415 protein-coding genes, 6 tRNA genes, 3 pseudogenes and 2 riboswitches (1 of these 426 only partly in view) are annotated in these 461,373 nt (G+C 34.8%); of the genes and pseudogenes, 262 read left to right on the forward strand and 162 right to left on the reverse strand.

The window, feature by feature from the left end; all coding sequences use genetic code 11:
- The first annotated feature begins 169 nt into the window (after positions 1-169).
- The 15 genes from DPQ89_RS14135 (at position 170) to DPQ89_RS14205 (ending at position 17,091) form a co-directional block, all read left to right on the forward strand.
- Positions 170-2,623, forward strand: coding sequence for a DNA translocase FtsK (locus DPQ89_RS14135; RefSeq protein ID WP_127717681.1), 2,454 nt, complete (start codon positions 170-172; stop codon positions 2,621-2,623).
- Positions 2,624-2,798: 175 nt separating this feature from the next.
- The gene (gene rpsB, locus DPQ89_RS14140) at positions 2,799-3,590 is read left to right on the forward strand and encodes a 30S ribosomal protein S2 (RefSeq protein ID WP_127717682.1); all 792 of its coding nucleotides are present in this window, start codon (positions 2,799-2,801) and stop codon (positions 3,588-3,590) included.
- 31 nt (positions 3,591-3,621) lie between these two features.
- Positions 3,622-4,509, forward strand: coding sequence for a translation elongation factor Ts (gene tsf / locus DPQ89_RS14145; protein WP_127717683.1), 888 nt, complete (start codon positions 3,622-3,624; stop codon positions 4,507-4,509).
- 78 nt (positions 4,510-4,587) lie between these two features.
- Entirely contained in the window at positions 4,588-5,295 is a 708-nt protein-coding gene (gene pyrH / locus DPQ89_RS14150; RefSeq protein ID WP_127717684.1) for a UMP kinase, read from the forward strand.
- A 14-nt stretch (positions 5,296-5,309) separates the two neighbouring features.
- Positions 5,310-5,867 (forward strand): ribosome recycling factor, encoded by a 558-nt coding sequence (frr, locus tag DPQ89_RS14155; RefSeq protein WP_127717685.1) that lies wholly within the window; start codon positions 5,310-5,312, stop codon positions 5,865-5,867.
- On the forward strand, positions 5,867-6,622 hold the full coding sequence (gene uppS, locus DPQ89_RS14160; protein ID WP_127717686.1) for a polyprenyl diphosphate synthase: 756 nt from the start codon (positions 5,867-5,869) through the stop codon (positions 6,620-6,622). The genes frr and uppS overlap by 1 nt, the downstream gene beginning before the upstream one ends.
- An 8-nt stretch (positions 6,623-6,630) precedes the next feature.
- Positions 6,631-7,455: a phosphatidate cytidylyltransferase gene (locus DPQ89_RS14165; protein WP_127717687.1), complete on the forward strand. Its 825-nt coding sequence runs from the start codon at positions 6,631-6,633 to the stop codon at positions 7,453-7,455.
- 5 nt (positions 7,456-7,460) lie between these two features.
- Positions 7,461-9,032 (forward strand): RIP metalloprotease RseP, encoded by a 1,572-nt coding sequence (rseP, locus tag DPQ89_RS14170; RefSeq protein WP_127717688.1) that lies wholly within the window; start codon positions 7,461-7,463, stop codon positions 9,030-9,032.
- Complete coding sequence (locus DPQ89_RS14175) at positions 9,029-9,646, forward strand: hypothetical protein (protein ID WP_127717689.1); 618 nt, start codon at positions 9,029-9,031, stop codon at positions 9,644-9,646. The genes rseP and DPQ89_RS14175 overlap by 4 nt, the downstream gene beginning before the upstream one ends.
- A 49-nt stretch (positions 9,647-9,695) precedes the next feature.
- The gene (locus tag DPQ89_RS14180) at positions 9,696-10,316 is read left to right on the forward strand and encodes a hypothetical protein (protein ID WP_127717690.1); all 621 of its coding nucleotides are present in this window, start codon (positions 9,696-9,698) and stop codon (positions 10,314-10,316) included.
- Complete coding sequence (gene pssA, locus DPQ89_RS14185; protein WP_127717691.1) at positions 10,317-11,072, forward strand: CDP-diacylglycerol--serine O-phosphatidyltransferase; 756 nt, start codon at positions 10,317-10,319, stop codon at positions 11,070-11,072. It abuts the gene before it with no gap.
- Positions 11,050-12,021 (forward strand): hypothetical protein, encoded by a 972-nt coding sequence (locus DPQ89_RS14190; RefSeq protein ID WP_127717692.1) that lies wholly within the window; start codon positions 11,050-11,052, stop codon positions 12,019-12,021. The genes pssA and DPQ89_RS14190 overlap by 23 nt, the downstream gene beginning before the upstream one ends.
- Positions 12,008-12,778 (forward strand): tRNA pseudouridine(38-40) synthase TruA, encoded by a 771-nt coding sequence (truA, locus tag DPQ89_RS14195; protein ID WP_164848430.1) that lies wholly within the window; start codon positions 12,008-12,010, stop codon positions 12,776-12,778. Before DPQ89_RS14190 ends, truA begins: the two co-directional genes overlap by 14 nt.
- 120 nt (positions 12,779-12,898) lie before the next feature.
- Positions 12,899-14,179, forward strand: coding sequence for a trigger factor (gene tig, locus DPQ89_RS14200; RefSeq protein ID WP_127717694.1), 1,281 nt, complete (start codon positions 12,899-12,901; stop codon positions 14,177-14,179).
- A 95-nt stretch (positions 14,180-14,274) separates the two neighbouring features.
- The gene (locus DPQ89_RS14205) at positions 14,275-17,091 is read left to right on the forward strand and encodes a hypothetical protein (protein WP_127717695.1); all 2,817 of its coding nucleotides are present in this window, start codon (positions 14,275-14,277) and stop codon (positions 17,089-17,091) included.
- A 37-nt stretch (positions 17,092-17,128) separates the two neighbouring features.
- Here DPQ89_RS14205 and DPQ89_RS14210 read toward each other — a convergent pair whose 3' ends face one another.
- The 4 genes from DPQ89_RS14210 to hisC are packed head-to-tail and all read right to left on the reverse strand — an operon-like array spanning position 17,129 to position 20,988.
- The gene (locus DPQ89_RS14210; protein WP_206611179.1) at positions 17,129-17,761 is read right to left on the reverse strand and encodes a flavin reductase family protein; all 633 of its coding nucleotides are present in this window, start codon (positions 17,759-17,761) and stop codon (positions 17,129-17,131) included.
- A gap of 2 nt (positions 17,762-17,763) precedes the next feature.
- Positions 17,764-18,852 carry a homogentisate 1,2-dioxygenase gene (locus DPQ89_RS14215; protein ID WP_127717696.1) on the reverse strand — a complete coding sequence of 363 codons (1,089 nt, stop codon included), beginning with the start codon at positions 18,850-18,852 and terminating at the stop codon, positions 17,764-17,766.
- Positions 18,839-19,852 carry a fumarylacetoacetate hydrolase family protein gene (locus DPQ89_RS14220; protein ID WP_127717697.1) on the reverse strand — a complete coding sequence of 338 codons (1,014 nt, stop codon included), beginning with the start codon at positions 19,850-19,852 and terminating at the stop codon, positions 18,839-18,841. Before DPQ89_RS14220 ends, DPQ89_RS14215 begins: the two co-directional genes overlap by 14 nt.
- Entirely contained in the window at positions 19,852-20,988 is a 1,137-nt protein-coding gene (gene hisC, locus DPQ89_RS14225) for a histidinol-phosphate transaminase (protein ID WP_127717698.1), read from the reverse strand. The genes DPQ89_RS14220 and hisC overlap by 1 nt, the downstream gene beginning before the upstream one ends.
- Positions 20,989-21,095: 107 nt before the next feature.
- On the opposite strand from hisC, the gene DPQ89_RS14230 reads away from it, so the two are divergent.
- Genes DPQ89_RS14230 through DPQ89_RS14240 form a run of 3 tightly spaced genes read left to right on the forward strand, consistent with a single transcriptional unit; the run spans position 21,096 to position 23,197 of the window.
- Positions 21,096-21,530, forward strand: a complete 435-nt coding sequence (locus DPQ89_RS14230) for a DUF309 domain-containing protein (RefSeq protein WP_127717699.1) — start codon at positions 21,096-21,098, stop codon at positions 21,528-21,530.
- Entirely contained in the window at positions 21,514-22,233 is a 720-nt protein-coding gene (locus DPQ89_RS14235) for an EI24 domain-containing protein (RefSeq protein WP_164848431.1), read from the forward strand. Before DPQ89_RS14230 ends, DPQ89_RS14235 begins: the two co-directional genes overlap by 17 nt.
- A gap of 1 nt (position 22,234) precedes the next feature.
- On the forward strand, positions 22,235-23,197 hold the full coding sequence (locus tag DPQ89_RS14240; RefSeq protein WP_127717701.1) for a glycosyltransferase family 9 protein: 963 nt from the start codon (positions 22,235-22,237) through the stop codon (positions 23,195-23,197).
- 34 nt (positions 23,198-23,231) lie between these two features.
- On the opposite strand, the gene DPQ89_RS14245 is transcribed toward DPQ89_RS14240, so the two are convergent.
- Positions 23,232-25,898, reverse strand: coding sequence for a valine--tRNA ligase (locus DPQ89_RS14245; protein WP_127717702.1), 2,667 nt, complete (start codon positions 25,896-25,898; stop codon positions 23,232-23,234).
- 112 nt (positions 25,899-26,010) lie between these two features.
- On the opposite strand from DPQ89_RS14245, the gene DPQ89_RS14250 reads away from it, so the two are divergent.
- Positions 26,011-26,619 (forward strand): HAD family phosphatase, encoded by a 609-nt coding sequence (locus DPQ89_RS14250; RefSeq protein ID WP_127717703.1) that lies wholly within the window; start codon positions 26,011-26,013, stop codon positions 26,617-26,619.
- Here DPQ89_RS14250 and DPQ89_RS14255 read toward each other — a convergent pair.
- From DPQ89_RS14255 to DPQ89_RS14270, 4 genes are all read right to left on the reverse strand, one after another.
- A complete protein-coding gene (locus tag DPQ89_RS14255) occupies positions 26,608-27,558 on the reverse strand; it encodes a hypothetical protein (protein ID WP_127717704.1) in 951 nt (316 codons plus the stop codon). The two genes, DPQ89_RS14250 and DPQ89_RS14255, sit on opposite strands and share 12 nt — an antisense overlap.
- Complete coding sequence (locus DPQ89_RS14260) at positions 27,555-28,619, reverse strand: hypothetical protein (protein WP_127717705.1); 1,065 nt, start codon at positions 28,617-28,619, stop codon at positions 27,555-27,557. Before DPQ89_RS14260 ends, DPQ89_RS14255 begins: the two co-directional genes overlap by 4 nt.
- Positions 28,606-30,612 carry a hypothetical protein gene (locus DPQ89_RS14265; RefSeq protein WP_127717706.1) on the reverse strand — a complete coding sequence of 669 codons (2,007 nt, stop codon included), beginning with the start codon at positions 30,610-30,612 and terminating at the stop codon, positions 28,606-28,608. The genes DPQ89_RS14260 and DPQ89_RS14265 overlap by 14 nt, the downstream gene beginning before the upstream one ends.
- A gap of 175 nt (positions 30,613-30,787) precedes the next feature.
- Positions 30,788-32,257, reverse strand: a complete 1,470-nt coding sequence (locus DPQ89_RS14270; protein WP_127717707.1) for a glycosyltransferase family 39 protein — start codon at positions 32,255-32,257, stop codon at positions 30,788-30,790.
- A 106-nt stretch (positions 32,258-32,363) separates the two neighbouring features.
- On the opposite strand from DPQ89_RS14270, the gene DPQ89_RS14275 reads away from it, so the two are divergent.
- The 5 genes from DPQ89_RS14275 (at position 32,364) to DPQ89_RS14295 (ending at position 38,133) form a co-directional block, all read left to right on the forward strand.
- Complete coding sequence (locus DPQ89_RS14275) at positions 32,364-33,317, forward strand: glycosyltransferase family 2 protein (RefSeq protein ID WP_127717708.1); 954 nt, start codon at positions 32,364-32,366, stop codon at positions 33,315-33,317.
- Positions 33,314-34,822: a B12-binding domain-containing radical SAM protein gene (locus DPQ89_RS14280; RefSeq protein WP_127717709.1), complete on the forward strand. Its 1,509-nt coding sequence runs from the start codon at positions 33,314-33,316 to the stop codon at positions 34,820-34,822. Before DPQ89_RS14275 ends, DPQ89_RS14280 begins: the two co-directional genes overlap by 4 nt.
- The gene (locus DPQ89_RS14285) at positions 34,809-35,624 is read left to right on the forward strand and encodes a transketolase (RefSeq protein ID WP_127717710.1); all 816 of its coding nucleotides are present in this window, start codon (positions 34,809-34,811) and stop codon (positions 35,622-35,624) included. Before DPQ89_RS14280 ends, DPQ89_RS14285 begins: the two co-directional genes overlap by 14 nt.
- Complete coding sequence (locus DPQ89_RS14290; RefSeq protein ID WP_127717711.1) at positions 35,621-36,541, forward strand: transketolase family protein; 921 nt, start codon at positions 35,621-35,623, stop codon at positions 36,539-36,541. The genes DPQ89_RS14285 and DPQ89_RS14290 overlap by 4 nt, the downstream gene beginning before the upstream one ends.
- Before the next feature lie 143 nt (positions 36,542-36,684).
- Positions 36,685-38,133 carry a hypothetical protein gene (locus DPQ89_RS14295; protein ID WP_127717712.1) on the forward strand — a complete coding sequence of 483 codons (1,449 nt, stop codon included), beginning with the start codon at positions 36,685-36,687 and terminating at the stop codon, positions 38,131-38,133.
- On the opposite strand, the gene DPQ89_RS14300 is transcribed toward DPQ89_RS14295, so the two are convergent.
- Positions 38,123-38,812 (reverse strand): sugar phosphate nucleotidyltransferase, encoded by a 690-nt coding sequence (locus DPQ89_RS14300; RefSeq protein ID WP_127717713.1) that lies wholly within the window; start codon positions 38,810-38,812, stop codon positions 38,123-38,125. The two genes, DPQ89_RS14295 and DPQ89_RS14300, sit on opposite strands and share 11 nt — an antisense overlap.
- The gene (locus DPQ89_RS14305) at positions 38,809-39,735 is read right to left on the reverse strand and encodes an NAD(P)-dependent oxidoreductase (RefSeq protein WP_127717714.1); all 927 of its coding nucleotides are present in this window, start codon (positions 39,733-39,735) and stop codon (positions 38,809-38,811) included. Before DPQ89_RS14305 ends, DPQ89_RS14300 begins: the two co-directional genes overlap by 4 nt.
- 63 nt (positions 39,736-39,798) lie before the next feature.
- Between DPQ89_RS14305 and DPQ89_RS14310 the strand changes: the two genes are divergently transcribed.
- Genes DPQ89_RS14310 through DPQ89_RS14320 form a run of 3 tightly spaced genes read left to right on the forward strand, consistent with a single transcriptional unit; the run spans position 39,799 to position 42,890 of the window.
- A complete protein-coding gene (locus DPQ89_RS14310; RefSeq protein WP_127717715.1) occupies positions 39,799-40,653 on the forward strand; it encodes a hypothetical protein in 855 nt (284 codons plus the stop codon).
- Entirely contained in the window at positions 40,646-42,403 is a 1,758-nt protein-coding gene (locus DPQ89_RS14315; RefSeq protein ID WP_127717716.1) for a hypothetical protein, read from the forward strand. Before DPQ89_RS14310 ends, DPQ89_RS14315 begins: the two co-directional genes overlap by 8 nt.
- Complete coding sequence (locus DPQ89_RS14320; protein WP_127717717.1) at positions 42,390-42,890, forward strand: dTDP-4-dehydrorhamnose 3,5-epimerase family protein; 501 nt, start codon at positions 42,390-42,392, stop codon at positions 42,888-42,890. The genes DPQ89_RS14315 and DPQ89_RS14320 overlap by 14 nt, the downstream gene beginning before the upstream one ends.
- Here DPQ89_RS14320 and DPQ89_RS14325 read toward each other — a convergent pair.
- Complete coding sequence (locus DPQ89_RS14325) at positions 42,887-44,461, reverse strand: glycosyltransferase family 39 protein (RefSeq protein ID WP_127717718.1); 1,575 nt, start codon at positions 44,459-44,461, stop codon at positions 42,887-42,889. The two genes, DPQ89_RS14320 and DPQ89_RS14325, sit on opposite strands and share 4 nt — an antisense overlap.
- Before the next feature lie 104 nt (positions 44,462-44,565).
- On the opposite strand from DPQ89_RS14325, the gene DPQ89_RS14330 reads away from it, so the two are divergent.
- Genes DPQ89_RS14330 through DPQ89_RS14345 form a run of 4 tightly spaced genes read left to right on the forward strand, consistent with a single transcriptional unit; the run spans position 44,566 to position 49,915 of the window.
- Positions 44,566-45,867 carry a twitch domain-containing radical SAM protein gene (locus tag DPQ89_RS14330; RefSeq protein ID WP_127717719.1) on the forward strand — a complete coding sequence of 434 codons (1,302 nt, stop codon included), beginning with the start codon at positions 44,566-44,568 and terminating at the stop codon, positions 45,865-45,867.
- Entirely contained in the window at positions 45,857-47,089 is a 1,233-nt protein-coding gene (locus DPQ89_RS14335; protein ID WP_127717720.1) for a twitch domain-containing radical SAM protein, read from the forward strand. Before DPQ89_RS14330 ends, DPQ89_RS14335 begins: the two co-directional genes overlap by 11 nt.
- Complete coding sequence (locus DPQ89_RS14340) at positions 47,086-48,294, forward strand: glycosyltransferase family 2 protein (RefSeq protein WP_127717721.1); 1,209 nt, start codon at positions 47,086-47,088, stop codon at positions 48,292-48,294. The genes DPQ89_RS14335 and DPQ89_RS14340 overlap by 4 nt, the downstream gene beginning before the upstream one ends.
- A gap of 55 nt (positions 48,295-48,349) precedes the next feature.
- Positions 48,350-49,915: an ABC transporter ATP-binding protein gene (locus DPQ89_RS14345; RefSeq protein ID WP_127717722.1), complete on the forward strand. Its 1,566-nt coding sequence runs from the start codon at positions 48,350-48,352 to the stop codon at positions 49,913-49,915.
- Here DPQ89_RS14345 and DPQ89_RS14350 read toward each other — a convergent pair.
- From DPQ89_RS14350 to DPQ89_RS14360, 3 genes are read right to left on the reverse strand one after another with little or no spacing between them, the layout of a single operon-like run.
- Positions 49,898-50,845: a glycosyltransferase gene (locus DPQ89_RS14350; protein WP_127717723.1), complete on the reverse strand. Its 948-nt coding sequence runs from the start codon at positions 50,843-50,845 to the stop codon at positions 49,898-49,900. The two genes, DPQ89_RS14345 and DPQ89_RS14350, sit on opposite strands and share 18 nt — an antisense overlap.
- On the reverse strand, positions 50,842-52,275 hold the full coding sequence (locus DPQ89_RS14355) for an NAD(P)-binding protein (protein WP_127717724.1): 1,434 nt from the start codon (positions 52,273-52,275) through the stop codon (positions 50,842-50,844). Before DPQ89_RS14355 ends, DPQ89_RS14350 begins: the two co-directional genes overlap by 4 nt.
- A gap of 54 nt (positions 52,276-52,329) precedes the next feature.
- Positions 52,330-54,345 (reverse strand): heterodisulfide reductase-related iron-sulfur binding cluster, encoded by a 2,016-nt coding sequence (locus tag DPQ89_RS14360; RefSeq protein ID WP_127717725.1) that lies wholly within the window; start codon positions 54,343-54,345, stop codon positions 52,330-52,332.
- Positions 54,346-55,011: 666 nt separating this feature from the next.
- Here DPQ89_RS14360 and DPQ89_RS14365 point away from each other — a divergent pair.
- Positions 55,012-56,040 (forward strand): hypothetical protein, encoded by a 1,029-nt coding sequence (locus tag DPQ89_RS14365; RefSeq protein WP_127717726.1) that lies wholly within the window; start codon positions 55,012-55,014, stop codon positions 56,038-56,040.
- A 1-nt stretch (position 56,041) separates the two neighbouring features.
- Here DPQ89_RS14365 and DPQ89_RS14370 read toward each other — a convergent pair whose 3' ends face one another.
- Positions 56,042-56,887: an Hsp33 family molecular chaperone HslO gene (locus DPQ89_RS14370; RefSeq protein WP_127717727.1), complete on the reverse strand. Its 846-nt coding sequence runs from the start codon at positions 56,885-56,887 to the stop codon at positions 56,042-56,044.
- A gap of 80 nt (positions 56,888-56,967) precedes the next feature.
- On the opposite strand from DPQ89_RS14370, the gene DPQ89_RS14375 reads away from it, so the two are divergent.
- From DPQ89_RS14375 to DPQ89_RS14430, 12 genes are all read left to right on the forward strand, one after another.
- The gene (locus DPQ89_RS14375) at positions 56,968-59,334 is read left to right on the forward strand and encodes a PD-(D/E)XK nuclease family protein (RefSeq protein WP_127717728.1); all 2,367 of its coding nucleotides are present in this window, start codon (positions 56,968-56,970) and stop codon (positions 59,332-59,334) included.
- Complete coding sequence (locus tag DPQ89_RS14380; protein WP_164848434.1) at positions 59,331-62,645, forward strand: exodeoxyribonuclease V subunit beta; 3,315 nt, start codon at positions 59,331-59,333, stop codon at positions 62,643-62,645. Before DPQ89_RS14375 ends, DPQ89_RS14380 begins: the two co-directional genes overlap by 4 nt.
- 94 nt (positions 62,646-62,739) lie before the next feature.
- The gene (locus tag DPQ89_RS14385; protein ID WP_164848437.1) at positions 62,740-63,450 is read left to right on the forward strand and encodes an outer membrane beta-barrel domain-containing protein; all 711 of its coding nucleotides are present in this window, start codon (positions 62,740-62,742) and stop codon (positions 63,448-63,450) included.
- A gap of 14 nt (positions 63,451-63,464) precedes the next feature.
- The gene (locus tag DPQ89_RS14390) at positions 63,465-64,898 is read left to right on the forward strand and encodes a tetratricopeptide repeat protein (protein WP_127717731.1); all 1,434 of its coding nucleotides are present in this window, start codon (positions 63,465-63,467) and stop codon (positions 64,896-64,898) included.
- On the forward strand, positions 64,888-67,776 hold the full coding sequence (locus DPQ89_RS14395; protein ID WP_164848438.1) for a tetratricopeptide repeat protein: 2,889 nt from the start codon (positions 64,888-64,890) through the stop codon (positions 67,774-67,776). Before DPQ89_RS14390 ends, DPQ89_RS14395 begins: the two co-directional genes overlap by 11 nt.
- Positions 67,773-68,702, forward strand: coding sequence for a tetratricopeptide repeat protein (locus DPQ89_RS14400; RefSeq protein ID WP_127717733.1), 930 nt, complete (start codon positions 67,773-67,775; stop codon positions 68,700-68,702). Before DPQ89_RS14395 ends, DPQ89_RS14400 begins: the two co-directional genes overlap by 4 nt.
- Positions 68,699-68,956, forward strand: coding sequence for a hypothetical protein (locus tag DPQ89_RS14405; protein ID WP_127717734.1), 258 nt, complete (start codon positions 68,699-68,701; stop codon positions 68,954-68,956). The genes DPQ89_RS14400 and DPQ89_RS14405 overlap by 4 nt, the downstream gene beginning before the upstream one ends.
- Before the next feature lie 12 nt (positions 68,957-68,968).
- Positions 68,969-70,945, forward strand: coding sequence for an AgmX/PglI C-terminal domain-containing protein (locus tag DPQ89_RS14410; RefSeq protein ID WP_127717735.1), 1,977 nt, complete (start codon positions 68,969-68,971; stop codon positions 70,943-70,945).
- Positions 70,946-71,282: 337 nt separating this feature from the next.
- Positions 71,283-77,795 (forward strand): PKD domain-containing protein, encoded by a 6,513-nt coding sequence (locus tag DPQ89_RS14415; RefSeq protein WP_127717736.1) that lies wholly within the window; start codon positions 71,283-71,285, stop codon positions 77,793-77,795.
- Positions 77,796-77,841: 46 nt separating this feature from the next.
- Positions 77,842-78,924 carry a hypothetical protein gene (locus DPQ89_RS14420; RefSeq protein ID WP_127717737.1) on the forward strand — a complete coding sequence of 361 codons (1,083 nt, stop codon included), beginning with the start codon at positions 77,842-77,844 and terminating at the stop codon, positions 78,922-78,924.
- Positions 78,925-79,427: 503 nt separating this feature from the next.
- Positions 79,428-80,510 (forward strand): hypothetical protein, encoded by a 1,083-nt coding sequence (locus tag DPQ89_RS14425; RefSeq protein ID WP_127717738.1) that lies wholly within the window; start codon positions 79,428-79,430, stop codon positions 80,508-80,510.
- Between the two features lie 288 nt (positions 80,511-80,798).
- Positions 80,799-81,326 carry a hypothetical protein gene (locus DPQ89_RS14430; RefSeq protein WP_127717739.1) on the forward strand — a complete coding sequence of 176 codons (528 nt, stop codon included), beginning with the start codon at positions 80,799-80,801 and terminating at the stop codon, positions 81,324-81,326.
- A 1-nt stretch (position 81,327) separates the two neighbouring features.
- On the opposite strand, the gene DPQ89_RS14435 is transcribed toward DPQ89_RS14430, so the two are convergent.
- The 5 genes from DPQ89_RS14435 to trxA form a co-directional block, all read right to left on the reverse strand.
- Positions 81,328-81,840 carry a biopolymer transporter ExbD gene (locus tag DPQ89_RS14435; protein WP_127717740.1) on the reverse strand — a complete coding sequence of 171 codons (513 nt, stop codon included), beginning with the start codon at positions 81,838-81,840 and terminating at the stop codon, positions 81,328-81,330.
- A gap of 3 nt (positions 81,841-81,843) precedes the next feature.
- Positions 81,844-82,374 carry a biopolymer transporter ExbD gene (locus DPQ89_RS14440; protein ID WP_127717741.1) on the reverse strand — a complete coding sequence of 177 codons (531 nt, stop codon included), beginning with the start codon at positions 82,372-82,374 and terminating at the stop codon, positions 81,844-81,846.
- Between the two features lie 30 nt (positions 82,375-82,404).
- Entirely contained in the window at positions 82,405-83,067 is a 663-nt protein-coding gene (locus DPQ89_RS14445) for a MotA/TolQ/ExbB proton channel family protein (protein WP_127717742.1), read from the reverse strand.
- Between the two features lie 113 nt (positions 83,068-83,180).
- On the reverse strand, positions 83,181-83,765 hold the full coding sequence (gmhA, locus tag DPQ89_RS14450) for a D-sedoheptulose 7-phosphate isomerase (protein WP_127717743.1): 585 nt from the start codon (positions 83,763-83,765) through the stop codon (positions 83,181-83,183).
- Positions 83,766-83,838: 73 nt separating this feature from the next.
- Positions 83,839-84,162, reverse strand: coding sequence for a thioredoxin (gene trxA / locus DPQ89_RS14455; RefSeq protein WP_127717744.1), 324 nt, complete (start codon positions 84,160-84,162; stop codon positions 83,839-83,841).
- Positions 84,163-84,321: 159 nt separating this feature from the next.
- Here trxA and DPQ89_RS14460 point away from each other — a divergent pair, with 159 nt between their 5' ends.
- A complete protein-coding gene (locus tag DPQ89_RS14460; RefSeq protein ID WP_127717745.1) occupies positions 84,322-84,819 on the forward strand; it encodes an RDD family protein in 498 nt (165 codons plus the stop codon).
- A 57-nt stretch (positions 84,820-84,876) separates the two neighbouring features.
- On the forward strand, positions 84,877-87,525 hold the full coding sequence (gene polA / locus DPQ89_RS14465) for a DNA polymerase I (RefSeq protein WP_127717746.1): 2,649 nt from the start codon (positions 84,877-84,879) through the stop codon (positions 87,523-87,525).
- Between the two features lie 63 nt (positions 87,526-87,588).
- Here polA and DPQ89_RS14470 read toward each other — a convergent pair whose 3' ends face one another.
- Positions 87,589-88,716: an ATP-binding protein gene (locus DPQ89_RS14470; RefSeq protein ID WP_127717747.1), complete on the reverse strand. Its 1,128-nt coding sequence runs from the start codon at positions 88,714-88,716 to the stop codon at positions 87,589-87,591.
- Positions 88,717-89,232: 516 nt separating this feature from the next.
- Here DPQ89_RS14470 and DPQ89_RS14475 point away from each other — a divergent pair.
- From DPQ89_RS14475 to lepB, 4 genes are all read left to right on the forward strand, one after another.
- Entirely contained in the window at positions 89,233-89,520 is a 288-nt protein-coding gene (locus tag DPQ89_RS14475; RefSeq protein WP_127717748.1) for a co-chaperone GroES, read from the forward strand.
- Positions 89,521-89,549: 29 nt separating this feature from the next.
- The gene (gene groL, locus DPQ89_RS14480; RefSeq protein ID WP_127717749.1) at positions 89,550-91,196 is read left to right on the forward strand and encodes a chaperonin GroEL; all 1,647 of its coding nucleotides are present in this window, start codon (positions 89,550-89,552) and stop codon (positions 91,194-91,196) included.
- A gap of 68 nt (positions 91,197-91,264) precedes the next feature.
- On the forward strand, positions 91,265-92,167 hold the full coding sequence (locus DPQ89_RS14485; RefSeq protein WP_127717750.1) for a GNAT family N-acetyltransferase: 903 nt from the start codon (positions 91,265-91,267) through the stop codon (positions 92,165-92,167).
- An 89-nt stretch (positions 92,168-92,256) separates the two neighbouring features.
- On the forward strand, positions 92,257-93,006 hold the full coding sequence (gene lepB / locus DPQ89_RS14490) for a signal peptidase I (RefSeq protein WP_127717751.1): 750 nt from the start codon (positions 92,257-92,259) through the stop codon (positions 93,004-93,006).
- Here lepB and DPQ89_RS14495 read toward each other — a convergent pair.
- Positions 93,003-93,296: a hypothetical protein gene (locus tag DPQ89_RS14495; protein ID WP_127717752.1), complete on the reverse strand. Its 294-nt coding sequence runs from the start codon at positions 93,294-93,296 to the stop codon at positions 93,003-93,005. The genes lepB and DPQ89_RS14495 overlap by 4 nt on opposite strands.
- 75 nt (positions 93,297-93,371) lie before the next feature.
- A riboswitch (cobalamin riboswitch) is annotated at positions 93,372-93,493 on the forward strand.
- A gap of 15 nt (positions 93,494-93,508) precedes the next feature.
- Between DPQ89_RS14495 and DPQ89_RS14500 the strand changes: the two genes are divergently transcribed.
- From DPQ89_RS14500 to DPQ89_RS14520, 5 genes are read left to right on the forward strand one after another with little or no spacing between them, the layout of a single operon-like run.
- Entirely contained in the window at positions 93,509-95,302 is a 1,794-nt protein-coding gene (locus tag DPQ89_RS14500; protein ID WP_127717753.1) for a TonB-dependent siderophore receptor, read from the forward strand.
- Positions 95,299-95,817: an energy transducer TonB gene (locus tag DPQ89_RS14505; protein WP_127717754.1), complete on the forward strand. Its 519-nt coding sequence runs from the start codon at positions 95,299-95,301 to the stop codon at positions 95,815-95,817. Before DPQ89_RS14500 ends, DPQ89_RS14505 begins: the two co-directional genes overlap by 4 nt.
- A gap of 16 nt (positions 95,818-95,833) precedes the next feature.
- Complete coding sequence (locus DPQ89_RS14510) at positions 95,834-96,673, forward strand: ABC transporter substrate-binding protein (RefSeq protein WP_127717755.1); 840 nt, start codon at positions 95,834-95,836, stop codon at positions 96,671-96,673.
- The gene (locus DPQ89_RS14515; protein ID WP_127717756.1) at positions 96,657-97,433 is read left to right on the forward strand and encodes an ABC transporter ATP-binding protein; all 777 of its coding nucleotides are present in this window, start codon (positions 96,657-96,659) and stop codon (positions 97,431-97,433) included. The genes DPQ89_RS14510 and DPQ89_RS14515 overlap by 17 nt, the downstream gene beginning before the upstream one ends.
- Positions 97,423-98,376, forward strand: a complete 954-nt coding sequence (locus DPQ89_RS14520; RefSeq protein WP_127717757.1) for an iron ABC transporter permease — start codon at positions 97,423-97,425, stop codon at positions 98,374-98,376. The genes DPQ89_RS14515 and DPQ89_RS14520 overlap by 11 nt, the downstream gene beginning before the upstream one ends.
- Before the next feature lie 606 nt (positions 98,377-98,982).
- Here the strand turns inward: DPQ89_RS14520 and DPQ89_RS14525 are convergent.
- On the reverse strand, positions 98,983-100,554 hold the full coding sequence (locus DPQ89_RS14525) for a methyl-accepting chemotaxis protein (RefSeq protein ID WP_127717758.1): 1,572 nt from the start codon (positions 100,552-100,554) through the stop codon (positions 98,983-98,985).
- A 146-nt stretch (positions 100,555-100,700) separates the two neighbouring features.
- Here DPQ89_RS14525 and DPQ89_RS14530 point away from each other — a divergent pair, with 146 nt between their 5' ends.
- From DPQ89_RS14530 to DPQ89_RS14565, 8 genes are all read left to right on the forward strand, one after another.
- Entirely contained in the window at positions 100,701-101,186 is a 486-nt protein-coding gene (locus DPQ89_RS14530) for a hypothetical protein (protein ID WP_127717759.1), read from the forward strand.
- Complete coding sequence (locus tag DPQ89_RS14535) at positions 101,183-101,695, forward strand: hypothetical protein (RefSeq protein WP_127717760.1); 513 nt, start codon at positions 101,183-101,185, stop codon at positions 101,693-101,695. The genes DPQ89_RS14530 and DPQ89_RS14535 overlap by 4 nt, the downstream gene beginning before the upstream one ends.
- Positions 101,696-101,704: 9 nt before the next feature.
- Positions 101,705-102,379 carry a bifunctional 2-polyprenyl-6-hydroxyphenol methylase/3-demethylubiquinol 3-O-methyltransferase UbiG gene (locus DPQ89_RS14540; protein WP_127717761.1) on the forward strand — a complete coding sequence of 225 codons (675 nt, stop codon included), beginning with the start codon at positions 101,705-101,707 and terminating at the stop codon, positions 102,377-102,379.
- Between the two features lie 43 nt (positions 102,380-102,422).
- The gene (locus tag DPQ89_RS14545) at positions 102,423-103,112 is read left to right on the forward strand and encodes a hypothetical protein (protein ID WP_127717762.1); all 690 of its coding nucleotides are present in this window, start codon (positions 102,423-102,425) and stop codon (positions 103,110-103,112) included.
- Positions 103,113-103,220: 108 nt separating this feature from the next.
- On the forward strand, positions 103,221-104,855 hold the full coding sequence (locus DPQ89_RS14550; protein WP_127717763.1) for an ABC transporter substrate-binding protein: 1,635 nt from the start codon (positions 103,221-103,223) through the stop codon (positions 104,853-104,855).
- 56 nt (positions 104,856-104,911) lie between these two features.
- On the forward strand, positions 104,912-105,952 hold the full coding sequence (locus DPQ89_RS14555; protein ID WP_127717764.1) for an ABC transporter permease subunit: 1,041 nt from the start codon (positions 104,912-104,914) through the stop codon (positions 105,950-105,952).
- Positions 105,949-106,971 carry an ABC transporter permease subunit gene (locus tag DPQ89_RS14560; protein WP_127717765.1) on the forward strand — a complete coding sequence of 341 codons (1,023 nt, stop codon included), beginning with the start codon at positions 105,949-105,951 and terminating at the stop codon, positions 106,969-106,971. The genes DPQ89_RS14555 and DPQ89_RS14560 overlap by 4 nt, the downstream gene beginning before the upstream one ends.
- 78 nt (positions 106,972-107,049) lie before the next feature.
- The gene (locus DPQ89_RS14565; RefSeq protein WP_127717766.1) at positions 107,050-109,149 is read left to right on the forward strand and encodes a hypothetical protein; all 2,100 of its coding nucleotides are present in this window, start codon (positions 107,050-107,052) and stop codon (positions 109,147-109,149) included.
- Position 109,150: 1 nt separating this feature from the next.
- Here DPQ89_RS14565 and DPQ89_RS14570 read toward each other — a convergent pair whose 3' ends face one another.
- Positions 109,151-110,209 carry a S1C family serine protease gene (locus DPQ89_RS14570; RefSeq protein ID WP_127717767.1) on the reverse strand — a complete coding sequence of 353 codons (1,059 nt, stop codon included), beginning with the start codon at positions 110,207-110,209 and terminating at the stop codon, positions 109,151-109,153.
- A gap of 110 nt (positions 110,210-110,319) precedes the next feature.
- Here DPQ89_RS14570 and DPQ89_RS14575 point away from each other — a divergent pair, with 110 nt between their 5' ends.
- The gene (locus DPQ89_RS14575) at positions 110,320-111,216 is read left to right on the forward strand and encodes a phosphatidylserine decarboxylase (RefSeq protein ID WP_127717768.1); all 897 of its coding nucleotides are present in this window, start codon (positions 110,320-110,322) and stop codon (positions 111,214-111,216) included.
- Here DPQ89_RS14575 and DPQ89_RS14580 read toward each other — a convergent pair.
- The gene (locus DPQ89_RS14580; RefSeq protein WP_127717769.1) at positions 111,206-111,979 is read right to left on the reverse strand and encodes an endonuclease/exonuclease/phosphatase family protein; all 774 of its coding nucleotides are present in this window, start codon (positions 111,977-111,979) and stop codon (positions 111,206-111,208) included. The genes DPQ89_RS14575 and DPQ89_RS14580 overlap by 11 nt on opposite strands.
- A gap of 123 nt (positions 111,980-112,102) precedes the next feature.
- Here DPQ89_RS14580 and DPQ89_RS14585 point away from each other — a divergent pair, with 123 nt between their 5' ends.
- The 3 genes from DPQ89_RS14585 to DPQ89_RS14595 are packed head-to-tail and all read left to right on the forward strand — an operon-like array spanning position 112,103 to position 114,034.
- On the forward strand, positions 112,103-112,441 hold the full coding sequence (locus tag DPQ89_RS14585) for a hypothetical protein (protein ID WP_127717770.1): 339 nt from the start codon (positions 112,103-112,105) through the stop codon (positions 112,439-112,441).
- 8 nt (positions 112,442-112,449) lie between these two features.
- Positions 112,450-112,938: a hypothetical protein gene (locus tag DPQ89_RS14590; RefSeq protein WP_127717771.1), complete on the forward strand. Its 489-nt coding sequence runs from the start codon at positions 112,450-112,452 to the stop codon at positions 112,936-112,938.
- A gap of 7 nt (positions 112,939-112,945) precedes the next feature.
- The gene (locus tag DPQ89_RS14595; RefSeq protein ID WP_127717772.1) at positions 112,946-114,034 is read left to right on the forward strand and encodes an NAD(P)/FAD-dependent oxidoreductase; all 1,089 of its coding nucleotides are present in this window, start codon (positions 112,946-112,948) and stop codon (positions 114,032-114,034) included.
- On the opposite strand, the gene DPQ89_RS14600 is transcribed toward DPQ89_RS14595, so the two are convergent.
- The 6 genes from DPQ89_RS14600 to DPQ89_RS14625 all read right to left on the reverse strand — a co-directional run bounded on the left by DPQ89_RS14600 (position 114,006) and on the right by DPQ89_RS14625 (position 121,309).
- Positions 114,006-114,686: a hypothetical protein gene (locus tag DPQ89_RS14600; protein ID WP_127717773.1), complete on the reverse strand. Its 681-nt coding sequence runs from the start codon at positions 114,684-114,686 to the stop codon at positions 114,006-114,008. The genes DPQ89_RS14595 and DPQ89_RS14600 overlap by 29 nt on opposite strands.
- The gene (locus DPQ89_RS14605) at positions 114,652-115,101 is read right to left on the reverse strand and encodes a hypothetical protein (RefSeq protein WP_127717774.1); all 450 of its coding nucleotides are present in this window, start codon (positions 115,099-115,101) and stop codon (positions 114,652-114,654) included. Before DPQ89_RS14605 ends, DPQ89_RS14600 begins: the two co-directional genes overlap by 35 nt.
- 1 nt (position 115,102) lies before the next feature.
- Positions 115,103-118,819 (reverse strand): methionine synthase, encoded by a 3,717-nt coding sequence (metH, locus tag DPQ89_RS14610; RefSeq protein ID WP_127717775.1) that lies wholly within the window; start codon positions 118,817-118,819, stop codon positions 115,103-115,105.
- A 13-nt stretch (positions 118,820-118,832) separates the two neighbouring features.
- Complete coding sequence (locus tag DPQ89_RS14615) at positions 118,833-119,783, reverse strand: methylenetetrahydrofolate reductase (RefSeq protein WP_127717776.1); 951 nt, start codon at positions 119,781-119,783, stop codon at positions 118,833-118,835.
- Positions 119,784-119,880: 97 nt separating this feature from the next.
- Positions 119,881-120,543, reverse strand: coding sequence for a HAMP domain-containing sensor histidine kinase (locus tag DPQ89_RS14620; RefSeq protein WP_127717777.1), 663 nt, complete (start codon positions 120,541-120,543; stop codon positions 119,881-119,883).
- A gap of 127 nt (positions 120,544-120,670) precedes the next feature.
- Positions 120,671-121,309, reverse strand: coding sequence for an SIS domain-containing protein (locus DPQ89_RS14625; protein ID WP_127717778.1), 639 nt, complete (start codon positions 121,307-121,309; stop codon positions 120,671-120,673).
- 175 nt (positions 121,310-121,484) lie between these two features.
- Between DPQ89_RS14625 and DPQ89_RS14630 the strand changes: the two genes are divergently transcribed.
- Together DPQ89_RS14630 and DPQ89_RS14635 are read left to right on the forward strand one after the other, a co-directional pair.
- Positions 121,485-123,068, forward strand: coding sequence for a bifunctional UDP-sugar hydrolase/5'-nucleotidase (locus tag DPQ89_RS14630; RefSeq protein ID WP_127717779.1), 1,584 nt, complete (start codon positions 121,485-121,487; stop codon positions 123,066-123,068).
- The gene (locus DPQ89_RS14635) at positions 123,061-123,972 is read left to right on the forward strand and encodes an MBL fold metallo-hydrolase (protein WP_164848440.1); all 912 of its coding nucleotides are present in this window, start codon (positions 123,061-123,063) and stop codon (positions 123,970-123,972) included. Before DPQ89_RS14630 ends, DPQ89_RS14635 begins: the two co-directional genes overlap by 8 nt.
- A 16-nt stretch (positions 123,973-123,988) precedes the next feature.
- Here the strand turns inward: DPQ89_RS14635 and nhaC are convergent, their stop codons facing one another.
- The gene (nhaC, locus tag DPQ89_RS14640) at positions 123,989-125,437 is read right to left on the reverse strand and encodes a Na+/H+ antiporter NhaC (RefSeq protein WP_127717781.1); all 1,449 of its coding nucleotides are present in this window, start codon (positions 125,435-125,437) and stop codon (positions 123,989-123,991) included.
- Between the two features lie 93 nt (positions 125,438-125,530).
- On the opposite strand from nhaC, the gene DPQ89_RS14645 reads away from it, so the two are divergent.
- From DPQ89_RS14645 to DPQ89_RS14660, 4 genes are read left to right on the forward strand one after another with little or no spacing between them, the layout of a single operon-like run.
- A complete protein-coding gene (locus DPQ89_RS14645) occupies positions 125,531-126,640 on the forward strand; it encodes a glycosyltransferase (RefSeq protein WP_127717782.1) in 1,110 nt (369 codons plus the stop codon).
- Positions 126,633-127,610, forward strand: a complete 978-nt coding sequence (galE, locus tag DPQ89_RS14650; protein ID WP_127717783.1) for a UDP-glucose 4-epimerase GalE — start codon at positions 126,633-126,635, stop codon at positions 127,608-127,610. Before DPQ89_RS14645 ends, galE begins: the two co-directional genes overlap by 8 nt.
- A gap of 53 nt (positions 127,611-127,663) precedes the next feature.
- Positions 127,664-128,857 carry an O-antigen ligase gene (locus tag DPQ89_RS14655; RefSeq protein ID WP_127717784.1) on the forward strand — a complete coding sequence of 398 codons (1,194 nt, stop codon included), beginning with the start codon at positions 127,664-127,666 and terminating at the stop codon, positions 128,855-128,857.
- Entirely contained in the window at positions 128,841-129,722 is an 882-nt protein-coding gene (locus DPQ89_RS14660; protein WP_127717785.1) for an aldose 1-epimerase family protein, read from the forward strand. The genes DPQ89_RS14655 and DPQ89_RS14660 overlap by 17 nt, the downstream gene beginning before the upstream one ends.
- On the opposite strand, the gene DPQ89_RS14665 is transcribed toward DPQ89_RS14660, so the two are convergent.
- The 3 genes from DPQ89_RS14665 to DPQ89_RS14675 all read right to left on the reverse strand — a co-directional run bounded on the left by DPQ89_RS14665 (position 129,708) and on the right by DPQ89_RS14675 (position 132,758).
- Positions 129,708-131,039, reverse strand: a complete 1,332-nt coding sequence (locus DPQ89_RS14665; RefSeq protein ID WP_127717786.1) for a type II toxin-antitoxin system HipA family toxin — start codon at positions 131,037-131,039, stop codon at positions 129,708-129,710. The two genes, DPQ89_RS14660 and DPQ89_RS14665, sit on opposite strands and share 15 nt — an antisense overlap.
- Positions 131,036-131,260, reverse strand: a complete 225-nt coding sequence (locus DPQ89_RS14670) for a helix-turn-helix domain-containing protein (protein ID WP_127717787.1) — start codon at positions 131,258-131,260, stop codon at positions 131,036-131,038. Before DPQ89_RS14670 ends, DPQ89_RS14665 begins: the two co-directional genes overlap by 4 nt.
- A gap of 100 nt (positions 131,261-131,360) precedes the next feature.
- The gene (locus DPQ89_RS14675) at positions 131,361-132,758 is read right to left on the reverse strand and encodes a hypothetical protein (RefSeq protein ID WP_164848441.1); all 1,398 of its coding nucleotides are present in this window, start codon (positions 132,756-132,758) and stop codon (positions 131,361-131,363) included.
- Between the two features lie 168 nt (positions 132,759-132,926).
- Between DPQ89_RS14675 and DPQ89_RS14680 the strand changes: the two genes are divergently transcribed.
- From DPQ89_RS14680 to DPQ89_RS14705, 6 genes are all read left to right on the forward strand, one after another.
- A complete protein-coding gene (locus DPQ89_RS14680) occupies positions 132,927-133,712 on the forward strand; it encodes a helix-turn-helix transcriptional regulator (RefSeq protein ID WP_127717789.1) in 786 nt (261 codons plus the stop codon).
- Positions 133,709-134,026: a hypothetical protein gene (locus DPQ89_RS14685; RefSeq protein ID WP_127717790.1), complete on the forward strand. Its 318-nt coding sequence runs from the start codon at positions 133,709-133,711 to the stop codon at positions 134,024-134,026. The genes DPQ89_RS14680 and DPQ89_RS14685 overlap by 4 nt, the downstream gene beginning before the upstream one ends.
- A gap of 163 nt (positions 134,027-134,189) precedes the next feature.
- Positions 134,190-137,633: a hypothetical protein gene (locus DPQ89_RS14690; protein ID WP_127717791.1), complete on the forward strand. Its 3,444-nt coding sequence runs from the start codon at positions 134,190-134,192 to the stop codon at positions 137,631-137,633.
- 85 nt (positions 137,634-137,718) lie between these two features.
- Positions 137,719-138,009, forward strand: a complete 291-nt coding sequence (locus tag DPQ89_RS14695; RefSeq protein WP_127717792.1) for a hypothetical protein — start codon at positions 137,719-137,721, stop codon at positions 138,007-138,009.
- The gene (locus tag DPQ89_RS14700; protein ID WP_127717793.1) at positions 138,009-139,262 is read left to right on the forward strand and encodes an Hsp70 family protein; all 1,254 of its coding nucleotides are present in this window, start codon (positions 138,009-138,011) and stop codon (positions 139,260-139,262) included. The genes DPQ89_RS14695 and DPQ89_RS14700 overlap by 1 nt, the downstream gene beginning before the upstream one ends.
- Before the next feature lie 57 nt (positions 139,263-139,319).
- Entirely contained in the window at positions 139,320-140,372 is a 1,053-nt protein-coding gene (locus DPQ89_RS14705) for a hypothetical protein (RefSeq protein ID WP_164848443.1), read from the forward strand.
- On the opposite strand, the gene DPQ89_RS14710 is transcribed toward DPQ89_RS14705, so the two are convergent.
- The gene (locus tag DPQ89_RS14710; RefSeq protein WP_127717795.1) at positions 140,353-141,729 is read right to left on the reverse strand and encodes an undecaprenyl-phosphate glucose phosphotransferase; all 1,377 of its coding nucleotides are present in this window, start codon (positions 141,727-141,729) and stop codon (positions 140,353-140,355) included. The genes DPQ89_RS14705 and DPQ89_RS14710 overlap by 20 nt on opposite strands.
- A 152-nt stretch (positions 141,730-141,881) precedes the next feature.
- Between DPQ89_RS14710 and DPQ89_RS14715 the strand changes: the two genes are divergently transcribed.
- From DPQ89_RS14715 to DPQ89_RS14740, 6 genes and pseudogenes are all read left to right on the forward strand, one after another.
- The gene (locus tag DPQ89_RS14715; RefSeq protein ID WP_127717796.1) at positions 141,882-142,718 is read left to right on the forward strand and encodes a 2OG-Fe(II) oxygenase; all 837 of its coding nucleotides are present in this window, start codon (positions 141,882-141,884) and stop codon (positions 142,716-142,718) included.
- Positions 142,719-142,732: 14 nt separating this feature from the next.
- Positions 142,733-143,653: an NAD-dependent epimerase/dehydratase family protein gene (locus DPQ89_RS14720; protein WP_164848445.1), complete on the forward strand. Its 921-nt coding sequence runs from the start codon at positions 142,733-142,735 to the stop codon at positions 143,651-143,653.
- Between the two features lie 87 nt (positions 143,654-143,740).
- On the forward strand, positions 143,741-144,808 hold the full coding sequence (locus tag DPQ89_RS14725; protein ID WP_127717798.1) for an NAD-dependent epimerase/dehydratase family protein: 1,068 nt from the start codon (positions 143,741-143,743) through the stop codon (positions 144,806-144,808).
- An 8-nt stretch (positions 144,809-144,816) separates the two neighbouring features.
- On the forward strand, positions 144,817-145,884 hold the full coding sequence (locus tag DPQ89_RS14730) for an NAD-dependent epimerase/dehydratase family protein (RefSeq protein WP_127717799.1): 1,068 nt from the start codon (positions 144,817-144,819) through the stop codon (positions 145,882-145,884).
- A gap of 4 nt (positions 145,885-145,888) precedes the next feature.
- Positions 145,889-146,632, forward strand: a pseudogene (locus DPQ89_RS14735) (glycosyltransferase family 2 protein); the annotation flags it as partial.
- A 19-nt stretch (positions 146,633-146,651) separates the two neighbouring features.
- Positions 146,652-148,565, forward strand: coding sequence for a hypothetical protein (locus tag DPQ89_RS14740; RefSeq protein ID WP_127717801.1), 1,914 nt, complete (start codon positions 146,652-146,654; stop codon positions 148,563-148,565).
- A 9-nt stretch (positions 148,566-148,574) separates the two neighbouring features.
- Here the strand turns inward: DPQ89_RS14740 and DPQ89_RS14745 are convergent, their stop codons facing one another.
- A complete protein-coding gene (locus tag DPQ89_RS14745; RefSeq protein WP_127717802.1) occupies positions 148,575-149,492 on the reverse strand; it encodes an NAD(P)-dependent oxidoreductase in 918 nt (305 codons plus the stop codon).
- A gap of 171 nt (positions 149,493-149,663) precedes the next feature.
- Between DPQ89_RS14745 and DPQ89_RS14750 the strand changes: the two genes are divergently transcribed.
- From DPQ89_RS14750 to DPQ89_RS14805, 12 genes are all read left to right on the forward strand, one after another.
- The gene (locus DPQ89_RS14750; protein WP_127717803.1) at positions 149,664-150,686 is read left to right on the forward strand and encodes an NAD-dependent epimerase; all 1,023 of its coding nucleotides are present in this window, start codon (positions 149,664-149,666) and stop codon (positions 150,684-150,686) included.
- A gap of 380 nt (positions 150,687-151,066) precedes the next feature.
- On the forward strand, positions 151,067-152,332 hold the full coding sequence (locus tag DPQ89_RS14755; RefSeq protein WP_127717804.1) for a hypothetical protein: 1,266 nt from the start codon (positions 151,067-151,069) through the stop codon (positions 152,330-152,332).
- 4 nt (positions 152,333-152,336) lie between these two features.
- The gene (locus tag DPQ89_RS14760; RefSeq protein WP_206611180.1) at positions 152,337-152,945 is read left to right on the forward strand and encodes a NeuD/PglB/VioB family sugar acetyltransferase; all 609 of its coding nucleotides are present in this window, start codon (positions 152,337-152,339) and stop codon (positions 152,943-152,945) included.
- On the forward strand, positions 152,942-153,943 hold the full coding sequence (gene neuB, locus DPQ89_RS14765; RefSeq protein ID WP_127717806.1) for an N-acetylneuraminate synthase: 1,002 nt from the start codon (positions 152,942-152,944) through the stop codon (positions 153,941-153,943). The genes DPQ89_RS14760 and neuB overlap by 4 nt, the downstream gene beginning before the upstream one ends.
- On the forward strand, positions 153,940-155,094 hold the full coding sequence (neuC, locus tag DPQ89_RS14770; RefSeq protein WP_127717807.1) for a UDP-N-acetylglucosamine 2-epimerase: 1,155 nt from the start codon (positions 153,940-153,942) through the stop codon (positions 155,092-155,094). The genes neuB and neuC overlap by 4 nt, the downstream gene beginning before the upstream one ends.
- An 89-nt stretch (positions 155,095-155,183) precedes the next feature.
- Positions 155,184-156,164, forward strand: a complete 981-nt coding sequence (locus DPQ89_RS14775; RefSeq protein WP_127717808.1) for an NAD-dependent 4,6-dehydratase LegB — start codon at positions 155,184-155,186, stop codon at positions 156,162-156,164.
- Complete coding sequence (locus tag DPQ89_RS14780; RefSeq protein WP_127717809.1) at positions 156,157-157,308, forward strand: LegC family aminotransferase; 1,152 nt, start codon at positions 156,157-156,159, stop codon at positions 157,306-157,308. Before DPQ89_RS14775 ends, DPQ89_RS14780 begins: the two co-directional genes overlap by 8 nt.
- Positions 157,309-158,352: a nucleotidyltransferase family protein gene (locus DPQ89_RS14785; protein ID WP_127717810.1), complete on the forward strand. Its 1,044-nt coding sequence runs from the start codon at positions 157,309-157,311 to the stop codon at positions 158,350-158,352.
- Positions 158,353-158,354: 2 nt separating this feature from the next.
- Positions 158,355-159,272 (forward strand): Gfo/Idh/MocA family protein, encoded by a 918-nt coding sequence (locus tag DPQ89_RS14790; RefSeq protein ID WP_164848447.1) that lies wholly within the window; start codon positions 158,355-158,357, stop codon positions 159,270-159,272.
- The gene (locus tag DPQ89_RS14795; protein ID WP_127717812.1) at positions 159,269-159,973 is read left to right on the forward strand and encodes a cytidylyltransferase domain-containing protein; all 705 of its coding nucleotides are present in this window, start codon (positions 159,269-159,271) and stop codon (positions 159,971-159,973) included. The genes DPQ89_RS14790 and DPQ89_RS14795 overlap by 4 nt, the downstream gene beginning before the upstream one ends.
- The gene (locus DPQ89_RS14800; protein ID WP_127717813.1) at positions 159,966-160,712 is read left to right on the forward strand and encodes an oxidoreductase; all 747 of its coding nucleotides are present in this window, start codon (positions 159,966-159,968) and stop codon (positions 160,710-160,712) included. Before DPQ89_RS14795 ends, DPQ89_RS14800 begins: the two co-directional genes overlap by 8 nt.
- Positions 160,709-161,413, forward strand: coding sequence for a nucleotidyltransferase family protein (locus tag DPQ89_RS14805; RefSeq protein WP_127717814.1), 705 nt, complete (start codon positions 160,709-160,711; stop codon positions 161,411-161,413). The genes DPQ89_RS14800 and DPQ89_RS14805 overlap by 4 nt, the downstream gene beginning before the upstream one ends.
- Here the strand turns inward: DPQ89_RS14805 and DPQ89_RS14810 are convergent.
- From DPQ89_RS14810 to DPQ89_RS14845, 8 genes are all read right to left on the reverse strand, one after another.
- Positions 161,410-162,357, reverse strand: a complete 948-nt coding sequence (locus tag DPQ89_RS14810; protein ID WP_127717815.1) for a Gfo/Idh/MocA family oxidoreductase — start codon at positions 162,355-162,357, stop codon at positions 161,410-161,412. The genes DPQ89_RS14805 and DPQ89_RS14810 overlap by 4 nt on opposite strands.
- Positions 162,350-163,567, reverse strand: coding sequence for an N-acetyl sugar amidotransferase (locus DPQ89_RS14815; RefSeq protein ID WP_127717816.1), 1,218 nt, complete (start codon positions 163,565-163,567; stop codon positions 162,350-162,352). The genes DPQ89_RS14810 and DPQ89_RS14815 overlap by 8 nt, the downstream gene beginning before the upstream one ends.
- 14 nt (positions 163,568-163,581) lie before the next feature.
- Positions 163,582-164,211 carry an imidazole glycerol phosphate synthase subunit HisH gene (hisH, locus tag DPQ89_RS14820; protein WP_127717817.1) on the reverse strand — a complete coding sequence of 210 codons (630 nt, stop codon included), beginning with the start codon at positions 164,209-164,211 and terminating at the stop codon, positions 163,582-163,584.
- A gap of 4 nt (positions 164,212-164,215) precedes the next feature.
- Entirely contained in the window at positions 164,216-165,070 is an 855-nt protein-coding gene (gene hisF, locus DPQ89_RS14825) for an imidazole glycerol phosphate synthase subunit HisF (protein WP_127717818.1), read from the reverse strand.
- A 91-nt stretch (positions 165,071-165,161) separates the two neighbouring features.
- A complete protein-coding gene (locus tag DPQ89_RS14830; protein WP_127717819.1) occupies positions 165,162-166,136 on the reverse strand; it encodes a Gfo/Idh/MocA family oxidoreductase in 975 nt (324 codons plus the stop codon).
- A 7-nt stretch (positions 166,137-166,143) separates the two neighbouring features.
- The gene (locus tag DPQ89_RS14835; protein ID WP_127717820.1) at positions 166,144-167,790 is read right to left on the reverse strand and encodes a hypothetical protein; all 1,647 of its coding nucleotides are present in this window, start codon (positions 167,788-167,790) and stop codon (positions 166,144-166,146) included.
- An 87-nt stretch (positions 167,791-167,877) separates the two neighbouring features.
- Positions 167,878-168,876: a kinase gene (locus tag DPQ89_RS14840; RefSeq protein ID WP_127717821.1), complete on the reverse strand. Its 999-nt coding sequence runs from the start codon at positions 168,874-168,876 to the stop codon at positions 167,878-167,880.
- Between the two features lie 11 nt (positions 168,877-168,887).
- A complete protein-coding gene (locus DPQ89_RS14845; RefSeq protein WP_127717822.1) occupies positions 168,888-169,820 on the reverse strand; it encodes an NAD(P)-dependent oxidoreductase in 933 nt (310 codons plus the stop codon).
- A gap of 187 nt (positions 169,821-170,007) precedes the next feature.
- On the opposite strand from DPQ89_RS14845, the gene DPQ89_RS14850 reads away from it, so the two are divergent.
- The 3 genes from DPQ89_RS14850 to DPQ89_RS14860 are packed head-to-tail and all read left to right on the forward strand — an operon-like array spanning position 170,008 to position 172,918.
- On the forward strand, positions 170,008-171,177 hold the full coding sequence (locus DPQ89_RS14850; RefSeq protein WP_206611181.1) for a DegT/DnrJ/EryC1/StrS aminotransferase family protein: 1,170 nt from the start codon (positions 170,008-170,010) through the stop codon (positions 171,175-171,177).
- Positions 171,178-171,185: 8 nt separating this feature from the next.
- Positions 171,186-172,001: a transketolase gene (locus tag DPQ89_RS14855; RefSeq protein WP_127717823.1), complete on the forward strand. Its 816-nt coding sequence runs from the start codon at positions 171,186-171,188 to the stop codon at positions 171,999-172,001.
- Positions 171,998-172,918, forward strand: a complete 921-nt coding sequence (locus DPQ89_RS14860; RefSeq protein WP_127717824.1) for a transketolase family protein — start codon at positions 171,998-172,000, stop codon at positions 172,916-172,918. Before DPQ89_RS14855 ends, DPQ89_RS14860 begins: the two co-directional genes overlap by 4 nt.
- Here the strand turns inward: DPQ89_RS14860 and DPQ89_RS14865 are convergent.
- Both DPQ89_RS14865 and DPQ89_RS14870 read right to left on the reverse strand, forming a co-directional pair.
- Positions 172,915-173,892 (reverse strand): TIGR00180 family glycosyltransferase, encoded by a 978-nt coding sequence (locus tag DPQ89_RS14865; RefSeq protein ID WP_127717825.1) that lies wholly within the window; start codon positions 173,890-173,892, stop codon positions 172,915-172,917. The genes DPQ89_RS14860 and DPQ89_RS14865 overlap by 4 nt on opposite strands.
- A gap of 3 nt (positions 173,893-173,895) precedes the next feature.
- Positions 173,896-175,365, reverse strand: coding sequence for a B12-binding domain-containing radical SAM protein (locus tag DPQ89_RS14870; protein WP_127717826.1), 1,470 nt, complete (start codon positions 175,363-175,365; stop codon positions 173,896-173,898).
- A 126-nt stretch (positions 175,366-175,491) separates the two neighbouring features.
- Here DPQ89_RS14870 and DPQ89_RS14875 point away from each other — a divergent pair, with 126 nt between their 5' ends.
- Positions 175,492-176,412: an NAD-dependent epimerase/dehydratase family protein gene (locus DPQ89_RS14875; RefSeq protein WP_127717827.1), complete on the forward strand. Its 921-nt coding sequence runs from the start codon at positions 175,492-175,494 to the stop codon at positions 176,410-176,412.
- Here the strand turns inward: DPQ89_RS14875 and DPQ89_RS14880 are convergent.
- From DPQ89_RS14880 to DPQ89_RS14895, 4 genes are read right to left on the reverse strand one after another with little or no spacing between them, the layout of a single operon-like run.
- Complete coding sequence (locus DPQ89_RS14880) at positions 176,384-177,736, reverse strand: polysialyltransferase family glycosyltransferase (protein ID WP_127717828.1); 1,353 nt, start codon at positions 177,734-177,736, stop codon at positions 176,384-176,386. The genes DPQ89_RS14875 and DPQ89_RS14880 overlap by 29 nt on opposite strands.
- A 1-nt stretch (position 177,737) precedes the next feature.
- Positions 177,738-178,907 (reverse strand): DegT/DnrJ/EryC1/StrS aminotransferase family protein, encoded by a 1,170-nt coding sequence (locus DPQ89_RS14885; protein WP_127717829.1) that lies wholly within the window; start codon positions 178,905-178,907, stop codon positions 177,738-177,740.
- An 11-nt stretch (positions 178,908-178,918) separates the two neighbouring features.
- Positions 178,919-179,647 (reverse strand): SDR family oxidoreductase, encoded by a 729-nt coding sequence (locus tag DPQ89_RS14890; RefSeq protein ID WP_127717830.1) that lies wholly within the window; start codon positions 179,645-179,647, stop codon positions 178,919-178,921.
- Positions 179,640-180,608, reverse strand: a complete 969-nt coding sequence (locus DPQ89_RS14895) for an NAD(P)-binding domain-containing protein (protein WP_127717831.1) — start codon at positions 180,606-180,608, stop codon at positions 179,640-179,642. Before DPQ89_RS14895 ends, DPQ89_RS14890 begins: the two co-directional genes overlap by 8 nt.
- A gap of 87 nt (positions 180,609-180,695) precedes the next feature.
- On the opposite strand from DPQ89_RS14895, the gene DPQ89_RS14900 reads away from it, so the two are divergent.
- Positions 180,696-182,456 carry an ABC transporter ATP-binding protein gene (locus tag DPQ89_RS14900; protein ID WP_127717832.1) on the forward strand — a complete coding sequence of 587 codons (1,761 nt, stop codon included), beginning with the start codon at positions 180,696-180,698 and terminating at the stop codon, positions 182,454-182,456.
- 5 nt (positions 182,457-182,461) lie between these two features.
- Here DPQ89_RS14900 and DPQ89_RS14905 read toward each other — a convergent pair whose 3' ends face one another.
- Together DPQ89_RS14905 and DPQ89_RS14910 are read right to left on the reverse strand one after the other, a co-directional pair.
- On the reverse strand, positions 182,462-183,241 hold the full coding sequence (locus tag DPQ89_RS14905) for a cytidylyltransferase domain-containing protein (protein WP_127717833.1): 780 nt from the start codon (positions 183,239-183,241) through the stop codon (positions 182,462-182,464).
- 3 nt (positions 183,242-183,244) lie between these two features.
- A complete protein-coding gene (locus DPQ89_RS14910) occupies positions 183,245-185,638 on the reverse strand; it encodes an N-acetylneuraminate synthase family protein (RefSeq protein ID WP_127717834.1) in 2,394 nt (797 codons plus the stop codon).
- A gap of 163 nt (positions 185,639-185,801) precedes the next feature.
- Here DPQ89_RS14910 and DPQ89_RS14915 point away from each other — a divergent pair, with 163 nt between their 5' ends.
- Together DPQ89_RS14915 and DPQ89_RS14920 are read left to right on the forward strand one after the other, a co-directional pair.
- The gene (locus DPQ89_RS14915; RefSeq protein WP_127717835.1) at positions 185,802-187,334 is read left to right on the forward strand and encodes a hypothetical protein; all 1,533 of its coding nucleotides are present in this window, start codon (positions 185,802-185,804) and stop codon (positions 187,332-187,334) included.
- 2 nt (positions 187,335-187,336) lie between these two features.
- Positions 187,337-188,152 carry a polysaccharide deacetylase family protein gene (locus DPQ89_RS14920; RefSeq protein WP_127717836.1) on the forward strand — a complete coding sequence of 272 codons (816 nt, stop codon included), beginning with the start codon at positions 187,337-187,339 and terminating at the stop codon, positions 188,150-188,152.
- On the opposite strand, the gene cysC is transcribed toward DPQ89_RS14920, so the two are convergent.
- The 8 genes from cysC to DPQ89_RS14960 are packed head-to-tail and all read right to left on the reverse strand — an operon-like array spanning position 188,142 to position 195,608.
- Positions 188,142-188,672, reverse strand: coding sequence for an adenylyl-sulfate kinase (gene cysC, locus DPQ89_RS14925; protein WP_127717837.1), 531 nt, complete (start codon positions 188,670-188,672; stop codon positions 188,142-188,144). The genes DPQ89_RS14920 and cysC overlap by 11 nt on opposite strands.
- Positions 188,669-190,822 carry a pyruvate kinase gene (locus DPQ89_RS14930; protein ID WP_127717838.1) on the reverse strand — a complete coding sequence of 718 codons (2,154 nt, stop codon included), beginning with the start codon at positions 190,820-190,822 and terminating at the stop codon, positions 188,669-188,671. Before DPQ89_RS14930 ends, cysC begins: the two co-directional genes overlap by 4 nt.
- The gene (locus DPQ89_RS14935) at positions 190,822-191,706 is read right to left on the reverse strand and encodes a sulfotransferase (protein WP_127717839.1); all 885 of its coding nucleotides are present in this window, start codon (positions 191,704-191,706) and stop codon (positions 190,822-190,824) included. Before DPQ89_RS14935 ends, DPQ89_RS14930 begins: the two co-directional genes overlap by 1 nt.
- Positions 191,703-192,683, reverse strand: coding sequence for a phytanoyl-CoA dioxygenase family protein (locus DPQ89_RS18630; RefSeq protein WP_206611182.1), 981 nt, complete (start codon positions 192,681-192,683; stop codon positions 191,703-191,705). The genes DPQ89_RS14935 and DPQ89_RS18630 overlap by 4 nt, the downstream gene beginning before the upstream one ends.
- Position 192,684: 1 nt before the next feature.
- Positions 192,685-193,557: an FkbM family methyltransferase gene (locus DPQ89_RS14945; protein ID WP_127717840.1), complete on the reverse strand. Its 873-nt coding sequence runs from the start codon at positions 193,555-193,557 to the stop codon at positions 192,685-192,687.
- A 10-nt stretch (positions 193,558-193,567) separates the two neighbouring features.
- Complete coding sequence (locus DPQ89_RS14950) at positions 193,568-193,978, reverse strand: CBS domain-containing protein (protein ID WP_164848449.1); 411 nt, start codon at positions 193,976-193,978, stop codon at positions 193,568-193,570.
- The gene (kdsA, locus tag DPQ89_RS14955; RefSeq protein WP_127717842.1) at positions 193,968-194,837 is read right to left on the reverse strand and encodes a 3-deoxy-8-phosphooctulonate synthase; all 870 of its coding nucleotides are present in this window, start codon (positions 194,835-194,837) and stop codon (positions 193,968-193,970) included. Before kdsA ends, DPQ89_RS14950 begins: the two co-directional genes overlap by 11 nt.
- Before the next feature lie 9 nt (positions 194,838-194,846).
- The gene (locus DPQ89_RS14960) at positions 194,847-195,608 is read right to left on the reverse strand and encodes a 3-deoxy-manno-octulosonate cytidylyltransferase (RefSeq protein ID WP_127717843.1); all 762 of its coding nucleotides are present in this window, start codon (positions 195,606-195,608) and stop codon (positions 194,847-194,849) included.
- A gap of 194 nt (positions 195,609-195,802) precedes the next feature.
- Here DPQ89_RS14960 and DPQ89_RS14965 point away from each other — a divergent pair, with 194 nt between their 5' ends.
- Positions 195,803-196,657 (forward strand): class I SAM-dependent methyltransferase, encoded by an 855-nt coding sequence (locus tag DPQ89_RS14965; RefSeq protein ID WP_127717844.1) that lies wholly within the window; start codon positions 195,803-195,805, stop codon positions 196,655-196,657.
- A gap of 1 nt (position 196,658) precedes the next feature.
- Here DPQ89_RS14965 and DPQ89_RS14970 read toward each other — a convergent pair whose 3' ends face one another.
- Both DPQ89_RS14970 and DPQ89_RS14975 read right to left on the reverse strand, forming a co-directional pair.
- Positions 196,659-197,576, reverse strand: a complete 918-nt coding sequence (locus DPQ89_RS14970) for a glycosyltransferase family 2 protein (RefSeq protein WP_127717845.1) — start codon at positions 197,574-197,576, stop codon at positions 196,659-196,661.
- A 9-nt stretch (positions 197,577-197,585) separates the two neighbouring features.
- The gene (locus tag DPQ89_RS14975; protein ID WP_127717846.1) at positions 197,586-198,590 is read right to left on the reverse strand and encodes a glycosyltransferase; all 1,005 of its coding nucleotides are present in this window, start codon (positions 198,588-198,590) and stop codon (positions 197,586-197,588) included.
- Positions 198,591-198,643: 53 nt separating this feature from the next.
- On the opposite strand from DPQ89_RS14975, the gene DPQ89_RS14980 reads away from it, so the two are divergent.
- From DPQ89_RS14980 to DPQ89_RS15010, 7 genes are all read left to right on the forward strand, one after another.
- Positions 198,644-199,864 (forward strand): glycosyltransferase family 4 protein, encoded by a 1,221-nt coding sequence (locus DPQ89_RS14980; protein ID WP_127717847.1) that lies wholly within the window; start codon positions 198,644-198,646, stop codon positions 199,862-199,864.
- Between the two features lie 72 nt (positions 199,865-199,936).
- The gene (locus tag DPQ89_RS14985; RefSeq protein WP_164848451.1) at positions 199,937-200,830 is read left to right on the forward strand and encodes an SDR family oxidoreductase; all 894 of its coding nucleotides are present in this window, start codon (positions 199,937-199,939) and stop codon (positions 200,828-200,830) included.
- Complete coding sequence (locus tag DPQ89_RS14990) at positions 200,830-201,900, forward strand: polysaccharide biosynthesis protein (protein WP_127717849.1); 1,071 nt, start codon at positions 200,830-200,832, stop codon at positions 201,898-201,900. Before DPQ89_RS14985 ends, DPQ89_RS14990 begins: the two co-directional genes overlap by 1 nt.
- Positions 201,901-201,906: 6 nt before the next feature.
- Positions 201,907-203,034, forward strand: a complete 1,128-nt coding sequence (wecB, locus tag DPQ89_RS14995) for a non-hydrolyzing UDP-N-acetylglucosamine 2-epimerase (RefSeq protein ID WP_164848453.1) — start codon at positions 201,907-201,909, stop codon at positions 203,032-203,034.
- A gap of 2 nt (positions 203,035-203,036) precedes the next feature.
- Positions 203,037-203,609, forward strand: coding sequence for a sugar transferase (locus DPQ89_RS15000; RefSeq protein WP_127718298.1), 573 nt, complete (start codon positions 203,037-203,039; stop codon positions 203,607-203,609).
- Positions 203,606-204,598 carry a lysylphosphatidylglycerol synthase transmembrane domain-containing protein gene (locus DPQ89_RS15005; protein ID WP_127717850.1) on the forward strand — a complete coding sequence of 331 codons (993 nt, stop codon included), beginning with the start codon at positions 203,606-203,608 and terminating at the stop codon, positions 204,596-204,598. The genes DPQ89_RS15000 and DPQ89_RS15005 overlap by 4 nt, the downstream gene beginning before the upstream one ends.
- Positions 204,591-206,030: a hypothetical protein gene (locus DPQ89_RS15010; protein ID WP_127717851.1), complete on the forward strand. Its 1,440-nt coding sequence runs from the start codon at positions 204,591-204,593 to the stop codon at positions 206,028-206,030. The genes DPQ89_RS15005 and DPQ89_RS15010 overlap by 8 nt, the downstream gene beginning before the upstream one ends.
- A gap of 1 nt (position 206,031) precedes the next feature.
- Here DPQ89_RS15010 and DPQ89_RS15015 read toward each other — a convergent pair whose 3' ends face one another.
- Positions 206,032-207,981, reverse strand: a complete 1,950-nt coding sequence (locus DPQ89_RS15015; RefSeq protein WP_127717852.1) for a nucleoside-diphosphate sugar epimerase/dehydratase — start codon at positions 207,979-207,981, stop codon at positions 206,032-206,034.
- Positions 207,982-208,179: 198 nt separating this feature from the next.
- On the opposite strand from DPQ89_RS15015, the gene DPQ89_RS15020 reads away from it, so the two are divergent.
- Complete coding sequence (locus DPQ89_RS15020; protein ID WP_127717853.1) at positions 208,180-209,130, forward strand: glycosyltransferase family 2 protein; 951 nt, start codon at positions 208,180-208,182, stop codon at positions 209,128-209,130.
- A 9-nt stretch (positions 209,131-209,139) separates the two neighbouring features.
- Positions 209,140-210,966: an asparagine synthase (glutamine-hydrolyzing) gene (gene asnB, locus DPQ89_RS15025; protein ID WP_127717854.1), complete on the forward strand. Its 1,827-nt coding sequence runs from the start codon at positions 209,140-209,142 to the stop codon at positions 210,964-210,966.
- Here the strand turns inward: asnB and DPQ89_RS15030 are convergent.
- Together DPQ89_RS15030 and DPQ89_RS15035 are read right to left on the reverse strand one after the other, a co-directional pair.
- Entirely contained in the window at positions 210,934-212,319 is a 1,386-nt protein-coding gene (locus tag DPQ89_RS15030) for a hypothetical protein (RefSeq protein ID WP_127717855.1), read from the reverse strand. The two genes, asnB and DPQ89_RS15030, sit on opposite strands and share 33 nt — an antisense overlap.
- Positions 212,316-213,491 carry a glycosyltransferase family 4 protein gene (locus tag DPQ89_RS15035; protein WP_127717856.1) on the reverse strand — a complete coding sequence of 392 codons (1,176 nt, stop codon included), beginning with the start codon at positions 213,489-213,491 and terminating at the stop codon, positions 212,316-212,318. The genes DPQ89_RS15030 and DPQ89_RS15035 overlap by 4 nt, the downstream gene beginning before the upstream one ends.
- 138 nt (positions 213,492-213,629) lie before the next feature.
- Here DPQ89_RS15035 and DPQ89_RS15040 point away from each other — a divergent pair, with 138 nt between their 5' ends.
- A complete protein-coding gene (locus tag DPQ89_RS15040) occupies positions 213,630-214,940 on the forward strand; it encodes a flippase (RefSeq protein WP_127717857.1) in 1,311 nt (436 codons plus the stop codon).
- The gene (locus DPQ89_RS15045; RefSeq protein WP_164848455.1) at positions 214,937-215,929 is read left to right on the forward strand and encodes a glycosyltransferase family 2 protein; all 993 of its coding nucleotides are present in this window, start codon (positions 214,937-214,939) and stop codon (positions 215,927-215,929) included. Before DPQ89_RS15040 ends, DPQ89_RS15045 begins: the two co-directional genes overlap by 4 nt.
- Here the strand turns inward: DPQ89_RS15045 and DPQ89_RS15050 are convergent.
- Together DPQ89_RS15050 and DPQ89_RS15055 are read right to left on the reverse strand one after the other, a co-directional pair.
- Positions 215,923-216,939 (reverse strand): glycosyltransferase family 4 protein, encoded by a 1,017-nt coding sequence (locus DPQ89_RS15050; RefSeq protein WP_127717859.1) that lies wholly within the window; start codon positions 216,937-216,939, stop codon positions 215,923-215,925. The genes DPQ89_RS15045 and DPQ89_RS15050 overlap by 7 nt on opposite strands.
- The gene (locus DPQ89_RS15055; protein WP_127717860.1) at positions 216,936-217,646 is read right to left on the reverse strand and encodes a glycosyltransferase; all 711 of its coding nucleotides are present in this window, start codon (positions 217,644-217,646) and stop codon (positions 216,936-216,938) included. The genes DPQ89_RS15050 and DPQ89_RS15055 overlap by 4 nt, the downstream gene beginning before the upstream one ends.
- A 95-nt stretch (positions 217,647-217,741) precedes the next feature.
- On the opposite strand from DPQ89_RS15055, the gene rfbH reads away from it, so the two are divergent.
- From rfbH to DPQ89_RS15085, 6 genes are read left to right on the forward strand one after another with little or no spacing between them, the layout of a single operon-like run.
- Positions 217,742-219,031 carry a lipopolysaccharide biosynthesis protein RfbH gene (gene rfbH, locus DPQ89_RS15060; protein ID WP_127717861.1) on the forward strand — a complete coding sequence of 430 codons (1,290 nt, stop codon included), beginning with the start codon at positions 217,742-217,744 and terminating at the stop codon, positions 219,029-219,031.
- A gap of 3 nt (positions 219,032-219,034) precedes the next feature.
- A complete protein-coding gene (locus DPQ89_RS15065) occupies positions 219,035-220,468 on the forward strand; it encodes a glycosyltransferase family 39 protein (RefSeq protein ID WP_127717862.1) in 1,434 nt (477 codons plus the stop codon).
- Positions 220,469-221,488, forward strand: a complete 1,020-nt coding sequence (locus tag DPQ89_RS15070; protein ID WP_127717863.1) for a GDP-mannose 4,6-dehydratase — start codon at positions 220,469-220,471, stop codon at positions 221,486-221,488.
- Positions 221,489-221,503: 15 nt separating this feature from the next.
- Complete coding sequence (rfbF, locus tag DPQ89_RS15075; protein ID WP_127717864.1) at positions 221,504-222,277, forward strand: glucose-1-phosphate cytidylyltransferase; 774 nt, start codon at positions 221,504-221,506, stop codon at positions 222,275-222,277.
- On the forward strand, positions 222,262-223,377 hold the full coding sequence (gene rfbG / locus DPQ89_RS15080) for a CDP-glucose 4,6-dehydratase (protein ID WP_164848457.1): 1,116 nt from the start codon (positions 222,262-222,264) through the stop codon (positions 223,375-223,377). Before rfbF ends, rfbG begins: the two co-directional genes overlap by 16 nt.
- Positions 223,358-224,206, forward strand: coding sequence for an NAD(P)-dependent oxidoreductase (locus tag DPQ89_RS15085; protein WP_164848458.1), 849 nt, complete (start codon positions 223,358-223,360; stop codon positions 224,204-224,206). Before rfbG ends, DPQ89_RS15085 begins: the two co-directional genes overlap by 20 nt.
- A gap of 16 nt (positions 224,207-224,222) precedes the next feature.
- Here the strand turns inward: DPQ89_RS15085 and DPQ89_RS15090 are convergent, their stop codons facing one another.
- Genes DPQ89_RS15090 through DPQ89_RS15105 form a run of 4 tightly spaced genes read right to left on the reverse strand, consistent with a single transcriptional unit; the run spans position 224,223 to position 227,358 of the window.
- The gene (locus tag DPQ89_RS15090) at positions 224,223-225,305 is read right to left on the reverse strand and encodes a DegT/DnrJ/EryC1/StrS aminotransferase family protein (protein ID WP_127717867.1); all 1,083 of its coding nucleotides are present in this window, start codon (positions 225,303-225,305) and stop codon (positions 224,223-224,225) included.
- Positions 225,305-225,676, reverse strand: a complete 372-nt coding sequence (locus DPQ89_RS15095) for an FdtA/QdtA family cupin domain-containing protein (RefSeq protein ID WP_127717868.1) — start codon at positions 225,674-225,676, stop codon at positions 225,305-225,307. The genes DPQ89_RS15090 and DPQ89_RS15095 overlap by 1 nt, the downstream gene beginning before the upstream one ends.
- 4 nt (positions 225,677-225,680) lie before the next feature.
- Positions 225,681-226,433, reverse strand: a complete 753-nt coding sequence (locus DPQ89_RS15100; RefSeq protein ID WP_127717869.1) for a bifunctional 2-polyprenyl-6-hydroxyphenol methylase/3-demethylubiquinol 3-O-methyltransferase UbiG — start codon at positions 226,431-226,433, stop codon at positions 225,681-225,683.
- A complete protein-coding gene (locus tag DPQ89_RS15105; RefSeq protein WP_127717870.1) occupies positions 226,426-227,358 on the reverse strand; it encodes a glycosyltransferase family 2 protein in 933 nt (310 codons plus the stop codon). The genes DPQ89_RS15100 and DPQ89_RS15105 overlap by 8 nt, the downstream gene beginning before the upstream one ends.
- Positions 227,359-227,465: 107 nt before the next feature.
- Between DPQ89_RS15105 and DPQ89_RS15110 the strand changes: the two genes are divergently transcribed.
- A complete protein-coding gene (locus DPQ89_RS15110; protein ID WP_127717871.1) occupies positions 227,466-228,320 on the forward strand; it encodes a class I SAM-dependent methyltransferase in 855 nt (284 codons plus the stop codon).
- On the opposite strand, the gene DPQ89_RS15115 is transcribed toward DPQ89_RS15110, so the two are convergent.
- From DPQ89_RS15115 to rfbA, 3 genes are read right to left on the reverse strand one after another with little or no spacing between them, the layout of a single operon-like run.
- The gene (locus tag DPQ89_RS15115; RefSeq protein ID WP_127717872.1) at positions 228,321-229,754 is read right to left on the reverse strand and encodes a hypothetical protein; all 1,434 of its coding nucleotides are present in this window, start codon (positions 229,752-229,754) and stop codon (positions 228,321-228,323) included.
- Positions 229,741-230,748 (reverse strand): dTDP-glucose 4,6-dehydratase, encoded by a 1,008-nt coding sequence (rfbB, locus tag DPQ89_RS15120; RefSeq protein ID WP_127717873.1) that lies wholly within the window; start codon positions 230,746-230,748, stop codon positions 229,741-229,743. Before rfbB ends, DPQ89_RS15115 begins: the two co-directional genes overlap by 14 nt.
- A gap of 3 nt (positions 230,749-230,751) precedes the next feature.
- Positions 230,752-231,615 carry a glucose-1-phosphate thymidylyltransferase RfbA gene (gene rfbA, locus DPQ89_RS15125; RefSeq protein ID WP_127717874.1) on the reverse strand — a complete coding sequence of 288 codons (864 nt, stop codon included), beginning with the start codon at positions 231,613-231,615 and terminating at the stop codon, positions 230,752-230,754.
- Between the two features lie 98 nt (positions 231,616-231,713).
- Between rfbA and DPQ89_RS15130 the strand changes: the two genes are divergently transcribed.
- Positions 231,714-233,141: a glycosyltransferase family 39 protein gene (locus DPQ89_RS15130; RefSeq protein WP_127717875.1), complete on the forward strand. Its 1,428-nt coding sequence runs from the start codon at positions 231,714-231,716 to the stop codon at positions 233,139-233,141.
- Here the strand turns inward: DPQ89_RS15130 and DPQ89_RS15135 are convergent.
- Genes DPQ89_RS15135 through DPQ89_RS15150 form a run of 4 tightly spaced genes read right to left on the reverse strand, consistent with a single transcriptional unit; the run spans position 233,128 to position 238,502 of the window.
- A complete protein-coding gene (locus DPQ89_RS15135) occupies positions 233,128-234,468 on the reverse strand; it encodes a hypothetical protein (RefSeq protein WP_127717876.1) in 1,341 nt (446 codons plus the stop codon). The genes DPQ89_RS15130 and DPQ89_RS15135 overlap by 14 nt on opposite strands.
- On the reverse strand, positions 234,465-235,982 hold the full coding sequence (locus DPQ89_RS15140) for a hypothetical protein (protein ID WP_164848462.1): 1,518 nt from the start codon (positions 235,980-235,982) through the stop codon (positions 234,465-234,467). Before DPQ89_RS15140 ends, DPQ89_RS15135 begins: the two co-directional genes overlap by 4 nt.
- A complete protein-coding gene (locus DPQ89_RS15145; RefSeq protein WP_127717878.1) occupies positions 235,982-237,523 on the reverse strand; it encodes a hypothetical protein in 1,542 nt (513 codons plus the stop codon). Before DPQ89_RS15145 ends, DPQ89_RS15140 begins: the two co-directional genes overlap by 1 nt.
- A gap of 7 nt (positions 237,524-237,530) precedes the next feature.
- Positions 237,531-238,502, reverse strand: a complete 972-nt coding sequence (locus tag DPQ89_RS15150; RefSeq protein WP_127717879.1) for a glycosyltransferase — start codon at positions 238,500-238,502, stop codon at positions 237,531-237,533.
- A gap of 89 nt (positions 238,503-238,591) precedes the next feature.
- Here DPQ89_RS15150 and DPQ89_RS15155 point away from each other — a divergent pair, with 89 nt between their 5' ends.
- The 3 genes from DPQ89_RS15155 to DPQ89_RS15165 are packed head-to-tail and all read left to right on the forward strand — an operon-like array spanning position 238,592 to position 241,489.
- Positions 238,592-239,308, forward strand: a complete 717-nt coding sequence (locus tag DPQ89_RS15155) for a dolichyl-phosphate beta-glucosyltransferase (protein ID WP_127717880.1) — start codon at positions 238,592-238,594, stop codon at positions 239,306-239,308.
- A gap of 2 nt (positions 239,309-239,310) precedes the next feature.
- Positions 239,311-240,042, forward strand: coding sequence for a bifunctional 2-polyprenyl-6-hydroxyphenol methylase/3-demethylubiquinol 3-O-methyltransferase UbiG (locus DPQ89_RS15160; RefSeq protein ID WP_127717881.1), 732 nt, complete (start codon positions 239,311-239,313; stop codon positions 240,040-240,042).
- Positions 240,035-241,489: a hypothetical protein gene (locus DPQ89_RS15165; protein ID WP_127717882.1), complete on the forward strand. Its 1,455-nt coding sequence runs from the start codon at positions 240,035-240,037 to the stop codon at positions 241,487-241,489. The genes DPQ89_RS15160 and DPQ89_RS15165 overlap by 8 nt, the downstream gene beginning before the upstream one ends.
- Positions 241,490-241,527: 38 nt before the next feature.
- Here DPQ89_RS15165 and DPQ89_RS15170 read toward each other — a convergent pair whose 3' ends face one another.
- Positions 241,528-242,070: a hypothetical protein gene (locus DPQ89_RS15170; RefSeq protein WP_127717883.1), complete on the reverse strand. Its 543-nt coding sequence runs from the start codon at positions 242,068-242,070 to the stop codon at positions 241,528-241,530.
- 439 nt (positions 242,071-242,509) lie between these two features.
- On the opposite strand from DPQ89_RS15170, the gene DPQ89_RS15175 reads away from it, so the two are divergent.
- Positions 242,510-242,953: a CBS domain-containing protein gene (locus tag DPQ89_RS15175; protein WP_127717884.1), complete on the forward strand. Its 444-nt coding sequence runs from the start codon at positions 242,510-242,512 to the stop codon at positions 242,951-242,953.
- 32 nt (positions 242,954-242,985) lie between these two features.
- On the opposite strand, the gene DPQ89_RS15180 is transcribed toward DPQ89_RS15175, so the two are convergent.
- Positions 242,986-243,750, reverse strand: coding sequence for a glycosyltransferase family 2 protein (locus DPQ89_RS15180; protein WP_127717885.1), 765 nt, complete (start codon positions 243,748-243,750; stop codon positions 242,986-242,988).
- Between the two features lie 66 nt (positions 243,751-243,816).
- Here DPQ89_RS15180 and DPQ89_RS15185 point away from each other — a divergent pair, with 66 nt between their 5' ends.
- The 3 genes from DPQ89_RS15185 to DPQ89_RS15195 are packed head-to-tail and all read left to right on the forward strand — an operon-like array spanning position 243,817 to position 246,101.
- Positions 243,817-244,818 carry a glycosyltransferase family 9 protein gene (locus DPQ89_RS15185; protein WP_127717886.1) on the forward strand — a complete coding sequence of 334 codons (1,002 nt, stop codon included), beginning with the start codon at positions 243,817-243,819 and terminating at the stop codon, positions 244,816-244,818.
- Positions 244,811-245,695 (forward strand): hypothetical protein, encoded by an 885-nt coding sequence (locus DPQ89_RS15190; RefSeq protein WP_127717887.1) that lies wholly within the window; start codon positions 244,811-244,813, stop codon positions 245,693-245,695. The genes DPQ89_RS15185 and DPQ89_RS15190 overlap by 8 nt, the downstream gene beginning before the upstream one ends.
- A gap of 52 nt (positions 245,696-245,747) precedes the next feature.
- Entirely contained in the window at positions 245,748-246,101 is a 354-nt protein-coding gene (locus DPQ89_RS15195) for a hypothetical protein (protein WP_127717888.1), read from the forward strand.
- Between the two features lie 157 nt (positions 246,102-246,258).
- Here DPQ89_RS15195 and DPQ89_RS15200 read toward each other — a convergent pair whose 3' ends face one another.
- The gene (locus DPQ89_RS15200) at positions 246,259-249,399 is read right to left on the reverse strand and encodes a DEAD/DEAH box helicase (RefSeq protein WP_127717889.1); all 3,141 of its coding nucleotides are present in this window, start codon (positions 249,397-249,399) and stop codon (positions 246,259-246,261) included.
- A gap of 256 nt (positions 249,400-249,655) precedes the next feature.
- On the opposite strand from DPQ89_RS15200, the gene DPQ89_RS15205 reads away from it, so the two are divergent.
- Positions 249,656-250,327 (forward strand): response regulator transcription factor, encoded by a 672-nt coding sequence (locus DPQ89_RS15205; RefSeq protein ID WP_127717890.1) that lies wholly within the window; start codon positions 249,656-249,658, stop codon positions 250,325-250,327.
- Positions 250,328-250,586: 259 nt separating this feature from the next.
- Here DPQ89_RS15205 and rpoD read toward each other — a convergent pair whose 3' ends face one another.
- The 5 genes and pseudogenes from rpoD to DPQ89_RS15225 all read right to left on the reverse strand — a co-directional run bounded on the left by rpoD (position 250,587) and on the right by DPQ89_RS15225 (position 255,682).
- A complete protein-coding gene (rpoD, locus tag DPQ89_RS15210) occupies positions 250,587-252,020 on the reverse strand; it encodes an RNA polymerase sigma factor RpoD (RefSeq protein WP_241558875.1) in 1,434 nt (477 codons plus the stop codon).
- Positions 251,994-252,335, reverse strand: a pseudogene (locus tag DPQ89_RS18840) (RNA polymerase sigma factor region1.1 domain-containing protein); the annotation flags it as partial. The pseudogene DPQ89_RS18840 and the gene rpoD, both read right to left, overlap by 27 nt.
- Before the next feature lie 16 nt (positions 252,336-252,351).
- Positions 252,352-254,259 (reverse strand): DNA primase, encoded by a 1,908-nt coding sequence (gene dnaG / locus DPQ89_RS15215; RefSeq protein ID WP_127717892.1) that lies wholly within the window; start codon positions 254,257-254,259, stop codon positions 252,352-252,354.
- 6 nt (positions 254,260-254,265) lie between these two features.
- Positions 254,266-255,000: a tRNA (guanosine(46)-N7)-methyltransferase TrmB gene (trmB, locus tag DPQ89_RS15220; protein ID WP_127717893.1), complete on the reverse strand. Its 735-nt coding sequence runs from the start codon at positions 254,998-255,000 to the stop codon at positions 254,266-254,268.
- Positions 255,001-255,136: 136 nt separating this feature from the next.
- Positions 255,137-255,682, reverse strand: coding sequence for a hypothetical protein (locus DPQ89_RS15225; RefSeq protein ID WP_127717894.1), 546 nt, complete (start codon positions 255,680-255,682; stop codon positions 255,137-255,139).
- A gap of 181 nt (positions 255,683-255,863) precedes the next feature.
- Here DPQ89_RS15225 and DPQ89_RS15230 point away from each other — a divergent pair, with 181 nt between their 5' ends.
- Positions 255,864-256,634, forward strand: coding sequence for a hypothetical protein (locus tag DPQ89_RS15230; RefSeq protein ID WP_127717895.1), 771 nt, complete (start codon positions 255,864-255,866; stop codon positions 256,632-256,634).
- Between the two features lie 47 nt (positions 256,635-256,681).
- On the opposite strand, the gene DPQ89_RS15235 is transcribed toward DPQ89_RS15230, so the two are convergent.
- Both DPQ89_RS15235 and DPQ89_RS15240 read right to left on the reverse strand, forming a co-directional pair.
- Positions 256,682-257,410 (reverse strand): hypothetical protein, encoded by a 729-nt coding sequence (locus DPQ89_RS15235; RefSeq protein WP_127717896.1) that lies wholly within the window; start codon positions 257,408-257,410, stop codon positions 256,682-256,684.
- Positions 257,410-259,071 (reverse strand): M23 family metallopeptidase, encoded by a 1,662-nt coding sequence (locus DPQ89_RS15240; protein WP_127717897.1) that lies wholly within the window; start codon positions 259,069-259,071, stop codon positions 257,410-257,412. Before DPQ89_RS15240 ends, DPQ89_RS15235 begins: the two co-directional genes overlap by 1 nt.
- A 203-nt stretch (positions 259,072-259,274) precedes the next feature.
- Between DPQ89_RS15240 and DPQ89_RS15245 the strand changes: the two genes are divergently transcribed.
- Positions 259,275-259,679, forward strand: a complete 405-nt coding sequence (locus DPQ89_RS15245; protein ID WP_127717898.1) for a hypothetical protein — start codon at positions 259,275-259,277, stop codon at positions 259,677-259,679.
- Between the two features lie 26 nt (positions 259,680-259,705).
- On the opposite strand, the gene DPQ89_RS15250 is transcribed toward DPQ89_RS15245, so the two are convergent.
- From DPQ89_RS15250 to DPQ89_RS15275, 6 genes are all read right to left on the reverse strand, one after another.
- Entirely contained in the window at positions 259,706-260,797 is a 1,092-nt protein-coding gene (locus DPQ89_RS15250; RefSeq protein WP_127717899.1) for a DegT/DnrJ/EryC1/StrS aminotransferase family protein, read from the reverse strand.
- 82 nt (positions 260,798-260,879) lie between these two features.
- The gene (locus DPQ89_RS15255; RefSeq protein WP_127717900.1) at positions 260,880-261,113 is read right to left on the reverse strand and encodes a hypothetical protein; all 234 of its coding nucleotides are present in this window, start codon (positions 261,111-261,113) and stop codon (positions 260,880-260,882) included.
- 11 nt (positions 261,114-261,124) lie between these two features.
- The gene (locus tag DPQ89_RS15260) at positions 261,125-261,346 is read right to left on the reverse strand and encodes a hypothetical protein (RefSeq protein WP_127717901.1); all 222 of its coding nucleotides are present in this window, start codon (positions 261,344-261,346) and stop codon (positions 261,125-261,127) included.
- Positions 261,347-261,507: 161 nt separating this feature from the next.
- Positions 261,508-262,560 (reverse strand): hypothetical protein, encoded by a 1,053-nt coding sequence (locus DPQ89_RS15265; RefSeq protein ID WP_127717902.1) that lies wholly within the window; start codon positions 262,558-262,560, stop codon positions 261,508-261,510.
- A complete protein-coding gene (locus DPQ89_RS15270; RefSeq protein ID WP_127717903.1) occupies positions 262,548-263,579 on the reverse strand; it encodes a hypothetical protein in 1,032 nt (343 codons plus the stop codon). The genes DPQ89_RS15265 and DPQ89_RS15270 overlap by 13 nt, the downstream gene beginning before the upstream one ends.
- Positions 263,563-263,988, reverse strand: coding sequence for an NUDIX domain-containing protein (locus tag DPQ89_RS15275; RefSeq protein WP_127717904.1), 426 nt, complete (start codon positions 263,986-263,988; stop codon positions 263,563-263,565). Before DPQ89_RS15275 ends, DPQ89_RS15270 begins: the two co-directional genes overlap by 17 nt.
- Before the next feature lie 154 nt (positions 263,989-264,142).
- Here DPQ89_RS15275 and DPQ89_RS15280 point away from each other — a divergent pair, with 154 nt between their 5' ends.
- The 5 genes from DPQ89_RS15280 (at position 264,143) to DPQ89_RS15300 (ending at position 269,108) form a co-directional block, all read left to right on the forward strand.
- A complete protein-coding gene (locus tag DPQ89_RS15280) occupies positions 264,143-264,805 on the forward strand; it encodes a site-2 protease family protein (RefSeq protein ID WP_127717905.1) in 663 nt (220 codons plus the stop codon).
- An 11-nt stretch (positions 264,806-264,816) separates the two neighbouring features.
- Positions 264,817-265,749 (forward strand): ScpA family protein, encoded by a 933-nt coding sequence (locus DPQ89_RS15285; RefSeq protein ID WP_127717906.1) that lies wholly within the window; start codon positions 264,817-264,819, stop codon positions 265,747-265,749.
- 17 nt (positions 265,750-265,766) lie between these two features.
- Complete coding sequence (scpB, locus tag DPQ89_RS15290) at positions 265,767-267,434, forward strand: SMC-Scp complex subunit ScpB (protein WP_127717907.1); 1,668 nt, start codon at positions 265,767-265,769, stop codon at positions 267,432-267,434.
- A 117-nt stretch (positions 267,435-267,551) separates the two neighbouring features.
- Entirely contained in the window at positions 267,552-268,580 is a 1,029-nt protein-coding gene (locus tag DPQ89_RS15295) for a pseudouridine synthase (RefSeq protein WP_206611184.1), read from the forward strand.
- Between the two features lie 6 nt (positions 268,581-268,586).
- Positions 268,587-269,108: a hypothetical protein gene (locus tag DPQ89_RS15300; RefSeq protein ID WP_127717908.1), complete on the forward strand. Its 522-nt coding sequence runs from the start codon at positions 268,587-268,589 to the stop codon at positions 269,106-269,108.
- Positions 269,109-269,134: 26 nt separating this feature from the next.
- Here the strand turns inward: DPQ89_RS15300 and DPQ89_RS15305 are convergent, their stop codons facing one another.
- On the reverse strand, positions 269,135-270,367 hold the full coding sequence (locus DPQ89_RS15305) for a hypothetical protein (protein ID WP_127717909.1): 1,233 nt from the start codon (positions 270,365-270,367) through the stop codon (positions 269,135-269,137).
- Between the two features lie 73 nt (positions 270,368-270,440).
- On the reverse strand, positions 270,441-270,758 hold the full coding sequence (locus DPQ89_RS15310) for a hypothetical protein (protein ID WP_127717910.1): 318 nt from the start codon (positions 270,756-270,758) through the stop codon (positions 270,441-270,443).
- Positions 270,759-270,940: 182 nt separating this feature from the next.
- Between DPQ89_RS15310 and DPQ89_RS15315 the strand changes: the two genes are divergently transcribed.
- The 9 genes from DPQ89_RS15315 (at position 270,941) to DPQ89_RS15355 (ending at position 281,529) form a co-directional block, all read left to right on the forward strand.
- Positions 270,941-271,017: transfer RNA gene (locus DPQ89_RS15315), tRNA-Met, on the forward strand.
- 8 nt (positions 271,018-271,025) lie between these two features.
- Entirely contained in the window at positions 271,026-271,751 is a 726-nt protein-coding gene (locus tag DPQ89_RS15320) for an ABC transporter ATP-binding protein (RefSeq protein ID WP_127717911.1), read from the forward strand.
- Positions 271,744-272,988 carry an ABC transporter permease gene (locus DPQ89_RS15325; protein WP_164848464.1) on the forward strand — a complete coding sequence of 415 codons (1,245 nt, stop codon included), beginning with the start codon at positions 271,744-271,746 and terminating at the stop codon, positions 272,986-272,988. Before DPQ89_RS15320 ends, DPQ89_RS15325 begins: the two co-directional genes overlap by 8 nt.
- Before the next feature lie 101 nt (positions 272,989-273,089).
- A complete protein-coding gene (locus DPQ89_RS15330) occupies positions 273,090-274,022 on the forward strand; it encodes a hypothetical protein (RefSeq protein WP_127717913.1) in 933 nt (310 codons plus the stop codon).
- Between the two features lie 63 nt (positions 274,023-274,085).
- The gene (locus DPQ89_RS15335) at positions 274,086-276,113 is read left to right on the forward strand and encodes a S9 family peptidase (RefSeq protein ID WP_127717914.1); all 2,028 of its coding nucleotides are present in this window, start codon (positions 274,086-274,088) and stop codon (positions 276,111-276,113) included.
- Between the two features lie 47 nt (positions 276,114-276,160).
- Positions 276,161-277,045: a two-component system response regulator gene (locus tag DPQ89_RS15340; protein WP_127717915.1), complete on the forward strand. Its 885-nt coding sequence runs from the start codon at positions 276,161-276,163 to the stop codon at positions 277,043-277,045.
- 60 nt (positions 277,046-277,105) lie between these two features.
- Positions 277,106-278,248, forward strand: a complete 1,143-nt coding sequence (locus DPQ89_RS15345; protein ID WP_127717916.1) for a hypothetical protein — start codon at positions 277,106-277,108, stop codon at positions 278,246-278,248.
- Positions 278,249-278,462: 214 nt separating this feature from the next.
- Positions 278,463-280,337, forward strand: coding sequence for a DEAD/DEAH box helicase (locus DPQ89_RS15350; protein WP_127717917.1), 1,875 nt, complete (start codon positions 278,463-278,465; stop codon positions 280,335-280,337).
- 4 nt (positions 280,338-280,341) lie between these two features.
- Positions 280,342-281,529, forward strand: a complete 1,188-nt coding sequence (locus DPQ89_RS15355) for an NAD(P)/FAD-dependent oxidoreductase (protein WP_127717918.1) — start codon at positions 280,342-280,344, stop codon at positions 281,527-281,529.
- Here DPQ89_RS15355 and DPQ89_RS15360 read toward each other — a convergent pair.
- Positions 281,522-282,316, reverse strand: coding sequence for a hypothetical protein (locus DPQ89_RS15360; RefSeq protein WP_127717919.1), 795 nt, complete (start codon positions 282,314-282,316; stop codon positions 281,522-281,524). The genes DPQ89_RS15355 and DPQ89_RS15360 overlap by 8 nt on opposite strands.
- 133 nt (positions 282,317-282,449) lie before the next feature.
- Between DPQ89_RS15360 and DPQ89_RS15365 the strand changes: the two genes are divergently transcribed.
- Positions 282,450-283,508 (forward strand): UDP-N-acetylglucosamine--N-acetylmuramyl-(pentapeptide) pyrophosphoryl-undecaprenol N-acetylglucosamine transferase, encoded by a 1,059-nt coding sequence (locus DPQ89_RS15365; protein ID WP_164848466.1) that lies wholly within the window; start codon positions 282,450-282,452, stop codon positions 283,506-283,508.
- Here the strand turns inward: DPQ89_RS15365 and DPQ89_RS15370 are convergent.
- Positions 283,492-283,920, reverse strand: coding sequence for an HPP family protein (locus DPQ89_RS15370; RefSeq protein WP_127717921.1), 429 nt, complete (start codon positions 283,918-283,920; stop codon positions 283,492-283,494). The two genes, DPQ89_RS15365 and DPQ89_RS15370, sit on opposite strands and share 17 nt — an antisense overlap.
- Before the next feature lie 88 nt (positions 283,921-284,008).
- Between DPQ89_RS15370 and DPQ89_RS15375 the strand changes: the two genes are divergently transcribed.
- Positions 284,009-284,674: a transglycosylase SLT domain-containing protein gene (locus DPQ89_RS15375; RefSeq protein ID WP_127717922.1), complete on the forward strand. Its 666-nt coding sequence runs from the start codon at positions 284,009-284,011 to the stop codon at positions 284,672-284,674.
- Here the strand turns inward: DPQ89_RS15375 and DPQ89_RS15380 are convergent.
- The 3 genes from DPQ89_RS15380 to DPQ89_RS15390 form a co-directional block, all read right to left on the reverse strand.
- Positions 284,661-286,544, reverse strand: coding sequence for a DUF4105 domain-containing protein (locus DPQ89_RS15380; RefSeq protein ID WP_127717923.1), 1,884 nt, complete (start codon positions 286,542-286,544; stop codon positions 284,661-284,663). The two genes, DPQ89_RS15375 and DPQ89_RS15380, sit on opposite strands and share 14 nt — an antisense overlap.
- A gap of 55 nt (positions 286,545-286,599) precedes the next feature.
- Complete coding sequence (locus DPQ89_RS15385) at positions 286,600-287,061, reverse strand: DUF3015 family protein (protein WP_127717924.1); 462 nt, start codon at positions 287,059-287,061, stop codon at positions 286,600-286,602.
- 107 nt (positions 287,062-287,168) lie between these two features.
- Entirely contained in the window at positions 287,169-287,843 is a 675-nt protein-coding gene (locus tag DPQ89_RS15390; protein ID WP_127717925.1) for a response regulator transcription factor, read from the reverse strand.
- A 176-nt stretch (positions 287,844-288,019) separates the two neighbouring features.
- Between DPQ89_RS15390 and DPQ89_RS15395 the strand changes: the two genes are divergently transcribed.
- Positions 288,020-288,376: a nucleotide pyrophosphohydrolase gene (locus DPQ89_RS15395; protein ID WP_127717926.1), complete on the forward strand. Its 357-nt coding sequence runs from the start codon at positions 288,020-288,022 to the stop codon at positions 288,374-288,376.
- Here DPQ89_RS15395 and DPQ89_RS15400 read toward each other — a convergent pair.
- Positions 288,371-288,922, reverse strand: coding sequence for a chalcone isomerase family protein (locus tag DPQ89_RS15400; protein WP_127717927.1), 552 nt, complete (start codon positions 288,920-288,922; stop codon positions 288,371-288,373). The genes DPQ89_RS15395 and DPQ89_RS15400 overlap by 6 nt on opposite strands.
- 112 nt (positions 288,923-289,034) lie before the next feature.
- Positions 289,035-290,864 carry a GTP-binding protein TypA gene (locus DPQ89_RS15405; RefSeq protein ID WP_127717928.1) on the reverse strand — a complete coding sequence of 610 codons (1,830 nt, stop codon included), beginning with the start codon at positions 290,862-290,864 and terminating at the stop codon, positions 289,035-289,037.
- Positions 290,865-290,961: 97 nt separating this feature from the next.
- Between DPQ89_RS15405 and DPQ89_RS15410 the strand changes: the two genes are divergently transcribed.
- The 4 genes from DPQ89_RS15410 to DPQ89_RS15425 all read left to right on the forward strand — a co-directional run bounded on the left by DPQ89_RS15410 (position 290,962) and on the right by DPQ89_RS15425 (position 295,735).
- The gene (locus DPQ89_RS15410) at positions 290,962-292,803 is read left to right on the forward strand and encodes an ATP-binding cassette domain-containing protein (protein WP_127717929.1); all 1,842 of its coding nucleotides are present in this window, start codon (positions 290,962-290,964) and stop codon (positions 292,801-292,803) included.
- 84 nt (positions 292,804-292,887) lie between these two features.
- The gene (locus DPQ89_RS15415; RefSeq protein WP_127717930.1) at positions 292,888-293,868 is read left to right on the forward strand and encodes a response regulator; all 981 of its coding nucleotides are present in this window, start codon (positions 292,888-292,890) and stop codon (positions 293,866-293,868) included.
- Positions 293,869-294,018: 150 nt separating this feature from the next.
- On the forward strand, positions 294,019-295,263 hold the full coding sequence (locus DPQ89_RS15420) for a hypothetical protein (RefSeq protein WP_127717931.1): 1,245 nt from the start codon (positions 294,019-294,021) through the stop codon (positions 295,261-295,263).
- A 1-nt stretch (position 295,264) separates the two neighbouring features.
- Positions 295,265-295,735, forward strand: a complete 471-nt coding sequence (locus tag DPQ89_RS15425) for a hypothetical protein (protein WP_127717932.1) — start codon at positions 295,265-295,267, stop codon at positions 295,733-295,735.
- 4 nt (positions 295,736-295,739) lie between these two features.
- On the opposite strand, the gene lpdA is transcribed toward DPQ89_RS15425, so the two are convergent.
- The 3 genes from lpdA to DPQ89_RS15440 form a co-directional block, all read right to left on the reverse strand.
- Entirely contained in the window at positions 295,740-297,866 is a 2,127-nt protein-coding gene (lpdA, locus tag DPQ89_RS15430) for a dihydrolipoyl dehydrogenase (RefSeq protein ID WP_127717933.1), read from the reverse strand.
- A gap of 59 nt (positions 297,867-297,925) precedes the next feature.
- Positions 297,926-298,408 carry a peptide-methionine (R)-S-oxide reductase MsrB gene (gene msrB, locus DPQ89_RS15435; protein ID WP_206611190.1) on the reverse strand — a complete coding sequence of 161 codons (483 nt, stop codon included), beginning with the start codon at positions 298,406-298,408 and terminating at the stop codon, positions 297,926-297,928.
- Positions 298,409-298,550: 142 nt separating this feature from the next.
- Positions 298,551-299,093: a CopD family protein gene (locus DPQ89_RS15440; protein WP_127717934.1), complete on the reverse strand. Its 543-nt coding sequence runs from the start codon at positions 299,091-299,093 to the stop codon at positions 298,551-298,553.
- Between the two features lie 76 nt (positions 299,094-299,169).
- Between DPQ89_RS15440 and DPQ89_RS15445 the strand changes: the two genes are divergently transcribed.
- Positions 299,170-299,769, forward strand: coding sequence for a histidine phosphatase family protein (locus tag DPQ89_RS15445; RefSeq protein ID WP_127717935.1), 600 nt, complete (start codon positions 299,170-299,172; stop codon positions 299,767-299,769).
- On the opposite strand, the gene DPQ89_RS15450 is transcribed toward DPQ89_RS15445, so the two are convergent.
- Both DPQ89_RS15450 and DPQ89_RS15455 read right to left on the reverse strand, forming a co-directional pair.
- Entirely contained in the window at positions 299,755-301,197 is a 1,443-nt protein-coding gene (locus DPQ89_RS15450) for a DASS family sodium-coupled anion symporter (RefSeq protein WP_127717936.1), read from the reverse strand. The two genes, DPQ89_RS15445 and DPQ89_RS15450, sit on opposite strands and share 15 nt — an antisense overlap.
- Positions 301,190-302,773, reverse strand: coding sequence for a phosphoenolpyruvate carboxykinase (ATP) (locus DPQ89_RS15455; protein WP_127717937.1), 1,584 nt, complete (start codon positions 302,771-302,773; stop codon positions 301,190-301,192). The genes DPQ89_RS15450 and DPQ89_RS15455 overlap by 8 nt, the downstream gene beginning before the upstream one ends.
- 227 nt (positions 302,774-303,000) lie before the next feature.
- Here DPQ89_RS15455 and alaS point away from each other — a divergent pair, with 227 nt between their 5' ends.
- Entirely contained in the window at positions 303,001-305,625 is a 2,625-nt protein-coding gene (gene alaS / locus DPQ89_RS15460; RefSeq protein WP_164848468.1) for an alanine--tRNA ligase, read from the forward strand.
- Positions 305,625-306,932: a histidine--tRNA ligase gene (gene hisS, locus DPQ89_RS15465; protein ID WP_127717939.1), complete on the forward strand. Its 1,308-nt coding sequence runs from the start codon at positions 305,625-305,627 to the stop codon at positions 306,930-306,932. The genes alaS and hisS overlap by 1 nt, the downstream gene beginning before the upstream one ends.
- A gap of 43 nt (positions 306,933-306,975) precedes the next feature.
- Here hisS and DPQ89_RS15470 read toward each other — a convergent pair whose 3' ends face one another.
- Positions 306,976-308,133 (reverse strand): cation:proton antiporter, encoded by a 1,158-nt coding sequence (locus DPQ89_RS15470; protein ID WP_127717940.1) that lies wholly within the window; start codon positions 308,131-308,133, stop codon positions 306,976-306,978.
- Positions 308,134-308,135: 2 nt separating this feature from the next.
- Positions 308,136-308,534: an META domain-containing protein gene (locus DPQ89_RS15475; protein WP_127717941.1), complete on the reverse strand. Its 399-nt coding sequence runs from the start codon at positions 308,532-308,534 to the stop codon at positions 308,136-308,138.
- Between the two features lie 250 nt (positions 308,535-308,784).
- Here DPQ89_RS15475 and DPQ89_RS15480 point away from each other — a divergent pair, with 250 nt between their 5' ends.
- Positions 308,785-309,585, forward strand: coding sequence for a DUF808 family protein (locus DPQ89_RS15480; RefSeq protein ID WP_127717942.1), 801 nt, complete (start codon positions 308,785-308,787; stop codon positions 309,583-309,585).
- Positions 309,585-310,790, forward strand: coding sequence for a hypothetical protein (locus tag DPQ89_RS15485; protein WP_127717943.1), 1,206 nt, complete (start codon positions 309,585-309,587; stop codon positions 310,788-310,790). Before DPQ89_RS15480 ends, DPQ89_RS15485 begins: the two co-directional genes overlap by 1 nt.
- Here the strand turns inward: DPQ89_RS15485 and rlmN are convergent.
- Positions 310,778-311,860, reverse strand: coding sequence for a 23S rRNA (adenine(2503)-C(2))-methyltransferase RlmN (rlmN, locus tag DPQ89_RS15490; RefSeq protein ID WP_206611185.1), 1,083 nt, complete (start codon positions 311,858-311,860; stop codon positions 310,778-310,780). The genes DPQ89_RS15485 and rlmN overlap by 13 nt on opposite strands.
- Before the next feature lie 117 nt (positions 311,861-311,977).
- On the opposite strand from rlmN, the gene DPQ89_RS15495 reads away from it, so the two are divergent.
- From DPQ89_RS15495 to DPQ89_RS15515, 5 genes are all read left to right on the forward strand, one after another.
- Positions 311,978-314,311: a phosphoenolpyruvate carboxylase gene (locus DPQ89_RS15495; protein ID WP_127717944.1), complete on the forward strand. Its 2,334-nt coding sequence runs from the start codon at positions 311,978-311,980 to the stop codon at positions 314,309-314,311.
- An 85-nt stretch (positions 314,312-314,396) separates the two neighbouring features.
- Positions 314,397-315,518: an ATP-grasp domain-containing protein gene (locus DPQ89_RS15500; RefSeq protein ID WP_127717945.1), complete on the forward strand. Its 1,122-nt coding sequence runs from the start codon at positions 314,397-314,399 to the stop codon at positions 315,516-315,518.
- A 100-nt stretch (positions 315,519-315,618) separates the two neighbouring features.
- Complete coding sequence (locus DPQ89_RS15505) at positions 315,619-316,875, forward strand: tyrosine/phenylalanine carboxypeptidase domain-containing protein (protein WP_127717946.1); 1,257 nt, start codon at positions 315,619-315,621, stop codon at positions 316,873-316,875.
- 61 nt (positions 316,876-316,936) lie between these two features.
- On the forward strand, positions 316,937-317,845 hold the full coding sequence (locus DPQ89_RS15510) for a GyrI-like domain-containing protein (RefSeq protein ID WP_127717947.1): 909 nt from the start codon (positions 316,937-316,939) through the stop codon (positions 317,843-317,845).
- A 118-nt stretch (positions 317,846-317,963) separates the two neighbouring features.
- The gene (locus DPQ89_RS15515) at positions 317,964-318,536 is read left to right on the forward strand and encodes an AAA family ATPase (protein ID WP_127717948.1); all 573 of its coding nucleotides are present in this window, start codon (positions 317,964-317,966) and stop codon (positions 318,534-318,536) included.
- Positions 318,537-318,773: 237 nt separating this feature from the next.
- Here the strand turns inward: DPQ89_RS15515 and DPQ89_RS15520 are convergent, their stop codons facing one another.
- Positions 318,774-319,346, reverse strand: coding sequence for a hypothetical protein (locus tag DPQ89_RS15520; RefSeq protein ID WP_127717949.1), 573 nt, complete (start codon positions 319,344-319,346; stop codon positions 318,774-318,776).
- Positions 319,347-319,564: 218 nt separating this feature from the next.
- Positions 319,565-319,650, reverse strand: a tRNA-Leu gene (locus tag DPQ89_RS15525).
- Between the two features lie 172 nt (positions 319,651-319,822).
- Here DPQ89_RS15525 and DPQ89_RS15530 point away from each other — a divergent pair.
- From DPQ89_RS15530 to DPQ89_RS15540, 3 genes are read left to right on the forward strand one after another with little or no spacing between them, the layout of a single operon-like run.
- Complete coding sequence (locus tag DPQ89_RS15530; protein ID WP_127717950.1) at positions 319,823-320,491, forward strand: succinate dehydrogenase cytochrome b subunit; 669 nt, start codon at positions 319,823-319,825, stop codon at positions 320,489-320,491.
- Positions 320,488-322,398: a fumarate reductase/succinate dehydrogenase flavoprotein subunit gene (locus DPQ89_RS15535; protein ID WP_127717951.1), complete on the forward strand. Its 1,911-nt coding sequence runs from the start codon at positions 320,488-320,490 to the stop codon at positions 322,396-322,398. The genes DPQ89_RS15530 and DPQ89_RS15535 overlap by 4 nt, the downstream gene beginning before the upstream one ends.
- Positions 322,395-323,138 carry a succinate dehydrogenase/fumarate reductase iron-sulfur subunit gene (locus DPQ89_RS15540; protein WP_127717952.1) on the forward strand — a complete coding sequence of 248 codons (744 nt, stop codon included), beginning with the start codon at positions 322,395-322,397 and terminating at the stop codon, positions 323,136-323,138. The genes DPQ89_RS15535 and DPQ89_RS15540 overlap by 4 nt, the downstream gene beginning before the upstream one ends.
- Before the next feature lie 32 nt (positions 323,139-323,170).
- On the opposite strand, the gene DPQ89_RS15545 is transcribed toward DPQ89_RS15540, so the two are convergent.
- The 4 genes from DPQ89_RS15545 to DPQ89_RS15560 form a co-directional block, all read right to left on the reverse strand.
- Positions 323,171-324,586 carry an anion permease gene (locus tag DPQ89_RS15545; protein WP_127717953.1) on the reverse strand — a complete coding sequence of 472 codons (1,416 nt, stop codon included), beginning with the start codon at positions 324,584-324,586 and terminating at the stop codon, positions 323,171-323,173.
- 73 nt (positions 324,587-324,659) lie between these two features.
- Positions 324,660-325,130: a hypothetical protein gene (locus tag DPQ89_RS15550; protein WP_127717954.1), complete on the reverse strand. Its 471-nt coding sequence runs from the start codon at positions 325,128-325,130 to the stop codon at positions 324,660-324,662.
- Between the two features lie 7 nt (positions 325,131-325,137).
- Positions 325,138-326,094, reverse strand: a complete 957-nt coding sequence (locus tag DPQ89_RS15555) for an NAD-dependent epimerase/dehydratase family protein (protein WP_127717955.1) — start codon at positions 326,092-326,094, stop codon at positions 325,138-325,140.
- On the reverse strand, positions 326,081-326,932 hold the full coding sequence (locus DPQ89_RS15560) for a lysophospholipid acyltransferase family protein (RefSeq protein WP_127717956.1): 852 nt from the start codon (positions 326,930-326,932) through the stop codon (positions 326,081-326,083). Before DPQ89_RS15560 ends, DPQ89_RS15555 begins: the two co-directional genes overlap by 14 nt.
- A 164-nt stretch (positions 326,933-327,096) precedes the next feature.
- On the opposite strand from DPQ89_RS15560, the gene DPQ89_RS15565 reads away from it, so the two are divergent.
- On the forward strand, positions 327,097-327,390 hold the full coding sequence (locus tag DPQ89_RS15565; protein WP_127717957.1) for a hypothetical protein: 294 nt from the start codon (positions 327,097-327,099) through the stop codon (positions 327,388-327,390).
- 219 nt (positions 327,391-327,609) lie between these two features.
- On the opposite strand, the gene yihA is transcribed toward DPQ89_RS15565, so the two are convergent.
- A complete protein-coding gene (gene yihA / locus DPQ89_RS15570) occupies positions 327,610-328,290 on the reverse strand; it encodes a ribosome biogenesis GTP-binding protein YihA/YsxC (RefSeq protein WP_206611186.1) in 681 nt (226 codons plus the stop codon).
- A 144-nt stretch (positions 328,291-328,434) separates the two neighbouring features.
- Between yihA and DPQ89_RS15575 the strand changes: the two genes are divergently transcribed.
- Entirely contained in the window at positions 328,435-329,670 is a 1,236-nt protein-coding gene (locus tag DPQ89_RS15575) for a sigma-54 dependent transcriptional regulator (RefSeq protein WP_127717958.1), read from the forward strand.
- A gap of 1 nt (position 329,671) precedes the next feature.
- Here DPQ89_RS15575 and DPQ89_RS15580 read toward each other — a convergent pair whose 3' ends face one another.
- A complete protein-coding gene (locus DPQ89_RS15580) occupies positions 329,672-330,550 on the reverse strand; it encodes a hypothetical protein (RefSeq protein WP_127717959.1) in 879 nt (292 codons plus the stop codon).
- Between the two features lie 197 nt (positions 330,551-330,747).
- On the opposite strand from DPQ89_RS15580, the gene DPQ89_RS15585 reads away from it, so the two are divergent.
- The 6 genes from DPQ89_RS15585 to DPQ89_RS15610 all read left to right on the forward strand — a co-directional run bounded on the left by DPQ89_RS15585 (position 330,748) and on the right by DPQ89_RS15610 (position 338,693).
- Positions 330,748-331,398: a hypothetical protein gene (locus DPQ89_RS15585; RefSeq protein WP_127717960.1), complete on the forward strand. Its 651-nt coding sequence runs from the start codon at positions 330,748-330,750 to the stop codon at positions 331,396-331,398.
- A gap of 164 nt (positions 331,399-331,562) precedes the next feature.
- On the forward strand, positions 331,563-332,543 hold the full coding sequence (locus DPQ89_RS15590; protein ID WP_127717961.1) for an acetyl-CoA carboxylase carboxyltransferase subunit alpha: 981 nt from the start codon (positions 331,563-331,565) through the stop codon (positions 332,541-332,543).
- Positions 332,544-332,553: 10 nt separating this feature from the next.
- Positions 332,554-333,426: a YicC/YloC family endoribonuclease gene (locus DPQ89_RS15595; RefSeq protein ID WP_127717962.1), complete on the forward strand. Its 873-nt coding sequence runs from the start codon at positions 332,554-332,556 to the stop codon at positions 333,424-333,426.
- A 2-nt stretch (positions 333,427-333,428) separates the two neighbouring features.
- Positions 333,429-333,995, forward strand: coding sequence for a guanylate kinase (gmk, locus tag DPQ89_RS15600; RefSeq protein ID WP_127717963.1), 567 nt, complete (start codon positions 333,429-333,431; stop codon positions 333,993-333,995).
- A 13-nt stretch (positions 333,996-334,008) separates the two neighbouring features.
- Entirely contained in the window at positions 334,009-336,198 is a 2,190-nt protein-coding gene (locus DPQ89_RS15605; RefSeq protein ID WP_127717964.1) for a bifunctional (p)ppGpp synthetase/guanosine-3',5'-bis(diphosphate) 3'-pyrophosphohydrolase, read from the forward strand.
- A gap of 203 nt (positions 336,199-336,401) precedes the next feature.
- The gene (locus DPQ89_RS15610) at positions 336,402-338,693 is read left to right on the forward strand and encodes a hypothetical protein (RefSeq protein ID WP_127717965.1); all 2,292 of its coding nucleotides are present in this window, start codon (positions 336,402-336,404) and stop codon (positions 338,691-338,693) included.
- 3 nt (positions 338,694-338,696) lie between these two features.
- On the opposite strand, the gene DPQ89_RS15615 is transcribed toward DPQ89_RS15610, so the two are convergent.
- The 4 genes from DPQ89_RS15615 to DPQ89_RS15630 all read right to left on the reverse strand — a co-directional run bounded on the left by DPQ89_RS15615 (position 338,697) and on the right by DPQ89_RS15630 (position 343,556).
- Positions 338,697-339,335, reverse strand: coding sequence for a YdcF family protein (locus DPQ89_RS15615; protein ID WP_127717966.1), 639 nt, complete (start codon positions 339,333-339,335; stop codon positions 338,697-338,699).
- A gap of 1 nt (position 339,336) precedes the next feature.
- Positions 339,337-339,720 (reverse strand): Rid family detoxifying hydrolase, encoded by a 384-nt coding sequence (locus tag DPQ89_RS15620; protein ID WP_127717967.1) that lies wholly within the window; start codon positions 339,718-339,720, stop codon positions 339,337-339,339.
- 2 nt (positions 339,721-339,722) lie between these two features.
- Entirely contained in the window at positions 339,723-342,014 is a 2,292-nt protein-coding gene (locus DPQ89_RS15625; protein ID WP_127717968.1) for an NADP-dependent malic enzyme, read from the reverse strand.
- A 114-nt stretch (positions 342,015-342,128) separates the two neighbouring features.
- Positions 342,129-343,556: a sodium:solute symporter gene (locus DPQ89_RS15630; protein ID WP_127717969.1), complete on the reverse strand. Its 1,428-nt coding sequence runs from the start codon at positions 343,554-343,556 to the stop codon at positions 342,129-342,131.
- Positions 343,546-343,644: riboswitch (TPP riboswitch) on the reverse strand. (Overlaps the previous gene by 11 nt.)
- 53 nt (positions 343,645-343,697) lie before the next feature.
- On the opposite strand from DPQ89_RS15630, the gene DPQ89_RS15635 reads away from it, so the two are divergent.
- Both DPQ89_RS15635 and DPQ89_RS15640 read left to right on the forward strand, forming a co-directional pair.
- Positions 343,698-344,642 carry a LysR substrate-binding domain-containing protein gene (locus tag DPQ89_RS15635; RefSeq protein ID WP_241558868.1) on the forward strand — a complete coding sequence of 315 codons (945 nt, stop codon included), beginning with the start codon at positions 343,698-343,700 and terminating at the stop codon, positions 344,640-344,642.
- Positions 344,643-344,844: 202 nt separating this feature from the next.
- Entirely contained in the window at positions 344,845-346,356 is a 1,512-nt protein-coding gene (locus tag DPQ89_RS15640) for a serine protease (protein WP_127717971.1), read from the forward strand.
- A gap of 27 nt (positions 346,357-346,383) precedes the next feature.
- Here DPQ89_RS15640 and DPQ89_RS15645 read toward each other — a convergent pair whose 3' ends face one another.
- A complete protein-coding gene (locus DPQ89_RS15645; protein WP_127717972.1) occupies positions 346,384-347,367 on the reverse strand; it encodes a YheT family hydrolase in 984 nt (327 codons plus the stop codon).
- A 258-nt stretch (positions 347,368-347,625) separates the two neighbouring features.
- Between DPQ89_RS15645 and DPQ89_RS15650 the strand changes: the two genes are divergently transcribed.
- On the forward strand, positions 347,626-348,270 hold the full coding sequence (locus tag DPQ89_RS15650) for a hypothetical protein (RefSeq protein ID WP_127717973.1): 645 nt from the start codon (positions 347,626-347,628) through the stop codon (positions 348,268-348,270).
- Here the strand turns inward: DPQ89_RS15650 and DPQ89_RS15655 are convergent.
- Positions 348,267-349,418 carry an MraY family glycosyltransferase gene (locus tag DPQ89_RS15655; protein ID WP_164848470.1) on the reverse strand — a complete coding sequence of 384 codons (1,152 nt, stop codon included), beginning with the start codon at positions 349,416-349,418 and terminating at the stop codon, positions 348,267-348,269. The two genes, DPQ89_RS15650 and DPQ89_RS15655, sit on opposite strands and share 4 nt — an antisense overlap.
- Before the next feature lie 205 nt (positions 349,419-349,623).
- On the opposite strand from DPQ89_RS15655, the gene DPQ89_RS15660 reads away from it, so the two are divergent.
- The 8 genes from DPQ89_RS15660 to DPQ89_RS15695 all read left to right on the forward strand — a co-directional run bounded on the left by DPQ89_RS15660 (position 349,624) and on the right by DPQ89_RS15695 (position 357,367).
- On the forward strand, positions 349,624-350,511 hold the full coding sequence (locus tag DPQ89_RS15660) for a glycosyltransferase family 2 protein (RefSeq protein ID WP_127717975.1): 888 nt from the start codon (positions 349,624-349,626) through the stop codon (positions 350,509-350,511).
- The gene (locus tag DPQ89_RS15665) at positions 350,508-351,302 is read left to right on the forward strand and encodes a hypothetical protein (protein ID WP_127717976.1); all 795 of its coding nucleotides are present in this window, start codon (positions 350,508-350,510) and stop codon (positions 351,300-351,302) included. The genes DPQ89_RS15660 and DPQ89_RS15665 overlap by 4 nt, the downstream gene beginning before the upstream one ends.
- Positions 351,292-352,605, forward strand: a complete 1,314-nt coding sequence (locus DPQ89_RS15670; protein ID WP_127717977.1) for a lipopolysaccharide biosynthesis protein — start codon at positions 351,292-351,294, stop codon at positions 352,603-352,605. Before DPQ89_RS15665 ends, DPQ89_RS15670 begins: the two co-directional genes overlap by 11 nt.
- Entirely contained in the window at positions 352,599-353,171 is a 573-nt protein-coding gene (locus DPQ89_RS15675; RefSeq protein ID WP_127717978.1) for an acyltransferase, read from the forward strand. Before DPQ89_RS15670 ends, DPQ89_RS15675 begins: the two co-directional genes overlap by 7 nt.
- Positions 353,161-354,597, forward strand: a complete 1,437-nt coding sequence (locus DPQ89_RS15680; protein ID WP_127717979.1) for a hypothetical protein — start codon at positions 353,161-353,163, stop codon at positions 354,595-354,597. The genes DPQ89_RS15675 and DPQ89_RS15680 overlap by 11 nt, the downstream gene beginning before the upstream one ends.
- Positions 354,594-355,358, forward strand: a complete 765-nt coding sequence (locus DPQ89_RS15685; protein WP_127717980.1) for a glycosyltransferase family A protein — start codon at positions 354,594-354,596, stop codon at positions 355,356-355,358. The genes DPQ89_RS15680 and DPQ89_RS15685 overlap by 4 nt, the downstream gene beginning before the upstream one ends.
- 112 nt (positions 355,359-355,470) lie before the next feature.
- Positions 355,471-356,703: a glycosyltransferase gene (locus DPQ89_RS15690; protein WP_127717981.1), complete on the forward strand. Its 1,233-nt coding sequence runs from the start codon at positions 355,471-355,473 to the stop codon at positions 356,701-356,703.
- A complete protein-coding gene (locus DPQ89_RS15695) occupies positions 356,642-357,367 on the forward strand; it encodes a WecB/TagA/CpsF family glycosyltransferase (protein ID WP_127717982.1) in 726 nt (241 codons plus the stop codon). Before DPQ89_RS15690 ends, DPQ89_RS15695 begins: the two co-directional genes overlap by 62 nt.
- 34 nt (positions 357,368-357,401) lie before the next feature.
- Here DPQ89_RS15695 and DPQ89_RS18795 read toward each other — a convergent pair whose 3' ends face one another.
- Positions 357,402-359,114 carry an ABC transporter ATP-binding protein gene (locus DPQ89_RS18795; protein WP_127717983.1) on the reverse strand — a complete coding sequence of 571 codons (1,713 nt, stop codon included), beginning with the start codon at positions 359,112-359,114 and terminating at the stop codon, positions 357,402-357,404.
- Positions 359,115-359,337: 223 nt separating this feature from the next.
- On the opposite strand from DPQ89_RS18795, the gene DPQ89_RS15705 reads away from it, so the two are divergent.
- Complete coding sequence (locus DPQ89_RS15705) at positions 359,338-359,697, forward strand: response regulator (RefSeq protein WP_127717984.1); 360 nt, start codon at positions 359,338-359,340, stop codon at positions 359,695-359,697.
- A gap of 13 nt (positions 359,698-359,710) precedes the next feature.
- Here the strand turns inward: DPQ89_RS15705 and DPQ89_RS15710 are convergent, their stop codons facing one another.
- The gene (locus tag DPQ89_RS15710; protein WP_127717985.1) at positions 359,711-360,244 is read right to left on the reverse strand and encodes an inorganic diphosphatase; all 534 of its coding nucleotides are present in this window, start codon (positions 360,242-360,244) and stop codon (positions 359,711-359,713) included.
- Positions 360,245-360,357: 113 nt separating this feature from the next.
- On the opposite strand from DPQ89_RS15710, the gene DPQ89_RS15715 reads away from it, so the two are divergent.
- Positions 360,358-360,849: a hypothetical protein gene (locus tag DPQ89_RS15715; protein WP_127717986.1), complete on the forward strand. Its 492-nt coding sequence runs from the start codon at positions 360,358-360,360 to the stop codon at positions 360,847-360,849.
- On the opposite strand, the gene DPQ89_RS15720 is transcribed toward DPQ89_RS15715, so the two are convergent.
- Entirely contained in the window at positions 360,846-361,481 is a 636-nt protein-coding gene (locus DPQ89_RS15720) for an MOSC domain-containing protein (RefSeq protein ID WP_127717987.1), read from the reverse strand. The two genes, DPQ89_RS15715 and DPQ89_RS15720, sit on opposite strands and share 4 nt — an antisense overlap.
- 128 nt (positions 361,482-361,609) lie before the next feature.
- On the opposite strand from DPQ89_RS15720, the gene DPQ89_RS15725 reads away from it, so the two are divergent.
- Both DPQ89_RS15725 and DPQ89_RS15730 read left to right on the forward strand, forming a co-directional pair.
- Positions 361,610-362,212, forward strand: a complete 603-nt coding sequence (locus DPQ89_RS15725) for a hypothetical protein (protein WP_127717988.1) — start codon at positions 361,610-361,612, stop codon at positions 362,210-362,212.
- Positions 362,212-363,612 (forward strand): methyl-accepting chemotaxis protein, encoded by a 1,401-nt coding sequence (locus DPQ89_RS15730; protein WP_127717989.1) that lies wholly within the window; start codon positions 362,212-362,214, stop codon positions 363,610-363,612. Before DPQ89_RS15725 ends, DPQ89_RS15730 begins: the two co-directional genes overlap by 1 nt.
- Before the next feature lie 49 nt (positions 363,613-363,661).
- Here the strand turns inward: DPQ89_RS15730 and DPQ89_RS15735 are convergent.
- Both DPQ89_RS15735 and DPQ89_RS15740 read right to left on the reverse strand, forming a co-directional pair.
- Positions 363,662-363,739 (reverse strand) — tRNA-Glu (locus tag DPQ89_RS15735).
- Between the two features lie 13 nt (positions 363,740-363,752).
- A tRNA-Lys gene (locus tag DPQ89_RS15740) sits at positions 363,753-363,829 on the reverse strand.
- A 108-nt stretch (positions 363,830-363,937) separates the two neighbouring features.
- Here DPQ89_RS15740 and DPQ89_RS15745 point away from each other — a divergent pair.
- The gene (locus DPQ89_RS15745; protein WP_127717990.1) at positions 363,938-364,498 is read left to right on the forward strand and encodes a TVP38/TMEM64 family protein; all 561 of its coding nucleotides are present in this window, start codon (positions 363,938-363,940) and stop codon (positions 364,496-364,498) included.
- Positions 364,488-365,249 (forward strand): ABC transporter substrate-binding protein, encoded by a 762-nt coding sequence (locus tag DPQ89_RS15750; RefSeq protein WP_127717991.1) that lies wholly within the window; start codon positions 364,488-364,490, stop codon positions 365,247-365,249. Before DPQ89_RS15745 ends, DPQ89_RS15750 begins: the two co-directional genes overlap by 11 nt.
- Before the next feature lie 54 nt (positions 365,250-365,303).
- Here the strand turns inward: DPQ89_RS15750 and DPQ89_RS15755 are convergent.
- Together DPQ89_RS15755 and DPQ89_RS15760 are read right to left on the reverse strand one after the other, a co-directional pair.
- Positions 365,304-365,381 (reverse strand) — tRNA-Glu (locus DPQ89_RS15755).
- Positions 365,382-365,396: 15 nt separating this feature from the next.
- A tRNA-Lys gene (locus tag DPQ89_RS15760) sits at positions 365,397-365,473 on the reverse strand.
- A gap of 164 nt (positions 365,474-365,637) precedes the next feature.
- Here DPQ89_RS15760 and mtaB point away from each other — a divergent pair.
- From mtaB to DPQ89_RS15775, 4 genes are all read left to right on the forward strand, one after another.
- On the forward strand, positions 365,638-366,939 hold the full coding sequence (gene mtaB, locus DPQ89_RS15765; RefSeq protein WP_127717992.1) for a tRNA (N(6)-L-threonylcarbamoyladenosine(37)-C(2))-methylthiotransferase MtaB: 1,302 nt from the start codon (positions 365,638-365,640) through the stop codon (positions 366,937-366,939).
- A gap of 85 nt (positions 366,940-367,024) precedes the next feature.
- Positions 367,025-367,669 (forward strand): hypothetical protein, encoded by a 645-nt coding sequence (locus DPQ89_RS15770; protein ID WP_127717993.1) that lies wholly within the window; start codon positions 367,025-367,027, stop codon positions 367,667-367,669.
- 22 nt (positions 367,670-367,691) lie between these two features.
- Positions 367,692-367,865, forward strand: coding sequence for a hypothetical protein (locus DPQ89_RS18545; protein WP_164848471.1), 174 nt, complete (start codon positions 367,692-367,694; stop codon positions 367,863-367,865).
- A 30-nt stretch (positions 367,866-367,895) separates the two neighbouring features.
- The gene (locus DPQ89_RS15775) at positions 367,896-368,348 is read left to right on the forward strand and encodes a hypothetical protein (RefSeq protein WP_127717994.1); all 453 of its coding nucleotides are present in this window, start codon (positions 367,896-367,898) and stop codon (positions 368,346-368,348) included.
- 32 nt (positions 368,349-368,380) lie between these two features.
- Here DPQ89_RS15775 and DPQ89_RS15780 read toward each other — a convergent pair whose 3' ends face one another.
- The 4 genes from DPQ89_RS15780 to DPQ89_RS15795 form a co-directional block, all read right to left on the reverse strand.
- On the reverse strand, positions 368,381-369,649 hold the full coding sequence (locus DPQ89_RS15780; protein ID WP_127717995.1) for an adenylosuccinate synthase: 1,269 nt from the start codon (positions 369,647-369,649) through the stop codon (positions 368,381-368,383).
- On the reverse strand, positions 369,649-370,593 hold the full coding sequence (locus tag DPQ89_RS15785; protein ID WP_127717996.1) for a hydroxyacid dehydrogenase: 945 nt from the start codon (positions 370,591-370,593) through the stop codon (positions 369,649-369,651). The genes DPQ89_RS15780 and DPQ89_RS15785 overlap by 1 nt, the downstream gene beginning before the upstream one ends.
- A 140-nt stretch (positions 370,594-370,733) precedes the next feature.
- Positions 370,734-371,081 (reverse strand): hypothetical protein, encoded by a 348-nt coding sequence (locus DPQ89_RS15790; RefSeq protein WP_127717997.1) that lies wholly within the window; start codon positions 371,079-371,081, stop codon positions 370,734-370,736.
- Positions 371,082-371,386: 305 nt separating this feature from the next.
- Positions 371,387-371,944, reverse strand: coding sequence for a dCMP deaminase family protein (locus DPQ89_RS15795; protein ID WP_127717998.1), 558 nt, complete (start codon positions 371,942-371,944; stop codon positions 371,387-371,389).
- A gap of 155 nt (positions 371,945-372,099) precedes the next feature.
- Here DPQ89_RS15795 and DPQ89_RS15800 point away from each other — a divergent pair, with 155 nt between their 5' ends.
- From DPQ89_RS15800 to DPQ89_RS15810, 3 genes are all read left to right on the forward strand, one after another.
- Positions 372,100-372,657: a hypothetical protein gene (locus DPQ89_RS15800; protein WP_127717999.1), complete on the forward strand. Its 558-nt coding sequence runs from the start codon at positions 372,100-372,102 to the stop codon at positions 372,655-372,657.
- A gap of 139 nt (positions 372,658-372,796) precedes the next feature.
- On the forward strand, positions 372,797-373,900 hold the full coding sequence (locus DPQ89_RS15805) for a hypothetical protein (protein ID WP_127718000.1): 1,104 nt from the start codon (positions 372,797-372,799) through the stop codon (positions 373,898-373,900).
- 97 nt (positions 373,901-373,997) lie between these two features.
- The gene (locus DPQ89_RS15810; protein ID WP_127718001.1) at positions 373,998-374,711 is read left to right on the forward strand and encodes an ABC transporter substrate-binding protein; all 714 of its coding nucleotides are present in this window, start codon (positions 373,998-374,000) and stop codon (positions 374,709-374,711) included.
- A 54-nt stretch (positions 374,712-374,765) separates the two neighbouring features.
- Here the strand turns inward: DPQ89_RS15810 and DPQ89_RS15815 are convergent, their stop codons facing one another.
- Positions 374,766-376,766 carry a sodium-translocating pyrophosphatase gene (locus DPQ89_RS15815; RefSeq protein ID WP_127718002.1) on the reverse strand — a complete coding sequence of 667 codons (2,001 nt, stop codon included), beginning with the start codon at positions 376,764-376,766 and terminating at the stop codon, positions 374,766-374,768.
- A gap of 162 nt (positions 376,767-376,928) precedes the next feature.
- Here DPQ89_RS15815 and murJ point away from each other — a divergent pair, with 162 nt between their 5' ends.
- From murJ to DPQ89_RS15835, 4 genes are all read left to right on the forward strand, one after another.
- Complete coding sequence (murJ, locus tag DPQ89_RS15820; protein ID WP_127718003.1) at positions 376,929-378,497, forward strand: murein biosynthesis integral membrane protein MurJ; 1,569 nt, start codon at positions 376,929-376,931, stop codon at positions 378,495-378,497.
- 85 nt (positions 378,498-378,582) lie between these two features.
- Positions 378,583-379,026, forward strand: coding sequence for a DUF507 family protein (locus DPQ89_RS15825; RefSeq protein ID WP_127718004.1), 444 nt, complete (start codon positions 378,583-378,585; stop codon positions 379,024-379,026).
- A gap of 76 nt (positions 379,027-379,102) precedes the next feature.
- Positions 379,103-380,647 carry a protein-arginine deiminase family protein gene (locus tag DPQ89_RS15830; protein WP_127718005.1) on the forward strand — a complete coding sequence of 515 codons (1,545 nt, stop codon included), beginning with the start codon at positions 379,103-379,105 and terminating at the stop codon, positions 380,645-380,647.
- A complete protein-coding gene (locus DPQ89_RS15835; RefSeq protein ID WP_127718006.1) occupies positions 380,640-381,062 on the forward strand; it encodes a hypothetical protein in 423 nt (140 codons plus the stop codon). The genes DPQ89_RS15830 and DPQ89_RS15835 overlap by 8 nt, the downstream gene beginning before the upstream one ends.
- Before the next feature lies 1 nt (position 381,063).
- On the opposite strand, the gene DPQ89_RS15840 is transcribed toward DPQ89_RS15835, so the two are convergent.
- Positions 381,064-381,654 (reverse strand): hypothetical protein, encoded by a 591-nt coding sequence (locus DPQ89_RS15840; RefSeq protein WP_127718007.1) that lies wholly within the window; start codon positions 381,652-381,654, stop codon positions 381,064-381,066.
- A gap of 180 nt (positions 381,655-381,834) precedes the next feature.
- Between DPQ89_RS15840 and DPQ89_RS18550 the strand changes: the two genes are divergently transcribed.
- Entirely contained in the window at positions 381,835-383,502 is a 1,668-nt protein-coding gene (locus DPQ89_RS18550) for a hypothetical protein (RefSeq protein WP_164848473.1), read from the forward strand.
- A gap of 484 nt (positions 383,503-383,986) precedes the next feature.
- Here DPQ89_RS18550 and DPQ89_RS15855 read toward each other — a convergent pair whose 3' ends face one another.
- Positions 383,987-384,406: a hypothetical protein gene (locus DPQ89_RS15855; RefSeq protein ID WP_127718008.1), complete on the reverse strand. Its 420-nt coding sequence runs from the start codon at positions 384,404-384,406 to the stop codon at positions 383,987-383,989.
- 59 nt (positions 384,407-384,465) lie between these two features.
- Here DPQ89_RS15855 and uvrC point away from each other — a divergent pair, with 59 nt between their 5' ends.
- Complete coding sequence (uvrC, locus tag DPQ89_RS15860) at positions 384,466-386,370, forward strand: excinuclease ABC subunit UvrC (RefSeq protein ID WP_127718009.1); 1,905 nt, start codon at positions 384,466-384,468, stop codon at positions 386,368-386,370.
- A 3-nt stretch (positions 386,371-386,373) separates the two neighbouring features.
- On the opposite strand, the gene DPQ89_RS15865 is transcribed toward uvrC, so the two are convergent.
- On the reverse strand, positions 386,374-386,586 hold the full coding sequence (locus DPQ89_RS15865; protein ID WP_127718010.1) for a hypothetical protein: 213 nt from the start codon (positions 386,584-386,586) through the stop codon (positions 386,374-386,376).
- Positions 386,587-386,754: 168 nt separating this feature from the next.
- Here DPQ89_RS15865 and DPQ89_RS15870 point away from each other — a divergent pair, with 168 nt between their 5' ends.
- Both DPQ89_RS15870 and DPQ89_RS15875 read left to right on the forward strand, forming a co-directional pair.
- Positions 386,755-387,597 (forward strand): uracil-DNA glycosylase family protein, encoded by an 843-nt coding sequence (locus DPQ89_RS15870; protein ID WP_127718011.1) that lies wholly within the window; start codon positions 386,755-386,757, stop codon positions 387,595-387,597.
- A 66-nt stretch (positions 387,598-387,663) separates the two neighbouring features.
- On the forward strand, positions 387,664-388,869 hold the full coding sequence (locus DPQ89_RS15875; protein WP_127718012.1) for a SpoIID/LytB domain-containing protein: 1,206 nt from the start codon (positions 387,664-387,666) through the stop codon (positions 388,867-388,869).
- A 52-nt stretch (positions 388,870-388,921) separates the two neighbouring features.
- Here DPQ89_RS15875 and DPQ89_RS15880 read toward each other — a convergent pair whose 3' ends face one another.
- The gene (locus tag DPQ89_RS15880) at positions 388,922-389,590 is read right to left on the reverse strand and encodes a hypothetical protein (RefSeq protein WP_127718013.1); all 669 of its coding nucleotides are present in this window, start codon (positions 389,588-389,590) and stop codon (positions 388,922-388,924) included.
- A 161-nt stretch (positions 389,591-389,751) separates the two neighbouring features.
- On the opposite strand from DPQ89_RS15880, the gene DPQ89_RS15885 reads away from it, so the two are divergent.
- From DPQ89_RS15885 to DPQ89_RS15975, 19 genes and pseudogenes are all read left to right on the forward strand, one after another.
- A complete protein-coding gene (locus DPQ89_RS15885; RefSeq protein WP_127718014.1) occupies positions 389,752-390,702 on the forward strand; it encodes a hypothetical protein in 951 nt (316 codons plus the stop codon).
- Between the two features lie 54 nt (positions 390,703-390,756).
- Positions 390,757-391,548, forward strand: a complete 792-nt coding sequence (locus DPQ89_RS15890) for a thioredoxin domain-containing protein (protein WP_127718015.1) — start codon at positions 390,757-390,759, stop codon at positions 391,546-391,548.
- A 100-nt stretch (positions 391,549-391,648) separates the two neighbouring features.
- Entirely contained in the window at positions 391,649-392,089 is a 441-nt protein-coding gene (locus DPQ89_RS15895; RefSeq protein ID WP_127718016.1) for a hypothetical protein, read from the forward strand.
- A 131-nt stretch (positions 392,090-392,220) separates the two neighbouring features.
- The gene (locus DPQ89_RS15900) at positions 392,221-392,499 is read left to right on the forward strand and encodes an HU family DNA-binding protein (RefSeq protein ID WP_127718017.1); all 279 of its coding nucleotides are present in this window, start codon (positions 392,221-392,223) and stop codon (positions 392,497-392,499) included.
- A gap of 290 nt (positions 392,500-392,789) precedes the next feature.
- Positions 392,790-393,335 (forward strand): flagellar basal body-associated protein FliL, encoded by a 546-nt coding sequence (fliL, locus tag DPQ89_RS15905; protein ID WP_127718018.1) that lies wholly within the window; start codon positions 392,790-392,792, stop codon positions 393,333-393,335.
- Positions 393,336-393,404: 69 nt separating this feature from the next.
- Entirely contained in the window at positions 393,405-394,433 is a 1,029-nt protein-coding gene (gene fliM / locus DPQ89_RS15910; protein ID WP_127718019.1) for a flagellar motor switch protein FliM, read from the forward strand.
- Between the two features lie 145 nt (positions 394,434-394,578).
- Positions 394,579-394,833: pseudogene (gene fliN, locus DPQ89_RS18845) on the forward strand (flagellar motor switch protein FliN); the annotation flags it as partial.
- A gap of 16 nt (positions 394,834-394,849) precedes the next feature.
- A complete protein-coding gene (locus tag DPQ89_RS15920) occupies positions 394,850-395,950 on the forward strand; it encodes a flagellar biosynthetic protein FliO (protein WP_127718021.1) in 1,101 nt (366 codons plus the stop codon).
- Between the two features lie 17 nt (positions 395,951-395,967).
- On the forward strand, positions 395,968-396,726 hold the full coding sequence (gene fliP / locus DPQ89_RS15925) for a flagellar type III secretion system pore protein FliP (protein ID WP_127718303.1): 759 nt from the start codon (positions 395,968-395,970) through the stop codon (positions 396,724-396,726).
- A 10-nt stretch (positions 396,727-396,736) separates the two neighbouring features.
- Positions 396,737-397,012 (forward strand): flagellar biosynthesis protein FliQ, encoded by a 276-nt coding sequence (fliQ, locus tag DPQ89_RS15930; RefSeq protein ID WP_127718022.1) that lies wholly within the window; start codon positions 396,737-396,739, stop codon positions 397,010-397,012.
- Positions 397,009-397,788 carry a flagellar biosynthetic protein FliR gene (locus DPQ89_RS15935; RefSeq protein WP_127718023.1) on the forward strand — a complete coding sequence of 260 codons (780 nt, stop codon included), beginning with the start codon at positions 397,009-397,011 and terminating at the stop codon, positions 397,786-397,788. Before fliQ ends, DPQ89_RS15935 begins: the two co-directional genes overlap by 4 nt.
- Before the next feature lie 9 nt (positions 397,789-397,797).
- Positions 397,798-398,880, forward strand: coding sequence for a flagellar biosynthesis protein FlhB (gene flhB / locus DPQ89_RS15940; RefSeq protein ID WP_127718024.1), 1,083 nt, complete (start codon positions 397,798-397,800; stop codon positions 398,878-398,880).
- Positions 398,881-398,893: 13 nt separating this feature from the next.
- A complete protein-coding gene (gene flhA, locus DPQ89_RS15945; RefSeq protein WP_127718025.1) occupies positions 398,894-400,972 on the forward strand; it encodes a flagellar biosynthesis protein FlhA in 2,079 nt (692 codons plus the stop codon).
- On the forward strand, positions 400,973-402,466 hold the full coding sequence (locus DPQ89_RS15950) for a hypothetical protein (RefSeq protein WP_127718026.1): 1,494 nt from the start codon (positions 400,973-400,975) through the stop codon (positions 402,464-402,466).
- 57 nt (positions 402,467-402,523) lie between these two features.
- Entirely contained in the window at positions 402,524-403,402 is an 879-nt protein-coding gene (locus tag DPQ89_RS15955) for an AAA family ATPase (protein ID WP_127718027.1), read from the forward strand.
- An 11-nt stretch (positions 403,403-403,413) separates the two neighbouring features.
- The gene (locus DPQ89_RS15960; protein WP_127718028.1) at positions 403,414-404,199 is read left to right on the forward strand and encodes a FliA/WhiG family RNA polymerase sigma factor; all 786 of its coding nucleotides are present in this window, start codon (positions 403,414-403,416) and stop codon (positions 404,197-404,199) included.
- Between the two features lie 33 nt (positions 404,200-404,232).
- Positions 404,233-405,183, forward strand: a complete 951-nt coding sequence (locus DPQ89_RS15965; protein ID WP_127718029.1) for a hypothetical protein — start codon at positions 404,233-404,235, stop codon at positions 405,181-405,183.
- Positions 405,184-405,226: 43 nt separating this feature from the next.
- On the forward strand, positions 405,227-407,629 hold the full coding sequence (locus DPQ89_RS15970; protein ID WP_127718030.1) for a hypothetical protein: 2,403 nt from the start codon (positions 405,227-405,229) through the stop codon (positions 407,627-407,629).
- A gap of 1 nt (position 407,630) precedes the next feature.
- Positions 407,631-408,431 (forward strand): hypothetical protein, encoded by an 801-nt coding sequence (locus tag DPQ89_RS15975; protein ID WP_127718031.1) that lies wholly within the window; start codon positions 407,631-407,633, stop codon positions 408,429-408,431.
- A gap of 1 nt (position 408,432) precedes the next feature.
- Here the strand turns inward: DPQ89_RS15975 and coaE are convergent, their stop codons facing one another.
- Both coaE and mazG read right to left on the reverse strand, forming a co-directional pair.
- Positions 408,433-409,074, reverse strand: a complete 642-nt coding sequence (coaE, locus tag DPQ89_RS15980) for a dephospho-CoA kinase (RefSeq protein WP_127718032.1) — start codon at positions 409,072-409,074, stop codon at positions 408,433-408,435.
- Positions 409,071-409,868 carry a nucleoside triphosphate pyrophosphohydrolase gene (gene mazG, locus DPQ89_RS15985; RefSeq protein ID WP_127718033.1) on the reverse strand — a complete coding sequence of 266 codons (798 nt, stop codon included), beginning with the start codon at positions 409,866-409,868 and terminating at the stop codon, positions 409,071-409,073. The genes coaE and mazG overlap by 4 nt, the downstream gene beginning before the upstream one ends.
- Positions 409,869-409,927: 59 nt before the next feature.
- Between mazG and ybeY the strand changes: the two genes are divergently transcribed.
- The 15 genes from ybeY to DPQ89_RS16060 all read left to right on the forward strand — a co-directional run bounded on the left by ybeY (position 409,928) and on the right by DPQ89_RS16060 (position 426,338).
- On the forward strand, positions 409,928-410,491 hold the full coding sequence (ybeY, locus tag DPQ89_RS15990; protein ID WP_127718034.1) for an rRNA maturation RNase YbeY: 564 nt from the start codon (positions 409,928-409,930) through the stop codon (positions 410,489-410,491).
- A gap of 1 nt (position 410,492) precedes the next feature.
- Positions 410,493-411,615, forward strand: a protein-coding gene (prfB, locus tag DPQ89_RS15995; protein ID WP_241558877.1) for a peptide chain release factor 2 whose coding sequence is annotated in 2 segments (ribosomal slippage) — positions 410,493-410,564 and positions 410,566-411,615 — 1,122 coding nt in all. Because the reading frame shifts where the segments join, the coding sequence is not laid out codon by codon here.
- A 4-nt stretch (positions 411,616-411,619) separates the two neighbouring features.
- Positions 411,620-412,828 carry an ABC transporter permease gene (locus DPQ89_RS16000; RefSeq protein WP_127718036.1) on the forward strand — a complete coding sequence of 403 codons (1,209 nt, stop codon included), beginning with the start codon at positions 411,620-411,622 and terminating at the stop codon, positions 412,826-412,828.
- Positions 412,828-413,493, forward strand: coding sequence for an ABC transporter ATP-binding protein (locus DPQ89_RS16005; protein WP_127718037.1), 666 nt, complete (start codon positions 412,828-412,830; stop codon positions 413,491-413,493). Before DPQ89_RS16000 ends, DPQ89_RS16005 begins: the two co-directional genes overlap by 1 nt.
- Positions 413,494-413,626: 133 nt before the next feature.
- Positions 413,627-415,954 (forward strand): outer membrane protein assembly factor BamA, encoded by a 2,328-nt coding sequence (bamA, locus tag DPQ89_RS16010; RefSeq protein ID WP_127718038.1) that lies wholly within the window; start codon positions 413,627-413,629, stop codon positions 415,952-415,954.
- 28 nt (positions 415,955-415,982) lie between these two features.
- On the forward strand, positions 415,983-416,486 hold the full coding sequence (locus DPQ89_RS16015; RefSeq protein ID WP_127718039.1) for an OmpH family outer membrane protein: 504 nt from the start codon (positions 415,983-415,985) through the stop codon (positions 416,484-416,486).
- Positions 416,487-416,572: 86 nt separating this feature from the next.
- Positions 416,573-417,610 carry a UDP-3-O-(3-hydroxymyristoyl)glucosamine N-acyltransferase gene (lpxD, locus tag DPQ89_RS16020; protein ID WP_127718040.1) on the forward strand — a complete coding sequence of 346 codons (1,038 nt, stop codon included), beginning with the start codon at positions 416,573-416,575 and terminating at the stop codon, positions 417,608-417,610.
- The gene (locus DPQ89_RS16025; protein ID WP_164848477.1) at positions 417,610-418,095 is read left to right on the forward strand and encodes a 3-hydroxyacyl-ACP dehydratase FabZ family protein; all 486 of its coding nucleotides are present in this window, start codon (positions 417,610-417,612) and stop codon (positions 418,093-418,095) included. The genes lpxD and DPQ89_RS16025 overlap by 1 nt, the downstream gene beginning before the upstream one ends.
- Positions 418,096-418,105: 10 nt before the next feature.
- Complete coding sequence (gene lpxA / locus DPQ89_RS16030) at positions 418,106-418,897, forward strand: acyl-ACP--UDP-N-acetylglucosamine O-acyltransferase (RefSeq protein ID WP_127718042.1); 792 nt, start codon at positions 418,106-418,108, stop codon at positions 418,895-418,897.
- Positions 418,898-418,908: 11 nt separating this feature from the next.
- Complete coding sequence (locus DPQ89_RS16035) at positions 418,909-419,856, forward strand: Gfo/Idh/MocA family protein (RefSeq protein WP_164848479.1); 948 nt, start codon at positions 418,909-418,911, stop codon at positions 419,854-419,856.
- On the forward strand, positions 419,857-420,993 hold the full coding sequence (lpxB, locus tag DPQ89_RS16040; protein WP_127718044.1) for a lipid-A-disaccharide synthase: 1,137 nt from the start codon (positions 419,857-419,859) through the stop codon (positions 420,991-420,993).
- The gene (gene lpxK / locus DPQ89_RS16045; protein WP_127718045.1) at positions 420,983-422,041 is read left to right on the forward strand and encodes a tetraacyldisaccharide 4'-kinase; all 1,059 of its coding nucleotides are present in this window, start codon (positions 420,983-420,985) and stop codon (positions 422,039-422,041) included. Before lpxB ends, lpxK begins: the two co-directional genes overlap by 11 nt.
- A 65-nt stretch (positions 422,042-422,106) precedes the next feature.
- Positions 422,107-423,252: a DUF3108 domain-containing protein gene (locus tag DPQ89_RS16050; RefSeq protein WP_127718046.1), complete on the forward strand. Its 1,146-nt coding sequence runs from the start codon at positions 422,107-422,109 to the stop codon at positions 423,250-423,252.
- A gap of 2 nt (positions 423,253-423,254) precedes the next feature.
- Positions 423,255-424,424 (forward strand): glycosyltransferase, encoded by a 1,170-nt coding sequence (locus DPQ89_RS16055; RefSeq protein WP_127718047.1) that lies wholly within the window; start codon positions 423,255-423,257, stop codon positions 424,422-424,424.
- A gap of 180 nt (positions 424,425-424,604) precedes the next feature.
- Positions 424,605-426,338, forward strand: coding sequence for a 30S ribosomal protein S1 (locus DPQ89_RS16060; RefSeq protein ID WP_241558870.1), 1,734 nt, complete (start codon positions 424,605-424,607; stop codon positions 426,336-426,338).
- A gap of 57 nt (positions 426,339-426,395) precedes the next feature.
- Here the strand turns inward: DPQ89_RS16060 and DPQ89_RS16065 are convergent, their stop codons facing one another.
- The 3 genes from DPQ89_RS16065 to DPQ89_RS16075 are packed head-to-tail and all read right to left on the reverse strand — an operon-like array spanning position 426,396 to position 430,575.
- Positions 426,396-426,854, reverse strand: coding sequence for a Crp/Fnr family transcriptional regulator (locus tag DPQ89_RS16065; RefSeq protein ID WP_127718049.1), 459 nt, complete (start codon positions 426,852-426,854; stop codon positions 426,396-426,398).
- A gap of 2 nt (positions 426,855-426,856) precedes the next feature.
- Entirely contained in the window at positions 426,857-427,750 is an 894-nt protein-coding gene (locus tag DPQ89_RS16070; RefSeq protein WP_127718050.1) for a hypothetical protein, read from the reverse strand.
- Positions 427,747-430,575: an OmpA family protein gene (locus DPQ89_RS16075; protein WP_164848481.1), complete on the reverse strand. Its 2,829-nt coding sequence runs from the start codon at positions 430,573-430,575 to the stop codon at positions 427,747-427,749. Before DPQ89_RS16075 ends, DPQ89_RS16070 begins: the two co-directional genes overlap by 4 nt.
- A 446-nt stretch (positions 430,576-431,021) precedes the next feature.
- Between DPQ89_RS16075 and DPQ89_RS16080 the strand changes: the two genes are divergently transcribed.
- Both DPQ89_RS16080 and DPQ89_RS16085 read left to right on the forward strand, forming a co-directional pair.
- Positions 431,022-432,029 (forward strand): serine protease, encoded by a 1,008-nt coding sequence (locus tag DPQ89_RS16080; protein ID WP_127718052.1) that lies wholly within the window; start codon positions 431,022-431,024, stop codon positions 432,027-432,029.
- Positions 432,030-432,089: 60 nt separating this feature from the next.
- Positions 432,090-432,674, forward strand: coding sequence for a hypothetical protein (locus DPQ89_RS16085; RefSeq protein WP_127718053.1), 585 nt, complete (start codon positions 432,090-432,092; stop codon positions 432,672-432,674).
- Here DPQ89_RS16085 and DPQ89_RS16090 read toward each other — a convergent pair whose 3' ends face one another.
- Complete coding sequence (locus DPQ89_RS16090) at positions 432,675-434,105, reverse strand: FAD-dependent oxidoreductase (RefSeq protein WP_164848483.1); 1,431 nt, start codon at positions 434,103-434,105, stop codon at positions 432,675-432,677. It abuts the gene before it with no gap.
- A gap of 14 nt (positions 434,106-434,119) precedes the next feature.
- Positions 434,120-434,833, reverse strand: a complete 714-nt coding sequence (locus DPQ89_RS16095) for a hypothetical protein (protein WP_127718055.1) — start codon at positions 434,831-434,833, stop codon at positions 434,120-434,122.
- A gap of 228 nt (positions 434,834-435,061) precedes the next feature.
- Between DPQ89_RS16095 and DPQ89_RS16100 the strand changes: the two genes are divergently transcribed.
- Entirely contained in the window at positions 435,062-436,525 is a 1,464-nt protein-coding gene (locus DPQ89_RS16100; RefSeq protein ID WP_127718056.1) for a HAMP domain-containing sensor histidine kinase, read from the forward strand.
- Between the two features lie 3 nt (positions 436,526-436,528).
- Here the strand turns inward: DPQ89_RS16100 and DPQ89_RS16105 are convergent, their stop codons facing one another.
- Positions 436,529-436,828, reverse strand: coding sequence for a hypothetical protein (locus tag DPQ89_RS16105; RefSeq protein WP_127718057.1), 300 nt, complete (start codon positions 436,826-436,828; stop codon positions 436,529-436,531).
- A gap of 73 nt (positions 436,829-436,901) precedes the next feature.
- Between DPQ89_RS16105 and DPQ89_RS16110 the strand changes: the two genes are divergently transcribed.
- The 6 genes from DPQ89_RS16110 (at position 436,902) to udk (ending at position 442,689) form a co-directional block, all read left to right on the forward strand.
- Positions 436,902-437,243 (forward strand): hypothetical protein, encoded by a 342-nt coding sequence (locus DPQ89_RS16110; RefSeq protein WP_127718058.1) that lies wholly within the window; start codon positions 436,902-436,904, stop codon positions 437,241-437,243.
- A gap of 220 nt (positions 437,244-437,463) precedes the next feature.
- Positions 437,464-438,942, forward strand: coding sequence for an aldehyde dehydrogenase family protein (locus DPQ89_RS16115; RefSeq protein ID WP_127718059.1), 1,479 nt, complete (start codon positions 437,464-437,466; stop codon positions 438,940-438,942).
- 19 nt (positions 438,943-438,961) lie between these two features.
- Positions 438,962-440,224, forward strand: coding sequence for a GTP cyclohydrolase II (locus DPQ89_RS16120; protein WP_127718060.1), 1,263 nt, complete (start codon positions 438,962-438,964; stop codon positions 440,222-440,224).
- Between the two features lie 3 nt (positions 440,225-440,227).
- A complete protein-coding gene (locus DPQ89_RS16125; protein ID WP_127718061.1) occupies positions 440,228-441,427 on the forward strand; it encodes a URC4/urg3 family protein in 1,200 nt (399 codons plus the stop codon).
- 14 nt (positions 441,428-441,441) lie between these two features.
- Complete coding sequence (gene upp, locus DPQ89_RS16130) at positions 441,442-442,071, forward strand: uracil phosphoribosyltransferase (protein WP_127718062.1); 630 nt, start codon at positions 441,442-441,444, stop codon at positions 442,069-442,071.
- A 6-nt stretch (positions 442,072-442,077) separates the two neighbouring features.
- The gene (gene udk, locus DPQ89_RS16135; RefSeq protein WP_127718063.1) at positions 442,078-442,689 is read left to right on the forward strand and encodes a uridine kinase; all 612 of its coding nucleotides are present in this window, start codon (positions 442,078-442,080) and stop codon (positions 442,687-442,689) included.
- A 37-nt stretch (positions 442,690-442,726) separates the two neighbouring features.
- Here the strand turns inward: udk and hflX are convergent, their stop codons facing one another.
- The 3 genes from hflX to coaBC are packed head-to-tail and all read right to left on the reverse strand — an operon-like array spanning position 442,727 to position 446,133.
- Complete coding sequence (gene hflX, locus DPQ89_RS16140; protein ID WP_127718064.1) at positions 442,727-444,055, reverse strand: GTPase HflX; 1,329 nt, start codon at positions 444,053-444,055, stop codon at positions 442,727-442,729.
- Positions 444,048-444,902, reverse strand: a complete 855-nt coding sequence (gene panC / locus DPQ89_RS16145; RefSeq protein WP_127718065.1) for a pantoate--beta-alanine ligase — start codon at positions 444,900-444,902, stop codon at positions 444,048-444,050. The genes hflX and panC overlap by 8 nt, the downstream gene beginning before the upstream one ends.
- Positions 444,895-446,133, reverse strand: a complete 1,239-nt coding sequence (gene coaBC / locus DPQ89_RS16150; protein WP_127718066.1) for a bifunctional phosphopantothenoylcysteine decarboxylase/phosphopantothenate--cysteine ligase CoaBC — start codon at positions 446,131-446,133, stop codon at positions 444,895-444,897. The genes panC and coaBC overlap by 8 nt, the downstream gene beginning before the upstream one ends.
- A gap of 136 nt (positions 446,134-446,269) precedes the next feature.
- On the opposite strand from coaBC, the gene DPQ89_RS16155 reads away from it, so the two are divergent.
- Positions 446,270-446,503 (forward strand): hypothetical protein, encoded by a 234-nt coding sequence (locus DPQ89_RS16155; RefSeq protein ID WP_127718067.1) that lies wholly within the window; start codon positions 446,270-446,272, stop codon positions 446,501-446,503.
- A gap of 18 nt (positions 446,504-446,521) precedes the next feature.
- Here DPQ89_RS16155 and DPQ89_RS16160 read toward each other — a convergent pair whose 3' ends face one another.
- The 4 genes from DPQ89_RS16160 to DPQ89_RS16175 are packed head-to-tail and all read right to left on the reverse strand — an operon-like array spanning position 446,522 to position 449,776.
- The gene (locus DPQ89_RS16160; protein ID WP_127718068.1) at positions 446,522-447,346 is read right to left on the reverse strand and encodes a class I SAM-dependent methyltransferase; all 825 of its coding nucleotides are present in this window, start codon (positions 447,344-447,346) and stop codon (positions 446,522-446,524) included.
- Positions 447,339-448,043: a type III pantothenate kinase gene (locus DPQ89_RS16165; protein WP_127718069.1), complete on the reverse strand. Its 705-nt coding sequence runs from the start codon at positions 448,041-448,043 to the stop codon at positions 447,339-447,341. Before DPQ89_RS16165 ends, DPQ89_RS16160 begins: the two co-directional genes overlap by 8 nt.
- Complete coding sequence (panB, locus tag DPQ89_RS16170) at positions 448,024-448,830, reverse strand: 3-methyl-2-oxobutanoate hydroxymethyltransferase (protein WP_127718070.1); 807 nt, start codon at positions 448,828-448,830, stop codon at positions 448,024-448,026. Before panB ends, DPQ89_RS16165 begins: the two co-directional genes overlap by 20 nt.
- A gap of 7 nt (positions 448,831-448,837) precedes the next feature.
- Positions 448,838-449,776 (reverse strand): NAD(P)-binding domain-containing protein, encoded by a 939-nt coding sequence (locus DPQ89_RS16175; protein WP_127718071.1) that lies wholly within the window; start codon positions 449,774-449,776, stop codon positions 448,838-448,840.
- 66 nt (positions 449,777-449,842) lie between these two features.
- On the opposite strand from DPQ89_RS16175, the gene DPQ89_RS16180 reads away from it, so the two are divergent.
- From DPQ89_RS16180 to DPQ89_RS16200, 5 genes are all read left to right on the forward strand, one after another.
- Positions 449,843-450,631, forward strand: coding sequence for an aminotransferase class IV (locus DPQ89_RS16180; protein ID WP_127718072.1), 789 nt, complete (start codon positions 449,843-449,845; stop codon positions 450,629-450,631).
- Complete coding sequence (locus tag DPQ89_RS16185) at positions 450,625-450,858, forward strand: DNA gyrase inhibitor YacG (protein ID WP_127718073.1); 234 nt, start codon at positions 450,625-450,627, stop codon at positions 450,856-450,858. Before DPQ89_RS16180 ends, DPQ89_RS16185 begins: the two co-directional genes overlap by 7 nt.
- On the forward strand, positions 450,845-451,702 hold the full coding sequence (locus DPQ89_RS16190) for an inositol monophosphatase family protein (protein ID WP_164848485.1): 858 nt from the start codon (positions 450,845-450,847) through the stop codon (positions 451,700-451,702). The genes DPQ89_RS16185 and DPQ89_RS16190 overlap by 14 nt, the downstream gene beginning before the upstream one ends.
- A gap of 109 nt (positions 451,703-451,811) precedes the next feature.
- A complete protein-coding gene (locus DPQ89_RS16195) occupies positions 451,812-452,789 on the forward strand; it encodes a hypothetical protein (RefSeq protein ID WP_127718075.1) in 978 nt (325 codons plus the stop codon).
- Positions 452,790-452,802: 13 nt separating this feature from the next.
- Positions 452,803-453,582, forward strand: a complete 780-nt coding sequence (locus tag DPQ89_RS16200; protein ID WP_127718076.1) for a HEAT repeat domain-containing protein — start codon at positions 452,803-452,805, stop codon at positions 453,580-453,582.
- A gap of 1 nt (position 453,583) precedes the next feature.
- Here DPQ89_RS16200 and DPQ89_RS16205 read toward each other — a convergent pair whose 3' ends face one another.
- Positions 453,584-454,150, reverse strand: coding sequence for a hypothetical protein (locus DPQ89_RS16205; protein WP_127718077.1), 567 nt, complete (start codon positions 454,148-454,150; stop codon positions 453,584-453,586).
- 54 nt (positions 454,151-454,204) lie between these two features.
- On the opposite strand from DPQ89_RS16205, the gene DPQ89_RS16210 reads away from it, so the two are divergent.
- Positions 454,205-455,191 carry an SIS domain-containing protein gene (locus DPQ89_RS16210; protein ID WP_127718078.1) on the forward strand — a complete coding sequence of 329 codons (987 nt, stop codon included), beginning with the start codon at positions 454,205-454,207 and terminating at the stop codon, positions 455,189-455,191.
- Here the strand turns inward: DPQ89_RS16210 and lnt are convergent.
- Positions 455,172-456,797 carry an apolipoprotein N-acyltransferase gene (gene lnt / locus DPQ89_RS16215; RefSeq protein ID WP_127718079.1) on the reverse strand — a complete coding sequence of 542 codons (1,626 nt, stop codon included), beginning with the start codon at positions 456,795-456,797 and terminating at the stop codon, positions 455,172-455,174. The genes DPQ89_RS16210 and lnt overlap by 20 nt on opposite strands.
- A gap of 66 nt (positions 456,798-456,863) precedes the next feature.
- On the opposite strand from lnt, the gene DPQ89_RS16220 reads away from it, so the two are divergent.
- Complete coding sequence (locus tag DPQ89_RS16220) at positions 456,864-457,529, forward strand: hypothetical protein (RefSeq protein WP_127718080.1); 666 nt, start codon at positions 456,864-456,866, stop codon at positions 457,527-457,529.
- Here DPQ89_RS16220 and DPQ89_RS16225 read toward each other — a convergent pair.
- Positions 457,526-458,764, reverse strand: a complete 1,239-nt coding sequence (locus DPQ89_RS16225; protein ID WP_127718081.1) for a S8 family peptidase — start codon at positions 458,762-458,764, stop codon at positions 457,526-457,528. The two genes, DPQ89_RS16220 and DPQ89_RS16225, sit on opposite strands and share 4 nt — an antisense overlap.
- A gap of 394 nt (positions 458,765-459,158) precedes the next feature.
- Between DPQ89_RS16225 and DPQ89_RS16230 the strand changes: the two genes are divergently transcribed.
- Positions 459,159-459,377, forward strand: coding sequence for a hypothetical protein (locus DPQ89_RS16230; RefSeq protein WP_127718082.1), 219 nt, complete (start codon positions 459,159-459,161; stop codon positions 459,375-459,377).
- Between the two features lie 52 nt (positions 459,378-459,429).
- Here the strand turns inward: DPQ89_RS16230 and DPQ89_RS16235 are convergent, their stop codons facing one another.
- Positions 459,430-459,801 (reverse strand): TraR/DksA family transcriptional regulator, encoded by a 372-nt coding sequence (locus DPQ89_RS16235; RefSeq protein WP_164848487.1) that lies wholly within the window; start codon positions 459,799-459,801, stop codon positions 459,430-459,432.
- Positions 459,802-459,979: 178 nt separating this feature from the next.
- Here DPQ89_RS16235 and DPQ89_RS16240 point away from each other — a divergent pair, with 178 nt between their 5' ends.
- Both DPQ89_RS16240 and recQ read left to right on the forward strand, forming a co-directional pair.
- A complete protein-coding gene (locus DPQ89_RS16240; protein WP_127718084.1) occupies positions 459,980-460,459 on the forward strand; it encodes a flavin reductase family protein in 480 nt (159 codons plus the stop codon).
- 20 nt (positions 460,460-460,479) lie between these two features.
- Positions 460,480-461,373, forward strand: the start of a protein-coding gene (recQ, locus tag DPQ89_RS16245) for a DNA helicase RecQ (RefSeq protein WP_127718085.1). It continues 900 nt past the right edge of the window; 894 of the gene's 1,794 nt are visible here — the first part of the coding sequence; it begins with the start codon at positions 460,480-460,482; its stop codon lies off the right edge, out of view.

Genomic DNA, 461,373 nt, shown 5'->3' on the forward strand with positions numbered 1-461,373 from the left:
GAAAGTAGTGCCAGGGGGACTTGGTGTTAGGATAGCACGATGCACCCATTATTTTATAAAAAAGCTCTTCTTCGGAAGAGCTTTTTTTTTGCCTTTTTTTTAGATTTTAAATTCTTTGTTTTTTTATAATTTGTCTTTGATAGAGCGGGCTAACGAGTTACAATTAGTTATGGTATCAAAAATTTTAAAGACACAGTTAGTTACATTATTTCTTATCACTCTGATTGCATTTTATGCTTTTTACTATTCGGATGTGCTTCCAGATAATTTCTTTCTAATCTCATCAAATACAACTGAGGTTAATTATTTTAGTTATTATTTGAATACATTTATTGCTTTGGTTGGTTATTATTCTGGCCCTTGGATTTTTGTTCCTTTCTTTCTCTTTGGTCTTCTATATACTTTTGTACTTTCTAAGAGAGATTCAGGACTAGATTTTTTCAATGTATTCACACTGTTAGGTTCTTTTTTATTTCTTACATATCTAATTTTTCCAACCTTTATGGGGGATGGAATAATTCATGTTATTGATAAGAATTTTTCTGGGATGATGATCTTCCTTAGTACTCTTTTTTGTATAGTTGCTTTTCTCGCCGGTGCATTTAGACATTCTTTTAAAAATAGTCTCATTCTTATTCTTGAGTTTTTAAAAGAGGCGCCAACTAAAATCTCGTCTGCCTCTAAGCAATTACGACCTTCTGAGTTAAATGATAGATTACAGATTAAAAGTGATGGTCTTATTTCAAAAGTTAAGACTAAAGTTCCTCTTTTGTTGAAGGGTGAGGCAGAGCAGGAAAATAAAATTCCTTCTTTTGTTCAAGGCAGTGATTCTGACGATACTACTGTTAAGGATGATGAAGATAAAAAAGATGATAAATCTTCAACTCCAGGCTTTGCAAAATTCTTTAAGAAGAGTGTTTATGGGGAAATTGAAGATGTTTCAGAGATTAATAATGAGGACGATAAATCCAGTTCTGATAATGTCACAACCACTTCCGATTCTGAAAAGGTTAGTCATTCAGTAATAAATGAAGATAAAGTTGCTCCTGGTGGAGGCCAAGTAAGAATGGCCAGTTCAAACTCACCATTTAAGTTAAAGAACTCTAAGGCCGGTAGTGAAGTAGAAAGTCAGTATTATGATTTAGTTAAGATGGTATCTAAAACCAAAGAAGTACGCAGGGTTGGACATCCCGACGATAAATATTTTGATGAGATTATTGATATTTTAGAAGATAAGTTGAATGAGTTCTCTGTAAACGGGAAAATTATAAATGTCCTCAAAGGTCCTGTTGTCGATACTTTTGAACTTGAATTAGGCGCTGGAATAAAAGTATCTAAAGTTAACAATCTCTCAGAAGATTTATCTATGGCCCTTTATGGGGCACCTATAAGGATAGTCTATCCTATGAAGGGCCGTACCACTATTGGTATTGAGGTTCCTCGTAATCCTAGAGAAATTATCTACTTAGATGAAGTTCTTGATACGCAAGAGTTTAAAGACTCAAAGACAATGTTACCTGTAGCAATGGGGAAAGATGCTTACGGTGAAACATTTGTGGTTGATCTAGCAGCAATGCCGCATATGCTTGTGGCCGGTGCAACGGGAGCTGGTAAATCTGTTTTTATCAACTCTTTACTTGTTTCATTACTTGTAAAAAAGTCACCTAGACAGATGAAGCTTGTACTAATAGATCCCAAGCAGTTGGAACTTGCTGTTTATGCCAAGCTTCCTCATTTAGCAATGCCTGTTGTGACAGATGCTAAGACTGCATCCATAGCACTATTGTGGTGTGTTCAAGAAATGGAAAGAAGATATACGATCTTAAAAGAGTTTGGGGTTAGGAATATTGCTGGATTTAATGAAAAGCTTAAAACAGCTGGTCCAGCTATGATTGCAAAAATTCACCAGTATTATGAAGACTCTGGAGCCGATGAATATGAGCTTCCGTGTTTAGTTGTTGTTGTAGATGAATTTGCAGATTTAATTTTAACTAAGGCCGGCAAAGAAATTGAAATGAATATTGCTAGGCTTGCTGCGAAAGCAAGGGCTGCTGGTGTTCACCTTGTTCTTGCGACCCAAAGACCTTCTGTGGATGTAATTACAGGTGTTATTAAGTCTAACTTTCCTACAAGAGTATCATTTAGGGTTACGTCTTCTACTGACTCGAGAACAATTCTTGATAAGATGGGAGCAGAAAAGCTATTAGGAAAAGGAGATATGCTTTATAAGCGTGGTGTAGAGATGACTCGTGTGCATTCGTCCTTTGTTGATGAAGCTGAAATAGAAGTTTTAACTGATGAACTTTGTAAAATTCCTCAAGAATTTAATGAGAATGCAATGGAATTTCTTGAAAATGGTGGAGAAGTTGAAACAGATGAGTATACATATGGTTCGCATGTCTCATCTTCATCAGGCGATAAATCAACTGATGATATGTATAGCCAAGCGTTACAAATTGTTATGGAATCTCGCTCTGCGTCAGCCTCTATGCTCCAAAGACGACTAAGGATTGGTTATAATAGAGCAGCAAACCTAATTGAAGAGATGGAGTCAAAAGGGATTGTTGGGCCAGCTCAAGGCTCTAAACCAAGAAAAGTTATTAGTGCTGGAGAATCTCTCTAGCGCCGATCAATAAACATAAAATTATGATTCGGGGGACTATTTGTCGCTTGAATCATCTGTTCTAATGTGTTATTTATCCAAGTCAAATGCAATTATGCAAAAAAACATTCCCTCTCGGGACGGTCTACTAATTTAAGTAGCTTGAGGGATTAGACTAACCAACCTAGGAGTAAACATGTCTAAAGAATTAAGTATCCAAGATCTATTAACAGCAGGCGCGCACTTTGGTCACCAGACTCATAAGTGGAATCCAAAAATGAAGAAATATGTTTTTGGTGAAAGAAATGGAATCTACATTATCGATCTAGGTAAAACTATTCCAGCTGCTCAAAAAGCATATGATTTTTTAAAGAAAGTTTCTTCTGAAGGTAAGCCAGTTCTTTTCGTAGGAACTAAGAGACAAGCAGCTGAGACAGTAAGAAACGCAGCAATCAGTTGTGGTGCTAATCACGTAACTTATAGATGGTTAGGTGGAATGCTTACAAACTATAAAACAATTACTCTTTCAGTTGATAAGCTTAGAAAAGTAGAAAAGATGAAAGAAACAGGTGACTTCGGACTTTTAACTAAGAAAGAAAGATCTAAAATTGAAAAAGATGTTATCAAGCTTGAGAAAAACCTTGGTGGTATTAAAGATATGAGAAAGATTCCAGGGGCAATCTTCGTAGTAGATCCAAACTCTGAAAGAATCGCAATTGCTGAAGCAAATGTTTTAGGAATTCCTGTAGTAGCAATTACAGATACAAACTGTAGCCCAGATGGAATTGATTATGTTGTTCCAGGAAATGATGATGCAATTAAATCTGTAACTTTATTCTCTGACTACTTTGCAAGTGCTGTAAACGAAGGTTTAGGACAAGCTAAGAAGTCTGGAAAATTATCTAAAGATACAGGTGCTAGAGATACATCTCTTGAGAAAGAAATTATTTCTAAGTACGAAAATGATATCGACCTTAAAGAAGAATAATTAGAAAAATAATTTTAAGAGGAATAAAGAGATGGCAATTACTGCAAAAGATGTAAAAGATCTAAGAGAAAAAACAGGCGCTGGAATGATGGATTGTAAGAAAGCTCTTACAGAAGTTAATGGTGACCTAGAAGCAGCTGTTGATTACTTAAGAACTAAAGGTTTAGCAAAAGCTGCTAAAAAAGCTAGCCGTGTTGCAGCTGAAGGAACTGTTGTAACTTTAGTTGAAGGTAATAACGGTGTAGTTCTTGAAGTTAACTGTGAAACAGACTTTGTTTCAAAAGGTGATGACTTTCAAGGATTTGCTAAAAACATGACTGAGTGGACACTAGCTAATAAGCCAGGTTCAATTGAGGAATTAAGAGAAGCAAAGAGTGCAGATAGTACTGAACTTACAATGAAAGTTGGTGAGAAAGTAGAAATCAGAAGATTCTCTGCTGTCTCAACAAGCGGTTTACTAGGTTCTTACAACCACGGTGGAAAGATTGGTGTAATCGTTGATCTTGATACTGATAAAGCAGACGCTCCTGAAGTTCTTGAGCTTGCAAAAGATATCGCTATGCACGTAGCTGCAGCAGCTCCAACTTTCTTAAGTGGAGACGATATTGATGAAGAATTTAAAAAGAGAGAAGCTGCTGTTTACACTGCTCAATTAATTGAAGAAGGTAAACCAGAAGCAATGATTGAAAAAATTGTTCAAGGTAAACTTGGTAAACTTGCAAAAGAAGTATGTCTTCTTGAGCAACCATTTATTAAAGATCCTGACTTTACTATCAAAAAACTTGTTGCTGATGTAGCAGGAAAAGTTGGTGGAAATATTTCAGTTAAATCTTTTTATAAGCTAAATCTTGGTGAAGGTATCGAAAAGAAAGAAGATAACCTTGCTGATGAAGTAGCAAAAATGACTAGCGGACAGTAAGTCATTAATTTTTTTTTGTAATTAGGGGTCATATTTGACCCCTTTTTTTTGATCAATTTTCAACTAAGAGAGAATCCTGTGAAATATAAAAGAATCTTGTTAAAGCTTTCTGGTGAAGCCCTTGCGGGTGGTGAAGGTGATGGAATTTGTAGTGATGTTCTTAATCAAATCTGTGATGAGATTAAAAATCTTCAGTTAATGGGTGTTGAAGTTGCAATTGTTATTGGCGGTGGGAATATTCATCGTGGAGTTGCAGGCGCAACAAAGGGAATGGATAGAACCACTTCTGATCACATGGGAATGCTTGCTACAGTTATTAATTCTCTTGCTATTCATGACTGCTTAGAGAGAAAAGAAGTTGATACTAGAGTAATGACAGCAATTGGAATGGCGGAAATTGCAGAGCCATATATCCGCAGAAGAGCAGTTAGGCATTTAGAGAGAAAAAGAGTAGTTATTTTTGCAGCAGGTACGGGAAATCCATACTTTACTACTGACACGGCTGCTGCGCTGCGTGCTAACGAGATTGATGCAGAAGTTATTATGAAAGCAACTAAAGTTGATGGTATATATGATAAAGATCCTATGGTGCATAAAGACGCTGTCAAGTTTGATCAATTGAAGTATATTGATGTATTAAATAAAGGGATTAAGGTAATGGATTCTGCTGCCATTTCTCTTTGTATGGATAACGAGATTGAAATTATTGTTTTCAATATGTTTGAAAGAGGTAATGTTCAAAAAGCAGTTATTGGTGAAGCGATTGGTACTACGGTTAAAAATTAGTTGAGGTAAATAATATGATTGATGAAATTAAAAAAACTTTGAACACTCAGATGAGTAAGTCAATTGAGTCACTGAAGTATCAGTTAACTAAAGTTAGAACTGGTAGAGCTTCAGCAAATGTTTTAGATGGTGTAAGTGTTGACTATTATGGTTCTCCTACGCCTGTTAGTCAGGTTGGCCAAATTAGTACACCAGAGGCAAGACTGCTTCAGATTCAACCATTTGATAAAACAATGATTGCAGCAATAGAGAAAGCTATCTTTGGTGCAAATCTTGGTTTAACACCTTCTAACGATGGTAACTTGATTAGAATTCCTTTTCCTGCGTTGACGGAAGAGAGAAGAAAAGAGCAAGTTAAGGATGTTAAGAAGTTTGGTGAAGAAGCTAAGATTGCGATTAGAAACTCACGTCGTGATCAAAATGAAATTGTAAAGAAAGCTGAAAAAGATAAAGAGATCGGTGAAGATGACTCTAAAAAGTTTCAAGCTGATATTCAAACAGTAACGGACAAATTTGTAAAAGAAGTTGATGCTATTGTTGATGCTAAAGAAAAAGAGATGCTAACTCTATAATGACTAAGAACTCTTTGAACCACATTGCTATCATTATGGACGGGAACGGTCGTTGGGCCGAGTCTCGTTCACATGCTAGAGTGTGGGGTCATATTAGAGGTTCAAGAGTAGTGTCAAATATCATTGAAGAGGCGGATGCTCTAGGAGCAAAGGCCTTGACTCTTTATACATTCTCGACTGAAAATTGGAGTCGACCTGTTACTGAAGTGACTGTTTTATTTAAGCTATTGAGAAAGTTTCTTTTGATTGAAAGAAAGAGAGTCTTGCAAAATAATATTCAGTTTAAAGTAATGGGTGATACTTCTAAATTACCAGAAGTGACTAAGCAGTTAATTAGTCAATTGGAAGTTGAGTCTGCTGATAATACTGGGCTCAAATTAACATTCGCATTTGGATATGGTGGAAGAGATGAGATTGTTAAGGCCACAAATAATTTTATAAAAGAAAATCCTGGTAAGGAAATTACCGAAGAGCTACTTGAGTCTTATCTTCTTTTACCTGAACTTGGTAATGTTGATTTAATGATTAGAACAGGTGGCGATCAAAGAATATCTAACTTCCTTCTGTGGCAATCGGCCTATGCTGAATTGTTTTTTACGGAAACTCGTTGGCCAGATTTTACAAGATCTGAATTTAGAAAAATTTGTGAATCTGTATCTTGTAGAGAGAGACGGTTTGGGAATATTTGCCCATCTAGTCTTGAGAGCTCAAAGTCTAAAGCTAAAGAGAATCGGGAAATAATTACTAATTTTTAGGATCTCGAATGACAAATACACAAAAACGTATTGCTTCAGCACTTGTGCTTGTTACTATTGTAGGCCTTTCTATATACTTTGGAACTCAAGCGACTTTAGCACTACTGCTAGTCGTTGGTGTAATTTGTATAGATGAATTATTTTGTAACTTTTTTAAAAGAAGTAGAAAGAGTTTAAATTACGTAATTTCTCAGATCATTTTTATAGCACCATTTTCTTATCTTAACTTCTTAGATGTTTCACCACATCTGTTTGAAATATTTGTTAATGCTGGAATTATTTTTAACTTCTTACTCTTAATCTATCTCTTTTATATAGATATAGATTCTAAATTAATTTCTTATCTTAATAAGAGATTTCCATATGTGACTTCTGTAATGATTCTATTGCCTCTTATGTCACTGGCTTCTATTTTTCATTATTCCAAATGGGTGTCTCTGGTTTTAGTTTTAATGTTAGTTAATTTTGGAATGGATACTGGAGCTTGGTTTTTTGGAAAAAGATTTGGGAAGAATAAACTATGGCCAAAAGTCAGTCCAAATAAAACTGTTGAGGGTCTCATTGGTGGAGCGCTTACGTCTGGCTTTGTAGGTGGAATAGCTTATCATTTGTTATTTGGAAGTATGAATATCCAAATTTTCGTATTTTTTGTCTTTTTAGGAATTATGTCTCAAATTGGGGACTTAATTCAGTCAAAACTTAAACGTCAGTGTGACATTAAGGATAGTTCGAATTTAATTCCTGGGCATGGAGGAGTTTATGATAGAATTGATAGTCTGATATTCTTAACTCCATTTTTTGCCACGGCAATTAAGTATTTTTATTTTGGATAATTAAAATGATCGAAAAAATTCTTATTTTTGTACTATTTCTCGGACCTCTCGTTTTCTTTCACGAGCTTGGACACTTTCTCTTTGCCAGATTATTTGGCGTCAGAGTAGAGGTTTTCTCTATTGGCTTTGGTCCCAAATTATTTAAGTTTAAAAGAGGCGATACTGAATACGCACTTTCACTAATTCCTTTAGGTGGCTATGTTAAAATGTTTGGAGATGATCCTCTAAATAAAGATGCTGTACCAGAAGAGGAAAGAAAGTTTAGTTTTACACACAAGAGTAAATTTGCAAGATTTTGGATTGTCTTTGGCGGTCCTTTCGCGAATTTCATTATGGCCTTTGTTATTTTCTTTTTTCTATTACTCGGTGGAGAGAAACTACCGGAACTTAAAGTTGGGGTGGTCGCTCAGCAAACAAAATTTTATGAAATTGGTGTGAGAACAGGTGATGTTCTAAAGCAAGTAAATGGAAATGATGTTACTAATCCTTCTGATATTGTTTTGCAGGATGGTGGAATAAGAAGTGTTACTATTTCCCGTTATGGTGAGAATAAGACTTTTCCTGTGGCCATGGAGGGAGAAGAATTTTTTGAAGAAATGATGAATTATCCCCCATTTCTTCGAAGACCAGTTCTAACTACTGTCGAAGGGCAGGTATTTGCAGTTTCTTTTTCTGATCAATCTGTTGATTGGAATATGTCTCTTGATGAAATTGCTGAGAGGTCTGATCTTTCTGATGTGTATCTTTATAAAATTGGAAAGGACACGGATTTAGGGAAGCTGGAAGTTCTCGAAGAGAGACCATTTCACAAAAAATATTCAGTTAATTCTAAGAATGAGTCTGAATTTTTTAGCTTCTTTAGAAAAGAAGGAATCTTTCCAAAAGATATGGTTGTAAAAAGTATTACCATGCAATCTCCTGCGGAAAGGGCCGGAATTTTGGGAGGACATGTTATCTTTGGTCTTGAGGGAGTTGATATCTACAGCTTTGAAGTCCTGAGAGCAAACCTTCAAAAGATAGACAAGAAAGAGGTTTCAGTTACTCTTCTTGCAGATGGTAAAGTAAAAACAGTTCAGCTCACTCCCGATGTAAAACCTCAAGGGAAGAAGAAAGTTAAGCTTATAGGGGTTTATTCAAGTGGTGTTTTCCAAGGAATGAGATTTGTTGATACACCTTCGAAAGGGCTTATTGGATCTTTTCTAGGATCTTTTTCAAGAACTTGGGACACAATTGTAAAGACAGTTGATTCATTTAAGAAATTGATTGTAGGAGATGTATCTCTTAAAAATATTGGTGGTCCACTTGCAATAGGAAAAGTTGCATCTGATTCCTTTAATACGAGCTTGTCCTACTTTTTTCAGTTGATGGCACTTATTTCTGTGAACTTAGGAATTATTAACTTATTTCCAATTCCAGTTTTAGATGGAGGTCATATCTTATTTATTATATTAGAAGTAATAAATGGGGGACCAGTATCTAGACGTAAAATGGAAATAGCTCAACAGTTTGGCCTTTCGATTCTGCTGATGTTAATGATGGGTGCAATATTTAATGATTTTGTGAGATTTTTAATGTGAGCTACCTCTTTATTGATACGTCAGACCATTTAGTTCTTGGCCTGTTAAATAGTGACTACGAATGGATAGAGTTTATTGAAACGACTGATAAGAAAAGTTCGGCTTCAATTCATTCTAAGATTTATAATTTACTCGAAAAAAATGGCCTTAAGATAAAAGAGATTAAGGCCTTATTTCAAATTGCAGGGCCTGGTTCTTATACAGGAATGAGAATGTCTGAAGGCATCTCCCAGGTTCTTGAGTGGCAAAATATTCCAATTTATTCTTTCTATCACTTTGTCATTCCACAGATTTTAGGAATTGATAAAGGCGCGTGGATCTCCAGAGCGTTTAAAGGTGAAATATTTCTCTACGAGTGGAGAGGTGAGCAAACAAAGAAAAGCCTTCATAAAGAAAGTGAACTACCTCAGCTCGAAAGTAGTCTTGGTGGTGAGCTTGGAGAGTTTTGGACTCACTTTTCGCAATCTTTTCCAGAAATTCCTAACTCTACGGGGGATTTAGTAAAAAAAGATGCGAGGAGGCTCTTTTCGTTTATTGCAAAGAGTCAGTCTCGAGAAAAGCCTTTTTATTACAGGTCCTTAGAGAATGAGTTTACGGTTAGTCTTAAGCCTTAGGATATCACCTTTCAGTGACATTAATCGATTTACCTGCTAGATTTACTCCATGAAACTTACATACTTACCTAAGTGGGCATATTTTCTATTTCTATTTTTCCTAGTTTTTCTAACTGCAAATTTAGGAATTATGGGACTTGTTGCTGCTGCGATAGTAATGACATTTTTTGTTCTTGTATTTAGAAGTTCTTCTAAAGATTTAAAAGAAGATTCAAGTGTCTCTGAAGATATAGTATTTTCTCCTGTAAATGGAAAAGTTAATAAAGTCCTAAAGAATACATCTCATGAATTCTTCGGTGAGAATTTTACGTCTGTAGAGATTCAAGTACCCTTTTGGAAAGAGTTAGGTTTATTCTTTCCCGCTACCTCTGAAGTTGAGCAAGTTCGTTCGAGTTGCGAGAAATGTCCAGATCATTTAATTGTATTCAAAATGACTAATGGATTAGAGATTGGTCTTGCCGTTGGACAAAATATATTGAGACTTCTGCCTCGAATTGTTGTGCTTCCTGGAGATAGAGGAAAGCAAAAAATGAATTTTGGTTACCTACCATTTGGTGGTCAGGTAAGAGTTTATATACCATCTTCACTTGAAGTTTTAATTAACGAAAAAGATGAAGTCGTTGCTGGTCAGGGTGTCCTTGCCGGTATTCCTAAAAAAATTGAGGATTAAATGATTGATCAACCAAAGAAATTAGCGTTCTTTTTACCAAATACTTTTACAGCTTTAAATCTGGCCTGCGGTTTTGCATCCATTATTATGTCTTGGAATGGGCAGTTTTATAATGCGAGCATGATACTTTTATTGGGAGCAATTTTTGATTCTGTTGATGGTCGTGTTGCAAGAATGACTGGAACTCAGTCACAATTTGGGGAGCAGTTCGACTCAATTAGCGATGTGGTCTCTTTTGGAATGGCCCCGGCATTTCTTGTTTATAACTGCTTTTTTAAAGAACTTGGCCGTCTTGGTATGGTTATTTCTTTTATTTACCTTCTTTGTGGAGCTCTTAGGCTAGCGAGATTCAATGCAAATATTGAAAAAGTAAGTAGTGATTATTTCCAAGGATTACCAATTCCGACTGCAGCGCTCGGTCTTGTTGGATATGTTCTTCTGTCTTTAGAGTTTTCAACGATAAGAGATTTAACACCAATTACTGCAATTTATGTCGTTTTGTATTCAATTTTAATGATTTCCAATATTCCTTTCTATTCTTTTAAAAATTCTTCATGGGTAAAAACCCACAAGAAGCGAGTTCTTGCTATAATATTCTTAGTCCTTGCTGCAATATTTACTTATGAGCAGCTAATGATAGGTGTTCTTATTGGAGCATATGTCATAGGTGGACTTATTTATTTCATCACTCATAAGGGAGCACTTGAGGATGTATTTTTATGGAAGAACGAAAATGAAAACGAAGAAGATTCTTAATTTATTCTTTTTACTCTTACTGATTTTTCCGCACTCTAGTTTTGCATTGGAGTTCGGACAGGATGCTGGCCAAGCTGTTCCTGGAACTGAGACGGATCAATTTGATCCAAACCAATCTGGGCAGTCTGCTCATATTACTGGTGCACATGATTCTCCCTTAGAAAATATAAAAGTCGATGAGCAGTCTCCCCTTGTTCCTGGACAAGGTGAGTATGGAAAATCTGTTGCCGGTCAAGATTCACCAACTCAGTTTAATGCTAATGCTCCATTTAGTGGCCTTGATACTAGTGAATATAAAACTGTAACAAATGAGATGATTCTCAGACCTCTAGTGAATAAGTCTAAATTTTCTTTTGCAGTTGATTTCTATATGAATAATTTTGACTATTCTGACTCAAGAGGAATTTATGATTCTACTTTTAAGTCTAACTCGGGAGCGACAGGTGGATCACTAAATCTCTCGAGTGATTTCTATATTTCAAAAGGTGCTGTGAACTTTGGAGTCGGTGTTGGTGGTGGATTAGGTTATGCCACAGGTAAAGGTATCTTTTCTGCTAATGGAACTGTCAGTGACATGAACTTTAATCTCTATTCGATACCTGTTGATTTTAGGTTCTTGATGGAAATTCCTCTTGGTAGAGCAGTTAAATTCACTACAGCTGCCGGTCCTTCGGCAATGGTTTTGAGACAAAATAGAAGTGATAGAGATGCCAAAGAAGAAGGAAAGACAACAACTCAAGTTGGCTACGGCTACTTTGGTGAGGCCAAGCTTAAATTGAATCTGAGTTATATGATGCCGGATAAAGGATTTGAGTATTACAAGTTCCACGAAGTAAATTTTATGTCGGTTGATTTAATGATGAGAACTCAGAACTATTCAGGTTTTGCGGATAATATTGAGATATCTGGAATTTCATATGGAATAGGTGTTACTTTTGAGTTTTTATAAACTTGTCTTACGCTACAACGGATTTGGTTATCAAGGATGGCAGAAGCAGGCCCATTCCGAAAATACAATTCAAGGACAGCTTGATTTCGCTCTTAGAAAAATTTCTAAAAGCGATAAAGTTCATTCTATAGGCTCTGGTAGGACTGATAGTGGAGTCCACGCTTTAGAGCAGGTTGCAAGAGTTGATATTGATCTTGAAATCGCTCCTGAGTCTTTATTAAAGGCGTTAAATTCGCACTTACCAAGTTCTATTGAGTGTTTAAAGTGTGACCTAAGTGATGAAGGGTTTAACCCTGTCTTTGATGCCAAAGAAAAAACTTATCGATATATATTTTCGACAACTGGAAGAAGAAATCCTCATCTAGAGCAACTTGTCTATTTTAGTAATATGCAACTTGATGAAAAATTAATGAGTGAGGCCTGTGCCACTTACATTGGAAAACATGATTTTTCCGACTTTTACACAACGGGAACAGAAGTTTCGAGTACTGTGAGAGAGATTTATAGCTGCTCAATAAAGAAAATAGAAAATAGAGATTTCTTCTCGGATTTGTTAAATGAGTACTATCAGTTTGAAGTCACTGGAAATGGCTTTTTAAAACAAATGGTTAGATTGATGGTTGGAACTCTATGGAATGTGGGACAGTCCAAAGTTACAATTGAACAACTCCAGCAAAAACTAAAAAGTCCAAATGGTTCAAAACTAGCTGCTGTCGCACCGCCGCAAGGGCTCTATTTAAGCAGTGTTAAATATTAAAAATATATCTATTCTAACTGAGTAATAAGCTCTATTCATTGACTTTTTAGGCCTTAGCCGATATTTTCAGCACCAATAAATTTGTTAAAAATAACGCAACTAGTTACGCGAGGAATTAATATGTCTTATACAGTTGAAACAATCAATGGATGCACTAAGAAGCTAGCATTCAACTTTGAAACACTAGATCTAACTTCAGAAATTAAAACTGCAATTGTTCAAAAACAAAAAACAGTTTCTTTAAAAGGATTTAGAAAAGGAAAAGCTCCTTTAACTATGGTTCAGCAAGTTTATGGTCAACAAATTGAATCAGAAGCTCTTAACCAATTTGTACAGAATAGATTTTTTGAAGCTGTTCAAAAAGAAGACTTAAGAGTTGTTGGATACCCTAGCTTTGAAAATATGAATTATGACGAAGGAAAGTCAGTAAAGTTTGACGCTTTAGTTGAAATTTTCCCAACTGTAGAAGTTAAAGGTTTAGATAAAGTTGAAATCTCTCAAGAGACTGTTTCAGTTTCTGACGAAGATGTAGATAATATTCAAAAGAACTACCTTAACTCTAAAGCAGAGATGAAAGAAATTGAAGGTGATAAGAAATTAGCAAAAGGTCAATTCGCAGTTTTAAATTTCCAAGGTGAAAAAGCTGACGGTGAAAGACCAGAGAATATGAAAGGTGAAGAATTCCTTTTAGAAATCGGTTCAGGTCAATTTATTCCAGGTTTTGAAGATGGAATGATTGGTATGAAAAAAGGTGAGAAGAAGAATATTGAACTTTCTTTTCCAGCTGACTACCACGTAGAAGATCTTAAAGAAGCAAAAGTTGTTTTTGAAACTGAGCTTCTAGAAATTAAAGAAAAGGTTTATCCAGAATTTTCTGATGATCTTGCAAAAGAATTTGGATTTGAATCTGTAGAAGACTTCAAAACTAAGACAAAAGAGAATCTTTTTAAGCAAAAAGAAAGAGAAGTTTTAGAAAAAACTCACCAAGAAATTCTAGAAAAATTAATAGAATTAAATACTTTTGATGTTCCTAAGGCCCTTGTTTCTCAACAAGAAAATCACCTTAAAGAAGATCTTGCTAAAAACCTTAAAGGACAAGGCTTCAATGAAGATATGCTTGGTGAATACTTTGCAAAATGGGCCGGAGATTTAGAAGAAAAAGCTACTTTCCAAGTTAGATCAGGATTACTTCTTGATAACCTAGCGAAGAAATATGAAGTAGAAGCAAGTGAGTCTGACTTTGACGCAAAAATCGAAGAAATGGCCGCTGGATCAGGTATGCAAGCTGATCAAATCAAGAGCTACTACTCAACTGATGAAAGGCTAAAAGGAAATCTAATGTATGCAATTAGAGAAGAAAAAACTTTTGCTAAAATCAAAGAAGAAATCAAATTAAAGTAAGAAATATTTGTTAAATCAGGTATTGAAGGCCCTCTATTAGAGGGCCTTTTTTTTTGCTAAAATCTTATGAGTAATAACATTAATAAGGTTTTAAAATGATTTTCAAGTCACTCTCTCTAGGACTATTCATCTTGCTAAGTTCGGTTACTTTTTCACAGGAGATAGACCTTGCGCAGAGCTCTCCTGATATTGAGTGGAGCAAAATCGAAAATAAGAGTGTAGAGCTAATTTTTCCAGACTTTCTAAATGATAAATCTCTCTATATTGCAAATATAATTGATCACTACTCTCTCTTTGTTGGACGTACTTATGGACTAGTTCAACCTAAACAATTCAGCCTTGTTATTAGACCAGAGATGGCCAACTTAAATGGATTTGTGACTTTAGGTCCAAGAAGAAGTGAGTGGTTTAGCTCTTCTTCCTTTACTCCTATTCTCGGAGGCGCTGAGTTTTATCAGGCCCTTTCTATTCATGAATATAGGCATGTGGTTCAATTTGATTATTTTAACAAAGGTTTCACTAAGGGATTAGATTATCTCTTTGGAGATGCCGGAATATCTCTCGCGGCCGCTGTTGGTCTACAGTCTTGGTTTTTTGAGGGTGATGCTGTTTGGGCCGAAACAAAATATACTGACTCAGGAAGAGGTAGAACCCCTAGGTTTCTATCAAGACTTAAGGCGCTGGTCTTAAGCGATAAAGTTCCTACTTATGATGAATTTGTGAATCGAACTTATAATAACAATATTCCTAATCATTATGTTTTTGGCTATGTACTCATTACTAGAGCTGTCAATAAATATGGAGAGAACTTTTGGCAACGAGTTTTATCTAAAGTTTCAAGTGCTCCACACCCATGGAGGCTTCTCAGTGCCTTTGAAAGTGTATCTGGTGAAGATTTCTATGATTTTTATAATGATACAATGAGTGAATTAAAGAAGAAATGGAGTAAAGACAAGTTAGCTAGTAATAGTGATACTCCATTTCGAGAGAATCTTGCAGCCAAGAGAGTAGAGCAAAAAATCTATTACCTTCACTATGATTTAGACTCTCATTGGAAAATAATGGAAAAGAATAATGGTGGTAATAGGACTGTTGCTGAAATACCATTTTATAAAGAAATATCCCAAATTGATTTTTCAAAAAAATATGCAGTATTTAATCAATTTGTTCCAGACTCAAGATACTTATATAAAGAAAAGTCAGTCTTAACATTAGTTGATTTAGAGACAGGTGCTTTTAAATCTCTTATTAGTGGACGAAGGCTGTATAACCCTAGCTTTGATGAAGAGGGCAGGAGAGTTATGGCCGTTGAGTTCGATGAAAAAAATAAATGGAAGATTGTTGAGTTTGATATTAACTCTAAGCAACTCAGAAGCTTTCAAATTAAAAATGAAAATATAGTAGAAGTTAAATACTTTGATTCAAATAAAGTTGTGGCCTTAGTTGTTAATTCTGTTGGAGAAAAATCTATTAAGCTAATCGACTTATCTCACAAAAAGTCAAAGACGATTTTAAAATATTCACGAAATAGTATCTCTGAACTTAGTGTTGATAAAATGAAAAATATTTTCTTTGAAGCTCAGTATGATGGAGCGATAAATATTTTTAAAATGGATCGCAAGGGAGAGCTTTCACAGTGTAGCGATCAAAAGATTGGGGGATACTATCCAAGTTCAAATGGTCGCAAACTTCTTTATAGTGGTGAAGATTATAATGGTTCTAAACTTTATGAAGTACCTCTGTCAAAATGTAAAAAAGTTGAAAGAAATAGTATTCTAGATTTTAATTATCTTGGTGATTCTCCTTCAGATAATTATGGAAATTTTAAACTAGAACACTTTCCCCTTCAAAAAGAGCAGTACACAAAAAATAAAGAGAAATACTCCAGAGAAGATTATGGAAGTTTAAATAAGCGTTTAGTAACCCCCCATTCTTGGTCATTCTTTGTTGGAAGAGGATATGGATTATCTATCAACGCAGATAATTACCTTCGAACAATCGGTATTTCTGCAAACGTGGGAAATGATTCAGAAGAAGAGCAGCTCTATTATGGTGCAAATATATCTTTCAAAAAGTACTATCCAATATTTAATGTGGGGGCCAATAAAACTTACCGAGAGGTTGAGTTGTATAATACTTCAAGTGACTTGAAGTGGGATGAATTTGATATTGATTTGAGTATGACAATCCCGTATCTCTATCGAATGAACCTAAAGAACTCAGTAACAGCTCTTACTCTAGGAGCAAAAGCTGTTGATATTGCTAATTCTCGCATCACTTCTCAAGAACAAGTGACAACTTCTGAAAAGTACAATAATGCTTATATTGAATTTCAAACAAGTTTTTCCAAGGAGAGAAAGTTTCGTTCAATAGTGCCAGCCTGGGGAATTTCCTATAATGCGTTTTACGAGATAGCAGAAAATAAAGATCCGACAAAGTCTTCTTACCAGTTTTATCAAAATGCTAAGCTACTAAGCTCAGGTCTATTTAAGTTTGATGGCTTAAAATTAGAGTTCATGAGTGAAGAGCAAGAAGAAAAGGCAAGCGCATATAGATTCTCGCCAGTAGGTTCACAAGAAGGTGACTATGTATTTTCTAGAGGCTATAGCTATATTTCTGTTCCTAAGTACGAAAAGTATTCCTTCAATTACTTCTTTCCATTGGGCTATCCTGATTTAAGGATTTGGGCCCTTTCTTATATCAGAAGAGTTAAGGTTAATACATTCTACGATTTAACAAATATTTCATCGAGTTTTCTAAACCAGAAATTAGAAAGTGCAGGCGCAGAATTAGAATTTGAATCTACCTTCTTTAGAATTTTACCAATTGATTTTGGAGTACGTTTTATAAATAAAATTACGACTAAAGAAAATGTAAACGAGTTTTACTTGGCAACAGGTCTTGCCTTTTAAAAAAGGCCTTCATTTTTTGAAGGCCTTTGTGAAAAAATTACTTTTGTATTTGAGCGGTCATAAGTCTGTCTTTTTGGATTCTCTCTTTACATAGAATCCAGTCATTTCCCGCTCCTCGACCAACAGGATTAAATAGGTCTGTGGAAATTCTTCCGCCTTCTTCTAATTCTTCGCTAATATGAATCTTAACAACTTCTCCTGTAATGATTTGACCACATCCAGGTTGATCTCCATAAGAGAGATGATCTCTATAGATACACTCAAAATGAATCTTGCTCTCAAGTATTCTCTTGGCCTTCACAACGTCAGAATCGAGAGGATTTAAACCTGCAAGTTTGAATTCGTCCTCTCCGTATGGCAACTCAGTTGACGTCATATTTATTTTATCAATGATCTCTTCGCTAACAAAATTAACAACAAATTCCTTTTCTCGAAAGATATTAATTGGAGTATCTTTCATCTGTCCTGTAGAACTTCTAATCAAAGGACAAAAAGCTATGATCATTGGCTTTGCGCTAACTCCAGTAAAGAATGAAAAGGGAGCTACGTTATTGGTTCCATCTTCATTTAGAGTTGAGATGACTGCTATAGGTCTAGGTAGAATTGATCCAATTAAAAATTTATAATTGTCGGCAAATTCTCCATTTGTATTAAACGATTTCATTTTCATCATTACATCCAACTTTTCCAATAATCTTTATTCTCATTATCACTAAACCACTTTGTTGGTTTGAGTGGGTATCTCGTATCAATCATTACAGCAAATTCATCGGTATGAGTTTTATTATCAACTGAATTGAAGGCCTTTGGATGAGGACCATGATGAATTCCTTGCGGATGAAAAGTCATTGCTCCTGCATCAATATTATCTCTACTAAAGAAGTTGCCTTGGTGATAGAAAAGCACTTCATCATAATCAATATTAGAATGATAGAAAGGAACTTTTAATACACCATGCTTAGTATCTTCTAGAGGTCTTTCAACAAATGAGCAAATAACAAAGTTATTACATACATATGTTGTATGAGCTGAGGGAGGCATATGATATCTGTGAGACATTACAGGACAAATATCATAGATAGAAAGTTTACTTGGATAAACTGATCCTTTCCATCCCTTAACGTCTAGTGGGTTAAATGGATAAGTTACTCTGGTCATTTTTCCTAAGCGCTTGATGACAACTGTATATTCTTTTAAATCTTTTCTAGAGCCAAGTGCCGCTGTAGGTGTCTCTATTGCCGTTTGGTCATAGAGAGCGTTTGGTCCTAGAATTCCTCTTGAAGGTTCTTCAAACTCAGAAGCTGATTCTACTTGAAGAACTTTAGTCTTTTGATCAATAAAGAATTGATAAGTTGTTCCTCTTGGTATGATTATATAATCACCTTTTTTATAGTTGAGATGGCCATAAGTAGTCTCTAGTCTTCCTAGTCCTTCATGAATGAAGTAGAGCTCGTCAAAATCAGCATTTCTATAGAATAGCTCAAAGCTCTTATTGAAAGTACCAATGCTAACAACGCAGTCGTTATTTTCAAGAGTGGAAATAGTCGTATCCTGAGCATCTGGGTGATCAAATAGGGTCGGTAAGTTTCTAGGCTTGAGATCACCTTCAATATTGCTCCAATTAACAGGAGGGTTTTCGTGATAGAGCTGGCTAACTCTTCCAAAGAAGCCTTTTCTTCCATGTTCTTCCTCGTAGAGGCCTTCTGGGATATTAACGTGGGCCTGCTTTGTGTAAATGCCGCTGGCTTTAAATGTTTCCATTCTTATTTCCTATAGTATTTGTTAGCTTACCTATTCCTTCAATAAAGAGCTCAATCTCATCACCAGGCTGAATCCATTTATCAATCTCTAGCCCGCAACCAGTTCCTACCGTACCTGATCCAAATAGATCTCCAGGTAGTACCCATTCATCCATGGATACATGACTAATCATTTGAGAAAAACTAAAGTGTGAATCTCCAGATTGACCTCTTGACCACTCCTTCCCATTGACTGTTGCTGTCATCAATAGGTCCGGCTCTTTGTTATCAAATTCATCAATAGTCGTAATTACTGGACCTATGACAGAGCAGAAGTCCTTTCCTTTCGCTGGCCCTAGACGAACGGCCATCTCCTTTTTTTGAATATCTCTAGCAGAGATATCATTTAAAATTGTAAAGCCGAAGATATGATCTATCGCATCTTCTTCTTTTACATTAAAACCTTCTTTTCCTACAACCATTCCTAATTCAAGTTCATAATCAAGAATATTAGTGTAGTGAGGCCAAAGGATTTCATCTTTTGGACCAATGAAGCCAGAAGTTGGTCCTTTGTAGTACGCAGGTATTTCGTACCATGCTTCTGGAATAGGTTCATTTCTTTTTTCAAAACCTTTCGCGACATGTTTTTCATGTGCATAGAAGTCTCTATACGTTGTAATTTTATCCATCGGCTTTGTAAGCGATATAGATTGGTCATCAATTTTAAACGCAACAGGCGTGCCGTCTTTTAAATTTAAATCACCGACAAGTTTTAAAAATTGATAAAGGCCGTTGGCTTCTTGCAGATCTTCTAGTGGATTATCACTATAAGTGAGAACTTCGTGAAGTGAACTCGGTAATTTTCTATTCGCTCTTTCGTAAGGATTGAATTTACCTTCTCGTTGGTAATCACAGGCCCATACAAGATTAGGATCTATTATGACACCTTCTTTTTCGTCAAGAATTCCTAAGCGACTTTTGGAACCTAGGCTAGAATGGTGAATATAGTGACAGATTTTCATTAGTTTGCTCTCCCAAATAATTTATCAAACTCTGGTAGCACTTTCTCCATCGCATCGAAGAAGTGAATCATCTCTTCTTTTGTTCCTAGAGAAACTCTAACATATGAAGGCATTCCATGCGCCATTAATGATCTTATAATCACACCGTGATTCAAAAGATTTTCAAATAGCCAGTCACCTGCTTCAAGCGATGGTGTCTTAAAAGTGATAAAGTTGGTGATTGATTTGATAGGATCAAATTTCTTTTCTTTAAGAAAAGCAATTGTTTCATTATATCTTTTCGTATTATTTTCTATTGTTCTATCTAAGTGTGGTTGGTCATAGAGAGCGCCCTTGGCCCCTAGCTGACCAATGAGATTTGGCTCGAACGGAAGTTTTACTTTGGATAGGTTGGCAATAAGCTCTTCATGAGCAAAACCATAACCGACTCTAATTCCAGAAAGTCCATAAGCTTTTGAAAAAGTTCTAAGAGTTATGACATTGTCATATCTATAATCCATTGAGTCCGGGTAGTCATCATGTTGAATAGCATACTCGAAATATGCCTCGTCCAGAAGAACCAGTACGTGATCTGGTACGTAGCTCATAAGATAATCAAATTCTTTCTTCGTAATATAAGTTCCTGTCGGATTATTTGGATTGGCAATATAGATTGCCTTTGTTTTCTTATTGATTGATTTTGCTAAAGCTTCAACATCAAATCTGTAATCCTCTGTTAGTGGAACAGTGATTAAATTTGCACCCACACTCTTTGCTAAAATATAGAAGCCAACAAAAGTATTGTCACAAGTCAGAACTTCATCGCCAGGCTGAAGAAATGCTCGCGCAATATAGGCCATGATTCCTTCACTTCCATTTCCAAGGATTATATTTTCTGGCTTAAGTTTATAAAGTTCACATAGTGATTTCTTTAATTGATAAGCATGCATGTCTGGATATCTGTGCAGATCCCAAAGACCGTTGGTCATTTCTCGAATTGCATAAGGTGATGGGCCAAGTGGATTTTCATTGCTGGCAAGTTTTGTAATTTGAGTAAGACCTTTTTCCCTTGCCACTTCTTCAATTGGTTTTCCCGCTTGATAGACTTTTAATTCTTTTAAATATTCAGGAACAAGACTTCTTCCTAGTTCACTCATGGGATCTCCTCAATTACAAATTATTACTTATATTTACCATTTTAAGTTTAATTTGTGACCATCAATTTAAACTTGTCGCTGGCCCATAGGCTTTTTATAATCAATCTATGAATAAAAACTATCACTACGGTCAATTTACTCCAGAACACCTCAACTTACTGAAATTAGGCATAACTCTTTATAATGAAGATAAATTTTGGGAATGTCATGAAGAGGTGGAAGATTTATGGTTAGCTGACTATGGAGATAATGCGCGCTACGTCTATTGGGTTATTATACAGGTGGCCACATCACTGTATCATTACTTAGATGGAAATCTTAATGGTGCGGAGGGAATGATTCGCAAGGCCAAGAGAAAGTTAGACACTTGTGAAAAGCTAAAAGTTGAAACAGATCTCCTATATAGCTACTTGGATTGGGAAGAATTAAAGAGAATTGTGAGAAAAATTCCTGAAAATAGTTCAATAGACGATTATAATGAACTCTATAATTTTAAATTTAAAAATCCGGCCAAATGGAAAATACATGAAACAACCAATTAAAACATTTTCTCAAACATTTACCATTTTTAAAAAAGATAAGCTTATCATTCTCTTGTCTATGGTACCCGTTCTTATTGGTTTGGCATTTTACTATTACGTTGGAAGTTTTTTTTACGGAGATCTTCTAAAACTAGGAAATGAATTTGTTAAAGCTAATGTTTCTAGTGAAGGACTGGGCAGTGTTCTTTCTTGGCTCTTGACTGGTTTTTTAACAATAGCACTCTTTTTCTTGGTTAACTGGACCTTTGTACTCTTTGTATCAATTATCGCATCTCCATTTAATGATCTAATTTCTGGTCGAGTTGAGAGGCAAATTTTAAGCCTACCTGCAAATTCTCTTGATAGTGAGAGATTCTTCTCTAAATTTTTTAAAATAATTTTCAATGAAGCTAAGAAGATCGCACTGATATTATTCTTAAGTATTGTTGCATTTATAACCGGCCTATTTCTTCCTCCGTTAGGTTTTGCCATTTCTGCATTACTTCTTTCAGTTTCTTTTTTAGATTACGCTTGGTCTAGAAAAGATTTAAGCTTTGGAGAGTGTGTAACAAATGTTAGAAGTTCATTCTTTACTTATTTAATTACGGGTTGTGCCTTTATGGCCTTGATTTCAATACCGATAGTAAATTTATTTGTACTTCCTTTTGCTGTTGTTTATTACTCAGCTTTATATTATTCAAAAATTCAGCTAGAGAAAGCTTAAAATGCATAAGATACTTGTTCAATCTCCGCGTACTAAAGATGAAATTATTTTATCTTTTCCATTCTTTATCAAATTAAAAGAGAAGTACCCTGAGTCTAGGATTTATGTGATTGTCGATTCTGGGCTTGAGGAAATACTTGAGTTATTACCTTTTAAAGTCGAGATTTACCCACTTCCGCAAAAATTGAATACAGTTGCTGGTATTCATAAATTTGCAGTTAATGTAAAAGATATTTTTAATATCGAACTTTTCTTCGATCTCGCCCTTGATCATAAAGGAGCTCTTACAGGTTTTTCTTTTAGGGCCAGAAAGAGAATAGGTCCGCTAGAGGGAGTAAAGAAGTTTCTCTATACTGACAAAATTGAACCTCGATCAGCGACAACATCTTTAGATGAATACTTTGTTGAATTGTTGAATAAATCTCTTGAAGAGCCTGTTGAAGATTTCTTTTTCTCTGTTCCTGATCTCACTCAAAATGAAAATGTAATAAATCTTTTTAGTGAGGATAAAGTTGATTTCTTTTTACTGAGAAACACTGCTTTAAGTTTTGATTTTTGGAAAGATATTCTTATGCTCATGGACAAGGGGAGAGTTGTCATTTGGGATCAAAATAATATTGAGCAGTGGCATATGTTAAAGTCCAGTGGAAATCTTAAAGTAGAGCTTATCATTCAAGGAGAGGTCTCGGGACTTTCGTTTTTAAGAGATCTTGTTATTAAGTCTGAGTTTGTATTAACAGATGATATTTGCTTTGCTCAATCTACTTACTTCTATGAAAAGAGATCTTTCCTCTTTGCTAATGAAGAAGTTCAATTTTCGAATACGAAGTATTTTTCCAATGTTGAAAATATCATTCTGCTAGAAAATGAAGATCCAATTAGTTTAATGACTTTTGGACAAAAGAAAGAGCTTACGGTTCCTTCTCAGGTTGTAGATTATATTTATGAGACAATGAATATTTAAGAAGAGGCGAGTTCGCCTCTTCCAAAATATACTTCTAGCTGAAATTTATAATAGATGTATCAATTGATTTAATTTTTTCTGAAAGTTCGGCCTGTTCAGTTCTTACTTTCTCTATTACATCATCTTTAGCATTATCCATAAATTTCTTATTTGATAACTTCTTTTCAAACTTTTCAAGATCTTTGGCCACCTTTGCGCGTTCTTTATTTAATTTCGCGATTTGTTCTTCTAAGTCTATCACTCCAGTAAGAGGAATGAAGATTTCAGTGTGGGCCGTTACTTTAGTTATAGATTGCTTTGGTCTATCACTAGACTTAGAAAAAATTTGTAAATTAGTAACCTTTGCTAGATCCTCAAAGCCTTTAGAAGTACTTAAAAAGAATTCTTCTAGAGCTTTATCATCAGTATATAGATGTGTTGAAATTTCTTCTTTAGGTTTTAAATTAACAGATGATCTAAGGTTTCTTATAGAAGTAATAACTTCGATAAATTTATTCATCAGTTCTTGGTCTTCTTCAAAACAAAGTGCTTCATTAAATTCAGGATAATCATGAATAATAAGTAAGTCCTCATCTTCTTTTTTAAGATGTGTCCAAAGCTCCTCTGTAATATAAGGAGTGAATGGATGAAGTAGGGCAACTACCTCTCTGAAACAATACTTAAGAACACTTGATCTCGTCTGAATTTTTTGTGCATCTTCTCCGTGCAATATATTCTTAGAAAGTTCAATGAACCATGAACAGAATTTATCATAAACAAATGCGTAGATGGCAGAGCATGAATCATCGTAGCGATATTCACCCATCGATAAGTTCATTTCTTTAGAAATATTGTTAAGCTCAGATAGAATCCACTTTTCTTGCTGATCAAGTTCTTTAGGTAGCTCATCATCTGCTTTTTCTAGAAAAGGAGAAATAAATCTAAATGCATTCCATATCTTATTGATAAAATTTCTATATCCACCAATTCTTTCAGGATCGAGGTTTAGTCCACGGTTATAACCAGAACCTGCTGCAAGAGTAAATCTAAAGGCATCTGCTCCATATTGCTCAACCATATCTAGAGGATCAATACCATTATTTAAAGATTTACTCATCTTGCGGCCTTGCTTATCTCTTACAATGGCGTGAATATAAATATCTTTAAAAGGATTTTCTCCCGTCAGTTTTTTGGACATCATCATCATTCTAGCTACCCAGAAGAAAATAATATCAAAACCGGTTACTAAGCAAGTAGTAGGGAAGAAGGTGTCGTAACCTCTTTCTTTCATTCTATTTTCATCAGGCCATCCTAATGTTGAAAATGGCCATAGCCCTGATGAGAACCATGTATCTAGAACATCTGGGTCTTGAGAAATATTAGAACTATTACACTTCGTACAAGTTGTAGAGTCTGTTTCACTGGCCCATTGATGTGAGCAATCAGTACAGTTATAAACTGGAATCTGATGACCCCACCATAATTGTCTTGAGATACACCAGTTCTTTGGCTCTCTTAACCAAGAGAAGTAAGTATTCTCCCATCCCTTAGGATAGAAAGTAGTGTCACCATTTTCAACGGCGCTAACTGCTTCAGCTGCCATGTCTTGAACATTTAAGAACCACTGCTTAGATACCATTGGCTCTATAATGGCCTTAGATCTATCACCGTGACCAACTTGATGAACATGAGGAACTTCTTTAACGAAGCTACCTATCTCAGTTAGCTTCTCAACAATTTGAGCTCTCGCTTTCTTGCAGGTTAAACCTTTCCACTCTAGTCCATAGTCGTTAAGAGTTCCGTCTTTATTAATTATATTTATTACTTCTAAGTTATGTCTTTGGCCGATTTCAAAATCGTTGAAGTCGTGACCAGGTGTAACCTTTAGGCATCCTGTTCCAACGTCTATTGCAACATGCTCGTCACCAACAATTGGAACTTCACGGTTACATATTGGAACAATGGCCATCTTTCCAATGAGATGAGCAAATCTCTCATCATTTGGGTTTACGGCAACAGCAGTATCTCCCAGTAATGTTTCTGGCCTTGTCGTGGCAATCTCTAATTTCTCATCTGAATCTTTTACCGAATAAAGAAGGTGGTAAAATGCGCCCTGAACTTCTTTGTGCTCAACTTCAGCATCAGAAATTGCTGATTGAAGCATAGGGTCCCAGTTAACAATATAATCTGATTGGTAAATTAATCCCTCATTGTAGAGAGTAACGAATGCTTTTCTTACGGCTTCATTGGCCTCTGGGTCCATGGTAAACATAGAATAGTCCCAGTCAGGAGATGCCCCGAGTACTTTTTGCTGGTTGGCAATAATTCCACCTTTTTCATCTTTCCACTGCCAAATCTTTTCTAGAAATTCTTCTCTTGAAAAGTCATGTCTATTCTTACCTTCTTCTTTTTGAAGTTGTTTTTCAACGACAGATTGAGTTGCAATTCCAGCATGATCCATTCCTGGAAGCCATAGTGCCTCGTAACCTTTCATTCTCTTCCAACGAATTAGTGTGTCCTGTGTAGTCACATCTAGAGCGTGACCCGCGTGAAGAATACCCGTAACATTTGGAGGGGGCATGATGATGCAATATGCTTCATTGGCCTTGCCTTTTCTAGGTTTAAAGTATTTTCCATCTTCCCAAGTTTTGTACCATTTGGACTCGACGTCTTTTGGGGAGAATGTAGTTGAGATTTCGTTTTGATTTGATGAATCTGTCATGTGAAAATTCCGCTGAAATAATTGTATCTTTTGGTGTCAGACTATAACATAAAGTGTTTCAGGTAGGAATATAGAGACAGCAATAAACTGTTATTTGGAGTGCGTCATTAAGATGTTTAAAGAAATTGAGTCAGTGGTTTTTGATTTTGGTGGGGTTATTATTGATCTCTACCCACAGAGAACTTTTGATAAGCTTAGGCAGAGCTTAGGAATAGACGCTGAAGCAGAGTTTAAGCAGCTCGCTTTAGATATTGAATTAGGTGAAATTTCAGCTGAGAAATTCTTAGAATCAGTAAATGATCTATGTGGAAATAGAGTCTCTCTCACTGAGTTGGAGCAGACTTGGAATGCGATGTTGGGAGAAATTGACCCTGCAAAAGTTCTTTTTTTGGAACAATTGAAAAAGCACTACAAAGTTTATCTTTTGAGTAATACGAATATTGTTCACAAGAATTACTTTGATATTACTTGTAATAAGAGCTTTGGAATGAGTATGGAAGATTTCTTTCACAAAACAATTTATTCCCATGAAATTTCTATGAGAAAACCTGATCGCGGTATTTTCGAATATCTAATCCAGACGCTGAACTTGAGTCCGAATAAGATTTTATTTATTGATGACTTAGAAGAAAATATCCTGATGGCCAAGGAGCTTGGCATTCAAACGAAACAGTTCGAAAGAAATGGTAATTTCGATTGCTTAAGAAATTTAATTATCTAGTAACCAATCATTAACAGGCTCAGGAAGATTGTCAGGACTTTTGTAGTCTGGATCAGGATCTGGAAAAAGATCAAGGCTCTGGGCCTTTAACTTATCCATGTCATCTTTTGGAATCCAATCATTCTTAGGAGTAGGAAGAGTCTCTGGTTTTTTGTAGTTATCTGAAGGGGTCGGAAATAGAGATATATTATCTAGAACATCTTCAATCTTTTTCAAATTTGATTCTGTCTTAGTTAGTGCGCGAGAATAAGTAAAAAACTTCAATGTTGAAAGGGTAGAGAGCTTAGGAGTCTCTTCGAAGCTCGAAGTCTTGTGAATTATTTTAGTAAGAAATGCCATTCTATTAACAATTTTAAAATGAAGTGGCCTAAGTCGCATATTCACTTGTTCGTCATTATTTTGTAAATATAGATCAATCCAAGGATTTAAGAGGTTTATCTTTTTATCGATTTTGACAAGCTCTATCGTTCGCAATTTCTTACTCTGCGCTTTTTGTATCAAGTATGTTTGATAATACTTATAACTAATAATCTTTTTAATATCTGAAATGGTGGCGTTTAACATCCATTTGGAAAAAATATTTAAATCTTTAGAACTTCTTTGTTCAAGAGAATTAACTAGTTTTTGGTCTACAACTCTATAAGTATTCTTGTTCTTACTTAAGTAAGAAAGGGCCAGTTTATAGATCTCTGTTTTAGTTAAAAGAAAGAGCTCTGATTTTGGTATTTGCGAAAAGTAGGTATCACTTAGAATGATATCTTTAATAAGTTGCTCTTTTTCAATATTATTTAGAGTGTAGCTATTGAGAGAAGAGATCGTTAATCTATACTCTAGTGGTGTATTTCTAGACTCTAAAAATATCTTTCCCTTTTTTATGTCGTCTAAGTCCGCGGCATAAAGAGTGTGGATAAGTATGAAAAATATGCACAGAGATTTCATTTTACTACCTTCTCTTGTGTCTTTTTAGATAAATTGTCTTTTGTTGACTCGTTCTTATCACCTTCAAGAACGTAGTAAGTTCCTCTAAATGGTATGAGTAGTCTACCATCCATGTTGAGAACAGAATTGACCCATTTTAGAGAACTTTCAATACTGACTTTCTTCGTTACTGTATCTAGCTTCGCAACTTCATAGCCTGTCTTTTTATACTCTTTACTAAGGTCTTTAATAAAGTAGATAGTATCCTTTTTATGATCACAAATCATATGGCCCAAATCACTCTTATTATTGTCATAAAGTATTGAACCCTTTCCAAGATTAAAATCTAACTTGGAATACTTCGCGATAGAGCTATAAGGAGTTTCTGGACTTGCACTAAAAGAGCCGATATATATATCTTCCTGTGTTGTGCATAACTCATATTGAATGAAAACATCATCAGACTTTTGAAGTAAATCACTCTTTGAGTTTGCTCTGTCAAAGATAATTAACCCATTCTTTCCCTCTTTGTTTACGTCAGTATAGAGAATGGTTTTACTTGATAACATTTCTCTTTGAGGGATGAAGTATGGATTTTTTATATTTTGAAGAATGATCTTGAAGGAGGCCGAAGGGTTTACCACATTTGAAAAATGTAAAGTGTTCTTAAATGGACTATAGTAAGAAATCCATACATCATCTTCATGAAGTCTGGCATCTATTCCTTCGCCGATATACTTAATATTCTTTTTTCCAAAATCGCTGTAATAGATTTTGCTAGTTTTTCGAACACTTAGATAAGTGTGAAAATTGATACTTTGCTCTATAAGATTTAGCTTTCTCGATTTAGATGAAGTTACTGTATATTGTGTTCCAATCGGTCCTTTTAGAACTTCCTCAGTATTATAATTTGTGGATAAAAGTAAACTACCAGATCTACGTTGATAGAAGGTGAATTTTCCATCTTCTGAAATAAATCTTAAATTATTAATTGATTGCTTGGTTGATATTTCAGGTAACTCAATAGAGCAGACCGAGTTCATAAAGACCATAAATGTTAAGAATATTCTACTTAATACCATATAAAGTCCATGTACTAAGAGGATGAAGCTCTTTATAGTTTGTAACTGAGTTAAAAATAATATTCCACTCCATTAAAATAGGAGAGTGTAGATCACTAATAGCTGTTCTTATGACAAGCTTCCCTGATCCTTCTTCTTCATCTAGACCATCAATAATAAATGGTAATGGACGACACTGGTTAAGATTTCTTCTTTGGAAAACTGTTGGATGTAAGTCTTCTGCACAACCGATTCCATGTATGATTCCATTCTTGTGAAGATCGAAGTAGAACTTTAATTCTGTTAGATTTCTTATTTTTTTAGAATCCTTTTTAAAGGTATCACTTAAAAGGTTAGAGGCCGCATATTTTTCGTTTGAAAATGAAGTTGGAAAGTAATCAAATACGACTTTCCCTTCATAACTTAGGTAATCGATGAGCTTTGTTTCATAGTAAACTTTCTTAGGACAATGCATGGTCGTACAATTTTGCGGATCATAAACTATGAAGCAACCTGTTTTGTAACCAAGTCTATTTGGACTATAGGACTTAGAATTTGCAAGTTTGCACTGGACCTCAAATGGAGTTCTTTCAGCTTTTTTTATAATTTTAGAAATCACACTATCTTCGGCGAGTTCTTCAGAGCTTGAGATTCCTGGAACATAAGAGTGACACTCTTTAAGACTTGTTGCCTTATTTTGAAAACAGATTTTTAAAGGCCACGCTTTTGCGTTATTTGACTCAAAATTTAATTTTGCAAAGGAGAGATTTGTTTCTGTAGCGCAAGTGAATTCATTAGATTTTAATTTAACCGATTTAAAGTGATTAATTATTCGATGAATATTGACGACGCCTTCATTATCTACTGAACCTGGACAGTCATGGTACTTTGTAACCAAGCGAGCACCTGTTAGGGCGTTGGAAATTTCTTGGCAAGAAGGTAGAGGAAATAGTGATGTATGTTTAGAGTTACCGTTCGTATGGCAGTAGTTTGACTCTGTTTTAAACTTTAGTGCACATTTTTTTAAATCAGTCTTAGTTAAGCTGTCCTTATTAAGAACATTCATACATTTCGATTCAATGAGGTAGTCTTCTCTTTCTCCAGTCACAACTTTGGACCAAATATCCTTCGCGAGATACTTTTCGCAAAAGTTTTTTTCATTATTTATGTAGGAGCATAGATTACTAAAATAAGTTCTTTGAAAGTATGGAATTAGGGGAGTGTACTTATTAGCTTCTCTAATTCTTCTTTGCAACTCTGCACGTCTATTTCGTTGCAGTGAGCTTGTTGCAGGCAAAATCGTTTTTGCCTTATTCCCACGTTCTATTATTTCATGTACACCGCAGATATAGGGTGTATTTGGATTATCTATCCAGTTTGATAAAATCTGAGAGCACTGCTTGCTGGTTTCAGGAGTGGGGAGAGTTAGGTTTTTCATTGTTGAAGCAATGCTATTTAATTCAAATAGCCCACCAATCTCTTTGTTACTGATACATTTTTTCTTATAATACAGCTCAAGAAAATTTGTCTTTGTTAAAAGACCTCTCTTTTTTTGTCCGTTATTATCAATATAGTTAACGATAACTCTATTAATAAAACCTCTACTTGTTTTTAAAAGATTATTTTGAAATAGAGAAATTAGCCTACACTCATCATCACCATTACCTAAGAATGTTAAATACTTATTGTCTGAATTAAGAAGTAGCGATTTTACATAGAAAGGGTCTAGCTTTAAATCCTTTACCTGAGATTCATCTGTTATGAGTAAGCTTTGTTTTTCGGCCTCTGAGATAAGTTTAGAGTATTGATTCTTTTCAATATCAATAATTTCAATTAGGGATTCTAATATTCCTGAAGTCGTAGAAATTTGTGGAGTTAGGTCTTCTTGTGAATAACTAGGAAATATAATCGCCCAGAACAGAAATCCAAGGTAAAGTAATTTTTTAAAGAATTGTTTTGGCCAGTACGATGGCAAAGTCTTCAATTTCTGTTCCATCCATATTAGTTTATTCATTTTTAGATGAATGAAAGTTTATCATACAGTGAGATTTATTACTTTAAAAAATTCATTAGTTCTTACTTTCATAGAGCCTAAAATACGTATAAATGTTGCCGTGAGTTATCTTTACTCTTTAGTGATTTATAAATCTAAAAATATTTTGATGACTGGTTTTCTCCTACAAAAGTATCTACTGAGCTTGGGGAAGAGCTGTTTTTAGAACTTTGTATAGATCGTCACCTTCTTTCTTCAAATTAAAATTTTGCATTATCTTAATAACTTTATCTTTGTCATGAATATTACTTTTTTCTAGGTCGTAGAGGTACACATCTTTGCCGTCATTTAATGTACGCAAGGCAGTTAAGTAAAGCTCATCAATCTTGAAGTCTTTGCCTGGCCAGATAAAATCAAATGGATTTCTGTAAAGATCCGTTAAATGGATATAATAAACAGTTGATGTATATTGACTTAGAAGTAGTAATGCTCCCTTAGATCTACTCTGAACGTGGCTATATATGTTTTTCGATGTGTTATAGAATTTGTCACTATCTCTTTTTAGACTAATTGTATTTGAAATATTAAAAGTAAGAATAGGAATAAAGATTATAAACACCTTAATGTTTTTATGCTTTTCTGATTTTATGAAGTAGTTAGAAATTGTAACCGGAATGATAGCGAGTAGGACATATGAAAAAAGTCCATATCTACTAAAGAAGATGGATTGATCCCTTAGAAACGGAACAAATATTACCATTGAGATATAAAATATTATCACAACTGTTGTCGTTACGAATGCCTCAGGAGATATCTTTAATTTATCAAGTAGTTTTCTTTGAATAAAAGCTTGAATGTGCTCTTTATTTTTATTAAAAAAGAATAAAATAAAGCCTAAAGTGTAGCCTATGAAAAAGTATAGAGGAAGATCCTTACTTCCTAGGAAGTTCTGAATCATTATTTTCTCTAAGAGAAATAGCTTATGTAGAAAAAAGATTGTAGGTACAATTAAGAATAGAACTACACTAACTATTATTCTTGCCCACTGATTGGTAGTAAATCTCTTCTTAGAAAAAGTATAAAGTGTTAAAAATGTCGGTAAAGCGAATATAGACTGTTCTTTAAACTGAAACGCCAATGAAAAGAACACAATGGCCAATATGAAATATTTGAATTGACCTAGTTTAATAAATTTGTAGCACATTGCTACATAGGCAGATAAGAAGAAGTACATGCCTGCATCTGGAGTTATATTAGTAATAATATGGTACATTGAAGGGGAGAGAAGTATTACTAGTACTCCAAGAATCGACTGAAGAGTTGATCCATAAAAAGCCTTAAAAAGAAGAAAAATGATTGTTAGAAACAACGAAGAAAATGTTGTTGTAATAAGCATCAAGTTTGGAATGATTTCTAAGTAGGCATTTTCATAATTAGGTATCATTGTTAATTGATTTGTTAATGAAAATAATGGTCTTCCAAAATGCAGAGATGAGTATCGGTTATAGATTGTATCAAGAGCGTAAATTAAACTATCCCAATCTGTAGGAAGCTGTGATCTATTTAATATGAATACAATAAACGAAACGAAAAAGACTAAAAAAGCTTCGAGATAACGTTTTTTATAAAAGAAAAATTGGTTTAGAACTTTTGAATAGTTTTCCATGTGAATAAAAATCCTTCTCTATTTACATTTATGAAATGCTTTAAATGCTACCATTAAAATGTTAGTTGGTCTATAATTACAATAAATAATTATAGGAAGTTATGAAATGTTGATCTCTATTATTGCAACTTCAATGAATGAATTTGATACCATCGATGAGTTCATTTCTAGGGTAGATAAAAGCTTTGAAAATATTGAACATGAACATGAATATGAAATTATATTTATAGACGATAGATCAACTGATGGCTCTCTTTCAAAAATAGAGAATTACTGTTCTAAAGATTCCCGTATCAAATTGATTCTAATGAGTAGGAACTTTGGTCGACATGAATGCTTCTTTGCCGGCTTTGAGGCCAGTAAAGGAGATGCTGTTGTAACACTGGATAGTGATCTACAAGATCCTCCCGAGCTCATTCCTCGGCTATTAGATCAAATGATTTCTCAGAAAAGTGATGTTGTACACTCAATAATGAAGAGTAGGGCTGGAGAATCTTCTTTAAAACTTTTCTTAACATCAGTTTCATACTCAATCTTAAAAAAAACCTGTACACCATCTATGCCAGTTAATTCGGGCTATTTTAAAATATCTTCTAGAAGAGTTGTTGATGAAATCATTAAGATAGGTGAAGTGGACTCCTATTTTAAAGGTTTCTTTACTTGGGTAGGCTTCAATCAGTCTTACTTGGAATACGATAGAGAGGCGCGCTCTGCAGGAGAGACTCAGTTTTCAATCTTTGGTCATAGGCCTTACAAGGACTTCTTAAAGGCAGTAACAAGCTATTCATATATGCCTTTATACTTGATAACAGTTTTAACCCTTATGATTACTTTAATTAGTATATTAATTGGAATTTTTAATCTTATTAGTAATGGAATACATAAATATATATCCATAATAGTTTCTGATGTAAGAGTTGGAGTGATATTGTTGATGGGGTCAGCTATATGTTTTATTTTAAGTATAATAGGACTATACTTAATTCAAATTCATTCATCAACGAGAGGAAGACCTCGTTATATTGTAGAAAAAAGTATTAACTTAGAAGGAATAAAATGAGCCTAGATATATTATTTGTTAATCCAGATGGACTCGACAAAGTATATGGAGAATTAAGTAAGAGTATTATGACAGTTGAACCACCTCTTTGGTGTATGATGCTTTCTAAATCAATGCTCTCAAGAGGATTTAGCACAAAGATAGTTGATTGCATTGTTGATCGTATCTCTAATAAAGATCTTACGAAATTAGTTGAAGAGTTAAATCCAAAGATTGTTGTAATGGTTGCTTATGGTCAACATCCGTCGGCAAGTACTCATACTGTTTACGGAGCAGGTCTTAGTTCAAAAGTTATAAAAGAGAACAACCCTGTTAGAAAAATAGCAATACTAGGTGGACATGTAAGCGCTCTTCCAGAAAAGACATTGACAGAAGAGGGGGTAGATTTTGTTATTAAAGGTGAGGGGGTTTATACTCTTGACCAGTTGTTGAAAACCGATCTGGAATCAGTTTCACAATTGTCATTAGTCGAAGGTTTATACTTCGAAAGAGAAAATAAGATTCTTAAGGGACCTGTTCCAAAAATGATTCCGCAAGAGAGAATGGATATAGATTATCCAGGTCTTGATTTTCGAGAAATAGACTTTCATAAATATAGAGCACCTAATTGGTTCTTATTTGGTGATTTAGAAAATAGAGGAACTTATGCCTCTATTTATACAACCTTAGGGTGCCCTTTTAAGTGTAGCTTCTGTTGTATAAATGCTCCATTTGGTCAAAGAGCTTATAGACATTGGTCTGTTGATCTTATAATGGATCAGTTTGAGCATTTTTATCAGGCGGGAGTTAAGAACGTAAAAATAGCTGATGAGTTATTTGTTTTAAAAGAATCATTCTTTTTAGAAGTTTGTGATCGACTTGCAGCAAAGAATTATAATTTTAATATTTGGGCCTTCTCTCGCGTAGATAGCTTTAAAAAAGAACATTTATCGAGAATTAAAGCAGCAGGAATAAATTGGTTAATCTTAGGGATTGAGACTTACAATGAAGATGTTAGAAGTGCAGTGGAGAAAGGAAACTTCACGAGAGATGATATAGTCAATTCTATAAAAATGATTCAAGATGCTGGAATTTTTGTTCATGCAAACTTCATGTTTGGTCTTCCAGATGACAGTCTTGAAATAATGCAGGAAAATTTAAACTTTTCTATGGACTTAAATGTTGAAACAGCAAACTTTTATTGTAGTATGCCATATCCAGGCTCTAGCCTTTACGAGAAAGCTCTACAAGATAAAGTTTTAATGCCTGAAAATTGGCTCGCATACTCTCAACACGGTGAAGATACCATTCCCCTTCCAACTAAAACATTAACTGGTGCAGAAGTGCTAACATTTAGAGATCAAGCTTGGAAAATATACCATAAGAATCCAAAATATTTAGAATATATAAACAATAGATTTGGCCCAGAAACAAGAGAGTATATTGAGAGTATTGTTGATATACCATTAAAGAGAAAGCACTTCGTTAATAAAGAGCTTGCAAAGGCATATTATGAAAACCAATGATTTAATTGAAAAATGTGAATATTTAAGAAAGAAAGTTTTGGATATTTGTCTAAAGGCAGAAACGGGGCATGTTACTTCCTCGATGTCATGTGTCGAAATATTAGCAACTCTGTATTATAAAAATTATATTAGAGTAAATCCAGAAAATGAAAATGATCCACAAAGAGATCGCTTTATTTTAAGTAAAGCTCAGGCCAGTCCTCTCCTCTATACCATTCTAGCCGATTTAGGTTATTACGATATGAAGGAATTAGATAAGTTTGCACAAAAAGATGGGATATTTGGTGTTCATCTTCAAAATACTGTTCCAGGTGTTGAAACAACAGCTGGGGCTCTAGGGCATGGGCTTGGAGTTGGTGCTGGTATTGCTCTAAGTGCAAAGATGAATAGAGAGTTATATTTAACTTATGTTCTTCTTGGAGATGGAGAGCTCTATGAAGGCTCCATTTGGGAGTCTATGAAATTTGCATCCCACAATAGATTAAATAATTTAGTAGGAATCATTGATCGTAATTACTTATGCACATTAGATTTTACTGAAAATATCTTAGCTTTAGAGCCTTTAGAGGATAAGATCAAAGCATTTGGTTGGAATTGTATTAGAGTAGATGGTCATTGTATTGAAAGCTTAGACAAAGCTCTTTCAAACCTAAGGTCAAGACCATCGTCTGTCCCGACTATGATTATTGCCGATACAGTAAAGGGAAAAGGGGTTGATGTAATGAGCTTTAGGCCATTATGTCACGGCGTTCCTCCAAAAGGTGACGATATTGAAGTTGCAAAAAAGGAAGTAGGACTATGATTACTCAAAGAGATTCTTTTTGGGATGAGCTTTATGAACTTGCTAAAGTTGATAGGGATATTATTATAGTAAGTGCTGATATGGGAGCTCCTTCCTTAGATAAGTTTAGAACAAATCTTCCAAGCCAGTTTGTTCACACAGGAATTGCTGAACAAAACTCAATCTTAGTCGCTTCAGGCCTGGCAAAAGAAGGAAAGAAAGTATTTGTATATGCTATAGCCTCTTTTTTAACTCTAAACTGTATTGAAAAGATAAGAGTTCAAAATTCCATGATGAACTTTCCTATTAATCTTGTCGGTGTTGGCGCAGGGTTTAGTTATCCAGATTCCGGTCCAACTCATCACTTGCTAGAAGATATTTCAGTAATGAGGGCACTGCCTAATATTACAATTTATTCACCAGCGGATTCAAATGTTTCAAAGGCACTTGCAAGGAACTTTAACAATCTTGCAGGAACGAATTATTTCAGACTTGAGAGACAGCCTAGAGACATTCTTTATAAAGAAGATGTCATTTTGGAGGATGGAATGAGTGAGCTTGTTCATGGTGAGGACTTGTTAATCATTTCAACTGGAATAACGACTTCAATAGCTAGTGAAATAATAGAGAATAATAAAAACTTATCTATAGGCCTTTTAGATATTTTCAAAATACCTTTAAATAAAGAAAAGCTTATAGAAATTGTCAGTCGCTATAAAAAAGTACTTACTTACGAAGAACATTTCTTAGAAGGTGGCCTAGGTAGTGCAATTCTTGAAGTACTTTCTGATAATGAAGTATATGTACCAGTTAAAAGAGTTGGGATACCAGTTTCAAAAGGTTTTTCGTATACATATGGTGGTAGAGAAGAAATTCATAAGTATTATGAAATTGATAAAGAAACAGTAGAAAGTAAGATAAGAAATTGGATATTGTAGAAAAAAAATACAAAGTCTTATCAATTTTAGTGTGGGGCGGTCTACTGTCGCTTCTATTTGTTTTTGGAATTTTTTGGAGCGGTGATACTCTCTATGTTAATTCAAGGCAATTATGGCATGATATGCCAACTTATCTTAATCTAATGTCGAGTTATAGTGAGAGAGAGTTGCTTGAATGGTTTAATCATGCTCCTTCTAGTTCTGATCTAAATTTGCGCTATCCATTCTTATTTATCTTATTACCGTCTATATTGATGAAGGTTTTCCACTTGGATGTGATAGAAGTCTATAGAGTATTCTCAATATTCGTAAGCTTTCTTCTCTTTTATTGCCTTCATTTATTTTATAATAATTTTTTAAGGTCTCACAAAAAAGCATTCTTATGTATTGGCGTTTTCTTATTAAGCTCGGGCTTTAATTACTTAAAATGGATCGTTAAGTTTTTTGAAGACCCAAGTATTCTAAATACGAATCACCTATTTCAGTATCACCCTTCTGTCGCTTCAACATTTATGTACAGTCTTTTTCCTTCGCGATCTCTATGCGGTGGACTCATTTTCTCAACGCTCGCAATACTATGCCTGGAAAGGATAAGTAATAAAAAATACTTCGCTTTCTCTTGTTTACTCTCTTTATGTAGCTTTTTTACTTATCCACACTCTTTAATTCTCATTTTCTTATATTCTGTGTGTAGCCTATTTAAGAAAAAAAATATCAAAGAATGGGTCGTGTTTGGTATGATTAATACTGCGTTTGTATCAGCTTATTCATTCTTGTACTTATCTCACCCTGATATTATAATCACCATCGACTTTAGTCCTCTATGGTTTGTATCAGGATTAAGCCTAAGTGAAGGCTCAATATATATCGTTAGAGAGTTTGGAATATTTTATTTTTTAATTGCTTTTATATTAATAAAGAATAGAACATTAGGCACACTTGATATCATAGGTTTAGCGACTCTTACTCTCTATGCATTCTTTATTATGCAGCCAAATCCATACGATAATGCGAGAATTCTAATACTGTCAAAATTATGTTTTAGCGTAAGTCTAGTAAATTTTTTAATAGAGAAATCAAAGAAAAAAATGCTCGTCATTTTACTATCCGTTCTGTTATTCGCTGATCCAATAATTAATTACATAGAAACAATTGTTCCAAATAGAGTTTCGTATCCTTTCTTAACAAGATCAGATTACGAATTATCTGCATTTATAAAAAGCAATACATTGTTGGATGATGTGTTTTTAACAGACTCTAGAAGAAATAATCCTATTTCGTTACTGGCAGGAAGAGGGAAATTTCTAGGAAATAGACATTATCTTTGGTCTTTAGGTTACAATTACACCATAAAAGAAAAAGTCGTGAATGAAATTTATGAAGGTGGTGATGGCGTTTTGAGAATTGCTAAAGACCATGGAATTGATTATATAGTTTTTTCTAAGTATGAATTATTAGCTCCAGAGATGGTAAAGAAATTTGGTCATCAAGATAATTTTGAAACCAGGCCCAGAAGAATGAATATTGAATTCTATAAGAATAACTTCAATACTTTCTACGAATCAGAAAGATACTTAATATTTAAGTTATAGATTCAATGTACAATTTAGTACGTTCAAAACCTTCTGTTGTCCCTATATCGTAAAATAGATTTGAACTCACAACGTATTGAAATGAAGATATATTTGGTTCTAGAATATTTTTTTCTAATGAAAACTGACCATTGGAGCCATGAAATAGGTTCCTATTTAATAGATAGATGCCAGTGTTTAAATAGCTGCCACTATTGCTCTTTTCATTAAAAGAGAGTATTTTTTTAGCGCTGATTTGAACAGCTCCGCTTGCACTATCTTTTTTAAAGTTGTTACATAAGAGAATGGTTGATTGTTCTGTTCTTTTAATCACCCTCTCAAAATCTTCTTTTATAAAGGTGTCGCCATTAATAACTAAAATACTTTCATATTGAGGATTTAAATTGAAGAAGTTAAGTATGGCACCACCTGTACCTAGCGGAGTTTCTTCTAAAATATAGTTAAAGTGCTTGAAATTGAATTCTTCTTTAAATTCATCTATAAATAGTTCGTATCTGTCGCCTAATAGGAAAGTGAATTTTATAAATCCTTGGGACTGGAGCTGTTCTATCATATATCGAATAAATGCTTTCTCCTTAATTGGATATAAGCATTTTGGAATTGACTCATCAATATTTAGGAACCGATTGCCCTGTCCTCCACATAGAATAACAATTTGAGTATCATGATTGTTATTCATATATTTCTATGAATTTTACCGCCAGAATTTAAATATTCAATAACTTCAAGTATACCATGTGAAAGACTCTTCTGGGCTTGAAATCCGAATGACTTAATCTTTTCGTTAGACACAATATAGTTCCTTTTGTCTGGATCTTTACTAAATTCATTTAATGAGATTTTAGTATCTGGTAAATGTGCTCTTATCTTGTTTGCAAGATCAAGCTTGGTAAGATTAGCGTTATTTAAACCCACATTAAAAATATTGTTATTCATTTGATCAAAATTCTTAATGCAAAAAATAAAGCATTCAACGACATCATTTATATGAATGTAATTTCTAATAAAATGATGTTCAAAAAGAATCAGCTCACTTTTATTATACGCAGTTTCTACAAAATCGTTTACTAATAAATCAAAACGAGTCCTATATGAAGTTCCAAATACTGTGGCAAGTCTTAAGGAGATGGCATTCCCTCTATTGTGAATAATGTTCTCAGCATTTGATTTTGTTCTTCCGTAGAGACTGATTGGTGTCAAAGGGGTTGCTTCGTCACATTCTATTTCATTTGATTTTGTACCATAGCCACTATTCGTTGTTGGAAAAATTATTCTTTGTTCTTTTTGTGAAAGATCACATATCCACTTTATTATATCTTGGTTTATGAGTTTCGCATCATTAGGGAGTTGTTCACATAATGGGGCACCTACTAAGCATGCAAGAGGGATTATTACATCTTGATTTTGAATATGATATTCTAATAAGTCTTTGTCACGAATATCAGTGTGGATAAATTCAATTTTTTGACTTTCAAAATAATGAGGAATTTCCTGATTATAGTATAGAGAGTCTATTACAGTTACTTTGTGACCTTCTGAAATTAATTTTTCGCATAGCTTGGAACCAATATATCCGGCTCCACCAGTGACTAGAATATTCATTTAAAAAGTGTAGCTTCGTAGGTCCTCTTGACAAAGGGGGGGTGCGGCAATGATAATTTTTAAATGTATAAAGTAGTGATGAAACCTCTTCGAATTTCTCTCTTCGGAGGAGGTACAGATTACCCTAGCTGGTTTGAATTACATTCAGGAATAGTTTTAGGTGGACCCATAAACAAATCGATATACTGGGAATATTCTGAAGATTCAAAAGAGTTAGATATAATCAAAAAAGTGTCATCTTTTTTAGGCATTACTGTTGAAGATTGTTTAACACTCAGAAATTCAAAGTTTTTGTCAAAAGGTTTGGGAGCAAGTTCCGCTTCAATAAGCTCATTAATTGAAACCGTATCAAATAAAGTGCTTTCAAGAAATGATTTAATCTCGAAAGTGACATATTTTGAACAAGAATATTTGAAAAAAAATGCAGGAAACCAAGATCAAATATTAGTTAATTCTAATAAATTCAAAGTGCTACGGTTTTCAAAAGATAATGTTTTTGAAGATGATGAAGAGATTCCTAGGGATACTATTCATACTTTAAATGCGAAAATGTATATAGTTGAAAGCAAGAAGAAGCGAGATGGAGAGCTAAAGGAAATTAATTTTGAAGACAATGCAGAGAGCTTGGGTGCAATAAAGGAAATTGCTGAAGAAGCCCTTGTCATCTTGAAAGATAAAAACTTTAACGAGTCAGAGTTTCATCGACTTCTCAATCTTAGTTGGAAGTATAAGAAGAAAATTTTAACTGATAGTGATGTTAAATTCTTTGAAGAAGAAATTTCTGAAATATTTAAAATGGGTGCTAGTTCTGTTAAGTTGTTAGGGGCTGGTGGAGGAGGGTACTATGTTACATTCTTCGATAGAAAACCACGGCCTTCTAGTTTTAATGAAGTCATCAAAGTAGAATTTCTTGAATAGAATAAATCATTTTAGAGAATACTGGCCAAGTTACATACTATTACTTTCTGTAATAATCTCTTCAGGAGTAATATTTAAAAAGCATAGAACTGTATCGCGTATCCAGACCCAGATGTCTAGAGTGAGTCATATTGATGGGAATTCGTTCGACGATCATTCGACGATTTCTGCAGTTAAGAATTTAACATTAGATTCATTTATTGAAAACTCTGGAATAGTAAATAGAAAAGGACACGTTCTTCATTCGTTCTTTAATGTTCCCTGCCATCAAGAGATAGAAGGACCAATTACATTTTTTGACTACTATCAAAATAAAAATAACTTGCAGTCAATTTATGAAGATTGTTTTTATACAAGAAGCCCACCTTTTACGGAGTATTTCTATAAAGCGGTAAGTAGTTCTTTTAAAGTTAATAACCTCAGAAATATATCTTTAATCATATCTGTCTTGAATGTATTTCTCTTATTTCTAATAATTAGGTCATATTTTTCATTTAAAGTATCAGTACTAACTATTTCTTTATATATACTAAGTTATAGCAGTTATGGTTGGGTACAAAATCTATATAATATACCAATTCAAGAGGGTCTTCTTAGTATTTTTATTTTGACCTTAGTAAGAAGCTTTAAGTATAGGCGTATTGTATATTTCTTAGCTCCTTTTTTGATTGTGTACACTTCAAATGAATATTTATTCTATACTCTGTGTATCGGAGGTTATTTTCTACTTATCAAAAAGAAGTCCATTAAAGATTTGTCTCTAGTGTGTTTAGGAGTAGGCCTTTCATTATCTTTGTACCTGATACAGAGAGTTATGTTTTTTGGCAGTTTAGAAAAAGTTATTGGTGATGTATCTAACACATTAACTAATAGATATCCTTTGGTGAATGATTCATTTTTTGATTCTCTTGAATTAATGAGTAAATATATCTACATGACTCTTAATTATAATGTCATAAGTGTTGCGTTAATTATTGTCTCTTTAATAGTACTTATGCTTAAAAGAAAGAGTTCTGAAGTGAGAGATATACTAGTATTTCTTGCTGGTTCTCTTCTATTTTCAATGATCTTATTTAATGTGGCCCTTTATCATACTCATATATTCTTTAGACATTTTATACTGACCTTTCTCTTATCTTTAGGCTTTGTTTTCAGAGAGTTGCTTAATAAAAATAATAAAATAGTATTAAGGTTAATAATTTTACTTGCTATCGTATGGCAGATTGGAATTTCTTTAAAAAGAGTTTCTGTTGAATACAGAATGATCTTTGCTGGAGAAGAAAAGATATTTGAAAATAATATAACTAACCAATTAAAAGACCTATTAATTTGGAGTGAATCAAAGACTTCAGTAGAGCATGGACAGAGGCACTTGTTGGTAAATAATATTACTCCCGGTAATAAGTATTTCACTCCAAGAGTTTTTAAAATTAAAGGAAATGAGAGATTTATCTTCGATTACTATTTTATAGATAAAGTTGTAGCAAATGAATTTTGGATTTTAGTATTAAATGAACAACAATTAAGTTCTCTTTCAAAGTGTCAAATTTATTCGAAAAAAAACTCAATTATTGAGTTGAATATAGCGATATCTTCTAAAGAAGAGTCGACACTACTAAAAGGTTTATACTGGAAAAAATTCTTGTTTGAAAATACTCTTACTGACTTTATTCGATTGGATTGCCGTTCAGGTGATTCTATCGATGTTTTTGAGACTATGATTTTTGGAGAAAAAAATGAAAGTGAATAAAACCGAACTTGATGGTGTACTTGAAATTGATATTGAATGCTTTAAAGATCATAGAGGGGAATACATTGAAACATATAATGAACAAATATACAAAGACAATGGAGTAGAAGTTAATTTCGTACAAGATGATTATTCTAGATCAAAGAAAGGAGTGTTTAGAGGTATTCATGGGGATAAGGTTACATGGAAACTCGTTTCATGTCTTCAAGGCAGTATTAAACTTGTTGTCGTTAACTGCAAGAAGGGCGATAAGAACTTTGGAAAGCATGAAATATTTGATTTGTCGCAAGACAATCATAAACAGGTTTTAATTCCTCCAGGATATGGGAATGGTCACTATGTAGAAACAGAAGAAGCAATATTTCATTATAAGCAATCAACTTACTATGAGCCTTCTCTACAATTTTCATATAGATATGATGAAAAAGAATTCAATATCACTTGGCCAGTAGGATTTAATCCGATTACTTCCAAAAGAGATTCTTAGTGATATATTTGAATCAAGTTTGGAAAATCACTATCGTGAAAGTATTTCTTAAAACGAATTTTTGAAGATTCTTTTCGAATATAGTCTTTAATCTCATCATATTCACCACCAATTAAAGTGGTGTGTGGCTTGATCTCTGATTTATCCTTGATTTGTAAACCTTTAATTTTCAGCCCATAGTAGTAATTCGCATTAAATGCTAGATAGTAATTAAAAATGAAAGTGTCATTTGTGTACATATTAACAACTTGCTTAGTATCGTAGAACTTAGCTAAGTGCTCACTAGCATCCTTAGCATTCTTTCCTTTAATTATTACATACTTGTTGTATTCAATACTTCCAGAAATACCAAGAGAAATGATACCGATTGCCAGTATTAGCTGATGAGAGACCTTCTTTAGTGATTTTTCCAGCTCAATACTTGCACTTAAATAAATAATTGGTATCAAAAATAAAATATATCTCACGACTATTTCTTCCAATGGCATTGTTAGAGTAATTAAAAATAGAAGTAATGTGAAAACTAATAGACGGTATAGTGGTCTACTTACATTCTCTTTTGCATAGTAAATTCCAGTAGAAATGATTATGGAACTAATTACTGTTTGTTTGAAAAAAAAGCCCATGAAATAGTTCTTAAAAGGGAAAATTTCACCATAGAAGTTATGAAGGTCAAAGGCACCAGTGATGCCTGTAATAACAAGCAGAGGGCATAAGAAATTTACAATTATCTTAGAATCAAGAATTGGTATGAATTTATTGCTATATAAAGATACAACTTTTTCTTTTTTCTTATAAAGTAGATAACCTAATAGTAGGATAATTAGTGGGATTGCTATTAAGAGTGTTGTTTCATAACGATCTCTTAGTACAGGATTCTCAACGACATAGTTAAAGCTTCTTTCAAGAATACGATGATAAATTAGAAATGGAAGCTTTATGAGAAAATGAATGATAAGTGGGCTTAGATAGATTAGATTCTTTTTTCTATCTTCTTTAGGAGTGATTAATATCTGAAGTGGAACAAATACGAACGATAATATAAATGAAAAATATCCTATGTATTGAACAGTGTTTATTAAACGATAGTCTCTCTTCTTATGATTTAAAATTAAGTCAACCTGATAGAGAATTAGTGCTGAAGTAAGTATAAATAATGGATACATTCTCAAGTACAGAGAATGATAAAAGAATAAATAAAAGAAGCTCATTGAACTGATTACTGTAAACGTATTTATTGGTGAAACACCCTTTCTTCTACAGTGAAAGAAAGCAGTAATGATAGTTAATAGAGAAAAGAGTACTGATGTATATCTTAAGGAAATAAGATTCTCACCAGTAAAGTATTTAACAACTTTTAGAAAATAAAAATAAAGGGGTTGGTGATCGTATGTGCATCCATATATTTCAGGAAGACCTGGGTGAAGTAGCTTAAGACCTTCCCTCGCGCATGAAATAGAGTAACCTTCGTTTCCATGTAATAGGTGTCTGTCAATATTCAAATTAAGAACAAAGGCGACAACAGAAAGTGAGGCAATTAATGAGAGATAAAAGTATGACTTCTTATTCAAGGAAATGATCCCGTTTATATATAGTTAATAATGATATTAAGTTATTGAAGATTTTGTCAATTTATTCATTTACTTAAGAGAGGATAGTTTGCTAAAATTTTGAAGTGAAATCACATGACAATAAATCTATCTGTATTCAACCTTGGATATCCTTAGCGCTACTTCCAAGCGGACATTTCACTCATTGTTGTATTGCTTATAAAGACAGAACTAGATCCAATAATGGAGGATTAGCTCATATTGAGAGTGATACGGTTTTTGAAGCATGGGAAAGTAACTTTCTTCGGACTATCAGAGAGAGAATGACTAATGGAGAATATCTTGAAGGCTGTGAAAGTTGCTATGTTCAAGAGAAAGCCGGAAAAGACAGCTATCGAATTTTAAATAATCGTGAATGGAAAAAGAGATTAGGAGAAGAGTCTTATAAAAAAATCTATTCTAAGGTTGATAATCTCGAAATTCAGTATATTGATCTACGTTTAGGCAATCAATGTAATTTGAAATGTAGAATGTGTAATCCTCACAATTCAAGTTTAATTAGTAAAGAGTGGAATGCGATTGATAAGACTCAAGATGCTGAACTCTATAATTCAATTCTTAAAAAATCTAATATTGACAATGATGTGAATGGAGACTGGGATACGAATAGTTTTTTTTGGTGTGATATAGAAAAGATCATTCCAAATCTAAAGAAGGCTTACCTTACAGGTGGAGAGCCGACTATAATTAACTCTAACTATATATTCATGTCTACTTGTGTACGTCTAGGTTATGCAAAGGATATCGACTTAGTTTTTAATCTAAACTTAAATACACTTCCTAAGAAGTTCTTAGACTTGATTTCGGAGTTTCGCTCTGTCAATGCCATTATGAGTATCGATGGCTATGGTGAAGTTAATGACTATATTAGGTCAGGCAGTAGGTGGAAGAATGTTCAGAGAAATATTCATAAGCTTGCCAGTAAAAAGTCTAGAGATCTCTTTATTAGCGTTAGTCCTGTTGTTCAGGTTTATAACTTATTATCACTACATAAACTAATGTATTACCTTTTAATATTACAACTTCGATATCGTAAGTATTTCTTTGTTGATTTGATATATTGCTTAGAGCCTGTTTTTTTAGATGTTAAAATTCTTCCTCCAAAGATGAAGAAAAAGGCATTGGTCAAACTCTACCCTTTATATTTTGCTTTTTTATTCATTTATCAGTTATCTGGAAAAAGATTTCATTTGTTTACAGGTGTTAAAGGTCTAGTTAATTATTTAAAAAGTAATATGAACTACTCTAGCGATGAGAAAATAGAGGACTTCCTAGCATATACTAAGATTTTAGATAAGAATAGAGGACAGTCTTTTGAGAAATCTCTTCCAAGTACTTATGGGTATCTGAGGTCATATGAAAAATAATTCTTCCGTATGCGCCTTACCTTTCAGTCATGTGGCAGTTAGAACAAATGGTAATTTTTCTCTATGCTGTATGGCATATAATGACTCTAAAATGTCTTATAAAAATTCAAGCATAACTGAGTTTTGGAACTCTATATATTTAAGAAAAGTTAGAATCTTGATGAGGTTAGGTATTAAGCTTTCTGATTGTAAGGTCTGTTACAAAGAAGAGAAGCTTGGAATTAAAAGTCATAGACTTGTAGAAAATGAAAGTTGGTGCAAAGACAATAGTAAAAATGACATTCAAGAGATATTCAAAGTTTCGAGTTTGACAGGTAGAGTTTCTAAGCAGGCCCAGTCATTTGATATAAGACTCGGAAATAACTGTAATCTTGAATGTATAATGTGTCAGCCACAAGAAAGTAGTAAGTGGATTGATAGAGGAAAGAAGTTAATAAAGCACTTGAATAAAGGATCACTACTTTATCATCAGTGGAATGATAGAGTTAAAATAGATATGAATGACTATTCGTGGGTAACTCAGGAAAATATTTGGTCAGAATTCATGTCTTTAATTCCATATATTAAGACGATGGTAATTGGTGGTGGAGAGCCACTTCTAGTGAAGGAACATTTAGATTTTATAAAAAAGATTTCTTCAGAACAGGATGTGTCTCATCTAATAATTAGATACCACACTAACGCTACTCTTTACTTAGATGATATGATTCCTTCATGGAATAAATTTAAAAAAGTTGAATTCTTTTTGAGTGTTGATGGTAAAGATAGATATGCTCGATATATACGCTATCCAAGTAATTGGTCCGTGATAGAGGAGAATTTGAAAAGATATGACAATTTACCAGAGAACTACGAAGTTCGTATTCTATATACTGTAAATAATATTAACGTTTCTCACTTTAGTGACTTTGTTGAATGGCTAATCTCAATGAACTTCAAGAAAAGAGAGAAGTTTACTCGTCTAGATGAGTTCTTGATTATTGGTTTTGTTCATTGGCCAAAATATCTTAGTATTGTAAATCTAAGTCTTGAGAAAAAAGAAAAGGCAAAAGAAGTTATCCAAGTACTTATAGATAAGTATGATGATCTCGGGGTTACAAATTATAAACAAATTATAGACACTCTAAGTAACCCTTTGAATGAAGGTGAATTGAAGAACTTCGATAGGTTTACTGATTCTCTAGACAAAATTAGAGATATTAAGAAAGAGGAGCTTGTATGAAAGTCTCAGTAGTGATTCCTTGCTATAATTGTGAAAAAACGATTTCTAAAACCTTGAATTCGATAATTTCTAACAAGAGAGTTGGTTTTGAAATTGAGATTATTGCTGTTGATAATAATTCAACTGATAAGACTAAAGAAATAATTACAACTTTTACAGATGTTAAATATTTACTTGAGACTAAGCAAGGTCGCTCTTTTGCTCGTAATACTGGTTGGAAGTTTTCACAGGGCGAATATATTGCCTTTGTCGATTCAGATGTTGTCATAGAAAATAACTGGCTATTCAATCTTTATTCTGAGTTGAATTTTAAAAATATTGGTGGTGGTCAGGGGCAAATTCGACCGGCTTCTGATGGAGATACTTTGTTAGACACTTATAGGTCTCAGTCTACTGAGTATTCTACAGGCGGTAGTTTTATTCTACTGGATATTCTTTGTTATGAAACACCTATGATAAATTCTGCTGCTTGTATGTATTCTAGAGTCGCTCTAGAAAGCGTAGATGGATTTGATACAAATCTAGTACGACATGAAGATATAGACTTGTCTAGAAGAGTTTTTTTGAATGGCTTTGATTTGGTATCAACACCAAATGCTATTGCTCATGTTTACTTTCATGGTGAAGGTTTTATAGATTACTTAATAAGAGACTTTTGGCACGGCTATTATAAGAATGATTATCTTAGAAAATGGTCCCGTCCTGCAATGACTAAAAAGAAGAAAAAAGAAAAGAAATTAGCTAAAAAGAATGAAAATAAAAATTATTCTAAACAATTAATAACAAGAGAATTATACATTGAAGAGGTTAGGGAGAGTTCTATTAATTATCTTCAAGGTTTAATGATGCTTCTCTCTAAGTTTTCCAAAATCTTTAAGACATTCGAAGTATATAACTTAATTAATTTAATGTGTGAACTTTCAAGATGTTTAGGTGTTTTTGTTGGTCAGTTTAAAGAGAACAAAATTGCCAAGTATAAGTTTCAATATAATACACGAAAGGATGGTGCTTTAAGCGAATATGCTAGAATAATATACTTTAATGAGCAATTGGCATTATTTGATTTTAAAAGCTTAACCTATAAAATATTAAAAGGTGCAAGCTATTACTTTATTAGAAATACGGTTAACGGGGATAAGAAGTACTGTTTAGAAACAAGTATTAAGAATGACTTAATTGATCAAGGCGTTTTGTCTGAATACTAGTTTTTTTAAATATTTATATACACAGCGAGGATTTAAGAAAACTCTACTATATAGAATGCTTGAAGCATTTTGCGAAATTTTTTCTCTTATATTTCTTCTTGAGAGTGTTAATAGTCTTTCAAAATCCTCTCAGATTTCGATCATATTATTTCTTATCTTCTCTTTGATCTGTATTCTATTTAGATATCTATATGTAAATAATATCTTACTAATTAACAAAATTATTGTTAGAGATTTTCTCAATTTTAGTTTTTCTCAGTTAGGCAGAGTATACGATTCAGAGTTTCTTAGTAAGAAGAAAGATAGATTGTTTCATACAATCAGTAGTCAAAGTTTTAACTTTTTCAAGGGGATTGAAGGAGTTATCAATACTTGCTCAGATATTGTTTTAATTGCAGGTTACTTCTTATTAGCTACATATTTTAATGTAAGCCTCTATAGTATCTTTTTTGTACTAGTTGTTTGCTCATCTACTATTCTTCTGTACGCGAAATATTCACATAAAGAAATTGTCACATACGATAAGGTAGTAGACTTTCTTTCAACATATATTAAAAGCCATATAAGCTTTCAGTACTTTTCATTGAGTTCTATTGTTGAAAAAAAGCTAAAAGTAGAAAATAACAGATTCTTTGATCACTTAATTCACAAGGAAATGCTTAAGAATCGCTTCATTTCTATTCAAGATTTTTTTGTAATCATTATTGTCTTTATATTTCTTCTAAAAGAGGCTGGTAATCGGGCAGAAGTTGAAACATTAGTTCTTATAGGATTACTTCTGAAAATTATTCCAAGATTACTCAATTTATTTGAAAGTATTTCTTCTTTTAGAGAAGGTATTAACTCATTCGAAAGTACTAAATTGCTATTTTCTCAGGCCATGATAGGTAAGGATAATAGGACAAATAATGTACGTGACATGGAGATGAGCTCATTGCGAGTTAAGGATTTATACTTTTCTTATGATGGGAATGAGGTTATTTCTAATTTATCTTTTTCAATAGATAGAGGTGATAAAATTGCAATCATTGGTAAGTCTGGAACTGGAAAGAGTACCCTCTTACGTATTCTTTCAAAGAATATTGCATTACATTCTAAAGTAGAAATCAATGGCACTGTAATAGATGACCCTCAATTTTTTAGGAAGAATATTTCATATCTTACTGAAGAATGTTCTATCTTTGAGGGGCTTTTAAGTGAAAATATCACAGGAAAGTCCTCTCTCACCTTAGAAGAAGAAAGTCGCATGAAAGAGATTCTTCTATTATGCGACTTTATGGATGATGTTCAAAAAATGGATTACGAGATTTATGCTTTCATTAATAAAGATGGAGAAAATTTATCGTTAGGACAAAAACAAAAGTTAATGCTTGCTAGGGCACTATATAATCTCCCTCGTCTTTTAATATTAGATGAAGCTACTTCTAATATTGACCTAGTTTCTGAAAAGAAAATATTTGATCAAATTAAAGAAACTTACCCTGATTTGAGTATAATTATAGTTACTCACCGTTTATTTTCTTTGAAATGGGTCGATAATATATTCAAATTAGAGTCAGGTGTTTTAGTAGAAGATAATGAGCTATTAGAAAAAATTAAATCTTCAAATGATCTCTTCTAGAGAAGTCTTTTTGTAGGTACTATAATAAATCAATCCTAAGCCTGCACCAAACATTTGTGCCAACTGAGTTATTGTCATTACTGGGATATATTTTAACATTGAAAATTTTTTGTTCTTTTTTATAAACTCAAAAAATGAAATGTTTGACGTTAACCAACAAAGAAAAGAAATCAGAGATATCTTGTAAGAGATAGTCCAAGCTGAAATAGTGATTAATAAAAATATTAATGCCAAGAGGTGTGCTCTATTTGAGTGAGTGACTTTATTTAAATCACCTATCTTCTCTTTTGTTTTTAGTAATATCAACTCGGCCATATGAAATGATATTTTTAAGTCATAGAGGAATATACTTTTTAAAGTATATTCTTTTAAGTGCTTCATTTGTAACTCAGGAGAAAGAAATATTGGTATATTTGCTCTGCTCAGTTGAAGTCCAAAATAATTATCTTCAACAATCCTCTTGTTTTCTGGCCAGTATATCTTCGAATTGGTTGCTGTCATTGAACCATATAAGAAATCGACCTGCCCTAAATGTTTTGAGAATTGGTAACAAATATATATATTTTTAAAGTGAGAATATATATTTTCACCAATGTTCTGATCAAGATAAGATGTAAGAAAGCTTATTTCATTTCTTTTTTCAAAATATTCTTTAATATATTGCACTTGATTTAATGACAGATAAACGTCACTATCTAGAAATATATATATACTTCCATTTGCGGATTGCAAGCCAATATTTCTAGACTTTGATGGCCCATAGTTTTCTTGATTATTAATAATTCGAAAATTTGATGCGTTGATACCTGAAATGCTACGAGTCGGGTTGTCATTAACGATTATAACTTCTATTTCATTTTCATCTTCGAAGTGCCTAGTTATTTTCTTTAAGTGAAAGGAATCGTAGCAGGGAATAATTATTGAAATCATCTTTTCTCAATATAAGTTTCGTCATCAAATAACTCCCATGGACTTCTTGCTGAAGGAGAGTTGTTTATCTGTTCACTACAAGCGATAGCACTTAGAATGGAGTGATCTTGATTGTTGTATCTGTGCATTCCATTTCTACCAATTAAGTGAATACCAGGACATTTTTCTGAGAGAAAATTACGAATGATTTTTAAATCTTCTTTATAGTTATCATGGTAAATAGGATAAGCATTTGGCGCCTTTATAACTTCAAAGTCAGTCACATCATCTTTTGAGTTTATAAAATTAAGTTCGATAGCTTCTTTTATGGCAAAATCTCTCAGCTGTTCATTTGAGAGGTTCCAAAAATCTTCTTTCTTTGAACAAAAATATTCCAGTCCAATACAGGCCTTCTCTTTACTTGGTACCATTGCTTCTGACCAATTGTGAAAGAACTGAACCCTTGCAACTTTTACTCTTTCTTCATGTATATAAATCCAGTTATCATCAAAACTAGGGCATTTCTTTATCATTAAAGAAACTGTTAAAAAGTCTCTATGTTTGAAATGTTGTGATGTATTTAAAATAGATTGATAACTAGAGCTTTTTATTGAAGGGATAAATTTGTTAACTGGTATTGTAGAAATTACTTCATCATAATTGTTTATAAAAGTCTCACAATTCGTTTGATACTTTGCACTCCATTTATCTTCATTTCTTTCTACAGATTCATAGAAGTGATTGAGCTTGATTTTTCCACCCATTTTTTCAATTTCATTCTTACAGCTCATCCACATTTGACCAGGACCATTTTTTGGGTATTTGAAATTAGAGATTAATGTTTTAGGAGAGCTAAAGTTAAAATTAAAACTTCTCGTAAAGGCATTCCATGCAATTGAAGGTATTGAAAGACCCTGAATTCTTTGCGCTGCCCAGTCCGCAGATATTTGATTACAAGGAATTCCCCATACTTTTTCTGTATAGCTTTTAAAAAAGAATTCAAATAACTTCTTCCCTAATTTCTTACTAACCCATTGTTCAAAATTATTTACTTTGTAAAATGGATTTAGATGGTGGGTTAGATAGCTTGAAAGTATTTGAATATTTGTAAAAATATTAAACTTAAGAAAGCACTCTTTAATTTTGATTGGATAATCAAAATAAGTACCATTAAAAAATATTCGAGACTTTCTTTTTCTGCTTAAGAACTCATTCTTACTGAGTAATGAACTCCAGAATTCATTAACTTCTGAATACTTAGTATAGAAACGGTGGCCACCTATATCGAATTTATAGCCATTCTTTTCTACTGTTTTAGCTAATCCTCCGACTTGATTATTACTTTCTAAAATAGTTACTTCATGACCAGTTTTGGCAAGAAAGTATCCAGCAGTTAGTCCGGCAGGTCCTGCTCCAATAATTAATATACTTTTGGATGTTTTATTGTTCATGAAGTAGGACGGAGGTAATGAACCTGGAGCTTGGGCTCCAGGCTAAGTGATTTTTTAAAGAATTGTTTTGGCCAGTACAGTGGCAACGTCTTCAATTTCAATTCCATCCGTATTCGTTTGTTCATTTTTAGAAGAATGAAAGTTTATCATACAGTAAGAACAAGCTGTTGCTAATTTTTCAACTTTTGTTTCACCGATATGCTCGAGTCTCTTCTCTGCAAGATGAACTCCCTCTGGAAGCTCATACCACATATTTCCACCACCCATTCCGCAGCACATGGCCTTTTCTTTATTTTGTTCCATCTCTTTAATAGAAACACCTGAGGCCTTCAATATCTCTCTTGGAGCATTGTATTCACCGTGATGTCTACCAAGGTAGCATGGATCGTGGAATGTAACTTCTTCATTCGACTTTCTTTCAGGTACTAGTTTACCACTTCTGATTAATTCCGCCAGTAATTCAGTATGGTGAACAGTCTCAAATTCTCCATCTTCAAACTTCCCATACTCTTTACCAATCGTGTGTAGACAGTGAGGACAGTGAGTAACAACTTTTCCAAAATCATACTGATTCATATTCGCGATATTTTCGATAGCAACTTCATAGAATGTATACTCATCTCCAAATCTTCTAATCGGGTCACCATTACATTTCTCAGTTTTCCCCATTACAGCAAAGCTTACTCCCGCTTTAGTTAAGAGCTTAACTGTATCTTGAACAACTTTTTGGTTATTGGCATCGTATGACCCAGCGCAGCCTACATAGTAGAGGTAATCAACTTTCTTACCAGCTTCGATGACAGGAACATCCATTCCTTCGGCCCACTTGAATCTATCTTCTTGAGTGATTCCCCAAGGGTTTCCGTTAATTTTGATTTTATTTGCAGCGTCTGCAGCAGCAGGAGGTATATCTCCAAGAGTTAAAGTCTTATATCTCTTGGCCTCCATAATGATATTAACATGTTCAATATTGGCAGGACATTCTTCCATACAAGCACCACATGTAGTACAAGCATCGATCTCGTTAGAGGCATAGATAGGGTTTTCCCATAGCTCTCCATCACTTTCACCCTTAGCTTGAAGATCAAAAGCAAAGTCTCTCGCCTTTGTAATAATCTGCTTAGGATCAAGACTCTTTCCAGCATTATTAGCAGGACACACGTTTGTACAACGTCCACACTCAACACAAGTTAGAAGATCAATTCTATTCTTAGCAGTAAGTTCTGATAATTTACCAAGACCAAAAGTTTCAGCATTTTCATCTTCAAAGTTCATTGGATTTAGAACTGCACCTCTTCTTGGAGGAGTGATAAGCGCTTGGAATGGTAAAAGAAAGATATGAGAAAATTTAGAATGCCCAATACTTGCAACAAATGCCATTGTGTTGGCCATATGTACAAACCATAGTGTCTTATAAATTCCTGCCAAAGTACCATCACTTAGGTTGAAAGTTTGAAATAGACTCGCTAGACACCAACCAATTGGGGCCCAAGTTCTTTCACCCTCTGGCATTCCTGTTCCTAAAATTCTAAAGCCTTCAATGAAATATCCTAGTATAACTAGTGCTGATAGCATCGCATACATGAAGAGTTCTTGCTTAGGTTTAGTAGAAGAAAGATAGGCTGGTTTATTAATATATCTTCTTTTAAAAGCGAGTGCGATACCAACTAGAACCATAAGTCCTGCAATATCAGCAGCAAATGATACGACTATATAAAGAGGACCTTGAAAGATCTTAAATGGTGTATCGTAGTGAATTGCAACAAGATCAGTTGCAATCCATAGAATGAAGAATCCCCAAAAAATTAATCCGTGAAAAATTTTAACATCTTTAGACCTAGGAACCTTACCAGTTAAAAGAGCAGTCTTGAAAAATGCTCCCCAGTTTAGTTTCTCAGGAAGAAGCTTCTTTAATCCTTTAATTCCTTCGCCTGCCGTAACGAACATCATTTTAGAGTGAAACCCTTTAATCATGTAAGCGATACTCGCAAAAAATAATACGTACATTGCCACTTTCATGTTGGAAGGTATATTCCACATAATCTCACGGCTTGCTAACGTTGCATCCATAGCTCTTCTCCTACCACTCTTGCGGTATGTCAAAATATTGTTTTTATATCAGTTTCACTAATAGAATAGTAGATTTAGCGTAATAAATGAATGAGAAATTTTAGGCACATAGAGAATTTACTATTCGCTAAAGAAAATAGGAATCCACTTGGTTGATATATTTATAACATCAAAGTATTTAAGTCTCTTATTGGTACCACTATTTTTAGTCTGCTACCTAAATAAAGAGACAATCCTTTCGCATAGGCTCTTTTACGGCTGCACTTTGGGAGGAGTTACTATTTACTCTATTGTTCCTTGGTTGGAATTTCCTCGTGAGATCTTGTTTAAGATATCCGTAATGTCGCTAGCGGTAGTAATAGCTTCAGCAACTTTTGAAATTTTGCGCTCCTATATTGATAATACTGCGCTAAGACAGAAGAAAAGGGCCCTAAAAAAGATTCCTTTATTTGTTATTATTATTTTCTACTCACTTTCTAATTTATCTGGGCCCGAGTCTACTTATGCGATGATTGGACTTGCGTTTGTTTTAATTGAGAGAAGTTACCGAGTAGCCTTTTTTTCCTGGCCTTTTTTCGTCACCTATTTCTTTGGAACTTCGGCTATAATTGAAGCACTAATTATATTGTCCCAATCGGTTGGAGTTTTCTTATTAAGGGAAAGAGAATGAATAAATATCTATTACTTGCTTTAGCACTAATCTCTTCGATTTCATGTTCAAAAGTAGAAACAATCAATATTAAAAAGCATAGCTTTAGTGAAGATCCTAATCGAATTGTGTGGTTGCAGATTGCTGGCCTTACAGAAGAAATATTAGCTATCCAAAGATTTTCCAGGCCCGCTCTTGAGCTAGGTGGACCTTTTGAAGAGTCTTCATGTATGGGCAAGATGTGGAATTATAATCTCTATACTTTAAGACCAGATGCTACGAGAGGTTTTCTTTCTCAGATATTTGGTACCAAAAATATTGTCGGTAATTGTTCTGATTATGAAAATTCTCCTATGTGGACAAGTTTTAAAAATATAGGATTTCAAATTGGGGTTTTAGAAAGTGGAGTCAAAGATGAAGACTCGCTTCTAAATTCTTGGAAATGTAATAGTGATAAGACTCAAATAGATAAGTCTATCTCTTTATGGAAAATGAGTGATAGTTCAAATAAAGATGCGAAGAGATTTCACTTTCAAGAAGATCTACCTCATGGAGATGGAGAGGTTTTTTATGATAAGAGTTGTAGAGCAGGTATTTGTTACGCTAGCTTAGAAAATAATGCCAAAGCTATCTTTAATAAATTTAAAAATAAAACAGTCAGAAGTATGCTTGTTGTTAGAGACTTTAGCTTACAAGAAACAATTCTTAGAAAAGATGTAGAGTCCCTTAGGGAGAAACTATCTGAGATCGAAAGACTGTACGCTTTCTTTCTGTCTGAGCAAGCAAAGGATCCTAGGCTCTTAGTTGTCGTCACAGGATCTGGTTCAAGAAATATCGAGCTGCCAAGATCAGGTAAGCAGTGGGAGCAATTTGATAAACAAGGAAAATTTCTTCTTTATAAGAGAAATAGCCTCATGTCCCCTAGCTTTGCAAAAGGACCAAGGGCAGAGAATTTTTGTGGTATCTATGAAGAAAGCTCTGTCTTTGAGAGATTTTTGTGGTCACCTGAAGAGAGAAAGTCTCCACTTAGCATTATAGGACTATAGCTTACTGTAAGCTATAGTTTATAACATCGTCTTTAGTGATAAGATAAAAAGTCTTACAGTAGTCACACTTGCTTTCGATATTCTCATCACCTTCAAATACTTCTTCAATACTTGAAGCCTGACATAGTGAACCTATAGAAGCGAGCATTCTCTCTCTTGAGCAATTACATTTGAACTCTATTAATTTACTTCCTAAGAATGTTAAACCTAGATCCTCAAAGGATTTTTGAATAATAGATTGCTCAGTTGTTGATTTAGAAAAAAGCTCATTTACAGTGGCCTGAATTTTCATCCAGTACTCTTTAATATTCATCGGTTCAATAATTTCCTCTTTATCAACTTTTACTGGAGGAAGCTGTACCAACATCATGCTCTGATCACTATCTTGTGAAACATGAATTTCAGATTTCATTTGATAGGAATCTTTCAAAATAGAGTTAACAACTTGAGTAAATTGACTCTTATTCAAATCAATAACAGAAGTATATGGAGTAGAATTATTTGGAAAGATTTTAGATAGTCTACACACGCCTGTAATCTCTTTTGGAGACTCATTGAATGTTTCAGGAAGAATCAAAGTTCTCATTCTTCCTGCGTGGTTCATCTCTATCTTCAATCTAAAGTAAGGATCTTCAGAATCAATAAATAACCCAAGACCTTCACCTGGCTTTAGAAGAGTCACTAGATTTTGAGCGGTTAGCACAGTATCTCTAAAATATGAAAAACCCTGACCCTTTACATTATGAATTATAGCAAGATCGTGAATTAACTTTTGCCCTTCCAGAAAGTGAACGGTAAAGTTATTTTCTCTATCCATAAAACTATATAATCGACTGTCTTCTAACATTATGCTTTTAACCTTTTTTTGCTATGATGATGGGATATTGAGTAACACAACTAGACTTTGAGTGTCATGGGGAAAATCTTGTGCTAAGCGTATATTTATATTCAAATTCCAAAGAAATCTATGATTTAGAACTTTTAGAAAATAGTGAACAAAGAGCAAAAATAATTTGTCCTCACCCAATGGCCGCGGATGCCCTTAGGGCCAAGATGACAAATCCACAAAGAGTTGAAGTTCTCACTGTATCTAAATTTGCATCAGATTTACTTCAGATTGTTGATCCAGATTTAGTCGCAAAAAGAAAAGCGCAACTTCTTGGTCAATTGGCCACTATCTGGAAAAAGAAGCTTAGCTCTTTTTCTGCCGATTCCTTCTTTGATTCATTTAACCTTTTTACAGAACTTAGAGGTTATAGTTTAGACTTTGAACTCATAAAGGAAGTTCTACCTTTTTATGATGAGGCCATTCAGGCAAGTTTGCCAATCTATTGGGCCTATCTTGAACAACTTGAAATTGTAGATGAGCATAAAGCAAATGAGATTCTATCCCATCATCTAAAAGAGGGCGATCTATGTAGTGAGGATGAAACTTTTATTTTTTGGGGCTTTAATCATATTAACTCGGGACAAATTGATTTTTTCAATTCCCTTGCAATTCGTAATACGGTAATTATTCCCTTTTCAAAGGAAGTATTTAAACAAACAAGACAAAGAGACTGGATTCGTTGGTTTGAGGCAAAAGAGCTTAACGAAGAACTTGTTAACTATGAGAATGAAGTAGAAACTTTCTTCTATCCTAAAAAGAGACTTGCTACCAAGATAGCTGAAATTAGCGAAAGTGAAACGGTTACAGAAATTTTACTCGCTGAAAAGAAACTCTCTGTGGATTCATGTTTAGAGGCCAGTTTCCAAGGAACAAACTTTAGAGCGGCCGCCGATCTCTTTAGCTCCTATGGTAAGAAGGTTCTAGATCAGCTAGAAAAAGTCGTTGGAGAGCAAGTTAGTGCTGAGACTTTAACAAATTATATTCAAGAGCTACTAACTAGTGAGTTAAATACTAAGAGTGATGCAAAGAACTTTAGACTAATTAAGGTATTATCTTTGGTACTAGATGCCTTAGAAGACTATATTAACTTATCTGAAGATAATGAAGTGCTTAAATTCTACGATCTACAAGTTCTTAGAGAAATACTAAACCTAAATTTCCCAAGAGATTACTTTATCCCAATAAATGATGAGCAACAAAAATGTTCTCTCTATGGCCTCAATGAACTTGAAAATTGTGGCAAGACGACATCACCACTATTTATTATCTCAGAGGATTATCAAGGGGTTAAAAAGGGAGGAAGTCGCTATCAAGAAGATGTGATTCAATTCCTATCTGCTCTTGGTCCAATCCAAAGACCTGAACTTGAATTTCTCATCGTGCGTGAAAAATTTAGGGAATTAATAAAGGAGAATACATATAAATTCTGTATTCAAGAGGGACTCTTAGATGGCGATCAAAATTGGAATGATTTTCTAAAAGGGATTACGTTAAAAGAAAAGGTCTTAGAAAGAGAAAAAAGTAATAAAAAGAGTGATGTTCTCGTTAAAGAATATGAAAGCTTTAATGCAAAAATATCTGCGAGTAAAATTCAAACCTATATCGATTGTCCTAGAAAGTTTTATTATTCTTTTATCGAAAGAAAAGAAATAAATTCTAATAATACTAAAGAGCTTCGCCCCAACGAGATAGGAAGTTTAGAGCATGAAGTAATTGAAAAATACTTTAAAGGGAAAAAAACTTGGGACGAAGAATTCTTTAGAGAGACAGTTGAGAAAACTTATCGAGAGTATATTGTAGAAAATAGAAAGAACCTTGCGCAAATGAAAGAGAAGTTATCAATCTATGAAATCTTGAATTATAGCGAAAATGGAATCAAATTTGTGCTGAATATATTGAATGAATTACCGGGAAGCGAAGTTTTATTTGAAGCACCTCTTGTTGCCGGTCATGATGTCTCTGGACGAATCGACTGCCTCGTTAAGTTTGAAGATAAACTTGCAGTTCTAGATTTCAAAAGATCGGGATTTAGCATTCCTTCTAAAACTGATATTGAGAAATTTTCTAAAGTTCAATTACCATTCTATTTAAATAATCTTGGGCAAGATCCTAAGAAAGTGATTTTTTGGGGCTATGTTAATCTCTCGGAACCTGAAGAGTCATTAATTATTAATGGCGAGCATGAGCTTGGAAAAGAATTTATGGCTAAGGTTAACTATAAGGTTTCAAGTCGAAAATCAGTTTTCGACGATATGAGTTCTTGGTTTTCTGAATATAAGGAATTTGAGCAAGAGATTATTGACTCATTAAAAAATGATACTCAGTGGAAGGCATCTCCTTTAAAGGATGATGTGTGTGGCTTTTGCAGTGTCGCCAATTTATGTACAAGGGGATCATCAATATGAGAGCACCTAATGATGAACAAAAATTAGCAATAGAGCATACGGGTGGTGTCCTTCTAAGCGCAGGGGCCGGATCAGGTAAGACATTCGTTTTAGTTGAACATGTGATCTACTTGGCAAGTGATTTCATAAGCAATAATAAAGGATTAAATCTACTAGAATTTGAATCTAAGCTTCAGTCTTTCTTTTCAAAAATTGTCCTTATGACGTTCACAAAGAAGGCCGCTGGGGAAATTTATGAAAGAATGATTGAAAGAATTGAGGCCCAGTTAGAAATTGTTGCAAAAGAGGAGCTTTCTGAATGGGTGCTTGTTAAAGAGTCAATTGACTATATGACTATAAGTACTATTCATGGCTTTTGTTACAAGCTTATCGGCCAAGGACTTATTCCTGGCGTTGCTTCGACAGTTGCAATTATTTCAGAAAGTGAGTCACGAGAAAGAATCACAAAACTCTTTGAACGCTGGTTTGAAAACCATCTTGATGAGCTACCAAGTAACGAATTCAAAAAAATCATATCTCTAAACTCTAAACAAATAATTAAATCAATGATTAGTGTGTTTGGCGCCCCTGAGATTAGAATGCAATGGAAAGAGCTCGAGTTCGATAATATGAATACTGACCTTGAAATTATATGGGAGAAAATTTGGTCTCTATTAGGGCTTGATTTTATTTGGAATGATAAATTTGATCTCCTCCCTTTTCAGGATCACTCAGACAAGGCTTGGTTTAGTACAATGTCTTGTGTGCAAAATGTCGGAGTTCCAAAAGGTATTGATGACTTAAAAGTTTTAAACGAAGTATTTAATAGTGTGTCTAGATTGACTGGACCAACTAAGAAGATTTTAACAAATGAGCTTGAAGAGCACTTTAATGCAGTTAAAGAGGTAAGAGCATTTGTTAAAAAGTATATTGATGATATTGAGGCCACCATCTCGTCTCTTGATAGTGATGTTAAGCACTGGTGGGAATCTTCAAAGATGATCTTTGATTATATTGAAAAGCACTACCGTGATATTCCAGGTTTTACTTTTTCTGACTTGGAGTACTATGTATCAAATTCTTTAAAGGTAAAAGAAACAAGAGATGCTATTGCGCTAAATTATCAATATTTTATAGTAGATGAATTTCAAGATACCTCTGAAATTCAATTTGAAATGCTTGAGAGAATCATTGATAAAGACTTTAATAAACTCTTTACTGTTGGAGACATGAAACAGGCCATTTATGGTTTTAGAGGTGGAGAGTTAGGGGTTTTTAAAGAGTGTATGGAAAAGACACCTCAGGTGCTAAAACTTAATAATAATTATAGATCTACTCATTCTGTGATTGATTTTAATAACTATGTTTTTGATTACCTTTTTAAACTAGGACATAACTATGAAGGTGTTGATCACCATAGTGTAGAAGTGGATTATCAGTCATATCCTTTTGAAAGGTCTGATGAGAATAGTGGAAAGATTATTTACACTGACTTTGATATAAGTTCTCACATTGATGAAGACTCAAAACCTAAATCTGAAGATCTATCATTCTTTGAAGCACAATCTATTTATAGTCATATTGAAAAAATTATTAAAGAGAGTCCAGATGATGGGATTTGTATTCTTTATAAAAATTTAGGTCCTTCAAAGTATTTAATTAATGAATTAATTAAAAATGAAATTGGATTTACTGCTCAAGTAAAAGTACCTCTTGCAGAAGACCCAATCCTTGGGATTTTTAATATACTGCTAAAATACTTGCTAAGTTCTAAAAATGTGGAAGAGCAGAGTAATTTAATTTTTCATCTTAACGGTTACTTTAACCTATTACACATTGATTCCCAGACCGACTATATTCAAAGAATTGCTCAGTTTGAGCAGGATCTTATTTCTGTAGGTGTTTACAACGCATTCTTAAAATTTACATTTTCATTTGGTGTTTTAAACTCAAACCATAAGAATAATGGGCAAATCCTTAAAGAAATTTGCGAGATGTGTGGAGATGATATTGAGATTATTCATATAAAATTGAATGGGTATGCAGATGTTAAATACTCTATTGAATTTGAATATGGCCTAAATACAAAACGTGTTCAAATAATGACGGCCCATGCTTCAAAAGGTCTTGAATTCGATCATGTATTCTTAGGCGGTATTCATAATAACGGTAAAACAATGCCTGAGATGAATATGTTTGGAAAGTTGCCGTGGAGCTTCAAGTGGAAGGCAGACTCACAACAAAAGAAGGCCTATATAACGCCAACTTTTATCTATGAAGGTCTATTAACAAGAAAGAAAGACTTTTCTGAATCAAAGAGATTATTTTACGTTGCAAGTACACGAGCTAAAAAGTTCTTATATTGGATTGACCTATCTAATGATGGCGACTCTCTTGATAGCTCTAAAAATAGTTGGATTTGTGGTCTTCGTAAATGGCAAGAAGAGGATCTTATCAATAAGATCGACTTCATGGAAAAGCTTAAATCTTGGTCCTGTGTTCAAGAAGAGATTAAAGGTGAGTTTGTAAAGCTTAAGGCCCCTCTCTTTCATACTGATAGTTTAGGATTAGAAAATTCTACACAAGAAAATCTAGATCTTGGAATTATTTCAGAACTTTCTGTAACAAGACTTGCTTCGGTTTCTCAGTGTCCTCGTAAGTTCTACTTACTCAATGTTTGTAAATTTTCAGAAGAAGAAGTAGAAAAAATCACAGGTAAAGAGTCTATTTTTAGTGGAGTTAAGAAATCAGAATCTATCGAAGAGGATAATGGACAGATTGTGACTTCTTCTGAAAGAGGAACACTCATTCATGAGGCGTTAAGCTTTGCCATTAAGAGAAACTGGATTGCACCTGCAGCTCTACTTGATAGTGGAAATAATAAAGATATCAAATCTTTTGATTGGGCCATTGCTGAGTTAAAGAAATATGAGCAGTCTCATGAATTTGTCTCTGAAGAGCTAATTAAATTTCCATTCTTTGGGCAAATGATCTCTGGAACACCAGACTTAGTTCTTATTCCAAAAGACGAGAATGAACTAGAAATTTGGGACTTTAAAACAGGAAAGAGAGCGGAAGATAAAGAAGTACCGTATTGGTTCCAATTAAAGACTTATGCATATGCTTATCAAATTTTGTTTCCAAAATTCAAAAATGTGAACGTTAAATTGACTTTATCGTTTGTTGATATGAATGAAAACGTGACTATCAATACTAACTACGAAAACTTGATTAAAGAACTTGGAGATTATTGGAGACTTACTTCAAAGCCTGATAAGACTAATCAGGAACATTGTGAGAAGTGTACATTTGGAAATTTATGCCACTTCTAAGAGCACCAGTTTATTGCAATCTATTGATATGATAGAATAAGTGCATGATTATAGAGGGGAGGAGCCCCTTTTTTAAATGCAGGATGCTTTTAGTATGAAAAATTTCATAGTTTCTACGTTCATTACGTTAGGTCTTCTTTCGTCAATTACTACTTTCGCCGCTGAGGGAGATGCTTATGACTTCTCATGGCTCGACCCAGATAAGGAAGTTTTTGTATTACAAAATCGAAAATTTCGAAAGGCCGGAAGATTACATGCAAACTTAGGTTACGGCTTTACCACCTCAGGTGCCTTTGTTGATGCTAGTGCATTTCAAGGACGAGCAGGATATTTCTTCAAAGAAGAATTGGGTGTTGAGTTTGTTTACTCTCTAAATAGTGGAGCTGAAAATGATACAGCAACATCAATTAGAAACCCAGGCGGAGCGGGCTCGTTTCCATTTAGAAGAATTGTAGATAACTATATGGGAGCAATGTTCTTGTGGTCTCCTTTCTATAATAAAATTAATACATTTAATAAAATTGTTTATATGGACTGGATTCTTGGACTTGGCTTTGCAAAAGTTGAAGAAACTAATAATCAAAATGAAATTCTTACAAGTGGTGGTAATACAACTTTAACGACTGAGTCACATACAGGAATTATGTGGGATATTGGTGCTAAGTTCTACTTGAATGAAATGTGGAGTTTAAGAATAGACTTGAATGCTATTAACTATAAGGCCATGGAAGCAAAATCTACCAATGCCACTGAGCAATGGTATAGCAACTATGACTTAACTGTCGCAGTTGGAATTAACTTTTAATAAAGGTAAGTGTAATGATCTTTAATAAAAAAGTATTCTCCTTTTTACTTGTACTGCTTAGCTTTAGTGCTCAGGCCAATGTTGATAAAGCTTGGAGCTATCTAGTAAAAAGTAGTGGGTCAGTTAAGTACTATCCGAATGTAATTAATGAATTAGTTGAAGAAAAGTTATACTTTGCTTCAATACCATATATCAAAGAGCTCTTAACTCGTGGTAATTCACGAAGTTCAAAAGAGCTTGATTCACTTATCGATAAAGTGGTCACCAATGTTGGTGTGAGACAATTTGAAGTTCTACCGACAAAGTTTTTAGCAAAATCTAACGCTCCTACTTTGAAATACATTCTAGCAAAGAAATATTTTAGACAAGGGAAGTATGATCTTGCCTTAAAATCACTTAATGGAACAATACCAAAGAATCATCCGGCGAAACCATTCGCACTCTTTCTTGAAGGATCAATCTTTACAATCACAAAGAAATATAAGTCTTCTTTGCAGGCATATAATGAATGTATAAGTGCTTCAGAGTCTGCAAACTCTTATGGTAATGAAAATAGAAAGACTCAGCTAAGTATTAATAGAGATTATTGTATTGTTGGAAAGGCAAGAACTAATTTCTCTACAGGTCAATACGAAAAAGCAAACCTTGATTATCTTGATCTAAGTAAATCTTCCCATATTTGGCCAGAAGTACTTTTTGAAGAGGCCTGGAATAGTTTCTACATGAGAGACTACAATAGAACACTTGGTAAACTTGTGACTTATAAGTCTCCCTTCTTGTCATTTATACACAACCCTGAAATTGATGTTCTGAGTGCGTTAACATTTATGGAGCTTTGTTTATGGCAAGATACTCTAAAAGTTGTAGATGAATTTTACGCTAATAATGAAAAAGATCATGCGCAAATTAGAGGATTTTTAAATAAACATAGAAAAGATTATAAGTATTTCTACTTATTGGCCAAGTCAAGAATGAATGGGAAAGTAAGAGGTAATAAACTTTTAAATAAAATGCTAAATTCTATTAATAGAGACCCTGCATATAGAGAAATCTTTGACTTCTTTCAAACAGGGAAAGATGAACTTGAAATTATCAACAAACTACCTGCTACTAAGATGAAGAGTATTCTAAAGATTAACTTGCGAGAAGCTTTAATCCTCCAAAGAAATCTGATTGGTGCCTATGTTAGAAAGAAATTACATCTTTCTTGGAACCAAGTGAATAAGACCTTTGTAGATATGAGTTATATCAAGCTAGAAGTCCTATCGAGAAGAAAGGAAAGTCTTTACTCATCTGAAGTTTCAATGAATAGAGGTCGTGGAGATGTTAAAAACTTAAAACGTACTGATAAGCAATACTTTTGGACTTTTAACGGTGAGTTTTGGGCAGATGAATTAGGGGATTATGTATTCTCATTAAAATCGGAGTGTAATGGTAATGCGCTATAGTCATAGAATATTAGTAAAATTATTAATTATAGTCTCCCTATGTACTACGTTCAGTACTTCTGCTGATTCATCAGCTCGTCGTAATGAACTTATTAGTGTTATAGATCTAGAGTTCAAAGAAGTAACTAGACTTAATAAGCAGATGAGAAATTCAAATCCTGAGCTTCTTCTAAGAATGGCCGAGCTACTACTAGAAAAAGCAAGATTGGTTAAAGAGCTTGAGAACGATAAGTTCATGTCTCTTTCTTCAGAACAGAGAGCAAAGTCAGATAAGAAGAAGTATTTTAAAAGATCAACTAGCTATTTTGTTAGTGCACAAAGAACTTGTGAGTTAATCCTCAAGAAATTCCCACGCTTTAAAGGAAAGTCTGATGTTTATTACATCATGGCCTATAACGCTAAAGAATTTCAGCAAGAAAAGAAAGCTCAAAACTACTTTTCTAAATCAATTGGATCATCGAAGAAAAAAGATTTTACTAATACAAGGTCACAGATTGCATTAGCTGAAATTTACTTCAATCAGGGCAAGTATGAAAAGGCCATACCATTATATAGAAATGCTTTTTCTAAAAAATCTCATAGAGATAAGTGGTATACAAAAGATAGTTACAATTTAGCATGGTCTTATTACAGAACAGGGCAAAAGAAGAGAGCAATTCGTATTATGAGAAATGCGTATGATCTCTCTAAAAGTTCTAAATATGTTGATATGTCATTTAGTATTGAAAGAGACTTAGCTTATTTTTATACAGATTCAGGAAGAGTTAATGAAGCAGTGAAGTTTTACAAAGAAATAGGTAAGAATATAGCTGCAAACTTACTAAAGGTCTCAACCTATCTCATGAATAGAGGGAAGTACTCTCAGGCTGAAAAGACTTTAATTCAGGCCTTAAAATACAAAGTATCTGAAGCTGAAGAAATTGAAATCAATATTAAGTTATTAAGTTTATATGAAAAGTTTGGCAAGTATGACAAGCACCTTAAGGTTTCGACTACTCTTGTAAACTATAATAAGGCGGGAAAACTTAATCCTGAACAAGTGAAAATACTAGATTATCACTTGAGAAGAGTTGGTGCAATCCTACAAAAACAAGTTACTGGAAAACAATATAAACAAAATAAATCATTACAGTCTTCAAAGGCCGCTCTGGCCGTTGGCTACTTTGATTTATTAATGATTTTCGATGCTGCAAACTCGTATAAGTACTCTTTTCTTGGAGCTGAGACCTATTATTCTGCTGGAATGATGAATGAATCTGCTAAGAAATATTCTGAGTCATCAAAGTTAGCATCTGCAAAAGGTGTTAAGAAGTATGAAAAACTGTCCAACGAAGGGATGATGGCATCTCTTGGGGGAAGTGGAGTTTCTAAAGAAACAAAAGGACTTTATCTAGAGTCAGTTTACATAAACTTCTTAAAAGAAAATCCAAGATCGAAGAAATCTGATGCGATTTATCAAAGACTATTCTCTTTATACTTTTCAAAGAATGATATTCCTTCATGTGAATCGACTCTCATATCTTACAGAAAGAACTTTCCTAAGAGTTACTCTACTCAAGAAGCAATGCTTGCCAGAATTATGGATCACTATAAAAAGAAAGGTGATGTGGAAGGTATTAAGAATTGGGTAAAGAGAATTAATAGTGGAGAATTTAGAGTTTCTAAAAACTACGCAAAGAAAGTGCGCATGACTCTTTTAACTATGCAGTTTGAAGGTGTTGAGAAAGCGAATACTAAAGGTGAGAAGAAAGAAGCATTAAGGCTCTATGTTGAAATTTATAAAGATGAGACTTCAACTAAAGAAGCTAAAAAGAATGCTGCTTATAATATTGCCATTCTCTTTCATGAACTTGGTGATAATCATAGAAGTTTTGGTTGGGCACAAAGAGCTCTTAGTCATATGAGTGGAAATAATGTAAAGAGGTTTCAGTCTTCATTTCTCGTTATAGCTAATGATTTATTCAGTGGGCAGATGTTTGTAGAGAGTGCGGAAATTTATGAAACTGTTTTTGATAAAGTTTGTAAGGTTCGAACAAATAATAAAGAAGTTTTCTTAAGAAATGCAGTCATTGTTCAACTTGCTGAAGGTAATAGTGATAAGGCCGCAAGTGTTCTTAAGAGTGCTTATGGATGTGCTGTAAACCCTTCAGTATTAGATGATCTAGAGTTAGAAATGTTAGATTACTATGTTGAGACGAAGAGCTGGAATCAAGCTGTAGATCAAGCTGAAAAATTGAGTAAATCGAAGAGAGTGTATAAGGATTTAATCTATCCTCTTGGGAAAATACGAAATGCTTATCTTGCGGCAGGTAGATCTTCAAATGCTAGAGAAATCGAAAAGAAGATGATGTATTACTACTCGAAAGTGAGAAATCCAAAAGAAGTTCAACTTGAAGGGCTTGATGAAATAGCATCTATAAGTATGCAAGACCTTGATAGAAGAATTAGCTCTTTAACTAGTTTTGAATTAGCTTTTCCTGATAAGACATTTAACACTCTTCTAAAGAGAAAGTTTCAAGAGCTTGATGGTGTAACGACTTCAGCTGTTAAACTTATGAATATTGGTTCTGGAAAAGGAATGATGAAGGCCTATGCCAAGCTCATTTATAGCTATAATCACGTTATCAATGAGATCGAAAACTTTAAACCAACAGGAAAGTCAGACGAATATGTACAGTCATTTAAAAAGAGTATGAAAAACCTCGTCGCACCACTTTCTGTAAAGGTCGTGGACTTCAAAAGAGAAGCGATTAAGCAAATGAAAACAAGTAAAATAATGTCTGAAGAGAATGTAAATATTCTTTATGAGAATGTATTTGTTCCACAATACTTACCAAATAATAATGGAATATTAATGGATAGAGGAGGTAGCAGATGAGAATACTAATACTGTTAGCACTGCTGCAATTTGCATCTTGTTCAAGTACATCAAATAAGACTGTAGAAGCCGGTCCATCTAAAGGCTCTATTGACGAGTTCTCTTGGATAGAGAATTCTGACTTCAATGCCGTTCGTGAAGTACCTTTTTCACCTCGTGCTGACTCTTTTAGTGGCGAGATTGCAAAAGTGGATTCACTTTCAAAGGAATCTCTTGCCAGAGTTCCGGAGCCAAAACTAGAGCAGTTTGAACAAGTTGAGAAGACTCAAGATGTTTTACTTGTGGCAATTTCAAGTTGCTATAGAAGACAATTTGATAAGGGAATGAAGATTTTTAAGGATAATCTTAGAAAATATAAGTCCCACCCAGGGTATTGGAACCTAATGGGAACTTGCTTTTATTTACAAGGTAAAATTAGAAAGGCGCTTCTTTCATATAATAAGTCGAGAGATTTAAAGAAGAACTATGCCCCTCCAATTAATAATATTGGAGTGATCTATCAGTATCAAGGCCTTGAGCAAAAAGCATTAGCTGCCTACAAGAAAGCTTCTGAAGTTGGTAATTTTAGTATGACACCTATGTTTAATATGGGGCAGTTGTATTTAAAATATAACTTGATAGATGATGCCAAAAATATTTATGAAAAACTTGTTCGAAGAAATAATTTTGATAAAGATGCTGTAAATGGTCTTGCGACTTGTTACCTTAAAGAAGGTAAGGCCAATGCTGCGATTAATCTCTACGCAGGTCTTGATACAGAGTTTAAAAAGAATCCGGCCGTAGGTATTAATTATTCTGTAGCACTTTTTTCCGCTGGAAGACAAAAGGATGCTCGTACAATTCTAGCAAATGTAGATACATCTAAACTTAATAATTACGAGAGTTACTATAATCAAGTTTTAAGAAAAATTGGTGGTACTAAATGATGAAAATAATCCTACCTTTGATAATAATGTTGATGGCCTTTACACCTGACTCTAATGCTGCTGATAAGAAAGTAGTTTATAGGTATAAGAAGTATGAAAAATTCGACTTTGAAGACCTTGTCATTGAAGGTGAGACAGGTGGACCTGGAGATCTTTCGATTTCCCCGAGATATCAAAGAAAATTTAAAAATAAGTTACCATACCGTAAAAACTTCAATGCCGAAATTAGAAAGGGTGTTGAGAGAGTTCGTTAAAAGAGGGTATTTATGAACATGGATGTTCAAACAGAGTTAAAAGATTTATTTGAATTACTCCCCGTTGGCGCTGCCAGTGGCCAAAAGGGTCAAGTAGTCAAAAGAAAGAGAGTATTAGTAGGAAGCTCTAGCGCATGTGATATTCATATTGATCACCCTACAGTTTCTCCTATCCACGCTGTAATCGAAGTCGTAGACGGTAAGTTTAAGATTTTTGATATGGATAGCCCAATTGGTACTTATCTAAATGGTAAAAAGATTGTTTCTCAAGAGTTTCAAATTGAAGACTCAATTAAATTTGGATCTATAGAATTTCAATTTAAGAATTACTCTTCAGATGATTTGCCACCACCTCTTGAAATGTTGGCACCGATTCAAAAGAAAAAAGAAACTATAAAGAAAGTATTACCTAAGAGTGCTCCTGTAAAAGAGACAAAATCTCTTCCTATAGAGCCTCCAAGAGTTGAGTATCCTCTTGGAGCTGATCCAAAAGCAGATTTCTCCGAATATATTTTCGAAGATGTTGAAACTCTCTATCCAATTTTTGACTATTCACCAACAAAGAAGTCTGTTGAGATCATTATTCTACATAATGAGAGAGTATATAGTGTTGATTACTTACCTGTTAAAGACGGTGTTTTTAATCTAGTAGGTTCTAAAGCGGGCTCAAGAGATGTTGAGTATGCCTATTTAGGTAAGACAGAGAAAGTTCCATTTGTAGAAATTAGAGGTAATGATGTTTTTATAAACTCATTACATGGGTATGAATCAATGAGTTTAAGTGACTCAAAGAAAGATACCGCAGCCTCCCAGATACTACTAGGGAATGACGATATCATTAGATTTGTTAATGGAGATTTACAAATCTATGTAAGAGGAACTGATGCGCCACCAAAGGTTGCTCATGCTCCAATAATGAGAAGAGATAAGGAATTTATTAAGTGGCTTATTCTCGTTTTCTTATTTTGCTTAATGTTCTTGGGGTTCTTTACTTTCTATGCAGTTGATGAAGAAATTGAAAAAGAGAAAGTTCCAGAAAGAATCGCGACAATTCTCTATAAAAAGAAACTAACTGTTTCTAAAACAAAGGCCATCGATAAGACTAAGGATAAGCCTAAGGAGAAAATTCAAAAATCTCCACAACAAAAGAAAGTTACAAAGGTAGCAGTTAAGAAACAAGATGTTAAAAAGGTCGAAACGAAGAAAGCTAACGTTAAATCAGGTTCTAAAAAAGCTATAAGTAAAGCACCTGCTAAGAAAGCGACAGCTAATAAAGGTCCTGTTGATAAGAAAATGGATCAGGTATCAAAGCCTAAGAAAACAGGTGGAAAGGCCTCAAATAGTAAATCTACAGCAAATAAGAAAGTTGCGAATTCCAAGTCTAAAGGTGCTGTAGATGTGTTTAAGTCTGCCGACTTTTCAAGTTCTCTTAGTTCACTTATGGCAAAGGGTGGAAGTGTGAAATCTGCTCAAGCTGTAAACACGCTCGATTCTAGCTCTGGGAATGAAGCTAGTATTGGAGGAAGTGACTCTGCAACTTTAAAAAGAGCAAAAGTCTCTAATAATGTTGGAAGCTTAACTGGTGCAACTTCTGGTAAACTTGATTCATCTAAAGGTGTTAGTGGGTTAGTGAATAAGAAGAATATCTACACTGCAGGAGTTCCATTTGAAGAGGTTGTCCTTGGTGGAATGGACCCAGACGTAATTAGAAGAATTTTAATTGATAATATTCCACAGTTTAGATATTGCTATCAACAAGAGCTTGATAGGGCCAAGGCCGCATTTAATGGAATCGTGAGATTAGACTTTATCATTGGAGCTTCTGGACACGTTAGCAAAGCTAGTGTTGAATCTGCCTCTAAGGCCTTGCCGAGTAAAGTTAAAGGTTGTGTTGTGAACGTTCTAAAAGGAATTAGATTTCCTGAACCACTTGGTGGTGGTGTTGTAGAAGTTAATCAACCATTTAACTTCTATCCAAAAAGAAAATAATTTAATTTTATCTCCTTTGCACTTCTTTTGCGAAGGAGATTTTTTAGGTTTAAACCATCATTTAACAATGCAGTCCTTTTAAAATTTATTCTAGAAGAGCCAAAAGTATTTGGCTTTTTTTATTCAAATATTAGATGCTCTATGAATACGGTCCTTTAAGGCCGGAGTCTACTTGGCATTTCTCTTAGTAAGAAAAATTACCTTTAAAAACATATGTTTAGATAAGTCGTTAATAAAATGTGTTTTCTTTATTTTGTCTTAAATTATCCTCACGAATATGTCTGAAGTTAACGATAATTATGAAAATACGAATATATATTAAAACAAGGTCCATTACATGAATGTTGTACGTCTTCTCATTGTCTTTTTTGTTGGTTTAACATCGGCCTTCTCTCTAGAGTGTGGATTATCCGAAAATCTTGAAATGAATTGTTCAAAAACAAAGAGAGTTAAAAACCTCGAAGAGTTGAATGAGTATATGAGTGACTACGCAGCGATATCTGGTATAGCGAAGAATCTATTAATTGATTTTGATCTCAATACTACTGATGATTTAAGTATTCATTCACCATGTAAAGTAATATTCAAAAGACTTAAAGACTTAAAAGCAAAAAATCTATGTGTAAATGGAAAAGAAGGAATAGTTTTTCAAAATAATATAACTCTAAATGCCCAAGACGTATCACTACACTCAAAGAAGAGAATCGTTATAAGACATCATGCAAATATTACGGCAAATAATCTGTCTCTCTTGTCATCTGGAGATGGACTTGATTCAAGAGTCCATATTAGACATGACTCTCAGGTGAATGTTAATAATTTAACTCTAGTGGCAGACGCAAGAGCAACTCTAGGGCATACATCTACTTATCAAATACAAAACTCATTAAATATAAATTCAAAATTAGAATTTTCTGCAATTTGGAAGAATTCAACTATTAATGCCAAAGAAGTAAAAATATCGTCAGATAACAGAGCTAGATTTTCCAAAGGAGTCGTTCTAAATGCAACGACTATGGATATTTCATCACCTGAGTGTAATGCATCAAATTTAACTGTTGCGGCCGCGTCGGGAGGAAATTGTTTTGATACGACAAGACCTGTTGCAAAGCTTACAAGGAGTGCTAAAGAGATAAATGCTGGACAGAGTGTTAGCTTTAGCGCAAAAAAATCAAGTGATGACAAAGGTATTATCAAGTATGAATTCTTTGTGAACTCTGAACTGGTTAGATCTAATCAAAATCCTGAATTCACTCATAAATTTGTCGAAGCAGGTATTTTCTATGTCGAATTAGTTATTGAAGATGCTGATGGATATAGGTCGAGTGCTCGAAGAAAAGTTATTGTTAATGAGACGCTTGCAACTTCAGAGGGTTCTTACTTTGATTATAGAATTGTAGACAATACCCTAAGTTTAATTTTTCATCAGCTTATTCCTCATGAAGAAATAGCTTCTGCAAAGTACATCATCACAGAATTAAATGGAGAAGAAGGAGTCTTTGAGTTTCCAATTACTAATTTCTATCATAGATCGGAAAAGATTTTTGAAGATTTTGGAGGGGGACAATATAAAGTAGGTCTAAGTGTTACGGATATTTATAATCGAACATTCTTGTATGAAAGAGCAATAGACTATACAGGAGAGAGTGAGTTTTATAAAGAACCTCCAATCATAGAGTACAAAGTGACTCAGGTCGCACCTAAAGAGATCATGGTTGATTTTAGAAAGATCTTTGATCCAAGTGATAGGCTTCAGTGGATTGATATAGATTGGGGAGATGGTACTGTAGAAGAGGCCGACTATATATCGACAGCGTTTCTAAAGCATAAGTATTCAACCACAGGTACATTTGAAATTAAAATCCTTGTTGCAAAAGAAATTGATGGAAAGCAAAGTATTTCTGAGTCAATTCGCCTCGTAACTGTAACAAATGATGAAGTGCCTCAATTAGCGCCAATTATTGATTATAATATTTTTATCTCAGACTTTGCTCCATATGTAACTTTCAATATAGATCGTTCAATTTCCCCAAATGCGGAAATTGTAAGTGTCGTATTCGATCATGGTGACGGGTCTTTCTATACTGGAAAGGATTTTATACACACTCACTTTTATGAACCAGGTGCATATATTTCTAAACTTACAGTCACAGACTCGAATGGTTTAACCATGACCCAATCTCTACAGGTTGTTATTAGTGATCAAGGAAATCCCTTGATTGCAGAGTTGAAGTGTGATGAAAATTTATCCCTTTTAAGAGTTGAATGTGAAGTGGTTGGAATTGATAAGTTCTCGGAACTTTCTGAGATGAGTATTGATTGGGGAGATGGAAGTGTTGAAAGTATTGATTTGCATCAAGGAGACTTTACTTGGGAAGATGTTGTCCATAATTATGCAAGTAAAGGCGAGTACTCTATAATTTTAACTGTTAAGAACTTTAGAAATGAAAAAGTAGATTCTTCTTTCTCTGTAAACTTCAATGGTGGAGGAGATGGAAAAAGGCCTTTTGCCTCAATTGATTGTGCTCCTACGGGAAGTGGAAAAGAGGTTCGGTGCGACTTTTCTGATTCTTATGATTCTGATGGTCATATTGAAGTATTTAAGGTTTCAATGGGCGATGGAGTAGTTTACACTTTTAATAATTCAGCTGAACTTGTTCATAGTTACGCTACGAATGGACTTTACATCGTAGACCTAGAGGTTACAGATAATTCCGGTCTCACTTCAACGGCATCTAATTCTTTTGAGTTAGTAAATCAGGCTCCTTTGATTAATGTTTTTTGCGATAGTATCGGACCTCATAAGCTTAGTTGTTACTCGTATTCAACTGATCCTGATGGGTTTATAGCAAATACTCTTTTTGATTGGGGCGAAGGCATTCAGAGTGGTACTGAGGATAGCTTTGAAACAACTTTACAGTCTGGTGGGATTAAGCATGTGCATGTGTCTGTTTTTGATAATGAGGGGAAAGTCTCTTCGACACAAATAGATGTCGTTGTGGCAGAGAATGTCCTTCCAAGTGTAGATTTCTTATGTCGTACGCCTTCAGTAGGTGAGGTGAAATGTGAAAATAGTTCAATTGACATTGATGGTGAGGTCGTTAGTTTTGAGTGGAATGTTTCTGGAAATGTAGTACGTTCTGATGTTTTATCTTTATCAAATATTATAGAATCACCTATAAATATCTCACTTACTGTTACTGATAATCTAGGTGGAACTTCTTCTTTATCCAAAAGTATTGAAGTCTTATTGAACACCGCTCCTATTGCTTCTGCAGAGTGTCTTGAATCTGGATTTTTCACTATTGAATGCGATGGTTCGTCTTCGTCTGATCAAGAGAGTACGGAGCTAATGTACACGTGGTATTTGGATAATGTAATAATAGGAAATGAGCAAAAACTTTCATACAAATTTGATAAATTATCTGATTCCGTTTTAAAACTTGAGGTTAAAGACTCTGATGGGGCGAAGAGTGAAGCTGTTGTGTCGTATAGCATCTTAAAACCTGAGGTCTCTCTAAATATTGGTTGTACGCAATATGATAATTATGCTGTTAGATGTACGGGGTTTTATCCATTTCAAATTAATGAAGAGAGTGCATCGTTTAATTGGTTTGTTAATGGAGAGTTAGTTTCTGAGGCAAAAGAGTTAGACTATCTTAGTTCTGAAACAGAAACATTGAGTATTAGACTTTTTATTAGTATGGGCAATGGTCTTTTAGAATTGGATAAAACAGAAGAGTTTACATTTACAGAACTTCCTCAGAATATGATAAAAAGTTCAGCTTCTTTAGTACAAGTGAGCGAAGTTAAAACCTTGTATAATAAACTTGATGAATTAACTTTAGAGCTAAGAGATGGTTCTCCTCTTTTCAGTGAAGATGGGAATATATCAGACTTAGTTATTTCAATAAATGGAGAAACTACTGTTGATGAAGGTTTTTTGTTTGAAAATAATATATTCAAACTTAGAGGTCTCTTTGCAGAAGGATTAAATCATGTTGAAATCACATTTTTGGATGACTTGGGTAGAACTGTTAATTTCCAATCTAGCTATATTTTTGGTTCAAAAAGTATTCATCTGAATAATCCAGAAAATAGAGAGTTAGATATTACTTTTTACGACTTTGATCATAATGAAATTTATAAAATTCAATCCAATGAAAGTAACATAACTGTTAATGATATTCCTTCCATCGATATGTACCTTGTTTCTGTGTTGGGAAAACTTACACGAATAAATCACTTTGAAGAAAATAGTTTAGAGATAGACTTGGCAGACTTTAGTCTACCTTCTGAAGTTAATGATTCTAATTTTGATATCAACAATAGCTTGCAAGGATGGAATCTTCAGAAGGGAAGCTACTCTCAGGCAACTTCTAGTATCGATCCTTTCACTGGTAAAGAGCGCTATTCTAGTAAGCTTCTACCTAATAGTGATGGTGTTATAAAAATAGAGTCACGATTATCACTAAAGGACTATACTGAAAAGATTTATGAACTACCTTTTTCTAGGTCTCTAAATACTGGTGATATTCTAATTGCCTATATTAGTAACTTAAAATCGGGAAAAGTAGTAAAAACTGTCTATAAGTCTATTCAAAATACAGAGTCCATTCTCTCGAGCGAAATAACTGATTCACTATTTAGTGAGCTTAGCGGTGAAGAAGAGGAACTTTTGATTTCGTTCTACCTGAAGACAAATAGCATTTCTAGTGAATTTAGTTTTACAAATATCTTGATTCCGTATGCGATTGCTCAATCAAGCACTTCGCCAAGTGGCAAATCAAGTGTAAGTATTTCTCACTACAAAATGGTAGATACAATAGTTACCTTTAATAAAGTTCGAGATAATCAAGGATTTAGGATTGCGGAGCTTGAACCCTTGTCTGTCTTACCGTCTCGTCCCTTTGCAGATAATTATGGTGCAAAAATTAATAACGAAAATGTTTACAAAGTATTAATTGATGCGAAAATTGTTAGACCCTTGGGGCAAGAAGTTTTTGTTTATATTTGTGATTTTTATTCACCTTCCCCCAATATAAATAACTGTGTAGAGATCAGACTAGAGGAAGGCGAAAACTTTTTCACTAGAAATAAAGAAAATGAATATGATGTCATCTTCAAAGAAAGTGATCTTAGCTATACTCCAGAATTCTTTTTTCTCTGTTTAGGAACTAGGAGTAGTTTTTCTTGTGCAAAGAATGAAAATGGATACAGGTTTCGTAAACTAATAAGTCTATCTAAATTATACCCTTCTGCATTGAGGTATGGCTTAAGAAAAGGTACTGATAACTCGGATGGTGCAGTTGATTGGATTTCGAGTAGCCATATGGGATTATTTTCTTGGTTAGAATTGGATACCGTTTTAGGGAAAGTGCGTTTTGACGATGCTGGCCATGTAAGTAGTTATAAAAAAGATGTTGAAATAGCGGGGCACTTGGAACATCATTACGGACTTTCAATCGATTTAAGGTTTTTAGCTACGACACCTCCTCCCGGAGTAGTTCAGAATTCTGAAATATTCCAAGGGGCAACATCTCCTACTAATAGTATCTATGATGCGATAGCAATAAATCAAATTCTTGATAATGCGAGGCCGCAGTATATTGAAAAAGTTCTGTTGAATTATAACGGAACAGATTTTGGTTACTATGTTAATAATACATGCCTTAGCTCTGGATATAAAATGAGTAAAATTTTAAGACACACTGGAAGCGGGCACAGAAATCATTTCCATTTAAAATTCTTTGATGCACTAGATGCGGGAAATATTCAATCTAGAGAAATTAGCTTGTTTAGTAATGAAGAAATTGTTAGAAGAACCGCGTATGATCATGAGCTAGGACATAGTTTTAAAGATGAATCTTACCTTAAAAAGGAGAAACGGCCAGTTATTATTCCTTTAGATAGAGTTGATGTAAAAGGAAGTGATTTTTATTTTCCCAAGAGGGATGAAAATATCTATTCTTTTGAAGACAATTCAGTGAAAGTCGTAGATTGGAGGAAGTATCAAGTCTTGGATCCTGAAGCAAGAAAGAGAATGAAGCTTCTTTGGAATTCAGAGGATGATGGGGACAGCTGTTTTGAACAGGTTGTGCAACTTGATTTTGATACTCAGAAGACAACTGTTGATACAGAAAAGTTGCCAAAGGTAAAAGAATTCTACTCTAGTGGAGAGAGTCTTGAATTAAAATTTGATAATACAGCGTTTTCTCCCTTAGATTCATTTGGAAAAATAACTATTTCCCTTACGGGGGAATTGATTAAAGATGGAGTAAAGGTTAATTCCATTGTTAAAGATGTTGAGTCAGTCATAAGTGAGTCGGGAAGAAGGACCTTTAATGTAGATTTATACCAGTCTATTCCTATACACACGTTTAGTGGTCGTGACGATTTGGAAAAGACAGTTCGTCTAGGGGCTGGGATAGAGAGTATAGATGGAACAAATCAAACAGAAGTATTTTCAAAAACAATTACGATTTGTCCGATGGGGACATCTGTAGGAGAAGGTAGGTGTAATTACCCTGATCCGGCAACGCCAGAGTTGAATCCTGAAAAAACACCTATTGTTAAAGAGGAAGGACTAAAAAGTGGACCATGTTATGGTTTAGAAGATAACAGAGGTTACAAGAAAGAGTGTACATATCATGTTCGATGTTCAGGAAAATGGTCCAAGCTTGTAGGGCAAGAGGAAAAGGTTGCTTATCATCCTCATCAGTATAATTGCAAAGATGTTGATGGTTCGTTTGAATTTGTTAAAACTGAAGTTATTACTCCAACGCTTCAAGCATTTTGCATGAATCCAAACGGAGAGCTTGGCGAAGGGTTAGATTTGGTGTGTAATTAGAAAATGTAGTATAATAATGAAGAAATGATTAACTAGGAAATATATAATGAGCTTAAAGATTAACTTTATCCTTTTACTTCTAAGTTTTAGCGCAAAGTGTTTCGCTTCATCAGACCCATTCGCTGACTTCAATATCGATCCAAGAAAGTATAGCTTAATTTTGGACTATCATGACGATAGAGATGCTGAAGATGAAAAAGGTCTGAAAGAGAACTACAAATTCAAATTTCCTTTAATTGAGTTTTACAAGAATAAAGAACTTAATGGATCACCAATCGGAAAACTAAATGAAGAGGGTCTTTACATTGAAGGCAAGAAGGTTTGTTACACAAAAAATATTCTTGCTGATAACTATAATATTTTGCTTGAGGATGTCGTCCTTCCTGGTTATCTCGGAGATGGAGATGTATACACCGTTGGTGAATACTCGAATGGTATAAAATTTAACGCTATAAGGTGTCCATTCTTAGGATATAGACAGGAAGCCGGTTTGAAACTAATGACAGCACTAGTCTTAGAGGATTACGATGAAAAAACTAAACTGGCTAAAATACGTCTTGGTGATGGAGTCGCCTATTTTTCTGCTAAAAAAATGAGTATTCAATATTTACACAGACCACCACTACGGACAATGGATCACTATGGTGTTGATCCAATAAAGCTTGCTAAGCATATTGAGTCTAAGTTTACTGAATATTTAAAAAATCGAAGGGATCGTTTTAAACCTAAAGTAAGTGGTGAGACTTTTGAGCAACGATACGGACTAGAGGATTACTTTTCTCTATCTAATCTTGACTGGATGGATAGATATGGTGCTAAGGAATATAAAGAAAGTTTAATTAAGAAATATGGAAAATTTCAGATTATAAAGCATTTTGACTTTGAGAATATGAATTTTTATGTAGCTAGATATAAGAATAAAACTAAAGGAAAGAAGGACATTATTGAAATAAATCTATGGAAAGAAGATATGAATAGAATTCTTCTATGGAAGAATTTGGATAATGGCAATGTTAAGTACTATGAATTCTTCGAAATAGGTTTTTCTGATAAGAAAACAAGTTTTAAAGATAATGCAAGTTTTATGATTCCTCAATTCGAATATGAAGGAACATGGGACGATTTTTAATAACCATTTCTTGAATTTCGGCTAAACCGAAAGAGCTAACAAGCTTCATCTGAAATAATGGCCAGGCCCTCTTATAGGGCCCCACTTTTCTTATCTAAGTAGTACTGATAATATCCTGGGTAGTGATTGATTCCACCTTTTCTACTTCAATAACTTTGTCCGTGAAATAATAAAAAAAAATGCATGAATTTTTGACTTAGCTAAAACCATTTAGCATTGTACTTTTTTCTTCGTGATGATCTTCAAAGAGTAGTAAATGCTTATTCTAAAGGTAATCAGGAAATTAAAAAAGTACTCTCAGATTTATAATTTTAGCTTAGTTGTTTAAGATTTCTTGAAAGATAAGAACTTATACTCTTAATTTCTTTTCTGTATTTTATCTTCTCAACATTCTACTTTAAAGAATTCAATAAATTCATTTTGATTACATCCAGATGCAGCCTATAATTAGTTAAGTACTTTTAAATCTAATAATTATATTCGTCATTACTGGGAAATATATAATGAATCTTAAAATTAACTTTATCCTTTTGCTTCTAAGTTTTAGTACAAAGTGTTTCGCTTCATTCGCGCCATTTGCTGACTTCAATATCGATCCAAGAAAATATAGCTTAATTTTGGACTATCATAACGAAAGTGGTACTGAGGGGGAAAAAGTTCTGAAAGAGAACTACAAATTCAAATTTCCTTTGATTGAGTTCTACAAGAATAAAGAACTTAATGGACCACCAATCGGAAAACTAAATGAAGAGGGACTTTACATTGAAGTCAAGAAGGTTTGTTACACAAAAAATATTCTTGCTGAGAACTATAATATTTTGCTTGAGGATGTCGTCCTTCCTGGTTATCTCGGAGATGGAGATGTATACACGGTTGGTGAATACTCGAATGGTATAAAGTTTAACGCTATAAGGTGTCCATTCTTAGGATATAGACAGGAAGCAGACTTGGAACTAATGACAGCACTAGTCTTAGAGGATTACGATGAAAAAACTAAACTGGCTAAAATACGTCTTGGTGATGGAGTCGCCTATTTTTCTGCTAAAAAATTGAGTCTTCATTATTTACATAGACCGCCACTACAGACAATGGATCACTATGGAGTTGATCCAATAGAGTTTGCTAAGCATATTGAGTCTAAGTTTGCTGAATATTTAAAGCAGCGTAGAGATCGATTTAAACCTAAAGTAAGTGGTGAGACTTTTGAGCAGCGATACGGACTAGAGAATTACTTTTCTCTATCTAATCTTGACTGGATGGATAGATATGGTGCTAAGGAATATAAAGAGAGCTTAATTAAGAAATATGGAAAGTTACAAATTATAAAGCATTTTGATTTTGAGAATATGTTTGTTTATGTGAGAAAATTCAAAAATAGTATTAAAGGAAAGAAGGATATAATCAAACTATCTTTTGTTAAAGAAGATATGGATAGTTATAGGTTATTTAAGAATTTTACTAATAATCACATAAGATACTCTGATTTCAAAATTGGATTCTTAAAGGATTATGATCAATTTAAGAGATCTCGTGGCCTAATTATTCCGACACAGGAGTATGAAGGATATCCAATGGAAGATTTTTAGTTTTTCTAGTGAAGCGTTTTTTAGAGTGCATAACTTTCTTCTAAAAATATAGTTTGCACTTTTGGTTTCGCTATATCTAAAAACTTCCATTCATTCACATTTGCTCATATGTAATTTGAAGACAACTATATCTACCAAATTTCTTTTTTCCAGAATTGGTGAATAATTACAGCAATTCGTGGCACTTCTAACAAGAGGTGACTTACTTGAGGATGCTATAAGTTGCTGAACTTATTGACGTGCTCTCAGGAATTTAGTCCAAAGTTGATATCACTGTATAATAAGCCCATGATTCAAAGAATACGTAGATTTACCGATTTCCGGCTTAAAACACTGCTTGCAACGCTATTTGCGGTGCTGTGTTTGTTAGAGTTCTTTGATGGCAAGGTTGATGTCTCAGATTTCACTATTCCGGCCTTACTGGTTATAGTCTTCAGTGAGATTTTTTATAATTACATAAAATCCCGTGGTACTCAAAATGTTGAGTATGCCGACGAGTCCACTCAGTTGAGTATCTTTGACAGAGGTAATGTTGGATTTCTAGAATGGGTTAAGATGATTGATAAGAAAGTTCTTTCACGTATGATCTTTAATATCATTATCTTTATTGTCTTTCTAGTCGCTCTTATTTTAGATTTAAGTATCGTAGGTAAGGGAACTAATGATCTAGTCGTAAATATTATTATGGTCGTTTGGGGTGTTGTCTTCTTTGCTTTTTCAATAAAGGAATTAAAGAAGGCCTTTAGTTATTATAATATTTTTATAACCCAAGTGGCCTTCTGTTTAGTAATTAGCTTCTTCTTTCTATTAAAGTAATTTACTCATTGCTTAATACGACAAATTTATACTTTCCAAATCCAGCTGTTGCAGAAGTGTACATAAGCTTCTTGATATAGCTATATTTGATTGTTTTATCTACAACAAGATTTACAACACCAGTGAACTTTTGGGCCTCTGGGGATGATTTTTCGATTTGCTTAATAAGCTCTTTCTTTTTTACGAGCTCATTGTATAGAGGAATAATTCTTCTTCCTGTTTGATCTTGGGAAAGCGAATCTTTCTTAGACTCTAGGACAATTTTATTATCAACCCAGATCGTTGTAGGGGAGACTTGAACGATAATACCAGACGTATTTAGAGAAGATGACTCAGATGTTGGAAGTTCAATTCCTTTTGGAACAGTTAGAACAACTCCTGAAGAGTTATAACTTTTTAAGAGAAAAACAAGTAGGATAACAAGTATATCTAATAGTGAAGTTATATCGAGATCCATAACGGCAGCTTTCTTTCTACCTCTTCCTCTTTGTGAATTTGAACGTGCTCTTCTCATAATTTAACTCTGGATATTTCCAAATACTATATTACTAAATAACTCTTTAATTCTAATGTCCGATCCATCTTTACCTGTAGTCCAGATGTCAGGGTCTGTATTTTTTAGAATTCTTACAGAGTCCATGATCTTAACGAGCTCTTCATATTGCAAATCTACGAGAGGCTCTAGAACGATGTCTTTTTCAGTTGCATTACTCTTTTTAAGTCCAATTAAATATGTTCTCAGAGCAACTAGATCATAATCACCATCACTATTTTTTCCGATACTCTTTCTCACTGAACCAGGAACACCTGTTAGGATTTGAATATTAGAGGCCCTTATCTTTAAGGTTAGGGCCAGAGGTGGCTTTTTATTCTTTGGTGGCTCTTGATTAGAAATAATTGGAACATCACTTTGAATTTCATGAATGTTTAAAAAACTTGCAGACATCAAAAGAAAGAAAATAAATATAAAAACCGCATCTAATATAGGAATTAGATTTGGTTTTTTTACTTCTTTTTTATTTTTTCTTCTACTTGGTGCTCTATACACTGTGACCTCTAAGCAATGAAGGGAAGAGAATTATGAATTCTCTTCTTCTTTTCTTGTTCCTAATAAATCTAAAAGCTTCACTGAAAATTCATCAATCTCATTGATAATTTTCTCTGACTTAGCTGATAAGAATGCATGTAGCATCATTACCGTTATAGCTGCTAGTAGACCTAGGAAAGTCGTGTTCATTGCTTTTGAAATACCAAGGGCAAGTAACTCTTGCTTTTGAGCTGGATCAGCTGAACCAACTGCCGTAAATGTTTCAATTAGACCTTGAATTGTTCCAAGTAGACCAAATAGAGTTGAGATATTTGCAATTAGTTGCAAGTAGTTCAATCTTAGTTCTACTTTTGGGATAACTTCAAGCGCTGTTGCATCGATGGCATTTTGCACTTGTGAAGTACTTTGGTTAGATCTTTTTAATCCACTTTTTAATACTCTCGGTAGTGCAGCAACTGAGCCTGAACAAACTCTAATTGCACCTTGAATATCATTGGATAAGATATATCTTTGAAGCTCATTCATAAATGAAGGACCATCTACATCTAATTTAAAAGATAATTTTGAAAAACGTTCAATAGCAATTGCTACACCAATGGCCCAAATCAGCAGGATAACCCACATAAAGATTCCGCCACTTTGGATAAATTGGGCAATTCCATTCATTCCTGTCGATACTGCTGTTGCTTCCATAGAAACAAAACTCCTTGTTTATTCCAACTAGTTATAATTACATTGTAGTTGAAAAATGCGCTAAGGATTAAATTTCATTTCTTGGGCAAATACTGCCGTAAAGTGTATGAATGCTAGTTATAATGCTCTGGGAAGAGCTCTCTTTCTATGCCTTCAATAAAGTTGTGAATTATTTTTATATGTATTTCTTGAATTCTGTCAGTCAGTTTTGACTCAACAATAATTGATATATCAACTAGGTCTTTAAGCTTTCCACCATCTTTACCAAGAAGACCAATCGTTGTTACGCCTCTTGCTTTGGCTTCATTAACTGCATTGATTACGTTAGCAGAGTTTCCACTCGTTGAGATTGCTAGTAATGAATCACCTTTTTGTCCAAAGGCCTCAACCATTTTTGCAAAAATTTGATCGTAACCAAAATCGTTACCAACACAACTCATATGGCTAGGGTCACTAAATGACATCGCAGCAAGTGCTCTTCTATCTTTTCTATATCTTCCAGTAAGTTCTTCAGCAAAATGCATTGAATCACATAGTGAGCCACCATTTCCACAACTATAAATTCTGCCACCATTATTTAAAGTCGCGATGAAAGTTTTAATCGCACTTTCCATGGCCGCAATATTAGTTTCATTTTCAATAAATCTCTCGAGAGTATTTTTTGCATCTAAGAGAGAATCTTTTATAAATGTAGACATGGAGTGCTCCTAAAAAAAAAGCGGAAGATAACTTCCGCTTATACTTGAGATATAACTTTTGTATTCTATCAAATTAAGATAGTTCTTCCAAAGTCTTTTTAATCTCTTCTTTACCTTGAAGACCAACAAGTGTTTTAGCTGGCTCACCATTTTTAAAGAAGATCATAGTTGGGATACCACGGATACCGTACTTTTGAGCTAGGTCTCCATTCTCATCAACATTAACTTTTAAAATTTTAGCGTTCTCACCGATTTCTCCAGCAACTTCGTCTAGAACTGGTCCAAGTGTTCTACATGGTCCACACCACTCTGCCCAAAAGTCTACTAGAACTGGTTTGTCAGAGTTAATAACATCAGTGTCAAAGCTAGCTTGATCTGTTTTTCCTACGTTACTCATATTCTTTCTCCTGCAAGTTTCTTAAATATTTGAACCTATAGTTCTATCTTATTAGTGAATACTTGTATAGATGTGTTATAATGAAGCATTGAGTCTATGTTGAACAATAGCAAATAATTCCATGTGTTTCTTAAGAAATCAATAGGATACAATAGCTCTATGGATAGAAAATATTTACTAAAATCTTCGATAAAAGTTGCGAGAATATCTCGCTTAGTTGCTAAAGCAATTGATTTGTTTATCGTAATGATTTTATCTGTTTTCTTTTATCCTGTAGGTATAATCTTGGCCCTTGTCTATATTGCTGTCTCAGATAGTCTGCAAAATGGTCAAAGTGTTGGAAAGAAGTTTATGGGCTTCGCCGTTATCTCTCTTGAGGACGGGACTCCTTGTAGTTTAAAGCAGTCAGTCATAAGAAATTTACCTTTTCTCATACCGTTATTTTTTGCGATTATTCCTTTTTGGGGATGGATCTTTGCTATCTTACTAGGAATTCCTCTTACAATTTTAGAAATATATCTTCTTCACAAGCTAGACTCAGGTCATAGGCTAGGAGATGTAATGGCCGATACTTCAGTTATGGCAAATGATGGCACTGCTGAGCAAATTAAAAAAAGAAAGGATAGTTGGTTTGACCCTGATGGCCAAATGACTTAGTTCCTTTTCAACTCTTTAAATTCTAGGTACATTTGACTCTCAAATTTGGGAGTTTTCATGTCAAAAAATAGATTAATCATCGTCGATATCAGTAGTTTTATTTTCAGGGCCTTTTATGCAATTCGAGTCCTTCATTCTCCAGAGGGTGTGCCTGTAAATGCCGTTCACGGTGTTCTATCAATGCTTTTAAAGCTTCTTTCAAAATACCAACCGACTCATATACTTATGGCCAGAGATACAAGTGGTGGTTCATTTCGTAATGAATTATACGATCAGTATAAGGCCAACAGATCAGCGCCTCCGGAAGATCTTATTCCTCAATTCGATTTAATTAAACAACTATTAGATCATATGGGACTACCTAGTAGTACTGTTGACGGTGTTGAGGCCGATGATTTAATTGGTTCTGCTTGCGTTCAGTGGAAAGATGAATTTGATGAAATTCTCATTGCTTCAGGTGATAAAGACTTAATGCAATTTATTGGTGGAAATATAAAAATGCTAGATACGATGAAAGATAAAATCTTTGATCGTGAAGGCGTATTTGAAAAGATGGGTGTTTACCCTGAGCAGATTGTTGATTATCTCTCTATGGTTGGAGATGCTTCAGATAATATTCCTGGAATGAAAGGAATTGGAGCAAAGGGAGCGGCTAAGCTTTTAGAAGAGCATGGATCTTTAGATAAGTGTATTGAACTTAAAGACACTTTCAAAGGTAAAAAGCTAACGAGTGCCTTTAGTGAATATCTTGAAGATGGACTTCTCTCAAAAAGTCTTGTGCAAATAAAAGTAGATGTAGACTTAGGACTTAGTCCACAAGAGAGTCAGTTCTCATTCTATCCTGAGGATTCACTTTTTACATTTCTAAAAGGCCTTGGCTTTAAATCTGCTCTTTTAAAACTTGAAGATATGAAATTTGCTCATCATCAAGCACAGCAAGGTGGTCAGTTTGTAGCAACTGATCCTGAGGTTAAGATAGAAATAGCGCCACTTGATGATAGCGTTATTATTCAGCTTGAAGCTTCTAAAATTGTTGGAATTGATTTCCAATTTTCTAGTAATAATCCACATGATTTAGAGGTGCTTGCCCTGTCAGCATCTATTGAAAATAATAAGGCCTTTCACGTTAAAGGCCCAGATGCGAATGAGTTGGCCATTAAATTATTAAGTAGTTCTCAACTAAATTTGGCAACAGTTGATTATAAGAGCGTTTTATACTTTTCATTCTTAAATGAGTTTGAAATCAATGCAGTCATTTTCGATTCAGTACAGGCCCAATTTGTATGTAACCCAGGTGAGAAGAATACTCTAGAGTATCTAAGTGAGAAATATACTGGCTCTGGGGTTGAAGGTTTTGATAAGAAAATGGCAACAGTTCAAGAAAATGACGATGAAACAATTTCGAAAGTAAGTGCATCGCGCGCTCATGCTCTTTTTAGAATACATAAACTTCAAGAAGAAGAACTATTAGAAAAAGAACTGATGAACTTATATACAGATATTGATAATAGGTTAACTCCAGTTCTTGCAAAGATGGAATATACTGGTGTTCATATTAATGATAACTTTTTTCAAGAATATGAAAAAGAATTACAAATAAAAATCGATGATATTCAACAAAAGATTAATGAATTTAGTGAAAAACCTGTAAATATAAATTCTCCTAAACAAGTTGGTGCTTTCTTATTTGATGAGTTGGGACTGCCTGTAGGGAAGAAGACTAAAACAGGCTATTCTACTGACTCATCAGTCTTAGAAGATCTCGCGTCGAAAAATATAAGTGAAGTGCCTGCTTTAATACTAGAGTACCGTGAAGTTGGAAAGCTTCAGTCAACTTATGTAAAAGCAATTCCTTTATTGAAAAATAGTGTTACGGGTAGAATTCATACTCACTTGAATCAAAATATTGCTGCAACAGGAAGACTTTCTTCCACAGATCCGAACCTTCAAAATATTCCAATACGTTCTGAAAACGGAAGAAGGATAAGAAAAGGTTTTATTGCGGGTCCTGGAAAGCTTCTCTTGGCAGCAGATTATTCTCAGGTAGAACTAAGGCTCTTAGCACATTTTTCAAAAGATAAAACAATGATTGAGGCCTTTAAAAAAGGAATTGATATCCATAAGAGAACAGCTTCAGAGATAATGGGGGTTCCTCTTGAGGATGTTCAGTCATCTGATCGTTCTAAGGCCAAGGCCGTAAACTTCGGCTTAATGTATGGACAATCATCTTTTGGTTTAGCTTCGGCGCTAAAAATCTCTCGAAAAGAGGCCAAAGACTATATAACAAATTACTTTGAAAGATTTTCAAGAGTAAAAGCTTATTTAGATGAATTAAAAGAAGAGTGTGAAAAGACGGGCTACTCAATTACTCTTAAGGGAAGAAAGAGATACCTCGCAGATATTCATTCTACTAATAGAACAATTAAGGCAAATGCTGAGCGTATTGCTATCAATAGTCCTATTCAAGGGACTGCCGCAGATATTATAAAAATTGCGATGATCAATATTCAAGCAATAATGGAAAAAGAAAACTTAAAGTCTAAGATGATTCTTCAAGTTCACGATGAACTTATATTTGAAGTAGTTGAAGAAGAACTAGAACAGATGAAGACGATTCTTAAAGAGGGGATGGAGAATGTCGTTTCTCTAGAAGTTCCGCTTGATGTTGATATGGGAATTGGTGTTAACTGGTACGATCTAAAATAAAAAAAATCCACTACCCAAGGTCTAGAAAGGTAGTGGACTTTATAAAGCTTTCATCTGTATTTATTAAGCAGATGTAAGCTCTTTAAATTGATAGTCTTGGCTTTCTATTTCGGAATTACTCTTTTTCTTTTTTAACAGGCATTCAATCTTTTCAAATATTTTTTTATCATCAAAGTGAGAGTAATTAATAATATCTTCAATTTGATACTTATTTAATTCTTCAATGTCGTCAGATTCAGTTATATATAAAATTTTAGGAATTTTATTATAGCTACTTTCCGAATTAACAATTTTTAACCATTCAAGAGAGCTCATATCCTTAAACTCTTTACCTATAAGAATACAGTGTGGAGAGTCTCTATAAATTAAATTAAGAGCAGCATCTCCATACTCACAAGTTATAGTATTAGCACCAATTCCATTTAGAAAGTCTTTCCATATTCCTAACTCCATTGGAGATTTTGAAACAACGAGTATTTTCTTTCCTGAAATGGCAGTTGAAGAATGATTGATTTTTTCACTTTCGCTAATGATCTTGATTCGCTGATTAATAACTTCGAGATCATTTTCTAGTTTGTACTTTAACTTACAACAAGTTCCAAGATCCTCTATCGAGCTCCATTCAACTGAACCACCAAGCTCTTGAACCATTGATCTAATAACCTGAGTTCCTTGCCCGTGTCCTTCTCCGTCTTGTGAAGTGTAGCCAAAACCTATTCTTTCAAGAACGTCTCTATTCATTCCGGCGCCATTATCTTTGATATTTAACTGAAGATGACTTTCTTTAAGTTTGTACTCTATGAGTATTCGTGTTGCTCCAGCATTTTTGGCATTTTCAATGCAATTACAAAGAATACGATCATTAGAGTAAGAATTTAGATTAACCCATGCATCTGTCTCGATGTCATTTCTATACTCTATTTCAATGTCGTATAGAGAGCTTAGAGATTGTATTTTGAAAAATTCATTTTCTTTAATAGTTAAAATATTTTCTAATGGAAGTTTTCTTTTTACAGTGGAAGACTTCTCTTTTAATAGAGACAAAAGCTTAACACTTTCTTCTATTGAAGATTTTAATCTAATAATATCTTTGTGATCCTTTCCAAGAAGATTAGAAAGATTTCTGTTAATTGCTTTTGAGATAGCTAATTTATTTGCGATGTCGTGAATGATACCTTTTAGGTTTTCCATAGATTACTCTTGTTACAATCGTTGTAGTGCTTGGTCTTCATGACCAGTAATTTAGAGATAGTTTATACAATTGAAGTGGATGTTTAACTTAATTTAATATAAATTAATTTTGTGGAAGAGGCTTCCAAACTTAAGCTTATTTACATTTGTTTGCGTCAGAAAAACGGAATCGCCGACAGATCGATAAGAACGTTGTCTAGAATGTTGGAGCAAATTTCTAAATTTCTATTTTGAATCCCGATCTATTAAGTACCTCTTAGGCCTAAGAAAAATATATTTTTAAAAAATGACCTCGAAAAAAGCTAGAATTAGTGGGGTTTTACGGCCTTTGTCATAAATCTTGCGTTGCGTTTTTGTATGTGTTTACAACGCTTTAAGTGACTAAGTGTTAGTCTCACTAAAATATTTGAAATAATTTTGACGATACACCCTTGACAGTGGTTCAATCGCTATTATTTTTGACTAGTAAATTTAATAAAAACAAATAATTAAAGATATGAACCTTAAGGAGGAACTATGCAAGTAAGACCACTACAAGACAGAGTGTTAGTGAAAAGACTAGGTGAAGAAACTAAGACTGCTGGTGGAATTATTATTCCAGACAACCATGCTGAAAAGCCAATTCAAGGTGAAGTTATTTCTGTTGGTCCAGGTTATAGAAACCAAGATGGATCTTTTAGAGCACTTGAAGTTAAGGCCGGAGATAAAGTTCTTTTCGGAAAGTATGCTGGAACAGATGTAAAAGTAGAAGGAAACGACTTTCTTATAATGAAAGAAGATGACCTACTTGGTGTTTTACAATAATTAAAATTTAACTTTTAGGAGAATATATCATGGCAAAAGAATTAAAATATAGCGAAGACGCAAGAACACTAATCCTTAATGGAGTTAATACTTTAGCAAACGCTGTTAAAGTTACTCTAGGGCCAAAAGGTCGTAACGTAATCATTCAAAAGTCATTTGGTGCTCCTCATATTACTAAAGATGGTGTTTCTGTAGCAAAAGAAATTGAGCTAGAGAACAACTTTGAAAATATGGGCGCGCAAATGGTTAAAGAAGTTGCTCAAAAAACTAACGAAGATGCAGGGGATGGTACGACTACTGCAACAGTTCTAGCTCAGGCCATTTACAGAGAAGGGATCAAGTTAGTTACTGCTGGTCATAATCCAATGGACCTTAAAAGAGGTGTTGATATTGCAGTTGAGAAAATTATTACTAAGCTAAAAGAAATGTCTAAGGAAGTTAAGTCTTCTGAAGAGATCGCTCAAGTTGGTACTATCTCTGCAAATAACGATACAGAAATTGGAACTCTAATTTCTGAAGCGATGGCAAAAGTTGGAAACAATGGTGTTATCACTATTGAAGAGTCTAAGACTGCTGAGACTACACTTGATGTAGTTGAAGGTATGCAATTTGATAGAGGTTATCTATCTCCATACTTCGTAACTAATCCAGAGAAAATGGAAGTTAACTTTGATTCTCCATTAATTCTTATCACTGACAAGAAAATTGCAAGCATGAAAGAACTTGTTCCAGTACTTGAAAAAGTTGTTCAAGCTTCTAGACCGCTTCTTATTATTGCTGAAGATGTTGAAGGTGAAGCTTTAACAACTTTAGTTGTTAATAAGCTAAGAGGAACACTTAATGTTTGTGCTGTTAAAGCTCCTGGATTTGGTGATAGAAGAAAAGAAATGTTAAAAGATATTGCAACACTTACTGGTGGAACAGTTATTTCTGAAGAATTAGGAATGACTCTTGAAACTGCTGACGTTGCTCACCTAGGATCTGCTAAGAAAATCACTATTGATAAAGAAAATGCAACTATCGTTGATGGTTCTGGTGATAAAGATGCTGTTGATGCAAGAGTTGCAACTATTCAAAAACAAATTGAAGAAACTTCTTCTGACTATGACAAAGAAAAACTACAAGAAAGACTTGCAAAGCTTTCAGGTGGAGTTGCTGTAATTAATGTTGGAGCACCAACTGAGTCAGAAATGAAAGAAAAGAAAGACAGAGTTGAAGATGCATTAAATGCAACGAGAGCTGCTGTTGAAGAAGGAATTGTTGTTGGTGGTGGAGCTGCTTTAGTTCATGCTGCAACTGTTCTTGAAGGTCTTGAAGGATCAAATGCTGAAGAAACTTTTGGTATTAAGATTGTTAAGAGATCTGTTGAAGAGCCATTAAGACAAATTGCGATCAATGCAGGACTTGAAGGTTCAGTAGTGGTTAATGATGTTAGAACTAAAGGTGATGTTACTTACGGTTATAATGCAAGACTTGACAAGTACGAAGACCTTGTTGCTGCTGGAATTATTGATCCAACAAAGGTAACTAGATCTGCACTTCAAAATGCAGCTTCTGTTTCGGGACTAATGCTTACAACAGAAACAATGATTGCTGATCTTCCTAAAGATGATGCCGCTCCTGCTGGAATGCCAGGTGGAATGGGTGGAATGGGCGGAATGCCAGGAATGATGTAATTCATTACTAAATTTTATCTAAATAAGGGGCCACTTCTGTGGCCCTTTTTTTCGGAGAGATGTGATTTGTGAAACTGGTTAATTCGACAATAGAAGATCTTGAAGATATTTATAAAGTAGTAAGTTTAGATAATAAGTATTTTGATGAAGAGTTCCCAAGTTTTCTTCAAAACTTCAAAAGAATAGAGAAGAAATATAATTGTTCGTATTCGCATATTGAAGACAATGGAGAACTTGTTTGTTGCATCAGGTTTATGGATCATCCTTTTGCAAGTAACTCTACAAAAATAATTAATATTTGGGCAAGAGCTGACTATCGGAATGTGGCGACACTTAAGAAACTCTACGATTTTAGTATATCGAATTTTCCACAAAAAGAATTATCAGCAGCTGTTTACGAAGATGAAAAATGGAAGTTGGACTTTTATAAGTCTTTATCAATGCAAGAAGAGTCTAGGTTATGGCGTTCTTATATGAACCCTCAGCTTTATAAGAAAGTTGAACTAGATAATGACTTGATTCGATTTGAATCATTTGAGAAATTTCTTTGTTGTGATGAGAATTTTATAAAGTTTTACCACTTAGATCGAGAGCTCGTAAAATTGATTCCTGCTGAGTTTCCAATGGAAGAACTTAGTTATGATCACTTTAGAGAGATAATTGATAACTCGAAGTTAGATAGTTCTCTAAGCTTTGTCGCATACTATAATGATGAATTGGCCGGAATGTGTACAGTTGCGTTGGATGCTTCTAAGGCCTCAGTTATGCTCACCGGAGTAAGAAAGAAGTTTCACGGGCTAGGGATAGGTTTTGCTTTAAAGCAAGAAGCAACTTTAGCATGTAAAGATAGAGGTATTGAATATATCTCTACGATGAATGATGCTTCAAATCTTCCAATGCTTGCTCTAAATAAAAAATTTAGCTTCACAAAAGAAATCACGAAGGTGGTTCTGAAGAAAGTAATTGCTTAAGTTGTTGAAAAGATAGACTTTTTATAAAGTGACTAATATCTCCAAATACATTAAAATAAGCCAGAATATTTTTAAAGGTGATAATAGAAATGGAAGATAATAATCAAGATGTTGTAATCGATCCTTCGGTTGAAAAGTTAAACAAAATTAAAAAAGAAATCCTTTCGTGGATTTATATTATTGTTAGTGTCTTTGCTTTTAAGTCTACATTCTTTGAGCCAAATCATATTCCTTCCGGATCACTTCTACCTACCAATGCGATTGGTGACTTTATTTTAGTTAACAAAATGTCTTATGGTTTAAAGGTTCCTTACTCTGATTTATTTGGTGACCCTTGGTATATTACAACGCCAAGCCATCCAGAAAGAGGGGAAATTATAGTTTTTAGATATCCAAAAGATAGAAATATACTCTTTGTAAAAAGAGTGATTGGTGTACCAGGTGATGAGATTGAAGTTTATAATAACAAAGTCTATCTTAATGGTAAGCTAGTTGAAACAAGAGCTGTTGATAAGAGTAAGTATATTGACCTCTTCGATGATAAGTTTGATAAGAAAAATATCGAGTTTGAAGAAGTTACTTTAGGTGAGAAGAAATTTGTTACCGCTGTTAACAATTCTATGCCGTATCATTTAAATATTGAAAAAGTTACAGTTCCTAAAGATAGCTTCTTCGTAATGGGTGATAATAGAGATTACTCAAGTGACTCTAGGTATTGGGGATTTGTTCCATTTGGACACGTTCGCGGTAGAGCAATGTTTGTTTGGTTCAGTATGGTTTATCCATGGTCACAGGAAAAGTTTCACTTTAGACCATGGAGAATAGGAACGACTCTTTAGTTTCTTGTTCTACGTTCGAGCTCAGCAATGAGCTCGGAAGTTTCTATACTTCTAAGTAAGTCTTCTTTGTCTTTCTCTAGATAAACTTCACTTTTTCTATTTCCGGCCTTGTAGAGTAGTGACATATATTGTTTTCTCTCAAGTGCATAGCCTCCTAATTTAGGGTAGAGGTCTTCATGGGTCATTTGAAGCTTAGTAAGCATATCATTTGGGTCCATTCCTGCTCTTGAGCTATACATAAAGAACATGGCCTGAGGGAGTACGAAGTATTCTTTTAATTCATTTTTCATAACCAATTTATAGGAAATTATTATCTAAGTGGAAAGGAAGAATTGGCCTTATTACAAAATAGTTGATTAAATTGGCCCGCATATTAAGATTGTAGAAATAAAATAACAATATTTAGTGAAACTAGTGAGAATCTAGTGCTGTCCGGCAACGGTGATGACATAAGTCTAAGTCCGATCCTACATATTGTTCTAATCTATCCCTGGGAGGAATCATGTCAAAAAGAATTGTAGTGTTTGCACTAATGAGCAGTTTTTCAGTCTTTGGTAAACAGTCAGTTACAGTAACAGCAGAAAAAATTGAAAGATCTTATGATGAGACAACTAGTAATGTTCAAGTCATTGATCTCGAAGAAATTGAGAAATCTCAAACTACAAATTTAGCAGACTTAATAGAGAAGAAAAGTGGACTCTTTGTAAATTCAAATGGGAGTTACGGGAAGTCTACGTCACTTTTTCTTCGCGGTGCAGACTCAAGCTTTACTTTAATTGTTATTGATGGAGTTGAATACAATGACAAGAGCTCTGTTGGTGGTGGATCAGTTCTAGATCATATTGACCTATCAAATGTAGAGAAAGTTGAAATTTTAAAAGGTTCTCAAAGTGTTCTCTACGGCTCAGATGCAATGGCCGGTGTGATTAATATAACGACGAAAAATCCTAAAGGAACAAAAGAGGCCTTAGGTTCAGTAAGTTACGGAAGTTTTAAAAATAAAAGAGCAAGCTTTAGCGCAAGAAACTCTGGGAAGCGAGTGGACTACTCTATGGGTCTGAGTTTTCAAGATGTAGAAGGAATTTCATCTTATAATGAAGATAGAGTTATTATGGCCGAAAAGGATGGTTATAATAACTTAACTGCCTCATTTAAGGCGACAACATCGATATCAACCAAAGATGAGCTTTCTCTTAGCATTCGATCCGTTAAGGCTGAAAGTGATTTTGATGCGTCGACGGCCGATAAACTTGATTATGTGGGTAGAGATGCACAAACCATTTCAAGTCTTTTTTACAAGTATAAGGCAACGAAAGTGTGGGAGCCCAAACTTAAAGTCTCTCATAATAAGTCTGATAGACTTTCGAATTCATTTTCTTTATCACGATTAGTTTCTAAGGTTAATAAGGTTGAGTTGGAGAACCCTTTTGTTCTCAGTAAGGCACTAACATTGTTAAATGGCTTTGAGTACGAGAAGACTAAAGCAAGCATTGGTACAATTGATAATAAGAAAAACTTTGAGTCAGTAGCAGGCTATCTAGATGCTCATGGTAAGTTCCAGAAGCTTAGTTTACATGGTGGTGTGCGCTGGACAAATGAAAGTACTTATTCTTATAGAGTTGTCTGGAAAATTGGAGCTTCATATCCAGTATTTAAGAAAACGGATTTAAAGATAAATGCTTCAACAGGTTTTAAGTCTCCAAGTTTATATCAGCTATATAGTAATTTCGGTAATACCGCTCTAAGTCCTACTCAAAGTGAGAGTTTTGATCTTTCTATCACACAATTTATTCTTTCTTCAAAATTTGAGCTGACTTACTTTAATGACAATTACGATAATATTATTGATTTTGATTCAGTTTCTAATAGGTATGAAAATATATCTAAAGCAGACATAGAGGGATTTGAATTAAACTACTTTGGTGAAAGCCGCTCTTTTGATTGGAAAGTAGGAACAACTCTATTAAGTGCAATAAATAACTCGACTGGAAAAGAAGGTCAGTACCTTCCACGAAGACCAAGGCAAAAATATAATGCAAGTTTAGGTTGGAATGGATTTGAAAAGTTTAATAGTATTGTTGATTTCTCTTATGTTGGAGAAAGAGAAAATAGTGACTTTGATACTATTGTTCTGTCGTCATACTTTCTGGTAGATCTGAGATTTTCTTATGAACTTGGAGTTGATGATAAAGTATTGTTTAAAGTAGGAAATCTCTTTGATAGAAAGTACGAGCAAGTTTATGGCTATGGAACACCTGGTATTAACTTCAATTTAACCTGGAAATTTAATATTTGAATTTACGTATAGTTTTGATTTCATCTTTTATCTCGTTAGTAGGACATAGTTTTATCTTTGTTCGCTCATCTGTTGAAAGTTCGTCAGTTTTGACGAGCTTTTCCTCAAAGAAATCTAGTGTGAAAGTCTCCTTTAGAGAAATAAAAAAAAAGAAGAAAATATTAAAGCCTATGAAGAAAAAGAGTATCTCTAAAGAGAATACTAAGAAATCTGTTCCTTTAAAGAATTTAGAAGTTGAACAGGCAAGTGTAGAGGCAAAGGTTTTAAATAAGATTATTCCAAAATATCCGCGTAAATCCAGAGTGTTTCGAGAAGAAGGAGTGGTCTTGTTGAAAGTCATTGTTGGCAATGATGGACGAGCGATTCGATCTGAACTGCTAAGCTCTAGTGGTTATGAACGTTTAGATGAAGCTGCACGAGAAGCGGCACTTGCCAGCGAGTATGAAAGAGTGACTAATAATGACTCTATTAATAGTCATATAGAATTAGAGTTCAAATTTGAACTCACTGAGTAATTAGGTATACTGAATTATGATTAAAATTCTTGGAATATTTTTCTTTCTTTTTTCTAGTGCTACCTTTTCCTACGAACGAGTAGTCTCTACTGTTCCTAGCATAACAGAAATACTTATTAGTTTAGGATTAGAGGAGAAAGTGATCGGAGTGAGTAGGTATTGCTTTTTTGATAATGATGTCTGTAAGAAAAATAAAATAGGAACGTCAATTGATCTTAACTATGAAAAGATCTTAACTCTTAGACCTGACTTAGTTCTTTTGAGTGCGAGTACAAAGACAAGCTCAATTTCAAGCTTTAGCAATATGAAAATTAAAGTAGTTTCTATAAAGCACGAAAGACTTGAAGATATATTTGAAGCAATTAATATACTGGCCAAAGAGTTTAAGGTTCAAAGTAGGGGAAAGGAATTGATTCAAAAAATGAATTCTGATCTTGAGAGAGTGGAACCGCTAAAAGGCAAAATTAAAATTCTACTTGTTATTGGAGCTTCCATAAAAGGAGGCGAGGTTCTAAGTGCTCATGTTGCTGGTAGTGATAATTTCTATAATGATATCTTTGTAAAAATGGGGATTACGAATATTTTTGAAAATTCTAATATAGCTTATCCTCAATTAGATAGAGAGAGACTTCTTATGAATGAGGTCGATTATGTTGTTGAGATTTTTGATAAAGTGACTCCAGCAAAGTTGCAAAGTTCTAAAGAAGCTTGGGAGAAAATGTTTAAAAAAATGAAGACACCTACTCGTTATATTTCTCTTGTAGGAGATTACCTCTTTATTCCTGGTCCTAGAGTAGGAAGAATTGCAAAAGAACTCTTTAACCAAATGGGATTAGTAAATGTTAAAGGTAAATAACTTATCTCTTTCTTTAGGTAACAATACTATCTTAGAGAATGTTTCTTTTGATCTGAAAGAGAATGAGTTCTTAACGATCCTAGGGCCTAATGGTTCAGGAAAATCAACACTCATAAAATCTCTCTGTGGCATTTATAGAAACTTTAGTGGAGAAGCTAGGATACTTGATAGATCAATTATTGATATTTCTCAAAAAGAATTGGCCACCTCTGTATCCTATGTTCCTCAGTTTCTCGAAATTCATGCTGACTATAGTGTTTGGGACTTTATGGAAATGAGTTACTTTCCTCATCTTGATAATTTTAGAGGACTTGTTCCCGAAGAAATAGATAGGGCCCATGAAATATTAGAGAGATTTAACTTAGTTCATCTCAAAAGTCGATCTATGACTACATTAAGTGGAGGAGAGAGGCAGAAAGTTTTTATTGCTAGTTCTATTTTTCAGAATCCTCGATTACTACTTCTTGATGAACCAACAAGCTACTTAGATCCAAAGCACCAGGATGAAGTTAATGAAATAATCTTTTCTTTAAAAGAGGAGATGGCAGTCATTATGGTCTCCCATGATATAAATACTTCACTCCTAAATAGCTCTAGAGTTATGGGAATGAAAAACGGGTCTGTTCTTTTTGACTCATCTCCTAAAGAAATGATTAGTAATCAACTTTTAGATAAATTATTTGATAAAGAGTTTTCATTAACTATCCATCCGCAAAAGAATATTCAGTTTGTAGTTCCAAGGGTATTTGATGAAAATTAAATTACTAATCTTAAGCCTCGTTACAATGCTTGTATTTATTCTCTCTATAGCAATAGGCCCTGGGGAGATTCAGTTTGGAACGCAAATGTTTAATGAAGTCATTCTAAATATTCGACTTCCTCGGGTTTTTACGGCCTTCATGGTTGGAGGTATTCTCTCTTTAAGTGGGCTTTTATTTCAAGCTATGTTTAGAAACTCTCTTGCTACACCATATACTTTAGGTGTTGCTAGTGGAGCATCTTTAGGAGCGGCCTTCTATCTCGTTCTTGGACTGAGTTACACTTATACATTTTTTAACGGTGTAACTTTATTTAGTTTTTTGGGAGCTCTTAGCTGTGTAGCTTTTGTATATGGGCTTGCAAGAACAAGAGGCAGGGTCGAGACGCATACGCTCTTATTAAGTGGAATTGTTATCTCAATGCTTTGTTCTAGTCTTATACTCTTTATACAGTTTCTAGGTCATGAAAGGGATGCTCTATTGATGGTTCGTTGGCTAATGGGAGGGCTCGATGTTGTTGGTTATAGTGCTCCAATAAGACTTGCACCATTTGCAGTGGCAGCTTTGATTTTTTCTATAACTAAGGCCTCTCAATTGAATATTCTCTTTTTAGGGGATGATCTGGCCATCTCTAGAGGAGTTGATGTTACGAAGCTTAGAAGATCTTTGTACTTTCTAAACTCACTCATTATTGCTGCAGTTGTGGCCGAATGTGGGCCAATTGGCTTCATTGGTTTAGTCGGTCCTCATATTTCTAAGAAGATTTTTTCATCTAAGCATCAGGAGTTAATTCCGAGTACTTTCGTTTTGGGTGGATGTCTCTTAATGTTGTGTGACTTAATTGCTCGCAATATTATGAGTGAAACGCAATTACCTGTCGGAGTAATGACCGCGCTTTTAGGTGGGCCATTCTTCCTGTATCTACTTTTGGTTCGAAAGAAATAGTAGACAATTTTCATTGTAAGAAATGGTTAAGAGTCAAAATTTTGTCTTAACCTGGTTGTTTTTGACACCTCTTTTTCTTAGTTATCTCAACTATTTAAATTAGATTTATGTACTTAACCTTAATACACTCCTTGCAAGTTTCTGGTATTTGGTTTGGCCAGAGAATGTAAGTTTGATAAATTTCGACAGTAGTACTACCAGTGACAATTTGGCGATGACTAATCAACTGAAATCATAACAGAGTTAAGAGTGCCCCTATGTGACGTAGGGGCAAGTTGTCACCTAAGTGCGTCAAGTAGCTGAAAACCACTTTTTAAAGTTGGCATCAGGCTTGCTTAGTAGAATGTATGAATTATCAAGGATGATAATTCGAGAGTATCACGGATGATGAAAAGACCACTTTGTGAAGTTTCTACGGATGGAGACATAGTAGTAAAGAGGTCAAGTTAATGACTTACAGGATGTAAATCAGAGACACCAAAAAAACCGAGTTTGATTACCTGACTTTCCCTCTCTCTAGCTAGGAAAATCAACTCAAAACTAATTGGTACCCTTAGGCCATAAAATAGAAGAGTTTAAAAAAATCGTCTACAGGGTACCTTTTGTTTATGCTACTAGTTTTCTAAGTTCTATTAAATTATCTTCTAAATTAACTGCAACCTCAGAAAGACTAATCGAATCTTCTTCAACTTTATTTGCATTATTTGTTGTGAGCTGGTTAGCTGTATCAATTTCTTGAACAGCGGTATTGATTTCACCGACACCACTACTTTGTTCTTTAGAAGCTGTTGCAATTTCATTGGTAGAATTTGTAACTTTCATAAACATTTGATCGATTTCTTTTAAGATCTTCTCACAATCAGAAGATATTTTTAATGTTTGATCTATAATAGCTTCATTCTTCTTTACTGAAGAGTTAACTTCTTCTTTTGAATTTGAAATAATTGATGAAACATTACTTAGGCTGCCTTCCAATAATTCGGCAATTTCATTGGCAGATTTACCACTCATTTGTGCTAAATTTCCAACCTCTTCTGCAACTACAGAAAAACCTTTTCCATGTTCTCCAGCTCTCGCAGCTTCAACTGAGGCATTAAAAGAAAGTAGCTTCGTTTGGAAAACAATGTCATTGATAACACTTGTTTTTTCTTGAACATTATTAAAAACACCGAGAATCTCTTCAAAGCGTTGGTGATTATGGTCCACTTTACCAATTAATTCATCTGAGGCTTTATTGATCTCTTTTACTTTTTCAGCAAGATCAAAGATCATCTTTATACCTCTATCAAGTTCTCTCTTTCCCTCATTTACAAGATTCGCACTTTCGACAGCTGTTGAAGTATTCTTCTTTACCATTTGTGAAATTTCATGAAGAGAGGATGAAGTTTCAGTAACAGAAGCTGATTGTTGTTGTGACGAAGATGCTAATTGAGTGGCCTTTTGACTTAAGTCTTTTGAGATACTAGTTAGTAAATCACTTTCTTTACTAACATTGGCGATTGTCGCTCTAATTTTGTTATTTATTGATCTAATAAAGACAAAAGAGAGAATTACAGTTAATGCAAAACAACCAAGAACAATGGAAGCTAGTAATATAATAGTATTTTTAAATTCTTTTTGCGCTGATGTGAATTCAAAGTCAGCAAACTTTAATATAATTTCTTGAAGTTTATCCATCTGATCTCTAGAAGCTTCAAAGCTCTTTCCGACTATATTTAGTGAGTCCTCGATGGCCGCCGAACCGCTAAACTTCATCCCGCCTTTAGAGATACCAAGTTTCTTATCACTTACTTGGGCCCATGATTCATAATTAGCTTTAAACTCTTTAATAAGATCTTTTTCTTTATTTGATGTTGCTAATTTTTCATAAATATTAAATCTATCAATAACCTGCTTTCTATTTTTTAAATAATCTGTAATTTGTGAGGCTTTAGTTTTCTCTGAAATATTTTCAAGCAAAAGAGTTCTTTCCGCAACAAGTGCCTGTTGGAAGTCTCTATCAGCTTGGACCAAATTATTTATGGCAGGTAGTCTTTTAGTAAAGACGATATCCAAATCGGTATTTATAGCATTTATTCCGTAGAAACTAACAACACAGATTACTAGTTGAAACACGGTAAGTAATGACACTAGGATAATAATTTGTGATTGTATTTTGAATACCGATTTCTTTTGCATATTCTTCCTTAAAATATTGGTTCTATTTAATATCGGTAAATTATTAAAGACTCAGAGTAAAGATTTTCTTAATTTGTTAACTTCTAAAAGGGCAAAAGATTCCTGTCTATATCGATCAGGTACGCAATGCTAATAAAAATGGAGTAATGATCGAAAAGTCATATATGATAAACTCATCTAGGGAAATATTCATCTTCTTTTTAAAACTCAGTGATCAACTACCAGAGTTCTACTTTCATATGGCAACCATGTTTAAAGGTTATGGAATATCTCTAGTGCCTATTTCTCCAAAGGATTTAAAAGAAATAAAGCACAATAGCCGTGAGTATATTGTTTCTGTAAATAGTGATTTCACTAAATATCGAAATTTTCTAGTCGCGCGAAAAACTTATATAGATTATATGGTTTTAAATAAAAAGTTCTGCCTTTTTGATATTTCAAGTTTTGAGATGGCCGATATTGCAAGTAGGGGATTTAGAACTAAGTCCTATCACTATTTTTCATTACCAGTTAATATAGAAGAAACTGTTAAGTTAATTGCGATTTCAATTTATGAAGATCGTAAAACAAAATCAAACTGGCCAGGAGGAGTTAGATCTAAACTTCCTTCTGATGTGGGAAATAAGGTATGAATATCAGTCAGGAAGAATTAGTTTCAAGACTAGTCACTTTAATTAGACTTGATGCAAAGAATCTATTCGAGCGTATAAGAGATAGAGAAGTTGAATATCTTACAATGTATTCACTCAAACGTACCCGAAGTCATTTCCCTGCAGTATTTCGTTCAAGATTTAAAAATGTTCAAATTGGTGATCTCAAGTTTTTAAGTACAGAGCTAATTGTAGCACTCACTGATTTCTATGAGGCCGTTGATAAAATGGAATGGTATCTGACTTCTACTGAGGACATGCCTCAGACTGTTGATGATAGAGTTCATTTCTTTGTAAAGTCCTTAAAGAAAAAATACGACCTTTTAGCGTTATATCTAGAAGGAGAGTCGACAGTATCTAGTGACGAACTTGATTCTATGTCTGTTAAAATGAATGATGAGGAAGTTGAACCTAATTTCTTTGAGAATTCAATAGAGGACTCTTTTGAGGAAATTTCTGATGATGTTTTAAATGACGTCAGTTCAAGTTAAAATATATTCATGTTTAAAATAATTCTTATAGCTTTCTTTTTCACATTTTCAGCTCTTGCCCGAGAAGCTATTTCTGGCAACAGATATAAGCTTCTCTCAGGCGTGAGAAAAAATAAAGAGAGTCAGACTTTTTGGGATAAGAAGTTTTCTGGAGATGATTATCTCTATGGTAAAGCTCCTGCTAAATTTCTTTCTGAAAACTATACCTATATCCCTTTTGCGGCAAAAGTATTAGATGTTGGAATGGGTGAAGGTCGTAATGCCGTTTTTCTAGCACGTAAAGGTTATAATATAACAGGAGTTGATATTTCTGCTGTGGCAGTACGAAAAGCTCGAAAATTGGCAAATGAGTATGGGATCAGAATTAATACAGTTGTCTCTTCTATGGAGGACTTTAACTCTGAAGGAGAGTTATACGATGCCATATTAGTTTTCTACTACGTAGACAGAAAGCTTAATAAGAAGCTGGTAGAATGGTTAAAACCAGGCGGAATACTAATTTACGAGAGTCATACTAAGAGGCAAAAAACGATTGCTGGAAATGAGAAGTATGAAGATAAGTATCTACTACGTGAGGGAGAGCTTTTAACCATGTTTCCTGATTTACGTATCCTAAATTATGAAGAACCTTTACATATGAAAGAGTTCACTTCGAGTATTATTTTACAAAAGCCTAAGAGATAATTACCCCCTGTAGGAAAAAATTGAATTCTGTCATAATGATACTATGAGGATTGTATTATTTAATTTCTTATTAACTCTATTTTGCATGAATGCTTTTGCTGAAACTAAGGTTCTTAGTGATACGGGTTCATTCGCTGGAAGAGTTTCTAGAATTACCTCAGAAGCTAACCTTGTGAGAGTTAAGGTTGATTTCGATAATGTGAAATATTTGAATAAGAAGGACAGAGTTGAATTTTGGGAAGAACATAATCCGAATTTTCACTGTAAAGCATATGTAGCGGGAAAGAGCTCTGATTACTTACTCTTAAAAGTTCCAAATATTGAAGACTGTCTCAGACAACTTAGCTTAGGCTATGGAATGTACCTAAATTTCTTTAGTAAAGATCTCGAAAATAATATCAAAATGGGCCGACAGCTCATGGAAATTCTTGTGAAAAAGCGTTTAGCAATTCAAGGGAAAATGATGCAGCGAAGAAAACAACTCGATGCGCATATTGAAAAGTCTGACGCGATCAATCAAAGATATAAAGTCTTGAGGGATAAGTTAGAGGCCCAATGGCGCGATGAGTTGGCCTTGCTTGAGGAAGATAGGATTGTCGCACTTAGAAATTACAAAGGCTTGGAAGTCAGACTTAACGAAATTGACTTCAAGTTGGAAAAATATAGAATTACCGATGAAAACCTTTCTATGGATCGCTGGTCACTCGACCCTAGGCTATTTTTCAAGAAATAGCAGAACTCTATAAAAATTGCGCTGTTAGCGCGTTTATGACACTTGTACCTTAACATTTCAGTCAAGATTTTGTATGATTTGCACGCCAAATATAGCAAAGGAATAATCATGGTTTCGACTAAGACAATTTTAGCAACATTCTTGCTAACACTATTTTCACTTTCAACTTTAGCAGTAGGAAATCCTGCAGCAGCAAAAGGTGGAATGTTTAAGTACAACTTGGGTATGGGTCCAACGACTTTAAATCCTCTATCTTCAACAGATGCTTACGCTTCTTCTGTACAAGCTTACATCATTGAAGGCCTAGCAGATAGAAATGCTGATACTTATGAGTGGCAACCTGTTCTAGCTTCTAGCTGGGAAATTTCTGAAGATGGAACTACATATACTTTTACAATAAGAGATGGAGTGACTTGGCACGATGGAAAGCCTTTAACAGTTGAAGACGTAAAGTTTTCATTTGATGCTATTGTTGATCCTGACAATAAGTATAAAACAGCTCACCAAAAGCCTTATTACGAGAATATCGCTTCAGCTACAATTATTGGAAAAAATAAAATTCAATTTGTAGCTAAGAAAAAGTACTTCAAAAACTTTGATGTTGTTGCAGGCTTAGCGATTCTTCCAAAGCATATTTATGAAAATCCTTCTAAAAAACAAAAGAAGAAATTGAATAAGACTTTAGTTGGTACAGGTCCATACATACTGACTAAATATAAGAGAGGAAAAAACCTAACTCTTACTCGTAACGAGAAGTGGTGGGGAATTAACGATAAGATTAGAGCTGGTGAAAATAACTTTGGTAGCATTTTAATGAGATTCGTTAAAGATGGTACTGTTGCAATTCAGAGACTTCAAAAAGGTGATCTAGACTTTAACTCACTTACTGTTGAAGAATATCAAAAGAAGACTAGCGGACCTAAATGGGGTAAGTCAGTTTTCAAAGTAAAGACTCAAAATAAGGCCCCTACTGGATACGGGTTCATTGGTTGGAACCTTAATAATGATCTATTTAAAGAAAAGGATGTAAGGGTTGCTCTTTATCACTTATTAGATAGAGATAAGATGATTAAGAAGTTTCGTTTTGGAATGTCTCTTCCTGCGACGGGGCCAATTTATAGACAATCTATCTATGCAAACTCTGATGTTAAGCCAATTCTTTTTGATCCAAAGAAAGCACTTAAGTTGTTAAGAAAGCAGGGGTGGGCAGATACTAACAAAGATGGAATTCTAGACAAGATGATTAATGGTAAGAGAGTAAATATGTCATTTACTATTCTTGAGCCTAATAAGGAATTTGTTAAGTACTTAACAATCTACAAAGAAGATGCCAAAAGAGCTGGTGTTGACGTTAATATTAAATTCGTAGAATGGAACACATTCATCAAAAAACTTGATGAGAGATCATTCGAAGCCGTTAGGCTTGCATGGTCTGGTGGATCAATTGATTGGGACCCTAAGCAGGTATGGCACTCTGATTCTGCAGGAGCAGCTGGTTCTAACTTTATTTCTTACAAGAACCCAAAAGTTGATAAGCTAATTGACGAAGCAAGAGTTACTCTTGATCAAAATGCTAGAATCAAAATTTTAAAAGAAGTGTATAAATTAATTGCTGAAGATGTTCCTTACGCATTCTTCTTCAATGAAAAATATAGATTCTACGGACATACAAAAAGAATGTCTCGTGAGAAGGACACTTATAAGTTCCAGGTTGGTTTAAACTACTGGTGGATAACGAAGTAAAATTCTAATTGGGCACTCTCGGTGCCCTCTATGTTGAAGTTGATTAGGAGTAGAAGTTGTTAAAATATATCTTAAGAAGAGTCTTGCTGATGATTCCTGTTTTGCTTGGTATTACCATTATTTACTTTGGTATTATTAATGCAGCACCAGGTGGTCCGATTGAGCAAAAAATACAACAATTGAGATTTGGTGGCGTTGGTGCTGATGGAGCATCAGCTGCTGGAAATTCTGGATCTAATAAAGAAAATGCTGTTAGTGAAGAAGTTATTGAAGCACTTAAAAAGCAATATGGTTTTGATAAGCCTTGGTACGTTAGATATGGTTTATGGCTTAAAAATATTGCGAGCATGGACTTTGGAGAGAGTTTTACTTATGAGGAGCCTGCACTTGATGTAGTTACAAGTAAGTTCCCTGTCTCCATTCAGTTCGGTATAGCATCCTTGATCCTTTCCTATCTTATATGTATTCCGTTAGGGATTTTGAAAGCAATTAAAAATGGAACAGGCTTTGACTTGTTCACAAGTGTTACACTGTCAATTATGTACGCTATTCCTGGCTTTATGCTTGGTATTGTTTTGATCGTATTCTTCGCTGGGGGAAGCTTTTATGAGTGGTTCCCTGTTGGAGAGTTATACTCTGATGGATATGACAGCATGACTTTTATGGAGCAGGTTATTGATAGGCTCCATCACTTTGTTCTACCGCTTATTTCCTACATGATTAGTTCATTTACTGTTCTAACTCTTTTAATGAAGAACTCGCTTCTTGAAGAAATTAAAAAAGATTACATTAGAACTGCTAGAGCAAAAGGACTTAGTGAAAGAGTTGTTTACTTAAAGCATGCACTTAGAAATGCACTTATTCCTATTGCAACTGGAATAGGGTCATTCATTGGTGTCTTCTTGGCCGGCTCCCTTCTAATTGAAACAATTTTCCAATTAGATGGTTTAGGACTTTTAGGTTATCAATCACTTCTATCTAGAGATTACAATGTACTTATGTGCCTGATGTTCTTCTCTTCTATTGTGATGCTTGTTGGAAACCTGATAAGTGATATTTGTTATGTTCTAGTTGATCCAAGGATAGATTTCTCATGATTGAACGTTATATTGAAAATGAAATAACTCTAAAGAGATGGAGAAAGTATAAGAGTAATAAGCCTGCATGTATTGCAAGTGTTATCTTTCTTTTTTCTCTTTTTCTTACTATTGCGTCTCCAATGATTGCAAATAGTGAACCTCTATATTTAAACTATAAGGGTAAGAGCTACTTTCCTGTTTTTAAGGACTATCATCCAACAGAGTTTGGAAAGAATAATACCCTTATTATGAATTATAGACAGTTAGAATTATCTGCTGATGACTCTGCAATCTGGCCTATAATTAAGTGGAATCCTAATGAAAGTAACAATCGTGTAGATACTTATCCTTCTAAGCCTAGTGCTGAGAATATTATGGGAACAGATGATCGAGGTCGTGATGTTTTCACAAGAATTCTCTATGGGTTTAAGTATAGTATTCTATTCTCTGTGGCTGTTTGGTTGATTTCTTTCTTTATAGGAATAGTCTTTGGAGGTGTTAGTGGATATTTCGGTGGTCTCTTTGATTTAATTTTTCAAAGAGGGGTTGAAGTCTTTAGTACAATTCCGGCGTTCTTATTAATGATCATATTAATTGATATATTCGGCGCTTCCATGACTATACTAGTAATTATTTCAAGTGTATTTGGATGGGTTGGAGTAAGTTTATATGTTCGTGGTGAGTTCTTAAAGAATAGAAAGAAGGAATTCGTTGAGGCCGCTCACGGTATGGGTTCTAGTAATACAAGAATTATCTTTAAACACATTCTTCCTAACTCTCTATCACCGATAATTACTTTCTCACCGTTTACAATTTCTGGTGGGATTATGGCATTGGCCCAGCTTGATTACCTTGGTTTTGGTCTTCCAGTTCCTACTCCTTCATGGGGAGAGTTACTTGCTCAGGCCCAAAAGAACTTTACGATTGCTTGGTGGCTAGCTGTGTTTCCTGGATTGGCTCTTGCTATAACACTTTTTCTACTGATTTTGATTGGTGATGGTGTTAGAGATGCAATGGATCCAAATGTAACAAAATAATTATTTCAAATACTTAAGGCCTCTAAATTAGAGGCCTTTTTTCTAAATAAAATACCTGAATATTCCGATAAGTTATGCATGAGAGTTTTCTTAGGAGCATTCCTATTTCTATTTATTAACACAACTTCAATGGCAGCAAGTAGCTGTCATCAACAAGTTTTAGAGAAAATGACTTCTGAATTACACAGCTATATTAAGAGTAGTGTTAATGTAGAAGACTTTGCAGATTCTCAAAAAGATTTCTATAAGAAAATAGGTTTTCAATCTATTGGAACTGATTCTGGTGTAAAACTTATTTTAAATGTTGATATTAAGGATCTCGAAAAATCTTCTTCAGCAGAAGAGTTTAAAGTATTTAATGACGTTTTAAATAATTTCTTTGCTAAGAACAAAAGGGTAGGAACAATTGCTAATAGTGATGGCTTTTATCCCAAAGATGATGTCTTACCTTGCTTTGATCAGTCTCTTTTTCTTTCTCAACACAAGCAGTGTTTAAATGGTCTAGATACTTTAGATAGTTCACAAATTGATGCTCTAGGTTTGGCCATAAAGTCTATCTTTGATGCAACATCAATTAGGCTTGTTGAAGTTGATAAGAGCTCTTTTACAAAAGATAAAGTAATTAATGTTATAACTTCAATGAAGCTAGAGAATCTTTCCGGTCTCAATTTAGATGGGGATACTAAAGGGTGTGCGATCTCAGGAATGTTAATTAAATGTTCTTTTAGCGAGTTTGGTAAGAAGAGTATTTCCCTTCAAGGACCATCGTCCTTTGCCAGCATAGAGCTAGAGTATTTAGATGGAAGTACTTATTTGCTATCTGATGAGCTAGGCAACAATACTTATAATGTAATAAAGAAGAGTCCTGAAAACCCTAAAGGTAAGGCCATTGAGGACTTTACAATAGTACAGGGAGCTAAGAATTGTAGTAAGGATGGAGTAAATATAAGTTGTACGAATCTAAATGAAATGTTCGTACTCAAAGTTAATCCAGAAAAGAAAGAAGATGAACAACTTTCTTTAGAAATTAGGCCTTCGAATGCTTTCTATATTCAAGGAGATGATACTAAAGATCCTCTTTATTCCTACCTACAACCAGTCCTAATAAAAGATTCAAAAGAAGTCAGTGTAGAAGAGGGAAAGGTTAACTTCATAGACTTAAAAACTTGTGAAGTGATATCAAGGTCTAGAAATATTATAAAATGTCCTAAGCTAGATGAGCCTTACAATATTGAGGCCCAACTCGTTGAAGAAAGTTCTACTTCTAAGGCCGATTATACCGTTGTGGCTAAGGGACAGTTAGGTCAATTGAGCCTCGAAATTACTCCCTATCAAACAGATTCATTACAACAAATTGATACCATCAAAGTGATGGCATCAGGAGTTGCCATCTCAGCTAACTCTTTCTCAAAATTAGGTATTACTCTTAAGTATGATCAAGATATTCGCTACGATATGAATAATTCTTTCTTTAGTTCCAAGAGAAAAGAGAAGGATTACTCATACATAGTAGAGCTCTACGAAAATGGAACATTCAAGTCTAAGCAACAAGTGAATGTCGCAAAGTATGTCGCAGATAATAGTTTCTTCTTTAATACTATCTCTAAAGATCGTTACTGTCGTTTTAGTTTAATGAAGGTTTTAGACGTTGGGAATTATGTTGACGTGGGTTCAAGCTCTTATATTAGTGAGATGTTCGAAACTAAAGTTAGCCCATCAAAAGGCGTAAGTTGCTCAGGTGTTCAGAAGAATTCTAATAGCACCCAAATCATGTGTACTATTTCAAAAGACAAATTCTCGGGCTCAGTTAAAGTTGATTTATTAAGCAACGGCTCAGTAGTAAGATCGGCAAATTGTAATCTAACAAACTCTGAATATGACTTTGAAAGAGAAGATGATGATAAATTTCCTGGAGATGATGAGGATAGAGAATTTAGAGGTAAGACTATTAAAAGAAGTACAGCAAGCTCTAAGGCCCTTGCAGATTCGGCAACAGATGCATTTAGCGCTCTATTGCCAGAGTACTTGAAGTCAAGGTATCCAACTTCAAATACACAATACTATAATCCTTTAATGTATCAACCATATTACTATGGAGGACCAATGCTACCAAGTAGCTACGGTAATATACCGGGTATGTGGGATACAAGTTATATCTTCAACCCGGCTACGTATTAATTTAGTTATCGTTAATAGGAATTAATTCAATTTTAATTTTCTTAATCTTTCCTTTTCTAAAGACATCTGCAGTGACAATATCTCCAACTTTGTATTGTCCAAGAATATGGTAAATATCATCAATATTATCAACTTCTTTTTTATCAATCGCTAGAATGATATCTCCTGGATAAGTTCTTCCATACTTGTCTTTTGTAAATCCTACTATACCAGCTTTTCCCGCACCACCTTCTGGATCAACATAGAGAACAACAATACCTTTATCAACGCCAAGTCTTGTCTTTTGGTATTCACTGGCCGGACCAATTCCCAGTCCTGGCCTAGTAACTTTTCCATTCTTTATAAGATCTGGAATAATGAGACTAATAGTATCTACGGGAACAGCAAAACCGATTCCGGCACTTGAACCAGACTTACTGTAGATAACAGTATTCATTCCAATCAAGGCCCCATTAGAGTCGAGAAGTGGTCCCCCTGAATTACCAGGATTAATGGATGCATCTGTTTGAATCATTCCGTATATTCTAACATTTCCAATACCCATTATTTTTCTATCTAGTGCTGAAACAATTCCTGAAGTTATTGTATGGTCAAGGCCAAATGGATTTCCAATTGCCATTGTTTTTTGACCAACCTGTAGAGTTTTAGATTTTCCAACCTTGATTGGTTGTAGATTCTTAGGCTTCTCTTCTAACTTAAGTACTGCTACATCTTTGTTACTAACTTTGCCAACTAGTGAGGCTGGATATTGTTTCTTATCACCTCTAAATGTTACTAAGAACTTATCTCCACCAGCAATAACGTGAAAGTTTGTGATTATATGGCCTTCTTTATCCCAGACAAACCCCGTACCAGCTCCAACAGGCACTTCGTGAGCGTCATAATCAAATATAGAACCTTTAGTCATTTGTAGGTTTGTGACGTTAACAACACTTTGAACAGAATTCTTAAATGTTTCTATTGTATTCTTTTCATCCTCTAGAAGTGCAAATGCCGTAGACATAGATAATGCACTGAAGGTAAAGACCAATATTGCTAATAAATGCTTTAATCTATTCAATTCTAACTCCTTAAGTTGGTTGCTCGTTTTTCTTATTATAGATATAATAAATTTCAATTCTAACTGCAAGCGAGGCTTGCGTAAATTTTTTGTCAACTTAGGAGATTCTTTTGCAAATTCAGTACTTTAATCGTGGGAAAAACTGTGTAGAAGTTGAGAAAGTATATGGTGATGCTGGAGTAAAGTGGTTATATAATAGTTTTTGGGGAAAATTTCTCTCAAATTCACTGGTAAAGGCACCTCTTTCTATTTTATATGGTCAATTACAAGATCTTCCTATGAGTAAAAATAAAATTCCAGGTTTTATTGAAAACTTTCAAATTGATATGAGTGAATTTCTTCCTGAAAAGGGAAAGGATGAGTTGGAGCCTTATTCGAGCTTCAATACTTTCTTTGTGAGAGAGTTTAAAGATGGAGCTAGAGAAATAGAAAAAAGTCCTGATAAAATGCCAGCATTTAGTGAAGCTAGATATTTTGGTTACTCGAGTATAACAGATGATAAGACAATTCCTGTAAAAGGAAAATTCTTAAACGCGCAAGAATTGCTCAGTAACTCCAAGTGGACGGAAACTTTTAAAGACGGTCCTCTCTTGCTGGCGCGACTCTGCCCTGTTGATTATCATAGGTTTCATTTTCCTGACTCTGGGCATGTTCTAGATCACTATAAAGTTGGTGGCCTCTATCACTCTGTGAATCCAATTGCACTTAAAGCGAAAGAGGATATTTTTTCAACTAACGTTAGAGAAGTAACAATCCTTGAGACCGAAAATTTTGGAAAGATTGCCTATGTGGAAGTCGGTGCTATATGTGTAGGAAGAATAGAGCAAAGTACTGATTTGACAACTTTTGAGCGTGGACAGGAGAAAGGGTATTTTCTCTTTGGTGGCTCAACAGTGATTATTATTGGTGAAAAGGGGAAATGGTCCCCAAGTTCTGACATCATTGATTACACCAATAAGGGAATGGAGACGTATATTCAACTCGGTGATGTTGTCGCTACGAAATAGTAAATTCGGCCAACACGGGGAAGTGATCAGAAGGGAATATGCCCTTTTGATTTTCCTTTGCAAGTCTTATACTTTTGGATTCAAAAAACTTATCCGCGATTATCCAATCTATTCGGGCCCCTTCTGGATTTAGACCATCAAATTTATGGTAGCTTGTTTCTTCTAGGTGTCCGTGCTTTGTCCACGGATCATACAAATTACTAAATTGAGAAATAAGCTTATCTCTTACTTCCTCTTGAGGTGATTCATTAAAATCACCAGTTACAATAATAGGGAGGTTTTGATCGTTTATTCTTTTTACCTCATCAATTAGTACTTGAATTTGCTCTGATCGAGTAGAAGACAGAACATGATCGAGATGAGTATTTACATAAAAGAAGTTAAAGTCTCTATGCTTGTGTTTTGCTTTTATCCAAGTGCAAAGTCTTGGAAATGCAGAATTAAATGACTTTGAGCCGCCGATAGTCGGAGTTTCGCTGAGCCAAATATCTCCACTACTAATTACTTCTATATTTTGTGAATTTACAAAGATACACGGGTACATTCTCTCTTCAATCCACTCTCTGTGTTCTTCTACTAATGTGTGATTAGGTAATAATGAGCAAAGGTCTTTAATCTGCTCTTCTCTGCCTTCTTGGGTTCCAAAGATATCAGCACAAAAGTCATTTAAAAGACTTGATAGAAGAATTCTTCTGCCGGCCCAGTCGTGACGTCCATCTTGAGGGTTATCAAAGCGAATATTAGCGGATGCGACTTTAAACATTTCTGTTCCTATGTTTGGAAAATAGAACGGTTACTATCTAAGGTTATTGAAAAATCAGCATATTAGCAATGGTTTTTAATGGCATGAGCTTTGCTATGTGGAGTATGTGAATAGGAGGTTAGAGTGATATCACATGAAGAAGTTCAAAGCAGTTTATTTAAAAAGTACAATTTTCTATTAAAGAAATCGACTATAAGAGAGATATCTCATGACAGTGGGATACAGCAGACAAGGATATTTAGACTCCTCAATGGAAGTGAAATGAAATTGTCTGAATATCTTATTATTAAAAATCGAGTTGATTATCTTTCTGCAAGAAACTCTGACATTGCTGAGTTAACTATGGATTGTGAGGCGCTACTTTCAAGTTATGGTATTCAAAAGCTGTCACAACAAGTTGAAAGGAAGGTGAGACTCGCTAGATTAATTATGAATAACAATTGCGCTAAAAAAGCGGCATAGGAGATAATGTGAATTTATTATTACCAGAACGCATGATACTTGAGTCAGTTTCAAGAAAAAATATGACTCTAGATGCTATTAAAAGAGATACAGGGCTATCAGATATTTTAGTCAATTCTTTAATCCCAGAGCTTATTTATAAAAATATGCTTCTATATAAGAATAATAAGTACTTTATAAATACTGACCCTAGTAGTGACTGGCTTGAAAAAGTAAATGGATTGGAAAGTAGAGAACAAGAATTAAGGGATCTTTTAAATGCTTCTGTGGAAAATCAAGCCAAAGATAAGGAGTTTAAATTAAAGAAAGTTTTTTTAACAAGTTATGAAGAGAAGCTATTAAAAATTGAGCTATCTAAGATTGATAACTTTATTACTCAAATACAAGAAATGAGAGAGTTTGATAACAACGATAGAAAAACCTCCGAAATGAAAGTGGTCTACTGGGGAAGTGCAAATTATGGAGAACTTGTCGAACAAGACTTAAAGTATATATAATCACCAAATGCATATCTCTATTGCCATCATTGGTGGTGGGATCGTTGGATTATTAATTGCCAAAGAATTAGTGCTCCAGCATCCTGACAAAGACATTGTTTTGTTCGAAAAAGAACCTTTCTTGGGTGAACACTCTACTCATAGAAATAGTTGCGTCTTACATGCTGGTCTATATTATCCAAAAAATAGCCTAAAAAGAGAGTTATGTATAAGTGGAAAAAATATTTGGCATAGTGAATACTCAGAGTTTGTTAATAAGTGCGGAAAATATTTAATAGCAACCGATAGTGATGAAAATGAAAGTTTAGTTGAACTCTTTAATAATGCTGTAGAAAACGGTGTCGGAGAGTTGAGTTGGTGTGATCAAGATAAAATTAATGAATTAGCAAAATTTCTTAATGTTCATAACGCTTTCTTTAGCGCAGGAACATCAATTTTAAATATCGGAGATGCTCTTAAAAAAATTGAAATACAACTTCAAAAAGATAATTTCTATCTCATGAAGAATCAAGAAGTGAAGGAGCTGAAATTTGAAAATGGTGTCTTTTCCCTCACTACTCAGAAAGAGAAATTAACTGCAGATATTGTAATCAACGCGGCAGGCTTAGGAGCAGTTGCAATTAGAGAATTTCTTGGATTAACCGACTTTTGTAATGAGTATGTTAAAGGCAATTACGTAAAACTGAAGAAAAAATTTTATAATGAATCTCTACTTTACCCTGTACCACCTAAAGGGTTAAAGGGACTAGGTGTTCATACAAGTTTTGGTGAGGATGGAATTATTAGATTTGGACCAAATACTGAAGATGTTAATTCAGTTAACTATCAGATTAAAGAAAGTGTCGTAGAAAGTATGGCCGGTGATATACTTAAGGTTTTTAAGGGAATCTCTCAAAAAGATCTAGAAGTTGATTATTGTGGAATTCGACCTAAAATTAGAAAAAATAATCAGTTGTATTCTGATTTTTACATTTCAAATGGGGAAGCTTATGGCCTACATAGATATATTGAATGTCTAGGCGTTGAGTCTCCAGGATTGACGAGTTCTCCTGCTATTGCCCGTAAGGTTAGTGAGATTGTAAAATCTCTAGTCTAATTGCTAATAAGTCTTGAAGTATGTGGTCACACTCTTTTTCACTTTTTAATGCAAGACCACAAGCTGGAGAGATCCAGCAATTTTGCACATAATCCCTTAGGACTTTTTTCCATATTTTAAAATTTTCTACCCTTGAGTTACTTTGCGTGTGTGTTGCAATAATGCCGACGACGGGAGTAATACTATTTGATACGAGAGTATCAACGAATGAATATGGATCATCTATTAGGCCTGCATCAAAAGAGAAGTGTGTTGGAGAAAGTTTAATTATATTTTCAATAGAGAAGTTTCCACAGCAGTGAAGACCTCTACCGGTAATTATAGGTGTTAAGCTTTCAATATCTTTAATTATTGGTGCATCTATAAATGTAATACAATTGTCATAATCTTGGATTTCAACTTCTAATACTTCAGCAGAAGGATATTGAACTTTTTTTAAAGTTGATTTTGAACTTTTAAGAAATTCTTCTAGGCAGGAGTTAGTCTTTGCCTCTAGAATTGTTCCATCTAGTATGGCCAACTCTGGAAGAAAAGGTATATCAAACTTATTCGAATAACTAAGAGCATCCTCTATTGTTAAGTGGGGAAGGCTACCAATTCCTGTTGTGGGTAGAAGTCTATCCATCGAATCCATATGTGTTGAGCATTTCATCAATTAATTCAATGAAATTATGCTTTATATCTTTATTTTCAGGAGATTGAGAGCAGCAAGCGATATATCCAAGCATCATTTTCCAATCGGCCTTTCTATTATTATCGGCCAACCAAGAATCAAAGTGATCTATAGCATCGATCCATTCTGCTAAAGAATAGATTGAAGTATCTGTATTTTCAAATAATAGCTTAACTGCGGTATGTCCATCGGGACGAGTCTTACTGTAAACATAGATTAATCTAATAATAGTATTGAACTTTTGAGGAGAGTTGCTCGCATCTAATATTTTTAATAGTTCGGAGTCGCAAAGGTCCCTAGAATGAAGAGTGTCTCTTGCATTTTTAATACAAGTCTTCCATAGATCTTTTTGATCAAACTTTTTATCTATGGAAGCTTCAAAAAACTCATTCATCTTACGCCTCGGGGTTATACCCTAGGTTTGGCGCTAGCCACTTTTCAACTTCTTTTAAACTCATCTCTTTTCTTGAGGCATACTCTTTTGCTTGATCTTTACCGATTGGACCTAAAGTAAAATATTTCGCTTTAGGATGCATGAAGTAAAGTCCAGAAACAGAAGAAGGAGGATTCATTGCATTGTTTTCTGTAAGAGAAATACCTATTTCTTCTTCTACATTTAAAACACGCCACAGAGTTGGTTTTTCAGTATGATCAGGGCATGATGGATATCCAGCTGCAGGACGTATTCCTCTATATTTCTCTTTAATGAGGTCCTCATTAGAGAAGGATTCATCTTTTCCATAACCAAATAGATCTCTAACTTTCTTATGCATAAGTTCAGTTAATGCCTCTGCGAATCTATCTCCTAACGCTTTGACCAAGATAGAGCTATAATCATCTCCATTATCTTTGAATGTGTTGGCAAATTCCTCAACTTCATAGCCCATGGTAACTGCAAATCCTCCGAGGTAATCAGTTCTCTGACTCTCTTTTGGAGCGACAAAGTCACTAAGGCTTAAGTAAGGATTATGTTCTGTTTTTTCTTTTTGTTGCCTTAAAAATCTAAAGGTATCAATTACATCACCTTTGTCATTATAGATTTCAATATCATCTTCAATTGAGTTCGCTTTCCAAAGGCCAATGACTGCTCTTGCTTTAAATCGATCTTCTTTAATTATTTGATCAAGTAACTTATTGGCATCGGCAAATAATGTTTTAGCATGGTCTCCATATTTTTCATTATTCAAAATCTTTGGATAAGTTCCTTTCATTTCCCATGTCCAAAAGAATGGGGACCAGTCAATATAGGGAACAATTTCTTCTAATGTGATATCATGAAAAACTTTCTTACCTGTAAATTCAGGTTTTGCTATGTCAACTGTTTCCCAATCTGTAATGTTTTTCCACTCTCTTGCTTGATCAAGAGGGATTGTTTTAACTTTAGAACCCTCACCACTATCAAATTTTTCTTTTATTCTTTTTTGAGTTTCTTTTAACTCTTGAGTGTACTCTTTAGCAGTCGCAGGATTTAAAAGCTTTGAGCATATCTCAACAACTAGAGATGCATCTCCTACTTGAGCAGTTGGACCACTATAGTGTTGTGCAATTTTGATTGCTGTGTGGGCCTTACTTGTTGTGGCGCCACCAATGAGAACAGGACAATCGAAACCAAGTCTTTCAAACTCTTTTACATTATGAATCATCTCATCAAGAGAGGGAGTGATTAGACCACTCATGCCAATTATACTTGCATCGTGTTCACGGGCCTTCTTTATAATTTCTTCACAACTTACCATAACACCGAGATCTATTACCTCGTAACCATTACAGGCGAGAACAACTGCAACAATATTTTTTCCAATATCATGAACATCGCCCTTAACAGTAGCAATAACAAATGTTCCTTGCTTTCTGGCGTTAGCATTTTTCTTTTTTTCTTCTTCCATGTAAGGTTCGAGATAGGCTACGGCCTGCTTCATAACCCTTGCAGACTTTACGACTTGGGGAAGAAACATTTTTCCTTCACCAAAGAGCTTACCGACTATTTTCATCCCTTCCATTAAAGGGCCTTCAATAACATTTAACGGTGCTCCGAACTCCAGTCTAGCTTCCTCAGTATCTTCATTTATGTGAGTAGAGATTCCTTTTACAAGTGCGTGAGATATTCTCTCTTGTAGCGTTCCAGATCTCCAAAGGTCGTCTTTAACATCTTTCTTCTTGCCGGTTCCTTTCACTTTCTCGGCATGTTCAACAAGGTTCTCTGTTGCTTCTGGAGATCTATTAAGTAAAACATCTTCCACTAACTTTAGAAGAGTTGGTTCAATATCTTCATAAACAGTGAGCATTCCCGCGTTAACAATACCCATGTCGAGACCAGCTCTAATTGCATGAAGTAGGAAAGAAGAATGTATTGCTTCTCTAACTAAGTTGTTTCCACGAAATGAGAAAGAAACATTCGAAACTCCACCACTTGTTAAAACTCCTGGGCAAGTTTCCTTTATTTCTCTAACAGCTTCAATGAAATCTACTGCATAATTATTATGCTCTTCTATTCCCGTAGCAACCGTCAGTATATTTGGGTCAAAAATAATATCTCGTGGATCAAAGTTCACTTTCTCGACGAGAATTTTATACGCTCTTTGACAAATTCTGACTTTATCTTCTTTATCTGCTGCTTGACCTTTTTCATCGAAGGCCATGACAACTGTTGCGGCACCATATCTTTTGATAAGTTGTGCTTGTTCGATAAATTTCTCTTCACCTTCTTTAAGTGAAATTGAATTAACGATTCCTTTTCCTTGAATACATTTAAGTCCTGCTTCAATCACTGACCATTTAGAGCTATCAATCATGATTGGGACTTTACATATTTCGGGCTCACTTGCCACAAGGTTAAGAAACTTAATCATACAAGCTTCAGAATCAAGAAGCCCTTCATCGAAGTTAATATCGATTATATTTGCACCATTTTCAACTTGTTGCCTTGCAACTTCTAATGCTGTGTCGAAGTCACCTTCTCGAATTAGTCTGGCAAAGCGTGGAGAGCCTGTTACATTTGTTCTTTCTCCAACCATGTAAAATGGGCTTGTTTCATTGTCTCTATCAATTATTAGAGGCTCTAGTCCGGATAAAAACATTGCTTCTTTTAAGTGAGGCTTTTTTCTTGGAGGTCTACTTTCTAGTTCTTCACGAATGGCCTGTATGTGATCTGGTGTTGTTCCGCAACAGCCTCCAACTAAGTTGATAAACCCTGAGTCTGCATAATCTGTTAGAAAGCCTGCTGTGTCCTTTGGCTCCTCATCATAACCCGTATCACTTAATGGGTTAGGTAGGCCTGCATTTGGATAGCAGCTTGTATAGCAATCAGCAATTTGTGAAAGACGATCCATATAAGGACGCATTTCTTTAGCTCCTAGAGCACAATTTATTCCAACACTTAGTGGTTTTGCATGTCTTACCGAGTTCCAAAATGCATCAATTGTTTGACCAGAAAGAGTTCTACCTGAAGCATCCGTAATAGTAACGGAAAGCATTACTGGAAGTCTTCTATCTAGTTCATCGAATAACTTTTCTATAGCAAAAATAGCACACTTAATATTCAGAGTATCAAAAGTCGTTTCCGGTAAAAGAATATCAACTCCACCCTCAACTAGTGCCTTGGCCTGCTGATAGTAATCTTCAGTTAACTCGTCAAATGAAATGGCCCTATAAGCAGGATTATTAACATCTGGAGACATAGAGGCCGTTTTATTTGTTGGACCAAGAGCTCCAGCGACAAAGCACTGTCTACTTGGATCTTTTTCCATCATCTTTTGGCACGCTCTTTTGGCGACCTTTGCTGATTCTACATTGATTTCATAAGCAACATCTTCTAAATGATAGTCTGCTTGAGCAACCTTCGTTCCACTAAAAGTATTCGTTTCAATTATGTCTGAGCCGGCTTCAAGATATTTTAAATGAATTTCTTCAATTACATCGGGACGAGTAATTGATAGAAGATCATTATTTCCTTTTAGGTCACTAGGATGATCTTTAAATCTATCTCCTCTAAAATCTTCTTCCTCAAGTTTGTATCTTTGAATCATGGTACCCATAGCACCATCCATAAAAACGATTCTTTGATCAAGTAACTTGATAAGATCTAGACCAGACTGGCTTAATTCTTTTTGCATTTATTTATACCTATTATTTAAAATGTTTAACGACTTCTATGACAGACTTTGTATCATTCATGATATAGAAATGTAGGCAAGGGGCTCCAAAGTCTACAAGGCCCTTACATTGTTTTAGTGCCCACTCAATTCCAATTTCTTTAACGTGATCTTTGTTTTCCATAATTTCTTCGACAAATTCATCTGGAAAATCAATATAGAAGTGCTTAGGTATTGAAGCGAGTTGGTTAATATTTTTAATTATTTTAATTCCTGGAATAATTGGAACTGTAATTCCTGCAGCTCTACATTCATTGACGAAACTAAAGTATTTCTCATTATCGAAGAACATTTGAGTTGTTATGTAGTCAGCTCCAGCATCAACTTTTGCTTTGAGCATTTGAATATCAAACTTCATACTAGGAGCTTCGAAGTGTTTTTCAGGATACCCTGCAACACCTGTACAGAAATCAAGAGGTCTTGCACCTGTAATGTCATGTAAGAACTCACCTCTTCTGATTTCTGAAATTTGAGATACGAGATCAATGGCATACTTATTAGTGTGGCGATTCTTATCAACTTTCTTATTGTAGTTTGGAGCGTCTCCACGTAGTGCGAGGACATTGTGAATTCCTAAGAAGTTCAATTCGATAAGGGCATCTTCTGTTTCTTCTTTAGTGAATCCGAGTGATAGTAAGTGCACACATGTGTCTATATTGAATCTATTTTGAATAATTCCACAGATTCCAATAGTTCCTGGTCGTTTTTTATAAACTTTCTTCTCAATAGAGCCATCTGATTTTTCGTTATAGAATGCTCCAGCAGCGTGGCTTGTTACATCGATCCAAGGAGGATTATACGGCTGAACTGCTTCGACTATATCTATGATATCTTGAACACTTCTTCCTCTTGGAGGAGGAACAATTTCGTAGCTACATAATAGCTCTTTATTCTTAGCTCTATCTAGATGCTCTATAATTTTCATCTTGAAAAAATCCTTGGAAATTCATGCTTCATTAAACCTTTATTCTAAGGTTTAATGAGCGAATTTAACAGTGATTTTTATAATTTCTAGCCCAATTCTATGCGGCTATAGAGAGCTTAAATGGCTCAATGGGAATAATGACTGTAACCTTAGTTCCAAGATTAAATACTGAGTTTATTTTAAGCTGACCGTTCCAATTTTCGATACTCTTCTTTGCGTGGAATAGGCCTAGACCTTGACCATGGTCTTTTCGATGACTCCAGCCGAGATTAGTTACTTGATTTACATATTCTTTTGATATTCCATGACCATTATCAATGATACTTAGATATAGATTACTATTTTCAACCTTTGCTTTAAGCTTGATAAGACCTTTGTTCTCCTGATTATCTAGTGCATCAATTGAATTATTCATTAAGTTAGAGAGAACCCTTTTAAATTCTGTGGATTGAATCAGGCAAATAGCTTCTTTTGATTGCATATCGAACTTAGTGATTAGTTTTAAATTCTTTCTTTGTAGAGTCATGCTTTTTTCGTTAACTATTTCATTAACGCAAGAGTAAATATTTGTACCTTTATAAAGTTCTTCAGTAGGCTTAAGGGATTCAATGAGGGCTTCAACCCTCTTTACTGAAGCTTCTAAAAGTTTTTTTTCAGTTAGGCCTAAATTTCCATTGAGGTTTGTAACTGTCTTGATAGCGGCAAGCGGTGAAGCGATGTCATGTTTTAATTGCTTAAGTTTTAGTGGGCTTAGGTTCATATTTACTCCGTAAAAAATTATTTATGAGAGAGTATTATGAGAATGAAATAAATTCTTCAATGAATTACTGCGGTGAGCATTCATTAGCTTATCATGGTGGGAAGTTATTCGCAGTGGGAAAGGTAACTTATTGAATTTCTAACAGATTGAGCTGATTGGGATGAGATGTGTGAACTCCCCTTGATTCAATCTGACAAAATTCTTGGATATAACTAGTAATGATTTGAATAAAGTTCATCTGAATTGCAAAAGAGGCGTTACAGATATCGGACTTCGAAGTGTAAAGGCAAATATCAGAGATTGACTTTAAAAGGCCTCCTCCCATGGAGCTTATTCCCACTATTGTACACTCTTTAGTTTTAGCAACTTTTATTGCTTCAACAATACTTTGGCAGTTTCCTGTTTCTGAAAAAACGACTAGTAGGTCGCCTCTGTTGGCCAGAGACAATAATTGCTTAGAATATAGTTGATCGATGTGATCATTTTCTGCAACGATTGAAATACTTGTTGAGCTTGCATTTAATGAGTATGTTTTAAATGGCTTCTTTTTTGAGTCAGATTTTAAAAGTAGTGAGCTAGCAAAGTGATTTGCTAGGCTAGATGATTGTCCGCTACCTACAACGAATATACTCTTTCCATTATCTCTCGTTCTAATAATTTCTCGAGTAGCTTCAGCTATTTTCTGATGGTCTATTCCATCGAATAGCTTATTAAGCTCTTCTATAAAGCTCATTGAAAATAGTTTCATATCATTTGAGTCAAACATTTTGATAGCATAATTCTTTGTTTGGAAAACGTCAAAAAATGAGCTTAGTTGATTATACTTATCAACTTTGTTCTCGGAAAAAATCTCCTTTAAATAAAATTCTTCCCTAAGTTTTCAATAGAGAGTGTTGATTAGCCGAATTGATTTATAAGAAAAATTAATATTGAGGTTATAAATGAAATATAGAGCACTCTTGATCTTAGGATTAACGCTAGTATCAACTCATATCTTTGCTAAGAAATTTCAAATTCTACATACAAATGATATTCATTCTCATTTAGAGCACGCAGATCATATGGAAGGTCGTGGAGGCTATGCGAGATTGAAAACGTTAGTGGACGAGCAAAAGCGTTTAGCGCAAAGTCGAGGAATTTCAAATCTAACTATGGATGCTGGAGATTTTTTGGAAGGCCATATTTTCTATCTAGCTGACAAGGGAAGAAAAGTCTTTGAAGTGCATGATCAGATTGGTTACGATGCTGTAACAATAGGAAACCATGATTATCTCATGGGATCTGATGACTTAGACGCAATTCTTGGAGATGTTAAGCCAAATTTTTCATTCCTAGGAGCAAACTTTTACACAAATAAGAAATTTACTAATATCGCTGAGCAAATCAAGCCCTATACAGAGTTCGAATTCGATGGCGTTAAAGTAGGTGTTGTAGGAATTACAACGAATGATATTTTATATAAATGGAGAATTAATGGAGGAGGGATCTCTAATGAATACGCCGCCTGCAAGAAATATTCTAAAGAACTAAGACAAAGAGGAAATCACATTGTTATCGCATTAACTCATATGGGATTTAGTAAGGATAAGAAACTTGCGAAGAAGTGTCCTGAGTTAGATCTCATTGTTGGTGGTCACTCTCATACAGTTCTCCATAAAGTCTTTTACCAAAAGTCAAAAAAGGGAAAGCTTATTCCTATTGTTCAGGCCGGAAATCATGCTAGATGGCTTGGGCGCTTAATTTTTAATTACAATGAGCAGACAAAGAAAATAGAAATTGAAAACTACAAACTTCTTCCTGTTGTGGCCGAGGAAGATCCTGAAATGTTAGAAATGATTTCAGGGGCAAGTCATTCTGTTGAAGAAGAATATGGAGAGGATTGGCTAAATACAATATTGGGACATAGCCAATTGAAGTCTCGATTTGAAGGTGGAAACAGGCATATCTGGGGACATTTTATCAACGATGCAATGAGAGAGCAGACCGATTCTGATTTTTCAATTCATGTTGAACCCCTCTCTGGTTTGAATTACCCTGTAGAGAGGTTTGTGACAAGAAAAGACCTCTATAATGGAAATCCTAGAACTTTTGAGTTTGAAAATAAGTTTGGTTACAATGTTTATACGGCAAGAATAAGAGGTGGTTTTATTAAGCTGTTGTTTAAAGTTGTAATGAGGACGGGACTACCTTTATATGTCTCTGGTGTTACGTTTGATGTGAAAAAATATTCTAAAAATGGGAAAATTATTAAAAACATGAGGTTAAATGGAAGGAGAATTAATCCTTTTAAGTATTATAAAATAAGCTTTTCGGAGGCAATTGTTAGGGGAGCATACTCTATTACAAACCTAACCAAACTCATCTTAAAGGGAGGAAAGGATACTCGTATTTCGATGTGGGAAGCTTTAGAAAATAAGATGAAAAGAATTCAAGTAATTGATGAGACCTATTTAGATGATTATGGTCGTAAAGGAAACTTCCAAAAGATTGAAAGAGGTTATATCCCTGGAAATGATAATGATTAAGAATTATATTTTATTAGTTTCTTTTTATATTTTAGGAGTAAGTTCTTTTGCATTTGAGTTACCAGAAGTAACAGGTCATTTAAATATTTCTTTGAGTCGACTTGAAACTGGTTTTAATGATTCCCCAGAGGGGTTAATATTTTCGGGTGGAAGTTTTGGAAGTACACACCGTTCTACTCACTCTGCTTTCGTTGTAAAACACTCAAGTGGAAATTTTCTTATTGATTCTGGATTAGGAAAGAATATTGATAAGCAGTTTGAAGATTTTAGTTGGATGTTTAAGCCATTTTTTTCTTATGTAAAAGAAGTACCTGCTATAGAGAGTATTAAAGAACTTTCAATTGATAAGATATTTATTACTCATTTGCATTGGGATCATGCGAGTGGAATAAGTGATTTTCCTAACGCTAAAGTCTTTACTACGGCCCAGGAAAAAGAGCATGCTTTTAGTGATGTTGCTAAAAGTGGAGTTGGTTACTTATTTAATCAATATAGCTCTAAGCTAATTCGTTGGGGAGAACTGAAGCTCGAGGATAAAGAGTACGGTCCTTTTAGAAAGAGTTTAGATTTTTTCGGAGATGGTAGCTTTATCGTTGTTGCTCTACCTGGGCACACTCCAGGTTCTGTAGGCTTTATTCTAAACTTATCACAAGAGCAAAGGTTTTTCTTTGTAGGAGATAGTATCTGGAGTGTTAAGCAGTTAAATCCAGTGGCAGAGAAATTCTTTATATCTAAGAAGCTTGTTGATGAAAGGCCAGAGACACTCTTAGAAACAATTGAGCTGATTAGTAATATTTCTAAGAAGAATAAGTCTCTCGTAGTCGTGCCATCGCACGACTATCCACATATTTCAAAAAGAATTCCTGTCTATCCAGAGTTTTTAGGTAATAAAAAAGGTCAGTAAACTGACCTTTTTGAAATTATGATTTTTCTTCAATCTTTTTAATTATGGTCCAATTCATTGTGGCCAAAAATAGAGATATAATTGGAGATAGAATATTAAAGAAACAATAAGGAAGGTAGGTAAGGGTCGGGATTCCTAGTGTTGCTGCATTATATGCACCACCACTATTCCAAGGAATTAAAACTGAAGTAACTGTTCCTGCATCTTCAAGAGCTCTTGAGAGGTTTCGAGGGTCAAGACCATATTTTTCATATGCTTTTCTAAACATTTTACCAGGGACAACAATTGCTAAGTACTGATCAGAAGCAGTGGCGTTTAGGACAATACAACTCCCAAGAGTAGCACCTATAAGAGAGCCTGTACCTTTAACCAGGTGAAGAATTGATGCCGAAATTTTAGCAAGCATCCCTGTTGCATCAAGAGTTCCTCCAAAAACCATTGCTGAGAATATAAGCCAAACTGTAGATAGCATACCGCTCATACCACCTCTATTTAGAAGCTTGTCAACGGTTGCAGAACCTGTTTCCATTGAAAAACCTTGATATGAAACTGTTGTGATTAGAGTGTAGAAGTCTTTAATTGAAGATTTCCCACTCATTAGTTCAATCATCATGTCTCTTTGAAATATTAGTGCCGTAATAACACCTATAAAGACTCCACAAGCAATTGCTGGTAGTGCTGGAACTTTCTTTCGCACAAGAAGAAGTACGGCTATCGGAGGAATAAACATGAAAAAAGAAATATCAAATCTCGACTCTATTGTTTTTAACATTAGAGCTATATCTTCAGTATTCATACTTCCTGAGTCATAAGTAAGTCCTAGAATGGTAAACCCAATGATTGATATAATAATTGCTGGTCCAGAAGTGAACATCATATGACGAATATGCTCAAAGAGCTCACTCCCAGCAATTGCTGGTGCAAGGTTAGTCGTATCAGATAGCGGGGACATTTTATCTCCAAAGTATGCTCCTGATATAACTGCTCCAGCGATTGCCCCATCTGCAATACCAAGAGTTTGTCCAATCCCTACTAGGGCGATGCCAACAGTCCCTGTTGTTGACCAACTAGAACCAGTCGCTAGAGATACAATACAACAAATAACACAAGCAACGGGCAAGAAAACACTTGGATTAATTAGTTTTAGACCATAGTAAATCATCGCAGGAACTGTTCCAGATAGGATCCAAACACCAATCAAGGCGCCAACGACTAGAAGAATTGTTAAGGCCGAAAGGGCCATATTTATTGAAGATGATATTTTAGTTTCTATATGATGATAAGGAACTTTGAGCTTAAAGATACCAATGAGACCAGTAACAAAGGCAGCAAATAGTAGGGCAACTTGGTTAGCACCCCCTGTAGCATCATCTTTGAAAATGAGGACATTAATGATGAGTAAAAATACTAAAAAGAACACTGGAACTAGTGATAGTATTAGTCCTGGTTTCTTGGCCCTGTGCATTTAAAATTCCTTAGTTTAGTTTTAAATAGAATAAATGCACTAACGCCATTTGGCAAAGATGACTCAGGCTTTTAGATTTGCTATAGTTTTTGAATGAAAGTTGTACTTATGCATGATTGGCTTACCGGCTTTAGAGGTGGTGAAAGAGTTTTAGAAGTTTTCTGTGAAATGTTTCCAGATGCTCCGTTGTATACTCTTATTCACAAAAAGGGGTCGACAACTAAAACAATTGAAGACAGAAAAATTGTCACTTCTTTTCTTAATTATATTCCTGGAATTCATACTCATTATAGAAAGTTTCTTCCTTTATTTCCTCTCGCCGCATCGATGATGAATATTGAAGAAGATGCTGATTTAGTTATTAGCTCTTCTCATTGTGTAATTAAAGGCGTGAAAAAACCTAAGGGCTCGAAACATATTTCTTATATTCATAGTCCAATGAGATACCTGTATGATCAGTATGATGTTTACTTCGGTCCTCATGCGCCATTTTATCAACGACTAGGAGCGAAGGTTTTTAAGAACTATCTTGTTAACTGGGACCTTGAAAGTAATAAAAATGTTGATGTCCCAATTGCAAATGCAGAGTTTGTAAAACAGAGGATAACTAAGTACTACCATATAGACTCAGATGTGATTCATCCTTTTGTAGATCTTAAAGACTTTAAAGCGAATCAGAAAAGTCCTGTAGATAAAGAAGATTTTTATATTATGGTTACAGCATTTGCTCCAAATAAACGAGTTGATCTTGCTATTAAAACTTTTAATAAGCTAGGAAAGAATTTAAAAATTATTGGATCAGGTCAACAGGAACAAGAGTTACAGGAGATGGCTGGACCAACTATTGAGTTCTTAGGAAATCTTTCTCGCTCTGAAGTCGTTCAGTATTTTGCTAAAGCGCAAGCATTGATTTTTCCTGGGACAGAAGACTTTGGCATAACTCCTCTTGAGTCCCTTGCTAGCGGGACACCAGTTATTGCATATAAAATAGGTGGAGTATTAGAGACTTTAAATGAAAATGTTGCTGTTTTCTTTAATGAACAAACAGTGGAAGATTTAAGTTTGGCTATTAAAACCTTTGAAGACAAAGAATTTGTGACTCAAGAATTGTATGATAGGGCCAATGAGTTTTCTCGAGAACATTTTAAAAATAATATTCAAAAATTAATCGATCAGGTTATGAAAGGTAAAAAGAATGGCTAAGATACTTATCACTGGTGGAGCAGGTTATATTGGCTCCCATATTGTTAACCTCATAGGAGGGACAGATCATGAGGTTACAATTTATGATAATTTGTCTACAGGCCGCAAAGAAAGTGTACTCAATGGTGATCTCGTAGTTGGAGATCTCGAAGATATCTCAAAACTAGAGGCCTTGATTATAGAGAAAAAGTTTGATGCATGCCTACACTTTGCGGGATCAATCATTGTTCCAGAAAGTGTCACAGACCCTCTGAAGTACTATAATAATAATACCCAAAACACTTTATCCTTGATCAACCTGTGTATTAAGCATGGAGTTAATAAGTTTATTTTCTCTTCGACTGCTGCTGTATATGGTATGGCCCCTGGTGGAATTTGTTCTGAAGATATGCAGGTTGAACCAATTAATCCATATGGAAAAACTAAGCTAATGACCGAATGGATGCTACAAGACGTTGCTCAGGCCCATGAGGGTTTTGAGTTTGTTATATTGAGATACTTTAATGTTGCTGGAGCTAATGTTGATGGTAGGGTCGGTCAGTGTTCTCCGTTATCGACTCATTTAATTAAAATTGCATGTGAAACAGCTCTTGGTAAGAGAGAAAAAATGTACGTTTTTGGAGATGATTATGAAACCAAAGATGGAACATGCATTAGAGATTATATTCATGTCGACGATTTAGCCTCTGCTCATATAGATGCTTTAACTTATCTGTTAAAAGGTGGAAAATCGACACTTTGCAACTGTGGTTATGGACATGGATTTACGGTAAAAGAAGTTCTAGAAGTTGTTAAAAAAGTTTCTGGCGTAAACTTCAAAGTAGAGCAAGGACCTAGAAGAGCAGGTGATGCTCCAGTATTAATGTCAAAAGCTGAAAAAATTGGTACAGTTTTGGGCTGGAAGCCAAAGTATGATGATTTAGAATTAATAGTTAGAACTGCTCTTGAATGGGAAAAGAAACTTTCTTAGTTAAAAAAATCTTTATCATATATAAAATTACAATTTAAAGGTATTATATTAGGATGAATTTAATTAGTTTGAAATTAACTTTTGCAGCTCTTTTTGTTCTAGCTCTTGGAACTTTTGTTTCGGTTAGTTTTAGTGCTGTAAGCCATATCCTCTTCGTTATACCAGGGCTATACTTTTTTTACTTAGACTTCATCAAAAAAGAAAGACCAATACACTTTTCAGTAAGCTCTAAATTTTTACTTGTTATGGTAGCTACAATGATTCTATCTGTACTAGCGAATACAGATATCATAGATAGACCTTTAAGCAATATATCAAAAGTTAAGTATTTTCTTATTCCTTGGTTAGGTGTTTTTGCAGTACAACGATTAATCGATGATTATCTGACACCTAAAAGAGCGAGAATTCTTTTAAATACTTTCTTAATAGCGACAAGTATTGCAACAGTCTCAGGCTTAATTGCATTAAAGACAGGATTTAATCCAATCAAAATGAAGGATGCCTGTCATCCCTCAAGAGCCTGTGGTTTGTTTGGTATGTATATGACCTATGGTTACGGAATCAGCTTGTTTGCAACTCTTTTGACAGTAAGTTTATTGCTTAAGAATAAGTTTCTTTCTGTAAAGATCATTATTCCATCTACTGTTTTGGCCGTTATTGGAACAATTCTTTCTTATGCTCGAGGTGGATGGATAGGGTATATTGCAGGTGTATCCAGTTTCTTTTTTAGAAAAAATACGAAGGTCTTCTTAATATTTTTAGCGATAAGTGCCTCTATATTCGCAGGTGTCTTAAAATTTAGTCCTACCGTAAATAATATGTTCTTTAATAGGGCGGAATCTAATTCTCAGCGTATAGCTTTTTACAAGACAGCTTATATTGCTTTTAGAGAGAAGCCTTTTTTTGGATGGGGTTATAGAAACTTTGAAAGCAATGTAAAAGAGATTAAGAAAAAGCATGATATCGCGTACCCTGAGTTTGGAGGACATGCTCATAATAACTTATTAGAGCATCTGGCCTCTACTGGTGGGCTTGGCTTTCTGGCAACTATTGCATTCTTTATGGCCTGGTTATTCGAAAGCTATCGTAGAGACGACTTTATAGGTAAAGTAACTTTTTCTTTTGTCGTGAGCTTTCTTGTTTCTGGAATGTTTCAATATACTTTTGGTGATGGAGAAAACTTGTTTCTTATAATGGGAATTTGGATGCTATCCCAACTGAGGGGGAATAATGTCAGACTTGATTGAGATTTCCAGTGAATTTATTCAAGCAGTAATTGACCCTAATGGTGCTGAATTAACGAGTCTTTTAGATACAGAATCGGGAATTGAGTACTTGTGGCAACAGGACCCATCTTGGTGGAAAAGATCAGCTCCAATATTATTTCCAATTGTTGGAAAACTTTTGGAGGATCGTTATAGAGTGGGTAATAAATTCTATAATATGACTCAACATGGTTTTGCTCGTGATATGAAGTTTCAACTCGTGAGAGCTGAGTCAGATAGTGCTCACTTTAAACTTGAGTACACTGATGAAACACTTAAGGTCTTTCCATATAAATTTGTCTTAGAAGTAAAGTTTAAAGTCTATGGGCCTAAGCTTATAGTTGATTACGAAGTAAGAAATGTGGATAGAAGAGAAATGCTTTTTTCTATTGGCTCTCATCCTGCATTTAATGTTCCTCTAGAAAAAGGGGAAAAGTTTGAAGACTACTTTATTGAGTTTGATGAAGATGAACTTGGTGGAGCTTATTATTTAGAAAAAGGATTGGTTAACTTCCACGGGGCTCCAGATAGAAAGATGTTTGAAGGCCGTAAAATTGCGATGACAAAAAGCCTTTTTAGAAATGATGCGCTTATTTTTAAAGATTTGAACTCTACTAAAGTTAGTCTTAAAAACATAAATAACTCCAGGTCTCTTACAATGGAAATAGAAAATGCAACCTATCTAGGTCTCTGGGCTCCAGAGGGAGCGCCATTTGTTTGTATTGAACCATGGGTTGGTGTGGCCGATGGTGTTGACTCTAAAAATGACTTCTTAGAAAAAGAAGGACTTATTAGTCTTGAGTCTGGAAAGTGTTTCCAAACATCATATACTTTATTTCTTAATTAATAGTTCGATTCTCTTCTTAATAAGTGTTTTTAAATTGTTCTTTTTCTTTTCGTCTAGAAAGGATTTAGTAATGATATTTTCCCAACTCTTTGTCTTTAGTGAGAACTTTTTATAAATATAGTCTCTAACTTTATCCTTTATCTCCAAGTTTTTTGCAAGAATATCAAAATCTTCTTTTTTTAATTTATTTTTTTTTCCATTAATAGAAAGGGCCATTTGCTCATTATCATACTCCTTAAAGTCTTCTTGGAAAATTTCAAAGCTCAGAAGGTCATAGGCAGGAGATAGGCTCGGTCCATCATTATGGAGGACGCTAATATTTTTCAAGTGAAGATCTGAGTTTCCAACTATGAATGAGAAAATGATGAGTTCAAATAGTTTTAACACTTGTTCTGCCGGGGCATTTTGTGAGCAGTAGTTTCGTAAGGTTTTTGCAACTTTCTGATAACTGCCAGTATATTTTCGATCAGTAACTTGATCAAAAATCTGACAAAAATCTTCCATATGAATTTTTGAATTATCCTCATTACGATCAAATCGTTTGATTAAAAGGGCGAGATCATTATTATCAAGGTAGATAAGGGTTGATTCAGCTGTTGGAAGTCCATAGTCTCTTGATAGTTTTAATATGAGGTCTTCATTTTGAGCAATATGAGGAATTGATCCTTTTGGTTTTAAGATAAAATTTCCAGAAAGATGGGTTAGTGTTAATCTTTTTGTCTTTTTATCCTTATTTGAGCAGAGGGAAATTTTCTTTTGCACACCAGGAATTGTCAGGCCACTTTCAATATTTAAATGGGATAGCTCTTTTATTACTTCTTCACTCAATTGTATTGTAGGAGGTGTCGTCGTTTTGAAAAACTCTTTCGAGCACCTCTCATGAAATTCGCCACCTCTTAATTCTTCATAGCAGTATAAACACTTTCCAGGGTTTTGAATATTTCTGGCCTTAACGATATTTGGGGTCGTCGCCCTAGGACTGATATTAGACTCTTGATCTGGCTCTCTTATTGAAACAGCTCCAATCGGATCATAGCAACTCTTAAGTAGCAGCTTGAAGCGATCTCTTATGGGATGAAATTTCCAGTGTTCAGTAGCTAGGTTTAAAATCCATCCCTCTGGAAGTAGACCATCAAAGAAGCCATTTAGATATTGAGATGAAAAAGGAGTGTCCTGTAAAGGAAGTGAGTAGCTTAGTGGCGAACTTTCATTATTTTCTAGGTACTCACTTATATATCTAAACTCAAAGTCTCCATCTTTTGATTCAGTAATTTTTCCTGCCAGGGTATCTTTAAAGTAGACGAGTCCTTCTTTCATAACTCATCTCTCTTTTCCATTTTTATTGGAACCAAAGTCAGGCCTAGAAAATTTAGAACCTCATTTACCTTATCAAGCCGCACGCTTTCTTTCCCTTGCTCTAATGCTCGTAAAAAGCTCAAGCTTACACCTGCTCTTAGTGAGAACTCTTCTTGAGTGTATCCAAGTTTTTTTCTCTGCGTAGCGACTGTTTTTGAAAGAATTGATTTACTATTATTCATTTATACATGATCTAGTATAATTAGGTCTGAGTCAATTAAATTATACTTGATCTGATATAGTTTGACTCTGAATAAGTTGATTATACTAGATCGAGTATAATTATTTTAGCTTGCAAGAGCTAAGTGCCCAGATATTTGAGCGGTCTCTCCAGTTGAATGGATTAAATTTTAATACCCATGAAGGGTACGATATATACAGCTGAGAGCATTTGTACTTTGTGTTAATTAATTCAAAGTCACTATACTTTGTCGTAAATGTATAGAATTCATTCTCATTTATCTGGTCGCTTTGAATAAGTTGCGTCTTGGGGCGCTTGTAAACAAGCATTTCTAAGTCAGGATAAACACCTTTTCTATCTTTGAATGTGTAGAGCTTTAGCTGTTCGTTAGATTTGAAATTATAGAGAAATTGGTAAAACTTTAAAGGCGTGTAGGCAGGCTTAAAGCACACACCAATTAGAAAGATAAAATTTATAACGAAGAAAGTTTTTAAAACCTTGTGATATTTTTTCGCATCAATAAAATGAAAGAGCATGAAAAGAGTTAGAAATAGAAGTGGATAAATGAAGCGAAGCTCTTTGTGACCAATTGACGAGTGAAAGATAAGAAAAGGGATAAATACCCAACTCGCAAAAGAAGATCTTTTCTTATAAATATAGACGCACGATACGACTAGAAGTGGTAGGGAGAATAGATGAAGACTTTTTAGTGAAAGCTTAATATATCCCCACCACGGCATGACTCCAAAGCCACTGATTTTATCTTCAATTAGGTTTTCTTTTAAATAATTCAGTGGAGTAAGAGTAAGCTCCCCATAACCTAGGTAATCAAAACCAAAGCCAATGAGCACACCTAATAGTATAAAGAAACTAAAATTTAAAAACCAATCTCTTATTGAAACCTTCTTCTTATAGAGAAGCCATAGACCTAATGATAAAGATAGTAGCCCTGTTTGATGCCTAAGAGAAAAAGAAAGACCTAGTAAAAGTCCTGATATAACTAAGTCTCTCACTTTTATTTCAGCATCTTTTAATAACCGTGCGAGCGCTAAGACGAAAAAACAAGTGGCCCAATTATCTGAAGAGGTTCTCACTGACATAAAGATTAGGGGATAAAATAAAAGGGAGAAACTTTGAAAGTACTTAAAGGTATCATTCGTAAAAAATCTTCTAAAGCTATTTGAAAACTTAACTAATGTATAAAATCCAAGTAGCCCTGAAGCGAGCCTTGCAATTGTCGCTAGAGTGAAAGGATTATTGATTCCTGCAACCTTAAAGGGATAGAGAATAAAAGTAATAAAGTAGGGGAGAGTCCAAGGTCTTATCTTTGAATCTAGCTCCCATGTACCTAAATGTTCTAAAATACCAAGCTTTGAAAAAGCAAAGTCGAGGGTGTAGTACTGCTCATCTGGGTGTAAAAAGCCCACTGAGAAGAGGGCCGTTAGCATAATGGCAGTGAAGCTTAGTAGGTATATGTTCTTTTGAGCGAATATATTCACGCTAAATCTCATCTATTGTAGTTATTTTTAAAAGATTTTAGCTACTTATTGGCCTAAATACAATTTAGTATTTCTAGTATGAAAGTATTTCAATTGGAATTTACTCGCAGCAACATATCCTTTAAAAAGTTATCAAGGGTTATTAATTACAAAAGGGTTAAAGGGCTTATGGATGCAATGACATACACAAGTGATCTTTGCGCTGATTTGAGTAAAAGAGTACGGGAGTATAAGAAATCTCATCCCGCTCTTAGTAGTACTCAGGTTGCGAAGAGATTTAATATGTCGACTTCATCACTCAACAGAATTGAAAACTGTGATGTGAGGATGCCGGCAATAGATCAGATTATAAAAATCTTGAGAGGAACAGGTGCCAAAGGTGATCTTTTAAAATACTTGGATGAGCATTATCCGATTATTGCTGAGACTTATCGTGAGGCTTATTCTTCAAAGACTAATGAGTATATAGACATAGATCTTGAGTACTATTTAAATGATAAGGATAAATTTATAATTATTCTTTTAGCTCTAAGTGGGAATGGTACAACAAGAGAAGAAATTAGTAGAGAGTTTGGACAACAAGGTCTTTTAGAATTAGATTTTCTTGTAGATAAAAATCTACTTCTGGAAAAAGACGGAAGAATTGGTCATAATGATCAGCTATTTCACACTTCAGCTTCAACTCTTAAGTCTCTTTTAGCAAACACGGTTGAAAAGTCTTTTAAGTCAGATCAGTTAAATGATGATCAAAATTTTATTTCGTACTATGCCTTGAGAGCCAATAGAGAAAAGGTATCACGAAAAATTATTGGGATTCTGAAGGAAGCTGAAATGCAAATTCTTGATGTTTTAAATGATCCTCTCAACGAAGGTGAGGATGATATATTTTTTGGACTTGTTACCGATTCACTTATAAGTAGAAACGTAACTTCTTCGAAAGGAGTAATTCAATGAAATTAGTTTTAGGATTATTATTATTTTCATTTAGTAGCTTTGGTTCTGGTGGTGGAGTTGGAGGCTCTGCTGGCGGTGGTGGAGTAAAACCAATTAAAGACGAAAGGGCACGAAATATAAATATTGGAAGCAGTACTGGAATCGTTCTTGGTGGAGCGTTAACTAAGTACGAGAACGTTTCTAATAGTTTTTCGAATTCTCAAAGTTCTCTTTCAATTAGCTTAGATAAGGTCGAAGAAGTTACTTTGCAGGATGGAACAGTTCTATCAAAAGAAGAACTTCTAGAGTTTTATTTTAATCAACTAAAAAAGTAGTTTTCAAAGGGCCTAAAGAAGGCCCTTTCTTTTCAATTTCTGTCCATAAAATAGGCCATTTTTAAGATTATTCTTAACATAATTTCAGTTGGTTACGTTTGTTTTAGGGTAATAGATTTTCTTTAATTATAATTGATAATTATCCGATAAGTAGTTAACAATTATGCTGAAAATATATTACTTCTTCGTCATTATTTTACTCGTTTCATGTTCTCCAAAAAGGCAGGGGAAAAGTACGGACCTTTTATTTACTTCCGCCGCTGTAGGTGGAGCTTCTTTTTCTGGCTCCATGGTTATATGGGGAGAAAGTAAGGAGGGTGATCAATTTACTTTTACGGTGGGGACTAGCTCTGTAGAAAAACCCATAAGTATTAAAAATGGGGATTGGACATTTCATGTAATTGGCTGGAATGGATCAAACCCTCTTGAAGGTTCTACGCTTTGTGGGCTCGTTAAAGAGGAGCTTAATGGTGGTGAACAAGAAATAAATATTACTCTTGCACAGAGTACTTGTGCTGGTTCAAGTTTTTCTAAGCCTGCATTTATGACTGGAAATGCATTCAATCCTGTAGATATTATTGGATGTTATTCTCCGGGGACATTGAGTGGGGCTTCAACTTGCGATAATTCTAATAAGGCGAATATTTCTTCAGTTAAAGTAAGCATTGTTTCAAATTCTGAGGGGGCTGACTTTGGTGCCTCAGCTGAGATTAACTCTATTTGTTACTCTGAAAGTTCTTCAACATCGGGAACTCATATTACAAATTTGACTCTACCGTTAGGTACGGGGGAAGATTTTCCTTTTGAAATTATTGTTGATACTTTCTCCGATACCGGTTGTTCTAGTTTCTCTGAATCATTCATTTTAGATGATAATATTGAATTGGCGACTAGCAACAGTGAGGTTTATTCATTCTCAAGTAAAACAAAAATATTTTTGATATCTGATAGTCAGGGGAGTGCAGGACTCCCAACTCCAAGCGCAATGGTTCTTATAACACCAGGCTCTAGCCCTGGAACTAATTTTAATCCTGTCATTCAAGTTCAAGGCGTTAGTGCTGGAAATAATGTTGAAATTTATAGTGATTCTGGCTGTACTACTTCTGTATCGGCCCTTACTAATGTTGCTTCAGGAACAGTTCAGAATGTAACTTTAAATACGCTGAGTGAAGGGAGTTATACTTTTTATTCTAGACAAGAGTTTTCTGCTGTCTACTCACTCTGTTCAAGTGCTTCTGTTTCATATGAAGTTGATGCAACTGCTCCAATTGATAATACGGCAAACTTAAGTTTTACGAATAATTTTAGTATGACTGGTAATGCAATAGATGTTAGCTGGACGGCCTTTAGTGATTTAAACCTAAGCGATCATGAATTATACACATATACTGATTCAGGTTGTGCTGGAGGGATGGTGAATCATGGATTTACTAGCTCGTCATCAAATAGTGATAATACAAAAATTAATGGTTTAACAGATGGAGCTTATTGGGCAAAAGTCATGGCCTATGACTTGGCGGGAAATTCGACTTTTTCTGCATGCTCTACAGATTCAATAATAGTAGATTCAACACCTCCGACAGATAATACTGCAAACTTAACTTTTACAAACAATTATAATCTAACAGGAAATAATTTAAATATTAGTTGGACAGCTTTTACTGATGTTAACGGTTTACTCGATCATCAAATCACAACCTATACAGATGCCGGTTGTACAACTGGTCAGGTGACTCACAGTAATACAGGTGGTGCCGTTAATTCAGATTCAAGTACAGTTGTTGGACTGAGCGACGGTACCTACTGGGCAAAGGTTAAGGCCTTTGATATGGCAGGGAATACAACGTCTTCAGCTTGTTCAACTGATTCAATCATTGTTGATTCATCAGCTCCGATTGATAATGTGGCAAACCTTCAATTTACAAATCTATATCAAAACTCTGGATCGGGAATAAATATATCTTGGACTTCTTTTTCTGATGGATTTTTAAATAATCATAAAATATATACTTATACCGACGCTGGATGTACTTCTGGAATGGTTGATCATGGCTTTACAGGAAGTGCTGCAAATACTGACGGATCTGTAATTACTTCATTAACTGATGGACAGTATTGGGCAAAGGTAGAGGCCCACGATCAAGCAGGTCATTTTACAACTTCTGCTTGCTCAACTGACTCAATTATAATTGATACAACAGCTCCTATAAATAACTTAGCTGATCCACTTTTTGAAGAAATCCTCTATACTAATGGATCGAACGTTGTAGTTTATTGGAAGCCCTTTACAGATATTAACCTCTATGAATATGAAATTGAAGTACACCATACTTTAGATTGTTCTGGAGCGATAGAAGGAAACTACCCTTTAGGTAATACATCAACTTCTGCTACGATTCCATCAGCTCTTTCAAATGGCAATTATGCGGTAAAAATCATTGCCAGAGACCATGCAGGAAATACTACAAGTTCTAGTTGTTCTAAGATGTACACAGAGGTAGATAGTGGTTATTCTCCATCTGCCTGGACAGTATTTATGACTGGAGGTGAGCCTGTTAGTCCTGCAAATAGTTTTTATCACTCGGCCTTTTTCAACCCCGCTTTATCGAAACTATTTATCTTTGGTGGTTTTAGAAATCCTTCTTTTCTTTCAACGAGTGTAATTAATACATCTAGCATAGGGAGTGGTTGGACTACACTAACTTCAAGGCCGACAACAACTTCTATTACGGGAGAGTCATCCATCTTTTTTGGAAGTTCAAACCATGTATGTTCTTTTGGAGGTTATCAATCAGCGGCATTAATAACTTCAAATAGAGCAGTATGTTTTGATGACAGCTCACCAACAGTAATTACTGATACAGGAGCACCCGGTCCTAGAATGTTTCAAGCAATGGAAAAGGCCCATGATTCAAGTCTAGAGTTTTGCGTGTGGGGGGGATTTTCTACTGGCACAGCAGATACTCCTGTCGCTGATGGGGCTTGTTATAATGGAAGCTGGAGTTCAATGAGCGCAGGGCCTCTTGCCGCTAGAGGTGGTCATTCAGCAGTCTGGACCGGAGATAAGATTTGTTTTTGGGGAGGAGGATTATCTTCATCAACAGGTTTAGATGTTACCAATACTGGTGCTTGCTATAAGCCGCTTGATGATAGCTGGCATCCTATAACCACTACAAATGCACCGACACCGAGAATTTCACATAAGGCCGTTTGGACAGGTAGAGAGATGTGTATTTATGGTGGAACAGATAATTCTTCGCCTTTAATAGAGGGCGGCTGCTATAACCCTGATCTGGATTCATGGTCAACGATGACTGCTCCAGGAACACCCTTAGGTAGTATGTATACTAGTGTCGTTTGGACAGGGGCTAGAATGTGTGTGATTGGAGGTCTTTTAGCCGCTAATAATCCTCAACAGGATCACGGAGAATGTTATAGTCCTAGAAAGAATGATTGGATACCACTTGATATGACATCCTTTAATGTTGGAATCGGTTCAGCAGCCTATTTTGATGGGGAGAGAATTTGTCTTCATGGAGGATACTCAGATGACTCCAATAAGATACCTTCGTCAGTAAATTCTACTAGCTGCTCTGTTTTAAGATAGCACAAGAAATTGTTCTGATATCGGAACAAAAAACTGGCATCTCACTTGCTTTAATTAAATTAAACAAGCAAACACAGGAGATGCTATGAAAAAATTACTACTTTTAACTTCACTACTATTATCAATTTCAACTGTCTTTGGTGGCGAAGAGTCGGTTGGTAGAACTTATATTGTCAATACTGACGGAACGGTTACTTTTCTCAACAAAGTTATTCCTAATTACGATGAACAGGGAAGAACTTATATTGTTGAAGAAGATGGAACTGTTACTTTTCTTGATAGAGTTGCACCGAATACAAACTTTGAATTAGCTGAGTTAGAGCAAGCAAAAGAAGAATTAGAGAGAATCATCGAATTACAATCACAGAGGAATTAATGGCCAAAGTAATAAAGTACACACTGGATTTTGGAACTAGTAGCACACTTCTAGGTGCGATCACTGAGTTAGGACATGTTAGTTCTATTCCTCTCGATTTTAAAAATGATGATAATCATATTATGAAATCGTTAATATACACACCATCGAAACATGAATGGTACTTTGGAAATGAATGCTATGGAAAATACTTAGAGCTAGAAGGTGAGGGCAGGTTTTTTAGATCTTTTAAGACACTGCTCTCTAGGGAGAGCTTTGAGTCAACAATGATTCATGGTGAGAAAGTAAGTGTTGAGTCTTTGATTGCGAGATTCTTAAGAGAAGTCAGGCATAGAGCGAATAGTTTCTACCAACAGGATGTAACCAGTGTTCGCGTTGGTAGGCCCGTTCGTTTTGGAGAAACTCTTAAGTCGGATCAACTTGCACTTAAGAGATTAACGAAAGCGTTAGAACTAGCAGGTTTTACGAATATTGAATTTATTTATGAACCAGTGGCAGCTGCAAAGGCGAGTAAAGAAGTTTTTAATCGTGAAAAACTCGTTCTTATTGCAGATATTGGAGCAGGAACAAGCGACTTTAGTGTTATTAAATTTAAGAGTAGTAAATTTAATGATGAAGATATTCTCTCTATTAGCGGTGTAAATGTTGGAGGAGATAGCTTCGATTATGAGCTTATGAAGAATTTTATTCTTCCTGAATTAGGAAGCCTTGTTAGATACAGCAAAGGAGATAGCTCCATCAAACATGGAATATCAAAAGTACTTCTCTCAAAAATATGCTCTCCTGCAATATTTTCTCTTATAAATGATGCTCAAATATATACGTATATTGAGGATGCGCTAGACAATGTTGAGGACTCAGAGGATGAAATGAAATTAAAAAATATGGAAAACTTATTTAATGAAAAACTTGGATTTGATTTAATGAAAGAAATTGAAAAGTGTAAAATTGAACTGTCTAAACTCTCTGAAAAAGAATTAAGCTACTGTAAGAGAGGAGTGAAAATTAAAAAGTCACTCTCTCAAAAGAAATGCTTTGAATTAAGCCAAACAAAGATCGAAGAAATAAGAAAAGCCCTGCAAGAAGCATTAGATCTTGCTGGAGTTAATCAAAGTGATATTGACTCTGTTATGTGTACAGGTGGAGGGGTTCAGAATCCTATGATAATGGCGGAATTACAAAGTAGGTTTAATGAAATTAGCATTAATTTGGATCAAGTTCAAAAAACGGTAGTTATGGGGATGAATGATTAGGCTCTTGTACTTACTGCTCTATTCTTGATATATTATTGTTCTTACAATAATAGAGAGATGAAAATGATTAAACTTTATGGATTTAGTTTTATGAAAGATGGGGTCAGATTTGATTACCCTTTTAAGGAAATGCTCTCTTGTATGTCTTCATTAGTTGAGAAAACTTATGTCGCTCTAGGTGAGAATGATGATGGAACTAGTGAAGCCGTTGAGAAGTTTGACTCGGTTGAAATTATTCCTACTGTCTGGGATATGAAAAAAGTAGGAGACGGTGGACTTATATTTTCGGAACAAACAAATATTGCTCTTCATAAGTTGAGAGATAACCATAAAAATGAGTTAGGATCATGGGCAATTTACCTTCAAAGTGATGAAATTATTCATGAAGCTGATTTTGAACAACTAAGAAAAGATATTGAAGAAGCTGAAAAGCAAGGTTGCGATGCCGTTAGGTTTAGATATTTTCATTTCTGGATGAGTCATTATCAAATAGCTGTTAATAAGAGATGGTATCCTCATGAAATTAGGGCCATCAAGGTAAATTCTAATGTTGAGAACTTTGGAGATGCTCAAGGTTTTTCAAAGTTTACAAAAGTTTATGAAAGTGATGTTTCCATTTTTCATTATGGACATGTAAGAGATTTAGGAAAAAGAGAAGCAAAGCAGAAAGATCTCATTAACAGAATAAGGCCTGGAAAGAAATTTGAGAAATATTTGAATAGAGAAAAGCGTGCATTCTCTAAAACAAAAGTTAGACCTCTTATGATCCGGCATTCAAAAGTTATGAAAGACAGAATTGAGAAGATGGGAGAAGCATCCTTTATTGAATTCAAGAAATTGATTTATGTTGTAGGACAAAGAGAACATATTAGTGACTCATTTTTTAGTAAGACTGTCTTTTCCAACCTTGTCTTTGTTTCTTCAGTATCTGATGTTCCTTTTGAGTACAGAAGAGCTCAGATGTTAATTCTCCATCCAACTCTATTTGAAAGGGTGCAGTGGGGAAGTGAAACTGTGACTGGTATGGATAGCGATATTGCTCGAGCTTGGGATGAAGATACAAGATTGCTTGTTTTACTTTCGCAATTATTTAATAAGCATTCTTATTAATAAACCCTTTCCAGAAAGTTAGAAAAATTATTTTGATATCTAGCCAAAAGCTCCAGTTTTTAATGTAGTAAAGGTCACATTCGATTCTCTTTTCAAGAGAAGTATCTCCTCTCCATCCATTGACCTGGGCCCAGCCAGTTATTCCTGGCATCATCTTATGCTTAAGCATGTAGGCAGGTATTTCTTTTCTAAATTTTTCTACGAACACTGGTCGTTCAGGTCTAGGACCAACCAAGCTCATTTGTCCAACTATTACGTTCCAAAGCTGAGGGAGTTCATCAATACTCGTTTTTCTAATAAAACTTCCTACTTTGGTTTTTCTTGGATCATCTTTGGAAGACCAGGTTGTTTTGTCTTCATTATTAACGGCAACCCTCATAGATCTAAACTTCCACATTTTAAATTTTCTTCCATTGAGGCCTATTCTTTCTTGTCCATAAAAAATTGGACCAGCAGAAGAGATCTTTACAGCGAATGCAATGATAAGTAGTAATGGTGATATAATGACAATGCCAATACTACATAGAACTGTATCAAATATTCTTTTCGTAAAATGATCTAAAGAAGAGAAGGTTGGTTGATTGACTGTGATGAGGGGGATCCCTGCAAAATCCTCGATTTGATGACCAACAAAAGAATATGTCATATCAGACAGAACTTGAATAGGAACTATATCATTGTAATTTTCTTTTAAGAATACTTCTGTTTTGTAAGACATCTCACCTGAGTACCCTATTACAACGACGTCTGGACGAAGCTCTTCGAGAGCTGTTGAGTATGTTGAATTAATGGATTTTATAGAAAATTTACTGGCCTGGTCTTCATCGTCAATCCATCCGATAAAATTTAGTCCTGAGTCTTTGTATTTGCGGGCCATCTCTATATAGTTTTCAATTTGTTTGCCATTTCCAACGAGCAGGATATGGCGAAGATTTTTGCCTTTTTGACGTAACCTTCTTAAAAAATTTCTGAGAATTATTCTATTTAAAGTGAGCAAAAATGTTGAAATGAGAAAGTATATAAGTAAGTGGGTTCTAGATAGCCTTTCAGGAAATAGGAAGTAAATAGTTAAAACAAGTGCCAGAAAAGATGCAAAGTTTGCTTTGAAGATAGATAGAATTTCAAATAGTCTTGAGTTAAATCTTTGAGAGTTATAAAGTTTATTTTTATTAAGAAAATAAATACTAAGAATCACTAAAAAAATTGAAATCTTTGCAAATAGGATTTCTAGGCCTTGTTGCGCACCTCCTAGATATTTAAATCTAATCTGATAGGCGAGAAACCATGAGGTTAATATGATAATAAAATCTATTAATTTCTGAAAATTAGAAAAACTTTTTTCATTTTGTTTAAGCATAGATTGACTATAGCACTAAGAGTGAGTTTTATTAATAATGAATCCTTTATATTTTTAAGTCGTGCTGCAGCAAATTTTGCAAAATGATATAAGTATTTTGTTTAGAAGTGGTATTTCTTCATATATACTGCCTTCATATTCGGGGAGGTTTCATGAGTTATCAAAAAGAACAGATGGTTGATTTGATATTAGATAAGTTAACAGAGAAATTTGACTCTTTGCGAGAGCAATATTTCCAAGAAAATGATGTAACTAAAACAAAGTTTTTTTATGTTGATGACCTACTTCCTGTTGATCTTGCTGAAAAGATATTTCTCGCCTTTCCTGAAAAATCTGAAAAATGGAGAAGGCTGACTTCATTTCGAGAGAATAAGTGTACTTCAAAAAGTTTTGACGATTTTGATAGTATTCTGAGAGATATTACTTTTGCCTTTCAAGATAATTCAGTCATTCAAATGATTGAGAAAATTACAGAAATTCCTAATTTATGTGGAGATGACACTCTTTATGCGGGTGGATTAAGCATGATGAGTGAGGGGCACTTTTTAAACCCTCATATTGATAACTCCCATAATCAAGATAGAACCTTATATAGAAGGGCCAATCTATTATTCTATGTAACTCCTGAGTGGAAGCTCGAAAATGGAGGAAATATTGAATTATGGAATACAGATGTTTCTAAAAACCTTACTATTGAAAGCAAGTTTAATAGATTAGTAGTTATGGAAACTAATGATAAGTCATGGCACTCTGTCTCTAAAGTTGTTGCACAAGGCAGAAGGTGTTGCGTTTCAAACTATTATTTCTCAGAAACCTCTCCCAAGCAGAAGGACTACTTCCATATAACTGCCTTCAATGGCAGACCAACGGAAAAGCTTAAAAGACTTCAGTGTTTTGCAGATAACTTATTAAGAACCTCTGTAAGGAAAGTTTTAAAGAAAGGAATAGGAAAAAAAGACTTGTACAAGAGTGATGATAAACAAGTTTAGCTGGAGACTTAATCGTGCTTAAAGTTTTAATTACAGGTGCTACAGGCTTTGTAGGAAGTAGCTTAGCAGACTATTTTCAATCTTGTGGTGATCAAGTTAGATACACCACAAGGAACAAAAAGCTTCCATATGGTGATTTTATTGAAATTGGAGATCTCTCTTCTGATGATTTTTGGAGAGAAGCAGTTGGAGACTCAAATATAATTATTCATTGTATGGCACGAGTTCATGTTATGAATGATGTTGCCTCGAACCCATACGAAGAATTTAAAAAAATTAATTTTGATGCAACTATGGCCTTAGCGAGGGCTGCAAAAGAGCATAATGTTGCAAAGTTTGTTTTTATAAGTACTGTTGGCGTTTATGGAAATAAGGGGCTATCTATTTCTGAGGATGATCCTATTAATCCTAATGGAGACTATGCACAAACAAAGTATGAAGCTGAGACAGCTTTAATTGAGTTATTTCGAGATACTAGTACAGACTTAATCATACTGAGACCTCCGCTTATTTATGGAAAGAATGCGCCTGGTAACTTCAAGAGTTTAGAAAAAGTAATCTCAAAACACATACCTCTACCGCTAGGATTAATTAATAATAAGCGTAGTTTTCTGTATGTTGAAAACTTAGTTTGGGCCATTGATAAAATGGTTCGAAGCACTAATAGATTTAATGGGGTGTATAATATTTCTGACAATGAGGTGGTTTCCACCTCAGACTTCTTAAAAGGTATTGCGAAGAACTTTAAGCTTTCATTTATTTTACCATTTCCAATTTTCCTATTAAAGATCTTAGGTCAGGTTACAGGAAAGTCTAAAGCGATAAATAAGTTAACTGATGATCTTTCTTTTGATGCTAGCCGTTTATATGGTGCGATTGGTCAAGAACCACCCTATAAAATGACTGAAGCCCTGTCTCGAACTTTCGGTAGATAGTGAGAATTGGTTTATTTGAAAGGGCCCTCTTTCTTTACATAATGGCCTGAAATATGTAGCTTTAAATGAAAAAAATTGGAGTAAATTATTAAAATATTAATAACTGGTGGAGCCGGATTTGTTGGTTCTAATTTAGGTCTATCTATTAAAAAGGATTACCCAGAATATGAGGTAACTGCTTTTGATAACTTAAAACGTCGAGGCTCTGAGATCCAGCTACATAAATTAATTGAAAATGGAATTAATTTCGTACATGGAGATATTCGAACAAGAGAAGATTTATTTTCTTTAGAGCAGGATTTTGATCTTATGATTGAAGCCTCTGCAGAGCCAAGTGTCCATGCTGGATCTGATGGTAGTCCAGATTATTTAATTCAAACAAATCTCTTTGGAACTGTAAACTGCTTAGAATTTGCTCGTAAACATTGTAGAGGAATGATCTTTCTTTCAACTTCAAGAGTATATTCGATAAGTGACCTTGTTAATATTCCCTTAACTAAGAATGGAACCAGATTGAGCCTTGAAGAAACGGAAAGATTAGTTGGACTTTCTGAAGAAGGTATTTCAGAAGAATTTAATATTTTAAATTATAGGTCACTGTATGGGGCGACTAAGCTTTCGTCAGAATTACTGATCCAAGAGTATGCTCAAACATATGACTTAAATGTGGTTATTAATAGATGTGGAGTTATTGCAGGACCTGGACAGTGGGGAAAGGTTGATCAGGGTGTATTTACGCTATGGGTAGCAAATCATTTTTTTAAAAAGTCTCTTCGATATACAGGATTTGGAGGAGAGGGGTTACAAGTAAGGGATTTATTACATCCGTCGGACCTCTATGAGGCTGTGGTTGCTCAGTGGGGAAGTTTGGATAAATTTAAGGGCCAGGTCTTTAACTTAGGTGGGGGAAACCTTTGTTCAACTTCATTGTTAGAATTGACTAAAGTTTGTGAAGAAGTGACAGGTAACAAAATAGAGATTTCAAGTGTCGCAGAAACAGCGGCCAATGATATTCCTTGGTATGTAACAGATAATACGAAATTTAAAACTGCCTTTAATTGGGAAGTTAAAAAAAATGTCAAAGATATAGTAGAAGATATTTATAACTGGCTTAAATCGAATGAAAAAGATGTAGCCAAAATTTTTAATAGCTAGGGTAATAAATGGAAATTGCAATCGTAACAGGTAGTTCAGGTCTAATCGGGAGTGAAGCGGTTAAGTTCTTTCATGAAAAAGGAATGAAAGTTATTGGTATCGATAATAATATGCGAGAGTACTTTTTCGGTGCTGAGGGATCTTCTGAGTGGAACAAAGCGCAGCTATTAGAAAAATACCCTAACTTTGAACATCATAATATCGATATAAGAAATCAAGATGAAATTTTTGAATTGTTTAAGAAAAACAGCGCTGAAATAGGTCTCGTTGTCCACACTGCTGCACAACCGTCACATGATTGGGCGGCAAAAGAGCCTTTTACTGATTTTTCTATTAATGCGAATGGAACTTTGAACCTTCTTGAAGCCACTAGAACTTTTTGTAAGGACGCGCCTTTTATTTTTACTAGTACTAACAAGGTCTATGGAGACACACCTAATAGACTTCCTTTGGTTGAAACTGAAAGTCGTTGGGAGTTATCTGCTGAGCATCATTGGTCAGAATTTGGTATTGATGAAAGTATGAGTATCGATAATTCAATGCATAGTCTGTTTGGTGCTTCTAAGGTTGCTGCAGATGTTTTAGTTCAAGAGTATGGGCGATATTTTGAAATGAATACAGCTTCTTTTAGGGGAGGGTGCTTAACTGGTCCTAGTCATTCTGGAGCTAAGTTACATGGTTTTCTTTCATATTTAGTCAAATGTGCAATAACAGATCAGCCATATACAATCTTTGGTTATAAAGGGAAACAAGTTCGCGATAATATTCATTCAAGTGATCTTATTAATGCTTTTTGGGAGTTTTATCAAGCTCCTCGTAAAGGTGAAATCTATAATATTGGTGGAAGTCGACACAGTAGTTGCTCTGTCTTAGAGGCGATAGATATTATTAAGAAACTATCTGGAAAAGAGCTGACTTACACACTATCAGATGACGCTAGAGCTGGTGATCATCAGTGGTGGATAAGTGACGTGAGAAAATTTCAAGAGCATTATCCTAATTGGAAGTATGAGTACGATATAACGAGAATAATAAAAGAGATCATCGATGCAACACAAGAACGTTTTGAAAAGTAATCCCAGTCTCTCAATTGTAATACCAGCACATAATGAAGAGGGTGGTATTACAAGAACTGTAGAGGGATTAATTAGTGAACTTAGAGAGCACAAAGTTCCATTCGATATTCTTGTTGTTAACGATAATAGTTCTGACAATACCGAAGATATTTTAAAGACACTTGGGCAGAAATACCCTGAAGTCTCATATGTTAATAATATTCCTCCAAATGGGTTTGGGTTTGCAGTTAGAAGAGGTCTCCAGTCGTTTAAAGGTGACGCTGTTGCTATAGTTATGGCCGATGGTTCAGACGCTCCTGGAGATGTTAAAAACTTCTACTTTGAGCTTTGTAAAGGTTACGAATGCGTGTTTGGTTCTAGGTTTATAAGAGGTGGAAAAGTTATTGACTATCCTTCACATAAGCTTTTCTTGAATAGGCTTTTTAATTTCTTTATAAGAATATTATTCGGACTGAGATATAATGATGTAACTAATGCATTTAAAATATATAGAAAAGAGGTTATCCAAGGACTTCATCCTATATTGAGCCATCACTTTAACCTTACTGTCGAATTACCGCTAAAGGCAATTGTTAGAGGATATTCCTATTCAGTCGTTCCAAACTCTTGGACAAATAGGGTGGAAGGCGTTTCCAAATTAAAAATTAAAGAGATGGGAAGCCGATACTTATTTATAGTTTTCTATTGCTTTGTTGAAAAATGGTTATCTCGTGGAGATTACCATAAAGAAAAAATCACTATATCATAAATAACTTAGAGGTCATTTAATGCTTAATAAATTTGAAATATCTTTAAAGGGTGTTCTGATTACATTCATTTGTAGTGCGATCGTTTTATTTGGAGGCTTCTTATCTCTTCAAAACCCCTCGGGAACGATGTTTACAAGAGTAGATGTAAGCTCTAGCGAGCCAATACAAGTTTGGAGGAAGTCTGTTAAGGATAATACTCATGAATTTTTGAGAGAGCCATCTGAGGAGAATACTTACTTCTCCGATAATTCTATCTCGAAGATATACATAGGTATTTATGATAATAGCACTGCTGCTAATATAGAATTAAGTTTTGAAGGTAAATCTACAGATAAGATATCTTTAGATACTATTAAAAGTGAATGGAAAAAAGTAACACTTCCGATGGAAGAGATACGCAGGTCAAGAGCTGAAGAAGATATGGATAAATATCTTGCTGGTGTTAGCTTCTACGAGGCCCCGTCTAGCTATGGTCATCACTCGATAGCCTCCCTAGTTAAGCCTGCTTTAAACTGGGGCTTCAAATTTGGTGTATTTGAACTTTTTAAATTAACTTTTTACTCTCTGGTTTTGACTCTTGTATTTGTTTATATTAGAGCAATTACTATCACTGAAAATAGTGAAAAAAAGACTTTCCTCATTCGTTATCTATTTCCAGTTTTAGGTTTTATTTTTTCTGTGCTTCTAATTTTTAAATATGGCGTAGATATTTTTTGGATGGACGCTCTCGCTTTTCCGTACTTTTTAAAATCTATTGAAGCTGGTGAAATGAGTTGGCAACTTTTTTGGAATCAACACAATGAGCACCGTATTGTACTCGTTAGGGCCATGTTCTACCTACTTTCTAGATTCAGTAATATCAATATGCTCGTATTGCCAGTACTAAATCAACTGATGGTTTTAATAGGAGTTATTTACTTTATAAAAAGAACGAATGGTTTGAATGCGGTTGATAAGATAGTGACTTCTTTAATTATCTCTTTAGCATTTTTCTCTCCTGCAAACATAGAGAATACTATACTGCCTTTTCATGGACAGTGGCATGGAACAGTTTTTGGAATGCTCTTGGTCGCATCTGTAGTGGGGAATCAGAATTTTTTTATGAAAAGTTTGATTTTTTGGGTAGGCTTCTTTGCTGCTTATGCATCGATGCCTCCATGGGTTTGTATTCCAGTTGCTATTTTATTAGGACTCGTGCTTAGACAAACTACTCCTACTTTGGAAAAGATTTCCAAAAATGAAGCTATTCACTTTGTTTCATTTGGAGTGATTACATTACTTCTGTTTGCTTATTATATGCATGATTGGCAAAGAGTTAGTGTCAGTCCTATTGATGGTATTTATAAAGATCCAATCAAGTTTATCACGTTCTTCCTTCAGTTAGCTGGGAATCAGCTTCTGAATGAGAAACTCGCTCTTCTTGGAGGAGTGATAATATGCTCTTTGAGTTTTATGCTGATTTATTTAAGAAGATTAGGAAAGGTCATCATTCCCGAAACATTAGTTTGCTTAATGATGCTGTCGCTTACTTGGTGTTTTGTAACGGCCGTAGGTAGATCAACAAATGGATCTGCTATACTTCCGAGATATGTATTTATCAGTACTGGTTTGTGGGCAGCTACTCTAAGCGCCTATTGGATAAATCGGAAAGTATTTTCACGCTTTCTTTTACCTGCCTTTGTTGTGGCCTCCTTAGGTCTTGTTTCACTTCAATCTCTTAAGGGCTTTTCTGATGGATCTAGGTTCTACAGAATAATAAATAGAGATGCGAAACTATTAAAGAAAGCAATGACTACTAAGGACTCTATTCATATACAACATTCAAATATTATTTCCATTTTTGACTTAAAGGGAAATAAGGAGCATAGAGATCACGTTTATGAGCTCTTTGATTTTCTACAAAGAAAAGGATACTGGACTATTTTGAAATAGTCTTATTGATTAAGATTTGAACAAGGCATTTACTTTCTTTTGAATGCCTTGTGTTTCTTTAAGCTTATTAATACCTGATTCAATATTTTCAACAGAGTGTTTAAGAAGATTAGCTACTTTTGAGTTTGATAGCGACATATCTTCTGGTCTTTTAATTAGCTGATCAGAAGAGTTATACAAACCTTTTGAGATTAGTTTTTCATCTAAGTGAAACTCTTTAGCAAGTAGCTTTCCAAAGTCATATTTAGAAATTCTATCGTCTCCGACAACATTATATATGCCTTGGGCATCTTTTTCATATAACTCGAAAATAGTGTCAATAAGAGTATTTACATTTATTGGAGTATAAAAGAGGTTGGTGTACATTGTAATAGCTTCATTATTAGTCAAAGCATTGATAATCCAATCCGAAAATGAATTACGATGAAGAGGTCCCCATCCGTAAAAGTTTGTTCTGATAATAAGAGTGCTATTATTTTCTTTTTTTACAACTTCTTCAGCTTGAACTTTAGATCTAGCATACTCGTTAATGGGCGATACTTGTGTTTTTTCATTTGATAGTTCGTTTTGACCAGAGAAAAGGTGATCTGACGAAATATGAATAAAGTCAAGTCCGAGTTCATGAGTTACTATTGCTAAATTTTGTGCGATTAGAACATTTTCCTTATGTGCTTTTTCTGGATATTGTTCACAACCATTAACATTTGTGTATCCAGCTGAGTTTATGACTAATTTACATTTGCTTTCACAAAGTGTTTTTCTCACCTGATCTATGTCTGTTAGGTCTATATTCGAAGTTCGAATATTTGGATGGTTGGTAACAAGACTTTTGCTACGGTAGCTTGCGATGATCTCGAATGAGTCAAGTTTTGTCGCGAGGATATTAGAGCCTAGTAGGCCAGTCGCACCAGTTAAAAATATTTTCATGAATAGTAGCTTTTGCGATAAGTCATAGAGACTAAATACTATACTTAAAGTGTGTAATTTTCAAGAATTGTAATTAGAAACTATTGGGCGAGTTTCATTGTATGTACTAGTAATATAGGCTCTAACGTCATATTATAAAGAAGTTAAAAATTAAAATGTTGCGTGGTGTAAATGAAGGTTTTGATTACTGGTTCCGCTGGTTTTATAGGTTATCACTGTACTAAGCGGTGTGTTGAATTAGGCTATGATGTTGTAGGTATTGACTCTATAAATGATTACTATGATGTGCAGCTTAAGGAAGATCGACTTAAGGATTTAGGTCTTTATGGAAAAGAGTTTGAGCTGTCTTCTCATAAAAATTTAAAATTCAAGAAGATTGATATTTCTAATCACGTAGATATTATGAAATTATTTTCGGTAGAAAAAATTGAGGTGGTTATACACCTTGCTGCTCAGGCTGGAGTGCGCTACTCAATCGAGCATCCTCATTCTTATATTAAATCAAATGCAGAAGGCTTTTTAAATATTTTAGAAGGCTGCAGAAACTATAAGGTAAAGCATTTACTTTTTGCCTCCTCTTCTTCTGTCTATGGGATGAATGAGAAGGTTCCGTTTTCAGTCAACGACCCAGTTGCTCACCCGGTAAGTTTATATGCAGCGACTAAAAGAAGTAATGAGTTAATGGCACACACATATTCTCACCTTTACGGAATACCAGCGACTGGACTTAGGTTTTTTACTGTTTATGGACCTTGGGGGAGACCTGATATGGCGCCATTTCTTTTCACGAAATCAATTCTTAACGATGAAGAAATAAAGATTTTCAATAATGGTGAGATGGAAAGAGATTTTACTTACATAGATGATGTTATTGAATCTGTTATTAGACTTATTGATAAGGTTCCGGAGCCTTATGATAATACTGCTTTAATTAGCAGGTCAACTTCACCATACCGAATATTTAATATAGGAAGCTCTAGGCCAATTAAGCTTTTAGATTTTGTTAGCTCTATTGAAAGGGCTACGGGGATTAATTCAAAGAAGAAAATGATGCCAATGCAGGATGGTGATGTTATTACAACTTTTGCAGATGTGAGCGACTTGTCTTTAGAAATTGACTTTAAGCCTAGTACTTTGCTGAATGACGGTGTTCTTAATTTTGTTAATTGGTTTAGAGGATATTACAAGGTTTAGTTATGCATATGGACAGTGAGAAAAAAAAATATAGTCTTTACTTTTTTATTCAATTTTTTGTATTTCTAGCTCTTTGGTACATTGCTGCTGGAAGTTTTGAAATGTGGGGAGATGAGATTACTCATCTCGGTATCGCTCGAGGAGAATTGATTACTCATAGTGGAACTTTTTCTAAATACCTAAACTTTTCAACGGGGGAATTAGTAGATAATCAATACTTTAGAGGTGAAATTATTTCATACTTGTCCTACATTTTTCAAAAGATTTTTTACGAAGATATCCTTGTTGCAAGGTTGCCCTCGCTCGTTTGGACGTTTCTTACAGCAGTTTTGTTTATCATTTACACTTTAAAGCGCTTAAAAATATCACACCAGGCAGTCTTGTTTTCAACTTTTTTATTTTTGTTTAATTCAATAGTTTTTGAAAAATCTTTTTACGTAAGAATGTACGCTCCGTTGGCATTTGTGACTCTTGTCATCGCAACCTTGAGTTGGGAGTTAAAGGGATATTTCCTGAAGAGAAAGTTTGGTGTTTGTGCGACACTTCTTGTTTTTATAGTGGCCCTCTTTAAAGTAACGATGGCTGATCAATGGCACTTGTTGCATATCCCTATGATGGCTTTGGGGCTAGGGCTATTGTTAATAAGTGAAGAGACTTTTTTGAAAAGAGCTTTTGATAAGTATAAAAAATACATACTTTACCTTGTTGGAGTCGCCTTTCTTGTCGCTCCACTTTTTTTGCTATTTGTTGATATTTTCTTGGGAAGTCTTGGAATGGAATACGTCTATAAACGTACTCATTTTGGCTATATTGACAATTTGTTAGGGTTGGCTAGAGTTCTTTTAACGTTTAATGTTACAATATTTTTTACAGTTAGAATATTAAAGAAACATAGCCTTGAGCTGGGTTATATGGAGTGGTTATTGCTTATTGGGGTTGTGTCAGCAGTCTGCCTTGCTATATTTACTCCTCATAATCACATCTATTTTTCTCGTTTTTATCATACACCTGCGACATTTGCGATGTTAGGAGCAGGGGGAGTTTTATCTAGATTTAAGAGAAAGAAACTTTTCCTTGTTGTTTTTATTAGTTTTCAAATAGTTTTTTCTTTTATCAATCTTCGTTATGACCGTAGTAATTTGAAATCTGGTGTTCAATATTTAAACCAAAATTTAAAAAGTAATGATGCATTACTTTCTTTTAACACCTTTTTGTTCGAGATGGGAGGTGAAGACTTGGTTAAGAAAGCCTATTTTGTGGAGCCAATTGCAAGCCAATTTGAAGCTGATAAGCTAATTGAGTATTTAGAAAATAGGGTGGGAGCAAATGTTTATTTTTTCTATAAAGACCACTATGGATTAAGGAGAGAATTGACGAGATTCTTTATCGGAGTTGATCGCGAGCCAGTGAAGGACTTATTCACTTTCTTAAAACATTTCGGAAAAGGTAAAGAAATATTGAAGGAAGAGTTAAGAGGGTGTCAGCTGGTAAAGATAGACAGGAAAATGCTTATAAAGAAACTTAGGACTTTTGAACAAGACCTACCTAAAGCAAATCAAACGTTCTTAAGAAGGACGTTTGAATCCTTAAAGAAGTATTTACCTCCTGTGATTTCTAAAAAAATAGAGAGTTTAGGAGCTAGGTGATATTGTGAAAAAGCAGAAAGTTATTTTGATTGGAGCAGGTGGGCACTGTAAGGCCTGTATTGATGTAATAGAAAGTAATTCTATGTATGAAATTGTTGGCATTGTGGACAATAATGTAAAAGATGATATTTTAGGTTATCCGATTTTGGGAACTGATGAGAACCTAAAAGATCTTATTAAACAGTATAGAAACGTTTGTATTACTGTAGGGCAAATCAAATCGCCAGAAGTTAGGAAGAGACTTTTTACAACTGCTAGTCAGTTAGGAGCAAGCTTTCCTACTTTTATTTCATCACGGGCTTATGTCTCTAAATATTCTACTATAGGTCAGGGTTGTATTGTTATGCATGGTGCAACCATTCAGGCGAACTCTATTGTTGGAGAAAATTGTATTATTAACGATCATTCATTGGTTGAGCATGACTGTACTGTTGGTAGGAATTGTCATATTTCAACTGGCGCTCTTATTAATGGAGGAGTTAGTGTTGGAGACGACACCTTTATTGGAAGTCGTGCAGTCATTTTTCAAAGCGTAAGTATTGGCGAAAAAGTTGTTGTTGGAGCGGGAGTTGTAGTTAAAGAAAATATAGCAGATGGGGTCATGTTAAAATGAATGTTCAAATCATAGCTGAAGCTGGTGTTAACCATAATGGAAGCATGGAGCTTGCAAAATTGCTCATTGATAAAGCTGCTCTGGCTGGAGTAGATTTTGTAAAATTTCAAAGTTTTAAATCAGAACTTATTGTTACTAAGAATGCTGAAAAAGCTCAGTACCAAGTAGATAATCAGTCCTCTGGTTCAACCCAATATGAAATGTTGAAGAAGCTAGAACTATCATTTGAAGATCAAATTGAGCTCAGAAACTATGCTAAGACTTGTGGTGTTGAATTTTTATCAACAGCTTTTGATTTAGAGAGTGCAGATTTTTTAAATGAGTTAGGAATTCCTTTCTTTAAAATTCCTTCAGGAGAGATAACGAATTATCCATATCTATTGAAGGTGGCTTCATTTGGTAAGCCAGTCGTTATTTCGACAGGAATGTCTGAGATGAAGGATATTGAATGTGCTTTGAAACTATTTCTCGAAAATGGAATAACTAAAGAAAAAATTACAATACTTCACTGCTCTACAGAATATCCAACACCTATGGAGAATGTTAATTTACTCGCAATGAGTGAGATTGGTATAAAGTTTGGAGTTAAAGTAGGGTACTCTGATCATACATTAGGAGTTGAAGTTTCTATTGCTGCAACGGCTTTAGGAGCACAAGTGATAGAAAAGCACTTTACTTTAGACAGATCAATGGAAGGACCAGATCATTTAGCAAGTCTTGAGCCTGATGAATTGAAGTCTATGGTAGATGGAATACGTAATATAACTAAAGCACTAGGCTCAAAAGAAAAAAGGCCTTCTAGTGTTGAATTGAGTAATCGTAAGGTTGCAAGAAAATACTTAGTTGCTAAGACAAAAATTGTTCAGGGAGAGGTTTTTTCTGATGAAAACCTATCTACAAAGAGAAGTGCTGAAGGAATTAATCCAATGAGATGGAAAGAGGTTGTTGGTAAAGTAGCGCGACGAGATTTTGACGAAGATGAGCTGATAGAAATATGAAAAAAATTGGAATCTTAACATCAACGAGGGCCGACTATGATCTTCTTCTTCCTGTTTACAGAGAGCTGATAGATTCAGATTTATTTGATCCCGTATTTATCGTAACAGGGACACATTTAAGCGAAAATCATGGAATGACAATTGATGAATTAAAAAAAGAGAAGGTAAATATTTTATTTTCTTTCTCTTTAAGCACTGAAAACTCTACACCTGAAATGTTAACAATTTCTTTGGCCCAAATGCAAATGGAGTATAGTAGGGCGCTGAGAGATAATTTAGTTGATGGTCTTATTGTTCTAGGGGATAGAGTTGAGTTGCTACCAATTGTTTTAACTACCTCTCTTTTTGGAATACCGTTAATTCATATGCATGGTGGAGAAATTACTCAAGGTGCTATTGATGAAGTTATTCGTCACGCAGTAACAAAATTCTCATTATTTCACTTTCCTAGCACGGAGACTTATAGAAAGCGTATTATACAGCTGGGTGAGTCTCCCGAAAGAGTATTTAATATTGGAAGTGTTGGGGTAAATAACGTCAAAAATATTAATCCTTTAAAAATTTCTGAACTTGAAAAAGAGCTGAATCTTAAATTGAATGAAAAAACTATGGTTGTAACAATTCATTCTGAAACTTCTCAAAACAAAGAATATCAAATTGAGATGATTCAAAATTTTTTGTCTGTAGTTAAGGAATATTCCGATTGGACAATTATTTTTACGGGTTCAAATATGGACCTTTATTCTGATTTAATTGAGAAAAAGATACACAACTTTGTAGAGAAAAATGAAAATGCATTCTACTTTAAATCATTAGGCCTTAAAAAATATTTTTCACTTTTAAGCTATTGTTCGCTATGTGTAGGTAATACCTCTAGTGGTATTATTGAAGTACCAAGCTTTCTTATACCAACTATAAATATTGGGGATAGGCAAAAAGGGAGAGTTTGTGCGAGCTCTGTAGTTCATGCAGATATTTCTATTAACTCCGTAAAGTCGGCTTTTGTGAAAGCTACCTCAAAGACTTTTTTAGAAAGTTGTCGGGAAATTCAAAACCCTTACGAAGGTAATGAGCCAGCAAAGGAAATGGTACGTAAATTGGAGACCTTAGTATGGCCGGATGTGTTATCTAAGGAATTTAACGATATTTAATGCCTTATAACCGATGATATTTCTTATCAAAATTGACTAAAACTTCTTGAAGCGAGATAATCCGTTTAAATACTTTATAGGGGTTAACATTGAAGAATATACTGGTTACAGGAGCAGATGGCTTTATTGGTTCTCATTTAACTGAGTGGCTTGTTAAGAAAGGCTATAAGGTTAAGGCGCTATCTTACTATAATTCATTTAATCATTGGGGATGGCTTGAGGATGTTTCATGTTTAAAAGACATTGAAGTAATCTCTGGAGATATTCGAGACCCTCGTTATTGTATGAATATTACAAAAGATGTGGACTCTGTTTTCAACTTAGCAGCATTAATTGCTATTCCGTATTCTTATGTTGCTCCAGATAGTTATATTGATACGAATATTAGAGGTACAGTAAACCTTTGTAATGCAGCTCTTGAAAATAATATTGAAAGGTTTATTCAAACATCGACGAGTGAAGTTTACGGAACAGCACAGTATGTTCCAATTGATGAAAAGCATCCTCTTCAGGCGCAATCTCCTTACTCTGCTTCTAAAATTTCTTCAGATGCTATGGCGATGAGTTACTTTAACTCTTTTGATCTGCCTTTAACTATTGCAAGGCCTTTTAATACGTACGGCCCTAGGCAGTCGGCAAGGGCAGTTATTCCTACTATCATTTCTCAAATTGCCAGTGGAAAAAAAGAAATCATGCTAGGTGATACTTCTCCAACAAGAGATTTTAACTATGTGCTTGATACATGTCATGGAATACTATCGTTGGCTGAAAGTGAGAAGTGTGTAGGTGAAGTCGTGAATATAGGATCGAATTTTGAGATATCGGTTGGCGACACTTTAAATTTAATAAAAGAAATAATGAAAAGTGATGTCGAATTTAAGGTTGATCCTGCGAGAATTAGACCTGAAAAATCTGAAGTGAATAGATTGTGGTGTGATAATACAAAAATTAAAAATTTAACAGGATTTGAGCCTCAATTTGATATTCGAGCTGGCCTAGAGAGTACTATTGAATGGTTTAAGAATCCTGAAAATTTGAAAAAATATAAAGTAGATATTTACAATGTATAATAAGACAATTTCCTTCATTAAAGATCTATACGGTAATAAGGATTTTATCCCTCTTCATGAACCAATCTTTAATCAAAATGAAAGAGAGTATGTTCTTGAATGTATAGACTCAACTTTTGTTTCTTCGGTAGGAAAATTTGTAACAAAGTTTGAAGAAGATATTTGTGAGTTTACTGGTTCAAAGTATGCTGTTGCATGTATGAACGGTACTGCAGCTTTACATATTGCTCTTGTTGTTTCAGATGTTAAGTTGAATGATGAAGTTATTACGCAAGCTTTAACGTTTGTTGCGACAGCAAATGCTATCAAGTATTGTGGCGCTCATCCTGTATTTCTTGATAGCGATATTGATAATTTGGGACTTTCTCCAGATGCATTAGAAAAGTTTTTAATAAGTAATGGAGAAATTAGAAGTGATGGGTTTTGTTATAATAAGAATACAGGTAGAAGAATTAAGGCGTGCGTTCCTATGCACGTTTTTGGTAATCCCGTAAAACTTGATGAGCTTTCAGATATTTGCAAAAAATATCAAATCGATATCATTGAAGATTGTGCGGAGTCACTCGGTAGTTATTACAAGGGGAAGCACACAGGTGTAACCTCTAAAATGTCCATTCTAAGCTTTAATGGTAATAAGATTATCACTTGTGGTGGCGGTGGGATTGTTTTAACTCAAGATGAAAAGCTTGCAAAAAAGCTAAAGCATCTAACAACTACAGCTAAGATTCCTCATACATGGGAATTTCAGCATGATGAAATTGCTTATAATTATAGAATGCCTAACTTGAATGCAGCTCTTGGCTGTGCACAGCTAGAATCATTGCAAAGCTTTATTGATTCTAAAAAAGAACTTTTCAAGTTATATGAAGCTCACTTTCAAGATACGAATATTGAACTTTTAAGAGAAGCTCCAAATTCAAAATCGAATTATTGGCTTCAGGCCGTTGTATTAGATAATGAAGAACAAAGGAATATGTTCTTAGAACAAACTAATGATAACTCAGTGATGACTCGTCCTATCTGGAAACTTCTTCCTGATTTAGTTCCGTATCAAAATGATTTAAAGGATGAATTAACTAACGCTAAGAACTTCGCTTCTAGAGTCGTTAATATCCCTAGCAGTTGCAATTTTAAAGGTAAGTAAATGGAAAACTGGAAAAAGGCAATTTTAACTCCTAGTAATACAATTCTTGAGGCGATGAAGTTACTTAATGAATCAGCTTCTGGGCTAGTCATAGTTTCTAAAGATAAAAAATTAGTTGGTGTCGTCGCGGATGGAGATGTTAGAAGAGCAATTTTAAATAATATGCCATTGACCGCTCAAGTCAGCCAGATGATGAATAAAACACCGATGCTGGCTTATGAGGAAGATTCCCGTGAAACGATCTTGAAGAAGTTTAAAGAAAAGGTTGTATCGAGAATCCCTCTAGTTAATAAAGATTTGTTAGTTCTAGATATACTGGCTTTGGAAAAGTATATTGAAAAGGTTTCACAACCTGAAGCACATATTGTTATTATGGCCGGTGGTCTTGGTTCGAGACTCAAACCTTTGACAGACTTAACACCTAAGCCAATGTTAAAGGTTGGAGGAAAACCCATACTAGAAAATATTATTGCTGGTTGTATAGATCAAGGTTTTAAGAAGTTTTCTATATCTGTTAATTATAAAAAAGAAATAATAAAAGATTACTTTGGTGATGGCGCTAAGTGGGATGTCGAGATTGATTATCTTGAAGAAGATAAGAAGTTAGGGACTGCGGGGGCCCTCAGTTTACTTAGTCCTTCAATAGATAAACCCATTATTGTAATGAACGGTGATATTCTTACCAAAGTCGATTTTAATAAAGTTCTTAATTTTCACACTGAAAACTCGGCACAAGCAACAATGTGCTTAAAAGAATACGACTTTCAAGTTCCATATGGTGTTGTAAAAATGAGTGGAATTAAAGTCTCTAGAGTTGATGAGAAACCTGTTCAGAAATTTTTAGTTAATGCTGGGATTTACGTTCTTTCAACTAATGTCTTAAAATATATTCCTTCCGATGAGAGCTACAATATGACAAACCTCTTTGATGATTTGAAAAAGAATAATGAGGAAGTTATTGGTTTTCCAATTCATGAGTACTGGATTGATATTGGAAGAGAGAAAGATTTTGAAAGAGCTCAATCTGAAGTTAAGGATTGTTAGCTGTGAAGGTCTGTGTTTGGGGAGCCGGCTCAATTGGTACAAAGCATTTTAATATTCTTCAGGACAATGGTTGTGAAGTTTGTTTTCTCTCGAGAAGAAAATTAGACCAAAAACATTTTAACTCTTTAAATGATGTATTAAGTATATTTAATCCAGATCATATAATTGTTGCTACAGAAACAAATGATCATGAAAAATGTTTGCAATTAATAATTGAACAAAAATTTAAAGGAAATATTTTTATTGAAAAACCTATTTTTAATAAAATGTCACAGTTGAGTTTTGTTACAGATACCTTTAAAGAAAGAATATTCGTCCTTTATAATATTAGATTTAATAGAGGACTTGGTCTTCTAAAAGAAATTATAGAAACAGAAGGAATAACTGGATTAACGTGCTTTGTTGGTCAGTATCTTCCCGATTGGAGAAAAGGAACAGATTATAGGAAAAGCTACTCCGCTTGCTCAGAAAAAGGTGGAGGAGTTGTAAGAGACCTTAGTCATGAAATCGATTATACTGCATTTTTGGCTGGAAGAATAAAGTCCTTGTTTTCTATAAGTGGGAATTGTAGTGATCTGGAAATAGAGACAGAAGACTTTTCGAATATTGTTTTAGAGTCTGAAAATACGAGCAATATCACAATAGGGCTAAACTATTTAAATAAGTTTCCTCGTAGATTTATAATACTAAATACTAAATCAAATACGTATGAACTAGATCTCGTCAATAATCACTTATTGAAGAATGGTGAGAAAGTCGATCTTAAATTCGACATGGCCGAGTCATATGAAAGACAAGCTAAGGCCATACTTGCCGAGGATTATTCTCAGTTATGTACTTACGAAGAAGGAATTGAGACTCTTAAAGTAATTGAAGCTATAGAAGTATCATCTAATGATAAAAGGTTTATTAACTTATGAAAGTTTTATGTAGTATTTGTGCAAGAGGTGGCTCTAAGGGCGTAAAGAATAAGAATGTTAGAGAATTAAACTCTATACCCTTAATTGCTCATAGTATTTTACAAGCAAAAGAGAGTAATCTCTTTGATGTTATATCAGTCAGTAGTGATTGTGATCAAATCTTGAGTATTGCCAAAGAGTATGGGGCTGATTTTCTAATAAAGAGACCAGATGATTTGGCAACTGATACATCTGCTAAGCTTCCTGTTATTCAACATTGTTTTAGCGAGAGCGAAAAAGAAAGTGGCATGAACTTTGACTTTGTCATTGATCTAGATGCTACATCACCTTTGAGAAAAGTTTCTGACATTAAAGGAGTTTTTGATATACTTCAATCGAGAAGTGAGGAGATTGATAATGTCATAACAGGTTGTCACGCAAGAAGATCTCCTTACTTTAATCTCGTTGAAGAAAATGAGAGTGGATTCTCACGTTTAGTAAAAAGCTTAGAAAAGGGGATTGTCAGACGTCAAGATTCTCCGAGGTGTTTTGATATGAATGCTTCGATCTATGGATGGTCTAGAAATGCACTTTTAAACTCAGATAAGGTGTTGATGCCAAAGACAGTACTTTTTGAAATGAGTGAAGAGACGGCTTACGATATTGATTCTGAATTAGACTTTAAAATAGTAGAACTATTAATGAGAGATAGAAATGAGTAAAAAAAATATAATTCTTGTGGGAGCAGCGGGGTTGATCGGAAAAGCTATTTATAATGAGCTTGTTAAAGACGATATCAATCTAGTTGCGGTTGATATAAATGAGGATTCTTTAAAAGATATAGTTTCTCCTCATGGTGGAAAATATGTAGTTGCTAATATAACTTCGGAGGATTCTGTAATTGAACTTATTGCAAACCTTAAGGAGAATTATGGAGTTATTGATGCAGTAGTAAATACTGCATACCCTAGAAATAAGAACTTTGGAAAAGATCTATTTGATGTGAAGCTCGAAGATTTTAATGAGAACCATTCTTTACATCTTGGTGGCTACTTTAATCTTTCTCAAAAGTTTGCTTCACTCTTTATGGAGCAAGGCCTTGGCAGTATCGTAAACTTCTCATCTATTTACGGTGTTTGTGCTCCAAAATTTGATATTTATAAAGAAACTAAAATGACTAATGGGCCAGAGTACGCTTCTATTAAATCATCCCTAGTATTTTTAACCAAATTTATCTCTCAAAGAATTAAAGGTTCTGGAGTTAGGATTAATGCTATAAGTCCTGGGGGGGTTCTGGATGGACAACCAGAATCTTTTGTTAATAATTATAAAAAATATTGTAATAGTAAGGGAATGTTAAATCCTGAAGACCTCGTTGGAGCTGTTCGCTTTCTTATTTCTGATGAGTCTAAGTTTGTCACAGGTCAGAATATTGTTGTAGACGACGGGTTTTCTATATGATTTCAGATGTAATGGTTTTAGTTTTAGCTGGAGGTAAGGGGACAAGATTATCTTCAGTTGTAAGTGATGTTCCTAAACCAATGGCCCCTATTGGAGATAAGCCCTTTCTATACTATGTCTTAAAATATCTTAAGAAGAATGATTTTAGAAATATATGTTTTTTAACTGGATATAAGGCTTCTGTTATTGAAAACTTTGCCACTGAGTATGACGATACTGAACTTAATTTAAGTCACTCTTTTGAGGATTCTCCACTTGGAACAGGAGGAGCTATAAAAAAGGCCATTGAGAAGCATAGCGACTTCTCTAGGTTTATTGTACTTAATGGCGATACATTCTTTGATGTTGATTTAAAATTATTTATGAATAGCTGTAAAACCAAATATGCTCTGGCCTTGAAGAAGATAGAAGATTGTTCAAGGTATGGAAGAGTTTCTCTAGATGAAGGTTTGATTTCAGAATTTATAGAAAAAGATTCGTCTCTTCATGTCTCTGGATTAATTAATGGCGGTGTTTATTTTCTTGATAAGGATGTTATTAAATACATAGCTGAAGGCTTTGTTTCTTTAGAGAGTGAAGTATTTCCTGAGTTGATTAAGCTTAATGCCTTGTCAGGAGTAGAAGTCTCAGGAAACTTTCTCGATATAGGTATTCCTGAGGACTATTACTCTGCACAGACGTTAATTCCTAAATGGACTTAATTTTCGCCATTTAGGATTTGAAGGTAGATATTAGATTTTGAGTTTTGCTCTTCTATGCTAATTAAGTTACCTTTTTTATTTTCAATAAAATCTTTCGTTTGAAGAAAGAAGCCCGGCTTAAACTCTTGGTCTAAACTATCGTCTACTTCTATCTTATTTACGGCAACACTTCCAAGTTCTTGTACTTGGAGTTGCTCCATTGGTTTTAAGTAGTAGCGGTTGGTTGCAGTAATGAATTCTAGGGCCCACCTTCCAGGTCCCTTCCAATTGGCCTGATAAGTAAAAAGGGCATGTTTTTCACTAATTCCAGAGCCGACAAAATTAGATCCATTTGGATGCCAATCAAGTTCAGAAGTTTTTAAGCTATTCATCTTTAAAGGAGAACCACCTAAATGGAATGCCAAGTCGATAACATGACTAGAGTTTTGAAAGAACCAATTTTCTTTAACCCCTGGATTTTTAGGAATGTCTTGAATGACATGGCTCCACTCAGTGAATTCAAAGTGAAACGACTTTAAACCGCCATCATTTAAAATTCTTTTTTCTAGCTCAAGAACAGAAGAGAAATATCTTCTATTATAAGCTAAGTGAACTTTTGCATTCTTATTCTGAGCTAAGTCCTTTACTGCTTGGACTTTCTCTATAGTAGAGGCTCCTGGTTTTTCTACCAATATATCTTTTATTCCAAGTTCCAATAAAGCAACTGTCGCAATATCCAATTGATCTTCTGAAACAGCAACTATAGCTTTATTGCATACTAAGATAGCTTCTTTATTTTTATCAATTCCGCCAACGAGGGCATCTCGTCCAGTGGCCTGCTTAAATGAATTTGCCGAACTTTCCCCTCTACCAATGACGATATATTCCTGTTCTAGCTTAGTGAGTATTTTACTATATTCAATTGCAATTGGACCAGCTCCGATAATAGCGATTCTATTAGTCATTTAAACCACCATTCCACACATTATGCTTAAGTTTCCATTCTCCTGCGGAGTCTTTACCCCAAAGGTGAGGAGAGCGAAACTTGTCGCAAGTATCATGGAACTGTTGAGGTGTAATATCTAGGTACTCCATGATTTCATCAAAGTATCTATCAGGAAATTCTCCATCATATTTTTTGATTAGTGCCTGGGCTTCTTCTCTTGTTATATGATTATTACGAATTTCTTGTGAAGCATCATATGTTGCTCTACCGAGTCCAAATTTTATAAATGTAGTGTAGTAGTGAAGGTCATCAATCTTATCGTCAATACTATTGTACTTACTATAAGTACCTTGAGTTCTAAATGGTCTAGCTTTAAAGCCAGTGTTTTCAACAGCGTAGTAATATACTTCTTGCGGAGTCCATTTCAGGTAATAACCAAGATAGTGAACATCAATTTTAGATTTACCTAGTTCTGCTTCAGTTATTGGAAGAAAAGATTGTAAGTCAGATAATCTAACATTATGTTCTTCTTGAAGCTCTTTAATTGAAACTCCTCCAAGATAGATTTCATCAAGGTGGCTGTAGCTAAAATATGATTTATCTCTCAACGATGAAGTGTTATCGGCGATAGGATTACCATACTCAGCTTCATTTTCGCCGTAGAAAATAAGGTCAATGTCATATTTGGCAGCTAACTTAGGAGCTAGGTTTTTTTGTCCTAGGATAAATGTTTGAAATGGGTGTAATATATTAAGGATAGAAAGCTTAGTTAGAAGCTTCATAACTTTACCATTTCTGTTAAAGCTTAAATTGTCGAAACCTCCAACATCAATCCAGTTTCTAAAGTTCTTAAGACCGTATTCCGTGTATAGTATTGGTGGCCAAGTAACTGTAAGCGGATTCATTCCATACTTATATTTTAGAATATGCGCTTGATAAGCACTATCCTTTCCCCCACTACCCGGAACGAGACAGTCATAGCTTCCATCATTTTTTCTATGTTTATCTAGTAGGGCAACAAGCTCTGCTTCTCTTTGTTCCCAATTGATTTTATCTTTGCTTTCATTAACTCTACAAGCATCGCATATACCTTCGTTATCGAAGCCCATAGTTCCTTTTTTACTGTCTAGAGTGTGTTTAAATTCTACAGATGAAGTAGGTCTTTGGTTGGACATTACACATTTTTTACAAAAAATTACTTCATCAGGAAGGCCGTATAAGTTTGCCATTTTATCTCTCTTTTTTAGTTTAAATCTTTCCAGTTTTGATATATTTGAAGTCCGCTTTTAGAACTTTTTTCTGGATGGTATTGAGTTGCAAATACATTGTCTTTTAAAATTGAAGAACAGTAATTTAGTTCTCCATGAGTAGTGTAGGATAGCTCATTTTCGGTTGAGCTTAAATCACAGTAGTACGAGTGTACGAAATAGAAGTCAGTCTTGTTCTTAATACCTTGTAATGGAGTATTATCCCAACTGATATCTTTTTCATTCACTTCATCCCAAGAAATCTTAGGTACAGGAAGATTCTTGTTATTGTCTGGAAGCTTTCTAACAATCCCATCTATGATACCAAGACCTTTAGATTCACCAAATTCAGCACTACTCTTTAAAAGTAGTTGCATGCCTAAGCAAATTCCCATGAAAGGCTTACCTGTCTTGATAAAAGATTTAATCTCTTCATCAAGGCCAGAGGTAACTAAATTCTGCATTCCTTGTGCAAAAGCACCAACTCCAGGAAGTATTAGTGCGTCTGCGGACTTTAGTTCTTTAGGAGTAGATACAAGAAATGGATTTAATCCTACCTCTTTGCAAGCTTGTTGAACGCTGAATAGGTTACCGATCGAATAGTCAATAATTGCTACATTTTTCAAACTCTCAACCTCGTCTACACTGTATGTCTGCTTTGATTAAAGCATCTTTAAGTTCTAAAATTGAAAATGTATTAATCTTAGAAAATCTTTTACCACTATTTATAAAGTTTTTATTTCCTTCTGATGTGGAAACATTATTTATAAACTTTGCATTATTGATTGTGTCGTAATGAAATGCAGATGCAATTGCAACTGCACTCACGTTTGTTTCTTTGATCATTTGAATAGTATCTTCAAGGGATGACCCTCCTCCATGTGCTACAACTGGAATTGAGACAACGTCAGTAACAGACTTAATAAGGTCAATATCAAAACCTTCTCCTGTTCCTTCTCTATCGACGGAAGTAATTACTATTTCTCCCGCACCTAGGGACTCAACTTCTTTGGCCCATGCAACAATATCTTTACCTGTTTCCTCTCTACCATTATCTATAAAAGCAAAGTAGGCACCGTTTTCTTGTTTAATAGCTTCAATTGCTACAACAATTGTTGAAGAACCAAATAATTGTGATGCTTGTCTTATAAATTGAGGATTTTTAATTGCAGCAGTATTAATACAGACTTTATCTGCACCTTGCTGAAGTACATTTCGTATATCTTCTATTGTTCTTAAACCACCACCAACAGTGATTGGAATAAAAGTTTTCTGAGAAGTTTTTGTTATAATTTCATCTAAACTATTTCTCTCAAAAAGACTGGCGACACAGTCCATGTAGAATATTTCATCTGCTTCATTATTGTAGTAATATTCGCAAAAACTCTGCGGGTCGCCCAGCACTCTTAATCCCTCGAGATGGATGCCTTTAACAAGATTAGGCCCTTTAATGTCTAAGCGCGAAATGATACGTATTTTTCTCATATATTACCTTTTAATAGGCAAAATTCTATATGAGGAGGCCTATTTTGTATAGATATAAGACCCTTTTAAGTAGGGTCTTATATCGAGATTCTTAGGTAAAGGGAAAATCAGTTTCAATTTGTTTTTTGCTTTTTAATAGATGTTCTTTTAAGGGAATCAGTAAAGAAAGATGTATATCTTTTGACTCTTCGTATCGTGGAAGGCTTATATTTTGGTTGTTAAGGAGATCAAGAACTAAATTTGCAGTTAATTGACTTTGGTAGAGAAGGTTTAGCTCTTTTTCTTCCCATTGCCATGCCGTGTTAGTTGATGATTCTAAATACTTGTCTTCATTTTCTTTGAAGATAAATCTTGAGTCTTCTGTATTAATCTCTATCAGTACTGGTAATGTCCCCTCTGGGAAGCATGTGATATTTATAACGCTATTATCTGGAAATTGACATTTTATGTGTCCGTTTATCTCAAAAAAACCAACTCTCTTACTTTCGATTAAATTTGGCTCGAGCGACTGAAGGTCCGCTAAAAATGTATGTGACTTTGATATACTACAAGCATGATCTATGTAATGAATCGCATTTGTAATATTTCCAAAGTTTGAACCTGTAACATTGTATGTAAACTTCTTCTTTGATAATTCCCTAGTCAAACGCTTATAAACACTTTGCATTCTCATACAGCAGTTAACCCAGCAGTTAACGTTTCTATCTTTAAGTAGAGTTCCTATTTCGGCGTATTGTGACTCAGTGTTAAATAATATTTTTTCTAGTAATAAATTAGAGACATTGCATACTTCAAGGAGATCTCTAACAACTGTGGCCCTGATATTACTAGTTGTTGCTACGACACAAAAATATATGTCTTGAGCAATAATTTCTTTGAGACTTGTAGCAAAGGTGATCTTGTGTATATCGTTGTTTATTTGGTCACTTCTTTCTTTGGCTACGCTGAGTGAGTCTCGAGATGGGTCTATGACGAAGATATTGAAGGCTTCTACGTCAACGGACTTTATCGATTGAAGGTGTCTACTCCCTAATTGTCCTGCCCCAATTATTACAATATTTTTCATAATTTCTCTACTTAGTTGAAAGGTTTTTAATTTGTTCTTTAATTATTTTTATCGTCGATTCCGGGGAAATTTTTTGAAATGATTTAATGGGAAAGAGTTCTCCCTTAATTAAAAGTTTAATCTTCTGATCAAGATCTTGAAAATTACTGACGGTCATTTCATTAATTGCCCTGTCTGCTGTATATTGAGCACAATTCAGAGGATCATAGTAAATAGCCGCTCTTCCTAAGGTTTCAGCATAAATTGAAGGTGAAGTAAAAGGTGTACTTATTGAAAGATTAACATCATGTATAACCTGTAAAGGGTTTTCTAATGGGTCCCTTAGTTCAACATTAGGGAGTTTTTTGATTTCTTCAAATGAATCTACTAATTCAAACTTTTCTTGATACCTTCTCTTTTCTTTAAATATGAAAGTGATTGATGGGTAATTACGAATCAACTTTAATAAGTCAGTATAGAAGGCATTCTGAATTTCGAAAGTAGTAAAAGGGCCAATTCCTAATTTAACTCTGTCGACAGGCTTGATAGACGGTATATCAAAGATTGCAACTTTAGTGGATTTACTTGAGGGAAGAGGGTGGGGAATAAGCTTACTGTAAATTATAGGGCCAGTTATTATGAACTCTGTTTTGTAATCTGAAATCTTCCTCCTTGAAAATAAGTCTGCTAAATTCTTATTCCAAAGCCAAGCTTGGTCAGCATTAAATAAAGAGAACCTTATACTTAAGTCTTGAAAATGAGGATTTTTATTAGAGTAGTGAAATTCTCCTGTTCCATAAAACCATATAACATGTTTGAAGTTACATTGTTTTTTTAAGAGAGACTCTGGAGGAGATGGCCACGCCGTTGACAAGGATGTTAGATAAATAGCTGGTTTCACTTTTTTAAAGAAAGCTTCCCATTTTAGTGCTTGAATTTTGAGAATAGCTATTTGTCTTTTTTGGTAATTAGGAGAAGCTAAGTCTTTTAACTTTTTTAAGATAAGAAAAAAGAGTTGAGTCAGAAAAGTAAATCTCCTCGTTTTTGAAAGAATAGTTGTTATTTCTCTTTCTGTTAAAAAAAGGATCTTTCTTTCAAGAAGTTGTTGAGTTTGCTTTTTATTTGGCGAGACAGGTAAGAGAAATAAGGTTTCGCTCTCTTTTGTTATCTTGTTTAGGGTCAACCAGAAAAAACTCAGATCTTTCTCTTTTGATGGTATTGCATAGGGACTAATTCCTGAGCAAACAACTTTAATTTTGCTTAAGTCAAGTGAGGACGTTTTCTTTATTGCTATGAGCGCTTTAATGATCTCTCTTATGACTTCAAAGAAAGTTTCGGTAAGTAAGTAAAAATAATCGAGTATATTGTTGGTAAATTGTAGAAGTGTTGTTTTATTTCTATTTAAGTATTTCATATGACTTAAAAAATAGATCATATGAAAAATTGTATTTTCTTTAGAGAGATAATTGAAAAAGAAAAACTGTTCAACTTGAATAACTTCTAGTTGATTAAAATATTCGGTATATAAAAAGTCATTCTTTACCTTATCCTTTTTACTTTGAAGAAACTCTTTGGAGAAATAAAAAGCTTCTTCCTCTGCATCGTGCCAGTGATCATGGTCTCGAAAGTCATTTAGTATTTCAAATTTTCCAAGAGGAATTTTAGAAATAGTCATAACTTTTACTTTACCAAAAAAGCTTAAGAAATAAGCCAATAAAAAGTTAGCATAGTGAATCTTATAAAATGTATAAGTCTTCATGAATTATTGAGGGTTATATAGTGTGATGTGAGATCCGAGGTATTCAAATTTGAATGGCACCCAGACTTTAATATTTTTTGCCAAAGCTTCTTTGATTTGTTGATGTTTTTCTGGAGGTGCGATGAACATCATGAAACCACCGCCTCCTGCGCCGAGTAGTCTTCCTCCGTACGCTCCATTCTTGATTGCGATCTCATATGCGTCATCAATATAAGAGTTAGAAATTATTTTTGTAAGCCCTCTTTTTATTTTCCAGGTTGTATCAAATAGTTTCCCAAAATCTTTGAAGTCTCGTTCTTTTTGAAAGAGCCCTAAACCCTCTTTAGCAATAGAGTGGATTTCTTTCATTTGAGTGTTTATCGATCCATTTTTAATTTCATTTATTTGTTTTGATGCATTATCAGACGAGAATCTTGTTTGTCCTGAAAAAGCTAACATTATATGAGATTCAAAATTTCTTTTAAATTCGTTCCCTAAAATTAGTGGGAGTACTTTGTATTGATTGCCTGGTCCCATTTCTATAATGTTTAAACCACCATACGCTGTTAGTATTTGGTCTTGAATACCAACACTTTCGTTATTCATTACTTGTTCAACATGTATTGCTTGTTTCGCTAACTCCTCCTTACTAATCATTTTATGATTATATGCATGAAGTGCATTGAGCATTCCACATGTGAAACTAGAGGACGAGCCAATACCACTTCTAGCTGGTAAGTCTCCATCATAGTGTATTTCTAATCCATCATTTATATCTGTTAGCTTGAGACAGTTTCTTACTGAGGGATGTTCAATTTCAGAGTTGCAGTTAACTTGTTCAGTTTTAGAGTAAACGATACGAGTCTTATGTTCAAAGAAAGGGGGTAACCTTCTTAAGGTAATGTAATTATATTGGTCGAAAGTACTGCCAATAATTAAGCCACCATTCTCTTCAAACCAAGAGTTATAATCAGTCCCACCTCCAAAAAAAGATAGTCTGAATGGTGTCTTTGAAATAATCATAAATTTACCTTTTATATGTTTGCGTACTCAGTTCTTTTAATTATAGAGAAGGCTTTTTGAAGTTCTTTGATGCCGTCTTGTAGGGAATAGTCTGTTTTATAGCCTGTGGCTTCAATCTTCTCGTTACTAACAATATAATTACGCTGATCAGGGTCTTTGCCTATTTCAGATTCAGAGACCATAAAGTTTGGAACAAATTTTTTGATTTCATCGCACAACTCTTTCTTACTTAAGTTTGCAGTGCTTAAACCTACATTATAAGTATTCCCTTTCATCTGGTTATAGTTGTTGATCGTGTGAATAAATGCTTTTGCAGCATCTCTAACATGTAGGTAATTTCTCTTAAAATGAGATTCAAACAAGATAATATATCCATCATTTATAGCTTTATAGGTAAAATCATTAACCAGAAGGTCAAGCCTCATTCTAGGGCTAGACCCGAAAACGGTCGCAAATCTAAAGCATACAGCTTCACCTTTAGTAAGTAAGTATGATTCAGTCTCTACCTTTAGTTTTCCATAAAGAGAAATTGGTTTTAAGGGAGAGCTTTCATCACAGAAGATATCTGCCTCTCCAATACCGTAGCCGCTGTTTGTACATGGATAAATGAGCATTTGATTGTCAGATTTATTATCATACAAAAACTTGATGGCGTCCGTATTTACAGCTTTAGCTGCCATTGGGTCTTTATTGCAAAGTGGAGCTCCAACTAGGCAAGCAAGAGGAATTAATACATCATGACCAGGAATAAGAGACAGCATTAGCTCTTCGTTTCTCACATCTCCATTTATGATTGTTAAGTTATCTTTGTGGCATTGATCAAGCAAAGGGTTTTGCTTAAACATGAAATTATCTATGACTGTAACTTGGTGTCCCTCGTCTAATAGCATAGGTACTAAAGTTGAACCAATATAACCTGCACCACCAGTAACTAAAACTTTCATTAAAACTCCCTTCTTTTTTCCAATAAATATATACTATGAATAACATTTGCGCCAACTTTGTGTGTTTAAATATAGAGAATTTACGTTAGAATGTTGCATCTTGTTACTAAAGATACTTAGTAAGTAATATCTTTTCATATTGTTTTAAAGGATTAGAATAATCACTTAACAAAAAGATGAGGAAAAGATGATTAATATTCCATTAATGCAAGAAAATATTACTAGAGACGATTTAGATATTCTTGTTGAGTATCTAAAGCAAGACAATCCAAGACTAACAGCAGGAAGTGAAGTTCTAGCTTTTGAGAAAGAATGGTCAGAATGGTTAGGGGTTAAGTATAGCTTGTTTTTGAACTCTGGTAGTTCGGCAAATATTCTAACAATGGCCGCAATAAAGCACCTCTACGGTGATGGTGAAATTATAGTACCTTCACTTACTTGGGTTTCTGATATTTCTTCAGTTATGTTTGCTGGTTTAACTCCAATCTTTGTTGATATTAATCCTAAGAACCTTGCAATGTGTGAGAAACAGGTATTGTCAAAAATTACTGATAAAACTAAAGCTGTTTTTATTACTCATATTCTAGGGTTTAATGGGCTTTCTCAAGACTTACTTGATGAATTAAAAAAGAGAGAGATTCTTTTAATAGAAGATGTTTGCGAGTCTCATGGAGCGACTTTCAACAATAAAAAGCTTGGTAGTTATGGATTTGCTTCTAATTTTTCATTTTATTTCGCACATCACATGAGTACGATTGAAGGCGGGGTAGTTTGTACAAATGATGAGAAGTTCTATCAAACTTTGAGAATGTTGCGCTCGCATGGAATGGTTCGAGAGCTAAGCTCTCAGGAAATGAAAGATAGCTATATTAATAAGTATCCAGACCTTAATCCTGAATTTATTTTCTCTTACCCTTCTTATAATATGAGAAGTACTGAGCTTAATGCAATTATCGGAAGAAGCCAGCTTAAGAAGCTTGATGCAAATAACGATTTAAGAAGAACAAATTGTGATTTATTTTATAGTCTTCTTGATTCTGAAAAGTATAGAACAGATTTCGATCTTGATGGTGCTGTGAACTATGCTTTTGTACTTATTTTGAAGGACAAAGATGATGATTTAATGAAAAAAGTTTCGAACTCGTTGCGAGATAATATGGTTGAGTTTAGAAGAGGAACTTCAGGGGGAGGGAATCAGCTGAGACAACCGTATTTGAGAGAGATAATGCCTCCGTCTTATTATGAGCAATTTCCTGAAACAGATCATATACATTTCTATGGAATGTATATTGGTAATTATCCAGGGCTTGAAGTTGAAAAAATTAAGAGCCTTTGTGAACTTTTAAACTCTCTATAGGAAATCAAATGGATTACGAATATTTAAAAGAAAAGTCTAAATTTGTCAGAGTGGAAACTCTTAAAATACATCAAAGAGTTGCCGAAACAAGAGTTGCTTCGTCCTTGTCTCCAATTGAGATTGTAGTGTCTCTCTACTACGGCGGTATAATTAAATTTGACCCTAAGGACCGCTTTTCTGACTCTAGAGATAGGTTTATAATCTCAAAAGGTCATGGTTCTATATGTATGTACCCACTTCTTGCTGATCTCGGATTTTTTGATGTTTCTGAATTAGAAAATGCTTGTAAGAAAGGAAGCTTCTTGGGAGGAATTCCAGATCCAGTTATCCCTGGCTATGAAACAGTTAATGGATCATTAGGTCATGGCCCTGGAGTTGCTTCTGGTATGGCGGTCGCACTGAAGTCCCTTAATAAAAAAGAGAATGTTGTTGTTCTTACTGGTGATGGAGAATTAAATGAAGGTTCGGTCTGGGAGGCCGTCATGTTCGCTTCACACCATAAGTTAGATAATCTAACTATCATTGTGGACAATAATAAAACATCAATGCTTAATAGATCAGAACAGATAGTTAACCTCTCACCACTTTCTAGTAGATTCGAAGCGTTCGGATGGGATACTTTTGAGGTTCAAGATGGTCACTCTGTACAAGAGGTACACTCCGTGCTGGACAAGCGTATCCCAGAGAGATCCGGAAAGCCAAAGGTTATTATTGTTAACACTGTAAAAGGAAAGGGTGTACCTTTTTTAGAGAAGCATCATTTATGCCACATTCTTTCTGTTGGAAGTGAGTCAATAGATGAAATTATAAAGGATTTAGAATGAATAAAAGAGCAATGAGAGATGTATTTTTGGAAGAGTTGTATCAGAGAATGCTGATCGATAAAAATATATTCTTTGTTTGTGCAGACTTTGGTTCTCCTGTTCTTGATAAGATTCAAGCAGATATTCCAGGGCGATTCATAAATGTTGGAATAGCAGAGCAAAATTTAATAAATGTTTCAGTTGGAATGGCTCTAGAAGGATATACTGTCTATGCTTATGCAATTGCTCCGTTTATTACAATGAGGTGTTATGAGCAGATAAGGGTTGGTGTATCAGTTCTTTCTCAAGTTCGCCCAATGAATATAAATATTATTGGTGTTGGTGCAGGTGTTAGTTATACGGTCAGTGGGCCAACTCATCATTGCCTTGAGGACCTTTCTATAATGAATACTTTGCCGAATATTGATATTTTCTCACCAAGTGATTGCTCGTTAGTGAAAAGTTACTTTGATTATACTGTAAGCTTTAAACATCCTAAGTATATAAGATTTGATGCTCAACCAATTTCTGATATAGAAGCAGAAGGGTTTTCTTCTGATGGATATAGAGTTGTTAATGAGGGGGATGGTGAGAGTGTGTTAGTGTCAACTGGTTATATGACTCATACTGCTCTTGAAATCATAAAAAAGAAAAATGTTACTTTAGTGGATATATATTTAGTAAACAGTTTTGATAAGAATAGTCTTTTCCAGAAGCTATCTTCATTTAATAAGATTCTTGTTCTTGAAGAAGGTATTGCTAACAAAGGGGGACTTGTGAGTGAAATACATGAGTTATTTCAAGACAGTGAGAAAAACCCTAAGGTAAAAGGAATTGGCTTTTCTAAAGAATATCACTTCGATGTTGGAAGCCGCGCTGAAGTCCATTCATGTGCCAAAATAGGGTTTGATAACATTATTGAAATATTATCAAATTAATTTTCTATAACGGCAGTTAGTTTTTTATAAATGCTCTTGTCTGTGGAGTTTAGTTTTAAGCTCCATACTTTTGGAAACATTAGCTTTACTCCTGCTATGAGGGTCTTTGCTAATCTTGTTCTTTCTTTTTTTTGTACAGATCTTTTCTTTGCATTTTCAATATATTGAAGAACAGCAAGCTCTACAGGTTTTAAAAACATATTAGAGGTTTTGCCAGGGAAATGTTCAGATATTTTATCTGCCGTAATGCCACATAGCAAATCGTAGCTTTGTCGCCACGCCTCTTGTTTCATTATCGTGTCATAGTCTGGCAAGATAAACCTTTGATAATGAGTATTTCTTGCGACACTTGTTAGTTCTAATTTTTTCGATTTGCCACTTACGATTGCTAATATATTAGGTAGTACTTCTCTTAGGCCTCTATCCGGAAGTGGAGTTGTTAAGCGAAAGGAGTTTTTAAATTCGTCATTTCTGTGAACAGAAAATAGTGGAACGTAGTAATTGGATGTGAAGTTTGTTAGTCTGTCGAGTGGATTTTCATCTTCAACTTGACCCATATTGTATTTTGAAATACCGAGAAGCTTTCCTTTTGCCTCTTTACCTGTTTCAAAAGTAACTCCTTTTCCGTGGCAAGTTGCATAATCATTATTGTTTTCAAGAAACTCTGCACAAGCTGATAATGACTCAGGAAAGTGAAAATCATCATCTCCTGAAAATGTACTATATTTTTCTTCAATATTGTCTAGACAGTACAAAATTGCTTCTGAATCATTTAGTTTTCCACAGTCGTGGTGAAAAACCTTAAAGGGAAAAGATGTTTTTTCTATAAATTTAGAAACCTTCTGGAAGTTTTCTTGTGAACTTGAATCTCCTATATGAATAGGATGATTTGAATTACTATTAATATAAAAATGAAGCATTCTGATAATGAAATCAGGTCTGTCTAGTGTTGGGACTGCAATGGCAACTTTCATGATCTATCTTTCGTAATTTCTTGCGAGTTTTTTACTAGTCATGAAGTTAATATGTTCAAGTGCCTTGTCTCCAAATGTTTCTTTGACCATCGATAAATACTGCTCACCTTTAAAGAACTCCTCCCACTTTTCATCTCTAAACTTTAATACTTCCATTGCTCCAATATGCTTGGTGGGGAGTGGAAGCTGGTCTTTAGCGTGTTGAGAGTAGTTAGACCATGTAGTAGGTAAAGCTTGATTATTCTCTAGAGCTTCTGTGTATAATTTAGATCCTGGATACGCCATAGCACTATACAGGTTCATGAATTCAGTGTTTAGGTCTACAGCCATTTGAAATGTTTCTTCCATGGTTTTTATATCGTCATCTGGAAGGCCGACTATAAAATTAGAAAGTACTCTGATTCCTGCGTCTCTTATTGATTGGACGATTTCTTTAATATCATTAAACCTGAGTCTTTTTGAAGCACCATCTCTAACGAGGTCATTTGCTGACTCAATTCCTAGGCAGAACCAATTAAAGCCAGCTTTTTTCATCCTTGCTAAATGCTTCGTTTTCACTGTATCAATTCTGGAGTAGCACCAGATGTTTAGGTCTAGATCTTTTTCAATCAACAGATCTGTAATCTTCATGTAATGGCTTTCTTTAAGCACAAACATTTCATCGATAAACTTAAAGTTTTTGACACCGTACTTCTTTACAAGAAGTTCGATCTCTTCAACTACAAGCTCTGGGCTTCTGTACCTTATTCCTGGTTTCCCAAATGGTGCATTGATGCAACAAAAAGTACAACTGTAAGGGCAACCAAGGCTTGTGTAAATTGCTGCGTAAGGAGATCTGTTCTCAATATCGTCAAAGCAGTGCCAGTTGTGAGCACGATATTTGTCCATTGGGAGTAGGTCCCACGCAGCTATTGGTAGGGCTTCGTCTAGATCTTTTATAACAGGATTTTTAGGATTACAGCGAATGACATCATTCTTGTAGTACCAAAGGCCAGGCACGTCTTCAATTTTATTTTTATTATCTATATATTTCATAAGTTCAAGAAGGCTTTCTTGTTCTTCACCTTCAATCACATAATCTACATTTTCTTCTTTTAAGGTTCTCTTTGGTAATGCCGAAGGATGTAGTCCTCCTATGGTTACAGGGTAGTTTGTATGTTCTTTTATTTTAGAACAGATTTCTCCTGCTATATTCATTGTTTGTGTCGAGGCTGATGGTTGACCCCCATAAACAATTACCGCACAAAGTTTTGGAGAATATTCCTTTATCCTAGTTAGTGTTTCTTCAGGAGTTAAGTTCTCTGCATTTGCGTCAATAATCGCGACAGAGTAATTATTATTTCTTAAAAAACTAGCAAAGCTCGCAGTTAGAAATGGGGGCTCAATAGCGCAAAGTTCATCGCCTAGGTTTTGATATGTTACTTTTCTGTTTCCTGGGTTGATAAATACAATGTCACGTTGATTTTCACTCATAGTGGCTTACCTTTCGATTTTTAATAGTCTACAATGCGAATAATATTACTTTGAATGAATACCTATTGTCTAATATTATATAGTTATAGAGTATGCTTAGGCAATTTTCGATAAAGGAATTTTGAAATGAAGAAAATTTTGGTGACAGGTGGTTCTGGAATGGTTGGTCGTAACCTTTTGTCACATAAGGAAAGTGAAAAATTTGATATTATTGCTCCGTCCCATGGGGTGCTAGATTTAACTATTAAGAGGGATGTTGATGAATACCTTGCAGATGAAATGCCTGATTTTATTATTCATTGTGCAGGTCTCGTTGGTGGAATTCAGGCAAATCTTAAGTACCCCTTAGAGTTCTTGATGGAAAATCTTGATATGGGGTGTAACTTGTTGATGTCTGCTAGAAAGGTAGGTATTAAAAATGTTCTCGCTCTTGGTAGTAATTGTATGTATCCAAAAAATATTGAAGAAGGCCTTACTGAGGAAATGATATTAAAAGGGGAGCTTGAGGAGTCCAATGAAGGTTATGCCTTGGCAAAAATAACAATATCAAAGCTTTGTAAAATCATATCCAATGAGAACAAAGATTACAATTATAAGATGATTGTACCTTGTAGTCTCTATGGTAAATGGGACAAATTTTCTCCTGAGAGTTCTCATCTAATACCTGCAATTATAAAGAAGTTAAACGATGCAAGAGTTAATAATGAAGTGAATGTGGAAATTTGGGGAGACGGTCTAGCTCGAAGAGAGATCATGTATGCTGAAGATCTTGCCGATTTTATTTATTTTTCTTTGGATAGATTTAATGAGTTGCCGGAAATTATGAATGTTGGCCTAGGTAAAGATTACTCAATCAATGAGCTATATTCTGCTGTCGCAAAAGTTGTAGGTTATAAGGGAGGCTTTTTTCATAATTTAGATCGACCAGTTGGAATGAGGAAGAAGTTACTGAACATTAAACAGCTTGAGAGTTTTGGATGGCAAAGTGGAACTTCTTTAGAACAAGGCCTTAAACTAACTAATGATTTTTATTTGAGCAATATTTAACCTCTAAGGCTTTAAGTAGTTCTTGTTTTAAAGTAGCTTTTTTCTCAGTAATTTGAGGGGCTGTGTAAATAGCTCCATCCACTCTCAGCCAGTTAATCCCTTCTCCATATCCAAACCAGTTTGGTATATTGAGTTTTGAGCTTTGGGAAATCGTTTTGGCTACCATTATTGAAATCCTTTCCATTCCGTATATTTGAATATCTGGGTTTTGATACTTAATGTCTCTAAAGCTTGACGAGGCAAATCCTGTGACAGCTTTGTACTGAGTGAGTATATCTCTAAAAGGCATTTGTTTGGGTAAGATTTTAGTATTTATTCCGCAAGAAATGAGGTGTTCTTGAAGACACACTACCCAAGTACTTTTTTCTCTCGGGTGTGGCTTTAGGTCAATCGACTTGGTTTTGGAGTGTTGCATGATATGTGTGAGTTCGTTTTGAATTTTAATGAGTTCGGTTATTGGTAAAGTATTTTGGTTACTATATCCTGTTGTTAATATGAATAATAACTTTTCACTTTTTTGAGTTGTCGACTTTGATAATTTGTATGTAGGGTAGGTTATAGTCGAGCATAGTCCTTTAGTTAAGATTTTGCTCATTGTTTCTTTTTCAAAATCATCTACGAAAAAGTGGTGTGAAGACATGTTGTTAGAAATTTTTGTAAGTTTGGCAACTTTTCCAAGCTTAATAAGTTCGACCTTGTGAAATTTTCTGATTAGCTTCTCTAGGAAAAACCTCGCTTTATTGAAAACATTGACTTTAAGCTTTCTGTTTGACCGTTTGAACATCTCCTTTAGTAGAAAGGTTAAGAAGTTTAAGAGTGATCTCTGGAGGTATTGTTTTGTTAACCACGACTTTAATCCAATTTGACGATTGAGAGTGTCTTCATATTGAATAAACTTCCAGTATTGTTTCGTAGTGCTATATTGGTCAATAAAATTTTGGTCTAGGAGGTTGTAACCAAGAGCGGTCCAAAGTGTACAAAATGGTTTATTGGAAAAGTTTAGTATTAAAGATCTGTTTAACTCAGAAGTTTCGCTTGCGCCTAGGATGAGATCAATATTCCAGTTCTTTACTTTTTCGATAATTTGACTATACCTAAGATATTTTTTATAACCCAGAAGTCCTTCACTCTCAATATAGATAAACTCACAAATCTTTAATTCATTTTTGAGGTCTTGTAGGTCTTCTTTTAGCCTGCTATTTACAAACCCATTAGACAGTATCACATATACATTAAAGTCATTACTTAGCTCTTTGATTGTAGGGTAAACAACTTCATGGAAAATGTAAGCATTTCCATAGCTAATTAATAAGTGAGGCTTCATCTTATAAATTTTTACTAAAATATATTAATGTTTCTTTTAAAATATTTGCCTGTTCTTGGGCCATATGTATGGTCTCAAAGTTTGTTTTTAGTTGTACCATGCGTTGCTGAGCTTTTTCTGAGTTAGGACAGAGTCCTTTTTCAAAAAGTTGATTGCCAATTTTTTGCCCTCTAAGTGCAGGCTCCAGGTAGGCAAGTTGCCAGCAACCATAATATTGATGTCCTCCAAGTTCCATGAATTTACTTTTGAAAACATCCCAGTCAATATTCTCATGGAGCATAAATGAAAACGCCCAGTAGGAGTGTTCTGAATTTTCAATATTCTTTTGTACCTTAATTATATTTGAAAATTCTTTTGTCGCCTCTAAGTAAAGCTGTCCTATTTTCTTTCTCAAGTTTGAAAGATGAGTGGCCTTATCTAGTTGCGAAATAGCCATCGCAGCGCAAACTTCTGGAAGTCTAAAGTTCTTACCAAGTAAGTCATGTCTTAAGAAATCAGGGCGTTGTAATTTATTTTTATCCTTGAGGTGGCTTCCCGGAGAAGCCTGTAAAGTTGAATAACCCAAGTCTGATAATTTTCTCGCGTAAAGAGCAAGCTTTTCGTTGTTTGTTGTAAGTACGCCACCATCTCCTGTTGTAAGATGTTTACTTCTTTGTAATGAGTAAATACTAAAGTCTCCAAATGAGCCTTGAAGTTTATCATTTAATTTAGCATCAAAACTTTGAGCATTGTCTTCAACCAATTTTAGATTATGCTCAGAACATATTTGAGTAATTTCATTATAGTCTGGAAGTTCTCCATAAAGAGAGACTGTTATAATTGCCTTTGTTTTAGGTGTGATGTTTTTACGAATACTGTCTGCTGAAATGAGAAATGTGTCAGGGTCAATATCTGCAAAAACAGGCGTTGCTCCTACATAAAGTGGAGCAAAGCAAGAAGCAGAAAAAGTGAGGGCTGGAACAATTACTTCATCGCCAGGTTTTAAGTCTAAAGCCATCATAGAGACTTCAAGCGCTGATGTTCCTGAGTTTAAAGATATCGCGTACTTTGATTTTGTTCTTTCCGCAAACTTATTCTCAAATTCCTCTATATAGTGACCTTTTAATCCAGACTTTATCGCCTTTTCAACCATTGCTAACTCTTCTGAGTTGTTGCGCCAAAATTTAAACATATTCTATTCCTTTACCAGATAGTAAATCCACCATCGACTGTAATATTTTGTCCAGTTGTATGGTTATTGTTGAAGTCTACTAGATATTCAATTGTTTTTTGTAAGTCGTCAACAGATCCCATCCTAGAAGAAGGTGTTTTTCTTTCATACTTTTTCACGAACTCTGGGTCTTGATTGTTGAAGATACCTCCCGGAGAAATACAGTTAACTTGAACATTATTTGGTGCCATATAAGCCGCAAAATATTTCGTCAAATTAATTATTGCAGCCTTGGTTGCACCATAGATTTCAGGTGTTCTTCTGTCACCCTCTTTATAGAGGTTCATATCTCCAGCAACTTGCCCATAAATGGAGCCAATATTAACTATTTTGCCTTTCTTGATTTTACTCATGGAGTGCTTATAGACACTTTGGGTAAGAAAAATATTTGCCTTTATATTAGTACTAATAACGTAGTCTAGTTCATCTTCTGTTCGCTCTTCAAATGGGCTAAAGACAGAGACCCCTGCATTGTTAACTAGGATCAAAATATCGCCTTTAGAACAAATCTCTTTGATTATTTGATCAACTTCACTTTTGTTAGTTATATCTATCTTACAGTAGTTGATATTCTTTATAGAAGAACTTTCCTTGATATCAAAACCATAAACATTATAGCCAAGGCCTTGAAGAGTTTTTACATAACCTGAGCCTATTTGCCCCTCGCTTCCAGTGACAATAGCGATTTTTTCTCTAATCATTTCTTTCTATCCTTTTTACATTTCCTAGTCCGTCACAAACACCAATGACTGTTTCAAGTGGCTTTGATATATCCGATACTATAATATCCCCCTTCGTTCCGCTAACACCGCTAACATATCTGGTGTTGTCAATTGTTTTTGCACCATGTCTTGGGTAGAGGGTCTCATTTGAGTCTTTAACGCATTGAAGTTTGTATAAAATATCGAATGTAATATCAGTTCGAAAAACTGTGTATTTTTCCATTATTTCTTGAGAAAAACAGTTTTTGCCACAGTCTATTAAAAGTTTTGCTTCAGATTCGTTGAGATGGTCTATGCTAATTAGTGATGATGTTGTTGCAGTAGCTATAATAACATCACAGCCTTTAACAGTGCTACCAATTGAGTCACAGGGAATCGCTTTTGCAAGAGTTCCCTTTGGCTTTATTTCATTTATGATCTCAGATTGTTTTACTAAGAGCTCCTGATTTCTTCTATATAAATTAACCCAAAAGCCTCTCTCTACAAGTTTTAGTGCTACTTTGAAGCCAATATTTCCTGCTCCTACTATTGCAATTTTTACGTTGCTTAAGTTTTTAACTTTCTCACAAGTGAATTGGTCGATAGCATCTACAGTAATATCATTTGCCTTGTAGGTGAGAAGTTTACTTTTACGGACGATGTCTTGAACTTCTCCTTTTATATTTCCTTCATCTCCGTCATATGTATACCGTGAGGGGCAAATTTTCTTTTCCGAGTCAACTGCTATATAGTCGAAGTGACCGTCAGCTAGTTGTGCAAATTCGATGGCTTCTTGTGTGTTGGAAACTACCACACCACATAAGCTAAAGTTGTTGTGAACTCTTGTCGGCGTGTAGTAAAAGAAGTCTATATGTTTGGAAGTACTGGATATTGTGAAGCAGGTTGTCCCTACCTTTTCTTCCTGGAACTTTGCTAAAAAATGGTTAAAATTCTTATTCATAATAGGGCTCAAGTATTAATATGAAGAAGAATACTTGAATCTTGACCGTTTGTCTTTAATAATAACCATCTGTAAGTAGGTAGTAAAATGACAACTTTTTCTCGTAGATATAAATTCTTAAGTGAGTATAAGACTGATTTTCTAGTTTCTCTAGTTTTGGGAATATTAATTTCTGTGTTAGAGGTTTTTAGTATTACTCTTGTGATGCCATTACTGGGAGAGAGTGAAGGGAGTTCAAGTCTTATATACTTCTTTAATAGGTATCTTGAGACCTATTCTGATAGAGAGAGGATTGCTCTTATCGCAATTCTAATTGTTGTTTTTACTTTGCTTAAATCTGTGTTTATTTACGTCAAGAGCTTGATTGCTGCGAAATTAAGGACATCTGTCACAGCGACTTATCAAAAGAAGTGTTTTAAGCAAATTATTGACATGCCTATTGCAGAGTTCAAAAAGCTCAAAAGAGGTGATTTACAAATATTGACAACAATTCATACTAACAATATGGGGATAGTTGCAGGTAAACTTTTGGCTAGTCTGCATTATCCTTTTATAGTAGTTCTTACCACGGCTCTACTTTTAAAAATCTCTATTTCGCTGACCTTCTTATCATTATTTGCAACAGGACTACTATTTATTGGATTAAAGTATTTAAATGTCGCAGCTGATCGTCGAGCAAGATTAGTGAGTCCTTCTCATAAGAGGTTGGGTGTAGCTCTTTTGGAGTATTTAGATGGGAAAAAGACAATCTTCTTGTTTGATATAGGAGATTATGTTCGCGGATTGTTTGATTCGAAAGTTGAAAATTATAGAGATAAAGTTATTGATATGGAAAAGCTAAGAGGTGTCGTAATGCCTTTAGGCGGATTTGTTACGTCCTTAAGCCTTGCTATTATTTTAATAGGATCTCTTTATTTTGGTAATATTCAAAAGTCTGTTTTATTGCTTTTTCTTGTGGCGTTTAGCAGGCTTTCTGCTCCTGTAAATGCCCTTGTTCAACTAAGGTCTTCCTTGTCAGGAGACCTCCCTTACCTTGATGAGGTTCATACATTCTTGGATAAGGATTTTGGAGTGAGTGATACTTCTGAGAAAAACAAATTATTGCTTAATGACTCTATAAAACTTAGAGATATTTCATTTAAGTATCCTGGTTCAGATAGTTTTCTTTTTAATGGTCTTAATCTTAGTATTAATAAAGGTGAAAAGGTTACGATTGTTGGTGGATCTGGGTCTGGAAAGTCAACTCTAGTTAATATTTTGCTGGGTATTGAAAAACCTAGTGACGGTGATGTTGTTGTTGATGGAGAAGCTCTAACTGAAGAGTTGTTTATCGAGTGGAGAAAAAATATAGGAGTTGTTTCGCAAGATGTTTTTCTATTTGATGATACAATTTTAGGAAATATTACTTTGGAAGAGAAGGGTCAGTTAACTGAATGGATTTTAAAGGTTTCTAGTCAAGCTTCTCTCGATGATTTTGTAAATGATAATGAAGCTGGCTTTAACCATTTCGTAGGGGAAAATGGTGGCGACCTTTCTGGTGGACAGAGACAGAGAATTTCCATCGCAAGGGCTTTGTATAGAGACCCTGAAATTGTTATTTTTGATGAAGCGACCTCTGCTTTAGATATAAAAACTGAAGCTGAGATACAGTTAACAATGAATAAACTATCTAAGAGTTTCTCTAAAACTCTTATTTATGTAACCCATAGACTATCTTCTATTGAAAGTGATGAGAGGGTTATAGTTTTAGAAAAAGGTAAAATTGTCGAAGACGGCCTTCGGAGTGAATTAGAGAATAAAAGAGGTTGGTTCTTCAACCTCTTGAATCGAGAGCTTTCTGGAAAGTAGGTAGGTTATTCAAGTTCTTTGTCTTTTTCCAATGAAGGTTTCCATCCTGCGTAGTCCTCGATGTGAGAGTTGATTTCTTTTATCTGAGGATTGTTTCTTAGGTAGTTTATCATTTCTTCCATTGAGAAAAGTGGGTTATCAGGTAAAAAATGAGAAAATAATTTGTCAGTAAGTTCGAAGTCTTCTTGGTAGTCCAATGTAAGTCTGAAGTCTCGAACGTTTTCTCTGTAGTCAATCTTTTTGCATTTAAATAGATCTAAATTTTTCCAAAAGTAAAATGTTACATGCTCTCTCTCAGAAGGTTTTTTTGCATTTTTCCAAGCATTTTCAAGAGCAGCAAAAGTAAAAATTTCAACATCCATACCATCTGGGTACGAAGCTGGGGGAGGGGTCGTGTTTGATAGATAGTCGTAGGTGTCATCTTTTAAAAACTCTTCGATAGTATGATCAATAATTCTATGGTCATGAAGAGGGCAGTCGGCAGTTAGTCTTACGATAATATCTGCTTTGTGAAGTTTAGCGCATTCGTAATATCTCTCAAGAACATCATCTAAGCTTCCTGTTGTATAGGAGTAATTGTTTTCAACACAGTGATTGATGATTTTCTGATCTGAAGGATCATTAGTCGTTGCTATCACAATATTATCTAGAAGTTTGGAGGGAGTAATTCGGTTAATCATATGTTGAAGCATTGATTGGGAATTAGATTCCATTAATACTTTTCCAGGAAGTCGTGTAGAACTCATTCTTGCTTGAATAATAGCAACAATTTTATTTTTTTTCATTATCTATACCTTTTCCCAAGTAATAGGAAGATCACTTTCAATATTAGTTTTTGCAGTTCTGCCAATAACAATATCTAAATATTTTGGAAGAATCGCTCCTCCCGGTCCTTTGATTGTAAGCATATCTTGGGTAATTAGTTGACCCTCTTTAATGTCAACACGACTGTAAATACCCTTTCTTTGTTGGTTAAGAGCAATGTATTCATTTGGTTGAATTGTCTTTACACCATCGCCTAGAATTATAGGAATAGATTTGGCCATTTCAACTAATGCAGCCATTTCTGCAGGTTCGGATGATAAAATGTGATCGGGACCTTCCATCGTTCTATCAAGAGTGTAATGCCTTTCAATAATATTTGCACCGAGTACAAGAGCAGTGTGAGAAACGAATAGTCCAAATGTGTGATCCGAGAGTCCAGTGGGAACATTAAATGTCGACTTCAATGTTTGAATTGCTTTTAAGTTCATTTCCTCTGGAGCAGCAGGGTATGTTGAATTACAGTGAAGTAGCATTAAATTTGAATTCCCCTCTTTGAGGACAGCATGAACAGCATCTTCTATCTGACCTAGTGTGGACATTCCGGTAGAGATAATAATTGGCTTTCCAGTTTTCGCAACATGCCTTATTAAAGGGAGATTAACCAAATCCATAGAAGCTATCTTGTATACACTAACTCCAAACTTTTCCAGGAAGTCTACACTCTCTAGGTCAAATGGCGTGGAGAAAACTTCGAGCCCCTTTTCTTTTGCATAGTTAAATATTTCTACCTGATCTTCAAAGCTCATAGCTAGTCTTGAAAATACCTGGTCTAAGCTTTCTTCAAGTCCAATTACTTTTTCAGCGTACTTAGCAGCTTTAACTTTTTTGGAGACTCTGCTGTTTGGTAGGTAAGTCTGAAATTTAATGGCATCACAGCCCGTGTGAACCGCTTTATCGATCAGCTTCTTAGCGATATCTTTACTTGCATTATGGTTTAATCCTGCTTCTGCAATTATATATGCAGGGTAGTCACTGCCAACTTTTCTTCCATTGATATCGATAACTTGATTTGGTTTGCATGTTTGAATTTGTTTTGCAGTTTGAATTCCTTTAAACTTCTTTCCACAAAGAGAGTCCACTAAGTCCCAAGCTTTATGGAATAAAATTTGAATATCTGAGTAGTAGAACTCGCCACCAGTTCCTAGGCTATGAAGTTGGTTGTATTTTGAAATAACTGCACGAGATTTTGTAAGCTCTTCCTGATGTCCAACATATTGAACAGGGTAGACAAAATCTTCTTTGTTAAAGGTCATTCCTGTTACTTGGTCTGCCTTTGCTAGTCCAACAAGTTCGACTTGATCAGCAATCTCACTCATCATTTGATCGGTGTCTAGCATGTCAAACTTATCACCTTTGGAGTAGGTTGTTTCAATCGCTAAGTATGTTTTACCTTGAGGGCATACAAATCTAGACATCTTCTTAGGTTCAGAAATTCTATTAAAGTGAACTTTCTTGCTGCCGTAATATAGCCAGTGGAGCCCTTCTGGCAAAATAGATTCCTTGTCATAAGAAAGGTAGGTCGTGCAGATCCCTCTAAACTTTAGGTCACTATTGTGGCCAAAGAATCTGGCCAATAAGGTAATAGGAAGACTAGAGATAATTATATCATCGGCTGAAACAGTATGTTCTGAACCATCTTTAAATTGAATTGAATTAATAACATTATCTGTTCTTGAGAAACCAGTTATTGTTGATTCTAGATGTATCCTACCGCCAAGCTTAATTATATTGTCTTTAATAACATTCAAAATCGAGCCTGTACCATACTTCCCGACAGCATTCCATTCCTCATGATAAAACGGGGTTATGGACTTTCTGAACTGGATCCTTTTAGGGGCCCATAATGCTGACATTTCTTCGGGAGGAATTCCCCATAGTTTTTCTGGGTACTCTTCAAAGAACATTTTTCTTAGTGTTGGGCCTACTTGAGCATCTATGAAATCCTTATATGTATTAGCATTTCTTTTTTTTTCTTCAGAGGCCAGACCAATTTCATTCAGAATTTTTTTCTTAAGCTCTTGGGGGTATTTGGAAATACTTTCCCAAGAAATTGGATAGTCCCACATAGTGTCAAAGTTATCCCCTTGGACATTCTTACACCAAAAGTCATTTTGGATGAATAAGTCACCGAATTCTGTTTCCCAGTATTTTTGAAGGTCCTTATCTGGGGTATGGAAAATATGTGGCCCCGTATCGAGTATAAATTCTCCCCAGTTCCAAGACCTACACATACCTCCAACGAGTGGAAGCTTCTCATAAATATCTACTTCATATCCTTCTTTAGCGAGTCGTTCTGCTGCGATTAGGCCAAGGGGGCCAGCTCCAAGAATAACTGCTTTTTTAGATGGTTTTGACACGGTGTTCTTCTCTTTGTATTCAATTAGTAAATAGGATTTACTCTATCTTGTAACGATCATTTTTTCAAAGAAATTGTCGATAGATATAGTCCGGAGAAATGGACCTAAGTCTTAAATAAATGTAAGATTATGGTCTCTTAGATCTTATAAAGGTAAGTGAATAGTGAAGAATGATGAGTTTATTCAGGAATATTCAAAAGTGATTGCAGCTAGTGCCAGTCACTTTAATGAGCTAGGGTGGTGGTCAACACTAATTTCTTCTAAAGATCGATTCTTGTGTCCTTTGCAGGATTACTTTTTTGACCTATATTCTTCAAAAGGAGCTTTGTTTTCACCAAAGACCAGAATAAAAGAGTTGATAAAATTTTGTTTAATCCCTTGGCTATTTTTGTATCGATTAGTAGTTCTCAAGATTATCTTCAATAATAGATATAAAAGAAATGTTATAAAAAATACGAGGACTGATTACAGTGTATTTAGATCGTTCCTTTATAATAAGTCTCTTCAAGATGATGGAAGTTATCGAGATGTTTTTTGGGGAGACTTAATTGAAAGGGCGAATGAGAAGAGTATCCCTAATATCATTCTAGTTGATCCAATTATGCCTTGGCATAAGTCTCTTAAGTTGGCATCTCGAGTAGATTCTATTTTTCTTTCTCTTTTCTTTTTATCGTTTAATCAAGTTTTCTATGCTCAGTTTATTTTGTTAAAATGTTATTTGGCAAAAAAACCTTCTGGGATTTTCTTTAAAGAAACAGATGTTTCGAAAGAAATATTCATGCAGTACAGAAATGATTTACTAAGTATTTCTGCCTATACTGCGATGTTAAACTTTTTCATATATAAAAATATTTTGAAAAGAGTCGGTGCAAGTAAGTTTTATCTTCCATATGAAGGGTTGCCTTGGGAAAGAATGGCAATTCTTGCTTTTAGGCGATATTCTCCAGACACAGAAATAATTGGTTATCAACATGCTGTTGTATCTCCAGCGGCGCTTAATTATTTTGGAACTAGGAATGAATGTAGTCCAGTTCCTGACATCGTTTTTACTCTAGGCAAGGAAACAAAGAACATTATCGACAGGTACAATAAGGATACTCGACTCAAGTATGAAGTTGCAGGCGCACTGAGGTTTAAAACTAGAAGTAAATCAATTCACTTAGAGCCTATAGAAAGAGGCTCGAAGACTATTTTAATTGCCCTTGAAGGAACTGTATCCTGTGCTGACTTTTTAAATGAAACCCTGAAGGGATTATTTGACCTAAAAGAATGGAGGGTCGTAATTAGAACACACCCAATGCTACCTTTTGAGAAGCTTGAAAAATTTATAGATAAGAAGTTTTATGATAAAGAGTTGATAGAAATATCTAGAGGAAAAAGCTTAAAAGAGGATCTTCTAAGAAGTGGAGTTGTTTTTTACTGGGGGTCTACAGTCTCTTTAGAAGCCTTAGAGCTTGGAGTTCCATTAATTAACTATACAAATAATGAAAGCTCTCTAAACTATGATCCTAACTTTTTATTTGATGAGTTTAAATGGAGCTTTACGACTAGTAGTGAAATTCCCGTGCTATTAAATTTAATTACAAATTTCTCTGACCAGGATTATAGACTTGGGCAAGACAGGGCACTTAAGTACGTCAAAAGCTACTTTTACCCTGTAGATAATGAGACTTTAGACCGTATGCTGGACTATTAATTATGAAAAACTTATGCTTGCTTTTCCACTGTATAAAGAAAGAAACTAGTGACTATTCTCAGGTAAATCCCAGTTTGTATATCTCGTTAGACGAGATGGATGATCTTCTTGGTCAGTTGAAAAATAGAGGATACGAGTTTACTCTTCCAGGAAAGTCTAAGGAACATTCCTCCTGTTCGATTACTTTTGATGACGGATATAGCAACAATATACTTTTTCTAGACCTCGCGAAGAAGTACAAAATTCCTTTTATTCTATTTTTAAGTTCTTACTATAGTGAAAATCAAGTTCCTTATATTTGGGATTTAATGAAGTTCCACAAACATAATACTTGGAGTTTTTATAAAGACGATTACTATGAGAGTTTAAAAAGTTTATCTACTAATCAAAAAATGGATCTTATGGATGATTCTCATCGTCCTTTAACTATTGATGAAATCCACGCATTGGATGCTGAGGATGAGTTTTATCTTGCTCCTCATACGCATACTCATCAACCTTTCTATGGAAACTTCGAAGAGAGAAGCGACGAAGAAATTCATAAAAATTTGAAGTTCTTAAAACAATTTAAATCTCTTATTGAAACTGAATTTAGCTTCCCGTGTGGAATTAGCTCCTCTAAAAAAAGAAAGGAGTTGAAGAATAAGTTTGAACGAATTTATACCGTCGATGGAGGAACGTATAATAAAGATGATAGAGTCATTAATAGGATTTCTCTTACGTCTCCTAAATATGCAGGACCGCTTCTAGATCAAATTGAAAATCAACTTAAGTGGATCTATAAAGTTAAGAGATGGGTTACGGTTGCTAGGCTTTAGCTATAAATTTATACAACTTTAGAGCTGACTCTGAAACACTTTCACTATTTCCGGAAGAATCTATAATTAAATCAGGATTCTTCGGTGTCTCATAAGGGTTTGATTCTGAAAATCCAATCATATTGTCAATCTCGCCAGATTCAGCTTTTTTGTAGAGTCCTTTAGTGTCTCGATCCCTTACTGTATCCAAATTTGCTGCAATTAATATCTCAAAAAAACCATTTGGATCATCTTTTTTTGCCTGATCCCTAAACTCTCTATATGGTGCAATTACAGGTACGAGAATAGTATCAAAGTGATTCTTTCTTTCATTACAAATATCTAAAATAAGCTTGTTGTTCGTTAGAATGTCTTCTTTGGTAAAGCCAAGTTTTCTTTCTCTACTATCTCTAACGGTATCACCGTCGATAATGGTAACCTTTACACCATCTTTAATTAAAAGATCACTAACTGCTTGTGCAAGAGTAGACTTTCCGGACCCGGAAAGTCCGGTCAACCAGTATACTTTTCCTTTACTCATGAGTGAAAAACCTCATTTCCTTTGTCTATTTCTGAAATAATCATATCTTGGATTATATTTCTCATAAACCAATTTGGAAGCTTTTCTTTTTTAGTTAGTGACTCCCTTACTTGTGTTCCACTTATTGAAGCAGCTGTTGAGGTAGTATCGTAGATTTCTTTTTCATGATTATACCCAACAGGATCAAAGAAAATTGGTTTGATTCCAAGATCTCCAAGTTTTTCAAATAGTTCAAAATTAGCATCTGCTTTATAAAAGTTTCCAACACCAGTATGATCTCTACCAATTATGAAGTGACTACAGCCCATATTCTTTCTGCAAAGAGCTGTGAAAATTGCTTCTCTAGGGCCACTGTATCTTGAGTATGTTGCAAATGCTCCAAGAATAACTTTGCCCATAGGGTAGCATTCAAAGTCCATCATCATTTTGTAGCTTTTAAGAATTACATTGGCTGTGAAATCACCTTTCTTTTTGGGTCCAATAACCGGACTAAGGTAAAGGCCATCTGCATTGGCTATCTCCAAGGCTTGTTTTTGAATATGTTCATGTACTCTGTGCGCTACATTTCTAGAGTGAAATCCAACAACACGACTCCATCCTTTATGGTTAAATAGTTGTCTTGTTTGCTTAGGCGTAAGTTCAAACTCTCTATATTGTGAGTCCAGTCTTTTGACGAGAGTTAGCTTACCACCAATAAATGAGTCTCCTGATTCAAGAAGTTTTTTTACACCTGGATGTTCTGTGGAAACTGTTCCAAACCAGCTTTTTGCTGTTTCGTGAAGGTCGAGCCTATATATATCCGAGATTTCTAATAGAGAGTATACCTCACCGTTAGAGTCCGTCAGGCTAACGGTCTGTCCTATTTGTAGATTGCTGGAGTCCCTTTGTAATAAAATAGGTAGTGTCCAAATATTTCCACATGGCATTTTGTAAGAATTTAAAACAGATTCAAGTTCATCTTTAGTCATAAATCCTGATAGTGGAGAGTATGTCCCAAAGCATATTTGTTCGGCATCCATTAAAACTTCATAAGAAACTTCAATTTTGTTGAAGCTTGGTATTTGCTCTTTAACTTTTTCTGATACCAAAGCTTCGTTAAGTTTTCCACCGTGTGGAGTTGGGAGAAATGAGGTTGAAGTTTGATGGTTCTCGATTATATCCTCAAGAGTGTTGATATTGGAGAATTCAAACATTACTTTTCGAATCATCTCAACAGTCTTAACAGGATATTTCCCAATAGCTGTTTCAGCAGCAAGGACAAGTCCAGTAGCTCCATCATTTAAGGTGTTAAAGATATCATTAACCTCTGCTCTTGTTGGAACTGGAGACTCAATCATACTTTCTAGAAGATTTGTTGCTACATATGCTGTTGTATCATATTTCTTTGCTCTCTCAAGTATCTTCTTCTGTAGAAATGGAATTCTTTCAAGAGGTTCTTCTCTAGAGAGATCTCCTCTATCAATGAGAATTGCATCAGAAGCGATAATGATTTCATCTAAATTAATTATCGCTTCATGACATTCTACTTTTGAGATAATCTTCGAACCCTCAGGGATCATTGTTCTCATCTTTTCGATATCACTTTTTTTATGAGCAAAAGAGAGAGCGTAGTGTTTTACTCCTAGCTCTGAACCAATTTTAAAGGCTTCTATATCCTTTGGTGTATATGGTTCCATTTCAATTTGGCGATCAACAGACACGGCCTTGTTTTTACCAATCTTTCCACCGCTAAATATTTTCATGGACATTTCTTCATCATTTTTAGAAATGATTTGTCCTGCAACAGTGTTGAAATCAATACTTATAATGTCTCCAATTTCAATTTTGTTAAAAATATTCAAAGGATAAAGGTTTATAGAGTATTGGTCTCCAGCCACAAGTGACTTGCTTATTTTGATTATAGAGTTCTCTCTTAACGTAACAGATCCGCCTTTAATATTTCCTGTTCTTATTTGCGCACCTTCCGAGTCAATACAGATTGGCGTTTTTTGGGAAAACTTTTGCAGCTTCTTTATTACTCCAGGTAGGTCTTCAGGCAGAGTATGTGACATATTTATTCTAAAAAGGTTTACGCCTAGCTCTTCAAGCCTATTTATTGTAGAAAAGTTTAATGAAGAAGGGCCAATTGTGCAGAGGATTTCTTTTGTCATTATTTATTTCCTTTTAAGTTTTTCTCATAGTTGAAAATATTATTAATATTGGAAAAGTTGTCATGTGTGTTACTTCTAATATTATTTTTTGCGAATTGAGCATTAGAGTCTATAACTGACAAATCGAATTGAAAGGAGTTAATGCCAATTTTTTTTAAAGCTTCATTTAGTATACATTGAACTTTTTCTTCATCATTAAACAGATCATTATATGCAATAATTGCATGTTCATTTGAAGCGAACTTTTTTAAATCAAAAATCGCGGTATTGTTTAAATTTAACCAATGGAGGCCGATGTTTGGGGTTGATATATGAATTTTATCTTGTTGCCATTTGTGAGAACAGCTTTTTATGTACTTTTCATAGTCTCTGTAAACTAATATAAACCTTGCGCTTGGAATATATTTTTTTATAAAGCCTATTCTGAGCATATTCCATTGATCTTTAATGAGGGGATCGAGTTTCGTTTTTCTAAACTTTTGAATGAGGTTAGCCAGGATAACACTAGAGAATATTTTTGAGTTCCCGTCCATATAATATTTAGATATGTGTTTAGGGTGTCCCCATAGAGCTCCCTCATTGGATCTAGTATAAAAGTCGCTATTAGTATCCTCAAGAAAAGACCAGATGTGACTCGATTCACAGAAACCTATACTGTGCCCATTCGTGCCCATTTTGTTAGTAATATTACCATGGAAAAGTCCTTCTAACTGAGGGTGTTGCGATAAAAGTGAACTGGTGATTGATGTTCCACTCCTGTTTGTACCAATTATAAAAACAGGAGAAAAGTCAACATCACTGATGTCCTTAAATACTCTCTTAACAAAGAATAGAGATATTAGTCTTTTTATTTTTATAGCTTTATAAAAGAAGTACTTTTTCATTTCTCTAGTATATTTCCTTTAGGAATAAACTTCTTCTGAAAATCAGAGAGTCTATTATAATTATCTTTAGATATATTGTAATAACAAGGAGTATTTAAGATTGAGTAAGTTGGAACAGGTGCAAAAACGGCAAAGCCTAGATCTCTGTAGCCTTTTTTTGGTATAATTGCTCTGTGAAGACCTCTAGTGTCCTCGATAACAATCGTTCCTGCTTTTACTATACTCTTTATTCTATCTGAAGAGTCTGGAGGGACTATCTTATCAACCTCTTTTTCTTCGAAAAACCTTTTCCCATTTATTGTTAAATCTTTGTGAGAACCTCGTATGTACTCGTGTGGTCCATTGTCAATCGTACAATCTGAAAAAAAGATGAAAACTTTAAGTAAGTGGGAACGGTGATTTAAGTCTCTGTGCCAATAATGGTTTGTTCTTTTAAACTCACTTGGATAATTTCTTCTTATGTATGCTTCGAGTAGTTTGGGAGTTAGCCCCATGTAACAATTAATAACTCCTAAGATGAATTCATCTAGCCAAATTTTGGAAAACTCTGCTGACTGAGATGGAAAAGGTATTTTAAATATAGAAGGTTTAAAGGTTTGAACGACTTCATCTAAATTAGTGAAGTCTTCTTTATCAAAGGCCAGTCCCATTTTGAATAGGTGTTCATCTGACTCGAGAAAGTGATTATCGATAATCTCTTTATGTTTTATTTTATCAATATTGCTTTGAGCGAATACAGGAAACTCAAAATTTCCATATTCTAGTGAATTCTTAATATGTGCTTGGGCCTTTCCTAGTAAGTCTTCTGATAGGTATTCGTGTAAGATAACGTACCCATCCTTACTTAATTGGTTCGATATTTTTCTTTGTTCCTTAGAGCTTGGAGGACACGATAGTGATCTGATATGTGAGTCAATGTGAAGTAAGGAGTTTTTTAATTTCTGAGCTGGAGTCAATGGTTTAAAAAAAAAGTCCATATTAAACCTCTTTTTTGAAAATATAGTTCGTCATTGCGGAACCATCGTGAGGGTTGTGAAAAGACTTTCCTTTTTCTTTAATTATAAAAGAATTACTTAAAATTTGCTCAACTAGTTTTCGATCTCTTTCAGAGTTCTCATTTACCTCCATTAGAATTTCTTTTAGTTCTGGTCGATTGAGAAGTTTATTTGCTCCTGTGATAATTTTATACTCGAGTCCATCCACATCAATTTTTAGATAGTTGGGGCAGGCTAGTTTTTTTTCTGTGATAAGTTGATCGAGGCTATATGAAAAGCAGCCTTGTTCGCATATCGGTTGAAACTCATTACCTGATTGTCCGATATTTTCACTAAAACTATGAAGAGCTGCGCCATTTTCGATAGAGCTGAGTCTCAATGTGTCTATGATATTAGTATCCGAAATCGCCATACAGTATGCTTTCACAGTTTTATCAAGCCTGTTGTTCCTTATATTACCATTTAGAGTCGAGTAGTTGCTAGATTCAGGTTCAAATGCTAGGACGTTGTGGCCTTTTTTTCCAGCATAAATTGTATAGAGACCAATGTTGGCTCCGACATCCCACACGATAGAATTGGGGGAAAAAGAGTTTATCCACTCTAGCGTTTCAGGTTCTTTTTTGAAAAAAGTTTTAGCTCTCCAAAGTAATAAAGGATTCGAGCAGATTAATTGTAGTGTATCGCTATCAAACTTAATTTTAAAAGTTAGGTTGGTTAGTTTTGAAGCTATTAGTGAACTCCATGTGTTCGCAGAGCTTAGTAGGAATACAGTTCTGAATAAAGAAGATAATGGAGCTTTCGTATATCTGTTTAGTATTATTTTTCTAGGTAACTTTTTAATTAGTCTTAGCTGCATCACCAAACTCCTATTTAATAAGTTTTAGTATTGCTTTGGTCAAATGCTGTAAGTGAATTACACCAAGTAGATTGTGGCTATCGTCGACAATTGGAGCTACAAGAATTAGTTTATCATTGAAAAGCTCTATAGCATCTTGGACGCTTGTCTTAGGACTTAAAGAGATAGGAGCTTTAGTCATGTATTTTGAAATAGGTTGCGAATTTAGCATTGCTATTGGTGCCTGATTACTTGTGAATACTCTTCTGGCATCACCATCAGTAAAAAGTCCAATCAGTTTCTTATTGTCTGTAATATAAACAGCGCCCCAGTGATTCTTGTTAAGAACTTCAAGTGCTTCGTGAAACATGTCTGTTTCTTTGATTGATATATTCTCTTGTCCTTTCAAATAGATTTCTTCAATTAAAATATTACTTAACATCATCTTCTCCGTATTTTTCAAAAAGCTCTGACCTTAATTCATGAATTGCTTTAGCTTGCCTTAATATCCTCTCAACATATTTGAAGTCAATTTGAGTTGCAGGATCACTTTTAGCATTGTCTGGGTCATCGTGTACTTCCATAAATAGAGCGTTTATACCGTTAGCAACAGCCGACCTTACCAGAGCAGGAATGAACTCTCTTTGCCCTCCCGAGATCGATCCTTGGCTTGTAGGCATTTGGATCGAGTGGGTTGCATCATAGCAAACAGGAAAGCCAGTCTCTTTCATTATAGGAAGTCCTCTAAAGTCGTTGACGAGCATATTGTAGCCAAAAAAAGTTCCTCTATCTGTGAGAATAATTTGATCATTTCCTGTCGCATCAATGATTTTTGAAGCAGAGTTTCTCATGTTCCAAGGACTCATGTATTGGCCCTTTTTTAGGTTTAGTGCTTTTCCTGTTTGACCACAGGCTGTAAGTAAGGTTGTTTGTCTACATAGGTAAGCAGGTATCTGAACAAGGTCTACTACTTCTCCTGTGGCATTTGCCCAGGATGCGTCGCTGACGTCTGCAGTAACTGGTATTTCGAATGATTCGCGAACCTCCTGAAGGATTTTGAGTCCCTCGTCAAGGCCTACACCATGAAAGCTTTTTATTGAAGATCTGCAATCTTTGTCATAACAGGCTTTGAAAATGAGAGGAATGTTTAGTTGTTCACAAAGGTTGTGAAGCATGTCAGCCATTTTCATCGTGTGGTCTCTTGTTTCAATTGCGCATGGGCCTGCAATTAGAGCAAGGGGTAAGTTTTCACCAACTTCAACTTTTTTTACTTTGTCATCGCCTACAATGATTGTTTTCATATATTTTCCTTAATTATTTATTGCTTTAAATAATTCATTTTGTTGCTTGTCTGTATTGAGTATAGACTCGACTTTGTCTATGTCTGCAGGTGTGTCAACACCAATTGTGTCACCTTCAATAATAACTGCTTGAAGTGGCCTAGAGTGTTCTAGGACTCTGAGCATGTCGATAGATTCTTGTATTTCAAGGGGAGTAGGTTCTAGAGAGCTATAGTCACTTAGAAACTTTTTTGTAAATGCCATGAGTCCTGTTTGTTTATAATACGTAAAGTCTGGATTGTACTTTTTTGAGGGGATACATGCTCTGCTGAGTAAAAGCATTTGCTCCTTCTTGTTAATTACAACCTTTACAACATTTTGGTCATTAAGTTCTTCGGGGTTCGATACAGGGTGAATAACATTGGATACACCAAGAGATAGATTTTCCTTTAATGGAATAAGAAGAGACTCTATGGTCTTGGGAAGGAATAGAGGTTCGTCACCTTGGATCATAACAATTATATCTGCGTTGAGCTCTTGAATAGCTTCGTGAACCCTGTCTGTACATCTTTCGTGTTCGGAGCTTGTCATTATCGCTTTTCCACCATTGGAAACCACGAGGTCAAAGATTTCTTTATCGCAAGTTGCAACATAGACTTCTGATAGAGAAGGTACTCTCAATGCTCTTCTGCGAACGTGTTCGATCATGGGGATTTGAGATATGAGTTTTAGAGGTTTATTGGGAAATCTTGAAGAGCCTAGCCTTGCAGGTATAACACCTATTATTTTCATTTTATCTCCAAAAATACTTATTTTAAGCTTCTGGAGAGTATCTTTAGACGATGTAAATATCAAGAAAATCACTTCATTTAAGCCATAAATAATATTGTGCCGTGAGTCTTATAGGGGAGATAGTCTCTTAAAAAGAATTTATTTTACATAAAATTCTTTATGATTTAGATTTTAACACTTATCAAGGATTTCAAATGAGTGTTGCTGCACGAGCTTATAATAAACTGCTAAGAAAAATGTTCTATTTTAATGAAAAATATCTGAAAACTCACATCATGCCTGTTCACTACTATTCTCCGGTTCCTGATAGCAGTGAGATTATAGCAGAAGACTTTTCGAAGAAGTATTCTTGTAAAGGTATAGACTGGAGAGACGATAAGCAAGTTGGTAATTTAGAAAATATTTTTGAGAAATATAAAGCAGAGTACACTCCTTCTGAAAATGGAGGCCTTTCTATTATGGATGCTTATGTTTTATATGCATTTGTAAGAGAGAATAAGCCTAGAGTTATGATTGAGATTGGGGCTGGAGATACGACCTTAATCTCGCTTAAAGCCCTGAAGAAAAATAGGGAGGAAGGCTTTGATTTTACTTTTCACTCTATTGAACCTTTTCCAAGAAACGAAATATTAGATAAAGCTGAGGACAAAGATTTTCACCTACATGTTGAAAAAGTCCAAGATGTTCCTGTTCATTTTTTTAGCGATTGTGATTTTTTATTTATTGACTCTTCTCACGTGTGCAAGATAGGTAGCGATGTAAATTACGAGCTTTTAGAGATAGTTCCTTCTCTTAAGGTTGGAGCCCTTATCCATTGGCACGATATTTTTTTTCCAGCAGAATATTGGAAAGAGTGGGTACAGGGAGCTATGTACTTCTGGAATGAGTCTTATTTTTTACAATCATTTATGTCTTTTAATGATTCTTTTAAAATAGAGTGGGCTTCTAGATATATGCAGCTAACATATGAGGATAAGTTAAAAAGAACTTTTCCATATTATATTCCAGAACATAGGGTGTCTTCATTCTGGGCGAGAAGAGTTAAATAGATTATTTCTTTTGAAAGCCTTTGAAGTCTTGAGTATTTCCGTAAAGAATCGTTTTAAGACCTTTAAAGTTTCCTAGCGATGTATTATAACTTCTTTTGTTCCTTAGAATTAGTCCAATAGCAAGATTAAATAATGCTAGTGATAGCATTGAATAAATCGTAAGAAATTTATTGAAGTTATTAGTCTTTGATACAAAATACCACCATGCAACAAAATGCCATTGACCGAGTAGTGGTAGCCTTTCCGTATTGATTTCATGATGATAGTGCCAGCATCGACATTCATTTCTAATTACAATTTTATTCTTTCGAGATACTCGATAGGAGTAATCTACGTCTTCAAGATAGCCAACCCCAGAAAACCACTCGTCAAATTTATATTGCGATAATACTTCTTTTTTCCAGAAGGTTGCTCCCCCGTAAACCCATTCTACTTGAAGGTTTTGGCCAGTTGGCCTGATTGCCGATGGAAAACCTGATAGAGTGAAGTTTCCTCCTGGTTTTTTATCTAATAGAAGTAACTTCTTTAAGGACTCATGTTTAACAATTGGTTGGTTATTTATACTTAGACCAACACCCTTCACTTCTTTATCCGAGCATAAATAGTCAAAAAGGTTTGAAATACAATCCTCTTCTAGGACAAGGTCGTCATCCAGGAAACCTACCCAGTCAATTTCTTTAGGAATGAGTGAAATTCCTTTGTTCTTCTGTCTTGCAAGACCAGGAGGACGAAGAGTCTTATAGATAATATTTAACTGTTGAGAAAATTGATCGACAACCTCTTTCACAGGATTGTCTGAACCATCAACTATGATTATGACTTCAGGTTTTCTCTTTTGTGATGCAAGAGAATTGAGCAAGTTTTTTATATCAACAGGTCTGTCTTTTGTTGGAACTATACATCCTATTTGCATTGTCATAATTTTCCTTTAGAGCTCATCAAAGATGGATTCAGTTGAAGGTATCTCAATTTCCGAGTTAATACTCATGAAGCGTTTTATCGCCCTCGAAATGGAGATTGGAGAATGTGGGTCAAAGGTTTCAATAGGCTTGACTACATCTCTTACGTAGTCCATTTCACTTGCAATTATTGGAAGATTAAAATGTTTTGCTTCAAGTAATGGGAGCCCAAAAGACTCCATAAGAGACGGGTATATCAGAGCTTCTGATTTTGTATAAAGCTTGAAAATATCTTCTCTTTTAATGTCGTGAATAACTTTAATATTTAATTTATTTGCGGAAGAGGCTTCTTTGATTTGATCTGAAAGTTTTCCTTTATTTATAACTAGTGTTAATGACGGAGTTATGCCTTCATTAGCTAGTTCCTTCCACGCTGCAATGAGGTTTTTGTGGTTCTTGTGTTTTTCATCTGAGGCAATATAAAGGAAGCCTTGGTCTTTATCTGCCGTGGTATTTCTATCTATAATCTTCGGAAGAAACGGAAATGTTTTTACATTGAAATCATTTCCCTGGTTTTTAAAAAAAGCTACTTTCATTGTACTTGTTTGCACAAGATACAAGTAATCTTTTGATTTTCTAAGTTCAAACCAAATCTTTTCAATAGACATTCTGATTACACTTTGAAAACTATCCCGGCAAATGAATTTAGGACTAATCAGATACTTATTTTGAAGGTAGATTGTTGTTTTTATTTTAGATTTAAATAATGGGGGAAGGTTTCCAAAACAAAACAGTGAATCGAACTTTTTTGATATTTTTTTTAACTTTCTCTCTGCAAAAAGTCTTGATAAGAAACTATTCTTTACTCTTAAGGTTTTAATCTTTTCTGTTTCTTGAATAGATATGTCTAGGCGGTCATCTAAAAAGATAAAAAACTCATATTCTTTAGGAAGAGAAGAGAGAAGTTCCCTAAGTAGAACTTTTCCACCACCACTGTGAATATTATAGGCCGAAATAATTATTCTCTTTTCCATACAGATTTAATAGTATGTCTCATTACTATGTTTGTCATTAGCGAAGATTATATATGAATATTTTGATTGTTAGTCAGTATTTCTGGCCTGAAAGATTTAAGATTAATGATATAGCCCAAGGGCTTATTGAAAAAGGTCATGCAGTTACAGTCCTTACAAGTATTCCAAATTATCCTGTTGGAAAATTCTTTAATGGATATGGACTTCTCGGGCCATATTTTGAAAATCACAACGGTATAAAAGTAGTTAGGGTTCCACAGTTTCCGAGGGGAAATAAGAAGGGAATTATGTTGGCGTTGAACTATCTCTCCTTTATGTTAATAGCCTCAATTCTTGGCCCAATTCTCTTGCTTAGGAAGAAGTTTGATAGAATTTTTATTTATCAGCTTTCTCCTGTTACTGCTGCATTCCCAGCTGTTGTGATGAAGTGGATTAAGAAATGTAAATTATATTTTTGGGTTACTGACTTGTGGCCTGAGTCATTAGTTGCTGCAGGTGTAACTACCTCCCCAAGAATATTATCTTTGGTAGGGAGATTTGTTAAGTTTATGCTGGATCAAAGTGACCTGATTCTTTTAAGTTCTAAGGGCTTTACTAAGAATATGATTGAAAGAGGTATTGACCGATCTAAGTTAGAATACTGGCCGCAGTGGGGTGAGAAGCTTTTTTATGAAACATTAATTGAGGAGAATAAGCTTCCTCGGAATGAGGTGCCTGAGGGGTTCGTTATTATGTTTGCGGGGAATATAGGAACGAGCCAATCTTTTGAAATAATAGTAGAAGCAGCTGAAAGGTTATCATCATACACAGATATTCATTGGGTTATCTTGGGCGACGGGTTAAAGAGGGCCTGGATAGAGAAAGAGGTAATAGATAGGGGAATTGAGGATTGTTTTCACCTTCTGGGAAGTAGGCCGATGGATAGTATACCTTATTATTATTCATTGAGTTCTGCGTTGCTAGTTTCCTTGAAAAAAGATCCTATCTTTTCAATAACGCTACCGACAAAAGTCCAATCTTATCTTGCTAGTGGAAAACCAATAATTGTATCGGTGGACGGTGAGGCGGCTGATATCGTTAATGAGAACTTTTGTGGAGTTTCTTGTAGGGCTTCTAGCGTTGAGGATTTGGTTGATGGAGTTTTGAAATTATATTCTAAAACACCTGAAGAGAGAGAGAAAATGGGGGCGAATGGGAGAGAGTTCTTTTTTAAGAACTTTGAAAGAGAGTTGCTTCTAACTAAGCTTGAAAACTTAATGAATCTTAAAAATTAAGAACTTTAAAGCCTTTGCCAATGCCTTTAAATAATGACAAAATAAGCCCAAATTATTGAGTGGATGAGGGTTATGAGAATATTAGTTATTGGTGGAGCTGGAATGCTTGGTCATAGGGTTTGGATTACTCTTGCTGAGAAATACGAGGTTTACGGTACTATTCGCTCTGAGTTCAATGAAAATCTAAAGAGCTTCTCTAAAATTGATCCTTCTAAAGTGATTAGCAATGTAAATATTTTAGATGACGCATCAATTGATAGTGCATTTGCAAAAAGCCGTCCAGATTTGGTTATTAATTGTGTAGGGATCTTGAAGGTTGATCCTTCTTTGGATAATAAAATTTCATCTATAGAGATCAACTCACTATTTCCTCATAAGTTGGCAAAAAAGTGCAAATCTTATAATTCAAGATTGATTCACTTTAGTACTGATTGTGTTTTTGATGGTGTGGAGGGAAGTTATGATGAGGATAGTCTTTCCTTTTCAAATGATTTATATGGACTCTCTAAGAGGATGGGAGAACTAAAAGATCAGCAGCACTGCCTTACGATAAGAACATCTATCATTGGAAGGGAAATTAATCCAAGGGGGAGTCTTGTAGAGTGGTTTATCAATGATTCTGAAAAAAATGTCACTGGATATAAGAACGCAATCTTTTCGGGATATCCTACTCAAACAATTTCTAGAATTATAAAGGATTATGTCATCGAAGACACTTCATTGTCAGGGATTTATCACATCTCAAATGATCCAATAGATAAATACTCACTTTTAGTTGCGATTAAAGAAAAGTTCGATCTGGATAAGTCTATTGAGCCTGATTATGATTTTAAAATAAATAGAAGTTTATGTTCTGAAAAGTTTAGGGCGCAAACAAATTGTCACATATTTACTACAGCTGAATTAATGGATGACCTTTCTGTTGATTGGGATATCTATAATACTATTGCAGAGGAAAGAAGATAATGATGTTGGAAGGAAAAAGAATTTTAGTCACTGGTGGAACAGGATCAATGGGAAAGACTTTTATTAGAAGAGTTTTAACTGGAGAGCATGGTGTTCCTAAGAAAGTAATTGTTTTTTCTCGTGATGAAGGTAAGCAGCATTACATGCGTTTAGATTATCTACATAAGAAATACGGAACTGATGAGACGATCTACAATAACTTTAAAAACACTTTAGAGTTTAGGATTGGTGATGTTAGAAATTACTCTGATGTTTCTGCCGCTGTGAAAGATGTGGATATCGTTATCAATGCCGCGGCCCTAAAGCAAGTTCCAGCTTGTGAGTACTTTCCATATCAAGCCGTTCTCACAAATTGTGTTGGACCTGAAAATATCGTTAGAGCTGTAAGAGAGTTTGGCTCACATGTGGAAACAGTTGTTGGGATTAGTACTGATAAGGCCGCTAAGCCTGTAAATGTGATGGGAATGACTAAAGCTGTTCAAGAAAGAATTTTTACTTCAGCGAACGTGTTGTCCGGTGATACTAGATATGTTTGTGTTCGTTACGGAAATGTTTTAGCTTCAAGAGGGTCTGTTATACCTCTTTTTCATGAGCAGATAAGACAAGGTGGTCCTGTAACATTAACAGTTCCAAATATGACAAGGTTCTTAATTAGTTTAGATGAAGCTGTTGACACAGTTTTTGCTGTCTTAAAAGATGGTAAACCTGGAGATACATTTGTACCTGATGCACCATCTGCGACTGTTGAAAATATTGCAAAAGCTCTTATTGGTGATCGAGATATCGAAATGAAAGTTGTCGGAATTAGACCTGGCGAAAAAATGCATGAAATTATGATATCTGAAGAAGAGATCCATCACTCAGAAAGAGTTGGAAACTACTATGCGATCAGAGCGATGCTTCCAGAACTTCAAGAAGAGGGAAAGGTTGAATCGGTTTTAACTAAAGAGTATAGCTCCGAAGATAATTGTGGTGATTTAAAAATGACAGTAGCACTGCTAGATAAGCATAACCTGTTGGACGTTTCAATGGCCGATGCTAGTAATATGGGTAGTGAACTCCTAAGGTAAGATTTTATGACTTTGAAAGTAATGACTATTGTAGGCACCAGACCTGAAATAATTAAATTAAGTAGAGTGATAAATGAGCTTGAGTCTCACACCAATCATATTTTAGTTCATACGGGACAAAATTATGACTATGAGCTGAATCAAGTTTTCTTTAATGACCTTGGAGTAAGTAAGCCAAATTACTTTTTAGAAGCGGCAGGAGAAACACCTGCTCTCACAATAGCTAAAGTTATTTCATCTGTAGATGAGGTGCTTGAAAAAGAGTCTCCTGATGCCATTCTCTTATATGGAGATACTAATAGTTGTATTTCAGTGATCTCTGCGAAAAGAAGAAAAATTCCTATATTTCATATGGAAGCAGGTAATAGATGTTTTGACCAAAGAGTTCCAGAAGAGTTGAATCGAAAAATTGTTGATCATCTAAGTGATATAAATATGGTTCACTCTGAGCATAGTCGAAAGTATCTTGAGAAAGAAGGAATTAATCCTGAAACAATTATTAAAACAGGCTCTCCAATGAGAGAGATTTTTGATTATTATAAAGAAAAAATAGACTCATCTAATGTTCTAAAAGATTTGGATGTAACAAAGGGAGAATTCTTTATTGTAAGTGCTCATAGAGAAGAGAATGTTGACTCTGAAATCAACTTTGAAAACTTTTTAGATACTTTAAACTTTATAGCTAAAGAGTATGACAAGAAGGTTATTGTCTCCACTCATCCTAGAACTAGAAAAAAACTAGAGGCCTTAGGGGAGAGAGAGTTTGATAAACGTATTCAATTTTTAAAACCACTAGGCTTCTTTGATTATAATAAGATGCAGAAAGAAGCTTTCTGTGTAGTGTCTGACAGTGGAACATTAACTGAAGAATCCAATATTTTAGGGTTTCCTGGAATTATGATAAGACAGGCCCATGAAAGACCTGAAGGAATGGACGTTGGGGCTGTGATAATGTCTGGACTAACGTCTAGTAGAGTAAAAGAATCTATAGACCTTATTACTTCTCACTATAATGAATTGCCTCCTGAATCAATTGAGGATTATGCTCCAAAAATGGTTTCTAAACATGTCGTGCGAATAATTCAAAGCTATACAGATTATATTAACAGAGTTGTTTGGAAGAAGTTTCTTTAGCAATGTACCCTCTAGTTAAAAGAATTTTCGATATATTCTTTGCTCTATTTGCACTTGTTGTGTTTAGTTTTCCTTTTTTATTGGTCTGCCTTCTAGTTAAGCTTACAAGTAAGGGAGATATACTATATTGGTCGGACAGAGTTGGCCTTAGAAATACGATTTTTTCTATGCCAAAAGTTAGAACGATGAAAGTTGATACACCTCAAGTTGCAACTCATCTTCTTACGGACTCGAGATCTTTTTTAACACCTATTGGCGGTTTCTTAAGAAAATCTAGCCTTGATGAAATCCCACAACTTTGGAGTATCTTGATTGGGGACCTAAGCTTCGTAGGGCCACGTCCTGCTCTTTATAATCAGTATGACTTGATTGAGTTACGTACTAAGAGCGGAGTACATGAAATTCCTCCGGGGCTTACAGGGCTTGCCCAGGTTAGTGGTCGTGATGAATTGTCTATTGAGGAAAAAGTACTTTTTGATAAAGAGTACTTGGACAAGCGAAGTTTACTCTTTGATATTTATATTATTCTTAAAACTATTCGAAAAGTTCTAATTAAAGAAGGGGTTTCCCATTGAGTTTTTTTAAAAATAAAAAAACAATTTCTTTTTTGATTAAGCTCATTGTCACTTCTGCCTTTGTTTATTGGTCTATTTCTAGTGAAAAATTCGATTTTGAAAATATTAGAATTGGAATTACTAACTTTAAACTTGCCTCTATCTTTCTTATTTTAACCTTTATTCAACTTTGCCTAGGTTCCTATCGCTCAATGCTCTTGTTGCAGTTGAAGCAGAATAATTTTTCTAACCTAGTAAGTATAACAAAGATAACTTGGGCTTCATCATTTATCCATTGTGTTAGCCCAGTATCTTTAATAAGTGATGTTTATAGAATTAAGCAGTTAATGTATATTGAAAAAAATAATATAAAAGATAATAGTATCTATACTTCAATTTATTCAAAGATATTTTCTGTCTTGGCCTTAATGGTGATATCTTGTGTTTCATTAACATTTCTAGATATCGTACCGACTCAAATCTCTATTTTAAAAAAAGGACTCTACCTATCTCTTGGATTTATTATCTTTATGATTATTTTTAGAAGCTTAGTTGTAAAAGGACTTAAAAAAGTTATTAACTCCTTCTATACTTTGAGTAAAGCTCAGTTTTATACAGAGAGAATAGACAACTTTAGGCTATATAATAGAAACTTTATGAATGATAAGACTAAAATGTCTTCTGTTTTTATTTTGACAGTTCTGCTTCAATTATTAAACTCTATTTCGATATTATTAATCACCTATGCTCTAAATCCTAATATAGATATAAGTAGTATTGAGTTACTGTGCGTAGTTCCGATTGGTATTTTTATTATGACTTTACCAATTTCATTTTCTGGGTTAGGTGTTGGACATCTTGCATTCTCTAAACTTCTTCAGTTCTTTAGTATTTATAATGGAGCAGATATTTTCTCTGTTTTTTTTGCGTTTTCTTTGGTGTTTAACTTATTAGGAGCAATTCCATTTATCAGTGTTTTAAGAAGTGATTTTAAGGATAAAAATGATTGATAATAAATTTCGAGGTGCGATTAAAATATTGATATACCTGTTCTTTATAGCAGTTGCTGTCGTCAGCTCTGTCGCCGCTTATATGTATCCAGGAAGTTGGATTCTGTATATGGTCTTTAGTTTTGTATCGACTTATTTACTCTATTTAGGTTTTAGAAGAGATCATATCTTTTTTGATTCTTTTATAGGTGTCTTTTTGTGGCTTGGTTTCTGGCTAAAGATGTCTGTTCGAATTATTTATTTGGATAGTCAATACTTAGAAGAAGTAGGGCATTTTACTGTAGAAAAAGCTCCCTATGAAAACCTTTTGCTTGTTATAATAGTCGCGAAATTAGGATTAATTGTTTTTAATCATATACGAAGAAAAGTATTTTTCTATAAAAAGAAATTACTGGAGGCTGATCAAACTAGTTTTCTTCCTTTCTATTCTAAATATAGGGTATATCTTTGGAGTTGTTTGATAATAGCTTCGATAGGGTGGGCATGGTTTAATTTATACTTTGGTATTTATCAAAGAGGAATGATCCCATCGACTATACTTCCTTTTGGTATGAACGGTATTATAAAGTGGCTTGTCTTATTTGGAGGAGCTAGTGTTAGTGCTATGTTAATTTCTTTTGAAATTAAGCTCAAAAAAGAAGTTTCTTACTTTTGTATAATTTTAGCAATTTTAGAAACATTTATCTCATCTGTTTCAATGTTTTCCAGGGGAATGATTTTAAATTCAAGTGCATTAATTTTTGGAGGGATTGAGGATAATCGTTTTCTAAATAAGCCCGTAAATTTTAAAAAGCTGCTCTTTACATGTTTACTATTTGTTGCCTTATTTGGCTCATCTGTATATGTCGTTAACTACCTTAGACATAATACGTATATTAACTCCAAACGAATTTCTTTGTCTTCTTTAACTAGCGCTAATGTAGCTAAGAATTTTGAGGTCTTAAATGAAGGTGTGTCTCTACTCTTTCTTGATAGGTGGGTAGGTGCTGAAGCTGCTATGGCCACGACAAGTCATCCAGATCTTGGATGGGACCTATTCAAAGAAGCTCTAAGTGATAGCTATGAAAGGGGAAAACTTGGTTTCTATGATAGGGTTATGATCAATTCCCAGTATCGACATGCTAACTTGATGAAGAATAACTTTATTTCAATCCCTGGGGCGGTATCATTTTTTTATTACCCTGGTTCGAAGTTATTTCTATTTTTTGCGATGTTTTGTATTGGTGGAATCGGTTTCTTGTTTGAGTGGATAGCGTTCAGGGCAAGTTATGGTAGCTTATTTATGTCATCTTTAGTTGGACAAATTGTAGCGTACCGGTTTTCTCATTTTGGATATGTTCCTAAGCAAAGTTATTTATTATTCGGAACTTTATTAGCTAATATGCTTATAGTTTTTGTCCTCTTGAGGCTATTCAATAAGTTGAAAAAATAACTTATTGAATATTCTTGCACTCATCTTTTAAATTCTTTAATAAGTTTGAAGAGTTTTTTTCAAAACATTGATCAATTACAGTTGTATTCTGGGGATTGTAGTCTTTAACTATCTTTTTCAAGCTCTCTCTAAACTCTCTAGGTGAGTTAGACTCCGATGCTGTAATTAATCCTTTAAGGTTTTCGTAGAAACACTCTGATAGAGGCCTTGATTTTGCTACTTTCACGAGAGAGTGTGTTGTAGGAAGAATATTCTCTTCTTTAATAAGTAGCTCTTCATAGAGTTTCTCACCAGGTCTTAATCCAGTGAAAATAATACTAATATCATGATTTAAGCGAAGTCCAGCAAGTGCTATCATTTGCTTGGCTAGGTCTACAATCTTAACTGGAGAGCCCATATCTAGAACAAATATTTCTCCGCCATTACCTATAGTTCCGGCCTGCAGAACTAGTCTGCTTGCTTCTGGGATTGACATGAAATATCTTTCGATATCTTTGTGAGTTACTGTAATTGGACCGCCATCTTGAATTTGTTTTTTGAAAAGTGGTATTACGCTCCCACTGCTCCCTAAGACATTACCAAACCTAACTATCATAAATTTAGTTTTACTTGTTTCTTTTTGCGTATGCAAGCAGACCATTTCGGCAGTTCTCTTAGTTGCGCCCATCACGTTTGTGGGATTTACTGCTTTGTCTGTGGAAATTAAAACAAATCGATCAACAAGATACTTACTTGAAATCTCGGCAACTGTTTTAGTGCCTAGTATATTGGTTTGAACTGACTGATAAGGATTCTCCTCCATAAGAGGAACATGCTTATAAGCTGCAGCGTGAAAAACAATCTCTGGTTGAAACTTCTTAAATGTACATTCAACAGAGTCCCTGTTCTTTACGTCACCAATTATAGTCGTGTAATTGAGTTGTGGATATGTAATTTTAAGATTCCTTTCTAGCTGGTATAAGTTAAACTCATTCTGCTCAAACAAGATAAGGTGCTTTGGCTTAAACTTTGCTATTTGGTTGCATAATTCAGAGCCAATCGATCCTCCTGCCCCAGTTACTAGAATCTTCTTTCCTGATAGCATATTTTCAATTGAAGTTGTGTCTAGTACAACTTGCTTTCTACCTAAAAGGTCCTCTGGTTCAAGATTTCTCAGTTGGGAAAGGTAGCTTTTCTTCCCAAAGAAGTCTGTCATTTTCGGAATCGTTTTGATTTCGACATCCAAATCGTTACATGAGTCGACGATCATTCTTAATAGGTCTGGACTCGCATCGGGTATAGCTATGAAAATTTTTGAAATATTTCTGTCTCTAATTATTGAAGTGTAGTGTTCTTGCTGTCCAAAAATAGGTAGACCGTGCAAGTGTCTTCCGTGATCAGTTTTATTAACATCTAGAAAAGCTACTACTTTTATCTCAAGGGACTTCTGTGCGCGAATTTCTCGAAATAACCTTTCTCCTCCAGAGCCTGTACCTACGATGAGAGCATTTTTATAATTTTTGGTGGTTACAAAGTTTAGATCATCCGTCAGTAGTCTGTAAGCAAATCTGGACCCTCCTAGGGAAACCACGAGAAGCAACCAGTCAATAATAAAAGCAGACCTTGGAATCATGTCCAATCTGTTAAATAAGAAAAATATTGAAGTTGATGTCAGCACTGCTATCGTAGCACCTTTAATTAACCTTAATAGGTCTGGAGTACTGGAGTATCTCCAGATACCTTTATAGAGACCGTTGAGATAAAATGTGAACGATTGAACAACTGTATTTATAATAAGAATGATTATTAAATATTCAAGAGGGATATAAGTAGGAAATAGATTCCCGTCTCGAATAGATAGCGCAAAGTAAAAACTAGTAAAAGCAAAGAAAGTATCACTTGTAATAGCAAGTAGAATTTTTTGTTTCGGCTTAAAATTTTGAATTTTCTGCAAAACGGTTGTCTTTTGCATAGCGTAGGCCTCTTCTATGTATAGTTTTATTATACATTTTTATCGTAAACGATATATTATTGCACTAAATAAAAGGAGAGGAGTTGTAGGTATTTTACAAGGCTCCTCGCCTAAATAGAATAATTTACATAATTTATCTATATTAAGATAAAGATAAATTTGCTAGGGTTGTCATTCAAATATGTTTAGGAGAGAGAAGTGAAGGTTTTTGATTTATCCATAGTTATACCTATTTATAATGAAGAGGATAATATAGCGGATTTATATCAAGAGATAGTGGAAGCTTTGTCTGGAGAAAATATCTCATACGAGATAATTTTTGTTAACGATGGTTCTAAAGATAAGTCGGAAGAGATTATTAATGAGATTGGGGCAAAAAACCCAATTGTGAAAGGACTTCACTTTAAAAGAAATTTTGGACAAACTGCTGCTATGGCAGCAGGGATTGAAGCTGGGACCGGAAATTTATTAGGTTTTCTTGATGGTGATCGCCAGAACGATCCAAATGATATTCCATCAATGTTGAAAGAGTTTAGTAACGGGTATGATGTAGTCGTTGGGTGGAGAAAAAATAGACAAGATGCAGTTGTATCGAGAAAAATTCCTTCAAAAATTGCAAATTATTTAATTAGAAGAATAGGAAAGGTTGAGGTTCACGATTTAGGCTGTACCTTGAAAATATTTAAAAGAGAGTTAATTCAAGATATTAAGCTTTATGGAGAAATGCACAGGTTTATCCCTCTCTATGCTGAAGCTGCAGGTGGTAGAATTAAAGAGGTGGTTGTTAACCATCGAGCGAGAGTTGCTGGAGAGACGAAGTATGGTATAAGTCGAACTTTTAAGGTAATACTAGACTTAATCGTAGTTAAGTTTCTTCTTCATTATTCAACTAGGCCAATGCACTTTTTTGGAATCTTTAGCTTTAGCTTCTTCTTAATGACTGTTGGGTGTAGCTTTGCTTTAATGTTGCACATGTACCTACATAAAATTTCGATGATACAGAGTCCTTTACTTGTTTTGTCGAGTGTTTTTCTTTCTTTGAGTGTTAATTCCATATTACTAGGATTAATCTCGGAATTATTAATGAGAACATACTTTAGCGGAAACGAAAAAACTTCGTACAACATTAAAGAAAGAGTGAACTTCTAAGAGATAAATATGTGTGGAATCGCTGGATATGTTGGAAGTGCTTCAAAGGAGACTTTAGATAGAATGATATCTAAAGTGAGATATCGTGGCCCCGATGAGATCAATACTCATGTTTCTAAAGTTGATTCTATTCACTTTGCTCACTCTAGGCTTTCTATTTTAGATATTACTACTGGACAACAACCAATGTTGGATGGTGATAATGTAATTGTCTTTAATGGAGAAATTTATAATTACTTGGAACTTAGGAATGAGCTAGTTTCTCTTGGTCATGACTTTATTACTGATCACAGCGACACGGAAGTTATTTTAAAGGGCTATGCTCAGTGGGGAGAATCTGTTCTAAATAAGCTCAATGGAATGTTTGCATTTAGCTTATACGACTCTAAAAATAAAATAGTTTTCTTTGCTAGAGATAGGTTTGGTCAAAAACCATTTTTCTATAGTCATGGGAAAAGCTTTGTCTTTTCCTCGGAGTTGCATTCTCTTTGTGAGCATGAAGAAATTAATCCTGTTGTGGATAAATTATCACTTGCAAAGTATTTTGCCTTTAACAGTATCCCTGCACCATCTACTATTTTTAAAAAAATTTTTAAATTGCCACCAGGATCGTACGGAATTCTTAATTTAGAGAAAAATTCATTATCTATTAAAAAGTATTTTTCGTATAAAATAAGTGAAGAATCAATGTCTTATAATGAAGCTTTGAGACTTTATGAGGATAAATTAGTTTCGAGTACTGAGAGGCATTTGAGGGCAGATGTTCCTATTGGTCTTTTTTTAAGTGGTGGGATTGACTCCTCAACTCTCGCATATATCGCTAAGTCCAAGCTTTCACAGGAGTTAGATTCTTATAGTATTGGCTTTGATGAAAAAAGCTTTGATGAGAGTTCGTTTGCTAAATTGGTTGCGAATGAGCTGGGGCTCAAACATCATCATAAAGTCGTAAAACTGGAGATGGTTGAAGATCTGATTAGCAAGATTATTCCTTTGATGGATGAGCCCATGGGAGATAGTTCAATACTACCTACCTATTTACTTTCTGAGTTTGCTTCTTCCTCTAAGAAGGTGTGTGTCGGTGGTGATGCCGCTGACGAATTATTTTTTGGTTATGACCCATTCAAGGCGCTTGGAGCTGCTAAGATATGCAGTTTAATACTTCCAAAACTTACGAGAAAATGGATTTATAAAGCGATTGATTATCTATTGCCTGTGAAGCATTCAAATATGAGTTTTGACTTTAAAGTGAGAAGATTTTTACGAGGCCTGCAGTATGACTCTAAGTTTTGGGGGATGATGTGGATGTCGTCCTTGGATCTAAGTGAAATTAATACTTTGTTAGAAGAAAATTATTCGTTAGAGGACCTTTTCCATGAATCTGGCGGGGAAAGTAGAAATGAAGAAGAACAGCTAGTCGATCATTTTTGTTCAAGCTACCTTCCTGGTAATATACTGACAAAAGTTGATAGGGCAAGCATGTATAATTCTCTCGAAGTTAGAGCTCCTTTTCTAGACAACGAGTTAGTTGAATTCTCTCAAAGACTTCCTCGAAATTTTAAATACAATAAAGGTAGAACTAAGTTTTTATTAAGAGATTATTTAAAGTCTAAGTTACCAGAGTCAATAGTTGAAAGACCAAAGAAAGGTTTTGGAGTACCTATGGCAAAATGGTTGTTAAATAAAGAAATTTTTAGATTTAAGAATGAGTCACAACTTTTAAATAAGAAGTTTATTAATGATAAAATTCATATGCATAGATCTTTAAGTGAAAATAATAAAGATTTTTTATGGAATTTATATGTTCTAGAAAATTCTTTTGCGGGGAAATATCTTTAAGGGATATTTGTTTAATAGAATAGCGAAAACCACTAAGCACGGGAAGATCATAGTCGTTAGCGGACTTCGATACATAAAGTAACTCCAAAATCCATCAGACCAAAATGTTAGGGTATAAATCCAAAAAATAAAGAAGCAGTAGACTCCGCTTTCTTTTTTAAAAAAAGGTCTAATTATATAATCATTAAATGTAGTTAAGAGGATTAGTGCAAAAACGGACAAAATAACTCCTAGTTTTCCTAGCATGAGGTAACCATCACCAATAAGTGTTGTTCCAGAGCTATGACCTTTTTGTTTTTTCATCTTGTCTAAAACATTTGTATGAAAGTTAATAGAGCCTTTTTGTTCTTGAAATCGTTTAAGTAAGAAGGATTTTTCTTTTCCGTCTACATAGGGAGAGAATTTGTAAATAATTTCTGCATCGTAAAAATTTCTCTGATAAATCTCAACTAGTTGATTTCCAATACCGTGATAGGAACTTTTGAGCTCTTTTGTAAAAGTTGTTTTATGAATATTGCTATTTCGTATGGCCTTTCCCGTTACATAGATTATTGGAGTTATAACAATCAAAAAGATAGCGGCTTTTTTTAGAAAACGAACTGAATTATGATGAATTAATAGAAGAATAATAGGAAAATTCGTTATAAGAATAAACCCTTTACTCCCTCTAAGAACTGTTTCTAACAGAAGCCATAGATTAAAAATGCAAAAATAGATCAAAACATTTTTTTTACTTCTACTTTCTCCGTAGAGTGTTCTACCAATGAAAAGCGTAAAGAAAAATGGGAAAACAACTGATCTCGAGAGGTTTAGAATATGTTCGATCTTATAAGGTAGAACAGGTCGCTCTACGCCCATAGCAATAATATTGAGTTTATAAGATATAAAAGTAAATACAAATGGGATTAAAATTAGCAAGGGAATGATTATATATTTGGATATACTTTCTACATTCAACTCTGGGATGTTATTAAGCTTTGTCTTTGTTGAGGCGAGAGAGAAGAGTTGAAAAATCAAAAATGAAGTAAGGCAAAGTTCTCCAATGTATAAAGAATCCAGGTTAGAATTAAGATCTTTAAAAAATATAGAAAGAGTAATATACCCGAAGAAGCTGAGTTCAAAATATATCCACATAACTAAAAAAGTTAGATTTTTCTTAGAATTAGTTATGAGAAGAAAGAATCTTAGTAAAAGACAGATGGGGAATAAATAGCTAAAAGATCCTAAGTGATAGCAAGAGAATACATGTAAAAATGAGATAAAAACCATAAAGAAAAGCGTATACTTATTCAATGGAAGTTGCTTATTACCTTTTACAAAGTATCCCTTAAGGTCTTGGATAAGTGAAATCATAAGTCCCTCTGCTTAATATATTCTTTATAATACCTTTCTCTAATATTGTCCCACGAATACTCTTTGTGAAATAAAGAAATATTTTTTTCCATCTCTGAATCATCATAGATTGTAGAGTTGCAAATCGCATCTATCCAAGCGGTTGTACTCTTTTCGTTATCAATAGTGACATAGTTTATGGGGTGATTGATGCCATCAAGTGAGAGTTTGCTACTGACCGTGATTAGTCCACTGGCCATGGCCTCTAAAACTTTATTCTTTATTCCGGCTCCTGAGAAAATAGGAGAAATAAAAAAACGAGCACTTTGTAAATATTTATCTAGATTTTCAACCTTGCCCGTTACAATTATATTGGGATGACCTTCTAGGTTTAGCATCTTTTGAGTAGGGTTAGCACCTACAAGGAAGATTCTGATCTCTTTATCTTTTTCAAATAACTTAGGGCCTAGGTCGTTTATGATAAAATCAACAGCTTCTTGATTGGGAGCGTAGTTGTAATTTCCGACAAAGAGGAGCTTCTTATTATCTCTACTTTGTTTAGAGTCATAGAATTGCTTTGTGTCTATGCCGTTTGGAATGAAAACAGGGCTTTTAAGTCCTAATTTATCTTTGGCAAATAAAGCATCGATGTCAGAAACAAAGTGACATTTTTTTATTTTTTTATAGGCGTTTTTTTCAACAACAGTACATTTTATATACTCGTAGTAATAAAGAAGCTTTTTTAATAAGCTTTTTTGAGCTTTATACTTTCTAAGCATGATTAAGCTGAGTGAATCTATTGAAGAGAAAAATACCTTTTCACTTTCATTAATTTGGTGGATTGCATTTATTAGAGCGACACTCGAAAGATGTATAATATCATATTTTTTAGAGTTCTTGTTTATAAACTCAATGAGGTCGTTGATTTCACTGATGGGGGATATATTATACGGAGTTAGAGATAGTAGAGATCTTAATTTGGATCGCTGCTTTACTCTCTTTTTAGTAGAGTAATGGTTTTCAATACAAGTGAAACTCGGAGGTTTACTGTCGAAAAATCGTGAAAGAAAATCAATGGTATAGAGATTATTTTCTTTAACAAGATTAAAGTTTATCTTATTAACCCCATTTAAATTCTCAGGGTAATATCCGTCTGGAGATACAAATAAAATTTTAAGTTTCTTGTCTTTCAATTGATGATTCTTTTTAAAAATATTAATAGTTTAGAACTTCTAATATATTTGATGTATTATTTAAACTAAGACAATATTCTAATGTAAATAGTATATTTTGTGTATAAAAACTAAATATATATAGTTAAGAGATTTAAATTGAAACTTAAAAAACTACTTTCATCTCCCGAGAATAAGACTTTTGCTTTTTTAGGCGTGGAGTATTCATTCAAAATACTTCTTGGAACTGCTGTTAGTGTTTGGGTTGCGCGTTATCTTGGGCCTAGGGATCTTGGTAATTTGTCCTATGTTATTTCCTTTGTGTTGGTATTCGCTCCAATTTTTACTATGGCCAGTGAAGAGGTGATAATAAGATCTCTTGTTCAAAATAAATCAAATCATAATTTTGTTATGGGAAGTAGTTTTGTTTTGAAAGTAATCGGATCTTTTGTTGGGATTTTGCTGGTAAATGGTCTCATTTATATTCTAAATAAAGATGAAGTACTTATACGGACGGGTGTTCTGATATATTCCGTAAGTATGTTTTTAAAATCATTTCAAGTCATAGACAATTATTTCTTATCTACAAGTAATATAAAAGTAATTTCTTATTCTAGAAATTTAATCATGCTGATCTTGAGTATTGTTAAGGTTGTTTTAATTTTTAATAATTCTCAGTGGCTGAACTTTGTCTTGGTAAGCTGCCTTGAACTCCTTCTTTATGCTGTGTTTTATATTTTTGTTTATTGTAAAAATGGTCATAACCTTTTGCAGTGGAGGTTTGATAAGAGCGAGTTCCGTGGTTTGGTGAAGCCGGTCGTTCCACTAGTTGTGATCTCATTTTGCTCTGTTGGAGTTGCTAAGCTAGATCAGATTATGATTATGAATATTAGTGGAAGTATTGAATTGGGACGCTATGCTGTTGCTGTAAAGCTTATTGAATTATGGCAGTTTGTACCCCTGGCACTGATTAGCTCATTATACCCTGCAATTGTCTCGAACTTTTCTACTTCTAAAGAGCTTTATGTATATGGCGTGAAGAAATTGTATGCTCTCATATTAGTTTTCTCTCTTTCTTTAGCCATTGGTACAACAATATTTTCAGACTTAGTCATAGAGTTACTTTATGGGCAGCAATATGATGGAGCAGGTGGAATACTTGCTTTATATGTATGGACAGTTGTATTCCTATATTTAACCATAGCGAGAAACAAAATTTTTATTATAGAGAGTTTATTAAATCTTGAGCTCGTTGTAGTTGTTCTTACTCTAATATTTAATGTTGCCTTAAACTACTTTCTTATACCTTCTTTCGGTGCGAAAGGGGCCGTAGGAGCCTCCATTCTCTCTTATCTATTTGCTAACGTAGTCGTTTCAATTTTTAGTGTTAAATTAAGGGGAGCTCTGTATTTAATGTGGGATTCAATTTTTTATATTAAAAAACTATTAAAAGGAAGGGATTCGCTGTGAACTATTTTTTAAGTATATCTATACCAACTTATAATAGATCAAGCTATTTGAAAGATACTATTGAGTGTTTCGCTAAGCAAATAAACGATCGCAAAGATATTCAAATTGCTGTTGCTGACAATTTTTCTACTGACGATACTGAAGAAATGATTAGTGAAATGAAGAAGAAGTATCCCTATATCAAGTACCATAAAAATAGTAAAAATTTAGGAGCAGATCGTAATTATTTAAAAGCAGTTGAGATATCTGATGGTAAGTTCTGTTGGCTCTTTGGAAGTGATGATCAAATATGTGAAAATGCTCTTGAGAAGGTGATATCTTCATTAAAAGATAAATGTTCCGATATCTTATTAATGAATAGATTAAATATGTGTCCCGAACTAAAAGAAGAGAGAGGTATACAAAGATACTTCCGTTCCGATGAAGAGTTTAGTTTAGATTTTTCAGAATTAAACAGCTATGTGAAATACTCTAACGAAGCATGCGATATTGCATCCATGTTTAGCTATCTTTCATCTATAGTTTTAAATAAAGAAAAATGGGATGTTGTAGATGTTGACAACTCATTTATTGGAGGAGCTTATATTCATGTTTCTAAACTATTTGGAATGATGAATAGAGGATGCTCTTTCCACTTTTTGCCGGAGGCCTTAGTGTTAAATCGTCAGGGAAATGATCACTTTGCAGGTTCGGGCTATGTTAAAAGACGGCTTATTGATGTGGGCTATGTCGATCTAGTTGAAAAAAGCTTCTCTGAAGAAAAATATAAAGTTCTTTTAAGAAAAATTGTAGAAAGAGAGTTTTTCACATTACCTAAAATCCTCGCTTTCAAAATGTGGACATATAAATATCAGACTAATAAGGATTTTCTGGAACTATTTAATGGATATAAGACTTTTGAGAATTACCCTCATTATCGTATACGGATGTGGTTTTTCAAAAATATACCTAATAGTGTCTTAAGGTTAATCTACCGAATTTTCTATTGATAGAGGTGAATTATTTTTGCTATTTGCTTTTCAATATTAAAGTGGTTTTCAACTTTCTCTCTATTTAGATTCTGTATCTTGCTGTAGTTAATTTTAATATTCTCTAGTTTGGAATTAAACTCTTCATTTGATTCAAATAATTGCTCAGAGTCGACAAGGTCTACATGACCAGAAACTCTAGATAGTAAGCAAGGCTTTTTACAAGCCATTGCTTCCAAAACAGCGTAGGGCATGCCTTCTCCTTTTGACGAGCTGACATATATATCAATATCTTTTAAAAATAGATAAGGATCTTCTACATTTCCTAGGAACTCGACATTCGACTCAATTCCTAGTTCTTCTACTAAGGCCAGTAGTTTTCTATGTTGAGGGCCATCTCCAGCTACTTTTAAATGGTATTGATTATTTTCATGAATTCGTCGAATCAAGTATTCATTATTCTTATGTTCTTCGAGGCGAGTTAGAGTACCCAGTACCTTTCTTTCGCAATTACTTTCTTCATTTTCGAGCTGAGGTAAGGACACACCATTTTCAACTACAAAAGATATATTCTCTGGAGCAAGACCAATTTTTTGAGCATTAGATTTTTCTGAATCTGAAACGAAAATCAATTTGTGAGTAAGTTTTGTAAGGGACTTATCAATAAAGTTTGAAATCTTCGAGAAAATGCCGTCTTTAATATGTATACCGTGGTAGGTATGAATGCATTCGACGCTAAATAGAGATAGAAGACGTGAGTAAAGACCTGCTCCTCTTCCATGAGAGTGAACAATGTCAATATTATTGCTACGGACAAAGTAAAGAAGGCGAATGAAACTTAAAATTGAAAACTTTCTATGGGGTAGAGAGAAATGCTCACTAGATCTAGATCTAAATTTTTCGCCATAAGGAGCACTAACTGGAGAAGCAATGAAAAGTGATTTAGTGGGAAGTCTACTAGCAATATCTAGGACATGCTTAGGACCTCCTCCGTGATCAGATCTAAGTGTGATCAATAGGACTTTTTTCATTTTTCTTTTATAGACATAAAGCGAAGTTTAAATAACGTAAAAATATAAGTGATGATAAATTTGCCTAAATTTCTCTTTGTTTCTCCAAACATTCTTTGCTTAAAGCTAAAAGGAATTTCTTTAATAGAGAGACCTTTGTAGATTCTGATTAGCTTGTAAAGAATCTCTTCTACGATATCAAAATTTTCACATTTTAAAGTTAATGATTTGAGTTTTTGCCCATCGTACAGTCTAAAACTATTCGAAACATCCTTGCATTTGATATTTAGAACAAAAGCAAATCCCCAGTTCACAATTTTGCTCATTAGTATCAATATAGGGCTATTTTCTGTGTGCCCCCCTTTCATATACCGTGAAGCAATAATAACGTCAGAAGAATCTTTTTGAGAATATAGACTCTTTATAAACTCAGGATGATGTGAGCCGTCAGCATCCATAAAAACGATACTTTTACCAGATGCGTTGTTAATTCCTGTTCTTATGGCAGCTCCATAAGTATTACCACCTGTTCGGTTGACGTAGACCGCGCTATTTTCCGAACAAGCTTGAGGGGTTCCATCCATAACTTCTTCAGTATCTATAACGATGACTTCATAGGCAGAAGTTAACTCTGAGCAAACCTTATTAATTCTAGGAAGAAGAAGTCTTAAATTCTCTTCTTCTAGGTAGGCAGGTAAGCAAATACTTAACTCTTTGGTAAGCTCCATGAATCTCTCTTTTTTTTAATATTATAGTTAAATATACACTAATATTTTGATAGATTAATGTCTATTCAACAATTTAAATGACAAAGAGAGTCAACATGCGTGATGAGATTATTGCTAAGTCGAGAGAATTTTTTAAAGCAGAACTAGATAAGAAGAAGATGATTCCAGGCGAGTCCTATATTCCAGCTTCTGGAAAAGTTATGGACGAAGATGATATGGAAAACTTAATTGATGCTTCTTTAGATATGTGGCTTACTGCCGGAAGATATCACAAGCAATTTGAAAAAGAGTTTGCAAGCTTTATGGAACAAAAGTTTTGTCTACTCGTAAATTCTGGTTCGTCCGCAAACCTCTTAGCTTTTGCTGCACTTACTTCTCCTAAATTGGGTGATAGACAAATAAAAGCCGGCGATGAGGTAATTACTGTCGCAGCAGGTTTTCCAACAACAGTTAATCCGATTGTACAGCATGGTTGTATTCCTGTGTTTGTAGATGTTGAGCTTGAAACATATGAGCTTGATTTAACACAATTAGAGTTGGCCCTTTCACCAAAAACTAAAGCAGTGATGATGGCACACACTCTAGGTAATATGTTTGATGTTAAGGCCGTAAAAGATTTTTGTGACAAGCATGGATTATGGCTAATTGAAGATACTTGTGACGCTCTAGGAGCTAGATTTGATGGGAAGATGGCAGGGACTTTTGGAGATATTGCAACAGTCTCTTTCTATCCGGCCCACCATATGACTATGGGAGAAGGTGGAGCTGTTTTAACTTCTGAGCCGAAGCTTAAAAAAATAATTGAATCTTTTAGAGACTGGGGAAGAGATTGTTGGTGTCCTCCTGGTGTAGATAATACCTGTGGAAAGAGATTTGCCTGTCAATTAGGAGAGCTTCCTAAGGGATTTGATCATAAGTACACTTACACACATATTGGTTATAATCTAAAGGTAACTGATATGCAGGCAGCTGTTGGATTATCTCAACTTAAAAAAGTAAAGAAATTTATTTCTAAGAGAAATTCAAATTTTGATTATTTAAAATCTAAACTAAAAGGGTTAGAAGATAAATTAATCCTACCAAGAGCGACTGAGGGCTGTGAAGCAAGTTGGTTCGGTTTTTTGATCTCGGTCAAAGAAGACGCAGGAATTTCTAAGCAAGAGTTATGTGAGCACTTAGAGTCAAAGAAAATTGGAACAAGACAATTATTTGCAGGTAACTTAGTCAAACAACCACTCTATGTAGGCGTTGAGAAAAGAATTATAGGGGATCTTCCTAATACTGACTTTATTATGAATAATTCTTTTTGGGTTGGATGTTGGCCAGGACTTAACGAAGAGCACTTGGATTATATTGCAGACATCATAAAAGAGAAGCTTTCTTAGACAATGATTGAAAAAATAAAAGAAAACTCAATTTTTTGGTCACTGTTATTTCTTTCGATTGTTCTTTTAACAATACAACTTGATGGAGTAACTCTTCGGTCAGTTGATGGTGCAGTTTATTCTTCTATAGCTAGAGAACTTGCTGATAAGCCATTTAAGGAATGGGTTGTTTTGACATGGAGAGGAGGAGAGAAATTCTATGAAAATCCTCACTTCATGCCTATGTATTTGGCCACATTCATCAGAGTGCTTGGAATCACTAGCTACACAGTTATTATTCCTATTATCCTTCTTTCTGTTACCTCTTTAGTTACTGTGTTCAAGCTAGGTGAGATACTTGTTTCTAAGAGATTGGGCCTATTCTCTATGTTCGCACTTATTGCAACTCCTCAATTTATTAAGGAGGGAAGAAACCCGATGCTAGAAACTGCATTAATGTGTTTCACTCTTTTGTCGATATACTTTGGTATAAAATGTTTGAAAGATAAAAATATTAAACTCGCTTTCGTTTCTGGCCTATTATGTGCGCTTGCATTCTTATCGAAAGGACCTATATGTCTTTTAGCGCCGGGAGTATTGTTTGGATTTTATTTAACAAGTCACTTTTCTTTTTCCAACTCTTTAAACTTTTCTGTAACTCATAAGCAGTTTTTTAAAATTGTGCTCTTATTTGTACTAGGGTTTATCTTAATAATGGGAGTTATTGATATTTGGCACTTTATGATCACGGAAGAATCATTTTGGTTAAATTATTATAATATTCGTCTTCTCTATACAATTAATCACCCAACAGCAGGACAAATTGAAAGTGTAGGAGGCGATCCTCTATTCTACTTTAAACTCATCTTAAAAAAACATATTCCTTGGGCGTATATAGGTCTTGCTGCATTGATGGTAGCTTTTTTGAAAACGGCGAAGGATTATAGACCTGCTATAATTGTTGGAAGTTTAATGACATTTGGATACCTCCTTGGATTTAGCTTAATTGTATTTAAAGCGCCTTGGTACATAAATGTTTATTTTGGTGGAATTTCTCTGATGGGGGGAGTCACTCTTAGTTATACCTTTGAAAAAAAGATGAGAAAATTCAATGCTCCTTTAGTCATTATTTCGTTTTCGTGTGTTCTTCTCTTTTTAAGTTCTTCCTTTTCTTTCATTTTTAAGAAAAAGGAGAGGATTGTTGGGACTTTTTTGTCACAAGTCGAAACTAAATTTGAGAATAGATTTAAAGGTAAATTGATTTCTGCTTGTTATCCAATGGGGATGTGGAGGGGAAATTTTATTGTTCACTACTTCTTAGGGGCAAGGCTGAAAGATTGTAATGTAAATGATGAAGTAAAATTTGTAGACTTAGAACAGTATAAAATGAGTGGTGATGAATTACTGCTTTATAGTAACTTTCCTATGGGGTTAGTTACAAAAGTTAAGGAAAAATAAATGAAATACTTAATTACAGGTGGATGTGGTTTCTTAGGGTCTAATCTGGCCCAAGAAGTTCTAAACAGAGGTGACGAATTGGTCATCTTTGATAATTTATACAGAAATGGAACTGAAAAAAACTTAGAGTGGCTGAGAACTTTGGGAGAATTTAAGTTTTATCGTAATGATATTAGAAATAGGGACGATGTTCAGTTTTGTATAAAAACAGAAAAACCGGATGTCATTTTTCATGTCGCTGGTCAAGTTGCGATGACAACATCCCTAGAAAGACCACGATTTGATTATGATATTAATGTTGGAGGGACATTTAATGTCCTTGAGGCCGTTAAAGAACATTGTCCTGAGGCAGTAATTGTATATTCATCTACTAATAAGGTTTACGGAGATTTGGAGAATTACGAATATCATGAAAGTGATTCGCGTTATTCGATACCTGAGTTTCCAAATGGTCTTCCTGAAAGTATTGGGCTTGACTTCACAACCCCATATGGTTGCTCTAAAGGTGCGGCAGATCAATATATGAAAGATTGGGCAAAGTGCTATGGATTAAAGACTGTTGTATTTAGACACTCTTCAATTTTTGGAGGAAGACAGTTTTCTACCTTTGACCAAGGCTGGATTGGATGGTTTGTTTCTAGAGCTATTGAAACGCAAAGAGGAAATTTGAGTGAAGCTTTTACAATCCAAGGGAATGGAAAACAAGTAAGAGATGTGCTGTTTTCTGAGGATATTGTAAAGTGTTACTGGGCAGCTGTTGAGCACATTGATAAGACGAGAGGCCAATCATTTAATATTGGAGGCGGTATGGAAAATAGCTTATCTATTCTCGAGCTATTTAGCCATTTAGAAAAAGAATTAAATATAAAACTAAATTATACACAACTTTCTCCAAGAGAAAGTGATCAAAAAATGTTCGTTGCAGATATCTCTAAAGCAAAAGAGTTCTTTGGATGGGAGCCTAAAGTTAAAACTGCGGAAGGTCTACATAGAATGATCGAGTGGGTAAAAACAATTTAATAATTAGGAGAAAATATGAAAGTTTTAATTTTAGCAGGCGGTTACGGTACCAGAATCAGTGAAGAAACGGGAATTAGACCTAAGCCAATGGTAGAGATTGGAGAAAAACCAATTCTTTGGCACATAATGAAGCATTACTCTAGTTACGGTTATAATGAATTTGTAATCTTGTGTGGTTATAAAGGTCACTGTATTAAAGAGTATTTTGCAAATTACTTCGTTAGACAAAGTTCTGTAACATTTGACCTTGCTAACAATTCAATGGAAGTAATAAATTCTGATGTAGAAAATTGGAAAGTAACTTGTTTAGATACGGGAGATGGAACTTTAACAGGTGGAAGAATTAAGAGAGCTCAAGATATCGTAGGTAATGAACCATTCATGCTGACATACGGTGATGGTGTTTCTGATGTTGATGTTAAGTCACTTGTAGAAAGTCATAAATCTTCTGGAAGAGCATGTACAATGACTGCTGTGCAACCAGACGGTCGTTTTGGTGCACTCGAGTTTGATTCAAAAGATCAGCTGACAGCATTTAAAGAAAAACCACAAGGTGAAGTGGGTTGGATTAATGGTGGCTTCTTCGTATGTGAACCTTCAGTATTTGATGAAATTAAAGACGGAGATAGAACTATTTTTGAAAGAGCTCCATTAGAGAAACTAGCGAGCTCAGGACAAGTTAATAGTTATAAACATAAAGGATTCTGGAAGTGTATGGACACTCTCGCTGATAAGCAGTCGCTTACAAGTATGTGGGAAAGTGGAGAGGCAAAATGGAAAACTTGGTAGACTTAAATCTTTTTTCTGGAGCTTATAAAGGTAAAAAAGTCTTAGTTACTGGACATACTGGATTTAAGGGATCTTGGATTTGTTTTTGGCTCTCTCAAATGGGAGCAGAGGTTTGTGGTTACTCAACACCAGCACCTAGTAATCCTGCTCATATTGATAAGATTGATTTAAAAATTAAATCGGTCATTGCAGATATTCGAGATCAAGAAAAATTAGACGAGACTTTTAAGGACTTTAATCCAGAGGTTGTTTTTCATATGGCTGCGCAACCTTTAGTGCGCTTATCCTACAGAGAGCCAGATGAAACCTTTGAGACAAATGTTATGGGCTCTTTGAGAGTTTATGAGGCCTGTAGAAAGACTCCATCTGTAAAAACTATCGTTACAATAACAACTGATAAGGTTTATGAAAATCATGAATGGGACTGGGGTTATAGAGAAAATGATCGCCTAGGTGGAAAAGATCCTTACTCGGCTTCAAAGGCCGCTATGGAGATCATGACTAACTCATATAGACACTCTTATTTTAATTTAGATAAGTATGGTAAAGATCATAACGTACTAATGGCAACTGTAAGAGCTGGGAATGTTATTGGTGGAGGTGATTGGGCAGAAGACCGCCTCATTCCTGATATTGTAAAAGCTTCGATATCTGGAAACCCAGTATCTATTAGAAGCCCTTATTCAACAAGACCTTGGCAACATGTCCTAGAGCCTTTGTCTGGATATTTAATGATTGGTCAAAAGTTGATAGAAAAAGAAGTTAAATTTGCTCAGGCGTATAACTTTGGTCCTTCTGTTACAGAAGATGTAAATGTAGAAGAAGTTCTAATAACGCTGAAGAAGTATTGGGATAAGATCGACTATAAGATTGAAAGACCAGATGTTGTATTACACGAAGCAGGCCTATTGAAGCTTGACTGTACTAAGGCGTATCGTAATTTAGGTTGGACTCCAGTTTGGAATGTGGATGAAGCTCTAAAGTATACTATACTTTGGTATAAGTCTTACTATGAAGAAGGTAGTGTTCTTACTGTGAGTGACTTAAATAAATATATAAGTGATGCTAAGGAGAAGGCCCTTGCCTGGACAAAATCTTAGAGCATTAGTGACAGGAGGAACAGGGTTTCTAGGTAGTCATCTTGTAAAGATGCTTGTTGATCAAGGCGTACAGGTTACTGTCGTTAAGAGAGTAGAGTCTTCTACAGATAGGCTAAATAGTGTGTTAAATTCTATTTCATTTATCGATATAGATGAGCTTACTTCTTCTAAAATCTCTAAAGAGAAGTATGACTACCTCTTTCATCTTGCTACTTGCTATGGTCGAAATGGTGAGACTGATGAGCAGATCAATAGTGTAAATATAGAGTTGCCTTTGAGTCTTTTGAGAGCAATGTCTTCTATGCCTAAGGTTGTAAACTTTAGTACTAGTCTTGATCCTTCATTGAATACATATACCAGATCGAAATTTGAGTTTATAAAAGCATTGGAATTAGAGTTTGATTCTTTAGAACTTTTGAATCTAGAGCTTGAGCATTTCTATGGACCAATGGATGGTCAATTCATTGGTTATCTGATTAATTCGATAGCAAAAAATGTCGAAAAAATTCCTCTGACAAAAGGTGAGCAGGTAAGAGACTTTATATTTTATAAAGATCTTTTAGCTGCAGTAAATATTTTACTTAAATCTGGTGCTACAGGAAGTTTTCCTATTGGAAGTGGGAAGTCTAGAAGCCTGAAAGAGTCTATTGAGATTATAAAAAGTCTAGTTCCTGACTCTCAAACTTTACTGGCCTGGGGAGAGGTTGCTTATAGAGAGAATGAAGTTTTATACTCTGTTGCAGACATCTCTAAACTTTCAAAACTAGGTTGGCAATGTGAATACTCTTTTGAAGAAGGTATTCGAGAAGTTATCCAAAGTTTAAAATAAATATAATACATATTTTTTAAAACTTATTAATAATTTTTACGACTTCTTCTATATCTGTCTCTGTATGACAGTACGATATTGGTAGAGATAAAATAGTACTGTGAATTTTGTCAGCGATAGGATATTCCCCTTCTAAAATTCCCTGCATGCACTTCTGTCTATGCGGAGCAAGAGGGTAGTGGATTTCGGTCTTAACTCCATTCTTCTCCAGGTACTCTTTAAGTTGATCACGTTTTTCATGACGGATAGGGTAGATATGGTAAGAATGATGATACTTAGGATCCTCTTCAAGTCTTATGAAGTCGCTATTGAGATTTTTATTGTAAATAGTGGCGAGATTTCTTTTGTGATCTATGATTTGATCTAGCTTTTTAAGTTTTATTGATAAGAATATGGCCTGAAGTGGATCTAGTCTTGAATTGACACCTGTAAAATCATTATAGTACTTCTTGTGACTTCCATAGTTTCTAAGGGCCTTTATCTTATTGCAATAGTTTATATTATTTAGAGTTATTGCTCCCGCATCACCTAGAGCTCCAAGGTTCTTCGTTGGATAAAAACTAAATGCCCCCATATCTCCAAAGCTTCCGGCCTTTTGATTATTATATTTTGTTCCATGGGCCTGAGCAGTATCTTCAATTAACTTTAAGTCATACTTTTTACATAAGGACAGAATTGGATTCATATCACAAGCGTGTCCATATAAGTGAACTATAATGATTGCCTTTGTTTTTTTTGTAATTCGTTCTTCTATCTTTGTTGGATCAATTTGATAAGTACTTAAGTCTGGTTCAATGAGAACAGGGACTAAATTTTGATTTCTGATAGAAAGAATGGTTGCGATATATGTATTTGATGGAACTAAAACTTCTGAACCTTCTTCAAGTTCTAGAGCCATTAGAGAAAGAGTTAGAGCATCAAGCCCAGAGGCAACACCAACACAGTGACTATTACCATTATACTTTGCAAATTCTTCTTCAAATTTTTCGACTTTAGTGCCTAGTATGTATTGACCGGAAGAGATAAATTCTTCAAATTGTACTTTGTATTCATTAAAAAACTCTTGATTAGATAGTTTTAGATTTTCATATGGAATCATTATATTGGCCTTTCAAAAATATAGTCTTCTTTGTCATATTTTTCACTAGCGAGAACAAGAAGTACACAATCTGAGCTAAAGTTTTTCATTAGATGCCAGTCTGAAGGATCAATATATAAGCACTTAGTCGGACAATCTAATTTGAAGTTAGTGATCTCGTTACCTTTTTTATGTACCTCAATCTCACAATCTCCAGAAACACTAATAAGGGCCATTTGGGTTTTCTTGTGAGCATGCTCGCCCCTAACTGCTTCTTTTGGAACTTGATGAATATAGAAAACTCTAGCAATTGAAAATCCAAGTTGATCTTCAATAATACTTAGATTTCCACGTGTATCATTTATATTTTGAATTTCAAGATAATGGGCCATAAGTTTACTTTTTAAAAATGGTTAGTAGTGAGCTGCCAAAGAAGCTTAAACCTAGTAATCTTTCTAGTTTTACTATTCGATATAAGAGGTTATTAATAAAGTTAGTTGGTAAATCAATATCTGAATTTAAAGGTTTATCTGGACGTAACTTTAGCTCGATTCTTTGCTTTAGTCTTATAATATATATAAGTGGCGAGAGGAGAAATGGCCAATATTTAAAATCAACTTTTGAAAAACTACTCTGATCTAAAATGGAGTAAACCTTATCTTTTGAAAATCTGTTATTCTGATTTCCTACAAGGATATCATGTGATCCTTTAAAACAATCGAGAGCAGGAAGATTTGCAATAAAAATTCCTCCGGGTTTTAAAATCTTATAGATTTTGTTTAAGATATCGATATTTTCTTTCTCACTAAAAAAGTAGAGTACATCGTTTGAAATAATAACATCCGCACTATTGCTCTTGTAATGAAGGTGAATATTTCTTAAATCTTCTTCGAAGCAGTCTAAATTCATTTTTTTACAGTGAGCAATAGCATCTTTACTTAGATCAAATCCTTGAATATTTTCATAGCCTTTGTCTTTTAGAAATATTGAGAGTCCACCTGTGCCACAACCTGCATCAATAATATTGAGACTCTTTGATTGAAAGTGATTTTCAATTCTCTCATTTACTAGTTCATGTAAATTTCTATACCACCAAAGAGATTTTTCAACATTGGCCATCTTTTCGTATTCTAGTGGAGAGTTAATCACTATGGTTGCCTAGCTTTTCATAAATCGTATATTGTGGAATTTGATTTTGCGTTAGAAAAACTCTTCCGATATATTCTCCAAGAAGCCCGAGTATAATGAGTTGAATACCCGAAAAAAGTGTTATGCTTATAATTAAAGAACTCCAACCGATTTGAGTTTCCGGATAAAAAATCTTTTCTATTATGACAAATATTGCTCCAGTAAATCCTAGTAAAGCAAAAGCCGTTCCAAATAGACTTGCTACTCTTAATGGATATACAGAAAAGTTTAAAAACATATAGCTCCAAAGCCTAAGTAGCTTTACGAGTGTATAGTTAGATTCTCCAGATTCTCTGGTGTGGTGAATTACTTCTTGAACACCTATTCTTGCAGTGTTTCTAAGAATGAGACCGTCTATATAGGGATATGGTCCCTTGTATTTTATTATTTCATTTTTTAATTGTGCTGTTATCGCTCTGAAGCTAGAAAGGTAGAGATCTTTAGGCTTCTTAAGCATCAATGTTGCCATAGCATTTGTAAATTTACTTCCTAAGTTTCTGAAATAATGATGTTTTTTCTGTTTGTACGAAGTATAGACAACCTCATGACCTTGGTCGATTTTACTTACAAGTTTATGTATTTCGGAAGGGGGATTTTGGAGGTCATCGTCAATATTTACAATGATTTCACCTTTGGCATGAAAATAGCCCGCCATTACTGCATTATGCTCACCAAAATTTCTCGAAAGGTTAATGGCCTGTATATTTTGTGGATATTTATTATGAAGCTCTTTTAACACTTCCCAAGAATTGTCAGGCGAAAAGTCGTTTACAAGTACGATATCTAAGTCATAAGTAGATTCTAAATGTTCAAATAGTTGGTCAACAAGTTTATGAATCGAAGATTCTCCATTATAGACCGGAATTACTATGGACAGTTTTCTCATATTTTAACCTTTGCTTAACTTTAAAATACTATCAGATGCTTATTTTAATGAAAATGAAAATATCATTATTTGTGGCTCAAACGATTTATCGGTGATAAATTTTTAATATGAAAAATCTAGAATTAACTAATGAATTAAGGCTTTGTTGTCCAGTTTGTCCTTCTTCTGAGCTAGTTATAGGCGAGGAAAGTTTGAACTGTAGTAAGTGCTCTGAGAGCTACTTAAAAAAAGATGGTAAGTATTATTTCGTAAATTATGATGAATCTCCAACATATGACTCTCTTGATAAAATTAAGACAATATTCAAGAAGTACCCTAAGTTATATGGCTTCTTAAAGGATACTGTTAGTCCTCTTTATTTTAAAAATGATCTGTCTAGATTTATAAGTAATAATAACTCATCAGGGCGAGTTCTTTTAAACCTTGGAAGTGGAAATTTCTCAATTGGTGATAATGTTCTCAATGTTGATTTAATTGCATACGATAATGTCGATATTGTTTCGTCTCTTGAGAAATTACCTTTTTGCGACAATTCTGTTGATGGCATAATTATAAACTCTGTTCTAGAGCATGTTCCTAATGCCGATTTAGTTGTTGATGAAATGTTTCGAGTTTTAAAGCCAGGAGGGAGATTATTCGCTTCTGTTCCATTTATTTGTGGCTTTCATGCGTCTCCATACGATTACACTAGATGGACTAGAGAAGGCGTAAAGGTCTTGTTTAAGAAGTTCGAAATGACTAAGTTATACTCAGAAGGGGGGCCAAGCTCTGCTTTGCTCTGGGTTTTTCAGGAATGGTTTGCAACGCTTTTTTCATTTGGTTCTAAGAATCTATTTAACTTAAATTATCTTTTAATAATGCTTTTGACTTGGCCATTTAAATACCTCGATATATTTATGACCAAATTTCCTACAGCTCATCATATAAATTCTTGTTTTATTTTTGAAGGCCGTAAGAAGTAATTAATCGAAGGAAGTAAAGCTTCCTTTAGCGAAGAAAATCCAATCATTATCTTGAATAATATCGATATTTGGACTTTTCTTCCATGTTTCGATTAGTCGTGGAATTGTTCCTTCAGGCATAGGGTACTTATCACCAAACTTATCAGGTTTTTCAACAAGTACATATTTGAATGGACCTATATTATTTCCTGGAAATGAAGGCAGACCGACTTGGTAGATATCTTTTCTAATCGCTAGGTTTGGAATGATATGTGCCTGTACAAGTGCTTTGCCGTCAGGGTGTTCGACTAAGTAATTAGTTGCAAAGTTTAATGAGCTTATTCTTTCCGTAATAGCAGGACAGAGTTTAGTCTGGTCACTTCTAGTCACTCTTTTTATTCCTTTAGAGATATAGCCACCATTAAGAGCAAAAATGAGAATAATAGATAGGGCCAGTGCTTTTTTAGGAAAAATAAAGTTCTTGTTAAGTGGCAGAAGAATTAAAAAAAGAAATGCGCTATATGGAGCTCCATAGTGATGTCTCCACATCATCGGAATAAAGTTTAAAAGAAATGGGGCAATTATTATGGGAGCAATTTCCCAGTTAAACTTCACTTTTTGTTTTATCGAAAGATAGATAATTGGAATAAAAGGTACATGAAATTCGATGAATCTTCTAATAAGATCCCATCTGCCGGAGTATTGAAGTATCAGTTTATGAGGCTCAAGTAAGAGTTTTCCTATGAAGTCATGACCTTTGGGTAAAGTGTAGTTTCCAACTAAATGAGGTCGAATTCCCCAGACAACCAGTACCCAACTTACGCAAATTAGAATTAAGGGAATACCTAGCTTATAGTTCTTTCTATAACATAGAAGTACGCCAACCATCACTATCGCGAATTGAAAGACTTCTTTAAATAGAATTAAAAAGATAGCCGATAGAAGAGTTCCCCAATAATTACCTAGGAAAAAGAACATTCCAAAAAGTAGAATGGGAAATGTCGCCCATAGGTCTTGATGAATAGGATAGTGTATGGCAGAGGTCACACCTTTATTCATTAGTAAGTAAAAAATAGAGAAAATGAGTATTTGATTTTTAGAGCCAAATTCTGTTTTTTTATGAAATAAATACCATACGGGAAGAAATGATAAAACAGGAAAGAGATAATCAAGGTAAATCCCTAGCTTTGCAGCCGAGCTAAAGAATATAGAAAAGCTAGAAATCAGACCTAAGAAGATATGAAAATGATCCTGTAGCTTATAAATGTCCATTGTGGATAAGTATGGATTAGGATTAAATAGACTCGATTCGTTAATTATTTGAGCATAGATACCAGTATCGTAATTATGATAACAATACGCAGCTAGTTTATAAATAACTGGTAGAGTGAAAAAACAAAACAGAATCAGGGCCGCAGAAAGATACGTAAGAAATATTTTTTTATTCTGTAGCATTTAAATACCATTTTAAGGTTTTAATAAGTCCTGAATTAAAGTTTTCTTTAGGGGTCCATTTTAGTTCTGTTTTAATTTTTGTGATATCAATTGCATATCGTTGATCATGACCAGGTCTATCTTTAACAAAAGTTATTAGGTCCTCATACTTTGTTTCTGATGGTTTGAGTTCTTGTAAGATATTGCAAATTTCAGAAACCACTTCTAAATTTGTTCTTTCACATTCTCCGCCTACGCAATATGTTTCACCAAGCCTTCCTTTATGAAAAACCTCAGCAATCGCATGACAATGATCATCTACGTATAGCCAATCTCTTATATTCTTTCCGTCTCCATAAATAGGAATAGGCTCTAGGGCAATTGCCTTTCTAATAATTGTGGGAATGAGCTTTTCGTTGTGTTGTCGTGGACCGTAGTTATTAGAACAATTTGTAGTCACTACACTTAGTCCATAAGTATGAAAATAGCTCCTTGCTATCATATCTGAAGATGCCTTAGAAGCTGAATATGGTGAGTTAGGGGCATAGGGAGTCGTTTCACTAAAAAGGCCTGTTTCTCCTAGGGCGCCGTAGACCTCATCAGTGCTGATATGATGAAATTTAGACTTTTCGTATTCTTTTCTATATGAAAAAGGAGCGTTCATCCATTTCTTTCTAGCAACATCAAGTAGATTAAATGTCCCTTGAATGTTGGTATTTATAAAACACTCTGGGCCCTCTATTGAGTTATCAACATGAGATTCGGCAGCAAAGTGAATAATATCTGTAATATCGTACTTGGAAAAAATATCTTCTAGAGAGTTACGCTCGCAAATGTCACCTTCAACGAAATGATAGTTTTCTTTATTCGTAATTTCATTCAAGTTATCTAAATTTCCTGCATAAGTGAGCTTGTCAAAATTAATGATATTATATTCAGGATACTCATTCATGAATTGTATAATAAAGTTAGAGCCAATAAAACCTGCTCCACCGGTAATTAAAATATTCTTCATCATTTACCTAATTAAATTTGTTAAGTGTTTACCATAGTCAGTGTTACGCATTTTTTTTGCTGCGTGTTCAACTAATTCTTTTCCTATCCATCCCTTGTTATAGGAAATTTCTTCAAGACAAGCGATTTTTAAGCCCTGCCTCTTTTCAATAGTGTGAATGAAGTTTGAAGCTTCTAATAAAGAGTCGTGTGTACCATTATCAAACCAAGCAATACCTCTTCCAAGAACTTCTAGTTTAAGCTTTTCTCTTTTGAGATACTCTTGATTAACACTGGTTATTTCTAACTCACCTCGTTGAGATGGTTCAATAGTTTTTGCAATTTCAATGACATCATTATCGTAATAATAGAGACCAGTTACAGCATAATTAGATTTTGGCTCTTTTGGCTTCTCTTCAATGGATAAAACTTTGTGATTACTATCAAATTCAGCAACTCCATACCTCTTTGGGTCTTTCACATTATACCCAAATACCAGAGCACCATCTTTTAGTTTAGCACTTTGCTCTAGCTGTTTTGAAAGGCCTTCTCCATAGAAAATATTATCTCCAAGAACTAAGCAAACAGAGTCGTCTCCGATAAAACTTTCACCAATGATGAAGGCTTGGGCCAGACCATCAGGACTTGGTTGTTCTGCGTATTCGATTGAAATACCTAAATTTGATCCATCTCCTAGTAGCTTTTGGAAAGCGGGAAGATCTCTTGGAGTTGATATAATAAGAACTTCTTTTATATTAGACAGCATTAAAATTGATAAAGGATAGTAGATCATCGGTTTATCGTAGATTGGAATGATTTGCTTTGAAATTGATAGTGTTGCTGGGTTCAATCTAGTCCCTGCACCACCAGCTAAGATGATTCCTTTCATTTTTTCCTCTATTAAGTGTTGTTGCGAAGCGCTGTTTTGTATATATATAATCTAAAGTATAGTAATAAAGTAACACTTTACCAAATAGAAATTATAAAATGATAACAAAAAACAAACTCTTCATTCTCCTGCTTAGCACATTTTTTGTGTTTTATTTTCATGCTTTGAACGTGCAGGGGTTTTTTCATGATGGTTACTTGTACGCCGCTCTTGGTAAGAATTTTCCTTGGGAGAGCTGGCTAATTCCATCTCAGTCTACAACCGAGTTTAGAGAATTTGCACATCACCCACCACTCTTTTTCATTTTAGAAGGGCTATTTTTTAAAATTTTTGGACACAATTTTTGGCAAGCACGCCTCTTTGGTCTAATATGGATTTTTGCAACGTTTGCGGTCCTATTTTATTTTCTATCCACTAGGTTTAATAAAGTATTAGCATTCTTCTCTTCTTTCTTGCTTCTATTAATTCCTAGTCTAATGAAAAAATCTCGTTTTCCTAATATGGACCAAGCACTGCTCTTTTCTTATACCCTTTGTCTTCTACTATACTTTGAAGCTTGGACAAAGAAAAGCTCTAGGCTTTGGGCCTGCAGTGGTTGTGCGTGGGGGTTGAGTCTATTGATAAAGGGGATATCCGGTGTTTTATTATTACCTCTTATTTTTATGCATCAAGTGTATGTAAATAGATCGCTAAAATTTCTTTTAAGAAAAAATATCTGGATTGCTTTTATGTGTGGCCTTGCTGTTTTTAGTATATGGCCCCTCGCGCTATTAGCTATTGGTCGTTATGATATTTTTAGTGAATATTTAGATTTTCAACTATTTAATACCGCAATAGGGGGAAGAGGCCAAAATGATATTAATCATTTTATATATCCACTTCATTTAATTAAAAATTCTCCGCATATAACAATATTATTCTTATGGAGTCTCTATCTTTTGTTTAAAAATGAGATTACTAAGTTTCGAGAGTTCTATTTATTTAATCTAATATGCTTTCTAAGTTATGTTATTCCACTTTCATTTATGAAGTTTAAGTATTCACATTATTTGATACCAATTTATCCATCATTTACGATAATGGCATCTTATCCAATTTTGTTAAAAGTTAAATTTAATGAAAAAGGATTCTTAAAGGTTTGGAGTGGAGTTCTCGTTATTGCTTTTATAGCTTTGTTTCCGATGGGAACTACTAATAAAGTACGACGAGATAAAGAAATATTTGAAACCTCATATAGCTTTGATAAGCTAAAAAAGATCCCCTCCGAATGGATTATTGTAGATGAGTCATATAGCTATTGGGCGATTTCTGGTCTAAGCTCTTTTGTTTTTTCGGCGAATCCTCATCGTTTAAGTAGTGAGCAGACGATATCTTTTATTACTCTTAATCCTGTAAAATCTCTTGTCTTCACTAGTGATGAGCCTGATGTAAAGTTGAAAAAAATTCTAGATGAAAACTTTATTATATTAAAAAAGATTCCAAATAAAAAAATGATTGTTTGGAGTCATCGTTTTAATTATCTTTAACTCTTAACGAAAGAGATGTGTACGTAATTAATAAGAAAGAAATTAAATAATAGTAGTTACAAAAGGCCTGTTTCCCAAACAAAAATACGCAAAAGTAAGTCGTAATTAACCAAAAAATAAGCTCACGTAAATCATTCTTCTTTTTCAACACAATAAAATAGCTTCCTATCAAAGTAGGAAGCAGGTAAATACTCATTGAAATAAGTGAAGGGATTCTTATTTGATAATGATGAAATAACCAAGATGCCCAGGATAATGAATCGGCCCTAGGCTCATATCTTAAGAGATCGACTAGTGTTACTTGAATAAAGTCATGATGATTCCAAATTAAAAAAGGGGTAAAAATAATGATCGCGCTAAGTGCACAAATAAGTAGAAAGGTGAAAAAAGTTTTAATTCGAAGATGAGTGAATGCGTATGCACAAGTCAATATTGCTAGGAAGAGATTATATTGCTTGGTTGCACATAGAAACCCTAGAACAATGGCGGCAAAGTAAAACCTTCTCCTTTGTAGTAAAAGAAGGAGGGTAGATAATTGTGCGATAATGAGATTTTCTGTCCATGTTTGTTCAAGCACAAAGTAAACAACAGGAAAGCTCATCCACAATAGTAAGAAGATCTTTCTTGTCTCTTGTTTTATCTTCTCACCAAGCATTAACTTATTAAAAGCAATAAGAGTTAAAATATATGATACGACATAGAAATATCGTACATCTGAAAGTACCCATTTGAACGGACTAAGTGTAAGTAAAATACCTGGCCAATAAACGTAGCCCGCCACGTAGCCGTACCTTCCATTAAAAATATCTGAGTACTGGGAAGAGTAAGGATTAATACCATTTAAAAGAAAATCTGCACCTTCCTGAGTCACAGTATAAACATCAATGAGAGGATTTGGTGACGCAGTTATAACCAAAAGATAGCAAAGAAGATTTGAACTAAAGATTATAGGACTTATTTTGTTAAAGAGTTCAGCGACTCTAGATTTTTTGAAAAAGAAGGAAAGAGCATTAATTATGTTCAAAAAGGAAATAACTCTTATAAAATATGTAATAGATTCAACCTTCGGGTAAAAAAGGTCAGGGCTAATTGTTAATAGAGCGCTGAAAACAACATAAATCACTGATAGATAGACACTTGAGAGCTTAAGTTGCTTATTACGAAAATGATGAATAATAAAAAAAAGTAATCCTAGTGAAATATAGATAAGATGATTAGTCTTTATAAAGCCATGTGTTCTTCTAAGGGAGTATCCTAAAAGAAGAATGAAGGTGTAAGGGAAGAGAGAATTAAATAAAGGGTGTACCTTACTTTTAAAGTTAATCATTTCTTACACCTATAAATTGCCCAGGCCTTTGATCTTTGAAGTTGTTTTGAAAACTTCTTTGTAAACCATTCAGGATAAGTTGAGTACTCTTGCGTACAATTTCTTTTTTCAAATGTTGTGAAATCTTTAATTTTTTCGACTAGAAACCAAGAGGTATTCTCACTTTTTGATACTGCGTGATCAACTTCATTCTCAGACGTAATATGTATAAAGGGAGTCTCTTTTTTAAGATAAATTTTTAGAATATCTCTTTGCAGATTGTTGTATGTGTAAAGAGAATTAATTCTTTCACCATTATTGTAAAGGTATTTATAAATATGAATAGGTGTATATGCAGGCTTTATAGAAGATATTAGAAGAAATATTAAGTTTAAAATAATTGATAGTCTTATTGTAAGCTTTAGGGCCCTATTTTCTAAGACAGTTTTTTCAAAGTGCTCAAAAGTAAGAGCTAATAGTATTGGAACAAAGATAATAAGAGGAAAGATATATCGAAGTTCCTTGTGACCGATCGTACTGTGTAGAAGAAAAACGGGGAGACTTACCCAAGTAATTAAATGAGTAGGCTTTTTAATCCAAACAAATACAGTTGCAATGATCATAAATATTGAAAGAGGTGGAACTCCTTTAGAGAATACTTTTGTAATATAGTAATACCAGGGGGAGACGCCAAATCCTTGTGAAACATTACGTGTGAACTCTTGATATAAGTAGCTCCAAGTACTATAAGTTAATTCTTCATATCCCCATGTATCAAATATTGAAGTAAATAAAATTGATAAGAATGAGCCAATGACGATGACAAAGACATTGCTTAATTTTATCTGAGCAATGAGTAGTAACCAAAGGCACAAGAAAAGTGGCATTGGCGCCAATGGAATTCTAAAGTTTACAGACATGCCAATTAGAAAGCCACCTAATAGGCTGTGGCTAAGTGGAATGCTCTTTGTATTGGATAGAAAGTTGATTTTTAGCGTATTTGTACTACTTTTTAATGTTGATATAGGAATGCTCTTAACTAGCACTAGCAGACCTAGAGCAAAAACATTCATACCAAAGTTTTCAGCAGTAGTTCTTGCGTGAATAAAAGGAAAGAACCAGAGGGTAAAGAAGCAAAGGTTAGCAAGATTTATAGCTTTAGTAGAGGAGAAGAAAATTCTCGAAAACTTAGAGAACTTCACAAGGGTGTACATTGAAAAAATTGAAGTAAAGAGCCTTAGAAAGAAAGCGATAGTAAATGGATTCTTTATTTCAATAAGGTTTAAAATCTTTGCAATTGCATAATAAATACCTGGCTGAACCCAGTTTCGTATTTTGGCAGGATATTCCCATGAGAGTTCTTCAATTGGATATAAGTTTAGTTTAACGAAGACATACCTTAACATTCCAAGATGTTCATCTGGTCTGTGAAAACCTTCTGAGAAGATCACAGCGATAAGGTGAAAAAATGCACTAAAAATAAAAAGTTTCTTATAATTAATTTCAATATCATTTTCTAAAAAATTCTTAATCATTATCGCTCGCATTTAAAAAGAGACCAGAGTTCCGATCGACTGATCCAATTTCCAATATTCATATTTAGCATCCAGTTAGGAATACTTAGGTAGTATTGTTTACAAGAAGAAATACTTTTAAGTTTGAAGTATTGTTTTCCGCGAGAAGCGAAGACCCAAGCATTTGGAGCCCTTTGAAGTAATAACTCTACTTCCTGTTCAATTTTCTCTTCTTTGATGAAAACTTGCTCTGGGTAATGAAAGTTGTAGAAGTGCATATTTAATGCTGCTATCCCATACGGTTTTAGATCTCCAACTACAAAAACTTTTTGAAAAGGTTCTTTGAGCTCTTTATAGGTCCATTTGTAAAATTGAACAGAGCTTTGAACAGGTCTTAAAGATGCTTGAGTTAAAAGAATAAAATTTATTACGAATAGTCCTTTCATGAAGATACGAGCCGGTTTTTTAGAAAAGAAATTCTCTAAAGTGGTGATGATTCTATCTTTTTCATTAAATACTAGAATTAGTAAAAGAGGAGAGTAAACGACTATAGGAAATAAAAATCTTAATTCTTTGTGGGCCACATAGCTATGAACAAAAAAGAATGGAAGCGTTATCCACGTTAGTTCGTGTTTCCACTTCTTTACCCAGCATATTACTGCGCCCGCAAGTAATGGCAGAGCTATGGGAAGAACACCTTTTTTCATAGAGTAAGTGAAGTATCCCCACCACGGAGAAGTTCCCCATTTGTTAGCTAGTTTAAGGTTTATATTTTGATAGAAGTAGTAGTATGGAGCAAGTGTCCATTTTCCATAGCCCCAGTAGTCAATTCCAATTCCTATAAAGATTGAAATTAAGACACCTAAACAAATTAGAAATATGGACTTGTAAGAGACTTTTTTGAAGATAAGCGACCAAAGAGTGATGAATAAGATCATGAAGCCTATGTGGTATCGCATATTAAACGCACAACCCATTAGCATCCCGATTACAAGGGCGTGAAAAGTTTTAAAGTTTGTAAAGTTATGGTCGTTTTTTCTTATTTTTAAAGCATAGACTGAGAATGCTATGGAAAATATCGAGCCTCCGAGTGCTTCGCAAGATGTTCGCGCATGAATAAAAGGAATGAACCACAGAAGGTTTAACGAGATGATGGCCCATTTTCTCTGCCATTCTTTCTTGAGTATTTCTAACGAATAGAGAGATAAGAGTAAAAACGAAAAATACCCAATTATCGAAGATATTAGTCTTAGTATTAAAACCCAAATAAACCGATTTTCAATACCGAATAATTGCGAGAGTTTAATAATAGGATAGTAGAGAAATGGTTGAATCCATGGACGCATCGTGTGTCCATATTCCATCGTTAAGTCACTTTCAGGTGTGATTCCTAATTTGTAACCAAGGAACTCTAAAATTTCAAAATGTTCATCATACTGTAGGAAACCTTCTGAAAAAAATGCTGCCAATATATGAAAAATAGCACCAATAATAAACCAATTCTTGTATTTTCCTGTTAGCAGTACTTTTAGTTCTTGAAATGAGGGAAAGAGATTTGTCATAAATATCCTAAAAGGGAAGGAGCTCTTCTGGCCTTGAAGAAAGTTGCCATGTCGGCTTTTTTGAGTTTAATGACTCGCCTGAGATGACTCTTTCATATAATTTTAAATATTCATCAGTAAGAGTTGATATTGAGAATTTGTCTACAACATATTGTCTAATTCTATCTCTTTCAAATTGATTATTCTCACATTTGACTGCTGCAAGAAGCTCTTCCTTTGAGTTGCAAATTTTACCTGAGACTTCATTTATAATCTCAGGCAAACTACCATATGGGCCTCCGAAAACAGGCATTCCCATTGCCATTGCCTCAATAATGGCAATTCCAAATGGTTCATGCCATCTGACTGGAAAAAGAAAAGCATCGCATTTTTTCATGATACTTATCTTCTCGTCACCGCCGACCATGCCATAGGAGTGTATATACCTTGAAGGAAGAAGCGCCCTTCCTCCTGCAATGTGAAGGTGCTTTTTTGCTTTTTTACAAACTTGAATACAGTGTTTTAGGTTTTTTACTCCCCAAGATCCTTTTGCGAGAAAGAGAAAATTATTTAATTCGCTAGAATTAGATTCTTCGTATGGATATTCATCAAAGTCGAGCGCGTTGTAAACAAAACAGCCCGAGCCGTGATTTTGAGCATGTCTCTTTGAGACAAAGACTGAATTAACAGGAAACTCTTCTCCTATTTGCCCATTGCATTGCATATTAACTATTGTTGGAACTTTGGACTTAGCAACATAGTTATAAGTGAGATGTACAATGTCTGCATCAGTTGGAATAAGCTTAGAAAACTCATCTGCATCAGTTGGACTGGCGACTAATTGGATTCCAAACTCTTGAACTTGAGAATCAGGGTGACCGAAGAGTATAACTTCGTGACCCCTTCGTGCAAGCTCCTTCATATGCCAAAAAAGTATTCTTTCAATGCCTCCATATTTTTGGACAGGCAAAATTCCATTGTGCTGGAAGACTATTTTCATAAATTTCCTATTTTTGTACCTTTAATTATTACCATTTAAAATGGTATAAATGAATGAATAATTATTAAAAATGTTGCCATGGGCTAATAATGAAAACTTGTCTAGTGATTCCTTGTTATAATGAAGAGTCACGCTTAAATATTGAAGAGATAAAGAAATTTGCTGATCTTGATAAGGATACGCATTTACTACTAGTAAATGACGGTAGTAAAGATAGAACTTTATCTATTTTAAAGAAGCTCTCATCTGATATTGAGAATATTGAATATCTTGATTTAGAAGTTAACGCTGGTAAAGCACAGGCCGTAAGGTTGGGGATGTTAAGCGCCCATAAGAAAGACATATTTTCTTATATAGGCTATTTTGATGCAGACCTTGCAACACCTTTTTCTGAGGTTGAGAATTTTAAGAGAATTATGTCTATTGAGAGCTATGATATCGTAATGGGTTCTAGAATTTTACGTCTTGGTGGCAATGTTGATCGTAAATGGTACAGACATCTACTCGGTAGACTCTTCGCAACTTTCGCAAGTATATCTCTAGGACTTCCCGTGTACGACACCCAGTGTGGAGCTAAGTTTTTTAAAGCGAATTTAGTTGAGGAACTTTTTTTAGAAAAATTTATTTCATATTGGATTTTCGATGTGGAACTTCTTTTTAGATATAAGAAGCTTGTGGAGAAAAGTAGTATTTATGAACTCCCTCTTGATAAATGGGTAGATGTTGCTGGAAGTAAGCTTAGTCCCTTAGATTTTTTAAAGGCCCCGATGGAGCTTCTTAAAATATATAAAAAGTATAAAGGTTAATAATGGATTTAAAAGAAGTTGATGAACTCTCTGTTCGTAGTGAAAGAAAGCATTGGTGGATAAAAACACGCTTTCTTTATATTGATAAGCTTTTCTCTTTTTGTAGGAAAGAAAAAGTTAAAGTGGCAGAGTATGGTTGTGGCACGGGACAAAACCTTTGGTATCTGAAAGAAAGAAGCTCACAAAGTAAGAAGGTTGATCTTGCAATTGGAATTGACCCTAATTTAGATAATCAATTTGAAGCTGAATGGATTGATGAGAAGTTTAAGCTATCTAATGACTTGAATACCTTTGCAAGTAATGAGGCTGATGTCGTTCTTGCAATGGATGTTCTTGAACATATCGATGATCAAGAAGAGGCCCTTAACCATTGGGTTTCTACATTAAATAAAGATGGGCAAATCCTTATAACTGTTCCGGCATTTAAAAGTCTTTGGTCTTATCATGATGAGTTCTTAGATCATAAAAGAAGATATACTAAAAAGGACTTAGAGATTGTAGCTAGAAAGTGTGGTTTAAGACCAGTCTATCTCAGTTATGCTTTTGGATTTTTATTTCCTGCAGTTTATATTATTCGTAAACTCTCTAAAGGATCTAAGGATAATCAAGATTTAAAACTACCAAACTTTATTCTTAATTCGCTATTATTCATTTTTGGAAAAGTAGAAAAGATGTTAGGAGGAAATCCATTTTTTGGTACTTCTGTAATAGGGATATTTGAAAAAAATGAGTAAGTTAAATTTTAGAAATATATTTTACATTTCAGTCGTCTTTCATATAGTTGCCGCCATATTTAGTTCTGGATTTCAACATTTTGATGAGCATTTTCAAATTTTTGAGTTTTTAAATTTTAAATTAGGTAATATACCAAGCTCAAACTTACCATGGGAGTTTAGAGAGCAGATTAGACCATGGTTTCAGGTTTTTATTTATTTCACCTTTTATAAATCATTTACATTTTTAGGAATCTCTTCACCTTTTACCATTGCTTTTTTATTTCGGTTATTAACATCCTTGTTTGGGCTCTTTGCTCTAACGAAATTGATTCCAATCATTAAACTTTGGTTTAAAGGAGAGAAGAATCAAACGATTGCTTGGGGTCTTCTAAATCTTTGTTGGTTTGTTCCATATATTCAGACCCGAACCAGTTCTGAAAGCTTTGGTATTAGTTTCTTCTTGTGGGGATTTTCACTTTTTACTCTTGCTTTAGAGAAAGATAAAGATCTTGTTAAGTCAGGTTTACTTGCAGGTCTTCTATTTGGGCTTAGTTACTTGTCAAGGTCTCAGATGGCCTTTATGGTCGCCTTTATTTGGTTCTTTGCTCTTTTTATTAAGAAGGCAAATTATCGATTACTCCTATCTAGCGCTGTGGCGATTATTGTCGCAATTTTAGCCGGCATAGCATTTGATTACTGGGGATATGGAAATTGGACGTTTTCGACATGGCATTACTTTCGTACTAACTTTCTTGAAGGTATCATGTCTAATGTTAAGCAATATCCTTGGTGGTGGTACTTCAGGCTTGCACTTAATAGGGGAATTGCACCAGTTAGTTTACCGCTAATCTTGGCAACAGTTTGGGGATGGTGGACGTATAGGAAGCATATTCTTACATGGGCAACCCTCCCTCTTTTTATTTTTCACTGTTATGTGGGTCATAAAGAATTGCGCTATATCTTTCCGATTATCATTATTTCTCCTTTATATTTAGCTTTATTTTTTCAAGTTTATGAAGCTAAATTAATTTCTTTAAATACGAAGAAATTATTTAGAGGCCTAATTAAGTTTATTATAGGTGTGAATTTTTTATTTCTCATAATCTCTTCATTTAAAGCAGCTAATCCATCTGTTAATTTCTATAAGTATATTTGGAGCAATGAAGAAATTAGAGAAATTCATGTTCATGGAGAGAACCCTTATACAATGCTAGGCCTTCCTTTAGAGTTTTATAAGAAAAGAGATTTGAAAATTATCAATATTGATAGCTTAGAGTTATATCTGAAAGAGCTAAATGAAACTCAGTACCTTTTCTTCAATAAAGGAAAATTTGTTAGCATTATGGAAGGAAATACTAAGTGTTCTCTTGAGTATTTAACTTATCCGAAGTGGATTTTAAAATTCAATATTGGGAATTGGATTTCTAGATCGAGAGTTTGGTCGGTTTATAAATGTTCAAATTAAGCTAAAAAGGGGCCCAATGGTTGGGCCCAAATATTTGTTTAATCCAATTCCATTTCTAAGAGAATATTTTGAATATGTGCTTTTGCACGCTCTGGGTTCGAGTCAATATTTACTAAGGCATCGATTAATAAGACCCTTAAGCGTTGTTCATCTAATTCACTTTGTACGGCCCTAGCTTCAAAAATAGGTTCTTGTGAAGCACACATTTCAGCAGTGCTATCACTACTCATATTCTTTGATCTTGCCATATGTATACAGGAAGCTGTTTCTGAGGAGGCATTGAAACAAGCCTCCGTCGTTGCATCAGAGCTCATATACTTCGCTCTCGCCATACTTATACATGAAGCAGAGCTACTAGTTGCGCTGGAGCAGACTTCAGCAGTCGCGTCACTGGACATATTCTTTGCTCGGGCCATGCTTATACAGCTTGCAGTGTGTTTATTTGCAAATTTACATACCTCTGAGGTTGCAGAGCTGGACATATTCTTAGAGCGGGCCATACTTATACAAGATGCTTTGTAGTTTGCCGCTTGAATACTTAAGCTCATCATAGTTAATAGTACAATTGATAGTGCTTTCATTTCTTTCTCCGTTTAGTATTTTTATAAATTGTAAGTGATTTTAGTTTAATTATTAGGACTGTTGTAAACGTTACATTGGCCGTCAATAAAATAGACACTGTAAAAACAAGCGGTTAGGTTTACAAAATCTCGCAAATGGCCTGATTTATGAGTTTATGAATATAAGAGTTAAAAAGATGTGCAATTGAAGTAATTTCCCTAAGTTATTTTCTTGGTTATTACGAGGTAGGGAAATGAAGTCCAGACCATTTGCAAGATGAGCTGTTTTATATGTTCAAAATTAACGTGTCACTGAAGACCTCTTGCTAGGTACATAAAACTTCATTTATGAACCTAACTGAACTAAAAGAGTCGGGAATTGTTCTTTATAAAATTTTAAAATGAAAAAAAGTTAACTGTGGGTTAGAATATTATAGATTTAATATTTCAAAGGATTTTTATGAGCGTTTCAAAATTTATGTCAAAGAATGTGATCTCACTCAATCAGGATCAAACAGTTGAAGAAGCTGCAAAAATAATGATTGAAAAGAATATTGGTGGTCTTCCTATTGTTGATAGTACAGGCAAGTTAGTGGGGATGATTACAGAGTCAGATTTTATTGGTCAAAAAGTAGATGTTCCGCACGCGCTTGTGTCTTTAACAAGACTTCTTGGACAAACTCATCACAAAGGCTCTGTTGAAGAAATCTTTGAGAAGGCCAAGTCTTCTAAGTTATCTGAAGTAATGAGTACTAACGTGGATACAATTTCAAGTTCTGCAGACCTCTCGGAAGCAAGTAGTATTATGCTTGCTCAGAATGTAAGTAGATTACCTGTATGTGATGATGGGAATTTAGTTGGAATAATTACTAAAAGAGATATTCTAAAATCATTTAGTAAATAAATATAAGCGCCCTTGTTAATGAGGGCGCATATTTAATCAATCCTTCTTTGTCGTTCTAGATCTTTTAATTTAGAGTATTTTAAAAGAGCAGATAGCGCATTTATAGAGCAAATTACGAATCCATATCTACCATCTAAAAAACCTCTTTTTAAGAGATAGTCTTTGAAAAATTTAAGAAGTGGTCTTGTAATAATTTTGAAATTACTAGAGCGAGTACCATTTTTAAAGGCAGCTTTTGCTGCAATGGTTGTAAACTTATTTGTTTGGTTTACATGATCAGTAATTGAGTCATAACTATAGTGCAAAATATTTCCATTTAGTTTTTGGATACTAGAGGATTCCATCATTTGAACTTTGTCATGAGGGTTAAGTCCGCTCCATACACCTTTTGTTTTATCAAAGAGACGAAGCTTTCTATCTGGATACCAGCCACAATGGTAAATCCATTGGTCTACGTAGTGAGTTAGTCGGTTGAAATAGTAGCCATCTTGATTGAAGGTACTTTTAACTTTTAAAATACTTTGTTCTAGTTCCTGATCAATTGCTTCATCAGCGTCTAAAGATAGAACGTGATTATACGCGGCCTTCTGAAGTGCGAAGTTTTTTTGCTCAATATGTCCTTCAAAAGGGTTTTGTATCCAGTTTACATTGTATCTTCTACAGATTTCTTCTGTTTTATCGGTTGAGTAAGAATCAACAACTATGATCTCGTCAGCAACTGATTGAACTGACTTTAGGCATCTTTCGATATTATGTTCTTCATTAAATGTGATAATTACTACTGAAAGCTTGATCATGGAGTTATTATATCTTCCTAATTTCTTTTTGTTAACACATTGTTGCAATTTAGTTATAATTATAGAATGTCATATAAAACAATATTAGTCGTTAAGAACCGTGCTATGGGTGATTCTGTAATGGGTCTTTCGACTTTACAATATATTAAAGAATTGTACCCAAGTGCTAAAATTATATATGCACTTCCTTTGTGGATAACAAGACTTTATAAAAATGTTGATATTGCTAGCGATGAAGTCATTAGTTGTGACTTGAAGAATGCTAAAGATTGGTTGGCACTTTTTAAGAAAATGCGAAAAATAAAGCCTGACGTTATCTTTGAGATGCAACAAGGTGGCAGAACAAAGAAATTTTTTGGAACATACTCAAAGATATTTGGTATTCCATATTTCTTTCATAATCATCATATTTCATCAGGTGGTAATATTCATGATCAAGGTGTAATTAAGGCAGTCATTCAAAGGGATTTAGATGGAGCCTTTTCAACACTATCTCATAAAGAGAGATATCCGAGTTACTTGCACTATACTCCGAAAGTGAGTTTTTCAAGAAAATACAAGAAAAGAGTTATATTAGGAGTCGTGGCAACACGACAAACTAAAATGTGGTCCTTAAGTAAGTATGTTGATTTATGTAAATTGATTAAGAGAGATTTTCCTTGTCTTAATATTGTGATTCCTCTTTCTAAATCTTCAGGAGATATGGAAATATCAAAGGAGCTCACTGCTTTAGGAATATCTTCGATTGCAAATCTTGAATATGTAGAACTTGAAAACCTATTTGAATATATTGGAAACTCTAAGCTCTATATTGGTAACGATACAGGTTTAAAGCATATAGCAATTGCTGCAGGCATAAAGAGTTATACATTCTTTGGGCCAGAGCCTCCTAATGAGTGGCATCCATATAATGAAAAAGATCATCCTTACTTTTATAAAGAAGGACTAGATTGCAGAACTGAACATGCACATTATTGTGGTCTGTCAGTATGTGAGAGTATGATTTGTTTGAATGAGTTTAGGCCGGAGGATATCTACCAAGTAATTAAAAAGGATCTAGATGACTAAACTAATTTCAGGAATAACTTTTATTAAAAATGGGCTTACTCTTGGTTACCCAATAAAAGAGAGTATTGAAAGTATTGATACTCTATGCGACGAAGTTATCATCAATGTCGGGTTCGACGATGAAGCCCTGACTCAGGATGATGGTACTTGGGACTACCTTAATAAGAACTTTAAAGGAGAGAAGTATATTTTTTTAAAGAGCTTTTGGGACCCTGAAAAGACATCGAAGGGTTTAATTCTTTCTGAGCAAACCAATATTGCACTTGAAAAAGCGAGTGGAAAATACTGTCAATATATACAAGGTGATGAGTGCCTTCATGAAGACGATATAGAATTAATAAAAGCAGAAGTTTTAAAAATGGAGCATGATAAGAGCTATAACGGACTTGTCTTTAATTATATTCATTTTTATGGAAATGTTAATGTTCATAAAGTAACTAAGAAAACATATAGGCGAGAACTTAGACTTATTAGAAACCACTTAGGAATTAAATCTTGGCTTGATGCTCAGGGGTTTCGAAATCAAGATGATTCGAAAGTTGTTTGTAAGCAAATTGATGCTAGAGTTTATCACTATGGATGGGCGAGGGCTGAGCAAGTAATGGCCAAGAAAACAGTTGCTTTTGACAAGCTCTACCACGGTGAAAAGAAAGAAGGGCAAGTATTCTCTTATGAAAGAGTTTGGGGGCTGAGACCATTTTTGAAAACTCATCCAAAGGTAATGAAGTCATGGATAGAGGAAAATAGAAATGATCTAGATATTCTCTCTCTTCCGTATAAACTGAATTTCAAAGACTTACGTCTTATTTTGAGTGATAAATTTGAATATATGACAGGCATAAGACTTGGAGAGTTCAAAAACTTTATCTTAAAGTAAGAAAAATATTCATTAAAATTAACACGATATAAATCTCTATGTATAAGTGCTTATGAAAAAAATAATTCTATTTGCTTTATTATCTATTTCTTCAGCTTATGCAATTGAGATCCAATGCTTTTCAAGAGCTGCGAATATTCACACGACAATTATTAAAGAAGATTCTACGCCAAGACTTTTCATCCTTTTTGATGATGGTGAAAACTTTCTAAACTACTTTCAACTCGACCCGTCTCTTATAAAGGTAACTGATACGTCTTTTTTCTATAATGATAATGAAATGAAAATTGAACTTTCATCAACTAAAAGTGGTTTGATTGAATCTATTTCGGAAAGTATTCTACTGGGGAATCAATATCAAACTTTAGAAGTTGGAAATTGCGACTTTTTAAATATTGATTTATAAGGTCAAAAAAGAAAAGCAGGTCTGGCTAGGACCTGCTTATCAAATAGGGAGAGAGATATTAAAAGCACTTTGCTTTCAATAGATACAATATATCAGCACTCTCAAAAATAATCTTGAAATTGTAACTTCTTCTAAAGCTGACTAAAGTTTAGTCAATTTAAGAAAATAGGTCTTCAAAGTCTGTTAAAGAAAGCTTTCCTGTAAATAAAGACTCATCATCATCAGGAAGTAGGTCTTTAAATAGTTGTTTTTTCATCTCTTGCAGCTGTAAAACCTTCTCTTCGACAGTATCTTTAATAATAGGTCTGTAAACAGTTAATGTATTTTGCTGTCCAATTCTATGGGCCCTGTCAATTGCTTGAGACTCAACAGCTGGATTCCACCAAGGATCCATTATAAATACATAACTTGCCGCTGTAAGGTTTAGACCTACACCACCGGCCTTAAGAGAGATTAGAAAGACATCGGTCTTTCCGGCCTGAAACTCGTCAACTTGCTGTTGTCTTTTCTTTATTGACTGACTTCCGTCAATTCTTGAGAGTCTCCAGTGTTTATCCCTTAGAGTATTTTGAATAAGATCGAGGTAGGTCGTAAACTGGCTAAAGACAATTGTCTGATGCCCCTCTTCAATGATCTGTTCAAGTTGTTCGACTAGAAATTCAACCTTTGTAGACATGATGGATTTGTAGTGCGGAGTTGCTCCAGGAGCTTGCCATAGACAGCTTTGTCTAAGTTGCAACAGACCTTTAAGTATCTCCCCGTACTTCTTTTTAGAAGGAGAGTTTTTAATTCTATTTTTGATATTGAGAAGATTTTGAACATATGTTTGTCTCTCCCCATCATCAAAGTTTAGATAAACATTATTTTCAATTTTCGCAGGAAGATCGGTTAGAACTTGATCTTTAGTTCTCCTAAGAACAAATGGTGCTGCTGTTTTTCTAGCAACAAGACGTGATTTCTTATTAGAGGTTGTTCGGATAAACTCTAAATCTCCCCAAATACCAGGCACACTTAGGTCTATTATATTATAAAATTCAGCAAGGTCATTTTCAACAGGTGTACCCGTTAAGCAAATCCTAAAATCAGCTTTTATTTTTCTTGCGGCATATGCACCTAGCGATCTTATATTCTTAAGATGTTGAACTTCATCAAGAACAAGGACGTCGAAGTGCATTTGAGAAAATTTCTCATCAATTTCTCTTTTCATGACACCATAGCTAGTTAGAATAACTTTTGCATCGTCATTTATATTTCTTTCGCCACCATGATAAATCTGAATATTAAGCTTAGAGAATTTTTCAATTTCTTTTTGCCAGTTTAGAAGGATAGAGACGGGACAAACCACTAGGACTCTATCTATTTGGTCATGAATACTTTGGATAAATGAAATTGTCTGAAGAGTTTTACCAAGACCCATATCATCGGCCAAGCATGCTCCAAGCTTATTTTCATATAGAAACTTAAGCCAGTTATAACCTGTCTTTTGGTAAGGTCTCAGCTCTGCGCTTAAGTCTACTGGTAGGTCATAATCAGGTACGCTCTCAAGTGTAGCTAACCTTTCACATAACTCTTCTTCTTCCTTTGTTAGCGCACCTTCAATACCTAGCTTTTTCAATTCAAAGAGCTCAAAAATTCGTGCTCTGTTAAAAGGAAGTAGAAACTTCTTGAATGGTATGTCTGTACTCTCTTCATTTTCGCTTGCTTGACCCTCAAATTTTGTATATTTACGCATAAAGCGCATTAGGTCTTTTTGTTCTTTATTTAAAAGAACAAGTCCTTTGTCTGTTAGAGCAAGACCCGTTTCAAGATCAGCTTGGCTGATAATTGCGAGATCTTCTTTAGAAATATATAGCTCTAAATCAAACCACTTTGTTGAAGAAGCACGCCTTTCGAAGCGAATTTTAGAGTTCCAATTTGCGAGCTCTTGCTTTTCGTAGAAAATATTCACACCATAAGGAGTGACTTTTTCATTAAAGGCATTTAATCCTTGAAAGATTGCCGATGTTGTCGCTTGAAAGTGTATTGACTTTGTCGCCGGGTTAAATTGAGAGTATCTAAAAAATAATTCACCGAAGTTCTTATATAGGCTTGAGATTAATAAAGAGAGAAACTCGTTATTATAATCACAAATTTCTTTTTCTTCGATATCATAAATATAAGTTTTTTCATTATTTAAAGTGTAATTAATTATATCGAGCCATTTTTCTTTTCTAGCGGCCGAATGAAGAGACTTCTTATAATCATAGATTTGATCTTCTAAGTGATCTGAAAATTGTCCGATAAAGTCGTAGGCATCCTTCTTCTTTTTGAAGTTAGAGAGTAATCCACCTTCAAAAGTAAATGAAGTTAGGAAGTCAGGTGCAGAAATCGCTTTTTCATTATCATCATGAAATACAACTTCAACATCAATAAGCCCTCTTCGCTCACCAGGAGTAAGAGTTACTCTGCAGTTAGCATTTATTTCTTTAACTTCCTCTAGAGGTGTTCCATCGAGATAGATTTCACACTTGTCTGATAACTCTTTGTGCATGGCCATTTTAATTAGGTCATTAATTTCAAGAGTATTACCACGTATTTTAATTTTTTGAATTAAGGTTTTTAAATCACTACTTAGATGGAAGGCCCTACCTAGGTTCCAATCAAATAGATAGAGATTTTCAAAGAGTGAAATTTCTTCACAAATACTTCCGTCATCTCTTTTGTGCTTAAACTTTAACTTAGGGACTGCTCTTTCATCATTAGGACTTAAGATACTTAATATAACCTTACCTTCAAAATTATCGGGTAATGGAAAATTAACAACTTTCTTATTATGTAGAAGATAATGTAGTGATGAATACGTAGCAGTTGCTGCAGCTCCTTGAAGTTGATGAGGGCCTTTAATAATTGTTCCGTATTCAATAACATTAACACCGTTTAATCCAAAATTTGGAATTGGTGGTGATGACTCATCTCTAGGGGCTTCGCCTTCTAACTGAAGGTGATAACCTAGAAAAAGTGCGCAAGTATGTGCGCAATTGCGTTTCGCTTCCCAGTCGTGGCAGTCACAATTAGAACTATAAGGACCTTCTTCGGTATCCTCTAGTCGCTTTTTATAAACTACTTTACATTCGTGAGATCTATCCTGACGAACAATGCCTGAAACAATGTAGTAGGTTTCCGGGCTTCCTTTAGTGAAAGATAAATTAACACATGAGAGGCTTAGAAATTTCTTGGCCTGATTAATTTCACTCTCATTAAAAAACCTGCGAGCAAGCTTTTCTAGGTGAGCTGGAAGAATAAATATGTCATTAAGCATTATATAAGTTCCTAATTTTTAAAGCCTCTATTGTATCTTGATTTCTTCTAAAAATATATATAGGCAGAGCTAAGATTTTTTATAATTTTAAATAGTTACTTGATCATTAAGGTCTCTTGCTCGAAAATCTTGCACCTTGTGAGGCATTTATCTGTTTTTATTACGTGATTATAGAGGTTTACGAAAATAAAATTGTTCATTTCTCAAATTAATCCTATAATAATATTATTGAGCACTAGAAGGATGTGGAAATATTATGCAAAAAATCTTATTTGTGGATGACACAATTGATAACTTAGAGAGATTTAAACAGGTTTTGGGTACTCACTTTGATTTTACTCTAGCAAGTAATGCTGAAACGGCACTTGAATATGCAAAGTCCGATCAGTTTGATCTTTTCTTGATTGATATTTTAATGCCTGTCAAAAATGGTCTTCAACTCCATGATGAGATTGTTAGTGCAGATTGGTACGCAGGAACTCCAATCGTTTTAAAATCTATGAGTCGTAATGAAGAAATGAAATTAGAGGCCCTGAGCTTAACTAAGACGGACTTTATTGGGTTTGGAATGAGCTTCGATGAGATTCGAGTGAGACTAAGCAATCAAATTTTTAGACATAAGAGAGAGAAGAAAATTATTTTAGGTCACTCTTTTGTTTTAGACGTTGATAATGTTAGAGCTGAGTACAATGGAGACTGCTTGGGACTCACAAAGCATGAGTTCATTATTCTAAAAACGCTTAGTTCTAAGAAGTTAGTTCCTAAGTATGATTTGATAGATTTGATTTGGGGAAATAAGAATATTCAAGACGATAATAATATTAATACTCATATAGCGAACCTTAGGAAGAAGATTGAAGTAACACCTTTCAAGGTCGTAAATATTAGAGGTAAGGGTTATTACCTAGATTCAATTGTTAAATGTTAAAATAAAAAAGGACGACTTAAAGTCGTCCTTTTTTTTCACTTTGCTTTAACAGCGCCCTTTAAAGGTGAAAGTGAATACCTTCATTGCTAAATCCTTAGCACATCTTTATTATAAACAAAATTTAAGTAAACAAGAGTTAAGTTATAGTTAATAAAAGTTAAGTTTTGGAATAAGTAATTCCATAGAGAGACTTAATTAGGTGGAATAAAAAAGGGCCCTTAATAAGGCCCTTTAGACAATCTTTAAATTTTGTTAAAGCTTATTCTTTATCTATGTAACTCTTTAGCATTTTCGCTCTTGAAGGGTGACGAAGCTTTCTCAAGGCCTTCGCTTCAATCTGACGAATACGCTCTCTAGTTACAAAGAAATCTTGACCAACTTCTTCAAGTGTATGGTCTGATTTCTCTCCAATACCAAAACGCATTCTTAAAACTTTTTCTTCTCTAGGAGTTAAAGTTGAAAGTACTGAACGAGTTTGCTCTGAAAGAGTAACACTCATAACTGCGTCGGCAGGTGAAATAATCTTTTTATCTTCGATAAAGTCACCAAGTGAGCTATCTTCTTCTTCACCAATTGGAGTTTCAAGAGAGATAGGCTCTTTAGAGATCTTTTGAACTTTTTTCACTTTATCAACTGGAAGTTCCATTTTCTCTGCAATCTCTTCTGGAGTAGGTTCTCTACCTAGCTCTTGAATTAACTGACGAGAAGTTCGAACCATCTTGTTGATAGTTTCTATCATGTGAACTGGGATACGAATTGTTCTTGCTTGGTCAGCAATTGCTCTTGTTATGGCCTGACGAATCCACCAAGTCGCATAAGTAGAAAATTTATAACCACGACGATACTCAAATTTGTCCACAGCTTTCATTAAGCCGATATTACCTTCCTGGATTAAGTCTAGGAATTGTAATCCTCTGTTAGTATATTTCTTAGCAATAGAAACAACTAGTCTAAGGTTAGCTTCAACAAGTTGAGATTTCGCAACGTCGGCCTTTTGTTCACCTTTTAAGATAATATTATAAACATCATTGATGTCTTCAAAATCCATTCCAGCATCTAGGCTTAAACGACGAAGCTTTCTAATAACATCTTCTTGGTTTCTGATAAGTTGTTCAATTTTTGCATCAGTTGTATAAAGGTCTTTTGCAAGTCTTCTCTTAAATGCATCATCTTCTAAAACTTTTTCATAAAGAACTTTATAGTCTTCATAATCAGGAACTTCTAAAAATTTGAAAATTCTTTCTTGTTGTTCATATAGTTCTTTGAACTGAAGGAAGTATTTCTTAACCGGTTCAACAAAACTATTAATGATTTTTCTGTTGAATGTAAGGTCTGCTAAACGAAGAGCAATTTCATCCATCACTTTCTTTTCAGCTTCAGTATACTTCTTTAAAGTACCATCTTCATTTTCAACATTACCTAGTTGAGACTCTAAATCATCGCATACTGCATAGATTTGTTGTTTAACTTTCTCTATGTCTTTGTTGGAAGATTCATCGTCAAGACCACGAACAAGTTCCTTCACAAATTCACTTTGATTTTCTTGTGTTTCAACTTTTTCTTTTAGTCTGATAATTTCTTTAATAGCATGAGTAGACTTTACGGCAGAGAGAATAATTTCTCTTTCACCTTCTTCAATTTCTTTGGCAATTACAACTTCACCTTCACGTGTAAGTAGAGCGACAGAACCCATTCTCTTAAGATATAACTTAACAGGATCTGTTGAAGCAGACTTCAATTCAGCCTTCTCTTCTTTTGAAAGAGTCTCTTCGATAATTTCTGTACCGTCTAAGCGGATACCATCGTCTTCCTCTTCAGATACTTCGTTTTGAATATCAATACGCGCTTCTTGGATCTTAAGCATAATTTCGTCTATGGCCTCTGGCTCTACGATGCTTGTTGGAATGGCGTCATTGATTTCTTCAGGAGTTAGATACTGTTGATCTTTTCCTTTAATAAGTAGCTTTGAGAAATCTTTTGAATTTATAAATACGGAAACAATAGACATTGATTTTCCCCCGGGGTTATTTATGTCTTAGATCTTTTACTTTTTTTAAATCCTGTTGTGCTTTAGAAAATAAATTCATCAACTCAACAGATTCTTCTTTTGTTGCACATGCTTTTATTCTCATTTTATATTCTTCAATGAGTAGCTTAAGCTTTTGCTCTTGTAGTTTCTTATTGATATCAAAAACAATTTGAGAAACTTTATTTTCGTCTAGAGCTACTGGCCTATAATTCTTCAGTGCTGAAGAAATTGTATCTTTAAGCTGGGTTGAAAATGAGCCATTTTCACTAAGGCTAGATACAATTGATACAAATTCATTTTCATCAATTTCGTAAAAAATTTCTTTAAGCTTTGTAATGTATTTTTTTACCTCATTTGATGACACAAAATCAAGTAATTCCCCGATTTTATCGCTAGTTAAGCACTCCGGATGCTTGATGATTTCAGACAATAAAGTGGTCTCAATCTTGCTTAAAGCACTAGCGCTAAGAAGTTCCTCTTCTTGATATTGGAGATAGCTCTCATCCATTTCATATTCATCAACGTGATACATCTCAGTCATAAGGCCTGGATCATCGATTTCCTTTGGGGAGTTTGGAAAAGATTGAGGTTCATTTTTTAGGAACTGTTTGTAATTATTGATTATTTGATCCGGCTGCGAACTTAGTCCGATTCTCTTTGCGAGTTGTGCGGCGCGCTCTGTTGCTTCAAGTGATTCTCCCATGGGAGCTAGAATAGCAAAGCAGTGATTAAGTAGCGCAAGTTGAGCATCGAGAACTTCAGGTAGAGTGCTTGGAAATATTTTATCGATCTGAGCGTCTATAAAACTCTTCGCACCTTCAATCCTCTTTTGAAGCTCTATGGATCCTTCAGCTTGAAGAAAGTCGTCAGGGTCTTTATGAGGGTTGAGGTCTACAAACTTAGGAGTTATTCCAGCTTCAACACATTGTTTATGAATTCTTTCACTCGCATTCCAACCGGCCTGGTCATTATCAAGGCACAGGTAGAAGTTAGTCGTCATGGACTTTAAATTTCTTAAACTCGTCTCTCCAAGGGCAACTCCTTGGACGGCCACTGAATTTGTAAATCCTTTATTGAATAAAGCTATTTGATCCATATTTCCTTCTACTAAGATGACAGCATCCTTGCTTCTGATGCTACTCTTTGCAAGGTGGAGTCCATAGAGGATATGTTTCTTATTAAAGATAAAAGATTCTCGTGAATTCATGTACTTAGCTTTCTGATAATCAAATACAGCTCTACTTGTATAGCCAACAACTTGGCCAAACTGATCCCAGATTGGAAAGATAATTCGGTCTCTGAAAGTGTCATAGTGGGACTTATTGTCGTTCTTGTCGACCTTAATAAGGCCTAGCTCTTTTGCAATATCTAAGGCAAATGATCTCTCTTTTTCATTTGGAATAGAGCTGAGATAGCTGGTGAGCTTACTGTCTTTAGGAGCGTAGCCTAGGGAGTAGGTTTTCGCGATATCATTTGAGAGGCCCCTCTTTTTAATGAATTCTTCATACTTCTCGTAAGCCTTAGTTTCCGCAAGCTTTCTATAGAGCTGAGAGCTTTTGGTTAAAATCTTTTCGGCCATGAGTAATTTTGGGGGCTTTTCTTTTTTTTGATAGTAGTCATCAAAGTTTATTCCTTGATGATCACATATCTCTTTGAGCGCTTCGACAAAATCGAGATTCTTGTAGTTAACGACAAAGTCTATTGCATTTCCACCCGCGCCACAAGCAAAACACTTATAGAAGCGTTTTTCGTTGGTAACGTGCATAGATGGTTTGTGGTCGTCGTGAAAGGGGCAAACTGCTAGAGAAGTAGTGCCTTTTCTAGTTATAGGAATGTAATGGCCAACAACTGAGGTTAGGGCAATTTCATTAATAATTTTTTCTTTTAGGTCCTTAAGGGACATTAAATACTAATCCTTCTTCTTCGATACAAGCTCAAAGGCCTTTATCTTAATTCCTTTGTCTAAGAAGATTTTTTCAAACTTAGTTTTGAAGTCACATAGAAAGTGCTCAGGATATTCTTCTCTCAAGTTTTTAGTGGACATGACTAGCTCGAATTGATCGTCACCTTCCATAACTTCTTCCATCCATTGTGCATATCCATCATGATCTGTCTTAATAAAGATTCTACCACCTGGCCTTAAGACTTTATAGGCTTGATCTAGAAATGGAGCTTGGAATAGTCTCTTTTTCATATGACGTGTTTTTGGCCATGGGTCCGGGAAGAAGTAGAAAATTCTATCTAATTCATTTTCTCCGAAAAGAAAGTGGATTCTCTCTCCTTTGGCCCTTAAATATTTGAAAGTCTTAGTAGGGTGATCGGCTAGTTTTCTAGCAAGTGAGAAACTTCTTTTAAATCTATAATCTAGACCGATGAAATTTACTTCAGGATTTTTCTCACAGTAGTCCATCATGAAATGCCCATATCCAGAACCAATTTCTAAACATAGAGGAGCTTCTCTTTTGAAAACTTCCTGATTCCACTTGCCTTTTAATTGCTCAGCTTCATGATCTCTAAAAACGAAATCTTTAAATTCTTCAAGCTTATCGTGGTATGGATTAGTAGACGTATATTTAAATTCATCACTATAAGTGAGATCAGTCATAAGTTCCTCTGCATCTTTAATTTTGCTAGTAGTTATCATGCATTAGGTCGGCTATCAATATGAAATCACTTAAGAAGGTGATGATCGTAAAAAATTACATAGAGGTCTTTTATTAAGTGTCTAATTATATTGAAAGTAGGGTAGTGAAGAGAACTTCTCTACCCTTAAGCTGATTCTATTGTTGAAAGCTATTACTTGAATTTGAGCTTTCTGAAGACCCATCATCTATAATACTCTTTGACCCTCTTTTTGAGTTATTTATCTTTTCGCTCTTTATGGCGGGAGTAAGCTCTAAGAGTGCAGTTTGTACTTCAAAGAAGTCTTCAATCATTGTGTCGAGTTGATCGTTTCTTCCGGCAAATTCTCCATAGTATCCATCGAGCTCTTCAGTAAGTGTCATACTAGTACATTTCTTATAAATATCTTCTTTATATGACTCATTCAAACACGCGTAGACTAGACTTGACATAACTTCCATTTCATCTTGATTTGGCTTTAATGAGTCAAGAGTGAGTACTGAAATGAAGTTAGTATCTAGGGTAGAACTATCTACTTTAGCGCTTAATTTAGTAAGGCCGTTGTATCTTTGCTCGATTTCGTAATCTGGGTAATATCCATCAAGACTTTTCTTATATGAAAAGAGGATATTCTCTCTGGTCGCTTCAGCAGCAAAAAGTGAGTTTATTGATAGTAAGGATATTAAAATGATTACGTACTTCATAAGATTCTCCCAAAATGTGTATACCCTTTTATAGCAAAATTTAAGCCAATTAGCACACGTATTTTCAATATATTAGATAAGCTAAAAGTGTTTAATTATTGGAAATGACTAGAAATTTTACACAATTGTCGCGATGCGTCTCTATCTGTGCTAACTATTAAATAAATAATGAGGAGCTAAAATGAATTCTACAATTAAGTACAGCGCTATAGCGCTCTGTCTATTTTCTACGACTCAAACCTTTGCTGTATCGAAGAGTAATTTCTGTTCTGTAAGGGCCACTTCTACATCAATCAAAAAAAATGTTTTTAATAGTGAGCAGTTTCTAACTTTTAGAAATCAGGGAGGCTTAATTAATGGAGGCGTCTGCTGGTGGCATAGTAGGTTTCAAAGAAATGCAATGTTACTTGTAAGATTTAGGGAAAACCTAGATTTTCCAACTCTAGAGCAAGCAAAGGATATTATTAAAAAGATTAGGAAAGGAAAGAGTGTTGTTGAGTTGCCAGGATTTAGCTCAATTAGTGAGTTCTCTTATCAGTTTAGGGATGAAATCCAAGAAGAATTAGAGAAGTGGCAAATTGCAGATGGTTTTCTTCGTCAGCAGTGGATTGTTGGGCTTGCTGGAACAAGTAACACGACTGAGAAAAAATTGAAAAAGAAAATGGATGAGCTCTATCAGTATGTAAAAGTTGAAGGAAATATTGCTTATCAAAAACTGCAGATTAAAGGAGTTGACGCTCACGCTTGGCTAGTTTCTGATATAGCCAAGACTGAAAATGGATACGATTTAAAAGTACTAGATTCCAATTATCAAAGGACTCAGGTTTATAAATATGTTGAAGGAATGACTTCATTTTACCATTCTTACTATGGAAATTTTGTTCCATATACAGAAAGAAAAAGAGAATATAGAAAAGTTCTTAAGACTGTAAAAAAATATTGTAAGCAGTAATTTTATAAGAAGGTTATAGGAGAAAATTTCTCTTATAACCTTAATTATTAATGAATTTCGAGCTCTTTTGCGACTTTAATTGTTCCAACATCAGAATCAGTATAGGCATTGAAAGGATCATTTTCTAAATCCTCTTTACTCATTTTCTTTATCCAAATAACATGTCCAGTTTTGGTACTCCAAGAAACAAAGTCGTCTTTAGAAGTGTCAGGATCTCTATTTAAATTAAAATATTTCTTTGCTGTTGCAATTGCCTGTTCAAATGCATCTATTCCCGGCCTATATTCAAATGACATATGTTGTACAAATGAGTTTCCTTCTTCATCTTGAAATATCTGTGCATGAAAATATCTAGTTCCTGGAAGAGTATTTTGGGTTCTAATAATAGTCATTTTCCCAGTATGCTCATTACTATCGTTAGCGATGGTAAGGTTTAGTCCTTTGGAGGTGAGATTATCTTTGAGTTCTTCAATATCAATATTATCGTTTGCAAGTAGTGATAGTGTTTCACTCATTTGAATCAAAGACTTTCCACTTTTGTCTTCAGGAATAGGAACAACTTTTATGAGTTTCTTAGGTTCTTTTTTAGTGTTGTCTGGACCTGGTGAGAGATGACTATGGGAGGAGTGATCATGAGTAGGCTGTGAAGGAGACTGAGCACTTTCTTTGTGCTCAATCGTTTGGTCTGAGGTCTCTAGCTTAGGGGATTTCAAGTTATGATAGTAAAAATAAAATCCTGCACTGATAATAACTATTAGACCTAGAGTTTTTTTCATTAAAATTTACCAATTTCCCATTTCTTTAAATAATTTGTTGGGTCCATAAGGTCACTTCTTCTTTTGTATTTATTTCCAGAAGTCGACAACGGACCAGAACCTGTTCCTTTGAATAATTCAAAGTGTAGCATTGGACGACAGCAATTTGAATTAACTTTTCCCATATATCCTATTTGTTGTCCCATTTTAACTTTACTTCCATTGTTTATTCCGTCTATCTTCTTTCCTGAAAGCTCACCATATCTGACAATAAAACCACCAGAGTGAACAACTTCGATAGCGTAAGTTCCTTGATAGAAGTAGTAATGATTTCTCACGACTTTTCCAGGTGCGACTGAAAGAATTGGCTCGTTTATATATCTATAAAGATCACAAGCAGCGTGACTTCTCGTTCCCCCGCCTCTTCTTGCGTTAAACATTCTCATTCCACTAGTATAGCTGTGAGTAGTCGCTTTAACCGTAGGAAACTCACAGCATTTCTCATCGTCAATACCACTTATTTCTACGTCCTTTACTTGGTTAATAGTGCTAGTATCTCTTAAATATTTACATTTTGACTTCTGCTTTACATAGTCAGATGCAACCCATCCTACCCTTTGGTCTTTTTCCTCTCTTGCTGGAAATTCGACCTTTACAAACTCATATGTCGTACCTTCTAAAGTAAGCTCTTTCACTTCGTTATCAAAGCTTTGAAACTTCTTTACGACTTCGCCTGTTGTGGCCTTAAAGAGAACCTTGTCTAAAGAATCATCTCTCACATTTAAGGTAGAGCTCGGAATACAAACAACTTCTTCGAAAAAGCCCTCTGCTGTCGTTACAGATTCATTTTCGAGTTCTTTTTCTACCTCTTTTTGCGCTTTAATAATTTTCATATTCTTCTTAAAATTCTTCTCTATCTTTGCTTCGAATATTCCATTATCTTCAATTATGTCGAATTCTGTCTTTGATATAAGACCGTCTAGGTCATAAGCGGCTTCAAATGTTTCATAGTTTGATTGAAGTGAGCTTAATTTGTAAGACTTGATTGATGAAAAAATACTGGACTCATCTTCGTAGACACCCACAAAGGCGCTCGGAGATGTACTTGTAGCTAGATCATTATACACCCTAAAAAGTGAGTAATTTCTTCCGCTTCTTTCTCCGTCGCAGTTCATCTTATAGTAGCTTCCACTTGATTCTGCGAGCCAAAAAGACGAATCCTTTTCGCTAAGTTCATTGATATTTGTTTGAGAAAGGTTCTTGTGGTCAACTTCAAGAATATAGTCTTCGACAGAGTGTATAGAGTCTTTAAATAGATAGCCTGAGTCACTTCTTTTAGTGTACCAACGATTTACTTTTTCTTGAGTATTCGTATTAATACCTACAACTTCAATGAATTCGTAGTTACGTCTTTGTTTATTTTGTTTTAACTTTAAGATAGAGCCATTTACTAAGTGAGATTGTTTAACACCATTGTAGTTTCTTAGATTCTCTGTGCCTTGCTGCTTCCATCCCGTGAAGCCACTAATTCTAAAAGGAATCGTGGTTGAAGGAATTATCTTACAAGAGCTGGCCTTGATAAGACCTTCTTGATTATCCCAAAGGAATACAGGAGTATCATCTGCCAGAACAGGGGAGATAATTGAATTCATGGCCAATAATGTAAGTAGTGTTTTTTTCATAAAAAATTCTCAAAAGTTAATAAAGTTTGCTTAATTCTATAAGAAATACTGTTCAAGTCCGTGCTCTTTGAAAAGTCTATAGAAGGTGTCAATATTTTAGACACTTACTACATTGACCAAAGATTTTACGCAGTTGAAAATAATTCAAGATTAAAGATTAAGTCTTCGTTTTTAGATATTATGAGTGGCACATAGGAGTTTAAATGAAGAAGTTCTTAATAGGTATAGCTCTAGTGACTACGTTTTCGTCCCAGGCAAATAACCTGCTTGAAAACCCTCGAGTAAGAAGTTTCCTAGAGGCCGCAAGCAAAATTGAATTTTGTGGGCGTAGTTGTTACCAAGCCAGTAATGGGGATAATGTTCATTTAGATGAGATGAGTTGCGAGGAACTAGAGGAAGTAAGTATTTCTCTAAATGAAAGTCTCGCGGCACACGAAGAAAGATTAAAAGAAATAAGAGCTATCTTGTCCCGACCGGCCTATAGAAATATTTTTGTTGATGAAGATGAACTCAAGTTCACTGGATATGTTTTAAATACTGACTTAATTCCAAGATTAAAACACCGTACAATTCGTGTGCATGAAATAATTGAGAGTAAGTGCGAATAAAAAAGCTCCCCGAAGGGAGCTATTAGTTATGCATTTTTGATGATTTCGGAAATATATTTTATCTGTTCTTCAGTTAAGAAAGGAGTCATAGGAAGACAGAGAGTTCTTCCTGCGAAGTTCTTAGCATTTGTATCTTCTCCTTCAAAACCTTTGAATGGAGTCATTTCACTAATTGCTTGATCATAGAAAGGTGTTGTAGAAACGCCTTTTTCTTTTAATAGGTCAGCTAGCTTGATTCTCTGCTCTACACTTTCACATTGAACAGGGTAGAGATGCCACGAAGATGTTTCAATATATTTTTGAGGAAGAGTTCTTACGCTAGCACCTTCTAAATGCTTATGGTAAAGGGCTGCATTAGACTTTCTCTCTTTATTATAACCCTCAATTTTTTCAAGTTTTTTATAAAGAACTGCTGCCTGAAGATGATCACAACGAGAGTTTCTTCCATAGGCTTCATCGTCACCACGACCATGATTTCCTACGACTTTAATCTTATTATAAAGTTCCTCACTCGGCATAAGAACCGCTCCTGCGTCACCAAAGGCTGCTAAGTTCTTTGTTGGATAAAAAGAAAAAGTTGTTAAGTTGTTTGATGAACCAACAGGGCCTGTTGGAAGAAATGTTCCCTGGGCCTGAGCTGCATCTTCTACAATCTTAATATTCTTCGGGTTACAAATCTGCTCAAGTTCAGCAATAGGAGCAGGTAGTCCGTATATATGAACAGGGATAATTGCTTTTAGCTCATGCTTTTCACTAAGTCTTTTAACTGAGTCAGGGCATATTAAGCCATCGATAGGATTAACATCTACATATATTGGTGTAGCTCCTCTATTTAGTACGGCCTCAATCGTTGCATAAAAAGTAATTCCTGGAACGCCAACTTTATCACCGTGGCCGATACCTAAAATCTCAAGAGACATTTCGATAGCATCAGTTCCATTTGCAACGAGAGCACATTTCTTCGCTCCTTGCATCTTCGCAAAGTCTTCTTCAAACTTTTTATTATACTCACCTTCAGCAAAAGCATTCTTATCGATGATTTCACCTAAGAGAGATTTAACTTCTTGTCTAAATTCTTCGTTGTGTAATTTTTCAAAATCGTAAAATGATATTTCCATCTTTAGTCCTCGGATTAAGGTATACGGATGGATTATATCAGTGATTTTTCTATTGATCTATTCTAGATTGTTGTACAGGGTGTTACTTTTTATTGATCCATTCACTCAAGATATCGGCCGCTTTCTTTGCGCCTTCACCTTGTTCGATTTTGGACTTAATAGATTTTATATAGGATTCAATCTCGGCCTTGTCTCTAATGGCCTGATCTTTTCCCCCGTTTTTAGCGGGAGAGTCATTAGTGGTCCTAACAGCAGAGAAACTCTGCTTTTTAGGACCTGTAGGTTTAAATAAATTTTGCAATTTCTTTATTCCCATTACTTTATTCCTTAAGCTGCCGCTTGAGGAGCTCTCTTAGCACCTTGGTAGTGTTTTACCACTTTTTCCATATGGTCTTCGATAATTTCATATAATTCTAGTTTAGTTTCTCTTGGGTCCATTCCGGCCGGCATTGCTGAATAGATAACTTCATTTTCAACTTCCGTAAATACATACCAAGTGTTACCAAGTTTTTGAAATGCTACTTCTGATTGTGTGTCTTGATTTGTCATGTGCCCCTCCAGGACTATTTGATTTCTCTTCCTGAGATATCAATTTCTTTTTCTACATGACTTATCGAACTTGGTTGTCAAAACTTTAGACATTTTTATTGGTCTAAGTTGTCGAAAATATAGACAATTTGAATGTTTTTAAAAGAAAGTAAAATGCTCGGTTAATAATTTGCTCTAAGGCCTAAGAAGACATTGAATTGTGCCGCAATAGGATAGTTTATTTCACTTGTCTCGTTCCACAATTCATCGATTTGAATTGGAGTTGTTGTGGAGAGAGTGTAAGGAAGATTAAAAATAGTTTCTGTACCTAAAATAAAATCAAGTCCAGTGCCTGGAATAAAGTCTTTGATAGCGTAAGTTAATCCAAGTTTAGGAGTGATTGAGTAACCAGTAAAAAGGCGTTCTTCAAATTGTCCATCAAGAGTTCCTTGCTCTACGGAGTATCTGTGCAAGTTGTAAGTGAAGCCACTAAATAGAGTTAGGTTTCTACTTTCATTTCTGTAAATGTCATATGAAATATAAGGACCTATTCCTATTTCACCATGTGTTTCCTGCGTGGTTCTTTGTGTCGAAACAAAGTAAGTGCTTCTTTGACCACTAAATTGTAGAGAACCGCCAAAGTAAAATCTATCAAAGTTATCAAATTCAACTTTTCGAGCGTAAATAGTATTGAATGAATACTTATTTCCAATTTGTTCTTCAAGTACAGTTGTCCCATAGTTAAATCCACTTTTTGCGGCAGGTCCAATACCGAAGGACATATAAGCTCTTGCCTTTCTTGGGTCAATCAATGGATAAGTGTCTGGAAGTGGTTCTTCTATTCTGTAGTCGGTTGGATCATAGCTCGCATAAGGATTCATTTGTAGTTGATCTTCTCTTTCGTCATTATAAATAACTTTTACAAATTTCTTAGAAATCCATGCGTCTTCGCCTGCAGTGGTTAGGGTTTTTAAAAAGAGTATGTTCTCTTTATTCTGTGGTAGTGGTTCACCATTAGAGTCAACATTATAGTTCATCTGCCACTGACTATTGTTTAACTGATTAGAGTTGATAAATAGTTTCTTTCCTTTTCGAACACGTTGGAGTGTTCTTGCCGATTGATCAGGGGCTGCAAGTAGAGGAGCTTCAAGAACAATGACTTCAGCATCTATGGCCATAGCACTATTAATAAAAATGACTAATAGAAGAGTTATGATTTTTTTTATAGGTTCCATGTAAATTGATATCCTATGCTAAATGAACTTTGAGTCATTGTTGTTTTTTCAGGTGAAATGGGAGCTTGTCCAGGAAGTTCTGATTTTACTGAGCTTCTTATGAATGAATTCTCATATCCAAGAGAAATATTTCCATAACTTGTTTTGTATAGAGCTTCTAAGCCAATTTGCCATAATAGTGTAGAGAAACTAATTTTCTGTCCATTGTCTGAAGCGTTGAAAAATAGAGACTTCTTGACTGCCAGCTGAGTATTTAAAGCGAAGCTTCCTCTATCATAGAATGTATATTTTGCAGTAGGTCCAAAGTAGGCAGCATTCCAGATAGATTCTGAACTATCTTCAAAATTCAAAACCCCATATTGGTAGTCAAAAACAAGGCCAAAATCTACAGGGAGAAATGATTCGTAATAGAGTTTTACACTTACTGTGTTAGAGTTTGCGTTTCCATCAGAGTAGCCAAGATTCTGTCCGACATAACTCATATTTGAAGTATCATTTCTAAAGAGAAGATGTGTTTGAAGCGGTAGAACTTTATCCGAAGTATGGTTCTGAGTCTTAACGGGGTAGGTCTTATCGGCAGGAATTGTCGATCTTAGTTTTATAATATCTTGAACAGAGGTTAGGTTCTTAGTGTGAGTTTTATATTTAATACTCCCATCTTTTGATAGAATATAGGACCATTTTCCACCGTAGTAGATCTCTCTGGCCTTTACGTAGACTTTTCTTTCGTTATAGAAAACTTCATTACCATCTAACTTTATAAGCTTAGAGTTCTTAGTTAGCGAGGCATAGAAGTTTTCAGGAATTAAGGGGTCGGTTCTAATGTATTCTTTGGGTTTATATTTTCGGTACCGAATTTTGGAAATATCAATCGATTCAGATAAAGAATCGATTTGAGAGAAATTAACTTCATCTTCTAAAAATTCGTCTAAGACATCATGTGGAGGAACTATTGCAATTTCCGATGCCATTACGTTTATACTTAATAAAATGATAAGAATTTTAGTTATTATTTTCAAGCCATTTCCTCGCTTCACAAAATGCTAACCAATTGCTCTCGTATCCAAAGTTTTTATTATTTAACTGGTCTGCTTCATACCACTTAAAGCTTTGGTGCTCTTTTTCGCATAGAGATACATGATGACTAAAAGGAGCAAGTACTAAATAAACCTTTTCGTGAACAGATTTATTCCAACGATCAGTGAAATCAAAGAAAATTGGAAGTTCTGTAAGTGTTCCTGTTAGGCCTGTTTCCTCTTGTAATTCTCTTAGCGCGCCTATTACGTAGCTCTCTTTATCTTCAACTGATCCTGTTACATTTTGCCAATGAAAATCTCTATCTTCTTTGGTCTGTAACAAAAGTACTTTTGATCTTGTTTCTAAATCAAAAATAACTACTTGGACTTTTTTATGACGCTTCTCTTCCATACCTTAATTATACTCTAATACGTGTAAATAGGAACTTAGGCGGACGAGATTTATCACGCGGTGGGTCTATGACGAAAAAGTTTGCTTATATTGCATCTAGTCTTTGGCAAGATTCATTGCTACTCAGTGTGCAAAATGATATGAATATAGAACTATGACAGACGTAACAAGCTTCCTACACACACTAGCGACATGTCTGCCGGGATTTCTTATTGGAGTGGTATTTCATGAATACGCTCATGCCCTTGTGGCCACCAAGTTTGGTGACGATACACCCGAGCGATACGGTCGACTAACTCTTAATCCTTCTTCACATGCAGATATGATGGGGACTATTATTTTTCCACTAGGTCTAATGCTTTTTGGATTAACTCCTTTCGGGTGGGCCAAGCCAGTTCCTGTCAATCCATCAAACTTTAAAAAATATAAGGCCGGAAGCTTTTGGGTTGCCTTTGCTGGTCCTGGAGCAAATATAATCATAGCTCTGCTATGTTCTCTACTCTTTGCATTGTCATATACACAGCTACCTATGAGTGTGTCTTTTAAGCCTGCAATTGAAAATATGCTCCGTTATGCTGTGGTTATAAATCTAGTTCTTGCAGTATTTAACCTGATCCCTTTTCCTCCACTGGACGGATCAAAGATGGTAATGCCTTTTTTAGATTACAATCAGGCCAGAAAGTATGAAGAGTTACAAAGATTTACTTTCCTATTTTTTATAATTTTATGGATGACTGATATTTTCTCTTACCTTGTTAGACCAGTCTTTGCGCTTTCTAATATGGTGACAGGATTATTTATAATGCTTTTTAGCTAATGGAGTAATGGATGTTAGATACAACCATTCAGGTCAAAACAGATAACTTTGATGGACCGCTTGGTCTTTTACTTATGCTCGTACAAAAAGAAGAGATGAGTGTAAAAGATCTAGATTTAACAAAAATTACGAGCCAATACCTAGGCTATCTCGCAGAAATGCGTGATTTAAACTTCGACATTGCTGGAGATTACCTCTATTTAGCAGCGACACTTCTCTTATTAAAATCTAAAAACTGTATAACTGAAGAAGAGCAAGAGCGTCTTAAAGATCAACTTTCTGACGGAGAGGGGTTAAATATAACTTCTTCAGCAGAGCTTATTAGAAGATTAGAAGAGCTTCAACACTTCCAAAAGATGGGAGAGAAGCTTTGGTCACTTGATAAGAGAGACGAGCATATCTTTGTAAAACCAAAGATCAATAGAAAGGCCATTGTAAACTCAATCTTGACTCCTATGGAGCTAGAGAAACTTACAATGGCAATGATGGATTTCTTATTTAGAGAAAGAAGAAAATATACAGTTGTAAAAAGAGACCGTTTATCTATTAAAGAGAAACTTGTCTTCCTTAGATCACACTTAGAAGTTGGGCAAAAAACAACTTTACAGGATCTTTTAGATAATGATGGTGGCGAGAATTTAGATAATAAAGTTATAACTTTTATTTCTTTATTAGAGCTTGCACGCCTACAGAGACTTGAAGTTTTTCAAAATGAGTCAATGGGTAGCATTTACGTTGATGTCGTAAAATCATTAGAAGATTTTGATGTTACTCAGGCCGATGGTTTTGAAGATGAAGATGAGCTTGCTGAAAAGGCAATCTCTGAAGATATTGCAAATACTATTGCACAAAATGGAGTAGAGATCGCTGAAGAGCCTTTATCTGCAAATGAAATGACACACACTCAGCAAGATGCTGTTAACGAAGAGCAAGTTCTTCAATAGACCCTCGAGAGACGATTATGATTGATACGAATGAAAATGAACTCATTAATGACGAAATTCTAAATCAAATTGAAAATGTTGTTTTTGAAGATAACTTTGATGATGAAGTTGAAGCAGCTCTTTTATCTGAAAGAGAAGATGAGCTAGAAGCAACACTTTATCCTAGTGAGTCTGACCTTGAATATCCTGATATGGAAATGAGTTCAGATAATATCGATCAAGGTGATGATATTGTAGAAGAACTTGATGAAGAGCAAGAAGATAAAATTTGGCAGGCGAGAACAGGGCTTAATTTTGAAACTCTTTGTGGAGCCATTGAGACAATTATTTTCATGAGTGACAAGCCTGTTGCTTTGGCAAAAATTAGAAATGTAATTGATGAAGATCTTCCATTGCGTGTTGTTCATGCTTCATTAGAAAGACTTCAAAATGAATATGAATTAAAGCATCACGGTTTAAGGCTACAAGAAGTTGCTGAAGGGTATCAGTTTAGAACTAAAGCAACTTACTCTAAGTATGTGCAAGATTTATTTAAAGTGAACTCTCTTGTTCTTTCGCCAACTGCTTTAGAAGTACTGGCCATTATTGCTTATAAACAACCAGTTTCTAAAATAGAGGTAGAAAAAATTAGAGGAGTGGATTCTTCTCATATTGTTAGAGGATTAATGGATAAGAGACTTGTTAAGACAACAGGTCGTTCTGATGAAGCTGGTAGACCAGTTCTCTACGGAACTACAACAGAGTTCTTAGAAGTATTTAACTTAAATGACTTAAATGACCTTCCGCCTGAGCATGAGCTTGATGAAATGAGCCAACAGGAGATTGGAAAAATCTCTGACATTAAGACAATTGTTCACACTGGTGACAAGTCGAGATTTTCATTTGATGAAATAGATGAACTTGATGCACTGGCCGATAGAATTAAGTCCATCGACTCAGAAACTGATTTTACGAGATCACTCAAAGTTGAAGAGAAGAAAAGAAGAACGGAAGATGGAGAGGCGATTAAGTCGGCTTTTGATCTACTAGAGGAGCATCTTGACCATAAACTTGTTCTAGATGCGAATATGGAATCAGTTATCTCTGAAGTATTTACTGCAGTAACTGATCCTTCAATAATAAGAGACTTAACTGCTGGACCTTTTAATCTACCAGAACTTGTCGAAGAAGAGGAAGAAGAGTTTCAGATGATTGACCTGGATACAGGTGAAGTCATAGTAGATGAGTTAGAAGATGACCAAGAAAGTGAAGGTGAAGACTTTCAATTAAGTGAAGAGCAGATTTCAGAGCTTGAAGACTTTGACTTTATGGTTGATCTAGAGATGACTGAAGAGCAAGTTAAAGAAATATCACAAGCTACTGGTATTGAAATTCAACCAAGTGATGATGAACCCGCTCCAGCTCTAGAAGCGACTAGTCCTGTTGAGGAACAAGCTATCGAAACTGCTGAAAACCTTTTTAAAGATAATGCGGATGAAATATCTTCTTTGGCCGCAGCACTTGATCAGGCATTTGCCAATCTTACGGGTGAGAGTTTAGATGAAACTGATCTTGAAGATAGTGAAGCAAATATCAATGAAAAAGTTAATGATATTGATGAGTTATCATCAATGATTTCTGAAAAAGCTAAGGGCTTGGATCTTGATTTAAGCTTTCTAAATGACTCTTCAGACTCTGAAATCTAAGAGAAAGTATTAATTTCACATCGATTGACAATAAAAGAGGCTAACTGTACGTTAGCCTCGTTTTTACATACCTATATAAATCTTAAACGGCCGAGAGGGCAGATTAAGGAGTTCAAAATGTCTGAATTAAGATTACAAAAATTTATTGCTGATTGTGGAATTACTTCGAGAAGAAAAGCGGAGGAGTTAATAGCACAAGGGCGTGTTCAAGTTAACGGTGAAACAGTTAGAGTTCTTGGAACAAAAGTAAATCCAAGCACTGATGCAGTGATCGTTGATGGTAAGATTGCTGATCTCGCCAGTGTTGACCATGTCTACGTTGTAATGAACAAGCCAAGAGGATACGTAACAACTTTAAATGATCCAGAAGGTAGAAAAACTGTAATGGACCTTTGTATGGAAGTTTCGGAAAGAATTTATCCAGTTGGTCGTTTAGACTATCTTTCAGAAGGTTTACTTGTTTTAACTAATGATGGTGAAGTGGCAAATATGATCATGCACCCTAGTTTCAATATAACAAAAGTATATGAAGTTAAGGTTTTTGGTAGTGTTACAGACACGATTCTTAAAAAATTAAGAAATGGTGTTCAGCTAGAAGACGGTTTCATGAAACCATTATCTGTAAGAGTTATTAAGCAACTTCCAAATAAGACTTGGTTAGAATTTAGACTAGGTGAGGGAAGAAATAGAGAGATTAGAAGAATTTGTGAAGCTTGCGGACTAACTGTTGATAAGCTTAAACGTTTTGCAATTGAAGGGTTAACAGTAGACGGAATTGCTCCTGGAAAGTTTAGATATATTTCTAAGAGACAACTTCTTTCTCATGTTGGACTTCTTGAAGATGGGCGTAAAGATCCTCACGCAAAAACTTGGCACTCAGATAAGAAGACTGTTAATTTAAAGAAAAAAGGTGTTCAACCAGGTACTGCAGCTGATGACGCTAGTTGGATTAAGTATAGAAAGGAAACTTATTTTCAATCGGTAAAAGAATTAGCTGAAAGAAAGAAGCTTGAAAAAGAACAAGAGAGCGCGGCTTCTCTTGCTGCTAGAGATGAGGCTCACTTTGCTAGAAAGAAGAGAAAGTCTCTACGTGAAGCTAAGAAAGCTGATAACGTTAAATTTCCACATGCGATCATAGAGAAGTAGGTCGAGATGAAATTCTTTAGCATTTTACTTTTACTACTTATGATCTCTTGTACCAAAGAAGAGTTTAATAACCAATATAACCTTCCAGGAAGTAGTGAAACTACTACCTCTCAAGAAGTTCAAGAAGTTTTACTTGAAAAAAATGTGAGAACTCTTGAATTCTTAGGAGATCTCTCTATTCCTGCATACAGCAGTAAAGTGAAAGAAGAGTTCTTTTACGAAAGAAAGAAAGCTACTTGTAAGTTAACTTACAAGATGTCGAACTTTGATGTAAATATAAAAAAAGGTTTTCAATTACCAATTCTTAGTGAGGAAATTAGATTAACTCGAGATTTTACTTCTAGTGATAGATCAGTCATAGAGTATAGTATATCATTTGACGAAAATGACTTTAAGATTAATTATTTAATCTGTTCTTTTGAAAATGGGAAAGATCTGTTTTTAAACAGAGATCTACTGACTACTTTCAAAGAAATTATGAAGAAAGTTAGCCTCTTTAACTCTCAAAATGAACAATTTATATTTTAAAATGAATAAGGGTCAATATTTGGCCCTTACTCAATCTCTTTTATAATTTTGTCTAAATTCTTTTTTTGAATATCTATCATTTCTAAATTAATCAAGCTTTCAAGACCGCAGTGTATACAATTCTCACTTAGAGATTTTAATTTGGCACATTTTCCTGAGTTGATAAGTTTGTCCATGACTTGAGAGCTAGTCTTAACCTGTAGGCCATCAATTTCTCGGTGATCTCCACTCCTGCGTCTATCTGCTACAAAACTATTTGCATCATCCTTGTCTAGAGCGCAACTAGAGTAAAGCTTTGAATAGAGTTTAGAATCATACTTTAATTCTAGGCGTTCAATTTCTTTTTCAATAGGAAACCTCTCATCACCTTGTACTGAGCGTAGTCTATTCTTTAACTTTCTTATTTCACCCTCAAGTGCATAGTTTGTGTTTAATCTAGAAGAAATTTCTTCTTCTGACAGAGAACAAGGACATTGAGAGTTTGGTGTTCTCGTTGAACATTTCACAATATAATTAAAGAAATAAGAAGCCGGCATTTTCGATGAACAGAGCTTTTCATCATCTTTTCCAAACAATGTGTAGCTGCTATTACTATTTGAGCCAGGAAGTTTCCCCATTTCAATACCTAGAGGTATGTACATTCCTATATTTGTTTCAAGTCCAATCGATCTTGAGATTGCTGAGGTATATAATCCTCTATGGTAGACACGAATTGAAACTTTCTTTGGGTCTCTATAGTCTAGGGCATCTAACTTTTCATATTGATAGCTTGATTTAGATTTAGGAATAGTTGGTAACTCTATTGGCCTATCTTTTATCTTTAAGTCAGTTGTTTTACGTGTATCAATAGAGCCATTCTTTGAGAAATGAACTTTCGCTCCATTTGCAAGGGCCATACTAAAGGTACCGTCCTGATTCTTTGTAATAGATAGGCCTTTATCATTTGGAAAGAGTTGATAAGACTTGTATCCTGATGATGAACTATCTGTTGGACCTGTACCATAATTACTAAGAACATTGATCTTGCCTTTCGATTGGAAGCTCCATTGCCTCGAGGCATCTTGTCTGGATTGGCTATAGGGAGATACTTTACTGTCTCTAGATGTTTCTATAGTAAAAGAACAAACGTCTGAGAAGTTATCTATTCGAATAGTTACTTGCTCGTTTACCTGCAGAGACCTCTCTTTGATATCCTTGCAATGTATGGTTTGCGAATAAGAGTTAATTGAAAAAAGTAGTAGAATAGTTATTAGTTTCATAATGAATTTATCGGAATAAAAAAGGCCCAAGATGAATCATTGGGCCTTTTTTATGAAATATAATTTTAAAAAATTAATTATCGTAAGAAACTACATTAGAGTTTGTAATATGTTCTTGGAGGATATCCATCGAATACTCTAGCGCTTGCTCAGCGTAAGGAATATTATCAACACCTTTTAGGTCTTGAGCAAAATGGGCCTTCTTTATAATTGAAGCACACATTCTCATAAAGTTAGCGCTACCATCAAAGAATTCATCTTCGCTATCAGTGACTAATACATGCTGCAACATAGTGTTAAGTGACTTGATAAGTCTAACTTGGGCATCGGTTAATTCAGATGTATCTACTTCAATAAAGACTCTTTGATTTTTTGCAGTAATGGCGCTCATATTCCTTTCCTTTTATTCGGGTTCAGCTCATATCAATAAGCTAATCGCCACATTTTCTAATATTTTTAGCAATTTATGTTGGAGCAAAATACTTTTTTTATAAATCATAATTAAGCTGGACAAATTACATCCATTAAATTACTATTTGGACAATTCGAAAATTCCTATTTTCAATTATTTAACGCGGGATGGAGCAGTCAGGTAGCTCGTCGGGCTCATAACCCGAAGGCCGGAGGTTCGAATCCTTCTCCCGCAACCAATTTTTCTATGAAATCATCAATAATATCTATATCCAATCTCTCCAAAAAATTTGGTGAATTACAAGTTTTAGATGGATTAAACCTGAGTATTGAACTTGGCGAAATTTATGGATTTTTAGGACCTAATGGAGCAGGTAAATCTACTACCCTTAAGTGTATTATTGGTCAGCTTGAGTATGATTCAGGCAATATTAGTGTTTTTGATATATCCCCAGACTCTAGAAAACAATTCAAGGCTCTCTCTGTTGGCGTTGTTCCAGAGACTCAAAATTTATATGAAAATCTATCTGTGTATCAGAATTTAGAATTATTTTGTGGTCTTTTGAGTGTTGATAAGCAAAGAATATATGAGATTTGTGAAGAACTCTTTTTAATGGATAAACTCAAGTCTAAAGTGAAGTATCTTTCTAAAGGCCTAAAGCAAAGAGTTCTTTTGGCTAGATCTGTATTACATCGTCCAGAGCTTTTATTTCTTGATGAGCCAACAAGTGGGCTTGATCCTATTTCGGCCCATAAAGTTCATAACTATATTAGAAAGCTTAATGCCACTGGAACAACTATTTTTTTAACGACCCACTTTATGGAGGAAGTTGAAGAGTTGTGTACAAGAGTGGGGTTTTTGAAAAATGGTAAAATCATAGAAGAGGGAAGTGTTACAGATCTTTTGGAAAAATATAATGTAGATAAAATAAAGAAGGTTTTCCTGAGATTATTGGATGATTCCTATGAATAGAATAAAGGTTCTTCTAAAGAAAGAGTTTTTTGATTTTATTAATCATCCTCAAACATTTGTAATATTCTTCGTCGTTATTGTAATTAATTTCTTTCTAGCCAAGAGTATTGGTACCATTCAATTAGAAATGTACTTAACAATGTCCATTGTTATGATTGGGTTTTATTCACCTTCATTTCTATTCACTGAAGAAATTGAAAAAAGAACTTTGGATGCACTGTTGCTGACACCTGTTAGCGCGTTTGAAATTATTTTTTCTAAAGCATTGTTTTATACTTTACTCTCAACTCTTGTATCTGTGTTTCTTACTTTGTCGTTTGATGCGAGTAAGTATAATATTTTAACTGTCTTCTTTGCAGTAACTCTAGGGAGCCTTTGGGTTACGTTGCTCGGTATTATCATAGGATCATTATGTAAGAAGCAGTCTGAAATAAGTGGATACGGTACAATTATCTTCTTGGTTCTCTTTCTTCCAAATTTACTCGCACCAATAAATGACGGGCTGAACTTAGTTTCTTTAGGGCTCCCTACTCGATATGTGACGGAGTTAATTCATAGTCCGGTAGGATCTAAAAGGTTCTTTGAATTCTTCCTTGCGCTTGTATTACAGGTTATTCTTTTACTTTTTCTTAACCTTGAAGGAATTAAAAGAATTCAAAGTGGGGTAGAGAACTTAAAGAGAGTTAGATTTAAAGAGTACATAATAGTGTTTCTCGTTCTTCTTCTTTCATTTAGTAGTGCCCACTATTTTCAAAGTTTAAGAGGTGGTCATATAACAATAGACACTAAGAAGTATTATAAAATTCAAAAGTTAAATGTATCATTCTTATTAGATAGTCCAAATCTTGAAGTAGAAGAGATGGATCTGTTTGGAGAAAAAGTCATTAGTATTTCCGATTCAACAATAGAAAATATTTCTATAAAAGTTAGAATCAAAGAGAGAGTTGAGGCCAAGACTCTGAGCAAGTGGTATGAAGAAAAGAATGTGGCCCTTAGTGAGAAAAAGAGCTTTGTTGTAAGTAGATCACTTTCTGATGATAACTTTACATACGAAGTTGAAAATAGGAGAGGAAAGTATTGGAGCTTTAATTTCTTTAGAGGCCATCAACAAGTTTCCATAGTACTGAGTGTTTCTAGCTCGATTAAGATTAGTGATCATGAGCATATGCGAAACCTTTGGCGCAATATGTGCGACTCAAGGCTTAATTCTATCAAAAGTAAATCCAAAATAAAGTAATTCCAGTATGTTACTTTATCTTCTCTCGTGAATTAATTTCATGCACACTAGTAAAAAACTCGATATCTGCTAGTTTAAACTCATTAATTTAGGAGTTTAAAATGTCTTTATCACAGGCCAAAGTAGTTTTCGGATCTAGAGAGATCAATCATCCATTAGCTAAAATTGTGGGAATAATCTTAGGATTACTAATCGCTTCGATTGTAGTGAGTACGGTTGTTTTCTTTGTATTGCCTTTACTTGGTGTTGTCGCAGGAGTGGTTTTCTTTGCTATCGCTGCCGTAGGACTAACCTTACTTGCTCTTGCTTATCCAATTAGAAAGAAAATAAAGAATAAAGATTTTAATGTTAACTTTTCAGACAACGATAGAGATTATAATTTCTCAATTGATGGTGATTTAGAAATTAATGCTAAAAGCGTTACTAACCTTGAAGTTATTCTTGAAAATGGAAAAGTGAAAATCTCAGAATCACCAACAGGTGATATTATCTGCAAGAGTTCTAAAGGTGTGATTGGTTACTTGGAGGAGGGATCATCTCTGTTTCTTAAAGGTATATCCAAAGAAGAAGACCTTCTAGAGGTTCTAATTCCTAGGCACGTCTATATATTGGTAAAAATAGGAAAAGGTGAACTTGATCTTCGAGAAGTTCCTGTCTCTTTAAAGGTTCAAATGGGGATGGGGAAAATTGTCGCCTACTCAACTTTAAATGACCTACATGTTCAATCTGGTAACGCTAAGGTTTATGCCCACAGTCTTGCTGGAGAAGCAAATCTAGAACTTGGAATGGGAGATGTTGTTCTCGACGTAACGCCTACAGGGATCGATCAGCTTATTTCTATTAAATCTGCAAAAGTTAAAGCTAAGGTTATTGTACCAGTAGGAATTCCTGTTCATGCAAAGGCCGAGGGGCTTAATGTCAATATTGATAGTGATGTGACATTACTTGATGAAGCTCCGCTATATTTAAATCTAAAAGCTGCTGTAGGAAATGTTGAGATAAAGGAAAAGAGTAACCTTATTTATCTTCAATAATTTTGCCTTTTCATTTTGGCTTCTTTGGTTGAATATTATGATACTCAATCAAAGGAGAGTTCCTTGAAAATTCCAAGTCCTAAGAAAATTCCACATAAAATGATCGCTCACGAAGATGAGAGAGTTGATAATTACTATTGGATGAGATTTCTAGATGAGGACAAAGATGTAAAAAAACATCTATTACAAGAAAATGACTTCTTTAAAGATTATCTTCAAAATACTACTGAATTACAAAAACAACTGTACGATGAGATGCGTTCTCGAAAAAAAGAGAAAGATCAAAGTGTTCCGGCCCTAGATGGAGATTATTACTACTATGATCGCTATGAAGAGGGGCAGGAGTATGCAATCCATTGCCGTACGAGTAAAGGTTCAAATTCTGAAGAAATACTCTTAGATGTTAACTTGTTAGCGATTGATAAGGACTTTGTTGATATTGGTGCCTTTAGCGTTTCTCCTGATGGGAAGAAAATGGCCTACTCGATAGATGATAATGGTTCAGAAGTTTATAAAATATATATAAAAAACTTAGAGACCGGTGATCTTTATCCTGAAATTATTGATCAAGCGTATGACTCTATATGTTGGTTTAATGATAGTGAGCATTTTTGTTATAACGTCGTAAATAAAAATCTAAGACCGCATAAAATTAAAAAGCATAAACTACATTCAGATGTTAGTAGTGATGAGGTTTTGTATCATGACAAGAGTGCAGAGTTCTTTGTTCACTGTGCAAAAGGAATAGATAATGAATATATCTTTGCTGTAAGTGGTGGTTCTGTTTCTACAGAGTATTCAATACTAAGTGCTAATAAACCTGAAGGTAAATTCAATCTATTTCAAAAAAGAAAAGATGATTTAGAATATGATATTGATCACAGAGATGGCATCTTCTATATCCTTACAAATGATGAGCATGAAAACTTTAGAGTGGTAACTTGTGACTCGAAAGATAGTTCTCTAGAGAACTGGAAAGAATTTATTCCAGGGTCTGATTCTAGGTACTTATTAGGGTTTGATACGTACAACGATTTTGCAGTCTTAACATTTAGAGAAGATGGTCTACGTAATTATGAAATTATATTCTTTGATGAAAGACCTAGTCAGCTTATAACTTTTCCTGCTCAAGCTTATAGTACAAGTGTTGGTGAAAATTATGAGTTTAATACAAGTGTATTTCGCTATAATTATAGTGCTCTAAATTGTCCTAGTTCTGTATTGGAGTATGATGTTAATACAAAAACGACTTCAACTTTAAAAGTTCTTGAAGTTGCTAACTTTGATAGTGATAAGTATATAGTTCGAAGACGCTCGTATACCTCTCGTGATGGTGTGAAAGTACCAGTCTCAATTCTTTGTCTTAAAGATTATTCAGAAAATTCTCCCCTTTATGTTTATGGCTATGGCTCATATGGTTCCACTATTGATCCGAGTTTCAGAGATGACCTCTTTAGTTTAGTTGATAGAGGATTTAACTTTGCTATTATCCACCCAAGAGGAAGTTCTACTTTAGGGAGATCATGGTATGAGAATGGAAAGTTTCTAGAAAAGAAAAATACTTTTAATGATTTTATAGATGCTACTCGTGGACTTTGCGAAGATGGTTATGGAAAAGAGGGAAATATCATTGCTAGTGGCGGAAGTGCTGGAGGTTTGTTAATGGGGGCCATTGCAAACCTTGCTCCTGATCTTTACAAAACGATTGTAGCGGAAGTTCCTTTCGTTGATGTATTAACAACTATGTTAGATAAGGATCTTCCACTAACTCAGCTAGAGTATAAAGAATGGGGAAATCCTCAAGAGCGTGAGTACTATGATTATATTAAGTCATATTCTCCTTACGATAATTTAGAAGCTAAGAATTATCCTAATATCTTAGCAACTGCCGGACTAAATGACCCTAGAGTGACTTATTGGGAGCCTGCTAAATGGATTGCGAAATTGAGAGATTTAAATACTGGCAGTTCAAGTATTTTTCTCTACACAAATATGGATGCTGGTCATGGTGGAGCAAGCGGTCGATTTGAGTACTTAAAAGAAGAGTCCATGGTCTATGCCTATATTCTAAAAAGCTTTGGGCGGGATTAAGCTTAAATTGAGTTAGTTCTTAAGTTATTTTTGACGATAAGTTTAATATGTCACTGGCCAAAAAAAAGATATGTATTGTTGATGATGATAAGGGAGTTCATGAATTTCTTTCTGAATATATACGCTCCATTAGCAAAGAGGTCGTTATCACCCATGCTTATAATGGGCATGAAGGTTTAGTTAAACTTGATGGAATTAAATTTGATTTACTTATAACAGATTTGAATATGCCTCATATGAAAGGAGGCAATATGCTTAAACATGTCCTCAGGTTAAATAAAAACTATGTTCCAGATAATATTTTAGTTTTCTCAGGACTAATAGATCCAAATGAAATGGAACCAAGTAAGATTAAAAACCTAACTTATATGAGTAAGCCCTTTGATGAAGGTGATTTTAATGAATATCTAAGGCGAACCATTCGTTTAAAGTCTTCATATAAGTTTGATGATGTTGTAGATCAGAAGTACCTAGTTCCTTTTGTTGAAGCAGTTAAAGAAGTTTCAAGACTAAGTTATAACTTAGATATTCACTTTTGCACGGCTACGAATATGGATAGAAGAAATGAAGCTGAATATGAACTAGCAGCGACTGGTAATTTTCAAGGAGATAACTTTCATGCCAGCTTTATTCTTAGTATGGATAAACAGACATATTTCTCTTATATAAAGTCTGGTAAAGGCCATGATTTTACAATTTTAACTGAAAAATCGGTGGAGCACTTTAATACTTTATTTAAACAGATTGTAGAGTTTACTCAAAGAAGGCTTTATGAATTAGGAGAAAAAGTAAACTACACAGTCTCTGATGTTATTTTTGGAGAGGATGTAAAGCTTGTTAACTTTTTCAAGGGAAAGAACTTTATTTTAGAGTTTGAAGCAAAAGGCCGACCATTTTACTTAGAAATAGTATTGAAAAAATCTTACCTATAGTTTTGTCATCTGAACCTTTTTTGTGCATTATATATGTATCAATTCAAGAGGTGAAATCATATGAAATTTGTTCTGTTTATCGTGGCCACATTACTTTCAGCTAATATCTTTGCTAAGACTGAGAAAGAAGTTATGCAAGAAGTTGCCCAGAGTTTTGTAAAACTTATTCCTTACATGAGTAATGTTAAGAAATTTAAAGAAAAAGAAAATGAAAAGGAGATTAAAGATAGACTTCAGTTCATTTTGAAAGCTTTTAAAAGCTCCGGTCATGCTGGTAAGTTTACTAAGACTGAATTTAAAGCAACATATAATGTGATGATTGAACACCTTGATGAAACCATTGAGAGCTTTGATACTAATCATAAGGTTTTTGCATATAAGAAATTAAGATCAACTGGTCAGTTATGTATGTCATGTCACAATATGATTAGTGGTGGTTCAAGATCTTTTGTTAAAGAAGTTTCAAAAGTTAAAGCAACAGATTTTACGACAGCATATGATCACGCTGAATTTCTATACTTGATTAAAGATTATAGAAAAGCAGAGAGAGAGTACCGTAAGTGGACGGACTTTGTAGCTGCCAAAATGACTTCAAAAAATACTCTGGCAGATGATATGATCTTTAAAGCTGCCATTAAAGTTATGGCAATCAATCTTGCTATCTATTACACTCCTAAGAAAGCGAGACAGTATCTTGATCGCACTCTTACAAATAAGAATATTACACCAGCGCTAAGGCAAGAGTTTAAGGATTGGAATGATAGCTTGATTCCTTGGATGAATTGGAAAAGGCCATCGACAATTTCTAAGAAATTCTTAACTGATTTTATTAAGACGAAGCTAACTCCACTTGAAAATGAAGGCGAAATCCTGGCCGATAGTAAGAATCTGCCTGTGTTAATTATTGCAAGAGGAGTGATGGATAAGTATCTTAAGAGCTCTGTAAGTGATGATAGCGTAGCTCTAGCAATGTATTGGAAGGCCGTCTCTGAGAGATTGATTGGGTTTTCATACTTCTATTCTCTGGCCGATATGCAGCTAAGGGCCTGTATTACTGACTATCCTAAATCAAAGGTTGCTAAGAAATGTTACCAAGAATTAGAAAAGCAAATGGTTCTTGGTTATAGTGGTTCTGCTGGAATTAATATTCCTAAAGATGTACAAGAAGATCTTTCGAAACTTAAGTCCCTAATTTCACAGTAGTAAATAAGGCTTATGGGTTAAAACTAACCCATAGGCCATTGAATAAATTTCAATTCACTGGCCCTTTGCACAATTTTGTCGTATATAAGTTCAACATAATAAATATCAGGTTAATAATGTCCTCTGGATCTATTAAGTTCGCTAGTAAACGTCTAAGCTAACCCAGTTACTTCAAATCATTATAAACCTGATGAAATTCAACCAAAGGTGAATAATGAATTTTTCTGACATGAATCTGCCAGAGACGCTTCTGCGTGCTCTTGAGGCAAAAGGCTACACAACTCCAACTGAAATTCAGGAACAAGCGATTCCTCTTCTTCTAGAGAAGGATACTGATTTTGTTGGTCAGGCCCAGACAGGTACTGGTAAAACAGCGGCTTTCTCTCTTCCACTACTTGCTAAGATAGATACTAACTGTGGTGATGTACAAGCAATCGTATTAAGTCCAACGAGAGAGCTTGCTAATCAAATTTGCGATGAGATGAACTCATTTTGCAAGAATACTAAAATCAAAACATTAACTGTGTATGGTGGTGTTCCACTTGATGGACAAATAAGAGTTCTAAAAAGAGGTAGACCACAAGTTGTTGTAGGTACACCTGGTAGAGTTTTAGACCTTATTAAAAGAGGTGTATTAAAGCTTGAGCATGCAAAGCTAGCAGTTCTTGATGAAGCTGATGAAATGCTTGATATGGGATTTATTGATGATGTTAAGACAATCCTATCTGAACTAGGTGAGCAAAAAAATACTTGGATGTACTCGGCTACAATGCCACCAATAATTCTTAAATTAATTAAGACATACTTATCGAATCCTGAAGTTATCAAAGTTGAAGCTAAGACACTTTCTAATGAAAATATCGAACAAAAATATTTTATTATTAGAAGAGGTTACATGGGTGAAGCAGTTTGCAGAATCTTAGACTCTCTTGATGATTACTATGGAATTATTTTCTGTAGAACTAAGATAGATGCTAAGAGACTTGCTGATGAATTTAACTTCAGAGGTTTTCCTTCTGATTCTCTTCACGGAGATATGTCTCAAATGCAAAGAGATCTAACGATGAAGGCATTTAAGAGAAAGAAAGTTAAACTTCTTGTATGTACAGATGTTGCAGCAAGAGGAATTGATGTTGATAACTTAACTCACGTTATTAACTATGGGCTTCCACAAGATCTTGAGTCTTATGTTCATAGAATAGGTCGTACTGGTAGAGCTGGAAATAAAGGTGCTGCATTAACGATTATTGAAAATAACGAAAGAGGTCGTATAAGAATGTTGGAAAGACATACTAAGGCTAAAATCGAGCAAGGAACACTTCCATCAATTGATGATATTAAATCTAAGCTAGTGAAGAAAGAAGTCGCGCGTTTTGAAAAAATCTCAAGTGTTATTGAAGATGGTGCGAAACTTGATAATAGCTTTTCTGTATTCTCAGAGTCTATGGATCACCTAGAAAAAGATGCACTATTGAAGCTAATGTTCACATATATGTTCAAAGAGAATATGGATCGTTACAATAAGCAAGAAAGTATAGAACAACCTGCACGTGGTGATCGTTCTGTTAGAAATGACAGAAATGATAGAAGAGACCGTGGGGACAGAAGAGATCGCGGAGATAGAAGAGACCGTGGTGATAGAATGGATAGTAGAGGATCAAGAAGTGATCGTGGCGCTGCCAGAACAAATGGTAGTGCGAGATTCTACTTTGGAGCCGGAAAGAAGCACGGGATAGATCTCAAAAAACTTCTTGAATCAGTCTCACATGCAACTGGTGTTGAGCAAAGAGATATAAAGCAAGTAGATCTAAAAGATCAATTCTCTTTCTTTGAAGTTGCTGAAGCTCATAAAGAGAAAGTTCTTTCTGTTACGAGTATCGCAACTGGAAATCATGCAGCAAATCTTGAACTAACGAGAAACGCAAGACCTGAAAGATCTTATAACGGATCTGATAGACGTGGCGGATATAGTAGAAATTCTTCAGGTTCTAGAGATGGAGAATCTTCTAGAAGAGGTAACTTTAGAGGAAATAGAAGACCAAGCTCTTCTAACTCGGAAGGTAACTCGCAAAGGTCAAGCCGTTACTAGTTAAATGAACGATGAAACCTTTGATGTCATAGTAGTTGGTGGAGGAGCGGCAGGTTTAATGGCCGCTTCTGTATCAGCAAATAGGGGATTAAAAACCCTCGTCTTAGAAGGCAATAAGATTCTAGGACGTAAAATTTTAATTTCAGGTGGAGGAAGGTGTAACTTTACTAACCTCTACACTGAATCTAGTAATTACCTATCTAAAAACTCCCACTTTCACAAATCGGCCCTTAAGAGATTCTCTCCGTACGATTTTTTAGATTTAATTGATAAGTATAATATTTCTTATTTTGAAAAAAAAGATGGTCAGCTCTTTTGTAAAACGTCTGCAAAAGAAGTCATTTCGTTACTTGAGAAAGAGTGTTTAAGAGGTCAGGCCCAGATTGTTCTTTCTAGTAAAGTGCATGATATCCAGAAAAAGGATTTGTTTCACGTAAGTTCTTCTAAGGGAGATTTTAAGGCCCGTAATATTGTTGTTGCAAGTGGTGGACTTCCAATCTCAATGATAGGAGCGACAGACTTTGGGCTAAAGGTTGCGAAATTTTTTGGTCATGATATTGAAGAGACTTCACCGGCCTTAGTTCCATTTACTTTGGAAGAAAGTCTTCTTTGTGAGACATCTAAGTTATCAGGAGTTTCATTAAGAACAAAGATTAAAACAGATCATAAAGCCTTTGTTGAAGATATTCTATTTACCCATAAAGGGCTGAGTGGTCCAGGAATTTTACAAGCTTCTTTATATTGGAATAGAGCTGAAAAGGTTAGTCTAGACTTTTTACCAGAGTTGAGCGAAGAGGACTTGCTTAAGTCTTTTCAAAAAAATTCTAAGAAAGTAATAGATTCTTTTTTAAAGATTCATCTGCCTAAGAAATTTGTCGATTTCTTTTGTCGTTACGAGGCTTTGTCATTAACAAAGAAAATGGCCGAATATTCTAAAGATGAGAGAATGAAGGTTATTTCTCAATTGAAAGACTTTTCTTTTAGACCATCTGGAACAGAGGGGTATAGAAAAGCAGAAGTAATGAAAGGCGGAGTATCAACTGATCAAATATCTTCTAAGACAATGGAGAGTAAGATTGTTAAAGGACTTTTCTTTGTAGGGGAAGTTGTAGATGTTACTGGAGAGTTGGGAGGATTTAATTTCCAATGGGCCTGGGCATCTGGTAATGCCGCAGGCCAGAGTATTATTTAAGCATTATATATAAATATGGTTTTTGTACTCTAAAAGTATCACTTTCAGACTTTTTTAATTCATCAAATATTTTATTCTTTATATTTAAGAAACTGGCCTTAGCTTTGTCTATTCGAATAGATACTCTTTTCTTATCATCTTCGAACTCTGTTTTACCTTCAATTTTAACTTTTGCATTCATTCCAATATCAACTTCTGCAACCATATTAAAAGACTTGTTAGAAATAGTAATAGTTCCATTCTTTACTACGGTAGTACTTGCTCTAACTCCGGGGAGTTCTTCTAGAATATTTAAAATCTTTCGAGAGGATGAAGTTTTGAAATAAGTAAGATTAACTTTTGAGTTAGTTAGGCATGCATCCAGAACTTGATGACCATAATTTTCAAACATCCTAGCTTTACTACAGTTTACATTAAGGCCTCTTAAGGCTGTATCTGAGTATTCAACAACTGAATTAAATGTACCTATGGAAGCAGATAATCTTCTACCCGATGTTACATAGTTTAAGTCCTTCCAGTTTCCAGTATAGATATCATTTATAATTGCAGGAGGATTTTCAAAGTAGTATTCTCTATTATTGAAACTAAGTAGATAGCCCTTTTCATCGCCCTGAAGAGTCACTTCAATCTTTGATTTATTCTGTGTTGGAATAATGAGCTCACTAGCGGTGGCCCTTCCATCTGGCTTATCATAGGAGCCTGTAAAGTCTGTTATTCTAACGGTTGTAAAGTCCGCAAGAGCTAATGGTGCGCTAAGAAGCATGAGCCCTAGTAAGGTCTTTTTCATTATGTTCTCCAAATTATTTGTGTTCTTATAGTCATATTCGAGAATTAAAGAAGAAAACTTGATAAAAAGCGAAACTATCAATTGTTGTAGGGAAGATTTTTCTTTAATATAGATATATCGAATGGAGATTAAAGTGAGAAAAATTGTTTTTACCGGAGGAGGAAGCGGTGGTCATGTAATGCCAGCGATTACTCTTATAAAGAAATTAAAAGAATCGGGAAACTGGGACATATCTTATATTGGTGGGAAGAATGGAATCGAGAGATCACTTATTTCTGAATTTGATATCCCTTATAAGGCCATATTTACCGGTAAGTTGAGGCGCTACTTTTCATTTGAAAATTTCTTAGATCTTTTTAAAGTTGGACTTGGTTTTTTACAATCCTTTTTTTCATTTATTTCTATGCCTTCTAATACTTTAGTTTTCGCTACTGGTGGTTTTGTATGTGTTCCAGTTGTAATCGCGGCAAAGTTAACTGGTAAGAAAGTATTTATCCATGAGCAGACAAGTAGAGTTGGTCTTGCCAATAAAATATGTTCTAAATTTGCAGATACTATTTTTGTAAGCTTTGAAGAATCAATCGAGTTCTTTCCTAGGTACAGAACAAAGGTCTCTGGTTATCCACTTCGAGATGAATGTTATAATACTCATATAGAAACTAAAGAGATTCAAGGATTCCCTTTAATATCAGATAAGCCTCTTCTTTTTGTTACCGGAGGAGGAAATGGCTCTCTGTTACTTAATAATCTAATAAAATCAGACCTTGAAGAATTAAACTCTCGATTTCGAATAATTCATCAAGTAGGGAAGAACTTTATCGAAGAGTTTTTGCCTTTTAAATCTGAAGATTACTTACCTGTAGCTTTTGTTGGAAGCGAGATGATTGATATTATGAAATCTAGTGAAATTGTCATTTCTCGCTCTGGGGCAGGTACTGTGTGTGAGCTTCTTGCTTTAAAAAAAAGAAGTATATACATACCTTTAAAAATTGCCCAAAAGAATGAGCAGTTTCATAATGCAATGGAAGCTCATCGGAAGTTAGGTTCGCTTGTAATAAGTGAAGATGAATTGCCCAATATGTCTATTATTGAGATTTTAGACTTATTTGATAAAGATAAATCCGAACATTGTGATTATACAATTCAAAACGGAACAGAGTTTATCTTGGACGATATTAATTGCGCCCTTTGAAATTGATAATAAATTTTAAAAGATCCATTCTTGAAATCGACCCTATGACTTCTCTATTTGATGTTACAACTGGAGCAAGCTTCAGTTTATTTTGAGACATATAGAGAATAATTTCTTTTAAGTGTAAGTTTTCAGAAATAGTGAAAATGCTTTGAGAAAATGTTATTTTTTCAGATTTGTCTCTATGACTAATTTGGATAAGTAGATCGGACTCTGAAATGAAACCAATGGCCCTATTATTTTCATCAACAACAGGGGCGCCACTAACTTTAGCTGAGTCAAGAATGAGAATGGCCTTTTCTATACTGAAATTCTTAGAAATTTTAGTAACTTGTTTATTCATTATCTCAGTTGCAATTATATCACTGAGTTTTTGTGTTGATACTTCTTCTATCTTATCAATAGGATACATACTCTGACCCTTCGCGCGTTGTTGTCATTTGATTACATTATTATAATATAAGTCGGGATGAAAAATAATCTTAAAATAAGGATGTTTTATGAGATTTGTCATTTACCTAAGTTTAACACTATTTATTTTATCTTGTTCAAACTCTAAAGATTCAAACCTTTCACAAAATATACCTAATAATTATACAACTCCTGTTCTTGCTGAGAACTTTTCAATAATTGGAGATTACAAGTCGTTATGGCCAGAGTCTTGGACGCAAATAGTTTATGAAGCTCTAGAGAGTCAAAATAGTGAGTTGCTTCATATTTCTCCGTCAACTAGTGACTTGGCATTTCTTAGTTGTCAAAATTATCATGAATTCTCTCGTGCGCAGAAAAAGAAGTTTTGGACAATTTTTTTAGCCTCAATTTCACACTTTGAGTCCAGTTTTAATCCTAGAACACGTTATTGGGAATCTACTATGAATAAATATTCAGAAGGACTTTTTCAGTTAAGTGTTGATGATAGTGCGAACTATGATTACTGTGATTTAAGCTCAGACACTATTTTAAACCCTCTTGAGAATATTTCTTGTGGTGTGAATATTTTAGAAAAGCAACTAAGAGGAGGCTACTCAAGAGAGCCGGGGAGACTCTTTCCTCCACGTTCATTTTATTGGTCAGTTTTAACTTCTGCAAAATCTAAGCAAAAGGTTCGTTTATTTTTTAAAAAAAGGGCGAGTAAACATTTAGAAGAGTGCTCTAGAAGTATATAATAAGTGAAGCTTCATTTATCCAGTTCTTCTTGTAGCGTTTATAGTCTAAGTTTAAAGCGTAGTTTTTAAATGGAATATATCTTAACTTTGAACCATAGCTATAGGTTTGCTCAACGTGAGCTGGGAATCTCCATTTGTAATCTCCAAAAATACCGATGTTAAGCTTATCCATAGGTCTGAATATAATCTCGGCTTCTGGTCCTACTCCAAATCTAAATCCATTATGGGAGAGCTCTTTGTGTAAATCTAACTCTGAAGTAAGTAGTGCAAAGGCCTTAAAATATTTCGTAAATATTGAAGTACCACCACCAACTTGAAAGGTTGGGGCTTGGCAAGCCGAGCAGCCCGAATCATTTATAGCTCTACTTCCAAGTTTAAATCTCCAAGAGATATTTGAGAAATACTTCTCAATAGGACTAAGAGAGATAACATTTACGATATCTATAAAATCGAGCTTAAGTTTTGAGCTATCATTATAATAATTAAACTTCATATGCCCCATTTCCATTGTTGCTTGAGGGTTTTGGCCATCTTGAGGATCATAGAAGTCATGAAGTGCAAATCGATAGGAAAGAGTTTCGTAAGTTTTAAGAGATTTATTCTTTCCAACTCCAAGCCAAAATCTTCTTGAATCATGTCCAAAGTCTGGTCTTTGTTTATGAGGAGTTGGAATCGTCTCAATAGTTGTTTGAACTTCAGTTTCACTTCTCGCGATGAGAAGTTCATTCTTCCATTTTAATGCCTCAGGTTTTTCAAGTAAAATATCTTCGCTATGTGTGAAGTCGAGATAGTCGATTGCTGTATCTAAAATTTTTGCCTGTTTCTCTTTACTTAGGCCCTGAACTGGATTGGCTGTTTTTTCTTTAATAACTTTTTCAAAAAACTGTTTTTCATCTTGCATTAGGCGCTGTACAGATTGTTTCGCTTTTCTCATTGTAGATGGTCGATAACTCACTCGTCTTACAAGACCTGGTGTCTTTCCTAGAGTTTTAATGGTGTCTACAGGAATAACAAAGCTAGGATTTCTCTTAGAAAGATTCCATTTAGGATTAGCAACATCTAAAAGGCCAAGCATATGGTATGAGCAATTTTCAGTTAGGTAGTAATATTGAAAATATGTTTGTCCCATTTCCCAAATATGAGCAACGATCATATTAATTTCTTTTTGAGATAAATTAAGGTCATAACTCCAAAGATCTCTTGATTCAAAGTCGTTGTACTCTCTTACTTTATAGAAATATGGCATTGAAGCAAATTCTCCACGAAAGCCTCCAGCAAAGCCCATCACTCCGTAGAGAAGAGAGTTCGTTGTTGTGACAACGGCGGAATAGTTTATTGCGTAGTCAAGTAGTTCAAAGTTTTGATCTTCCTGATCAGTATGTCTAATATTCTTATTTATCCTCATTAATGTATGGCCAAATGCCGAAGCCGGAGTATCTAAGAAATAAGAAGAGAAAACGATGGATATAGATTTTGCTGAAAGTTTATTTTTAAATTTGTTATATCTAGGACAAGATACTTTAAATTTTGACAGATTAATTAAGCCTTTGCTTTCGAAGAAAGTTGCTCTTGCTGGAAATCGACATAAAGGATGCTCGTCAGAGCTTAAGTTCTTGTCCTTTTCAATGGCCTCAATATTTGCAATTAATTCATTTTGAGGATTTGATTTTCCGTCTTTAGAAAAGAAGAAAGTTTCACCGTCTGCCTCTGAACTAACTCCTCCAAAGAAATTTGAACGATAATGCATGAGGTTTAGCCAAGTTGGGTCATCATAGATTCTTTGTTGATCTATTTTTTCTCTCATGTCTTTTGAGATAGTAGCAAATGTTGGAAGTGATATTAAAAGAGTGAAAAGTGTTAATTTAATCATGGAAAAAAGAGTAACACTGGAAGCATGATGCTTCCAGCGGATTACGAATCAAAAATTAGATACAAGCTTTATTTGCTTCAATTACATTTCTGATAGACATGTCAATTTGACCTGCTTCAGCATTTTGAGTAGAGAAGATTGTCTTGTAGTTTTTTTGTAGAGCTGAACCAACTGCATTGAAGTTAGTACAACCATACATTCTTGTTAAAGAAGCAAGAGTAGCACCTTGTCCACGAGCGATGTCGTTAGAAAGAGCAACTTTGTTAGCTTTGATGAATACAGCGTTAGCTTGTCCACCAGCACCGTCTAGCTCACAGTTAGAAGTTCCAGAAGTCATACCAAAAGTATTGTTACCAGATAGACCGTTAGTAGTCGCTCCAAGTACTTGGTGTACAAGGTTTGATCCATCAGTAAAAAGTGTAGAACCTAGTCCACAACCTTGTGCTTGGTAAGAAGCTGCATTTGCTGATGCTGTCATAAGAGTTCCGGCCATAAGACCAAGGATAATTTTTTTCATTAATTCCTCCGTGAAAATGTTAATGAATTTATATTTGATGATATAAAAATAGCAGAGGATGGCCTCTGCTACAATGAGAAAAATAAACTAATTTTATTAATACCTGACTAGATTCTTAGGATATAGCCACGTGATTTAATAGTTTTGATATAAGATGAGAAAGGTTTTAGCTTCTTTCTAAGATTTGATAGGTGAGTATCAATATTCTGGTTTTGAACGTGTACATTAGGCCATAGAAGGTTTGTTATGTACTCTCTACTAAAGATCTTATTAGGACTCTTTGCAAGTAAATGAATAATTTTGAACTCAATTGGAGTTAATTGGATTTTCTTTTCTCCAACTTGCGCCATTTGGATTTCAGTATGAAGAATAAAGTCTCCAAAAGAAATTTTATCTTCTACAGGTCTTGTTCCTTGTTTTGTTTGAATCTTATTTTTAATTCTTGCAACAAGCTCATTTAGAGAAACAGGCTTAACGATAAAGTCATCACAACCAAGATCCATTCCTTGAACAACAACTTCTTCAGAAGGGTCACCAGTTAAGAAGATAACAGGAACTTCTGGATGAGTGTCTCTGAATTTCCCATATAACTCGAAACCATTCATATTTGGCATATGAAGATCAAGAAGAACTAAGTCAGTCTTCTTAGTGCTTAGATAGCCAAGAAGTTCTAGAGGATTCTGAATCAGCTCCAGATTAAAGTTTGTTTCTAAAAGTTCCTTGTAGCTCAAGAGATTATCTTGAACATCATCTACGATTGTTACATGCATTTTTTCACCCATAATTTACTCCTAAGAGTACCTTGTTGTATGCTACATAATAGTTGAGCACGTTCTTAAGGTTTGTTAGCTAAGTTACCTTATTTGTATCTATTTTTATGCTGAATCCGGATTCGTGTCAATTAATTTAGTTTTTATTTATGCAAAAAATATGTAATCTTAAGGTTAAGGAAAAGTTAATGACACAAGTAATTAATATCTCAAATTGGAAAAATAAGTTGAGTAAATTCGCCGGAGATAGAGATTGGGGCCAATTTCATACACCAAAGAATCTTGTGATGGCCATGAGTGTAGAATGTTCAGAACTATTAGAACATTTTCAGTGGCTGACAAAAGAGCAAAGTGAAAATCTTGAAAGTGAAAAACTTGAAGAAATAAAAGAAGAGATGGCCGATGTTCTTCTCTACATGATTCGTCTAAGCGATGTATTAGATGTTGATTTAAATGATGCCATGGAAGAGAAGTTTATTAAGAATGGACTTAAGTACCCCGCTGAAAAAGCGCGAGGTACGATGAAGAAGTACGATAAATTATAGACCTAGAAGACCTTCTTTGAGTCCTTCGTCTTTGGCGTTAATGAACCAGACTGAAAGCAAGGCCTTTGAAAAATCTTGTCCACTAATCTTGTCTTTCTTCGCTCCTGCTATAGTTGACTCAACACCATCTGCTAAGAAGTTAAACTCCATAGTTTCTTTCTTTTTTACATCTTTAAAGTAGGTGTAAAATTTTTCCATTCTTTCTTTGAGAGCTGGGTGTTTCTCTTTTGGTAGAGCATTCTCAAACGCTTCTTTCCAGCCATCAATCAGGTCTTTTGCATCCACATCTCTAACAAATGTCATAATGATTTTCTTAGGAGAAGAGTCTTGTAGAAATGAATTGTAGTCAGAAGATTTCTTCTCCATATAGAAGGCGCCTACATATACTTTTACCTTGATCCAAGTGGCCTTTCTTGTGGCTATTCCATTTAGAACTAATTTTTTTCCAGCGAGTTCAACTGAATCTGGGTGACTTACACCATCAAGTTCAGCGCTGATAACTGAAGTAGAAATAAGAAATGCCAACGTTAAAATGAATCCTTTCATTTTTTCTCCTAAGATAATAATTTATGAACTTTATAAGTATGAAGGGATTTAAGGCGTTTTGTAAATGAGCAAAAAAAAGCCCTCTAAATAGAGGGCCTAGTTTAGTTTTGAATTACTTCTTCTCTCCACGAACAACTTTTCTTTTGTTGGTCGCAAGTTCTTTCTTTCTGATTCTGATATTTAGTGGAGTTACTTCAACCCACTCATCTTCATCGATCCAGTCCATTGCCCATTCAAGAGTTTTTGCAGGTACAGGAGGAAGTACAATATTTACATCCTTTCCTGCTGTTCTCATACTTGATAAATGCTTTTCTCTAACACAGTTAACATTTGTATCATTTACTCTTGTATGTTCACCAATAACCATACCTTCATAACACATATCACCTGGCTCAACGAACATCTTACCGTTGTTAAGAAGGTTAAAGAGTGCGTAAGGAGTGATTTTTCCAGCTCTGTCAGATATGATCGCACCATTTTGACGTGCAAGCATGATTCCCGCATATTCACCGTATCCAAGGTATTCAGAACTCATAAGTCCTTCACCCCTAGTATCTGTTAAGAATGTCGATCTATATCCAATAAGACCACGAGATGGAATTCTAAATTCTACTCTTGTTCTATCTTCACCGATTGGCATCATATTTCCCATGATCCCTTTTCTTATAGAAAGTTTTTCTGTAATTGGACCTGTACAATCTGAAGGGATATCTAGAACAACATTTTCATATGGCTCAGTTTTAGCTCCATTTTCGTCAGTCGAAAAAAGAACTTCCGGTCTTGAAATCATAAGCTCAAACCCTTTTCTTCTAATTTCTTCAAAAACGATGGCAAGTTGAAGCTCCCCACGTCCTTTAAGCTTTAGAACTTTCGGGTCATCCGTATGCTCATACTTAAGAGCAACGTTTAATCTACATGCTTCTTGTAATAGTTCTTCTAGCTTTCTAGAAGTAAGGTATTCACCTTCTTTACCAGAACCTGGTGAAGTATTAACTGAACAGTTTACAGAAACTGTAGGTGGCTCTACTTCAATTCTTTCAAGAGGAGCGATATCTTTTGTCGAACAAATTGTATCTCCAATTTCAGATTCAGCAGAACCTGCAACAATAACAATTTCTCCTGCACTAGCTGAGTCAACTTCTTTAAATCCAATTTTGTCATAAACTTGAATTGAAGAAACTTTGAAAGTCTTATTCTTCGCGTCTCTGTCACAACGTACAAAGTTTTGGTTCTTTGTGATAACACCTCGACCAATTCTACCTACAAATAATGGTCCTAAGTATTCTGAGTAAGAAAGGTTAGTTACTAGTAGTCTAAGGTCCTCTCCCTCTTCAACCTGAGGTTGTGGGTAAAAGTCAGAAACGATAAAGTCTAGGATAGGGAACATATCACTTCTTTTTTCAGCTGGGTCAAGAGTTGCCCAACCTTCTTTTGCAGAAGAATAAATAATTGGAATATCTAAATCGTAATCTTCTAGTCCTAATTGATCGGCCATTTCAAGAAATAGATCTTCAATTTCAGACTTAACTTCTTCAATTCTCTCATCTGGTCTGTCGATCTTATTAATAACAACACCAATTTTAATTCCTCTTGCAAGTGCTTTAGATAGAACGAATCTTGTTTGAGGTAGAGGACCTTCTGCAGCGTCTACTAAAAGTAGAACACCATCAACCATCATAAGAGATCTCTCAACTTCTCCACCGAAGTCGGCGTGGCCAGGAGTATCTAGAAGGTTAACTCTAAAACCCTTGTAATCGAAAGCACAGTTTTTAGCTGTAATTGTAATCCCTCTTTCTTTTTCAATGTCACCAGAATCCATTACTCTTTCAGCAACTTTTTCTCTTTCACCAAATGTTCCAGATTGTTTCAATAGCTCATCAACGAGCGTTGTTTTTCCGTGGTCAACGTGGGCGACCACAGCAATGTTTTTAAGATTAGACATACAACTTCCTATAGGTTATGATGCTTGTTGTTAATTTTTCAGTAAATTTTCATTATACTAATACTTGTTAACTGCTTTGTAACTTAAAGAATGCATTATGATTCAATTGAATAACATTTCTAAGTCTTTTGGGGGGCAAAATCTCTATGAAGACATTTCATTTACACTAGGAAGTAAGGAACGAGTAGGCCTTGTTGGTCGAAATGGTAGCGGAAAATCAACACTTTTTAAGATTATTACTGGTGAGATGGCCTATGAAGGTGGAAGCGTTAATATCCCAAAAAATTATAAGATTGGTTACCTCTCCCAGCATCTTAAGTTTGAAAAAAATACAGTCTTAGAAGAATGTATACAATCTTTAAGCGAAGAAGAGAGATTTGACCACTATAAGGCTGAAAAAATCCTCTCAGGGCTAGGCTTCTCGCAAGAAGAAATGCAAGAGAATCCTTTGAAGTTCTCGGGAGGATATCAGATTCGTATTAACCTTACAAAATGTCTCTTAGAAAACCCTAATCTTCTACTGTTAGATGAGCCTACAAACTATTTAGATATTATGTCTCTACGTTGGCTTCGAAGCTTTCTAAAGAGCTTTGAGGGAGAGGTTATCCTGATTACCCACGATAGAGACTTTATGGATGATACAGTTACTCACACTATGGGGCTAACAAGAGGTCGTTTAAAAAAGATTAAAGGTGATACCGTAAAGTTTTACGAACAACTTCTAGAAGAAGATATGCTTTATGAACAAACTCGTTCGAATCAAGAAAAGAAGAAAAAAGAGTTAATGGCCTTTGTTGATAAATTTAGAGCAAAGGCCTCTAAAGCAACTCAAGCACAGTCAAGATTAAAGCAACTTGAGAAGATGGGGAGTATGAATGAGCTTGCTAAAGAGGGGAGTATGGCCCTTTCTTTTAGACATATTCCTTGTCCTGGAAAAACTATTTGTACCGTAAAAGATGTTTCATTTGGTTATGAAGAAGAAAACCTCTTTAGTGGTGTAAATTTTGAAATAAAAAGAAATGACTGCATTGGTATCATTGGTAAAAATGGAAAAGGAAAATCGACTCTATTAAATGTTATAACAGGTGAGTTAAAAGCTAGAACTGGTGAAATTCAATATCATCCTTCAGCTAGTATTGGTCACTTTGGTCAAACAAATATTAAAAGACTTTCAGAGAATAATACAATTGTAGCAGAGGTTACTGCAACAAACCCTGAGCTGACAAATACAGAGGTGAGAAAGATTTGTGGCTCGATGATGTTTGAAGGTGATTTGGCAGATAAGAAAATAAGTGTTCTTTCCGGTGGCGAGCGCTCTAGGGTAATGCTTGGAAAAATTATTGCTCATAAGTCTAATATTCTCTTTTTGGATGAGCCTACGAACCATTTAGATATGGAGTCAGTAGAGATTCTTTGCGAAAAGCTGGAAGAGTTTCCAGGTGCTATTGTCTTAGTTACTCATAATGAAATGTTACTTCGAAGACTTGCAAACCGACTTGTCGTTTTTAGAAACTCTCAAGCGCAATTATTTGAGCAAGGGTATGATGAATTCCTAGATAAGATCGGTTGGGATGAAGACGAGTTGAGTGAATCACAAGGAGAAAACGTAGCTCCTTCGAAGAAAAATAAAAAAGAAGATAAGCGCTTAAGGGCCGAGCTTATTCAGCAACGTAGTAGAGCGACAAAGGAGCTCAAAAAGAAGATGGATAAATTAGAAGAGGGGATCTTTAGCAAGGAAGAAAAGGCCGAAGAATTAAATGAGCAGCTTATTAGTGCTAGCACTAGTGGAGACGGGAAGTTGATAAATGATATTTCTCAAAAACTAGGAGTCTTACAAAAAGTCTTAGATATGGAGTATCATGAGCTTTCTTTAGTTAGTGATGAGTTTCATGGGATTTTGGATGAGTTTGAGCAAAAACTTTCCTTTCTAGATCATTAAGTTCTTGAAATTAAAGGCTAGTTAAGAAATTAAGTTTAAAAAATTACCTTTAGAATATTTTGGTTATGTAGGAAAATATTTGCCATGAATAATGATCAAGAAAAAATACTTCTAAGCTTTGCCGAATCATTTTCACTGACTCCAAGGGAAGGTGAAATTGTTGGTCAGCTTCTTTTGCAAATGACTTCAACTAAGCAAATTTCTGACTCTCTAGGAATTAGTACTTCTACAGTAAGAAATCATTTTGAAAGTATTTTTAGAAAAACAGGCTGTGAGAATAAATGTGAAGTAGCAGTATTACTTTACAAGCAGCTGTTAACTAAGGTGCAAGACTTTAAACCTTTTGGGAGATCTCCAAAAGTTATTGTTGTTGATGATAATGAGGTAATGTGTGAGCTCTTAGCAACTAGCTTAGAACCTTATGGAATTAATATCACTGCAGTTACAGAGTCTGAAAAAGTATTAGAACTCCTTGAGGTAGATCGTTACGATTGTATTATTTCTGATATAAGAATGCCTTCAATGGATGGAGTGGAGCTATTAGAAAGAATTAGAAAGACACATCCGATTTGGCCGTTTGTTATTCTAATTTCTGGGCATCATGACTATGATATGGATGACTTACTCAATCATGGAGCAGTTGCATTCGTTCAAAAACCTTTTAAGGTTGATGAGTTATATTCTTTAATATCAGCTTACTATATTGATGATCTCGTCGAAAGAAATCGTGCCATGTTAATGGATAAAGATGTTCTCTATGATTTTAGTGAAAATACTATTGATCTATCGCAGGTTTCAGTAGGTGCAGGTGGAATTTTTATATCCTTTGATAACTCACCTGAACTAAGAAGTTCTGTTGTAGGTAATGTATATGACTTCTCTCTAAAAGTTAGTGATCAGATCAATGCTGTTCAAGTTGCAGCAGAGATTGTTTGGAAGAAAGAAGAGAATATCGATACTCCAGGAGTAGGTATCAGATTCTTAACTATGACTCCTCAAATAGACTCATATATTAAGAAGCATATTTCTAAGAATAAGATTCAAAGCTTTATTCCTAATAATTAGTGACCAGTTCACTTGGCGCTATACTTTATCGAAAATAAAAGGATTTTATCTAAAATCAGTAGTTTATGTCCGTCTTTTTTTTCCACATATAAAAATATTTAGTAACGAAGTAAAATATTTCGGAGAGACTTTTTACCTAAGAGTGAGAGAATGAAGCTAATTAATCTATTTCTGTTATTTGCGTTGATATGTTTAGCTTCATGTGAGCCTCCTGCCCAAATGAATAAGGTTCAACTTGGCGAGTGGAACTCTGACGATAAGAATGAAGGTTTGTCCGATGAAGAGTGGCAAAGAAGTATGCGTGATCTTTCTGATGGAAATAGAACTATCCCTTCATCGTCTGAAGTAACTTCTCATATTGACTCTTTCTTAACCCCTGCAAATGATTGTTATAATTATTTTAATCCAAGTGATTCGATAAGCAATCCGGCTTCTAAGGGGGCGAGAACTGTTCTTGCTTCGTTCTATCAGTCTTGTGCGGCAATTGATAATGTCATCACTTCTAGGGTAAATACTCTAAAAGGGGTTACTTCAGTTAGAGTTGCCGATGGTAAGTGTGGTGTGAAATCTAGAAGAATTAGAAAAATATATGATAGAGATGCTTTTATTAAATCTCATATTGTTTTAAGTAAGCTTGATAATGACCCAAGCTACCCTGGTCCTGGCTGTATTGATAAGAGAAAGGCCCCACCTGTTTATGGATATTGTTCAACCACCAATGTGAATTCTAAGGGAGAAGCTAAATTATCCCAAAAAGGAATGGGTGTTGCTAAGAGCTCATTACCAGCTTCAGGAATTGACTGTTCAGCTTTTATTTCATTGGCCCTAGGCTCTCAAGGTTTAAAGGTCTCTAAAACGGATGATAAATTTAAAAGATATACAACAACAGGTTTTGCAGGAGCAGCACAGTCTTCTAAGAACTCATGTTTAAAGAGTCCAGTTTTTAGTGAAGAAAAATCTATTATCCCTGGAGATATTATAAACTACAGAGCAAGTCATGTGGTAATGATAGACGCTGTAGGAGAAGACCCTCTTGGCATTGATAAATTTTCTAAAACTTCAAACTGTGGTGCTATTACTATCGATGCATTTGATTTTACCTATATTCACAGTGGGTTGACTGGTGGAAATTACGGACCTTCTAGGGTTCATGTAAGTGCCCATAATGGATCATCAAGTACAATGTTTAATAATCTTGTACAGCTGGCAAGAAAGGCCTGTGCTAAGAAAGTAAAAGGAGAAAAAGAGCTAGGCTCTGCTTCAAAGCTACATTCTAGCAATGCGAGATTCGGACTTCTAAGGCATCAGTCTGATGATCCTCGTTGTAGAACTGATAAGAAAGTTAAAATTGAAGGTCAGTCTTGTATCGACCAATGTGTAGAGAAAGGTAGTTAAAATGAAAGTTAAAGTATTTCTTTTATTGTTTATTTTTTCGATTCCAGCTTTAGGATTGGTTTGTCCCGATGGAATTAGTAACGAAACGATAGCAAAGGAGCTTATTGCTGTTGAACTTTCTGGTGTTCGAGTGAGTGATATGGCCGAAAGTTACTGTCTAAAACAATCAGCTCACCCTCATATTTTAGTAACTCATGAAGAAGCTGTTGAAGAAGAGAAGTTTGCTAAGTACTTTGTAAAAACTGATGTTGAGATTGAAATCAAGTCGTTAAAAGAAATAGATAAGGATACTGCTACATTTAAAGTCGAATACGAGCTTCAAGGTAGTGATGAAAAAAATAAGCCTGTCAAAATAAAATCATCATTAACTTTTATGAAAAACTCGAATCCTATAGTTCAAAAAACTTATGGATGCGCATCTATTTTAGAACCACCACAAGAAATCACTCTTTATAAGAGATGTAAGAGATAAATTTTCAACGTCGCCAACTATGAAATTTCTTAACAAACTCTAGCAGTTTTTCCGGTTTTCTTTCACTTTTCCATGCGCCAGCAAGATACTTATTTGCTTCACCCATAGTCGGGTATGTGTGAATTGTTGAGAGAATTGTGTTAAGACCATAATTATTTTTCATCGCGCTGATAAACTCAACAAGTAAGTCACTTGCATGATTTCCAACTATGGTTGCACCAATTATTTTATCTGTTCCAGGTTTGGTTAAAACTTTAACAAAACCATGATCTTCACTATCTGCTATAGCTCTATCAAGATCATCAATCCCATACTTAGTTATCTCGTATTCTATTTCCTGGGCTTTGCAACTCTGTTCATTTTGACCAACTGTTGCGACTTCTGGATCAGTGTAAGTGGCCCAAGGAATAACACTATAGTCGACCTTAAACTTTTTAAATATTCCAAAGAGACCATTTACGGCACAATACCAAGCCTGATGTGCAGCAGTGTGAGTTAATTGATACGGACCCGTAACGTCTCCACAGGCGAAGATATTTGGATAGTTTGTTTGTAGATATTCATTAGTCTCGATAGTTCCGTTATCTCTCAATTTAAGAGCTAGGTTCTCTAGACCGAATCCACGAGTGTTTGGCTTTCTTCCTACTGCAATAAGAACTTTATCAAATTCAATGATAATATCTTCTCCGTCAATCTCACAGGTTAGCTGGTTTCCACTAAAGCTCTTCGCTCTATGGTTAATTAAGACATCTATACCTTCGTCTTCCAATTTTTTATGAATAAGAGTTGAGACATCAGGGTCTTCTTTCATCATTACTCTAGAAGACATTTCGACTATTGTTACTTTTGACCCTAGCCTAGAAAAGGATTGGGCTATTTCTAATCCAATTGGTCCTCCACCTAAGACAACAAATCTAGCCGGTAAATCTTCAAGATTCCATAAAGTATCAGATGTTAAAAAGTCAGTCGTTTCAATACCTGGAATTGGGGGAATAAAAGGACTTGCTCCCGTGGAAATAGTAATACTTTTAGTCGTTAGCACTTTTCCATTAACTTGCACTTCCCAAGGGGAGAGAATTTTTGCTTCACCTTGAATACAATCAACTCCTAATTTTGAATATCTCTCAATTGAATCATGGGGTTCAATTTTAGTAATGACACTTTTTACTCGATTCATAATTTCTTTAAAGTCGAAATCGATTGCAATGGAGCGGATACCAAACTCATTTGCACGTTTTGAGTAATGAATTACTTTGGCAGATTTTATTAGTGCTTTTGAAGGAACACAGCCAGTATTAAGGCAATCTCCTCCCATTTTATGCTTCTCTATAAGAGCAACTTTTGCATTAACTGTAGCGCCGATATACGAAGTCACAAGACCTCCTGCTCCAGCACCAATTGAGATCATATTGTAGTCATAGCTCTTAGGTCTTTTATGATTTTGATAGACTTTATTAGCTTTAATCTTACTTATGAGAGCTTTAGCAAGTAGAGGAATAAAAGCGAGAAGTGTGAATGAAAATATCAATGAAGGACTCAGTATTCCTTTTAGTGAATCTATTTTCGATAACTCAACTCCTGCGTTCACATAGACAATTGTTCCAAGTAACATTCCTATCTGAGAAACAAAGAAAAATGTGAGAATTCTTATCGGGGTTAGTCCCATTACTAAATTAATAAGAAAGAAAGGAAAAGCTGGAATAAGTCTTAGCGTAAAGAGATAGAACGCTCCATCTGTTTTTATTCCTTCATTAATAACTTTTAATTTCGTGGCGAACTTTTCTTGTACATAGTCCTTGAGAATAAATCTTGCCGCTAAGAAAGCTAAAGTGGCGCCTATTGTGCTAGCAAACGAAACTATAAGTGTACCCTTTACTAGACCAAAAATTGCTCCGCCTGCGAGGGTAATAATGGTTGCTCCTGGTAACGAAAGGGCCGTCGAAACTATGTAGATACTCATGTAGATGAGAATCATTTTTGAAGGGTTTTCTTTATTAAAATTTACTAGATCTGATAAATTTGATTTTAAATAATCTAAACTAAGGTAATTAGTAACGTCAAACTTCCATGCAACGATAAATAGAATAATGATAACTAGGACGAGAGTCCCTTTTTTTAAAATAGGTTTCATGAATATCCCTTAAGATTATTTACTAACTAATAGTTTAATGATTTAGAGTCATGTTACAATCATTTCTTCTTAGGAATATGAATTAGTGATACGGAGTTCATGCAGTATCTTAATCCTGTAGGGTCTGGACCATCTTCAAATACATGACCTAAGTGAGCGTCACATCTAGAACAAACTATTTCAACTCTTTTCATGCCAAATTTCGTGTCAACATTTTGATTTACTGCGGACTTATTAATGACATCCCAAAAACTCGGCCAACCCGTTCCAGATTTATACTTCGTCGAAGCGTCAAAGAGGTGCTGTCCGCAATTAGAGCAGATATAAATACCATCTTCTTTATTATCCCAGTATTTTCCTGTGAAAGATCTCTCTGTTCCGGCCTCTCTAGTTACAGTGTATTGAAGGGGAGAGAGAACACTTTTCCAATATGCTTTATCTTTTGATTTCCAATCAACTTTGTCTGAGTCAATTTTCGAAAGATGACTTGCTTCATAATCAAAGCCTTCATTTGCAGCAGATTTCTTGAATAGGCTAAACATTGTTCCTCCAGCTAGGCATAAGGCAATAATAATATAAGAAAGCTTTTTCATAATAACTCCGTGATCTCTACTATAAGTGTAGATTGTTATTAAAATGTGACAAGCTTTTAGTCTACTATGTCTAATATACTGTTTTTATTGATCAGTTCTTAGACAACCTTTTTTTCTTATAAACTTTTATTCCGATCATAAGTATAGCGGAGAAGGCCAAAAGACCAACGACACCATAAATCATAGAGACCATATCTTGCAGGATAATTAAGAAAACAATTGCAAATAGAAAGATAGTTGCTACTTCGTTCCAAATTCTTAGACCATTAGACGACCAAGAGTATGAGTCATTTTGTAATGCTTTAAAAATAAGATGACACTTAAAGTGATAAAAATAGAGAAATATAACAAAGATGATCTTTGCTATCATAAATGGGTGATCAGTTAGAGGCATATAAATATGTAGTAAGCTAGGGCCTAAGATTAACGTTACAATTGCTGAAGGCCAAGTAATTCCATACCAAAGTCGCCTAGACATTATCTTAAATTGGTCGGTAAGAATTGTTTTCTTTGGTTCTTCTAATTCGCTACTTTCTGTTTGATAAATAAATAAACGAACGATGTAAAAAAGCCCCGCAAACCAAGTTACAATAAAAATAATATGTAGAGCTTTTAAGTATGGAAATGATGACATTTTTATTCCTAGATCAATAGTTTAAATAAATATATCATTTCTCTGACAGAAAAAAGAGTCTCATTTTAGGAAAATCATGAAAAAAACCTTTTATATATTCAGGCATGGGCAAACAGATTGGAATAAGGAAAGAAAAGTTCAAGGCCAGACCGATATTGAGCTAAATGAACTGGGTCAAGAGCAGGCTCAAGAACTAAAATGTTTCTTTGATAGCTTTGATATTGATATATGTTATAGCTCTGATTTGAGTAGGGCCTATAGAACTGCTGAGATTGCTTTTAGTGGTAAAGGGGTTTCAATTTTTAAGAGTATTAATTTGAGAGAAGCCAACTTTGGACAAGTTGAAGGAATGACTAGAGAGAATCTGATTGCAATCTATAATGAAAACTTTTGGGAAGTTAATGAGCAATCAGATGAGTCCTTGAACTTTTGTTATCCTGGAGGTGAAACTAGAAGGGAGCTTAGGGACCGACTGGTTAAATTCATTGAGAATCTAAGAGACTCTGCTACAGAGAGAAATATTGCAATAAGTACTCATGGTGGAGCGTTGAGAATTTTACTCCATCATTTTCTTCCTAAGGACGCAACTCCTTTGCCTATACCTAATTGCGTTGTCTATAAACTAACCTTTGATGGGGATTCGGCCCTTATTGAAGGACCTTTAAATAATAATTGAAATTAAAACAACTAAAAATATAATTGCAACGATATTGAAAAAGAATCCATTCTTTATCATAGTTCCTATTTTTACTTCTCCACTGCCATAAACAATAGCATTAGGAGGAGTTGCGACAGGAAGCATGAAGGCCATATTACAGCTTGTACTAACAGCAAGTACAAGGGCAAGAACCGACATATTCACTGTACTGGCAGAGGCAATAACAATTGGAATTAGAATATTCGCTGCCGCTGTGTTTGAGGCAACTTCAGTCATGAATATTGTAAAAGTAATCAATGCTAGTAAGAGAATGAAATTAGAAGAATTTCCAAAGTTTGAAATAAGAATATCTCCGGCCATAGTAGCAAGACCAGTTTTAAAAAGTATTCCTCCAAGACTTAGTCCTGAGCCAAATAGTACTAATGATGGCCAGTCGACAGACTTAGCATCTTCAAGAGAGAGAATCTTTATTCTATCTTTTAGAGGAAAAACAAATAGTAGTGATGCGAAGAAGATCGAGACCACTCCCGGATCGAGTCTTTGAGTAAAGAAGATCGATAGAGAATGCTCTTTTCCTAAAATGAAGGAGAAGATACTTGGGCTAAACCAAAAGAACACAGTTAGACCAAAGAGAGAGAGAACGAAGAATTCTTGAGCATTAAGCTTTTCAAATTTTTCGGATTTAATAATTTCAATATTTCTAATGTCAAAGTTTGTTCTTTCTATCTTCTTTGTGACCCACCAAGAAATACCTAATATAAATATAATAACTAAAGGTATAAATGTGATGAACCATTGAAAGAAAGAAAAATCTATATTTGCTAAATCTTTAAGCATTCCAATGGCAATCATATTAGGAGGAGATCCAATTGGCGTACCTAATCCTCCAATAGTCGCAGAGTAGGCCATGCCTAAAAGTATTGTAGACTTTAGTTCTTTACTTTCAATCTTAAGACTTTTAATCATTCCTAAGACTATTGGGAGCATCATTGCAGTAGTGGCCGTATTGGAAACCCACATTGAGAAAATTGCAGTTAAAGAGAATATTCCTAAAATAGTTCGCTTTAAACTTCCTCTAAAGAAACTAGATGTTAAGAGCCATACTGAAATCTTCCTATCAAACCTCATTACCTCTAAGGCCTTTGCAAAAAGAAAGCCTCCAAGAAATAGAAAAATGATAGGGTTTGAAAAAGGAGCAAATGCTTCAGTAGCAGGTACAACTCCAAGAATTACAGAGGTACTCACGCCAAGTAATCCAGTTACAAATAGTGGTATTGGAGTTAAAAACCACTGGCATACAGTAAGAGAAAATATTGCCAAAAAAGTTTGTGCCTTGGCATCCATTTCTAAATTTAAATTTAAAATAATGAAAAATATAATAGGGCCTATTACTAGGCCCCATTTATTTATATATAAGAGAAGTTTTTTTATTGATACTCTAACCATTGTAAGCAGGAGCACCCTTTATATTATTAGTGTAAAAGTCACCGAACTTTTCCATTTGAGAGTGGAAAGATACGGCCAGCTCTTTTGCTTTTGAAGCGTAGTCTGTCGAATTTTCCCAAGTCTTTTGAGGAGTAAGTAGTTCAGATGGAACACCAGGAACTTCGCAAGGAATCGCAAAGTTAAAAATTGGATCATTTTCGTAGGCAACATCATCAAGCTTGTTAGATTGAATAGAGCGGATAATTTTTCTTGTAATATCAAGAGGAAATCTCTGTCCAACACCACAAGCTCCACCAGTCCAACCAGTGTTAACTAGCCATACCTTAATGTCGTACTTCTCTAGATATTTACCTAGAAGTTCAGCATATACACTTGGGTGTCTTAGCATGAATGGAGCTCCAAAGCATGGAGAGAAAGTAGCTTGAGGCTCTACTACACCAATTTCTGTTCCTGCAAGTTTAGCTGTATATCCTAGAACAAAGTAGAACATTGCTTGTTCAATAGATAGTTTTGAAACTGGAGGTAGTACACCAAATGCATCAGCACTTAAGAAGAATATGTCTTTAGGTATTTTACCTTTAGAAGATGTTTCAAGCTCTTTAATGAAACTAAGTGGATAAGAAGATCTTCCATTTTCAGCAAGTGTTTTGTCGTCGAAATCAACAATACCAGTTTCTTCATTAAGCACAACATTCTCTAGTAGGGCCCCAAATTTATTGGATGCATCCCAAATCTCAGGCTCAGTAGACTTTGATAATTTATAAGTTTTAGCATAACAACCACCTTCAAAGTTGAAGATTCCTTCGTCGCTAAGACCGTGCTCATCATCTCCAATTAGGTAAGTCCCTTCATCAGTCGAAAGAGTTGTTTTACCAGTTCCAGAAAGACCAAAGAATACAGATACATCTTCATTCTCTAGTCTTGAGGCTCCTGAATGCATTGGCAGAATTCCAATCTCCGGAAGTCTGTAGTTCATGGCTGCAAACATACTCTTCTTAATTTCACCGGCGTATAACGTTCCACAGATAATTGTAGTACTTGAGTCAAGACAAGTTACTACTGCTGTTTCTGTTTTATTTCCATATTTACCTGGCTCAAGCTTAAGTTCTGGAGCGTGAAGAATTGTGTAATCACCGTCTTTGAACTCTCTCATCTTTCCTCTAAATAAGTGCTTAGAAAAAAGTGCGTGTTGTGGGTGAGAAGAGATTAGTCTTGCACTGATATTATGTTCTTTATGTGCACCAACAGATCTTTCTGTTGTATACAGGTCTCTATTGTCATTTAAGTAAGTGATAACATCACTTTTTAGAGCAGCAAATTGCTCTGTAGTCATAGGAAGTAAATCGTTTTCCCACCATACAGGTTTTTCTGTAGTAGAAGTTTTAACGATATATCTATCTTTAGCTGAACGGCCAGTGTGCTTACCTGTTACAACAGTAAGTGCTCCATCATTTGTAAGTTTTCCATAACCTTTACGTACGGCCTCAGCAATAAGAAAGCTTCTCGGAGAGTCACTGTGAATTTTGTACTCGCCTCTGCTTGTTTTAATACCTAGTTCATTTAAAAATGTTTCCATATTGTCTCCTCTTTAAACAACTCACAATTTAGATTGTGCGTTGCTAATAGTTCTCATTAGAAAAATTAACGTGCATGTTAACCCCTAGAAACCTATTTGACACGATAAAAAGGGTATTTTTCATCATGTTTTTTAAGCATAATTACTCTTATATTTTGGCGAAATGGATAAGATGTTATATAACTGTAGCAAAAAAATATAACGTATTGCGCAAGGTGTCTAAACCCATGAAAAGTCTTACTTCAAAAGAGATTAGAGAGAAGTTTCTCGATTACTTTGAAAAACACAACCACTTAAAAATAAAGGCGTCATCAGTTGTTCCAAAGAACGACCCGACATTATTATTTATTAACTCTGGTATGGCACCTTTGAAGCCATTTTTTCTTGGAAAGGAAGAACCACCTCAGCCGAGACTTTGTAATTTTCAACCATGCATTAGAACTAAAGATATAGATGATGTTGGAGATAGACATCACTTAACTATTTTTGAGATGATGGGCTCTTGGTCAATAGGAGACTATTATAAAGATCTAGCCTGCAAATTGGCCTACGACTTATTGGTAGAAGAGTTTGGTTTTGATCCTAAAAGACTTTATTTCACTGTTTATGCTGGAAATAAAGAACATGGTATCGCTGCAGATACTGAGTCAATTGAAGCTTGGAAGAAATGTGGGGTGCCTGAAGATCATATCGTAGTTATGGGTGAGGATAATTTCTGGGGACCGGCAGGTGACACTGGTCCTTGTGGACCATGTACTGAAGTTTTCTTTGATTGTGGTCCTGAGTATGGGCCGGAGTATAAGCCAGGTGGTCATTTTGATGATGTTTCTAGATATATTGAAATCTGGAATGCTGGTGTTTTTATGGAATTAAATAAGCAAAAAGATGGATCATTTAAAAATCTTCCTCTGAAGTCGGTTGATACTGGTTCAGGACTTGAAAGACTCGCGATGGTTATGAATGGTCATGACTCGGTATATGAGACTGACTTAATGCAACCTTTAATGGAATTATCCTATGAGCTTTTAGGTGATAAGGACGTAAAAAAAGCGAGAATGCTTACTGATCATATTAGAGCAGCAGTTTTTATTCTTAGTGAGGGAGTTACTCCGTCAAACGAGGGGCAAGGATATATTCCTAGAAGACTGATAAGAAAATGTGTGGCCGCTCTAATGGCAAGAAAGGTTGAAAAAATAGACTTCTCTAAAATGGTTACAACAATAGTAAGTATGATGAGTGATTACTATCCACAGATTAAGCAATCCTTAGAGATGGTCACTTACAATCTAAATAATGAAATTAATGACTTTATTCCTACTGTGAAAACAGGATTGGATTTAATTGAAAAAGAACTAGAGACCAATGCTAGTTCAAAAAAGAAGTTTCCAGGTGTTGTAGCATTTGAGCTTGTTACTACTCATGGTCTACCACTAGATGTTTTGAAAACTGACCTTAATGATAGAGGTATAGAGCTAGATGAGCTCGAGTATGAAAAATGTTACGAAGCTCATAGAAAAGCTTCAAGAGTAATTTCCAGAAAGGGTGGAGCAAATGATCAAGATAAGATTCAAGAGCTTGTCTCGAATCTTAAAGATACAAAGTTCCTAGGTTATGAAAGAGAAACACAATCTTCTTCAGTTAGCTTACTCATTAAAGAAGGTGAGATCGTTACTACTGTTAATGAGGGTGATGAATTTCTTTTCTGTACAGAAGAAACTCCCTTTTATGGTGAGTCTGGTGGACAGGTTGGTGATACAGGAGTTGCTCAATCAGCTTCTTGCTCAATCGAAATCGTTGACACTATGAAAGTGGGAAATATTCACATTCATGTAGCAAAACTCATCTCTGGGGCGTTGAAAACTGATGAGCAATTAGAGCTTTCTGTTAATTCAGAAGTAAGAGCTGATATTAAGAGAAACCATTCAGCGACACACTTATTGCATGCGGCTTTACATAAGGTTATTGGAAAACATGCAGTTCAAAAAGGGTCTTTAGTAAGGTCTGATAGATTAAGATTTGACTTTGGTCATCAACAAGCTGTAACTAAGGCCGAGCTTGATGAAATTGAAGCGATTACAAATACATGGATTATGAAAAACTCTCAGACTCAAGCCGATCTACTTGATTATGATGAAGCAATTGAAAAAGGCGCTATGGCCCTTTTTGGAGAAAAGTATGACTCCAAGGTTAGAGTTATTTCTTTTGGTGAAGACTCCGTAGAGCTATGTGGTGGAGTTCACGTTGAAAGAACAGGTGATATAGGATTGATGTTAATTACAAGTGAATCATCTGTAGCAAAGGGAATTAGAAGAATTGAGGCGGTAACTGGTCGTGAAGCGTATAAGCTTCTACAAGAAAGAAATATTATTCTTAGAAAAACATCTGATTTGCTATCTGCAAAGCCTGTAGACTTTGAGACTAAAATTAAGGAACTTAAGCAGAAGGCATCTGCTAAAAAAGAAGCACCTAAGAAAGTTTCGTCTAAAGAAGCTAAATTTGACATTGAAAAATCATTAGAGCTATCTGGAGCAAAGATTTTAGTTGCCCAAATGAATGCAGATTCTTCAGTTCTAAAAGATCTAGGGGATCAGTACTTAGCTAAGGGCGACTATCAAGTGATTTGCCTTGCTGGAAGTGATGAAAAAACTATTCGTGCATTTGCCTGGGTAGGTGATGGGTTTAATAAAAAGCTTAAGGCCGGAGATTTGTTAAAAGAAGTTCTTAAGCCAGTCGCTGGAAAAGGTGGAGGAAAACCCCACTTTGCTCAAGGGGGATCTCCTAATATCGGTGATATTGCGAAAATTTTTGAAGCGATGGATAGTGTAGAAACATTTTTAAAGAGTAAACTATAATGGCGTTAAATAAGAAACCGTATAAAGGTACTAGAGACTTCTTCCCTGCAGATAAGAGAGTTCAAGATTATATTTTTTCAAAGATGAGAGAGTCTGCTAACTCTTTTGCATTTGAACCCTACGATGGTCCTATGCTTGAAGAAGTAGAACTTTATAAGGCAAAGTCTGGTGAAGAGCTTATCAATGATCAAATCTATTCCTTTACTGATAGAGGTGATCGATTTGTTGCAATTCGCCCTGAGATGACTCCGACAGTTGCTCGTATGGTTGCTCAGGTACATAGAGAAATTCCAAAGCCAATTAAGTGGTATTCTATTCCAAATTTGATGAGATATGAAAAGCCTCAAAGAGGACGTTTAAGAGAGCATTGGCAATTTAATTGCGATATCTTTGGTGCAACAGGTAGAAATGGTGAAATTGAAATACTTCAACTTATAATTCATTTAATGAAGAGCTTTGGTGCAACCTCTGAGCACTTTGAAGTTTTAATTAATGACAGAGAAATTGTTAATACTGTTTTTAATGATTTGATGAAAGTTTCTACGGAAACTTCTTATAAGCTCTACAAAATTATAGATAGAGCTAAGAAAGTATCAGCTGAAGCCTTAGATAAGATGATTGGTGAGCTCTCTCTTGAGCAGGATAGTGTAAATATTCTTAAGAGCTATCTTTCGGTCAAGAGCTTTGATGAATTATTTAGTTTTCTAGGCGAGTACGATCAAGTTGAAAAGGTCTCTGGATTTAAAGAACTTTCTGATATTGCTAAGAAAATTGGTTTAGATAAATTCTTAGTTTATGATCCTACTATTGTTAGAGGGCTAGATTATTATACTGGAATTGTCTTCGAGGTTTTTGATAAAAACCCTGAAAACAGAAGAGCACTCTGCGGTGGAGGTGCATATGCAAATCTACTACAAATCTTTAATGAAAGCCCTGTTGCTGGAGTTGGATTTGGACTAGGAGATGTGACCCTTACTGATTTTCTTATTACGCACAAGTTGTTACCTGACTTTTCTAAAAATAGTGTAGATCTCTATTTAACTTTTCAAAGTGAAGCGGCACTCGCAAAAAGTTTTGAACTTGCTGATCAGATACGTGAACTTGGTTTTAGTGTTTTAAATTCTCTTGATACTGTAAAGTTTAAAAAAGTTTTTCAGGGTGCTGATAAGAACGGAGCGCGTTTTGTGGCCCTTCTTGGGGATCAAGAACTTGAAGGAGAGTATATTCAGATCAAGAATATTGAAACAAAGGAATCATTCGAAGTTAAATTTTCAAACTTAGAAGAATTAGAGAAAATATTTAGTTAGTCTAACTTTGATTTAATACGAGGCCTCATATATGAGGCCTTTTTTATAGTGTAGAAGTGTCAAATGCTTCAGGTGGAGCTTTTTGGAAAACTATGGAAGGAACTAAACTGGCCAAAACTGTATAGATAACTAGGCCAGATAAGATATTAGTATCAACATTGAACTTCTCTTTCAAAATACTCATCATAACTAACCCAAAGATTAAAGTAGGCATAAGTGAGATAGAAATTGCTTTTCTATCATCCCAAAACTCAGAGAGATACTTCTTAATTGAGTATGTTAAAAGACCTACTCTTGTTGGAATCATAAATAAGAATAGTAAGAGTCCTATAATTAGTCCTTTCATAGTAAAGAAATCAGTAGTGATTTTTAAACCTGAAGAGAAGAAGTAGAAAGGCACAAAAATAGCAAAGAATGAGCTTAAAGAGTTTAATATACGATCAGACTCTTCACTTTCTATAAAATGTTTAAATTGACCAGCAACAACACCTGCAATAAAGGCCCCTACTAAATAGTACGTTCCAATCTTCTTCGTGATAACACCGGCTATAAATGCGACAAGGATGAGAAAAGAAACCTCAGTCTTAGGTGCATAAGGAGCGATGAATTTTAAGAATACTTTAAATATAATAGGTAGTGAGAAAATCAATAAGAGTAAAACAGCTTTAGAAATTAAAAAGCTTTTCAAGTCGCCCGATTGAAGGGCCACAAACATAATGAATATAGCAACAATCTCTTTTGAGATAGCTTGTGATTTAATCCAGTATTCTTCCGTTGGCTTAAATTGAAAAAGTTTGAGTGAATTAAGAATAAACCCTGCCGACGGAGTTAGGACACCAATAGATAAAATGAGAGCAGGTCTATAATCTAAGTCTAGAACTTTTGTAAAAATGAAAGCTGCAAAGAAGATCAAAAGTAAGGTTTTGAATAGGAATTTTGAAATAGTTGGAAAGTCTTTTTTTATCTCCTCAACTTCTACTTCCATTCCCGCAAACAAAAATAAAGTAGTAATTCCTAGTTTCGCAAGGACATCAACAAGTTGATCATCTTGAAACCACCCAAGAGAAATTCCTGTAATGGCGCCCAGTGCTAGAGAAGAAATCCCGATCGGGATACGAAACCTTAGTAAAACCTTTGGCACAAGGATTAGAATGGAAAAGAGTATAATATACTTAATCTCAGATGAAATAATGAAGTCCATATTTAGTCTCTCGTCGCTACAATAGTTTCATTTGCTTTCGAAATAATATTTAGCATATTGTCTTTTATAATTATATTTTTAGTACTAGAAGTAATTTTGTTGAACATGAATTCCATCATATTAGCTTGATCATCACATAGTCGCTTTGTTGCACCCATTTTAGAAAATGTGTATATGCCTTTAGTTTCTATTAGATTTGCGAAAAAATTGTTGCAACCATTATTACCTTTAACTGATAAGTCTTCGTTGATAATGATATAAGGGTTCAGTTTTGTAGATACTTCTTTGTTTAATATAGATACAATTTTCCATTTTCCAAAAATATTCTGTGTTTTGGAAGTTGGATTCATCTGACAAGATGAAAAAAGAAGTATTAAAGGCAAAATAGCTGTCAATTTCATTTATCATTCCTTATGTTTAGACCTTTAATTTGACCATCTTATGCCTATATTGTCTAAGTAATATTTTGTCTTTAGCTCGACTTTTCGCTATTCTTTTTGAAGAAGTTTATAGTGCTCTTGGCCGTTTTTGTCTATGACGCTAATTTTTTATAGGATTACCTCTTTGACTATGCTTTAGACCTCTAAAACATAGTGAAAATGATAGGATAGGACCTTACTTCGTAATTGATAAATAAAACTAGGGTATTTTATGGCATACAGTTTATTAGCACTTATTGATGATGTTGCTGCAGTTCTTGATGACGTTGGGGTTATGACTAAGGTCGCCTTAAAGAAAACTTCTGCTGTGATGAGTGATGATCTAGCTGTTAATGCAAACCAAGTAGATGGAGCTCATCCAACTAGAGAGCTGCCGATAGTATGGAAAATATTTAAAGGCTCATTAATAAATAAAGTTATTGCGATAAGTCTTATACTTGTAATTAATCTCATTTATCCTCCACTTAATACTTTCTTGTTAATATGTGGAGGTCTCTATCTTGCTTATGAAGGAGCGCATAAAGTTCTTGAATATTTTGTTTCTAGTAAGACAAAAAAGAATGTCGAGTTTTCTGAGAAGGAAAAAATAGCAGGAGCAATAAGAACGGATTTGGTTCTATCTTTTGAGATAATAATTATAGCGAAGAGTTATATAACTGGTCAGTTTTTAGAGCAGTTATTAACCTTAAGTGTTGTTGGTATCTTGGCCTCTATTATTATTTACGGTCTGGTTGCAGTTATTGTTAAGATTGATGATCTAGGATGTCTTTTAGTGCAAAGAGGCTTTAAGTCAATGGGGCTACTTCTTGTTACGATTATGCCTTATTTTATGAAGCTACTAAGTATTGTCGGTACCATCGCAATGTTCTTGGTGGCAGGTGGTATATTTACTCATGCATTTCATTTGCAGTTTATCGAGATTGAATCAATCCAAAATGCTATTTTAGGAATAATAGTAGGTCTTGTTGTGTGTACTTTTGAGATGATATTTAAGAAGCTTATAAGAAAATGATGTTTAGGTTTATATTTCTTTTTTTATTTATTACTTCTTCTTACGCTCAGTCTTCAGCACTTTTTGAGGTAACGAATCTAAGTTTAGAAGACTTTGGAAATAGAAGAATTATTGGCCTTCCTTATATGTTCTTTACTGAAGCGACTGAATTATCTTATGGAGCAGTAGTTGTTTCTAGGGGATATGGTCAAAAAGACTTGGCCATCGTAGGAACAGGCTATACAAGTGAGAATAAGAGTTACGGCTATGTTGTGGGTGTTTATAATTATCATATTAAAAATATTTCTAATAAATTATTTATTGATTATCAAATTAACTCAAATAAGAAAAATAATGATCTAGTTTATTTGAACTCAAATAAACAAAACTCTGCAGAAAATACAAATAGCATTAAGGGTGTTTCTAGAAATAGAAAGACGATCGTTAAGGCAAATTATACTTTATCTGTTAAAAACAAAAAGGGACAAATTGAGCTTCCAGAGTTTTTTGAAAAGTATGTTTACTCCTTCAAGACTGGAGCTAAGAAGCTAGGGCTTAGTTACTTTGATGAGTTTATGGATTTTGATGAATTTGATGGAGATAATTACTATGGAAGATCAAAAGGATTTATTATTAATTTTGAACATGATGTGAGAGATATTCAAGGGACTCCTTCAAAAGGCTTTCGATCTTTCGTAAATCTTGCTCATGACTTTGGAAGTGACTCAAGAAGTAAGTACACGAAACTTGAATTTGATCATTCAAAATACTTTAAGATTCCAAACTTCTCATTTACTACATTGCAAGTTATCGCTCTTAATGCCTTCTATTCAACAATGTTAGATTATGATGAAAGTAATCCTCCTGCATGGTTTGCTCAGGCAAACTTAGGAGGAAGTAAACGACTTAGGGGTTATAGACAAAGTCGCTTCTATGGAAAGAATGCCTTATATGGTTCTGTTGAATATAGAACTAGGCCAAAGTTAAATATTTTTAAGCAAATTCCTATTATTGATAAAATTGATATTCCGTGGTGGCAACTTGTTGTGTTTGGAGAGGTCGGAAATGTTAATAATCAAAAGAATTTTGATTTAAGAATACCTAGTACCTATTATTCCTATGGCTTTGGCCTAAGTGCAATGGTGGAGGGTCTTGTGGCAAGGTCAGATTTAGCTTTCGGAGAAGATACTTATTATATTAGATTCTTTGTTAATCAATCGTTTTGAGCAGTATTCAGTTGTCCGCAAGCGGCAAGAACATCATCACCTTTAGTTGTTCGAATCAGAGCAGGTATTTTAAATTTTTGTAATTCCTTTTTAAAGTCTTCAACTTTTTGATCAGTTGGTCTTTCGTAAGATGTTCCTGGGTAAGGATTAAAAGGAATTAAGTTGATATACGCTTCTTTTCCTTTTAAAAGCTCTCCCGTTTTTTTGGCATCTTCAATACTATCGTTGAAATCTTTAATAAGTAGATATTCATATGTAATAAACTGTTTCTTACTCAGAGGGATTGAGTCAATGTATGTGATAACATCTTCAAGCGGATATTTCTTATTAATAGGAATGAGCTCATTTCTTTTTTGAGTTTCCGTGGAGTGGAGTGACAAGGCAAGATTAACTCCTGGGATTTCATCTTTCCATCTTTTTAACCCAGGAATGTAGCCAGATGTCGAAATTGTTATTTTCTTAGGACCAATTGAAGTACCATTTTTAGAAAGAAAAATTTCGCAAGATTTCTTAACAGCATCAAAGTTATGTAATGGTTCCCCTTGGCCCATATAAACAATATTTAAAATTCTAACTTCATTAGGTCGATTTCTTTCAAGCCATTGCCATGCAGCTATGAATTGTCCCACAATCTCAGAAGTTGCTAGATTTCTCTTTAGCCCCTGCGTTCCTGTAAAGCAAAAAGAGCATTTCATCGCACAGCCAACTTGAGAGGAGAGGCAGATCGAATACTTTTGATGAAAGGGGATGAGCACTGTCTCTACTTTAGAGCCGTCATTTAGCTCAAAGAGAAATTTTACTGTCTTATCTTCAGATTCAATAACTTTATGTATTTTTGGAAGATCAAAAGAATATCTATTTTCAAGAAAGTTCTTCGTTTCCTGAGATAGCTCCATCTTACAAGGATAGGACTTTTTTTGTTTATAAAACCAGTTGTATAGGTTTTGTGCACCAAAGCTATTGAGCTGATTCTTATGTAGCACTTCAAGAAGGTCTGTAAAAGTAAGGTCGTAAAAGGACAATTTCATATAGCGAAAGTAGAATAGTTCGAACCTTTTGGCAATCTTCATATAATATATATCCACTTGTAAAATCAGTAGGTTGGGGTATGTCTTATATAGTAGCTATTCTGAAAGCATAGACTTAAAATATTGTAGTTAACCAACTAGTAATAATGAGAATAAAATATGAATAATAAACTTCCATTGGAATTAAAGAACTTAGTAAATAAAGTCGTAGGACTTCTCGGGGGAGTTATTGAAGAAGAGGCCGGTAGCTCAGTCTATAAGAAAGTTGAGAAAATACGAAAAGAAATGATTCTTTATAGAACTAGCTCAGCTTCAAAAAAAGATGAAATTCTTGAAACTCTTTACTTGAGATTAGATAAAGAGAATAAGAACGATAAACATCAAATAGCCCATTCTTATACTTTAATGCTAGAGCTTATAAACGCATGTGAAGCTGCATATAGAACTTATTCTTTAAAAAAGAAAGGATCTATTACCTGTGTTGAAAGACAACAGAATACAATGGTGTATGTTCTTACTGCTCACCCTACTGAGGCGAGAACTCCTGAAAATATTGAACTATTTAGTAGAATTCAAAATGTACTCATTAGAATTTTAAATAATACTGAAGAGGAAGCCTACTTACAGTCTATCATAAAGCATAATTTAAAATTAGCTTGGTTAATTCCTATTACAAGACATGAAAGTCCTGAAGTTTTAGATGAGGCGAAACATTTATTTTCTATCATTATGAGAGCGGATATTTTTGATACGATCTTGAGGGCGGATAGAGACCTTGGAAATGTTCGCATTCGAACTTGGGTTGGGGGAGATAAAGATGGGCATCCTGGTGTAGACGAGAAAGTTATGCTGGATTGCTTAAATGCTTCTAGATTTTATTTTGTAAACTTTTTAACAAAGATTTTATCTGAATTAAAAAAAGATATCGACCTTATTGGAAATGAAGAGTTAAAGAGAAATCTTGCCATACTTGAGTTTAGCATAAGTAATATTACAAGTATTAGTAGTAATGACGGAGAGAGATTAAATGGACTTAAAGGATCGCTCAAAAAGCTCATTGAGAGTTACGTTACTTTAGTCGGAATGCAAAGTCCTAGACTCTTTAAAATTGAATCAATCTTGAAACTATTTCCAGGTTTAGTTATTCCTATTGAACTTAGAGAAGATAGTGAGATTATTGAGCAAGCTCTTAGTTCAGATACTCCTATAGCAATCGAAAGGATGCTAAGAAAACTAGCATTTATTTCTAAAGGAACGAATATTAGAAATTATGCTCAAGGTATGATTATTAGTATGTGTTGTTCATTTAAAGATGTTCAAAATGCTATAAAATTAGTTAAGAAGTCAGTCGGTAATATCTCTCTACCTATAATTCCATTATTTGAAACAGCTCAAGCACTAGAAGACTCACCAGAAATCGTAAATCAAATGATTGCAAATAAGCAGTACTTATCTTGTGTTAAGAATAAGTGGAATAATCGTCTCGAAGTCATGCTTGGATATTCCGACTCATCTAAAGGTATGGGGGTTTTACCTAGTAGAGTCGCAATAGCCAAAACTCTAAGAAACTTAGATATGATCATTACTAAAGCATCGATTACTCCTGTTTTCTTTCATGGGTCTGGTGGATCAATCGATAGAGGTGGTGGAAGTATAAAGGATCAAACTGCGTGGTGGCCGAAGTCCGCCCTGAATATATATAAAGCGACTATTCAAGGAGAGATGGTTGAAAGAAATTTCAATTCTTCTGAAGTTACACTCTCAGGAATAAATAAGATTTTAGAAAATTTCCAGAGAGCTAAAACGAAGAAAGGTGCTATTAAAATAGATAAAGCAGTGGAGGAGTTTAGTAGTTGCATAAAAGATCACTATGTTGAAAAGATAGAAGATGAAAAGTTTTTTAGTATGATTGAAAAAGCAACACCTTATTCTTATTTAAAGGTTTTAAGACTTGGCTCAAGACCTAGTAAAAGATCTAAATCTACAACTTTTGACTTTAGTTCAATTAGAGCAATACCGTGGATTTTATGTTGGACTCAGACGAGACTACTCTTTCCTACTTGGTGGGGAGTTGGCCATGCTTGGACAAGTTGTAAAGTTAATAAAACGCAATCGGCTGCACTTAAAAAGTCTTACAAAGAAAGCTATATTTTCTCCTCCTATGTAAGGAGTTTAGGGTTTACGCTTAGTAAGGTCGATTTAAGTGTTTTTAAACTCTACCTTAAAAAGAGTACTTTAGCTGAATCGGAGCAGGATCGAATTTATAATGAAATTAGAAAAGAGTTTTTAAGGTCTGTCGATTTTGTAAAAGAAATCACGGGACAGAAGAATATTCTTTGGCATAAGCCTTGGTTGGCAGAGTCGATTCAGCTTAGGTCTTCTATGATTCATCCTCTAAATATATTACAAATTCAAGGTAATAAAAATGGAGATTTAGATCTAGTAAGAAAGACTGTTGCTGGAATATCTTCAGGAATGATGACAACAGGATAAAAATAATAGTTAAATAAAACTTTCATTTATATTTTTTTCTACTATATAATTAGGCATGAATCTGTTCTATAAATAGTGAGGATGTATGACAGTTCTATTGATGGGCTTTCGCTCGGGGGCTGCAAGAGCTCTTGAGAAAATGAAAGTACCTTATATTATTTGGTCTGAAAAAGAGTTGTTAAACTCAAGAACTGCGAAAAAGATTATTATAGATAAATTTCCAGTTGAAAAAAATGATCTTCAAATTTATCTATCTGACTTATCTGATGTAACACATGTCATTTCATCTACAGAAGCTGGAGTCATTCCAGGAAGCAAGATTCGAAAGTGGCTTGATCTTCATAGAAATAAAGATAGTGTCATTACGAGATGTACAGATAAGTTAGAAATGAAAAAATTCTTATCTCAAAAAAATATACCGATGACTAAATTTCTACCTTCTAGAGCTATGAAGGCCGAGGATATTGTTGGTGAGTTAGGTTTACCAGTTGTCAATAAAGTTAGATTAAGTTCTGGCGGGCGAGGGGTTCAGTTCTTATCTACTTTGGAAGAGGTAGAGTCTTCAATGAGTAGAGATTCATACTTCGAAAAACCTTTGGACGGCACAGAAGGAAGTATTGAGTCTTTCGTTATAAATGGAGAGATTGTTTTTACCAATATTACACAATATTTTAAAAATGGTGAGTGTAATATAGTTCCCGGACAATACACTCAGCAAATTAATGAGAAAATTGAAGAATTAAACAGTAATGTTCTTAGTGCTTTAAGAATAAAGTGGGGAATGACACATCTAGAGTATTACTTACTTGATAATGGAGAAATTCTATTTGGAGAAGTCGCTTTAAGGCCCCCTGGTGGCTATATTATGGAGGCCCTTAAGGAATCATACGGTATTAACTTTTGGGAGCTTTTTATTAATGTAGAGATTAATATGCAAAAGACAGAGCTGAAATTCAAAAAAAGCAATTCAAGTACTATCATTATTCATCCTGGAGAGGGGACTGTTTCTTCTATTACAGGAATTGATAAAATAAAGAAGTTAGAAAGTTTTAAGAAGTTAAAGCTTAAGATTAATATAGGTGACAAAATTGATCAACGAGATGGTGTTGGAGAAGACTATGGGCATGCTATTATGACTAATACGAATTCGAAAAATCTACTAAGAGATATTAAATCTTTCTATTCTCTACTTGAGATAACCTTGTAGTCTATTAACCAACTTAACTACTTATCAAGTTCGATAGTATTTTACTGATTTATCTCATTTATTTCTAAAGTTATCTATTCTCATATACCGAAATGTTTATATGAAGAAGAGTTTATTAACAATAAATAAACAAGTTATAGAGATCGTAAAAAATATCAAAATACTAGAGAAGGTCAGCTGGCCCGAAGAGATCGAAAAAGATTTTTTTTACAATAGATCTAGAGGCTTAAAACATCAAATTAGTTTTAAGTATCCTAAATTTGACTTACGTGAGCAGAAGCAAGAATTAGTAAAGCTTTACAGTTTATTGTCTGCTGAAGATCCACTATCACAATTTACTCGTTCTACTATTGAGAGCTATACTAAGTCTATAGATATGATTCACGCAGTCGGGACAAAGAGCTTTGAAGACCTAAGTATTGAAGTCTATGGCAGGCCTTCACATATGTTATTTGGTAGTAAATATTCTCATCTTGAGACGGCTAAAATTTTCATTTCTTCTCTAGAGGATTATGAGCATCCCTATATGAAAGACATTCAAGAACTTACTTCTGCCAAGGTATTGCAGAAAAAGTTACAAAAGGATTCTAATAAATTCTTCGGTCATTATGCTCCAGCTGTAACCCTTAGTGATACTCTTGTTTCTAAAGCTTCCGCTGGCAGAACTTCAGTAAGATTAAGAAAGGGTGAAATGTTTACTGGCTATGATTATGGTCAATTACTTGTTCATGAAATTATGACTCACTCTCTGACCGCAATTAATGGCTCTCTCCAGAAAAGGCTTCCATTGTTATCAATGGGTGCTCCAAGAACAACCAAGACGCAAGAGGGGTTAGCGACTTTTAGTGAGATTATCACTGGTTCATTAGATTTAAGTCGCTTGAAAAGAATTTGTCTAAGAGTTATCGCTCTTGATATGGCCTTAGATGGAGCTGATTTTTACGACTTATTTAATTACTTTCTTTCGCATAATGGAGGCAATGAAAAAGATTGTTACTTATCCGCTTCTCGAATTTTAAGAGGAGGATATGCAAAAGGTGGAGTTTCATTTACTAAAGATGGAGTCTACTTGGAAGGACTTATTCGAGTGCATAGTTTCTTTAAATGGGCCTTTAAGACAGGTAACTTAGATCTTGTTCATTTACTATTTTGTGGAAGATTAGATATAAATGATATTTTTCTTTTAAAACCTGCTCTAGAGGCAGGAGATATTACTGCTCCAAAATTTCTACCTACTTGGTATACAAATATTGACCTCTTTGCAGGGAAGCTTGCGTTTTCACTCATTTTAAATGGTATTGATCTGGACTTAGTTGAGAAGCATTTTTCTACTAAAATTCTTAAATTTGCAGCTTAGGTCTTCATGAATTAGCAAAAATGGAAAAGATTTTTTGACTTGCTTATGAGATAGTTTTTGAATGAGTATCTATATTGATAAAATTTGCTTAGCTTTAAAGCTAATTGAGAAGAAACTTCCTGAGAATTTTGACTGGAATGAAATTTCAAAAGAATGTGGCATTAGCTATTTCCATTTTCATAGAATATTTTCAGCTTATTTAAATGAAACACCCGGAGATTATATTTCAAGAAGAAGGCTTGAGAAATCAATCTCACTTATAGCATATGGCAGTAATGTCAGTCTTTCACAAGTTGCATTTAGTTGTGGTTATTCTTCTCAAGCAAACTTTTCAAAGGCCTTTAAGAAGTATTTTGGAGTTACTCCTGGACAAGTCCTCAAAGGTGAGGAATTAAAAAGCAAAATAGGAAAATTACAAAGCAAATATGGAAAAGAATTTAAAATACAAAACCTCTATCCTAAAGAAGAGATCAATAGTGATCTATATATCAAAGAGGTGAAAATGAAGTACGAAATTAAAGAATTCCCTAAGAGAAGAGTTATATTTCTCTCATCACAAAGAGGATATGAAACTCAGTCCATTTATAATACTTGGAAAGAAATTTCTAAAATATTAACTGATTCAGGTCGAGATATTAACTCTCTAGAAAAATTTGGTGTGGGTCATGATAATCCAGAAGTTACTGCCCAAGAGAAGTGTCGATATGATGCTTGTGTTGAGATATCTGAATCAGAAAATATCCCGAGAGGTCTTAATGAAAATTTCTTTCCTCAAGGCAAGTATGCTTGCTTTCACTTTAAAGGGAGTAGTGAAAAACTGCTTCAGTTTTATTTGGATATATATAAAAATTGGTTCAGCTCAAACGGATATGAGCCAGGTAACTTTCCACTAATTGAGAGATATATCTATGTTGATGAAGAAAACCCTCGCGCTGATATTGAGCTAGAGACCCAATTCTTCTTAAAGTAGTGAGCTCTTTTAATGGTGTGCTGAGCAATTTTTGGTGCACCTTTATTTATCTTTTATGATCCAGGAAAATTACTTTCTTTGTTTCCTCTGATAGGAGATTATAATTAGAGGAATCGAAATGATTATAAATAAAAAAACTCTTTTAATTTTAATTTCTGGGCTTTCTTGTACTGGGAAGACTTCAATTGCTAAGCAACTGTCTGTACATTTTAAACTTCCACTTTTTGGAAGAGACTGTATAAAGGAATCTCTATTTGATAGTTTAGGATGTAGGGATAGAGAGTGGTCAAAAAAACTTGGTACAGCTAGCTATGAGCTTCTGTACAAAATTATAGAGTCTCAATTAGGTGCTACAAACTCGTGCATTGTAGAAAGTAATTTTAATTCAAAATTTGATACTCCCATTTTTTTAAATCTTCAAAAGAAGTATAAATTTTCAACAATTATTATCCACTGTGAAGCAGAAGGTGAAACCTTATTTAATAGATTTAAAGCGCGCTCTGAATCTGGACAAAGACATCAGGGGCACTGTGATCATTTAAACTATGATGAATTTAGGGACGTATTATTAAATGGTAGGCTTGATATTTTGGATATTGATGCCGAGGTAATCAAACTAGATACAACTGATTTTAGCGAGTTAAATTTAGATGAAGTTTACGAAAAAATAAATAAGGAAATAACTAAGTAATGATGGTGGCCCGGGCGAGACTTGAACTCGCACAGTATTGCTACCGGCGGATTTTGAATCGTCGTATCTACTACTTCACCAACGCTCTCTGTTTCCGGTAAGAATATTTAGATATTTATTTCCCCCCCTCACGTTAGATCTTTTGTAGGCTGGATCATTATAATGAGAATATCCATAAATAAATGACTGAATGTCGTGGTATTTATGTTCATTGTTTTTGAACATAAATTTACATTTTTAAAAGTCTACAAAGTTTCGACTAGTTTGCTCGTATGTTTGAAAGCTTGTCGTGTAGACGAGAACTCTTCCATTTGGGTTTTGGAAGGGGACACTGGACTTTAGTACATATTTTCTTGTGCACTGGCAGTTTCTATTTAATTCTATAAAAGTCTTTTCAACACCTTTTTCACTTTCAAGATAGCTTTTACTTGTGCATGCTCCAAAGTTTTGTTTAATAGAGATTGATAGATCAAGTAAATAGCAAAAGGATTCTTCAATTGGTGAGTTCACACTTTCGTTTAACTCTTCAGCAAGATTTGAGTCACCGATAATTTTTCTGCTACCTTTTATTCCACAGAGCCCAGTCCAGCTTGAACGAAAGAGCTTATAAGCCCCTTTCATTTCAACAGTTACGAGTTTTCCTTTCATGCTAAATTTAAACTTCTTTACTTTCGCTTCCAGAGTGAGGCCTAGGGCCTGTTTTCTTCCCTCAGCTATTGGGTTTTCGGATACTCCAATTAGATCTGTAAACCAGTTTGCCTGAGATGATATAGAGCATGACAAAAGTAGTAAAATTAGTAGTTTACGCATTACTGTTAACCTGTTTTCTCTTATCATATCTTTTTTTACAATCAAGCTCAGTAAGTTGGAAAGACTTACAAGGGGTGTCGTATTTCTTTACATAGAAAATATTGAGTTCACTTCACAAAGAATAAGGAAAGATAAGTTTTGGTTTGAATCTCGCATTCTTTTAAATTTAGGGGATAAGGCTGAAAAGGGTTAAATATGCTGTTGTTTCTAGGAAAAAGTGGTGGCCCGGGCGAGACTTGAACTCGCACGCTTTTAACGGCGGCGGATTTTGAATCCGCTGTGTCTACCATTCCACCACCGGGCCACATTGAGATAAAATATTAAAACCTCTCAGAAAGTTAGTCAATGTGTATATATAGTGCCCTGCGGTGCTAGAGGTTGTTTTGTCAGTAAATATCAAGACAAGTTGAATTTATAAATCTTTAAATTTGGTATTAGCTTTAATAGAATAAGTCTAAATAGTTAAAGGAAGATTTATGTTATTTTTACGAAAGAATGTGATGGCATTTACAGGTTTGTTCTTATGTATTTTTCTTGTCGTTCACTTAGCAGGGAATTTGATTTTACTCTTGCCCGCTGGCTTATCAAAAAACCTTTATAATATATATTCTCATACATTGGGAGAAAATATATTGATAAAGGTAGTTTCAATTATTTTATACCTTTCAATAATTTTACATACTGTTTATGCTTTTTTAATAACGATGAAAAACAAAAACTCTCTTGGAGAAGTTGATTATTTTGTTAATCATAAACAGGACAATAGTTCTTGGACTTCTCAGAATATGGGGCTTCTGGGAATGGTAATACTTGTTTTTATCGTTGTTCATATGGTCAACTTTTGGATGAGGGTGAAGTTAGGATTTGGCGAGGTCATACCACTTGATCAGAACGGATATAAAGATGTGTACCTTGTTGTTTCAGAATTATTTAGAAATCCTCTTTATGTGATCTTCTATAGTGTATTGATGATTCCGCTGGGCCTACATTTGAAGCATGGATTCTCTAGTGCGTTTAAAACACTTGGTGTTTATAAAAAATCATATATTCAAAGAATAAATATTATTTCGTTAATATTTTCTATCGTTACTTTTATAGGTTTTTCAGTAATTCCTATCGTTGTTTATTTAAGAGGGTTGTCATGAAACTTGATGCAAAAATACCTAAGGGTGAATTGGAAAAGAAATGGTCTAATTATCAAGCGAACTGCAATCTTGTAAATACCGCCAATAAAAAGAAGTTCGATATAATCGTCGTCGGCTCTGGTCTTGCTGGTGCTGGCGCTGCTGCTACTCTTGCAGAATTAGGCTACAAAGTTAAATGCTTCTGTTATCAAGATTCTCCTCGAAGAGCTCATTCAGTTGCTGCTCAAGGGGGAATTAATGCGGCAAAGAATTATCAACATGATGGTGATAGTGTTTGGCGAATGTTCTATGATACTTTGAAGGGTGGTGACTTTAGATCACGAGAAGCGAATGTTTATAGACTAGCCGAACTCTCTGCGCCTCTCATTGATCACTTTACTGCTCAAGGTGTTCCTTTTGCTAGAGAATATGGTGGTGTTTTATCTAATAGAAGTTTTGGTGGAGTTCAAGTACAAAGGACTTTTTATGCCAGAGGGCAAACTGGACAACAATTACTTGTTGCTGCCTATTCTCAGCTTTCTAAAATGGTGGCCAGTGGTGGTGTAACTATGTTTACACGTGAAGAAATGTTGGATCTCGTAACCATTGACGGTAAGGCAAGAGGTATTGTCACCCGAGACCTTGAAACTGGTGAAATTAAAAAGCATAGTGCTCACGCAGTTGTTTTGGCAACAGGCGGTTACTCTAGGGTTTTCAGATTATCTACTTTAGCAATTGGTTGCAATGGATCTGCAATATGGTCTGCTCATAAAAAGGGTGCTCTCTTTGCTGGCCCAAGTTTTACACAAATTCATCCAACAGCTCTACCGCAAACGAGTGAGAGTCAGTCAAAGCTTACTTTAATGTCAGAGTCACTTAGAAATGATGGCAGAATATGGGTTCCACTTAAGGCCAATGATTCTAGAAAGGCCGAAGATATACCTGAAGAAGAACGAGACTATTACTTAGAAAGAAGATATCCAAGCTTTGGGAATTTATGTCCGCGAGATATTGCTTCAAGAGCAGCGAAAGAAAGAATAGATAATGGGCACGGTGTAGGTGCTTTAAAGAATGCTGTTTACTTAGATTTTAAGCATGCTATAGCTAGACTTGGTGAAGATACTGTTAAGGATCGATATGGAAATCTTTTTAATATGTATGAAAAAATAACCGGTATTAATGCATACAAAGAACCAATGCTTATCTCTCCAGCCGCTCACTTCTCTATGGGAGGTCTTTGGGTCGATTACGAATTAATGACTACTGTTAATGGATTATATGCTATTGGAGAATGTAATTACTCTGATCATGGGGCGAATAGGCTTGGTGCAAACTCATTATTACAAGCAAGTATTGATGGATATTTCATACTTCCTAATACTATAAATAACTATCTTTCAACTGAATTAAATAAAGAAATTCCTGGAGTTGATCATAGTGAATTTTCTAAATCAGAGAAACTCGTTAAAGAAAAGATTGAACGATTGATGAATATTAACGGTCGTAAAACCGTTGATGAGTTTCACCGTGAACTTGGTGCGGTTATGTGGCAAGAGTGCGCAATGAGTAGAAATAAGTTAGGTCTTGAAAATGCGATAGAGAAGATTAAAGAAATTAAATCCTCTTTTTGGAATGAGGTGATAGTTACTGGAAGTGATAAGGAGCTAAACCCTGAACTGGAAAAAGCTCTTCGTTTGTCAGATTTCATAGAATTAGCTGAGCTAATGTGTTTGGATGCCCTTGAAAGAGATGAGTCTTGTGGTGCTCACTTTAGAGAGGAATTTCAAACAAAAGAGGGGGAGGCGTTAAGAGATGATGAAAAATATTCTTATGTTTCTGCCTGGGAATATAATGAAGGCGACTATAAAGTTCATAAAGAAAAACTAGAGTTTGAATATATTAAACCTACTGTAAGGTCATATAAATGAAAGTATTTTTTAAAATTTGGAGACAACTTAATTCTGATACGAAAGGTCAGTTCCACGACTATGAAGTTGATAATATAAGCTCTGAAATGTCTTTTTTGGAAGCATTAGATACCCTTAATGAATCATTAGTAAAAAAGGGTGAATCTGTGATTGCTTTCGATCATGATTGTAGAGAAGGGATTTGCGGACAGTGTGGAGTTTTTATAAATGGTAGAGCACATGGTCCTAATGATAATACTACAACATGCCAGCTACATATGAGAAGTTTTTCACAAGGGGATACTATTGTTGTTGAACCTTGGCGAGCAAAAGCATTTAGAGTCGTGAAAGATCTTGTAGTTGATAGAAGTTCTTTTGATCGTATCATTCAAAGTGGCGGTTTTATGAGTACTAAAACTGGAACTGCTCCTGAAGCAAACTCGATACTTATTGGTAAAGATGTTGCAGATTATTCGATGGACGCTGCTGCATGTATTGGATGTGGTGCATGTGTAGCAACTTGTAAAAACTCTTCCGCAGCGCTTTTTACATCAGCAAAGATTACTCACTTAAATTCTCTTCCTCAAGGAAGTCCTGAACAAAATGCTAGAGTGTTGGGCATGACAAATCAAATGGAGCTAGAAGATTTTGGGCACTGTTCTTTTACAGGGGCATGTGAAATAGAGTGTCCCGAGCAGATTTCTATTTCTAATATTGCTAGAATGAATCATGACCTACTAAAGGCAAACTTGTTAAAATGAAAAAAAAAGCAGGCCATTAGGCCTGCTGAGATTTAATAAAGACCTAGTATTTTCCACCAAGCTCCACCAATTATCATCCATATTAGTATATTGACAATGGACATGATGAAACCAACTTTCCACCAATCGCCAAGCTCTACAAAACCTGATCCAAATAATACCGGAGCGGGACCCATTCCATAATGAGTTAAGCAACCAAATAGGTTTGAGAAAAAACCTAAGGAAATTGCCATTAAAAACGGAGGAACACCAACAGCAATACCAACGGCCATAAATACAGCGGCCATAGCTGTCACATGGGCCGTTGCAGATGCAAACATGTAGTGAGAATAGAAATAGATTCCAAGAAGTATCGGGTAAGCAACCATCCAAGACAGGCCAGTAACTTCTGCAGAAACAAACTGACTAAACCATGGAACAAAGCCTAGTTTATTTAAGAAATCGGCCATCATCACTAGTACACCAAACCAAATCAGCGTATCCCAAGCACCTTTTTCAGATTTAATATCTTCCCATTTTAGTACTCCTGTAATTAAGAGAGCGGAAAGACCACCAAAAGCTGTTACTGTGGCATTTATACCTAGTGTTGTTCCTAATACCCAAAAGATAATAAGAAAGCAGAAGACGCCAATCATTATCCATTCTTGTTTAGAAATAGGTCCCATTTCAGTAAGTTTTTCCTGTGCAATTTTTTTGGCATTAGGAGTTTCTTTGATTTCTGGGGTGTAGAGTTTATAAATAATGAGAGGAACAACAAGTAATGAAACAAGGCCTGGAACTAGTCCTGCTAGGGCCCAATTTCCCCATGTAATGGTTACTCCATTATCACCAGCAAATTTCTGAATAAGTGGGTTTGCAGCCATTGAAGTAAGAAACATGGCAGAAGTTATAACATCAACTTGAAAACAACTCAGGGTTAAAAATTCTCCAATTTTCTTTCTAGAAGGCTCATTAGGTTTAGAGTCATAACTTAAAGATAAAGACTTCATAATAGGAAAAATAATTCCCCCCGCTCTCGCTGTGTTTGACGGAGTCGCAGGAGCGAGAACTAGGTCTGTAAGTGCCAGTCCATAAGACAAACCTAGCGTTTTCTTACCAAGTGTATAAACAAAGAAGTAAGCAATTCTATTACCAAGGCCTGTTTTGATAAATCCTCGTGCTATAAAGAAAGCAATGACAATTAACCAGATCGTTCCATTTGAAAAGCCCGAAAGTGCCTCTCCTTTAATATTAAGTGTGTTTGTAAAAAGAGCTATCGCTAAAGATGCCATACACATTGAACCCATAGGCATAGCTTTAAGAATAATACCAAGAATGGTACTCGCAAATATTGCAAAGAGATGCCAAGCTCTAGGGTCGAGTTCTTTAGGAACAGGCATGAACCATATTATAGAACCAACGACGATCGTACCGATGAGTTTCGGTAAATTAACTTCTGATTTAGTCATATATAATCCTTTGTAGTTTTATTTATTTTAAGGTTCATAATATGACTTGGCCATAATTGGTGGACGTATTTGTTTAAATAAAGAGACTTTTTAAATACTCAAGTCCTTCAAAATAGATAAAATATAGACAAACTCCAATAGAGGACTTTATTAAAGAGTTTCGATCTCCTATGAGAGATCTATTAGCGAGAAAGATTATAAGGCCTATTGATATTAAAGAAAGAATTTCAAAAATGCGATAGGCTTCATTGTTCGTTATAAATCCTTTGTCTGACAAGACCAAGAGGATTACTGGTGCCGGAATAACTATAAAAACGCCAAGAATTTGTCTTATCTGTCTTTTTGTACTTGAAAAATACTTTGAGTATATTTTTATAAGAAATATGGATAGACACGCGCCAACTACTGAAAAAATAGCATCTTTTTCAGCAATCAAGTTTTTGTCCATAAGAATCATTATAGAAGTTACTGAGTAATTCGCATAAAGAAAATATTCAGTAAAAGGAGTGAGTTTAAATTTTCTTGGAAGATCACTTATGCCCATCTACTACTTACCTTAGTTTTAGTAACTCTAGTGACTCTCTTGTAGTAAAACGAAAGAGATCGTCTTTTATATGTTTCTTTATTTCAGAATTATCGATTATGCATGAGTATTTTAAATATTCCAAAAGATAATCCGGAAAACTCCAAAGTTTTTTTACAGCGATGGCCATTGGAGAAAGCGCAAATATAGGAAGACTAATAGAAGGAATTCCAATTTGCTTTTTAGCTTCTCTAATACTAATGACTTCGTCAGGGGCAATATTATAAATTCCTGTTGGGACGTCATTGATACATTTAAATAGAATATTTGCCATATCAAATTCATGTATAAATTGAAACATAGGGTTAAAGTCTATGCCAACTGGAGCATATGGAGTTGTTAAGTATTGGCTCATTGAGTTCTTAATTTGTGGACCAATTATACTGCATGGTCTTAGAACGATTGTTTCTATTTGGTGTTGATTTTTCCACATCCAATTGGTTGCTAATTGATCCATTTCTGTTACATCTCTAAGCTCTGGATGCTTGATACTTGCTTTTAGAGGAGAGTCTTCTGATATAAATGTAGGATTATCTGAAAGTGCACCATACACATGATAGGTGCTAAGGATAACCACTTTTTTCACTTCAAACTTTAGACATAATTCTAAAATTCTATTTGTACCCATTATATTAAGGTCAAGTCTTTGTGCAAGATTTGTCTTGTTAGACTGAGCATGGCTCATACGTGCTAGGTGGAAAACAGTGTCAAAGTTATTGTCTCTGAATAGTCTTTCAAAGTCTCCGCGTGTATATTTAATTTTTTCGTATCTTATATTTGCTTTTTTAGGAAGATGACTTAAATCCCTAGTATCAACGCCAATAATTTCATACTGATCAAGTTCTTTTGCAGTAAGACCACTAAGAATTCGAGCAAGTCCTCCTACGGCACCTATTATAAGAATTTTCTTTTTATTTTTTAACATTGGCCCAAAATTCCCTTCTACTTTTTAGCCCTTCATTCACCATTGATTGAATTGTACTTTCTATTTCAAAGATATGTTGATTGATTTCCTTGTCAGGAGAATCAGCATTGAGTCCCTTTGGTAATTCATATGGTTTTCCTATATATATATCTATAGGAGAGGGAAGAGGTAGATAATTAGCACTAATAGGTAAGGCCGGAAGACCCAGCATACGAGCAATGCTCTTTGCTTGGTAAACATATGGAAAAGTTTCTTCAGCACCTATTACTGCAACAGGGAGAATAGCACAGTTTGAACTCAGAGCGATTCTAAAAAATCCTTTAGTAAAGCTTTGGACTTTATAATAGTCTGGAGTACTTTTAGAAACACCTCTAACTCCTTCAGGGAATACTAGAACTGATTGATTCTTTTCAAGGAGCTTTATACAATTTTGTCTGTCTCCTAAAACTGCTCCACCTTCTGCGGCCCAGGTTCCTACGAAAGGTAGTCCCGTGAAAAACCTTTCAACCATGGCCCTTAAAATTCTAGGCGGGTCAACGTCCATAGCAAATGCTGTTGAAATGAGCATTCCATCTATAGCAATCTGTCCTGAGTGATTTGAAGTTATTATATAAGGTTGGTCCTGTACATTTTCTTTGCCGAACACACGAACTTTAAAGTAGTCCTTGTAAAGAGGATAGATATACTCCATGCTCTTTCTAGCTTTGTGAAGATTTAAGCCCCATGGGTCTTCTGTCTTCCCATAAACTTTATATAGTTTAGAAAAAGCTTGATCAAATTTCTTTTGATCTTCTTTTGGAGAAATTATGTGTAGTTTAGATAATAAGTCTTTAAGCATATGAAACTATTATAGAGGCATATTGATTATATAGGCAGAGGTTATTGTTTACCGACTCAAGTCTCAATGGACAATTTTTATCAATTAATGGAAGTATAATCTTGTCTTCCCATTAATATTGATAAAAGTTATAATCTTCATGTAATTACTCATAGGAGCTAAGCATGCAAAAACAACCTCAATGGAAAGATAAAATTAACGATATCGTTCAAACATGTCAGGAAGAGCTTAAGAAGACGACCGAAATTGGGAAAAAAATGTTAAGTGCTTCGAAGACAAACTCTGTCTTAAATGAGTCTTATGAAGAGTTGGGTCACCTTGCTTTTAAAGCGGTTGAAAAAGGGGAGCTTAAATGGGAACACATGAGGGTTCAAGAGCTCGTAAATACAATCAAGAAATGTGAAGCTGATCTAGAGACTATAGAGAATGACGTTTCTGAAATTAAAAAGAATAGCTAGAGTATTATCATTCCATTAAATATTCTTAATAAATAAGTTATCGAACCAAGAATTATACTTGTGAGAAAAAGTAAAAGGGCCAAAGCTGCCCTTATGCGAATTGTGCCAAAATTAAAGTCAAATCTATCTAGAAATGTAGGTCGTGAAAAGAATAAAAGAGTGGCGTTTAATATAAGAATATAATATATAAACGCACCCAGATAAACATTTGCAATTTCACTACCCATCCATTGATTGTAGTAAACTTTCCTGTCTTAATAAATAGGATATAATTGCTTCTTCAACTTGAGATAGGCCATCCTTACTCTCTGCCGAAGTGAAGTACATTTGCTTTACCCACTTAAACTCTTTGGATAATACTGGTTTAAGCTTATTTAGTGCTGCTCTTTCTTTTTGTTTCTTCAGTTTGTCTATTTTATTAAAAAGAATAAAAGTTTCAAAACTAAACTCTTTTAAGAAAGAATGAAACTCTTGATCAGATTTTTGATTAGGGTGTCTTGCATCTTGAATATTAAGCATTAAAGTATGTAATGATATTTCACTAAAGAATGTGCCTATTAGCACTTCCCAGTTCTTAGACATTTCCTTGGAAACTTGAGCATGACCATATCCTGGTAAATCGTAAAAGTAGAACTCAGGTAGAGACTCGTCTAACTTTCCATCATTATTCAAACGAAAAGAAAAAATATTAATTTCTCTGGTACGACCAGGTGTTTTTGAGGTTTTGGCCATTTTTTTGCCAAAGAGAGAGTTTATTGTAGATGACTTACCAACATTAGATCTTCCTACAAAACTAAGTCCAATGGCCTTTGGATTTTCTTTTAGCCAAGCATCTAGTTGCTCTGGATTGCTCATTCCAAATCTAAATTTACATGTATCTTTTGCTATTTCGTAGGCCATTATTCTTTCCTTGTACCTGTGGTCAAATTTCTATACCACTAAAATTTCTATATCGTCGAAATCACTTTATATAGTATGGCACTGATAATGAAAATGTCTGGACTGAAAAAAATACACATAAATACCTAAATTAAGGAGAAAAAAGTGAGATTAAATCAAGATCTAGAAGATTCACAATTATTTTACTCTAAGTTGTTGATAAGGCCTTTATACGGGAAATCACAAAAGGTGACTTTAAATAGAACAAAATATGAAATTCACTCAAATTTCGATGGTGATACTAGTCTAAGTGGAACACAGTTTTTGCTACCTTCATTTAAAAATGAAAGCTTAGAATTTGAATTAGTACTCAACCAACAAGTACATGGACAGTTCTATATTTTAAATTCTTTAAATAAAATACCTTTTAAGCTTAATGGAAATCTTGTTTTCAGTGCAATAATCACTCAAGGAGACAAAGTGGACCTTGGACACAATCGTTTAGAATTCGACTATATTCGTTACAAAGAAAAGAAACATTTTAAGATGGCCGCCCAAATTGTGCGATCGAATTTACCAGTTCTTATCGAAGGGGAAACCGGTGTTGGTAAGAGTTATTTGGCGAAAGAAATTCACAGAAGAAGCGAGAGAGTGGGACCATTTGTACACTTGAATCTGTCTTCTTTTTCAGCAAATCTTTTAGAGTCTGAACTTTTTGGACATATTAAAGGCGCCTTTACAGGTGCAATCAACGAAAAGGTTGGTGCTATTGAGCAGGCATCAAGCGGAACTCTTTTTCTTGATGAGATCGATTCAGTTTCATTGGAGCTACAAACAAAACTATTACTATTTTTGGATAGCAATAGTTTTAGAAAGGTAGGTAGTAATGAAGATAAGTTTGTTGATATCAGAATCATATTTGCCTCCGGTCAAAATTTGAACTCGCTAGTAGAAATGCGAAGATTTAGAAAAGATATGTACTATAGAATAGCTTGTGGAGAAGTTATACGCCTGAGTCCTTTAAGAGAGGATGTTAATAAAATTAAAGAAGTCATTAAGGATTTTGAATTAGAAAAAGATTGTGTCGTTAGTATCAGACTTGAAAAATTTCTGTGCTCGTTTTCTTGGCCTGGAAATATTAGGCAACTACGTGGTCATTTAGAAAAAAAGAGAGTTCTTAGTAGTGGGAGACGTTTAGATTATGATTTTATAGATGAACAACTTTTAGGTGAAATTGTCACTGCTGAAGGAGGCACTTATAATTCTATGAATTATAAAGATGTTAAGGCGAGTTATTTTTCAAATATCGTTTCGAAGTGTCATGGTGATATTAAAATTGCCGCACAAACATTGGGGGTCTCTGTTAATACTGTAAAGAATGTATTGAAGACTGCGGCTTGAATTAACCTGCGAGTATTGATGTGATATGGACCTCGTCAATTTCGCCCTTTATATCAAGTTCTTTTATTAAGGAGTTGAGCTCAATTTGTATCTTCTCCTTAATGATCTTTTTCCCCTCTGCTTCTAGAGGAAACTCTGGAATTAAAGGTTGAATAGTTGAGTTCATTCTATCTTTTATTAAGTGCCTATTGCGATCAAAAAATGTTTTGATATATCTATTTGAGCTAACAAAAGTAAAGTCAATACTTAGAGATTTCAAATTAGCTGTTGTTCCAATATAAACTGGCATTGTCACATTAGTGATCATAAATCTTTTTTCTTCTAGTTTATAGTAACCTTTTCTTTTACTTACTGCTGTCGCGTTTTCAACCTCAGATGCTGGCTCTCTAGCACTAGCTGTCGCTTTTTCAGATATCTTTTTACTTTGTGTATAGATCGAAATGGAAGAGAGTGTTGCAATAGTAATTGCAAGGGTAGAGGAAATAATTGTTTTTGGACCAAGAGCTCCTACCCATGATTTAACCTTAGCAAAAACTGGTGTAATAAAGAGAAATAATCCAAAGATAAGTTTCTTATAATCTACTTTCTTGTAATCAACTTCTTTTGCTTTAGTAACAATTTCTAAGCTTTTACTTTGTATTTCATCTGCTTTTTTTAATGTTTTATTTTTAATGTCTAATGTGTTTGCGAGGGCCTGTTCACCTTTATTAGCTATAAAGTCTTTAGTATTTTTCTTTGTTTGTTCAATTTTACTTCTACTAGAGTCAATCTTCTTCTTTATATTTTCAGGAGTAGATTTTGAGATTCCACGACCAAGCATAGAAAGAATACTTTCTATGATTTTATTTAGAAATGTTTCGATTTTTATCCAAAACTTCAAAGCTGCCTCCAGCTTGCTTATCGACACAATTTTAGTAATTCTTAGGATTTATGTGATTTAGAGGCCAAGAAAATACTCTATTCTGGAAAAAATGTCCTGTTCCTATAAAAAAGTCTCAAATTTTCATTTTAGCTTTTGGATTCACCGATAGATATATTGTTACTCCAATAGTGGTGTAAGTTTAACAGGTATTAGTTATGAAGATGACAAGACTAGGAACTTTACTGGTATTACTTGTAATTACAAGTAGTTGTACTCAGTTACTCACGAATAGAAGTTTCATAGATGAAATGGAACACGAAACTGATTCATTTTGGGTGGCCGGAAGAGATTTTGAGCAAACTGCTGGAGATACAGGCCGAGCACATAGGACCAGAGAAGAAGTAATGAAGAGAACTCCACTTGATGGGGCAACTAAAGAAGAAGTTGAGCAGATGAGTTCTGTTCAAAAAGAGCTCTCTAGGAAAGTGAATGGACTATCAGACGAGCAATATACACAATATCAGTCAGTTATAGATTATTTGAACTCTGACTCTGAGAAAATTTACTATTTAAATCTCTCTGCCTATGAAAGAGAGAGCTATGTCCAAAGTAAGATGTTTAGTGTTTATAAGGAAAATATACGTAGACCTGCTAGCCATGAGTTTGGATATAAAACAGCAGTTGCTCCAACGGTACTAGTTGGTATGAAAAAAGAAGATGTTATGAGAAGTTGGGGGCGACCTGCACAAGTTGATGTTGCAGGGGATCCAAAATATGAAAATGAGCGTTGGTCTTTCTATGATAATGGCGAAGTTAAGCAAGTTTACTTTGAAAATGGAAAGGTGAGTGGTTGGGTTTTAGACTAGAAAAAAGATATAAATTACGCAAAGCATGAAAGAGGTCTAAGACCTCTTTTTTTTGTGCCAAAACTTGAAGTATTCCATCATTTTTCCTAGTATGAGGGGCTTATAATCGGACCAAAAGGTCTCATTTTTATGCGCCATAACTACACAATTAAAGTGAGGTAAGAATGAGTGATATACTCAATAACTACACATTAGAATTTGAAAAGCCCGTTCGCGATTTAGAGAATCAGATTAAAGAACTCCAGGAAGCTTCACTTCGACCTGAAATTGATATTAGTAAAGAGATTAATGCTCTTCAAAAAAAGGTATCAGTTTTGATTCAGGATATATATACGAACTTAAATCCTTGGGAGCGCGTTCAGCTTTCAAGACATCCAAATCGTCCTCACACAATTGATTATATAAATAATATGGTTGAAGACTTTAAAGAGGTTTGCGGTGATCGCCACTTTGCTAATGATCATGCAATGATAACTGGCTTTGGAAAAATTGATGGACACAAAGTTGCTATTATTGGAATTGAAAAAGGTAGTAAAACCAAAGAGAAGGTTAAGCATAACTTTGGAATGGCCAGACCGGAAGGTTATAGAAAAGCTCTTCGTATTATGCAAATGGCAGGAAGATTTGGTATTCCAATTGTAACTCTAGTTGATACTCCAGGTGCATACCCTGGGATTGGTGCCGAAGAAAGAGGTCAAGCATGCGCTATCGCTGAAAACTTGGCCGAGATGTTTGATATTAAGTCTCCGATTATCTCTTTAGTTATTGGTGAAGGTGGATCAGGTGGTGCATTAGGAATTGCTATTGCTGATAAGGTTATGATGATGGAGTACTCGATCTATTCTGTAATTTCTCCTGAGTCTTGTGCTTCGATTTTATGGGCCGATCCTAAGAAGGCAGAGGATGCTGCAAATGCACTTCAGCTTGGACCTAGTAAGGCCTTTGAATTAAAAGTTGTTGATTCGATTGTTAAGGAGCCTATCGGTGGAGCTCACAAAGATAAGAGCGCGACATACGAATTAGTTAAGAAGGCCATTTCCAAAGAAATTGTAGAGCTTTCAAAAGTTAAAACAGATAAGCTGCTTGAGCAGAGATTTGAAAAATTTAGAAGAATGGGAAATCAAACCATGACTTCTGTTCAGTAGGGAGATTTTAGTGACCATACAGTCGATGACAGGTTTTGGAAAAGGCGAAGCAAGTAATGATGATTGGACTATCACTTCTGAAATAAAGAGTGTTAATCATCGTTTCAAAGATATGCGTTTTAAAATGTCTTCTATGTTTACACCTATTGAGCTCGACCTTAGAAATAAAGTCGCAGATGTATTCAAAAGAGGAAGTTTTGAAATTTCTTTAAACTATAAAAAGTCTGAAGGTAAATCAAAATTTGATGATATTGATACTGAGAAAGTGAATGCTTTCATTGATATTTTTAAAGAGATCTCTAAAAATAAGGGAGTTGAACTTACAATCTCTCCAGGTGAATTCTTAAGACAAGACTTCTATAAAGACCTAGAAGACTCGTCGGAAGAAACTATTTCGTTAGCAAAAGAAGCCTTTTCTCTTGCTTTAGAGAGCCTCACGAAGTCACGCCAGTCTGAAGGCGAGAAAATGTTAAAGGTTATCAACTCACATAGGGCACAATACGAAATTCACTACAAGGAGATTGTTGCCTTAGCTGATCAATTTCAGTCTAACGTAGAAGAGAGACTTAGAAAGAAGTTTTCAGAGTTTTCTACAGAGCTGAGTGTTGATGAGCCTCGTTTTTTACAGGAAGTGGTCTATTACTTAGAAAAAGTCGATGTTCATGAAGAAATAAATAGAATTCAAGCACATCTTGAAAAGTTTGATTCAATATTGAGTAGCGGTGGAGAAATTGGTAGGCAGATAGATTTCTTAGTTCAAGAGCTTAATAGGGAAACAAATACCATAGGTTCAAAATCTTCATTAAAGGAAATCTCCGATAATGTCGTACAGATGAAAGTACAATTAGAAAAAATTAGAGAACAAGGCCTAAACTTAGAGTAATTATGAGTATTGGTAAAATAATCGTTATTGTCGCTCCTTCGGGGACTGGAAAATCAACTTTAATCAAAAAGATTAAGGACAGTGTTACGTCTTTAGTCGAGTCGGTTTCCTATACAACTCGACCAATACGTCCTGGTGAGGTTGATGGTGTTGCTTATAATTTTATAGATAAAGATACTTTTCTTAAAATGAAGGAAAATGGAGAATTCTTAGAGTGGGCAGAAGTTCATTCAAATTTTTATGGAACCTCTAAAAAGTTCGTTGAATCCGAATTAGAGCAAGGTAAGCACTTACTCTTTGATCTTGATGTTCAAGGAACTGATTCTTTTAAGGCCTACTTTAAGGATAAGGCCCAGGCCATTTTTATTGCTCCTCCTTCAATTGAAGTTTTAGAGTCAAGACTTCGAGGACGTGGTACGGAGAGTACAGGTATAATTAATCTAAGACTATCTAACGCTAAGAAGGAAGTCTTACGAAAAGACGATTATGATTATTGCGTAAAAAATGAAGACTTAGAGACTGCGTTTAACGAATTAAAGACTATCATAAATAATATAATAGAATCCTAGGAATGATAATTAGATGTTTCACCCTTTAGACTTCTCTCATGAAAGAGATTTAAATATTGATGAATTAGTTAAGAGGATGGAAGCTTATTATCCTGATGCGGATTTTGCTCTATTGAGAAAGGCCTACACCTTTGCGGCCAAGGCCCATAGCGGGCAGATGAGAAGTTCTGGTGAAGAATATATTATTCACCCAATAAATGTTTCTGGAACTCTGATCAAGCTTAGAATGGATATGGATAGTGTCGTTGCGGGTCTTCTTCATGATGTCGTTGAGGATTGCGATGTTACTCCTGAAGAAATTGAGAAAGAGTTCTCTAGCGATATCGCACAAATCGTTGTCGGTCTGACTAAAATTTCTAAAATTAAATTCAAAACAAAAGAAGAGTCTCAGGCCGAGAACTTTAGAAAGATGGTCGTTGCAATGGCAAAGGACCTTAGAGTTATCATAGTTAAGCTTGCAGATAGAATGCATAATATGAGAACTCTTCAGTATGTATCTGATGAAAAACAGAAGAAGATTGCTTTAGAGACTCTCGAGATTTATGTTCCTCTTGCTAGTCGTCTTGGTATTAACTCAGTCAAGGCCGAGTTAGAAGACTTGTGCTTAAGGTTTATGAAACCTGAGATTTATTATCGCTTAGCTGAAAAGATAGCGATGAAAAAATCTGAAAGAGAATCTTATATAAAAGAAACGATCGAAGAGATAAAAGATAAGCTTATTGAATACTCTTTAAAGTGTGATGTGAAGGGAAGGTCTAAGCATTTCTACTCAATTTATAAGAAGATGAGTGCTAGAGGTGTAGACTTTGAGCAGATTCAAGATGTTCTGGCCTTTAGAATAATGGTTAGTAATATTACTGAATGCTACAAGGCCTTAGGGATTATTCACTCTTCATTTACTCCTATCCCAGGTCGTTTCAAAGACTATATTGCAATACCTAAAGTTAATAATTATCAATCATTGCATACAACTGTAATTGGACCTAGAGCGGAGAGAATTGAAATTCAAATTCGTACTAGTGAAATGGATGATGTTGCAGAAAGAGGTATCGCTGCTCATTGGAAATATAAAGAAGGAAATAATGAATTTGGTAAAAAGCTTGATTGGGTTCAAGAACTTTTAGAATTCAATATGAGTGTTGATAATAACGCTGAGTTTATGGATGTTATTAAAAATGATCTTGATGTGGGAGGTGTTTTTGTTTTTACCCCTACAGGGGATGTTCGTGAACTACGTTATGGAGCAACACCACTAGATTTTGCATATGCTGTACACACTGAAGTTGGGCACAAAACTGTTGGCGCTAAGGTTAATGGTAGAATGGTTCCACTTAGATATACGTTAAAGTCTGGGGATACAGTTGAGATACTTACTAGTAAGAACCAAACTCCTAATAAGGACTGGGTTAACGTAGTAAAGTCTTCAAAGGCAAAACAGAAAATAAAACAATGGCTTCTAAAAGTAGAGAGAGATAAGAATAGAGATGTCGGTAAAGAGATTCTTGAAAAAGCTTTTCGCATTGTTGGCACCTCTTTCAAGAATGCTTTGAAGTTGCCAGAGACGAAAAAAGTTCTTAAAAGTCTGAACGTTGCCAGTGATGATGACTTAATGGTTAATGTAGGGACAGGTAAATTTACAGCAAAACAAGTTATAGCGTGCTATAGCTCTCTTCAGTCGGCTGAAGACGAGAAAGTTAGTACGGAGCTTGATGAAATAGATTCTTTCTCAAAAACTCTTTCTAAGAGCGCTAGAAAAAAATCCAATAAAGATAATGCAGTTATAGTAGACGGTATGAATGACGTACTTGTTAGAATGGCAAGATGTTGTAATCCAATTCCAGGTGATCCGATAATAGGTTATATCACAAGAGGAAGAGGAATCACTGTACATACTGCGGGCTGCAACAGGGTCGATGCTGGTGATATTGGGAGAAATGTAAATGTAGAGTGGAACTCTGAATTTACTTTTAAGCATCCTGTGAATATTAGAGTTATAACTCACGATAAGCCAGGAATTCTTTCTCAGATATCTAAGAATATAAATAATATCGGTGTTAATATTCGCTCTGCACTTGCAAAGTCTTTACCTGATCGAAAAGGTAGCTTTATCTTTGAAGTTGAAGTAAATGACTTTTCAGAATTACTGAAAACTATTAACTGTGTTGAAGCGGTTGAAGAAGTTATTTCAGTAGATAGAGTTTAAGTCGTACTCATCTTTTTTACTCAGTTACTTTTCGTGTTTTCTTTTACTTACGCATGGAAATCGCTTCGTATTTCTCTGTTAAAGTATTCTCTTTAGGCAATATTGAACAGTACTTACGATATTTTTGCCCACCCTGTCATTTTCTTATATGAAGTGAGAAAATGTGCAAGAGTATTATAAAAACATTTTAAGTTGAGTGATGTGTGAAAAGTTTAAAGCAATCTATTATTGAGAAGACATTTACAAGTTTAGTGAATGACTACTTGAAAAAGAAAGACCGACAGGCCGCGCGTGCTAGCTTTCACCTTCAAAGTAAGGATCTTCTTAGTGAGACCTATCTAGATCTTGTTTCTCAAATTGATAAATTAAAAGAAGAGTACACTAAGTTAATAAGTTCTAATAATTTGGCAAAAAAAGAAAATCAGCAACTAGAGAGTAAAGTCGAGCTAGTTTATGAAAAGTTTCTAAACCATGACAAATTATTAAGGCAAAAGAAGTTGGATGAAAGTATCCTTCTGAAGTCCAAGGAAGTTCTTGAAGATAAGAATAAAGAAATACTCTCTTCAATTGTAGTTATTGGAAATGAAAAGTCTCAAATAGAAAGAAGACGTTTTGATATTGAAAAAGAAATTGATCAATTAAATATTCAGATTTCTAATTCTAGCAACCTTCTAAAAAAATCAGAACAAGAGTTAGATTTCTCTCAACAACGCTTTGGTTCTCTTGAAGAGAAAGTTTCTAGAATGAAAGTAATCTTTGACTTAAAGCAAAGGGAAGTTAGAACTCAGAGCTCACATAGGGAAGCAATTCAGAAAGAAATTCAACTTTTAAATAATGAAGTTGATGAAATAGAAGCAAATAATATTGAGTGTACTCTTAATATAGAAAAAATTAAAAAAGATATAGAAGTATATAAAGAAAAATCTCTAGAGCTTAAAGAATTAAACAACAAAGAAGAAGAAAGTAGAGATAGACTTGAAAATGAAATATCTCAAGCAAGAAAAGAGCATGATTTTCAAAGAGATGTGGTTCAAGATCTCGAATTTCAAAATCAAGATTTAAAGTTTAGTATTGAATCTAAAAATAAAGAATATTCTTTGCTAAGAAAATCGGTACAAGAAATATTTGTAGCTAAGTCGAGTATTGAAAAAGAGATGGATGAGTTAGATTTATCTCTATCTAAGCTTAATCATTGTACGAATGAGATTAAAGCTGAGATTAAGTTAATCGAAAGTGAAAAGAGAGAGCTTAGTAGAACTGTTAATGAACTTAAGCAAGAAGTTATTAATAAGAAGATGCAGCTCAATGGACTTGAACAAAGTCTAGAAAGTAGTACAACTGAAAAAAGTAAATTAAGTAGTGAGATTGAGAAGCAACGCCTTGAAATACAGGAGCTAACTAAGAAGCTCGCATTAACAAAAGATGATGTGAAGTCATGCTTGATTGAAATTGAACAGAAAAACGTAGTTGTCTTAGAAGAATTAAAGACCAAGCAAGAGTTGAGTGAAGAAAATCATAAGGCATCTGAAGAACTTCATGAACTTACTCTTAAGAAAGAAAATCTGACTAAGGAATTGATTCATTTGAAAGAGTTGAAGCTCGTAGAAGAGAATGAAAAGTCAGACCTTAGTCAAAGAATATATCTTAAAGCAAATGAAGTATTTATGAGTGAAGCTCAATTCAATACTCTAACTCTAGAATTAGATAAGGTTCGTGTTGAAAATGATGAGTTGATAGGCAAGGAAGATAGTTTAGTAAAAAGTAAAAATAAACTCGACTTTAGTATTGAAATATCAAGGATGAATCTATCGTCTCTAAAAGAGACGAAGGAAAGTTTAGAGAGATCAATTAACAAGTTGTCTCAAAAGAAGCTGAGTACTGCTAAGAAGGAAGAAGTGTTACTTAAAGAGCTTGCTGGTGAACAAGAGAAAATATCTTCTTTAAGATCAAGCTACGAAAAGAGTAATAATGAATCTTCTTATAAGATTGAAGAAGTTAATAAACTTCAAGAAAACTATAAAAAATTGAAACAAGAGCGAGTAGAGTTAGAAAAAGTTGGTAAACAACTCTCTTTAAAGAAAGAACAAGCTATCGTCGAAAAAGAGCGACTTCACAAAGATATAGAGCAAATCATTGCTCAGAATATTCAACTTATGAAGAATAATGAAATGCAGGGAATTGCTCTTTCAAATTCTTATAAAGACTTAACTAGAAAGAAGAAAGAGATTAAGAATGCAATTTCGAGTAGGGATATTAGTAAGGCCAGAGATGAAGAGCTTAAGAAGAAGAACTTAATTCTAAAAGAAGAGTTAGATGAGATTAATTTAATTCTTCGTCTTGAGAGAGCAAAAAATCTTAAAGTAGATCTTCCAAGTGTTGCTGAGATTGAAAATGAAGACATGAGAAAAGAGTTAAATGCCAAAAGAGAAGAACTCGCAGAACTTCTTGAGTCTAGTGAATCTAAAAAGCGTATACGAATAACACGAAATTGTTAATTTCTATTCCGGTGACCAAAGTAGTAAGAATGCATAAGTTCTTATCCACTTATATAGTTCTTTGGACATAATCTTGATATTTCTTGGATTTGAATAATCAGCATTTACTGCGAAGTAGTTAATTTCAACATTTTCATCACTATCCATCAATTCATTAAAAATTAGTTTAATTCTCATAATATGATAATCATGAGAGATCACAATAATTTTCTTATTTCCATTATTCTCACGTAGATGTCTAAGTGTAGAAATTACATTCTCAACTGTATTTCTAGCAAGATAATCAATTGTAAGCATATTTGAATCAAAGGAGCCATCTAGCTCAAATGGCTTAAGTAAAGAGTCTACAGAGTTGCTTGAGTAGACTCCAGTAATGAAGATATTACTTTGTTTGTACTTTTTCGCCACTTCAATGGCGAGCGGAATTCTTCCCGAGTCCCCTGTGAAAACAACGATTAAGTCAGGAGAGAGATTAAAAAAGTTCTGAGTTGTTTGTTGATTTAAGTTTCTAGCTGTTAAAATAAAGAGTAATGAAATAATAGCGTAAAGTATTGTTGAAACTAAAAGAACAAATAGACTATTTTGAAAATAGCGAAGGAACTTCGTTCTTTTAGTTTCAAATATATACTTCTTTTTAAACATATTATCTTGCCGCTATTACCTCTATTTCTACCAGGGCCCCTTTTGGAAGGTTGGGTACTTCTACACAACTTCTCGCTGGGTAAGGCTCTTCGAAATACTTAATATATGCTTCATTAACAATATTAAACTTTCCTAGATCAGTTACAAAAATACTTGTTTTGATAATATGTGTTCTATCAATACCTTGTGAGTTTAGTAGGCCATCAATATTCTTGAGGATTTGTTCCATTTGGTTTTCAAAACCTTCCAGTAGCACAGAAGTCTTTGGGTCTATACCAATCTGACCAGAGAAGTAGAAAACTCCGTTATGCTCTACACCCTGAGAGTATGTTCCAACAGCAGCTGGTGCCTGGTCAGTGTTTACAATATTTTTAGTAAAGGCCATGTTTACTCCTCTTCTGCCAGTAGCGCAGTTATATTACTCATATTTAAAATTTCTGAAACAGGTGCAGTTCTTTGTATAATATTAACAGTGTCTTTCATACTTACTAGAATAGGACCAATTGCATCTGCTTCACTTAACTGCTGTAGAAGTTTATAACTTATATTTGCAGAGTTAAGGTCTGGGAAAATTAAAATATCTGCCGGCCCTTTCATGTCTGAAAACTCAAATAACTTCTCTCTAATGAATCCATTTACAGCAACATCTGCTTGCATTTCACCTTCAACTTTAAGAGAAGGGTATCTTTCGTGACACAGCTTAACTGCTTTTTTCATTTTCTTCGCATTTGGATGTGAGTTCGAACCGAAGTTTGAAAAGCTCACAAATGCAATATTAGGGTCTCTGTTAATAAGTTGCTTAAATAATTTAGCAGTTGATCTTGCGATATCGCAAAGATCTTCTGGAGTAGGTCTTACTTGCGCTGTAGTATCGGCCAAGAATAAAATTCTATTCTTGAAAATCATTATGTATACACCCGCAGCTTTTGTTCCTTCTTGAGTTCCTATCACATTAATAACAGGCTTGAAGCATTCGGGGTAACTAAGGGTTGGGCCAGATAGCATTGTATCTGCCATACCTTTTCTAACCATCATTGCTCCAAAGTAGTTCTCTTGGGCCATTTTATCTTCTGCGTGATAAATACTAACTCCATCTCTTTGTTTCATTGAACAGTATTCTCTATAGAACTCTTGAAACTTTGGATGCTTAGACGGTTGAATAATCTCAATATCTTTAAGAGACTCTAGTCCAAGCTTATCCATACGAGCGTGAATGATTTCAGTTTTTCCTAGAAGAACTGGCTCGATTCTACCTTCTTCTCTTAAAATATTTACAGCTTCTAGAATTCTCGTATTTGCACCTTCGGCGAAAACAACTCTTGTCTTCTTGCCTTTTGCTTTTACCCTTGACGATAGTCTATCTCTTAAGCTCTTTAAGAATCTTGCTGAAGAGCCTAGTCTTTCTTCAAGATCTTTTGCGTATTCAAACATATCCTTTATAGGATTCTTGGCAACACCTGAATCCATTGCGGCTTTAGCAACAGCAGGCGATACTCTTGTTAATACTCTTGTATCGAAAGGCTTAGGAATAAGGTATTCTCTACCAAAGTTAAACTCTTGACCGGAGTAGGCCATTTTAACTTCCTCAGGAACTTCTTCTCTTGCAAGATCAGCAAGGGCCTTAACGGCGGCAAGTTTCATTTCATCATTAATTTTAGTCGCTCTTACGTCGAGAGCACCTCTAAAAATAAATGGAAACCCTAGTACATTATTAACTTGATTAGGAAAATCACTTCTACCTGTCGCCATGATAACATCGTCACGAACCGCTTTTGCTTCGTCAGGATAAATCTCTGGCTCTGGGTTTGCCATTGCAAATATGATTGGATCTTTGGCCATTGTTTTAACCATATCACCAGTGAGAACGCCTCTAGCTGAACAACCAATAAATGCATCAGCATCAATCATTGCATCTGCTAAAGTTCTCTTCGTTGTTTCAGTTGCAAATTCTTCTTTATAACTATTCATTCCTTCAGTACGGCCCGTGTAAATTACACCTTTAGAATCACACATAAGAAGGTTTTCTTTTTTTACTCCAAGCTTGTAGAACAGTTTAGCACATGCCATAGCAGCAGCTCCTGCACCACTAAAGACAACTCTCACGTGATCCATTTTCTTATTAGCAATTTCTACGGCATTTATAAACCCAGCAGAAGCAATAATGGCCGTTCCATGTTGGTCATCATGAAATACTGGGATATTCATTTTCTCAATAAGTTGCTTTTCAATTTCAAAACATTCTGGAGCCTTGATATCTTCTAGGTTTATTCCACCAAAAGTTGGCTCTAGAGCGCTAACGATATTTACCATGCCCTCAACTGTATTCTCATTAACTTCGATGTCGAATACATCAACATCTGCAAATCTTTTAAAGAGGACACCTTTACCTTCCATTACAGGTTTACCTGCAAGAGCTCCGATGTCTCCAAGTCCGAGTACTGCAGTACCATTTGAAATAACAGCAACAAGGTTGCCTTTACTGGTATACTTAAATGCCGCTTCAGGGTCTTTTGCAATTTCAAGACATGGAGCTGCTACACCTGGTGTGTATGCAAGAGAGAGGTCTTCCGCTGTAAGGCATGCCTTAGTTGGATTCACTTCAATTTTACCTGGTCTTCCTCCGCTGTGGTATGCGAGGGCCTGCTTATTTCTTTCTTCGTTTGTAGGTTTCGTAGTCATCGAAACATCCTTTTTTAAATATGTATTTGTGGCCTTAAAGAATAATTCAAAGAATAGAAAATGGCACGAAAAGGTGAGATTTTTTTTAAATGATTTCGCGCCGAGTTGATTAGATTAAGCTTTTTTTATGGACTTAAAATAGAAAAATATCAGTAAAAGACCAGTCGTGGCCACACCAATATAGAGTTCATCCACATTTGCCCAGAATCCATGATGATTTGCGTTGCGCCAGTAGGATGTAGTAATGACTCCAGAAAGACATACTGCAACAAATTGATTGTCAGTTATTCTGTTCGGAAATAGGTAACCAAAAAGAACAGGAAAGAGAAGACATGCAGCAGAGAGACTACCTAAAGTCTTCCAAACGGTTTTAATATCTCCATTAAAAACTTCGGACATAATAACTGCAATGACACCAACTAGCACAACACCTATGTGGTGAATTAGCGGATTATTCTTAAACTTTTTAGGAGCAAGGTCAAAGGCCAAGGTTGTGCCTGCCAAGAAAAGGTAAGAGTCGATGGTAGATAAGATTGTCGCTAAAATTCCCGCGAACATAAAGCCTCTTAATCCATTTGGAAGTAATTGAGCCGCGTAAATTAAATATGCGTGAGCAGAGTCAGCTTCAGGAATAACTGCTTTAGCATACATTGCACCAAAGGTTGTACATATATCGAAACAGAACCAAATAAATGTAGAGATAAGGATACCTTTCTTAGCTGTTTTAGATGAGGTTGCAGCAAAACACCTTTGATAAAAGTTCGGGTCAACTAGAGTACTAAGCGCAATAAAGCCCCAGACAAAAGTGGTTGCGACACCTACTGTACCTGTTAGAGAAAAGTAGCTTTCAGGTAAATTAGTTTTTAAAAATGAAATTCCCCCAAAGTTAAAAACACTTAATCCTAAGATAAGGGCTACAGCTAAGCACATTACAAAGAACTGAACTAAATCAGAGAAAACAACTGCTCTAAAACCCCCCCACATAGAGTAGAGGAGTACAAAAGTTATTCCTATAGTTGTATTAACCCATAAACTTCCTCCAAAAATCATTTGAGAAAAAGTTCCAAGACTTATTGCATAGGCGATAGGTAGAACATTGAAGAAATTAAAGACCGCGCTTAGCCTTTCTGATTTTGGACCAAACATTTTTCCAATAAGGTTAGGTAGTGTTAGCGCTTCATAGCTTTTAATTTTATCAATTAAGAAAAATGCGAAAATCAAATAGGCCACATACCAGAATGCACCTTGAGTAACAAAGTTGAATATTCCTTGATTGAATGCAATTTTAGTCACACCAAAAATACCACCGTACCAAGTTGCAACTAAAGTCGCTACGAAAAGAGGCAAGGTTAGTTGTCTTCCCATAAGTAATAGGTCTAAGTAGTTGTAGTCGTTTTCATCTTTATCAGTAGGCGTTTTCTTTTTTAAAGAATTTCCCCAGATTACACTTGCCGCCGTAAGTAGTAGAACTGCAGAAAAAATAACCCAATCTAAGGGGGTAATAATATCTACTAAATTTAATGTTGGTGAAAAATTTTTCATCGAGTCTCCTTACGTCAGCATTACCTGAATCAAGTTATAGGGTCGAGTCATAAACTCCTCTCAGCCAAAAGCTCCCCTGATTAGTTGTAGGAAAGAAATAACTTTATTATAATGATTTATCAACAAAATTGGAGATTTTTCATGACATTAACTCAATTAGAATACGTTGTGGCCGTAAATAAACATCGCCACTTTGGTAAGGCAGCTAAAGAGTGTCATGTTACCCAACCAACACTGAGTATGCAGTTGCAAAAGTTAGAGGATGAATTAGGGGTTATTCTTTTTGATAGATCTAAATCACCCATTCTTCCTACTAGTGATGGAGAGAAGGTCGTTAAGCAAGCGCAGGTTGTGATTAAAGAATATAATAGAATTCATACAATCTTAGAGGATAATAACGGTCAGATCTCTGGTAAATTTCGACTTGCAGTAATTCCAACTCTTGCAGCTTATGTTATTCCATTATTTGCCAAGAAGTTCGCCGATTTATATCCGCAGGTAGAGCTTATTATTGAAGAATTTAAAACTGAAGAAATTATAGATCTTCTTGATAGGGAAGAGATCGACGCGGGAATATTAGTAACACCTCTTCATGAAGGAGCATTAATTGAGAGAGTGCTTTTCTATGAACCATTTCACTTATTTGTCTCACAAGATCATGAACTTTATAAGAAGTCTGAAATTCAAGAAAGTGAACTCTCTGATGAAAGTCTTTGGCTTTTGAACGAAGGTCATTGCTTTAGAGCACAGGTCTTGAAAGTTTGCTCAATGAACTTTGATGGAGGAAGCTATAAGAATTTGAGATTTGAATCGGGAAACTTAGAGACATTAAAAAATCTTGTCGTTCAAAGTTCAGGCTATACTCTCTTGCCTCACCTGGCGACACTTGATCTTAGCGCTGCAAGAAAGAAAATGGTTAAGCCATTTAGAAAACCTGTACCGACTAGAGAAGTATCTATTGTCTATGGTAGAACATTCTTGAAAGAAAAAATTATAGATGCTTTAGAGGAATTAATTGTTTCTGTATTACCTAAAGAAATTCATTCCCATAAAGGCGAAGAACTCTCTGTTGTTGAATTCAAATAGATCTAGGGGAGTGTCATAACGCACTCCCTCAAAAAACGTGATCATGTCTAAGTGATTGAAATACTTAAAACCAGTCTCTTTTTTTTATGAAAGAAGATGTTAGTAAAAACTACAGGTCAAAGACCTATCGAATCGGTATAGTTTTTTCAACTTTTCTAGGACCAGCTCCTAGAATTTCATATTTGGGAAAGGGAGTCCTACTATGATGATCACCTCGAAGAAAAACGGCCACAAAACTTTACTAGTTCTACTTACTTTAATGACTACTTTATTCATTTCGTGTGGAAAACAGGACCAAGGGCCAGTTGGCGCAATGGAGCTTTTTGATTCACAAATCATTATCGGTGATTTGGATTGGAAAGAAATCACTACTTTAACTTCTACAAATTCTATCAGAAAGGCGTCTAGTCCAGTTGCAGACATCACTCTTCCAGTTATGGGTTCTAGATGTACAGGTTTTCTTATTTCTGAAGATGTTTTAATGACAAATGAGCACTGTATCCCTTCAAGAGATCATGCAGAAGGAGTGACAGCAAGCTTTAGACATTTAAAAGGAGTTTCTCCAAGCGATTGGGAAACTTATGAGTGTTCAACATTTCTAATGAATAGTGCAAAGTATGATTTCGCATTACTTAAGTGTTCTGGTGCTCCTGGTAGAAAATTTGGATTTGTAAAAATTGACTCAGTTGCGAAAAGACAAGGAACAGGAATTTATATAGTACAACAAAATTGTGATTATTATTCTGAAAGAGGATGTGACTTCTCTAAAAAATATTCGAAAGGTAGTATCACTAAAGTTGAAGATGAATACACTCATAATGCAGATACTTTAGGAGGATCTTCAGGGTCTCCAGTATTTGATTCTTCAACTCATAAAGTAGTGGCCATTCATCATGCTGGGTATGGTAATAATGGAATGGGAAGAGGTTATGAAAACTATGCTGTCCCTATGTCTAAAATTGTTCCGACGATTAAAGCTAAGTTTCCAACTCTAATTGGATCTAGTTCTTCTACAGGAACTAACACTACAACTGATAAAACAGAACCAAATGATACTATTTCTAAAGCATATACTCTATCAGGTAAGACACAAAAGCTTTCCGGGTTAAAAGTTTCTCGTACTGACGATTTAGACTTTTTCTCAATAAACGCAAAAAGAGGTTCTAAAGTTGACATCACCGTTACATTTACTCACTCAAAAGGTGACTTAGATTTATTCACAGTGGACTCATCTGGAAACGTGATTTCAAAGGTTGAGTCATCTAGTAATAATGAAGGCTTTTCTTTTGTTTCGACAGGTTCTAAAGCATACTTTGTAATTTTTGGTTATAAAGGAGCAATAAATAGTTACGATTTAGCTGTAACGGTTAAGGCCCCTGTAAGTGCACCAACTTCTGATAATACAATGAGTACTGCAAACTTGTTGAGTTCTAGTGCGGACTTCTCAGAATCAATTGATTATAAAAACGATGTAGACTACTATAAGTTTACTGTTACTAAAACTACGACTATTAAAGCTCAGTTAAACTTTTCTAATAGCAAAGGTGATATTGAGTTAAAGTTATATAGTTCTGCGGGAAAGGTTCTATCCTCTTCAACTACGACTAAAGATTTCGAAAGTATTTCGAAGACTGTTAATGAGGGAACTTACTATTTAAAAGTTTATGGTTACAAAGGTGCTACTAATAACTATCAAATGAAATTTTCTAAATAAAAAAAGCCCCTCTTTTGAGGGGATTTTTTATCTCTTAATAATATCTTCATCCATGATAAAAGCTTGGGCCCTAAGTTCAGACCAAAGAATATCTTTTCTAATTGATTCAAAAAAACCTACGTGACCACCAGTCTTTGGGATTTCAAGATATAAATTATCATTATCCCTTGCTTCTTTTATAGGGAAACAGTCTCTACCTAAGAACGGGTCATTCTTTGCATTAACCATTAGAGTTGGTATCGCAATATTTTTTAACTTAAGTTTGCAACTTCCTTTTTCATAATAGTCATATGCATCCTTAAAGCCATGTAGGGGAGCGGTAAATCTATTATCAAACTCTTCAAAGCTTTTGATTTTACCAATATGTTTAACATCAACTTTAGATAGTCCAATCGTGTTGTGTTTAAGGAGAATCTTCTTTCTCATGGTACTTAGAAAGTTCTCTAGATACATTTTATTCATTGGTCTCGAAAGCTCTTTAACAGAAGAATAGAGGTCACAAGGAGTAGAAAACACAGTAGCTTTCTTTATAAGTGGATCTACTTGTTGAGCTTTTTCGCTAAGATAATTACTTGTTAGAATTGCTCCAAGACTAAAACCAATTAGGTTAATTTCCTGATAAGACTTTCTTGACTTCGAAAATTCAATAACCTGATCAAGATCGCTTGTCATCAGCGCATGATAGAATTTCTCTGTCCAATTTAGCTCTCCTGAGCAGCTTCTCATATTCCAGGAGACCACATCAAATCCTAAATTATTAAAGTGTCTAGTCATTCCTCGAATATACTGAGTATCACTTGAGCCTTCTAAACCATGAGATAGAACAATCAATTTAGAAGAATTAATATCACTTATATCAATATCGAGAAAATCATTGTCTGGAGTCTTAAGTCTCTTTCTTGAGAAGTTAATATCCTTAACTTTTCTGAAAAAATAAGGGTAAAGTGTCTGAATATGACCATTTTTCATTAACTTAGACGGTCTATATGTGGATTCTTTAATTAGTGGCATAGTATCTAACTCTAGTTTAAATTTTCTTATAATTCTAGCCTAAATGATTAATTCTACGAAGACGGAAGAATTTCCTGCCTAGAACAGGTGGCATATTCAAGAGTACGTGGTGGATATCTTAAGTTAAGTTAAAAATTACAACTCTTTGAAATCGCGCAAAACTTGATAAATGTTGAAGATATATTCTCAAAGTGCCGAGAAGTAGGTGAAAGTTAAAGATAAGAATTAGTTAACTTTCAGTAAACATTAAGAGATTTTATGAGCTTAGCATTAACTATAGATTCAAATTTAGAAGTATCCTCCAAAGCGAGAAAGCACTCCCGAATTCAGTTTAAGAATGAAGCGGAGTCTTTTCAAATGGCGAAGGGATTTTTTAAAGAATACTCTCAAAAGGGTATATCAAGTTTTGCATTTTCAACAGTTGGGTATAAGAACTCTCAACAAAAGGCCATGTTAGCTGTTGCTTGCTACTTCTCTCAGGTTCAATTTCAAAAAACTAGTTTGATTACCGATAGTTTAGATGGAGTATTTAAGCCTCTTATCGCCGGAGCAATGGAAGTCGAAATTCTTACTCGTGATGGAGTTGTTGTTACTGGTTATCAATTTGAAGGCATGTATATTTTTGATATGGAAAGTATCATGGACCTAGCATCAGATGAGAAGATTTCTTTGGAGTCAATTTTAGCAACGATTAAAGAGTATTCCGATGTAATATTTTTTGACTTACCTGAATTAGAAACAATAAAAGAAAATTTAAATATATATCGCCCTATAGTATCGGCCATCGAAAGTTTGAGCGTTATTTACTTTGAAGATAATGAAAATAAAATTGTTGAAGAGGTTTATAATCACTTTGATCGTAATGGCATAGACTTAAGAGGGAGTTTGATTCAAACTCCTTAGTCTTTCTTTTGTTCTGAGTCGATTATAATTTCAAAGTCTTCAACAATCTTACTGCTGATTAATTTTATATTTTTTGACTTTAAGTTTTTTCCAACTTCAATACTTTCTTGCATCTCAAGATCATGATCTTTTTTCCAATACTTATAGCAAACTAAAATATAAAGCCCCATTGAAGAGAATCCATGAATAAAGTAGGTTAAAACTACGTTGTCTTGAAGAATGAAAAGACAGACAAGAGTAGGTACTAAGAAAATTAGAGCTGTTGCTGATGCAGCTTTGCTCGCAGAGTATTTTCTTTCTCTAGTGAGAATATGATGGATATGGAGTCTATCTGACTTAAAAGGAGACTTCTTAAAATAAAGCCTTCTTAGGAAGCTAACCGCTAGTTCAATCATAGGAATTGAAAGAGGTAGAAGAGAGAGGAAGATTGCCTGTGACGGTCCAATTTCTTTAAATGTGTTGATATAAATCAAAGATGATAGGAAAATATAAGTGAGTCCCAGAAGATTGGCTCCAATTTCTCCCAGATGTATTTTTGCAGGTTCTTTGTTAAAGAAGTAAAAAGAGCAGATCCCAATATATAGTAGAGGCGTAATCAGGATAATGTTTTTAATATTATAAAGAAAGCCAATACTGTAAAAAGTTAGAAAGACAACAGAAGAGACCTTAACTGTCATCGTATCTAACCCGTCTAAAAGATTACTCCCATTAAGAGTTCCAAATCCCCAAAACACTGCAATAGGTATAAAGAAGATGATGAATTCGCGCTGAAGAATAATGACTAGAAAAAGAGAAAAGGTCATAACAGCAAAGAGCTGACTTAATAATTTTATTCTTGGGGATATCTCAAACTTATCATCAAGATAACCATGAATTGTAACTAGAAAAATCGAAAGGATAAACCCAAGGCTTGAGAATTTTTCTAAAGTGATCATGAGGGAGTTCGAATAGAAATAGTAAACTACAAAGAGCGTTGAAAATGAAAGGGCCAGTCCACCCAAGACAACAGCATTTGTTTTAGATTTTCTTGCTGGAATGTAGAAAAGTTCTCGGAGGATAGTGTTCTTAATACTTCTAGACCTAGCTACAGTAAAGAGAAGTCCTAGGTTTATTAGGACTGTTCCAATGAGAAGAATCTTATGGTTCATTAAGAAATCTAGTAAAATCATAAACTATTATATTCCAAATCTAATTTTATAGGTTAAGAAAGTGTTTTTTTGTTGTTAACTTTTTAATTATTACAGTTGTTTATAGCATTATCGGCTAGAAAGTTAAATATCTAAAATAAATGAATTTTTTTCCTTTTAAAACGTAGAACCCTAATGATGTCTATAATCATATCAAGGAGTTAACTTGATAACATTGATTGTTCCTACATTTAATCGGGCATATGCCCTTAAGCAGGTCTTAGACACTTTTTATACACAGGAAGATGTCTCTGAGGTGATTTTTATTGATGACTGCTCGGAAGATGACACTAAAGAAGTTGTTGATCAATTTTCTAAAAAGTACCCAGAGATTCAAACGAAGTACTTTAGAAATAATGAAAACTTTGGAGCGTCTTACGGAAGGAAGCTAGGTTATCAGCAAGCGTCGAATGAGTATGTGATGTACTGTGATGATGATGAGTTTCTTGGCGAATTATATGCAAAAACTTGTTTGGAAAAATTATTATCAAGTGGTGCAGACGTTGTATCCGGACGACATTTTTACCGCGAAGTTGGAGAGAGCTTTGAGTCTTCACTCTCAAGATTTGGAGATGGTTTAAATAATGATGTTGTGTTCGATAAATTTAGATTTCAAATAAAGACTGACTCAATACATAGAACCGATATTGAAGTTCCTTTTACTCATGCAATTTTTTTAACGAAGAAATCTTTGCTTGAAAAATATTCTTTTGATGTTTTTTACTCTAAAGGGAATGGTTTTCGCGAGGAAAGTGATTTCCAGTTAAACCTCTTTTGTAACGGGGGGAGAATTCTTGTCACTAATGATGTTCATTGCATACATATGAATTTAAGTGAGGTTAAGTCAGGCGGACAAAGGGTAAGTCGTTTAGAGAGATTTTACTGGACTCTTTACTATACAAACTATTTTATGAATAAGTATTTCTATAAGGTTAGAGATAAGCTTAATATAAGATACCCTCTATGGGTAGGTAAGGGGATTTACTTTATCCTTACCTTTGACCAGTTCTTTATTAGACCATTTCGTGTTCTTCTTTCGAGGGGGTTCAAATGAGATGGCAGATAGGAAAAAATGTAATTCAATCTATATTCTATAAGAATCAAAATTTGATAAATCCATGGGGCGTCGAGACGTCAGATACATCATCATTTTATAGCCTTGAAGACGGTATTGGATACAGATACAAAGTAGAAGATGAAAAACAAATAGTCAAAGAAAGTTCGCATGAGTATGGCGCCAAAATTCTTATGAAGGATGGTGCCTTTAATATTAAATTAATAGAAAACTTAGACGACGCAAAAGTTAGTCGAAAATTAGAGCTAGAAGTTTTGGAAGATATCCCACTTATGGACTTTGTTTTAAGGTTTCGATTTAAAGACAAATTCTTTCCTACTGCGAAAATAGCAGCAAGAGAGTTCTCTTGTGACAATTCAAACCTTTATCATATGTATCCAACGGATCGAGTAGAGCTTTTCGGTGAAAAATATCAAATAAATTTGCAGGTAAAGAAGTTTCAGGCCCCAAGTGGTTTTGAACAAAATATGTACGTAAGATCTCGTCATGGAGAGTGGATTGTTCATGCTCGAATGATTCCTAACAGATCGGACAAAGAAGTAATTAAACTATGTAGTAAGTGGTTTATGACTAGACCTCTTCCGCAATGGTTAACAAACTTTTTATTATATTTTAAACCTATTAAGAATTGCCTATGGTACCGAGGAGAAAAGAACCCCTTTAAAAGTAGAATAATTAATATTTTCAATCCAAATGCATTCCCTATGATTGAGCTTAAGAAAGGTGAAGTCCTAAAGTGGGAAGTCGAGTGTGAAATAAGTGAAAGATAAATTAGTCAATAATATATTATATTCTTTTCTAGAGAAGCTTTTTCAAATTCTCTCTGGATTTGTGTCTTCATTTTTCATTATTAGAATGCTTGAACGTGAGAGTTATGGTGTTATTGGAATAGTCGCAGGCTTTTACGCTCTAGTAAATATTTTCAATTTCTCTTATGAGGCAATAATTGTTAGAGATCATAAGAAGTTTGATGATGATGAGTTAGGACATTTTCTTGCGTTTAGTCTTTATAAAATGATTGTCTTATTCTTTTTGAGTCTAGTGCTAGCGATCGGGCTTAGCTTTCAACATTCGAACTTTGAATTCTATTATGCGGTAGGCTCAATTTTTGCAGTCTTTAGCTTAGACTTTCTCTCTGCTCCAATTGTATTGCTAGCAACTTCGAGATTTAGACATGATTTAGTTAGTAAGGTTTCATTTCTTAGGTATGTATTGAATGTTGTATTACTAGGAGGACTTTTTTATTATCCTAATCTTAAATATCTTTTTATTAAAGATATTTTTGTTTTATTTGTCGTATCTGTTGCATGGATCATAGTTCTTAAAAAAAGTTTAAAGGTGAAAACAGCTCTGGTAAGACAGTTTATAAAGTTTGATACAATTAAATTCTATAAGAATATTAGCGATTATTCTTTATGGACACATTTGATTGCGTGCGTGACATATTTCATTTATCGCGCAGATACAATTTTTCTCTCCTTTATTTCTCCACTTAGAACTATAGGTAATTATAATGTGGCATTATCGTGTGGGAATTTTGCCAATATTGCACCTGCTATTTTAGGGTTTCAAAATTCTGTGGCCATCTCAAATGTTGAAGATCATTTGGAGATCGAAAGAGTGAGTTCTTCTTTTACTAGGATATCAATAATTGCTTCTGCTCTTATGCTGGCAGGACTTTTTTTTACTGGAGAATTTCTGTTAGAAATAGTCACGGGGCAAAATGATGTTTCTGAAATATTTTTCTACACGAAATGTATTGTAATAGGACTACTCCTCGTGAAATCACTTGCTTCTCCAATGGTTTCAGTTATTCAGATGAAGGGGAATGTAAAAGAATTGTTTCTTAAAGTTAATATACCTGTTTTTTTTATAACAGTGATAACTTACTCTCTAAGTTCTATATTCTATGGTGCTAGAGGAGTTGCCATTGCAAATATAATAAATTCATTAGTGTGGATAGTTCTGTTGTATTTTGAATTTAATAAAATGGGCTTCAAGTTAGTTCTAACTTCTGGTTATGGAGATGATTTGAAAAAGTTATGTGATGTTATAAGGAGAAAGTTTTGTTAATAGTAGAAAAGATTTTTGATAGACTTTGTTTCTATTTGTACTTTCGTAATCAATATAAAAAGAAGTTCCTTAAGTATGGTGACAATATAAGATGGGGAAGGGATGGGCGTTTTCTAACCATTCCGCGTAGTATTCGTATCTCATGTCCTGAGAAAATTTCTCTTGGTAATAATGTAAGAATCGATGAAGGTGTTTATCTACAGTGTCATCCTAAAGGTGGTGGGATAGAGATTAAAGATGATTGTCGCATCAACTCTCATACACATATTCAAGCATTTTCAAAAATATCTCTTGGAGAAAAAGTTTTAGTTGCGCCATTTTGCTTGATGAATAATGGGAAACATGGAATAGGCGACAATAGTGCTATCATGGATCAGGATTATGTAGATTGTGGAGAGATTAGTATTGCGGCTGGTGCTTGGTTAGGGCATGGAAGTAAAGTTCTTGGAGGCGTTTCCATCTCTAGCAATTCAACTATAGCCTGTAGTGCTGTTGTAACAAAGTCTTTTTATAGCAGTGGAGCAGTTATAGTCGGTATTCCAGCGAGAGAAGTCCGTGAAAAATAGACTAACTTCTTTAAGTGACTTTTTAAATAATAGAATAACTACGCTTTGTGATAGTAAGGAGTTTTCTAAATATAGAAGCTTTTATGGAGAATGTTTTGCAATTGCTTCTTTAGACTTGAAAGATATGTTGTCCGAAGAATGTAAGAATTATTTGATTGAACTTTATAGGCAACAGGATAAAGAAGATAGTGAGTTTCATTTTGAGTTCAACAACTATGCAATGACAACGTCTCGCTTACGTGAAGAGTTTAAATCAGACTTTTTTCCTCTTAAATTTAAGGGAACACCATGTACAAATTGGACATTGTTAAGAAATAGAGTTCTTCTTGATAATTCTGACTCTGGTTTAAGTGAAATACTTAATAAGATAGAAAAATATCAGCTAGCAAGTGGACTTATATTAGATGATATTGGTGTTAAATCCTTTCAGTATCATTGCTTCTCTATGGCGATGATTGCAGAGAGTTATGAGCTAACTAAAAATGAAGAGCTTCTAAGATCTTTTCGACTTGGTGTTAACTTTATAAGAAATTTTATTTCCCCAACGGGGGAGACATTATTTGTCGGTCGTGGTCAGAATCAATCGTTTGGATATTCAACATTGTTGTACATACTCGTCTTAGCACAAGATCTTTGTAACATGAGCCTTGTGCAAGAGATTGAACTTGTGCTATCTCTTCTAGAAAAACAAGTATCACTCTATAATGATTTACCTCTCATGTTAAATCAGCCTCTAGTCAAACCATACCTTGTTGATATGAATGATCCTAAATTCTATGGGTGGTATCCTTATAATAATTATATAGACTATTTCTGTTTTAGTTCTTATTTTATTACTAAAGCTAGTTTGTGTTATCAGGAGCATTCTGGAACTGAAGAAAATCAATCACAGCAGTACTCCGACGATTCCTTTAAAGTATTAAAGAAGAAGTACTTCAGTGTTATGTCATGTGTAGGCGGTTATTGGACAAACGATTTGCCAATTCCTTTTATCCAATATGAGAATGAAAATATAACTCCGCTATACGGTGGTGAGCAGTTTCAACATAGTTGTTACAACTTAAATGATGTTCCTCTTCCTATTAATAATTTATTTGATATTTCAATAAGAAAGCGCGCCCGTTCTAAATTTGTTGATAATTTTTTAATTGTGAAGTCTCCTCTTGGTAGTTTGCGACGAGAGTATATTTTCAATGAATCCAGTATCGTGATAAATTCAGATCATTTCTTGCCATTTTTGTTTTCAACGCCGTATTTTTTCTTTAGAGGTGCTGAAGTGGTTAGCTCTAGGGTAATTCGATATAAGAATGTGGAATTTCATTTTTCTAAAGATATTACTTCACAAGGAAAAGCGATAACTGTTTCTGGTGAATTAAGTAGGTTTATGGTTCGTGGTAATCATCGTTTGGAGATAAAATTTTTATGAAAGTGACTGTAGTTATTCCGACATATAAGAGATATGATTATTTAGAAAGACTTCTACTTTCAATAGAAAGACAGACGTACAAGGGATTTGAAGTTATTGTTGTTGATGACTGTTCTCCTGCTCAAGATGAATATCAAAAAGTAATAGAAAAATTTTCTAATTCATTTGAGAAAATAACTTATCTATCTAATGAGAAAAATAGTGGCGCACCTCATTCTAGAAACCGAGGAATTCGATTAGCTAGGGGGGAATTTATAGCTCTTGTTGATGACGATGATGAGTGGTTTGAAACAAAATTAGAAAAACAATTAGAGGTTTTTGAAAAAGGTGATCAGTCTCTTGGACTGGTGTATACGTGGGCGGATGTTGTTGACGAAAATAAAGTTAAAATTGGAGAAAATAGAGAGAGTGTTGCAGGCGATGGAAGGAGATCGATTGTTGATCGTTGCTTTGTCTGTAGTCCATCTGTGATGCTTAGAAAGTCTTCATTAATTGAGGCCGGTCTCTTTGATGAGGAGTTTCCTAGTTGCCAGGACTGGGATATGTGGACACGGATTCTTTTTAATGGAAATACTTGTGACGTAGTGAAAGAGCCCCTTGTTTATTATTATAAGCATGGTGGAGAGACTATAGGTAAATCTCCTAGGGCGTTGGTTGGTTTTAAAAAATACTATGCAAAGCACTTCATTAAGCTAATTAGGTACTTAAAGTTGAGACATTTGGTTCGCTTTGCGAGGTATTTAATAATGGTAAAGTCTTGAAATATTTAGTTAATATTGAGCTGTGGGCGATAAGTACCATTTATATTTTTTAAGTTAATTTTCTTCATTTAAAAGGTTTTTACTCCGATAAGTTTAATACTAGGAGAGCCTTTTGAAGTTATTATTTTTAACTCCGCAATTACCATTTCCATCAAATAGTGGTGGAAAGATCAAAACTTTCAAAATGATTGAGCATTTTGGAAATCAGTATGACCTATCTCTAGGCGTTCTTATTAAAAAAGATCAAGTCTCTTTAATTCCAGAATTTATGTCTAGGGTTAAGGTTAGTCAGACTTTTTCTGAAGTTGTTGATAAACCTAGGACTATTGTTAACTTTCTTAAGTCTCTCTTTGCGAGAAAGCCGCTTAGTGTTTTTAGAAACTACTCTTCTAGTTTTAAAGTAGAGTTATCAAAAAATATTTATAATTACGATACTGTTGTTGTTGACCATTTTTTGATGTTTCAATATATACCTCAAGATTATAAAGGAAAAATAATTTTTCATGCACATAATGCTGAATTTTTGATGTGGAGTAGATACTCAAAATTATCAACTAATGTGATTAAGAAGTTTCTCCTTTTCTTTGAAAGTAAAAGAATCAGGCAGTACGAAAGAAAAATATGTAAGAAATCAAATGTTGTGCTGGCTTCTCCAAATGACATTTTAGAGTTGAAGAAATTAGCTCCTAGTACGGAGTTTCGTGAAACATTTCATCTTGGTGATGATGGGTTGTTAAGATTCTATCATCCTGGTTTTGATTCTTGCCAAGAGCAGATTAGTTATGTCGGTTCATTAGACTGGCAACCCAATGAAGATGGTCTAAGATGGTTTATTTCAAATGTTTGGAATGAATTCCACTTTAAGTTTCCAAAAGCAACGCTTTCTATAATTGGGAAAGGTGCCTCTGAAGATTTTGCAGAATTTTGCAATAAATATGAAAATGTTGAATTACATGGTTTTGTAGAGAACCTAGAAAATGAATTATCTAAAACAAAGGTATTGATTGCTCCGCTTCGATTTGGAAGCGGTATGAAAGTAAAGACAATTAATTCTCTTTATACGGGAATTCCTCTTGTGACGACTTCAGTTGGGTCAGAAGGAATTGAGATTGTTGATCAGATGCACTACTGTAAAGCCGATACAGCACGTGATCAGCTGCATTCTCTTACGCAATTATTCACAGATAAAGACTTTTGGGAACATATTGGTGGTGAAGCCAGAGAGTTAGCAAAAGTTAAATATACTTGGAAAAATAATTTAAATAACATAACTGAGGTAATTAATGGTAGCAGTGAAGTTCGCAAATATCGAATTCAAAGCACTGAAGAAAAGTTCGCTGCTTAATGATGAGAAAGGCCTGAAGTTAGTTGTTACTGCTAACTCAGAGATCATTATCAAAGCAAATGAAACACCAAAGCTGCAAGAAATTATGAATAATAATTTTACTACTTTTGATGGTAAAATTCCTCATGTTTTAGCAAAATTAGATTATAAGAATGAGGAAATTGAAAAGATATCAGGCTCCGATTTTATCTATGATTGTTGCAGAACCGCTAGAAAGAATGGAGAAAGAATTTTTCTTTTAGGTTGTCGCGAGGATGTTAATCGCATGGCCGTAAATAATATTAGGGAACAGTATGGTATACAAGTAGAAGGCTTTTCTCCTGTATTAGCAGATTATCCGTTTCCAGAGTTACACAATAAACAAATCTTAAATAGAATAAAACTATTTCGTCCTCATTATCTCTTTGTTGGCTTTGGTGCTCCCAAGCAAGAGTTTTGGATGGATGCTCATAAGGAATATCTAGAAGAACTTGGCGTAAAAGTTGTTGTAGGTTCTGGTGGAACATTTGACTTTGTGGCCGGTGCTGTAAAGCGTGCCCCTGTATTTATTCAGAATATAGGTCTTGAAGGTGTTTGGAGATTTTTAGTTGAACCAAAATGGTTTAGAGTAAAGAGAGTGTTAGTGAGTTTTAAGATATTTTATTATTGGCTACAGAAGAAATAGCCGATGCAACGAAATTACACCGGCATTTATAATATTACTGTAATTCTTTCGGAACACCTTTAGGAATTGCACTAAGAAGTCTCTTAGTATACTCATCTTGAGGGTTCTTGTAGATTTCATCTGAAGATGCATACTCAACAATTTGACCATTATTCATTACACATACTTCGTCTGAAATATACTTCACAACAGAAAGGTCGTGAGAAATAAAGATATAAGTTAAGTTAAACTCTTCTTGTAGGTCTTGTAGAAGGTTTAAAACTTGTGCTTGTACAGAAACGTCTAGTGCCGAAACTGATTCATCACAGATGATGAATTCTGGTTGAAGACCTAGTGCTCTCGCTATACAAATTCTCTGTCTCTGACCACCAGAAAATTCATGAGGATATCTATTTAAGTGGTCACCACTTAAACCAACTTTTTCAAGAAGGTCTGCTGCTGTTGCATATCTTTCCTTCTTAGTCCCACCAATACCATGAATAACCATTGGTTCAGTGATGATATCTCCAATTGTCATTCTTGGATTAAGTGAAGAGTACGGGTCTTGAAAAATAATTTGCATTTTTCTTCTAAGAAGTCTCATCTCTTCATGACTGATATTAGTTATGTCTTGACCGTGATAAAAAACTTGTCCAGCAGTAGGCTCGATCAGTCTTAGGATCGCTCTACCAAGAGTAGTCTTACCACAACCAGATTCTCCAACTAGTCCAAGAGTTCTACCTCTTCTAACTTTAATATTTACATTATCTACAGCTTTAAAGTGATCAACAGTTCTTCCAAAAAGCCCGCCCTTAATAGGAAAAAACTTTTTAAAGTCTTTAACTTCTAAAATAACTGGGTTTTCTGTTTCATCAATTGGACGTGGAACTTTGATTTCTTTTTTAAGAGGATCTAACTTCTCTAAAGCGCCTTCTTTAACAAAGTCTTCTACTGTCATTAGTCTTTTAGGATTTTCAACTAAAGAAGGACGACAAGCTAACAACCCTTTAGTATATGGGTGTTTAGGAGCTTCAAAAAGTTCCTTTGTTGTATTTTCTTCAACTAGGTCACCTCTGAACATAACAGCTACTTCATCAGCTATATCTGCAATCACTGCAAGATCGTGAGTGATGAATAGCATAGACATACCGTGCTTTCTTTGAAGTTCGAACATAAGCTCGAGAACTTGTTTTTGAATAGTAACATCTAGTGCAGTTGTAGGCTCATCACAGATAAGAAGTTCTGGTTCACAGGCCATTGCCATTGCGATCATAACTCTTTGTTTTTGACCACCAGACATTTGATGCGGATATTTGTTAACAGATTCAGCTGGTTCAGGAATCCCCACTTCGTCTAAAAGTTGAATAGATCTAGTTCTTGCTTCACTTTTTGATTTTCCTTGATGAAGCATTAGAACCTCATCAATTTGATTTCCAACAGTGTAAACAGGATTGAGTGAAGTCATTGGCTCTTGAAAAATCATGGCAATCTTATTACCTCTAATCTTTCTCATTTCTTCTTGAGTCATCTTCGTTAGGTCTTGACCTTTAAAGAGAATCTCTCCTTCTGCTATTCTACCAGGAGGGCATGGAATTAATCCCATGATTGCTAATGAAGTAACAGATTTACCGGAACCAGACTCACCAACGAGTCCAACAGTCTTTCCTCTTGGGATATCTAAGTTTAAATTTTTAACAGCTCTAACTGTCTCATCTTCGGTTTTAAACTCAATTGTTAGGTTCTTAATACTTAAAATAATTTCGGACATATTCTTTCCCGTTGTTTAATATAATCGGTAATTTACATTTCTATAATAAAGTAGCTAGATAGACAATAGTTGACTTTGTTGCATATAGTCTTTTCTTTGTCTAACTTATTGAAATTATATAAAAGTTAATGAGAGGCAGTGAATCTTTACTCAACTAAACTTAAAATTATGCAGATAGTTATGAATTATCGAGATATAATAGTTCGTAAATCGAGGACTAATTATGAGTAAAATTCTTATAGTCGATGACGAGAGAGTTATTTGTGACATGATGGCGGATCTCTATCGAGCGAAAGGACATGACGTTACGGTTGCTTACAGTGGCAATGAGGGCTATAGGCTAGTTGAGCAAAATGTCTATGATTTAGTTATTTCTGATGTCTTAATGGATGATGGAGATGGGCTGGAAATGGCAGCTAATATAAAAAGATTTAATGATTCATTATCAATTATTCTTGTTACGGGTTATTTTGATGATACAACTTCAACTGTTCCAACAAACGTGAAAAAAGTCTTTAGAAAACCAATTAAATTTAAGGAAGTTCTTTCTTATACTGAAAAGCTTTTAGGCACAGTGGCCTAAAAGCGCTCAATTTTTATTTCTTTGTAAATGTCTTATTATATAGATCTATGGCCTCTTCAAGGCACTTCGTTGCATGTGTTGGTCCAAGAAAGTCTGAAACTATGACTTCTTTTTTCTCTAGCGCCTTGTAATCTTCAAAAAATCTTCTTAATTCATGGATTCTGTGAGGAGGAAGTTCGCTTATCGAATTATAGTGAGCGTATTCAGGATCGTTGGCATGGACAGCAATTATTTTATCATCTGCTTCGCCTTGGTCCATCATTTTCATCAAGCCGATTGGTTTCGCTTTCATTATTGTTAATGGGTAAACTGGTTCTTGACCAAGAACTAGGACATCTAGGGGGTCGTTATCCTCACAATAAGTTTTAGGAATAAATCCATAGTTGGCGGGATAGTGAACTGAGCTAAAAAGAACTCTATCAACCATTATCATGCCTGTATCTTTATCAAGCTCGTATTTATTCTTTGATCCTTTTGGTACTTCAATTACAACATTGAACGTATGTGGTACATCGTCACCTAAACTTATATCATGCCATGGGTCCATAAAAATATCCTTTGTTAAAGCTCATTATACATTATCTTGGCCAAATTAAAGCTAGGAATTTTTAATCATTTAATATAATTTTTTTTTATTTTAATAACTTTAAAAGGCTACATATGAAAACACTTTGCTCTCTTATTATACTACTACTTATCTCTTCTTGTGCCATGACTGAAACAAAGAAAGAGATGAGTATGCAAACTAAAGTTGAACTCTCAACTGCTCCAGATTTAAGTAAACCAATGATTGCTCAATTGCTCCTCGAAATACTAAAGAATTCCGAAATTGAAAATGAAGAAAAATTAAAAATTCTAGATGCGATTAAAATTTATATTACTGAGTTTACTTTTGTAAGGGCCCAAAAAAATAGGGCATTCTCAGCATTTTTAAAAACGCTTAATAGTCCTGATGACAAAGCTTTTAAGGAAATTAATGAGTTATTAAAAGAGCTTGCAAAGAAAGAGCTTGATATTCAACTTAAACTTCTTTCTTATATTAAGAAAAACCTAAAGGGTAAGGGTGATGATCAGTTAACTCAATCGATAATTGATGCTATTACAAACCAAAGTCAAGGTTTTCAAACAAATCAAGAGATGAATCAGATTTAAGATAATTCTATTTTTTTTAAGGCCTTATTCTTCCAGCTTGCTGAGAGAATAGGGTTCTTGATCATCTCCTCTAGTACCTTTTCCTGATTATCTTCATTTAAAGCATTTATTACCCTATCTAGAGAGAGCTTAGGGTAGGGTCTATCTAAGAGTGTAATCTTATCTTTAGTCGTAATCGTTCCATCTTCTAAAACATTCGAAAACCAACCTAGCTTTCGAGCAAAGAGTGCCTCTTTGTGAAGTGACTTTATTTCAAATTGAAGGTCTATTATTCCACATGGAAAACGTGGTTCTGTAATTTGACACTTTATATTTCCTACTTGATAAATATCTCCAATATTTACATTCAATTCATTTAGACCTTTAGTGGAAATATTCTCACCAATACTGCCAGGAATAAATAAAGTGCCAGAGTAAATCTCTTGAAAATATTGGTAATGCTCAATAGGATAGAAGTGAAGAACTCTATTTGCTCCACCGTGATATTTTTTATTAGAAACTTCATCACCAATTAATAGTTTGTTGGAAATCTTAATCTCCGATACTTCTTGTCTATTAATAGAGCTTTTGAGGCCAGGCTTTTTAAATTGTTGGGGCTTCCCAATATATAGCGCATTGATAGTGAAATTCATAGTTTGTCCGTTTCTTGATAAATTCTATATATAGTATTAACTCTCATTTCTAGGTTGGCAATTTCTTATATTCTTGATGAATTGAGTTTTTTTTAAGATTAGAGCGAGACCTATCCGATATTTATCTCATGAAAAAAGTACTAACTGCTTTATTTATTGGATGCTGGGTTATTGGAGTCTCTTATGCGATTACGATGATGCACTCTTGGCACTATGTGGACCTATCTCCAAGTTCTACGGAAGATTTTAAGCTCGCAAGTATATTGCCTGAGGTTAAAGATCATGGTGTTGTTCATTTTTTAACACCTAAGTGTAGTTGTTCAAAGAGTATTTTTGAACATTTGAATAGTCGTGGTCCTCTTGGAAAAACTGTTGCAAGTGAAGTTGTTATCTTAATTGATGATGATAAAGAAGAGTTCTTAAAACCTTTAAAGAAAAATGGTTTTCAAGTTTATAATTATTCAACAGCTCAAATGAAAGATGAATTCAGTACCTCGATAAAGGGTGTTCCTCTACTTGTTATCTATAACAAAAGTAAAGATGTTCGCTATGTTGGAGGTTACTCTGATGCTTCAATAACTCCATTAACCCAAATAAACATAAAGAACTATTTACTAACACTTAATGAGGGGAGAAAAATCGCTTCAAAGCCAGTGATAGGTTGTAGTGTTAGTAAAGAATATCAAGCGATATTAGATCCCTTAGGGCTTAAGTATAAAAAGGAAAATTAATGAATCTCTATGAAGAAAATCTGCATAAAACTATGAAGTATGGAGGTATTGCAATACTGGCCCATATTCCAATATTCTTTGCTATGGCGAAATTTTTTAGTACCGAAATGAGCATCGCAATTCTTGGTCCAGTTTTATTATTTCTAGGACAATTTATTATTAGTAAGATTATAAAAAATATTAGATTAACTTCTATTTTGATGGGATTTTCGACCATTGCTCTTTCTGGAATTATGATTCATTTAGGAAAAGGTATGATTGAATGGCACTTTCATATTTTTGTAACAATTGGAATATTATGTTTGATGGCCAATCCTTTAGTTATAGTCGCAGCGGCCCTGACTGCGGCAGTTCATCATGTTGGGTTCTATTTCTTTTTACCTGAGAGTTTATTTAACTATAAAGCTGGACTAGAAATTGTTGCTATTCATGCTACATTTGTTGTTGTGGAAGCAATTGCTTGTACATATCTTGCATATAAGTTTAAAAAAGTCTTAGATTTGCAAGGGCAGATAAATGATGAGATTTCACCTCTTGTTTTGAGTGTTGATGTTGCTTCTAGGGAAAGTCGACAATCATGTTCTGGATTACTTTCACTTTCTAATCAAAATGCTAGTGCTGTGACAGAAATTTCTTCTACATCTGAAGAAATTTCTCAAATGGTTAGAACAACGAAGGATCAGCTTAATAAAGCACTTGTAAGCATGAAGGAGACTTCAGATTCTGTTGCAAAGAGTTCTGAAGCTATCTTGAAAGGAGAAACATTTCTCGCTTCTTTGAATAAGATTAAAAAAAATATGGAAGAGTTACAAGTAAGCTCTTCACAACAGCTTCAATCAGTAGTTGAATCAGTTAATTTTATCAGTGAAAAAACGAGTATTATTACTGATATAGTTTTTCAAACGAAACTACTTTCATTTAATGCTTCTGTTGAAGCTGCTAGGGCCGGAGAGCATGGGAAAGGATTTGCGGTTGTGGCCGAAGAGATTGGAAATCTTGCTTCAAATTCAGGTGTTGCCTCTGAAGGTATTAATGAAATCGTTGACAAAAGTAAGGGGCAACTGACATCTTCGGTGGGCTCAATTACAGAAAATTTAGAATCATTTCAGTCTCAATTAGATGAAGCTTTTAATAGCTGGGCAGAGATAAGTAATACCTTAAAAAGTTCTTTTGATATTGTTGAGAAGAGCTCTAAGAACCAAGAATCATTTTTGAGTGAAATTTCTACAGCAGCTAATGAACAGAGTGCGGGAGTTAATGAGCTGACCGCGTCTTTAAATAATATTCAATCTTCTAGTAATGATGCTTTATTGAAAATCAAAGAGCTTGAAGAAGTGGTTACGAATTTAGAAAGTTATTCGAATAGATTAACGGGAATAAGTGAAAAAATAGCGGCCTAGCTTTAGTTAGTAGATACAAAAAAGCCCTCTTAAAAGAGGGCTTTTTTATTGGTACTCCCAAGGGGATTCGAACCCCTGTTACCGCCGTGAAAAGGCGGTGTCCTAGACCGGGCTAGACGATGGGAGCATAATTGAAAAAATGGTGATCTCGCTGTGACTCGAACACAGGACCCTCTCCTTAAAAGGGAGATGCTCTAACCAACTGAGCTACGAGACCATTTTTCTCAAGAACCGAATTTATAGAAAATTTAGACGGAACTGTCAACGAACAAAATGAATAATACTTTCTATTTGTGCTATTTTAGATATTCTATATAGTGGATATATGAGTAAAATAAAAAAGCTTTTATTGCTGACTTCCATAGTCGCTGTGGCAGCGATCATCATTAATATTATAGGTGTCGATCAGATTTTTTCGGTTGATCAATTAAAGCAAATGTTAAATGAAAATAAGCTCTTGGCCATAGTAGTTTTCTGTTTAGTATTTTCTGCTGCTAACCTTTTATATATCCCTGGATTCCTCTTTGTAGCTGCTCCTGTTTCTCTTTTTAGTGTTCGAGAAGCTTTTGTAATTGTCTATATCGCCTGTATTGTTTGTTCAAGTATCAGCTACTACTTTGTCTCGTTTTTTGGCAATGATCTTTTAAGGACATTTGATAATAGGCTGTCGCGTTGGGCGTTTGAAAATATAGATAAAAGGCCAATCTTTTCAGTGATTGTGCTTAGAACGCTAATGCAAACAACCCCTGCACTGAATTATACATTATCTTTAAGTGGAATTAAGTTTAGTAATTACATTTTAGGGTCGATGATAGGATTAATAATCCCTATATTTATATACTGTGCAATATTTGCTTTAATATTAAATAATAATTATGTTTTTTAAACTATTTACCATATTTATAATCTCTTCGGCCTCAATGGGTCTTGAACTTCGTTTTTGTTACGAGTTTGACACTTATTACCCTTTTACTAATAAGGCGACAGAGACTAATAAGCAGGGAATTATTCCAGATATAGTTGCTGCCGCTGCTGCTGAGGTTGGAGTCGAATTAGTCACCTACAGAGCATCTTGGAAGCGTTGTTTGATGGATTTTAAAAATGGAACCTCCGATGTCATTGCTGCTGCGATATGGTCTAAAGAGAGAGATGAGTGGAGCCAGTTTCCTAAAATCAACGGACAGTTAGATAAGGAAAACTATCTTTGGAAAGCGGATTATCTGATTCATCAGCATATTGAATCTCCTCAGCTTTGGGATGGAGAAAAGTTTATTGATAAGAATCTGAAGATATCTGCTCCAGAAGGTTATATTGCTTATAAAAAACTGGCCGAAGCTGGCGTTCTTAATGAAGAGAAATTAAAAGCAGACCAAGGAATGTTACTTGTTCAAGCTAAGCGTATTGATGGTTATATTGTAGAGGCCTTAATAGGTAGAAATATAATTAAGAGACTAGGCATAGAAGATAAAATTGTCCCAGCTGAGAAGCCTTACTTTTCAAGTCTATGGTACGCCCCACTATCTAAGAAGTTCTCAAAGAAATATCCAAGTTTATCTGAAAAGTTTCTTCAATCGGTCGGCTCTAAGAGAAAAGAATTAAAAGAAAAATTATTAAAGAAGTATGGTGTTTCACACTGATATTTTGGGTATAAAAAAAGCCACTTTGCAGTGACTTATTATTTCGAAAGTAAATGGTACTCCCAAGGGGATTCGAACCCCTGTTACCGCCGTGAAAAGGCGGTGTCCTAGACCGGGCTAGACGATGGGAGCACATTTTGAAAAGAATGGTGATCTCGCTGTGACTCGAACACAGGACCCTCTCCTTAAAAGGGAGATGCTCTAACCAACTGAGCTACGAGACCTAATCATTTCTAAACGTGAGACTGAGAATAAGGTCAAAGAGCTTTCCTGTCAAACGAAAATTTGGATATTCTTCAGAAATTATATAAAAAATATACTTTGCTACTTGTCTGAAAGCGCGTCATTAACTATGGTGTCCCTGTTAATCGTATAATAGGTATAAGAAGTGGAAAATACAGCTAATAATTCAACAAAAAAAGTTTCGATGCATACTTTGGGATGTCGTCTAAATTTCTCTGAAACAGGCTCTCTTGCTGAAGGTTTTGTAAAAAGAGGCTATGAGGTCGTTGATTTTGGACAAAAGGCCGATGTTGTCTTTATTAATACTTGTACGGTAACAGACTCTGCGGATTCGACTTGTAGAAACTTAATTAGAAAGGCCCATAAGTCTTCTCCTGAGGGAAAGATTGTTGTTGCTGGTTGCTATGCTCAAATGGAGCCAGAAACTATTGCTAATATGCAAGGGGTCGATCTTGTACTAGGAACTTCTGAAAAATATAAAGTTTTTGATTATTTAAATGAAGAAGAGGCAACGGCCATTCATGTCGATAAATCAATGGATTTCTATGGGGCGGCTACAACTAATTCTGATGGTCACACTAGAGCATTTTTAAAAATTCAAGATGGATGTAATTACGTTTGCTCATTTTGTATTATTCCTTTTGCAAGAGGAAGGTCTAAGGCCATCTCGATTGCCGATGCCGTAGCTAATGCGAAAGAAATTCTTTCACAGGGCTTTAAAGAGATTGTTTTAACTGGTGTTAATATTGGTGAATACGAAACTGCTTCTGGTGAGAAACTTGTTGATATGGTTAAGTCGTTATTAGAGCTAGAGGACTTAGAACGATTAAGACTTTCAAGTGTTGAGCCAAATACGATAACAGATGAGCTTTTAGCTGTTTTTAAAAGCTCTCCAAAGTTCTTGGATCATTTTCATATCCCACTTCAAAGTGGTGACGATGATATTTTAACAGGGATGAGAAGAAAGTATACTGTTGCAGATTATAAGAAAGTCATTGATAAAATTATTACTGCATTTCCTGATGCTGGAATAGGTGCCGATCTTATTTGTGGCTTCCCTGGTGAGACAAATGAGCAATTTCAAAATACATATAACCTTGTAAAAGAACTTCCAATAACTCATTTCCACGTTTTCCCTTATTCTAAAAGAAAGGGGACTACAGCTTCAAAAATGGATAACCATATTCACAATGCTACTAAGAAAGATAGAGTGAACTCTCTCATTCATTTAGGGGAAGCAAAGCTTTCAATGTTTAGTGAAGATCAAGTAGGAACTAAGAGTAATGTACTATTTGAAAGAAGAAACAAAGATGGTCTCTATACAGGTTATACAACGAATTATGTAAAAGTTTTCGTTGATACTAGTGAAGAACTTAAAAATACTGTTCGTACTGTTTATTTAAAAGAGTATAAAAACGGTAAACTATTTGCTGAGCTTGTTCAGTAATCCTTGCAAACTCTTGACATCTAGCTGACAAATAGAACTCTTATATTATGCATACTAACTACACGAACAAACGTGGAGGTTTGGTATGTTGAAGAGATCGTTTATTATATTAGTTTTTATGAGTGTTGTTACAACTTCTGCATTTGGTAATCAGAATGTAAAAGTTGTAAAAGAAAGTGAGATGACTCTTCAAGATGTCGTAAGTAGAGTCTCCTACGTCTCCGGTCAAAAATATATTTCAAGTATTGATTTATCGAAGAAAATTCTATCTATTAACTTAGAAATTACCAAAGAGAATTCAGATACAGTTTTAACAAGCTTTCTACATGAAAATGGTCTTACAAGAGTTGAGGAAAGTGAAGGGCTTTTTAAAATAATCTCTGTGAATGAAATCAGTAATACTGTTTTAAAAAGCTATGTTGCTGATAAAAAATTGAATCCAAAATTGCCAAGAACATATGATTTTTATCTTCTTAAATATTCAATAGCAAATCGAGAGCAAATTAAAGACTTGGCTAAAAAAGTTGAGCCATACCTGTCTTCAAATGGTGCTCTTTTGTATGCAAATATAGCAGGGGAAATCATTGTTAGAGATAATGCGCATAATTTATCAAAAATTTATCGTGTTTTAAAAAGAGCTGAAATCCAACTTGAACAGAAGGCCCTTTCATTAAATGACAGAGAAAATGAACAGCATGTATTACAAGAAAATGGTGAAAGAGAATCATAATATTTAAACTGGAGAAATTAGAATGAACAAAAGTAAAGCTCTACCCCTTGGATTAATGGCGATGATGACACTGGCATCTCCCAAGATTATGGCCGATGAATATGAATGCGCAGAAATCGAAAAGTGTTTAGATGTAGCATATTCGATATCAGGAACTAAATATTATTCATCAAAGAAACTTAAGGGGAAAGTATAGTTTTCTCAAATAAAACTCAATAAAGAAAATGTGGATAGAATTATTTCAAGCGTTCTATTTGATCACGGTTATTCAAGAATTAAAGAAGATGAAGGACTGTATCGCATCGTTCGCTCTCGTGATTTGAGATATAACACTGTTCCACTGGTAGAAGTTTCAAAAGATAAAGCTCCTCAACTACCAAGCAATCACGATTATTTTATGATGGAATATAAGCTAGATCATCCTTCATCATCGAGAATCATCTCTAAGAATTTAAGACCATTCTTATCTAGATATGGAAGGGTCATCGCCCCTGATGGCGTAAATAGAATTTTAGTACAAGATAGTGCTAATAACTTAAATCGAATTTATCAATTAATTACTCATCTTGATCAAGAGATTGATAAAGAAATATTAAGAAAAGTAGAAAAAAGAGAGCAAAGGCATCACGCTTTAAAGCTCGCATCAACAAGGAACTGTTCGCATGAAAAGTTACAATGAAAAAGGGCCTCTTTAGAGGCCCCTTTTTTTATCTAGAAGAAATCTTTTCTAAACTTTATTTCACTTCTTTCTGGCCCATAAGCAATTATTGAAACTGGAATTCCAAGTTCTTTTTCAATAAGCTCAATATAAGTTCTAAGGTTTTCTGATGGCTCACCTTTGAAGTCATCATCAAATGGAGCTAAATCAGTAAAGATAGGCTCAACCTTAGATAGGTCAATTCCTGGATAGGCACAATCGATATCTTTACCTTCGTAGCGATAAGATTTACAAACCTTAAGTTCATCCATACCACTTAGAATATCTACCTTAGTAAGGGCAATACTTGTTAAGCAAGATGCTTTGACAGAATACTTTAGAAGAGGGAGATCAAGCCAACCACACCTTCTTTTTCGACCTGTAGTTGCACCAAATTCACCACCTTTCTTTTGAATGAACTCACCAACTTCTGAAAAGAGCTCTGTTGGAAATGGACCCTCTCCAACTCTTGTTGTGTACGCTTTAGTTATTCCTAAAACTTCATCTACTTTTCCTGAAGGCATTCCTGCTCCAGTGAAAATACCTCCATAAGAAGTGCTAGAAGATGTTACAAATGGATATGAACCGTAGTCGATGTCTAGTAAAATTCCTTGAGCGCCTTCAAAAAGAATATTTTTATTTTCTTTGACTGCATGGTCTAAAATACTAAAAGTATCACAAATGAATGGAGCTATAATTTTCCCTAGCTCGAATAAGCGTGAAGCTTCTTCTTCGATAGTAGGATATTCAGTTTTATATAAGTTCTTTAGAAGGAACTCTTTTTCAGTTAGGTTATTTTCTAACTTTTTAATAAGTTCTTCTTTATTTAAAAGGTCTCTAAGTTTGATCCCTCTTCTTGAAATTTTATCTTCGTATGCAGGGCCAATTCCTTTTCCAGTTGTGCCAATCTTAACTGTTCCTTTTGACTCTCTTTGAGCATCCATTAATTTGTTATACATAGTGATAACTGTTGCATTTGCGGAGATTTTAAGCTTTTCAGGAGTAACAGTAATATTATTATTTAAAACATTTTCAAGTTCAACTTTAAACGCTTCAGGGTCAAAGACAACACCATGTCCAATAATAGAGGTGCAGTGATCATGAAGAATTCCAGAAGGGATTAGATGGAGAACAATTTTCTTGTCTCCAACGATAATTGTATGACCAGCATTGTTTCCTCCTTGATAGCGAACAACGAGATCACACTTCTGACTGAGAAGATCAGTAATTTTTCCTTTTCCTTCGTCTCCCCATTGAGAACCTATTATGGCTAAAGACTTCATTATACTCTAACCTCGTTTAATAGATTGTCATTGATGAAAAACTCTTTTAATTGGTGAACGGCCATTTCTCCAACTCTAAATTGAGCTTCTTCTGTAGATGCGCCTAGGTGAGGAGTCATAACAAGGTTTTCAAGACTTCTGAGAGGAGAGTCTTCTTCGAGTGGCTCTGTTGCAAACACATCAAATCCGGCACCTCTAATCTTACCCTCTTTTAATACTTCTATAAGATCTTGTTCATTAACAATTCCACCTCTGGCAGCGTTGATTAAAATTGCATCTGACTTCATAAGGGACATTAGATCTTTGTTTATTAAGCCTTTCGTTGCTTCCATTAGTGGAGTGTGGATTGAAATAATATCACATTCTTTAAAAAGAGTTTCTAGATCACTCTTTTTTGCATATGGAAGTTCACTAGATTCTTGGAATGGATCATAGAAGAGAACTTGTGGCTCAAACCCTGATATTCTCTTGGCCACAATTTGTCCAATTTGACCAAATCCAACGATACCAACTTTTTTATTAGCTAACTCCATCCCTGTAAATTTTGATTTATCCCAACCTCCATTACTCATGGTTTTGTGGGCCCATGCCGTCTTTCTAAGAACTGTCATCATTAGTGCGATTGCATGTTCAGCTGCTGAATTATTATTTGCACCTGGAGTATTTGAAACTTTAACTCCTATCTCTTGGCAAGATGCTTTATCAATATTATCTGTCCCAGCACCTGCTCTAATGACATATTTTAAATTAGGGGCAAGGTCTAAATACTCTTTCGTTATTTCTGTAGCAGATCTAATCACGATACCGTTAACTTTTGGTAAAAGTGTTTTTAACTCATCTTGATTCATTTTTGGTGAAGGATGAACTTCAAATTCAGTAATACTTTTTAGTTCTTCGAATAAGCTTTGATCAAAGCCATCTGCTACAACAATAAATGGTTTCATAGTCCTCTCCCGGAGTAGTTTGAAAGTGTGATTGACGAGGTAATTATAGAAACTTTTACAGAGACCTAAAAGGAAAAAGGACCCCGAAGGGTCCCTTTTTTTCCCTTGGACGGGGAGTGTTAAAAACCAGGAGTTTTTATTTAAGCTGCAATTGGAGACATTTCCATCTTTAATTGCAGATGCTTCAAAGTTTCCTGAAACTCTGAAAGTGAAGGTAAGTTACCAAAATGAGTATTTTCATTTGGGTTCTTCGAAATAAAGTCATAGAGCTCTATTGAAGTAGACTGCTCTTTGTCTTTAAGAAAAGCCTTCCAATTTGACCTACCAGTTTCCTTGTAGTGCTTGAAAAGACTTTGAACAACTTCTTCGCGCGTCATTGCGCCAATTGAAACCACACTTCCTCTCGCGTCAAGTTCTAGATGCCAAACGCGATAATTGGACTGGTTAGCAGGATGGTGTGAGTTTTCTACAGCGATAGCCATGTACATATCTCCCTCCTTAAAGGTAGCGACCTTAATGGTCTTTTTCCTTAGGGTAAACTTCCTGTTAGGCCCTAAATGTGTGTTCGAGCTTTTTGGGCTTCCTGCCCCTTTCGCTCAACTAAAGCATGTCATGTTAGATGATAGAAAGTCTTGAAAATAAGACTAACAAAGGGTTTCCGCCTGGATGGCCTTTGTAAGAAAAACTAGGGCCTAAGTGAACTGGCCGGTGTCAAAGAGAAACTGTGTGTCACAAATTGGTTAAGTTTGTAGGCCAATAGTTAGGAAAGTAAACTTTTAGTAGTAAGCTTACTCTATAGAACTTGATCAAGTAGTGTTTGAAAATGAACGTGCATGTCATTAATCAAACTATCTTTAATATTTAATTGTCTAAATTTAATTCCAGCTAGGTCAAAAATTTTCTTAGAGATTCTATTGGACTCAGTAGTGCAATGTTTATCACTTAGATAGATAACTTCTTTGACTCTAGAACTAGCAAGAAGTTTAGCGCATTCATGGCATGGAAATAAAGTGACGTAGGCCCTTGTATTAGCTAGGCTTTCTTTAGAGTGCAGGATTGCGTTTGCTTCAGCATGAACGACATATCCATACTTTTGAAACTCTAATGGTGCTGAAGGATCTTTTCCCCAAGGCAATTTATTTTCATCAATACCAGCTACAAAACCGTTATATCCCATCGTGACCTGATGATTGTTTTCATCAACAAAAACGGCTCCAACTTTAGTTGAAGGATCTTTAGATTTAAAGCTTGCCATCATAGCTTGCAACATAAAGTATTCATCCCACTCTAGAGGAGATTTTACTGGGAAAAAGTTAATATCATGGGAACAATTAGTTTTTGAATCTGTCATATTCTTAAAATATATGAACTAAATTAATTTGCAAAGAAAGAAAAAGTTTAACTTTTAGATTTTAAGAAACTCAGTGACTTAGGAATTAACTGCTTATAGAATTCTAACTAATAATAAATTGTCAGAGCTAGATCTTGAATTAATAGGAACATTATATGAAGAAAAAAAATGCCTTCTTTATAGTATTACTTCTTAATATTGTTTTTATTTTTATCTATTTCTTTATGATTGAATCTGAGAAAAAACTGAGTGAACTGCCTAAGGTCGAACCAGGCTCCATTAACGATCATAATAAAATCATTGATTCAGGACCATTAGAATCAAAAGAAAATACTAATGTCACAAGTTATTGCCTAGAAGAATTTTCAAAAAATAATTTTAAAGAACTAGAAAGAAGTTCAGAACTTCTTTGGAGAAATATACACATAGAAAATCCTTCGGGAATTGTTTATAGAGTTAGATATTTTTATGATGATGGTCCTAACGGTCAATTTAAGAAAACAATTGTCTATAAAGAAAATGATGAAGGATTTCCGCTGATACATAAGAAGTTGGTGGGTTTTAGCGATATAGAAGAGAAGTCTTTACTTAAAAATGGAAAAATAATTTGGGAAGAAAGAGCATTTAATTCTCCAAATGATTTATATTGGCGAGTCATAAACAATAAAGTTGTTGAATTTAAATCAAAAAATCAAAAACAATGTAATCTATAATTGAGTCACTTTGTCAGCCTTTGTGATTAAGTCTTAAAATTATCGTGTTTAAAAAAAATTAATATCTAGAAACAAATAAATATAACTTGGCCTATTAATTGCTATGAATATATGTCGATACTATGTGTATGGAGTAGTAATGATGTTAAAAAGTTCTAAAGTTAAAATTTTTCTAATGCTAATTCTTTGTTTAGGTGTCTTAACCTCTTGTAAAAGTGATGAAGAGGCCATTGTTGATGCGGTAAATGATCAAATTAATCCACCTGGAAACACTGATCCCATTAAACCTGATCCTACGGATCCGCCAAGTGGTCCTATTTTGGGAAAGAATAGAGTCATTATAGGAAACTATTTTGACCCCGAATCTCAAAGTCCTAAAAAGGATAGTAAGGGATATTCACAAGAAGGTAATTGGATTCAAAGCTCACTCACAGGCCATAAAAATAGTATTTCTAGGTATTCGCTTGAAGCAGATGCAAGAGTTTCATATGAAACTTCTAAATTAGGACAAGATAAATACTGTGTTTCTGTATTTCAAGTTGCTCATTCTAATTCTGAGTCAGATGTTCTTGTGAAGTTATTTGATGATGGTAATGAGATTTTTTCAAAGAGCATAGACTATAGAGAAGGTGGTGGATGGGTTCATCTTGGTGAGTTTGATTTTGCTGGAGAAAAAAAATCTCAAGTGACAATTGAACGTGGAGTGTTTTCAAATGGAGGAGCTCTGCGAGCAGATGAAGTACGTTTCTCTAGAGTAAAAGATGGTTTTGATTGTTTAGGGAGAAAATTTGCAAATATTAAAAAAGGGAAAGTTTTTGATAATAAATTCGACCCTTCTATTTCAAAGCCTAAGAGAGACTCAGTTGGTTTAAGAGAAGTTGGAACGTGGTATAAGAGTAGCTTAGCTGGATTTAAGGATAGTATTTCTAGATATTCAAGAGATGAAAATGCTTACGTAACCTATTCTGCTAATGTTCAAGAGTCTAGCTATTGTTTAAAGGTTTATCGTGTTACTCACCCAAATAGTGCTTCTAGAGTAAAAATACAGGTGATGCAAGAGAGTTTAATAGAAGAGTATTTTTTAGACTACTCTTTGAATGAAGATCAGAAAGGCTGGGTTACTCTTGGCAATGTTAATTTCGACACAACAAAACCGGTTGTTGTAAAAATAAGTAAAGATCAAGGTGATAGTGGAGTTCTAAGGTCTGATGCTCTTAGATTTCAAAAAAAGTCTTGTGAATAATATAAATTAGGGAATTTATATAAATATAGTAGGCTAATTGTAAAAATTATTTAAATCTTTTGGTTAGGAAACACTGAGTAGGTTGTTATAATTAGCTGTGAAGAAATTAGTATCATTATTATTAATATTTATTTCCAGCTCTTTGTTAGCTCGCCCTATTGAAGTTGTTACTGATCAATATCCTCCTTATATTTATTATGAAAATGGCAAGCTTGTAGGTATACAAGTTGAAATTCTCTCAGAGGTGATGTCAAAGATAAAAATTGACTACACACTTACTGTATATCCTTGGAAACGATGTCTTCAATTAATGAAAAATCAAAATGCAGATTTACTACTAGGTGTTATGAAAAATAGTGATCGCGAAGAGTTTATGTTCTTTCCTGATGAGGAAATCGTTAATGTCTCGAACAAGTTATTTTCTTTAACTAATGAAAAGATAAAAATAAAGAGTAACTTTCAATCTAAGACGATTGGAACAATGAGAGGTTATTACTATAGTGAAACCTTTATGAGTTATAAATTCTTAAATAAGATGGAAGCGAATTCTCATGAACAACTTCTAGATTTACTCTTTAGAAAGAGAGTTGATTATATTATTGGTGCAGAGCTTGTTATTCGTTATGGAGCTAGAAAAAGAGGGCTTCCATATTATGGTCTTAACTATGAGTTTGGAAAGTCCCAAAAACACTACGTAGCTTCCTCTAAGGGAGATTTGGCAACAAGTATCGTTAAAAGATTTTCTAAGGAATTGAGTAGTTTTAAAAAGACTGAGCGCTATAGAGAATTAATTAAGAAGTATACTTTTTAAATAAAAAAGGCCCTCTTTCGAGGGCCTTAGTACTTATTTAAATCTTATTAAGAGTTAAAGTAGTGGAGCGATAACTAGAGCAACAATTGACATTAGTTTTACTAGAATGTTCATCGCTGGACCTGAAGTATCTTTGAACGGGTCACCAACAGTGTCACCAGTAACAGCTGCTTTGTGAGCTTCTGTACCTTTCTTTTCACCTTCGATATGACCTTGCTCAATAGACTTCTTAGCGTTATCCCAAGCACCACCGGCATTTGACATAAATAGTGCTAGAAGAACACCTGTACAAGTTGCACCTGCAAGCATTCCACCTAGAGACTCTTTACCTAGGATAAATCCTACAAGAGCAGGAGATATAATAGCTACTAGACCTGGAAGAACCATTTCTTTTAATGAAGCAGTAGTTGCAATTTCAACACACTTCTCAGTATCTGGCTTACCAGTACCTTCCATAATTCCTGGAATTTCTCTAAATTGTCTTCTAACTTCTTCAACCATTAATTGAGCTGCTTTACCAACAGAGTTCATTGTGTTTGCACCAACGAAGAATGGAAGTACACCACCAATAAATAGTCCAATTACAACATTAGGATTCATTAGGTTGATTGATTCAAGGTTAACTGCAGATGCGTAAGCAGAGAACATTGCAAGAGCAGTAAGAGCTGCTGAACCAATTGCAAAACCTTTTCCGATTGCTGCAGTTGTGTTTCCGATTGCATCTAGACCGTCAGTGATTGATCTAACTTCTGGACCTAGTTCAGACATCTCAGCGATACCACCAGCATTATCAGAGATTGGACCGTAAGCATCAACTGTCATTGTTACACCAGTTGTTGCAAGCATACCAACTGCTGCAATACCAATTCCGTAAAGACCAGCAAAGTGGTTAGCGAAATAGATACCAAGACAGATTAAAAGAATAGGGGCCATACAAGAATACATACCAACAGCAATACCAGAGATGATATTTGTTGCTGGACCTGTTTTACCTGCAAGAGCGATATTTTTAACTGGGTTAAATTCACCAGCAGTATAGTATTCAGTTGCAAAACCAATGAATAGACCAATTAATGATCCAAGAACCATTGCATAGAAAGGTCCCATTGCATAAGGAAATACTGTGAATGCCATTTGTTGAACAATGAAGAAAGATCCACCAAATAGACCAACAAGACCTACGATTGGAGAAAGTCTTAGTGCCCATGCTGGATCAACATTTTTAAGTGCATTCATTGAAAGAATACCAAGAACAGAAGCAATTAAACCAACTGTAATAACTAAAATTGGAAGAAGGATTGCACCTGTGTTTGCACCTGCAAGAGTAGAACCGATGAACATAGTTGCGATAACTGAACCACAGTATGATTCGAAAATATCTGCACCCATTCCAGCAGTATCACCAACGTTGTCACCAACATTGTCCGCAATAGTTGCAGGGTTTCTAGGATCGTCTTCAGGAATACCAGCTTCAACTTTACCAACAAGGTCAGCACCTACGTCAGCAGCTTTAGTATAGATACCACCACCAACTCTAGCAAAAAGAGCGATAGAAGATGCACCCATGGCAAAACCATTAAGAGCTTCAATTGTTGAACCTGTTAGGTACTTGTATGCAACTACGATCCCAATAAGACCAAGAGAAGCAACAGTCATACCCATGACTGATCCACCATAGAAAGCAACAGAAAGAGCTTTTGCTTGTCCACTTTCAGCAGCAGCTTGAGCTGTTCTAACGTTTGCTTTAGTCGCAGCTTTCATACCAATGAAACCACAAAGCATAGAGATTAACGCTCCAGCAATGTAAGCAATTGCAGTGTTAGTTCCTAGTTTCATTCCAAGTAGTATTGCAACTACAGCTAGAAATCCAACAAGGATAGTGTATTCCTTTTTAAGGAACGTCATTGAACCGCTTTCAATTAAGCCAGCGATTTCTGTCATTCTAGCAGTACCTGCAGGTTGTTTAACAATCCACATGTACGTTGCTATCGCAAATAAAAAGCCAGCTGCGCCGATAAACGGTGAGTAGGCAAAGAAACTCGTAAGTGATTCCATTTCGAAAAAACTCCTTCTTAAGGTGAAAAAAATTAATATCAAGCTAATGCTTTATATATTGGTTATTTATCTTTATATTAGTTGATAAGAATTATCATATAGCACTAAAAGCGTAAAACACTTTCGTACTATTGGGGTACAGTATTTTTACTGCGGAGTATTATGTCTAAGGACGGATCGACTAAGAAAGTTTTATTATCTTCTGCGGTTATGGCCGTTGCGACCTTTTCAAGTCGCATATTAGGGCTTGTACGTGAGCAGGCCATTGCAGCTGTGTTTGGCGCGTCAGGAGTGACTGATGCTTTCACAATTGCTTATAGAGTACCAAATATGTTGCGAGACCTCTTTGCTGAGGGAGCGTTTTCTTCCGCATTTGTTCCAACCTTTACTGGAGTAAAGCTTAGAAATGAAAAGCTCGCCAAGGGGCTTTTGTGGTCTATGGCCGCTCTACTTTTTTTGATTACTGCAAGTTTGTCGGCACTAATCATTATCTTTGCTCCAGAAATAATCAAGTCCATTACGAATGAAGTTTTTAATTCAGATCCAGCAAGATTAGAAATGACAGTTCAGCTCGTAAGAATTATGGCCCCTTTCTTAGTGTTAATTTCATTGGCGGCTTTATTTATGGGAGCGTTGAATACTTTAAAAGTTTTCTTTGTTCCTTCTTTCGCTCCTGCCTTATTTAATATTGTAATGATAGCGTGTGTCTTCATGCTGCCTGATCGACTTAAGTTGTGGGGTCATTATCCAGTTCTCTCTTTAGGAATAGGTGTTATTCTAGGTGGATTTGTCCAGATGATTATTCAGGTTCCACTTCTAATTAAAAAGGGTTTTGGGCCACAGGGACCCTTTAATCTAATCAGTAGCGACTCAAAGGTTATTTTACATAGAATAGGTATTGGCACGATTGGGATAGCTGCCACTCAAATTAATATTATTATTACGACAGTTTTAGCGACAAGTACGGTTGTAGGAGCCGTTTCGTGGCTTTCCTTTGCTTTTAGACTCTTTCAGTTTCCAGTAGGAATTCTAAGTGTCTCAATTGCTGGATCTAACTTGGTTCATTTTAGCGATGCTTGGAAACAAGGTAATAAAGATGTTGCAAAGAATTACTTATCTACGAGCTATAATTTATCTTTTTTAACTATCGTTCCAGCTATGGCCTTACTTTTTGCCGTTTCGAAGGAGAGTGTTCATCTCGTTTTTGAAAGAGGTGCCTTTGACTTAAAGGATACTCTGATGACAAATGATGCTCTTATGTTCTACCTCGTTGGTCTCCCTTCATATGGGCTGTACAAAATATTTGCTCCAATTTTCTTTACTCTTGATAAGCCTCATATACCAGTAAGGATCTCTGTCTTTGCAATATTGTGTAATATCGTTTTTTGCGTGTTACTAACTCCTGTTTACGGTTTTTGGATTCTAGCACTTGGTACTAGTCTTTCGATGATAATAAATTCGTCTATTCAAGGATTACTTTTAAGAAAATACTTGGAGTTGGAATGGAGCTTCTTTTTTAATCTTAAAATTTTGAGAATTATTAGCTCGGGTCTCATAACTTATTTTGCAACACAGTATATTTCACAAACTTTCTTTAATTACAGTGATGGATTTATGACTAAATTGACAGTCTTTTGTGGGGTAGGTCTAGTTGGAGTAGGTTGTTACGTTGTGTCATTAACTATTCTTGGAGAGGGAAGTTTAATCAAGAAAATACTAAGAAGGAAATAATCCTTCATAAATTTCAATAAGTTTCTTGTTATATACCCTTTTTGTAGGTTAAACTTATTAAGAATATTTGACTCATGGAGTATTAATGAGAACTGATTTTGAAACACTCGAAACGTTGGCGAGCTATACTATTGATAGTCTCAAACAACAGAAAATGATTGAGTTTGAAATTGAAAATAGAGCGGCTTTAATCGATGCGATGGCGACTGAATATGGCGTAAGTTTTGCGACAGATGAAGATGTTAGAGATCAAGCGATTGAAGAAGTTGAAGAAAAAATGGGAGACATGGTTCCTGAAGACATCACTGAATCAGAAATGTTTAACCATGCCAGAAAAGAGATAATCAAATCTTTTAACGGTGAAAATATTGGCGGCCTATATCTAGTAGAATCGCTTCACTTAATTGCAAATAGAATGACTGAGTTTATGCTTAATTGTGATCTTGTTGAAGATGTATTTGGAACTGATGAAGATATTCATGCCTTTCTTGTAAAGAAGATTAGAACTTTTTCTCCGAAAAAGAACTAGTTATCTGTTATTTGACCGCTCTTTCTTGAGCGGTATTTTTTCTCACTTTTTTATTCTTTTTTTCCGATAAGTTTATGTGCCACATATACTAATTATTCTATTTTTCTTAATTCTATCACCGTCTTCTATTGCCGGAACTAACCTAGGTACGATCACTTCGGTTAAGAATGGGTTTGCAACTATTAAGGAATGTTCTGTAGCTGAAGAGGTGAGCTTACCTTGTAGGGAAAGAGACTTAGGAGTTCTTAGTGGGATTCTTGATCAGGTTTCAACCAATCAATGTATCACTTCAAGCGAAAGTTATAAGAATTTGCCCAAGTGTCCACAAGGAGAAGATCAAGTAAAAGGTTTAGATAATACTTATCCTAGTGGAGGAGTTTTTGTTACTTACCTTGTGGAGAACGCAGGTTTCGTTAAGCACTTAACTCAGCAGTTGCTTGAGGGAGATGAGCTAAGTAAAGTAAATATTGTTATTCCACAAAAGTATGCAGCAACTATCTCTGAGCATCCAGATTTAGTTAAGGTAATCAATAATCCTAGAGTGAATGTCATTATATCGAAGACTTCTGTGGCCACGAACTTGTGGATGCAAGATTATTTTCAGTTTACGAGCGTTAATGGGAAGCCGGCAATTTATCAACTAGAGCACATAAGAGAGTCTGGAATGTCTCTTGAGGCTAGGGTTGCCTGTGAGATTGCTAAGAGTTGTAATCTTCCATACTTTATTCCTCCTGATATGGTGAAGGAGAGAAATAAGGATGCTCGCAATATGAATGCAGGGGGAAATCTTGAGGTTTTACCTGGTGGAACCTTTTTGAGAGGAGTTCAAAAAAGAGACGGTTATCAAAGGCCAAACTCTTCATGGGGAAGTTTTGCTGAAACTAAGACTCAGCGAGATCAAGAAGATGCTCTTGAAGATTCTAAAAATAGAGTATTAGACTTAGACATTTCTTTTGTTCAGACTGGGCATATTGATGAATTGTTTAACGTTGTTAAGACTAATGCACCAGCTCCTTGCAATTATGCAATACTGGCCTCGGATCCTAAATTGGCCGTAGAAATATTGGAAAAGGAAGCAGCTAAGAAGAGAGAGATTTCTAAGAATTGTTCTGATTTTGATTATGAGAAATTGAAAAATAAATTTAATAAAGTTAAAGGGTTTTCAAAAACTGAACTAGCAAATATTTATGCTTCTCAGTGTATTAATGGGCAAGACGTTAAGAGCTTTGTTTCCTCTAAAGTATTTTCTGTTCTAAAGAGAGTGAATGTTGAACAAAGTGATAGTAATTACGATAGGCAAAGAGATAATATTAAAGATTTGGTTAAAGAGCTTAAAAAGACTACTAAGTGTAATGAACCTAAAATAATTTCTGTACCTGTTCTTTTTAGAGATGGTTTTTCTTATACGCCTGAGTTAACTAATGGAGTTATTCAAACTCCTGAATCGGGGGCCTCTAGAGCAATTCTTCCAAGAACTTACTTTGGACCATTTGATCAGTACATTGAAAAAGAGTTAAAAAAATATGGAGTTGAAACGACTCTAGTAAATGATTTAAATTATCACCTCAATAGTGGGGAAGTTCATTGTGGTACCAATACAGCAAGAGTGTGCCATGAGTAGATTAATACTAGCTTGTTTAATTTTTATTTCATCTTTATCTGCTAAAGAATACTTTGGTGGAGAGATAAAAGTTTCTGATACCAATAAGGCGAGCTTTACTTTATATACTCAAAATGACGATTATTTTTTGCAAGTATTTTTCAAAGAGAGTTCTGTAAAGTGTGACTTTAAAGTGAGAAAAATATCTGCTCCTGCTTGGTTAAAAGGAAGAAATGGAGTGATTCAGGCAGATGAGACTGGTTGTTCATTTCAATTAAAAAATAAGACTCTAGAAAATTTTTGGAATGATGTCGTTACAATTGATATGGCCTATTACTTTACTGATAAAAGTAATCTTAGAGCTGATGTGACTATAAATTCGCTGAAGAAAACGACTAAAGCCGCTGCATACTTTACCTTAAAGCCTCAAGAATAATTTATTGATGTAAGAACTCGAAAGTTCTCATTACTTCTTCAAAATACGGCCCTTCTACAGCACCATTTAAAATAGAACTTCTACTCTTTGCTAGCAAATAGGAGTTATTAATTAAGTCTTTGATTAAGTAGGCATCGAAGTAGACTCTTTCAGACATATCTTCTGTTGCTGTTCCTTCAATATGAATAATGTCGATTCGGCCTTCTTTGTAAGGGAGGAACTCCTCAAACACTGCAGGTACACCTGCGTGAGACTCTTCGGGGTCAAACATAAGTTTGAGATCTTTTAATTTGTTTATTAGTATTTCTTCGATTGATAGCTTCTCTAATTCTGAATCTTCGTCAAACCACTGTAGCTCGGCCTTCCAATCATAATGAGTATCAGCTCTTTTGAAGGATGCGTAGTTCTCGTCTTCATCAGCTGATGTTCTTGTCCACCAACTAGGAATAAAGAATATAAAGTTCTTCATTTCAAATTCTACTGCATTTTCAACGTAAGCTTCTTTTTCTTCTCTAATAGCTATCATTGTGTAAATCGCAAATAGAATGATGCCTAAAAAAATAGTCCATTCAAATAATCTACTTAAGTCCATATGATTCAAACTAACCTTGATTATTGGGTCTGTAAATGTGGATATTTGTGATTTTTCTTATGTAATATCAGTGTATTGGCCCTATTTATTCCATAACCCTAAAGTTTTATCAATTAATTCCCGATAATTAGACGAGATATAATAAAAAGCAGAACTTTTCTGCGATTTGGAGAAGAAGAGATGAGACACTCAAGATCTAAAGTAAGTTGGAAACACTACCTTGTTGTTGCGGGATTTTCCCTCACTCAAGTCATGACAGCTTCAGCTGCTGACCAAGGAGTCTTTAACGATTGCCAATACGCTGGTGAAAGTAAAGAGATGTGTTACAAAATGGTTATGGCCTCAGAGTATGGTGGTGAAATTGATTGTGTAGAATGTCTCTTCTATCAGCAACCAGAACAAAATAAATTAGCAGAAACTCTTGGAGTGATTGCGGGACCATTGGCCTTTTTAGGGGCAAGTTACTTTGGTGCTAAATATCAATACAAGGGACAACAGGCTTGGGCAAATGCATATGAAGCAGGCCATACAGCATGTACTACAAGATTTAATTCTTATCTAAACTACTCAACAGAAAGAGGAGCTGCACCAATCTTACCTGGAGAAGCAGAGTCATTTGCTGGATCTTGTAATGGATCTGGATTTGGTGGCGGCTATGGTGGTGGTGGCTACGGAGCTGGAGGGTATGGAGGATTTGGTGGCATGGCCGGAAATGGTTATGGCGGCTTTGGAAATCCATATTTATCCGCAGGGTATAGCCCTGGATTTATGGGTGGTATGATGGGACCTAACTTCGGTGGCGGATTCTCTGGAGGATTCGGTGGTGGAAATGGAATGGGCTTCGGTGGAGGTCTAGGTCTTGGAATTGGTTTAGGAGCAATGAATGGTCTCTTCGGAGGCGGTGGTGGAATGTATCCTGGCGGTGGTATCAGCGGTGGAATTAGCATCGGTGGTGGCATGGGTGGCGGAATGGGCTACCCTGGAGGATTTGGAATTGGAATGAACCCGTACGGTGGTATGGGCGGTGGATTTGGTTACCCTGGAATGGGTGGTGGAATTTACGGTCCTGGCATGGGAATGGGCGGTGGAATAAACGTTGGTATAGGCGGTGGTCTTGGCGGCGGAATGGGTTACCCTGGAATGGGTGGCGGCATCGGAATTGGCGGTGGAATGGGTTATCCTGGAATGGGTGGCGGCATCGGAATTGGCGGTGGAATGGGCTATCCTGGAATGGGTGGCGGAATTAATGTCGGAATCGGCGGCGGAATGGGCTACCCTGGAATGGGTGGTGGAATCGGCGGCGGAATGGGTTACCCTGGAATGGGTGGTGGAATCGGCGGCGGAATGGGCTACCCTGGCATGGGTGGTGGAATCGGCGGCGGAATGGGCTACCCTGGCATGGGTGGTGGAATTGGCGGCGGAATGGGTTACCCTGGTATGGGTGGCGGCATGGGCGGCGGAATCTTTGGCCCAGGAATGGTTCCAGGATCAATGGGGATGAATCCTTGGGGATCAGGTGGAGCTACTGGTAGTTACTGGAATAATTCTGGAGGATGGAATGGAGGAGCAAATGCTCAGTACCAACAACAACTTCAGCAGCAACGTCAGATGCAAATGGATATTCAAGGGCAGTCACAAGCAGGCTATGCTAGAGCACAAGGTAATGCGATAACAGGACAAGCTGCGAATCAAGCCCTTTATCAAAATTACCAAAATGCAGCTCAAGACTTGTATCAGACTTCATATTATGGAGGCGGAGCGAATGTTAATCCTTATGCAAATGGTTCGATGTATGGAGCTGGAAACTTAGGGTTTAACTTTAGTGTTGGTGGTTATGCTGGATTCTAATTTTAATAAAATTTAGTTTTATATAAAAGGCTCCTTTCGGAGCCTTTTTTTTTTCGTTGTCATCAATATGAGAGTAGACCAAAAAAAAGGCCTTTTGGCCTTTGGTTGTAAGTAGAGTGGTTTTTTTTCGTTGTTATCAATATGAGAGTAGACCAAAAAAAAGGCCTTTTGGCCTTTGGTTGTAAGTAGAGTGGTTTTTTTCGTTATCATCAATATGAGAGTAGACCAAAAAAAAGGCCTTTTGGCCTTTGGTTGTAAGTAGAGTGGTTTTTTTCGTTATCATCAATATGAGAGTAGACCAAAAAAAAAGGCCTTTTGGCCTTTGGTTGTAAGTAGAGTGGTTTTTTTTTCGTTGTCATCAATATGAGAGTAGACCAAAAAAAAAGGCCTTTTGGCCTTTGGTTGTAAATAGAGTGGTTTTTTTCGTTGTCATCAATATGAGAGTAGACCAAAAAAAAAGGCCTTTTGGCCTTTTTTTTATGGTCTACTTATTATGGATTAAAGTTTTAATTTCATGGCGGAAGATGACTTCGATCTTGTCGCTATCAATTGTCTTGTCGACAACACCTGGGCCAAATTTTGCGTGATCAATAATATCACCTTGAGCAAAGCTACCTCTAATAGAATATGGTTGAGACTTCGACGTTGCAGAGTTGATTGCTTCCATCCAAAGATCAGCTACAGATGTAGTAGACTTTGAAGTTTTACGAGTTGTTTTCTTTCTTGTAGCAGCTTTCATTTTAACTGCAGAAGGATCTTTGTAAGCATGAGTGTTTTTACAAGTTCTACATTCAACTCTGTGAATTGTTTGTGCATCTTTCATGGCCACAATAGTATGTGCTAGTGTAAGTTTACATTTAGAACAGTAGGACAGAACCTCTTTTCCAACGCTTAAATCTGACATTCTGAATCCCTTGTAAAATCTGATAGAATAGAAATAATAAGTGTGTAAGGATATGTTTTGTGAATGATAAAGTAAAGACTGAACGCAATGAAAAGATGCAAATGAAATTACTTGAAAAAGCTAAAACCTTACCTATGAAGTCAGGATGTTACCTGATGAAAAAAGGAGTAGGACCTGATGAGGTCGTTCTCTATGTGGGGAAGGCGAAGAATTTAAAAAGTCGAGTGAGTAGTTACTTTAATAACTCAACAAAATCTCCTAAGACGGAGATTCTCGTATCCCATATTGAAGACTTTGATTTCATTATGACGCAAACAGATGCAGAAGCATTTGTTCTCGAAAATAATTTAATAAAGAAATTTTCCCCTAAATATAATATTCGATTAAAAGACGATAAATCTTACCCGTATGTTTGTGTCAACTTGGCTGACTCATTTGCCAGACTAGTTTACGAAAGAAGACCTAAGAAGAAGAAAAGTATGGAGGTCTATGGACCTTTTGTTCTAGGGAGTAATATTTCTGAAGTTATACGTATATTAACTAAGTCATTTGCTTTAAGAGATTGCTCTATAAGAGAGTTCCTCTCTCGCAAAGAGCCATGCCTATTGTATCAGATGAAGCAGTGTAGCGCTCCTTGTGTGGGTTTAATTACTCAAGAGCAATATCAAAGAGACTTAAATCTTGCGTTAAGTTTTTTCCAAGGAAGTCCTAAAGAGGCTTTAGAAAACCTTCATAGCAGGATGTTGACTTTAGCCGAAGAAGAGCAATTTGAAGCGGCGGCAATGATGAGAGATAATATAAAGGTCTTGCAAGAATTTGTAGAATTCTCAAAACAAGAAAATGCTCAAGTTCATGGAGAGACAAAGAATATTGATATCTTTGCTTACCATGTAGGAGAAATTGAAGTCGATATTTCTTTGTACATGATGAGAAAAGGCGTATTGCTTGGACATAAGAATTTTCACTTTCCTAAGTTAGACTCTCTGGATGATTTAGAAGATGAGTTAGCACAATTTATTTTTCAGTACTACACAAGTACTTATGATTCGCCACCTGAGGTGCTAATTACAAACTTTAATAAAGAGCTTAATAAAACGCTTTCACTTGCTTTTAATGAGTCTGAAGGTTTGAATATAAAGTGCAAGACATCCGGTCAAAAATACCGGTCTTTAATGAAGCTTACTCAAGATCACGCAATGGAACATCAGAGAGTACGAGTATTAAATGAAGATAGTGTTTATATCGGACTAAATAAACTCAAGGAGCTTCTATCTTTGAAGGAAAGACCTGTTGTCTTAGAATGTTATGATATTGCAGTCTTTCAAGGAAAGTCCCCGACGGCTTCTAAAATAGTTTTTCATGATGGAAGGCCTGATAAGTCATCATATAGACATTATCACTTACAAGAGAGACCCGAAGGGAATAATGATTTTGCAATGATGAAAGAAGTTATCGAAAGACGCCTTAAGAAAGGTAATCTACCTGATGTTTTTGTGGTTGATGGAGGGATAGGGCAGGTTAATATGTTTATTGCGGCCTTAAAAGAATTAGATCTTTCTACTCCTGTTGTTGGTATCGCTAAATCGAAAGTTGAAAAAAAGAAAACTGGTTTCAAAGAAAAGGAAGTTTCTCGAACAGAAGAGAGACTTATAATTCCTGGACGATCGAACCCATATTACTTAAGTAAGTGTAAATCTCTTTTTAAGATCGTTGTGCAAATGCGAGATGAAGCCCATCGATTCTCTAGAAGACTTCATCATAAAGAAGAAAAGAAAAAATTAATTACAAGCTGGATTGATCAAGTTGAAGGTGTAGGGCCTAAGACCAAGCAAAATATGTTAAGAGTTTTAGATAAATCAGTTAGTGAATTAAAAGAATATTCTGTAGAAGAAATAGAGAGTTACTTTTCAGTGAAAAATAAAATTGCGAAGGCCATAGTTAAAACTTTGGCCTCCATCAATTAAAATCTAGTTTATTACGTGAATTATCTTCTTATTACCTTGACCACATTCTGGACATCTTGCCGTTTCTTGCACGATAAGATTCTTGAAGTCTGACAGGTGTGTTTGAACCAATTTAGCATTGCACACGTTGCAATTATCCATATGTTTCTTTACTTGATCAGCATCACCAAAATATTCTTCAAATTTTTCGAAGCGGAAGTCTTGCTCTAGTGCCATTTAAATTTCTCCTTGCAGGTTTTCAAAGCTACTAATAATTTTTTCGGTCTTTTTTTGAGGTTGGCTTAATTTATGATATGTTTGTGCTGGTTTTTGGGACAATTTTCCTAGCGAGAATTTGCTCAATTCATTATTAACCGCCCTAAGTAGTCGGAATTAGAAAGAAGTATGGTAGATTATAATAAATTAAGAACCGATATTAAAAATATTGAGCAAGGTGAAGGGATATCTAGGTTCTTTAAAGGTGCTATTTTTAAAGAAATGCCCTGGGCAATATCTAAAAAACCGACTCCGAAGACTTCTGCGTTGCGTGAATCTAATATAGTGCCTAAACAAGATAGGGTACCGACTGAGGAGTCTCTATCTAAAGTTGAGGTTCTTGAATCATTAAAAGAAAAAGTAGAAAAAAGTGGAGAGATTCAGTCTCGCTTTGGAACTATTGGTAAAAGTCCATCAACTAGCACTCTTAGTAGTAAGATTTTTAAGCTCTCAGCTACGAAAAAGGAAATTGTTGAGCAACTAGACGGGCTTTATTCATTTGATAGCTGTGAAAGGTTTAAAGATATAAAGCTTCTTATTATTGGGGAATCACAACTTACAAAATTTGATATTGATAATACACATTGGAAATTTTCTCATAATCCGAATGAGTTGCTTGGAAAAATGATTATTGCGATGAAACTGGAAGAAGGTGACTTCTTGCGGAGCGCTTTAGTTGGAGAGTCTGAACAAGAGCAGTGTGAAAATATATTGAAAGAAATTGTCGCTTTTTCCCCAGATGTTGTAATAACTTTAGGGGCCGTATCTACTAACCTCCTATATGGACGAAAAGAAAAGCTTTCTAAGGTGCATGGTCAGTGCTTTGAAAGAATTATTGAAGTTTCCGGCGAAAGCAAGGAATTTAAGTTTGTGCCAGTTTTTCACCCTGAACTTCTAGAGATTAACCCATCTATGAAGCGAACGGCCTGGATAGATCTTCAAAAAATAATGGAAATGATAGGAAAGAAATAGTTCTTTATTGAGACCTTTCCAAAAAAAGCATAGAATAAGATGTAGTTAACTCAGGATGAGGTTTAGTTGCAAAAGAATTGCATCGTCTTAATTTTACTTTTCTCAGTATTCTCTTTGAATTCTGTAGCAGAAATTACGCCTTATCTGGCCATGGGCTCACCTGAACCAAAAGTTAGAGTTCGTGTCGATCACTCTTTAAAAAATGTAACAATTTCGGGAACAGATCTTAAAAGAACAATTCACTTAAATCAAGATAGTAAGAGATATTCAGGTAGAAAGAAGATCAAGTTTAACTGTGATAGATTTGGTTTTAAGAATAAAGAAAAAATCAAAGGACCTGTCCTTTTAGCCTCACTAAATTCTATGACAGGTTTAGTTACTGTTGGAAAGAAGAAGTACATGGGAACTGTAGACATAGTGACTTCCTCAAAGAGCGATAGTTGCGATGTTGTGCAAGAAACTAACTTAGAAGATTATATTAGTGGACTCTTAGCTAAAGAAATGAATAGTGCCTGGCATCTTGAAGCACTTAAGGCCCAGGCCGTAGCTGCAAGGTCTTATGCTCTTCATAAAATGCAAACTAATCATGTCTCAAAAAACTTAGGTCATGAGGCACACTATGATATTGAAAGTTCCGAGAAGCACCAGGTTTCAGGATCTTTTTTCGATATGACAAAGAATACGGACCTTGCAACTGAGCAAACAATGGGTGAAGTTCTGGTTACTCCAAAAGGAAAGCTAACTCCTATTTTCTTTCATGCAAAGTGCGGAGGAAAAATCCTAAGACCTGACCAAGTGTGGGGAAATAGGGTGAGTGGTTATAATAAAAACCCAAAGACTGGTCATTGTGACGGACATGGCACTCCTGATTGGAATAAATTAGTGACCTATGAGAGATTTGTTTCATTTCTATCTTGGCTTCAAAAGAAGAAACTTATAGATACTCCTGTAAAAATCGAAGGACAGCAGAAAATAAAAATTCTTTCGGATGTGAGTGAGAAGAACTCAGTTAGGCTCTATTGGGGAACTCATCATATTGTTGTTAAGAAACCATATTTTAGAAGATTCTTTGGTCGGTTCCTTTTTCCGTCAAATAATTTTTCGCTAAACTGGAACTCAAGAAAGAAAGGGTTTGTTGTTAAGGGCAAGGGGCTTGGTCATGGAGTAGGTATGTGTCAATTAGGAGCACTTGACCTTGCTAAAAAGGGATGGAGTTATAGAAAGATCTTAGCTTTATATTTTCCCGGTCACAAAATTGAAAAAGCTTATTAATAAAAAAGGCCTCTATTTCTAGAGGCCTTTTTTATTATCATTTTTTTAAAATTTAGAAATTTACGCATCCAACTTTTGTAAAGACTGTATCTGCATTAAATGCCGGAAGATACGAGTAATTTGGATCTGTTTGAGAAACAGCTCTAGTTGATGAATAATCTACCATACCGTGACCACAACTTACTTCATCATCGAGAGTTATTGTTGCTTGAAAGCTTGAGATTGGTCTCGTATCAGAAATATATGGTGCTCCGGAAGATGATGTCATGGCACAGTAAGAAACCATTACATTATAACCAATAACCTGAGAGCCTTGAGTCACCTTTTGAACTAGCATTACATCTCCGTAATAACCAACTCCTAGATAAACTCTAGAGACTTCTGAACCACCAATTCCTCCTGGAGAGAATTGTCCACTTATCGTTGTTTGACTAGATCCATTTGTGGCGCCACCCTGCGTACTGAAAGTGTAGACCGTTTGAAGTCTATTACCAATTACGAATCCATTATAGTTTCCTGTTCGACATTGAACTTGATTTAGAATTGAAGCATAGTTTCCAGCACTGACTTGGGTCTGTCCAACGCCAACAGGGCTTGAAGGAAGAGTAATTCCAGTGGTACTCGAATTAACAGAGTTTTTCTTCTTACTATCTCCGCATGACCATAACAAAGTTGTCATTGCGACAAATGTTACTAACTTGCTTACGGATATCTTTTTCATCTCGTTCTCCTCAAAGTCAATGGACCCTACGATATGCTATTACTTTAGTCTTGTCGGGTATTGGAGTGATTTACTTTAGGAAAAAAAAACCTGATGAAATAATTCTATTGAATTGCTCGTATTTTGGTAAACTTAGAGGATATAAGAGAAAAGGGTATATTGTGAAGTTCTTGAATTTACTTAAACTTGTATTTAACTATAAGCAGCTAAAAAATGATGAAGAGGTACGTTTTCGTCTTATAAATGGCCTCAAAATAGCTTCAATTCCCTTCTTTACCTTATTTATTTTAATGGTATTTCTATGGGTCTTTCTCTATATGGACTTAGTGTTCTTTAAGGCAAATGGTTATGCAAACTTCGATCAGTTTAGCGAAGTCTTTTTTGATTATATATTTTCTAACGTATTCGAGTATGCAGTAATACTAATTGGATTCTTTAGTTTTATCCTTATATTTGGAATATACCTTTCTGAATTACTACTTAGACCGTTTAAAGTAATAGGGGATTACTGTGAGTCATGGACAGAGGGAAAGAAATCTACTTATGATCCAGACTTCTTTAGTGATCTAAAGTTACTTACTCGTTTTAGCGAATGGTTTTTTAATACGGTGGAAATTTCGAAACAAAATGGAACTCTTGGACCAATAGAAGTCCCTGAGAAGTTTACTCGTATTCACCAGCCTGTATTCGAAAAAGGTTTTTTTCTTCAGTTCTCATCTCTAATTCTAATATCATCAATTTGCACAGCAATACTCTTCTATGAGGTCATTGGTGGAGTACATCAGCAAGTGGTGCAAATGGCATATGAGATATTACCTGGGAAAAAAGAAATTCAGTATTTTCTTTTAAATCAGTCTTCAATTTTAAATGGAATATTATTGGGAGTAATAATTACACATGTTATCGCATATATTATTATGGCGATGAGTATGTATAATAAAGTTGCAACTCCTGCCTTTGGAATATTTGCAACAATGAGATCTTTTATTAAAGGACGCTACGACTCAAGAGTGCACCTCATAGGGTTTTATTATTTAAGGCCGCAATGCAGAAAGTTAAACAAATACTTATCAGAAGTGCAAAAGACACTAGTAAATGCTGACAAAAATTAAGAACGAGATTAAGATAATAATAATTATATCTGACTAACTAACAAAGGGAATTAAATGTTAAAGAGATTATTGAAGGTAAGTACACTTCTTGTAGTTCTTCTAGGACTAGCAAGCTGTGTATCTGAAAAACAAATTACTGATGCTATTAAGAAGAATCCAAAAATTCTTTTTGAGGTAATAGAGGAAAATCCAGCTGACTTTATGGAAGCTGTTCAAAAAGCGGCTAAATCTGCTCAGTCTGAAATGGCAAAGAGAAGAGAGTCAGATGAAGCGAAGAAATTTGAAGAAGCATTTGAAAAACCATTAGAACCTGAAATTAGAAAAGATGAATCAGTTAGAGGAACTAAAGGTGCAGTTCTTACATTAGTAGAATACTCGGACTTTCAATGCCCATTCTGTGTAAGAGGATTCGATACAGTTAAACAACTATTAAAAAGATATGATGGAAAAATTCAATTTGTATATAAGCATTTACCATTGAGCTTTCATAAAGAAGCCCTTCCTGCTGCGCACTACTACGAAGCAATTAGACTTCAAGATGAAAAGAAAGCATTTAAATTTCACGATGAGCTATTTGCTAAGCAAAGACAAATCGCTAAAGGTGAACCGTTCTTTAAGAAGGTTGCAAAAGATCTTGGTGTAAATATGACTAAGCTTGCAAAAGATGTGAAGTCTGAGTTTGTTATTAGTAGAGTTGACGATGATATGAAAGAAGCTGCGAAGTTTGGTTTTCAAGGAACTCCAGGATTTCTTCTAAACGGGATACCTGTAAGAGGAGCTTATCCTGTTGATCACTTCGAAAAGATCATCGCAAAGTTAAAAGAAAAAGGTAAAATTAAGTTATAATTAATTTCTTAATGGCCCCGGATGTCGGGGCTTTTTTTTGTCTTAAGCTCAGTAAACTATCAAAGTTGTAGAAAATAAAAAAATCCATTAGACTAAGTCTATGGAAGAAAATACATACAATAATTTAAATCGTCCAAAATTCTTAAAACAAGACTCGTTTTCGATAGTTAACGAATCGGTGAAATCTCTAAGAGAAATAATTGAGGATGTTGACTCTGGTAACTATCTAGATACTGAAGAACTTATTAAGTCATTTTCTTTTGAGCTTAAGAAGATATTACAAATTGAAGATCCAAAGGTATGTTTAGAAAGATTTTTTAAACTTGAAGATGTTTTAGAAACACTTGAAGAAGTAAATCAATTTGATGAACAATTACCAAGTCTTTTAGAATTTCACAGAAGTTTTTCTGTAACCGCACTTCGAATCTTTTGGGAGTGTCTTGCCAGTGATGAAGTCGCCACTCTCTCCAAGCGATTCCTTGAAGCATTTCGTATTGCTATAGAGGAAGAATTATATATTTGGCAAGAAAAAATCAATTAATTTTTTAAAATAAAAAAAGTTGAAAAAGCTGTAGAAAACCATTGTCAAAGGGTTTTTTAGAGGTCATCATTTTTTAAACAAACAACATAAGATTACGTATCTTATTTAACTTTTTTCTTTTTGGAGAATTTATGAACAGAAAAGAATTAATTGAAGAAATTTTAAAAACTAAAGAACTGAACAACATGACAAAGAAAGATGCAGATCTTTTTGTTTCAACTCTTTTAGATGTTGTTAAGAAAACTGTAAAAAAAGGTGAAGATGTTTCTCTTATCGGTTTTGGTTCTTTTTCAAAAGTTAAAAGAGCAGCAAGAATGGGTGTAAATCCAGCAACTGGTGAGAAAATAAAGATTAAAGCAAAGAATCTTCCAAAGTTTAAGCCAGGTAAAGCTTGGAAAGAAATGATGTAAAATTCTTTTCTATTATAGATTTGAAATAGGGCCTACTATAGTGGGCCTTTTTTATTTTATCGGCAATAAACTCCTTTGGTCGGTTATTCATTACCAAAAATATGACAACATTTTGACACCACCTATATGAAAGATTAAATACTTATATATTTTATGGGGTAAAGTTTTCCTAATTATGAAATGGTCTCTTGATGGAAGGCCATATAAACTGTATAATTTTTGACAGAGAGTAGATAAAAGAGAAATATTAAATTTCAGACTCTCTAAAAAGAATCCAGGAAGGTAAAAAAATGGCAGATGGAGATGCTAACGACTCGGGAAAATCTAACCCAGGTGGCGCAAAGAATCCTCTATTAACAGTTGTAATGTTACTTCAGTTTATATTAACTGGAGCTATCGCATTTTATCAATATCAGATGCATGTAAAGATGTCCTCTAATCAAACGACTATGGATATTATTAAGAGTGATCTTAAGAATAAAGCAGAGGGGATTGATGAGAGTAGTGAGACTGGTGAAGCTAGAGAAGAGGATGGAGTTTTATTTCCTTTAGATAACTTTACGGCCAACTTAGCTCAAGGTGATGGACCAAGACGTTTTGTAAGATTGAATGCTGTTTTAAAGTTTAATAAAGAATCAAGTGAAGAAGAATTTAAGGCAAGAAAGCCTCAGATTAGAGATACAATTATTAGTATTCTGAATTCAAAAAGAGCAGAGGATTTGCTTAAAACAGAAGGAAAGAATTACTTAAAAGAAGAAGTAAAAGCTGCTATCAATAGTTTTTTGGTAGATGGGAAAGTCATTGACGTATTTTACGTTAGCTTTCAAATAAACTAGCTTTAAGAAATATTTAAATGGGTAAAATGATTTTACCTATCAACTTGTAAATGATCCCAGGAGGGGAGAATGGCACAGGTCCTAAGTCAAGACGAAGTCGATGCTCTATTAAACGCTGTTAACGATGGTGATTCAGATGATCTCATGGGTGGCGATGGCGGCGATTTTGGCGGTGATGACGAATCCGATGACAATATTCAGACCTATGATCTTACCAATCAAGATAGAGTTATTCGTGGAAGAATGCCTATTCTTGAAATTATTTATGAAAGATTTATTAGGTCGTTTCGAGTAAGTTTATCAAATTCACTAAGAAAGATTTCTACTATTTCAATGATCTCCACCGATCTTTTAAAGTTTGGAGAATTTGTTAATACGCTTCCTATCCCATCTTGTATGTGTATTATGCGTTTTAATGAACTAAGAGGTCCTGCGTTATTAGTATTTGAATCAAAATTAGCCTATGCAATTATTGACTCTTACTTCGGTGGTACAGATAGACCATTCACTAAAATTGAAGGTAAAGAATTTACGATGATTGAGCTTTCTTTTATGAAGAAAGTGATGGATATGGCCTTAAGTGATCTTGAAGAAGCTTGGGCACCTGTTCATAGAATTGATGCTCAATATTTAAGAACAGAGATTAACCCACAGTTCGTAGGAGTTGTTCCTCCGTCAGATGTTATTATTGCAACTACACTTGAAGTTGAATTTGAATCTGCTTCAGGAACAATAATGATCGTAGTTCCTTACTCTACGATTGAACCAATTAAACAAAAACTAAGTTCAAGTTTCCAAACAGATAATGATATGGCCGATAGCATCTGGACGCATGCTATGAATGAACATATCAAACAGGCTAAAGCTACAATGATAGTTAAGCTTGGGGAAACTAATATAACGGTTGGAGATCTCGTTACACTTGAGAAGGGCGATATTATTCCTCTTAATCAAGAAGCTTCTGGAGAAGTAAGAGTTGAGGTTGAAGGCGTTGAAAAAATGAGATGCCTTATTGGAACTCACAAAGGTAATAGAGCAGTACAAATTACAAGAGTAGATAAAACAATTAGAAGAGAAATGGTTACGACTGAGGAGTAGCAAGATGTCTGATGAACTAAATCAAGGTATGGAAAATCAATCAAATCCAATGGGAAATGTTGAAGATATTAATTCAGTAAGAGTAAACCAGCTCTCTGATGAAATAAAAGCAGGTGATGATGCTCTCAATAAGCTTAAGGTTCAAAACCTTGATTTTATTTTGGACATACCGCTAAAAGTTACAGTTGAGCTAGGAAGAACTGAAGTAATGATTAAGGACCTATTACAACTAGGACAAGGTTCGGTATTAGAGCTAGATAAGCTTGCTGGTGAACCACTTGAAATTTTAGTGAATGGGAAGCTTGTTGCAAAAGGTGAAGTTGTTGTTGTTAACGAGAAGTTTGGAATAAGGCTTACTGATATTATTAGCCCGATTGAAAGAATTGAAACACTAAAGTAAAGAATACGGAGTCATAATGAAGAGAATCTTAACACTATCATTAATCTTTCTATCAGCGAGTATATTCGCCTCTAGCAATGCTGTAGAAGTGAAGAAGTTAAATTACGCTGCAAAGGGAAATTCTGCTGGTGAGTTATCTATAACTCTAAAAGGTGATCTTACGAATGCTCCAGATCTTACTGTAAAAGATAAGATGATTCAGGTTGCAATACCTGGCGCCATGGTTTGGCCAAAGATTGAAAAAAGAGTGAGTATAGCTAAAAATTTAGACACGACAATTATGGCCTATCAGTTCAATAAAGATATGGTTAGAGTTAGAGCAATGCTTCCGTACTCTATAAAAGGGCTTGAAGATAGAGTTAGTATTACAATATCTGGTAATAATATTAATCTTCATTTCCCAACAATTGTAAGTGCTTCAAATCCTGTTAAGACTAAGGTTGCCGCTGTAAAAGCAAAAAAGACTCAAAACCTTGATGAATACAATGAAAGTTACTTAGATAAGCTAATCAAAGAAAAAGAACTTCAAAAAAATACGACAGTTACTGAATTAAAGGCACCAGTTAAGGTCGCTGATAAAGTCAATGTGGCACTGGCCGGTATCGAAAAAACAAGTCCTCTAGAGGCTAAATCATCGTTTTCATTAACGAGCTATATTGGCAAATTTGTTGCTTTTCTAGGTGTAGTACTGCTTCTCTTTTACGGTGTTGTTGCACTTATGAAAAAGGGAGTATTGAAGAAAGGTAAGTTAGGCTTCCTTAATAGTACTAAGGTGATCGAAGTCATAAATACAACTTATGTAGGACCAAAGAGGAGTTTAATGTTAATTAGAGCTCATAACCAAGTCTTTCTAGTAGCAAATACAGAAAAGGGAATGGAGTACCTCTCTGAAGTAAAAGATGTTGCAGGACTTATGAAAGATGGTGAAAAGAGCTTATCTGGAAATAATTTTGATTCAGATCTTGGATCAGCGGACCTTTTAGAAAAAGATTTTAACTTAAAAGAAGATATTGAAAAACCAGCTGTCGTTGAATTGAAAACAAATGATATTCAAGAGTCAGTTAAGCTATCGCAGAAAATTAAAGATAAAGTTAAAACTTTAAAACCACTACAGTAAGAAAGGAACGAATGAGCATGGAAGCTCTTAAAAAGAAAAAAGGATTTTTGGCAGCTCTATTAGGACTACTTTTATGTGGTCCTGAAGTTTTTGCACAACAATCAGGAGTTAATCTACCAGGAATGGCAATTAACTTTGGTAATGGCACAAACTTAGTTGATACAATCCAAGTTCTAGTTTTGTTTACTGTCTTAACAATGGCACCGGCCATATTAATTCTTTGTACATGCTTTACGAGAATAATTGTAGTGCTAAGTTTTATGAGGCAAGCAATTGGTACGCAAAGTATGCCACCGAATCAGGTCTTAATAGGCTTTGCTCTATTTTTGTCAGTGTTCGTGATGCAACCAACTGGATTAGAAATTTATAATGGAGCAATTACTCCCTATGTTGAAAAAAAGATTACTACGACTGTTGCCTTAGATCGAATTGAAAAATCGCTAAGAGGATTTATGACAAAGCAAGTTCGTAAATCTGATATTGGATTATTCTATGATGTGACTGGAGCGACTGCACCTAATACTGTAGCAGATGTTCCAATTCACTTTTTAATTCCTGCTTTTATTATTTCTGAATTGAAGACAGCTTTTCAAATTGGATTTCTACTCTATATACCATTTCTAATTTTAGATATGGTTGTTGCTTCAGTACTTATGGCCATGGGGATGATGATGTTACCACCTGTTGTAGTATCGCTTCCATTTAAATTATTACTCTTTGTATTAGTAGACGGATGGCAATTAGTCACTGGTTCTATTTTACGATCATTTAACTAAGAGGTAGATCGTGGATTTTGACGGAATTTCAGACATTACAAATCAAGCAATTAAAATTGCTCTTATGATTGCCTCTCCGATGCTAATTGGTTCACTTGTGATGGGTATATTAGTCTCCATTTTTCAAGCTGTAACTCAGATCAATGAGCAAACACTTTCATTTATTCCTAAGATTTTAGTTATTGTTGGAGCACTAGTAATTTTTGCTCCATGGATGTCTGATACATTAACTACTTTTACTAAAGAGTTAATTATCAGTATTCCTCAGGTAGTGGCAGGAAGATGATTAATATTCAGGTAGTAGATCAATATTCAGTGATTGCTTTTTGGTTATGTTTTACCAGATTCATCGCTGTGAATTTTCAGCTACCTATTTTTGATAATACGTCTGTTCCGACTATTGTTAAAGTTCTTGCAACATTAGTAATGACTTACGCTTTCTTTCCTTTTTTAGAGCAACAGCTTTTAAAAGATGTTTATCACTATGGAATTGATGCTTTTTGGTTTTTAACAATCTTCAATACAATTGTTGGATTGTTAGTTGGTTTCTTTGTTAAAGTTATTATGAATATTTATACTGCTGCAGGATCAATCATTACGCAGCAAATTGGTTTTGGAGCGATTAGATACTTTGATCCTTCAAGTTCTCAGCAAATTGGTCCATTTGAACAATTGATTAAATGGACAGTGTTAATTATTATTCTATCTTCTGGAGCTCTGTTACCAATGTTTAAAGGAGTCTTTGGCTCATTTTTTTCTATTCATGCAATGGATGTTGGAAAGTTTGCGGCGAGCCCAGAGTTCTACTTTAAAATTTTTAAAAATATCTTCATCTCGGCATTAATGCTTGCTTCTCCTTTAATTTTTACAAATATGCTGATCATGACTGTACTTGGTGTTATCGCTAGAACAGTTCCTCAGATGAATGTAATTATGGTGAGTTTTGCAGTTAATATCGGGCTAGGATTACTAGTTTTTATTGCCACTTCTCAAGAATTTTTTCGTGTTGCTATCAAAATGTACACTGAAAATTTAGGAAGCTGGTTTCAATTTGTAATATAGGACGTGTGAATGTCAGAAGACAGTGACAACGGACAGGAAAAAACCGAGGACCCATCCGCCCATCGTATCGAAGAGTTTCGTAAGCGTGGTGAGGTAGCTTCCTCTAAAGAACTAACTAGTGTTTTAGTTCTTGCTGCGTCTTTATTGACGCTTGGGCTTTCTCTTATCTATGTTTACGAAGTAATGTCTGGCTTCATTGAATGGCTCTATACTCTAGATACGGCTAGTGCTTACACTGAGAAGTCAATGAACACGATTGTTCATAAATTAGTATCTGTTTCTCTAAAGTGTGTTGCTCCAATATTTATCGTAACTTTGATTGTCGGTGTTTTTGGGAATGTTGCGCAAGTTGGATTACTCTTCTCTCCTGAAGTTTTAGAGTGGAAACCTGATAGAATTAATCCACTACAAGGAATTAAGAGACTCTTCTCAATGAAGTCTGTTGTAGAAGCAATTAAAGGTGTGTTTAAGTTCACTTTTATACTATCAATTGTGTATTACTTTCTAAAAGATGAGATGCATACCTTTTCAGGTTTTTTTCATCTTGAGTTTTTTCAAGCATTTATCTACGGGAAAGGTTTTTTAATAAAGCTTGGCTTTGCTATCGTGCTCGGCCTTGTTATCATTGCTGTAGCGGATTTTGCTTATCAGAAAATGTCATATAAGAAAAAGCTGATGATGACAAAAGAAGAAGCTAAGAAAGAAAGCAAGCAGCAGGATGGTAATCCTGAGATTAAACAGAGAATTAGGGCCGTACAAAGAGAAATGTCACAAAGAAGAGTGATGAGTGAGGTTCCAAAAGCTGATGTAATCGTTACCAATCCTACTCATATTTCTGTAGCTTTAAAGTATGATCCAGATACAATGGTATCACCTGAAGTAATCGCCAAAGGAGCTGATGTTTTAGCTCTGAAAATAAGAGAGATTGCTAAGGATAATAATATACCTATTGTAGAGAATGTACCTCTAGCAAGAGGTCTGTATAAGACAGTTAAAGAGGGGCAAGGAGTGCCTCGAAACCTATATAAGGCAGTGGCCGAAGTTTTAGCTTTTGTTTATAAACTTAAAAGAAAACAAAAAGCGATAAGCTAATTAAGGAAAATCCATGGAAGGAAGTTTCTCAGAAAAATTAAAAGCACTCTCAAAGAATTCAGACCTTGTCGTTGCTATTGGTCTATTATTAATTCTTAGTGTGATGATTATTCCAATACCACCAATGCTATTGGACTTACTCTTTGCTTTGACGCTATCTGGCTCTGTAATAATTCTATTAATTTCTGTATACTCGAAAAAGCCATTAGACTTTTCAACATTTCCTTCTGTGCTTCTTGTATCAACTTTATTTAGACTCTCTCTTAACGTTGCTTCTACAAAGAATATCTTAATTAGAGGTGGTACAGATGGAGCTTCTGCTGCCGGTGAGATCATTAGATCATTTGGTGAGTTTGTTGTTGGTGGTAACTACGTTGTAGGAATTATCATCTTTATCATTCTTGTTATTATAAACTTCATGGTTATTACTAAAGGTGCTGGTAGAGTAGCTGAAGTTGCTGCAAGATTTACCTTAGATGCAATGCCAGGTAAGCAGATGGCAATTGATGCTGATTTAAACGCAGGACTAATCGATGAAGGTACCGCTAAAACGAGAAGAGCGGAAGTTGCTCAGGAAGCAGATTTCTATGGTTCTATGGATGGTGCTTCTAAATTCGTTAGAGGGGATGCCATAGCTGGTATCCTGATTACATTTATTAACGTTGTTGCTGGTATTATCATCGGTGTTGCTCAAAATGGTATGAGTGCAGCTGAAGCAGCACAAGTATTTACACTTTTAACTGTTGGTGATGGTTTAATTTCTCAGATTCCTGCTCTAATTATTTCAACTGCTGCAGGTATGATTGCTACAAGAAATACAAGCGATAATTCTCTAGGGTCACAAATTGGTAATGAATTTAAGGTTCACCCTAAGGCCCTATATATTGCAAGTGGTGTGTTGCTTGTTTTTGCTATTATTCCAGGTCTTCCAAAATTCCCATTTATGGTAGTAGGGTCCGCTCTGGCCTACACAGGATGGAGAATTGAAAAAGGTGCTCAAGAAGATAAAGAACAAGCACAAAAGGCCACGACAGAAGAGAAGAAAGCTACTCCAGACAATTTAGAAGACCTTTTAACTCTGGAGTTAGTTGAGCTTGAAGTGGGTTACGGTCTTGTTAATTTAGTTGATGCTGAGCAAAATGGTGATCTTCTTGAAAGAATTACACATATTAGAAAACAATTCGCTTTAGACTGGGGTGTAATCATTCCTTCTGTTAGAATTAAAGATAACCTAGAGTTGAAACCAGGAGGATACAGCATTAAGGTTAAAGGAATTGAAGTGGCAAGTGGAGACTTAATGTCTGATCACTTTATGGCCATGGACCCAGGTTCAGTTATTGAGAAGATTGACGGTGTTGAAACTGTAGAGCCAGTATTTGGATTACCGGCAGTTTGGATTTCAGAAGATCAAAAAGACGATGCTCAATATAACGGATACACGGTTGTAGACTTATCCACAGTCGTAGCAACACATATCACAGAAGTTTTAAAAACTAATTTACATGAACTATTTGGTCGTCAAGAACTTGTTCGTGTCATGGATAACTTTAAAGAAGCCTATCCTAAAATTGTTTCAGATTTAATCCCAGACATTCTTCCTTTGGGGATTGTTCTAAAAGTGATGCAAAACCTTCTAAGAGAGGGAGTTTCTATCAGAGATTTAAGAACGATCTTAGAAACTCTTGCGGAATTTGGTACATCAGTTAAGGATGCTGATGCTCTAACTGAGTTTGTTAGACAGTCTCTTTATAGAACGATTACTGAGACAATTAGAGGAGATCAAGGAGATATCCCTCTATTTACACTGGATAGAAATATTGAAGAAAATATTGCAAATAATATTATTCAAACAGAGCAGGGTCATCAGTTGAGCTTAGATCCAAAAATTACTCAACATATTCTTGCGAGTTTAAATGAAAAAATTGAAGAGGCTACAAGCATGGGCGAAAAAATGGTCGTTCTTTGTAGTCCAGTAATTAGAAACCATTTTAAAAGATTAACGGAAAAGTTTATTCCGAACTTAGTTGTTGTAAGTCATAACGAATTAAGTTCTGAAGCGAATATTAGATCCCTTGGTACGGTGAGGCTGTAAATGTATGTAAGAAAATTTGAAGCTGATTCATTAGATGAAGCACTAAAGAGTATTAAACAAGAACTTGGTCCAGATGCGATTATTCTTAAAACCTTAACGAACAAAGGTCTTAAAGGAGCATTTAAGAAAAAGAGGATTGAGATCACTGCAGCTATAAGTGAGAAGAACTACTCAAAGAAGGCAAAGGTTGATCATGTATTAGATGGAACTCAAAAAGAAAAATTCTACTCTAATAACTCAAGCTATATCTCAAATATGATTGATGATTATGAAGAGAATACTTCTCAAAATAGTCGGTCAGTAGTTTCAAATCCTGGAGTACCACAGGGATATGGAAAGATGGGATTAAATAAGCAATCTAATACGAGACTTGGGGAGAAACAAAGTTCTAACTCTGATTTAGATGATTTTCTTTCAGATGCTGTAGGAAAAGTGAAGAAAGTTACAAATAGTATCGTAAATAATACGAAAGCAAGTATGGATAATTTTCTTTCTCATGAAGAAGATGATGTTTCCTTTGAAGACTTTTCGTACGAAGAGATTGCAAATACACCAGAGCCTATTGCTGCGAGAGAGCATATTGAGGCTCCTAGGAAAAGTTCTGTAAGAACTAGTGAAGTTGATGAATCTCTGATGAATGATCAGAGGGCCAAGATCGATGAGCTTGAAAAAAAGCTATATGAATTAACTAAGAATATTGAAAGGCTTGATCAGAAAGAGCCTAATGGAATTTATGAACTTAGAACAACATTAAGAAGCTTAGATATTTCTGACAAATATATTCATACACTAGTTAGAAAAGCTATTTTTGAATTGAGCAAAGAAAATCTTGAAGATTCAGATATTGTTTTCGAATTTGCTCTTAGAGAGATGATTGAAGTTGTTAATACTCAGATGCCTCTATTTTCTTCAACGGAGAGTGAAGAGGGTGTAGTCACTGTAGTACTTTCAGAAACGTCTACAGGCCAAACTTCTATGAGCTATAAGATTGGAGCACTTAAGCCAGATTCACTCATTGTGAAAAGTAATCTTTCTGGTGAATCAAGCGAAGGTAAAGAGTTTAGTCGTAAGATGTTTGGATTAAATGTTGTTGAGTCTTCAAACGTCGCTGAAATTGTTTCAGAGTGTCGTAAGGCAACAGAGGCAGGGAAATGTGCCTTTGTAGATTATAAGAATAACTCAGATGATATTAATGAAACTAAGAAGTTCATTGATGGTCTAAGAAGATCATTTGGCAAGGTGGAAGTATTGATCTCTCTATCCGCAATTCATTCTGAAATTTATAATAGAAAAGTTGTTTCTAGATACAAGTCTCTAGCAAATGGTTTAGTGATTTCAAATTTAGATTTATGTTTAAACTTTGGGGCATTATTTAATATTGCCGATGAGAATAGAGAGTTACCGTTTAAATTCTATGGAACAGGTGATGTTGTTCCTGATGATATCGAAGCGGCTACAGCAGAAAGGTTATTAGCAGGTATTTTTCAGTTCTAAAAATTAAACTCCCTTTCGACATAGGATGTGTCGAAATTGTTTGGAATAGGAGACAGGATGTCTACAAAGAGCGCAGCTCAATGGCTAGTCGGCCATAATAAGTTTGAACAAACCAAAACAGAATCAAAAGGCAAGAAGCTCTTTGGGAAGGCCAAGACTATTTCCATTACTTCTGGAAAAGGCGGAGTTGGTAAGACTTCGGTCACCCTAAAACTAGCAAAAATTCTTTCACAGCAAGGGTTTAAAACTCTCGTTATAGATTGTGACTTCAATTTATCAAACACAGCTGTAAAGTTAGGACTTCCAATTACGGATAATTTCTATTCACTAATAAGTGCTAGAAAGCCATTTGAAGAGTGTATTGTTGAACATGATGGTTTTTTCTTACTTTCAGGTTGTAATGGGAATATGGACTTGTTTGATGATCAAACTGGAATTGAAAGATTTATAATAGATATTCTAGTAACACATGAAAAAGAGTTTGATTATATTCTACTTGATAGTCCTGCTGGAATTGCTAAAGAAAACCTTACTCTAAATGCATATAGTGATCATAGGTTTGTTGTGGTTACACCAGATCTATCTTCAATCACTGACTCTTATTCTTTGATTAAAATACTTTCTACAAAGTATGGAGTTAGTGAAAACCATTTAATAGTAAACAAAATTTCCACTTCTAATCAATTAGACAGAATTATTAAAACACTCGGAGAAACAGTCGATAACTTTTTAAATTCAAGACTGAGAATCCTTGGAGGATTAGTAAAGAAAGATATTTCAATAGATAAATTTGATAAGGCCCTACTTAGTGAGGAAAATTCTGCCCTGCATAAGAATTTCCTTAAAGTGGTTGAATTGTTCGCCGAAGAGAATGTAGCTACTACGCTACCAATCTCTGGACATGGACACGAAGTCCAACAATTAAACGTTTGCTAAGGAGTGCATGAATGTCTTCAATCTCTAAAAAATTAAAAAATTTAAAAGACTATAGATCAACAGTTGATCCTAAAGTAAAAGATGAAATCATCATCGAATATGCACCACTTATTAAATATATTGCGCAAAAAATTGCGTCAAGACTTCCATCAAATGTTGAGTTAGATGATCTCATCTCTTGTGGAGTAATTGGACTGATGGACGCAATCGAAAAGTTTGATCCTAGCAGAGATAATAAATTTAAAACATATGCAGAATTTAGAATTAGAGGTTCAATTCTTGATGAACTTAGAGCACAAGACTGGGTTCCACGTTCTGTCAGAGAAAAAGCAAAGTTAGTTGAAAGAGCATATGCAAAAATTGAAGCAGCAGAGGGGAGACCAGCTACTGACGAAGAGATGTGTGCTGAGCTTGGAGTTAATCAGGATGAGTTTTATGATCTGATTAATAAAGCGAAGTCTGTTTCTGTATTAAATATTGATGATTCAGCTTCTTTTAATAAAGGTGATAAGAAACTTATTGCTGGTCTAATGGAAGATAGCAAAAACTCGAATCCTTTTACAGCTGTAGCGAATAAGAATTCTAGAGATAAAATTAAAGAAGGTATCGCTCAATTACCAGAAAAACAAAGACTAGTTCTGTCATTATATTACTATGAAGATCTAAACTTGAAAGAAATTGGCCAGGTTCTAGATGTAACTGAATCTCGTGTTTCTCAGCTTCATACGCAGGCCATAATGAAGCTTAAAGTAAAACTTAAAACAACTTTTGACTCAGTAGAAGATATAGCAGTATAGAAAACTAAGTCACCCTCTCTTATAGGATGTAAGATGGTTAAAGAAATTTATCAAGATTTTGTAAACGGCATGAAGACGCTAGAAGATATACAAGCTCTTGGTGAGAACCATCTTAATCCATTAATTGACAGAGCTGCTTTTCACATTGGAGAAATCCATCGAAAAGCAGAGTACTCTTTTGAAAATCTGAATGAATTCTCAGAGATTAAAAACTTTCTAGAAAAAACAGTAGACCAACTTTTAACAAATTACACTTTAAATACGCACGGTGCTCATCAAGTTCTTTTTCAAAAGAAATATGAGTCAATGTCTTTAGAGAAGTGGAATAAACTTCTTTCAGTTTTACCAATTAGTTTACATATCGTTAAAATATTTAAATTTATTGGAACACAAAATATTTTACTTTCTGATAAAGGAATTACTTTTAGAGGGTTGATAAAGACTGATCAGAATATTACTAAGTTTAGAGAATTAGTTTATGTTGCATCTAGAAAACTACTCAAGGAAGAATCAATTTTAACTTATAAGATAGAAAATTTAGATGATGAGAGAATGTGTTGGCTCGAACTAAATATAGATATGCAGCACGATAAGAACCTGAGCTTTTGTGTCGACTTTAGAGAAGAGTTTGGTGTATGGCTAGGTTTCTCAAATATATTTAAAGGGTATAGAATTACTCCAGAACAGGCCAAGGAGCTCCCTAGGCACTTAGTCATTGAAATAGATGAAAAACTAAATATTAATAAACATTATAGAGTACCTGATAGATATACTGGGACAATAAAAGATCAAGAAATGTTGCACTTTTCCTTTTTATTTCGTCCCGTTTCCATCATAATACCTAAGAAGGGTCGAGTTTATAGTAAGTCGACTTTAGACAATATTAGAGACACAGGAAGTGGCTTTGGACAACAGGAAGTTGAAAATCGAATCAAAAGTTCTTTTAGATATATCGATTTTTTCTCCCTTATTAATCAATCTTAGCTGCTCACTAGAATTAAATTTTTATTCTTTAAGAGGTGAGTAAATGAATGTCAAATTTGGCAGATCCCTACAGACTTATTACGCAGTAACTTTATTCACATTGGTTGGATTAGTAAGTTATGGAATTTTTTATTTTTGGAATAATGGTCCCGTAAATATTGATAATGTGTCTGGTGTTTTCGAAGCAACACTGCAATTAGAAGAAATTAAGAAAAGAGATGACATCAAAAAAGTTTGGTTTCAAGTTCAAAATGATAGAGTTAGAGATGCTGTAACAACACTTGATACTTTAGAAAAAGATACTAAGAAGTTAGATAATATTGCAAATGTCGACTCTTATTCAGAATTTGAAGAGAGCTTGGCAACATCCAAAAAATCTCTAAATTCTCTTCTGTCTTATCCAGAATTAACAACTATTGTTACTGTCTTAAATAATAAAGTAACAAATTTTGAAAACTTTGTTGTTCAAAATAGCTGGAAGACTTTAACCAGAGTTTCTAGAAGAATAAATGCTAAGGTAAAGCCTTCAAGAACACGAACTCCGGGGTTCTTTACTTATAGTAAACTTCACTCACTTTGGAGAAGTGTGAGTGAAGATATTGAGCTAATGGAAAAAGTTACAGAGAGCTCTGTTTTATCAAGAGAAGACAAGAATCTAATTTTAACTAAAGCCAAGACACTTAAAACAGAAATTGGAATGCTTGGAAAGTACTTACAAGAATACAAAACATTTCAAAAAGATTTTAAGGTCTCGGACTCAAAATTCAATCAATGGTTTAAGTCAATTGAACCTGAAATCAGTTTAAAGAAAATTCAGTTTGAAAGAAATTCACAAAATATGCTCTTCTCTTTGATTGGAATAGTAGCACTAATGTTTGTTTTTTCTGTGTTTGGATTCTTTGTTTATAGAGTCGGTGAATCAAAAAATAAAAAAGAAGTTGAAGGACTGATTATTCATGCAATTAAAGAAGGGGTTCTTCCTACTGAAACAGACTATGAGCAGTCACTTTCTCCTACTACTCGAGAGGAGTTTGATAAATATAGAGAGTACATCCATAAGAGAATGAGTTTTGGATCGATTTTTCAAGATGCAATGCCATTTTCTTCTATCTTACTAGACTCTAATCTTAATATGGTTTGGGCGAACGGTCTTTTCTATGATCACTGGTCTCTCGATGAGTATAAAAACTCTGACGAAAATATTACGTGGGACTTTTTACAGAGATTTACAAATTTAGGTGAGAATGATCCTGTCATTAGCGCTGTAAAAGATGATGTTGCTGGGATTTATAATATCCAAGTTAAGACGAAGAATGATGAAGATTCTCTTCCTTTTGAAATGTACGTTTCACCTGTACTATATGCTAATCAAAGAAGAATAATGATTTCTTTTTACCCATTAAGATCGATTGAGGAAACTCTTTCGAATCAGTCAAAGTCACTTGTTGGGCCAGTTGCGAGAACTCTTGATGCATTAACAACGGGGAACTTTAACTCAGACTTTAAAGAGAGAGTTAAAAAGGATTTTGATATAGCCGGCATTGATGAAGTATGGGCCAAGTTCAATACATATAATGAATTTGTTAATACTCAAAAGAATGGTTTATTAAATGAAATTGAGAGACTTGAAAATGATCTCTACGATCAATTTAAGTTAGTTGCCGATGTTCAGAGCGTATTAACTGAAAAAGAAGAAGTTCAAAAAGTTGCAATGAATAAGTTTAATGAAGCAAAAGATTCGATCGTTTCTATTGTTGAGCTTCGCAACGAGATGGAGAAGCTATATCAAAATACGGTAGTATCTTCGAAAGGTCTTTTCAGAGATGAAGTCGCACTATTATCTCAATCTCAAAAACTAACAGATGTTCTTGGCGAAAATCAAAGAGCTCTGGAAAATGTTGATGGTGTTAGAAAAGAGTATAAGAAGCTCAAAGGACAAGTCGATCAGTTTAAAGGACGTATGCTTCAATTACTAGACCAATCACTTATTTTTCAAAAAAATGATTCTAACAATCATAAGATTGAGCAGAGCTTAACTAAAATTAAAATGGAAGTTAAGTCTTTTGAAAAAGTTCTAACAGAGTTTTCAAAAATTTCTACTGCTCTTGACGTTAATCTTTCGAAAGTGTCTCTGATTATGCAACAATGTGAACTTCCAGACTTTAGTTCTTTACAGGATAGAATGGAAGATGCGAGAGACTTAATAGAATCTGATATGTTCAATGTAAGTAGATTATCTCGAAATGGGCAAATAAAAGATGAAGAAATGATAACAGCTCTAAGAGGTCTTTATCAGGCATTTCAAGAAGGTAAAGTTAAATTAACTGAAGCTAGAAGTTTGGCCAAAGATAATGACAGAGTTGGTAGTAATGATTTTCTAGACGAACAGCTTGAAGATCGAGCTTTTAATGAGGAAGTTGAGCATGGACCTGAGGTTGGTGCTTAATATGAGACCGCTTAAGCGGTCTTTTTTTTGGGCAAAATTACTAGTCTTAACTCAGCTTGCTTCATGCGCAACAGATATTGATTATCACATACCACTTACAAGGTTTGACTCACCCGAAGCAAAAGGAAAGTTGCTAAAGGGCGAAGTTGGAATAAACTGGGGTGTATCTCATAAAGTTCGAACTGGTGAAGTTAGTGAACATCTATTTCCATCTATTTTTGATCCAACTGTCGATAGTGATACCGCGACGTCTAGAAGAACTCATGGTAGCTGGGACTTTACCCTTGGGCTTGTAGAGAGAGTAGATTTTGATATTGAAAATTACGGTGATGGGCCGACGATGTATGGGCTTAAGTATCAATTTCTGGGAGGTACTGAGCTTGAAAATTCGAAAGGACTGAAAGTTGCTACAAAGATTGCGATAGGAGGCCTAGATCAGGACGAAGGGAATTTATCCGTAAGTACGACCTCTGGGACTAGAAGTTATAGTGGTAATTTGGAAGTTGATGCTTACGATGTGTCGTTGAATGTAGGTTATCGATTTAATGATTTCTCTTTATTATATTTTAATACTATTTATAGTTATCATGAAGTTCATTCTGTTTTGAGCTCAAATACATTTGCTACAGTTGTTGTTGATGGAAGAATACGTACTACGGGAGGCCTCTTAGGTCTAAGAGTTAATAGTTCGTCTAGAACGCTATTCTTTAAACTAGAGGCAGGGTATTTCTTTTCTAAGTGGAATGCATCTATAAAACAAAAATCCTTTCCTGTTGGCCTGGGATTTGATGTTGGTTGGTAGTCTAGTCTAATAAAATAGTTAATAAGGCCTCGACCTCTAGCTCTAAATGGGATAAGCCTTTAGAGTTATCAATCGTAAAGTCTGTTAGAGATTTTTTTTCGTCAATTGGTATTTGATTAAGAAGAATTGATTCAGCAAGCTCTTTACTACACGAATCTCTTTTCATAATTCTTTCAATTTGGGTTTCCTTTGGAGCATACACACAAATTGTAAGGTCAAATAACTTAGACATCTTCTTTTCAAATAAAAGAGGAACATCATAAACTAGTAAAGTAGGTTCTTTTAAAGCACTAAATGCTTTCATAAACTGTTGCGGAAGTTTTTGATATATATAATTTTCTAAAGTTTCTTTGTTTGTTACATTTTCAAATGCTTTCTGTCTTAAAGATTTGAAGTCAATAGAGCCTTCCTTGCTCACTGTTTGAGGAAAGTTTTCTGCGACGAAATCTATTGTTTCTGGATAAGAGTAAACTTCTTTTACAAGCTTATCCGCGCAAATAACATTAACTCCAAGCTGCTCTAGTTTCTTTGTGACGCTGGACTTCCCTGTGGCAATACCACCTGTTAAACCTATAACTGGACATGGAACCTGATAAAGTCTTTGTTCACCGGTAAGAGTTATAAATATTTCTTTAAGTTTCATTTTCTCTTCTCTTCAGTCTTTACTAATTTCCAGTATTCATCCATTTCTAATTGTGTCATAGATAGGACGTCTTTATCATCATTTTTTATCAGCTTCTCCATAGAGGAAAATCTATGAAGAAACTTTCTATTTGCATTTCGTAGTGCCTCTTCAGGCTCCACACCTAAGTGTCTCGCAAGTTGAGCAGCTGAGAAAAGAAAGTCTCCCATTTCTTCTTTGACTAATTTGGGGTCGACTGTCTTTGCAGATATTTCTACTTTAAGTTCCTCTAGTTCTTCTTCCACTTTTGCTAAGACGTCTTCTGCCTTGTCCCAGTCGAAGTTTATTTGATTGGTTTTTTTCCCAATTTTGTAAGAACTAAAGAGGGCGGGAAAACTCAGATAAGAAGCGTCAATATGATGATCTTGCGTATTTGATTTTTCTGAGGACTTTATTTTTTGCCAATTCTCTTTGACCTGCTCTTCAGTTTGAGCGATGGAGGAATCTTCAAAGACATGTGGATGTCTTCTGATCATTTTTTCGCTTAGTACTTTGGAGACTGACTCGATATCGAACTTATTCGTTTCTTGAGCGATAACGCAGTGAAGAACTACTTGAAGTAAAACATCTCCAATTTCTTCTTCCATGAGTTTGTAGTCTTCAGTTTCAACAGCATGCAGATATTCATAACTTTCTTCAATAAGAAATCTAAGTAATGACTTGTGATCCTGCTTTAAATCCCATGGACAGCCTTTTGTAGGATGGCGCAACTGGGTGATGACTTCGACCATTTTTTCAAAATTTGGGTAACTCATGATGACTCCATGTGGGAAATTCTGTAATATAAGTTTAACACTTTACAAATGATTAGATAATGAAAAATAAAACATTAACATTCGATAACTTCGTCGTTTATTTGGCCGATTCTTCGAGAAGCGGATCAGATCTAAAAAATGCGAAGCTAAAAAAGTACCTTAATGAGACATTTCTAGTAATAAGAAATTTCTTAAAAAGTAAGGATCTTTCACCTTTGGTAAATAAATCAAAGAATTTTGAGTTAGGTCTTACTATTTGTGGAAAGAAAATGATTAAATCATTAAACCTTGAGCATCGGCAAAAGGATAAGGTTACCGATGTTCTTTCTTTTCCTGGTCACGATAGCTTGAGAGTAGATGCTGAAGATCTTTTTATCTTTGATAAAACTATTAACTTCGGTGATATAGTTATTTGTCGAGAGGTTTGTTTAAAACAATCTAAAGAATTTAATATTACTTATGAGCAAGAGCTTGTACACTTACTCATTCACGGTTTTCTTCATCTTTGTGGTTTTGACCATGAAATTTCTGAAATTGAAGATAAGATTCACTTTTCATTAGAAGAAAAGCTAGTAAAAAAAGTTTATGACAACATGGGAATAAAGAATGCAAGAGTCTATTAAAATTACTCTTAACGAGAAGATACACGCCATTAAGGGTTACGATGTAAAATTGGAAAACCTGCGGAGGTCACTTTGAAATAGAGAGAAAGAACTCTCGTCTTAGTGAAATCACCGATATGGAAGCAATGGAAGGGTTTTGGGATGACTCAGACAACGCGGCCAAAATTCAGAAAGAAAAATCAGTATTAAGTGATGTTGTAAATACTTATGAGAATTTAAAAGAGCTCTATGATGAGTTTGAAGTATTTGTTGAATTTGCTCTATCTGAAGATGATGAAGCTTCAGCAAATGATGCAATTGAATGTTATACAAAATTCTTAAGCCAATTTAATGCAGCAGAGTTAAAAGTATTACTATCTGGGGAAGTAGACCCTAATAATGCTATCATTTCTATTAACGCGGGAGCAGGTGGTACTGAGTCTTGTGATTGGGCAAGTATGCTCTTTAGAATGATTAATAGGTGGGCAGAATCTAAAAAATTTCAAGTTCAAGTACTAGATGTTCAAGATGGTGATGCTGCAGGAATTAAGTCTGCGACAATGACTGTTAGTGGAAACTATGCCTATGGTTATCTAAAGTCCGAAATAGGGGTTCATCGTTTAGTTCGTATTTCTCCTTTTGACTCAAGTGCGAGGAGACATACTTCTTTTGCTTCTGTGTTTGTATCTCCTGAAATTGACGATACTATTGAAATTGAAATTCTTGATAAGGATTTGAGAATTGATGTATATCGATCAGGTGGAGCTGGTGGACAATCGGTAAATACAACTGACTCTGCAGTTAGAATGACACATATTCCGACTAATACAGTGGTAACTTGTCAAAATGAAAGAAGCCAGCTGCAAAACAAGTTACAGGCCATGAAAGTTCTGAGATCTCGTCTCTACGAATTAGAGATGGAGAAAAAAAGAGCACAAAGTGCTGAAAACGAAGCTAATAAATTAGAAATTGGATGGGGGGCACAGATTCGTTCTTATGTTCTTCACCCTTATAAGTTAGTTAAAGATGTTCGTACCAGTTTTGAATCTGGAAATGCTGAAAAAGTTCTTGATGGTGATTTGGATGGATTTATGGATGCCTTCCTAAGGTGGTCTGTTGAAGCATCTTCTGAGACGGAGAGCTAGTCAATTGTTTCAATCTACACTGCTTCAATTATTCTTAAAAGATAAGACGACTCGAAAGTTTGCTTTTGGCGTGATGTTTGGCTTTGCTTTTTCTATGTCTGTTATTCTCGGTAATATTGGAATTATGGATGGATTTGAAGGTGCGCTTAGGATTGGACTTAAAAAATCTACGGGTGATATTACAATTCATTCTAGATATGGCTTTTTTGACTTTGATAGTTTCCTCAAGCACGAGCTTGAATTAAATGAAATTAATTCTTATTCAACTTTAGTGCAGACCGAAGGTTTTATAATTAATGGCGAAACATCAAAAGGTGTTTTAATTAAAGGCATAGATCCGAAAACTTATGCTCTTGTTACTGGGCTGGAAGTTGACTTAGCTTCTGGCGAAGTTGCCCTAGGTGTTGAACTCGCGAAGTATTTAGGAGTCAAAGTTTCTGACTTTATTGTACTTGCTCTGGCCAATGGAAATAATCAAGTCTCAGGGTTACCATCTTTAAAGAGATATAAAGTTCGAAGTATTGTAAGTCACGGAATTTATCAAAGAGACCTAAGGTCTCTATATGTAAATAGAGCAGAGTTGCAAGGTGATTTAAATGTTGAAAATAGAGTTAATCTTGTGGCCTTGAGTATTAGTCAAGACTCAACTAATTTTTTAAAAGACCCTGTTTCATATTCCCAAAAAATTGAAGTTAAGCTTGATGAACTAAACTCTAAATTAGGTGGTTCTTATAAATTAAAACCTTACTGGAATGACTTTATAACTCTTATTAAAGCAGTTAAAGAAGAAAAGTTCTTTATTTCAATTATTCTTCAAATCATTGTGGTTATTTCTATTTTCAATGTTCTGGCCTTTGTTGTTTTCTTAAACGAAAAAAGGTCCAGAGAATTATTCCTATTTAAAGCGCTAGGAATGAGTCAGAAAGATATTCGCAAGGGCTGGCTATACTTAATGAGTCTTATCTGGCTAGGTTCTTGTTTTCTGTCGATTATAATGGTGCAATTATTTAATCTCTGTTTAAAGCACCTACCATTCTTTAAACTACCAGGGGATGTATATACTCTAGGAGAGCTTAGTATCAATCTTGACCTTCTAGAATATATTCTTGTTTTTATGATTTCTTATTACTGGTTATTTATCATATCTTGGCTATCCCTATTTGTGATGAATAGAAAAAGTGTCCTAACTGGACTAAGAAAGGAGTTCTCTTAATGGCATTTGTTGAAATTAAAGGACTGAAGAAGCTCTATGGAAAAGTTCATGCTTTAGATGGTGTTGACTTAAATTTTGAGCTAGGTAAGCAATACGCAATCAAAGGGGCATCTGGCTCAGGAAAATCAACTTTACTCTATTTGATAGGTGGTCTTGATAAGGCAACCGAAGGGGAGGTTGTAGTTGCGGGAAAAAACTTAAAAGACTTGGATGATGAAAAGCTAGCTTTATATAGAAATTCATTTGTTGGATTTATATTTCAATTTCACTTTCTTCTTCCATCTATGAATTGTATGGATAATATTTTACTCCCAGCGAAGATCGGTAATAAAAATACTGATCAGGTAATAGAGGTTGCTCAAGAGCTTTCTAAAACTCTAGGAGTTGAACATTGTTTAAAGAAGTATCCTTTTGAGTTGTCTGGTGGAGAGCAGCAACGAATTAATATTATAAGAGCCCTTTCTTTGAGGCCTAAGCTGCTTCTTTGCGATGAGCCAACAGGTAACTTAGACTCTTCAAATTCATCTCTGGTCACAAATCTGCTGAAAGATTTGGCCAAGGATTTTGGTTCGACGCTTATTGTTGTAACTCACGATGATAATGTATCACAGGAGTTTGAGAGTATTATTCATATGCAAGATGGGTTAACGCTTAGTGCTGTTTAAATAAATCCTATTATATTGTGTCATATCTTGTGCACAGAATCGTAAATGCTTTGAATTTATCTTTGTAAGTTTGTATGATTATTGATAATTTTCTATACTAGAGTTTTTTAATCCAGTTGTAATTGGAGAATGGATGTCTCATTTGAGCTTTGACTCAGAGAAACTTATCAGAAATTCAAAATTGATAAAAAGTTTCCTGGTTTTTATAATATTCGCATTCACGATGAATGCATTTGCAATCGATGATATTGGAAAGAAATATAATCTTTTTAAGATTGATGAAATTCGCATCGAAGGTTCTAAGAAGGTTGAAAAAGAAGCCATCCTAGAGAAAATTTCGTCCAAAAAAGGTATTGTTCTAGATAATTATCTACTTCGAAAAGATATTCAAAAAATTTATGGATTAAAGTACTTTGAGTGGGTTGAGTCTCATCATAGAGTAGAAAAAGGTAAGAATATTCTTATCTTTAAAGTCAAAGAAAAACCTATTGTAACGAAAATTGTTTTCGAAGGAAATGATGAGGTTGATGAAGACGACTTAACCAGTCAGCTAAAGACCAAAGAGTTTTCTATTCTTGATGTAAATACAATTAAACTCGACCTTGTAGCACTTCAGAAGTTTTATGAAGAAAAAGGATTCTATCTAGCCTCTGTAGATTATGAGTTAAGAGATGCGGGAACTGAAAACTTAGAGCTAGTCTACAAAATTCGCGAGTATGAGAAAGTACTAGTAAAACAGATATCATTCTTTGGTAATAAGGCCTTCTCGGATGCAGAGATAAAAGGAATTATGGAAACTCGTGAGGAGAGTCTTTTCTCTTTCATGTCAGGTTCTGGAAACTTTAAAGAATTTAACTTCAATATTGATATTGAACGAATCAAAGATTTCTATAAAACCAAAGGTTATCTTCTAGTTAATGTAGGTACTCCAGAGATTACCGTTTCAGAAGATAGAAAATGGGTTTTTATCTCAATTAAGGTTACTGAAGGTCCTCTGTTTACTGTTAGAGATATTACTTTTCAAGGTGAAGTTCTTTTTGAAGATTCGGAGCTGCATTCAAAGCTTGGCCTTAAGTCCAATGAGACATACTCAGAAGCTCTTCTGAGAAAAGATGTGCAGCTTTTGACAGAGATGTATCAGGATAAAGGTTATGCTTTTGCCAACGTTCTAAGAACACTGCATCCTGTTCCGGGTGAAGATAAGGTTGATGTTGAATTCTCTTTTGAGAAAGGTAAAATCGCTTACTTTGGAAAAATTGTAGTAAAAGGAAACTCTAAAACCAGAGATAAAGTTGTTCGTAGAGAGCTTAAAATAAATGAAGGAACAATGTTCTCTGGAACAAAGCTTAGAGAATCAAAAGAAAATGTAAATAGACTTGGTTTCTTTGAGCCTGGAAGTGTTGTCTTTAATACGGTCTCACCTCAAGGAAAAGATGATGTTCTAGATGTTGAGATTCAGGTTAAAGAGAGAAATACTGGGCAGATCTCTCTAGGGGCAGGTTACTCTACTGCTACGGGAGCATTTTTACAGGCATCTATTGCGCAAAATAACTTTAGAGGGTTGGGGCAGAATTTATCCTTCTCTCTAAATATCGCTGATAATAATAGAACTTTTAATATTGGTTTTACCGAGCCTTACCTATTTGATAGTAAGTGGACCGCTGGAGGGGATATCTTTGTAACGAGAGACTCTCAATCAATATCTTATGATTATAAAAGAGAAGGTTTTGATATTAGGGTAGGATATCCAATATTTGAATATACTCGTTTATTTATGACCTATAAGTTCGAAGATACTCAGCTTGAGGAAGTTAAGGATCCTACAGTAAATCCTGAAGTTGAAAATGGTATAGCTTCAACTATCAAAGGTTCAATCTTAAGAGATAAAAGAGATAATAGAATGGAGCCAACGAAAGGTTACTACCTTTCAGTTTCTTCTGAATTTGCTGGTCTTGGTGGAGATAAAGAATGGCTTAGAAATGAGTTTGATGGAAGGTTCTTTCATCGTGTCGTAGGTGACCTTGTCTTTAGATCTAGATTATTTGCTGGAAAAATTGAAAAAGACGGAAGAGAGATCCCAAGAACTGAGCTATATACACTTGGTGGTTCTAGAAACCTAAGAGGGTACTCTTATGAAGAGATTGGGCCAAAGAGAACTGTTGATGCTGTAATTGGTGGGACAACACAAAAAATTACATTTAACGCAGGTGCTCCGATGTCTGTTTATACCCAACTTGAGTTTGAACATCCACTTGCTCGTGAAGCTGGATTAAAGTGGGTTGTCTTCTTTGATGCTGGTGACGCGGCAGCTCCAGGTGACTTTGATTTAAAGATGGATTATGGTTTTGGGTTTAGATGGTTTTCTCCTATCGGTGTCCTACGTTTTGAGTTCGGATATCCTATTGGAAAAGACGAAGACTCTGGTAGCCAATTCCATTTTGATATAGGACAATTATTTTAGTTTTAAATATTCATTTAAGGAGTTTTCAATGAAGAAAATATTAGTACTTGTAGCGGCAATGATTTTGTCTTCTCAAGCTTTTGCAATCGTAGTAGGTAAAGTTGATGTTCAAAAAGTAATTGTATCTGTTAATGAAGGAAAAAAAATTAAAGATCAATTGAAAGGTACGTTTGATGAAAAGCAAAAGATTCTAAAAAAAGAAGAAGATAAAATTAGAAAGATGCAAGAGGCATTCAAAAAACAATCTCTAGTTATGAATGAAAAAGCTAAGCAGCAAAAGCAAATGGAAATTCAAGAGAGTATTGTAAAGCTTCAGCAAAAAACTGCTGGATACCAAAGAGAGATTCAAGAGCTAGAGCAAAAGTTTAAGAAGCCACTATTTGAAAAAATTAAAGTAGTTATTAGTGATATTTCTAAAAAAGCTGGAGTTGATTTCACTATTGAATCTGCAACTGCTCCAATCATTTATGCAAAGACTGAGAAAGATTTAACTGATGAAGTTATTAAGGCCTTCAATAGTAAGCATAAATAAGTAGAAGATATTCATTTTATTTGTATAAATAATAGGGGAACAAGTCTTAGTAGGCATGTTCCCTTTCTTCGTATTAGGAGTGAAATTTGTTTTCAATAGAAATGCTCAAAAAATTTGATAGCTCGCTTGAAGTTATTCACGGGGATCACACTTTATCTAATATTGAACTTATAACTGACATTAGAGATCTACGCTCTAAGGGACTTTTGTTCTTAAAAAACAAAAAACATTTTAATAAACTACAAGAGAATCTGTCAGAATCTACTAAGTCTATTTCTTTAATTATTGAAAAGAAATTGTGGGACAACCTAGAGTCTGAGCAAGAGTTGTTAGCGAGTAGTTTTCTCTCGATTTCTACTTCTGAAGATATCTCTGTTTCGATGTCAAAACTATCAAAGCCGTTTTGGGATCAGAAATTTTCTGGACTGAATGAGGTTGTTGATGGAAGACAAATGGGAACAGGAAGTATTCACCCCACGACTTGGATTGCTCAGGGGGCTTTCATTGCAGAAGATGTAGAAATTGGTGCTAATGTGAAGATACATTCAGGTGTTCGCATTCTCTCTGGCTCTAAAATTGGTGATGGTACAGAAATTTATCCTAATGTTGTTATTTATCCTTTCACAACTATTGGAATGAATTGTCGTATTCATTCTGGTTCAGTTATCGGAGCAGATGGATTTGGCTATAATCATCATCAGGGAGTCCATTTAAAAGTGTGGCATGTTGGTGATGTTGTCTTAGGTGATGATGTTGAAATTGGAGCTAATTCTTGTATCGATAGGGGGACTTTTTCAAGTACAACTATTGGGTCTGGTACAAAGATTGATAATCATGTTCAAATTGGACACAATGTTCAACTAGGAAGAGGAGTAATCATCTGTGGTCATGTGGCCATTGGTGGTAGTGCTATACTTGGTGATTACTGTGTAATGGCAGGTAAGTCTGGTATGGGAGATAACTTTACACTAGGTAAAGGAGTTCAGGTCGCTGGAGGCGGCTTGGTTAATTGTGATTGGCCTGATGGAGCTATCGTAGGAGGTCATCCTGCTCGTCCAATAAAAGAATGGATGAAAGGAATAGCATTTGTAAGAAAAGAATCTTTAAAAAAAGGAGCAAAGTAATGTTAGTTGATAAAGAACATGTAATGAAGTTCTTACCACACAGAGAACCATTTCTATTTGTTGATAGTGTGGAATCCGTAACTCCTCCTAATGAGTTAAAGAAAGGCGAACTTCTTGGTATCAAAGATCTTGTAGGGGTGAAGATAAAGGCCCATTTTCATGTACGTGAAGATCATCCTATCTTTGCTGGACACTTTCCGGGAAATCCAATTTTTCCAGGAGTCACTCAGGTTGAGACTATGGCACAAGCATCTAGTTTTATTTACGTTCTTGCTTATGATGATCCTTATGGAAAAGATATGGATGTTGCATTAGTTTCCATTTCTAACGCAAAGTTTAGAAGACCGGTAACGCCTGGAATGGATATAGTAATAGAGACAGAGTGTACTAAAGTACGAGGACCAATGGTTGAGAGTCACTGTAAAATTACACACGAAGGAAACCTTGTTTCTGAATGTACAGTAATGGCCTCGGTAAAATTATAAAGGATTTTCTATGAGTAATTTAATTCATGAAACAGCAATTGTTTCTCCTGAAGCAAAGATAGGTGAAAATGTTTCTATTGGAGCTTATTCTATAATTGGTCCAAATGTGAGTATTGGTGATGGAACAGTTGTTCACCATCACGTAACAATTGAAGGTCATACAACTATTGGAACTGACAATATTTTCTTTCAATACTCTTCTATCGGAGCTGACCCCCAAGATTTATCTTATAAGGGTGAGCCAACAAGAGTCGTGATTGGTGATAAGAATGTTTTTAGAGAGTTTGTTTCTATTCATAAAGGGACTTTGAAAGATAGAGAAGAAACTACTATTGGAAGTAATAACTTCTTTATGGCCTATGTTCATATGGGACATGATGTTGTCTTTGGATCAAATTGTATTATTGCTAACTCAACCAACTTTGCAGGGCATGTGAAAATAGGTGATAGAGTAATAATAGGTGGCGGAACTAATGTTTCTCAGTTTGTATCTCTCGGGCGAGGAGCTTATATTGGTGGGGCATCTGCCATTGATAGAGATATACCTATTTTTGGAACGGCCTATGGTAATAGATGTAAGCTCAAAGGTATAAATATTATAGGTCTAAGAAGACAAGGTTATGAGAAAAAAGATATCTCTGAACTTGTAGATTTTTATAGAACTATGGAAGCTTCCCCTCTTTCTCCAAGGGCATTTGTAGATCATCCAGAGAACTTAGAGGAGTTTGCTGGAAATCAACTTATTGAAGAAATGTGTGATGGGATTAGAAAAAGCGAAGTTGGTATAGCGCCATTCATTTAGTGGAGAATAATTTGAAGCAATTAAATGTAGCAGTAATTGGTTATGGACACTTAGGGAAGTGGCATGCTGACAAGGTGGTGGCATTAGAGCAGTCGCACTTAAGGTATATAGTAGATCCATTTCCAGGCTCAAGGGAAAGTGCTAAGCAGAAGCACCCAGATGTTGAAGTTGTCGATAGTGTTGATAAGATTTTAGAGAATGTTGATGCAGCTATTGTTGTGACACCAACTTCTCTACACTATGAAGTGGTTGAAAAACTTTTAAAATCAAATATTCATGTTTTTTGTGAAAAACCAATGACTTCAACTATTGAGCATGCAAAGTGCATTGGTGATATTTTAAAAGATAGACCTGGGCTTATCTTCCAAGTCGGGCATAGTGAAAGATGCCACCAGATTTGGGAAAGAAAAAATGAATACGAAGATTATTTTAGAAACTCACCGACGATAAGAATTAACAGAGTTGCCGAATTTAAAGGTAGGGCGACAGATGTTGATGTCGTTCAAGATTTAATGATTCATGATATTGATTTATTACTTTACCTACTAAAAGAGAAGCCGACTTCTCTTCGCTCTACAGGTTATAAAATTAGAACTGATAAGTGGGATCATGTAACTACAGATTTCTACTTTAAAAGTGGTGTGAAGGCATCAATCTGTGTTGGTCGTAATCACATCAAAGAAATGAGAGACGTAGAAGTCATCAATGAAAAAGGTACACTGTTCTTTGATTTGTTTCAAAATAAGCTACTCGTTGGAGCTGGAGCTGCTCAAGAAAAATTCGTTGAGGAAGTTCCGTATGAAAAACGAGACCATCTATTACTCGAACAAAACTATTTCTATAATTCTATTCTGAAAAGTGATCCTATCTTTGTTGATTATCAAGCAGGATTAGATGCAGTTGAGATAATTGACTGTGTTTTAAGAAGTTTAGAGTCTAAGTCTGAGGAAGAATTGTAGATGAAAAACTGCTTGATCATTGCTGGTGAAAAATCTGGAGAGGAACACGCTTTAAGTTTTATTAAAACGATAAACTCTCTTAATCAGGAATGTGCTTTTTGGGGAGTCGGTGGTGATGAACTTGAAAGAGAAGGCATGGAGCTTACTTACCATCTCAAAGATTTTTCTTCATGGGGAATTAGTGAGGTTATAGGTAAAATACCTTTCTATCTAAATGCTTTAAAGAATATAGAGCAATTAGTTAAAGAGAAGAAATGCAAAGTGGCAATCCTGATTGATTTTCAAGATTTTAATTTACGATTGGCAAAAAGATTAAAAAAACAAGGTGTGAATGTACTATATTATGTCGCTCCACAAGCATGGGTTTGGAAATCATATCGTGCTGAAGTTATAGAAAAATGTGTTCACTCATTGTTTACGATTATACCGTTTGAGAAGAAGTGGTTTGAACAAAGAGGTGTAACAAGAGTTAAGCAAGTTGCGCACCCTTTGTGGTTAAATTACAAAGATCAACTTAGTGACCTTCCACCCAAAAGAACTTATTCAGAAGTACAAAAAAAACTTAGAGTTTTACTTCTACCAGGAAGTCGAAACTTTGAAGTTGCTAGCTTACTACCAGACTTTATAAAGGCGACAAAGGAGATTTCTCAACAGAGAGACATTGAGGTTGGTCTAGTTGTTTCGTCTAATGTTAAGAGTGAGCTTTTTGATCCATATTTAGCAGATTGCGACTTCATTTGGGATAATGAACAATTGCCAGAGGCATTGAAATGGGCCGATTGCTCAATGGCCGCAAGTGGAACGGTTACTTTGGCAACTGCTCTATTTTGCGTACCAACGGTAGTTGTTTATAAAAGTTCCTTACTTAATGTTTATATTTTCTACACTTTTCTTTCCTATGATGGACATGTCTCTTTAGCAAATATTGTACATGATGAAGAAATCTTTCCTGAGTTAATTCAAGAAAGAGCAAGTGTGTACAATATTAAAACAGAGCTAATGAAGTTTTTAGAAAGCGAGCAATCTTATAATAGTATAATTGAAAAAGTATCTAAAACGAGATCTCTCATTAGTGGAGGAGATTTTGATGCGGGAGAGTATATGGCAAAAGTTATAGAGGAGTCATATGAGTTATAACACTAATTCAAAGTTATTTTCTGTTCTTGTTTCTCCTCTTTCTTTATTGTGGGAATCTGTTTATAGAGTCCGAAGATTCATGTTCAATTATGGACTTTTTAAAAAGAACTATTTTCAAATACCAATTATCTCGATTGGAAACTTAACATTTGGTGGAACAGGAAAGACTCCTTTTACTCTCTGGCTGTCTGAGTACCTTGGGACAATGGATAAGAGAGTTCTTGTTCTTATGAGAGGTTATAAAGGGAAACTAGAGCACGGAAGTGGATTATTAAAAAGTGGCGCTAGACTTGGTTATAACCCATTTGAATATGGTGACGAGGCATTACTCCTTGCTAGAAGACTTAAGAATACATTTATTGCTGTTGGTAAGAAAAGAAGTGAGAATCTTGAACATTATTTTGAAGAAGTTTCTCCTGACGTTGTTCTATTAGACGATGGTCATCAACATCTTAAGTTAAGTCGAAATTTAAATATTGTTCTCTTTGATAGTTTAATGTCTTTGGATAGATATAAGGTTGCACCATCCGGATACATGAGAGAAGGATTCACTGCGCTAAAAGATGCTGAACTTGTAGTATTAGGGCGTGCTGATCAAGTAAGTAGGTCCAAATTAGATGAGTTGAAGAAGTTAATTCTTCGTTTTAATCGTCATTTAAGCTTTGCTGAAATCTGTTATCGACCAACAGGTCTATTTAATATCTCGTATGAAAAAGTATTTGATATAGATACTTTCGTTGGAAAGAATGTTATTTGCGTAGCAGGGATTGCTTCTCCTTCGGCCTTTTTTAAAAATATTGATATGATGGGAATGAATATTATTCATCAAGAATCTTACCCTGATCATCATTACTTTAAGACCGAGGAGATTACTAGGTTACTGGAAATGGCCGAAAGAGAGGATGCGTATATTTTAACGACTGAGAAAGATATAGTTAAAATACGGCGAGTTGCAGACAGCGAAAGGATACTTTACGTTGAGATAAAGGTACATTTTTTAGACGGGGAAGAGAAGACTAAACAAATCATCTCCAAAGCATTTAATTAGTTGCCTACTTTCAATAGTAGGCTACCAAATATAGAATTAAGGTATTAAAATTATTTGGAAAAACTATGAAAATACATATCCCTACATTTATACTCGTCACACTATTATTAAGCTCATGCTCTTCAACAAAAGATGTTAAGTTTCGAGATCAAGTTTCAACTGAACTTGTAGAAACTTTCGATATTCAAAATGATGAATTTAGTAAATTTAAAGTTGAAGAAATTCCTAATGTTAAGAAGGTTGATAAAGTTGTTAAGGTAGAAGAGAAATCTACCAAAAAAGTAACTAAGAAGTCTAAAAAATCAAATATCCCAAAGGTTAAAAAAACAACAAAAGCTAAGAAAGAAGTTGTTAAAGAAAAGGCTGAGAAAAAGGAAGTCGTTTCTCAAGAACAAATTAAGTCTAAGAAACAAACATACCCTAAGGATTACCCTGATAACTTTAAAAAATATAATAAGAATTATAAATATGTCTGGGACACTGTTAAGCCTTACTTTTTTCCAAACGAAAAATTTGTACTTAAGGCGAGTTATCTTGGAGTGACGGTTGGTCATGCGAAATTAGAGTCTTTACCAGTTGTAAGTGTTGCAGGTAGAAAGGCCTTTCATTTTAAAGGTTCTTTGAAGTCAGCAAGCTTTTATAATTATATTTACACTGTTGAAGATTGGGTTGAGAGTTATGTCGACGCAGAAACATTCGTACCTGTTAAATATACTTTAATACAAAGAGAGTCGGGGCAAGATGTCGATGATCTTCAGCTGTTCGATAGTGAAACTTTAAAGACTCATTTTTGGTATAAGAAAATAAAGAAGGAAAAACTTAGTAAAAAAGAGCTCCATGAGTATACGCCAAAGTATTTTCAAGACTCCTTTTCGGCCCTTTACTTTGTTAGGGGCTTAGATTTAAGTGTAGGAAGTAAGTATGAGTTTCCTATTATAACAAGAGCTAAACTTTGGCTGATGAATATGGAAGTTGAAAAGATTGAAAGAATAAAAATAATGGGAAAGTGGCAAGATGCTTATAGAATAAAAGCTGAGACCCGCTTTCCTGGAATTCTTCGTAAGAAGGGTGATATTCTCTTTTGGTTTAGTGTAGATAAGTATCGAAAGCTTTTAAAGTTTCAAGGTAATGTGAAGATTGGTGCCATTGAGGGCGAACTTGTTGAATATGAAAAGGGTGATGAAAAGTTTTCGATGGATGACTTGGAATAATCATGGCCAATATTTTTAAAGATCAACAAAATATCCTCTATGTCTGTCTTGGAATGACTTGGGGAACTAGAGAACGAATGGCCATAAAAGATTGTCTTATATCTAGAGAGATTGGTCATAATGTTTTTCTGTACTGCTTAAGAGATTCAATTATTCATATGAAGGCAAAGGCGTTAGGGATAGATTGTCTATTTCATAGTGCTGCAATTTCTTTGAATTTCTTTAAATGGTATAGATTAAATGACTTTGTTAATTACTTAACGAAGTTCGATATTCGACTTGTTCATTGCTATGATCTAAAGTTTCTTTGGCCTGCTAGTTTTTATCTAAAGAGAAAGCACTTAGTTCCTCTTGTTTTTACATTTAATCACGAGATTAAAAAGTACTATAAGAAGTATTGGTATAAGAATTTGATTCAAAGAATTGATCAAGTCTTTTTACCGATTAAAGAGATGTCAGATAGTGTTCATGATCACATGAATATTCCCCTAAGAAAATTTGAATACACTGGAATTGGTGTAAAGAGCAAAGAGTGTCCAGAGTCTGATCAAAAAAGTACAGGCTCTTGGTTTGTTGGTTGCGCTGTAGGCGGCCATGAAGTCAGTTCAGAGTTCTTAGAGCCAATAATAAGTGCAGTTAATTCGATTAATGCTAAAGGTACTTTAACAAAGAAAGTAAAACTAATAATATACTCTGAAGTCTCTTGGTCTAAATTCTTGATCCACAAAAATGTAAAAAAGTTCATTAATACTATCGGTGCAACGGAGCATATTTTTTTAGAAACCACGGATAAATTATCGTCTGCTTGTTTTAATGTAGATGCATGGGTTGGGTTAAATGTGCGAGAGCCTATGGAAGATCTCCTGCTCTGCTCTGCTCTAAACTCTCGTCCTTTCTTGGCTCCAAGGAAGTATGCAATAATGGAGTTTTTTAGAAAGTACGGTGTTCTTGGTGAGGCCTATAAAACATCGGATACAAGAGAGCTGCGAGATAAGTTAGAACGCATGTTGTTAAACTATGAGAGATACACCACCAATCTTGTTGCTCAAAAAGAGCAGCTAGAAACTGAGTTTGGCTATGAATTCTATAAGAATCAGTTACTTATGGGGTATGAGAAAACAATAACTAAAAGAGAGCGCCTTTTTAGAAAGAAGACACAGAAAAGGTTATAACCCCTAGAAATTAAGACAATTTTTACTGTACTTTAGACGGTGCATCAGTTATCTTATCGCAACTAAAATTTCTCTTATGTCGCAGTAGCGAATACAGAGACGCGGGTTTTACCAGCGACATCAAAAATAATGGTGATGATTAGGAGTATCCAAGCCTTTTCAAAACCTAGGGAGGTCAATATGACTACTCAAGAATTAAAACAAAAATGGATGGAAGGATTTGACGTTGTTTTCGGTGAAGATACTGAAACAAAAGAAACAACTGAATTCTCAACACTGTTGGACTCAACAACTGCTAAAAACTTTCAAGAAGGTGAAGTTTTTATGGGGACTGTTGTTTCTATCGGACAAGACTATGTAATGATCGATATCGGTTATAAGCAAGAAGGTCTAGTTTCAGTAAGAGAGTTCCAAAATTACGACGGATCTTTAAAAATCAAAGAAGGACAAGAAATCGAAGTTTACTTAGATAAGCTTGAGTCTTCTATGGGTAACCTAGTTCTTTCTAAAGACAAGGCCGAAATTCTTAAAGCATGGGATAAAATTTCTGAAGCTTGTGAAAAAGGTACTCCACTTGAAGGTACAGTTATCGCAAAAGTTAAGGGTGGACTTTCGGTTGATATCGGAGTTAAGGCATTCTTACCAGGTTCTCAAATTGATCTTAGACCAACTAGATACCTTGATAAGTACATCGGTAAAAAGATGGAATTCAAAGTTATTAAGTTCAATAAGAAAAGAGGGAATATCGTTCTTTCAAGAAGAGCAATCTTAACTGAAGAACGTGGAAAAATGAGACAAGAAATTCTTGATCAAATTCAAGAAGGAATGATCGTTAAAGGTATTGTTAAGAACATTACTGATTATGGTGCATTTATTGACCTTGGTGGAATTGACGGACTTCTTCACATTACAGATATGTCATGGGGAAGAGTTAAGCATCCTTCGAACCTATTAAATATGGGTGACGAAATCGATGTTAAGATTCTAAAGTTTGACTCTGATAAAGAAAGAGTTTCTCTAGGTCTTAAGCAAGTTCAGCCAAACCCTTGGGAAAAAGCAAAAGAAACTTACACTGCTGGAACTAAAGTTGGTGGAGAAATCGTATCTGTTAAAGATTACGGTGTATTCATTGAACTTGATGATGGGATCGAAGGTCTTATTCACGTTTCTGAAATGTCTTGGACAGGGAAAATTAAAAACCCAGCTAAGCACTTCAATGTTGGTGAAAGAATTGAAGCTGAAGTACTTGACGTTGATGTTGAGAATAAGAGAATTTCTCTTGGGCTTAAGCAACTTCAAGATAACCCTTGGTCTGCAATCGAAGCTAAGTACCCACTAGGTACTAAAGTTACTGGTAAAATTAAATCAGTAGTTGAGTTTGGAATGTTCGTTGATCTTGGTGAAGAAGTTGATGCTTTAATCCACGTATCTGATATTTCTTGGACTAAGAAGAATGTTAATCTTGCAGAAGAGTATAAAGAAGGATCTGACATTGAAGCTGTAGTGCTTTCTGTTGATACTGAAAACTCAAAATTCTGTTTAGGTCTTAAGCAACTTCAAGAAGATCCTTGGAAGAAGATCGAAAATAGATTCCCAGTAGGAACTGTTGTTGAAGCTGGTGTAGTTAGAGTTACTGACTTTGGTGCATTTGTTGAACTAGAAACAGGAATCGAAGGTCTTGTACATATCTCTGAACTTTCTGAAGAAAGAGTAGACAAGCCAGAAGACGTTATCAAAAAAGGTGACGTTGCAAAAGCTATGGTAATTTCAATTGATAAAGAAGCTAAGAAAATTGCTCTTTCAATTAAATCTGCAGCTAATGCAGAAGCTAATGGATCTTATTCAGCATCGACAGTTAAGGCTGCGACACTTGCTGATAAGTTCAAAGGTTTCTCTGTAAAAGACGAAGAATAATTTTAAAAAATTCATTTTCTTTATAGAAAACGGCCCGCTAGAAATAGCGGGCTTTTTTTATGCAGCTTTATCTTTTTCCTTCTCTTGTTTTAATTGAGCTATGCTTTGTCCTGTTTTTTTAAGCCTTGTTGCAAGCATTCTTGCTAGATTAAGCATAAGGATTGAAAATATTTTGTTATCGCTATTGTAGAGGCTAAAGATATCGTCATACTTTAGAACTAAGACGTCACAAAATGTAGAAGCAACTGTATCTGCATTTCTAGTTCTTTCTTTTAGAAGAACCATTTCTCCAAATAAGTCACCTTTTCGAAGTTTTCCAATCGTTATGTCATTTTTTATAACTTCGGCACTTCCTTGTAGTATCAGAAAAATTTCATCTCCTTCTTCTTTTTCTTTGAAGATATAATCACCTTTTGTAAGATTTAAAACTTGGCAATTCTCAACAATCTTTAAAATTTCTTCATCGTAGAGTTCGTAAAATAATGAACTCCCTTTTACTATTTCTAAGACACTCATTTTTAACCAACCTTTTTTAAGGACTCAGGCTTCTTTCTTAGTTCGGCGAGTATTAGCTCCATAGTTTCTCTAAGTTTTGGAATTTCTTTTTCCATACTTGCACTAGTCTGATCTTTTTGAAGGTGATACCAAAGTAATTGTAAAACAGTTTCTACTTTCTCAAATGTGCCCTCTCGACTACTTTCGATAGGAAATAATGTATTCAAGAGAGTAAGGATAATAGAATAGAAAATACCTGCAATTGATGTCTTCATAGCAAAAGTAACGTTGATTACGAACTGGGATAATGATTCACCAGACGCTTCTAGGTTATTAAAGTCAATTTTAGCAATCTCTGGTAGTGCGTTGGCAATACCTATGAATGTCCCAAATACCCCAAGTACAATAAATAGAGTAGGCATGATGTCTAGAATTCTAGTAACACCGTCAATTGGAATCTTTGTGAAGAGCTTAGACCAGTTTTCATCATCATTCATAACTCTTTCAGTAAGAGAAGAGAAGTCAGGCTGTGCTCTAGACATAAAAATATTTGATTCATTTTGAATATTAGCGATCAATCCATGTTTACTACCAATGTATTCTCTAAGACCTACAGTTTCTGATTGCCCTTTCTTAAGTCTGTTTTCAAGAGGCTTTCTAAGATTTCTTTCTGGTAACCTTTGGTTAACTCTTCCTAGAATATCGGATAGGTAATCTTCAGTATCATCGCATTCTACTTTTTTACTCTTGTCCTCATTAATGGTAGCTCCAAGCTCTCTTGTAAAGTGAGAAAAGTAAGCTTCATCTCTTTTGCTATGGTGAAATGCCATCCATCTAAGAGAGAGAGCAACAACTGCCATTAAAGTCATTGATTCAATGAGGTAGTTACTGAAGAAGTTTAATAGTGTTGTGATCATAGTTCACCTTCTTGGAATTGAATTATTTTTTCTAAAGCTTTAGGATCATCTTTTAGTGTAAATGTTAGCTCCACTCTTTGTGACAACTCACAAGAGTACTCGCCACAATTTTGATCATTCTTTCCGTCATCAGATATAGATGCCAAGAAGCGACCCTGTTCAGGCTTCTTTATTGGTCGCATATATCCATGTCCTATAGATCTTGTAATAGATCTCATATAATTCTTGTGATCATATTTAACTCTTTGTCCGAAAATAAAGTTACTAATAGATGTGGCCCTTCTCGCTGATAAATTCAAATTGTAGTTATACGGTCCTGGCGCACTTGTTTCTGGCGAAACGTAAGTCTGACCAAAACTTGGTGAAGCATGACCTTCAATATTAAAACTCGAAATCTTTTCTTTTATTGCAGAGTCACTAAATAACACTTCTGAATAGAGAGGAATAATTTTAGCAAGTTTCTCTTTAGCAAACTTAGAAAGTTTTGCACTATTGGTCTCAAATAATAGATTCTTGTCCATTAATAAAGTCACTGTACCTGTTTTAGGATCAACTTTGGCCTGAATGTCAGCGGTTTTAAATTTGTTGGCAAGATTTGAAGCAATATTACTTCTAAGATTTTGTTTTTCACTGTGAATCTTGTTGGCAATGTTTTTGATATGATTTTTTAGACCATTATTCTTCGCAATGAGTTTATCTTTTGTTGTTGAACATTCTTTGTTTTCTCTTTTAAGACCTAGAACGGCCTGACCAAATTCTTTGTTTTCATTTTGACAAATATTGAAATTTGAACTTACTTGGTTAAGTTTGCCAGATAGAGCGCCATTTTCTTTCTTCAGGGCATCATTATTACCTTGTGCGCTCTTTAAATTATTTTCCAAGTTACTGGCCAGGTCTCTAAGCCCAGTATTCTCTTTGGATAGACCTTCATTGATTCCTTTTAAACCTTCATTATCTCCTAATAACTTACCAATCTGACCATTAGCACTTGCAAGCTTTTCACTTAGGCCTTTGTTCTTTCCATCCATGCCTTTGAGTTGGCCTTCAAGTTGACCAATCTTATCTTTAAGTCCACCGGCCTGTCCTTTAAGCTCACCAATTTTACCATTAGCACTTGCGAGCTTTTCACTTAGGCCTTTATTCTTTCCATCCATGCCTTTGAGTTGGCCTTCAAGTTGACCAATCTTATCTTTAAGTCCTCCGGCCTGTCCTTTAAGCTCACCAATTTTACCATTAGCACTTGCAAGCTTTTCACTTAGACCTTTATTTTTTCCATCCATGCCTTTGAGTTGGCCTTCAAGTTGACCAATCTTATCTTTAAGTCCACCGGCCTGTCCTTTAAGCTGACCAATTTTAGCGTTAGCACTTGCAAGTTTTTCGGCCATTGCTTTATTATCACCATCTAAGTTGCTAAGTTGTCCTTGGAGGGTATCTAACTTAGATTTTAAACCTCCATTAGATTTTTGAAGTTTTTCATTCTGTTGATTAGCACTGCTCAATGCTTGATTTAGTTTTTCATTTTCTAGGGTTGCGCTATTTAGCGATCCATCTTTAGACTGTAATGCCTTTTTAAGTGACGCTGTTACATTTTGGGATTGGTTTAGCTTTTGTGTAGTTTCTTTAAGTTTGCTCGCCAATTCTTCTTTCGATGAACCTAGTGTCTTTAGTTGATTGTCTAGGCTTTCTACCTTTTTAGATAGTTCAATCTCCTTGCTCTGTAATTCGGAGTTCATATTTTGTGATATGTTAATTTGATTTTCAGCTTCTTTAAGTTGTGTCTTAAGTTGCTCGATCTCTTTTAAATCATGGTTGATTTTTTGCTGACTAGAAGAAATTTTATTTTGGTCTAAAATGGCCTTTTCTTTTAGTTCCTTGTTTTCTCTTTGTGCCTTTTCTATAGTTTTTGCAAGAGAGCTCTTTTGAATTTTATTCTCTTCAAGCTCTTTAATTTTTTGTGTGTATTGTTGACTAAGTTCTACATTCTTTACTTGTTGACCCTTTAATTCTGATTCGAGCTTGTTGATTGTCTCTTGCAGAGTTAGTTTTTGCTGGTTAATTTCCTGATTAATCTTCGCAATCATTGCTTGATTACTAGATTCTAGTTGTTTTATCTTAGATTCATAGGATTCGCTTTCTTTTAATTTTTCTTGTTTTATATTTGATAGGGCATTTTCATACTTCTGCTTTTGACCTTCAAGTACTTCTCGATTTTCTTTATCTTTTTGTTCTATTAGATCTTTAGCGACTTTCTTCTCTTCTTCAAAGGCCTTTTTAATCTTCTCTTTTGCTATTGTTTGCTCTTCAATTTTCTTACTTAGACTAGTTACTTGCGAAATTTTTCTTTCTAGTTCTTTAGTGGTTATCTCTTTTTCCTTCTTGAGGGCATCATTTTTTGATGCCTCTAAAGCAAGTTTCTTTTTCTGTTCATTTATAGATTGATTAACTTTAGCAAGAAGTGCTTCTTTCCTATTTTGTTCTTTTAAGAGTTCTTGCATTACCTCTTTATTAGACTCCATTTTTACGACAAACTTATTAAGGTCTTTTACTTTTTGATCAATAATATTCTTATACTGTCCTACTTCATCAATAGACTTCTTAATAATTTCTACTTTCTTTTGACTCTTTTCTTGGTTTTCTTTAGATATCGAACCTTCTAGTTCCTTTTCAAATGTTTTCTTTTGAGCGATTCTCTCCATAGTCGAGACACCGACTTTAACCATCGCAAATACAAACATTGTTAGAAAGATAATGGCCATAGTTGTGAACATATCAGAGTAAGAACTCCAAATTTGCCCGTCATCGGCCTTTTTCTTTTTCTTCTTCATGCCCATTGGTAGAACCTAGGTTTTTATCGTTTAAGGGATTTACTATTCTATGATATTTAGGCGAGCCGGTGGGTGACGTTTCGAGCAAGAAAGCAAGATCTGTGTCTTTTTCATGAGATAGAGTGATAAATTCAACTTATCTTCCACAAATTGTGGCCATTTTTTCTCTTGAGTTTATTCAAGAATGCCCTCAAATTGTGCCTTATCTTGTAAGTATTTGATTGTTCGAGTTAATCTGTCATCTCTTTCTAACATCTGATATTTTTTGAAGAGTAAGAATATGAGAGCTAAGTGTTTAATTTAACATGGTAGCGATCTCTTTTTATTGACAGTTTCTTACAGTATCTTACATTGCGTGAAATTAATTCATACATTTGATTTTCTTAAATGACCAATTTGCACCACCTGAGTATTGTCCATTCATCAAAAGAGAAAAGGGGAAAGAAATGAAAAAGTTAATACTACTAGTTGTTGCAGGTGCTTCACTTAATGCGGCCGCTACTGAGAAAGTTGCATACGGTGAAGATAATAGAATTGATGTTGTTGATAGTAGAAATAATTTCAGAAAGAATTTAGCAAAATCAACTGCTACTCAAATTCCTAATAAGAATTTAACATTATCTGAAGACGGACAAAAATATGCTTTAGCAAATACAACTTTAGCGGATTTTATGCCAAGACTATCTTGGGGAACTCCACTGTGTGAAGGTGAAAAATTTGGTAAGCAGCTAGCTATTGGAAATTGTTCAGGGTTTCTTGTTGGTGATAAATATCTTGTAACTGCTGGACACTGTATGACGTCACAAGATGATTGTGATGGTTCAAAGTGGGCGTTTGATTATAAAAAAGGTGAAGTTGAAGACCTTGAGATGGAAGCATCAAAAATCTATTCTTGTAAAACAATAATTAAACAAGATTTAAATGGTTCAACTCAGATGGATTATGCACTTATCGAACTAGATAGAGCTGTTACAGATAGAGAACCTTTAAAGTATAGAAAAGAAGGTGAGATTAAAGTTGGAGAAGGTGTTGTTGTGATTGGTTCTCCTTCCGGACTACCTTTAAAGATTGCTGGAGACTCTACAGTTCAGTCAAATGATACTGAATCTCATTTTTCTGCTGACTTAGATACTTTTGGTGGTAATTCTGGATCAGCTGTATTTAATGCAACTTCTGGTGAAGTTGAAGGAATACTAGTAAGAGGTGCTAAAGATTACGCGACTGTAACAAGAACAAAAGAAGATGGTTCTAGCTACAGATGTATGACTGTTAACTTCTGTGAAGACGGAGTAAGTGGATACTCTTGTGGTGGAGAAGATGTTACAAAGATTACAAATGTTGGAATTGAAGAAGCAATTCAAAGCTTTGAAGCACAGGCAACTGCTACAGAAACAGAAGCTCCTGCAGTAGTACTGACAGATGTACCAGGAGCTGAGGATATAGTTAATCCTTAAGTTATATAATTCTATCAATTGGTTTAACGAATATACTGTCGTGACCACTTGAGAAAATAAATGGCCTTCGAAAGAAGGCCTTTTTCTTTTTTAATTATGCAAGAAAATTACATATATCATATTGTTCCTAGACCATTTGAAGGCCCTAAGCTGATTCCTCTTAATCGCATGGATAAGCAGAGTGAATTATATAAGAAAAATTTTTCAAAATATGTTGGAAGAGAGTGTTTAACAAAGCAGGTTATACCTCTATTGAACTGTCTATGGAATGATGTCGTTCAATTCTCTGCCATTGACCCTTGTCTTGTCGCTAAAGAAATTAAATCTTTAGGAGGACTAAATAGAAGTTTGGAGCTAGAGGTATTTAAAATTCCTATTTCTCATGTTGTAGGTGTTAACAAAGTCGTAAGCTACACTAAAACTGTTAGTTCTAATCGAAGTTTTGAACTTCTTGCTAGCGACTTCAGTTTTACTACAGTAGAGAATTATCAAGAACAGAAGACGATACCACTTACTACAATAAATTATTGGAAAGATGCAATTAAAGAGGAAAGACCAGTTCTTTGGTTTCCTTATATTACTCATATCTTCGTATTAGGAGAGGTCGAGACCTCTCAGCTTGAGAGGATCTCCCTTAAGATTTAATCATTTCTTAGAGTATCTACCTGGAGCAATAACAGAATTTGGATCTAGAATATCTTTTATACTCGCAGCAATGTTGAAGAAATTTGGAGCTGCTTGAGTCAAGCTTTCCATATGAGCGACACCCATTCGGTAAGGGTAAAATCCCTTTTTTCTCCCCGTTTTAAGTAAATCATTATAGCAATTGTGAGCATTGAGTGTCTCATCTCTTGTGTCCGTTTTGGAAAAGAGAATAGGGACAGTAGAGTCAAATATTGCATGTCCAAGAGATGTTAGAGTAATTAAAGGCTCAATATTATATTTCTCACATATATCTCTAATGAATTGTGTATATTCATTCACAGATTTTGAATTCATTTCAACTAGAGGCGAGTACCAAATTAGTCCACAATTGTCTTCATCAGGATTAAAGGTTTTCTTTGCTTGTGGATTTTTTAAGTAACATAAATTTAGGGCCATCTTTGTAGGTCTTCCGTTTAGGATGTAAAAGAGCTCCTCTGCCGAATCTAAGTCTTTCTTGATAGACTTTGGCAAAGGTAGATATTTGAGAAGCTCAATTTGTCTTTTGTTTATGCATGAAATCTTTGCGTGTTTTTTTAGAGATTTCTTAATGGACTTCTTTACTGCTTTGACAATATTTTTATCTGAATTGATAGATAGTATCCCTGTCCAGTCTTCAGCTTTTTCTACTCCCATGGAGAGCATTCTCTCCTTATTCATTAAGTTTACTCCCGATAAAAGAGAAGGGTAATCTTGTAAATTACTTTTTATCGAATTAATAACATTACTTAGTTGATCACTAGAAAATGTAAATTTTAAAAGCTCAATATGCTTTGCTCTTTTTGCAAGTTGAATAGTGACTTGAGTTACAATTGCAAAGTTGGACTGACTGAAAATACCATTTAAGTATGGGCCTATTCCCCATCTAAATTTCTTTGCTAGTCCTTCTCCTACAATTTCATCCAATGATGAATTGAATACCCTTCCATCTCCTAAATATGCTTTTAAACTTATTAGAGCGCTGAAATGATCTTGTATTGGTGCAAGTCCGTACCCTCTTTCGAGTAAGTTTGATAAAACACTTACATCAGGCCCAGCTCCTGTAGAAGGTGTTATATAATCTGTATTTTTTAGAAAGTCATAGAGTTGACCTTGAGTCACTCCTGGACCCAAGGTTATGATTCCATCTGCTTGATCGAATTTAATAATTTCATTTAAATGTATGAGATCAACAATGACATTATTGTGACTAACAGGACTCGCAGAACCATAGCCCCAGTTCTTACCTGAAGAAATAGGCCATAGTTTCAGACCTTCCCGGTTCGCTTTTTCTATAATTTGTTGAACTTCTATTTCTGACTTTGGCATAAATACACCATCTATATTCCTGTGAATATCGAGTGTGTTTAGTGCATAATTTCTTAAAGCAGTCATATTCATCTCACTTTTTAGGCAGTTTTCTTAATGTCTTCATTTTCAATTGTTCTAAAATCAATGATTTCATCATAGAACTTCTTATATCTCTTTCCTGCATTTCTGGATTCAAGTGAGAAAGAAGTCATTGCCATTGCTCGAAATTTTTCGTTCATGATATGTGGAGCTGCAAATGTAGAAAGTTCACAGTCATTATTAATATAGTTATAGCCTTGTTTTAATCTAATATTATAAACCTTAAACTTATCCGATGCGGCAGTAATAAATGTATTAATATTTTCATCTTGGTGATGAAGATAGTAAAATGCCATCATCATCTCAGACAACAGAAGCTTCTCATCAGCTGAGAGGTTAGGGTTAATTGTATAGTTATTAGTATAGCAAATTGTTTCATTACTATTGATAAACTCTTGACACGAATTAGATAATTCATCTTTCTTGTTAACAAACATATGCTCAATAAATGGGAAATCTTTTAAGTAATTTTCTGTTTGTTTGTTTGTAATTGAGCGTAAGCAGATTTGAGGAATGAGTTTACCTTCTTCTTCAGTTGCAATAACTAAATGTGTTCCAATGAAGTCAAAACAGTCTTGAGGAATTGATTTTTCTCCATAGTACTTTCGATAGCCTTCAAACCGCAAGGCGAGAATATCTGAAAGTAGCTCCCTTTGCTTAGGACTAAACGCGTAAGAGCTTACGAGATCCGAAAGAATAACAAATTTCCACATGTAAATAACCTCCGTTTTGTAAATAAAGGTTATTATGCATGGAATCTTAAAATAATAGTAAGACTTATATAATATCAATACTTTGAGTTAGAAAGGTAAGAATTATTACAATAAATTTAATGGCAGATACGCAGATTTCTTCATATATTTACTTCAATATTTCTTGAAAAAAATCCTGCAAGCCATTGTTATATTTGACTTGGTGGGTCGCTAGAGATAAAAGGATTTATGGAATTATACATTCACGCCATCGTGCTTATTTCTTGCTCAATCGTATTAGGAAACTTCCTTTTGTTTCTAACGATTAATGTAAAGAATAAGTTTAAAAATGATCTCGAGAGATACACTCTCTATTTCTGGTCAAGTGTGATTCCTGTTTTCTTGATAGGGTCCCAGCTAGAGAACCTAAAGCTAATTCCATTTGTTACTACCATTTCAATTTTTACAACAAAGTCGTTACGAAGTTTTTGGTGTGGCCCTGGCTATAAGCTAGGTCGAGAAAAAGTTATTCTAATGATCTCATCTTTACTTTTTGCGAGCTCAGTTTACTTATATTTTTATTTTGATCATCCGTATTTTTACGCTATTCCAATAGCTCTAGGACTTAATATTTATCTGGCAGAAGTTTTATACTGTGTGAAGTGTGAAGTTAAGGCGGTGAGTGTTTACGAAAAATTATGTATCATTCCACTATGTATTGGGTTGTACAATAATTTCTCTCCTATATTCGGACAGCAGAATATTGTTTTTGATGTAATTGGATGGTCGACAGCACTCATTCTCTATCAATTTGTTTCAATTCTTATGCCTCTTATTATTTTGGATGCCAGAAAAGAGACAGAGAAAGAAAATCTTGAAAAAGTGGTTGAACAAAAGACGAGAGAACTTGTTCATGAGAAGTTAGAAATTTCTCAAAAACATAAAGAAGCAGTTCTACTTTCTAAAGAGAATGAGTTTCTTTTCAATACGCTCTCTCATGATATTGCCACTCCTGTTCAAACAGTGGACCTCTTTATAGATCAAGCTTTAAGAAGTTGTGAAGATGAGAAAATGACGAAGTATCTAACTAAAGTTTCAAAGCATATAGAAACAATTGTCGGTCTAATTAAGAGTACGAAAATCCAAAGACAGATGAACGCTAAGAAAAATTATAGTAATAAAGTATTAATTGATATTGAAGATAGTCTCAAGAAATGTGTGGAAGTAATAGAGCCTTCATTGACTAAGAAAAATATTAAAGTCGTTGTAAAAAATAGTCTACAAAATGGAGTCACATTTCTAGCCGACCCTTCAGTTTTTGTTCTTTCAATCTTAGGTAATATCCTTTCAAATGCTGTTAAATTTACACCTGTTAACGGAAAGATAACGATAAAAACATATAAGTATGAAAGCTCAATTATTGTTGAAGTTCAGGATTCTGGAGAAGGTATAAGTAAAAAGAAAATAGATCAATTACATAAACTTGGTTATATGGCGACGACTAAAGGTACTCTCGGAGAAGAGGGAAGTGGTTTCGGTATTTCTAATACATATAGATTTGTAGAATTATATGATGGAAGTTTATCTTTTGATAATAATGAAGAGGGGACATTAGTTGTTCTGTCTTTCCCAGTTGCTAGTGAAGCTGATTCTTTTTATATTCCGAAAATAGATATAGGCTCTAAGAAAGATTCTACTACTAGTTTACAATAGCTCTTATTGCTTCGGGAGGTTTGGGTCTTCTGGCATACATACAACACAGCCATACTCATCTCTTTGTATGTGACTTGCTATTTCATCATCTTGCTCAGATCTAAGGTTAAAGAGCTCTTCTTCATCGGCCCCAAGACTTGTCGCTAAAGTTTCTGTCAAAGAAGGAGCGTGGATTTTCACTTCTATACCCATATCTTCCATTTTATGTGCATAATCAAATGCTCTTTCATGTTCACTGAAATCACATTCAAATAATACTTCACCAGATTGGGCCTCAATAACTTTGATTCTACTTTTTGACATTTTTTGCTTTCCCTCTAATTAACGGTTTGTTAAAAACCTAAAATAATATTATCACGACGAGGATTGCTAAGAAATGAAAAAGCTCTATTATATTGAACAGGAAGTCTTTTTGAGAGATCTGTTGGCCGAGCTGTGTAAGCAAAGCCCTGAATTTCAGTGCTATAGCAGTGATGAGGGAAGAAATAGCCTCTATTTTTTTCAAGATATTAAGCCTGATGTCATTGTGGTGGACTGGGCAACAATTTCTTCGTATGAAGAAGAGTTATTTGGTGAATTGAGTCAAGTTCCAAATATTTCAGTTGCGATTACACATGAGAGTGAAGTTGAATTACCTGAGCAGTGGAAGAAGAGAGCTAGAATTACTCTGGAAAAACCAATTCTTGCCAAGGAGTTTCTAAAAAATCTCTTTTCCTAAGAGGCTATTTGAACCATAATACTTATATGGATAAAGAACTTGTTGTAATTATTGGCTCATTGGTCGCTATAGTCATTATTGTCTTCTTAACAATCTATTTTCGCAGTGGGTTGTTTTAAAAACCCCATAAAACCTTCTATTTGATGCATCTCGTATTCAAGAGACGTTAATTTGTCCTATAATGGACGATTGTTTTTGTTTAATGAATTACGGAGTAATTATGAATCAAATAGTATTTCCTTCATCTCAAATTGAGGCCTTGAACTTAATTGGTGGTGAATGGGTTAAAGGATCGGCAGAGGCCATTGAAGTGCATTCTCCATATAGTGGAAAAGTTGTTGGTACAACATATTGTGCAAGCTCAGATCAGGTTGATCAGGCAATTTTAAAAGCGAAGTCTGCGAGTTCTGCTTGGGGAAAAACTCCTCTTAAAGAAAGAACTCAGATCATGTTTAAATTTAGAGAGATTCTACTAAGAGATATCGACAAGATTTCAAATATAGTAGCGCTAGAAAATGGTAAGCTGCTTGCTGAAGCTAAGGCCGGTATTTTTAAAGGAATTGAAGTTTTAGAGTATGCGATTAGTCTGCAAAATTTGGACTCAGGCTCTAAGATGGAAGTCTCAAGAGGAGTTCAATGCGAGTATAGACGTGAACCACTTGGAGTTGTTGCTTCTATCACCCCATTTAATTTTCCAGCAATGGTTCCTATGTGGACAATTCCTATTGCTCTTACTTTAGGTAATTCATACGTTTGGAAGCCTTCTGAGAAAACACCATTAACTGCTACCCTTATTGGAGAAGCTCTGATCGAAGCCGGTCTTCCTGCAGGAGTTTTGACTATTTTAAATGGTACTGTTGATTGTGTTAATGGAATTATTGACCATAAAGATGTTAGTGCTGTTGGATTTGTTGGCTCTTCAAAAATTGCAAAAATTGTTTACGCAAGAACAACTGCTCTTGGAAAACGTGCTCTTTGTCTAGGTGGTGCAAAGAATCATATTATTTTATTGCCTGATGCTGATCCAACTATGGCGGGGACAGGTATTGCTGACTCATTTACAGGATGTGCTGGTCAAAGGTGTATGGCCGCATCAGTACTTCTTGCAGTAGGTGATGTAGAAAAACAAATCGAAAGTATTGTAGAAAGAGCTAAGAGCACTTCTCTTGGAGATAAGATGGGCGCTATTATCACTAAAGAGCAACACGACTTTTTAAACTCTGCAATTGAAAGAGCTAAGCAAGCTGGAGCTAAAGTTTTACTAGATGGTAGAGATGCTCAAAAGCCTTCGAATTATGAGGGGGGGTACTGGCTAGGTCCAACGATACTTGACGGTGTTACAGTTGACTCAGAAGCTTCTAAAGTTGAACTCTTCGGTCCAATCATAAGTATCATCCGTTGTGAAAATATCTCTAAAGCAATTGAAATCGAAAATGCAAATGAGTATGGAAATGCGGCAAGTGTTTTCACTAGTAATGGTGGTCTGGCTGAAATGGTCGCTTCACAAGCAAAGGCCGGAATGGTTGGTATTAATATTGGTGTACCAGTTCCAAGAGAGCCATTTAGCTTTGGAGGAATCAATGATTCTAAATTTGGATACGGTGATATCACTGGCGAACATAGTTTAAATTTTTGGTCTAATGTAAAAAAAGTTACGACAAAGTGGCAGATGCAGAATGACCACAATTGGATGAGTTAATATAATTTTAGGAGAAAATATGAATAACGATAAATTTGAAAGAACAAGTCACGTAGTACTGACTTCACACAGCAATCAAATCTTTAAAGAATCACTGCCTATTAACTGGGGAGCGAAAACAGCAAAAGAAAGAGGTCCAGTTGTTGCGACAATTTCTGAAAAAGAAAATCGTAATGCTATCGGTAGTCACAGTGGTTCGTATACAGTTTATAGAGCGCTATCTATTGCGAATGGAGATTTTCCAAAAGATCATAGACCGGAGCTTTTTAATACACATTCGCCTGTTACCATTAAGCCTCAGGACTCATGGTTTGATCCTGACAAGATGGTTGCAATTGATCCTTGGGGTGCTTGTGTCCAAGAGATGTACACTGATTATTTGAAAGAAGGTTATAATATCAAACCTACAATTGCTGTTACTCAGGCAAGGTTACATATACCTGAAATTTTTGAAGCTATTAAGAATGGTCGATTGAAAGTTGATGGTGATATTGTTGCTGACGATGGTTCAGTTAAAGTCACTAAAGTTGCCTTTGAACCTGTTTGGTATCTTCCAGGTATTGCGAAGAGACTTGGAATTAAAGAAGGTGAATTAAGAAAAATCCTTTTTAATGAAACAGGTGGAATGTTTCCTGAACTTGTAACAAGACCGGACTTAAAAGTGCTATTGCCACCAATTGGTTCAACAACTGCTTATGTATTTGGGGATATTAACAAACTTTCAGACCCTTCTGTAGAGCTTACTTGTAGAGTGCATGATGAGTGTAATGGATCAGATGTATTTGGTTCAGATATCTGTACTTGTCGTCCATATCTAACTTATGGAATTGAACAAGCAACTAAAACGGCTCAAGAGGGTGGTGTTGGATTTATTGCTTACTATAGAAAAGAAGGAAGAGCACTCGGTGAAGTGACAAAATTCTTAGTTTATAATGCTAGAAAGAGACAAGAAGGTGGGGACTCTGCTGAAACATATTTCAAAAGAACTGAGTGTGTTGCAGGTGTTGAGGATGCACGTTTCCAAGAATTTATGCCTGATATTCTTCAGTGGTTTGGAATTAAAAAAATTCATAACCTACATTCAATGAGTAATATGAAATACGATGCAATCGTTAAAAGTGGCATTGAAGTCGTTAATAGATTATCAATTCCAGACGAATTGATTCCTGCAGATGCTCAAGTGGAAATGGAAGCTAAAAAAGCAGCTGGTTACTTTACTCAGGGAGATATTAAAGACGGCGCGGCACTAAAAGAAGTCGTTGGAAGAAAACTAGAGGAGTAATTTGTGAGAGAAGAAATTAATTACCTCTTAAGTGCTAAGGCCGTAAGAGAGAGAACTAGGAAGATTTTTGATTTAAGTCTTGCTGGAAAAACAAACTTTGAAGTTCATGAAGATAAGCTTCCTGAAGTTTGTGAATATGTACTAGAAGTTATCAAAGATAATTATCCTACTTTGGAAATTCCTTTTCATTCAAGATGGGGACACTTTCAAGTTGGAAATATTGATCGAAATTCTAAGTTAGATGATCGTTTAAAAGGTTTAGACCCTCTAGAAGTTGCAAGAACAAAACTTGATCTTGTGATTAGTTCAGTGCTTCTTGATGCTGGAGCTGGTCCAACATGGTCATTTGATGAAGAGGGAACAAGCTTTTCAAGATCAGAAGGTCTTGGCGTTGCGAGCTGGCATATGTTTATGAATGGAGAGTTATCAAATGATGGCTCTTTAAGAGTAGATAGTTCAAAGTTAATCAATTTGACTGCTAAAGATATAGAAAAGGCCTTTCAAGTCGGACCAAATAATCCTTTAGTTGGAGTTGAAGGTAGAGCAGGTCTGCAGGTAAGTCTTGGGAAATGTGTTGCGTCTAAGAAAGAGATTTTTAAAGATGGAAGACCTGGAAATATCCTAGACTATATGCTGGAAAAATTCGGTAAAGAGTTTGCGGCAACGGATCTTTTAGAAACTGTTCTTCACCACTTTGGAGATATTTGGCCTTCTCGAATATCTGTAGATGGTGTTAGTCTCGGAGATGTTTGGAATCATCCTGCACTTGGAGAAAAAAATAATTTAGAGTCACTTGTTGCCTTTCATAAATTGTCTCAATGGCTAACTTATTCACTCATCGAGCCTTTCGTTGAAGCTGGTTGTACTGTTCACTCGGTGAATAAAATGACAGGTCTAGCTGAATATCGTAATGGTGGACTTCTTATTGACTCTGGACTTATCTCCTTAAGAGATCCGTCAATGAGTGAGAAGGCACATAAGCCAGATAGTGAAATTATTATTGAGTGGAGAGCTTTAACGGTAACTCTACTTGATCAAATGGCGGACATAATTAGAAAGAAGCTAAATTTTACTGAAGATGAATTTCCTCTAGCAAAAGTACTAGAGGGAGGAACTTGGTGGGCCGGCAGAAGGCTTGCTAAGAAAAATAGAGCGGACTCATCACCACCGCTTAAATTAGATAGTGATGGAACAGTTTTTTAAATTACGGAGAATATATGACAAAGAATTTTTGTGAGTTAACTCACCCAGTATTACGGCACAAGCTATCTCTTTTAAGAGATAAGAATACTAACTCTAGGGCCTTTAGGGATATTATGAATGAGGTTGGCCGATTTTTAGCATATGAAGCAACTAAAGAGCTTCCTGTTAAAATGATGGAAGTGGAGACTCCGGTTATGAAAACTTCTACTGAGTTTGTAGAAGATTATCCAATGGTTGTTTCTGTCCTAAGAGCTGGAAATGGTCTGCTAGATGGAGTTTTAGATACGCTACCATTCTCTGCAGTTGGATTTGTAGGAATCTATAGAGATAAATTTATTAATAATACTGTTGAGTACTATTTTAAACTACCTGAGAAAAGTGAAGGCAGAGATGTTCTTCTTCTCGATCCAATGTTAGCAACAGCTGATACGGCCATTGCTGCCCTTGATAGACTTAAAGAGTATAAAGTAGGAAAAATTAAAATGCTAACTCTCTTAGTAAGCCCAGAAGGTTTAGAGAGAGTTCACCATTTTCACCCTGATGTGGATATTTATACTGTTAGCAAAGAAAATGGTTTAAATGAAAAAGGTTACCTACTTCCTGGATTAGGTGATGCCGGAGACAGGCTTTACAATACAAAGTAGGATGTTATGAGTATTATAATAATTGGAGTTGCTGGTGGAAGTGGGTCAGGTAAAACGACCTTTGCTTCCCGCTTGAAAGAAAAGCTTGGTCTTGAGCACTGTAGTGTCCTTGGTCAGGATAGCTATTATATTGATCAGTCAAATCGATTTGATCATGACGGAGGATCTGTTAACTTTGATCATCCTGAGTCTCTTGATTTTGATCTCATGGCAGAGCACCTCCAATTATTAAAGAAGGGAAAGGATATTTCTGTTCCAATATATGACTTTGCGACACATACAAGAAGTTCAGACACTGTTTACTTAACTCCTAAGAAAATTGTATTTGTTGACGGAATTCTCATTTTTTCTCAGCCTAAAGTTGTTGAACACCTTGATCATAAAGTCTTTATTGATTGTCCTGAAGAGCTAAGGTTCTCAAGAAGGCTCAATAGAGATGTTGTTGAAAGGGGAAGAACTGAGGAGGGCGTAACAAATCAATTTAAAAAACAAGTTAAGCCTATGCATGACCTTTTTGTAGAGCCTTCCAAGAATCACGCATGTGATATAGTAAATGTTGATAATTTTGATGAGAAGCTTGAGTCTTGGTTAAATAAAATTAAAGCTTCTATCAAATAATACCATTTGTAATAGGTACTGATCTTTTCTCAAAGAACTACTCAATGATAAACTCTTCTTGAAGAGGATCATCTGGAGCAAGGATAAAGCGATTTAGATCAAGCGGTTCAAAAATAAAGTCGGGGACTCTAACCCTATAAAAAATCCCTTTTTCGTGGTTATGCGTGGCTATAATATTGGTCTTCGAAACGACCTTCGAGTGAGCATCTCCACTACTATATGGAATATAAAGATCATAGTGTTCTTGTTGATCTAAGAAGTAGTTAATAATTTGGGCCTTAAGGTTAACCATATCCTCTTTATCGTGAGTAGAAACAAGATAGCTATTAGGAGTTGATCGCTGAATTATTTTTTGTCCCATTGGGTCTGGATGAAGATCCTTTTTGTTATAAACAATAATTTGATCTTTATTAGTAACTCCTAACTCCTTTAAAACGGTTTGGGTTACTTCTAAGTGTTTCTTATAGTGAGGGTCCGATATATCACATACGATAATGAGAAGATCTGCCTCAATGGCTGACTCTAAAGTAGTTTTAAAACCATCAATAAGAGTATTTGGAAGGTTAGATATAAAACCTACGGTGTCAATTAAGATCATAGGCGGTTTCGTATCAGGGTTTAGCATTCTGTAAGTTGAGTCTAGAGTTGCGAATAATTTATTTTCCTCGAGTACATCGACACGACATAGCCTATTCATTACAGATGACTTTCCTGCGTTGGTATATCCTACGAGGGCAGCTGTTACGGCTTGGTTTTGTCTTTTCTTTTTTTGTTGTTCTCTAGACTTTCTAACATCTTGAAGCTCTTTTTTATAGAACTCAATACGTTCTCTAACAATACGACGATCTAGCTCGATTTGCTGTTCTCCCTCTCCACCTCTGACTCCAATTCCACCCTTTTGTCTCGAAAGGTGAGTCCAAAAACCTGAAAGTCTTGGAAGAAGATATTGTAAGCGCGAAATTTCTATCTGAATTTTGGCCTCTTTGGTTCTGGCATGCTGGGAGAAAATTTCTAGAATAACATGGCATCTGTCTACAACAGACATATCTGTTATTGCTTTGATATTTCTTATTTGTGAAGCAGTTAGTTCACAATCAAAAACGAGAAGAGTTGAACCTTCTTGTTTAGCTGCATCAGCGATTTCCTTTATCTTTCCAGACCCTAATATTGTCGCAGGTTCTACCGTCTTTCTATTTTGAACATACTGATCACCAGTTTCTATTTCTAAAGTTCGTAGAAGTTCTCTTAGTTCATTTAGTGAGCGGTTAGTATCTTTTTCTGTTTTATGTTCTTCAAATTTTGGACAAACGAGAGAGACCATTGATGCTCTTGCATCTTTTGAGATGTGAAATTCTGTATCAAGCATAGTTAATTTTTACCAAAGTATTATCGATGAGCCTAGTTGTTCCAAGCTTGTATGCTCCGGCAATTACAACTTCAGTAGTTGTAATACTTACTTCATCGAGGTTAGTTGCATCTAGTATTTCTAGATAGTTCCAATTAGAATCTTTTAAGGTAGATTCGAGTATTGTATTTATTTCTATTACGGCTTCATTATAAGTGAACTCTTCCAATAAAGCTTGTATTGAAAAGATAGTTTTAGAAAGAATAAGCGCATTTTCTCTGTCTTTTTCACAAAGGTACTGATTTCGACTAGATCTCGCAAGACCGTTGGCTTCGCGATGAATTGGAAGCATGATAATCTCTACGTCTAGCATGAGGTCTTCTACCATTCTCTTTATAATAAGAACCTGCTGGTAGTCTTTTTGCCCAAAGTATGCTTTTTGGGCCTTAACAAGTGCAAATAGCCTATAAACTACAGTTGTCACTCCATCGAAATGAGTAGGTCTATCTAAAGCGCATAGTTTATTTGTTAGTCCAGATACGCTGATATTAGTAGAGTAATCTTGAGGATATATTTCATCATTAGATTTCGGGGCCAAGATAATTATGTTTGGATCAAGACTTCGTATTTTTTCAGCATCAGCTTCTAGGGTTCTTGGGTATTTGTCAAAATCTTCATTTGGTCCAAATTGTTTTGGGTTTACAAAAATAGTGACAACAGTAAGATCATTCTCTTCTAATGAAGCAGAGATTAAACTTAGGTGCCCTTCATGTAGGTTTCCCATAGTAGGAATCAGTCCAACACTTTTATTTGTAATTGAGCGTCTAAACTTAAGAAATTCATTCACACATGTAAAAATGTTATTCATTCGCAATCTCCTCGGAGATTTTAGCAGCGAGCTCTACTTTCGTAAGTCTGCCGCAGAAAGTGATTTTGGCATTTTTCATTAATGAGTATTGTGCGCTATCTGTTCCAAACCCGAGTTGCTCTTCATTTTCTTTCGTCAGTCCAGAGTGGACGTGAGTACCAATAAGAAGATCGACTTTTTTTCGATTCCACTTTTCTAGTAATACTTCTTCGCTTAAATCTGTTTCTGCAGCAAAGCCAATGACTTTGAGGTTTTTGTCATTTTTTTCAAGGACAGATTTTAAAACATCAACTGCTTTTAATATTGGCAAGGAATCTTTCATGGAGCTTTTTTTAAGCTTAGAGGAAGTCTCTAAAAATTCAATGTCAGAAATTGCTGCAGCCGAAATATATGCGCTTGCACCTTGGATACTTTCATGGACAGTATTGTACATATCTCTAGTGGTGATAATACGCTTAAGTGAGAAGTTCGGATGGTCTACGAGGTTATTTAAAGTACTTATAGCATTCTTTCCTGCAATTACTTCGACAGTAAAGCCTTGATTTAGTAAGTTTTTCGCAAGCTCATAACCAGTTTTACCAGTACTAGCATTAGTTAGGAATCTTACTGGATCAATAGGAGAGATCGTAGCTCCTGTAGTGATGACAACCTTCTTTTCTTTAAAAGAAGAATTAAAAGACTCAACTAGATCTTTAATAACATCAATCGCGGCCAATTTACCTTCTCCCAAATCACCACACGCTAATTGACCATTTTGCGTAGAAAATACATGTACCTGTGCAAGAGAATTTACTTTCTCTAGCATAGAAATATTTTCTCTTACAAAAGGATGGTTGAGCATATTTGTGTTCATTGCTGGGAATAAAAGAATTGGTTTGCTTTGATCTATGGCCAAGAAAATAGAACTTAATAAATCATCAGCGCGAGCATGAGAAAATTTAGAAAGTGTATTTGCTGATAGTGGTGCTACGACAAATTTATCTGCCCACTTCGCTAACTCAATGTGGAGTACAGAACCTATTTGGTGTTCATTTGTAGGATATTTAAAATCATCAGTAGATTCGTAAACTTCAGCGGCCCCAAGGTATTTAAAAACTTGTGGTCTTACAAACTCGATGGCACCACGAGATAAAACCACTTTTACTTCATGGCCTTGATTCACAAATAAGCGAACGAGATCGAATGTTTTGTAAGCAGCAATCGAGCCGCAAACGCCTAATAATACTTTCATTTTTTACCCAAAAAGAGTTTATAGACTCCTAGTGTTGAAAAGAATAGACTCTCTGCGCTATGCCCTGTAAAATACGACTATACCTATTCACATTTCAAACATTTAGAGCGATGTTATCCTAGCAGAGGAGAAAATTATGAATTTTGGAAAATTTAATGTGATAAGCCAGAGAAATGTTCAGGCGCTTGAGGAGACTCATGAGTTGATGCTTATCAATTTAGACCATATCATTTCAGTAAAACCAATCAAGATTCCAATGGACGATAAAGTCGTAGATGGGTATTGGATTCGCACTACGAATGGAAAAAAATATAGAGCGACTTCTGTTCCTGATATGATTTCAGATTTAATTGATAAGGATCTAGACTAAGCTCTAGATCCTTTAATATTAGAATACTCTTGCTTTTGCCTGGATGAATGAATAGTAAAAAACTGCGTTAGGATCACTGGCAACTTGTTCCATCTCTTTTTTCATCTCTTCTACAACCTCCTCAGTAACTCTTTCGGCCTCAATGAGTTGGTCAGCAGCACTGAGCATAAGCTCATGCCAAAAATCAATATATTCCTTTCTCTGCTTTGGTCTTCTATTGTCTAAGTGCCAAGTTATAGTCTCTGTATGAATGTCTTTAAAGCCTTGTTGTAAGAGTAAATTACCTAACTTGGCACCTACAAAAGGATCACCATTCATGTCATATTGATAGTCATTAAAGGCCATCCAATATTTCCAGACATTAGGTGAGTAAGGGTCTAAAAAGAATGAAGTATTCAAAACTTCTGTAATATAAACTGGAGAGCCTGGACGTAGAACTCTTCTTACTTCACTTAAAACTTTTTGAGGGTTTGGAATATGCTCAAGTACCCAGCATAGGAATGCACCATCAAAATCATCGCCTTGAAATTGCATTTTAGTTGCGTCCATAGACTTAAAGCTAAAACGATCCTTAGTGTCGGCCTTGCTGCTAATATACTTTGTTGCTGTTTCTAATTGCTTTTCACTTCTATCAATTCCAGTTACTTTAAGATTTGGAAATCTTCTAAGAAGAATTTCTGTTTGAGCACCAACACCACAGCCAACTTCGAGAATATGCTTTTGCTCCGAAAAATTGATTTCTTTATAAACAGTGTGCTCAGCAAAAGCCGCTTGCTTTGAAAGTCGTTCCTGCTCGGTAGAGCTGAATCCATGAAGGTATGGGAAATCTGTTTTATTATTCATTTAATTTATCCTCGTTTATATATGAGTATATTTCATATAAGGCATAGTGAATAAGGTTTTTCTCATGGATAATTTTTCCACGAAAGATTTCTTTTGCAGCCGTATAGAAAAGAGATGAGAAACCACCGCTTATATAAATTTGATCAATTTCATAGTCTTTTAATAATTTTTCAAGCCATGAGATTTGAGAAAACTTTAAGGCGCTTGTAATAGCAGAGCTTGTAGAGTTTGGTAGGGAATCGAAGAGGTTTAAATCTTCCACATCATTTAGGATGGGTAGGTTTGCTCCACTACCATAGGAATTTAGTTGAGTTCTTAGACCTGGAAATATAAACCCGCCTTTAAATCCTGTACTATCAATGAAGTCAACAGTTGTAAATGTCCCAGCATCAATAAGTAAGCTCTTTAGAGCGTCACTTCTTTTATATATGTAATAGGCTTGATGAAGCCTATCTTCTCCTAAGGTTCTTTCATAGCTTACTGACATATCTAGAAAGTTTGAATCACCTCTATACTTAGAAAGTTCAATATAGTTAATCCCTTGTAAGTTACTTTTTTTTCCGACACTTGAAGCAATGGCCGCGATATCACTGTCAAAATGATATTCGCTAAGTGGCGTTACACTAATAAGCTTAGAGTCTTTAAAAAGTCCTACATGAGGATGAGAATTTCCGTTATCAATGGACTGAAGATTCATTTTCTTTATAGGAAACTTTTTTATTCTTAGTAAGATAGTCTCCAATGAGCTCTTTTTTAAGTTCAAAAAAGTTTGCAATAGGTGTACAAAATTTTGGAGGGCGATTTGGTCCCATTTGAAGCAGATCATTTAGAACGAGTACTTGACCATCTGTTTGATCACCTGCTCCAATTCCAATTGTTGGAATTGAAAGTTCTCGAGTTATAAGAGTGGCAATATCTTTTTGAACACATTCTAGAACAATACAAAATGCTCCTGCACTTTCAAGTTCTTTTGCTTCTTTTAATAGTTTCGTTGCGGAGGCATCATCTTTTCCATGAACATAGTAACCTCCAAGCTCATGTACAGATTGAGGAGTAAGGCCAATATGTCCCATAACAGGAATTCCAATTTGAGTAAGTCTTTTAACGAGTTCAAGCTGATAAGGGTATGCACCTTCAAGCTTTACTGATTCAGCTCCAGAGTATTGAAATAGTTCTGTTGCGCTTTGAATACCTTGTTCAATTGTAGAGTAAGTTCCAAATGGAAGGTCGGCAACTATAAATTTGTTAGGGGCGCCACGTTTAACAGCGGCTGCAAAAACTTTTATTTCGTCTAACTTAACTTGAATAGTCGTATCGTAACCAAGGATAACATTTCCGAGGCTATCTCCAACGAGAATAATATCTAATTCAGTTTCATTGAGCATTTGAGCAGTTTGAAAATCATAGCAAGTTAGCATCTGAAGAGGGGCGTGACCTTTTTCTAATTTAGTATCTTTGATTTTTAGAGTTGTTAATTTTTTCAATTCAATTCTACTTGTTTATGAGTTCAGGGCCTAGCTCATTATGAACGACCACTAATTCCTCAGCTTCCCATCTCGTTAATACCTCAGATCGTAAGCTATTAAAATCTAGAGTTTCGCATTCTGTAAAAAATTTCTTATTCCAGATATCTTCTGCTAGTGAGTCTAGTTTTTGGTGATACTGCTTGTCAAAGAGGATTTGTTGGGCCTTTTCACCACCTATCAAGGCGTTAGGGCTGATTAGCTTAAAAAACTCAATGGGCCCCATCTTAACCATAGCGTCAGCTATGAGTTTTACTTCGAGCCAGCATTCTAAGTATGCGATTTCTCGTTTCACGCCTTTCTCTCGAAGTTTGTTATACGAATGGAGTGCACCGTAGGGAAGAATCGAACACAGTAGCGTCTGTTCACTAAATAGATCTGCATTTGTCTCTTCTAGGAATGTTGTCTCATATGGGCCTGCGGTAATTCCAATGCTTTTAGCTATTGTAAAAATTAGCTCTGAAGAAGCTGTTTTATCTCCTGAGATACCCTCAAGAGAGTAGGCAGCACCTAGTTTTCCTTCGTTTTCAAATTGAAATCTTACTTCGCTTGCAATTGCTTTTGGAGCAAGAAGTAGATGATTGAGCTTTGGAAATTTTTCTTTTAAGTTAAAAGCGCTATAGCTATAGCCATGGGCATAAATTATATTTGATCCATCTTGGAGTCTAGGGGCCAAATTGCTTAAAGTTTCTAAATGAGTATGGTCAGGTGTAAGTAGAATAAAATTTTTATAATCAGATAGCTCATTTGATTCTAGATTGAGAAGCTGATAGCCTTTTTTTATAGCAAATGCTTTAGAAGAGGAATTTTCTCTAAGCGCTATTAGAACTTTATGACCTGAATCTGTTAGATTTGCTGCCCAGGCCTTTGCTTGTGAGCCAAGTCCTATAATGACGAGTTCATTCATTTGTCTTCCCTTTGTAAGTTCAAATAGTTATCATTATTGGGCACATAATTCAATAAAGGTATTTGTATGAATAGCAGTCTTTTTAGGACAGAAACCGAGCTTAGTCTTGAGGAAATTCTTCTCAATAGAGGACTGTTCTTTGGTGAGACTCCCTTTACGACACTATTAATGTCTGACGGAAATATAGTAGGGCTTGAACTTCATATGCTTCGGCTTAAGAAATGTGTTGAGTACTTATTCAAAGTTGATTTCAATGATTATGACTCTCTTGTTCGAGAATCACTTATGAAGGCCTATGAAAAAATAGGGCAATACTATATACGCATAACATTTTATAAAACATTATCCGGAAAGATTGATTTTTTCATTTATAAAGATGTGTTTACTGCAAAAGAATCGAGCTTAGAGCTTGGACTATCTAATAGTATAAAAGGTAAGAGTTTAATTCCAAGTTTTCTTAAAGTGGGAAACTATCTAGAATATTCAATGGAATTAAGCGAAAGGACTGACTGTAATGAATTGCTCTACGTTGATTTTGAAGATTATATATTGGAATCTGGGACATCTAATATATTTATTATTAACGAAGAAGAAATTCTAACACCTAGTTTAAGAAGTGGAGTTCTAGATGGAGTAACTAGACAGATTCTACTACAGTTTTTGTCGCAAGAAGATTACAGATTTAAAGAAGCAGATATTAAATTAAGCGTGCTAGATACGGCCTCTGAGATTTGGCTGTGTAATGGATTACGTGGTATTCGGGTTGTAGATAGATTTAAAACTAGAAAGTTATCAAATAGTGTATGGACAACACTTAATGATAAGTATGAAAAATTTTGTGAGAAGTTATGGTAAAAATATTAAAAGTAAATTGTCCCAATTGTAAAAAAGAATTTAATTACTATCATTCTGATTTCAGACCATTTTGCTCTGAGAGGTGCAAAATGGTCGACATGGGACATTGGCTTAATGAAGGTTATACTGTTCCTGTAAGAAAATCACCGGATGAAGAACTAAATATTGATGAGTTCGAAATAGATGAAGCCGACCAAGGATTTGGAAATTTCTATGATGAAGAATAAAAGATCAGACATAAAAGATGCCCTTAAATTTTCAATTGACCTTTCTTATAAGGCAGGAGAAATTTTATTAAAATATCAAAAAAAATTAAACTCTTTAGAAATAACAAATAAGCAAGCTCAAGGTGTAGCATCTAGTGCAGATATTGCATCAGAAAAGTTTATTATAAAATCTATTTTAAAAAAATTTCCTGATCATCATATTCTTGCCGAGGAGAGTGCCTATGCTCAATTCGGAAATAAGAAAAAGGCCTACGAAGTCTTCAAGGAAAAAGAATGGACATGGGTTATTGATCCTCTTGATGGAACGAATAATTATTTAAATGGATTAGACTACTATGCTATTTGTATTTCTCTTCTGCACTTTGGAAAACCAGTTGTAGGGGTTGTATATAGACCTTCAAATGGAGACTGTTTCTTTGCTAGCTCATTTGAGCAAAGCAAGTTTCAAAATATAAGAAATCATAAGAAATCTAAAACTCTTTATAGCGACAATAACCCTAAGAAGTTAAAGCAAGCGCTTCTCAGTACAGGCTTTGTTTGTGAAAAAGGAATTCCATTTGATCATGAGTTCTCAGTTTTTAAGCATATGATGGCCAATTCAAGAGGAATTAGAAGAATGGGAAGTGCTGCTCTTGATTTATGTCTTGTTTCTAGCGGTGTATTTGATGGGTTTTGGGAAAAAGGACTTGCTCCTTGGGATATGGCTGCAGCAGGGCTAATTTGCATTCAAAGTGGAGTCAAAGTAACTGACTACAATGGTAAGGAGTTTCAACCTTTTTGTGAATCAATCTTGGCAGCGAGGACACCTTTTTATAAGAACTTAAAAAGAGAAATCAATAGATAGTTGATATTTTTGCTCAGATAGTGAAAACATTGAACTCCTGTTGACAGGATTTTGTAAGGCCCTATAATTTTACATAGATATAATCTTTTAGCATTCCAAGGATGGAGACGTGACTGAGACACTAAAAAGGTTCGTAAGAGAAGTTTCACAATTTAGTGATGAGACTCTAATTATTACCTTGTCTATATTAATTCTAGTACTAGTAATTCTTGTCGTTTATTGGCATTACAATAAGAAGAAGTTTCACCAGCTATCACATCAGATACCTGCTAGCGTTTTAAAGACATACCTAGATTCTATTATTCAAAATTCAACTTCATTAAAGTCGTCACTGTTTAGAGGCGGTGGTTTAGATATCGGTTCAGGTATTCCTTCAGTTGTTCCTGTTGGTGACTTGCCGATTGGTAATATTTCCGTTGGAGATAGTTCAGAAGAATTAAATCAGAAAAATGCAGAGATTGCATCATTAACACAAAGACTTATGGATAAGGACCGTCAGTTGGCTGAAATTGATGACAAGCTTCGTGAAGCTCAAGCTGCATCATTAAGTTCTGGTGGAGATAGTTCTGAAGAAGTTGCAATTCTTCAGGCGGAGATTGAAAAGTTAAGAGCAGAGTTGGAAGCATTAAAAAGTGCTGCCCCAGCTGATGGCGGTGATGACGCTATGGCCGCTCAACTAACTGAAGTAACTAAAGAGCGAGACGAGTTGAAAGAAAGACTCATGGAATATGAAATTATTGAAGAAGATCTTGCAAATTTAAAAAGACTTCAACAAGAGAATGATCAGCTTAAGAAAACAATTGCTGATTTACAAGCGGGTGGTGGAGAAGCTCCTGCACCAGTACCTACTCCAGAAGAACCGGAGCCTGCTGCTGAAGCTCCTGTTGAGGAAGCAGCACCTGCAGCCGAAATTCCTGCTGAAGCTCCAGCTGATGATGATCTTGAAGCGCAGATGGCCGCGGCAATCACTGAAACTCCTGCGGCCGAAGCAGCTGCAGAAGCACCTGCTGATGATATTCCTGCAAATGAAGGTGAACAGAAATCGGCAGAAGAATTATTATCTGAATTTGAAAAGATGCTTGGTTAAACCTAGGACTTCTATGAATATAAAAATATTAGTATCTCTATTAGTTTTCTTTTCAGCTTCATGCTTTGCAAGTATTGATAAGCAAGCGAGTCAAAAAGTAATAACGGCTTCACTTTTAAAAAAGTTTTCTAAAGACTCTAATAAGAAAGAGTTACTTGCTTTAAAAAAAGAAGTTATCTCTTATAGAGGAAAATCTGTTCCTGCTCTGGTTCAGGTGATGAAAGATGGAAAGTATCCAGAAAAGAATAAGTGGGTTGCAACATTTCTTCTTGGTCAAGTCATGGGAAAAAAATCAGCTCCATATATATCTAAATTCTTAGCTCATCCTAGTTGGGTCATGAGAATGGCTTCTTTGAAAACTCTCTTGGCCCTAAAGGGAACAGAGTATAAAAGATCATTTAGTACTGCACTTAAAGATAAGTCTTTCATCGTAAGGTCACAGGCCTTAGATAATATCTCTAAGCTTAACTTAACTTCTGAAGCACCTTTTGTCTGGCAAATGCTCTATGATAAGAGGAACTACTACAACCCTAAAGCAAAGAAGGGTGAAAAGACGGCGAGTTTAAAGAGAACTAACCTTATTAAGAAAGTTATTACAACAGTTGGAGATTTAAAGTTTGAAAAAGCTAAGAAGCCTCTCTTATCGATGATTCAAAAGTCAAAGTATGAAGATATTTTTAAAGAAATGGATACTTCATTAGAGAAAATTACTGGAAAAAAGTCGCCAACAGGCTCTGTTGATATTAAAAAGAGATACTGGTCAAAAGTTTCTTTAGCTTCCCAAACATTTTAAGCTAGAAGTTTTCTTCTAGCTCTTTACTCTTTTTCTCTTCTATCTTTTTAAGCTGATTGTCTATGGTAATTACTCTCTCAATTCTATAGAGAAGAGATTTCTCAAGAATTCCGTCACTTCTCTCGACTTTCCATCCTTGTAGAAAATCTTGTTCTACCATTTGTCTTTTGAAAACTGTTATCTTTGAAACTTCTCTGTTTCCACTAAATCCTTTAACGACATTGACAATAAGTTTGAATCTAGCTGCTTTGACCGAGTCTCGACTACCAAATGAGTCTGAGAAATTTAGCTGAAGCGTATTGTCTATCCATCGTGTCTTTATTACTCCGGCCTCTTGATTTTGCAGTGCGAGGTCATACTTTTGCATAACTTGGAGTACCGCTTGCCATGATTGATTATAGGTGGATTTAAATAGTTTTGATGGAATCTCAAACTCTTCAGCGATATGTTGAAATTGTTGATAGCTTCCACAGCTACTTAGAGTTAGAGTAAAACTTATAAATAAGATATTTAATGATCTTTTATATAGTTTTTTATTAAGAATAAGATAATAAATTTGTTTTAACATTGGTATAATTTTAACTCATATGTTTTATTCACCCAAGTAAATATTGAGAAAGTTATGAGTAAAGTTGATATTTTAAAAGAAGTTCTCCTATTAGAGGCTAAATCAATAGAGATTGCTTCAAGTAGACTTAATAATGAGTCAGTTCAAAGCATTGAAAAGCTTTTTGGAAGCCTTATCGAGTCTGGAGGAGATTTAGTCTTTTGCGGTGTTGGTAAGTCTGGACTGATCGGTTTAAAATTAGCGGCCACCTTTTCATCTCTGGGCCTTCGTTCTTTCTTTTTACACCCAACTGAAGCATTACACGGCGACTTAGGGAGACTTACAAAGAAAGATGCAATTGTTTTTCTAAGCAAGTCTGGAACTACTGAAGAAATCTTGAAAATAATACCATTTTTACCAATGAGTAAGGATAATATCGTAGGGCTCTTAGGCGCTACTCAAAGTGAGATTGGTTCTCACTGTGGTGTTTTCTTCGACTGTAGTGTTGATAAAGAGGCCTGTATAAATAATCAGGCACCAACAACAAGTTCTACTGTCACGCTTGCGATGGGGGATGCCCTTGCTGTTTTCTTTGAACATACTGTAAACCTATCTAAGGAAGGCTTTGCTAAGAACCACCCTGGAGGATTTCTTGGAAAGAGCTTGAGAATGAAAGTTGCGGATCTAATGTGGAAGGAGTCTGATTGTGCTGTTGTTTCTGCGGATAAGTCTTTAAAGGATGTTATATTAGAGATGACTAATAAGCCTCTCGGAGCTTGTGCTGTTTTGGATGGGGACAAATTCATAGGATTGATCGTTGAAGGGGATATTCGAAGAACCTTGTCTCAAGAAGGAGCAGACCTATCAAGTTGTGTTGACTCATTCTATAATAAAAGTCCTATTTCAATATCTAGTTCTACTCTTGCATATGATGCGTTGAAGGTGATGGAAGAGAGAAAGAACCCAATAGGAGTTCTTCCTGTTATCGAAAATGAAAAGTTCATGGGCTTTTTAAGGTTACATGACTTACTTAAGGCCGGCCTTAGTTCTTCAAAGGTCTAAATTTATTCATTACGGCTACAAGTATAAGAAGAGCAATAGCAAAAGCAATCGTTAACCAAATTCCATATTTTTGAAATGGGGTTTTATATCTTTTACTAGAAAGGAGTTGAAGATCTTGAACCTCTTCCACAAACTGCTCCGAGCGTTTTGTCTCATCTCCATTTGCATAGATAACTGAAGTTATTCCCGTATTTGTCATTCTAATGATAGGTAGTTGAAACTCTAGTGCGCGCCATTTTGATAGATATAGGTGTTGGAAAGGTTCAGCAGTTTTTCCATACCAACTATCATTAGTTAAGTTCACTAGAAATTCTGGATCACCTTTTAAGTTATTCAAATGCTCGCGTATAAAATTTGAAAAGAGAATTTCATAGCATATTGCTGAAACAAATGGTGTGCCTTTGTTCGTTTCAAAAAGTGTCATACTCTCGCCACTGGCAAAGAATGAGATATTTTGAATATACTTAGCGAGATATTTATTTAGTGGTCCAAAGGGAAGACCCTCTCCAAAAGGAATCAGCTTTATCTTTCTAAATTTGTTTTTAAATTTCCCGTCATTTCCAAAGTGAAAGGCTGCATTATATTCAGTTTGGAAGTAATTATCATTTTTGCGAGATGACTGATCATATCCTCCTGTGAAGAGCTCTGCTCCAGTGCTAGTGATAATCGATTTTATTAATTCAGGAACGTATCGATCATTAGTGCTCATTTGTGCTGAGTTTAGAAGCCTTGGGTAAGCTGTTTCTGGCCAAAATATTAGGTCAATTTTTTGATCAGCAGGTTTAGTACTTAGTTGAAAATATTTGTCGAATACTTCATCAAATGCGTGTGCCATTCCATTTTCTGAACTAATCTTTAGAAAATTTCCAATATTTGGTTGAACTAAACGTATTTGATGAGTCGAACTTGCTTTATTCTGTGTTCTTTCTAAAGGGGAGATAATATTTATTAATAAAATGATACAAAAAACGAAGTGTGCCATTTTATCAGATTTTTTAAATTTAAGTTTGCTCACTAGTGAAAGAGCAATCCAGAAATTAATGAAGGAAAATAGGGGCGCTCCAAAGACTGGTGCCAAGGCTAAATTGGGTGCTAATTGTAGCCAGTTGTGACCTATGTGAGCAGGGAATTGTTGAGGAGTAAAGTACTCAAACAAAGTTAAAATTATCGCGTAGACAATATTTCGATTAGTAGTTACTGAAATAAAAGATGAACTTTTAATAGAGATCTTCTTATAGTAGCGATGAAAAATAGTAAAAAGTATTAAATGTGGACAAATAAAAAATGAAAAAACTAATCCAAGAGTCCAATTCAGTGGAAATGGAATTTGTCCGAATTCATTTAAAGTCTCAGGTATCCAGTAATAGCCTAAGATATTATATCCAACACTAAAAGCAATGACACTGAGTAAATCCATCCAGATGGAGCGCTCTTGCATCTCTTTATTACTAAAACTCAAACTGTAGATTAAAAAGGCCATCCCAATAATTGTCCCAAAGAAAAAGCTTGGAGCAAATGTCATTGGAAAAGAGCTAGCATAGAGAAGACCACCTATGAAAGGTAGGGCTAAAGTTGTTGTCCATTTATTTTGAAAAGGTGAGTTCATAAACTAGATAATACTTCTCAATGAAGTAATTGCCAATTTTAGTTTTTTACAGGTACAATTATATATATGGAAATTTCAAATGAGCCAAGGAATGGTTCAAGTTCATTTTTACCAAGACCAATTAAAGACACTGTTCGGTGTCCTGAGTGTAAATCCGTGTTCATTGATAATAATGAATGTGAATCTTGTGGTTTTCAGATGGGATTTGACTTTCTAGGAGATCCTCTTGGTGAGAAAAGTTTCTACTCAATTCGAGAGAATTACTGGGAAGTTCTAGGTCCAGTTGTAAAACTTCATAAAGAACTCGAATTTTTAGATAAATCAAAATTTCAGCGATACCAACGAAAGCTACTTTTCAGATATAATGTACTATTAGATTACTTCTACAACTGCCGTGATTATGGCCTAGACGATAGAAATCTTTATCTTCAAGAGTTTACAGATTTAATAATTGAATTAGTTCGCTATGATGTTGAGGAAGTAGAGCTTTGGAAGAAATTTGAAAATAGTGAAGAGAATGAATATCTCTCACACTTATTCAGTAGTATTCAAGAGTCTATTTCTAAGGGGAGGGAAGTTAAGCGAAGTGACTTGTCTCTATTTCTATCAATTTTAAATTACAGGGTATTTGGTCTTGTTAGGATCGGTGTGATAGCTGTAACGTTCTTAGGGGTCATTGGTGTAGTTGCAGCCGCGCTATCATTTTACCGGTATATGATTTTTAGTTATTAATTCGCTTTCTTGTAATAAATTATTCCATTTTCATTTTTCGTATTAAACTTTTGAGCAACTTCTCTTTTTACGAGAGGCTTTTGTGCAAGAGATCTTTTTTGATTAGACTCTTTTGTAAATTGAGCAGCTAGTGTGTGTGCCTTAGAAGCGTCTAGTCTTCCTCCAGAAGAGCATTTTGCCATTAATGAAACTTCTTTTCTTGCTGACTTTTTAACAATCATTCTTAGTTGCTCTGCTGTTAGTGTAGGGTAGTGTGACTTAATTAGTGCAGCTACTCCTGAAACAAATGCCGTTGCTTGGCTTGTCCCCGTCAGATAACCTGATCTATTATTTGGAAGGGCCGACTTTATTCTGTAACCAGGTGCAGATATATCAACAGTCTTCATTCCATAGTTTGATGAAGATAAAACTTTCTTACTTTGATCGTGAGCAGTTACAGTAATAATATTCTTTAAACCGTAGCTTGCAGGATAGTAAGCGTTATCTTTATTATCAATATTTGATTCTTCATTTCCTGCAGCAGCAACAACTAAAATACCTTTTGCTTCTGCTCTTTTTAGAATTTCAAGCTCCCTTCTATCTGGCTCTGGTCCACCACCAGAGTAATTGATAATATCAACACCCATGTTTACAGCATAGTCTAGAGCTTCAATTGTTGAATTCAAGTTATCTTGTCCATTAGCAGTTCTGTTGTAGTATTTTAAAGTTAAGATTTGTACAGTTGGAAAAACACTCTTTATTATTCCAGCGACATGAGTTCCATGTCCATGATCATCATTTGGTTTACTTGCCGAAACTTTCCCTTTTGAGAAGTCTAGTCCGTAGTTTAGTTGACTTGATTTTCCCTGAAGAACATGAATATTCTTTTTAAGAAATGGATGGTCAGGATCAATACCTGTGTCAATAACTGCGACAACTATATCTTTCGTTTTTTTATAATTTTTCCATGCTTTAATTAAGTTAATAGAAGATGAGTTATTATCCGGATCAATACCCCAACTTGCGTATGTCGACTTAAGAAGATTGAGGTCTAGTGAGTCCTTATCTCTAACAATTGCAGTTTTTGGATTGAAGTAAGTCTTCTTAGTTACTTTCTTTAAGAGCTCTGGGCTTAAGCTAGATTTCTTATTTCTAGCGTGTCCTGAGTCGGCCATAGTAGGCATTGAAAGCAAGGCCATAGAAAGACCAAGGCTTAGAAGCATTTTAGAAAATTTTGGTTTCAAATCTTGTGTCATTTGTCCAAACTCCGTGTGGATAATATAGTTAAGTTTTGCAGAAATGTCTCGATTGTGATCATTTCTATATACACCTATTACTTAAGCAAAGAGCGGGCCAATAAAGTGACTCTAAAAACAGTAGCTTAGCAATGAAAGTGTCTAATCTTTTGATAATCATTAAGGGGGATGTCTAAACTTTATACGATTTTTTATGAGTGATTTGCTTAGAAAATAGACTATCTCTTTTGTTTGATATTTTTGGCGTCAAAGTGGTGACGACTTTTATCGACACTCTGACCCTAGTTACTCCCGATCTTTTGTAAGTTATCGAAAGTTTATGGTCATCTTTGGCATCGTGTTTGCTTTATAGTCTGTAGAAGTCCAGGAAGGGCGAAAAAACAAGGATGTTTTTATGAAATCAATTTTACTATCATTAACATTTATTTTCGGGTTACTATTTTCAATGGCATCATGTCAGAATTTGAAAAGTCATAGAACGATGAGCTCATATGATATTAGAAGTGAAATCGTCTATACAGGAAGTTATTCTCTAGAAAATAAAGTAGCTGCTATTGTAAAGAATGCAAATGCTACTAAATCAATATCAATGAGAGCATCAGAAATTGATTAAAAAAAAGAGCTCGTTTGAGCTCTTTTTATTTAAATTAAATTTAATTGTAATATTAACCCACAGAGTGGAAGTGACCTAGTTCTCTTTCTCGCTCTTCAGCATGTGTAATACACAGAGTTGTCCAAGGCTGGTTTGTTAGCCTTTTTTGTCCGATAGGATCATCACAGTCTTCACAAAGACCATAAGTTTTATCTTCTATTCTTTCTAGGGCTGCTTCAATTTGGCGAAGTTTAGCTCTTTCTCTATTTCTCATATTGAAAGTAACTTGCTGATTTATTACACTTTGAGCTAAGTCAGCTTCATCTGCTAAGTCATCAGTAGAAATATGTAAGTCTTCTGTAGAATTAAGTAAACCGCCATTTAGAATTTGCTGACGTTTCTCTAGTAAGAGTTCTTTAAAATGATCGAGATTGACCTTCCCCATACCATTCCTCCTTGAATACGCGTCAACAACAAAATTGCTGAGCATGGTTGGCCTTATAATATTTTAGACTATTCTAATGACACAATACAAGAGATATTTTTTACCCCATAAATAACTTCTAAAAAGGCGTCAAATTTGTTCTAATGACCGAGGTTTACTATCAACAATAGGAGATAATATGAGTGATTCAAAAGAAATTGCAAAGGCCGTTGGTCATATACCGTCTGGACTTTTTATCGTAGCAACTAAAACTGGTGATCAACTTGATGGATATCTTGCGAGTTGGGTTCAGCAAATCAGCTTTAGTCCTTTAATGATTGCGATAGCAATTAATCCTGATAGACCTGGCTATAATTCAATTATTGCTGGTGAAACTTTTACTGTGAATATTGTGGGAGATCACGATATGAACTTCTTAAAACACTTTTGGAGTGGTTATGATCCTGAGAATTCTCCTTTTAAAGTCATTGATCATGAAATTTCTTCGAATGGCGGAATTTTGATAAAAGGTGCCAAGTCGATTTTAGAGTGTCGTTTCAAAGATAAAATAAAGCCAGGTGACCATGAATTAATTCTTGCAGAAATTACAGCAAGCTATGTAATGAATGATGACTCTAAGCCAAAGGTTCATATTAGAAAATCTGGTTTAGATTACTAATTTTTAAAAAGGTATTGAGAATGCAAAGAGCACTTGAAATTTTAAATAAAGTTTTTGGTTATGATGACTTTAGGTTTAATCAAAGAAGTGCTGTAGAAAGTATTCTCTCTAAGCGAGATACTTTCGTTTTAATGCCTACAGGAGGAGGGAAATCTCTTTGTTATCAAATACCGATGTTATCTATGGATGGTGTCGGAGTTGTGATCTCTCCTCTGATTTCTCTAATGATTAACCAGGTTAATGCCTTAAAAATAAATGGTGTAAGTGCAAACTATTTAAATTCAACTCTCTCTAGTGAGGAGTACAATGACGTTCTTTTAAGTTGTCGTAGTGGTGAAACGAAGATTCTCTATCTATCACCAGAAGGCCTTAAGTCCCCACGAGTTATTGAGTTTTTAAAAAATATAGAACTTTCTATTATAGCAATTGATGAAGCTCACTGTGTCTCTCAATGGGGGCATGAGTTTAGACCTGATTACAGAGAGCTGAGTTCACTTAAAGTGAATTTCCCTGAAACTCCTCTGATTGCCCTTACTGCGACAGCAGATGAAAAAGTTAGAAAAGACATTGTAAATCAACTAGGTCTAGAAAACCCTTTGGAGCTTGTTTCAAGTTTTGATAGACCAAATATTAAGTATCAAATTCGCCCTAGAGAAAAAGGTATTGATCAGCTTGTAAAGTTTATTAAGGAATCTCACGAAGATGAGTGTGGAATTATTTATTGCCAAACGAGAAACAAAGTAGAGACTACTGCGAATAAACTTAAGGCCCTAGGCTTCAATGCTTATGCCTATCATGCAGGACTTGATCCTGAAGAAAGGCATAGGGTTCAAGCTCTATTTGAAAGCAGCGACAATATTATTATTGTTGCAACGATAGCTTTTGGTATGGGAATTGATAAACCGGATATTAGA

This window comes from Halobacteriovorax sp. HLS, from assembly GCF_004006665.1.
In the GTDB taxonomy this organism is placed as follows: Bacteria; Bdellovibrionota; Bacteriovoracia; order Bacteriovoracales; family Bacteriovoracaceae; genus Halobacteriovorax.

What these genes read in the sequence shown, in the direction of transcription:
- DPQ89_RS14135 (WP_127717681.1), top strand. Translation starts at nt 170, where the DNA reads ATGGTATCAAAAATTTTAAAGACACAGTTAGTTACATTATTTCTTATC.
- rpsB (WP_127717682.1), top strand. Translation starts at nt 2,799, where the DNA reads ATGTCTAAAGAATTAAGTATCCAAGATCTATTAACAGCAGGCGCGCAC.
- tsf (WP_127717683.1), top strand. Translation starts at nt 3,622, where the DNA reads ATGGCAATTACTGCAAAAGATGTAAAAGATCTAAGAGAAAAAACAGGC.
- frr (WP_127717685.1), top strand. Translation starts at nt 5,310, where the DNA reads ATGATTGATGAAATTAAAAAAACTTTGAACACTCAGATGAGTAAGTCA.
- uppS (WP_127717686.1), top strand. Translation starts at nt 5,867, where the DNA reads ATGACTAAGAACTCTTTGAACCACATTGCTATCATTATGGACGGGAAC.
- DPQ89_RS14165 (WP_127717687.1), top strand. Translation starts at nt 6,631, where the DNA reads ATGACAAATACACAAAAACGTATTGCTTCAGCACTTGTGCTTGTTACT.
- rseP (WP_127717688.1), top strand. Translation starts at nt 7,461, where the DNA reads ATGATCGAAAAAATTCTTATTTTTGTACTATTTCTCGGACCTCTCGTT.
- DPQ89_RS14180 (WP_127717690.1), top strand. Translation starts at nt 9,696, where the DNA reads ATGAAACTTACATACTTACCTAAGTGGGCATATTTTCTATTTCTATTT.
- pssA (WP_127717691.1), top strand. Translation starts at nt 10,317, where the DNA reads ATGATTGATCAACCAAAGAAATTAGCGTTCTTTTTACCAAATACTTTT.
- DPQ89_RS14190 (WP_127717692.1), top strand. Translation starts at nt 11,050, where the DNA reads ATGAAAACGAAGAAGATTCTTAATTTATTCTTTTTACTCTTACTGATT.
- tig (WP_127717694.1), top strand. Translation starts at nt 12,899, where the DNA reads ATGTCTTATACAGTTGAAACAATCAATGGATGCACTAAGAAGCTAGCA.
- DPQ89_RS14205 (WP_127717695.1), top strand. Translation starts at nt 14,275, where the DNA reads ATGATTTTCAAGTCACTCTCTCTAGGACTATTCATCTTGCTAAGTTCG.
- DPQ89_RS14210 (WP_206611179.1), bottom strand. Translation starts at nt 17,761, where the DNA reads ATGAAAATGAAATCGTTTAATACAAATGGAGAATTTGCCGACAATTAT.
- DPQ89_RS14215 (WP_127717696.1), bottom strand. Translation starts at nt 18,852, where the DNA reads ATGGAAACATTTAAAGCCAGCGGCATTTACACAAAGCAGGCCCACGTT.
- DPQ89_RS14220 (WP_127717697.1), bottom strand. Translation starts at nt 19,852, where the DNA reads ATGAAAATCTGTCACTATATTCACCATTCTAGCCTAGGTTCCAAAAGT.
- hisC (WP_127717698.1), bottom strand. Translation starts at nt 20,988, where the DNA reads ATGAGTGAACTAGGAAGAAGTCTTGTTCCTGAATATTTAAAAGAATTA.
- DPQ89_RS14230 (WP_127717699.1), top strand. Translation starts at nt 21,096, where the DNA reads ATGAATAAAAACTATCACTACGGTCAATTTACTCCAGAACACCTCAAC.
- DPQ89_RS14235 (WP_164848431.1), top strand. Translation starts at nt 21,514, where the DNA reads ATGAAACAACCAATTAAAACATTTTCTCAAACATTTACCATTTTTAAA.
- DPQ89_RS14240 (WP_127717701.1), top strand. Translation starts at nt 22,235, where the DNA reads ATGCATAAGATACTTGTTCAATCTCCGCGTACTAAAGATGAAATTATT.
- DPQ89_RS14245 (WP_127717702.1), bottom strand. Translation starts at nt 25,898, where the DNA reads ATGACAGATTCATCAAATCAAAACGAAATCTCAACTACATTCTCCCCA.
- DPQ89_RS14250 (WP_127717703.1), top strand. Translation starts at nt 26,011, where the DNA reads ATGTTTAAAGAAATTGAGTCAGTGGTTTTTGATTTTGGTGGGGTTATT.
- DPQ89_RS14255 (WP_127717704.1), bottom strand. Translation starts at nt 27,558, where the DNA reads ATGAAATCTCTGTGCATATTTTTCATACTTATCCACACTCTTTATGCC.
- DPQ89_RS14260 (WP_127717705.1), bottom strand. Translation starts at nt 28,619, where the DNA reads ATGGTATTAAGTAGAATATTCTTAACATTTATGGTCTTTATGAACTCG.
- DPQ89_RS14265 (WP_127717706.1), bottom strand. Translation starts at nt 30,612, where the DNA reads ATGAATAAACTAATATGGATGGAACAGAAATTGAAGACTTTGCCATCG.
- DPQ89_RS14270 (WP_127717707.1), bottom strand. Translation starts at nt 32,257, where the DNA reads ATGGAAAACTATTCAAAAGTTCTAAACCAATTTTTCTTTTATAAAAAA.
- DPQ89_RS14275 (WP_127717708.1), top strand. Translation starts at nt 32,364, where the DNA reads ATGTTGATCTCTATTATTGCAACTTCAATGAATGAATTTGATACCATC.
- DPQ89_RS14280 (WP_127717709.1), top strand. Translation starts at nt 33,314, where the DNA reads ATGAGCCTAGATATATTATTTGTTAATCCAGATGGACTCGACAAAGTA.
- DPQ89_RS14285 (WP_127717710.1), top strand. Translation starts at nt 34,809, where the DNA reads ATGAAAACCAATGATTTAATTGAAAAATGTGAATATTTAAGAAAGAAA.
- DPQ89_RS14290 (WP_127717711.1), top strand. Translation starts at nt 35,621, where the DNA reads ATGATTACTCAAAGAGATTCTTTTTGGGATGAGCTTTATGAACTTGCT.
- DPQ89_RS14295 (WP_127717712.1), top strand. Translation starts at nt 36,685, where the DNA reads ATGTCGAGTTATAGTGAGAGAGAGTTGCTTGAATGGTTTAATCATGCT.
- DPQ89_RS14300 (WP_127717713.1), bottom strand. Translation starts at nt 38,812, where the DNA reads ATGAATAACAATCATGATACTCAAATTGTTATTCTATGTGGAGGACAG.
- DPQ89_RS14305 (WP_127717714.1), bottom strand. Translation starts at nt 39,735, where the DNA reads ATGAATATTCTAGTCACTGGTGGAGCCGGATATATTGGTTCCAAGCTA.
- DPQ89_RS14310 (WP_127717715.1), top strand. Translation starts at nt 39,799, where the DNA reads ATGTATAAAGTAGTGATGAAACCTCTTCGAATTTCTCTCTTCGGAGGA.
- DPQ89_RS14320 (WP_127717717.1), top strand. Translation starts at nt 42,390, where the DNA reads ATGAAAGTGAATAAAACCGAACTTGATGGTGTACTTGAAATTGATATT.
- DPQ89_RS14335 (WP_127717720.1), top strand. Translation starts at nt 45,857, where the DNA reads ATGAAAAATAATTCTTCCGTATGCGCCTTACCTTTCAGTCATGTGGCA.
- DPQ89_RS14340 (WP_127717721.1), top strand. Translation starts at nt 47,086, where the DNA reads ATGAAAGTCTCAGTAGTGATTCCTTGCTATAATTGTGAAAAAACGATT.
- DPQ89_RS14345 (WP_127717722.1), top strand. Translation starts at nt 48,350, where the DNA reads ATGCTTGAAGCATTTTGCGAAATTTTTTCTCTTATATTTCTTCTTGAG.
- DPQ89_RS14350 (WP_127717723.1), bottom strand. Translation starts at nt 50,845, where the DNA reads ATGATTTCAATAATTATTCCCTGCTACGATTCCTTTCACTTAAAGAAA.
- DPQ89_RS14355 (WP_127717724.1), bottom strand. Translation starts at nt 52,275, where the DNA reads ATGAACAATAAAACATCCAAAAGTATATTAATTATTGGAGCAGGACCT.
- DPQ89_RS14360 (WP_127717725.1), bottom strand. Translation starts at nt 54,345, where the DNA reads ATGGATGCAACGTTAGCAAGCCGTGAGATTATGTGGAATATACCTTCC.
- DPQ89_RS14365 (WP_127717726.1), top strand. Translation starts at nt 55,012, where the DNA reads ATGAATAAATATCTATTACTTGCTTTAGCACTAATCTCTTCGATTTCA.
- DPQ89_RS14370 (WP_127717727.1), bottom strand. Translation starts at nt 56,887, where the DNA reads ATGTTAGAAGACAGTCGATTATATAGTTTTATGGATAGAGAAAATAAC.
- DPQ89_RS14380 (WP_164848434.1), top strand. Translation starts at nt 59,331, where the DNA reads ATGAGAGCACCTAATGATGAACAAAAATTAGCAATAGAGCATACGGGT.
- DPQ89_RS14385 (WP_164848437.1), top strand. Translation starts at nt 62,740, where the DNA reads ATGAAAAATTTCATAGTTTCTACGTTCATTACGTTAGGTCTTCTTTCG.
- DPQ89_RS14390 (WP_127717731.1), top strand. Translation starts at nt 63,465, where the DNA reads ATGATCTTTAATAAAAAAGTATTCTCCTTTTTACTTGTACTGCTTAGC.
- DPQ89_RS14395 (WP_164848438.1), top strand. Translation starts at nt 64,888, where the DNA reads ATGCGCTATAGTCATAGAATATTAGTAAAATTATTAATTATAGTCTCC.
- DPQ89_RS14400 (WP_127717733.1), top strand. Translation starts at nt 67,773, where the DNA reads ATGAGAATACTAATACTGTTAGCACTGCTGCAATTTGCATCTTGTTCA.
- DPQ89_RS14405 (WP_127717734.1), top strand. Translation starts at nt 68,699, where the DNA reads ATGATGAAAATAATCCTACCTTTGATAATAATGTTGATGGCCTTTACA.
- DPQ89_RS14410 (WP_127717735.1), top strand. Translation starts at nt 68,969, where the DNA reads ATGAACATGGATGTTCAAACAGAGTTAAAAGATTTATTTGAATTACTC.
- DPQ89_RS14415 (WP_127717736.1), top strand. Translation starts at nt 71,283, where the DNA reads ATGAATGTTGTACGTCTTCTCATTGTCTTTTTTGTTGGTTTAACATCG.
- DPQ89_RS14420 (WP_127717737.1), top strand. Translation starts at nt 77,842, where the DNA reads ATGAGCTTAAAGATTAACTTTATCCTTTTACTTCTAAGTTTTAGCGCA.
- DPQ89_RS14425 (WP_127717738.1), top strand. Translation starts at nt 79,428, where the DNA reads ATGAATCTTAAAATTAACTTTATCCTTTTGCTTCTAAGTTTTAGTACA.
- DPQ89_RS14430 (WP_127717739.1), top strand. Translation starts at nt 80,799, where the DNA reads ATGATTCAAAGAATACGTAGATTTACCGATTTCCGGCTTAAAACACTG.
- DPQ89_RS14435 (WP_127717740.1), bottom strand. Translation starts at nt 81,840, where the DNA reads ATGAGAAGAGCACGTTCAAATTCACAAAGAGGAAGAGGTAGAAAGAAA.
- DPQ89_RS14445 (WP_127717742.1), bottom strand. Translation starts at nt 83,067, where the DNA reads ATGGAAGCAACAGCAGTATCGACAGGAATGAATGGAATTGCCCAATTT.
- gmhA (WP_127717743.1), bottom strand. Translation starts at nt 83,765, where the DNA reads ATGTCTACATTTATAAAAGATTCTCTCTTAGATGCAAAAAATACTCTC.
- trxA (WP_127717744.1), bottom strand. Translation starts at nt 84,162, where the DNA reads ATGAGTAACGTAGGAAAAACAGATCAAGCTAGCTTTGACACTGATGTT.
- DPQ89_RS14460 (WP_127717745.1), top strand. Translation starts at nt 84,322, where the DNA reads ATGGATAGAAAATATTTACTAAAATCTTCGATAAAAGTTGCGAGAATA.
- polA (WP_127717746.1), top strand. Translation starts at nt 84,877, where the DNA reads ATGTCAAAAAATAGATTAATCATCGTCGATATCAGTAGTTTTATTTTC.
- DPQ89_RS14470 (WP_127717747.1), bottom strand. Translation starts at nt 88,716, where the DNA reads ATGGAAAACCTAAAAGGTATCATTCACGACATCGCAAATAAATTAGCT.
- DPQ89_RS14475 (WP_127717748.1), top strand. Translation starts at nt 89,233, where the DNA reads ATGCAAGTAAGACCACTACAAGACAGAGTGTTAGTGAAAAGACTAGGT.
- groL (WP_127717749.1), top strand. Translation starts at nt 89,550, where the DNA reads ATGGCAAAAGAATTAAAATATAGCGAAGACGCAAGAACACTAATCCTT.
- lepB (WP_127717751.1), top strand. Translation starts at nt 92,257, where the DNA reads ATGGAAGATAATAATCAAGATGTTGTAATCGATCCTTCGGTTGAAAAG.
- DPQ89_RS14495 (WP_127717752.1), bottom strand. Translation starts at nt 93,296, where the DNA reads ATGAAAAATGAATTAAAAGAATACTTCGTACTCCCTCAGGCCATGTTC.
- DPQ89_RS14500 (WP_127717753.1), top strand. Translation starts at nt 93,509, where the DNA reads ATGTCAAAAAGAATTGTAGTGTTTGCACTAATGAGCAGTTTTTCAGTC.
- DPQ89_RS14510 (WP_127717755.1), top strand. Translation starts at nt 95,834, where the DNA reads ATGATTAAAATTCTTGGAATATTTTTCTTTCTTTTTTCTAGTGCTACC.
- DPQ89_RS14515 (WP_127717756.1), top strand. Translation starts at nt 96,657, where the DNA reads ATGTTAAAGGTAAATAACTTATCTCTTTCTTTAGGTAACAATACTATC.
- DPQ89_RS14520 (WP_127717757.1), top strand. Translation starts at nt 97,423, where the DNA reads ATGAAAATTAAATTACTAATCTTAAGCCTCGTTACAATGCTTGTATTT.
- DPQ89_RS14525 (WP_127717758.1), bottom strand. Translation starts at nt 100,554, where the DNA reads ATGCAAAAGAAATCGGTATTCAAAATACAATCACAAATTATTATCCTA.
- DPQ89_RS14530 (WP_127717759.1), top strand. Translation starts at nt 100,701, where the DNA reads ATGATCGAAAAGTCATATATGATAAACTCATCTAGGGAAATATTCATC.
- DPQ89_RS14535 (WP_127717760.1), top strand. Translation starts at nt 101,183, where the DNA reads ATGAATATCAGTCAGGAAGAATTAGTTTCAAGACTAGTCACTTTAATT.
- DPQ89_RS14540 (WP_127717761.1), top strand. Translation starts at nt 101,705, where the DNA reads ATGTTTAAAATAATTCTTATAGCTTTCTTTTTCACATTTTCAGCTCTT.
- DPQ89_RS14545 (WP_127717762.1), top strand. Translation starts at nt 102,423, where the DNA reads ATGAGGATTGTATTATTTAATTTCTTATTAACTCTATTTTGCATGAAT.
- DPQ89_RS14550 (WP_127717763.1), top strand. Translation starts at nt 103,221, where the DNA reads ATGGTTTCGACTAAGACAATTTTAGCAACATTCTTGCTAACACTATTT.
- DPQ89_RS14560 (WP_127717765.1), top strand. Translation starts at nt 105,949, where the DNA reads ATGATTGAACGTTATATTGAAAATGAAATAACTCTAAAGAGATGGAGA.
- DPQ89_RS14565 (WP_127717766.1), top strand. Translation starts at nt 107,050, where the DNA reads ATGAGAGTTTTCTTAGGAGCATTCCTATTTCTATTTATTAACACAACT.
- DPQ89_RS14580 (WP_127717769.1), bottom strand. Translation starts at nt 111,979, where the DNA reads ATGTTTAAAGTCGCATCCGCTAATATTCGCTTTGATAACCCTCAAGAT.
- DPQ89_RS14595 (WP_127717772.1), top strand. Translation starts at nt 112,946, where the DNA reads ATGCATATCTCTATTGCCATCATTGGTGGTGGGATCGTTGGATTATTA.
- DPQ89_RS14600 (WP_127717773.1), bottom strand. Translation starts at nt 114,686, where the DNA reads ATGAAATGCTCAACACATATGGATTCGATGGATAGACTTCTACCCACA.
- DPQ89_RS14605 (WP_127717774.1), bottom strand. Translation starts at nt 115,101, where the DNA reads ATGAATGAGTTTTTTGAAGCTTCCATAGATAAAAAGTTTGATCAAAAA.
- metH (WP_127717775.1), bottom strand. Translation starts at nt 118,819, where the DNA reads ATGCAAAAAGAATTAAGCCAGTCTGGTCTAGATCTTATCAAGTTACTT.
- DPQ89_RS14615 (WP_127717776.1), bottom strand. Translation starts at nt 119,783, where the DNA reads ATGAAAATTATAGAGCATCTAGATAGAGCTAAGAATAAAGAGCTATTA.
- DPQ89_RS14620 (WP_127717777.1), bottom strand. Translation starts at nt 120,543, where the DNA reads ATGAACCTAAGCCCACTAAAACTTAAGCAATTAAAACATGACATCGCT.
- DPQ89_RS14625 (WP_127717778.1), bottom strand. Translation starts at nt 121,309, where the DNA reads ATGTTTGACTCAAATGATATGAAACTATTTTCAATGAGCTTTATAGAA.
- DPQ89_RS14630 (WP_127717779.1), top strand. Translation starts at nt 121,485, where the DNA reads ATGAAATATAGAGCACTCTTGATCTTAGGATTAACGCTAGTATCAACT.
- DPQ89_RS14635 (WP_164848440.1), top strand. Translation starts at nt 123,061, where the DNA reads ATGATTAAGAATTATATTTTATTAGTTTCTTTTTATATTTTAGGAGTA.
- nhaC (WP_127717781.1), bottom strand. Translation starts at nt 125,437, where the DNA reads ATGCACAGGGCCAAGAAACCAGGACTAATACTATCACTAGTTCCAGTG.
- DPQ89_RS14645 (WP_127717782.1), top strand. Translation starts at nt 125,531, where the DNA reads ATGAAAGTTGTACTTATGCATGATTGGCTTACCGGCTTTAGAGGTGGT.
- galE (WP_127717783.1), top strand. Translation starts at nt 126,633, where the DNA reads ATGGCTAAGATACTTATCACTGGTGGAGCAGGTTATATTGGCTCCCAT.
- DPQ89_RS14655 (WP_127717784.1), top strand. Translation starts at nt 127,664, where the DNA reads ATGAATTTAATTAGTTTGAAATTAACTTTTGCAGCTCTTTTTGTTCTA.
- DPQ89_RS14660 (WP_127717785.1), top strand. Translation starts at nt 128,841, where the DNA reads ATGTCAGACTTGATTGAGATTTCCAGTGAATTTATTCAAGCAGTAATT.
- DPQ89_RS14665 (WP_127717786.1), bottom strand. Translation starts at nt 131,039, where the DNA reads ATGAAAGAAGGACTCGTCTACTTTAAAGATACCCTGGCAGGAAAAATT.
- DPQ89_RS14670 (WP_127717787.1), bottom strand. Translation starts at nt 131,260, where the DNA reads ATGAATAATAGTAAATCAATTCTTTCAAAAACAGTCGCTACGCAGAGA.
- DPQ89_RS14680 (WP_127717789.1), top strand. Translation starts at nt 132,927, where the DNA reads ATGGATGCAATGACATACACAAGTGATCTTTGCGCTGATTTGAGTAAA.
- DPQ89_RS14685 (WP_127717790.1), top strand. Translation starts at nt 133,709, where the DNA reads ATGAAATTAGTTTTAGGATTATTATTATTTTCATTTAGTAGCTTTGGT.
- DPQ89_RS14690 (WP_127717791.1), top strand. Translation starts at nt 134,190, where the DNA reads ATGCTGAAAATATATTACTTCTTCGTCATTATTTTACTCGTTTCATGT.
- DPQ89_RS14695 (WP_127717792.1), top strand. Translation starts at nt 137,719, where the DNA reads ATGAAAAAATTACTACTTTTAACTTCACTACTATTATCAATTTCAACT.
- DPQ89_RS14700 (WP_127717793.1), top strand. Translation starts at nt 138,009, where the DNA reads ATGGCCAAAGTAATAAAGTACACACTGGATTTTGGAACTAGTAGCACA.
- DPQ89_RS14705 (WP_164848443.1), top strand. Translation starts at nt 139,320, where the DNA reads ATGAAAATGATTAAACTTTATGGATTTAGTTTTATGAAAGATGGGGTC.
- DPQ89_RS14710 (WP_127717795.1), bottom strand. Translation starts at nt 141,729, where the DNA reads ATGCTTAAACAAAATGAAAAAAGTTTTTCTAATTTTCAGAAATTAATA.
- DPQ89_RS14715 (WP_127717796.1), top strand. Translation starts at nt 141,882, where the DNA reads ATGAGTTATCAAAAAGAACAGATGGTTGATTTGATATTAGATAAGTTA.
- DPQ89_RS14730 (WP_127717799.1), top strand. Translation starts at nt 144,817, where the DNA reads ATGGAAATTGCAATCGTAACAGGTAGTTCAGGTCTAATCGGGAGTGAA.
- DPQ89_RS14740 (WP_127717801.1), top strand. Translation starts at nt 146,652, where the DNA reads ATGCTTAATAAATTTGAAATATCTTTAAAGGGTGTTCTGATTACATTC.
- DPQ89_RS14745 (WP_127717802.1), bottom strand. Translation starts at nt 149,492, where the DNA reads ATGAAAATATTTTTAACTGGTGCGACTGGCCTACTAGGCTCTAATATC.
- DPQ89_RS14750 (WP_127717803.1), top strand. Translation starts at nt 149,664, where the DNA reads ATGAAGGTTTTGATTACTGGTTCCGCTGGTTTTATAGGTTATCACTGT.
- neuB (WP_127717806.1), top strand. Translation starts at nt 152,942, where the DNA reads ATGAATGTTCAAATCATAGCTGAAGCTGGTGTTAACCATAATGGAAGC.
- neuC (WP_127717807.1), top strand. Translation starts at nt 153,940, where the DNA reads ATGAAAAAAATTGGAATCTTAACATCAACGAGGGCCGACTATGATCTT.
- DPQ89_RS14780 (WP_127717809.1), top strand. Translation starts at nt 156,157, where the DNA reads ATGTATAATAAGACAATTTCCTTCATTAAAGATCTATACGGTAATAAG.
- DPQ89_RS14785 (WP_127717810.1), top strand. Translation starts at nt 157,309, where the DNA reads ATGGAAAACTGGAAAAAGGCAATTTTAACTCCTAGTAATACAATTCTT.
- DPQ89_RS14795 (WP_127717812.1), top strand. Translation starts at nt 159,269, where the DNA reads ATGAAAGTTTTATGTAGTATTTGTGCAAGAGGTGGCTCTAAGGGCGTA.
- DPQ89_RS14800 (WP_127717813.1), top strand. Translation starts at nt 159,966, where the DNA reads ATGAGTAAAAAAAATATAATTCTTGTGGGAGCAGCGGGGTTGATCGGA.
- DPQ89_RS14805 (WP_127717814.1), top strand. Translation starts at nt 160,709, where the DNA reads ATGATTTCAGATGTAATGGTTTTAGTTTTAGCTGGAGGTAAGGGGACA.
- DPQ89_RS14810 (WP_127717815.1), bottom strand. Translation starts at nt 162,357, where the DNA reads ATGACTAATAGAATCGCTATTATCGGAGCTGGTCCAATTGCAATTGAA.
- DPQ89_RS14815 (WP_127717816.1), bottom strand. Translation starts at nt 163,567, where the DNA reads ATGGCAAACTTATACGGCCTTCCTGATGAAGTAATTTTTTGTAAAAAA.
- hisF (WP_127717818.1), bottom strand. Translation starts at nt 165,070, where the DNA reads ATGAGAAAAATACGTATCATTTCGCGCTTAGACATTAAAGGGCCTAAT.
- DPQ89_RS14830 (WP_127717819.1), bottom strand. Translation starts at nt 166,136, where the DNA reads ATGAAAAATATTGTAATAATTGGGGCAGGACAATTAGGGAGTAGACAC.
- DPQ89_RS14835 (WP_127717820.1), bottom strand. Translation starts at nt 167,790, where the DNA reads ATGACTATTTCTAAAATTCCTCTTGGAAAATTTGAAATACTAAATGAC.
- DPQ89_RS14840 (WP_127717821.1), bottom strand. Translation starts at nt 168,876, where the DNA reads ATGATTATTTCAAAGACACCATTCAGACTATCTTTTTTTGGAGGTGGG.
- DPQ89_RS14845 (WP_127717822.1), bottom strand. Translation starts at nt 169,820, where the DNA reads ATGAAAGTTTTAGTTACTGGTGGTGCAGGTTATATTGGTTCAACTTTA.
- DPQ89_RS14850 (WP_206611181.1), top strand. Translation starts at nt 170,008, where the DNA reads ATGATTAATATTCCATTAATGCAAGAAAATATTACTAGAGACGATTTA.
- DPQ89_RS14855 (WP_127717823.1), top strand. Translation starts at nt 171,186, where the DNA reads ATGGATTACGAATATTTAAAAGAAAAGTCTAAATTTGTCAGAGTGGAA.
- DPQ89_RS14860 (WP_127717824.1), top strand. Translation starts at nt 171,998, where the DNA reads ATGAATAAAAGAGCAATGAGAGATGTATTTTTGGAAGAGTTGTATCAG.
- DPQ89_RS14865 (WP_127717825.1), bottom strand. Translation starts at nt 173,892, where the DNA reads ATGAAAGTTGCCATTGCAGTCCCAACACTAGACAGACCTGATTTCATT.
- DPQ89_RS14870 (WP_127717826.1), bottom strand. Translation starts at nt 175,365, where the DNA reads ATGAGTGAAAATCAACGTGACATTGTATTTATCAACCCAGGAAACAGA.
- DPQ89_RS14875 (WP_127717827.1), top strand. Translation starts at nt 175,492, where the DNA reads ATGAAGAAAATTTTGGTGACAGGTGGTTCTGGAATGGTTGGTCGTAAC.
- DPQ89_RS14880 (WP_127717828.1), bottom strand. Translation starts at nt 177,736, where the DNA reads ATGAAGCCTCACTTATTAATTAGCTATGGAAATGCTTACATTTTCCAT.
- DPQ89_RS14885 (WP_127717829.1), bottom strand. Translation starts at nt 178,907, where the DNA reads ATGTTTAAATTTTGGCGCAACAACTCAGAAGAGTTAGCAATGGTTGAA.
- DPQ89_RS14890 (WP_127717830.1), bottom strand. Translation starts at nt 179,647, where the DNA reads ATGATTAGAGAAAAAATCGCTATTGTCACTGGAAGCGAGGGGCAAATA.
- DPQ89_RS14895 (WP_127717831.1), bottom strand. Translation starts at nt 180,608, where the DNA reads ATGAATAAGAATTTTAACCATTTTTTAGCAAAGTTCCAGGAAGAAAAG.
- DPQ89_RS14900 (WP_127717832.1), top strand. Translation starts at nt 180,696, where the DNA reads ATGACAACTTTTTCTCGTAGATATAAATTCTTAAGTGAGTATAAGACT.
- DPQ89_RS14905 (WP_127717833.1), bottom strand. Translation starts at nt 183,241, where the DNA reads ATGAAAAAAAATAAAATTGTTGCTATTATTCAAGCAAGAATGAGTTCT.
- DPQ89_RS14920 (WP_127717836.1), top strand. Translation starts at nt 187,337, where the DNA reads ATGAAAAACTTATGCTTGCTTTTCCACTGTATAAAGAAAGAAACTAGT.
- cysC (WP_127717837.1), bottom strand. Translation starts at nt 188,672, where the DNA reads ATGAGTAAAGGAAAAGTATACTGGTTGACCGGACTTTCCGGGTCCGGA.
- DPQ89_RS14930 (WP_127717838.1), bottom strand. Translation starts at nt 190,822, where the DNA reads ATGACAAAAGAAATCCTCTGCACAATTGGCCCTTCTTCATTAAACTTT.
- DPQ89_RS14935 (WP_127717839.1), bottom strand. Translation starts at nt 191,706, where the DNA reads ATGAAAAAGTACTTCTTTTATAAAGCTATAAAAATAAAAAGACTAATA.
- DPQ89_RS18630 (WP_206611182.1), bottom strand. Translation starts at nt 192,683, where the DNA reads ATGGACTTTTTTTTTAAACCATTGACTCCAGCTCAGAAATTAAAAAAC.
- DPQ89_RS14945 (WP_127717840.1), bottom strand. Translation starts at nt 193,557, where the DNA reads ATGCAGCTAAGACTAATTAAAAAGTTACCTAGAAAAATAATACTAAAC.
- DPQ89_RS14950 (WP_164848449.1), bottom strand. Translation starts at nt 193,978, where the DNA reads ATGTTAAGTAATATTTTAATTGAAGAAATCTATTTGAAAGGACAAGAG.
- kdsA (WP_127717842.1), bottom strand. Translation starts at nt 194,837, where the DNA reads ATGAAAACAATCATTGTAGGCGATGACAAAGTAAAAAAAGTTGAAGTT.
- DPQ89_RS14960 (WP_127717843.1), bottom strand. Translation starts at nt 195,608, where the DNA reads ATGAAAATAATAGGTGTTATACCTGCAAGGCTAGGCTCTTCAAGATTT.
- DPQ89_RS14965 (WP_127717844.1), top strand. Translation starts at nt 195,803, where the DNA reads ATGAGTGTTGCTGCACGAGCTTATAATAAACTGCTAAGAAAAATGTTC.
- DPQ89_RS14970 (WP_127717845.1), bottom strand. Translation starts at nt 197,576, where the DNA reads ATGACAATGCAAATAGGATGTATAGTTCCAACAAAAGACAGACCTGTT.
- DPQ89_RS14975 (WP_127717846.1), bottom strand. Translation starts at nt 198,590, where the DNA reads ATGGAAAAGAGAATAATTATTTCGGCCTATAATATTCACAGTGGTGGT.
- DPQ89_RS14980 (WP_127717847.1), top strand. Translation starts at nt 198,644, where the DNA reads ATGAATATTTTGATTGTTAGTCAGTATTTCTGGCCTGAAAGATTTAAG.
- DPQ89_RS14985 (WP_164848451.1), top strand. Translation starts at nt 199,937, where the DNA reads ATGAGAATATTAGTTATTGGTGGAGCTGGAATGCTTGGTCATAGGGTT.
- DPQ89_RS14990 (WP_127717849.1), top strand. Translation starts at nt 200,830, where the DNA reads ATGATGTTGGAAGGAAAAAGAATTTTAGTCACTGGTGGAACAGGATCA.
- wecB (WP_164848453.1), top strand. Translation starts at nt 201,907, where the DNA reads ATGACTTTGAAAGTAATGACTATTGTAGGCACCAGACCTGAAATAATT.
- DPQ89_RS15000 (WP_127718298.1), top strand. Translation starts at nt 203,037, where the DNA reads ATGTACCCTCTAGTTAAAAGAATTTTCGATATATTCTTTGCTCTATTT.
- DPQ89_RS15010 (WP_127717851.1), top strand. Translation starts at nt 204,591, where the DNA reads ATGATTGATAATAAATTTCGAGGTGCGATTAAAATATTGATATACCTG.
- DPQ89_RS15015 (WP_127717852.1), bottom strand. Translation starts at nt 207,981, where the DNA reads ATGCAAAAGACAACCGTTTTGCAGAAAATTCAAAATTTTAAGCCGAAA.
- asnB (WP_127717854.1), top strand. Translation starts at nt 209,140, where the DNA reads ATGTGTGGAATCGCTGGATATGTTGGAAGTGCTTCAAAGGAGACTTTA.
- DPQ89_RS15030 (WP_127717855.1), bottom strand. Translation starts at nt 212,319, where the DNA reads ATGATTTCACTTATCCAAGACCTTAAGGGATACTTTGTAAAAGGTAAT.
- DPQ89_RS15050 (WP_127717859.1), bottom strand. Translation starts at nt 216,939, where the DNA reads ATGAAAAAAGTCCTATTGATCACACTTAGATCTGATCACGGAGGAGGT.
- DPQ89_RS15055 (WP_127717860.1), bottom strand. Translation starts at nt 217,646, where the DNA reads ATGGAGCTTACCAAAGAGTTAAGTATTTGCTTACCTGCCTACCTAGAA.
- rfbH (WP_127717861.1), top strand. Translation starts at nt 217,742, where the DNA reads ATGCGTGATGAGATTATTGCTAAGTCGAGAGAATTTTTTAAAGCAGAA.
- DPQ89_RS15065 (WP_127717862.1), top strand. Translation starts at nt 219,035, where the DNA reads ATGATTGAAAAAATAAAAGAAAACTCAATTTTTTGGTCACTGTTATTT.
- DPQ89_RS15070 (WP_127717863.1), top strand. Translation starts at nt 220,469, where the DNA reads ATGAAATACTTAATTACAGGTGGATGTGGTTTCTTAGGGTCTAATCTG.
- rfbF (WP_127717864.1), top strand. Translation starts at nt 221,504, where the DNA reads ATGAAAGTTTTAATTTTAGCAGGCGGTTACGGTACCAGAATCAGTGAA.
- rfbG (WP_164848457.1), top strand. Translation starts at nt 222,262, where the DNA reads ATGGAAAACTTGGTAGACTTAAATCTTTTTTCTGGAGCTTATAAAGGT.
- DPQ89_RS15090 (WP_127717867.1), bottom strand. Translation starts at nt 225,305, where the DNA reads ATGATTCCATATGAAAATCTAAAACTATCTAATCAAGAGTTTTTTAAT.
- DPQ89_RS15095 (WP_127717868.1), bottom strand. Translation starts at nt 225,676, where the DNA reads ATGGCCCATTATCTTGAAATTCAAAATATAAATGATACACGTGGAAAT.
- DPQ89_RS15105 (WP_127717870.1), bottom strand. Translation starts at nt 227,358, where the DNA reads ATGAGAAAACTGTCCATAGTAATTCCGGTCTATAATGGAGAATCTTCG.
- DPQ89_RS15110 (WP_127717871.1), top strand. Translation starts at nt 227,466, where the DNA reads ATGAAAAATCTAGAATTAACTAATGAATTAAGGCTTTGTTGTCCAGTT.
- DPQ89_RS15115 (WP_127717872.1), bottom strand. Translation starts at nt 229,754, where the DNA reads ATGCTACAGAATAAAAAAATATTTCTTACGTATCTTTCTGCGGCCCTG.
- rfbB (WP_127717873.1), bottom strand. Translation starts at nt 230,748, where the DNA reads ATGAAGAATATTTTAATTACCGGTGGAGCAGGTTTTATTGGCTCTAAC.
- rfbA (WP_127717874.1), bottom strand. Translation starts at nt 231,615, where the DNA reads ATGAAAGGAATCATCTTAGCTGGTGGTGCAGGGACTAGATTGAACCCA.
- DPQ89_RS15130 (WP_127717875.1), top strand. Translation starts at nt 231,714, where the DNA reads ATGATAACAAAAAACAAACTCTTCATTCTCCTGCTTAGCACATTTTTT.
- DPQ89_RS15135 (WP_127717876.1), bottom strand. Translation starts at nt 234,468, where the DNA reads ATGATTAACTTTAAAAGTAAGGTACACCCTTTATTTAATTCTCTCTTC.
- DPQ89_RS15140 (WP_164848462.1), bottom strand. Translation starts at nt 235,982, where the DNA reads ATGATTAAGAATTTTTTAGAAAATGATATTGAAATTAATTATAAGAAA.
- DPQ89_RS15145 (WP_127717878.1), bottom strand. Translation starts at nt 237,523, where the DNA reads ATGACAAATCTCTTTCCCTCATTTCAAGAACTAAAAGTACTGCTAACA.
- DPQ89_RS15150 (WP_127717879.1), bottom strand. Translation starts at nt 238,502, where the DNA reads ATGAAAATAGTCTTCCAGCACAATGGAATTTTGCCTGTCCAAAAATAT.
- DPQ89_RS15155 (WP_127717880.1), top strand. Translation starts at nt 238,592, where the DNA reads ATGAAAACTTGTCTAGTGATTCCTTGTTATAATGAAGAGTCACGCTTA.
- DPQ89_RS15160 (WP_127717881.1), top strand. Translation starts at nt 239,311, where the DNA reads ATGGATTTAAAAGAAGTTGATGAACTCTCTGTTCGTAGTGAAAGAAAG.
- DPQ89_RS15165 (WP_127717882.1), top strand. Translation starts at nt 240,035, where the DNA reads ATGAGTAAGTTAAATTTTAGAAATATATTTTACATTTCAGTCGTCTTT.
- DPQ89_RS15170 (WP_127717883.1), bottom strand. Translation starts at nt 242,070, where the DNA reads ATGAAAGCACTATCAATTGTACTATTAACTATGATGAGCTTAAGTATT.
- DPQ89_RS15175 (WP_127717884.1), top strand. Translation starts at nt 242,510, where the DNA reads ATGAGCGTTTCAAAATTTATGTCAAAGAATGTGATCTCACTCAATCAG.
- DPQ89_RS15180 (WP_127717885.1), bottom strand. Translation starts at nt 243,750, where the DNA reads ATGATCAAGCTTTCAGTAGTAATTATCACATTTAATGAAGAACATAAT.
- DPQ89_RS15185 (WP_127717886.1), top strand. Translation starts at nt 243,817, where the DNA reads ATGTCATATAAAACAATATTAGTCGTTAAGAACCGTGCTATGGGTGAT.
- DPQ89_RS15190 (WP_127717887.1), top strand. Translation starts at nt 244,811, where the DNA reads ATGACTAAACTAATTTCAGGAATAACTTTTATTAAAAATGGGCTTACT.
- DPQ89_RS15195 (WP_127717888.1), top strand. Translation starts at nt 245,748, where the DNA reads ATGAAAAAAATAATTCTATTTGCTTTATTATCTATTTCTTCAGCTTAT.
- DPQ89_RS15200 (WP_127717889.1), bottom strand. Translation starts at nt 249,399, where the DNA reads ATGCTTAATGACATATTTATTCTTCCAGCTCACCTAGAAAAGCTTGCT.
- DPQ89_RS15205 (WP_127717890.1), top strand. Translation starts at nt 249,656, where the DNA reads ATGCAAAAAATCTTATTTGTGGATGACACAATTGATAACTTAGAGAGA.
- rpoD (WP_241558875.1), bottom strand. Translation starts at nt 252,020, where the DNA reads ATGGGTTCTGTCGCTCTACTTACACGTGAAGGTGAAGTTGTAATTGCC.
- dnaG (WP_127717892.1), bottom strand. Translation starts at nt 254,259, where the DNA reads ATGTCCCTTAAGGACCTAAAAGAAAAAATTATTAATGAAATTGCCCTA.
- trmB (WP_127717893.1), bottom strand. Translation starts at nt 255,000, where the DNA reads ATGATAACTACTAGCAAAATTAAAGATGCAGAGGAACTTATGACTGAT.
- DPQ89_RS15225 (WP_127717894.1), bottom strand. Translation starts at nt 255,682, where the DNA reads ATGAAGTACGTAATCATTTTAATATCCTTACTATCAATAAACTCACTT.
- DPQ89_RS15230 (WP_127717895.1), top strand. Translation starts at nt 255,864, where the DNA reads ATGAATTCTACAATTAAGTACAGCGCTATAGCGCTCTGTCTATTTTCT.
- DPQ89_RS15235 (WP_127717896.1), bottom strand. Translation starts at nt 257,410, where the DNA reads ATGAAAAAAACTCTAGGTCTAATAGTTATTATCAGTGCAGGATTTTAT.
- DPQ89_RS15240 (WP_127717897.1), bottom strand. Translation starts at nt 259,071, where the DNA reads ATGAAAAAAACACTACTTACATTATTGGCCATGAATTCAATTATCTCC.
- DPQ89_RS15245 (WP_127717898.1), top strand. Translation starts at nt 259,275, where the DNA reads ATGAAGAAGTTCTTAATAGGTATAGCTCTAGTGACTACGTTTTCGTCC.
- DPQ89_RS15250 (WP_127717899.1), bottom strand. Translation starts at nt 260,797, where the DNA reads ATGGAAATATCATTTTACGATTTTGAAAAATTACACAACGAAGAATTT.
- DPQ89_RS15255 (WP_127717900.1), bottom strand. Translation starts at nt 261,113, where the DNA reads ATGGGAATAAAGAAATTGCAAAATTTATTTAAACCTACAGGTCCTAAA.
- DPQ89_RS15260 (WP_127717901.1), bottom strand. Translation starts at nt 261,346, where the DNA reads ATGACAAATCAAGACACACAATCAGAAGTAGCATTTCAAAAACTTGGT.
- DPQ89_RS15265 (WP_127717902.1), bottom strand. Translation starts at nt 262,560, where the DNA reads ATGGAACCTATAAAAAAAATCATAACTCTTCTATTAGTCATTTTTATT.
- DPQ89_RS15275 (WP_127717904.1), bottom strand. Translation starts at nt 263,988, where the DNA reads ATGGAAGAGAAGCGTCATAAAAAAGTCCAAGTAGTTATTTTTGATTTA.
- DPQ89_RS15280 (WP_127717905.1), top strand. Translation starts at nt 264,143, where the DNA reads ATGACAGACGTAACAAGCTTCCTACACACACTAGCGACATGTCTGCCG.
- DPQ89_RS15285 (WP_127717906.1), top strand. Translation starts at nt 264,817, where the DNA reads ATGTTAGATACAACCATTCAGGTCAAAACAGATAACTTTGATGGACCG.
- scpB (WP_127717907.1), top strand. Translation starts at nt 265,767, where the DNA reads ATGATTGATACGAATGAAAATGAACTCATTAATGACGAAATTCTAAAT.
- DPQ89_RS15295 (WP_206611184.1), top strand. Translation starts at nt 267,552, where the DNA reads ATGTCTGAATTAAGATTACAAAAATTTATTGCTGATTGTGGAATTACT.
- DPQ89_RS15300 (WP_127717908.1), top strand. Translation starts at nt 268,587, where the DNA reads ATGAAATTCTTTAGCATTTTACTTTTACTACTTATGATCTCTTGTACC.
- DPQ89_RS15305 (WP_127717909.1), bottom strand. Translation starts at nt 270,367, where the DNA reads ATGAAACTAATAACTATTCTACTACTTTTTTCAATTAACTCTTATTCG.
- DPQ89_RS15310 (WP_127717910.1), bottom strand. Translation starts at nt 270,758, where the DNA reads ATGAGCGCCATTACTGCAAAAAATCAAAGAGTCTTTATTGAAGTAGAT.
- DPQ89_RS15320 (WP_127717911.1), top strand. Translation starts at nt 271,026, where the DNA reads ATGAAATCATCAATAATATCTATATCCAATCTCTCCAAAAAATTTGGT.
- DPQ89_RS15325 (WP_164848464.1), top strand. Translation starts at nt 271,744, where the DNA reads ATGAATAGAATAAAGGTTCTTCTAAAGAAAGAGTTTTTTGATTTTATT.
- DPQ89_RS15330 (WP_127717913.1), top strand. Translation starts at nt 273,090, where the DNA reads ATGTCTTTATCACAGGCCAAAGTAGTTTTCGGATCTAGAGAGATCAAT.
- DPQ89_RS15340 (WP_127717915.1), top strand. Translation starts at nt 276,161, where the DNA reads ATGTCACTGGCCAAAAAAAAGATATGTATTGTTGATGATGATAAGGGA.
- DPQ89_RS15345 (WP_127717916.1), top strand. Translation starts at nt 277,106, where the DNA reads ATGAAATTTGTTCTGTTTATCGTGGCCACATTACTTTCAGCTAATATC.
- DPQ89_RS15350 (WP_127717917.1), top strand. Translation starts at nt 278,463, where the DNA reads ATGAATTTTTCTGACATGAATCTGCCAGAGACGCTTCTGCGTGCTCTT.
- DPQ89_RS15355 (WP_127717918.1), top strand. Translation starts at nt 280,342, where the DNA reads ATGAACGATGAAACCTTTGATGTCATAGTAGTTGGTGGAGGAGCGGCA.
- DPQ89_RS15360 (WP_127717919.1), bottom strand. Translation starts at nt 282,316, where the DNA reads ATGAAAAAGACCTTACTAGGGCTCATGCTTCTTAGCGCACCATTAGCT.
- DPQ89_RS15370 (WP_127717921.1), bottom strand. Translation starts at nt 283,920, where the DNA reads ATGTATCCTATTGATAAGATAGAAGAAGTATCAACACAAAAACTCAGT.
- DPQ89_RS15375 (WP_127717922.1), top strand. Translation starts at nt 284,009, where the DNA reads ATGAGATTTGTCATTTACCTAAGTTTAACACTATTTATTTTATCTTGT.
- DPQ89_RS15380 (WP_127717923.1), bottom strand. Translation starts at nt 286,544, where the DNA reads ATGATTAAATTAACACTTTTCACTCTTTTAATATCACTTCCAACATTT.
- DPQ89_RS15385 (WP_127717924.1), bottom strand. Translation starts at nt 287,061, where the DNA reads ATGAAAAAAATTATCCTTGGTCTTATGGCCGGAACTCTTATGACAGCA.
- DPQ89_RS15390 (WP_127717925.1), bottom strand. Translation starts at nt 287,843, where the DNA reads ATGGGTGAAAAAATGCATGTAACAATCGTAGATGATGTTCAAGATAAT.
- DPQ89_RS15395 (WP_127717926.1), top strand. Translation starts at nt 288,020, where the DNA reads ATGACACAAGTAATTAATATCTCAAATTGGAAAAATAAGTTGAGTAAA.
- DPQ89_RS15400 (WP_127717927.1), bottom strand. Translation starts at nt 288,922, where the DNA reads ATGAAAGGATTCATTTTAACGTTGGCATTTCTTATTTCTACTTCAGTT.
- DPQ89_RS15405 (WP_127717928.1), bottom strand. Translation starts at nt 290,864, where the DNA reads ATGTCTAATCTTAAAAACATTGCTGTGGTCGCCCACGTTGACCACGGA.
- DPQ89_RS15410 (WP_127717929.1), top strand. Translation starts at nt 290,962, where the DNA reads ATGATTCAATTGAATAACATTTCTAAGTCTTTTGGGGGGCAAAATCTC.
- DPQ89_RS15415 (WP_127717930.1), top strand. Translation starts at nt 292,888, where the DNA reads ATGAATAATGATCAAGAAAAAATACTTCTAAGCTTTGCCGAATCATTT.
- DPQ89_RS15420 (WP_127717931.1), top strand. Translation starts at nt 294,019, where the DNA reads ATGAAGCTAATTAATCTATTTCTGTTATTTGCGTTGATATGTTTAGCT.
- DPQ89_RS15425 (WP_127717932.1), top strand. Translation starts at nt 295,265, where the DNA reads ATGAAAGTTAAAGTATTTCTTTTATTGTTTATTTTTTCGATTCCAGCT.
- lpdA (WP_127717933.1), bottom strand. Translation starts at nt 297,866, where the DNA reads ATGAAACCTATTTTAAAAAAAGGGACTCTCGTCCTAGTTATCATTATT.
- msrB (WP_206611190.1), bottom strand. Translation starts at nt 298,408, where the DNA reads ATGTTTAGCCTATTCAAGAAATCTGCTGCAAATGAAGGCTTTGATTAT.
- DPQ89_RS15440 (WP_127717934.1), bottom strand. Translation starts at nt 299,093, where the DNA reads ATGTCATCATTTCCATACTTAAAAGCTCTACATATTATTTTTATTGTA.
- DPQ89_RS15445 (WP_127717935.1), top strand. Translation starts at nt 299,170, where the DNA reads ATGAAAAAAACCTTTTATATATTCAGGCATGGGCAAACAGATTGGAAT.
- DPQ89_RS15450 (WP_127717936.1), bottom strand. Translation starts at nt 301,197, where the DNA reads ATGGTTAGAGTATCAATAAAAAAACTTCTCTTATATATAAATAAATGG.
- DPQ89_RS15455 (WP_127717937.1), bottom strand. Translation starts at nt 302,773, where the DNA reads ATGGAAACATTTTTAAATGAACTAGGTATTAAAACAAGCAGAGGCGAG.
- alaS (WP_164848468.1), top strand. Translation starts at nt 303,001, where the DNA reads ATGAAAAGTCTTACTTCAAAAGAGATTAGAGAGAAGTTTCTCGATTAC.
- hisS (WP_127717939.1), top strand. Translation starts at nt 305,625, where the DNA reads ATGGCGTTAAATAAGAAACCGTATAAAGGTACTAGAGACTTCTTCCCT.
- DPQ89_RS15470 (WP_127717940.1), bottom strand. Translation starts at nt 308,133, where the DNA reads ATGGACTTCATTATTTCATCTGAGATTAAGTATATTATACTCTTTTCC.
- DPQ89_RS15475 (WP_127717941.1), bottom strand. Translation starts at nt 308,534, where the DNA reads ATGAAATTGACAGCTATTTTGCCTTTAATACTTCTTTTTTCATCTTGT.
- DPQ89_RS15480 (WP_127717942.1), top strand. Translation starts at nt 308,785, where the DNA reads ATGGCATACAGTTTATTAGCACTTATTGATGATGTTGCTGCAGTTCTT.
- DPQ89_RS15485 (WP_127717943.1), top strand. Translation starts at nt 309,585, where the DNA reads ATGTTTAGGTTTATATTTCTTTTTTTATTTATTACTTCTTCTTACGCT.
- rlmN (WP_206611185.1), bottom strand. Translation starts at nt 311,860, where the DNA reads ATGAAGATTGCCAAAAGGTTCGAACTATTCTACTTTCGCTATATGAAA.
- DPQ89_RS15495 (WP_127717944.1), top strand. Translation starts at nt 311,978, where the DNA reads ATGAATAATAAACTTCCATTGGAATTAAAGAACTTAGTAAATAAAGTC.
- DPQ89_RS15500 (WP_127717945.1), top strand. Translation starts at nt 314,397, where the DNA reads ATGACAGTTCTATTGATGGGCTTTCGCTCGGGGGCTGCAAGAGCTCTT.
- DPQ89_RS15505 (WP_127717946.1), top strand. Translation starts at nt 315,619, where the DNA reads ATGAAGAAGAGTTTATTAACAATAAATAAACAAGTTATAGAGATCGTA.
- DPQ89_RS15510 (WP_127717947.1), top strand. Translation starts at nt 316,937, where the DNA reads ATGAGTATCTATATTGATAAAATTTGCTTAGCTTTAAAGCTAATTGAG.
- DPQ89_RS15515 (WP_127717948.1), top strand. Translation starts at nt 317,964, where the DNA reads ATGATTATAAATAAAAAAACTCTTTTAATTTTAATTTCTGGGCTTTCT.
- DPQ89_RS15520 (WP_127717949.1), bottom strand. Translation starts at nt 319,346, where the DNA reads ATGCGTAAACTACTAATTTTACTACTTTTGTCATGCTCTATATCATCT.
- DPQ89_RS15530 (WP_127717950.1), top strand. Translation starts at nt 319,823, where the DNA reads ATGTTATTTTTACGAAAGAATGTGATGGCATTTACAGGTTTGTTCTTA.
- DPQ89_RS15535 (WP_127717951.1), top strand. Translation starts at nt 320,488, where the DNA reads ATGAAACTTGATGCAAAAATACCTAAGGGTGAATTGGAAAAGAAATGG.
- DPQ89_RS15540 (WP_127717952.1), top strand. Translation starts at nt 322,395, where the DNA reads ATGAAAGTATTTTTTAAAATTTGGAGACAACTTAATTCTGATACGAAA.
- DPQ89_RS15545 (WP_127717953.1), bottom strand. Translation starts at nt 324,586, where the DNA reads ATGACTAAATCAGAAGTTAATTTACCGAAACTCATCGGTACGATCGTC.
- DPQ89_RS15550 (WP_127717954.1), bottom strand. Translation starts at nt 325,130, where the DNA reads ATGGGCATAAGTGATCTTCCAAGAAAATTTAAACTCACTCCTTTTACT.
- DPQ89_RS15555 (WP_127717955.1), bottom strand. Translation starts at nt 326,094, where the DNA reads ATGTTAAAAAATAAAAAGAAAATTCTTATAATAGGTGCCGTAGGAGGA.
- DPQ89_RS15560 (WP_127717956.1), bottom strand. Translation starts at nt 326,932, where the DNA reads ATGCTTAAAGACTTATTATCTAAACTACACATAATTTCTCCAAAAGAA.
- DPQ89_RS15565 (WP_127717957.1), top strand. Translation starts at nt 327,097, where the DNA reads ATGCAAAAACAACCTCAATGGAAAGATAAAATTAACGATATCGTTCAA.
- yihA (WP_206611186.1), bottom strand. Translation starts at nt 328,290, where the DNA reads ATGGCCTACGAAATAGCAAAAGATACATGTAAATTTAGATTTGGAATG.
- DPQ89_RS15585 (WP_127717960.1), top strand. Translation starts at nt 330,748, where the DNA reads ATGAAGATGACAAGACTAGGAACTTTACTGGTATTACTTGTAATTACA.
- DPQ89_RS15590 (WP_127717961.1), top strand. Translation starts at nt 331,563, where the DNA reads ATGAGTGATATACTCAATAACTACACATTAGAATTTGAAAAGCCCGTT.
- gmk (WP_127717963.1), top strand. Translation starts at nt 333,429, where the DNA reads ATGAGTATTGGTAAAATAATCGTTATTGTCGCTCCTTCGGGGACTGGA.
- DPQ89_RS15605 (WP_127717964.1), top strand. Translation starts at nt 334,009, where the DNA reads ATGTTTCACCCTTTAGACTTCTCTCATGAAAGAGATTTAAATATTGAT.
- DPQ89_RS15615 (WP_127717966.1), bottom strand. Translation starts at nt 339,335, where the DNA reads ATGTTTAAAAAGAAGTATATATTTGAAACTAAAAGAACGAAGTTCCTT.
- DPQ89_RS15620 (WP_127717967.1), bottom strand. Translation starts at nt 339,720, where the DNA reads ATGGCCTTTACTAAAAATATTGTAAACACTGACCAGGCACCAGCTGCT.
- DPQ89_RS15625 (WP_127717968.1), bottom strand. Translation starts at nt 342,014, where the DNA reads ATGACTACGAAACCTACAAACGAAGAAAGAAATAAGCAGGCCCTCGCA.
- DPQ89_RS15630 (WP_127717969.1), bottom strand. Translation starts at nt 343,556, where the DNA reads ATGAAAAATTTTTCACCAACATTAAATTTAGTAGATATTATTACCCCC.
- DPQ89_RS15635 (WP_241558868.1), top strand. Translation starts at nt 343,698, where the DNA reads ATGACATTAACTCAATTAGAATACGTTGTGGCCGTAAATAAACATCGC.
- DPQ89_RS15640 (WP_127717971.1), top strand. Translation starts at nt 344,845, where the DNA reads ATGATGATCACCTCGAAGAAAAACGGCCACAAAACTTTACTAGTTCTA.
- DPQ89_RS15645 (WP_127717972.1), bottom strand. Translation starts at nt 347,367, where the DNA reads ATGCCACTAATTAAAGAATCCACATATAGACCGTCTAAGTTAATGAAA.
- DPQ89_RS15650 (WP_127717973.1), top strand. Translation starts at nt 347,626, where the DNA reads ATGAGCTTAGCATTAACTATAGATTCAAATTTAGAAGTATCCTCCAAA.
- DPQ89_RS15655 (WP_164848470.1), bottom strand. Translation starts at nt 349,418, where the DNA reads ATGAACCATAAGATTCTTCTCATTGGAACAGTCCTAATAAACCTAGGA.
- DPQ89_RS15665 (WP_127717976.1), top strand. Translation starts at nt 350,508, where the DNA reads ATGAGATGGCAGATAGGAAAAAATGTAATTCAATCTATATTCTATAAG.
- DPQ89_RS15685 (WP_127717980.1), top strand. Translation starts at nt 354,594, where the DNA reads ATGAAAGTGACTGTAGTTATTCCGACATATAAGAGATATGATTATTTA.
- DPQ89_RS15695 (WP_127717982.1), top strand. Translation starts at nt 356,642, where the DNA reads ATGGTAGCAGTGAAGTTCGCAAATATCGAATTCAAAGCACTGAAGAAA.
- DPQ89_RS18795 (WP_127717983.1), bottom strand. Translation starts at nt 359,114, where the DNA reads ATGTCCGAAATTATTTTAAGTATTAAGAACCTAACAATTGAGTTTAAA.
- DPQ89_RS15705 (WP_127717984.1), top strand. Translation starts at nt 359,338, where the DNA reads ATGAGTAAAATTCTTATAGTCGATGACGAGAGAGTTATTTGTGACATG.
- DPQ89_RS15710 (WP_127717985.1), bottom strand. Translation starts at nt 360,244, where the DNA reads ATGGACCCATGGCATGATATAAGTTTAGGTGACGATGTACCACATACG.
- DPQ89_RS15715 (WP_127717986.1), top strand. Translation starts at nt 360,358, where the DNA reads ATGAAAACACTTTGCTCTCTTATTATACTACTACTTATCTCTTCTTGT.
- DPQ89_RS15720 (WP_127717987.1), bottom strand. Translation starts at nt 361,481, where the DNA reads ATGAATTTCACTATCAATGCGCTATATATTGGGAAGCCCCAACAATTT.
- DPQ89_RS15725 (WP_127717988.1), top strand. Translation starts at nt 361,610, where the DNA reads ATGAAAAAAGTACTAACTGCTTTATTTATTGGATGCTGGGTTATTGGA.
- DPQ89_RS15730 (WP_127717989.1), top strand. Translation starts at nt 362,212, where the DNA reads ATGAATCTCTATGAAGAAAATCTGCATAAAACTATGAAGTATGGAGGT.
- DPQ89_RS15745 (WP_127717990.1), top strand. Translation starts at nt 363,938, where the DNA reads ATGAGTAAAATAAAAAAGCTTTTATTGCTGACTTCCATAGTCGCTGTG.
- DPQ89_RS15750 (WP_127717991.1), top strand. Translation starts at nt 364,488, where the DNA reads ATGTTTTTTAAACTATTTACCATATTTATAATCTCTTCGGCCTCAATG.
- DPQ89_RS15770 (WP_127717993.1), top strand. Translation starts at nt 367,025, where the DNA reads ATGTTGAAGAGATCGTTTATTATATTAGTTTTTATGAGTGTTGTTACA.
- DPQ89_RS18545 (WP_164848471.1), top strand. Translation starts at nt 367,692, where the DNA reads ATGAACAAAAGTAAAGCTCTACCCCTTGGATTAATGGCGATGATGACA.
- DPQ89_RS15780 (WP_127717995.1), bottom strand. Translation starts at nt 369,649, where the DNA reads ATGAAGTCTTTAGCCATAATAGGTTCTCAATGGGGAGACGAAGGAAAA.
- DPQ89_RS15785 (WP_127717996.1), bottom strand. Translation starts at nt 370,593, where the DNA reads ATGAAACCATTTATTGTTGTAGCAGATGGCTTTGATCAAAGCTTATTC.
- DPQ89_RS15790 (WP_127717997.1), bottom strand. Translation starts at nt 371,081, where the DNA reads ATGTACATGGCTATCGCTGTAGAAAACTCACACCATCCTGCTAACCAG.
- DPQ89_RS15795 (WP_127717998.1), bottom strand. Translation starts at nt 371,944, where the DNA reads ATGACAGATTCAAAAACTAATTGTTCCCATGATATTAACTTTTTCCCA.
- DPQ89_RS15800 (WP_127717999.1), top strand. Translation starts at nt 372,100, where the DNA reads ATGAAGAAAAAAAATGCCTTCTTTATAGTATTACTTCTTAATATTGTT.
- DPQ89_RS15805 (WP_127718000.1), top strand. Translation starts at nt 372,797, where the DNA reads ATGATGTTAAAAAGTTCTAAAGTTAAAATTTTTCTAATGCTAATTCTT.
- DPQ89_RS15815 (WP_127718002.1), bottom strand. Translation starts at nt 376,766, where the DNA reads ATGGAATCACTTACGAGTTTCTTTGCCTACTCACCGTTTATCGGCGCA.
- murJ (WP_127718003.1), top strand. Translation starts at nt 376,929, where the DNA reads ATGTCTAAGGACGGATCGACTAAGAAAGTTTTATTATCTTCTGCGGTT.
- DPQ89_RS15825 (WP_127718004.1), top strand. Translation starts at nt 378,583, where the DNA reads ATGAGAACTGATTTTGAAACACTCGAAACGTTGGCGAGCTATACTATT.
- DPQ89_RS15835 (WP_127718006.1), top strand. Translation starts at nt 380,640, where the DNA reads ATGAGTAGATTAATACTAGCTTGTTTAATTTTTATTTCATCTTTATCT.
- DPQ89_RS15840 (WP_127718007.1), bottom strand. Translation starts at nt 381,654, where the DNA reads ATGGACTTAAGTAGATTATTTGAATGGACTATTTTTTTAGGCATCATT.
- DPQ89_RS18550 (WP_164848473.1), top strand. Translation starts at nt 381,835, where the DNA reads ATGAGACACTCAAGATCTAAAGTAAGTTGGAAACACTACCTTGTTGTT.
- DPQ89_RS15855 (WP_127718008.1), bottom strand. Translation starts at nt 384,406, where the DNA reads ATGTCAGATTTAAGCGTTGGAAAAGAGGTTCTGTCCTACTGTTCTAAA.
- DPQ89_RS15865 (WP_127718010.1), bottom strand. Translation starts at nt 386,586, where the DNA reads ATGGCACTAGAGCAAGACTTCCGCTTCGAAAAATTTGAAGAATATTTT.
- DPQ89_RS15870 (WP_127718011.1), top strand. Translation starts at nt 386,755, where the DNA reads ATGGTAGATTATAATAAATTAAGAACCGATATTAAAAATATTGAGCAA.
- DPQ89_RS15880 (WP_127718013.1), bottom strand. Translation starts at nt 389,590, where the DNA reads ATGAAAAAGATATCCGTAAGCAAGTTAGTAACATTTGTCGCAATGACA.
- DPQ89_RS15890 (WP_127718015.1), top strand. Translation starts at nt 390,757, where the DNA reads ATGTTAAAGAGATTATTGAAGGTAAGTACACTTCTTGTAGTTCTTCTA.
- DPQ89_RS15895 (WP_127718016.1), top strand. Translation starts at nt 391,649, where the DNA reads ATGGAAGAAAATACATACAATAATTTAAATCGTCCAAAATTCTTAAAA.
- DPQ89_RS15900 (WP_127718017.1), top strand. Translation starts at nt 392,221, where the DNA reads ATGAACAGAAAAGAATTAATTGAAGAAATTTTAAAAACTAAAGAACTG.
- fliL (WP_127718018.1), top strand. Translation starts at nt 392,790, where the DNA reads ATGGCAGATGGAGATGCTAACGACTCGGGAAAATCTAACCCAGGTGGC.
- fliM (WP_127718019.1), top strand. Translation starts at nt 393,405, where the DNA reads ATGGCACAGGTCCTAAGTCAAGACGAAGTCGATGCTCTATTAAACGCT.
- DPQ89_RS15920 (WP_127718021.1), top strand. Translation starts at nt 394,850, where the DNA reads ATGAAGAGAATCTTAACACTATCATTAATCTTTCTATCAGCGAGTATA.
- fliP (WP_127718303.1), top strand. Translation starts at nt 395,968, where the DNA reads ATGGAAGCTCTTAAAAAGAAAAAAGGATTTTTGGCAGCTCTATTAGGA.
- DPQ89_RS15935 (WP_127718023.1), top strand. Translation starts at nt 397,009, where the DNA reads ATGATTAATATTCAGGTAGTAGATCAATATTCAGTGATTGCTTTTTGG.
- flhB (WP_127718024.1), top strand. Translation starts at nt 397,798, where the DNA reads ATGTCAGAAGACAGTGACAACGGACAGGAAAAAACCGAGGACCCATCC.
- flhA (WP_127718025.1), top strand. Translation starts at nt 398,894, where the DNA reads ATGGAAGGAAGTTTCTCAGAAAAATTAAAAGCACTCTCAAAGAATTCA.
- DPQ89_RS15950 (WP_127718026.1), top strand. Translation starts at nt 400,973, where the DNA reads ATGTATGTAAGAAAATTTGAAGCTGATTCATTAGATGAAGCACTAAAG.
- DPQ89_RS15955 (WP_127718027.1), top strand. Translation starts at nt 402,524, where the DNA reads ATGTCTACAAAGAGCGCAGCTCAATGGCTAGTCGGCCATAATAAGTTT.
- DPQ89_RS15960 (WP_127718028.1), top strand. Translation starts at nt 403,414, where the DNA reads ATGTCTTCAATCTCTAAAAAATTAAAAAATTTAAAAGACTATAGATCA.
- DPQ89_RS15965 (WP_127718029.1), top strand. Translation starts at nt 404,233, where the DNA reads ATGGTTAAAGAAATTTATCAAGATTTTGTAAACGGCATGAAGACGCTA.
- DPQ89_RS15970 (WP_127718030.1), top strand. Translation starts at nt 405,227, where the DNA reads ATGAATGTCAAATTTGGCAGATCCCTACAGACTTATTACGCAGTAACT.
- DPQ89_RS15975 (WP_127718031.1), top strand. Translation starts at nt 407,631, where the DNA reads ATGAGACCGCTTAAGCGGTCTTTTTTTTGGGCAAAATTACTAGTCTTA.
- coaE (WP_127718032.1), bottom strand. Translation starts at nt 409,074, where the DNA reads ATGAAACTTAAAGAAATATTTATAACTCTTACCGGTGAACAAAGACTT.
- mazG (WP_127718033.1), bottom strand. Translation starts at nt 409,868, where the DNA reads ATGAGTTACCCAAATTTTGAAAAAATGGTCGAAGTCATCACCCAGTTG.
- ybeY (WP_127718034.1), top strand. Translation starts at nt 409,928, where the DNA reads ATGAAAAATAAAACATTAACATTCGATAACTTCGTCGTTTATTTGGCC.
- DPQ89_RS16005 (WP_127718037.1), top strand. Translation starts at nt 412,828, where the DNA reads ATGGCATTTGTTGAAATTAAAGGACTGAAGAAGCTCTATGGAAAAGTT.
- bamA (WP_127718038.1), top strand. Translation starts at nt 413,627, where the DNA reads ATGTCTCATTTGAGCTTTGACTCAGAGAAACTTATCAGAAATTCAAAA.
- DPQ89_RS16015 (WP_127718039.1), top strand. Translation starts at nt 415,983, where the DNA reads ATGAAGAAAATATTAGTACTTGTAGCGGCAATGATTTTGTCTTCTCAA.
- DPQ89_RS16025 (WP_164848477.1), top strand. Translation starts at nt 417,610, where the DNA reads ATGTTAGTTGATAAAGAACATGTAATGAAGTTCTTACCACACAGAGAA.
- lpxA (WP_127718042.1), top strand. Translation starts at nt 418,106, where the DNA reads ATGAGTAATTTAATTCATGAAACAGCAATTGTTTCTCCTGAAGCAAAG.
- lpxB (WP_127718044.1), top strand. Translation starts at nt 419,857, where the DNA reads ATGAAAAACTGCTTGATCATTGCTGGTGAAAAATCTGGAGAGGAACAC.
- lpxK (WP_127718045.1), top strand. Translation starts at nt 420,983, where the DNA reads ATGAGTTATAACACTAATTCAAAGTTATTTTCTGTTCTTGTTTCTCCT.
- DPQ89_RS16050 (WP_127718046.1), top strand. Translation starts at nt 422,107, where the DNA reads ATGAAAATACATATCCCTACATTTATACTCGTCACACTATTATTAAGC.
- DPQ89_RS16055 (WP_127718047.1), top strand. Translation starts at nt 423,255, where the DNA reads ATGGCCAATATTTTTAAAGATCAACAAAATATCCTCTATGTCTGTCTT.
- DPQ89_RS16060 (WP_241558870.1), top strand. Translation starts at nt 424,605, where the DNA reads ATGACTACTCAAGAATTAAAACAAAAATGGATGGAAGGATTTGACGTT.
- DPQ89_RS16065 (WP_127718049.1), bottom strand. Translation starts at nt 426,854, where the DNA reads ATGAGTGTCTTAGAAATAGTAAAAGGGAGTTCATTATTTTACGAACTC.
- DPQ89_RS16070 (WP_127718050.1), bottom strand. Translation starts at nt 427,750, where the DNA reads ATGATCACAACACTATTAAACTTCTTCAGTAACTACCTCATTGAATCA.
- DPQ89_RS16075 (WP_164848481.1), bottom strand. Translation starts at nt 430,575, where the DNA reads ATGAAGAAGAAAAAGAAAAAGGCCGATGACGGGCAAATTTGGAGTTCT.
- DPQ89_RS16080 (WP_127718052.1), top strand. Translation starts at nt 431,022, where the DNA reads ATGAAAAAGTTAATACTACTAGTTGTTGCAGGTGCTTCACTTAATGCG.
- DPQ89_RS16085 (WP_127718053.1), top strand. Translation starts at nt 432,090, where the DNA reads ATGGCCTTCGAAAGAAGGCCTTTTTCTTTTTTAATTATGCAAGAAAAT.
- DPQ89_RS16090 (WP_164848483.1), bottom strand. Translation starts at nt 434,105, where the DNA reads ATGACTGCTTTAAGAAATTATGCACTAAACACACTCGATATTCACAGG.
- DPQ89_RS16095 (WP_127718055.1), bottom strand. Translation starts at nt 434,833, where the DNA reads ATGTGGAAATTTGTTATTCTTTCGGATCTCGTAAGCTCTTACGCGTTT.
- DPQ89_RS16100 (WP_127718056.1), top strand. Translation starts at nt 435,062, where the DNA reads ATGGAATTATACATTCACGCCATCGTGCTTATTTCTTGCTCAATCGTA.
- DPQ89_RS16105 (WP_127718057.1), bottom strand. Translation starts at nt 436,828, where the DNA reads ATGTCAAAAAGTAGAATCAAAGTTATTGAGGCCCAATCTGGTGAAGTA.
- DPQ89_RS16110 (WP_127718058.1), top strand. Translation starts at nt 436,902, where the DNA reads ATGAAAAAGCTCTATTATATTGAACAGGAAGTCTTTTTGAGAGATCTG.
- DPQ89_RS16115 (WP_127718059.1), top strand. Translation starts at nt 437,464, where the DNA reads ATGAATCAAATAGTATTTCCTTCATCTCAAATTGAGGCCTTGAACTTA.
- DPQ89_RS16120 (WP_127718060.1), top strand. Translation starts at nt 438,962, where the DNA reads ATGAATAACGATAAATTTGAAAGAACAAGTCACGTAGTACTGACTTCA.
- upp (WP_127718062.1), top strand. Translation starts at nt 441,442, where the DNA reads ATGACAAAGAATTTTTGTGAGTTAACTCACCCAGTATTACGGCACAAG.
- udk (WP_127718063.1), top strand. Translation starts at nt 442,078, where the DNA reads ATGAGTATTATAATAATTGGAGTTGCTGGTGGAAGTGGGTCAGGTAAA.
- hflX (WP_127718064.1), bottom strand. Translation starts at nt 444,055, where the DNA reads ATGCTTGATACAGAATTTCACATCTCAAAAGATGCAAGAGCATCAATG.
- panC (WP_127718065.1), bottom strand. Translation starts at nt 444,902, where the DNA reads ATGAATAACATTTTTACATGTGTGAATGAATTTCTTAAGTTTAGACGC.
- coaBC (WP_127718066.1), bottom strand. Translation starts at nt 446,133, where the DNA reads ATGAAAGTATTATTAGGCGTTTGCGGCTCGATTGCTGCTTACAAAACA.
- DPQ89_RS16155 (WP_127718067.1), top strand. Translation starts at nt 446,270, where the DNA reads ATGAATTTTGGAAAATTTAATGTGATAAGCCAGAGAAATGTTCAGGCG.
- DPQ89_RS16160 (WP_127718068.1), bottom strand. Translation starts at nt 447,346, where the DNA reads ATGAATAATAAAACAGATTTCCCATACCTTCATGGATTCAGCTCTACC.
- DPQ89_RS16165 (WP_127718069.1), bottom strand. Translation starts at nt 448,043, where the DNA reads ATGAATCTTCAGTCCATTGATAACGGAAATTCTCATCCTCATGTAGGA.
- DPQ89_RS16175 (WP_127718071.1), bottom strand. Translation starts at nt 449,776, where the DNA reads ATGAATGAACTCGTCATTATAGGACTTGGCTCACAAGCAAAGGCCTGG.
- DPQ89_RS16180 (WP_127718072.1), top strand. Translation starts at nt 449,843, where the DNA reads ATGAATAGCAGTCTTTTTAGGACAGAAACCGAGCTTAGTCTTGAGGAA.
- DPQ89_RS16185 (WP_127718073.1), top strand. Translation starts at nt 450,625, where the DNA reads ATGGTAAAAATATTAAAAGTAAATTGTCCCAATTGTAAAAAAGAATTT.
- DPQ89_RS16190 (WP_164848485.1), top strand. Translation starts at nt 450,845, where the DNA reads ATGATGAAGAATAAAAGATCAGACATAAAAGATGCCCTTAAATTTTCA.
- DPQ89_RS16200 (WP_127718076.1), top strand. Translation starts at nt 452,803, where the DNA reads ATGAATATAAAAATATTAGTATCTCTATTAGTTTTCTTTTCAGCTTCA.
- DPQ89_RS16205 (WP_127718077.1), bottom strand. Translation starts at nt 454,150, where the DNA reads ATGTTAAAACAAATTTATTATCTTATTCTTAATAAAAAACTATATAAA.
- DPQ89_RS16210 (WP_127718078.1), top strand. Translation starts at nt 454,205, where the DNA reads ATGAGTAAAGTTGATATTTTAAAAGAAGTTCTCCTATTAGAGGCTAAA.
- lnt (WP_127718079.1), bottom strand. Translation starts at nt 456,797, where the DNA reads ATGAACTCACCTTTTCAAAATAAATGGACAACAACTTTAGCCCTACCT.
- DPQ89_RS16220 (WP_127718080.1), top strand. Translation starts at nt 456,864, where the DNA reads ATGGAAATTTCAAATGAGCCAAGGAATGGTTCAAGTTCATTTTTACCA.
- DPQ89_RS16225 (WP_127718081.1), bottom strand. Translation starts at nt 458,764, where the DNA reads ATGACACAAGATTTGAAACCAAAATTTTCTAAAATGCTTCTAAGCCTT.
- DPQ89_RS16230 (WP_127718082.1), top strand. Translation starts at nt 459,159, where the DNA reads ATGAAATCAATTTTACTATCATTAACATTTATTTTCGGGTTACTATTT.
- DPQ89_RS16235 (WP_164848487.1), bottom strand. Translation starts at nt 459,801, where the DNA reads ATGGGGAAGGTCAATCTCGATCATTTTAAAGAACTCTTACTAGAGAAA.
- DPQ89_RS16240 (WP_127718084.1), top strand. Translation starts at nt 459,980, where the DNA reads ATGAGTGATTCAAAAGAAATTGCAAAGGCCGTTGGTCATATACCGTCT.